This is a genomic window from Pseudomonas mandelii (genome assembly GCF_900106065.1).
Taxonomy (GTDB): Bacteria; Pseudomonadota; Gammaproteobacteria; order Pseudomonadales; family Pseudomonadaceae; genus Aquipseudomonas; species Aquipseudomonas mandelii.
Genome location: NZ_LT629796.1, coordinates 519045 through 972165, shown reverse-complemented (window position 1 = coordinate 972165; position 453121 = coordinate 519045). Strand labels below are relative to the sequence as shown.

Here is a 453121-nt window from a genome sequence, read left to right as displayed (position 1 = left end):
TCGTGATGCCGAATTCAACGTTGTCGACGGCGCCGCGACCGGCCGAAATCACCGCCAGCCCGTTGTGAATGTCGGCGTTGCGCGGCAGGGTTTTGGTGTCGACTTCCACCGGGCTTTTGCCATAAGCCGTCACTTGCGGGATCACCGCCTGACCTTGCCAGTCGGTCCAGACCGGACCGCTGGGCGTCGACACTTTGATGGAACCCATGTCACCGACCGACAGCAACGCAAAGGTGTCGCTCACCGGGTATGGCGACAGCGTCACGCCACCGCCATGCAGCACGGCGCCACCGCGAGCGCTGGCCTGATAGCTGGAGCGCTCGGCATCGGCGCGGGTGTAATTGAGATCGAGCTGGGTGTAGCGCGGCAGCAGCGACACGCCGGCCGTGGATTGAACCTGTTTGTCGCGCGTGTCGTGTTCGACGCCAACCCGGTAACCCAGCTGATCGTTGACCCGTTCACTCAAGCCCACGCCGCTGCGGTATTCGCCGGCGGAACGGCGTACCCAGCTGCGTGCCCGGCGGTTCTCGCCCAGGGGAATGCTGAGGTTCAGGTAGATGCTGTCATCGTTGCCGTTCGAACCGCTGAGCTGCCATTCGGCGGTCGCCGAGACGGATACGCCCGCGATGCTGGTGCCCCAGGATGCGAGGGCGCGGCTGCTGCTTTGGCCGTCGAACGAACTGGACCGACTGAAGCCGCTGCTGAAGGCGCCGAGCCATGGATGCGACCATGACAGGGCCGCGCTTTGCTGATCGCGGTAACGTGACTGGCTGTTGTCGGACGTGTTGGCGAACACCGCCTCCTCCAGTTCCCGGTAGCCCAGGGTTCGGTAAGAACTGCCGGCACTGAGCGCCCACTGCTCGTTCAACCGATGCGAGACGTTCAGGTCGGCTTGAAGCCCCTGGCTGGCGTGTCTGCCGCTGGCGTCCGCGCCGGTCAGCGTGGCTTGCACCTGAGTGAACGGCGAGGGCAACAGGCCGACGCTGGCACCCACCGCGCGATAGTCGGCGGCGCCGGTGAGGCCGGCGCTGAGCAATAGTTGCGGGGCGAGCGCACCGCTCCAGCCGCCGCTGATGACCCAGGGATCGCCTCCCTGAGCGTCACCGACACTGCGCACCTGACCGGCGCCCAGCGAATAACCGGGCGCTGGCAAACTGACCCCCAACATCGCGGCCGGCACGGTAAAACGGCGCTCGCTGCCATCGGTCTCCTTGATCGTGACTTCCACGTCGGAACGCGTGTTGAGCCGCCGCACGTTGGTGAGCACGAACGGGCCGGCGGGTACCACCGTGGAATGGATCAGCGAACCGTTTTGCCGGACCTCGACCTGGGCCTGACTGTTGGCGATCCCTTCAATGACCGCGCTTTTTCCTTCGACCTGCAGGGCTTGTTCATTCAGCACTTGCACACCGGTGATCTGCGCACCGGCGAGCACCGGGTTGTAGAGGTTGATCTGGCCCGCCTGCAACACCGCTTCCTGGCTGGCGAAAGTCCGCTGGGCGTAGGCCGCAATATGAGTCGTTGTGGACACGTCGTCCTGCCAGGTCTGCACCTGGCGGCTGCGCACGATCCAGTCACCGGCATTGAAGCCGAGTTCGGTATTGGCCGAGGCGTAGCGGCTGGTGCTGTCACTGGAACGGCTGTGCAAACCGGTGACGTCGTAGTTGATCAAGCCGGCGACACCACCGGTTTGATAGCCGGAAAAATCCCGGGCAGTGGGGCGTATCGCATCGGTGGGCACGATCAGCGACAGGGCCAGGCCAGCGGGGTTCGGTTCGATGACGGTCTGCGGCGCGCGGCCTAGAAAGTCATGGCATGGGCCATCGTCCAGCGTAAGCGCGGGCACCGTTAGGTTCGCCGCATCGAGCAGCGTGCGATCGAAGCACAACGCCCCTTCGCGATCGAACGTGACGTCGACCCGGCCATGACGCTGGCCGTTGACGGTGAGCGTGACAGGGTGGCGGCCGGCCGTGAACTGCGGCGCCTGCATCAGCAGCGTCGCCAGCGCCGGATCGATGCCGCGCTGCCGTAACGTGTCTTTGTCGAACGACGCTGGCATCGACACCTCACCGTAGGCATCGAGCATCATCAGCGCGTTGCTCAGCAGCACCGCCAAGGTGGTTCGCTGCCATGGATGAGGGCGAGCGCTGTCGCGAATAACGGGCACGGCTTCGCCATCACGGTAATTCGATACTGTGTTCATCAGGATCACTTGGGTTATTGCGGCGTGCGGTTACAGGCACGCCTGTGGCAACGGCCAAGGGGCCGTCGCCTTGAAACATGGGCGCTCATCGTTCCTTGATGACGCCGTCAGGGTGGTTCAGGACTGGATGGGCGCCTCGTAATGCGGCACGGCAAAGCCGTAGACCGTCGCCGGTTGAAAACGCACCTGCGTGGCGGCGCCTTCGGGCACCTTGATGCTGATGTGCTCACCGGGCAGCACGTAGGTTTTCGGCAGCATCGCGTTGCCCGCGGCCGGCAACAATTGCACTTCCTGGCCCAGACGCACCACGTAAGGCGTGTCGTTGCGCACGGTCAATTGACCGTCTTTCAGCGACCATTGCAGGTCGGTCCACGGCGTGCGATTGGGCGCCAGGCCTTTGGGGTGCAGGATCACCGGCAAGTTCTGGCGCACCGTCACGCCGACTCGGGCCTGACCTGCCTCGGCAGGCGCTTTGCCTTGGGGGATGCCTTCGAAGATCACCCGCTTCAAGCGCTGAGTGAGCAGCGGTTTGTCCGTTTGCAGAATGAACCGCACCAATTGGGTTTTGCCCGCTTCGACGCGCGCCAGGGGGGGCGTCACGAACACCAGCGATTCGCTGTCTTCGGCAATGTCTTCGAGGGTGACGTGCATCAACGCCAGGTTGGCATCGGTGTTGGTCACCGACACGGACGCTTCGCCGTCAGCCTCGTTGACGATCACCACCGAAGTGTTCGGCACCATGCCGTCGGCCTGGGCGTGTGCGGTCAGCAGCAGGGCGAATGCGCCGATGCCCGAATGGAACAGATGACGGGTGACACTGGAAAACATCGTCATGACGTGTCTCGTTGAATGGTTTTAAAAAGGAGCCTGGATTACCGGCCTATCGATAATTCAGCTGCACGGTGACATGCCCGTCGATGGGGATTTCGTCGGTCAGCGTCAGGTCGTTCGCGCGAACGATGGTGGTAAACGCCGTGAGCCGCGCGCGCAAATTCTTGATGGCGATCGGTGTACCCAGGTCGTTCAACGCCGCGAACGCGGTCCGGCCGGCGTGTCCCAGGTAGGAAGACACTCGCCAGGAGGCACCGTCGTTCAAGGACATGATGGTTTTCACCGCCGCCCCATCGGCCACCGTATCGAACAGGCCGAACGCAACACTGCCCAGGTTTTGGTCGTCATTGACGACGCCCAGCCCGTGACTGTTAGGGTGAAAGACGGAAGAGCCTTCGCGATTGTCGATCGTCGTCAGGGTAAACCGCGTGGCGGCATCACAATTCACCTCCAGATACAGCGTGCCGTTTTCCAGGGCCGTGGGCTGGTCAGGTCTCAGATCTTTCACCGTCACTTTGCCGTGGTCGACGATGCCGCCGCCGGACAGGCTGGGCGTGCAGGCGCCGGGTGTAATCAGGCCGGTAACGCTCAGCTCGGTGCTGCTGGCGGCCAGGGCTGCGGGGGCACAGATGAGCAACAGGGGCGCCAATCGAGCGAGGGAGCATCTTTCCATGATGGTTCGTCCTTTGAGTGAGCGGGCATTGCCGTGGGCCGGGCGTTGCTCGTTGATGACGGAGGGTTACAGGTACTTGATCTGTAGGGTTGCGGAGCCGTCGAGCGTCACTTCGTCGGTCAGGGTCAGGCCGTTGGTGGGGGCAATGCCGGTACGCACATACAGATCAAGGCTCAATTCCTTCATCGCGATGGGAGCAATGACGGTCCCCTGAGCACCGACACTCCAGATGTTGTCGACCCCCCAGAATGCTGTCGACCCTTCCTTAAGCCAGGTCTTGCCGCCATCAGTGGAGAGAATGGCTTGAGCTTGGGTGGCGTCCGCCATCACATTGCGCGGAGCAACGCGAAAGTGGCCCAGCTTTTCGTGGGTATTGATCAGCCCCAGACCAAAGTAATTGCCCGACGTGCCTGTGCCTGCACGGTTATCAATCGGGCTGATCGCAAACGGCGTAGCCGCATCGCAGTTCACTGTCATTTGCATGATTATTTCAGGCAAGTAAGTGTGCTTGTCGGGATTGAGGTCTTGTACGGAAAACTTGCCGTGATCGGCAATACCGCCGCCGGCCAGTGCTGGTGTGCATGCATTTGGCGTGATCAGACCCTTCACGGTCAGGTCCGTGCTGGAGGCGGCAATAACGGACGATGCGCCAGTCAGCAGCAAAGTAGCCGTCAGGAGGGTTATGTATTTGTTCATGCGTCGACGCTTCCTTGATGAAAGATGATTGAGGAGTTGCCCGGAGCGGGCAGGGCGCAATCTATCGGTCGAGGTCGCCGGACGAAATGCAACTAATACGAAAAAGGCGGGGCGAGTGTATGAAAGGTCAGGGCGGGCTACAGATCGTCATCGTTCGACCTGTTGTCTGTAGTCTTTTGGTGTGAGCTGCGTAGCTTTAAAACGTAGGGCGGTTCCTTTTGTTTTATCAGAGAAAGGACAGGGGCCCGGATCCGTTGAGGACGGTGGTTGAGCGGTCGAGATTGGTCGTTGTGGTCGGAATAGGACGGCGTTACTTTTCGCGTATTCCAGTCACCACACAGGATAAATCCGACAATGCGCGTAATTATTGCTGACGACCATCCTGTCGTCCGCATCGGGTTACGGATGCTCATCGATCTAAGCCGGACGTGTGTGATCGTGGGTGAGGCCGATGGCCCGGACAGCCTGTTGAGCCTGCTCTCGACCACGCCGTGCGATCTGTTGATCACGGACTTCTCCATGCCGGGCAACCAACAGGCCGACGGACTGAAGATGCTGAGCACGGTTCGACGTCACTACGCTTCGACGCCGATCATTCTGGTCACCATGTTTGCCAACGTTGCGACGCTCAGGGTGGCATTCGCGCAAGGCGTGATGGCGATCGTGGCCAAGGATGCCTCGGCGACGGAGCTCCCTCTGGCAATCAAATCAGTGGGTGAAGGGCGGCGTTTCATCAGCGAGTCCTTGCGTACCGCGCTGGCTCAGGCAGACGTCGAGGCTCATTCGCATTCCCCTTCGCTGTCGGCCAAAGAACATGAAGTGGTGAGAATGCTTGCCAGCGGCATGACCGTCAGTGAGATCGCGAGCTATTTCAAACGCAGTGTGTCGACCATCAGTAAACAAAAAAGCATGGCCATGCAGCGGCTGGGCATTTCCACGGATGTGGATCTCTTCGCTTATGCCCGGGACAACGGCATGGTGCACTAGGCGACAGCGCACCCCAGGGTATTCCCGCCACGAATGCCGATAGTGTTCCGCGCATTTGTTGACTATCGTGCAGGCAATCCTTCAAACGTCCGGAGCCTGCCCATGAGTGATGCCAACCGCGCATTGATCACCCAGTTCTACCAAGCCTTCCAGCGGCTGGATGCCGAGGCCATGAGCGCCTGCTATACCGACGATGTGCTGTTCAGCGATCCGGCATTCGGCGAATTGCGCGGACGCGATGCCGGGGACATGTGGCGCATGCTCACGACGCGGGCGAAGGATTTTTCCCTGACGTTCGACAACGTTCGCGCCGAGGACCGTACGGGCGGCGCGCATTGGGTCGCGACCTATCTGTTCAGCCAGACCGGCAACACGGTGGTCAATGATATTCAGGCGCAGTTCGTGTTTCGTGACGGCAAGATCTGCGAGCACCATGACAGCTTCGATATGTGGGCCTGGTCGCGCCAGGCGCTGGGTTTCAAAGGCCTGCTGCTGGGCTGGACGCCAGCCGTGAGAAATGCCGTTCGCGCTCAGGCGTTGAAGGGGCTGAAGGCATTCCAGGCCAGTCGCTGATAAGATCGCGGCTTGTTTCCTTTCAAGCCTTGATCGTGACGTGACTACCCTCAGCGAAATCCCCGCCGACGCCGACACACCGGTGAGTAAACCCTGGTTCGTCTACCTCGTTCGCGCGGCCAATGGTTCGCTGTACTGCGGGATCAGCGACGATCCTGTGCGCCGCTTCGCTACCCACCAAAGTGGCAAGGGCGCACGCTTCTTCCTCTCCAGCCCTGCCGTTGCCTTGGTCTACACAGAAGTCTGCCGCGACAAAAGCGAAGCCTTGCGTCAGGAACGCTTGATCAAAAAACTCAGGAAAAGCGCCAAGGAATGTCTGGTCGCAAGTGCCGCCGCGGACTTATCAACCTGACTGATAAGTGCCCATCAGGCAGACCTGTAGGCTGCTCCCGAATTGCGCGCTAAGCTGCGGATTCCTAATCCGTGCGGCGGAGCCGAGCATGTCCGAGTTGATTCTTCATCATTACCCGACGTCCCCTTTCGCCGAAAAGGCCCGCTTGCTGCTGGGTTTCAAGGGGCTGTCCTGGCGCTCGGTGAAGATCGCGCCGATCTTGCCAAAACCCGATCTGACCGCCCTGACCGGTGGCTACCGCAAGACGCCAGTGCTGCAGGTTGGCGCAGATATTTACTGCGACACATCGCTGATCGCCCGTCGACTGGAGCAGGAGAAAGCCTTGCCGGCCTTCTTTCCGGAAGGCCAGGAAATGATCGCCGCGACGTTCGCCGCCTGGGCCGATTCGGTGGTATTCCAGCATGCCGTGAGCCTGGTGTTTCAACCGGAATCGATCGCGGTGCGTTTCGGCAATCTGCCACCGGAAGCGATCAAGGCGTTTCTGGCTGATCGCGCCGGACTCTTCAGTGGCGGCAGCGCGACAAAGTTATCCGCCGAGCAAGCCCGGCATCAATGGCCGACAATCATGGCGCGCCTGGAGCAGCAGCTTGAGCGCGAGCAGGGCGACTTTCTGTTCGGCGAGCCATCGATTGCCGACTTCGCGCTGGCCCATCCGATGTGGTTCCTCAAGGCCACGCCCGTGACCTCGCCGTTGGTTGATGCATATCCGGCGGTGTCGGCGTGGTTGGGTCGCGTGATGGGGTTCGGGCATGGCGCGTTCAGCGAGATGACCTCCGAGGCCGCGCTGGACGTTGCGCGTAATGCCACACCCGCCGCGTTACCGGACGAGCAGTTCGATGAGCCGAACGGGTTTGAGCCTGGCCAGCAGGTGGTCATCGCGGCAACGGATTACGGCGTTGATCCGGTGGCGGGCGAGTTGTTGTTTGCGGGCAGAGAGGAATTGATTCTGCGTCGTGAAGACGAGCGGGCCGGAGTGGTGCATGTGCACTTTCCGCGGTTTGGGTTCCGAATCGACAAACGCGTATAAAACTGCCTGTGGCGAAGGGATAAATCCCCTCGCCACAGGTGTGTGAGCCTGATCAGTTACTTCAGGGCGGCGAGGATTTCATCCGGGTCATACCCGCGAATCAACGTCCCGTTCACATCGATCAGCGGAATCCCGCGTCCACCCAGCGCCTCATATGCCTTGCGTGCCTCGGCATCCTTTTCGATATCGAATTCCTTGTACGGAATGCCTTTCTTATCGAGAAAGCGTCGGGTCAGCTTGCAGTAGCCACACCATTCGGTCGCGTAGAGCACGACGTTGGCTTTGGCCTGGGTCTGCTCGGACACCACTTGGCTGGGACTGAACACCCGCTCGATCTTGCCCCAGTTCTGGTAAACCACGACCACCAGCAGGATCAGCAGGAATTTCTTCAGCACGCCGTTCAGCATCAGTTGCGTCGCTTCAGCTGATCGGTCAGCTGCGTGGGCAGGCCCTTGATAATCAGTGTGCCGGCCTCTTCGTCGTATTCGATCTTCGAGCCCAGCAGGTGCGCTTCGAAGCTGATGGACAGGCCCTCGGCGCGGCCAGTGAAGCGACGGAACTGGTTCAACGTGCGTTTATCCGCCGGGATCTCCGGAGACAAGCCGTAATCCTTGTTGCGGATGTGATCGTAGAAGGCTTTCGGGCGCTCTTCGTCGATCAGTTCGGAGAGTTCTTCCAGGCCCATCGGTTCGCCGAGCTTGGCCTGGCTGCTGGCGTAATCGACCAGGGTCTTGGTTTTCTCGCGGGCGGATTCTTCCGGCAAATCTTCGCTTTCAACGAAATCACTGAAGGCCTTGAGCAAGGTACGGGTTTCGCCGGGGCCGTCGACGCCTTCCTGGCAACCGATAAAGTCGCGGAAATACTCCGACACCTTTTTCCCGTTCTTGCCTTTGATGAATGAAATGTACTGCTTGGACTGCTTGTTGTTCTGCCACTCGGACACGTTGATCCGCGCGGCCAGGTGCAACTGGCCCAGATCCAGATGACGGGACGGGGTCACGTCCAGCTGATCGGTCACTGCAACGCCTTCGCTGTGGTGCAACAGGGCGATCGCCAGGTAATCGGTCATGCCTTGCTGGTAATGCGCAAACAGCACGTGGCCGCCCACGGAGAGGTTCGACTCTTCCATCAGCTTTTGCAGGTGTTCCACCGCCACCCGGCTGAACGCCGTGAAATCCTTGCCGCCCTCGAGGTATTCCTTCAGCCAGCCGCTGAACGGATGCGCCCCGGACTCGGCATGGAAGAATCCCCAGGCCTTGCCTTGTTTGGCGTTGTAGCTCTCGTTGAGGTCGGCAAGCATGTTCTCGATGGCGCTCGATTCGGCCAGTTCCGAGTCGCGGGCGTGGAGAACTGCGGGTGTGCCGTCGGGTTTTTTGTCGATCAGGTGGACGATGCAATGACGGATCGGCATGGGCTTCTCGGCTGATTGAAGAGAGGAGGGCGTGCTCCCCCAAAAAGTGCCAAGTGTACCGCAACCACTGGTTTTGGCGCGGTTCGTAGGGTAATTCGCAGCCGTGCGACGACCCTTATGCAGTTTTTTCCCGTTTTAGAGCAATAAAGCTGACCAAATGGGTAGCTAGAGGCGGATATTTCCCCGTCTCTGTGCTAGTTTTGCCCCGTCTTACGCGAAGTCACTGCGTTAAGCGTGCATTCAGCATTTGTCAGGTCGAACCAAACCCTGATTTCGGTATCTATAACCCCGATCCAGTGGTTATTGGCCGAGGGTGCCAGATCCAGAAGATCGGGCTCGATGGCTGACACTGCACTCTGCAATCCATATGAATTTGATAGGGAAGGAACACTACATGGCTCTTACTAAAGACCAACTGATCGCCGACATCGCTGAAGCTATCGACGCGCCAAAAACCACCGCGCGTAACGCTCTGGACCAACTGGGCCAAATCGTTGCCGATCAGCTGGAAAACGGCGGCGAAATCACTCTGCCAGGTATCGGCAAACTGAAAGTGACTGAGCGTCCAGCCCGTACCGGCCGTAACCCTTCGACTGGCGCTGCCATCGAAATCGCTGCCAAGAAAGTTATCAAGCTGGTTGTGGCCAAAGGCCTGACCGACGCTGTTAACAAGTAAGACGCAGTAAAAAAAGCCGTGCTCCGGAGCAATCCGGGCACGGCTTTTTTGTGTCTGTGATTCAGTGACTGACCTGAAAACACCGCTAACCCCATGTAGGAGTGAGCCTGCTCGCGATGGCGCTGCATCAGTCGACATCATCGTTAACTGACACGCCGCTATCGCGAGCAGGCTCACTCCTACAGTTGATCTGCGGTGGTCAGTGACTCAGCTCTTGCGAGCCCAACGTTCGCGCCAGACCTGCTGCTCGGACTTGGTCTGGAAGGTCCAGGCGACGAAGCGGCTTTGCTTCTGCCCCTGGGACATTTCCACGACCTGGCTTTCCAGAACACCGGCCTTTTTCAGCGCCGTCTGGATCGAAGGCAGGTTAGAAGCCTTTGACACCAACGTGCTGAACCACAAGACCTTGTGCTGGAAGTGCGCACTCTCGGCGATCAGTTGTGTCACAAACCGTGCTTCGCCACCCTCACACCACAATTCTGCCGATTGACCGCCAAAGTTCAGCACCGGCAGTTTGCGTTTAGGATCGGCGCGGCCCAAAGCGCGCCATTTACGCTCGCTGCCTTTGGTCGCTTCGTCCATCGAAGCATGGAACGGCGGGTTGCACATGGTCAGGTCAAAGCGTTCGCCGGGTTCCAGCAAGCCCAGCAGAATGTGCTTGGGATTACTTTGCTGACGCAACTGGATGGCTTTGTTCAGTCCGTTGGATTGCACGATGGCTTTGGCCGCGGCCACCGCAGTCGGGTCGATTTCCGAACCGAGGAAGTGCCAGCGGTAGTCGCTGTAGCCGATCAACGGATAGACGCAGTTGGCGCCCATGCCGATATCGAGCACTTTGACCGGTGCGCCACGAGGGATTTCGCCGTCGTTGACGCTGGCCAGCAGGTCGGCCAGGAAGTGCACGTAATCGGCACGGCCCGGAACCGGTGGGCAGAGGTAATCGGCCGGGATATCCCAATGGGCGATACCGTAGAACGACTTGAGCAGCGCCCGGTTGAACACCCGCACCGCATCCGGGCTGGCGAAGTCGATGCTTTCCTTGCCATAGGGGTTGATGATCACGAACTTCGCCAGTTCCGGCGTGGTTTTGATCAGCGCCGGGAAGTCGTAGCGACCCTGATGGCGGTTGCGCGGGTGCAGGCTGGCCTTTTCGCGCGGCTCAACGGCTTTGGCCGGTGTCGCGGTGTCGGGCTTCTTGCGCGCAGGTCTTGGAGTGCGGGGGGCGTTCATGGGCGTGGTCGATTCGGGTATGGCTAAAAGTGGCGGGTATTGTCCCACAGTCGATAGCCGCGTGGGGATCCTGTAGGAGCGAGGCTTGCCCGCGAAAGCGATCTGTCTGCCACCTCAATGCCAGACATGACGGCCCCTTCGCGGGCAAGCCTCGCTCCTACAGGAAGCGGTTTGCGGTGTATGGGGGGAATGTGGCGGGCATAAAAAAGGGAGGCCGCTTGGCCTCCCTTTTTCATCGCGATTGACCGTTACAGGCTGGCAATCCGCGCATGCTGCTCGGCCAACTTGCCCAAAGCCTGTTCAGCCTCAGCCAGTTTGGCGCGTTCTTTCTCGATGACTTCGGCCGGAGCCTTGTCGACGAAACCGGCATTGGACAGCTTGCCGCCAACCCGCTGAACTTCGCCCTGCAGACGCAGGATTTCCTTGTCCAGGCGTGCCAGTTCGGCGTCCTTGTCGATCAGGCCGGCCATCGGCACCAGCACTTCCATCTCGCCCACCAGTGCGGTGGCGGACAGCGGTGCTTCTTCGCCGGCAGCCAACACCGTGATCGATTCGAGGCGAGCCAGCTTCTTCAGCAGGGCTTCGTTCTCGGTGAGACGACGCTGGTCTTCGGCGCTGACGTTCTTCAGGAACAGGTTCAACGGCTTGCCCGGGCCGATGTTCATCTCGGCGCGAATGTTGCGCGTGCCGAGCATCAGCGTCTTCAGCCACTCGATGTCATCTTCGGCACCTTGATCGATGCGCGCTTCATTGGCCACGGGCCAAGGTTGCAGCATGATCGTCTTGCCTTCGATACCGGCCAGCGGCGCGACGCGCTGCCAGATTTCTTCGGTGATGAACGGCATGAACGGGTGCGCCAGGCGCAGGGCAACTTCCAGCACCCGAACCAGGGTGCGGCGGGTGCCGCGCTGACGTTCGACCGGGGCGTTTTCGTCCCACAGCACAGGCTTGGACAGTTCCAGGTACCAGTCGCAATACTGGTTCCAGATGAACTCGTACAAGGCTTGTGCGGCCAGGTCGAAGCGGAACTGGTCGAGCTGACGGGTTACTTCGGCTTCAGTGCGTTGCAGCTGCGAGATAATCCAGCGGTCCGCCAGCGACAGTTCGTAAGCCTCGCCGTTCTGGCCGCAGTCTTCGCCCTTGTCCAGAACATAACGCGCGGCGTTCCAGATCTTGTTGCAGAAGTTGCGATAGCCTTCTACGCGGCCCATGTCGAACTTGATGTCGCGACCAGTGGACGCCAGCGAGCAGAAGGTGAAGCGCAGAGCGTCGGTGCCGTAGCTGGCGATGCCGTCGGCGAACTCTTCGCGGGTCTGCTTCTCGATCTTCTTCGCCAGTTTCGGCTGCATCATGCCGGAGGTGCGCTTCTGCACCAGCTCTTCCAGCTCGATACCGTCGATGATGTCCAGCGGGTCCAGGACGTTGCCCTTGGACTTGGACATCTTCTGGCCCTGGCCATCGCGGACCAGACCGTGAACATAAACGGTCTTGAACGGAACCTGCGGCGTACCGTCTTCGTTCTTCACCAGGTGCATGGTGAGCATGATCATCCGGGCGACCCAGAAGAAAATGATGTCGAAGCCAGTCACCAGCACGTCGGTGGAATGGAATTTCTTCAGGAACTCGGTCTGCTCCGGCCAGCCGAGTGTGGAGAATGTCCACAGGCCCGAACTGAACCAGGTATCCAGAACGTCGTTGTCCTGTTGCAGCGCAACGTCCGGGCCGAGGTTGTTCTTGGCACGCACTTCGGCTTCGTCGCGACCGACATAGACCTTGCCCGACTCGTCGTACCAGGCCGGAATCCGGTGGCCCCACCACAGCTGACGGCTGATGCACCAATCCTGGATGTCGCGCATCCACGAGAAGTACATGTTTTCGTATTGTTTCGGCACGAACTGAATGCGGCCGTCTTCAACCGCAGCGATGGCCGGCTCGGCCAATGGCTTGGTAGAGACGTACCACTGGTCGGTCAGCCACGGCTCGATGATGGTGCCGGAGCGGTCGCCTTTCGGCACTTTCAGGGCATGATCGTCGACGCTGACCAGCAAACCAGCGGCATCGAAGGCGGCCACAATCTGCTTGCGCGCTTCGAAACGGTCCAGACCGGCGTATTCGGCCGGAAGCGTGCCGTCGATGCTTTCGTTGAGCGTGCCGTCGAGGTTGAACACCTGACAGGCCGGCAGTACGGCGGCGTTCTTGTCGAAGATGTTCAGCAGCGGCAGGTTGTGGCGCTTGCCGACTTCGTAGTCGTTGAAATCGTGGGCCGGGGTGATTTTCACGCAACCGGTGCCGAATTCAGGATCGCAGTAATCGTCGGCGATGATCGGGATGCGGCGGCCGACCAGCGGCAACTCGACAAATTTACCGATCAGGGCCTGGTAGCGTTCGTCGTTCGGGTTAACCGCGACGGCGGCGTCGCCGAGCATGGTTTCCGGGCGAGTGGTCGCGACGATCAGGTAGTCCTTGCCTTCGGCCGTCTTGGCGCCATCGGCCAACGGGTATTTCAGGTTCCACAGGAAACCTTTCTCGTCGTGGTTTTCCACTTCGAGGTCGGAAATCGCCGTGTGCAACTTGGTGTCCCAGTTGACCAGGCGCTTGCCGCGATAGATCAGGCCGTCTTCGTGCAAACGAACGAACGCTTCTTTAACGGCTTCCGAGAGGCCGTCGTCCATGGTGAAACGCTCGCGGCTCCAGTCGACGGACGAGCCGAGGCGGCGGATCTGACGGCTGATGTTGCCGCCGGACTGATCCTTCCACTCCCAGACTTTCTCGAGGAATTTTTCCCGGCCCAGATCGTGGCGATTCTGGCCTTGGGCTTCGAGTTGGCGTTCCACCAGCATCTGCGTGGCGATACCGGCGTGGTCGGTGCCCGGCTGCCACAGGGTGTTGCGACCCTGCATGCGGCGGAAACGGATCAGGGCGTCCATGATCGCGTTGTTGAAGCCGTGACCCATGTGCAGGCTGCCGGTGACGTTCGGCGGCGGGATCATGATGGTGTAGGACTCGCCCGCGCCTTGCGGGGCGAAGTAATTCTCTGACTCCCAAGTGTTGTACCAGGAAGTTTCAATGGCGTGCGGCTGGTAGGTCTTATCCATGCGCGGCGGGACCCTATTGGCATTTATTCAGGAAAAGCCGGCAAGTATAGCGGGGCATGGGGCAGAGGGCGAGCAGGGGCAGACCGGGCGCAGATCAAATGTGGAATGATCCTGTGGCGAGGGAGCTTGCTCCCTCTGGGGCGCGAAGCGGCCCCGATAACAGCAAGTCAGGTGTGTCAGGTACACCGTGTGTTCAGGTTTTGCGGTTGCTTTGCAACCGAGCGGGAGCAAGCTCCCTCGCCACAGACGCCCGCTCGACTCAGTGTTATTCGTACTGGCTGAGCAACCGTTCCATCCGCGCATCCAGCCGGCGCTTGATCTCGGTTTCGATATGCGGTGCGAAGTCGTCGATCACGTCTTGCATGATCAACAGCGCTGCCGCACGCAGTTCACTGTCCAGGTGCAGCAAGGCGTCGGGGCCTTTGCTGGCCGCGGGTGCCGGTTGCGCGGCAGGGGCGGGCGGTGTCGGTTCGACGGTCTGCGGCGCAGCGCTGACGGAGTCGAACAGCATGGGAATCTGTTCCTGATCACCTTCGATGACCGTGTCGGTCAGCAGCGGCGGTTGCAGGTTGTCATCGCCGAGCAGTTGGCGGATCGACTCAAGGTCATCCAGCAGGTGCGCGGACTTTTGTTGCGGTTTTGGAGTGTCCATCGGAATGCTCAGAGTCGCTGTAAACGGTGATCTTGCAGAGGATAGCCCTGTTCGCGATAGAAACGGAAACTCTCCCGCGCGGCCGCTCGAATCGTCGGATCCTCCACCACCACTTCCGCTACACGGGCGAACTTGCTGGCAAAGGCCGGGACTTTCAGGGCAAGGTTGACCAGCAGATCCTGATGTTGACCGCAGTCATCACCAAGACCCAGGACAATCAAGCTATCCGGCTCGCTTTCGGCAGGACCGTGAGGCACGAAGCTTTCGCCCTTGAAGGCCCACAAACGCGCGTCGAGATCCTCGCGTTGGGCGGCATCGCTGCAATGCAGGTAAATGCGGTGGCCCATGCGCCAGGCTTTTTCGGTGAGCTTGCAGGCAAAATCCAGCCGTGCCGACGGATCGGCGCTGGGCAGGACATAGAAGTCGACTTTGGTCATTGCGGTTCCTGAGCCCGGGGCTGCGTTACTCGAAAGCAACGCAGCCCGAGGTCATCGGTTTCAGGCTTTGGCGCGGTCCAGCAGGTATTGGGTCAGCAACGGAACCGGACGGCCAGTGGCGCCCTTGTCCTTGCCGCCGCTGGTCCATGCGGTGCCGGCGATGTCCAGGTGCGCCCAGTTCAGGTTCTTGGTGAAGCGCGACAGGAAGCAGGCGGCGGTGATGGTGCCGGCTTTCGGGCCGCCAATGTTGGCGATGTCGGCGAACGGGCTGTCCAGCTGCTCTTGGTACTCATCGAACAGCGGCAGTTGCCAGGCGCGGTCGTCGGCGGACTTGCCGGCGCTTAGCAGTTGAGCGATCAGTTCGTCGTTGTTGCCCAGCAGGCCGGAGGTGTGCGCGCCCAGTGCAACGACGCAAGCGCCGGTCAGGGTCGCGATGTCGATCACGGCTTGCGGCTTGAAGCGCTCGGAGTAGGTCAGGGCATCGCACAGCACCAGACGGCCTTCGGCGTCGGTGTTGAGGATTTCCACGGTCTGGCCGCTCATGGTGGTGACGATGTCGCCCGGGCGCGAAGCATTGCCGCTCGGCATGTTCTCGGCGCACGCCAGGATGCACACCAGGTTGATCGGCAGTTTCAGCTCGAGCACGGCACGCAGGGTGCCGAACACGCTGGCTGCGCCGCCCATGTCGTACTTCATTTCATCCATGCCCAAGCCAGGCTTGAGGCTGATGCCGCCGGTGTCAAAGGTGATGCCTTTGCCGACCAGTGCGTAAGGTTTCTCGGATTTCTTGCCGCCGTTGTATTGCATGACGATCAGGCGCGGTGGCTGGGCGCTGCCCTGGCCCACGGCGTAGAACGAGCCCATGCCCAGGTCCTTGATCTTCTTCTCATCGAGGACTTCGACTTTCAGGGTTTTGAATTCCTTGCCCAGGTTCTTGGCTTGTTCGCCAAGGAAGGTCGGGTGGCAGATGTTCGGCGGCAGGTTGCCCAGGTTGCGGGTGAACGCCATGCCGTTGGCAATCGCAGTGGCGTGGGCCACAGCGCGCTCGACTTCGGCCTGTGCCGCCTTGATGGTCACCAGGGTGATTTTCTTCAGGGAGCGAGGTTCGGCTTTCTGGCTCTTGAACTGGTCGAAGGTGTATTCGCCATCCACCAGGGTTTCGGCCAGCAGGCGGGTCTTGCCGTAGCTGTCGCGGCCCTTGACCACGATTTCGTCCAGCGCCAGAACAGCGTCGGTGCCGCCCAGGCCTTTAAGGGTATTGAGGACGCCGGCGATGATTTTACGGAACGGGCGGTCGCCCAGCTCTTCGTCCTTGCCCACGCCGACCAGCAGAACGCGTTCGGCCTTGAGGTTCGGCAGGCTGTGCAGCAGCAGGCTCTGGCCGACTTTGCCGGCCAGGTCGCCGCGCTTGAGTACAGCGCTGAGGGCGCCGCCGCTCAGTTCGTCGAGTTGTCTGGCAGCGGCGCCGAGCTTGCGGCCTTCGCCGACGGCGACCACCAGAGTGGCGGTCTTCAACGTTTCTGGGCTAACGCTCTTTACAACCAGTTCCATGTCCGGGTCCCTGAATGAATGGTCAACGTGCGCGGGCAAAACGGCGGCGCACAGACGCTTGCTTATAGATAGAAAGACGCAGGTCACGGCCCGCGACAAAGGCCGCAGTTTGAACCTCGCTCCCTGCGCCTGACAACCCTCGGTTGTACGATCTTCAACTCATTACCCGCCTGCTTGAGCATGCGCAGTGACAGGCGCACCCAATCACAGGATAATGCGCCAACTTTTTCGGCGGCTCTGCCCTGCGGGCTGTCTGATACGTTTGCTTGTTTGGCCGCCTTAGCCTGACAACCCTGGAGTGTCTGGTTTGATTGTCTTCCGTTATCTGTCCCGCGAAGTCCTGTTGACCTTGAGCGCCGTCAGCGCCGTGCTGCTGGTCATCATCATGAGTGGGCGCTTCATCAAATACCTTGCCCAGGCGGCCTCGGGCCTGCTGGATCCGGGCTCCCTGTTCCTGATCATGGGCTTTCGTCTGCCAGGTTTCCTGCAACTGATCCTGCCGTTGGGCCTGTTTCTCGGGATCCTGCTGGCCTACGGTCGCCTGTACCTTGAAAGCGAAATGACCGTGTTGTCGGCCACCGGCATGAGCCAGCAACGTCTGTTTGCCATGACGCTGTTTCCGGCCACGCTGGTTGCGCTGGTCGTGGCCTGGCTGAGTCTGAGCCTGGCGCCACAAGGTGCCAATCAGTTCCAGTTGCTGCTGAACAAGCAGGATGCGCTGACCGAGTTCGATACCCTTGAGCCGGGTCGCTTCCAGGCGCTACGTGACGGGACTCGGGTGACCTACACCGAAACGCTGTCGGATGATCGCATCAACCTCGGTGGCGTGTTTATTTCGCAAAAGAACGTCTCGTCCGATAAGAAGGATCGCGGGATCTCCGTGCTGGTGGCCGAGAAGGGTCGTCAGGAAATCCGCCCTGACGGCAATCGCTACCTGATTCTCGACAACGGCTATCGCTACGACGGTAACCCGGGGCAGGCCGACTACCGGGCGATCAAGTACGAGGAATACGGCGTATTGCTGCCCAAGCCGGACGTCAGCGACGAAGTCACCGACCGCGATGCAATGACCACCCGTTCCTTGATCGGCAGCGATGACATTCGTTCGCGCACTGAGCTGCAATGGCGTCTGTCCCTGCCGTTGCTGGTGTTCATCGTGACCTTGATGGCGGTGCCGCTATCGCGGGTCAATCCACGTCAAGGCCGTTTCCTCAAGCTGCTGCCGGCGATTCTTCTTTATATGGCTTACCTGAGCATCCTGATTGCCGCGCGCGGCGCCCTCGAAAAAGGCAAGATCCCGCCGGCGCTGGGGTTGTGGTGGGTTCACGGCATCTTCCTGGCCATTGGCCTGGGCTTGCTCTACTGGGAGCCGTTGCGCTTGAAGATGGCGAGTCGCCGCAGTGCGCTGGAGGTGGCTCGTGGTTAAGCTCGATCGCTACATTGGTAGCAGCGTATTCGTAGCCATCCTGGCGGTGCTGGGGATTATCCTTGGCCTGGCGACCCTGTTTGCCTTCATCGATGAGATGAGTGAGGTCAGCGACACCTACACCTTGGTGGACGTCTTGAGCTACGTCTTGCTGACCGCGCCCCGTCGTTTGTACGACATGTTGCCGATGGCGGCACTGATCGGTTGCCTGATCGGCCTTGGTAGCCTGGCCAGCCACAGCGAACTGACGATCATGCGCGCCGCCGGTGTGTCGGTCGGCCGGATCGTCTGGGCCGTCATGAAGCCGATGCTGGTGCTGATGGTGGCGGGGGTGCTGATCGGCGAGTACGTCGCGCCGGCCACCGAAGTCACCGCTCAGGCCAACCGTTCCCTGGCTCAGGGTGGCGGCGATGCACAGAGCGCCAAGCATGGCTTGTGGCATCGCCAGGGTGACGAGTTCATTCACGTCAACTCTGTGCAGCCGAACGGTCTGCTGTACGGCGTCACCCGTTATCGTTTCGACAATGAGCGCCATATGCTGTCGTCCAGCTTCGCCAAACGGGCGAAGTTCGATCAGGATCACTGGCAGTTGAGCGACGTCACCACCACGCTGTTCCATGAAAAGAGCACCGAAGTGGTCACTGCACCGGAAGAGCGTTGGGATGTTGCCTTGAGTCCGCAGCTGCTGAGCACGGTGGTGATGTCGCCTGACACGCTGTCGATCAGCGGTCTGTGGGGTTACATCCACTACCTGGCTGATCAGGGCCTGAGCAACGGCCGTTACTGGCTGGCATTTTGGGTCAAGGTGTTACAGCCGCTGGTGACCGCCGCGCTGGTACTGATGGCGATTTCCTTCATCTTCGGGCCATTGCGCTCGGTGACCCTTGGTCAGCGGGTCTTCACTGGCGTGCTGGTCGGCTTCACCTTCCGCATCGTCCAGGATTTGCTGGGGCCTTCGAGCCTGGTGTTCGGTTTTTCGCCGCTGTTTGCGGTGCTGGTTCCGGCCGGTGTCTGTGCCCTGGCGGGTGTCTGGCTGTTGCGCCGAGCCGGCTGATCAGGGCGTTCCCCCGACCTCGCTGGTGATAAAAAACGCCCCTGTCGCAAGACCGGGGCGTTTTTGTAGGTGCCGTCTGACCTGCGAACGTGACGCTTGCGCCGTGGATCAGGTACAATTCCCGGCTATTTTTCGGCGGGCTATGCCTGCAGCCTTTTTGAGTGTTGATCCGTGAGTGATTTGAGTCATATCCGCAATTTCTCCATCATCGCCCACATTGACCATGGCAAGTCGACGCTGGCCGATCGCTTCATCCAGATGTGCGGCGGCCTTGCCGAGCGCGAAATGGAAGCCCAGGTGCTGGACTCCATGGACCTGGAACGTGAACGCGGGATCACCATCAAGGCCCACAGCGTCACCCTGTATTACACCGCTCGCGATGGCATCAAGTACCAGCTGAACTTCATTGACACCCCGGGCCACGTTGACTTCACCTACGAAGTCAGCCGGTCGCTGGCGGCCTGTGAAGGCGCGTTGCTGGTGGTCGATGCCGGTCAGGGCGTTGAAGCGCAGTCTGTAGCCAACTGCTACACGGCGATCGAGCAGGGCCTGGAAGTCATGCCGGTCCTGAACAAGATCGACCTGCCGCAGGCCGATCCGGACCGCGTCAAAGAAGAAATCGAAAAAATCATCGGCATCGATGCCACCGATGCGGTCGAGTGCAGTGCCAAGACCGGCCTGGGCGTCGACGAAGTGCTCGAACGCCTGGTTCACACCATTCCTGCGCCGACCGGCAACTACGAAGATCCGCTGCAAGCGTTGATCATCGACTCCTGGTTCGACAACTACTTGGGCGTCGTTTCCCTGGTCCGCGTGCGTCACGGTCGTGTGAAGAAGGGCGACAAGATCCTGGTCAAGTCCACCGGCAAGATCCACCTGGTGGACAGCGTCGGTGTCTTCAACCCGAAACACACCGCCACCGTTGACCTGAAAGCCGGCGAAGTGGGCTTCATCATTGCCGGCATCAAGGACATTCACGGTGCACCGGTCGGTGACACCCTGACCTTGAGCTCCACGCCGGACGTTGACGTGCTGCCAGGCTTCAAACGTATCCAGCCGCAGGTCTATGCCGGCCTGTTCCCGGTCAGCTCCGACGACTTCGAAGATTTCCGTGAAGCCCTGCAAAAGCTCACGCTCAACGATTCGTCCCTGCAGTACACCCCGGAAAGCTCCGACGCTCTGGGCTTCGGCTTCCGTTGCGGGTTCCTCGGCATGCTGCACATGGAAATCATCCAGGAGCGCCTGGAGCGCGAGTACGACCTGGACCTGATCACCACGGCGCCGACCGTAATTTTCGAGCTGTTGCTGAAAACCGGTGAAACGATTTACGTCGATAACCCGTCGAAGCTTCCAGACCTGTCCTCGATCGAAGACATGCGTGAACCAATCGTGCGGGCCAATATTCTTGTGCCGCAAGAGCACCTGGGCAACGTCATTACCCTGTGCATCGAGAAGCGTGGCGTGCAGCACGACATGCTGTTCCTCGGTACGCAGGTCCAGGTGACCTACGATTTGCCGATGAACGAAGTGGTCCTGGACTTCTTCGACCGTCTGAAGTCCACCAGCCGCGGCTATGCTTCGCTGGATTATCATTTCGATCGTTACCAGTCGGCTAATCTGGTGAAACTGGATGTGCTGATCAACGGTGACAAGGTCGACGCCCTGGCGCTGATCGTGCACAAGGATAACGCGCACTACAAAGGTCGCCAGTTGACCGAGAAGATGAAAGAACTGATTCCGCGCCAGATGTTCGACGTCGCGATCCAGGCCGCCATTGGCGGGCAGATCATTGCGCGGACCTCCGTCAAGGCACTCAGAAAGAACGTATTGGCCAAATGCTACGGCGGTGACGTTAGCCGTAAGAAAAAACTGCTTGAAAAGCAAAAGGCCGGTAAGAAACGCATGAAGCAAGTCGGCAACGTGGAAATTCCACAAGAAGCCTTCCTTGCGGTGCTCAGGTTGGATAGTTAGGTCCTATGTCACTAAATTTCCCGCTGTTGCTGGTCATCGCCGTGTTCGTCTGCGGCCTGTTGGCGTTGCTCGATCTGCTGTTCCTGGCGCCTCGGCGCCGGGCTGCCATCAACTCCTATCAGGGGAGTGTCAGCCAGGCTGACATGGTGGTCGTCGAGAAACTGAACAAAGAGCCGCTGCTGGTCGAATACGGCAAGTCGTTCTTCCCGGTGTTGTTCATCGTGCTGGTGCTGCGTTCGTTCCTGGTGGAGCCGTTCCAGATTCCTTCCGGCTCGATGAAACCGACCCTGGACGTCGGCGACTTCATTCTGGTGAACAAGTTTTCTTACGGGATCCGCTTGCCGGTGATTGACAAGAAAGTCATCGAAGTCGGTGATCCGCAGCGCGGCGATGTGATGGTGTTCCGCTACCCGAGCGATCCGAACGTCAACTACATCAAGCGTGTGGTGGGCCTGCCGGGCGACCAGATTCGCTACACCGCCGACAAGCGTCTGTTCGTCAACGGTGAATCGATTGCCGAACAACTGGTCGGCTCCGAGCCGGGCACGTTGGGCAGTGCCGAGCTCTACAAGGAAAAACTCGGTGTCGCCGAGCACCTGATTCGCAAGGAGATGAGCCGCTATCGCGCATCGCCGGACCGTTCATGGACCGTGCCGGCCGGGCATTACTTCATGATGGGCGACAACCGCGACAACTCCAACGACAGTCGCTACTGGGACGATCCGAGCATTCCCAAGGATCTGCTGGGCATGGTTCCCGACAAGAATATCGTCGGCAAGGCCTTCGCAGTCTGGATGAGCTGGCCGGAACCCAAACTCAGTCACCTGCCGAATTTCTCGCGGGTTGGCCTGATCAAGTAATCACACACGGCGCTGTTGAACACAGCGCCGAATGCATTTCTGGAGTCGGCACAATCGGCGCCAGAGGCATGAAAACAACGATATTCAGGACGTAATTTTTGAACACAGCGTTAATTGTCCCAAGCCTGCGTCGTATCACGGCCATGGCGGTGGAATCCAGCCACGAACTCAGCGTGGGTAAACCGTGAGCGTCTCCTTAAGCCGTCTAGAGCGTCAGCTCGGCTACACCTTCAAGGATCAGGAGCTGATGGTCCTGGCCCTGACTCACCGCAGTTTTGCCGGGCGCAACAACGAACGCCTGGAATTCCTCGGTGATGCCATCCTCAACTTCGTCGCTGGCGAGGCGCTGTTCGATCGCTTCCCGCTGGCCCGTGAAGGCCAGTTGTCGCGTTTGCGCGCACGTCTGGTGAAAGGTGAGACGCTGGCCGTACTGGCCCGCGGTTTCGACCTGGGCGAATACCTGCGCCTGGGCTCCGGTGAGTTGAAAAGCGGCGGGTTCCGTCGCGAGTCGATTCTGGCCGATGCCCTCGAAGCGTTGATCGGTGCGATCTACCTGGACGCTGGCATGGACATGGCGCGCGAACGCGTGCTGGCCTGGCTGGCCGGTGAGTTCGAAGGCCTGACGCTGGTCGACACCAACAAAGATCCAAAAACCCGCCTGCAGGAATTCCTGCAATCGCGTGGGTGCGAGCTGCCGCGTTACGAAGTGGTGGATATCCAGGGTGAGCCGCATTGCCGGACGTTCTTCGTCGAATGTGAAATCACCTTACTGAATGAAAAAAGCCGAGGTCAGGGTGTGAGTCGTCGTATTGCCGAACAGGTAGCGGCCGCCGCAGCACTGATTGCCCTGGGTGTGGAGAATGGCAATGACTGATTCAACTGCAACTCGCTGTGGCTATGTTGCCATCGTCGGCCGTCCCAACGTGGGCAAGTCCACGCTGCTGAACCACATCCTGGGTCAGAAACTGGCGATCACCTCGCGCAAGCCGCAAACCACCCGCCATAACATGCTGGGCATCAAGACCGAAGGCGCCATCCAGGCTGTCTACGTCGACACCCCGGGCATGCACAAGGGCGGCGAAAAGGCCCTGAACCGCTACATGAACAAGACCGCCTCGGCGGCGTTGAAAGACGTCGACGTGGTGATCTTCGTGGTGGATCGCACCAAGTGGACCGACGAAGACCAGATGGTCCTCGAGCGCGTCCAGTACGTGACCGGCCCGCTGATCGTGGCGCTGAACAAGACCGATCGCATCGAAGACAAAGCCGAACTGATGCCGCACCTGAGCTGGTTGCAGGAGCAGCTGCCGAACGCGCAGATCATGCCGATCTCGGCCCAGCACGGGCACAACCTTGAAGCGCTGGAGCGGGTGATTGCCGGTTACCTGCCGGAAAACGATCACTTCTTCCCGGAAGACCAGATCACCGACCGCAGCAGCCGTTTCCTCGCCGCAGAACTGGTGCGCGAGAAAATCATGCGCCAGATGGGCGCCGAGCTGCCGTACCAGATCACCGTCGAAATCGAAGAGTTCAAGCAGCAGGGCAAAACCCTGCACATCCATGCCTTGATCCTTGTCGAGCGTGACGGCCAGAAGAAAATCATCATTGGCGACAAGGGCGAGCGCATCAAGCGCATCGGCACCGAGGCGCGCAAGGATATGGAATTGCTGTTCGACTCCAAGATCATGCTTAACCTGTGGGTGAAAGTGAAAGGCGGCTGGTCCGACGACGAGCGCGCATTGCGTTCGCTGGGCTACGGCGACCTGTAACACCGGATCCAGATACTCCGAAGAACCCCTGTGGGAGCGAGCCTGCTCGCGATGAGGACCTGAAATTCAACATCACTGTTGACTGGCAGACCGCAATCGCGAGCAGGCTCGCTCCCACATTGGTTTCTGGTTGTTTATAAGGTCGCGTTTCTTCATTGAGAACTCCATGTCCCAGCCCATTGGCCAACCCGCCTACGTCCTCCACTCCCGCGCCTACCGCGAAAGCAGTGCGTTGGTGGACTTCCTCACGCCGCAAGGTCGGCTACGGGCGGTGTTGCGCAGCGCGCGGGGCAAGGCCGGGACATTGGCGCGGCCCTTCGTGCCGCTGGAAGTGGAGTTTCGCGGGCGGGGTGAGCTGAAGAACGTTGGGCGAATGGAAGCCGCCGGTGTTTCAACCTGGCTCAACGGCGAGGCGCTGTTCAGCGGCCTCTACCTCAACGAACTGCTGATCCGCTTGCTGCCCGCCGAAGACCCGCACCCAGGCGTGTTTGATCACTACGCTGCGACGTTGCTGGCGCTGGCCGAAGGCCGACCGCTGGAGCCGTTGCTGCGATCCTTCGAGTGGCGCCTGCTCGACGATCTCGGTTACGGTTTTGCCCTGACCACCGACATCCACGGCGAGCCCATTGCTCCGGACGGTCTGTATCGTTTGCAAGTGGATGCTGGCCTGGAGCAGGTCTATCTGCTGCAACCCGGTCTGTTCAACGGCACCGAGCTGTTGGCCATGGCTGAGGCTGACTGGACCGCACCCGGTGCGCTGTCCGCCGCCAAGCGTCTGATGCGTCAGGCATTGGCTGTTCACTTGGGCGGTCGTCCGCTGGCCAGTCGCGAGCTGTTTCGCAAGCCGTAGTCTCCCCGTATGCTGTGCGCCGAATCTTTAAATTCAGGAGCGCTTCCGTGACCACCAGCAATCGCATTCTTCTTGGCGTGAACATCGACCACGTTGCCACTCTGCGTCAGGCCCGGGGCACTCGTTACCCGGATCCGGTCAAGGCAGCGCTGGACGCGGAAGAGGCGGGGGCTGACGGCATCACCGTGCACCTGCGCGAAGACCGTCGACACATCCAGGAACGCGACGTGCTGTTGCTAAAGGATGTACTGCAAACCCGCATGAATTTCGAAATGGGCGTCACCGAAGAAATGATGGTGTTCGCTGAGCGCATCCGCCCGGCGCACATTTGCCTGGTCCCGGAAACCCGTCAGGAACTGACCACCGAAGGTGGCTTGGACGTGGCAGGGCAAGAGGCGCGGATCAAGGCGGCGGTGGATCGCCTGTCGAAGATTGGCTGTGAGGTGTCGCTGTTCATCGATGCAGACGAGCGGCAGATCGAAGCGTCCCGTCGTGTGGGTGCGCCGGCTATCGAGTTGCACACCGGTCGTTATGCCGACGCCGAGACACCGACCGACGTGGCGCAAGAGCTGAAGCGTGTGGCGGATGGCGTAGCGTTTGGCCTGGCTCAGGGGCTGATCGTCAATGCCGGCCACGGCCTGCATTATCACAACGTTGAAGCGGTGGCCGCGATCAAGGGCATCAACGAACTGAACATCGGCCATGCGCTGGTGGCGCATGCGTTGTTTGTCGGGTTCAAGTCGGCGGTGTCCGAGATGAAAGCAATGATCTTGGCTGCGGCCTTGAAGGGCTGAGACCGAGGTGCTGCCTTCGCGGGCAAGCCTCGCTCCTACAGGTCCGTGTTGTGCCGCAACTTTGCATACGACACCGGCCCTGTAGGAGCGAGGCTTGCCCGCGAAGGCGTCCTCAAAAGCAACCCAGATTTAAAGCTGCGGGGTTTCCTGATTCGGCTTGGTCTTGTCGACCCCTGGCACATGCAGGTTGCCTTCAGCCACCTGATTGCCTTCAAGCTGTGGCTGCGTGACCCACGTCAGGATGTCGTAGTAACGACGGATGTTCGCCACGAAGTGCACCGGCTCGCCGCCCCGGGCGTAGCCATAACGCGTCTTGCTGTACCACTTCTTCTCTGACAGGCGCGGCAGGATCTTCTTCACGTCCAGCCACTTGTCCGGGTTCAGGCCTTCTTTCGCCGCCAGTTTGCGCGCGTCATCCAGATGGCCGCTGCCGACGTTATAGGCCGCCAGTGCAAACCAGGTGCGATCCGGCTCCTGGATCGATTCGTCCAGCTGATCCTTCATGTAGGCCAGGTATTTGGCGCCGCCCATGATGCTTTGCTTGGGGTCGAGGCGATTGGATACGCCCATGGCCTGCGCGGTGTTCTGGGTCAGCATCATCAGCCCGCGAACGCCGGTCTTGGACGTGACCGCGGCTTGCCATAACGACTCCTGATAACCGACGGCCGCCAACAGGCGCCAGTCGACTTTCTCTTTCTTGGCGTAGGCCTTGAAGTGTTGCTCGTACTTGGGCAGGCGTTGCTGCAAGTGTTGTGCGAAGGTGGTGGCGCCCACGTAACCCAGTACGTCGACGTGCCCGTAATAGCGGTCCTTCAGGCGTTGCAAGGTGCCGTTTTTCTTCACCTTGTCGAGGTAGGCATTGATCTCGTTGAGCAAGCTGTTGTCGTCGCCAGCGGCCACCGCCCAGCTCTGGTTACTGGAGTCACCGAGGTCGAAGGCTACTCGCACGTTGGGGAAGTAGACCTGGTTCATCGCGACTTCGTTTGAATCGACCAGGGTCAGGTCGATCTGATCTTCATCGACCATCCGCAGCAAGTCGACGACTTCAACGGCGTCGGACTCTTCGTATTCAATGCCGGGGTATTTCTTTTTCAGCTCCGCCAATTGCTCGGCGTGGGTGCTGCCCTTGAGCACCATGATCTTCTTGCCGACCAGATCGCCAGCATCGGTCGGCCGCGATTGGCCGTTGCGGTAGATGACCTGTGGGGTGACTTCGAGATAGGAGTGGGAAAACCGCACCTGCTGTTTGCGTTTCTCGCTGCTGACCAGACCGGCAGCAGCCAGCACCGGGCCGTTAGGTTTGCCCACCTGATTGAACAGGTCGTCGAGGTTGTCGGCGGTCTCTATCTTGAGTTCCACCCCCAGATCGTCGGCGAAGCGCTTCACCAGCTCGTATTCGAAGCCGGTTTCACCGTTGCGATCCTGAAAGTAGGTGGCGGGGCTGTTTCGGGTAACCACCCGCAGCACACCATCCTCCTTTACGCGCTCCAGCGTGTTGGGTTTATCAACACAGCCACTGAGCATCAGGAAGAGTCCGGTTGCGATCAGCCATTTGGCGAACCGCGGACGCAAAGCCGTTGGGGAAAACATCTGCGCAGTATACGCAAAGGACCACGAGCGCCATATCTCGACAGCGAAGGGCTTGTCTGCTAGACAGCGTAAAACCCGCTTGGAGCCCGCAGGAATGGGCCCGAACGGTAATTTGTGACATAAAAAATAACCCTCGGCGAACCGCTGTTTAAGGTCCAAATGCCCGGCCCGACGTTCGGGTGCACCCGCGCGCACCGTTTCGGGTGATGTCGCGGGCGGTTTAGGCTAGAATGCACGGCCTCAAAGCACACCCCTTCCCGAGGCTGTCCCGAAGATGTTGATCCTGCGCGGCGCTCCTGCCCTTTCTGCCTTTCGCCACAGCAAACTCCTTGAGCAACTGAGCCAGAAGGTCCCGGCTGTCAGCGGCTTGTATGCTGAATTCGCTCACTTCGCCGAAGTCACCGGCGTCCTGACCGGCGACGAACAGCAGGTGCTCGCGCGCCTTCTGAAGTACGGCCCAAGTGTTCCGGTACAAGAGCCGACCGGTCGTCTGTTCCTGGTGTTGCCACGTTTCGGCACCATCTCGCCGTGGTCCAGCAAGGCCAGCGACATCGCTCGCAACTGCGGCCTGAGCAAGATCCAGCGCCTGGAACGCGGCATCGCGTTTTACGTGGCCGGTCAGTTCAGTGACGCCGACGCGCAACTGATTGCGGACGGTCTGCACGACCGCATGACTCAAATCGTGTTGGGCAACCTCGAACAAGCCGCCGGCCTGTTCAGCCACGCCGAGCCGAAACCGCTGACCGCGATTGACGTGCTGGGTGGCGGCCGCGCCGCGCTGGAAAAAGCCAACACCGAGCTGGGCCTGGCCCTGGCCGAAGACGAGATCGACTACCTGGTCAACGCCTTCGTCGGCTTGAAGCGCAATCCTCACGACATCGAACTGATGATGTTCGCCCAGGCGAACTCCGAGCACTGCCGTCACAAGATCTTCAACGCCAGTTGGGACATCGACGGTCAGAGCCAGGAAAAAAGCCTGTTCGGCATGATCAAGAATACCTACGTGATGCACAGCGAAGGCGTTCTGTCGGCTTATAAGGACAACGCTTCGGTGATCGTCGGCAACGTCGCCGGCCGTTTCTTCCCGGACCCTGAAACCCGCCAGTACGGTGCGGTGCAGGAACCGGTGCACATCTTGATGAAAGTCGAAACCCACAACCACCCGACCGCGATTGCCCCGTTCCCGGGCGCGTCCACCGGCAGTGGCGGCGAGATTCGCGACGAAGGTGCTACCGGTCGTGGCGCCAAGCCAAAGGCCGGCCTGACCGGTTTCACCGTCTCCAACTTGCAGATCCCGGGCTTTGAACAGCCGTGGGAAGTGCCGTATGGCAAGCCTGAGCGCATCGTTACTGCGCTGGACATCATGATCGAAGGCCCACTGGGTGGCGCCGCGTTCAACAACGAATTCGGCCGTCCAGCCCTGACCGGTTACTTCCGTACCTTCGAACAGTCGATCACCACCCCGCGTGGCGACGAAGTTCGCGGTTACCACAAGCCGATCATGCTGGCCGGCGGCATGGGTAACATCCGTGCCGAACACGTACAGAAAGGCGAGATCACCGTTGGCTCCAAGCTGATCGTCCTCGGCGGCCCGGCAATGCTCATCGGCCTGGGCGGCGGCGCCGCTTCCTCCATGGCCACCGGCACCAGCTCGGCAGACCTGGACTTCGCTTCCGTACAGCGCGAAAACCCTGAGATGGAACGTCGCTGCCAGGAAGTCATCGACCGTTGCTGGCAACTGGGCGACAAAAACCCGATCAGCTTCATCCACGACGTCGGCGCGGGTGGTCTGTCCAACGCCTTCCCGGAACTGGTCAACGATGGCGACCGTGGTGGCCGCTTCGAACTGCGCAACATTCCAAACGACGAGCCGGGCATGGCCCCGCACGAAATCTGGAGTAACGAATCCCAGGAGCGCTACGTTCTGGCGGTCGGCCCGGCCGACTTCGAACGCTTCCAGGCGATCTGCGAACGTGAGCGTTGCCCGTTCGCCGTGGTTGGCGAAGCGACTGCTGAGCCGCAACTGACGGTCACCGACAGTCACTTCGGCAACAGCCCGGTGGACATGCCGCTGGAAGTGCTACTGGGCAAAGCCCCGCGCATGCACCGTTCGGCCGTTCGTGAAAACGAACTGGGCGACGATTTTGATCCGTCGACCCTCGACATTGCCGACTGCGTCGAGCGCGTGCTGCATCACCCGGCCGTGGCGAGCAAAAGCTTCCTGATCACCATCGGCGACCGCACCATCACCGGCCTCGTGGCCCGTGACCAAATGGTCGGCCCGTGGCAGGTTCCGGTGGCTGACGTTGCCGTCACCGCCACCAGCTTCGACGTCTACACCGGTGAAGCCATGGCCATGGGCGAGCGTACTCCGCTGGCACTGCTGGACGCTCCGGCGTCGGGCCGCATGGCCATCGGCGAAACCCTGACCAACATTGCCGCTTCGCGCATCAACAAGATCTCCGACATCAAACTGTCGGCGAACTGGATGTCCGCTGCCGGTCACCCGGGTGAAGACGCGCGTCTGTACGACACCGTGAAAGCGGTTGGCATGGAGTTATGCCCGGACCTGGGCATTACCATTCCGGTGGGCAAGGACTCCATGTCCATGGCCACGCGCTGGAACGACGAAGGCGTCGACAAGACCGTGACCTCGCCGATGTCCCTGATCGTGACCGGTTTCGCGCCAGTGGCTGACATCCGTCAGACCCTGACCCCGGAACTGCGCATGGACAAGGGCACCACCGACCTGATCCTGATCGACCTGGGCCGTGGCCAGAACCGCATGGGCGCCTCGATCCTGGCCCAGGTTCACGGCAAGCTCGGTTCGCAAGCGCCGGACGTCGATGATGCCGAAGACCTGAAAGCTTTCTTCGCCGTGATCCAAGGCCTCAATGCCGACGGTCACCTGCTGGCCTACCACGACCGTTCCGACGGTGGTCTGCTGACCAGCACCGTGGAAATGGCGTTCGCCGGTCACTGTGGCCTGAGCCTGAACCTCGACGGTCTGGCTGAAACCTCCGCCGACATCGCCGCGATCCTGTTCAACGAAGAACTGGGCGCCGTGATCCAGGTTCGCCAGGACGCCACGCCGGACATCCTCGCGCAGTTCAGCGCTGCCGGTCTGGGCGAGTGCGTGTCGGTGATCGGTCAGCCGATGAACAACGGCCAGATCAACATCACCTTCAACGGCGAAACCGTGTTCGAAGGTCAGCGTCGTCTGCTGCAACGTCAGTGGGCTGAAACCAGCTACCAGATCCAGCGTCTGCGTGATAACGCCGACTGCGCCGAGCAAGAGTTCGACGTGCTGCTGGAAGAAGACAACCCGGGCCTGAGCGTCAAGCTGAGCTACGACGTCAACCAGGACGTCGCCGCGCCTTACATCAAGAAAGGCATCCGCCCACAGGTTGCCGTGCTGCGTGAGCAGGGCGTCAACGGTCAGGTGGAAATGGCGGCCGCGTTCGACCGCGCCGGTTTCAACGCGATCGACGTGCACATGAGCGACATTCTGGCCGGCCGTGTCGACCTGAACGAGTTCAAGGGTCTGGTGGCTTGCGGCGGTTTCTCCTACGGCGACGTATTGGGTGCCGGTGAAGGCTGGGCCAAGTCCGCGCTGTTCAACAGCCGTGCTCGCGATGCGTTCCAGGGCTTCTTCGAACGCAACGACAGCTTCACCCTCGGCGTGTGCAACGGTTGCCAGATGATGTCTAACCTGCACGAGCTGATCCCGGGCAGCGAGTTCTGGCCGCACTTCGTGCGCAACCGCTCCGAGCAGTTCGAAGCGCGTGTGGCGATGGTTCAGGTCCAGGAGTCGAACTCGATCTTCCTGCAAGGCATGGCCGGTTCGCGCATGCCGATCGCCATCGCTCACGGTGAAGGTCATGCCGAGTTCGCCAGCGAAGAAGCGTTGCTGGAAGCCGATCTGTCGGGTTGCGTGGCGATGCGTTTCGTCGACAACCACGGCAAGGTCACCGAAAACTACCCGGCCAACCCGAACGGCTCGCCGCGCGGGATCACCGGTTTGACCAGCCGTGACGGTCGCGTAACGATCATGATGCCGCACCCGGAACGCGTGTTCCGCGCTGTGCAGAACTCGTGGCGCTCGGAAGACTGGAACGAAGACGCTCCTTGGATGCGTATGTTCCGTAATGCGCGCGTCTGGGTGAACTAAGGGCTGTGTACAAGCTCAGCTTTTTTGTTCCGGCCAGCCATGTCGAGTTGGTCAAGAGTGCTGTATTCGCTGCCGGTGGCGGGCGGATCGGGGCTTATGATCATTGCGCGTGGCAGGTGCTTGGGTTCGGCCAGTTTCGGCCTTTGGACGGCAGTCAGCCGTTTATCGGGGAAGCGGGGCAGGTCGAGCAGGTTGAGGAATGGAAGGTTGAGCTGGTGGTGGCGGATGAGTTGATCGTGGCCGTGGTGGCTGCGCTGAAACTCAGCCACCCCTATGAGACACCGGCTTATGAAGTGTGGCGGTTGGAGGATTTCTGATCTTTCTGGCCGCTGTAAAAGAAACCCGCTGATGCAGATCAGCGGGTTTTTTATGTGTAGCGGGAATGACGCCCTATCAAATTAAACCTTGGCACTCACCTCACTGCGATTGACCAACGCCTCCAACGCGCCATTCAAACTCGGCGCCTTGTCACCAACCAGCAGGTGCCAGATGCCGCCTTCCAGCTGACTGACTCCCTGACAACCCAGCGCCTTCAAATCACTCTCTGACAACGCTTTGCCATCCGCCAGGTGCAGTCGAATCCGGGTCATGGCCACGCAATCCATCTGCAGCACGTTGTCCCCACCGCCCAAGGCATCCAGCCATTGCTGCGCTTCTGCATTTGCCACCGCCGCAGGTTTCGGTGCATCGATCACCGCGGGAGGAGAGGACACCAGCGCACGACCCAGCGCCGGCATCGCCAGACGAATTTCATCGGCAATGCTATCCGCCATCGGCCCGACCACCACCTGCAAGCTCCCGCCCTTGCCGGGACGCACGACCGCCATCGCCCCCAGCGCCTTTAACTCCGCATCGTTGGCCTTGTTGCGATCCACCATGTCCAGCCGCAACCGCGTGGTACATGCCCCGACGGTGATCAGATTCTGTGCCCCGCCCAGTGCCTTGATGTATGCCCCGGCGCGTTCATTCTCGGTGACCACAATCTTGTCACCCGTCGGCACCTCTTCACGCCCTGGCGTCTTGAGGTTGAAGCGGCGAATGCAGAAATCAAACACCCCGTAATAGACCACCGCATACGCCAAGCCTACCGGCACCACTAACCAGCCGTTGGTGGATTTCCCCCATCCGAGCACCATGTCGATGAAGCCGCCCGAGAAGGTGAAACCCAGGTGGATGTTCAGCGCATTGGTGATCGCCATCGACAACCCCGTCAGCAGCGCATGGAGCAAAAACAGAAACGGTGCGAGGAACATGAACGCAAATTCGATGGGTTCGGTGACGCCGGTCAGGAAGGAAGTCAGCGCCATCGACAGGAAGATCCCTCCCATGACTTTGCGGCGTTCCGGCAGGGCGTTGCGGTACATCGCCAGGCAGGCGGCGGGCAGGCCGAAGATCATCACCGGGAACATGCCGGTCATGAATTGGCCGCCCTTCGGGTCACCGGCGAAGTAGCGCGACAGGTCGCCGGTGACCATGGCACCCGTGGTCGGGTCGGTGAAGTTGCCGAAGACGAACCACGCCATGTTGTTGAGGATGTGGTGCAGGCCAGTGACGATCAGCAACCGGTTGAACACGCCGAAGACGAAGGCGCCGATGCTGCCGCTCTCCATCATCAGTGCGCCGAAACCGTTGATGCCGTGCTGGATCGGCGGCCAGATCAAACCGAAAATCACGCCCAGACCGACGGCGGCGAAGCCGGTGACAATCGGCACGAAGCGCCGTCCGCCGAAGAACGCCAGGTACTCCGGCAGCTTGATGTCCTTGAAGCGGTTGTACAGCGCGCCGGCCATCAAGCCGCTGACGATCCCGGCGAGCATGCCCATGTTGATGCTCGCATCGAGGACCTTGAGCGTGGAGATCATCACCAGGTAACCAATCACCCCGGCGAGACCTGCGGTGCCGTTGTTGTCCTTGGCGAAACCGACCGCGATGCCGATGGCGAAGATCATCGCCAGGTTGGCGAAGATCACCTGGCCGGCGTCATGGATGATGGCGATGTTCAGCAGGTCGGTGTCGCCCAGACGCAGCAACAGGCCGGCAATCGGCAGGATCGCGATCGGCAGCATCAACGCGCGGCCGAGACGTTGCAGGCCCTCGATGAAATATTGGTACATGGCGGTGCTCCCTGTGCTCTTTTTGTTTGAGAGGTGTTGTAGTTGTTCAGCTCAGAGGCCATTGCTGGTGACAGGCGTGACGCACCGCCCCGGCGCTGCTCAGCTTGAGCAGGTCGTGGCTGACGCTTCGGCATTGCGCGGCGTCGAGGTGGCGCACGCGATCCTTGATTTCACCGATCTGCACCGGGCTGACCGACAGCTCGCTGACGCCCAGGCCGATCAGGACCGGCGTGGCCAGCGGATCGGACGCGAGTGCGCCGCAGACGCCGACCCAACGGTTATGCACCGCCGCGCCGGCGCAGGTCTGGGCGATCAGCCGCAGTAGGGCCGGGTGCATGGCGTCGACGCGCGAGGCGAGGCCGGCGTGGTCGCGGTCCATCGCCAGGGTGTATTGCGACAGATCGTTGGTGCCGATGGACAGGAAGTCCGCATGCTCTGCAAGCTGCTCGGCCAGCAGCGCAGCGGCCGGGACTTCGATCATCACCCCCAGCTCCGGGCGTTCATTTACCCCGAGTTCAAGGCACAACGCATCGAGGCGCTTGCGGATGTGCAGCAACTCATCGACCTCGGTCACCATCGGCAACAGGATCCGGCAGCGCGACAGCGGGCTGACATGCAACAGTGCGCGCAGTTGCTGATCGAGTAATTCCGGCCGCACCTGAGCCAGGCGAATGCCGCGCAAGCCGAGCACCGGATTGGCTTCGACCGGCAATGGCAGGTAGTCGAGTTGCTTGTCGCCGCCAACGTCGATGGTACGGATGATCACCGACTTGTCACCCATGGCGTCGAGCACGGCTTGATAGGCGAGGCGTTGCTCCTGTTCGTCCGGCGCGGTGTTGCGGTCGACAAACAGAAACTCGGTGCGCAGCAGACCGACGCCATCGGCGCCGTTGGCCAGCGCATCGGCCGCTTCTGCGCTGGACGCGACATTGGCGGCGATTTCGATGTGCACGCCATCGCGTGTCAGTGCCGGGGTATGAGCCTGCGATTGTTGAAGCGCACGGCGTTGCTGATGATCGCGTTGCGCCTGATGCACGTCGGCCAGGCGTTCGGCCGTCGGCGCCCATTCGAGCCGACCACCGTCGGCGTCCAGCACCACCGCCTGGCCTTGTGCCTGATCCAGCAGCGCCGAACCCAGCGCCACCAGGCACGGCAAACCTTTACCCCGCGCCAGAATCGCGACGTGGGACGTCGCGCCACCCTCGGCCATGCACAACCCGGCGACCCCTTGCTCGCTCAGTTGCAGCAAGTCCGACGGCGTCAGCTCATGGGCGGCGACGATGGCGCCGGCCGGCACGTCGTAGTGCCAGGCTTCGCCGAGCAAGGCGCGCAGCACCCGTTGCTTGAGATCGCGCAGATCGTTGGCGCGTTCGGCCAGCAACGCGCTGCCGAGTTGTTGAAGGACGTCGCACTGCGTGTCGATCGATTGGCTCCAGGCGTGCGTCGCGGCCATGCCTTGAGCGATGCAGGCGTTGGCCGCGTCCAGCAGCGCCGGGTCTTCGAGCAAGGCGAGGTGCGCGGTGAAAATCGCTTCTTCGTCAGTGTTTTTGTGTTTCCTGGCCTGGGCCAGGGTGTGCTCGATTTCGCCGCGCACGACGGTCAATGCGGTATCGAGGGCGTGCAGCTGTGGCTCGGGAGCGTGGTGGCCGGCATCCACCGGCAGGCTGATGGTATTCAAGCGAAACAAGGGGCCAGCGACCAGGCCGGGCGCGGCGCAAACGCCGTGCAGCACACCCGCTTCGGCAGTCCGAGTGCGTCGGGTGATCGGCGCAGGCGCAGCGGCATGGCTGTCTTCGGCCAACGCCGTGGACAAGGCGATCAGCAACGCTTGCAATGCCGCCTCGGCGTCCGGGCCCTGGCAGCTGACCTGAACCTCATCCTGCTCGCCGACGGCCAGGCTCATGAGCCCGATCAAGCTGTCACAGGTCGCCGATTTGCCAGCGAAATGCAGCTGCGATTTGCTCTTGAACCCTTGTGCGGTCTGACGAATCAGCGCCGCAGGGCGAGCATGCAGACCGCCGCGATGAGCGATGCGCACGTGACCGAAATGCGCTTCAGCCGAAAGGTCCGCCTCTGCCTGGGCGCCCGGCGCCGCCCGGCGAATGATGTGCAGCAGCGGGTCGCCGACTTTGACCGATTTCAGCGTGATGGGCCGCGCCTGAAACTCCTGGCTGTTGGTCAGGATCATCAGGCTGACCAGGCTTTTGCACTGCTGCGCGACCTTGTCCAGGTCGTAGCGCAGCAACGGTTGGCCATTGCTGACGCGGGCGCCTTCCTTGACCAGCATCGAGAAGCCTTCGCCCTGCAACTCGACGGTGTCGAGGCCCAGGTGCAGGAGCAATTCGGCACCGTTGTCGGCACGCAAGGTGACGGCGTGACCGCTACGGGCTACGTGCACCACGACGCCGGCGCAGGGGGCGTGAAGGGTGTCGTTCAGTGGATCGATCGCGATACCGTCGCCCATCGCGCCGCTGGCGAACACCGGGTCCGGGACTTTGGCGAGCGTGAGCACCGGACCGCTGAGCGGGGCGCTGAGGGTCAGCTCTTTATTGTTGTTATGCATGGCTCGGTCTCATCAGGAAATCGTTCGGGGCGGACTTAGTGCGTGCGCGTCACTTTGCTCAAATGCCGCGGCTGGTCCGGGTCCATGCCACGGGCCACGGCCAAACCGGCGGCCATGACGTAGAAACTCTGGATCGCCAGAATCGGGTCCAGGGCCGGGTGTTCGGCGCGGGTCAGCGTGAGGTCACGTTCGGCAATGTCATCTGGTGCCGCCAGCAGAACGCGAGCGCCGCGCTGGCGCATGTCGGCAGCAAGGCTCAGCAAACCGGCCTGCTCGGCACCCCGTGGAGCGAAGATCAGCAAGGGATAGTTCTCGTCGATCAATGCCATCGGGCCGTGACGCACTTCGGCGCTGCTGAAGGCTTCGGCCTGGATCGCCGAGGTTTCCTTGAACTTGAGGGCTGCTTCCTGAGCGATGGCAAAACCGGCACCGCGGCCGATTACCATCAAGCGTTGGCAATCGCGCAGGGCGTCGATGGCCAGGCTCCAATCCTGTTGCGCCGCCTCGCGCAGACCTTCCGGCAAGGCGTTGCCGGCTTCGAGCAATTCCACGTCTTCTTTCCAGTGGGCGATCAGACGGGCGCTGGCGCTGAGGGTGGCGATGAAACTCTTGGTGGCGGCAACGCTGCTTTCTGTTCCCGCGCACAGCGGCAGGCTGAATTCGCACGCGGCTTCCAGCGGCGAACTTTCGGCGTTGACCAGGGCAATGCTCAGGGCCCCGCGTTTGCGTAACAGGCGCAGGCTGTTCACCAGATCCGGACTTTGCCCCGACTGCGAGAACGCGAACGCCACTTGGCCGCTGACTTTCAATGGTGCTTGCAGCATGGTCACCACCGACATCGGCAGCGACGCCACCGGGTAGCCCAGTTGCTGCATGGTCAGGTAGGCGAAGTAACTGGCGGCATGATCTGAACTGCCGCGAGCGACGGTCATCACGACTTGCGGCGGCTGACGGCGCAGGCGCCCGGCGATCTCGATCATCTGCGGGTCGAGTTGCTGCAGTTGGGCTTGCACGGCCTCGAACGAGGACAGCGCCTCTTCAAGCATTTTTGAAGTCAATGTCTTCTCCTTCGACCATGACGGCGGTGAGTGTGAGTGAGCGATCCAGTCGCACGCAGTCGGCCCAGCTGCCGGGTTGCAGGCGGCCGCGTTCTTCGAGGCCGAGGTAATCGGCGGGGAATTGCGAAAGACGTTGCGACGCCTCGGCGATCGGCAGACCGATTTTCACCAGGTTGCGCAGGGCCTGATCCATGGTCAGCGTGCTGCCGGCCAGGGTGCCGTCGGGCAAGCGCACGCCGCCCAGGCACTTGGTGACCGTGTGGCTGCCGAGCTTGTATTCGCCGTCCGGCATGCCGGCGGCGGCGGTGGAATCGGTGACGCAATACAGGCACGGGATCGCGCGCAGGGCGACCCGCATGGCGCCGGGGTGCACGTGCAGCAAATCCGGGATCAGCTCCGCGTATTTGGCGTGGGCCAGCGCCGCACCGACGATGCCCGGCTCGCGGTGATGCAACGGGCTCATGGCGTTGTAGAGGTGAGTGAAACTGCTGGCGCCGGCCGCCAGCGCGGCGACGCCTTCCTCATAACTGCCGAGGGTGTGACCGATCTGCATGCGGATACCGCGTGCACTGAGGGTGCGGATCAAGGCATCGTGGCCGGCGATTTCCGGGGCGATGGTGATCACGCGGATCGGTGCCAGCGTGAGGTAGTCCTCGACTTCGGCCATCAGCGCGGTGTGGGCAAAGTTCGGCTGGGCGCCGAGTTTGCCGGGGTTGATGTACGGGCCTTCCAGGTGCACGCCGAGCACCCGGGCGCAGCCTTCCGGCCGCTGCTCGCAGAACTCGCCGACGGCTTTGAGCACGCTGGAAATCTCCTCCGGCGGCGCTGTCATGGTGGTCGCCAGCAGCGACGTGGTGCCGAAACGCACGTGGGTCTTGCTGATGGTTTCGAAGGCGGTTGCGCCTTCCATGATGTCCTTGCCGCCGCCGCCATGGACGTGCAGGTCGATGAAGCCGGGCAGCAGATAGGGCAAGTCGTTGTCGGCCGGATCGCACGGCACGCCTTCGATGGACACGACCTTGCCGTGTTCGTGAATCAGCCGGCCGCGAACCCAGCCGTGGGCGGTGAGGATGTTGTCTTCGGACATGATCGGTTCTCGGTTTTAGCGGCGAAGCGGGTTAGCGACGAAGCTCTGCAACAAAGTCGTAGTAGTCGTTGCGGCAGTAGGTGTCGGTGACTTCGATTGGCGTGTTGTCTTCCAGGTAGCCGACCCGGGTCATCAGCAGCATGGCGGTGCCGGGGGCGATGCCGACGAGGGCGGCGAATTCGTCCGAGGCGTTGATCGCCTGGATGTGCTGCAAGGCGCGGACGATCGGTTTGCCGATGCCGTCGAGGTATTCGTAGAGCGAATCGCCCACCGCTTGCGGCTTGGGAATGATTGAGGCGGGCAGGGTGCTCATCTCGATCGCCATCACCGTGTCGTCGGCTTTGCGCAGACGTTTGAGCCGCGCGACTTTATCGTTGGGCGAGAGGCCGAGGCGGATCAGTTCTTCGTGGGTCGGCGGGGTGATCTCGCGTTCCAGCCATTGCGAGCCGGGAACGAAGCCCTTGAGGCGCAGCATCTCGCTGAAACCCGAGAGGCGCGACAGCGGTTGTTCCAGGCGCGGCGTGATGAACGTGCCGGAGCCTTGGTTGCGGCGGATCAGACCCTGTTCGAACAAGACTTCCAGTGCCTTGCGGGCAGTGACGCGGGAGATGCCCAGCAGCTCGCTGAGGTTGCGCTCCGAAGGCATGGCCTGCTCGGCTTTCCACTGCCCGGCATGGATCGCCGCTTCCAGATTGCGCGCCAGTTGCAGGTAGAGGGGCGTGGGCTGGGTGTCGTCAGGGCGTAGGGCCTGGAGGTCATTCATGTCAGGGATGTCCGATGCGGATATTGGAGTGTTGTGTTCCGCGAATGGCCGAAAATTAATACCACTTGAATACCATGTCAATGCCAGTATTTTGCCGTTGGCGTGGGAAAGGCGGCCCTGTTGAGTGCGGGAAATGGGGTTTGGTATCAAGTGGTATTAGAGGTGGGGGTTTTGAGCGCAAAGATCGCAGCCTGGGGTAACGCTTGCCGGGGAGATTGGTATCTTCCCGGCAGTCATTACTGCAGGCGGCGATCTTTTGATTTTATTTTTCGAGGAGCGACCGAAGGTAGCGCTAAGAAGAAGAAATCGGTGCTTTTGTGGCGAGGGAGCTTGCTCCCCCTGGGCTGCGAAGCAGTCCTGAAATCAGCGAATGCGGTGTCAGGTCATTTTTTGGGGCCGCTTCGCAGCCCAGCGGGAGCAAGCTCCCTCGCCACAGGTAAAGGGGTTACGGCCGAATCTCGATCATCGTGCCATCCGGTACCAGGCCCCAGACCTCACGCATGTCCATGTTGCGCATGGCAATGCAGCCGTCGGTCCAGTCCAGGGTGTGGAACAGGTCTTCCGGGTTTTCTTCGGTATCTGGTGTGCCATGGATCATGATCATGCTACCCGGATCGACGCCTTCACGCCGGGCGCGGGCAGCGTCGCTGATGTTGGGGTAGGAGATGTGCATCGACAGATTGAATTTATCGCTGACCTTGCGCCAGTCCAGCCAGTAAAAACCTTCAGGCGTGCGTCTATCGCCTTCCATCAGCTTTTGGCCTTTCGGATTTCTGCCCAGGGAAATGCGGTAGGTCTTGAGCGGCTTGCCGTCATTGATCAATTGCAATTGGTGGGCGGATTTGAGCACCAAAACTTTTTCGATGACTTTGCCGTTCAGGGTTTCCGCAACGGAAGCCTGTGACAGAGTGACGAACGACAAGCAAACCACGGCAAGCAACCAGCGCATTGAAACGATATCCCTGAAAGGTGTCGCGACTATTTAGTTATAGGTGATTCTGGAGCCAGGAGCTTTAGGTGATGGCAGGCTGAGCAAGCGGCGGGATCGACTCGGACCGCACGGGGTAGACCTCGGTCCGCCGGTCAGCGAAGAAGCATTCTAAGGTACGACCCACCGTGCGGAAAGCCAACTCGGACCACGGGATGTCGGCTTCGTCGAAAAGCTGCACTTCCAGGCTTTCGGGGCCGGCAGAAAAATCCGGGTCCACCAGCTCCGCGCGAAAGAACACATGCACCTGACTGATGTGCGGCACGTCGATCAACGTATAGATGCTCAGGTTGCGCACCCGCGCACAGGCTTCCTCGGCGGTCTCGCGAATGGCCGCCTGCTCGATGGTTTCACCGTTTTCCATGAAACCGGCGGGCAGGGTCCAGTAACCGAGCCGAGGCTCGATGGCGCGTCGGCACAGCAACACTTTCGAGCCCCAGGTCGCCACGCAGCCGGCGACGATATTGGGGTTCTGATAGTGAATCGCCTGACAGCTGTCACAGACAAAACGCAGGCGCGAGTCGCCTTCGGGAATGCGTTGGGTGACCGGGTTACCGCACTGACTGCAAAATTTCATGCTGGGGTTCCTGAATGCTGCGCCTATCTTGGCGTGCGGCGGTGTCTGTCGGCAAGTTGTCGTTTAGCGACATGCAGTGGTTATGGGGTTGGGCGGCCGGTTCGATTGGTGCATGATGCATAGGGTCTGTTGACGTTTGCTGACGAACTGCGTTGGCGCGCAACGCGGTTGTCAGCAAACGTCAACAGACCCTACGGCCAACAGATCGAGAAGACTCATGCTGGACGAGCTACTGCATCGAGTAAGCAACCACACCCCACGCACAATGGAAACCGACAAACGTTTCCCCGAAGCCGCGGTATTGGTACCCATCACCCGTAGTGACGAACCGGAGCTGGTTCTGACCCTGCGCGCCAGCGGGCTCTCGACCCATGGCGGTGAAGTCGCCTTCCCGGGTGGGCGGCGCGACCCCGAAGACCCTGATCTTATTTTCACCGCGCTACGGGAGGCTGAAGAAGAAATCGGCTTGCCACCGGGGCTGGTCGAGGTGATCGGCCCGCTGAGCCCGTTGATCTCCCTGCATGGCATCAAGGTCACGCCGTATGTCGGAGTGATTCCGGGTTTTGTCGAGTACCTGGCCAACGATGCCGAGATCGCCGCCGTGTTCAGTGTGCCTCTGGAGTTTTTCCGTGAGGACCCAAGGGAGCACACCCACCGCATCGATTACCAGGGGCGCAGTTGGTACGTGCCGAGTTATCGTTATGGCGAGTATAAAATCTGGGGCCTGACGGCAATCATGATTGTCGAGTTGATCAACCTGCTCTATGACGCCGACATCAGCCTGCACCACCCGCCCAAAAGCTTTATCAATACTTGAAGCCATCGTTCGTATGGCGTGAACCGCGGCTGCCTGAGCCTTGAGGACAACAAGATGAAATATCGCCTGGGCGATGCCCGCGTCGAAACCCATCCGCAGAGCTGGGTTGCACCCAATGCCGTGCTGGTGGGCAAGGTCAAACTGGAAGAGGGCGCCAACGTCTGGTTCAACGCCGTGTTGCGTGGCGACAACGAATTGATCCTGATTGGCAAGAACAGCAACGTCCAGGACGGCACGGTGATGCACACGGACATGGGCTACCCGCTGACCATCGGCACCGGCGTGACCATCGGCCACAACGCCATGCTTCACGGCTGCACCGTGGGCGATTACAGCCTGATCGGTATTAATGCAGTGATTCTCAACGGCGCGAAAATCGGCAAGAACTGCATCATCGGCGCCAACTCGCTGATTGGCGAGGGCAAGGAGATTCCCGACGGTTCGCTGGTCATGGGCTCGCCCGGCAAAGTAGTGCGTGAACTGACCGAGCAGCAAAAGAAAATGCTGGAGGCCAGCGCCGCGCACTATGTGCACAATTCGCAGCGTTACGCCCGTGATCTGGTCGAGCAGGAAGAATGAACGCCACCGAACGACCGGTCCTCTCGCCATGCGTGAACATCTGCGCGTTGGACGAAGATGATATTTGCACCGGGTGTCAGCGCACGGTCGAAGAAATCACGCGCTGGAGTCGCATGGACAACGAAGAACGCCGCAGGGTTTTGGGGCTGTGCCATGAGCGGGCCAAGTCGAGCGGGTTGATCTGGATGTTGCCTTCCAGATCCGATTCCTGAGCCCTGTGAGCTTTTGTGGCTGATGAGGTTTTTTGTGGCGAGGGCGCTTGCTCCCGCCGGGCTGCGAAGCAGCCCCATAGCTGACAAACACATTCAACCTGACACACCGCGCCCTCTGACTTCAGGGCCGCTGCGCGACCCAGCGGGAGCAAGCGCCCTCGCCACAGGCTATTTGTAAAGCCGAGATGGTAATCTGTGCGCCAAATTGACAGGTATCCCGCCACCTCATGTTCTTCCTGATCGCCTATATCAGCAGCGTCGTGCTGATCAACTACGCCTTCTCCACCGCCCCGCACCTGGACATCATCTGGTCGGCCTGGGGCGGGTTGGTGTTTGTCCTGCGCGACATGGTGCAAACCCGCTTCGGCCACGGCGCGATCGCGGCGATGCTCGCAGCGTTGGTCCTGTCCTATGTCACTTCCGATCCGTCCATCGCGCTGGCCAGCGCCACGGCCTTCGCGGTGTCCGAATGCATCGACTGGCTGGTGTTCAGCATCACCAAGCGTCCGTTGCACGATCGCCTGTGGATAAGTTCGGCCCTGAGCATTCCCCTCGACACCTTCATCTTCTTCGGCATGATCGATGCTTTCACCCCGGCCGTAATCCTTACCGCCATGGGCTCGAAGTTCGCCGGTGTGACGGTCGTGTGGCTGATCATGGCCTGGCGCTTGCGCAAACAGGCTGTCGCCAGCTGAAGCCAAACCTTGCGGTTCATGTAAAATGCCGCGCTTTCTCCCCATGGGAAGCGCGCCAGGCGCCGCGACCCTCGATGATCCGCTTCTTGAGGACCTGAGATGACCCGTATCGGAACTCCATTGTCGCCAACCGCGACCCGCGTATTGCTGTGTGGCTGTGGTGAGTTGGGCAAGGAAGTGGTAATCGAGCTGCAACGCCTGGGCGTTGAAGTGATTGCCGTCGACCGTTACGCCAACGCGCCGGCCATGCAAGTTGCGCATCGCAGCCACGTTATCAACATGCTCGACGGCGCCGCCCTGCGTGCCGTGATCGAAGCCGAAAAGCCGCACTTCATCGTGCCGGAAATCGAAGCGATCGCCACCGCGACCCTCGTGGAGCTGGAAGCCGAAGGCTTTACCGTGATCCCGACCGCGCGCGCCGCGCAGCTGACCATGAACCGTGAAGGCATCCGTCGCCTGGCCGCCGAAGAGCTGGACCTGCCGACCTCGCCGTACCATTTCGCCGACACTTTCGAGGACTACAGCAAGGCCGTCCAGGATCTGGGCTTCCCGTGCGTGGTCAAGCCAGTGATGAGTTCGTCGGGCAAAGGCCAGAGCCTGCTGCGCAGCGCCGATGACGTGAAAACCGCTTGGGATTACGCTCAGGAAGGTGGCCGCGCCGGTAAAGGTCGCGTGATCATCGAAGGCTTTATCGACTTCGACTACGAAATCACTCTGTTGACCGTGCGTCACGTCGGCGGCACGACCTTCTGCGCACCCGTCGGTCACCGGCAGGAGAAGGGCGACTATCAGGAATCCTGGCAGCCACAAGCCATGAGCCCGATTGCCCTGGCCGAATCCGAGCGCGTTGCCAAAGCCGTCACTGAAGCATTGGGCGGTCGTGGCCTGTTTGGTGTCGAGCTGTTCATCAAAGGTGACCAAGTGTGGTTCAGCGAAGTGTCGCCGCGCCCGCATGACACCGGTCTGGTCACCCTGATTTCCCAGGACCTGTCGCAGTTCGCGCTGCACGCACGGGCGATCCTGGGCCTGCCGATTCCGTTGATTCGCCAGTTCGGGCCATCGGCTTCGGCGGTGATTCTGGTGGAAGGGCAGTCGACCCAGACTGCATTCGCCAACCTCGGTGCTGCGTTGAGCGAACCGGATACGGCGCTGCGTCTGTTTGGCAAACCAGAGGTCAATGGCCAGCGCCGGATGGGCGTGGCGTTGGCGCGGGATGAGTCGATCGAAGCGGCTCGTGCCAAGGCAACCCGTGCGTCTCAGGCTGTCGTGGTAGAGCTGTAAGCCGAGGCGCGGCAGGCTAGCTCCCACAGGGTTATTGATTGGTCACAGATTTTGTGTACACCCAATTTCCATGGGGGAGCCAGCCTGCTGGCGATGCTTCTGCTTCAGGTCACCCGATTCAAATCGTTATGTCGCGTCTCCTTCAGACACAGCACCGCAATCAAGCTCAGCACCGCCGCCCCAGACACATACCCTCCGACATAACTCAGACCGCCCATCGCCACCAGTTTCTGCGCGAAAAACGGCGCCGCCGAGGCCCCGACGATTCCGCCCAGATTGTAGGCTGCGGACGCGCCGGTATACCGCACATGCGTTGGAAACAGCTCCGGCAGCAACGCGCCCATCGGTGCAAACGTCACGCCCATCAGAAACAGCTCGATGCACAGGAACAGCGCCACGCCCCAGGTCGAGCCTTGGGTCAGCAGCGGTTCCATCAAGAATCCCGACAGGATCGCCAAGACGCCGCCAATGATCAGCACCGGTTTGCGCCCGTAGCGGTCGCTGGCCCAGGCGGACAACGGCGTGGCGGCGGCCATGAACAGGACGGCGAAGCACAGCAGCCCAAGGAAGGTTTCGCGGCTGTAGCCGAGTGTCGACACGCCGTAACTCAATGAAAACACCGTCGAGATGTAGAACAGCGCGTAGCACACGACCATCGACCCTGCCCCCAGCAACATCGGTACCCAGTACTGGCTGAACAGCTCGACCAACGGGATCTTCACTCGCTCCTGACGTGCCATGGCGTTGGCAAACACCGGGGTTTCGTGGAGTTTGAGGCGCACATACAGGCCCACCATCACCAGCGCGGCGCTGAGCAGAAACGGAATCCGCCAGCCCCAAGAGCGGAACTGCTCGTCATTCAGGGTCATGGCGAGCGTCAGGAACAGACCGTTAGCCGCCAGAAATCCAATCGAGGGGCCGAGCTGCGGGAACATGCCGAACCAGGCGCGCTTGCCTTTGGGCGCATTCTCCGTCGCCAGCAGGGCCGCACCGCCCCATTCGCCGCCCAGCCCAAGACCTTGGCCGAACCTCAGCACGCAGAGCAGGATCGGCGCCCAGGCTCCGATGCTGTCATAACCCGGCAATACGCCGATCAACGTGGTGCACACACCCATCAATAGCAGCGAAGCGACCAATGTCGATTTGCGCCCGATGCGGTCACCGAAGTGCCCAAACAGCGCCGATCCCAAGGGGCGGGCGAGGAATGCGATGCCGAAGGTGAGGAACGCCGACAGCATCTGGGCGGTGCCGGAGGTCTGCGGAAAGAACACCGGACCGATCACCAGCGCCGCAGCGGTGGCATAGACGTAGAAGTCGTAAAACTCGATGGCGGTGCCGATAAAACTCGCCGTGGCCACGCGGGTGGCGGAGTTCGTCGGTTGGGTAGGCGCGTCGCTATAAGTCGTGCTGGTCGTCATGCGGTTATCCCTGACAGTCATGTGCCCCAGTGGAGCGAATTATTATGGTCGAACACCCAGGGATGTGGGAGTGAGGCGCGGCCGCTGTTCAAGGTAGGAACAGTCGTCGGTGTGGTGCGGAAAGTGCCGATGGTCTGGCCGGAACCTGCTGCGTGCGGGGTAAGCACGTGGTTCGGCCGGGGCTTGGGTAAGCGGATTCGATTATAGGAAGGTGGCTAACGATCTAACAAGGGGCTTGGGATTGGCGAGGTCTTTTTGGCGAGGGGGCGTTCCGACAAGCCCCCTCGCCACGGTGTTATGTGTCCGACATCAAATCACTGTTGGAACGGAGCTGGTATGCCAGATCAAAACCTGAGTAACCCGATTGTCTTCCGTCTCCAGAATTTCCAGCCGATAACGCCCGATCTTCAGGCATACCGCACTTTCTGGAATGGTCTCCAGTGCCTCGGTCACCAAGCCGTTCAGGGTTTTCGGGCCGTCGCTGGGCAGGTGCCAGCCCAGGCTCTTGTTCAATTCGCGAATCGACGCCGCACCTTCGATCATCAGTCGGCCATCGGCCTGCGGGTGGATGTGCGGGTTGTCCAGGCTGTGCTGACTTTCGAATTCGCCGACGATTTCTTCGAGAATGTCTTCCAGGGTCACGATGCCAAGTACTTCGCCGTACTCGTCGACCACCATGCCCAGGCGCCGCTGCTGTTTGTGGAAATTCAAGAGTTGCAGTTGCAACGGCGTGCTTTCCGGCACGAAGTACGGTTCGTGGCTGGCGGCCAGCAACGCTTCCAGGGTCAGGCTCGCATCGGGTAGCAAGTGGCGGATCTGCCGGGTATTGAGCACGGCTTCGACCTGATTGATGTCGCTGTGAAACACCGGCAGGCGGGTGCGCTTGTTGTTGCGCAGTTGCTCGACGATCTCTGCGAGGGAGTCGTCGAGATTGATCCCGTCGACGTCACTTCGCGGCACCAGAATGTCGTTGACCGTGATGTTGTCGAGCGCGTGGATGCCCGTCAGCGGGTGAGGGCGGCAGACGGCTTCGTGATCGTCCTTACGCTCGCTGGGGCTCTCGTCTTCGCTCTGTTGCACCACCTTGACCTTGCGGGCAAACGGTCGCATCAGCAGCCGGGTGAAGCCATTGAGCAGCCAGGCGGCCGGGTAGATGATTTTCAGTGGCGCACCGAGCAGCGTGTTGCCCAGGGCCAGGACGGCGTCGGGATAGCGCACGGCGAGGGCGCGCGGCAGGTAGTCGGCGAACACCAGCAGTGCGATCCCGGCGCCCAGGCAGGCAATCCACGGGCCGTTTTCCGCCCAGATGAAGATCGCCAGCAAGGTGCTGATGACCACTGCCAGTGCGCGGCACAGGGTATTGCAGAAGATCAGGCTGTTGAGCGGGAAGCTGAGCTTCGCGACCGGTTTGTCGCTGGAACGCGAGGCGGTGCGCTGGGCCAGCAAGTGCTGTTGTGCGGATTCGATGGCGGTAAACAGCCCCGACCATAAAATCAGCAGGGCCAATACCGCGAGCATCGGCCCTATGGGCAAGTCGTCCATTAATGCCGCCCGTCAGATGTGCAGGATGTATTCACGGACCAGCTTACTGCCGAAGTACGCCAGCATCAGCAGGCAGAAACCGGCGAGGGTCCAGCGAATGGCCTTGTGTCCGCGCCAGCCGAGGCGGTTACGTCCCCATAGCAGCACGCTGAAGACGATCCAGGCCAGGCAAGCCAGCAAGGTTTTGTGCACCAGATGCTGGGCAAACAGGTTGTCGACAAACAGCCAGCCAGAGAGCAGCGATAACGACAGCAGGGTCCAGCCGGCCCAGAGGAAGCCGAACAGCAGGCTTTCCATGGTTTGCAGCGGCGGGAAGTTCTTGATCAGGCCCGACGGGTGTTTGTGCTTGAGCTGATGGTCTTGCACCAGCAGCAGCAAGGCTTGAAACATCGCGATGGTGAACATGCCGTAAGCGAGGATCGACAGCAGGATGTGCGCGAGAATGCCCGGCTCTTCGTCGATGACCTGTACCGTGCCGGCAGGGGCGAACTGCGCCAGCAGCACCGTGGCGGCACCGAGCGGGAACAGCAATATAAGCAGGTTTTCCACCGGGATCCGCGAACAGGCCAGCAGGGTCAGGGCGATGACCGCCGCCGCAATCAGGCTGGCGGCGCTGAAAAAGTCCAGGCCCAGGCCGATCGGGGTCAGCAGGTGGGCGAACAGGCTGGCACTGTGAGCCAGCACGGCAAGCACGCCAAGCGTGACCAGCAGGCGTTTGTTCGCCTTGGCACCAGTGGCCAGGCGAGTGCCTTGATAGATAGTCGCAGCGGCATATAAGCAGGCGGCGGCGAGGGTAGTCAGCATACTGGGTGACAAGGGGAGCATAAATCCTGTTAGGCAAGCCCGGAAGGCGCTGAGTTTGGCATAGAACCCCCGCAGCACGAAAGACCATGCAACCTGACGACGAGGTGTCCGCCAGACGCAGTCTTCGCTATAATCCGCGACCTGCCCACGCCGCAGGCTCGCCGAGCACATGTTTATTCCGGTCTGGGCCGCCATTATCCCGGTCTACACAGGGCCTGAAAGGATCGCGCAATGTTTGAAAACTTAACCGACCGTCTCTCGCAGACGCTGCGCCATGTCACCGGCAAGGCCAAGCTGACCGAGGACAACATCAAAGACACCCTGCGCGAAGTGCGCATGGCGTTGCTCGAAGCCGACGTCGCCTTGCCGGTGGTGAAAGACTTCGTCAATTCGGTCAAGGAGCGCGCCGTCGGCACCGAGGTGTCTCGCAGCCTGACGCCGGGCCAGGCCTTCGTGAAGATCGTCCAGGCCGAACTCGAAAGCCTGATGGGCGCCGCCAACGAAGACTTGAACCTGAGCGCCGTTCCACCGGCCGTGGTCCTGATGGCCGGTTTGCAGGGTGCGGGTAAAACCACCACTGCCGGCAAACTCGCGCGTTTCCTTAAGGAGCGCAAGAAGAAGTCGGTCATGGTCGTGTCCGCGGACGTTTACCGTCCGGCGGCGATCAAGCAGCTGGAAATGCTCGCCGGTGAAGTCGGCGTCACCTTCTTCCCGTCCGACCTGAGCCAGAAACCGGTCGACATCGCGCAAGCGGCTATAAAAGAAGCAAAGCTCAAGTTTATTGATGTGGTCATCGTCGATACCGCCGGTCGTCTGCACATCGACGAAGAGATGATGGGCGAGATCAAGGCCTTGCACGCCGCGATCAACCCGGTCGAAACCCTGTTCGTGGTCGACGCCATGACCGGCCAGGACGCCGCCAACACGGCCAAGGCCTTCGGCGACGCCTTGCCGCTGACCGGTGTGATCCTGACCAAGGTCGACGGCGACGCCCGTGGCGGTGCCGCACTGTCGGTTCGCGCCATCACCGGCAGGCCGATCAAGTTCATCGGTATGGGCGAGAAGAGCGATGCGCTCGAACCGTTCCACCCTGAGCGTATTGCTTCGCGCATCCTCGGCATGGGCGATGTGCTCAGTCTGATCGAGCAGGCGGAAGCGACCCTCGACAAGGACAAGGCCGACAAACTGGCCAAGAAGCTGAAGAAGGGCAAGGGCTTCGACCTCGAAGACTTCCGCGATCAGCTGCAACAGATGAAGAACATGGGCGGCCTCGGTGGCCTCATGGACAAACTGCCGAACATCGGCGGCGTCAATCTGGCGCAGATGGGCAATGCCCAAGGCGCGGCAGAGAAACAATTCAAGCAGATGGAAGCCATCATCAATTCCATGACCCCGGCCGAGCGCCGCGACCCTGAGCTGATCAGCGGTTCGCGCAAACGCCGGATCGCCATGGGTTCCGGCACCCAGGTGCAGGACATCGGTCGCTTGATCAAGCAGCACAAGCAGATGCAGAAGATGATGAAGAAATTCTCCGCCAAAGGCGGAATGGCCAAAATGATGCGCGGTATGGGCGGAATGTTGCCCGGCGGCGGCATGCCGAAAATGTAAAGAATTCGCGCAAGGGCTTGCTCTTGCGCAGCCCACACGGAAGTGGGATCTCCAGCAAACCCGCACTTGGCGGGAGCTGACTGGCCGTTTTCAACGACGGCTCTATAGCAAATCTTGATGGCGACCGGAAGGCCGCCGGAAAAAGACATTTGCAAAAGTCCGGATATTCCTTAGAATATGCGGCCTTTCGGGCACCTATGCCCGCTGTGCCTTTAGATTTGCAGCACCGACTACAGGAACGATGTTCACATGCTAACAATCCGTCTTGCCCTTGGCGGCTCCAAAAAGCGCCCGTTTTACCACTTGACCGTAACCGACAGCCGCAACCCGCGCGACGGTTCGCACAAGGAACAGGTTGGTTTCTTCAACCCTGTTGCTCGTGGTCAAGAAGTCCGTCTGTCCGTGAACCAAGAGCGCGTAGCCTACTGGCTGAGCGTTGGTGCACAACCTTCTGAGCGTGTTGCTCAGTTGTTGAAGGATGCATCTAAGGCTGCGGCCTGAGCAATATGAACGCGACGCCTGCCATTGCTGATGATTTGATCGTTATCGGCAAGATTTATTCTGTTCATGGCGTTCGCGGCGAAGTGAAGGTTTATTCCTTTACTGATCCGACTGAAAACCTGTTGCAGTACAAAACCTGGACGCTCAAGCGCGAAGGCAATGTGAAACAGGTCGAGCTGGTCAGCGGACGTGGGAACGACAAGTTCCTGGTCGCAAAGCTCAAGGGTCTTGATGATCGTGAAGAAGCTCGTCTTCTGGCCGGTTATGAGATCTGCGTGCCGCGCAACCTGTTCCCTGAATTGACCGACGGCGAGTACTACTGGTACCAGCTGGAAGGTCTGAAGGTTATTGATCAACTCGGGCAATTGCTCGGGAAAATCGATCATCTTCTGGAAACCGGCGCCAATGATGTAATGGTGGTCAAGCCTTGCGCTGGCAGCCTGGATGATCGCGAACGCCTGTTGCCCTATACGGAGCAATGTGTGTTGGCCGTCGACCTTGCCGCAGGCGAGATGAAGGTGGAATGGGATGCGGACTTCTAAGCGTGGCTAACTTGCGCGTAGAAGTGATCAGTTTGTTTCCCGAGATGTTCTCCGCCATCAGCGAGTACGGCATCACCAGTCGTGCGGTGAAACAGGGGCTGTTGCAGCTCACCTGTTGGAATCCGCGAGACTACACGACGGATCGGCATCACACTGTGGACGATCGCCCATTTGGCGGTGGTCCGGGCATGGTGATGAAGATCAAGCCCCTGGAAGATGCTCTGGTTCAGGCCAAGGCAGCAGCCGGGGAGGCGGCGAAGGTGATTTACCTGTCCCCCCAAGGCCGTCAACTGACTCAGTCGGCGGTACGCGAGTTGGCGAATCTGGATGCATTGATCCTGATTGCCGGCCGCTATGAAGGCATTGACGAGCGTTTTATTGAAGCTCATGTCGATGAAGAGTGGTCGATTGGCGACTATGTACTGTCTGGCGGCGAGCTGCCGGCGATGGTCCTGATCGATGCGGTTACACGACTGCTGCCTGGAGCTTTAGGGCATGCGGACTCCGCCGAGGAAGATTCCTTTACGGATGGTTTGCTGGATTGCCCGCACTACACCCGACCGGAGGTGTATGCGGATCAGCGTGTTCCCGACGTGTTGCTAAGTGGCAATCACGCGCATATCCGGCGTTGGCGTTTACAGCAGTCCCTTGGTAGGACCTTTGAACGACGCGCCGATCTTCTGGAAAGCCGCTCGCTTTCTGGAGAAGAGAAGAAGCTGCTCGAGGAATACATCCGCGAGCGGGACGATAGTTAACAACGTATCGATGGTAGATCCGACGATCTACCTTAGGAGCACAGCATGACTAACAAAATCATCCTTGCACTCGAAGCAGAGCAGATGACCAAAGAGATCCCTACCTTTGCCCCGGGCGACACCATTGTCGTTCAGGTGAAAGTGAAGGAAGGCGACCGTTCGCGTCTGCAAGCGTTCGAAGGTGTTGTTATCGCCAAGCGTAACCGCGGCGTAAACAGTGCTTTCACCGTTCGTAAAATCTCCAACGGTGTTGGCGTAGAGCGTACTTTCCAGACCTACAGCCCGCAAATCGACAGCATGGCCGTTAAACGTCGCGGTGACGTACGTAAAGCCAAGCTGTACTACCTGCGTGACCTGTCCGGTAAAGCAGCTCGCATCAAGGAAAAACTGGCTTAAGTCCAGCTTCCGATGCAGAAAAAAGCAGCCTACGGGCTGCTTTTTTGTTGCCTGCGATTTATCTTTCGTGACCGTACTGTCGGTCTTGCCTGAGCTTATATGCCCGCCATCGATCATCCATTGATAGACCAATTCCTCGACGCGCTGTGGCTGGAAAAAGGTCTATCCGATAACACTCGCGATGCCTATCGCAGCGACCTGGCCTTGTTCAATGGCTGGTTGCAGGAAAAGGGTCTGGAGCTGATCAACGCCGGCCGCGAGTTGATCCTCGATCACCTGGCCTGGCGTCTGGAACAAAACTACAAACCCCGTTCAACGGCGCGATTCCTCTCCGGTGTGCGTGGGTTTTATCGTTATCTACTCAGGGAAAAGCTGATCGCGGTCGATCCGACCTTGCGCGTCGATATGCCCCAGCTCGGTAGGCCTTTGCCTAAGTCTCTGTCGGAAGCAGACGTGGAAGCGCTGCTGAAGGCGCCGGACTTGAGCGAAGCTATCGGTCAGCGGGACCGCGCCATGCTCGAAGTGCTTTATGCGTGCGGCTTGCGGGTGACGGAGTTGATCAGCCTGACGCTGGAGCAGGTCAATCTGCGTCAAGGCGTGCTGCGGGTCATGGGCAAAGGCAGCAAGGAGCGCCTGGTTCCGATGGGCGAGGAGGCGATTGTCTGGGTCGAGCGATACATGCGCGATGGCCGCCAGGAACTGCTCGGCGGGCGTCCCAGCGATGTCATGTTCCCCAGCCAGCGCGGTGAGCAGATGACTCGCCAGACCTTCTGGCATCGCATCAAGCACCAGGCCAAGGTCGCCGGGATCGGCAAGTCGCTGTCGCCGCATACCTTGCGCCATGCGTTCGCCACGCACCTGCTCAACCACGGCGCGGACCTTCGGGTGGTGCAAATGCTGCTCGGCCACAGCGACCTGTCGACCACCCAGATCTACACCCACGTCGCCCGCGCACGCTTGCAGGACTTGCACGCCAAACACCACCCGCGCGGCTGACGGATGGAACAAATCACCGGTGGCGAGGGCGCTTGCTCCCGCTGGGGCGCGAAGCGATCCCAAAACGATGGACCACGGCTAATCAGGAAAATCGAGGTGCCTGTTTTACGACTGCTGCGCAGTCGAGCGGGAGCAAGCGCCCTCGCCACAACACGTGTTATCAGATACGCACCATTATGTGTGTTGCGTCAGGCGCATTCGGCCACAGGAGCCTTATGTGGTAGGCTTTGCCGGTTTGCACGATGGGCGGTTATGACCCGGTGTTTCGGCACGGGCGTTCTGATCGTCCCATTTGTCCGCCTTCAGGAGTTCTCATGCGTCTGACCCAGATTTTCGCCGCCGCAGCCATTGCGTTGGTCAGTACCTTTGCCGTCGCCGATGACGCGGCCGACAAAGCCATTCGTAAAAGCCTGGAAAATCTCCAGCTGGAAGTACCGGTAGAAAGCATCTCCGCCAGTCCGTTGCCGGGCCTGTATGAAGTCAAACTGCAAGGCAGCCGCGTGCTCTACGCCAGCGCCGACGGCCAATACGTGGTGCAGGGCTACCTGTTCCAGCTCAAGGACGGCAAGCCGGTCAACCTGACCGAGAAGACCGAACGCCTGGGCGTGTCCAAACTGGTCAACGCCATCCCGGTTGCAGAAACCGTGGTCTACCCGGCGATCGGCGAAACCAAATCGCACATCACCGTGTTCACCGACACCACCTGCCCGTACTGCCACAAACTGCATGCCGAAGTGCCTGAGCTGAACAAGCGCGGCATCGAAGTGCGTTACGTCGCGTTCCCGCGCCAGGGCCTGGGCTCGCCGGGTGACGAACAATTGCAAGCGGTCTGGTGCTCGAAAGACAAGAAAGCTGCCATGGACAAAATGGTCGACGGCAAGGAAATCAAGGCCGCCAAGTGTGATAACCCGGTTTCCAAGCAGTTCGCCCTCGGTCAGTCGATCGGCGTGAACGGCACACCGGCCATCGTTTTGGCTGACGGTCAGGTCATTCCGGGCTACCAGCCTGCGCCACAAGTCGCCAAACTGGCGCTGGGCGCGAAATAATTCGCATCGTCACGGCCAGCCTTTGACGATCATGGTCCGGCGGTACCATTTGCCGGGCCATTAATAGAGAGCCGCGAGTATGCGGCTGTTTTCACGGCCGGCCTTGAGTCGGCCGTTTTATGGGGAGTTCACAGTGAAACCGGTCAAAGTAGGCATCTGTGGGTTAGGGACCGTCGGTGGCGGTACCTTCAACGTACTTCAGCGCAACGCCGAGGAAATTGCTCGTCGTGCCGGGCGTGGAATCGAAGTGGCACAAATTGCCATGCGCACGCCAAAGCCTCAGTTCCAAACGACCGGTATTGCGATTACCAACGATGTCTTCGAAGTGGCCACGAACCCTGAGATCGACATCGTTATAGAGCTGATGGGCGGCTACACCGTTGCCCGCGAGCTGGTACTCAAGGCCATCGAGAATGGCAAGCATGTGGTCACCGCGAACAAGGCACTGATCGCCGTTCACGGTAATGAGATTTTCGCCAAGGCACGTGAGAAAGGCGTGATCGTGGCGTTCGAAGCGGCTGTGGCCGGTGGCATTCCGGTGATCAAGGCGATCCGTGAAGGCCTGTCCGCCAACCGCATCAACTGGGTCGCCGGGATCATCAACGGCACCGGCAACTTCATCCTCACCGAAATGCGCGAGAAGGGTCGCACCTTCGAAGACGTACTCGCCGAGGCGCAAGCCCTGGGTTACGCCGAAGCCGATCCGACCTTCGACGTTGAAGGCATCGACGCGGCCCACAAGTTGACGATCCTGGCCTCCATCGCCTTCGGCATCCCGCTGCAGTTCGACAAGGCTTACACCGAAGGCATCACCAAGCTGACCACCGCTGACGTGAACTACGCCGAAGCGCTGGGTTATCGCATCAAGCACCTCGGCGTCGCTCGCAGCACCGCGTCCGGTATCGAGTTGCGCGTGCACCCGACGCTGATTCCGGCCGATCGTCTGATCGCCAACGTCAACGGCGTGATGAACGCGGTGATGGTCAACGGTGATGCGGCCGGTTCGACCCTGTTCTACGGCGCGGGTGCCGGCATGGAGCCGACGGCTTCGTCGGTGATCGCCGACCTGGTGGACGTGGTTCGCGCCATGACCTCCGACCCGGAAAACCGTGTGCCGCACCTGGCCTTCCAACCGGATTCGTTGTCGGCGCACCCGATCCTGCCGATCGAAGCGTGCGAAAGTGCTTACTACCTGCGCATTCAGGCGAAAGACCATCCGGGCGTACTGGCCCAGGTCGCGAGCATTCTGTCGGAGCGTGGCATCAACATCGAATCGATCATGCAGAAAGAAGTCGAAGAGCATGACGGTCTGGTGCCGATGATCCTGCTGACTCATCGTGTGCTGGAACAGCACATGAACGACGCGATCGCCGCGCTGGAAGCCCTGGCAGGCGTGGTCGGTCCGGTCGTCCGGATCCGCGTCGAGCACCTGAACTAAACAAAAGCAGCGGCAAGCTGCGAGCTTCAAGCGACAAGTCAAAGGCACTCTGGCTTTTACTTGCCGCTTGTAGCTTGAGACTTGAAGCTCAAACCAAAGGTTTGCCCCTATGCGTTATATCAGTACCCGCGGCCAGGCACCGGCCCTGAATTTCGAAGATGTCCTGCTGGCCGGTCTTGCCACCGACGGCGGTCTGTACGTCCCGGAAAACCTGCCACGTTTCACCCAGGAAGAAATCGCTTCCTGGGCGGGCCTGCCGTATCACGAGCTGGCCTTCCGGGTGATGCGCCCGTTCGTCACCGGCAGCATCCCTGATGCCGATTTCAAAAAGATCCTTGAAGAAACCTACGGTGTGTTCTCGCACAGCGCCGTGGCACCGTTGCGTCAGCTGAATGGCAACGAATGGGTGCTCGAGCTGTTCCACGGCCCGACCCTGGCGTTCAAAGACTTCGCCCTGCAACTGCTCGGTCGTCTGCTCGACTACGTGCTGGAAAAACGCGGCGAGCGCGTGGTCATCGTCGGCGCGACCTCCGGTGATACCGGTTCGGCCGCCATCGAAGGCTGCAAGCACTGCGAAAACGTCGACATCTTCATCCTGCACCCGCATAACCGCGTGTCCGAAGTGCAGCGTCGCCAGATGACCACCATCTTCGGCGAGAACATCCATAACATCGCCATCGAAGGCAACTTCGATGACTGCCAGGAAATGGTCAAGGCCAGCTTCGCTGACCAGAGCTTCCTCAAGGGCACGCGTCTGGTGGCGGTGAACTCGATCAACTGGGCGCGGATCATGGCCCAGATCGTTTACTACTTCCACGCAGCCCTGCAGTTGGGCGGCCCGGCGCGCTCGGTATCGTTCTCGGTGCCGACCGGCAACTTCGGCGACATCTTCGCCGGTTACCTGGCACGTAACATGGGCCTGCCGATCAACCAGTTGATCGTCGCCACCAACCGCAATGACATCCTGCACCGCTTCATGAGCGGCAACCAGTACGTCAAGGAAACCCTGCACGCCACGTTGTCGCCGTCGATGGACATCATGGTGTCGTCGAACTTCGAGCGTCTGCTGTTCGATCTGCACGGTCGCAACGGCGCAGCGATTGCCGGTTTGATGGACAGCTTCAAGCAGGGCGGCGGTTTCAGCGTCGAACAGGAACGCTGGACCGAAGCCCGCAAATTGTTCGATTCCCTGGCCGTGGATGACGCGCAAACCTGCGAAACCATTGCCGAAGTCTACGAGCAAACCGGCGAACTGCTGGATCCGCACACCGCCATCGGCGTGAAGGCCGCGCGCGAATGCCGTCGTAGCCTGGATATTCCAATGGTGATCCTCGGCACGGCCCATCCGGTCAAATTCCCGGATGCAGTGGAGAAAGCCGGCGTAGGAAAAGCGCTTGAACTACCTGCACATCTTTCTGATTTGTTCGAGCGAAATGAGCGTTGCACCGTGTTGCCGAATGATTTGAAAGCCGTGCAGGCCTTTGTCAGTCAGCATGGCAACCGCGGCAAGCCGCTGTAACCACTCAAAGCTGTCACATTTTGAAGCCCGTCTCCTGACGGGCTTTCTCATTTCTGCATGCCACACTTGCCGTGTTTTCGCCCCAGAAAGGATGGGCGAGTTGATTGCGAAGGAAGTGGTAATGCGGTTTTTCAGAGGGTTCAAACCAGCCGTGTGCTGGATGTTTTTGATCGGCGTCCTGGGCTTGGATCAAGCAGGGACGGCCGCGCAATTGGCGACGCCCGAGTCCAGGGGGGCGGGCGTCGGCGCAATCATCGAACTGGATGCTCAGGAACTGAGGTGGGTTGCCGAGCATCCGCAAGTCATCGTCTCGTCGGTGCAATACCCGCTTTATCTGTTCAAGGATGAACACGGTCAGTGGAGCGGTCTGAACAACGATCTGCTCAATCGCATCAGTGCCATGACGGGTTTGCAGTTTGTTCACGAGGAGTCGTTTTCCACCGACCAACTGCTTGGGCGTCTGGAAAGTGCCGAGGCGGACATGAGCACAACGCTTGCGATGAATGACGAGCGTAAGGCGTTCCTGGATTTCAGTCATGCGTTCGGTGGCGCTGGATGGGTGTTTGTCGGACGGGCAGACGCACCGGTCGTGCACTCCTTGGCGCAGTTGGCGAAAAGAGTGCTGGTGTTGCCGGCCCGGCACGCACTCGAAGGCACGATTCGCCGCGACTACCCGGCGATAGAGTTGCGCACGGTCAAGACTTACGCCGAGGCCAGGGCGCTGGTTGAAAGTGGTGAAGCCTTTGCCACCATCGAAAATGAAATCGGGGCGCAGCTCTATCCGTTGGGGCAACTCAAGGTCGGCCGGGCCGTGGAGGGCAAGTGGGAGGCTGATCACCTCGCGGTACGCAAAGGCCAGTCGCCGCTGCTGAGCATTCTCAACAAGGCGCTTGAGGCCTTTCCTGCGGCCGACTTGCGTGCCATTCGCCTGAAATGGCTCAGCGGTATCGCGCCCGTCGAGTCGCCTTCTCGCTGGCGGCAGCTGACTCACTGGTTTTGCTGGGGCATGTTTATCGTCAGCCTGTTCGGTCTGCTTTCCTTGCTCTGGAATCGCAGGCTCGCGGCACTGATCAAGCAGCGCGCAGACGCTGAGAAGGGGCTGGGCGATCAGCTTGCGTTCCAGCATGCGTTGATCGACGCCATGCCCGATCCGATGTTTGTTCGTGATCTGCAAGGGCGTTTGATCATGTGCAACAAAAGTTATGAGGAGAGCCTCTGCACCCGTTTTGATCAGGTTCAAGGGCGACGGCTGGTTGAGCTCGATGTCCTGCCGGCGGAAACCGCAGCGCTGCTGCATGCCGAATTCATGGCGCAGATGGAGACTCGAAAGCCACGCTTCAGTGAACGTCAATTGCTGTTCAACAACGGGGTCAGGGACATCTACCAATGGACGGTGCCGTTCTACAGCGTCGACGGCCAATTGCGAGGGTTGCTGGGGGGATGGACTGATATCGGTCACCGGACAAGGCACCTGTGAACAGGCTGTTTTTTCCCTGTCATCTTTTCCGTGCATGCTCTATCGACCAGGGACGCCGACGCGTCTGCACCTGGAATCCAGAACTTTCTTCTCGGGTCGGTGGTCATTTACTGTGAACACACCCCAGGCACTTTGTTTTCGGACTATTGAGTGGTGATCGAGATGGAAAGTATCAGTCTATTGCTCGGTGAGGCTCTGAGCCCGTATCAGGTCAAGCTGACCCCGTCGGGCGCCCATGGCGAATGCCTGGTGACACTGAAGAATGCGACCGGCGCGATCGTGGTCGAACGGGCGTTCAATCAAGCCCAGTTAACCGATTACCGTCTGCTGACGGATGTCGTCGACGGCTTGCACCGCGACGTGCTGATTGCCGAAGGACGGCTGGAACCCTGCGTCATCGCGGCGCTGCGCAATGCGGCTCAGGATAAGGTCCTGGCCAGTCGAAATTGAATTGTTCTTTTGTGGGAACCTTCCTGCGCTCAGGTCGTCAGACCATGTAACAGCAGGATCAAGCATTGTGCTCCGGTGCTTGTAGCTTGCTGCCACTGGTCTTTATGTAGGCCACGTTTAACCCCGAGTCGTCTCCCCACTTCTCGGGGTTTCTTTTGCCTGCGATTTGTCATTGCCCGGCCTGATTCTCGAAAAAGGCTTTGGCTTCTTTCAGGTAGTCGTTGCGTCTTTCGGGGTCCAGCCACTCAGCGTACAGCTGGTCCAGTCGCTCATGGGGCAGGGTGCGTAACAGTTCATTGATCTCTTGGATGGCCTTGCGGCCCTGGACTGTACCGGAGCAGCCAATGTGCCCCGACAGGTATTTGCCCGTGCCCTTCACCGGGTAAAATTCCAGCTGATCGTCGGCGATGTGCTCTCGATTAGCCTGATAGCGAATTTCCGGCCAGTACCCCAGAACCATTTGCAAACGGCCCAGTCGCTGCATCTGCAACAGACTGGCAAGGGCATCGTTGCCGTAATGGGGAGCCAGTGCGTCCGGTGGCGCCAGTTTCAGCAGCGTGTCGAGGACTTGGCCGTAACTGCGCTCGGCGACGACCCCGATTTTCTTTTGGCCACTGGCCAGCAGAGCCGCAAGATCGACTTCGCCGTCGATCAGAAAAGGATCCAGCTGCGCGCGGTCTTCCCGGCGGACGACAAGTCCATTGCTCACCGCGCGGAAGGCCGGAATGGAGAACGCAATCCATTGTTCGCGCTCTTTGGTCCAGACCAGCGACGGATCGCAGGTAAACGATTCTTCGCGGAGCATTTGCATGGCGCGGGCCCGGTTGACTCGCATCAGGGTGTGCTCGTATTGCGGCATCCCGGCTATCAACAGCGGCAGGATCTGATCGACAATCCCCTGACCTTTTTTCGGACCTTCAAAGATCATCGTGGGTGGCAAGTCGCGGAGTAACCAGTTCAGCGTCGCTTTGGGTTGTGCCCAAACGGGTGTCGCCAGCGCGGCCAATAGCCCCAATACCGCCGCTGTACGCCAGTTGCGGGTGTTGTGAATGGCTGTTGAAAGCAGGCGTTTCAGCTTAGATGGCCCCGTCTTCGCGCAGCTTGGCAATCTGTTGCGGGTCGTAACCAAGATCGTTGAGTACCTGCGCGTTGTGCTCGCCTAACTGCGGCCCGACCCATGCGCAATCGCCGGGTGTCTCAGAGAGTTTCGGCACAATCCCCGGCATCTTGAAGTCTTTGCCGTCCGGCAGCTTGGCCTGCAGGAACATTTCCCGGGCCAGATACTGCGGATCACTGAACATGTCTTCGGCGCTGAAGATCCGACTGACAGGTACATCGGCCTGATTCAGCTGCGTGAGCACGGTGTCCAGCGACTGCGAATTGACCCAGCGATCGATCACCCCGTAAATCTCGTCACGGCGGCTGTCGCGGCCATCGTTGCTGGCCAGCACCGGGTCGTTGGCCAGGTCTTCGCGACCGATGACCAGCATGAAGCGTTTGAAGATTGCATCGCCATTGGCGCCTATCTGCACATGCTTGCCGTCGGCGCTGGTGTGGATCGAGGAGGGCGTGATGCCTGGCATGATGTTGCCGGTGCGCTCGCGAATGAAACCGAACACATCGAACTCCGGCACCATGCTTTCCATCATGGCGAAGATTGCTTCATACAGCGCCACGTCCACCACCTGGCCCTGGCCACCGTTGACCTCGCGGTGACGCAACGCCATCAGTGCGCCAATCACACCCCATAGCGCGGCAATCGAGTCACCGATGGAAATCCCGGTGCGCACCGGTGGCCGGTCTTCGAAACCGGTGATGTAGCGCAGGCCGCCCATGGATTCACCAACGGCGCCAAAACCGGGTTGATCCTTCATCGGCCCGGTCTGGCCGAAGCCCGACAGCCGTACCATCACCAGTTTCGGGTTGAGGGCGTGCAAGACGTCCCAGCCCAGGCCAAGTTTTTCCAACACGCCAGGGCGAAAATTCTCGATCAGGATGTCCGCTTCGGCCAGCAGCTTTTTCAGGATTGCCAGGCCGTCAGGGTGTTTCAGGTTCAGGGTCAGGGATTTTTTGTTGCGGGCCTGGACGAACCACCACAGCGAGGTGCCTTCGTAGAGTTTTCGCCATTTGCGCAGCGGATCACCGCCGTCGGGGGATTCGATCTTGATTACTTCGGCGCCGAATTCACCGCAAATACGCGAGGCAAACGGGCCGGCGATCAAGGTGCCCAATTCGATGACTTTCAGACCTGAGAGCGGTTTGGCGGTGAGCGGCATGCTGGATCCTGTAGGACAAAGGCTGAGCGGATATAGCCTTTTAACATAGCCCAACGTCAGAGGACCAAGGTTGATCGCCTTCTATTCGTTGATTGCCTACTGCATCGGTTAGACTTGCCGCCTTTCCTCGTATCAAGAAGCCCGTTCATGGCCCAGCCGTCCACGACCTACAAGTTTGAACTGAACCTCACCGACCTCGACCGCAGCGTCTACGAGAGCGTGAAGCAGACCATCGCCCGTCACCCTTCGGAAACCGAAGAGCGCATGACCGTGCGGCTGCTGGCCTACGCCTTCTGGTACAACGAGCAACTGTCGTTCGGTCGCGGTCTGTCAGACGTGGATGAACCGGCCCTGTGGGAAAAGAGCCTGGACGACCGTGTCCTGCACTGGATCGAAGTCGGCCAGCCGGACGCCGATCGCCTGACCTGGTGCTCGCGCCGTACCGAGCGCACCAGCCTGTTGGCTTACGGCAGTCTGCGCGTCTGGGAAACCAAAGTGATCCCCGCGATCAAGAACCTGAAAAACGTGCACATCGCAGCCGTGCCTCAGGACATCCTGGAAACCTTGGCCAAAGACATGCCCCGCGTTATCAAGTGGGACGTGATGATCAGCGAAGGGACGATTTTCGTCACCGACGACCGGGGTCAGCATGAAGTCCAGTTGCAGTGGCTGAGCGGCGAGCGCGGCTGATTTTTCGCCGTTTGTCCGTTTGATCCGGTTTTATCCTACGTATTCAAGAGAAGCACCTGTCACCCCATGCGCATCGAACCTCGCCTGTTGCCCGACACCCTGCCATTCCTCGGCGATCTGCCGCCGCTGCTGACGCGTCTTTACGCGGCGCGTGGCGTGCAATCCGAGGCGGAACTGGACAAGAGCCTGGCGCGGTTGATCCCGTTCCAGCAGCTCAAGGGCATGGATGCGGCGGTGGATTTGCTGGTCACGGCGTTGGAACAGCGCCAGCGGATTCTGATTGTCGGCGACTTCGACGCCGATGGCGCGACCGCCAGTACCGTGGGCGTGTTGGGTTTGCGGCTGCTGGGCGCGGCACATGTCGATTATCTGGTGCCGAACCGCTTCGAGTATGGCTATGGCCTGACCCCGGAAATCGTTGAGGTGGCGCTGACGCGCACGCCGCAGTTGCTGATTACGGTGGACAACGGCATCTCCAGCGTCGAAGGCGTGGCGGCAGCGAAAAAGGCAGGCCTGAGCGTGCTGGTCACCGACCACCACCTGCCCGGCGACGAACTGCCGTTAGCCGATGCCATCGTCAATCCGAACCAGCCGGGGTGCGAATTTCCGAGCAAGGCACTGGCCGGCGTCGGGGTGATTTTCTATGTATTGATGGCCCTGCGCGCACGCTTGCGTAGCCTCGGCTGGTACGCGAGCACGCCGCAGCCGAACATTGGCGAGCTGCTGGACCTGGTGGCGCTGGGCAGCGTCGCCGACGTGGTGCCGCTGGATGCCAACAATCGGATTCTGGTGCACCAGGGCCTGGAGCGGATTCGCGCCGGCCGCGCCCGTCCGGGCATCAAGGCGATTCTCGAAGTCGCCAAGCGCGAACCGGCACGCATCACCTCGACCGACCTGGGCTTCATTGTCGGCCCGCGCCTGAATGCGGCGGGGCGCCTGGATGACATGAGCCTGGGCATCGAATGCCTGATCACCGACGACGCCGGGTTGGCGCGGGAAATGGCCGTGCAGCTTGACGGCATGAACCAGGACCGCAAATCCATTGAGCAGGGCATGCAGCGTGAAGCGCTGGCTCAGCTCAAGGATTTGCCGGTCGAATCGATGCCGTTCGGCCTGTGCCTGTTTGATCCCGAGTGGCACCAGGGCGTCATCGGCATCCTCGCTTCGCGTATGAAAGAGCGCTATTTCCGTCCGACCATTGCCTTTGCCGATGCTGGCGATGGTTTGCTCAAAGGGTCAGGGCGTTCGGTTCAGGGCTTTCATATTCGTGACGCCTTGAGTGTGGTGGCCGCGCAGCATCCGAACCTGATCAGCAAGTACGGCGGCCACGCCATGGCGGCCGGTCTGACCTTGCCGGAAGCAAATTTTCCGTTGTTCGCCGAGGCCTTCGACGCTGAAGTGCGCCGGCAATTGCGCGAAGAAGACCTGACCGGGCGTCTGCTGTCGGACGGGGTTTTGGCGGTCGAAGAATTCCATCTCGAACTGGCCCGTGCGCTACGCCATGCCGGACCTTGGGGGCAGCACTTCCCTGAACCTTTGTTTCATGGCGTGTTTCAGTTGGTTGAACAGCGCGTCGTCGGCGAGCGACACCTCAAAGTGGTGCTCAGAAGCGAATGTGGCTCGGTGAAGCTCGATGGCATTGCCTTCGGCATCGACCGCGACATTTGGCCGAATCCGACCATCAAGTGGGTGGAATTGGCCTACAAACTCGACCTCAACGAGTTTCGCGGGAACGAGACGGTGCAGCTGATGATTGCCCACATCGAACCGCGTTGAGCCCTTCGCGAGCAGGCTCACTCCTACAGGATTTGCACAAAACCTGTGGGAGCGAGCCTGTTCGCGATAGCGATCTTTCTGACACCGAATCCCTCGGAACCCTCCCTCATCCCCCGATGTCGACTAGGCTCTAAGCACTGCTTGATTATCCTTGTGACGTCTTGTCCAATTTTTGCCCGCGGGGGCGGGTGCTGCGCCTTTTTCCTGTCACTCGTCGACTTTTCAAACAGAACCCTGGAGCCTGCCCACTGATTCGAGAGGTGCCGCATGAGTCTGCTGCTTGAACCCTATACCCTTCGTCAATTGACCCTGCTCAACCGCATTGCCGTATCACCGATGTGCCAGTACTCCAGCGTCGATGGGCTGGCCAATGACTGGCACCTGGTCCACCTCGGCAGCCGCGCCGTCGGCGGGGCCGGCCTGATTTTTACTGAAGCCACGGCGGTCACGGCCGACGGGCGCATCACCGCCGAGGACCTCGGCTTGTGGAATGACGAACAAATCGAACCCCTGCAACGCATCACGCGCTTCATCGCCGCTCAGGGCGCGGTGGCCGGTATTCAACTGGCGCACGCCGGGCGCAAGGCCAGCACCCATCGTCCGTGGATCGGCAAGCATGGCAGCGTCAAACCCGAAGACGGAGGCTGGGTGCCGGTAGGGCCGTCGCCGATTGCTTTCGACCCGCAGCACACCCCTCCGAAGCAGCTGGATGAAAGCGAGATTGCTGAGGTCATTCAGGCCTTTGTCGCCTCAGCCAAACGAGCGCTGACTGCCGGTTTCAAAGTGGTCGAAGTCCATGCCGCTCACGGTTACCTGTTGCATCAGTTTCTTTCGCCACTGAGCAATCAGCGACGCGATCAATATGGCGGCTCGTTCGAGAACCGGATTCGGCTGGTGCTGCAAGTCACCGAAGCGGTACGTGCGGTCTGGCCTGAGGAGTTGCCGGTGTTTGTGCGAGTGTCTGCCACCGATTGGGTGGAAGACGGCTGGAACCCTGATGAAACAGTGGAGTTGGCGCGGCGCCTGAAAGATCTGGGTGTGGACCTGATTGACGTCTCGTCGGGGGGGACGGCGGCCAACGCCGAAATTCCTACAGGGCCGGGTTACCAGACCCGCTTTGCCGAACGGGTGCGCAAGGAGTCAGGCATCGCCACCGGTACGGTCGGAATGATTACCGAACCGGCCCAGGCCGAACACATCTTGCGTACCTGCCAGGCGGACATCATCTTCCTTGCGCGGGAACTGTTGCGCGACCCTTATTGGCCGCTGCATGCCGATGATGATCTGGGCGGTCGCAAGGCGATCTGGCCGGCGCAGTATCAGCGGGCGACCCATCGGGATCAGCCGATTCATGAGTCGGATTTGCGTGACTGAGTGAGGCAGTGAAAACAAAAAGCCCCGATCGATGTGATCGGGGCTTTTGTGTTTCTGTGCCGAAACATTTGTCGTCTGTCAGACCGTCTTCGCGGGCAAGCCTCGCTCCTACAGTTGATCGCATGCGCTGGTAGGAGCGAGGCTTGCCCGCGAAGACGGCCCAGACAACCTCTTGTTATCAGGTGTACTTACGCTTATCCGGCGCTGGCGGGAAATACTGGTACAACCAGGTCTCACTCAACGTCCGGTCATTAGTGCGAATGAACAACCGCAGCTCAACCGGCGCCACGCTGTCATTGGTCGGGTACCAATCGAAGGTAATCCGATAGCCTTTGATGTCATCCAGCACCAGCACGTTGAAGTCCTTCACTTCGCCGTTCGAGCAGGTCACCACGGGCTCGATCCCCGCGCCTTCCGGCAAGCGATCCAGGCCGCCACCGTTGAAGTCCACGGCAAAGCGTCGAGCCCAGACTTCCGGGTAATGCTCGCCCGGCGCCCAACCTTCGATAAACCCGCCCATGCCCGAACGGGTCGCATTGACCCGCGCCAGCGGCGTGCTCACCGGTGGCAGGGCGCTCCAGTAGAGCTTGTAGCCGTAGTTCAGGGAATCACCGGCCGCGACCGGCTTCTTCGGGGTCCAGAACGCGACGATGTTATCGAGGGTTTCGCCGGTTGTAGGAATTTCCAACAGATCGATAGAGCCTTCGCCCCACGCGGTCGTAGGTTCTACCCACAGGCTTGGACGCTTGCTGTACCAGTCAACGGTGTCCTGATAGTTGGCGAACTCGTGATCGGTCTGCACCAGGCCGAAACCTTTCGGGTCGGTGTCGGCGAAGGCGTTGAACTGCAGGGTCGCCGGGTTGTTCAGCGGACGGCAGATCCACTCGCCGTTACCGCGCCACATGGCCAAGCGATCCGAGTCGTGGATTTGCGGGTGAATGGTGTCGCACATGCGGCGCTCGTGGGTGCCGCAGCTGAACATGCTGGTCATCGGTGCGATACCCAGTTGTTCGATGGCGGTGCGCGCGTTGATGTGGGCGTCAATCTCCATCACCACGCGTTCGGCCTGGCAATCGATGTCAAATCGATAGGCGCCAGTGGCGCTCGGCGAATCCAGCAGCGCGTAGACCACAAAGCGGGTGCTGTCCTTGCCCGGCGTCTCGAACCAGAACTTGGTGAAGTCCGGGAACTCCTCACGCTTCTTCGCATAGGTATCGACCGCCAGACCGCGGGCCGACAGACCGTACTGGCCGGTGGCGTCTACCGCACGGAAATAACTGGCGCCGAGGAAGGACAACACATCGTGCCTGTCCAGTTCCGGGGCCTTGAACAGCTTGAACCCGGAAAACCCCAGGTCGCCGGTGAGCTGCTTGGTGTCGACCGTGGTTTTTTCATAGTTGAACAGGGAAGGGCGGAAATGCACTTCCCGGGCCTGGCGGGTCTTGGGATCGACGCTGTACATGCGCACCGGCTGCTTGAAGCCCATGCCGACGTGGAAGAACTGCACGTCCAGCTGACCGTTCAAGTCTTTCCACAGCGAGTGGTTGCCGTCGTAGCGGATCGCGTTGAAATTCTGCGGCGTCATGGTCGCCAGCGTCGGCGGCAGCACCTGCTTGGTGTCCTGATAGCGATTGCCGGCGAGTTGCTTGGCCTGAATCTTCAGCGTCTCGAAATCGAACGCCTGGGCTGCGCCATCAGCGGTGCCGCTGGCCGCCCAGGCACGGGAGGCGAGCAGGCCGGTGGCCGACAAACCGGTGTAGGCAGCGATGGCCATGGACGCTTTGAGCAAATTCCTGCGATGCATAAGTACAACCTGTCGTGAACAATCCCGCGCCGTTCCTGGCACGTGCTGGATCAAAAATATCGGTTCGGACATGCCTTCGGCCAAACGCAACGGACTTTAAACAGATAACAAATAGCTTAAACCGTTCGGTTGCAGAGAAAAAATGATTGGTAGCACTTTGATGATGCGGCAATGAAACAAGACATGTCGGTGAATTTTTCCGACAGCACTTTCTGATTTATAGGGCATTTCTGCTTTTTTTGACTAATTACTCTAAAAACCGCTTTTCAGCGCCGCGAATGTTCCTATCCTGTGTTCATGACCGGTTTCTGCCCTTCAGGCCGGCGGCTAATAAAAGGATAGGGCGATGCGGTTTTTGAAGTTTTCTCGGGCTTATAGAAGGACATCGTCCATGACGAAAGTACAAGGCATCACAGAAATGTTGGGAATCTTCCCTTGCCTGGCCACCGGGCGGCGAAGGCATCGCCTCAGTTCGGACGAAATGAAGCTGCTGGAGCGGTATCGCGAGCTGTCGGAAAACGACCGGATTGCGATGCGGTATCTGGTGGATGCGATGCGGAGTGTTTCGCGGTTTTGAGCGCTAAGCCAACGGGCGGACTGTAAAGTCTGCCCCTTTTTCATTTTTCACCCTGCCTTCAACTGCAAGTGCCCACGATCGTGAACGGTCGCTGTGCCTGCATCAGATCCGGCATGTCGCGCCACTTGATCCAGGCTTGATGCTGCCAGTGCAGCAGCGGCACCGAGATGCCTGCCCACTGCAACGAACTCAGGCTTGGAATGTTATCCACAGCCGCTCTCGACTCACGCAGCGTCGGGATGACTTCGTTGCTTAGCCACTGACGCAGGTTTCGGTTTTCCGGGATGAAATGGTGGACTAGCAATGCATACATTCCCGATTCGCTGACCATCAACGATTCGACGGTTTTGCCATCCTTCAGCAACCAGACGTATCGGCGTTGATCGGGATCGAGTTTCAGGGTGAGACGTTGGTCCAGCGGACGGCCCATCAAGCGACCGAGGTCCTGGACGCAGAACCAGGCTTGGTTGTCCTGCATGAAGGCGTGGAGGAAGCGGTTGTGGCGGGTGAAGATGGCAGGGATGAAATGAGGATGGGTTTCAGACGGATTTAGCGTGTGCTTGAGCATTTTTCGACTCCATGTTGAAAAGGGAGCCGCCACTAATCCTTCGACAGATTATGGGTGGCGGACCGTGCGGCGTTCGAAGTCGGGACATTCTCGATCAACATGCAAGCCAAGAGGCCCGCGCCACACGGCCCACCATAAAGCAAAACTGAAAGGCAAAAAATTGCCCCAGTTCATATGGGGGCGCGGATGCGCCATGTTGATGATTTACCGGCTTCGACACCGGGTCGCTGATTTGGCAGCGACGAGGTAAAGCCTATCGTTCAGGCGCTCGCGGCGCCAAGTCTACTCTGGCGCCGCGCGTTGTAGGAATTGGAGTCTTCACCGGAAGGCTTGATCTGTAGGAATTTCCTGTTTTTGCCTGAAGTGCGCTGAAGCAGCATCGTCGCCCTGGTTTTTCCTATAGTTTTTTCCGCTTTCAGGAACGAACTGCAGGTTTGCTACATGTTGATCGAATTTTCAGTTTCCAATTACCGCTCCTTCCGTGACAAGCAAACCCTGTCCATGGCAGCAACGCCGCGCCTGAGCAAAAAGCGCAACCTTTTCAAGTCGCCGGTGAATGGAGAAAAACTGCCGGACTTACTGAAGATCGCTGCGATATACGGGCCGAACGCGTCGGGTAAATCGTCGCTGATCCGGGCGATGGGAATTATGGGAAGCTTGCTCGCTGCGCCACCGACCTCAAATGAGGAATCGCTACCGGTTTCCCCGTTTCGTTTTGACCCGCAGCTTAACGACGAGCCAAGTTGTTTCGAATACAACTTTATTCAAGGCTCACTCCGCTATCGGTTTTTACTGCGAATGACGGCGCAGCGAATCATCGAGGAACACCTCGTCTCTTATCCGAAAGGAAAGGAGACGCTGTTATACCAGCGTTGTTTGGGGGAGGAGGGTGAGCAGTACGTGTTTGGCTCAAGCCTTGAGGGAGGAAATGAGGTTCACAATGCCTGGCGGCGTTTGACCAGCCCGAAGATGTTGTTCATTGCACAGGCCGTCGCGAACAGCAGCGAAGAGCTGACGCAGTTGCGAGAGCCTTTTAGCTGGTTTCAATCCGGGCTTCTCGTCATCGAGCAGAACAACATGATGGGGTTGTCGGCAGCCTCCATCCGGTTTCTTCAGATGGCATCGGACTACACGTGCAACTTGAGAGACTTTCTACTAGAGGTAGATATTCCAGTCTCGGACATTCAGCTCAATTCTGATGCAGACGCTGCTCCAGCCAGCAGAAAACTCACGCTCAAAGAATTCTTCGCCGCGGCGCGAAAAGACAAAGTGACCCTGACGCACACGAGTCATCTTGGAGATGCGGAGTTTGATTTTTCAGAAGAGTCTGGTGGCACAAAAAACCTGATTGGATTCTGGTTGCCCTGGTTCATGATCAATCACACAGACGGGAGCGGGATACTGGCCGTCGATGAGTTGGACAGCAGCCTTCATCCAGCAATAGTGGCTGATCTGATTGGAAAACATCTGGACAGCGGGCAGAACACCCAGCTGATTTTCACGACTCACGACACGCATCTAATGGATACCCAAACGCTGCGGCGCGATCAATTCTGGATCACCGAGCGTGATGCCAACGGCGCAACCTGTCTTTTTTCCGTTCACGATTTTGATGGGCGCGAGGGAGAAGACGTCGAGAAGCGGTACTTCGAAGGCCGTTACCGTGGTTTGCCGTTGATCAGGCGGAGGTGACCATGGTGCGCACGACACGCTTATTTGATCGAAAGAAATCACGGTTCAAACCGCAACCCAAGGTGCTGATCCTTTGTGAGGACAGTCAGTCAGGTAAGCGATATCTGGAGGATGCGGCCTTTCACTTTCGTGCCAATGCTCAGGTTGAAGTTGCCCATTGCGGCGTGACTCATCCTAGCGGGATTGTCGAAAGAGCAATTGCACGGCAAAGAAACTTCGATAAGGTTTTTTGTGCCTTGGACCGTGACACTCATCTTTGCTTCGACCGTGCGGTCGACTTGGCAAAACCGCATCCCAAGATAAAAGTGATAGCGTCTTTTCCCTGTTTCGAGTTTTGGTTGCTACTGCACTTTGGCTACAACAGAAAGCCATTCGCTGCTGCAGGTGGAAAATCCCCTGGCGAACTTGTTACCAAGAGTCTTAGGGGCCAACCTCCGATGGAGAATTATGAGAAGGGTAAAAATGTCAGTCATTTTGATCTGTTGAAGGGAGAGCCTTTCAATACAGCGAGGGTACTTGCTCCTCGAATTCTTCTCGATGCTGTTAACAGCGGTGAGCTCAATCCAAGTACTGAAATCCATCTGTTGATGGATGAGTTTGAAGTCCTTTCCGCGCCTCAATCGATCTAACTTCGTAACAACTCGCCCCGGTGCCACAACCAGCCCCGGGGCGAAATCAATTACCGACTAACCTTCCACGCATCCCCCGCTGGCGCAGTCCCGTGGTCATACGGCTTGGCCAACCACATGTACAACAACCCCAACCCAATAACGATCGCCGTACTCAACACCATCGCATAGTTGATGTACCACGCCGCATCCGGTGTGCGCGGCCAGGCCATGTTGATGATCGCGCCGACACCGTAAACCAGCGCGCCGACGTTCACCGCCCAACCCCAACCGCCGAGGGTGAATTTGCCGCTTGGTTTCCAGCCTTTCAGGCGTGCGTATAGCGCGGCGAGGACGATCATCTGGAACGCCAGGTAGATGCCGATCGCCGCGAAACTGACGATGGTGGCCACCGCATCTTGCAGGAAGAAGCCGAGGATGATGATCAGGGCCGGCAGGACGCCGGACACGAATAGCGCAGCCACAGGCACTTGGGTCGCAGGCGAGATCTTCTTCAGCAGCGAGCTGCCAATGACCATTTCATCTCGGGCGTAGGAGTACAGCAGACGACTCGCCGCCGCTTGCAGGCTGATGACGCAGGAGATGAAGGAAATCATCACCACGCCCATGACCACTTTCGAGCCGACCGGGCCGAAGGCGTTGTTGAGGATGGTGGTGACCGGGTCTTTGTCGGTGCCGTTGATTACCGCTTGCATGTCCGGCACGGCGAGGATCAGCGCCAGGCAGGCGAACATCGCCGCGATGCCGCCGATGTAGATGGTCATGCGCATGGCCACCGGAATCTGCTTGCTTGGGTTCGGGGTTTCTTCGGCCACGTCGCCGCAGGCCTCGAAGCCGTAGTACAGGAACATCCCCGCCAGCGAGGCGGTGAGGAAGGCCGGCAGGTACGAGCCGTCAATGCTGATATCGAAGGTGTTGAACAACACGCTGATCGACTGGTGACGCTCGAACATCAGCAGGTAGACGCCAACGATCACTGCGCCGACCAGCTCGCAAAGGAAACCGAACATGGCGATCCGCGCCAGCATTTTGGTGCCGCTGAGGTTGACCAGGGTGGCGAACAGCGTCAGGAACAGCGCGATGACGATGTTGGTGTTATTGCTCGGTTCAAAGCCCATCATTGCGGCCAGGTACGGACCGGCACCGACGGCAACGGCAGCGATGGTCACGCACAGGGCGATGGAGTAGATCCAGCCGACCATCCACGCCCAGCGCTTGCCCACCAAACGACGAGCCCACGGGTACACGCCGCCGGAAATCGGGAACTGCGAGACCACTTCACCGAAGATCAGGCACACCAGCAACTGGCCGCAACCGACCAGTAAATAAGCCCAGAACATCGGCGGTCCACCGGCGGCCAGGCACAGGCCGAAGAGGGTATAAACCCCGACGACCGGGGAGAGGTAAGTGAAGCCCAGGGCGAAGTTTTCCCACAGGCTCATGCTGCGGTTGAAGTTCGAGGTGTAACCCAGCTTGCGTAGCTGCTCGGCGTCGCTGTCGGCAACGGCTACAGAGAGTTCGGGTGATGCGCTCATGGTGTGTCAGCTCCGGAAAATCGGCAGATTTCGGATGTCCGAAACCGTGGCGGGGCCTTGGAGGCGCTGCCCGGATCGGTGGTTATTGTTTTGGTTTTCTGGCGTTGAACCCTGGTGGTGCGTGGTGCCGGTTTCGACCTTGAAACCGAGGTGATGCCTTCGCGGGCAAGCCTCGCTCCTACAGGTACTGCGGCGAACCTGTAGGAGCGAGGCGTGCCCGCGAAGCTTTTAATGCTTGAACATCACATGCCGCACAACGGTGTAATCCTCCAGCCCATACATGGACATGTCCTTCCCGTAGCCAGACAGTTTCTGACCGCCATGGGGCATTTCGCTGACCAGCATGAAGTGCGTATTCACCCAGGTGCAGCCGTATTGCAAGCGGGCAGACAAGCGATGCGCGCGACCGACGTCAGAGGTCCAGACCGACGATGCCAGGCCGTAGTCCGAATCGTTTGCCCAACCCAGCACCTGCGCTTCATCGGTGAATTTGGTCACCGACACCACGGGCCCGAACACTTCGCGACGGACGATTTCGTCGTCCTGTTGAGCGTCCGCAAGCACCGTCGGCTCGAAGAAGAAACCATTCCCCTCCACAGACTTGCCACCGGTGACCAGGCGGATATGCGGTTGCGCCACGGCACGTTCGACAAAGCCGGCCACGCGGTCACGGTGCTGCGCAGTGATCAGCGGTCCCAGCTCGGTCGACGGGTCATCCTGCAACCCATACTTGATGCTGCTGACCGCTTCGCCAAGCTTCTCGACGAATTTGTCGTAGATGCCTTCCTGCGCGTAGATGCGGCAAGCTGCGGTGCAATCCTGGCCAGCGTTGTAGAAACCGAAGGTGCGAATGCCTTCCACGGCGGCGTCGATGTCGGCGTCGTCGAAGATGATCACCGGGGCCTTGCCGCCCAGTTCCATGTGCATGCGTTTGACGCTGTCGGCGGTGCTGGAAATGATGTTCGATCCGGTGGCGATCGAGCCGGTCAGCGAGACCATGCGCACTTTCGGGTGCGTGACCAATGGGCTGCCAACGGCAGGACCACGGCCGAAGACGAGGTTGAGCACGCCGGCCGGGAAGATTTCCGACGCCAGTTCCGCCAGACGCAGCGCGGTCAGCGGGGTTTGTTCTGACGGCTTGAGCACCACGGTATTACCGGCGGCGAGGGCCGGGGCGATTTTCCAGGCGACCATCATCAGCGGGTAGTTCCACGGCGCGATGGAGGCGATCACGCCAACCGGGTCGCGGCGGATCATTGAGGTGTGGCCGGGCAAGTATTCGCCGCCCGCCGAACCGCTCATGCAACGGCTGGCGCCGGCGAAGAAACGGAACACGTCAGCAATCGCCGGGATCTCATCGTTCAGCGCAGCGCTGTAGGGTTTGCCGCAGTTGTCCGACTCCAGCTTGGCCAGCTCTTCGCCGTGGGCTTCGATGGCGTCGGCGAGTTTGAGCAGCAGCAGCGAGCGTTCCTTCGGCGTGGTTTGCGACCAGCTTTCGAAGGCGCTGTCGGCGGCTTGCACGGCGGCATTGACCTGGGCTTCGCTGGCTTCGTTGATTTCCACCAGCACACGGCCGAGGGCCGGGTTGAACACCGGTTGGGCGGGGCCGTCGCCGTCGATCAGTTGGCCGTTGATCAAGAGTTTGGTTTGCATGGCATTGTCCTCACTAACACTTTTATTTTTCTGTCTGAACCGGCTCTAAATGTAGGAGTGAGCCTGCTCGCGATGACTGACTGTCATTCAACAGTGATGTCGACTGTATGACCGCTATCGCGAGCAGGCTCACTCCTACAGAGATTCGGTTCCTTCAGTGGTTATTCGGTTATTTCCCGCCGCTACCCGCCACGCTCTCACCGCCCCGGGTCAGGTAATAAGCACCGAGAATCGGCAGCATGGTCACCATCATCACCAGCATCGCGACAACGTTGGTCACTGGCACGTCCCGTGGGCGGCTGAGCTGGTTGAGCAGCCACAGCGGCAGGGTGCGTTCATGGCCGGCGGTGAAGGTGGTGACGATGATTTCGTCGAACGACAGCGCAAACGCGAGCATGCCGCCGGCCAGCAGCGCCGAGCCAAGGTTCGGCAGGACGATGTAACGGAAGGTCTGCCAACCGTCGGCGCCGAGGTCCATCGACGCTTCAATCAAACTGTGCGAAGTGCGGCGCAAACGGGCGATGACGTTGTTGTAGACGATCACCACGCAGAAGGTCGCGTGGCCGACGATGATGGTGAACATCCCCGGCTCGATCCCCAGTGTCTTGAAGGTCGCCAGCAACGCGATCCCGGTGATGATCCCGGGCAACGCAATCGGCAGGATCAGCATCAACGAGATGCCTTGCTTGCCGAAGAAATCCCGCCGGTACAACGCCGCCGACGCGAGGGTGCCGAGGACCATCGCAATCAGTGTCGCGATGGCGGCGATTTCGGCCGACAACTTGATCGCTTCCAGTACATCGGGCCGAGAAAACGCCACGCTGAACCAATGCAGGGTGAAGCCCTTGGGTGGAAAGCTGAACGCCGCTTCTTCGGTGTTGAAGGCGTAAAGGAAGATTATCAGGATCGGAAAGTGCAGGAACACCAACCCGCCCCAGGCTGCGATTTTTAATCCGATAGAAGCCTGCCCCTGTGATGAAGAGTCAGAGTGCATCGAAGGCCCCCAGTCGTTTGACGATAGTCAGGTAAATGGCGATTAACACAATCGGCACCAATGTGAAGGCCGCGGCCATCGGCATGTTGCCGATTGCGCCCTGCTGCGCGTAAACCATGCTGCCCACAAAGTAGCCCGGCGGGCCCACCAGCTGCGGCACGATGAAGTCGCCCAGGGTCAGCGAAAAGGTGAAGATCGAACCAGCCGCGATGCCTGGAATCGACAGCGGCAGAATCACCTGCATGAAGGTCTGGCGTGGCTTGGCACCCAGGTCCGCAGATGCTTGCAACAACGACGGCGGCAGGCGTTCCAGCGAAGCCTGGATTGGCAGGATCATGAACGGCAGCCAGATGTAGACGAACACCATGAAACGGCCCAGGTGCGAGGTCGATAAAGTGCTGCCGCCTACGCCGGGAATGCCCAGCACGAATTGCAACACGGGCTCCAGCCCCAGGTGTTGAACGAACCACTGCGCGACGCCGCCCTTGGCCAGCAGCAAGGTCCAGGCATACGCCTTGACGATGTAACTGGCCCACATCGGCAGCATCACCGCGATGTAGAAAAACGCCTTGGTTTTGCCAGTGGTGTAACGCGCCATGTAATAGGCAATTGGGAACGCGACGATCGCGCTGGCGAGCGACACGGCGACGGCCATGCTCAGCGTGCGCAGGATGATGTCGAAGTTCGACGGCTGGAACAGCGCTGCGAAGTTCGCCAGGGTCAGGTCGGGGGTGACCGCCATGGTGAAGTCATCGAAGGTGTAGAAGCCTTGCCACAGCAGCACCAGCAGCGAGCCGAGATAAATTGCACCGAACCACAGCAGCGGCGGCACCAGCAGCAGCGACAGGTAAAAATTCGGTCGGCGATACAGCAGGTTGGAAAACCTGCGCAACGGCGAACCGCCGGCCGGGGTTTGAGGGATAGCCACGCTGGTCATCTCACACCCCACCGACAACGTTGTCGTGCAGCGGGACCATCGCCTCGCGCGCCCAGCGTGCGCTGATGCGTTGCCCGGTCTGGTGCTGGGCGCTGACGTCCAGCCACTGCACGTTGGCCTGGCTGATGTTCAGGGTCTGGCCGTTTTCCAGTTTCAGTTCATAGCGCGTGGCGCTGCCCTGGTACTGAATGTCGTGGAGCAAGCCGCTGACTTCAATCTCGTGGCTGGCCAGCGGGCCTTCGGCAAAACGCACGTGTTCCGGGCGAATCGAAAACGGCTGTGGATTGCCACTCAATTGCTTGGCCAGATCGCCGCGAATCACGTTGGACGTGCCGACGAATTCCGCGACGAACGTGGTGGCCGGTTTCATGTACAGGTTGCGCGGGGTGTCGACCTGCTCGATGCGTCCTTTGTTGAACACTGCTACACGGTCGGACATCGACAGCGCTTCAGTCTGGTCGTGGGTGACGAAGATAAAGGTAATGCCGAGCTGGCGTTGCAGCTTCTTCAACTCGCTCTGCATCTGTTCGCGCAGCTTCAGATCGAGAGCGCCCAACGGCTCGTCGAGCAGCAGCACGCGAGGGCGATTGACCAAGGCGCGGGCCAGGGCCACACGCTGGCGCTGGCCGCCGGACAGTTGCACCGGTTTGCGCTCGCCGTAACCGCCGAGGGCAACCATGTCGAGGGCTTCTTCGGCCCGCTTCTGCCGTTCGGCTTTACCGACGCCTTTGACTTTCAAGCCATAGGCGACGTTGTCGAGCACGTTCATGTGCGGGAACAGCGCGTAATCCTGAAACACCGTGTTGACGTCACGCTCATACGGCGGCAGCCCGGCGGCTTCCTCGCCATGAATTCGGATAGAGCCAGCGCTCGGTTGTTCGAAACCGGCGATCAGGCGCAAACAGGTGGTTTTGCCCGAGCCGGAAGGGCCCAGCATGGAGAAGAACTCGCCGTCCTGGATATCGATGGAAACCCGGTCAACGGCCTTCACTTCGCCGAACTGACGGGAAACGTTGGTGAACTGGACTGCAAGCGTCATGGTGCGGTGCTCCAAAAAGGCGAGGGCCGTCACAGCGGCCCTGCCTGGACTTCTGAAAAATCTGAATCAACTTTCTGGTTGGAAAACTTATTGTGGCGAGGGAGCTTGCTCCCGCTGGAGTGCGCAGCACTCCCAAAAGGACTGATGCGGTCTCTCTGATAGACCGCATTAACGGGTTTTGGGGCAGCTTCGCCACCCAGCGGGAGCAAGCTCCCTCGCCACAGGGGCCGGTGGGTTAGCGGCCGCCCATAATCGCGATGTAGTCCTGGGTCCAGCGGCTGTAAGGCACGAACTTGCCCCCTTCAGCCTGCGGGGTTTTCCAGAAGGCCAGGTTGGCGAACTGATCGTAACCATTGGCCGCACACCCTTCGGCACCCAGCAACTCGCTGGCCTTGCAACCTTCAGGCACTGCTGGCAACGCGCCAAACCAGGCTGATACGTCGCCTTGCACTTTGGGTTGCAGCGACCAGTCCATCCACTTGTAAGCACAGTTTGGGTGCTTGGCTTCGACGTGCATCATGGTGGTATCCACCCAACCCGTAGCCCCTTCTTTCGGGATAACAGAGGCAACCGGCTGCTTGTCCGCCACCAGGCCATTGACCATGTAGCCCCAGGTGCTTGATGCCACGACGCCTTCGTTCTTGACGTCACTCATCTGCACGGTCGCGTCATGCCAGTAGCGGTGGATCAAGGGCTGTTGCTTGCGAAGCAGGTCCAGCGCCGCTTTGTATTGCACTTCGTTGAGTTCGTACGGGTTCTTGATGCCCAATTCCGGCTTGGTCGATTTGAGGTAGAGCGCGGCATCGGCGATATAGATCGGGCCGTCGTAGGCCTGAACGCGACCCTTGTTGGACTTGCCGTCCGGCAGGGTTTGTTCTTCAAACACTACGCTCCAGCTGTCCGGTGCGGTCTTGAAGACATTGGTGTTGTACATCAGCACGTTAGGGCCCCACTGATAAGGGGTGCCGTAGGTTTGTTTATTGACCACGTACCAAGGGCCGTCCTTGAGGCGAGGGTCGATGTTCTTCCAGTTCGCAATCAACGCCGTGTTGATCGGCTGCACACGCTTGCCGACGATCAACCGCAACGAGGCATCGCCCGACGCCGTCACCAGGTCATAACCGCCCTTGGCCATCAGGCTGACCATTTCATCGGAAGTCGCCGCAGTCTTCACATTGACCTTGCAGCCGGTTTCCTTCTCGAAACCGGTCACCCAGTCGTAGGCCTTGTCGCTTTCGCCACGTTCGATGTAGCCGGGCCACGCCACGATATCCAGCTGGCCTTCGCCGGCACCGACGGCTTTCAGCGGTTCGGCGGCCTGGAGACTGGCGCTGGCCAGCAGCGCCGTGGTGATTGCACTGAGCAGTGCGGTCTTGTGCACGAACATGGGGATTCCCTCTTCTTTAATTATGGTCGGGGCAGTTGTGAACGTGGTGAAGCATGCCGTTAGCGGCTTGTTATTAGCGTAGTCAGAGATGCTGTCCGTGGCGCGCCATGATGTGCCGCACCACGCTGTAGTCCTGAAGCGAATCGCTGGATAAGTCTTTGCCATACCCGGACCGCTTGAGGCCGCCGTGGGGCATTTCGCTGACCAGCATGAAATGGCTGTTGATCCAGGTGCAGCCGTACTGCAACCGCGCCGCGACCTGCATGGCCTTGTCGAGGTTCTGCGTCCAGACCGAGGAGGCGAGGCCGTATTCCGAATCGTTGGCCCAGTCCACGGCTTGTTCGAGCTGATCGAAACGGGTCACGGTGACCACCGGCCCGAATACTTCGCGCTGGACGATCTCGTCGCTCTGCTTGCAACCGGCCAGCAGCGTCGGCTGGTAATAGAAGCCGGCGCCGGAATGCACCGCCGCGCCGGTCACCCGCTCGATGTGCGGCTGGCCGAGGGCGCGCTCGACGAAACTGGCCACGCGGTCGCGCTGGCGGGTGCTGATCAGCGGGCCGATTTCGTTGTCGGCGTCGCGTTTACCGGCAAAGCGCAGGCTGCTGACCGCCGCGCCGAGTTCCGCCACCAGGCGGTCGTGAATCCCGGCCTGTGCATAAATCCGGCAAGCCGCGGTGCAATCCTGCCCCGCGTTGTAATAACCGTAAGTGCGCACGCCTTCGACCACGGCTTGAATGTCGGCATCGTTGCAGACGATCACCGGCGCTTTGCCGCCGAGCTCAAGGTGCGTGCGCTTGAGGGTTTTTGCTGCAGCCTGGAGGATTTTCTGCCCGGTGACGATATCGCCGGTCAGCGACACCATGCGCACTTTGGGATGGCTGACCAAGTGGCTGCCGACGCCTTCACCGCCGCCGCAGACGATGTTGATCACGCCGCGTGGAAGGATCTCGGCCAACGCCGGCGCCAGGGCCAGAATCGACAGCGGCGTGTGTTCGGACGGTTTGAACACCAGCGTATTGCCAGCGGCCAGGGCCGGGGCGATTTTCCACGCGGCCATCATGATCGGGTAGTTCCACGGCGCAATCGAGGCGACCACACCAATCGGATCGCGCCGGACCATGCTGGTGTAGCCCGGCAGGTATTCGCCGCTGAGCTGGCCGGTCTGGCAACGCACGGCACCGGCAAAAAAACGGAACACATCGACCGTCGCGCTCAAGTCGTCCTGACGGGCCAGGTGCAACGGCTTGCCGCAGTTCAGGGATTCGAGTCGGGCGAGGAGGTCGGCTTGTTTTTCGATGGCGTTGGCGATGTCCAGCAACAGGTTCGAGCGTTGCTGCGGTGTGGTCCGCGACCAGCCGGCAAAGGCGCGGTGGGCGGCAAGGATGGCGGCTTCGACTTGCTCGGTGCTGGCTTCGGCGATGTGAGTCAGCACTTCCCCGGTGGCGGGGTTGAGGATCGGCTCGACAAAACCCTGACCCGCGACCAATTCGCCATCGATCAACAACGCGGTGAACAACGGGGTCTGCGCGCCAGCCATTTTTCGGGTTCTCTTTTCTTGTGTGGCCATGGTGCTCCCAGTGACTGGGCCCGGCCGTCTTATTGATGGAGCAAGACTAGTGCGCGGGCCCGAGGTCGACAAATTCTAAATACTGAAGGTGGCGTTCGATTAAATAGATGGCTTGCGCCCGCCGTGGGGTTGTTCGCGGGCCACGGTCAAAAACGGGTCCACCAACGCCGGACGCGCCGTGCCACGACGCCATGCCAGGCCGACGTCGAGGGTCTGGCTCAGGTCGGCAATCGGGCGGGCTTCGATGATGTCGCCCTCCAGTGACCAGGGTCGGTAGGTCATGTCGGGCTGGATCGATACACCCAGGCCTGCGGCCACCAGGCTCCGAACGGCTTCCGTCGACGCGGTTTTCAGGGTGATGCGCGGTTGCAGGCCAGCGCCACTCCACATGCGGTGGGCGTTGCGGTCCATTTCGTCGACGTTGAGCTGAATCAGTGGTTCGCGGGCCACATCGGCAAGGTTGATGCTGTCGTGTTCCAGCAACGGATGCTGAGCCGGCAACCACAACCGGTGGGGCGAATGAGTCAGCACTTCAGTCTGCAAGGCATGGCGGTCTTCGAGGTTGGACAGGATCAGCACGCCGACATCGATCTCACCGCTGACCAGCAAATGTTCGATGTACGGGCGCTCATCCTCCATCACCCGAATCTCGACATTGGGGTAGGCGCGCTGGAAACGGGTGAGCAAATCCGCAAGGTAATAACCGGCCACCAGGCTGGTCACGCCAATGATCAGCTGCCCGGCGACCTGATCGGTGCTTTGTTGCAGGCTGCGTTTGGCGTTGTCCACCGTGGCCAGAATCAGGTGCGCCTGGCGCAGGAATTGGTGGCCCTGATGGGTCAGGCTCATGCCCTTGGCGTGTCGGTTGAACAGGCCGACGCCAATCTCCTCTTCCAGTTGCTGGATCGCCAGGGTCAAGGTCGATTGGGAAATGAACGCGGTTTGCGCGGCGGCGGAGATCGATCCGGTCTCGGCCACGGCGATGAAGTGACGGATCTGACGCAAGGTCATCATGGGGAGTTACCCGGTGGGCGGTTTTTATAGATTCGCTTGAGTGTATATCGCTTTAATCGATGGCCCGTTTTTTTCAGGCAACATCCAGAAGCACTCTCGTCCCCGGTCGCCGGGCACTTTCGTTCTAGGCTGGTGGCCTTATGTGTCCGGTTAACCCCTTTCGTGGAGGCGGCAAAATGAATACGCGTGGATTGCTCGATCAACTACTCAAGTCCGGTCAGGACCTGATGCAGAACAAGGCCGGCGCAAATCAAAACAAGTCGTCCAGCGGTGGATTGGGCGGATTGCTCGGTGGCAGCGGTGGTTCGGGCGGCCTCGGCGGTTTGCTCTCAGGCGCGGGCGGTGGTGCCTTGGCGGCTGGTGCCATGGGCCTGTTGCTCGGCAGCAAAAAGGCCCGCAATGTCGGCGGCAAAGTCGCCATCTACGGTGGTCTCGCGGCGCTCGGCGTGATTGCCTACAAGGCTTACGGCAACTGGCAGGCCCAGCAGGGCACCGCGCCGAAGACCGAGCCGCAAACACTCGACCGCCTGCCACCTGCGCAGGTTGAGTTGCACAGCCAGGCGATTCTCAAGGCATTGGTGGCTGCGGCCAAAGCCGATGGCCACGTTGATGATCGCGAGCGTGCATTGATCGAAGGCGAATTCACCAAGCTCGACAACGATCAGGAATTGCAGCAGTGGCTGCATGCCGAACTCAGCAAGCCGCTCGACCCGACGGAAGTCGCCCGCGCGGCCAGCACGCCGGAAATGGCGGCTGAGATGTACATCGCCAGCGTGATGCTGGTGGATGAGGAGAGCTTCATGGAGAAGTCCTACCTGGATGAACTGGCACGGCAGTTGAAGCTGGAGCCGGGATTGAAGGCGGAGCTGGAAAAGCAGGTGCGGCAGGCTTCCCTTTAATTGCGCAGTCAGGTCAGTTAAACCGTGTCATCGTTTTTCGCGAGCAGGCTCGCTCCCACAAAGGACCGCGTTCGATTGATCAACCCGGTCAATGGAGCGAGCCTGCTTGCGAAGGCGTTTGCTTCTCTCATCCCGTGATCCATTCACCGCACGCGCCTGCCAATTCGCTTTAATCGCGACGAAATAGAAGCATGACACCCGTCTTATAAATGAAACACCCTCAGCTATACTCCCCGGCATTTGAACCGCCCGAGGATTGACCCGTGAAGAACTGGACGTTGCGCCAACGCATCTTGGCGAGCTTTGCGGTGATTATCGCCATCATGTTGTTGATGGTGGTTGTCTCCTATTCGCGGCTCTTGAAGATTGAGGTCAGCGAAGCCAGTGTGCGTGAGGACGCGTTGCCCGGGTTGTATTACAGCTCGATGGTTCGCAGTGCCTGGGTCGACACGTACCTTCGAACCCAGGAGATGCTCGGTTTGAAAGAGGGGCAGGGTTTCAGCGCAGAAGAAGCCGACAGCTTCAAAAGCTTCGAAGCTCATCTGCAGGAGCAAATGAAGAACTACCAGGCCACCGTCACCACGGATGAAGACAAGGTCGAATACGCCGTTTTTGAAAAACTCCATGCCGATTACAACAAGGTCCTGGCCGCTGTGCTCGACTTGCACAAGCGCAATCAGGGAGCCGACGCGATCAAACTGTTCAACGAGCAACTGACCCCGGCCTGGACCGCAGGTCGCATGAAGCTCAATGACATGATCCGCGAAAACAAAGCGGTCGCCGACCAGGACATCGCGGCCATTGATGACGCCGTGATCACCGCGAAAGTCATCATGGGCATTTCCCTGTTGGTCGCGGTATTGGCCGCCGGCCTCTGCGGTTTGCTGTTAATGCGCGCGATCATGGCGCCGATGAACCGGATTGTGCAGATCCTCGAAATCATGCGCACTGGTGATCTCAGCGGCCGTCTGAACCTGGAACGCAAAGACGAATTCGGGGCCGTGGAAACCGGCTTCAACGACATGATGACCGAACTCACCTCGCTCGTGTCCCAGGCCCAACGCTCCTCCGTCCAGGTCACCACGTCGGTGACCGAAATCGCCGCCACCTCCAAGCAACAACAAGCCACCGCCACCGAAACCGCCGCCACCACCACCGAAATCGGCGCGACGTCCCGCGAAATCGCGGCCACCTCCCGTGATCTGGTGCGCACCATGACCGAAGTCTCCACCGCCGCCGACCAGGCCTCGGTCGCGGCCGGGTCCGGGCAGCAAGGCCTGGCGCGCATGGAGGAGACCATGCACTCGGTGATGGGCGCGGCCGATCTGGTCAACGCCAAACTGGCGATCCTCAACGAGAAGGCCGGCAACATTAACCAGGTGGTAGTGACCATCGTCAAAGTCGCCGATCAGACTAATCTGCTGTCTCTGAATGCCGCGATCGAAGCCGAAAAGGCGGGTGAATACGGGCGCGGGTTTGCCGTGGTCGCCACCGAGGTGCGGCGTCTGGCGGACCAGACCGCCGTGGCCACGTATGATATCGAGCAAATGGTCCGTGAAATCCAGTCGGCGGTGTCGGCCGGGGTCATGGGCATGGACAAGTTCTCCGAAGAAGTGCGGCGCGGCATGTCTGAAGTGCAACAGGTCGGCGAGCAGTTGTCGCAGATCATCCACCAGGTCCAGGCGCTGGCGCCGCGGGTGTTGATGGTCAACGAAGGCATGCAGGCGCAGGCCACCGGCGCCGAACAGATCAACCACGCGCTGGTGCAGTTGGGTGATGCCAGCAGCCAGACCGTCGAGTCCCTGCGCCAGGCCAGTTTCGCCATTGACGAGCTGAGCCAGGTGGCCGTCGGGCTGCGGGGCGGCGTCTCGCGATTCAAAGTCTGATGAGCGAACTCGCGGCCAAACACAGCACGGTGATGCCGGCCAGACAGGCGTTGTTTCTGCTGTTTCGCATCGGCAACGAGCGTTATGCCTTGCAGGCACGCGAGGTGGCCGAGGTGCTGCCGCGTCTGCCATTGAAGCCGATTGCCAAGGCGCCTGACTGGGTCGCCGGGGTGTTTGCCTATCGCGGCGCGGTGGTGCCGGTGATCGACCTCAGCGCGCTGACCTTTGGCGAGCCGGTGCAATCGCGCACCAGCACACGGCTGGTGCTGGTGCACTATTGGCCGGACGAGCAGACGCCTTCACAGTTGCTCGGACTGATTCTTGAGCAGGCCACCGACACCTTGCGTTGCAATCCGGCGGACTTTAAGCCCTATGGCCTGGATAATCGCCAGGCGCCGTACCTGGGGCCGGTCCGTGAAGATGCCCAAGGCTTGCTGCAATGGGTGCGGGTGGCCGATCTGCTCGATGAACAGGTGCGCGCGCTGCTGTTTCCTTCGCCACCGCTGGCCACGGCGCTGCTTGAGGACGGGCCATGAGCAGCGATCAGCGGTTCTTCGATTTCCTCAAGGAACGCATCGGCCTCGACGTGACGTCGGTGGGGCCGGCAATCATCGAGCGCGCGGTGCGCCAGCGCAGCACCGCCTCCAGGATGCTGACGGCCGATGAGTATTGGCACACATTGCAAGGTTCGCAGGACGAACAGCAGGCGTTGATCGAAGCGGTGATCGTTCCCGAGACCTGGTTCTTCCGCTACCCGGAATCCTTCGCAACCCTGGCGAAACTGGCCATCCAGCGTTTGGCCGACATCAATTACATGCGCGCGCTGCGGATTCTCAGTCTGCCGTGCTCCACGGGCGAGGAGCCGTACTCCATCGCCATGGCCTTGCTCGATGCCGGACTTAAGCCGCATCAGTTCAAGGTCGAAGGCATGGACGTCAGCCCGCTGTCGGTGGAAAAAGCCAAGCGTGCGCTGTACGGCAAGAATTCGTTTCGTGGCCAGGACATCGAATTTCGCGAGCGGCATTTCAGCGCCGAAGAAGACGGCTACCGCCTCAACGAGCGAGTGCTTGAACAGGTGCGTTTGCAAGTCGGCAATCTGCTGGGTCCGGCGCTGCTGGCCAGCGAGCTACCCTATGATTTTGTGTTCTGCCGCAACCTGCTGATCTATTTCGATCTGCCTACCCAGCAACAAGTCTTCGAAGTGCTCAAGCGCCTGACCCATGTCGACGGCGTGCTGTTTATCGGCCCGGCCGAAGGCAGTTTGCTCGGTCGATTCGGCATGCGCTCGATTGGCATCCCGCAGTCGTTTGCCTTCAGTCGTCAGAGCGCGCCCGAGCCTCTGCCAGTCTTTGTTCCGACACCGCTGCCAGTGCGTCAGCCGGTGCGTAGCGTGACTCCGCCGCCCGTGCGCCATCGTCCGTTCGCAACGCTCACACCGCCGGCCGTCACGCCAAAAGCTTCGGACGCTGCCGCCTTGCTGGCCAACATCGCTGCCCTCGCCAACGAAGGCAAAAGTGCCGAAGCTCGCGCCGCCTGTGAAGGTTATTTGCGCAGCCACGAGCCTGTGGCCCAGGTGTTTTATTGGCTGGGACTGCTCAGCGATGTCGCTGGTCGAGCCCTCGAAGCCCAAGGGTTTTATCGCAAGGCCCTGTACCTCGAACCGCAACATCCCGACGCGTTGATGCACCTGGCAGCCTTGCTGCAATCCCAGGGCGACACGGCGGGTGCGAAAAGATTGCAGGACCGCGCCGCCCGCAGCGAACGCGCCGCCGACAGTGAGCGTAAACGATGAACGCCTCCGACACTTTGAACCTCACCCATAAAGATGCCCAGGCCATCGATGACTGCTGGAACCGCATCGGAATCCACGGCGACAAGTCCTGCCCGCTGCTGATCGAACACATTCACTGCCGCAACTGCGCGGTGTATTCCGCCGCGGCCACGCGCTTGCTCGACCGCTACGCCTTGCAACAGGACGATCGCGAGCAGGTCTCGGTGGCGGTGGAAATCGACGTGAAAACCCGCTCGCTGCTGATGTTTCGACTTGGCGAAGAATGGCTGGGCCTGGCCACTCGCAGCCTGGTCGAAGTGGCACCGCTGCAAGCGATTCATTCGTTGCCGCACCAGCGCTCTCGGGCCTTGCTCGGCGTGGCGAATGTGCGCGGTGCGTTGGTGGCGTGCCTGTCGCTGGTGGAACTGCTCGGTCTCGATGGCACTGCCAGCGTGACGTCAGGCGCGCGCGTGATGCCGAGGATGCTGATCATCGCCGCCCACGGCGGGCCAGTGGTGGTGCCGGTGGACGAAGTGGACGGGATTCACGCCATCGACGAGCGCATCCTTGAAGCCGCCTCGCAGTCCGGCACCCAAGCCAGCGCCAGATACACCCGGGGCGTGTTGCAATTCAAGGGTCGCAGCCTGCGTTGGCTGGATGAAGAACAGCTATTGTCCGCCGTGACCCGGAGCCTCACATGACCCCCGAGCAACTGCGCGACGCCTCGTTACTGGAGCTGTTCAGCCTCGAAGCCGAAGCCCAGACCCAGGTGCTGAGCGCAGGTCTTCTGGCGCTGGAACGCGATCCGACCCAGGCCGATCACCTCGAATCGTGCATGCGCGCGGCTCACTCGCTCAAAGGCGCGGCGCGGATTGTCGGGGTCGATGCCGGCGTCAGCGTCGCCCATGTGATGGAAGATTGCCTGGTCAGCGCGCAGGAAGGGCGCCTGTACCTGCGGCCCGAGCACATTGACGCCTTGCTGCAAGGCACTGATTTGCTGATGCGCATTGCGACGCCGAGTAACAATCCCGAATCGGCGGATATCGAGGCCTATGTGGCACTGATGGCGCGGTTGCTGGATCCAAATGCGCTGGCCGCGCCGATCAGCACGCCGATCGCCCCGTTCATGACCGAGTCCGAGTCCGAGCCGGAGCCTGAAGCACTCGCGCCCAAAGTCGAGGAACTGATTCCGGTCGCCGAACCGCCACCCGTCGAACCGCCGAGAAAGCTCCGGCGCACCACTGAAAATGGCGAACGCGTGTTGCGCGTCACGGCCGAACGCCTGAACAGCCTGCTCGACCTGTCGAGCAAGTCCCTGGTGGAAACCCAGCGACTCAAGCCGCACCTGGCCACGATGCAGCGCCTCAAGCGCATGCAGAACAATGGCCTGCGGGCGCTGGAAAACCTCAACGTCCACCTCAAGGAACATGCCTTGAGCCTCGAAGCTCAGGAGGCCCTGGGCGATGCCCGGCGGCTGCTGGCCGAAGCGCAGCAATTGCTGGTGGAAAAAAACGCCGAACTGGACGAGTTTGCCTGGCAGGCCAGTCAGCGGGCGCAGGTCTTGTACGACACTGCGCTGGCCTGTCGCATGCGGCCGTTTGCCGACGTGTTGAGCGGGCAAGTGCGCATGGTCCGCGACCTCGGTCGCAGCCTCGGTAAACAGGTGCGGCTGGAGATCGAGGGCGAGAAAACCCAGGTCGATCGCGACGTCCTGGAAAAGCTCGAAGCGCCGCTGACGCATTTGCTGCGCAACGCTGTCGATCACGGCATCGAATCCCCCGAGCAGCGTTTGCTCGCCGGCAAGCCTGAAGAAGGGCTGATTCGTCTGCGCGCCTCTCATCAAGCCGGTCTGCTGGTGCTGGAATTGAGCGATGACGGTCACGGCGTCGATCTGGAAAAGGTCCGTCGCAGCATCATCGAACGGCAGCTATCCCCCGCTGAAACCGCTGCCCAGTTGAGTGAAGAAGAGCTGTTGACCTTCTTATTTCTGCCGGGTTTCAGCCTGCGCGACCGGGTCACCGAAGTGTCCGGTCGCGGTGTCGGCCTGGACGCGGTTCAGCACATGGTCCGTCAGTTACGCGGCGCGGTGGTGCTGGAGCAGACCGCAGGCGAGGGCAGCCGCTTTCATCTCGAAGTGCCGCTGACGCTGTCGGTGGTGCGCAGTCTGGTGGTGGAAGTCGGTGACGAGGCGTATGCGTTCCCGCTGGCGCACATCGAGCGCATGTGCGACCTGGAGCCGGCGGACATTGTTCAGGTCGAAGGGCGCCAGCACTTTTGGTACGAAGGCCGGCATGTCGGGCTGGTCGCTGCCAGTCAGCTGTTGCAGCGTCCGGCGAGTGCGAGCAGTCAGCAAACCCTGAAAGTCGTGGTGATCCGCGAGCGCGAGGCGATTTACGGGGTGGCGGTCGAGCGGTTTATCGGCGAGCGGACATTGGTCGTATTGCCGCTGGACGAACGTCTGGGCAAGGTGCAGGACATTTCCGCCGGGGCCTTGCTCGACGACGGGTCGGTCGTGCTGATCGTCGACGTCGAAGACATGCTGCGCTCGGTGGACAAACTGCTCAACACCGGGCGTCTGGAGCGGATTGCCCGTCAGGGCAGCCAGGCCGTCGAAGCGGCCCGCAAACGGATTCTGGTGGTCGACGATTCGTTGACCGTTCGCGAGTTGCAGCGCAAGTTGCTGCTCAATCGCGGCTACGACGTGGCCGTAGCGATCGACGGTATGGATGGCTGGAACGCGCTGCGTTCGGAGGATTTCGATCTGCTGATCACCGACATTGATATGCCGCGCATGGACGGCATCGAACTGGTGTCTTTACTGCGCCAGGATAATCGCCTGCAATCGCTGCCGGTTATGGTGGTGTCCTATAAAGACCGCGAAGAAGACCGTCGTCGTGGACTGGACGCCGGAGCCGACTATTATCTAGCCAAAGCCAGTTTTCATGACGACGCCCTGCTTGATGCAGTGGTTGAGCTCATCGGAGGAGCGCGGGCATGAAAATAGCGATCGTCAACGACATGCCCATGGCGGTTGAGGCCCTGCGCCGCGCCCTGGCATTCGAACCGGCGCATGAAGTGGTCTGGGTCGCCGGCAATGGCGCGGAGGCGGTGCAGCGTTGCGCCGAAAATACCCCGGACCTGATCCTGATGGACCTGATCATGCCAGTGATGGACGGTGTCGAGGCCACCCGGCGGATCATGGCCGACACTCCCTGCGCCATCGTCATTGTCACGGTTGACCGTCAGCAGAACGTGCACCGGGTGTTCGAGGCCATGGGCCACGGTGCGCTGGACGTGGTCGACACCCCGGCCCTCGGTGTCGGCAATGCCCAGGAGGCAGCGGCGCCGTTGTTGCGCAAGATCATGAACATCGGCTGGCTGATTGGTGACAAGGGCAATCGTGAGCGATCGGCCCCCAGCCCGCTGCGTAGCTCGGCCTCGCGCCAGCGCTTGATTGCGATCGGCTCGTCGGCAGGCGGACCAGCGGCGCTGGAAGTCTTGCTGAAAGGGCTGCCACGGGATTTTTCGGCCGCGATCGTGCTGGTGCAACATGTTGACCAGGTGTTCGCCGCCGGCATGGCCGAATGGCTCAGCAGCGCCAGCGGCCTGAAGGTGCGCCTGGCTCAGGAAGGCGAGCCTCCTTTGGCCGGCACAGTGTTGCTGGCGGGCACCAACCACCATATTCGCTTGCTGAAAAACGGCACGCTGGCCTATACCGCCGAACCGGTCAACGAGATCTACCGGCCCTCGATCGACGTGTTTTTCGAGAGCGTGGCCAGTTACTGGAATGGCGATGCCGTGGGCGTATTGCTCACCGGCATGGGACGCGACGGCGCGCAGGGGCTTAAACTCATGCGCCAACAGGGCTACCTGACCATCGCGCAGGACCAACAAAGCAGTGCGGTTTACGGAATGCCGAAAGCGGCAGCGGCCATCGACGCCGCCGTGGAAGTTCGCCCACTGGACAAGATAGCGCCACGATTGCTGGAGATTTTCCCAAAATGAAGACTTTTCGCAGCAATCCTGGCCCAAGCAGTATTCAGGTGACCGCACATGACTGACCTACAGCTCGACGACTTCAAGACCGACGAAAACGCCGCCATGGTGTTGCTGGTGGACGATCAGGCGATGATCGGCGAGGCGGTGCGTCGCGGGTTGTCGAATGAAGACAATATCGACTTCCACTTCTGCGCCGATCCACACCAGGCCATTGCGCAGGCGATCCGCATCAAGCCAACGGTGATCCTGCAGGATCTGGTGATGCCCGGGCTGGACGGCCTGAGCCTGGTACGTGAGTACCGTAATCATCCAGCGACCAAGAACATTCCGATCATTGTCCTGTCGACCAAGGAAGACCCGCTGATCAAGAGCGCGGCGTTCGCGGCCGGGGCCAATGATTACCTGGTCAAGCTGCCGGACAACATCGAGCTGGTGGCGCGAATTCGCTACCACTCGCGGTCCTACATGACGCTGTTGCAGCGCGATGCGGCCTACCGCGCGTTGCGGGTCAGCCAGCAGCAGTTGCTCGACACCAACCTGGTGTTGCAGCGGTTGATGAACTCCGACGGCTTGACCGGGCTCTCGAACCGCCGGCACTTCGACGAATACCTGGAGCTGGAATGGCGCCGTTCCCTGCGTGATCAGAGCCAGTTGTCGCTGCTGATGATCGATGTCGACTACTTCAAGTCCTACAACGACAGCTTTGGCCATCTCGAAGGCGATGAAGCCCTGCGTAAAGTCGCGACCGCGATTCGCGACGCGAGCGCCCGGCCCTCGGACCTGCCAGCCCGTTACGGCGGGGAAGAGTTCGCCTTGGTGTTGCCCAATACCACGCCGGGCGGGGCGCGGCTGGTGGCGGAAAAACTCCGCCTCACGGTGGAAGCGCTGAAGATTCCGCACATTGTCCCCAGCGAAGGCTCTGGCCTGACCATCAGCATTGGCCTGTCGACCATGATCCCGCAGCCGGGCAGTGATTGCCGGCAACTGATCTCGGCGGCGGACAAGGGGCTGTATCTGGCGAAGAACAATGGGCGCAATCAGGTGGGCATCGAGTAGCGACCGACCGAGATTGCGAATACTGATCTCTTGGATGGGAAATACCCCCTGTGGGGAGGGAGCTTGCGCCGCTGGGCCACGAAGCGGCCCCTCTTCTGCGCAAAAAGAAGGGGACTGCTGCGCAGTCCAACGGGAGCAAGCTGCCTCGCCACAGATTACTCGGCGTCCGCTTTAATCATTCGCCCCTAAAGCCGCCAGGCGGGCTGCCGTGACAGCTTGATTACGTTATACTCGCCGGCTTTCAAAAGTTCGCCAACGAGTGCTGCCCGCCATGGAAATCAACCCGATCCTTAACAGTATCAAGGACCTGTCCGAGCGCTCCGAAACTATTCGGGGGTATCTTTGACTACGATCAAAAGCATGAGCGTCTGACTGAAGTCAATCGCGAGCTTGAAGATCCGGCTGTCTGGAACAACCCGTCGTACGCTCAGGAACTGGGCCGCGAGCGGTCGCTGCTGGCTCAGATCGTCGAAACCCTCGACGAAATGCACAGCGGTCTGGCCGATGCCAAAGATTTGCTGCTGATGTCCGCCGAAGAAGAAGACCAGGCCGCCGTCGATGACGTCGCTGCCGAAGTCGAGCGCCTGCGCGAGTCGCTGGAAAAACTCGAATTCCGTCGCATGTTCAGCGGTGAGATGGACGCCAACAACGCCTACCTGGACATCCAGGCCGGCTCCGGCGGCACCGAGGCCCAGGACTGGGCCAACATCCTGCTGCGCATGTACCTGCGCTGGGCTGACAAACGCGGTTTCGACGCAACCATCATGGAACTGTCGGCCGGTGAAGTCGCCGGGATCAAGGGCGCCACGGTCCACATCAAGGGCGAATACGCCTTTGGCTGGCTGCGCACCGAGATCGGCGTGCACCGTCTGGTGCGCAAGAGCCCGTTCGACTCCGGCAACCGCCGCCACACCTCGTTCTCGGCCGTGTTCGTGTCGCCGGAAATCGATGACAACATCGAAATCGACATCAACCCGTCGGACCTGCGCATCGACACCTACCGCTCCTCCGGTGCCGGTGGTCAGCACGTAAACACCACCGACTCGGCCGTACGTATCACCCACGTACCGACCAACACCGTGGTCAGCTGCCAGAACGAACGCTCCCAGCACGCCAACAAAGACACCGCGATGAAAATGTTGCGGGCGCGCTTGTACGAGCAGGAAGTGCAGAAACGCAACGCCGCCTCCCAGGCCCTGGAAGACACCAAGTCGGACATCGGCTGGGGTCACCAGATTCGCTCTTACGTGCTCGATGCGTCGCGAATCAAGGATTTGCGCACTAACATCGAACGCAGTGACTGCGACAAGGTGCTCGACGGCGATATCGACGAATACCTGGTGGCCAGCTTGAAACAAGGGCTTTAACGCACGCCCTGCGGGGGTCAATACGACCCTGTAGGAGCGAGGCTTGCCCGCGAACCCCGGCGAATGCCGGGGGCAACGAACCTGATGGAATATTTAAAGACATGAGCGACCTACAACTCGACCCGCAAGCCCTGCAACAGGAAGAAAACTCCCTGATCGCCCTGCGCAAGGAAAAGCTTGCTGCCGAGCGCGCCAAGGGCAATGCCTTCCCCAACGACTTCCGCCGCGACAACTACTGCGAAGACTTGCAGAAACAGTACGCGGACAAGACCAAGGAAGAGCTGGCAGAGGCTGCAATCCCGGTCAAGGTTGCCGGTCGCATCATGCTCAACCGTGGCTCGTTCATGGTGATCCAGGACATGACCGGGCGCATCCAGGTCTACGTCAACCGTAAGACCCTGTCCGAAGACACCCTGGCCGCGGTGAAAACCTGGGACATGGGCGACATCATCGCAGCCGTTGGTACCCTGGCCCGTTCCGGCAAGGGCGACCTGTACGTTGAAATGACCGAAGTGCGACTGCTGACCAAATCGCTGCGCCCACTGCCGGACAAGCACCACGGCCTGACCGACACCGAACAGCGCTACCGTCAGCGTTACGTTGACCTGATCGTCAACGAAGAAGTGCGCCAGACCTTCCGCGTTCGTTCCCAAGTGATCGCGCACATCCGCAGCTTCCTGATGAAGCGTGACTTCCTCGAAGTCGAAACGCCGATGCTGCAAACCATTCCGGGTGGCGCAGCAGCCAAGCCGTTCGAGACGCACCACAACGCGCTGGACCTGGAAATGTTCCTGCGTATCGCGCCTGAGCTGTACCTCAAGCGCCTGGTGGTTGGCGGTTTCGAGAAAGTGTTCGAGATCAACCGCAACTTCCGTAACGAAGGCGTTTCGACGCGTCACAACCCTGAATTCACCATGTTGGAGTTCTACCAGGCGTACGCCGACTACGAAGACAACATGGACCTGACCGAAGAACTGTTCCGCGAACTCGCGCAACTGGTCCTGGGCAGCACCGACGTGCCGTATGGCGACAAAGTGTTCCACTTCGGCGAACCGTTCGTGCGTCTGTCGGTGTTCGACTCGATCCTCAAGTACAACCCCGAGCTGACCGCTGACGACCTGACGGACATCGAGAAGGCTCGCGCCATCGCCAAGAAGGCCGGCGCCAAGGTGCTGGGCTTCGAAGGTCTGGGCAAGTTGCAGGTGATGATTTTCGAAGAACTGGTCGAGCACAAGCTGGAGCAGCCGCACTTCATCACTCAGTACCCGTTCGAAGTGTCGCCGCTGGCCCGTCGTAACGACGACAACCCAAGCGTCACCGACCGTTTTGAACTGTTCATCGGCGGCCGCGAAATCGCCAACGCCTACTCCGAGTTGAACGACGCGGAAGACCAGGCCGAGCGCTTCATGGCGCAGGTGGCCGACAAGGACGCGGGCGACGACGAAGCCATGCACTACGACGCCGACTTCGTTCGCGCGCTGGAGTACGGCATGCCGCCAACGGCCGGTGAAGGGATCGGTATCGATCGTCTGGTGATGTTGTTGACCAACTCACCGTCGATCCGCGACGTGATCCTGTTCCCGCACATGCGGCCACAAGCGTAAGTGTTTCAATAAAAAAGCCGCCTATAACAGGCGGCTTTTTATTGCCTGTCTGGTACAAACGTATCAAATGGTTACTTTTGAAGTTAGAGAGGAATACCTGTCGTGAACCGTGCAATTGCTCAAGAAGGTGCAGCGGGCGTCGCCACTGCGGTCGCTGAAAGCGTTCAGTACCAGGGCCGCAAGGCCAGCCGACAGGGCAGCGAGCAGCGTCGACAGGACATTCTCGATGCGGCGATGCGCATTGTCGTGCGCGATGGCGTGCGGGCCGTGCGTCACCGAGCGGTAGCGGCCGAGGCCGGTGTGCCGCTGTCGGCCACCACTTATTACTTCAAGGATATCGATGACTTGCTCACCGATACCTTCGCCCAGTACGTGGAACGCAGCGCCGCGTTCATGGCCAAGTTGTGGATCAATAACGAGGGCCTGCTGCGCGAGATGGTGGTCAGCGGCGACGGCAGCCCCGAGTCGCGCTCGCAGCTGGCGGACGACATTGCGCGGTTGATGGCGGACTACGTTCACCGGCAACTGATCAACCGTCGCGAGCACTTGATGGCCGAACAGGCGTTCCGCCAGGAAGCGCTGCTGAACCCGCGCCTTGCTGAGCTGGTACGGTCACATCAGCAGATTCTGCTCCAGGGCACATGCCAGCTTTTCCAGGTATTGGGTTCGCGCGAACCACAACAGGATGCCAAAGTGTTGACGGCGATTATCGGACGGATGGAATATCAGGGCCTGCTCAACGACGCCGAGCCTGTCGCCGAAGCCGAAATGCTCGGTATCCTGACCCGCTACATGCATTTGGTTTTGGCGTCGGTGTAATTCCTGCGGGGCGCTCGACCCTGTAGGAGCGAGGCTTGCCCGCGAAGGCGGTATAACATTCAACCTGTGTGTTGACTGACACAACGCCTTCGCGGGCAAAACTCGCTCCTGCAAGGTCGGTGACCATTCGGGGCTGTGTGTTCATAGGGAGTGTTGAATGAAAGCCTGGCGTGTCGTTGTGATCGCCTTGTCGTTCCTGCTGCTCAGTGGCTGTCTGGTGACCTTCAGGGACCCACTGCCCGCCAGCGACCCCGCGCCCAAAGGTCTGCTCGGCAAATGGACCAGCACCAATGCCTGGGGCGAGCCGATGAACCTGGAGCTGACCCGTCTGGGCGACAGTCGTTACCAGGCGGTCAGCTACCTCAAGGCCAAACCCAAAGAGCGCGAGGCCTACCCCTTTACGGTGTCGCGCCACGGCAGCCGCTGGTACCTGTCGGCGAAGGTGCCGGCACAGTTCGGCGGGCATTTCATCATCGCCGGGTTTGAACTGACCGATAAGCACGAATTGGTGGTCTACAACCTCGATCTCGAACAGATCAATCAAGCCCTCGGACAAAAAGTCCTGAGCGGTGAAGGTTTCCAGACCGATGATGGCGACGGCGTATTGATCAACAGCAGCATGGATCAGGTCTTTGCCTACCTGGATGACCCGGCCAATTCCGATGTCTTCGTCGAGGCCGTGCGCTATCAGCGCCTGGCCAAAGCCAACGTTAAATAAAGCCAGCACCTAACGGTTTTTCTACAGGAGTTTCGGGTGGACGATTACCAGCAGACGATACGCATTTTGTCCGATCGCATTGTGCTGGCGCAGACGCCGATTCGCGTCCTCGATGCGGTCAAGTGGGACGACAGCATCCGCAAGGGGTTCCTCAAGGCCAAGGGCAAGGAAATGCCCGCTGTAGATCGCGATTATTACCTCAATCGGCCGCTGTCGTTCGATTCCAGCAAAGTGAAGCTGGAGTTCCAGAACATCGAGCGTGACATCACCCGTCAGCTCGGCCAGTTCAACCCGGTCGGCCAAATCATGCGGCGCATGTGCAAGGAATACCGGATGGTGGTGCGCATGCTCGAAGCGCGCGGCACCGAAGATTTCGGCCTGATTTCCCAGGAGTTGTACGGCGCTGCTTCCGACGCGTTCCATGCCGGTGACCCGACCCTGTCCGACCTCGGCCTGATGCTCTCCGATTACCTGAACAACATCGATGGCCGGGGTGACCTGAAGGACGAGCCGAAAATCCTCACCGCCAAGGATGCCGTGCATTTGTTGCAAACCCGGCTGAGCAAAGTGTTTGGCGAGGCCGAAGAGACCATTCGGGTGTTCGAGTCCGACGGCATTGTCGCCGATGCGGCGGCCGGCGCCGACTACATCAAGATTCGCACCGACGCGATGTTCAACGAACGTGACGTGCGCGCCCTGGAAGTTCATGAAGGGCTGGTCCACGTCGGCACCACGCTCAACGGGCTGAACCAGCCGATCTGCACCTTCCTGTCCAAAGGCCCGCCGTCGTCGACGGTGACCCAGGAAGGGCTGGCGATCCTGATGGAAATCATCACCTTCGCGTCCTACCCGAGCCGCCTGCGCAAACTGACCAACCGCACCCGGGCCATTCACATGGTGGAGGAGGGCGCTGACTTCTTGCAGGTCTTCGAATTCTTCCGCGAGCAAGGCTTCGAAATGGCCGAAAGCTACGGCAATGCCAGCCGGGTGTTCCGTGGTTCGATACCGACCGGCCTGCCCTTTACCAAAGACTTGTCCTACCTCAAGGGCTTCATCATGGTTTACAACTACATTCAGTTGGCCGTGCGTAAGGGCAAGCTTGAACAGATTCCACTGCTGTTTTGCGGCAAGACCACGCTGGAAGACATGCGTACCTTGCGTCAGTTGGTGGACGAAGGGCTGGTGGTGCCGCCGAAGTATTTGCCGGATCAGTTCCGCGACCTGAACGCACTGTCGGCGTGGATGTGCTTCTCCAACTTCCTCAACCACCTGAGCCTGGACCGGATAGAAGCGGATTACTCCAACATTCTCTAACGATCACGAAATCCCCTGTGGGAGTGAGCCTGCTCGCGATAGCGGCCGAACATTCAACATTGATGTTGTCTGACACACCGCCTTCGCGAGCAGGCTCACTCCTACAGGGGAATGTGTTTCAACTCCAATTCTTGCGAGGTTTCAACGGATGAGAATCCTCGGCATCCTTTGCCTTCTCCTGACTTTGAGCGGTTGCAGCTCCCTGCTGTTCTACCCCGAACCCGGCCAGCTGTTCACCCCGGAAAAAGCCAAGCTCGACTACCGCGAAGTGAACCTGACCACCGCCGATGGCCTCAGGCTGAACGCCTGGTGGCTGCCGGCGAAAAAAGGTGTCGAGGTCAAGGGCACGGTGCTGCATCTGCACGGCAATGGCGGCAATCTGCCGATGCATCTGGGCGGCAGTTGGTGGTTGCCGGAGGAAGGCTATCAAGTGCTGTTGATCGATTATCGCGGTTACGGGTTGTCCGAAGGCGAACCGAGTCTGCCGGCGATATATCAGGACATCGACGCCGCGTTCAAGTGGCTCGACCAGGCACCGGAAGTCAAAGGCAAGCCGTTGATCCTGCTGGGCCAGAGCCTCGGCGGTTCCATGGCGGTTCACTACCTGGTCCAACATCCCGAACGGCAGAAACAACTCAAGGCTTTCGTCCTCGACGGCGTGCCCGCCAGTTATCGCAGCATCGGCCGGTTCGCCCTGAGCAATTCCTGGCTGACCTGGGCGTTCCAGGTGCCGCTTTCGTGGCTGGTGCCGGACGGTGACAGCGCGATTAACTCCATGGCGCAGCTCAACGACGTACCGAAACTGATCTACCACAGCATCGACGATCCGATCGTGCCCCTTTCCAACGGCATCCGTCTGTATCAAGCTGCGCCGCCGCCACGCGTGCTGCAATTGACCCGCGGTGGTCATGTGCAGACATTTGCCGACCCGGTCTGGCGCAAGGTCATGCTGCGGTATCTCGACGACCCGCAGCATTTCAACGGCCTGCGCCGCTTGGGTGAAATCCCCAACTACCCGGCACCCCCGAATTCAGAAGATGAACCATCAGAGAGTCCGCAATGAGTGAAGAACGTAACGCCATCCCGCTGATCATCACCGGTATCTGCAGCATCCTCGGCACGGTGGGTGCCCTGTGGTTCTACGGCTACCTGCACTTCGCCAAACCGGAAGATGCGCTGCTGCTCAGCGACTTCACCATGATCAAGACCGTGCCGGGAGAGGACTACAAAGTCTCCCTGGAGCCTGCCTCGCAAGTGGCCCAGTGCATCGATGGCGTGCTGGTGATGTTTGACACTGAACAGAAAGGCCTGACGGGCGTCTTGGTCAACAACAAGAAAAAAGCCGTGCGCTGCATGGGCGAAGAAACTCCGCAGAAGCTGGAGCAGTAACCCGGTCCTGCATTCACTGAAGATCCTTTGTAGGCGTGAGCCTGCTCGCGATAGCGGTTTAGCATTCAACACTTCTGTTGTCGGACACACCGCTATCGCGAGCAGGCTCACTCCTACAAGGGTGTGTGAACTGCGGACGTAAAAAGCCCCGCCTGATCGACTCAGGCGGGGCTTTTGTGTTTCAGCGGGTGAAGCTTAGTTCGAGCTGATCGCCGAACGCGGCATCACGGGCTGGTTGTCGTTGGAAATGGTCACTTCCACACGACGGTTCATCGCACGACCCGAGGTGCTGGTGTTTTCCGCAACCGGGTATTCCTTGCCATAACCCTGCGCAACGACGCGCGCTGGATCAACGCCCATCTTCACCAGCGCCATGCGCACGGAATTGGCACGACGCTCGGACAGCGACTGGTTATGCGAAGCCGTACCGGTGCTGTCGGTGTAGCCTTCGACGATCACTTTGCGATCAGGGTTTTCCTGAAGGAACTGCGCCAGTTTGTTGATGTTCACCAGACCGCTGGATTTCAGGTCAGCTTTGTCGGTGGCGAACAGCACGTCACCGAAAGTCACCAGCGTACCGCGATCGGTCTGCTTGGCGTTGAGGCTGTCCTGCAGCTGCTTGATCTGCTGATCGCGAGCGTCGAGACGCGCCTGGGCACGTTGCGCCGAAGCATTTTTCAGGTTGGCTTCAGCGGTGCGCAGGGCGATGGTTTGCTTCGCCACTTCAACACGCTGGTTGGTCAGATAAGCCAGTTGGTCGACCTCGTTCGGGTCTTTCTTGTCCATATAGGCCTTGTCGGCCTTGTCCAGGTAATCGCTGGCGTCTTTGGTTTCCAGTGCCGCCACTTTGCTGGCTTGCGGGTTGGCTTGCAGGCCGCTGTAGTTGGTGCGGGCCTGTTCCAGGTTCGCGTTAGGCGGTGTGGAGCAGGCAGCCAGTGCAACGCTTGCGGCCAAGAGAGCGGGGATCATCAATTGTGTACGCATAATAATTCGTCCTTTCTATCGATAAGAGCTTCAAGTCTGGTGTCGGGATGCGCGCTTACTGCACGGTGCGCTGGCTTTCCTGACGCAGTTCCTGAACCCCTTTCTGAGAGTCCTTCACAGCTTGTTCGGCTTTCATCGCCTGAGCTTTGCGTTCGGCTACGCGAGCGTCCCACTCAGCCTGCTCTGCCAGCACTTTGGCCTCGGCATACTTTTTGTCGTGCATGGCGATTTCGGCTTGCTTGAGCTTGTCCTGCGCGGACTTCATTTCCACGGCGGCGAACTCGGTGCCGCCGGCGCTGACGGCGCCATTCACAGCCGATTGGGTCACGGCGAATTGCTCGGTCGGCGGATTGCCAGCACAACCGGCCAGTACGAAGCTGCTGCCGATTGCCAGGGCAGCCAGTTTCAGACTACGCACGTGGGTGAACGAGGATTTGGCAGTTCGGGTCTTCATGGTCTTCAACTCCATTGGTGTAACTCCTGAAAAACTTAAAATCCATGCTGGGCAAGGAGCCGTAACCGTCAATTTCCGGGGGTGTTTTGAAACGGCCGTCCCAGGCGTGGTTAATGGCTGTGACCCGAGGGGTTTTTCAAAAGTTCAGAGAAGATGGCCTATCGCCCGAAAATACTTTGACCGAACGGACAAGGCTCTAAATCGGGAACTTTGGCGATGTGCAGCGGTATGCCCGACCTTTTCAAGGCTCGGGAACACGCAATTATCGAAGGGATACGCAGGCTAAATGTAGGAGCGAGCCTGCTCGCTAGCGGTGTATCAGCCAACAGAAATGTTGAATGTTCAACCGCATTCGCGAGCAGGCTCGCTCCCACAGGGTTCGGCGGGGGGATCAGTGTTTCTGCTTGTCATCGCTCGATGACAAATCGTGCAAGTGACGACGGGACAACGCGAGAAAACGCGGGGTCGGGCCGATGTCTTCGTACAGCGGATCACCTTCTTCATCGGTGGCGACCACGGTCGATCCCTTCACGTATGGAAAGCTCTTTTCGAGCTCTTCCAGCGCGGCGCCGATCAGTTCGCCAAGCAGTTCTTCGGGTTGGCGTTTGGGATACATCTCGGTAATCGCCGCCAGCCGTGCGGCCGCTTCCATGTCCAGATGAATCCTGTAACCGGTGTCGGTCAGGCGACCCTTGGCGTTTTCTTCCCAATGCTGGGCAAGTTCGCGGATTTTCATAAAAACCTCATTTCGCTCCTGCTCGTGGCAGGCGTGTGAGTGTCCGCCAGTGGCCGGCGGCAAGCCGTTGTACGGCTTACTCTTCAGACTAGCTCGAACCCATAAGGTTTACCGCCCCTTCGTCGTCTGCTTGTAAGAAGCGCTTTAGAGCGGCACTCTCTGTTAACAGAGCATGGCATTCATAGACACCCGGATTTTCGCTGGAGAACTGCTGATGACCGATATTGATGCACGCTTGCGCGAGGACGTTCACCTGTTGGGTGAGCTGTTGGGCAACACCATTCGTGAACAGTACGGGGACGGCTTTCTCGACAAGATCGAGCAGATCCGCAAGGGCGCCAAAGCCGACCGTCGCGGTTCGATGGACGCCGAGCTGAGCGCCAGCCTCAACCAATTGAGCGAAGACGAGTTGTTGCCGGTGGCGCGGGCGTTCAACCAGTTTCTCAACCTGGCCAATATCGCCGAGCAGTATCAGTTGATTCACCGCCGGGAAGAGTCGCAACCGGCGCCGTTTGAAGCACGGGTGTTGCCGGAACTGCTCGCGCGCCTGCGTGCCGAGGGACATAGCGCCGAATCCCTGGCCCGGCAACTGGGACGGCTGGAAATCGAGCTGGTCCTCACCGCGCACCCGACCGAAGTGGCGCGCCGCACGCTGATCCAGAAGTACGACGCCATCGCAGCGCAACTGGCCGCACAGGATCATCGCGACCTGACGACAGCCGAACGCGAGCAGATCCAGGCGAAGTTGCAGCGCCTGATCGCCGAAGCCTGGCACACCGAAGAAATCCGCCGCACCCGCCCGACGCCAGTCGACGAAGCCAAATGGGGTTTCGCGGTGATCGAGCATTCGTTGTGGCAGGCGATCCCCAACTACATGCGCAAGGCCGATAAAGCCCTGCACGCCGCCACCGGCCTGCATCTGCCGCTCGAAAGCGCGCCGATTCGCTTTGCCTCGTGGATGGGCGGCGACCGTGACGGCAACCCGAACGTGACGGCCGCCGTGACCCGGGAGGTGTTGCTGCTGGCGCGCTGGATGGCTGCGGATTTGTACGTGCGCGACATCGATCACCTCGCCGCTGAACTGTCGATGCAACAGGCCAGCGATGCACTGAAAGCCAAGGCAGGGGACAGCGCCGAACCTTATCGCGCGGTGCTTAAGCAGTTGCGTGAACGTCTGCGGGCCACGCGTAATTGGGCGCATGCCTCTTTGACGGCCACCACCCCGGCACCGGCCGATGTGCTGCAAAACAACCGCGACCTGCTGGATCCGCTGGAGTTGTGTTACCACTCCTTGCACGAGTGCGGCATGGGCGTGATCGCTGACGGTCCATTGCTCGATTGCCTGCGTCGGGCGGTGACCTTCGGGCTGTTCCTGGTGCGGCTCGATGTGCGCCAGGATTCGTCCCGTCACACGGCGGCGATGACTGAAATTACCGACTACCTCGGCCTCGGTCGCTACGAAGACTGGAGCGAGGAAGAGCGCATCGCCTTCCTGGTGCGTGAGCAGAACAATCGGCGGCCGTTGCTGCCAGCGTACTTCAAGCCGTCGGCCGACACCGCCGAAGTGCTGGCGACGTGCCGGGAAATTGCTGCCGCCCCGGGGGCCTCGCTCGGCTCTTATGTGATCTCCATGGCCGGTGCCGCTTCCGACGTGCTCGCCGTGCAACTGTTGCTCAAAGAGTCCGGCGTATTGCGGCCGATGCGTGTGGTGCCGTTGTTCGAAACCCTCGCCGACCTCGACAACGCCGGCCCTGTGATTGAAAAGCTGTTGCTGCTGCCGGGCTATCGCTCGCGCCTGCAAGGGCCGCAGGAAGTGATGATCGGCTATTCCGACTCGGCCAAGGACGCAGGCACCACCGCCGCGGCCTGGGCGCAGTATCGGGCGCAGGAGCGTTTGGTCGACATCTGCCGCGAGCAGCAAGTCGAGCTGCTGTTGTTCCACGGTCGCGGCGGCACCGTGGGGCGCGGTGGTGGTCCGGCGCACGCGGCGATTCTGTCGCAGCCGCCCGGTTCAGTGGCGGGGCGTTTCCGCACCACCGAGCAGGGGGAAATGATTCGTTTCAAATTCGGCCTGCCGGACATCGCAGAGCAGAACCTCAATCTGTACTTGGCGGCGGTGCTGGAAGCGACACTGTTGCCACCGCCGCCACCGGAACCGGCGTGGCGCCATTTGATGGACGAATTGGCCGCCGACGGCGTCAAGGCTTACCGCGCCGTGGTGCGGGAAAATCCGCAGTTCGTCGAGTACTTCCGCCAATCCACCCCGGAGCAGGAGTTGGGTCGCTTGCCGTTGGGCAGCCGCCCGGCCAAGCGCCGCGCCGGCGGGATTGAAAGCCTGCGCGCCATTCCATGGATCTTCGGCTGGACCCAGACGCGCCTGATGTTGCCGGCCTGGCTCGGCTGGGAAGCGGCGCTGAGCAAGGCGCTGGAACGCGGTGAAGGTGAGCTGCTGGGGCAGATGCGCGAACAGTGGCCGTTTTTCCGTACACGCATCGACATGCTGGAAATGGTCCTGGCCAAAGCCGATGCCGACATCGCCCGATCCTACGATGAGCGTCTGGTCGAGCCGGATTTGCTCCCTTTGGGTGCGCATTTGCGCGACCTATTGTCGCAGGCGTGCGCTGTGGTCCTCGGGTTGACCGGTCAGTCTCAGCTACTGGCACATAGCCCAGACACCCTCGAATTCATCCGCTTGCGCAACACCTATCTCGACCCGCTTCATCTATTGCAGGCCGAACTGTTGGCGCGTTCGCGGCAACAGGAAGTGGCGCAGGGCAGCCCGGTAGAACAGGCGCTGCTGGTGTCTGTGGCGGGGATTGCTGCCGGTTTGCGAAATACCGGCTAAGGTTTTCGTCGTGGGGGGAAGGCACCCGGCGCGAGCTTCGGGTGCCGGTGGACGAGGGGCTGAAAAGGTCTGACAAGCGACAGTTAATGACGGGGTTGCGACTAGGAGTACCCCGTCCCAAGGTCACGCAAGGCGCGGGTTTCTCCGACTTTCGGCGGCTTGTGTGGTCCGGGCCTGCTGTGTATCTTGATCAGCCTTTGGCCGTTTGGGCGGTCACGACCCTGTTTTTGAGATTGGCCCCACGAGGCGAATCCGTTGTTATCTATATAAAAAATTGAGGAGCACATCGATGCGCGTCATTCTGCTGGGAGCTCCCGGGGCCGGTAAAGGTACTCAGGCTAAGTTCATCACCGAAAAGTTCGGCATCCCGCAAATCTCCACCGGCGACATGCTGCGTGCCGCAGTCAAGGCTGGCACCGAGCTGGGCCTGATCGCCAAGAGCGTCATGGACAGCGGTGGCCTTGTGTCCGATGACCTGATCATCAATCTGGTCAAGGAACGCATCAGCCAGGCCGATTGCGCCAACGGTTTCCTGTTTGACGGTTTCCCGCGCACCATTCCCCAGGCTGAAGCCCTGGTGAAAGCCGGCGTCGAGCTGGATCACGTGGTCGAGATCGACGTCAAGGACGAGGACATCGTCCAGCGTATCGCCGGTCGTCGCGTGCATGAGGCTTCAGGTCGCGTGTACCACATCGTCTACAACCCGCCGAAAATTGCCGGTAAGGACGACATCACTGGCGAAGAGCTGGTACAGCGCAAAGACGATACCGAAGAAACCGTGCGTCATCGTCTCTCCGTCTACCACGCTCAGACCGAGCCTTTGGTGAAGTTTTACCAGGAGCTGTCCACCGCTCAAGGCAAACCGAAGTACAGCCACATCGAAGGTGTTGGCTCGGTTGAAGCGATTACCGGCAAGGTGCTTGAAGCGCTGAACTGAAAAGTCTGAATCGCTTCATCTTCTACGGCCCGCTTGCGGGCCGTAGTTGTTTATACTGGCGCACTTTTTCTGACCTCTCTTACGGAAACATCGATGAGCACCTTGCTGGCCCTGGACACCGCGACTGAAGCTTGCTCCGTTGCCTTGCTGCATGACGGCAAGGTCACGAGCCATTACGAGGTGATCCCGCGCCTGCATGCGCAAAAGCTGTTGCCGATGATCCAGCAGTTGCTCGCCGACGCCGGGACCACCCTGCAAGCGGTTGATGCCATTGCCTTCGGTCGTGGGCCGGGCGCATTCACCGGCGTGCGGATCGCCATTGGTGTGGTGCAGGGCCTGGCGTTTGCGCTGGATCGCCCGGTGCTGCCGGTCTCCAACCTGGCGGTACTGGCACAACGGGCTTATCGCGAACACGGCGTCAGCCAGGTCGCAGCCGCCATCGATGCGCGCATGGATGAGGTGTATTGGGGGTGCTACCGCGAAACGGCGGGGGAGATGCGCCTGGTCGGCAATGAAGCGGTGTTGGCGCCGGAAGTGGCCGCATTGCCGGCTGATGCCAGCGGTGAATGGTTCGGCGCCGGCACGGGGTGGGGGTATGCCGAGCGCATCGCTGTCAATCTGAGTGGGCAGGATGCAGGCATGCTGCCGCACGCCGAAGACCTGCTGACGCTGGCGCGGTTTGCCTGGGCGCGTGGAGAGGCAATCGTGGCGGACGAGGCTCAGCCGGTTTATCTGCGCGACAAAGTGGCGACGCCGAAAGCGCGTTAATCCCAATGCTGTTGTGGCGAGGGAGCTTGCTCCCGTTGGGTTGCGAAGCGACCCCAGGATTCCATCAGCAACACCGAGTAGGCAGGTTTTGCGACGGCTGCGCAGCCGAACGGGAGCAAGCTCCCTCGCCACAATGGACATTCCAACTGCAGCCAATCGTCGATTTATCCCCCGGCTTTTAAACCTTTTCGTATTTCTGTGTTCTAGTTATCACTCGGTGGTTTGCGAAGTGGGTTATGTGCCACTAAACTGCCATTACTGATACCGGACATGTACTTATGCGTATAGACGGCCTTTCCTCCCAGTCCTACCCCCTCAAGCGCAAGCCTCGCAAAGGCCCTGTGGCGGATGACGACTACGTCGATATCGACGGCGAGCTGGAAATCCCATCCGAAGAGCAAATGGCCGCCCGTGCCGCCAAGGCTTCCGCGCAACGCCTGAGCAATCTCCCGGCCCGTCAGCAAGACATGATCTACCACCGCGCCATGAGCAAAAGCGTCGCCACGGCACTCGCCAGCTACTTGAGCACCGCCGGTTTTGTCGATTGGGATACCGATGTAATGGGCCTCGACCTGTACATCTGATGCGGCTGCCTTATTACCTCGGCTGCCCGTCCTGGAGTGAAAACGCCTGGCGCGATTATCTTTATCCGCCAGATGCCAAGCCCGCTGACTTCCTGAATCTCTATTCCCAAGTATTCAACGCCGTAGAAGGCAATACGACCTTCTACGCGAGCCCGGCTGCCAGCACCGTGCAGCGCTGGGCCGAAATCATGCCCGAACACTTTCGCTTCACCGCCAAGTTTCCCGGCGACATCAGCCACGGCGGTGACCTGCGCGAGCAACTGACCGCCGCCGACACCTTCCTGCAATTGCTCAGCCCGCTCGGTGAACGGGTTTCGCCCCTGTGGCTGCAACTGTCGAAAAGCTTCACGCCACACCGATTGCCCGAACTGGCCGGCTTCATCGATGCACTTGAGCGACCGCTGGCCGTTGAAGTGCGGCATGACGAGTTCTTTGCCAAAGGCGATAGCGAACGCAAGCTCAATCGTCTGCTGCTGGATCGGGGCGTAGAACGCATCTGCCTTGATCCGCGAGCCCTGTTCAGTTGCACGTCGACCGATCCTTCGGTCCTCCACGCCCAATCGAAAAAGCCCAGGGTGCCGCCACGTCCGGCAGCGTTTACCCAGTTTCCGCAGGTTCGTTTCATCGGCCATCCGCAGCTTGAGGCGAACGATCCGTTTCTGGAGCCATGGGTCGAGAAAATCGCTTTGTGGATCGAAGAGGGCCGCACGCCCTACATCTTCCTGCACACTGCCGATAACTTGCTGGCGGCCAAACTGGCGCAACGTTTTCACGCAAAACTGATGCTGCGTTTGCCTGGCTTGCCGCCGTTGCCTGAGCTATACAGAGAACCCGCCGCCGAGCAACTTGGCTTGCTCTGAGGCGGATTTGTTCCCCTTTTCAGGAGCCTGCCAATGGATGCGCAAACCCTTCGAGCCCAGGTGTTCAAAGCACTGCACGAACGCGAGGGCGCTTTTGTCATTCCCAATCCGTGGGACGCCGGCTCGGCGAAGATGCTCGCCAGCCTGGGTTTCGAGGCGCTGGCGACCACCAGTGCAGGTTATGCCTTTTCCAACGCACGCCCTGATGGAGGGTTGACGCTCGACGATACGCTGGCGAACGTGCGGGCGATTGTCGCGGCCACCGATCTGCCGGTGGCAGTGGATCTGGAAAACGGTTTCGCGGACGACCCGGCTGAGTGCGCACAAAGCATTTTGGCGGCCGCGGCGGCCGGTGCGGTCGGGGGCTCGATCGAAGATGCCACCGGTCGTGAAGACGCGCCGATCTACTGTTTCGAACATGCCGTGGCGCGCATTGAAGCCGCCGTCGCAGCGGCTCGCAGCCTTCCTTTCCCTTTTATGCTGACCGCCCGTGCCGAGAATTTTCTGCACGGCAATCCTGACCTGGCCGATACCATTCGCCGTTTGCAGGCGTTCGCCGAAGCGGGCGCGGACGTGTTGTACGCGCCGGGGCTGCGCAGCGCTGAAGACGTGTTGGCGGTGGTCCGCGCCGTGGCGCCGAAACCGGTCAGCGTGTTGATGTCCGGGGGGCTCAAATTGACGGTGGAGCAATTGAGCGAGATGGGCGTCAAACGCATCAGCGTCGGCTCGGCCCTGGCCTTGGCGGCCTACGGCGAGTTTTTCCGCGCGGCCGAAGAGATCAAGACGTCGGGCACCTTTGGGTTCACGTCACGGTCGATGCCATATGCCAAGGCCAATCAATTGTTCAAAGGCTGACGATGCGGTTTCGGTGGTGGCTGTTGTTGATGCTGTTAATGATCGGTGCGGCGGGCGTGAGCGTCTGGCGCGGCTGGATCTCGCTGCCACCCCAGTGGAACCCTTGGGCGCCGCTGGACGTGAAGGCCGCCCCGAACTTTCTGACACGCTACAAACTGATGCGCCTGCGCGATGATCCGCAATTGTGTGATCAGGCCTTGAGCAGCTCCGGTTTACGCGCTGCGCATCAGGCCGACAGCCCCGGCGCGACGTGCCCATTGATCAACACCTTGCGTGTCCAGGGCGGCGATGTGGGGTTGAGCAGCAGCTTTCTCGCCAGTTGCCGTTTGGCGGTGTCGTTTGCCCTGTTCGAGCACCACGCCCTGCAACCCGCCGCGCAAGCGGTGTATGGGCAGCCTGTCAGCCGGGTCGATCATCTTGGCAGCTTCGCCTGTCGCAACGTCTATGGCCGCGAAAACGGCAGGCGAAGCCAGCACGCCAGCGCCGATGCGCTGGACATCGCCGGTTTCCGCCTGGCGGATGGTCGCTCCATCAGCGTGCTCAGGGATTGGCCCAAGGATAATCAGGACGCCCAGTTTCTGCGCCAGGTTCGCGATGGCGCCTGTGGCGTGTTCAGTGTGGTGTTGAGCCCGGACTACAACGCCGCCCATCGAAATCACTTTCATGTCGATGTCGGGCCGTGGTGGGTGTGTCGCTGAGGGCTTTTGTTGAAGGTCAGGCGGCGATGCGCAGATTTTGCAGGACGATCGGGCGAGCCCAGCCGGTATCGAAATCGAAGTGTTTTTGTTGCTCGACCAATTCTTCGGGGGAGAACGGCGGGAACGGTTTGTCCAGCAGGTCGAGTTCGAATTCGGCGATCGGCAAGTGCAGAGGACGCGGTTGTGGTGCCGGGCCGGCTTCTGGCGCAGGCTGGCCGGTGGTGAGCACGATCGGCCGCACCCAGCCACTTTCAAAGTCTTGTTGCTTCTGCTGGGCGACGATTTCTTCAGCCGGGAACGGCGGGAAAGGCTTGTCGGCCAGGTCCATTTCGAACTCGGCAATCGGCAAGAACAGCGGCTCGGGTGGTTTGACTTCGGTTTCTTTCACATCGCATTCGCGTTGGCTGACGATGTGCGCCAGCAGTTCGCTGCCGACGGTCGGCTCCACCGGGCTTTCGAGATCAACCGGAGGAAACGTGCCACACGCCGGCACCACATCCGTCGACTGTTCGGCCAGGGCCTGGGCAAAAAAATCCTGCCACAGGTGACTGACGCCGCTCAGTGCCTGGGAATTTCGCAGGCCATAATCGCCATGACGCGATATGTAGCCTACGGATGTGGATTGAATGCCTGACATTTTTCTCGGTCGACGCTCAGCTCTGGCAAAATGCTCGTTAGTTTTGTTATCGGCCGTTTTTGCCGATCATTAATTTTTTGAGCGTGTTTCCCCATGATTGAGCAACCTGCGGCCTGCCGCATCCATGTCGAGGCCTCAGCCCCGGCGTTTCAGCCACAAGCCGAGCAGTGGGCCGAACGCCTGGGCTTGCCTTTGCACGTGGATGACGGCGAGTTTGCCTTGCAGGTGGGCGAACAAGGTTTGCAGCTGCAACAACTGGGGCCGGACGCACCGGGGCCGGTGCGGGTGGACTTCGTCGAGGGCGGCGCGGCGCATCGGCGGTTGTTCGGCGGTGGCACTGGGCAAATGATCGCCAAGGCAGTGGGCATCGCCCAGGGCGTGCGTCCGCGTGTGCTGGATGCCACGGCGGGGCTGGGCAAGGATGCGTTCGTGCTGGCGAGCCTTGGCTGCGAGATGAGCCTGATCGAGCGTCAGCCGCTGATTGGCGCGTTACTTGAGGATGGACTGGCCCGTGGCGCGGAGGATTTCGACGTGGCGCCAATCGTGGCGCGGATGAAGTTGCTCAAGGGCAACTCAATCGAGGTCATGCGCAACTGGGAAGGCGAGCCGCCGCAAGTGATCTACCTCGACCCGATGTTTCCGCACCGTGAGAAAACGGCGTTGGTGAAGAAGGAAATGCGTCTGTTCCGGCCGTTGGTCGGCGATGATCCCGATGCGCCGGCACTGCTCGAGGCCGCATTGGCACTGGCCAGCCATCGGGTGGTGGTCAAGCGTCCGCGCAAGGCACCGTGTATTGCCGGACCCAAGCCCAGTCATGCGCTGGACGGCAAATCCAGTCGGTATGACATTTATCCGAAGAAAGCGCTCAAGCCGTAAGACCGCGTTGCACCATTCGCGGGCAAGCCTCGCTCTTACAGGGTCTGCGTTAAACCTGTCGGAGCGAGGCTTGCCCGCGAAGGCGCCAGACCAGACAACCAAGCCTTATCAGGCTGTCTCTGGTCGATAAGCCCGCATAAACAACCCCACCACTTCCCGTACATGTTCCTCGGCCGCATCGCCCGTCACCGGCTCTCCGCAGCCATACAGCAAGCGGAAATTGCCCGCGCCCTTGAGCAGGCAGAAGAAATGCTCGGCCGCATTGCGCGGTTTATCGATGCTCAACGCGCCGCTCTGATCAACCTTGGTCAGCAACCGTTCCATGCCATGCAACATGCGTTGCGGCCCGGCCTCGAAGAAGATCAGTGAGAGTTTCGGGTCCTGGCTGCCCAAGGCCATTATCAGCCGATGCAGGTTCACCGATTCATCGCTGTTGATCAGCTGGTGAAAGCCGCGTGCGATGTTCAGCAGCACCGTTTCTACCGAAATGCCGTCCGGCAACTCGAAAAACAGTGTGGGCAACTGCTCTTCGCACTTGGCCATCACGGCGGCGGAGAACAGCGTCTCCTTGTCGTTGAAATGGCTGTAGACCGTCAGCTTCGACACGCCGGCTTCAGCCGCCACGGCATCCATGCTGGTGCTGGCGTAACCATTACTCAGAAACAAAATTTTCGCCGCATCGAGGATGGCCTGGCGCTTGGCCAGATCCTTGGGGCGGCCCGGGCCGTTGGGTGCTGAAAGATTGTTCGACATTCTTCGCTTTAATACTGGACTGGTGAGTTTGCTATTAATAACATACTCGCCAGTATAATTATTCCAAGCACCATTAGCGAAAGGTCCTTCACCATGTTCCGCTATGCCTTGCCCCTCGCGTTGCCAGTGTGTCTGGCGTTTCTATTGTCTGCGTGTGGCCACGAAGAGGCGCCGAAAACCACTGTCCGCCCGGCCATGGTGGTGCAGCCAGAGCCTTCGGCCCAGGCAATGGAAAGCTATCCGGGTGAAGTGCGGGCTCGTTATGAGCCGGACCTGGCGTTTCGCATCGGCGGCAAGGTAAGTCGACGACTGGTAGAAGAAGGGCAGCGGGTCAAGGCCGATCAGCCTTTGGCCGAACTCGATCCCCAGGACGTGCGCCTGCAACTGGAAGCCACCCGTGCCCAAGTGGCCGCCGCCGAGGCCAATCTGAGCCTGGTGCGCGCCGAGCGTGATCGCTACAAGACGCTGATGGACCGTCAGATGGTCAGCCGTTCGCAGTACGACAACGCCGAAAACCTTTACCGATCCGGTGAAGCACGCCTCAAGCAAATCAAAGCCGAGTTCAACGTCTCGACCAACCAGGCCAGCTACGCGGTGCTGCGAGCGCCCCAGGATGGCGTGGTGGCCAAGCGTGCGGTGGAAGTCGGGCAAGTGGTGGCGGCCGGGCAAACCGTGTTCACCCTCGCCACCGATGGCGAGCGTGAAGTGTTGATCAGCTTGCCGGAGCAGAGCTTCGGCCGCTTCAAGGTTGGTCAGCCCGTCTCGGTAGAACTCTGGACCCAGCCCGATCAGCGTTTTGCCGGGCGCATCCGTGAGCTGTCGCCGGCTGCCGATCCAAAGTCCCGCACCTTCGCTGCCCGGATTTCATTCACCGGCGGCAAGGTCCCGGCCGAACTCGGCCAGAGCGCCCGGGTGTTCGTCCAGACAACTGACGTGATACCGCTGTCCGTACCGCTATCGGCACTGACGGCGGAAAACGGCGCGACCTATGTCTGGGTCGTCAGTGCCAACAATACCTTGAAGAAAACCCCGGTCCGGGTCGGTGCCTTCGGCGAAAAAACCGTCCCGGTGCTCGAAGGCCTGAATGCCAGCGACTGGGTGGTGGCCGCTGGCGTCCATGTTTTGCTTGAAGGGCAGCAAGTGCGCCCGGTGGATCGCTCCAACCGCGTGGTCAATCTGGCGGACAAGGAGTAATCCCCGATGGGTTTCAATCTTTCCGAATGGGCGCTGCGCAATCGCCAGATCGTACTGTTCCTGATGCTCTTGCTGGCCGTCGTCGGCGCGCTTTCCTACACCAAGCTCGGCCAGAGCGAAGACCCGCCGTTCACCTTCAAGGCCATGGTGATCCGCACCAACTGGCCGGGCGCCACGGCGCAGGAAGTCTCGCGCCAAGTCACCGAGCGCATTGAAAAGAAACTGATGGAAACCGGGGAATACGAACGCATCGTGTCGTTCTCCCGCCCGGGCGAATCCCAGGTGACGTTCATTGCTCGTGACTCCCTGCATTCGGTGCAAATACCGGACCTTTGGTATCAGGTTCGCAAAAAGGTCAGTGACATTCGGCATACGTTGCCGCCGGGCATCCAGGGGCCGTTTTTCAACGATGAATTCGGCACCACCTTCGGCAATATCTATGCGCTGACCGGCGAGGGATTTGATTACGCGGTGCTCAAGGATTACGCCGACCGCATTCAGATCCAGCTGCAACGGGTGAAGGATGTGGGCAAGGTCGATCTGCTCGGGCTGCAAGACGAGAAGATCTGGATCGAACTCTCCAACGTCAAGCTTGCCACGCTCGGTCTGCCATTGGCCGCCGTGCAGCAAGCCCTTGAAGAGCAGAACGCGGTGTCCACGGCCGGGTTCTTTGAAACCACCAGCGAGCGATTGCAGCTACGGGTCTCGGGGAATTTTCAGACAGTCGATGAGATCAAGAACTTCCCGATCCGCGTCGGTGATCGCACTTTCCGTATTTCCGATGTGGCGGACGTGCGTCGCGGCTTCAACGATCCACCGGCGCCGCGAATGCGCTTCATGGCGGAAAACGCCATCGGTCTGGCCGTCGCGATGAAGGACGGCGGCGACATTCTGGTGTTGGGCAAGGCGCTGGAGATCGAGTTTGACCGCATCCAGAAAAACCTTCCGGCCGGCATGCAGCTGCGCAAGGTTTCCGATCAGCCCGCAGCGGTGAAAACTGGTGTCGGCGAGTTCGTTCAGGTGTTGGTGGAAGCCCTGGCGATTGTGTTGCTGGTGAGCTTTTTCTCCCTAGGTGTGCGCACCGGCATGGTGGTGGCGCTGGCGATTCCGCTGGTGTTGGCGATGACCTTCGCCTGCATGTATTACCTTGGCATCGGCCTGCACAAGATTTCCCTCGGCGCGTTGGTGCTGGCCTTGGGCTTGTTGGTCGACGACGCAATCATCGCCGTGGAAATGATGGCGATCAAAATGGAGCAGGGCTTCGACCGTATCAAGGCCGCCAGTTACGCCTGGACCAGCACCGCGTTCCCGATGCTTACCGGCACCCTGATTACCGCCGCCGGATTCTTGCCCATAGCCACGGCGCAATCGGGCACTGGGGAATACACGCGCTCAATCTTCCAGGTGGTGACCATCGCGTTGCTGGCTTCGTGGATTGTGGCGGTGGTGTTTGTGCCGTACCTGGGGGAAAAACTCCTGCCGGACCTGGCGAAGATTCATGCCGCCAAACATGGCACGGGTCAGCCCGACCCTTATGGCACGCCGTTCTATCAACGGGTCAGGCGCTTGGTGGAGTGGTGCGTGCGCTGGCGTAAAACTGTCATCGTGCTGACCGTGGTGTTGTTCATCGGCTCGATCGTGCTGTTCCGCTTTGTGCCGCAACAATTCTTCCCGGCCTCGGGTCGACTTGAATTGATGGTCGATCTGAAACTCGCCGAAGGCGCGTCCCTGAGCAACACCGCCGACGAAGTCAAACGCCTTGAAGCCTTGCTGAAGGATCACGCCGGTATCGACAACTACGTGGCCTACGTCGGCACCGGTTCGCCGCGTTTCTATCTGCCGCTGGATCAGCAACTGCCGGCGGCCAGCTTTGCTCAGTTTGTCGTCCTGGCCAAGACCATCGAGGAGCGTGAAACCCTGCGCACCTGGCTGATCGAAACCCTCAACGAACAATTCCCCGCCTTGCGCTCTCGGGTCACACGCCTTGAAAACGGTCCGCCGGTTGGCTATCCGGTGCAGTTCCGGGTGACCGGTGAGCACATCGAGGAAGTCCGCGCATTGGCCCGCAAAGTGGCGGCCAAGGTTCGCGAGAACCCGCACGTGGCGAACGTCCATCTGGACTGGGAAGAACCGAGCAAAGTCGTCTACCTGAACGTCGATCAGGACCGCGCCCGGGCCTTGGGCGTGAGCACGGCGAACCTGTCGAAGTTCCTGCAAAGCTCCCTGACGGGGGCCAGTGTCAGCCAGTACCGCGAAGACAACGAGTTGATCGAGATCCTGCTGCGCGGCACCCTGCATGAGCGCACCGAACTGTCGTTGCTGCCGAGCCTGGCGGTGCCGACCGACAACGGCCGCAGCGTCGCGCTGTCGCAAGTCGCGACGCTGGAATATGGCTTTGAGGAAGGCATCATCTGGCACCGTAATCGCCTGCCGAACGTGACGATTCGCGCCGACATCTACGGCAAGGAACAGCCGGCGACGCTGGTGCAGCAGATCTTGCCGACCCTCGACCCGATCCGCGCCGAATTGCCGGACGGTTACTTGCTGGACGTCGGCGGCACGGTGGAAGACTCGGCCCGTGGCCAGAACTCGGTGAAGGCCGGCGTGCCGCTGTTCATTGTGGTGGTGCTGACCTTGCTGATGCTGCAACTGCGCAGTTTCTCGCGCACGGTGATGGTGTTCCTGACTGCACCGCTGGGTCTAATTGGCGTGACGCTGTTCCTGATGGTGTTTCGTCAGCCGTTCGGTTTTGTCGCGATGCTCGGGACCATCGCACTGTCCGGGATGATCATGCGTAACTCGGTCATTCTCGTGGACCAGATCGAGCAGGACATCGCCGCCGGGCTCAAACCGTGGCAAGCAATCATCGAAGCCACGGTGCGACGCTTCCGACCAATTGTGCTGACCGCGCTCGCGGCGGTACTGGCGATGATTCCGCTGTCTCGCAGCGTATTCTTTGGGCCAATGGCGGTAGCGATCATGGGCGGGTTGATCGTGGCGACTGCGCTGACATTGCTGTTTTTGCCGGCGTTGTATGCGGCGTGGTTCAGGATCAAGAAAGAGTCGGTGTAATCTCGGCGGCCTTCGGGCCGCCCGCTCTCTTGCTGACGTTCACCGCTCTAAATTGTGGGAGCGAGCCTGCTCGCGATGGCGTCGTGTCAGGCAATACATTTCGCAAATGGACGACCGCTTTCGCGAGCAGGCTCGCTCCCACAGTTAATCTTCTGAATACAAATACCGTGTACGACACAAAACCCTGTGGGAGCGGGCTTGCCCGCGATGGCGATCTGGCAGGCGACTATGTTTAAAGATCTGCCAAAACATCAGAACCTTCCCACGAAATTTTCAGGTTGTCTGTCAGAAGCGCGATCTCTAGGCTTTTGGGTGTCGCTGCAAAAAGCAGCGACCGGGTTTCGCAGCCCGGTTAAACTTCAGACGCACAGCGTCCACCATCCGAAAGCGGGCGTTTTTTTATGCCTGTGTTATGGCGGCTGTGCGCGGGAGATCTTCGGGTCTGCCGGGTTCCTGAAGTCCCGGTCTGCGAACCTGCGTACAGCTGCCACCTTATGTTCGTTTCGCAGCGAACGGTGACAGCTCCACTACTTCAGGAGTTACACGATGATTAAAGACAGCCCAAATCCTCCAGACACGGAAGCAGAACTGGAAAAAGAAACCGACCCGGTTTCCCCTTACGCCTTTCTCGATTCCAAAAAACTCCACGACGCGGCAATTCGCGCTCTTGATCACTATTTGGCGCCACCACCCGAAAAAAAGGCTAAAGCTGACCGTCGTCCCAGCTCGGTTTTCGTCGTCGCCCCCAACGTTGATTCCGAAACCCTTTTGGCTCACGCCTGCGAAACCCTCGCTTCGGCAAATGTGATGGCCAGTGAGTTAGCCTTCGGTCTGAACGGACCGACATGCAATCTTATGTTGGCGGTTCAACAGATGATTTCGCTGGCGGAGTTATCGGTAAATCGCGTTCTGGATCAGGTTGATCCGCACCAGTAGCGCAAACGGAAAAAGCCCACTGACCTGTAAAGACCAGTGGGCTTTTTTGCGAGTTTCAATTGCCTGGAATTAAAGCGTACCAAAGACTTTCTTCGCCAGACTCGTCGCCGCCGCCGCAGGGTTCTTGCGAATGGCTTCTTCCTGTTTGCCGATCATCTCGAACAAGCCGTTCAGTGCCTGCTCGGTCACGTAGCTTTCGATGTTGGCGTTCTTGGTATCCAGCACGCCCATGGTCGCTGCCTGGCCTGCGAAGGTGTTGTATTGCTTGGCCAGGCCGACCTGATCGGTGGCTTGTTTCACGATCGGCAGGAACTTGACCCGAATCTGTTCGCGGCTGGTTTTGCTCAGGTACTGGGTGGCCGAGTCGTTGCCGCCGCTGAGAATCCCTTTGGCGTCATCGACGCTCATCTTCTTCACGGCATCCACCAGTATTGGCTGAGCCTGGGTCACGGCGGTTTCGGCCGCTTTGTTCATGCTGGTTTCCAGCTCAGTGACCTGATCGCCCATGCCGAACTGTTTCATTTTGCTGGCGACTTTGCCCAGTTTGCCCGGCAGTTCGATTTTCACGTCCGGGTTGTTGCTGAAGCCGCCCGGCGTGCCGAGTTGTTTGACGGCCAGTTGCGCGCTTTGGGTCAGGGCATCCTTGAGGCCACCGGTGGCGTCTTTTTGCGACAGGTCATTGAGCGACAGCGCCAGTGCGCTGGCGGAGATCATCAAGCCTGCACACAGGCCGGCAAAGCGAAGGGTAGGGCGGAGCATGGCGGCTTCCTTGTTCAAAAAAGAGACATTAGCGAATGGCGTCGACGCGGATTTTCAGTGGCTGCGGATCGCTGCCATCCAGCTGTACGGCGTGGTGTTCGGTGGTGATGAACATCAGTTTGCCGCCGACTTCGATGCGCGCGCTGACGGAGTAGCGATGGCCGGGTTTGACCTGGGCCGGATCGTAACTCAGATGAAACGGCAGCGGCACCTGGCCTTTGACCGGGCCTTTCTGTTCGTCGAGGACCACGGCAGGTGCATCGGCCAGGGACACGTCCTGCAAGCTGACGCTTAAGGTGGCACTCGGTGGCAGGGCAATGCGTTGCAGGTAGAAGACTTCGCCATCGAGGGCGGTTTTAGCGGCGGGTTGCATCGTCTGACAGGCGCCCAATAAAGTGGTCATTGCCAACAAAGAGAGTTTTTTCATCGCCGATCTCCGGTCAATGTGGGCGCGAGCAAGCTCGCTCCCACAGGGATTACATTAAGCCTCGGGCTGAGGGGCGACCTGATCCGCCGCATCTTCGCTGCGATGCAACGCCACCTGACGGATCGACAAACGGATCTCCGCCGGCAACACCCGTTTCGCCGCGCCTTCGGCCAGTTCGCCCAGCAGTTCGTGATAACTCAGCTTGCCGGCTTCGTCGCGTTTGAGCACGTCAAGATCCAGCATGGTTTGAATGAAGTGGCGGAACAGGCTCTTGTCGAAGAACTCCGGGGCATTCAGCCCGTGCAGGATCGACAGGCGCTGGGCCATGACGGTGCACAGGTCTTCCAGTTCTTCGGCGCTGATGCTGTTCTGGCCGCTGTTGAGCAGCAGGGACACGGTCATGTAGAAGCGTTGTAGTGTCTGGGCGATGCTCTTCGACAACAACGTCAGCAACACGAAATGCCGCGAACTCGGCGCCGGGCGCAGGTAGACATCATTCTCGAAACGCAGCAGACCTTGCTCGACGAACGCTTCGAGCCATTGATCGATCACGCCATCCAGCTCGTCCAGCGACCAGCGAATGAACAGCTCCGATTGCAGGTACGGATACAACGCCCGGGTGTAGCGCAGGATCTGTTCGCGGCTCATGCGCGAGGCGCTCTGGAAGAAACTCGCGAGCAAGGCGGGCAGGGCGAAGATGTGCAGCACGTTATTGCGGTAGTAGGTCATGAGGACGGCGTTCTGCTCGTCCAGATACAAAATCTTGCCCAGGGCATCGCTTTGCTCGGACAACAGGTCCATGTCCTTCACATGCTCGATCAACGCCCGGCCGTCACCGTCCGGCAGCGTGGTGTGCGGCGAATACGGGACCTTGCGCAACAGCGCCAGATACAAATCAAGCACCCGCGCCATGGCGCGATCATCCAGCGCCAGGCGGGTGGTGGACAGCAACGCCAGGGCCACCAGGTTGACCGGGTTGATCGCCGCCGCCTCGTTCAGATGCTGTGCGACTTTTTCGCCGAGACGGTTGGTGGTTTCGTTGAGCCAGGCCGGTTTGAACTGCGGGCCGAGTTCCTGTTTACGCCAGTCGGGCTGTTCGCTGTCGAGGAATTCCGCGAGTTTGATCGGTTCGCCGAAGTTCACCGCCACCTGGCCGAAACGCTGCTTGAGCGCACCGATGACTTTGAAGATGTCGAAGATCGATTCTTTCTTCTTGCTCGCACCACGCAGTTCGCCGAGGTAGGTTCGGCCTTCCAGCACACGCTCGTAGCCGATGTAGACCGGAATGAACACGATGGGCATGCGCGATGAACGCAGGAAGCTGCGCAGGGTAATTGCCAGCATCCCGGTTTTCGGTTGCAGCATGCGCCCGGTGCGCGAGCGGCCGCCCTCGACGAAGTACTCGACCGGGAAACCTTTGGTGAACAGAGTGTGCAGGTATTCGTTGAATACCGAGGTGTACAGCGGGTTGCCCTTGAAGGTGCGGCGCATGAAGAACGCGCCGCCACGGCGCAGCAGGCTGCCGATCACCGGCATGTTGAGGTTGATCCCGGCGGCGATGTGCGGCGGGGTCAGGCCATTGCGGAACAGTAAATAGGACAGCAACAGGTAGTCGATGTGGCTGCGGTGGCACGGCACGTAAATCACTTCGTGGCCTTGGGCAACTTTCTGCACGCCTTCGATGTGGTTGACCTTGATGCCGTCGTAGATCTTGTTCCAGAACCAGCTCAGCACTACTTCCAGGAAGCGGATCGCGGTGTAGGTGTAGTCCGAAGCGATCTCGTTGCCATAGCGCAGGGCCTGGGCCTTGGCTTTCTCCGGGGAGATGTTCTCGCGCTCGGCTTCGTCGAGGATCGCTTGCTTGACCAGCGGTTGATTGAGCAGGCCTTTGACCAGGTTGCGACGGTGGGAAATGTCTGGGCCGATCACCGCGGCTTTCAGGTTGCGGAAGTGCACCCGCAGGATCCGCTGGGCCATGCGCACCGTGCGCTCGTGGCCTTTGTTGTGGTCGATCAGCTCTCGCAAGTGAATCGGTGCCGAGAACTGCACGCGGGTCTTGCGCCCCAGCACGATGACGCTCAGCAACCGACGCAGGCGACCGGTAACGGCCCAACTGTCGGCGAAGAGCAATTTCCACGGGCTCGATTCGCTGTCGGGTGACTGCCCCCAGAACACGCTGACCGGAATGATCTGCGCGTCTTCGGCGGCGTTCTGGCTCAGGGCACTGACCAAGCGGGTCAGGGTGGGCGGCGCACCACGTTTGTCCTGTCGGCCGAGCCAGTCGGGCTCCGGTGTCAGGTAGAAAAATGCGGCGGGTTCCACCAGATTACCCACCGACACAGGCAGCACCGGACGGGGCAGGCCGGCTTTGCTGCATTCGGTGTCGACCACGGCCAGGTCGGTCAGCGAAGGGTTTTGCAGGACGTAGAACACCGGACGACTGCGGTCGAGGTTGAGGGTGAACGACGACTGGTTGATCGTCTCCGAGCGAACCCAGAGATAGAGCAGTCGGCGCAGGGTGCCAAAAACAAGACGGCGGAACGGGGAACGGGTCATACGGCTTCTGCGTGAGTGAGTAAAACCAAGCAATTGCTCGGGCGGCCGATAGTGTGCCGTATTCGTCGAAAATCGGCAAAAAAGCGGGTAAGTAAAGTTGAGTTGAGAGTTTTGGCGCCTGTCATATACTCGGCGCCTCAACAATAAAAAGAAGGGGGTATCGATTCATGGCTACGCGCGAAACCGGCAATGTGAAGTGGTTCAACGACGCCAAGGGCTACGGCTTCATTCAGCGCGAGGACGGGGTGGACGTGTTCGTGCACTACCGCGCGATCCGCGGTGAAGGGCATCGCTCGCTGGCTGAAGGTCAGCAGGTGGAATACGCCGTGGTGACCGGCGAGAAAGGCTTGCAGGCAGAGGATGTGGTGGGTTTGTAACCCCACTCCTCAGATCACACAAAAAACCTGTGGGAGCGAGGCTTGCCCGCGAAGGCGTCATCACTGGCGCTAAAAGCTTCGCGGGCAAGCCTCGCTCCTACAGGTTTTGTGGGAACGTGGATTACGCGGTTTTCCAGATGATTTCTTCTTCACCGTCAGCGCTGATGCGCATCCAGCGATCGGCCGTTTCTTCACCTTCTTCCTCAACCCAGCTGCCCGGTGCGCAACGCACTTCGACATTCAGTGCGGCAAACGCGGCGCGGGCGCAGGCGATGTCGTCTTCCCACGGGGTCTGGTCGCTGTCCAGGAACAGGCTGTTCCATTTGCCCACGGCTTTGGGCAGCCAGGTGACCGACACGTTGCCGGCCTTGCACTTGTAGGTCTGGCCCTTCTTGACCCATTCACTGCACTGACCCAACGCTTCGCTAAGCCAGTCTGCAACGGCCTTGTAGTCGACGTCAGCGTCTTTCAGGTAAATCTCGATATCGGGTTGGCGCATGGATGTCCTCACTGCGGTCTTGAAAAATCCATTCGCGGATTTAGCCGGCCTCAAGCTGTTGCTCAAGACCAAAAATTATTGAAGTACGAAATAATCGTAGCGCATCGACACGGTGACCTCGAACGGCTCCGCCTGCTCGATGACCGCCGTCCGGCGTTCGGCACTGGCACGCCAGCCGTGTGGCGTCATGGCCAGCAGGTTGGCGCGATCCTGGCCATTTGAAAGTGTCAGTTTGAACTCCAGGGATTCGCTGTGTTGCAGCGCCATGCCTTCCGGCACCAGGGCCAGATGCTTGTCGTCGGTGTATTCACGGACTTCGTCGTACAGCCGCTCGCGCAATTCCATCAGGTGGCCGCTGGTCGGCCCGACTTTCATCAAGCCGCCGCCGGGGCTGAGCAGGCGTTTGGCTTCTTCCCAATCCAGCGGACTGAAGACGCTGGCGAGAAACTGGCAGCTCCCCGAGGCCAACGGCACCCGGGCCATGCTGGCGATCAACCAGGTCAGCTGCGGATTGCGTTTGCAGGCGCGTTTGACTGCTTCGCGGGAGATGTCCAGTGCATAGCCATCGGCATTGGGCAGGGCTTCGGCAATTTGCGCGGTGTAGTAACCCTCGCCGCAACCGATGTCCAGCCAGCGCTGGGGCGCGTACTGCGCGGCCAGTTCGGCCAGGCGCTTGGCCACCGGCGCGTAATGGCCGGCGTTCAGGAAGTCGCGACGGGCCTCGACCATGGCGAGGTTATCCCCAGGGTCGCGGCTGTTCTTGTGCTGCACTGGCAGCAGATTCAGGTAACCCTGCCGCGCACGGTCGAAACGATGCCCGGCGGGGCAGGCCACGCCGTTGTCCACCGCGTTGAGCGGTTCGCTGCAGATCGGGCAGGCGAGCATCAGGCGAGCAACTTGATCAGGGTCTGGTAGTAGATTTCGGTCAGCACATCGAGGTCGGCGGCCAGTACACGCTCGTTGACCTGGTGAATCGTCGCGTTGACCGGGCCCAGTTCAACCACTTGGGTGCCCATGGTTGCGATGAAGCGCCCGTCGGAGGTGCCACCGCTGGTGGAGGCTTTGGTTTCACGCCCGGTGATGTCCTTGATGCTCGACGCCACGGCATCCAGCAATGCACCCGGCTCGGTCAGGAACGGCAGGCCGGACAATGCCCAGTCGATGTGCCAGTCCAGGCCATGTTTGTCGAGGATGTCGGCGACGCGCTTTTGCAGGCCTTCAACGGTGGACTCGGTGGAGAAGCGGAAGTTGAACACCGCCACCAGGTCGCCCGGAATCACGTTGGTCGCGCCGGTGCCGGAATTGACGTTGGAAATCTGGAAACTGGTCGGCGGGAAGAAATCGTTGCCGTGGTCCCAATGCTCGGCGGCCAGTTCGGCCAGGGCCGGGGCAGCGAGGTGGATCGGGTTCTTCGCCAGGTGTGGATACGCCACGTGACCTTGCACACCGCGAACGGTCAGCTTGGCACCGAGTGAACCGCGACGGCCGTTCTTGACCACGTCACCCACCAATGTAGTGCTCGATGGTTCGCCGACGATGCACCAGTCCAGACGTTCCTTGCGCGCGGCGAGGCGTTCAACCACGGCCTTGGTGCCATGGTGCGCCGGGCCTTCTTCGTCGCTGGTGATCAGGAACGCGACCTTGCCCTTGTGATCCGGGTAGTCGGCGACGAAGCGCTCGGCGGCCACGGTCATGGAGGCCAGGCTGCCTTTCATGTCGGCCGCGCCACGACCGCAGAGCATGCCGTGTTCGTCGATCAGCGCGTTGAACGGGTCGATCTGCCAGGCAGACACCGGGCCGGTCGGCACCACGTCGGTGTGTCCGGCGAAGCACAGCACCGGGCCGTCGTGTTTACCGTGGGTCGCCCAGAAGTTATCCACATCTTCGATGCGCATCGGCTCCAGGGTGAAACCGGCATCGCCCAGGCGCTGCATCATCTGCTTCTGGCAATCGGCGTCGACCGGCGTCACGGACGGACGGCGGATCAGGTCGATGGCGAGTTGAAGGGTCGGCGAAAGGTCGGCGTGGGCCGTCATGTAAGACTCCGGAGCTTTATTTGTAGGAGCGAGGCTTGCCCGCGAAGAACGATAGTGAGGTGTATCTGTTACACCGAGTCGCTTCATTCGCGGGCAAGCCTCGCTCCTACAGGAATTGAGGCAAGGCGCGCAAAATGGCGGTTATCTTAAAGCAAAACGGCGGCCATTGGCCGCCGTTTAGTGCATCTGTACTGATTTAGACAGCCGGTGCGGTCGCGGCTTCGGCCACCGGTTTCGGCAGCGAAGACAGGAACGCCATGATCAGCGCCGCCAGGTACGGCAGCGACTGCACCAGCAACATGGTCACCCAGAAGCGCATGTCGTTGCTCGGCATGCCGTTCACCAGGTAAATCCCCAGCGCCGCACCCCACAACAGCAGCATGATGAACACCTCTTCGCGCGCCTCCGAAATCGCCACCCAGAAGCCGTGGTTATCGGCGTTCTTTGGTGTGCGGAAAAACGGAATGCTGCTGGTGAAGAAACCGTACAGCACTGCTTTGGCGATGGTGTGCGACAACGCCAGCCCGGCCAGCGCCGCGCAGAACGCATCCTTGAGGTTGACCCCGACCGCACGACGGTAGAGGAAGATGATCTTGCCCACCTTGAATACGAACAGCGCCAACGGCGGGATGGCGAAAATCAGCAACGGCGGATCGACCCGCTGCGGCACGATAATCATCGCCGCCGACCACAACAGGGCGCCCACGGTGAAGAAGATGTTCATGCCGTCCGCTACCCACGGCAACCAGCCCGCGAGGAAGTGGTAACGCTGGCCACGGGTCAGCTCGCTGCCTTTGCCGCGCAGCAGGCTGGTGGTATGACGCTTGATGATCTGAATCGCACCGTAAGCCCAGCGGAAACGCTGTTTCTTGAAGTCGATAAAGGTATCGGGCATCAGGCCTTTGCCGTAGCTGGTGTGGTAATACGCCGCCGACAGGCCTTTTTCGAACACCCGCAGACCCAACTCGGCGTCTTCACAGATGCACCAGTCGGCCCAGCCCAGTTCCTCGAGCACCGAACGTCGGGTCATGGTCATGGTGCCGTGCTGGATGATCGCGTCACGGTCGTTGCGGGTGACCATGCCGATGTGGAAGAAGCCTTTGTATTCCGCGTAGCAGAGCTTCTTGAACGTGCTTTCGTTCTGATCGCGGTAATCCTGCGGCGACTGCACCACGGCGATTTTCGGGTCGGCGAAGTGCGGCACCATGTGCTTGAGCCAGTTCGGGTCGACGCAGTAGTCCGAGTCGATCACCGCAATCACTTCGGCATCCTTGGCGGTGTGCGGAATCAGGTAATTCAGCGCGCCACCCTTGAAGCCGGCCAGTGGCGCGACGTGGAAGAACTTGAAACGCGGGCCCAGGGTTGCGCAGTAATCGCGCACCGGTTCCCAGACCGCCGGGTCCTTGGTGTTGTTGTCGATGATCAGGACTTCGAAGTCCGGATAGTCGAGGTTGGCCAGGGCGTTGAGGGTCTGTTTGACCATCTCCGGCGGCTCGTTGTAGCAAGGGACGTGAATCGACACTTTCGGTCGGTAGTCCGATTCGCCCACCACCGGCAGGAATTCGCGCCGACGCTTGTGGGTCCAGACCGCTTCGGCCAGTTCATGCGCCTCGGTCAGCAATACGATAAAGACCCCGAGTGCGCCCAAGGCAAGGAGAAATCCTATCGTCAGGCTGAACCAGGTGCTGTATTGCAGGCTGTAGTCGTAACCGATCCACACCAGCACCGATCCGCAGAGGAAGGCGATAAAGGTCAGGAAGGTACGGCCGCGTTGACGCAGCGCCGAGCCGTCGATCATCAGCAGGGTCAGGGACAGCAGCGCCAGGACCACCGAGCCGACCGCCAGCACGCGCCATTGCGGAATCGCGACAACCGGGCCTTCGAAGTTGAATTTCTGCTGGCGCGCGGCGTTGAAAACACCCCAGTAAGCGCCCACCGAACCTTCGTCGCTGGCCTTCCAGGGTTGGTCAAACGCTTCGATCACGAAATAGTTGAAACCCTGGCGGTTGAGCTTGTTGACCAGCGTGCGCAGGTAAATCGCCTGGTCTGCCGGCGACGCATCGGCGCCTCCGCGCATACGGCCGTTGCTCGGCCAGCCGACTTCCGACAGCAACAGCGGTTTTTTCGGGAACATCTTTTTCAGATCACGGGCACGGTCGAGTACGAACTGCCCGGATTGCTCCATCGGCACATGTTCCCAATACGGCAAGACGTGGGCAGCGATCAGGTCGACGTGCTTGGCCAGGCTCGGGTTTTCTTCCCATACGTGCCATTGCTCGGACGTGGTCACCGGCACTTTCACTGCCGCGCGGACGCGATCCAGAATGATGCTGAGTTCCGCGGCGGTAATTTCCTTACGGAAGATCGCCTCGTTGCCTACAACCACGCGAACCACGCTGCGGGAGGTGTTGGCGAGTTCGATGGCACGCAGGATCTCACGCTCGTTGCGTTCCTCGTCCGGGCTGATCCAGATACCGAGGGTGACCCGCAGGCCGAATTCTTCCGCCAGTTTGGGAATGTCTCCCAGGGAGCCGTCGACCGAGTAAGTACGGATGTTGTCCGTCAGCTTGCTCATGATCTCCAGGTCGCGACGCATTTCATCGTCGGTCGGGTATTGCTCCTTCTGCGGATACTGGCCTTGCTGGAACGGCGAGTACGAGAAGCCGGAGATCTGTTCGGGCCAGTTGGGGGCGGTGACCGGGCGATTGATCAGCGCCCAGAAGCCGGTAAACAAGGCGGCGATGGCGAGCACCACGACCAGGTTGAGTCCAAATTTACGCGATGACATAGCTATTTCAGGTTCCAAAGGCTGTGGAACGAAGGACCGGTCGGCGTGTGCCAAGGGGCGCGCATCCTACACCGGGCATTCCCTGAGCGTATAGCTGACAGGGAAATGCCCTACGTTTGGCAATCCCGTTTCGCATAAGTTCTTACACTTGTCGCGGGAACTTAGATCTTGTCGCTGTCTGGCCCTATAATGCGCGCCGGTTTTTGGGGTTATGGTCATGAGTACAGAAGATCCGCGGTTTGCAGGCATCGCCCGTTTGTATGGCATCGAAGGCTTGGAGCGTCTGCGCGCAGCCCATGTGGCCATCGTCGGTGTCGGTGGCGTCGGTTCCTGGGCAGCGGAAGCCATTGCCCGTTGTGGCGTCGGCGAGATTTCGCTGTTTGACCTGGACGACGTTTGCGTCAGCAACGCCAACCGCCAACTGCACGCGCTGGACAGCACTGTCGGCAAACCCAAAGTCGAGGTGATGGCAGAGCGGTTACGCGGGATCAACCCGGACTGCACGGTGCACGCGGTGGCGGATTTTGTGACGCGCGAGACCATGGCCGAGTACATCACGCCAAACATCGACTGCGTGATCGATTGCATCGACAGCGTGAATGCCAAGGCAGCGCTGATCGCCTGGTGCAAGCGCCGCAAGATCCAGATCATTACTACCGGCGGGGCAGGCGGGCAGATCGACCCGACACTGATCCAGGTCTGCGACTTGAACCGCACCTTCAATGACCCGTTGGCATCGAAAGTGCGCTCGACCCTGCGCCGTGACTACGGCTTCTCGCGTACCGTGACGCGTCATTACAGCGTGCCGTGCGTGTTTTCGACCGAGCAACTGCGCTATCCGAAACCGGATGGCAGCATCTGTTTGCAGAAAAGTTTTGTCGGCGATGGCGTGAAGCTCGACTGCGCCGGCGGGTTTGGCGCAGTGATGATGGTGACGGCGACGTTCGGCATGGTCGCGGCGACCAAGGCTGTGGATAAAATTGTGGCGGGTGTACGGCGGCCGGCGGATCGGGTCAAGCCTGAGGTTTAAGGTTGCAGTTGTCGGCCTCATCGCGAGCAGGCTCGCTCCCACAGGGGAACGCGTTCCAATGTGGGAGCGAGCCTGCTCGCGATGGCGATTAACCAGCCAACTCATTCATCCGCTGCAGCACCGCATTGAGGCCATTACTGCGCGAAGGCGACAGTTGCCGCGAAAGCCCAAGCTGATTGAACCACTCCGGCAAATCCACCTGGCGCAACTCATCCGCCGACAAGCCGTTGACCCGCGCCAGCAGCAACGCCACCAACCCGCGAATCAACCGCGCATCGCTGCTCGCTGCAAACTGCCAGTGACCGTCATTCAACGAACCCACCAGCCACACCTGACTTTCACAGCCATGCACGCGGTTGGCGTCGACTTTATCCACATCACTCAACGCAGGCAGACGGTCGCCCCATTGCATCAGCAGCCGCGCCCGCTGCTCCCAACCGGCGGCAGCCTGAAAGGTGTCGAGTGCCATGACGGCATCAGCCGGTAAGCTCATCGCAACAACTCCAGCGCCTGATCCAGCGCTTCAAAGAACCGTTCGAGGTCTTCGGAGTCGTTGTACAGCGCCAACGACACCCGGATCGCCCCGGCCAGTTCGAAGCTTTTGAGCAACGGCATCGCACAGTGATGACCGGCGCGCACGGCGATGCCCTGTTCGGTCAGCAAATGCGCCAGGTCAGAGTTATGCACACCCTCGACGACAAAACTGGCCAACGCCAATTGCGGTTTGCCCAGCAGTCGAATGCCATTACGCGCTTCAAGCCCCTTTAATAAATAGTCATGCAGCGCCGCTTCATGGGCCGAGACCGCGTCCTGATCAAGCCCCGCGAGATAATCCAGCGTCGCCCCCAGGCCGATCACACCGGCAATCGGCGGAGTACCGGCCTCGAAACCCAGAGGCGCGGGGCGAAAGCGTGCGCTGTGGTAATCCGCATCCAGCACCATTTCACCGCCGAACTGCCAATGGCGCAGTTGTTTCAGCGCCTCATGGCGACCGAACAGCACGCCCAGACCGTCGGGGCCATAGAGTTTGTGGCTGGAAAATACATAGAAGTCGCAACCCAGCGCCTGCACGTCATGCCGACCATGAACCACGCCTTGCGCGCCATCGACCACGGTCAACGCGTCGTGCGCCTTGGCCATCGCCAGCAAGGCGGGTAACGGCTGCCAGACACCGAGCACATTCGACAGCTGACTGACCGCCAGCAAACGGGTTCGTGGGCCGATCAATTGTGTGGCGGCGTCGAGGTCGATCACCCCGTCGGCGTCCAACGGCAGGACCACCAGTTTCAAGTCGCGCCGGTGCGCCAGTTGCTGCCACGGCAGCAGGTTGGCGTGATGCTCCAGGGCGCTGATGACAATCTCATCGCCCGGATTGAATAGATGCTCAAGGCCATAGGCCAGGAGGTTCAGCGCGGAGGTCGCGCCGTGGGTAAAGATGATCTGCCCGCAATCGCCGGCATTCAGCCATTGCGCGACTTTGCTGCGGCTGGCCTCGAATGCCTGGGTGGCATGGGCGCCGGGCAAGTGTTGCGCCCGATGTACGTTGGCCGCGCCGTTGGTGTAGTAATGCGTCAGCGCATCCAGCAAGGCTTGAGGTTTTTGCGTGGTGGCGGCGTTATCCAGATAGGTCTGGTCTTGCCGTTGGAGCGCGGCGATAGCCGGAAAGTCGGCGCGCCAGGGAGAGAGAATCATCATGCTGTCGGGCCCTGGTCAACATGGGCGGGTGAACACCTGACCTGATGGTCTGGTCTACGCCGAACCTGTAGGCGCGAAGCTTTTGGCGGCCTCAAGGGCCCCTTCGCGAGCAAGCTTGGCTCCTACAGGGTATTCCGTGTGACGCCGCTTAGTTGTGAGCGTGCAGCGCTTCGTTCAGTTCGATCGCCGATTTGTGGGTTTTGCATTCCACGGCACCGGTTTCCGAATTGCGACGGAACAGCAAGTCAGGTTGGCCAGCGAGTTCACGGGCCTTCACGACTTTCACCAGCTGGTTCTTTTCGTCCAGCAGTGCGACTTTGGTACCGGCGGTCACGTACAGGCCCGACTCGACGGTGTTGCGATCGCCCAACGGAATGCCGATACCGGCGTTCGCGCCGATCAGGCAGCCTTCGCCCACCTTGATCACGATGTTGCCGCCGCCCGACAGGGTGCCCATGGTCGAGCAACCGCCACCCAGGTCAGAACCCTTGCCGACGAAGACGCCAGCGGAAACGCGGCCTTCGATCATGCCCGGGCCTTCGGTGCCGGCATTGAAGTTGACGAAACCTTCGTGCATCACGGTGGTGCCTTCGCCGACGTAGGCGCCCAGACGAATTCGTGCCGCGTCAGCGATACGCACGCCGGCCGGAACCACGTAGTCGGTCATTTTCGGGAACTTGTCTACCGAGAACACTTCCAGCAGCTCGCCGCGCAGACGGGCTTCCAGTTGATGCTCGGCCAGTTCGGCCAGGTCGATGGCGCCCTGGCTGGTCCAGGCTACGTTCGGCAGCAGCGGGAACACGCCCGCCAGGTTCAGGCCGTGCGGCTTGACCAGACGATGGGACAGCAGGTGCAGCTTGAGGTAAGCCTCAGGCGTGGAGGTCAACTGGGCGTCTTCGGCCAGGATGGTCGCGACCAACGGCTTGTGGCTCTCGGCCAGACGGGTCAACAGGGCGGCTTGTGCCGCATCGACGCCTTTCAACGCTTCAGCCAGTTGCGAGGCCTGAGCGGTAGTGAAGGCGATGGCCTGATTGCCTTCGGTGTAGCCCAGAACCGGCGCGATGGCCGCGACCAGTTCGGCCGACGGGTTAAGCAGTGGCTGTGCGTAAAACACTTCCAGCCATGCGCCTTGACGGTTTTGAGTGCCGACACCAAAGGCCAGGCTGAACAGGGTAGTGGACATGTAAATACCTCTAACAAAATTGAACGGGCAGGCTTACTTGAGCGCCGCCGCGTAGATATCTGGCTTGAAGCCAATCAGGGTTCGGTCACCGAGATCGAGCACCGGGCGCTTGATCATCGAGGGTTGTGCGAGCATCAGTTCGATCGCTTTCGCTTGGTCGAGATCGGCTTTGCGTTCGTCGTCGAGCTTGCGAAAGGTCGTGCCTGCACGGTTCAACACCACTTGCCAGCCGTGCTCGTCGCACCATTGGGTCAGGTGTTCACGGTCGATTCCGGCCGTCTTGTAATCATGGAAGTCATAGCTGACAGCGTGTTCATCGAGCCAGGTGCGCGCCTTTTTCATGGTGTCGCAGGCTTTGATGCCGAAAAGGTGCAACGTTTTGCTTGAAACGGTCAAGGAATTGCCCCCTTTGCAGGTGCTGGAAATAAAAGGTGAAGGATTATGCCATGACCGGACGGTTTCGCGGCGGCCGCGGTCGTTTAGTCATCGTAAGCCCGCTGGGTTTGCGCTGTTTCAGGGTGATGCGACATTGGTGCAACGGTCAGCCCGCAGTCTAAGCGGCTAATATGGCACTTCAATGCTGTCGATTACCTGGGAACCGCGCTTTATGCAAACCGCCTACACCGTCCTGATCCTGCTGATGCTGGTGGGCCTTTCACGCCTGATCGGACGGGTGATCCCGCTGCCGTTGCCCTTGGTGCAAATTGCCGCGGGTGCGTTGCTCGCCTGGCCGACCCTGGGTTTGCATGTGGCGCTGGATCCGGAATTGTTTCTCTTTCTGTTCCTGCCGCCGCTGCTGTTCTCCGACGGCTGGCGTATGCCCAAACGTGAACTGTGGCGCCTGCGCGGGCCGATCCTTACCCTGGCGGTGGGGCTGGTGTTGTTTACGGTGGTCGGCGCTGGCTATTTCATACACTGGTTGTTGCCGAGTATTCCTCTGCCGGTGGCCTTTGCGCTGGCGGCCGTGCTGTCGCCGACGGATGCCGTGGCGGTCTCGGCGATTTCCCAGAACCGTTTGCCGACGCCGCTGATGCACATGCTGCAAGGCGAGGCGTTGATGAACGATGCCACGGGCCTGGTGACGTTCAAGTTTGCGTTGGCCGCAGCGGTGACCGGGGTGTTTTCGCTGGCGAATGCCAGTGTGACCTTTGTGCTGGTGGCGCTCGGCGGCCTGGCCGTCGGTGTGGCCTTGAGCTGGCTGGTGGGACGCCTGCGTTCCTGGATGATCGCTCGCGGCTGGGATGATCCGGCGACGCATGTGGTGTTCATGTTGCTGCTGCCGTTCGCGGCTTATGTGCTGGCTGAGCGTCTTGGCGCTTCCGGCATCTTGTCCGCCGTGGCTGCGGGGATGATGCAGAGCTGGCTCGACCTGCTCCCGCGCCAGACCAGCACTCGATTGCTCAACCGCAGCGTCTGGTCGTTGCTTGAGTTTGCTTTCAACGGCTTGATCTTCCTGCTGCTGGGATTGCAACTGCCGGACATCATCAAGGCGGTGGTCAGCCACGAAACATCGCTATGGCCGACGTTGCTGTATCGCTGTCTGGACGTAGTGGCGATTTTTCTGGTGCTGCTGTTGTTGCGGTTTGTCTGGGTGCAGAGCATCTGGCGCTTGTCTGTTTTGCTGCGACGCCTGCGCGGTAAAGGCGAAGTGACTCAAGTGCCGACCGCGCGCTCCTGCTGGCTGCTGACGGTCGGTGGCGTACGCGGGGCGGTGACACTGGCAGGCGTGCTTTCGGTGCCGCTGCTGATGGGCGGCGACGCATTCCCCGAGCGGGATCTGCTGATCTTCATCGCCGCCGGGGTGATTCTGCTGTCCCTGATCGCCGCCTGCATCGCTTTGCCGCTGTTGCTGCGCGGCATCGAAAAAAGCCCTGACGACAAGCGCCGCAATGAAGTGCGTGATGCCTGGCGCAAAACCGCTGAAGCGGCGATTCATGCACTGGAAGTCGAGGAAGCCAAGCCCGCGGATGCGGCCGAGGCCGCGTTGGCCGTCGAACTCAAAGCGCGGATCATGTCCGAATATCGGCATCAACTGGAGGTCTTCAATGACTCGGCCGAGGCCCAGGCATTGGCCTTTCAGATGGACTTGCTGGAGCGGCGTCTGCGGTTGAAGGCGCTGCGAGCGCAGCGCCTGGAGTTGTACAAACTCAGTCGTCATCACCAGATTGGTGATGACGTGTTGCGAGAAGTGTTGGGTGAGCTGGATTTGAGTGAGGCCAACCTGGGTCAAGTGAAGGCATGAGCGAAGGGTCGACCTGACGGTTTTCAGCGTGGGTAAACCGAGCTGATGAACTTGATATCTTGCTCGGACAGTTGGTTGTTTTGAGGGACTTCGATCTTGTCCCACATGACACTCGCAGGAAAGGCGTAGTGCATGATTGATTTCGGGTCGTAGGGTGTTTGCCGGGTGTGGCTGTAATCAAATTTTTTCAGGACATTCCGGTAAATCTCTTCTTCGGTCCAGCCGTGTTCTTTGAATTCGCGATAGAGAGCGGATAAATTCCAGTCCAGTGGCGCGTCGGGATGCTGATGTTCATGTTCAACCCCTAGTGCATGGCCGAACTCATGCATGGCAGCTACCGTGAAAAAAGAAGACTGGTAGTCGGTGCCCAGCACCATTGTGGGCAGGTGCGGGAGAATGTTTCGTGCGTCTGTCCCAATGACAGAGCTGCCTGCGCCATCTTTGAAGTGAGACAGTAATATTCGTATGTCCCCGTCATACAACTCGTCGTTATCGTCCAGCTCGATGAATTCAAAGTTCAGGTTTACGTGGGGCGCCCATTGGTTGATGGCGGCGACGACGGTCTGGAACATGGCTTCGTCATAGCGTGTGATAGCAATGCGCAGCGTTTGGCCGTTGGTCCAGAATTTGGCGGGCGCCGCGACGCTTCGTGTCGTGCGGGAAAGGGAGTTGCCAATAGCCTCGTGATCGAGTGCTTCGGAGGCGTTAGTAGTAGAGCCGGCATCGTTGAGGCTGTAAGTACGGCAGCAGGGTTTTGGGATATTCATATATTATTGCTACTTGTGGGTGTTTAAATATTTTGATGTTTTTAAGGTGCAAAAAAAACTGCTCGCATGGCAGTTACATGTGTTTTGCGTTCGATAAGTTGTAATTGATATAAAGGCAAGTAGCGAATATTGTGGTGTTTCAGTATGTTTTGGTTTGATGGTGTTGTGTTGTGCGTCGTGAATACTAAAGGTTATTTGTGTGGTTATATATTTAGGAGTGGCTATATATGCTGGGTGGTTTCTTTTATTTCGAGTATGCAGAAGTGCTACTGGTAAGAAGTGCATTCAAGTAATTTGAATGTCTGTAACGGGGTGAGTTCGGCTTTATAAACAAGCCCCGCGCCATGGGGTATGGCGCGGGGTGTCAGTGTTATTTATGACGCGTAATAAAGGCGCGGATGCGTTCTGCGGCTTCTATGCATTCTGCCAGTGGCGCAACCAGCGCCAAGCGTACACGGCCTGCGCCCGGGTTGAAGCCATCAACTGCGCGGGACAGATAAGAACCCGGCACCACGGTCACGTGTTCTTCCACAAACAGATCACGGCAGAACGCCTCGTCATCGCCTTCAACATTCGGCCACAGGTAAAAACCACCATCCGGACGCTGCACATCCATCACCGGGCTGAGGATTGCCAGCACCGCATCGTACTTCTCGCGGTACAGCGCACGGTTGGCGCGCACATGTACTTCGTCATTCCACGCGGCGACGCTGGCCAGTTGGGTTTGAACGGGCATAGCGCAGCCGTGGTAGGTGCGATAGAGCAGGAAGCCCTTGAGGATGTCGGCGTCACCGGCGACAAAACCTGAACGCAGGCCCGGCAGGTTGGAGCGCTTGGACAGGCTGTGGAACACCACGCAGCGTTTGAAGTCCTTGCGGCCCAGTTCCACGCAAGCGCTGAGCAGGCCCGGCGGCGGTGTCTGTTCGTCGAAATACAGCTCGCTGTAGCATTCGTCAGCGGCGATCACGAAGTCGTATTCGTCAGCCAGGGCGATCAGTTTTTTCAGGGTGTCGAGCGGAATCAGCGCGCCGGTCGGGTTGCCTGGCGAGCACAGGAACAGGATCTGGCAGCGTTTCCAGATGTCCGGCGAGACAGCGTCGAAATCCGGGTTGAAGCCGTTTTCGTCCAGGCACGGCAGATAGTGCGGCTTGGCCCCGGCGAGGAATGCCGCGCCTTCGTAGATCTGATAGAACGGATTCGGGCTGACCACCAGCGCGTCTTCGCCACGGTTGACCACGGTCTGGGTGAAGGCAAACAGTGCTTCTCGGGTGCCATTGACTGGCAACACGTTGCGCGCCGGGTCGAGCCAGCCGGTCGGAACGCTGAAGCGGCGTTCACACCATGCAGCGATAGCTTCACGCAGGGCGGGAATGCCGAGGGTGGTCGGGTACACGGCCATCTGATCCAGATTGCTTGCCAGGGCTTCAGCGACAAAACTTGGCGAACGGTGCTTCGGTTCGCCGATGGACAGCGCGATGGCGCGCTTTTCCGGGTTTGGCGTGACGCTGCCGAGCAGGGCGCGGAGCTTCTCGAACGGGTAGGGCTGCAACTGGTTCAGAGCGTTGTTCATGAGGGGGCCTCGTTCATTGTGGGAGCGAGCCTGCTCGCGAAGGCGGTGTGTCAGAAACGATGATGTTGACTGACCCTCCGCTATCGCGAGCAGGCTCGCTCCCACAGGGGAAAATTGTGAGTTCAGATACTGATGCGTGACAATTTGATATCGGGTTCGTTACTGACGGTCAGCTGTTCAACGATCGCATCTTGCAAGCGGGTACACAGCAGCGGGTCGGACAATGGCTGGTTGTTCGCGTCGGTGATAAAGAACACGTCTTCCACGCGTTCGCCCAAGGTCGCAATCTTGGCGTTCTGCAGCGACAGGTCGAACTCGAGGAAGATCGTGCCGATCCGCGCCAGCAGACCCGGACGGTCCGGAGCACTGAGTTCCAGCACCGTCACCGGACGTTGAGCGTCGTTGTGGATCGTCACCTGTGGCGCAAACGCGAAATGCTTGAGCTGACGCGGCACGCGGCGCTGGATGATGGTCGGGTAGTCGTCCGGGTTGCGCAGGGCTTCGGTCAGACCCTCGCGGATCTGTTTGACCCGCGCCGGGTTATCACCGATCGAGTCGCCGTCAGTGTCGAGCACGATATAGGTGTCGAGGGTGAACTGGCTGCTGGAGGTGATGACCCGGGCGTCGTGAATGTTCAGGTTGAGCTGGTCCATCGCGGCCACGGTCACGGCGAAGAAATCATGCTGGTCAGGTGCGTAGATGAAGATCTGCGTACCCCCCTCGAATTCACGCTGGGTGGTTTCCTTGATCAACACCAGCGGCCCGCCATCGGCCGGTTGCTGGAGGATCGCGTCACTGTGCCAGGCGACGTCGCCGGCGGTGTGACGCAGGAAGTAGTCATCGCCCAGTTGCGACCACAGCTGTTCGACATCGTCCGGGTCGGTACCGCCGCGCACCAGGATATCCAGGGCGGCGCTCTGGGTCTGGCGGATCTGCATTTCGCGGTCCACCGGGTTTTCCAGGCCGCGTCGCAAGGCGCGCTTGGTCTCGGTGTAGAGCTGGCGCAAGAGGCTGGCGCGCCATGAGTTCCACAGGGTCGGGTTGGTGGCGTTGATGTCGGCAACGGTCAATACGTACAGGTAGTCGAGACGGGTTTCGTCGCCGACGGCCTGGGCGAAATCGTGGATTACCTGCGGGTCGGACAAGTCCTTGCGCTGGGCGGTGGTCGACATCACCAGGTGATTCTGCACCAGCCAGACGATCAGGCGAGTGTCCCATACCGGCAATTGGTGGCGCTGGCAAAAGGCTTCGGCATCCACCGCGCCGATTTCCGAGTGGTCGCCATGCCGGCCTTTGCCGATGTCGTGGTACAGGCCTGCCAGGTAAATCAGCTCGGGCTTGGGCAGCTTGGCCATGAGCTTGCTGGCCAGCGGGAATTTTTCCGATACCTGGGTGTACTGCAACTTGCGCAGGTGCTTGATCAGATTCAGGGTGTGGGCGTCGACCGTATAGATATGAAAGAGGTCGTGTTGCATCTGCCCGACAATGAAGCCGAACTCCGGCAGGTAACGCCCGAGGATGCCGTAGCGGTTCATCCGGCGCAGGTTGCGGTGGATACCGATCTTGCACTTGAACAGCTCGATGAACAGGCTGGTGTTGCGAATGTCGTTGCGGAAATCGTCGTCGATCAGGTGACGGTGCTCGCGCAGCAGACGAATGGTGTCGGCGCGCACGCCTTTGATTTCCGGTTGCTGGGCCATCAGCACGAAGATCTCGAGCATGGCGAACGGCGTGCGACGGAACACGTTGTCGTTGCGCGCTTCGATATAGCCATCGTGTAGCTGGAACCGCGAGTTGATCGGCTGCGGCGGCGCTTCGTCTTCCGGGGCGAGGATGACTTCTTCGAAGTGCTGAATGATGAGGTCGCTGAGCTGGGCAATGCTCATGACCACCCGGTAATACTGCTGCATGAAGTTTTCGATGGCTTGCTTGGCGTCATCGCCCTCGAAACCCAGTAGCCCGGCAATCGAGCGCTGGTGGTCGAACAGCAAGCGGTCTTCGGAACGACCGGCGAGCATGTGCAGCGCGTACCGGACCTTCCACAAAAACTCCTGGGACGAGGCGAGCAGGGCGTTTTCGCTTTCGACCAGAAAGCCTTCGCCAGCCAGTGCTCGCAGGTTCAGGGTGCCGTATTCGCGACGGGCCACCCACAGAATCGTCTGAATGTCCCGCAGGCCGCCGGGCGAACCTTTGACGTTGGGTTCCAGGTTGTATTCGGTGTCGTTGTATTTGTGGTGACGGGCCTTTTGCTCGGCACGCTTGGCCAGGAAGAACTCCTTGCTCGGCCACATGTGCGCGGTGCTGGTGACGTCAAGCATGCGTTGGCGCAAACGCTCGGGACCGCAGATGGTGCGGCTTTCCATCAGGTTGGTGACCACCGTCAGGTCGGCGCGGGCTTCAATGGCGCATTCGTCCACCGAGCGAACGCTCTGGCCGACTTCCAGGCCGATGTCCCACAACAGCGTCAGAAAACGCTCGATGGAATCGCGGAAAACTTCGTGATCGGCGCTGTCCAGCAGGATCAGCAGGTCGATGTCGGAATAAGGGTGCAACTCACCGCGACCGTAGCCACCGACCGCGACCAGCGCGATGTCGGCGTCTTCGCTCCAGTTGAACTGCTCCCAGGCTTTTTGCAGGATGTTATCGACGAACCAGGCGCGATCCTCGATCAGCCGGCGAATGTCCCGGCCGCTGCGAAAGCGCCCGTCGAGCACCTCGCGGGCCTGGCGGATCGCCTTCTTGAAGGCCGCGATCGGGCTTGCCTTCAGGGCCAGTTCAGCCTGGAACTGGCCGCGGTCGAAGAGTTCGGGATCCACCTGCGGCATCGATTGGCTTTCCTATCTATCTATTAGGCTGGGAGCTGCCTGGGTTCGGATCAGGCCGAAACGCGCGGGATGGTGTCATCGGCGCGCAAGGTGAAGATCTCGTAACCGGTCTCGGTCACCAGCAGGGTGTGCTCCCACTGGGCCGACAACTTGCGGTCCTTGGTGATCGCGGTCCAGCCGTCGCCCAATACCTTGGTGTCAGCCTTGCCCTGGTTAATCATCGGCTCGATGGTGAAGGTCATGCCCGCTTTCAGCTCCATGCCGGTGCCGGCGCGGCCGTAATGCAGGATTTGCGGCTCTTCGTGAAACACCTTGCCGATGCCATGGCCGCAGAACTCGCGAACCACCGAGAAACCGTTCTTTTCAGCGTGTTTCTGGATGATTTCACCGATGTCGCCCAGGCGGCAGCCGGGTTTGACGATCTCGATGGCCTTGTACATGCATTCCTGAGTCACTTGCGACAGGCGCTCGGCCCAGACCGGCACGCTGCCGACGTGGAACATGCGGCTGGTGTCGCCGTGGAAACCGTCCTTGATGACGGTGACGTCGATGTTCAGGGTGTCGCCATCCTTCAGCGGCTTCTCGTTCGGGATGCCGTGGCAGACCACGTGGTTGATCGAGGTGCAGATCGACTTCGGGTAGCCTTTGTAGTTGAGCGGGGCAGGGATGGCTTTCTGCTCGTTGACGATGTAGTCGTGGCAGATGCGGTCCAGCTCTTCGGTGGTGATCCCCGGCTTGACATGTTCGGCAATCATTTCCAGCACATCGGCGGCCAGTTTGCCGGCGACACGCATCTTTGCGATGTCCTCGGGGGTTTTGAGGGTGACGGTCATACAGGCTCTCTCTGCGCTCAATGGCGCTTGCTAAAACGAAATGGGCATTGCGCGTTCGATCTTCGCGGCCCTGAAAAACGCAATTCTAACAGACGATCAGCGCAAATCTGAGCCTCTGTGCATCGCTTCTCTCTATAGATTGGCGCATTCTTGGGCGATTCCAAGTGCGCGGTTGAAGTCACGCATCAGGAATTGAGAATCCGGGTTCCGTTTTTTGCATCCCTGTGATATAAAATGCGCCGCTTTCCGGGGATACCCCGAAAGGCTTAAATCCACACACGTGTCGACACGATGACCTGGGTGCCTTCAGCTGATGCTGCTGGTTGGTCATTGGGATACGTGGAGGCCAAACCCGACTTATTAAGGAACTATCATGTCCCAAGTCAACATGCGCGATATGCTGAAGGCCGGTGTGCACTTCGGTCACCAGACCCGTTACTGGAACCCGAAAATGGGTAAGTACATTTTCGGCGCGCGTAACAAGATCCACATTATCAACCTTGAAAAAACCCTGCCAATGTTCAACGAAGCTCTGACTTTCGTAGAGCGTCTGGCCCAGGGCAAAAACAAGATCCTGTTCGTCGGCACCAAGCGTTCCGCTGGCAAGATCGTTGCTGAAGAAGCAGCACGTTGCGGTTCGCCGTACGTCGATCACCGCTGGTTGGGCGGCATGCTGACCAACTTCAAAACCATCCGTGCTTCCATCAAGCGTCTGCGTGACCTTGAAGTGCAAGCCGAAGACGGTACTTTCGCCAAGCTGACCAAGAAAGAAGCGCTGATGCGCACTCGCGATCTTGAGAAGCTCGATCGTTCCCTGGGTGGTATCAAGGACATGGGCGGTCTGCCAGACGCTCTGTTCGTTATCGACGTTGATCACGAGCGCATCGCGATCACCGAAGCCAACAAGCTGGGCATCCCGGTTATCGGCGTAGTCGATACCAACAGCAGCCCGGAAGGCGTTGACTACATCATCCCAGGCAACGATGACGCAATCCGCGCTATCCAGTTGTACATGGGTTCGATGGCTGACGCAGTCATCCGCGGTCGCAACCACGTTGCTGGCGGCACCGAGCAGTTCGTTGAAGAAGCTCCGGCGGCTGCAGCTGAGTAATTGACGCCCTGGCGTTGACTCAGTAAGCAAAAAGGGGGCTTGGCCCCCTTTTTGCCACCTCGAAAACCGTTTGTGGGCAGCGCAGCTACAGCCTTTGTAACGTGCAGCCGCTAACAAATGGGGTCGGGAAGAATTGATCGCCCGTTTGATCGGGTGGAATGGTTGAAAACCTATCCAAGAGGATTTTGAAATGGCAGAGATTACTGCAGCGTTGGTTAAAGAACTGCGTGAGCGTACCGGCGAAGGCATGATGGATTGCAAAAAGGCCTTGACCAAGGCCGGCGGCGACATCGAAAAAGCCATTGATGACATGCGTGCTTCCGGCGCCATCAAGGCTGCCAAGAAAGCAGGCAACGTAGCTGCTGAAGGCGCTATCGCTCTTAAAGAAGACGGTAAAACCGCCGTTCTGTTGGAAGTTAACTCGCAGACTGACTTCCTGGCCCTGCAAGACGACTTCAAGGCATTTGTTGCTTCCAGCGTTGAAAAAGCGTTCGCTGACAAGCTGACTGATGTCGCTCCGCTGATCGAAGCTCAAGAAGCCGATCGCCTGGTCCTGGTCGGCAAGGTTGGCGAAAACGTCAACATCCGTCGCCTGGCTCGCGTTGAAGGTGATGTTGTTGGTGGTTACCTGCACGGCAACAAGATCGGTGTTGCGGTTGTTCTCAAAGGCGGCACCGTTGAGCTGGCCAAAGACATCGCCATGCACGTAGCGGCCACCAACCCTGAATTCCTGCTGCCATCGGAAGTTTCCGCTGAAGCGGTCGAGCGCGAAAAAGGCGTTTTCCTGACCCTCAACGCTGACAAGATCGCTGGCAAGCCAGAAAACATCGTTGAAAACATGGTCAAAGGCCGTATCAGCAAGTTCCTGGCTGAAGCGAGCCTGGTTGAGCAGGCGTTCGTCAAGAACCCTGAAATCAAGGTCGGCGAACTGGCCAAGAAAGCCGGTGCTGAAATCGTTTCTTTCACCTACTTCAAAGTAGGCGAAGGCATCGAGAAGCCGGTCGACAACTTCGCTGAAGAAGTTGCTGCCCAGCTGGCTGCCGCCAAGCAATAAGACGGTTTTTAACTGTCGCCCTGAAGAGGCTGCCCGCTTACGCGCGCAGCCTCTTTTCAGATGGGGCACCAATTTTTATTGGTTTCCCTTTGGAACTGGCTTACAAAGCCATGTTCCGATGGCGCTGAAGCAGCGCCAAGCTAGAGTGAACGCCAGCTGTAAACAGCTCGCAAAGAATTTTTAAAAATACGCCGCAGGAGAGATTCGCAATGGCTCAGCAGGGCAGTGGTTATCAGGCTCGCTATAAACGCATTCTACTCAAGCTTAGCGGCGAGGCCCTGATGGGCTCGGAAGAGTTCGGGATCGATCCGAAAGTTCTGGATCGCATGGCGCTTGAAGTCGGCCAACTGGTCGGCATCGGTGTTCAGGTCGGTCTGGTGATCGGCGGTGGCAACCTGTTCCGCGGTGCAGCGCTGAGCGCGGCCGGCATGGATCGGGTAACGGGCGACCACATGGGCATGCTGGCCACTGTGATGAACGCCTTGGCCATGCGCGATGCGCTGGAACGTGCCAATATCTCGGCCATCGTGATGTCGGCCATTTCCATGGTGGGCGTGACTGATCACTACGATCGTCGCAAAGCCATGCGTCACCTGAACGCCAAGGAAGTGGTGATTTTCGCCGCCGGTACCGGGAATCCGTTCTTCACTACGGATTCGGCAGCCTGCTTGCGAGCAATCGAAATCGACGCCGATGTCGTGCTCAAGGCGACCAAGGTCGATGGCGTCTACACCGCTGACCCATTCAAAGACCCGCATGCCGAGAAGTTCGATCATCTGACTTACGATGAAGTGCTGGATCGCAAGCTGGGCGTGATGGATTTGACGGCCATTTGCCTGTGCCGCGACCACAAGATGCCGTTGCGCGTCTTTAACATGAACAAGCCCGGCGCTCTGCTGAACATCGTGCATGGCGGCGCTGAAGGGACCCTGATCGAGGAAGGCCAACAATGATCAATGAAATCAAGAAAGACGCTCAAGAGCGCATGAAAAAATCCGTGGAATCGCTGCTGCACAACTTCGGCCGTATTCGTACCGGCCAGGCGCACCCAAGCATTCTTGAAGGCGTGATGGTGCCGTATTACGGTTCCGACACCCCGATCAAGCAGGTGGCGAACATCACCGTCAAAGACGCCCGTACCCTGCAAGTCGTGGCCTTTGAGCGCAACATGCTGGGTGCCGTCGACAAGGCCATCGGTAGTGCGGGTCTGAACCTCAACCCGACCAACCTGGGCGAGTTGTTGCTGATCTCCATGCCGGCCCTGACCGAAGAAACCCGCAAGGGCTTCACCAAGCAGGCTCGTGACGTCGCTGAAGATGCCCGTGTTGCCGTGCGCAACATCCGTCGCGATGCCAACAGCTCGCTGAAGGATCTGGTCAAGGAAAAAGAAATCAGCGAAGACGAAGAGCGTCGCGCCACTGGCGAGATCGACGATTTGACCAAGAAGTATGTGGCTGAAATCGACGCGCATCTGGCACAGAAAGAAAAAGACCTGATGGCCGTATAAGGGTCGCGTTTTCATGGAAAAGACTAAGCAGACTGCGCCGTCCGCGGTGCCGCGCCATGTCGCGATCATCATGGATGGTAATAATCGCTGGGCGAAAAAACGCTTTATGCCGGGTGTCGCCGGGCATAAAGCGGGCGTGGATGCAGTTCGCGCAGTGATTGAGGTGTGTGCCGAGGCCGGGGTCGAGGTATTGACCCTGTTCGCCTTCTCCAGTGAGAACTGGCAGCGCCCGGCCGATGAAGTCAGTGCCTTGATGGATCTGTTCTTCAAGGCGTTGCGTCGAGAGGCCAAGCGCCTCAATGACAACAACATCAGTCTGCGCATCATCGGTGATCGTTCGCGCTTTCATCCCGAGCTTCAAGTGGCTATGCGTGAAGCCGAGGCGATGACTGCTGGTGCCAACCGCTTTGTCCTGCAGATTGCCGCCAACTACGGCGGCCAGTGGGACATCGCGCAAGCCGCGCAGCGTCTGGCGCGGGAGGTTCAGGCCGGGCACCTGCGTCCTGAGGACATCACTCCGGAGCTGTTGCAGACCTGTCTGGCCACCGGCGATCTGCCGTTGCCAGACTTGTGCATCCGCACCGGTGGCGAGCACCGCATCAGTAACTTCCTGCTCTGGCAACTGGCCTATGCCGAGTTGTACTTCTCCGACCTGTTCTGGCCGGACTTCAAACACGACGCCATGCGTAACGCGCTGGCCGATTTCGCTTCTCGCCAGCGCCGCTTCGGTAAAACGAGCGAGCAGGTCGAGGCTGGAGCCCGGGTTTAATGCTCAAACAACGAATCATCACCGCGCTGATCCTGCTGCCGATCGCTTTGTGCGGATTTTTCCTGCTCGAAGGCACAGGCTTTGCGCTGTTCATCGGGCTGGTCGTGACCCTCGGCGCGTGGGAGTGGGCTCGCCTGGCAGGCTTCAGCGCCCAGCCGATTCGCGTGGCCTACGCGGTTGTGGTCGCCTTGATGTTATTTGTCATGCACATCCTGCCGGGGCTCGCGCCCTGGGTATTGGGCGCTTCGGTGCTCTGGTGGGGTGTGGCGACGTATCTGGTGCTGACCTACCCGCGTTCCAGCGAGCACTGGTCCAGCGCCGCCTGCAAGCTGGTGATCGGTTTGCTGATCCTGCTGCCGGCCTGGCAGGGTCTGGTCCAGATCAAGCAGCAACCTTTGGGTAACTGGTTGATCATGGCGGTGATGGTCCTGGTCTGGGGTGCCGATATCGGCGCGTATTTTTCCGGCCGGGCCTTTGGCAAGCGCAAGCTGGCGCCGCAGGTCAGTCCTGGCAAGAGCTGGGAAGGCGTGTACGGCGGCTTGCTGTTGAGTCTGGTGATCACGGCGATCGTTGGTTTTGTGCGCGACTGGAGTTTCGTGCAAATGCTGATGGGCCTGATCGGTGCGGCAGTGATCGTTTTCATCTCGGTCGTGGGCGACCTCACCGAGAGCATGTTCAAGCGTCAATCGGGGATCAAGGACAGCAGTAACTTGCTGCCGGGCCACGGCGGGGTGCTGGATCGCATCGACAGCCTGACGGCCGCGATCCCGGTCTTTGCCGTGTTGTTGTGGATGGCTGCACCGTGAACCGCCCACAACAAATTACCGTTCTGGGGGCGACCGGCTCCATCGGTCTGAGCACCCTGGACGTGATCGCTCGCCATCCCGAGCGTTATCAGGTGTTCGCCTTGAGCGGTTTTACTCGCCTGAGTGAGCTGCTGGCTTTGTGCGTGCGTCATACGCCGCAGTTTGCCGTCGTGCCGGAAGCGGGCGCAGCCCGAGCCTTGCAGGTCGACTTGCGCGCCGCAGGCCTCTCGACCCGCGTGCTGGTTGGGGAGGAGGGGCTGTGTCAGGTGGCTTCCGACCCTGAGGTCGATGCGGTCATGGCGGCCATCGTCGGCGCGGCGGGCTTGCGTCCGACCCTGGCGGCCGTCGAAGCGGGCAAGAAGATTCTGCTGGCCAACAAAGAAGCGCTGGTCATGTCGGGTGCGCTGTTCATGCAGGCCGTGCGCAAAAGCGGTTCAGTGCTGCTGCCGATCGACAGCGAGCACAACGCGATTTTTCAATGCATGCCGCAGGATTTCGCCCGCGGACTTGGCGCGGTGGGCGTGCGTCGGATTCTGCTGACAGCTTCTGGTGGTCCGTTCCGACAGACACCGATGGCCGAACTGGTGCATGTTTCCCCTGAGCAAGCGTGCGCTCATCCGAACTGGTCCATGGGGCGTAAGATTTCGGTTGATTCGGCCAGCATGATGAACAAAGGGCTCGAGTTGATCGAGGCCTGCTGGCTGTTCGACGCCAAGCCATCCCAGGTCGAAGTGGTGATTCATCCTCAGAGCGTGATTCATTCGCTGGTCGACTATATCGATGGCTCGGTACTGGCCCAGTTGGGCAATCCTGACATGCGCACGCCGATCGCCAACGCCCTGGCCTGGCCAGAGCGCATCGATTCTGGTGTGGCGCCACTGGATCTGTTTGCCATCGCGCGACTGGACTTCCAGGCGCCCGATGAAGAGCGTTTCCCTTGCCTGCGCCTTGCGCGTCAGGCTGCCGAAGCCGGCAATAGCGCGCCGGCCATGCTCAATGCGGCGAATGAAGTGGCTGTCGCGGCGTTTCTCGACGAGCGGGTTCGCTACCCGGAAATCGCGAGTATCATCGAGGAAGTGTTAAACCTTGAGCCGGTCGTTGCGGTGGATGATCTCGAGGCGGTGTTTACCGCCGACGCGAAAGCGCGGGTACTCGCCGAACAATGGTTGAGTCGTCACGGGCGGTAAGTGCTGCAATACGTTGACCCATGCGGCATTGGACAGGATTGCGGAGAAAGTAGATGAGCGCGCTCTATATGATTGTCGGCACCCTGGTTGCACTGGGCGTGCTGGTCACCTTCCACGAGTTTGGCCATTTCTGGGTCGCACGTCGCTGTGGGGTCAAAGTGCTGCGTTTCTCCGTAGGCTTCGGCATGCCGCTGCTGCGCTGGCACGACAAGAAAGGCACAGAGTTCGTGGTGGCTGCCATTCCGTTGGGCGGCTACGTGAAGATGCTCGACGAGCGCGAAGGTGATGTGCCAGCCGATCAGCTCGATCAATCCTTCAATCGCAAATCGGTCCGCCAGCGCATTGCTATCGTGGCTGCCGGACCGATCGCCAACTTTTTATTGGCAATGGCTTTTTTCTGGGTATTGGCCATGCTCGGCAGCGAGCAGGTGCGGCCGGTCATCGGTGCGGTCGAGTCCGGCAGTATCGCCGCCAAGGCCGGTCTGGGTGCTGGTCAGGAAATTATTGCCATCGATGGCGAGCCAACTTCTGGCTGGGCCGCAGTGAATCTGCAGCTGATCCGTCGTCTTGGCGAGAGCGGTTCTATTCAATTGCTGGTGCGTGAGCAGGGCTCCACGGCGGATTCACCCCGTGAGCTGATGCTGGATAAATGGCTCAAGGGTGCTGACGAACCGGATCCGATTCGTTCGCTGGGTATTCGCCCTTGGCGTCCGGCGTTGCCGCCCGTCCTGGCTGAACTTGATTCGAAAGGGCCGGCACAGGCAGCGGGCCTGAAGACCGGTGATCGGTTGTTGGCACTTGATGGCAAGTCACTTGATGACTGGCAGCAGGTGGTCGACACGGTCCGTATGCATCCGGATACCAAAATCATGCTGCGCGTTGAGCGTGATGGTGCTCAAATCGATGTCCCTGTGACCTTGGCCGCTCGCGGCGAAAGCAAGGCGCCCACCGGTTATCTGGGCGCGGGGGTGAAAGCGGTCGATTGGCCACCAGAGATGATTCGCGAGGTCAGTTATGGCCCCGTGGCCGCAATTGGCGAGGGTGCACGACGCACCTGGACCATGAGCGTGCTGACCCTCGATTCGCTCAAGAAAATGTTGTTCGGCGAGCTCTCGGTAAAAAACTTGAGTGGACCGATAACCATTGCTAAAGTGGCGGGCGCTTCTGCCCAGTCGGGTGTCGCTGATTTCCTGAATTTCCTTGCTTATCTGAGTATTAGCCTGGGGGTTCTGAATTTGTTGCCCATTCCTGTACTGGATGGGGGACATTTGTTGTTTTATCTGATCGAGTGGGCGCGTGGTCGTCCCTTGTCGGATCGGGTGCAGGGTTGGGGGATACAGATCGGTATCAGTTTGGTGGTCGGGGTGATGTTGCTTGCTCTGGTCAATGATTTGGGCCGTCTGTAACACTTCGCTGAATTGCGAATCTGCCGCATTTTGCGGCAGTTTGTTTATTGCCAGTTGGAATAAGAAAGGACTTCATGAAACGTCTGCTGCTAACTGCGGTTCTCACCGTATTGATGATCGCCGAAGTTCACGCCGAGTCCTTCACTATCTCTGATATTCGCGTCAATGGCCTCCAGCGGGTCTCCGCGGGTAGCGTCTTTGGTGCTTTGCCGTTAAACGTCGGTGAACAGGCGGATGATCGTCGCCTGGTGGAATCCACTCGTGCGCTGTTCAAAACCGGGTTCTTTCAAGATATCCAGCTGGGCCGCGATGGCAACGTCCTTGTCATCACGGTAGTCGAGCGCCCGTCAGTCGCCAGTATCGAGATCGAAGGTAACAAGGCGATCTCTACTGAAGACCTGATGAAGGGACTCAAACAATCCGGTCTGGCCGAAGGCGAGATCTTCCAGCGTGCCACCCTCGAAGGTGTACGTAACGAACTGCAGCGCCAATATGTCGCCCAGGGTCGCTACTCCGCCACCGTCGACACCGAAGTGGTGCCGCAGCCGCGTAACCGCGTCGGCCTGAAGGTCAACATCAACGAAGGCACCGTTGCGGCAATCCAGCACATCAACGTGGTGGGTAACACGGTCTTCCCTGACGAAGACCTGATCGACCTGTTTGAATTGAAGACTACCAACTGGCTGTCGTTCTTCAAGAACGATGATAAGTACGCCCGTGAAAAACTGTCCGGTGACCTGGAGCGTCTGCGCTCCTACTACCTGGACCGTGGCTATATCAACATGGATATCGCTTCGACCCAGGTGTCCATTACTCCAGACAAGAAACACGTCTACATCACCGTCAACGTCAACGAAGGCGAGAAGTACACCGTTCGTGACGTCAAGCTGAGCGGCGACCTGAAAGTCCCTGAGGACCAGGTCAAGTCCCTGCTGCTGGTTCAGAAAGGCCAGGTGTTCTCGCGCAAGCTGATGACCACCACGTCCGAGCTGATCACCCGTCGCCTGGGTAACGAGGGTTACACCTTCGCCAACGTCAGCGGCGTGCCTCAGCCGAACGATGAAGACCACACGGTCGACATCACTTTTGCTGTCGATCCGGGCAAGCGTGCTTACGTCAACCGCATCAACTTCCGTGGCAATACCAAGTCCGAAGACGAAGTGTTACGCCGTGAAATGCGTCAGATGGAGGGCGGCTGGGCTTCGACCTACCTGATCGACCAATCCAAGACCCGTCTTGAGCGTCTGGGCTTCTTTAAAGAAGTCAACGTCGAAACCCCGGCTGTACCGGGTGTCGACGACCAGGTTGACGTGAACTACAGCGTTGAAGAACAGGCTTCCGGTTCCATTACCGCCAGCGTCGGTTTCGCTCAGAGCGCCGGTCTGATCCTCGGTGGTTCGATCACCCAGAACAACTTCCTGGGTACCGGTAACAAGGTCAGCATCGGTTTGACCCGCAGTGAATACCAGAGCCGTTATAACTTCGGTTATGTCGACCCGTACTGGACTGCAGATGGCGTGAGCCTGGGCTACAACGCTTTCTATCGCACCACTGACTACAAAGACCTTGATGTCGACGTAGCCAGCTATGCCGTAGACAGCCTGGGTGCTGGCGTCAACGTCGGCTACCCGATCAGCGAGACGTCGCGACTGACCTTTGGCCTGAGCGCGCAACAGGACAAGATCAAGACCGGTCAGTACACCGTTGACGAGATTTTCGACTTCGTTAACCGTGAAGGCGACAGCTACCTGAACTTCAAAGCGTCGGCCGGTTGGTCCGAGTCGACTTTGAACAAAGGTGTGCTGGCGACCCGTGGCCATTCCCAGAGTCTGACTCTGGAAACCACGACGCCGGGTAGCGACCTGTCGTTCTTTAAACTGGATTACCGTGGTCAGCTGTTCCAGCCAATCACCGAAAACTACACCGTTCGTCTTCACACCGAACTGGGCTACGGCGACGGTTACGGTTCGACCGACGGCTTGCCGTTCTATGAAAACTACTATGCTGGTGGTTTCAACTCGGTTCGTGGCTTTAAGGACAGTACCCTGGGGCCGCGCAGTACACCTAGCCGTGGTCAGGCTGTAACGGGTAACGCCGGTACACTCGCCGACCCGGACCAGGATCCGCTGCCGTTCGGTGGTAACGTTCTGATCCAGGGTGGTGTCGAGTTGCTGTTCCCGCTGCCATTCGTCAAGGATCAGCGTTCCCTGCGTACTTCGGTATTCTGGGACGTGGGTAACGTATTCGATTCCAAGTGCGACAAAACGACAAACGCCAATGTCGGTTCGACCTCTCAAACAGAGTGCAACGACATCAGCTTGAGCAACGTTGCGAGCTCTGTCGGTGTGGGTGTGACCTGGGTCACCGCACTGGGTCCTCTGAGCTTCGCGTTGGCCATGCCGATCAAGAAACCGGATGACGCTGAGACTCAAGTGTTCCAATTCTCTCTCGGCCAGACGTTCTAAGCGTCTGCCCCAAAATAACGACAATGGATTTTGTAGGAGTACATCGTGCGTAAGTTGACTCAATTGGTTCTCCTGGCGACCGTACTGGTAGCAGGTCCGGCTTTTGCCGACATGAAAATCGCCGTTCTGAACTATCAGATGGCCCTGCTGGAATCCGACGCGGCCAAGAAATACGCCGTGGACGCCGAGAAGAAGTTTGGTCCGCAACTGTCCAAGCTCAAGACGCTGGAAAGCAGCGCCAAAGGCATCCAGGACCGTCTGATGGCTGGCGGCGACAAGATGCAGCAAGGCGAGCGTGAACGCCTTGAGCTCGAGTTCAAGCAAAAGGCCCGCGACTTCCAGTTCCAGTCCAAGGAGCTGAACGAAGCCAAAGCCGTTGCCGACCGTGAAATGCTGAAGCAGCTCAAGCCGAAACTGGACAGCGCTGTGGAAGAAGTCATCAAGAAAGGTGCTTTTGACCTGGTCTTCGAGCGTGGCGCAGTGATTGATGTCAAACCTCAGTACGACATCACTCGCCAGGTTATCGAGCGCATGAATCAGCTGAAGTAATCCATGACAGCGACTATAAAGCTCGGCCAGTTGGCCGAGTTCCTCGGCGCCACGCTACGTGGCGACCCGGAGAAAGAAATTACTGGGCTAGCCACTTTGCAAGAGGCTGGCCCAGCTCAGTTGAGCTTTCTCGCAAACCCCCAATACCGAAAATACCTGGCGGACTGCCGGGCTGCAGCGCTGTTGCTGAAGGCCGCTGACGCTGAAGGTTATGCCGGTAATGCGCTGGTGGTGCCTGATCCGTATCTGGCCTATGCGCGTATTTCCCATCTGTTCGATCCCAAGCCCAAGGCGCCGGCCGGTATTCATCCGACAGCGGTAGTGGCCGCGGACGCAGTGGTTGATCCGGCTGCGAGCATCGGTGCCTTTGCGGTGATCGAAAGCGGCGCGCGTATTGCTGCCGGTGTGACCGTGGGGGCGCATTGCTTCATCGGTGCCCGTAGCGAAGTCGGCGAAGGCGGCTGGCTGGCCCCGCGGGTCACGCTGTACCACGACGTGCGCATCGGCAAGCGGGTAGTGATTCAGTCCGGTGCCGTGCTGGGTGGCGAAGGCTTCGGCTTTGCCAACGAGAAAGGTGTCTGGCAGAAAATCGCACAGATCGGCGGTGTATTGGTCGGTGATGATGTGGAGATTGGCGTGAATACCGCTATCGATCGCGGTGCGCTGGCCGATACCGTACTGGGTAACGGTGTGAAGCTCGACAATCAGATTCAGATCGCCCACAACGTACAGGTTGGTGATCACACCGCCATGGCCGCGTGTGTGGGGATCTCCGGCAGCACCAAAATCGGCAAGCATTGCATGCTCGCCGGGGGCGTTGGGCTGGTGGGGCATATCGAAATTTGCGACAACGTTTTTATCACCGGGATGACCATGGTGACCCATTCGATTACCGAAAAGGGTTCCTATTCTTCCGGTACGGCGATGCAACCAGCCGCCGAATGGCGCAAAAGCGCGGCCCGTATCCGTCAGCTCGATGACATCGCGCGACGTCTGCGACAGCTGGAAAAGCGTGTAGGGGACGTGACCCCTGACGGTAATGCTTCATCAGATGGCTGATACCATTTCCATATCAAGTGTGCACAGCCGCTAGACTGCCTCCTTGATTTGCTAGAGGGGTGCGCGTCAGTCGCGCGCTCCCAATCTTTACATAGGCTTCCCCCCGAAATGATGGACATCAACGAGATTCGCGAATACCTGCCTCACCGTTACCCGTTCCTGCTGGTGGATCGGGTCGTGGATCTGGATGTGGAAGGCAAGCGCATTCGCGCCTACAAGAATGTCAGCATCAACGAACCGTTCTTCAATGGTCACTTCCCCGCGCATCCAATCATGCCGGGCGTACTGATCATCGAAGCGATGGCTCAGGCTGCCGGTATCCTTGGTTTCAAAATGCTCGACGTGAAGCCTGCCGACGGCACGCTCTACTACTTCGTCGGCTCCGACAAGCTGCGTTTTCGCCAGCCCGTCACTCCAGGCGATCAATTGATCCTCGAAGCCCGTTTCATCAGCTGCAAGCGTCAGATCTGGAAGTTCGAGTGCCAGGCTTCGGTCGATGGCAAGCCAGTCTGCTCCGCTGAAATCATCTGCGCGGAACGCAAACTATGAGTTTGATTGACCCTCGCGCAATCATCGATCCGACGGCCGTTCTGGCTGAAGGTGTCGAGGTCGGCCCATGGTCGATCGTCGGCGCAGGTGTGGAAATCGGCGAGGGGACAGTGATCGGGCCGCATGTGATTCTCAAGGGCCCGACCCGAATCGGTAAGCACAACCGCATCTACCAGTTTTCCTCGGTAGGTGAGGACACGCCCGATCTGAAATACAAAGGCGAAGAAACCCGCCTGGTCATCGGTGACCACAACATCATCCGTGAAGGCGTGACGATTCACCGTGGCACGGTTCAGGACCGTTCGGAAACGACCCTGGGCGATCACAACCTGATCATGGCCTATGCCCACATCGGCCACGACAGTGTCATCGGTAACCACTGCATCCTCGTCAACAACACTGCGTTGGCTGGCCATGTGCACGTTGAAGACTGGGCGATCCTGTCCGGCTTTACCCTGGTTCACCAGTATTGCCACATCGGCGCCCACAGCTTTTCCGGCATGGGTACCGCCATTGGCAAGGACGTTCCAGCCTACGTCACGGTGTTCGGCAACCCGGCCGAAGCCCGTAGCATGAACTTCGAAGGCATGCGCCGTCGTGGTTTCAGCGAAGACGCGATCCACGCCCTGCGTCGTGCCTATAAGGTGGTTTACCGCCAAGGCCTGACGGTTGAGCAGGCACTCACCGAATTGGCCGAACCTTCGGACCAGTTCCCGGAAGTCGCGGTGTTCCGTGATTCCATCCAGTCTTCGACCCGCGGCATCACACGTTAATCATGGCTAATCTGCGTATTGCGCTGGTGGCGGGTGAGGCTTCCGGTGACATTCTGGGCGCGGGCATCATGCGCGCACTCAAGGCTCAGCATCCGGCAGTGGAGTTCATCGGTGTCGGTGGTCCGCTGATGCAGGCCGAAGGCCTGACTTCGTATTTCCCGATGGAACGTCTTTCGGTCATGGGCCTGGTGGAAGTGCTGGGTCGATTGCGTGAACTGATGGCGCGTCGCAAAAAGCTGATCGCCGACCTGGTCGCCGAAAAGCCGGACGCATTTATCGGCATCGATGCCCCGGACTTCAACCTCACTATCGAACTCAAGCTGCGTCAGGCCGGGATCAAGACCGTGCATTACGTCAGCCCGTCGGTGTGGGCGTGGCGGCAGAAGCGGGTGCTGAAGATTCGCGAAGGCTGCGACCTGATGCTGACGCTGTTTCCATTCGAAGCGAAATTCTACGAAGAAAAGGGCGTGCCGGTGCGGTTTGTCGGGCATTCCCTGGCTGATGCGATCCCGCTTGAAGCCGATCGCGCCGCCGCTCGGGCCGAACTCGGCTTGCCGGACGGACCGCTGGTTGCGTTGATGCCGGGCAGTCGTGGCGGCGAAGTCGGTCGTCTCGGTGCGTTGTTCCTCGATACCGCCCAACGCCTGCGGGCCTTGCGCCCCGGCGTTCGGTTCGTCATGCCTTGCGCCAGCCCGGAACGCCGCGCGCAGCTTGAAGAGTTGCTGGCCGGTCGCGATCTGCCGCTGACCCTGCTCGATGGCAAATCCCATCTGGCCCTTGCCGCCTGCGACGCCGTGTTGATTGCCTCCGGCACGGCGACCCTTGAAGCGCTGTTGTACAAGCGGCCGATGGTGGTCGCTTATCGCCTGGCGCCGCTGACGTTCTGGATTCTCAAGCGCATGGTGAAAAGCCCCTACATCTCGTTGCCGAACTTGCTGGCCCAACGCCTTTTGGTGCCCGAGTTGCTGCAAGACGACGCAACGGTCGAAGCCCTGGCCCAGACCTTGTCACCGTTGATCGAGGGTGGCGAAGAACAGACCCGTGGCTTCGACGAAATCCACCGGACCTTGCGTCTGGATGCCTCCAACCAGGCGGCGGATGCCGTGCTGAAACTGATTGGCCCAGTACAATGAGTAAAACAAGCATGCAAATGGGGCTGGATTTCAGCTTGGTCGCTGAAGTGGAAGATCTGGTTGCCGGTGTCGACGAAGTCGGTCGCGGCCCGCTCTGCGGCGCCGTGGTCACGGCTGCGGTAATTCTCGATCCGAATCGGCCGATTCTTGGTCTGAACGACTCGAAGAAACTCACCGAGGCCCGCCGCGAAAAGCTCTACGACGAAATTTGCGAAAAAGCCCTGAGCTGGTGCATCGCCCGGGCCGAAGTTGAAGAAATCGATGAGCTGAATATTCTGCATGCCACCATGTTGGCCATGCAGCGCGCGATCGAAGGGCTGCACATCCAGCCGAAACTGGCGATGATCGACGGCAACCGCTGCCCGAAACTGTCCATGCGCGCCGAAGCGGTGGTGCAGGGCGACGGCAAGGTGCCGGCTATCGCTGCGGCGTCGATTCTGGCCAAGGTCAGCCGTGACCGTGAAATGGCCGCTTTCGAACTGATTTACCCGGGTTACGGGATCGGCGGCCACAAAGGCTACCCGACCCCCGTTCATCTGGAAGCTCTGGCCCGATTGGGGCCAACGCCGATTCACCGTCGTTCTTTCGCCCCGGTGCGCCTGGCTTACGAGGCTCGCGAAAACCTGATCGAGAGTTAGTCGCGAGGCTGATGTTTTACTCAAGGCCCGGTACAATCCGGGCCTTGTTGTCTTCACGTTTCTAGACAGGATCACTATGCCGGCTTCATTCGTTCATCTACGCCTGCACACTGAATATTCCCTGGTCGACGGTCTGGTGCGGATCAAACCGCTGGTCAAGACCCTGGTCGGCATGAACATGCCTGCCGTCGCGGTCACCGACCAGAACAACATGTGTTCCCTGGTCAAATTCTATAAAGCCGCCATGGGCGCAGGCATCAAGCCGATCTGCGGTGCCGACCTGTGGTTGTCGAACAAGGACCCGGACAACGCCCTGAGCCGGATCAGCCTGCTGGTGATGAACGCTGTCGGCTATCGCAACCTCACCGAACTGATTTCCCGCGGCTTCATCGACGGCCAGCGCAATGGCTCGGTCATCATCGAGCGCGAGTGGGTGGCCGAAGCCAGCGAAGGCTTGATCATGCTGTCGGCGGCCAAAGAGGGCGAGATCGGCCTGGCCATGCTCAGCGGCAATCCGGCAGAAGCGGAAAACCTCGCGCGCGAATGGATGGCCGTGTTCCCGGATCGTTTCTATCTGGAGATCCAGCGCACCAACCGCCCCAACGACGAAGAGCAGTTGCACGGCGCCGTGGCGCTGGCCGAGAAGATCGGTGCGCCGCTGGTCGCCACCAACGACGTGCGTTTCATCAAGCAGGAAGACTTTGCCGCTCACGAAACCCGCGTCTGCATCGGTGAGGGCCGCGCCCTCGACGATCCGCGGCGTTCGAAGAATTACAGCGATCAGCAATACCTCAAAAGCGCCGAGGAAATGGCCGAGCTGTTCAGCGACATTCCCGAAGCGCTGGCCAACACCGTCGAGATCGCCAAGCGCTGCAACATCGAAGTGAAGCTGGGCACTCACTTCCTGCCCAACTTCCCGATCCCTGATGGCATGACCATCGACGAGTATTTCCGCAAAGTTTCGTTCGATGGCCTGGAAGAGCGTCTCAGCGTTCTGCTGCCCCGAGACACCACCGAAGACTACGAAACCAAGCGTCAGGTCTACGTCGACCGGTTGAATTTCGAACTGGATATCATCATCCAGATGGGCTTCCCCGGTTACTTCCTGATCGTGATGGACTTCATCCAGTGGGCCAAGAGCAACGGCGTGCCGGTCGGGCCTGGCCGGGGGTCGGGTGCCGGGTCGCTGGTGGCCTATGTGCAGAAGATCACCGACCTCGATCCGCTGGAATATGACCTGCTGTTCGAACGTTTCCTTAACCCGGAACGGGTTTCCATGCCCGACTTCGACGTCGACTTCTGCATGGACGGTCGTGACCGTGTGATCGACTACGTGGCCGAGAAATACGGCCGTAATGCGGTGAGCCAGATCATCACCTTCGGTTCCATGGCCGCCAAGGCGGTGGTCCGAGACGTGGCGCGGGTGCAGGGCAAGTCCTACGGTCTGGCGGATCGTCTGTCGAAGATGATTCCGTTCGAAGTCGGCATGACCCTGGAAAAAGCCTACGAGCAGGAAGAAATCCTGCGCGACTTCATCAAGGTCGATGAAGAAGCCGCGGAAATCTGGGAAATGGCGCGCAAGCTTGAAGGCGTTGTGCGTAACGTCGGCAAGCACGCCGGTGGTGTGGTGATCGCGCCGACCAAGCTGACTGACTTCTCGCCAATCTATTGCGATGAGGCCGGCGACGGTCTGGTGACCCAGTTCGACAAGGACGACGTTGAAGCCGCCGGGCTGGTGAAGTTCGACTTCCTGGGCCTGCGGACCCTGACGGTCATCGACTGGGCACTGAAAACCATCAACCGCGACCGCGCCAAGGTCGATCAGCCGCCGCTGGATATCGCGTTCATCCCGCTGGATGACAAACCGACCTACCAGCTGCTGCAAAAAGCTGAAACCACCGCGGTGTTCCAGCTCGAGTCGCGCGGCATGAAAGAGCTGATCAAAAAGCTCAAGCCCGACTGCCTGGAAGACTTGATCGCACTGGTGGCCCTGTTCCGTCCGGGCCCTTTGCAGTCGGGCATGGTGGACGACTTTATCAACCGTAAGCACGGTCGCGCCGAACTCGCGTACCCGCACTCGGATTACCAGTACGAAGGACTCAAGCCCGTATTGGCACCGACTTACGGCATCATTCTGTATCAGGAACAGGTGATGCAGATTGCCCAGGTCATGGCCGGTTACACCCTTGGCGGCGCGGACATGCTGCGTCGGGCCATGGGTAAGAAAAAGCCGGAAGAAATGGCCAAGCAGCGCGGCGGTTTCATTGACGGTTGCAAGACCAACAATATCGACGCCGACCTGGCCGGTAACATTTTCGACCTGGTAGAAAAATTCGCCGGTTACGGCTTCAACAAATCCCACTCCGCCGCTTATGGCCTGGTTTCATACCAGACCGCTTGGCTGAAAACGCACTACCCGGCGCCGTTCATGGCCGCGGTACTGTCGGCGGATATGCACAACACCGACAAGGTCGTCACCTTGATCGAAGAAATTCGCACCATGAAGCTGCGTCTCGACGCGCCGGATGTGAATACTTCCGAGTTCAAGTTCACGGTGAATGACGAAGGCCGGATTATTTACGGCCTCGGTGCGATCAAGGGGGTGGGCGAAGGCCCGGTCGAGGCGATTACCGAGGCGCGTCAGGACGGTCCGTTCAAGGACCTGTTCGATTTCTGTGCCCGTGTCGACCTCAAGCGAATCAACAAGCGCACCCTGGACGGTTTGATCCGCAGCGGTGCACTGGATCGTCTGGGGCCTTATTTCCATGACGAGCAGAAAGCCTATCAGGCCAATATCGACCGTAACCGGGCGGTCTTGCTGAACGCCATGGAAGGGGCGATCAAGGCGGCCGAACAAACCGCGCGTACCCATGACAGCGGTCATGTCGACCTGTTTGGTGGTCTGTTCGTTGAAGAAGACGCCGACGTCTACGCCAATCATCGCAAAGCCAAGGAGTTGACCCTCAAGGAGCGCCTGAAAGGGGAGAAAGACACCCTCGGCCTGTACCTGACCGGTCACCCGATTGACGAGTACGAAGGCGAGATCCGCCGTTTTGCTCGTCAGCGCATCATCGACCTGAAGCCGGCTCGTGATACGCAAACCGTCGCCGGCATGATCATCGCCTTGCGGGTGATGAAGAACAAAAAGGGCGACAAGATGGGGTTCATCACCCTCGACGATCGCTCCGGGCGGATCGAGGCTTCGCTGTTTGCCGAAGCGTTCCACTCGGCGCAATCGCTGTTGCAGACCGATGCGATGGTCGTGGTCGAAGGCGAAGTCAGCAACGACGACTTCTCCGGTGGCCTGCGGCTGCGGGTCAAGCGGGTGATGAGCATGGAAGATGCGCGCACCAACCTCGCCGAAAGCCTGCGCCTGAAGCTGCAGACCAAGGATTTGAAGGGCGATCAGCTACGCTGGCTGGGTGAGTTGTTCAAGCGTCATCGCGGCGCGTGCCCGATCACCATGGAGTACACGAGCCCCGATGCGAAGGCCTTGCTGCAGTTTGGCGAGACCTGGCGGATCGATCCGGCGGATGCGTTGATTCAAGCCCTGCGTGACCAGTTCGGGCGAGACAACGTCTTCCTCCAATACCGTTGACGGTCGGGGCTGTCTGTAGGCCCCGATCTCGACCAGAATTTTTAATCTCGACCTGAACGCGCCTGTCCCTTAAGGTAGGGCGCGAATAGACAACCGGCCGGCCCAAGCTCTCTTGGACGTCGACCCAAGACGGACGCCTATGAACCCGAATTTTCTAGATTTCGAACAGCCGATCGCCGACCTGCAAGCCAAGATCGAAGAGTTGCGCTTGGTCGGTAACGACAATTCGCTGAATATCGGCGATGAGATCTCCCGCCTGCAGGACAAAAGCAGCACGCTGACCGAAGACATCTTCGGCAAGCTGACCAGCTGGCAGATCGCACGTCTCGCGCGTCACCCGAAACGTCCGTATACCCTGGACTACATCGAACACATCTTCACCGAGTTCGACGAACTGCACGGCGACCGTCACTTCTCCGACGACGCTGCGATCGTGGGCGGCATTGCCCGTCTGGACGATCAGCCGGTGATGATCATCGGCCACCAGAAAGGCCGTGAAGTGCGCGAGAAAGTGCGCCGCAACTTCGGTATGCCGCGTCCTGAAGGCTACCGCAAGGCGTGCCGCCTGATGGAAATGGCCGAACGTTTCAAAATGCCGATCCTGACCTTCATCGACACGCCGGGCGCTTACCCTGGCATCGATGCTGAGGAGCGTAACCAGAGCGAGGCGATTGCCTGGAACCTGCGCGTCATGGCCCGCCTGAAAACCCCAATCATCGCCACCGTGATCGGTGAAGGTGGTTCGGGTGGCGCGCTGGCGATCGGCGTCTGCGATCAACTGAACATGCTGCAGTACTCGACCTACGCGGTGATCTCGCCGGAAGGTTGCGCCTCGATTCTGTGGAAAACCGCCGAGAAAGCGCCGGACGCGGCTGAAGCCATGGGCATCACCGCCGAGCGCCTGAAAGGCCTGGGCATCGTCGACAAAGTGATCGGCGAGCCATTGGGCGGCGCTCACCGCGATCCGGCAGCGGCGGCGGCTTCGATCCGTGCCGAGCTGAGTTCGCAACTGGCGATGCTGAAGAAGTTCGATAACGAGGCGCTGCTGGCCCGTCGTTACGAGCGTCTGATGAGCTACGGTCTCTGATCTGACCGCGCTTCACCCATGTGGGAGCGAGCCTGCTCGCGAAAGCGGTATAACAGCCAACAGATAAGTTGAATGTTAAGCCGCCATCGCGAGCAGGCTCGCTCCCACATTTGATTTGTGCGAAGTGATCGATATGAGTCTGCCAACGCGTGATCTCTCCACCAGGCTTCTGCTGAATCTCGCGCCGTGGCGCAACGCCACAACCTGGCGCGTCGCCTTCTCCGGCGGACTCGACTCCACCGTCCTGCTGCACCTCCTTGCCCACCTCGCAAAAACCCAATCCCTGCCGGCGCTCAGCGCCATTTATGTTCACCACGGCCTTCAGGCTGCGGCTGATGCGTGGCCGCAACATTGTCAGTCGGTCTGTGGCGCGCTGGGTGTGCCGCTGCAGGTGGTTCACGTTCAGGTTCAGCCTGGCGCCAGCCTTGAGCGTGCCGCCCGGGATGCGCGCTATGGCGCCTTCGTTGAAGCCACTCAAGCCAATGAGCTGCTTCTCACCGCGCAGCACCGGGACGACCAAGCGGAAACCCTGTTGTTTCGGCTGTTGCGCGGGGCAGGGGTGAGGGGCTTGTCCGGCATGCCGCGCGAGCGCGTCCTGGGTCGCGGGCATCTTTTGCGTCCGTTGCTCGATGTCACACGCGCCGAGCTTGAGGCTTATGCGGCCGAGCATCGGTTGAGCTGGATCGAGGACCCTTCGAACCAGGACCGCCAGTTCTCACGCAACTACCTGCGGCATCAAGTGTTCCCGGTATTGACCGAGCGCTGGCCGCAAGCGACGGCAACCATGGCTCGCACTGCCGCGCATCTGAGCGAAGCGCAGGGGTTGCTCGATGAGCTGGCCCACATCGATCTGGCCAGCGCCAATACCGCCAATGAATTCGATTGGCTGGGTTTGCCATCCCTGGAGTTGGCGCCGCTGGTCAGGCTTTCTGCCGCGCGCCAGCGCAACGCATTGAGTCACTGGCTTGCAGCATTGACGCGGCTGCCAGATAGCGACCATTGGTCGGGTTGGGATGATTTGCGCGATGCCACGGGGGATGCCCGTCCGGTCTGGCGATTGGCGGAGGGCGAATTGCATCGGGCGGGCGGGCGTATCTGGTGGCTGTCGGGTCGTTGGCTGCGCGTTCCCCCCCCAGTTGGCCTTTGGACTGATCCTTCGACAACGCTGGTTTTACCGGAAAATGGCGAGCTTACGATCACCGGCCAAATCCCCGCCGGCCCGCTGCAAATCCGCTATCGTGAAGGAGGCGAGGTCATGAATCTGCCTGAGCGCGGCCACCGGGATCTCAAGCGTTTGCTCAACGAACGCGGGGTTCCGGGCTTCGTCCGTGGCAGATTGCCGCTGCTTTACCGGGACGCGCAATTGCTGGCGGTGGCCAACCTGCGGGGCCTCGATGGCAACGAGCAGGAGGGCTGGCATTTGCAGTGGGACCCACTGAGCGAAGATCAAGGTTTGAGCTGAAAGGGGCTTTCCGGTAGACTACGCTCCCTTCTTGATACAACTTCTGTGGATTCGCCTGAATTACAGAAGTTGCCGATTACCAAGCAGTCTTTGCTGGGCGATTCCAAAAAATGTGTAGCGAGCAACGTACCGGTGTTTCATCTGCCGGTCTGTCCCAACGCGGCGGTTTTTTTGAAAGGTGCACTGTGATTAATGCAGGTGATCGGGGGCTTCGGCCTTCCTTCGCTTTCCCCGGCGGCTCGGACCGCTTTAACGCAGACTTCTAGGGTTTTTCATGACGCGCTACATATTCGTCACGGGCGGTGTTGTTTCTTCATTGGGGAAAGGCATTGCCTCGGCTTCATTGGCGGCCATCCTGGAGGCGCGGGGACTTAAGGTCACCATGCTGAAGCTGGACCCGTACATCAACGTTGACCCGGGCACCATGAGCCCGTTCCAGCACGGTGAAGTGTTCGTCACCCACGACGGCGCCGAGACCGACCTGGACCTGGGCCACTACGAGCGGTTCATCCGCACGACCATGACCCAGAACAACAACTTCACCACCGGCCGTGTCTACGAACACGTCCTGCGCAAAGAGCGCCGTGGTGATTACCTGGGTGCAACCATCCAGGTAATCCCGCACATCACCGACGAAATCAAGCGCCGCATCATCAAGGGTGCCGGCGATGCCGACGTGGCGATGGTCGAGATCGGTGGCACCGTGGGTGACATCGAGTCGCAACCGTTCCTCGAAGCGATCCGTCAATTGCGTTTCGAAGTCGGCGCCAAGCGCGCGATGCTGATGCACCTGACGCTGGTGCCGTACATCGCCACTGCCGGCGAAACCAAAACCAAACCAACCCAGCACTCGGTCAAGGAACTGCGTTCCATCGGCCTGCAGCCAGACGTGCTGGTGTGCCGTTCCGATCACCCGATCGACATCTCGTCGCGTCGCAAGATCGCGCAGTTCACCAACGTTGAAGAACGTGCGGTGATCGCGCTGGAAGATGCCGACACCATCTACAAGATCCCGGGCATCCTGCACTCCCAGGGCCTGGACGATTTCGTCGTCGAGCGTTTCGGCCTGCAATGCGGCAGCGCGGACCTGTCCGAGTGGGAAGCGGTGGTTGACGCCAAGCTGAACCCGGAACACGAAGTCACCATCGCGATGGTCGGCAAGTACATGGAACTGCTGGACGCCTACAAGTCGCTGATCGAAGCGATGAGTCACGCCGGCATCAGCAACCGCACCAAGGTCAACCTGCGCTACATCGATTCCGAAGACATCGAAAACCAGGGCACCGCGCTGCTGGAAGGTGTCGACGCGATCCTCGTACCGGGCGGCTTCGGTCTGCGTGGCGTGGAAGGCAAGATCACCGCCGTTCAATACGCTCGCGAAAACAAGGTTCCGTACCTCGGCATCTGCCTGGGCATGCAAGTGGCCGTGATCGAGTTCGCTCGTAACGTGCTGGGCTGGAAAGACGCCAACTCCACCGAGTTCGATCGCGCCAGCGGTCATCCGGTCGTGGGTCTGATCACCGAGTGGGAAGATGCCACCGGCGCCGTCGAAACCCGTACCGAATCGTCCGACCTGGGCGGCACCATGCGCCTCGGCGCTCAGGATTGCCTACTGGAACCGGGTTCCCTGGTGCACGATTGCTACGCCAAGGACGTGATCGTCGAGCGTCACCGTCATCGCTACGAAGTGAACAACAACCTGCTGCCGCAAATCATGGAAGCCGGCCTGAAAATCTCCGGTCGTTCCGGTGATGGCGCGCTGGTCGAAGTGGTTGAAGCCCCGGATCATCCATGGTTCGTCGCTTGCCAGTTCCACCCTGAGTTCACCTCGACACCACGCGACGGTCACCCGTTGTTCAGCGGTTTCGTTAAAGCAGCTTTGGTTCAACACCAGAAGAAGGCGTAAATCCGATGGCGCAGAAGATCATCCGTGTAGGCGATATCGAGATTGCCAACGACAAGCCAATGGTGCTTTTCGGTGGCATGAACGTGCTGGAAAGCCGCGACATGGCGATGCAGGTCTGCGAAGAATACGTAAAGGTCACCGAGAAACTCGGTATCCCTTACGTGTTCAAGGCCAGCTTCGACAAGGCCAACCGTTCCTCCGTGGCCTCTTACCGTGGCCCCGGCCTGGAAGAGGGCATGCGGATTTTCCAGGACATCAAGCAAGCCTTCGGCGTGCCGATCATCACCGACGTCCACGAGCCTGACCAGGCCGCGGTCGTCGCTGAAGTCTGCGACATCATCCAGCTGCCGGCCTTCCTGTCGCGCCAGACCGACCTCGTGGTCGCGATGGCCAAGACCGGCGCGGTGATCAACATCAAGAAAGCCCAGTTCCTCGCCCCGCATGAGATGAAACACATCCTGAGCAAATGCGTGGAAGCGGGTAACGATCAGTTGATCCTCTGCGAGCGCGGTTCGAGCTTTGGCTACAACAACCTGGTCGTCGACATGCTTGGCTTCGGCATCATGAAGCAGTTCGAATACCCGGTGTTCTTCGACGTGACCCACGCGCTGCAAATGCCCGGTGGTCGCTCCGATTCCGCCGGCGGTCGTCGCGCCCAGGTCACTGACCTGGCCAAGGCAGGCATGAGCCAGTCGCTGGCCGGTCTGTTCCTCGAAGCCCACCCGGACCCGGACAACGCCAAGTGCGACGGCCCTTGCGCCTTGCGCCTGGACAAACTGGAGCCATTCCTGGCCCAGCTCAAAGCCCTGGACGAACTGGTGAAGAGTTTTCCGACGGTAGAGACCGCGTAAACCTCATTTCTCCGGTAAAGTACCGCACGATTTGTTGCTCAGGCCCTCGGGCCTGAGCCTTATCGTCCGCAAGTCTGCCTGCTGCACACCACTTGCCGACGGTAAAAGATTTCCTCTAGCTGCGTCGTTTTCGTCAACTTTGGAGTGTTTACAACAATGGCAAAAATCGTCGACATCAAAGGTCGTGAAGTTCTCGACTCCCGTGGCAATCCCACCGTGGAAGCGGACGTGCTTCTCGATAACGGCATCATCGGTAGCGCGTGCGCGCCGTCCGGTGCTTCCACTGGCTCGCGTGAAGCGCTCGAGCTGCGTGATGGCGACAAGAGCCGTTACCTGGGCAAAGGCGTACTCAAAGCCGTTGCCAACATCAACGGTCCGATCCGCGATCTGTTGCTGGGTACAGACCCAAGCGACCAGAAAGCACTGGATCACGCGATGATCAAGCTTGATGGCACCGAAAACAAAGGCTCCCTGGGCGCCAACGCGATCCTCGCCGTTTCCCTGGCCGCCGCCAAGGCCGCCGCACAGGACCAGGACCTGCCGCTGTACGCGCACATCGCCAACCTGAACGGCACCCCGGGTGTCTACTCGATGCCGGTTCCGATGATGAACATCATCAACGGTGGCGAGCACGCCGATAACAATGTCGACATCCAGGAATTCATGGTTCAGCCGGTTGGCGCCAAGTCTTTCTCGGAAGGTCTGCGCATGGGCACCGAGATTTTCCATCACCTCAAAGCTGTTCTGAAGGCCCGTGGCCTGAGCACCGCAGTGGGTGACGAAGGTGGTTTCGCACCGAACCTGGCTTCCAACGAAGACGCGTTGAAAGTGATCTCCGAGGCCGTGGCCAACGCCGGTTACAAGCTGGGCACCGACGTGACCCTGGCACTGGACTGCGCGGCCAGCGAATTCTACGAAGATGGTAAATACAACCTGTCCGGCGAAGGCCAGGTGTTCACCGCCGAAGGTTTCGCTGACTACCTGAAAGGCCTGACCGAGCGTTATCCGATCATCTCGATCGAAGACGGCCTGGACGAGTCCGACTGGGCTGGCTGGAAAATCCTCACCGACAAGATCGGCGAGAAGACCCAGCTGGTGGGCGACGACCTGTTCGTGACCAACACCAAGATCCTGAAAGAAGGCATCGATAAAAAGATCGCCAACTCGATCCTGATCAAGTTCAACCAGATCGGCACCCTGACCGAAACCCTGGAAGCCATCCAGATGGCCAAGGCCGCTGGTTACACCGCCGTGATCTCGCACCGCTCCGGCGAAACCGAAGATTCGACCATTGCCGACCTGGCGGTGGGCACTGCGGCTGGCCAGATCAAGACCGGTTCCCTGTGCCGTTCGGACCGCGTGTCCAAGTACAACCAATTGCTGCGTATCGAAGAGCAGTTGAATGGCAAAGCCAAGTACAACGGTCGCAGCGAATTCCGCGGTTAATCGTTAACTGGTAAAAAGACACCGGATTGTGTCGGAAAAATCGCTACAGCGATGGATTTGCCACTAATCTGATGCCTTATAAGCACAAGCCTGGGTCTTCCAGGCTTCGTGCTATCAGAAGCTTCAAAGTTTTGGCATGGCTGTCTTTTTTCACTGGATACCTGATATTCGATGCGCAGTCCCAATTGGTTGTTCCTCGTCTTGCTCTTGTTGCTGGCTGGCCTGCAATACCGCCTGTGGGTGGGAAATGGCAGTCTGGCGCAAGTGGCTGAGCTGACTCAGCAGATCGCAGATCAACACGCTGAGAACGAAGGGTTGCTGGAACGCAATCGGGTCATGGACGCCGAAGTCAGCGAGTTGAAAAAAGGCATGGAGACCGTGGAAGAGCGGGCTCGTCATGAGTTGGGCATGGTCAAGGACGGTGAAACCCTTTACCAGTTGGCTCAATGAATAACTCTTTACCGGCCTTCTGGGCCGTGATTCCTGCCGCGGGCGTCGGTGCCCGTATGGCCGCAGACCGTCCCAAGCAATACTTGCAATTGGGCGGGCGCACTATTCTCGAACACAGCCTTGGTTGTTTCCTTGATCATCCTGCCCTGAAGGGGTTGGTGGTCAGTCTTGCTGTTGATGATCCCTACTGGCCGAACCTGGCGTGTGCTGCCGATCCGCGTATTCAGCGGGTCGAGGGCGGCGACGAGCGTTCCGGGTCAGTGCTCAATGCCTTGCTGCATCTGCACGCTCAAGGTGCTGACGATGAAGACTGGGTGCTGGTTCACGATGCTGCGCGGCCGAATCTTTCGCGTGATGATCTTGATAAGTTGCTGGGTGAGTTGGCGGACGATCCAGTGGGCGGGCTGCTGGCAGTTCCTGCCCGCGATACGCTCAAACGGGTCGACAAGCACGGTCGTGTGGTTGAAACCGTGGATCGCAGCGTGATCTGGCAGGCGTACACGCCGCAGATGTTTCGCCTCGGCGCGTTGCATCGGGCATTGGCGGACAGTCTGGTGGCGGATGCCTTAGTGACTGATGAAGCGTCGGCCATGGAGTGGGCTGGGTTGGCGCCGCGTCTGATTGAAGGGCGGTCCGATAATCTCAAGGTTACTCGCCCTGAAGATCTTGAATGGCTTCGTCAGCGTTGGGCTAATCGCCGCTGAGTCGTTCATTGGCTGTTCAACCGCCATCGCGAGCAGGCTCACTCCTGTATTGGAATGAATTTCTCTGTAGCACTGAGCCTGCTCGCGATGGCGTTCTATCAGTCAGCAAAACTGTCACTGAAAGCGGCAATCCGAGCTAAGTTCGATACTCCGGCCGCTCAGCCAACCCTTGCTTCAAATAATCCACCAACTTGCGCACCTTCGGCGACAGATGCCGCTGCTGTGGATACAGCGCCCAAACCGCCGTGTTCGGTGGCTGGTGCGCCTCCAGCAATGAAATCAATTCGCCGTTTTTCAGGTGCTCCAGCACGTAATAGTCTGGCAGCTGACACAACCCGACACCCTGTAGTGCCGCATCCAGAACCGCTTGCCCACTGTTGCAGCGCCAGTTTCCCTGCACCCGTTGCGAAAATTCCCGCCCGTTCTGCTCCAGTTGCCACATGTCCGAACTGCCGATCAGGCAATTGTGGCGGCTGAGTTCCGACAAACTGTGTGGGCGACCATACCGTTCCACGTAGGACGGCGACGCGCACAAATACATCCGCCGTGGTGCCAGGCGTGTGGCGACCAGTCGCGAATCCTGGAGACGCCCGAGGCGGATTGCCAGGTCCAGCCCTTCGTGCACCAGGTCGAGAGGACGGTTGCTCAATTCAATGTCGACGCGCAGTTGTGGATAAAGGCCCATGAAACGGGTCACCAATGGCACGATGAAGCGTTCGCCATACGCCACGGCGCAGGTCATGCGCAGCATGCCCTTAGGCTCGCTGGTCAGGTCGCCGACCGCGCGCAAGGCTTCTTCGCGACCGTCCTGCAAGCGCTGGCAATGTTGCAAAAAGGTTTGCCCGGCTTCGGTCAGCGTCACCCGGCGAGTGCTGCGGTAAAGCAGTCGCGTCTGAAGGCGCTCTTCGAGGCGTGCGATTTGTCGACTGATGTGAGAGGAAGAAACTCCAAGGCGTTCCGCCGCCGCCGTGAATTGGCTGCACTCGGCCACGGCGACGAACTCGTCGATTCCTTCCCAGCGGTTTTCAGACATCCAGGATTATCCCTGTGTGGCAATAATGTTTTGCTTTTGCCCGGATTATTCCTCGTAGCGCGCTGTATTACACTCCCTGTCTCGTTTTTATTCACTGGAGAATCCACATGATCAAGTCGCGCGCTGCCGTTGCCTTCGAGGCCAAGAAACCCCTCGAGATCGTCGAAGTCGATGTCGCCATGCCCAAGGCCGGTGAAGTTCTGTTGCGAGTGGTGGCCTCCGGTGTCTGCCATACCGATGCCTACACCCTGTCGGGCGCTGACCCGGAAGGCATCTTCCCGTCGATCCTCGGTCACGAAGGTGGCGCGGTGGTTGAGGCGATCGGTGAGGGCGTGACCTCCGTCGCGGTCGGCGACCATGTGATCCCGCTGTACACCCCGGAATGCCGTCAGTGCAAATTCTGTCTGTCGGGAAAAACCAACCTGTGTCAGGCGATTCGCGCGACTCAAGGCAAGGGCCTGATGCCGGATGGCACTTCGCGCTTTTCCTACAAGGGCCAGCCAATTTTCCACTACATGGGGACCTCGACATTCTCCGAATACACCGTGCTGCCGGAAATCTCCGTCGCCAAAATTCCAAAAGAAGCCCCACTGGAAAAAGTCTGCCTGCTGGGCTGCGGTGTCACCACCGGTATCGGTGCAGTCCTCAATACCGCCAAGGTAAAACCAGGTGATACCGTCGCCATTTTCGGTCTGGGCGGCATCGGTTTGTCAGCCATCATCGGTGCGGTCAAGGCCAAGGCTGGTCGCATCATCGCCATCGACATCAACCCGGCGAAGTTCGAGATCGCCAAGCAGCTCGGTGCAACCGACTGCGTGAACCCGAAAGATTTCGACCGTCCTATCCAGGAAGTCATCGTCGACATGACTGACGGCGGCGTCGACTTTTCCTTCGAGTGCATCGGCAATGTGCAATTGATGCGTGCGGCCCTTGAGTGCTGCCACAAGGGTTGGGGTGAGTCGGTGATTATCGGTGTGGCCGGTGCCGGCCAGGAAATCTCAACCCGTCCATTCCAGCTGGTGACCGGTCGTGTCTGGCGCGGTTCGGCATTCGGCGGCGTGCGCGGTCGTACCGAATTGCCAAGCTACGTCGAGATGGCCGAAACCGGCGAAATCCCGCTGGATACGTTTATCACCCACACCATGGGCCTGGAAGACATCAACAAGGCTTTCGACCTGATGCACGAAGGCAAAAGCATCCGTAGCGTCATCCATTTCTGAGGTCGGTCATGAGCCTGGAAAATATCTCCTGCCAGAAAAGCTTCGGCGGCTGGCACAAACGCTACAAGCACCGCTCCGATGTCCTCGGCTGCGACATGGTGTTCGCCGTGTACCTGCCGCCGCAGGCGGAGCAGGGCGGCAAGTTGCCGGTGCTGTATTGGTTGTCCGGCCTGACCTGTACCGACGAAAACTTCATGCACAAGGCCGGCGCGATGCGCATGGCCGCCGAGCTTGGGTTGATCATCGTTGCGCCGGACACCAGCCCTCGCGGACCCGATGTTCCAGGTGATCCGGACGGCGCCTGGGACTTCGGTCTCGGTGCCGGGTTTTATCTGAATGCCACGCAGGAACCCTGGTCCCGGCACTATCGGATGCATGACTATGTCGTGCAGGAATTGCCGGCATTGGTCGAAGCCCATTTCCCGGCGTCGGACAAGCGCGGCATCAGCGGTCACTCCATGGGTGGCCACGGGGCGCTGGTCTGCGCCTTGCGCAATCCGGGGCGTTACCAATCGGTGTCGGCGTTCTCGCCGATCAACAATCCGATGGATTGCCCGTGGGGTCAGAAAGCGTTTTCCCGCTACTTGGGGGAGGACCGCTCGAAGTGGCGCGAATGGGATGCCTGCGCACTGATCGCCGAGGCCGACGAAAAGTTGCCGTTGCTGGTCGATCAAGGTGATCGTGATGATTTCCTGGCGACTCAACTCAAGCCTGAAGCCTTGCAACAGGCGGCCAAACTGGCCGGTCATCCGCTGACGTTGCGCCTGCAACCGGGCTACGACCACAGCTATTTCTTCATCGCCAGCTTCATTGACGACCACTTGCAGCATCACGCACGCGCTCTAGGCGCCTAATGCAGGTAGAATCACGCCCTGACAAAAATCGGGGCGTTTTTTTATGCGTATTGGCCACGGCTATGATGTGCACCGTTTCGCTGAAGGCGATTTCATTACTCTGGGCGGTGTGCGCATTGCACACGGCTTCGGGCTGCTCGCTCACTCCGACGGTGACGTCCTGCTGCACGCCTTGAGCGATGCCTTGCTCGGCGCCGCTGCGCTGGGTGATATCGGCAAGCACTTCCCGGACACCGACCCGACATTCAAGGGTGCCGACAGCCGCGTGCTGTTGCGTCACGTCGTCGCACTGATCCACGCCAAAGGCTGGAAAGTCGGCAACGTCGATAACACCATCGTCGCCCAGGCGCCGAAAATGGCCCCGCATATCGAATCGATGCGCGCGCTGATTGCCGCGGATCTTCAAGTTGAGTTGGATCAAGTGAACGTGAAAGCTACCACCACCGAAAAGCTTGGCTTTGTCGGTCGCGAAGAAGGCATTGCCGTGCATTCCGTTGCCTTGTTGCTGCGCGCATGAACGAAGCGCAATTGCTCGGCCCGCGAGCCTATGGCGACGCCCTCGGTACGGCGGTTCTGAAAGCCACCGCAGAAGATTTTCAGGTCGATGAAGTGCTCGATATCCCCCTCAGTGGCGATGGCGAACACTTGTGGATCTGGGTGGAAAAGCGCGGTCTCAATACCGAAGAAGCAGCACGGCGCATTGCCAAGGCGGCGGGTGTGCCATTGCGCACCGTCAGCTATGCAGGCCTCAAGGATCGTCAGGCGCTGACTCGCCAGTGGTTCAGCGTGCAGCTGCCGGGCAAGGCCGATCCTGATTTGTCGGCGGCCGAAAACGACACGCTGAAAATCCTCAAGACCGGTCGGCACAAGCGCAAGCTGCAGCGCGGTGCCCATTCGGCGAATGGCTTCACCTTGCGCCTGACGCAATTCGCTGGCGACAAAGCTGCGATTGAAGAGCGGCTGCAGCTGATCGCCAAGCAAGGTATTCCCAATTATTTCGGTGCCCAGCGTTTCGGCTTTGATGGCGGTAACGTGGTCGATGCCCGTGCCTGGGCCGCGCGCAAGGCGTTGCCGGAGCAGCGCAATGTCCGTTCGCGTCTGCTCTCCACTGCCCGCAGCTTCCTGTTCAACCAGGTATTGGCGGCGCGTGTGGCCGATGGCACCTGGCAGCAAGCGCAGGTCGGCGATCTGCTGGCCTTCACCGACAGCCGCAGTTTTTTTCCGGCAGGTGAAGCCGAGTGCAACGACCCGCGTCTGGCAATTCTCGACCTGCACCCGACCGGACCCCAGTGGGGCGAAGGTGACTCGCCGGCGACCGGCGCTGTCCATGTACTGGAGCAGGCAATCGCCGCTCGCGAAGCGGATCTGCGCGATTGGTTGATTAACGCCGGAATGAACCACGAACGTCGCATCCTGCGGCTGCCCATTGGTGGGTTGACGTGGCATTATCCGGAGCCTGACATTCTGCAACTGGAATTCGTCCTCCCGGCCGGATGCTTTGCCACCGTATTGGTGCGCGAGCTTGTTGATCTGGTGCCGGTGGGGCAGACGGACAGCCCATGCGTATTCTGATTTCTAACGACGATGGGGTAGCCGCACCCGGTCTCGCCGCGCTTTATGCTGCGCTGGCGGATTACACCGAGTGCGTGGTTATCGCCCCGGACCAGGACAAAAGCGGCGCCAGCAGTTCGCTGACGCTCGACCGTCCGTTGCACCCGCAAACCCTGGCCAACGGCTTTATCAGCCTGAACGGCACACCCACCGATTGCGTGCACCTGGGCCTTAACGGCTTGCTGGAGCGCGAACCGGACATGGTGGTTTCCGGCATCAACCTGGGCGCCAACCTGGGCGACGACGTGCTGTATTCCGGCACCGTTGCGGCGGCACTCGAGGGGCGTTTCCTTGAGCGTCCTTCGTTCGCCTTTTCGTTGGTCTCACGGCAAGTGGAGAACCTTCCCACGGCCGCTTACTTTGCGCGCAAACTGGTCGAGGCCCACGCTGACCTCGACTTGCCACCGCGTACGGTACTGAGCGTGAATATTCCCAATTTGCCGCTGGACCACATTCGCGGTATTCAGCTGACCCGCCTCGGGCACCGCGCACGTGCTGCGGCACCGATGAAAGTGGTCGACCCGCGCGGCAAGTCCGGTTACTGGATCGCCGCCGCCGGGGACGCCGAGGATGGTGGCCCGGGCACCGACTTTCATGCGGTGATGCAGGGCTTTGTCTCGATTACTCCGCTGCAACTGGATCGCACCTTCAATGATGCCTTCAGAAGTCTCGATGGCTGGTTGGAGGGGTTGCGCTAATGGCTCGTGAACAAGACGATATTCTGCGTCGCGGCATCGGGATGACCTCGCAACGAACCCGCGAGCGCCTGATTCAGCGTCTGTATGAGGAAGGGGTTTCCAACGCCAAGGTGCTGGAAGTCATCCGTCGTACACCGCGTCACCTGTTCGTCGACGAAGCGCTGGCTCATCGCGCCTACGAAGACACGGCCCTGCCGATCGGACACAACCAGACCATCTCCCAGCCTTATATGGTGGCGCGCATGAGCGAGCTGCTGCTGGAGGCCGGTCCCTTGGACAAGGTGATGGAAATCGGTACCGGCTCGGGCTACCAGACGGCGGTGCTGTCGCAGCTGGTTGAACGGGTGTTCTCCGTGGAGCGCATCAAGGTGTTGCAGGACCGGGCCAAGGAACGCCTGGTGGAGCTGAATCTGCGCAACGTGGTGTTCCGCTGGGGCGATGGTTGGGAAGGCTGGCCGGCACTGGCGCCATACAACGGCATTATCGTGACCGCAGTGGCGACTGATGTACCCCAGGCGTTGCTGGATCAATTGGCGCCTGGCGGGCGGCTGGTGATTCCTGTCGGCTCCGGTGAGGTGCAGCAACTGATGCTGATCATCCGCGAAGAACAAGGCTTTTCACGTCGTGTTCTGGGGTCGGTTCGCTTCGTGCCACTGCTCAACGGGCCGCTGGCCTGAGCATTTGTTCAAGTACGCTGAATTCTCTTCGATTGCCCGGGTCTTACAGCGGCATAGATGGGTTAAACAGGATTCATCGGCCGGCAGCAAACGTGTGCGCGAAGCGATTTCGCTTCATTAAAGGTAAAGCCTGTTCGGCCCGTTATACTTGCGACATTTCGTGCCGAAACACGGCAATCCACTATTTCAGCCACCAAAAAGGGAGCGGCGGGTGAGTCTCACAGTCATTGCGCAGCGTATGGGTACAAAGAGCTTTCAGCGCCTGGTGACTGGCCTCGTCTTGAGCACCTTGCTGGTCGGTTGCTCCAGTTCCAAAACGAGTGACGTGCGTGTCGTCGATCGCAACAAGTCCGTCGCCCAGCGTCCGGCGGTGACCACGGGTCAATACGTCGTTCGACCAAAAGATACGTTGTTCTCGATCGCTTTTCGCTACGGCTGGGACTACAAAGCCCTCGCCGCACGGAACAATATTCCTACGCCGTATACGATCCATCCGGGTCAGACAATTCGCTTTGACGGTCGCACCGGATCAACGTCGGCGCCGGTAGCCAGTGCTACCGATTCAACGCCTTCGTCGTCGCTGAAAACCACGGTAATCCGGCGCCAGCCAAATGGCGCAACCACCAGCACAGCGGTGGTTGCACCGTCCGTCGCCAGCAAGCCGACCCCCGCTCCGATGCCTCCTGCCGGCCCGGCCCCGACCGGCTGGGGATGGCCATCTAATGGCATTCTGATTGGAAAGTTCTCCTCAAACGGTAGTTTGAATAAAGGAATTGATATCGCCGGGGATTTGGGACAGCCTGTTTTAGCTGCGTCTGATGGGACGGTGGTATACGCCGGGAGTGGCTTAAGGGGCTACGGCGAATTAGTCATCATCAAACACAGCGACACCTACGTCAGTGCCTACGGACATAACCGCAGGCTGTTGGTTCGGGAGGGGCAGCAGGTCAAGGTCGGACAGACAATTGCCGAAATGGGGTCAACGGGTACAGACCGGGTGAAACTGCATTTTGAGATTCGCCGACAAGGTAAACCTGTAGATCCACTGCAGTTCCTGCCACGTCGTTGATTTGTTACCAGCCTGTTCCGTCACGTAGAGGGGACAGGCTCCAGCGTTGCCAAGGATAAAGGCGCCGCTTGAGCTTGGGGTCGAACTCACCAAAGGACTATAACAATGGCTCTCAGTAAAGAAGTGCCGGAGTTTGACATCGACGATGAGGTTCTCCTTATGGAGACCGGCATCGCTACGGATTCGATGTCGAATGATGAAGGGGCTGCTCCACCTTCCGTTCGTGCCAAATCCAAACACTCCGCTTCGCTAAAGCAACACAAGTACATCGACTACACGCGGGCACTTGATGCCACGCAGCTGTACCTCAACGAAATCGGCTTTTCCCCGCTGCTCTCCCCGGAAGAAGAAGTTCATTTTGCGCGTCTGTCGCAAAGTGGTGATCCGGCCGGGCGCAAACGCATGATTGAAAGCAACCTGCGGCTGGTGGTGAAAATCGCCCGGCGTTACGTCAATCGTGGGTTGTCGCTGCTGGACCTGATCGAAGAGGGCAACCTCGGACTGATCCGGGCAGTGGAGAAATTCGATCCTGAGCGCGGCTTCCGCTTTTCAACCTACGCAACCTGGTGGATTCGTCAGACCATCGAGCGCGCAATCATGAATCAGACCCGGACCATCCGGTTGCCGATCCATGTGGTCAAAGAGCTCAACGTGTACCTGCGGGCTGCACGAGAGCTGACCCAAAAACTCGATCACGAACCCTCACCCGAAGAAATCGCCAACCTGCTGGAAAAACCAGTGGCAGAGGTCAAGCGCATGCTTGGCTTGAACGAGCGGGTTTCTTCGGTCGACGTCTCGCTGGGTCCGGATTCGGATAAAACCCTGCTGGACACCCTTACAGATGACCGACCAACCGATCCATGTGAGCTGTTGCAGGATGACGACCTGTCCCAGAGCATCGATCAATGGCTTTCGGAACTGACCGACAAGCAACGCGAAGTGGTGGTACGCCGCTTCGGCCTGCGCGGTCACGAGAGCAGCACACTTGAAGACGTGGGCCTGGAGATCGGCCTGACCCGGGAACGGGTCAGACAGATTCAGGTGGAAGGCCTGAAACGTCTTCGGGAGATTCTCGAGAAGAACGGCCTGTCGAGCGAGTCGCTGTTTCAGTAAGCAACGCGCTTGAGTAGCATTAAAAAACCTCGACTGGTTCGGGGTTTTTTAATGCCTGGGAGATGGCTGGCAAGCGCCTCAGGATTGTAGTTTCGCGCTGTAAGTCTTTGCTTACTCTTTCGTAAGTGTTCGTTATTTTTACAGTGTGGCAGTCGCTCATCTGTTACGTCTGTTCGAGTTATCTAGTTGATTTATATAGTTATTAATAAAGATTAAAAGCATATGACAGAGCGTTTTGCGGATTGGGAGCGATTGCGCTTGGTGGGGAACTCTCTAGTATCTGAACTGTGTCAACGGACAGACACACCCTTCAAGGATGAGGGGAATGGACATCGCAGGGAAGCGATTCATCAGGACGATGAAAAGGAACACAGGGAATAGGGAAAAAATGTGGGCGGGTCAAACCGCCCCTTTTTTTTTCCTGCAGAAAAGCAAAAAGGCCCGCTAGGGGCCTTTTCGAGAACGCGGGGGAAATCAGCGTTCGAGGTCTTTGATCTTGCCTTTGACGCCATCCCACTCTTCAGCGTCGGGCAGCGATTCTTTCTTCTCGGTGATGTTGGGCCAGATTTCGGCCAACTCAACGTTCAGCTGAATGAACTGCTGCATGTCTTCCGGGACTTCATCTTCAGAGAAGATGGCCACGGCAGGGCATTCTGGTTCGCACAATGCGCAGTCGATGCACTCATCCGGGTGAATCACCAGGAAGTTCGGGCCTTCGTAAAAGCAGTCCACCGGACAGACTTCTACGCAGTCGGTGTACTTGCACTTGATGCAGTTGTCGGTGACGACGAAGGTCATTTCTAATTTTCTCCTCAGGCGGCGGCAGCGGAGCCCCTTCTTGTTGGGGTCGCCAGGTTTGGGAGCGATAGTCTGCAGGCCAGGCTATTAGCCTGCAGCATCCCAAACCGCGCGAGATTCTAACAGCTTGCAGGCAAGTGCGTTAGATCCGTGTCTTTAGTGTATAGAGCATTTCTAACGCGCGACGCGGTGTCATGTCATCCAGATCCAGTTTGGCCAGTTCATCCAGCACCGGATGCGGCAGGCTGGCGAACATATCGCTCTGCTGCGGCGCGGCCGGTTTGCCTCTGGCTAGTTTCGGAACTTCATGGGGCAGGGCAGTCGCTTCCAGTCGGCCCAGGTGCTCGCGAGCACGCACGATCACTTCACTCGGCACACCGGCCAACTGCGCAACTGCCAGGCCGTAGCTCTGGCTGGCTGGCCCGGGCAGCACGTGGTGCAGGAACACGATGCGCTCGTTGTGCTCGGTGGCATTAAGGTGAACGTTGGCCACCAGCGGCTGGGCTTCCGGTAACACCGTCAGCTCAAAGTAGTGGGTGGCAAACAGCGTGTAAGCCCGCAGATGCGCCAGACGTTCGGCGGCAGCCCAGGCCAGGGACAGGCCATCGAAGGTGCTGGTGCCGCGGCCGACTTCGTCCATCAGTACCAGGCTACGTTCGGTGGCGTTGTGCAGAATGTTCGCGGTTTCGCTCATTTCGACCATGAAAGTCGATCGCCCGCCCGCCAGGTCATCGCTGGAACCGATCCGGGTGAAGATCCGGTCCACCAGAGACAATTCGCAACTGGCTGCCGGCACGAAACTGCCAATGTGCGCCAGCAGCACGATCAACGCGGTCTGGCGCATGTAGGTGGATTTACCGCCCATGTTCGGACCGGTGATCACCAGCATGCGCGTGTTGTCGTCGAGGCTCAGGTCGTTGGCCACGAACGGCGTGGTCAGCACTTGCTCGACCACCGGGTGGCGACCCTGGGAGATGCGCATGCACGGCTCGTCAACGAAGCGCGGGCAGTTCAGGTCGAGGTTCAGCGCACGTTCGGCAAGGTTGCTCAGCACGTCCAGCTCGGCCAGTGCCGCGGCGGTGTCTTGCAACGGCGGCAATTGGGCGATCAGGTCTTCGAGCAGCGCTTCGTACAGCATCTTCTCGCGGGCCAGGGCGCGGCTCTTGGCTGACAACGCCTTGTCCTCGAACGCTTTCAGTTCCGGCGTGATGAATCGCTCGGCACCTTTGAGCGTCTGGCGGCGGATGTAGTCGGCCGGTGCCGATTCAGCCTGCTTGCTCGGCAACTCGATGAAGTAACCGTGAATGCGGTTGTAGCCGACCTTCAGGTGCGACAGGCCGGTGCGAGCCTTCTCCCGTGCTTCCAGGTCGATCAGGAACTGCCCGGCGTTTTCGCTGAGCGATTGCAAGTCGTCCAACTCGGCGTCGTAACCGGTCTTCAACACACCGCCGTCACGGATCACCGCCGGCGGGTTGTCGATGATGGCTTTTTCCAACAGCGCCGCAAGTTCCGGGTAGGTGCTGGTGGTCTTCGCCAGTTGAATGATGTGCGGCGCTTCCAGTTCAGTCATCGCCACTTGCAATTCTGGCAATGCACCGAGCGCATCGCGCAGGCGAGCCAAGTCGCGAGGACGGGCATTGCGCAGGCCGATCCGCGCCAGAATCCGCTCGATGTCACCGATTTCCTTGAGCTGCGGTTGCAGTTTTTCGAAACGGTAACCGTCGAGCAGGCAGGTGATCGAGGTCTGTCGCGCCAGCAATACGGTCAGATCCCGCAGCGGACGGTTCAGCCAACGGGTCAGCAGGCGGCTGCCCATGGCGGTCTGGCAGCGGTCTACCACCGACTGCAACGTGTTGTCGCGGCCTCCGGCCAGGTTGGTGTCCAGTTCCAGGTTGCGACGGCTCGCGCCGTCCAGCACCACGGTGTCATCCAGGCGTTCATGGCGCAGGCTGCGCAAATGGGGCAGGGCGGTGCGCTGGGTTTCCTTGGCGTAGCTGAGCAGGCAACCGGCGGCGCCGATGGCCAGGGTCAGGTTCTCGCAACCGAAGCCTTTCAGGTCCTGGGTGGAGAATTGCTGGCAAAGGCTTTTCAGTGCCGAGTCGCGTTCGAAATCCCACGGCGCACGGCGACGAACCCCGCGACGTTTTTCCGCCGGCAGGTCCTTTGGCCAGTCATCGGGAATCATCAGCTCCACCGGATTGACCCGCTCCAGCTCCGCCAGCAGGTTTTCCCAGCCCTTTATTTCCAGCACGGTGAAGTTGCCGCTGGTGATGTCCAGCACCGCCAGACCGAACAGACGTTCGTCACCCAACACCGCCGCGATCAGGTTGTCCCGACGCTCATCCAGCAGCGCTTCATCACTGACCGTGCCCGGCGTGATGATCCGCACCACCTGACGATCCACCGGCCCCTTGCTGGTGGCCGGATCGCCGACCTGTTCACAGATCACCACCGATTCGCCGAGCTTCACCAGTTTCGCCAGGTAGCCTTCGGCGGCGTGGTAAGGAATCCCACACATCGGAATCGCCTGACCGGCCGACTGCCCACGGGCTGTCAGGGTGATGTCCAGCAACTTGGCGGCCTTCTTCGCGTCTTCATAGAAGATCTCGTAGAAGTCGCCCATGCGGTAGAACATCAGCTGGTCGGGGTGCTGGTTCTTCAGGCGCCAGTATTGCTGCATCATTGGCGTGTGGGAGGACAGATCGGACAGTGCTTTATTCATCGGATATCAGGCAAATTCGTTGAAAGGTGTAGGGCAAAGGAGGGACATCAGCCCGGCTTTTCCGCGATGGGCGCAAGGTTAACATGAGCGGTCTGCCGGACGCAGGCATCAAAGCCCTGCCGCACATTTCTGATGTTTATGCATGATTTATGCGAATCAGCATTTGTCTTCCGAAAAAAGTTCAAGCACTATGCCCGTTATGCAAAAACGCAATGTTTCTACCGTCTTAAGAGCGCTGCTCGATCAGCACGGGATCTCCCCCACGGAGCTTCACCGTCGCACCGGCGTGCCTCAATCCACTCTCTCGCGAATCCTCAGCGGGAAGATCGTCGACCCTTCGGATAAACACATTTCGAAGATCGCCGAGTACTTCGCTGTGAGCACCGATCAGTTGCGCGGGCGCGCGGATGTCGCTGCCATCGCCAATACCGGGCGCGATCAATTGCATTCCGAACTCAAGGACATAAGTCTGTGGGACGACGACACGCCCGTCGATGATGACGAGGTGTCGGTCCCCTTTCTTCGCGAGGTTGAATTGGCTGCTGGATCAGGAAGATTCGTTATCGAAGAAAGCGAACGCTCTAGCCTGCGCTTCGGCAAGCGCAGCTTGCGCCATAACGGTGTGCAATTCGATCAGGCCAAATGCGTGACGGTGCGCGGCAACAGTATGCTGCCGGTGCTGCGCGATGGCGCCACCGTTGGCGTGAATGCGGGCAAGTGCGGGATTGGCGACATCATTGATGGCGACTTGTATGCCATCAATCACAATGGCCAATTGCGGGTGAAACAGCTTTATCGCTTGCCGACCGGTATTCGTCTGCGCAGCTTCAATCGGGATGAACACCCGGACGAGGACTACACTTTTCAGGAAGTCCAGGAAGAGCAAATCGTCATCCTCGGTCACGTCTTCTGGTGGGGCATGTACGCCCGTTAACCTCACCGCCCTGCAATAAAACCCGCCACCGAGCGGGTTTTTTTTCGCCTGCCACAAACCGTCAGCGCCTTTGTTTGCAGGGGTTTCATGCGCCAGTGCATTTATAGCGCATAAATAAATGCATTTGCGCATTGACTGTATATGCATCCATGCATATTCTTTGTCTCAAGCCGCTCAACAAAGCAGCTCGAAACGAAGCTCTTTAGTTCCACCACAAAAGGCAGCGATGAACCGGCCTCAACGGTTCAGAGGGTTGGCAACTGACCCGGGTGTGCAGCGTAAAGCACCAGAAGCAGTTATCCGGCGGGCAGGGACCGCGGTCGGAAAAACAATCTGAATGGACTCGTACCGCGCCAGTAGCGCCGAAAGATCAACGCGAAGGACCGCATTACTGAAAAGCCCGGCAAGCGCCGGGCTTTTTGGAATGCCTACCTCGGGGTAGGAGTCGAAACACCGGGATGCCGGTGATCAATAAGGACATAAACATGAAAAAAGTGCGCACGCATTGTCGGCGGCAAAGTCGACAACATCTACCAGACCGTAAACCCCATCGCTGACGAGTTTCCGTCCGACCAGCTCTGGGTCGAGGTCTCCGGGTTGTCCAGCAACCAGGTCGACTACTCCTACAACGCCGTGAACACCGACGGTGTATGGCGCTTCAACTCGGGCTTCCCTTATCCAAGCTCGCCGCACGGTGAGCAACTGCGCAATGAAAAGGTCCGGCGACTCGACAATGTCACGGCCAGCGTTGAGTCCCTGGCCTTGCAATTCAAAGTCGACGTGGGCGTGGCCACTACCGCGGAGCAGACTTACCTGCTGGCTTTCAAGGAGTACTGCATCGCTTTCAATCAGGTCAATAAACAGCCTGGCTTTCCGCTGACCATTGTCTGGCCCGAGTTGCCTTGAACACGATCTGAAATCGCAGCAAAACAAAGACCGCATGACCCGTCCGCAGCGCGTGCAATGGCTGTCGCTGCGCGACCCGGCATGCAGAAATGAAAAGCAGCGTCCGCTGCAAACTTTACAAGGAGTTGGAAGATGAACCGATATGCATGCGCAGACGGGATGAATGGCAAGGTCACCGCACTGGTGGATGCCGAGCAAGCGCCGACTCCCATCGCACCGTGGATTTTCTGGGTTGATGTAACGGGTAACACGGAAATTCGGGTGGGATGGAAGGCAGAGCAAATCGACGATGTCTGGACGTTTACGGAGCCTCCCTACGAAGAGCTGCTCAATCAGGCGCTTGGTCGCACACAGCAATTTCTGGAAGAGGCAGGCCGTTGGCTGATGTTCAATCCTTTGCCATACAAGATTGATCTCGGCATCGCCTCACCGTCGGACGAAGCTTTGCTGTTGGCCTACAAGCAATACGTCGTCGCCGTGAGTGAAGTGAAAAATCAACCGAGCTATCCGCGAAACATCAATTGGCCCGTCGTTCCCTGGTAATCCAACAGTTCGTTCAAGCCATCACAACGGATAGCAATGCATCACCGAAGAACCCGGCGCTCGCCGGTTTTTTTTCAATGCCTTTTCACGTCGTGCCATTCAAGCACACATCAATCACCCCGGGAGGCGTGACATGACAAACGAGCAACAAGCGTTGCTGGACATGCCGATCTGGCTCGTCATCGTGCTCGCGCTGGTGGGCGGGGTGTCCGGCGAAATGTGGCGCGCCGACAAGGACGGCGCCCGCGGCTGGTCACTGCTGCGGCGTCTGGCCTTGCGCTCCGGGGCCTGCGTGATCTGCGGGGTCTCGGCCATCATGCTGCTGTATGCCGCCGGCGTGTCGATCTGGGCCGCTTGCGCATTTGGCTGCCTGACGGCGATGGCCGGGGCGGACGTGGCCATTGGTCTTTACGAGCGCTGGGCAGCCAAGCGGATTGGTGTTTGCGACGTGCCGCCCAACAATAAGAATACTGAGTAAAGGGGTAAAAGGGATATTTGAAAAGGAGGTCAATATGTTGAGCGACTTTCGCTGCGGCAAGTGCAATCGGTTACTCGCAAAAGTAGATGTACTCTATCAAGTACAGATCAAGTGCCCCCGATGTGCCACCTTAAATCATGTGAAGACTGAAAGTCTCGGACGTTCGCCTGTGAGCGAAATCAATGCAGCTTCTACTGCAAAAAAACAATCAATCGACTTATAGGTGAAACTAAATGGCTACGCTTCCTCGTTATCCGTTCACTGAGAACGGTAGTTCGGTTCTTTTGCCACTGCATGAGATGAGTGCCGGGCAATATCTTCAGTCACCCGACAAACGTTTTAAGATGATTCTTCAGCCCGACGGTAATCTTGCCATCTACGACGGTGCCAATACTGTCTGGGTGGCTGTCGCTGGTCAACCGTACACGAGTGGCGGGACGAAGATAGATAACTCAAAAATTTATTTCTATCTCATGTATTACGCGTTCCTGAATGATCCTTCGCGCAATCGCATGTGGGGTACGGCAAACAGTACACCGCTCAATAATGATATTTGGGGCGCTTACAACCGCACCTATCTGTCGCTGCAAAATGATGGAAACTTGGTAGTGGTTGACTCGGTTCCCGTCTGGGCGAGCAACTCGGCTATTCCAATAAGCCCCTCCATCGACTCGGTATATATTGCGGCGGGGACAACACTGGAAGTTGATCGGCGTTATGTATCTGGGGGGACCACGCTAATATTTCAATCGGACGGCAATCTGGTGGTTTCGAATGGGCCGCTGGGTGTTCTCTGGGCGAGTTGGACACAAAATAAGGGCGCTACTCGTGCTGTCATGCAAGAGGATGGGAACTTTGTGATTTATGGCGTAAATAATACACCTCTCTGGTTTACCGGCACTGCCGGTCGACCTGGTGCAATGGCAAAAGTCCAAGCGAATGGCAGTTTCTCAATTGTCAGCGAAAAACCTGTCTGGGCTCGATTTGGTTTTACACCGACCATTCTGCCAAAGCGCGTATTCAATTTTGATAACGGGCCATGGGTACCAATTTATGAGCGTCCTCTCTGGACGTTTAATTAATCAATGATGGTTGCCCTGCGTGATGGCGGGGCTTTTTTTAAACCCCGACGCGTTATCTGGCGTTTTTTTCAATGCCCGGTGAAAACCATGAAAATTTCGTCCCTGATTGCACAACTCCGCGATCAATGCCCAACCCCGGGCAATCGAATCGGGACGGGCATCGATCTCACCAACTTGCAAGCCAACACCCCGCTGCTAACCCCTTGTGCTTACGTCGTACCGGTTGCCGATCTGGCGAGCAAAAGCGTGGCGCAAAACCTGAATCTGCACCCCATCCGCGACAACTTTGAAGTGACCCTGGTGTATGACATCACGGACGCTAAAAAAGCGCGGGACCTGATGCACGAGCTGCGGGCCGAGCTGTGGCTTGTGCTGGTGGGTTTCAAGCCCGGCAGCGACTACGAAGCTATCGCGTACGACGGCGGCAAACTGGTTTCGATCAACAGCAACCGTTCGCTGTATTGCCTTCGCTTTTTTACCGAGTTCCAGATCGGCCGCAATCAGCCTGGTCAGTCAGCGGAGAGCTGGCAAGATCGTGAACTGGACGGCTCGTCGTCCTTTCCCGGGGGCACGGTGCGGGTCGATGCGATTTATCCGGCGGACCCCAATCTGAAACGCCCGGGGCTCGAAGAGCGCCTAGAACGGACTTTTTCTGGAGACGTACCTCATGAGCAATCGCAACGCTCTGCTGCCGACCCTAGGCTGTCCCGTACCCGACCCGGAACTGGGCGATCTGTTGCCCCGCGAGGTCTGTGACGTGCCGGACAGCGCCTGGTGGAGTCGTCGTCTGACCGATGGCGATATCACTACCGAAGCCGTGAAAGCGGCAAAACCACAGGAGCCAAATAATGGTGATCGGCTTCAGCAACATCCGCGCGGACATCCATGTTTCGCTATTTCACGCCGGATGGATAACTCGGCGGCTAATCGCGCATCGTCGGCCATGCACCGTCGATATCGGGGCTTCTTAGCCCGAGGGGACGGCCTGATCACTGTTCTCAATTTTTGCGCGCTAAACCAAATCAAATTCGGGGATATCTTATGCCTATCACTGAAGGGCAGTTGCTGGAGATCATGCCCAACGCCCGCTCCCAAGCGGGCGTTTTCATTTCCGCTCTCAACACCGCCATGCTTCGTTTCAGCATCAACACCCCAAAACGCGCCGCCGCCTTCCTGGCGCAAGTTGGCCATGAATCTGGACAACTACATTACGTGCGAGAACTCGGCAGCGATCAGTACTTGAGCAAGTACGACACCGGCACGTTGGCCGCACGTTTGGGAAATACGCCTGCGCTGGACGGCGACGGCCAAAAATACCGTGGCCGAGGCCTGATCCAGATCACCGGTCGTGACAACTACCTCCAATGCAGCCTCGGACTGTTCGGCGATGATCGCTTGGTGTTTGTTCCGCAGCTATTGGAACAACCCCAATGGGCCGCCGAATCAGCCGCGTGGTTCTGGGAGCAAAACGGCCTCAATGAACTGGCCGACCGCGATCAGTTCAACAGCATCACCCGGCGCATAAACGGTGGGCTTAACGGTCTGCAAGATCGTCTGCAGCTGTGGGCGCGGGCGAGGGCGGTGCTATGTCAGCCTTCGGTCTGATCCCGATTTCTTACCGGGCAATCGGCCTTGTTGTGTTACTGGCAGTGCTGGCCGGCGGCTCGGCGGCGCTGGCCTGGCACTTTCAGGATTGGCGCTATGGCCGTCAACTCGCGGAACAGGCCCGGCTGCACGCTGAGGCGCTGAACCGGCTGACGTTGGCCGCCGCAACCCGGCAACAGGCCGAGCAGGACAAGCGTCTGGCGCTGGAGCAGCGTCTGTCGGCCAGCGAACAAACCCATTACCGAGCGCTTACCGATGCCCAACGTGATCAAGGTCGCCTGCGCGATCGTCTTGCCACTGCTGATGTGCGCTTGTCAGTCCTCCTCGATGCCAATGACGCTGCCTCAGGCTGTTCAATGTCAGCCACCTCCGGCGCCGGCGGCGTGGATCATGGAGCGGCGCGAGCCCGACTTGACCCGGCGCATGCTCAACGAATTATCGCCATCACCGATGCCGGCGACAGCGGACTGATTGCCTTGCAGGCTTGCCAGGCCTATGTCAGAGCCATCGCTCGATAACATTTTGACCGATCCTGTGCCTTGCAAGCGCAATCCGCTCGTGTACGGTAGTGCTCATTCCGCTCGCTCAGGAGATGACCGTGAAAGAAATCACTCAACTGGCCGCTGAACTTGGCAGGCGCTTGCAGGTTCTGAATGCCCACGTCGCCGCAGCCGAGTCGTGTACCGGCGGCGGGATCTCAGAGGCGATCACTCGCATTCCGGGGAGTTCGGCGTGGTTCGAGGCCGGTTATGTGACGTATTCCAACCGACAGAAAACCGAGCAGTTGAACGTGCCTCCCGAATTATTCGAAACGGTCGGCGCCGTCAGTCGCGAGGTGGTCGAGGCGATGGTTCGCGGCGCTCAGGAAAAAAGTCAGGCGCATTTTGCCGTGGCGGTCAGCGGTGTTGCCGGCCCCGATGGCGGTTCGCCGAACAAACCGGTCGGCACGGTCTGGCTGGCCTGGGGCGTCGGTGAGCAGGTGTTCAGCGAGGTGCAGCACTTCGCCGGTAACCGCGATGAGGTCCGCCGACAAACGGTTAAGGCCGCGCTAGAGGGGCTGCTGCGTCATGCTGCTGGAGAAATCTCAAATCAGGGGTAGGCGATCCTGAAACGCTGTGGAATAATACTGGCTACTTATACAGGTGTTGGCCGTCAGGCCTTATTGATTACGTGAGGACTTTAATGGACGACAACAAGAAGAAAGCCTTGGCTGCGGCCCTGGGTCAGATCGAACGTCAATTCGGCAAGGGTGCCGTAATGCGTATGGGCGATCAGGACCGTCAGGCGATCCCGGCTATCTCCACTGGCTCTCTGGGTCTGGACATCGCGCTCGGCATTGGCGGTCTGCCAAAAGGTCGTATCGTTGAAATCTACGGTCCTGAATCCTCCGGTAAAACCACGCTGACGCTGTCGGTGATCGCCCAGGCTCAAAAAGCCGGCGCGACCTGCGCATTCGTCGACGCCGAACACGCCCTCGACCCTGAGTACGCCGGCAAACTGGGCGTCAACGTCGACGACCTGCTGGTTTCCCAGCCGGACACCGGCGAGCAAGCCCTGGAAATCACCGACATGCTGGTGCGTTCCAACGCAGTTGACGTGATCATCGTCGACTCCGTGGCCGCGCTGGTTCCGAAGGCTGAAATCGAAGGCGAAATGGGTGACATGCACGTCGGCCTGCAAGCCCGTCTGATGTCCCAGGCGCTGCGTAAAATCACCGGTAACATCAAGAACGCCAACTGCCTGGTAATCTTCATCAACCAGATCCGTATGAAAATCGGCGTGATGTTCGGCAGCCCGGAAACCACCACCGGTGGTAACGCGTTGAAGTTCTACGCCTCGGTTCGTCTGGACATCCGTCGTACCGGCGCGGTGAAAGAAGGTGATGAAGTCGTCGGTAGCGAAACCCGCGTCAAAGTCGTGAAGAACAAGGTGGCTTCGCCGTTCCGTCAGGCCGAGTTCCAGATTCTTTACGGCAAGGGCATCTACCTCAACGGCGAGATGATCGACCTGGGCGTGCTGCACGGTTTCGTTGAGAAGTCCGGCGCCTGGTATGCCTATGAAGGCACCAAGATCGGTCAGGGCAAGGCCAACTCGGCCAAGTTCCTGGCAGACAATCCGGAAATTGCCGCCAAGCTCGAGAAGCAACTGCGTGACAAGTTGCTGACCCCGGCGCCGGACGTCAAAGCATCGCCAGTCAAAGAGACGGCTGATGACCTGGCTGACGCTGATATCTGATTGATCCGATGACCGCCGTACTCGATACACTCGTCGCAGTGCGGCGAACCGCCATGGACCTGCTCGCACGACGCGAGCACGGTCGAGTCGAGCTGACGCGTAAACTGCGTCAGCGCGGTGCTCTCCCTGAAATGATTGACACAGCACTCGACCGTTTGACGGAAGAGGGCCTGCTGTCCGAAGCCCGTTACCTCGAAAGCTTCGTTTCCTACCGTGCTCGCTCCGGCTACGGCCCTTTGCGTATTCGTGAAGAACTGAGTCAGCGCGGCCTGCAACGTAACGACATCGAACTCGCCTTGCGCGAGAGCGGTATCAATTGGCAGGAGCAACTGGAAGATACCTGGCGGCGCAAATTTGCCGGGCATCTGCCGATAGACGTTCGGGAACGTGCCAAGCAAGGGCGTTTCCTGAGTTATCGGGGATATTCCATGGAAATGATCGGCCGCTTGTTCAGCGGTCGGGGAATGGATGATTGAATAAAAACGGCCCGCTATTTCGATAGCGGGCCGTTTTTTTTTTGCCTCGTTTTTGCCTCACGTCACCTTGGACGGCTCTCGCGTGCGCTGTTGCGCCTGGGGTTTGGAGTCGGCCCAGTTTTCCGGCAGGTTGATATAGTCCACCAATTCCCGCAGGCGGCCATGATCCCTGGCGTTGAAGTTGAAGGCCAGTCGCGCCAGATGACTGAACTGCGCTTCATCGTGCTCCTCGCCGCTATAGGCGTGCTGATGAAAGTGATCGCTCAGGCACAGGTCGGCGAACGCTTCCTGCATGTGTTCGAGCGCCTGGTCGCTGAGCTTGTGGTTCATGCGGATCACGAACTGATGCTTGAGCCAGCGACTGGAGTGGAAGTTGCCGTAGAACTGATTGATCTGCTCTACCGCTTCTTCGGCGCTGTAGACCAGGCTCACGAGCTTCATGTCGGTGGGCAGGATGTAGCGATTTTCCTCCAGTTGATGATGAATGAAGTCCAGCGCGCCTTGCCAGAACTTGCCGCCCGGCGCATCCAGCAGCACTACCGGCACCAATGGGCTTTTGCCGGTCTGAATCAACGTCAACACCTCGAGTGCTTCATCCAGGGTGCCGAAACCACCTGGACACAGGACCAGCGCATCGGCTTCCTTGACGAAGAACAGTTTGCGGGTAAAAAAGAAGTGGAAGGGCAGCAGGTTGGCGGTGCCTTGAACCGTGGGGTTGGCATGCTGCTCGAAGGGCAGGGTGATATTGAACCCCAGGCTGTGTTCCAGACCGGCACCTTCATGGGCCGCCGCCATGATGCCGCCACCGGCACCGGTGATGACCATCAGGTCCGAGCGTGCCAGCGCCGCGCCGAGTTCCCGGGCCAGGCCATACAGCGGGTGTTCGATCGGTGTGCGCGCCGAGCCGAAAACCGTGACCTTGCGTCGTCCCCTGAACTGTTCGAGCACGCGAAAGGCATGCTCCAGTTCGCGCAGGGTTTGCAGGGTGATCTTGGCGTTCCAGCGGTTGTGGTCTTCCTGGGCCATGCGCAGCACGGTCAGGATCATGTCGCGGTAAATCGGAGTGTTGGGGCTGTTGGGTGAAACCAGGTTGAGTTGCTCTTCGACCTTGCTGATGAGGTCGTGGCCGCTTTCTTCGAAATGACGGCTCAGGAGGTCATTCGGTTGGTAAGGCATTCAACTTCTCCTTCTGCACAGAACCCTTGGCACCGACAAAACAGTCGTCAGCGCCGCGACACTTCATGTGTCGCTGTCTGCCCAAGCCCATGCCTGGGCGCTCCACTCGACTCGGTTCGAGTCGTCCATACAGGCTCTGTTTTTCCCTTGGATGAAAGAAACGTTCGCACAACAAGACACGCGATGGGCAGCCCCTTTCCTGCCCTGAAAAGTGATCGTGAACACTCTGAATCTAGACCCTTGCAGAGATTCTCGCTGCCTTGATCATTGCGCCGCAAAGTCTTTCCTGGCAACCGCTTATTGACGATTTGCAAGGTGAATTCACCGTTCGTCCGAACGCAAGCCGCAGGCCTCGCGCTCTGATTTACTAAGTTACAGGCATGACACGACAACTTTGCGTCAAAGGCAGGGCGCACGGTTCAAGCGGTTTAAGGATTTTTCGCTCAAAAAGGGGCGAGGTGCAGGGAGGCTGGAAGCTATGGCCAGAGTCATTCTGGAAATCGATACGCATCTGTATCGATTACTGAAGTCATCCGCCGAGACCAATCATTTGAGTCTTGAGGAGGAGTGTTGCCGGCGTCTGGAAGGCGCCGAGCGGCGTTCGCGATACTTGCAGGCGTTGGTGGCAGAACTGCGCGCCGAGGATGAACAGCGACGCGCCAATTCCCGATGATTACTTCTTCTTGGCCGGTGCTGCTTTCGGGCAATCCGATTCCTGATAGCTGGCGGAACCGACCGAGCGATTGGTCTTCACTTCAGTAAAGTCGTAGCGCATGACTGCGCCCTTGGCCATCAGTTTACGGAACGATGGGTTGTTGCACACAGAGGCGCCCAGCTGGAAATACACGGCTTTGGGGTCGGCGCGCATCTTGTTGGCGTGGCTGCTTTGTACACTCAGGTGGTTGATCAGCGTGTTGCCTTCAACGGTGTAGCCCTGATCAAGAATGTCTTCGTTGATCGCCCGTGGAGTACCGACACTGCTTTGTGTGGCGACGTTTCGCAGTTCTCTGTTGAGATTCTGCTCACTCAAGGACGCAGCCTGAGCGCTGAAGGACGACGCCAGCAAAATGGCAGCGGTGGGAACGATAAGGCGCAGCATGAAACTCTCCTGGTTCAGTGACTGATGGTTCGACCCGTCACATGACTGTGCGTTCAGTGGCGGCGAATTATAGGGGACGAGGCCTGGACGGTACAGGCTTGCGCCGGCCGCTCTGATAAACTGCCGCCACTTTCTGACTTGCCGAGCGTTATTCGTGTCGATTCCCCCTCCGGTGCTGCCTGCGATGAGCCCTGTAACCCCAACCTTTGCTGCAAACGCCGTCGCCCGCTTGCGCGACGAGCGAGAGGAGGAGGGCATCAAGCCGATCCAGGCCCGTGGCTGGAGGGCGCCGCGTTGCCGTGCCTGCCGCGTGATCGAGAGTCACTGCCTGTGCGCCTGGCGTCCGCAGGTTGAGGCCCGCTCCGGCGTGTGCCTGATCATGACTAACAAAGAAGTGTTCAAGCCGAGCAACACCGGTTGGCTGATCGCCGATGTGGTGCGCGACAACCATGCCTTTATCTGGTCACGCACGGAAACGGATCCGCAGTTGCTGGCGTTGCTGGCCGACCCGCAATGGCAACCGTATCTGGTCTTTCCGGGTGAGTACGTCGAGCCTGGGCGAGTGACGAACACCGTCGAAGCCGATAGCACCAAGCGGCCATTGTTTATTCTGCTCGATGCGACCTGGACCGAAGCCCGGAAGATTTTCCGCAAAAGCCCTTACTTTGATCGGTTGCCGATCCTGAGCCTGTTGCCCGAGAAGCTGTCACGGTACCGGTTGCGCCGCTCGACTCGTAGCGAGCACTTGTGCACCGCCGAAGTGGCGGCACTGTGCCTTGATCTGGCGGGCGATACCGAGGCGGCCTCCGCGCTGGATGCTTATTTCGACGTGTTCAGCCAGCATTACCTTGATGCGAAACATCAGCTGGACATGAACGTGGCAACGCCGGCCCACACCGAACTGATGCCTTTCGTGCAGAACGCGGTGCCGGTGGCCCGCTGATTGTCGCCCATACTGCAAAGAACTGTACCGGCCATGCACCTTGACCACCCCGGTTTCGCTGGGCATGCTTGGCGCCGATTAGGGCGCGGCCAAAGTTTGATACGCCGTATTCTTTGCGTGATAGCCACGTAATTGGCGTTGAACGTGCCCTGCTGGTGCAGCTCCGTGGCTGTGCCTTGAGTTGTTTGAAAACAGGATCATTAGAAAAATGGCCACATACGAAATCCTGATTGCCGATGACCACCCTCTTTTTCGTAGCGCCCTGCATCAAGCATTGACCCTGGGCCTGGGTCCGGATGTCCGTCTGGTGGAAGTGGCAAGCATTGCCGAACTGGAAACCCGGCTGGACGAAAAGTCTGACTGGGACCTGGTACTGCTCGACCTCAACATGCCGGGGGCCTACGGTTTTTCCGGGCTGGTGCTGCTTCGCGGTCAATACCCACAGATCCCGGTGGTGATGGTGTCGGCTCAGGAAGAGGCCTCGATCATGGTGAAGTCCCGTGAATTCGGCGCCAGCGGCTTCATTCCCAAGTCCAGTGACCTGAGCGTCATCCAGAAAGCCGTGCGAGCGGTGCTCGATGGCGATGTGTTCTGGCCGCCTCAGGCGTTCGAAGCCGTGAGTGTTTCCGCTGAAGCCAAGGCCGCCAGTGAAGGCCTTGCCAGCCTGACACCTCAGCAGTTCCGGGTGCTGACCATGGTCTGTGAAGGGCTGCTGAACAAGCAGATTGCTTATGAGTTGAGCGTTTCCGAAGCGACGATCAAGGCGCATGTTACGGCTATATTCCGCAAGCTGAATGTGCGCACTCGCACCCAGGCGGCGTTGCTTCTGCAACAACTTGAGTCAATTTCAAGCCACTAAGCGTTGGCATCTTCACGCTTTTTTGACTTTGGTTGATCTAGCTTTCCCACTCCTTTTTGGTCAGTTGCCCACTCTATGTCACCTTTCAAAGGCCAAACCGGCCTCAAACGCATTCTCAACGCTTCCGGTTACTCGCTGGATGGCCTGCGCGCAGCCTTCACCGGTGAAGCGGCTTTTCGGCAGCTGGTGTTGCTCAATGTCATCCTGATCCCGCTTTCGTTCTTTCTGAACGTCAGTCGTGTCGAGCAGGCATTGCTGATCGCGGTCTGCCTGTTGGCGTTGATCGTCGAGCTGCTGAATTCGGCAGTGGAAGCGGCCATCGACCGCATTTCCCTTGAGTTGCACCCGCTGTCCAAGAACGCCAAGGACATGGGCAGCGCCGCTCAATTCGTGGCGTTGAGCATGATCGGGCTGGTGTGGGCGGTGATTCTGCTTTAAGCGATGCTGGGCAGCACGATCTCGTCGCTGCGCTGAACCCCGGCGGTGAACGCGCGGCACAGGTCGAGGAATTCGCGCATCGCCGAGGTCTGATATTTCTGTTTGTGCCAGATGAAATAGAACTGCCGCGCCAAGTCCAGATCCGGTGTCTCCACCGGCACCAGACTGCCGCGGCGGAATGCATCGCGCAGCGCCAGACGCGAAATACAGCCAATCCCCAGGCCTGATTCCACCGCGCGCTTGATCGCTTCGGTGTGTTCCAGCTCCAGTCGGATATTCAGCGCGCTGCGATGATGACGCATGGCCTGGTCAAAGGTCAGCCGCGTGCCAGAGCCTTGTTCCCGCAGAATCCAGGCCTCGTGGGTCAGTTCTTCCATGCTCGCGCTGCCACGCTGGGCCAGCGGATGCTGCGGCGCGCAGAACACCACCAGCTCATCCTCGACCCAGCTCTGCACCTCGATGTCTGGATGACTGCAATCGCCTTCGATTAGACCCAGATCAATTTCATAGTGCGCGACTTGCTGCACGATGTTGGCAGTGTTCTGCACGTGCAGCTTCACCTGACTTTCCGGATGGCGCTGCATGAAGCTACCGATCAGCAAGGTGGCCAGGTAATTGCCGATGGTCAGGGTCGCGCCGACGGCCAGGGAGCCGAAACCGGACTTGCCGTTGAGCAGGTCTTCGATTTCCTTGGCCTGGTCGAGCAGCGCCACAGCTTGTGGCAATAGCTGTTTGCCGAGGGCGTTAAGGCTCAGCCGTTTGCCGGCGCGGTCGAACAGCTGGCAGCTGCACTGACGCTCTAGCTCGGTGATCGAGGTGCTCGCCGCCGATTGCGAAAGGTTGAGCGTCAGGGCAGCACGGGATACGCTTTCCTGCTGGGCGACGGCGACGAATACTTGAAGTTGACGGAGAGTAAATCGCATATCTATATAACCGATAACCCTTATCTTAATAATCCATTTAACAGATATTGTCGCTGCCATTAGAATGCGATGCAATTGCGCACATCAGCGGCGCAGGCAAAATCTCCAGGAGTCCCACGTACATGAGCAACATGAACCACGAGCGTGTCCTCAGTGTTCATCACTGGAACGACACTCTGTTCAGCTTCAAGTGCACCCGCGATCCGGGCCTGCGCTTCGAGAACGGTCAGTTCGTGATGATCGGCCTGCAACAGCCCAACGGCCGGCCGCTCATGCGCGCTTACTCGATTGCCAGCCCGAACTGGGAAGAGCATCTCGAGTTCTTCAGCATCAAGGTGCCTGATGGCCCGCTGACTTCCCAGTTGCAGCATCTGAAGGAAGGCGACGAGATCATCATCAGCAAGAAGCCTACCGGCACCCTGGTGCTGGATGACTTGAAGCCTGGCAAACATTTGTACCTGCTCAGCACCGGTACTGGCCTGGCGCCGTTCATGAGCGTCATCCAGGACCCGGAAACCTACGAGCGTTTCGAAAAAGTGATCCTGTGCCACGGCGTGCGTTACGTCAACGAAGTCGCTTACCGCGAGTTCATCACCGAACATCTGCCGCAGAACGAGTTCTTCGGCGAGGCGTTGCGTGACAAGTTGATCTACTACCCGACCGTGACACGCGAGCCGTTCGAGAACGAAGGTCGCCTGACCGATCTGATGCGCAGCGGCAAGCTGTTCAGCGACATCGGCCTGCCACCGATCAACCCGCAGGACGACCGCGCCATGCTGTGCGGCAGCCCGAGCATGCTCGACGAGACCAGCGAAGTGTTGAACAGCTTCGGCCTGAAAGTTTCGCCGCGGATGCGCGAGCCGGGTGATTACCTGATCGAGCGTGCGTTCGTCGAGAAGTAAGCACAACGCCTGACGGCTTTGCTTTCCCTGTGGGAGCGAGCCTGCTCGCGATAGCGGTGTATCAGTCAGCATTATTGCCGACTGCCACACCGCTATCGCGAGCAGGCTCGCTCCCACAGTGGTTTCTGGCGTTCAGGTTTTTGCGGGAATGACTTCCAGGACGCGGATGACGCCCGCCTCGGGATAATGCCAGCGCACATCCAGATCCCAGAACTGCGCTCCATATTCCCGCTCAGGTGTAGGCGTCTGGTACGCCGGACGTGGGTCTTGTGCCAGGCATTGATCAATCAGGGCAACCAACGGCTCGCCGAGGCGCTGAGCGTGCTCGTGAGCTTGTTGCAGCGCCGTCTCCGCCCACCGCACAGGAATCAACTGCGGCGCGGCGCTGGCGATGCTGTTGGAGGCGCTGTCGATGATGTCGGCGTAAGGCACGTAGGGTTTGATGTCGAGAACCGGCGTGCCGTCCAATAGGTCGATACCGGAGATAAACAACCGGTTGGCTTCGACCTTGTCCAGTTTCACCACGGATTGGCCGATGCCATTGGGCCGATGTGTCGCACGGGTGGCGAACACGCCCATGGATTTGTTGCCGCCCAGGCGAGGAGGGCGGACTTTCAGGCGTGGCTTCTCTTCCAGGGCCTGATGAAACAGGAACAGCAGCCAGACGTGGCTGACCTGCTCGAGACCTTGCACCGCATCGCCCTGATCGAACGGCGCCACCAGTTCCAGCACGCCACGAGCGGCCGGGGCCAGCTGAGGCTGGCGCGGGATGGCGAACTTCTCCTTGAAGCAGGAGCGCACGAAGCCGATGGGGGAAACGCTGTAGGTCATGGTTTGGGTCGAGGCGGGATGGGGCGGGCATGATAACCCGGCGGGCCTCAAGACGGGTGGTGACTGAGCGGGCCTCTTCGCGGGCAAGCCTCGCGCCTACTGGGTTGTCGAGCGAACACGGCGTTTGTGTACGCCAAAGAACCTGTAGGAGCGAGGCTTGCCCGCGAAGGCCGCACCGCCAATCTCAGAGACTGAACCCACCATCCAGCGGAATAACATTCCCGGTCATATAAGCCCCCGCCGTACTTGCCAGACTGATTGCCAGCGCCGCCATCTCTTCCTCCCGGCCCCAGCGCTTCATCGGAATCAGCGCCGTATCCTCCGCCAGCGCTTGCTCATCGTTACCAATGTGCTGCGTCATCTTGCTCGGGAAGCGCCCCGGCGCAATCACGTTGACGTTGATGTGCTGGCTCACCAGCTCCCGCGCCAGAATCCGCGACAGTTGATGGAGGGCAGCCTTGCTCGGCCCGTAGGCATACGCCTGTTCGCCAAAGGACGAAATCCCCGCCACCGAACCGATGTTGATGATCCGCGCCGGATTCGCCTCTGAACCCGCCTTGCGCAGCAAAGGCAAAAACTGCTGGATGCAGTTGAACACCGAGGTCACGTTAAGCTGCATGACCTTCTCCCAGCCCTTGACCGGGTAGCTTTCCAGCGGAGCGCCCCATGTGGTGCCGGCGTTGTTCACCAGAATGTCCAGATGACTGATTTGCTCGCCCAGCCGCATGGCCAAGTGCTGCACGCCTTCTTCGGTCGCCAGATTGGCGGCCACGGCATGGCAGGTTCCCAGGGCGCTCAACTCGTCAGCCGTTTGCTGACACGCTTCGGCATCCCGGGCACAGACGTACACGGTGGCGCCGGCCTCGACATACGCCTTGGCGATCATTTTGCCGATACCACGGGTGCCACCGGTCACCAGAGCGGTGCGGCCTTGCAGGGAAAAGTACGGGTGCATGGCGAATCCTGAGAGCTGAGGGTCAATACACCCTAGTCGTCAGCCGCCAGAAGCGGAGCCACTATTTTTGCGAGGAATGAACATCTATACAGATTGGCCTGCGACCGCTCTTGCAGGAGCCGGCTTGCTGGCGATGGCGTTTTGAAGATCGCCATCGCCAGCAAGCCGGCTCCTACAAGAGCGCGGAGCGCTTACTGCGGGCGAACGCGCAGGGTCAGGCCCTTGAGGAAGTTGCGCAGCAACTGGTCGCCGCAGGGGCGATAGTTGGTGTGGCCGAACTTGCGGAACAGTGCGCTCAGCTCAGGCTTGGACACCGGGAACTCGGACGCCTTGAGGATCGCGTGCATGTCGTCTTCTTTGAGTTCGAAGGCCACGCGCAGTTTCTTCAGGATGATGTTGTTGGTCACCGGCACTTCGATCGGCTGCGGCGGACGGCTTTCGTCCTTGCCGCGCTTGAAGATCACCAGGCCGTCGAGGAAGTGCGCCATGACTTCGTCCGGGCAGCGCACGAAGCCTTCCTCGTCTTCCTCTTTCTTGTCGAGGTAGGTCAGCAGGTCTTCCAGGGACACGTCCATGCCGCCGATCTTGATGATCTCGATGACTTTCTTGTCGCTGATGTCGAGCATGTAGCGCACGCTGCGCAGTACGTCGTTATGAATCATGGTGTGCAATCCTGATATTCAGCAGTGGGCGCCGCGTAAGCAGCGGCGCCGGAATGTGTGGCGGCGTGAAAAGTCTCAGAACTTCTCTTTGCCGGACAGGTAGCGCCATTGCCCCAACGGCACTTTGCCGATGGACACGCCGCCAATGCGGATGCGGCGGATGGCGACGACCTTCAGGCCAACGGCCTGGCAAAACAGGGCGATCACGCCCGGTTGCGGGTTCTTCATCGCGAAACGCAGGCGGTTTTCGTTCTGCCAGCTGGCTTTGACCGGCGGCAGTTCCTTACCTTTGTAGGTCAGGCCGTGGTTCAGGCGGTTGAGGCCGTGAGCCACCATGTCGCCTTCTACCTCGACGACATATTCTTGTTCGATCTTGGCGGAGTCGGCGGTGAGCTTGCGCAAGATCTTCCAGTCCTGGGTGAACACCAGCAGACCGCTGGCGTTGGCCTGCAGGTCGGTGCTGGCGGTCAGGCGCAGGAAGTGACCCTTGAGCGGACGTTTGCTGAAGCGGTGTTCTTCGCTCAGGGTCTCGGCGCTGATGGTCGCCATTGCGGTTTCCGCGTCCATGCCCACGGGCACGTTCAGCAGGATGGTCACCGGTTCCGGCGCAGTGGCCTTGGCCTCGGGGTCGAGCTCGACTTTCTGGGTGTCGACCTTGAATTGCGGCTCGTCGATGACTTCACCGTCCACGGTGACCCAGCCGCCCTCGATGAACAGCTCAGCCTCCCGACGGGAACAGCCGACGAGTTCGATGAGGCGTTTGGAGAGACGAATCGGGTCAGTCATGACAGGGCCGTAACAAAAAAGGGGTGGGCATTGTACCTGCTGGGCGCTGGTTAATCCCGGCTCCATTTGCCGCAGGTGCTTTTAATGTGGGGGCGAGCCTGCTCGCGAAAGCGTCTTCAGCTTCAACATCAATGTCGATTGATAGACCGCTTTCGCGAGCAGGCTCGCTTCCACAAGGGTTTCATGTTGTGTCAGCCGTTGCGGGTCTTTTGTTGCGCCTGGCGCAAACGCATGTGCAGCAACGGATAAGGCTGACCCATGCCATCGACCTCCGAACGACCAATCACCTCAAACCCCTGCTTGAAGTAAAACCCCAAGGCCTGCGGGTTCTGCTCGTTTACGTCCAGCTCGTTGGCGTTCAGGTGTTCCATGGCATAACGCAGCAACTGCTTGCCCAAACCCTGACCCCGGTGGGCCGGGTCGATGAAGAGCATCTCGATCTTGCCCGCCGCCACCCCGGCAAACCCGGTGATGCGCTGGCGCGAGTCCTTGGTGCAGATCAGCATCACCGCGTCGAGGTAGCGGGTCAGCACCAGGTTCTTCAGCAATTCAATGTAGCTGTCCGGCAGAAAATCATGGGTGGCGCGCACCGAAGCTTCCCAGACTTGTGTGAGTTCTTCGTAGTCGCTCTGTTTCGGCGTGTGGATGACCGAATGTTGGCGCATGGCCGGATGCCCCTTTTACCGTGGAGTGTGCGAGTCCTTTCTTCCACAAAACGATAGACCTAAAAAAGCCCCGCATCTCGTCAAGAGAGCAGGGCTTTTCGTATTTTTTGCGTTTAGATCTGTTCAGCCCACAGGTCGTATTCGTCGGCGTCGGTCACTTTGCACCAGACCTTGTCGCCTGGCTTGAGGTTGCTGCCGTTGTCGATGAACACGTTGCCGTCGATTTCCGGGGCATCGAAGAAGCAGCGGCCAACGGCGCCTTGCTCGTCGACTTCGTCTACCAGCACTTCGATTTCACGGCCGACGCGCATTTGCAGGCGCGCCGAGCTGATGGCCTGCTGGTGCGCCATGAAGCGATCCCAACGGTCTTGCTTGACGTCGTCCGGCACGATGGCCGCGTCCAGCAGGTTGGCCGGTGCGCCTTCGACTGGTGAGTACTGGAAGCAGCCGACGCGGTCGAGTTGCGCTTCGGTCAGCCAGTTCAGCAGGTACTGGAAGTCTTCTTCGGTTTCGCCGGGGAAGCCAACGATGAAGGTCGAACGGATGATCAGGTCCGGGCAGATCTCGCGCCAGTTCTTGATGCGCGCCAGGGTCTTGTCTTCGAAGGCCGGGCGTTTCATGGCTTTCAGGACTTTCGGGCTGGCGTGCTGGAACGGGATGTCCAGGTACGGCAGGATTTTCCCGGCGGCCATCAGCGGGATCAGCTCGTCGACGTGCGGGTACGGGTAAACGTAGTGCAAGCGAACCCAGACGCCGAGGGTGCTCAGTGCTTCGCAGAGTTCGGTCATGCGGGTTTTCACCGGCGCGCCGTTCCAGAAACCGGTGCGGTATTTCACGTCGACGCCGTAGGCGCTGGTGTCTTGCGAGATCACCAGCAGCTCCTTGACGCCGGCCTTGACTAGGCGCTGGGCTTCGTCGAGCACGTCACCGACCGGACGGCTGACCAGCTTGCCGCGCATCGACGGGATGATGCAGAAGCTGCAACTGTGGTTGCAGCCTTCGGAAATCTTCAGATAGGCGTAGTGGCGCGGGGTCAGCTTGATGCCTTGCGGCGGCACCAGGTCGATCAGAGGGTTGTGATCCTGGCGCGGTGGCACGGCGTCGTGCACGGCGTTGACCACTTGCTCGTACTGCTGCGGACCGGTCACGGCCAGCACGCTCGGGTGCACCTTGCGGATGTTGCCTTCTTCGACGCCCATGCAGCCGGTCACGATGACCTTGCCGTTTTCCTTGATGGCTTCGCCGATCACTTCCAGGGACTCAGCCTTGGCCGAGTCGATGAAACCGCAAGTGTTGACCACCACGACATCGGCGTCCTCGTAAGTGGACACGACGTCATAGCCTTCCATGCGCAGCTGGGTAAGGATGCGCTCGGAGTCGACCAGTGCTTTGGGGCAACCCAGGGATACGAAGCCAACTTTTGGATTGGCCGGCGCAGGAGTGGTGGACATGTCTAACCTCGGTATTTGGGACGCCTCCAGCCGAAGACGGCAAGGCGACAGACGGGCGCTATGTTGCGCCTCTGGTCAAAAAGTGCGCAATTCTAGCGATGAGACGCGCACTTGACCAGCTTTATGCAGGGAAATACGACGAGTGCTGCGCTATGCTTCGCGCCTTTACGCTTTACCGATTTTTTACAGTCAATGAAACGTCTGTAACGTCATGTAAAACAGCGCATGCTGCACGGCAAAGCATAGTGCTTCTTATAAGAAGTCCGGGTCTGAGTAGTAGGAGTTTTGGATGGGGCAGGCAAGTAGTCAGGCAGCGGGTGCCGAGCATTCGGCGGCAAAGCCGATCGGCATGCTGGTCGCGGCGGTCGGGGTGGTTTATGGCGATATCGGCACGAGCCCGCTGTACACCCTCAAAGAAGTGTTTTCCGGTGGCTATGGCGTACCGGTCAACCATGACGGCGTGTTGGGCATCCTGGCGCTGATCTTCTGGTCGCTGATCTGGGTCGTCTCGATCAAATACATGATGTTCGTGCTGCGTGCCGACAACCAGGGCGAAGGCGGGATCATGGCCTTGACCGCGCTGGCGCGGCGGGCGGCGGCGGGGCATCCGAAGTTGCGGGCGTTGCTGGTGGTGTGTGGGTTGATCGGTGCGGCGCTGTTCTATGGTGACAGCATGATCACCCCGGCGATTTCCGTGCTCTCGGCGATTGAAGGCTTGGGGCTGGCGTTCGAAGGCATCGACCATTGGGTGGTGCCGCTGTCCTTGGTCGTGCTGGTGGCGCTGTTCCTGATTCAGAGCCACGGCACCGCGCGCATCGGCATTCTGTTCGGGCCGATCATGGTCACCTGGTTTGTGGTGCTCGGGGCACTGGGTGTCCACGGCATCTTGCAGCACCCGGAAGTGTTGCAAGCGCTGAACCCGGTCTGGGGCGTGCGTTTCTTCACCCAGCATCCGGGCATGGGCGTGGCGATCCTCGGCGCGGTGGTGCTGGCGTTGACCGGTGCCGAAGCGCTGTACGCCGACATGGGCCACTTCGGGCGCAAGCCGATTGCCCGTGCGTGGTTCATCCTTGTGCTGCCAGCGCTGGTACTGAACTACTTCGGCCAGGGAGCGCTGTTGCTGGGTGATCCGGAAGCCGCTCGCAACCCGTTCTACCTGTTGGCGCCAAGCTGGGCGTTGCTTCCATTGGTGGGGTTGTCGACGATGGCCACGGTGATTGCCTCGCAAGCGGTCATCTCCGGCGCGTTCTCCCTGACCCGTCAGGCGATCCAGCTCGGCTACATTCCGCGCATGCACATCCGCCACACCTCCAGCGCCGAGCAGGGCCAGATCTACATCGGTGCGGTGAACTGGGCATTGATGGTCGGCGTGATCCTGTTGGTGCTGGGTTTCGAGTCCTCAGGCGCCCTGGCCTCGGCCTACGGCGTGGCGGTGACCGGCACGATGCTGATGACCACCATCCTGGTGTCGGCGGTGATATTGCTGCTGTGGAAATGGCCGCCGGTGCTCGCTGTTCCGCTGTTGCTCGGCTTCTTGTTGGTGGACGGTCTGTACTTTGCCGCCAACGTGCCGAAAATCATTCAGGGCGGGGCGTTCCCGGTAATCGCCGGTATCGCGCTGTTCGTGCTGATGACCACCTGGAAACGCGGCAAACAACTGCTGGTGGAACGCATGGACGAGGGCGGCCTGCCCCTGCCGATTTTCATCAGCAGTATCGCCGTACAACCACCGCATCGCGTGCAGGGCACCGCCGTGTTCCTGACCGCACGTCCGGATGCCGTACCGCACGCGCTGTTGCACAACCTGCTGCATAACCAGGTGCTGCACGAGCAAGTGGTGCTGTTGACCGTGGTCTACGAAGACATCCCGCGAGTACCGTCGAGCCGACGCTTCGAAGTCGATTCCTACGGCGAAGGGTTCTTCCGGGTGATCCTGCACTTCGGCTTTGTCGACGAGCCGGACGTGCCGCAAGCACTGAAACTGTGCCACCTCGATGACCTCGACTTCAGCCCGATGCGCACCACCTACTTCCTCAGCCGCGAGACGGTGATCGCCTCCAAACTCGAAGGCATGGCCCGTTGGCGCGAGGCGCTGTTCGCCTTCATGTTGAGGAATGCCAATGGCAATTTGCGCTTCTTCAATCTGCCGCTGAACCGGGTGATTGAGCTGGGCACTCAGGTCGAGATGTAAGCCCCATTGAAAAGCCCCCGTTGCCAGTGCGGCAGCGGGGGCTTTTTTGTGCCTGGAATCTCGCCCTGAAGGCCAAGAAGGTCCCTTGTGGGAGCGAGCCTGCTCGCGAAAGCGGTGTATCAGCCAACCTTGATAGTGGCTGACACGACGCCTTCGCGAGCAGGCTCGCTCCCACAAGGGGCGGCGGTGTTTCATGTCTGTGCGCTTACTGGCACTCAGGCAGCCCTTCTTCTGATTCGGTCTTCGTCCGGGCCGGTCGCGGCGTCAGCACCTTCACAACATCATCAATCACGGCTTTGCCCATCGCCGTCAGATAGTGAGCGGCCCAGGCGTGGCGGTCGGTGTCTCTTGCGTAGGCAGCATCCTCGGCAAATGATTTGCCGAGGAACAGCAGGTCAGAGGCTTGTGACAAGGCATCAACGATGGGGACGCCGGCGCGGACGTTGAATAGCGCCTGATCCGGGCAGTAGATGAGTGGGGTGTAGCCTATGGTTTTTAATTCTGAGATCGCGGTTGAATCAATTTTTGTCATGGTCATTCTCCAGCATTAGAGGAGTCGCCACGTTCGTTTCCAAGCGAATGGGTGGCGGCTGTACGCAGGTTGGAAACCGGGGACCATAGAACCGGCACGCCCGAAGGCGTCCCACGCACAGCCGCCATAACACCAAGTTCGCAGTCGTTAAAACGTCTGGAATCGAGGTGGAGGTGCTGTTGCGCTGTGATCCGACGGGTTTCCAAGCCCGATCGCTGAATGGTCAGCGACGTCCGGAGAGTATCCCGTCGAAGAAAAACGCAACAAGGCGGCAAAGTGCCCAAACACGAGATTCGGAGTTTGCCTACAAGGTCCGCGGGCGTCTTCCGATATTGCGACACGTTAAGTAAACGGTACGTTGAGCTGCGCGTTCAGATTTGCAGTATTTGAGAGAGGTGAGTATGGCGGCATCATCAGTGCGTGCTGTCCAAGCAGTATCGACAACTGCAATGGTCAGGGGCTTCAGTACGAAACTCAAGGAGATCTCTAGCCGTGCCATTGAGTGCATGGTCATTGTCCAAAATAATCAGCCAGCAGCGGTCATTATCAATGTCGATGCCTATCAGGAAATGCTCGACGAGATTAATGATCTTTGCGTTGAGGCAGTAGCTGCGGAGCGCTTGGCCGGTTTTGATCAGGCCAGTGTAATTTGTCACGACGATATGAGAACACGGTTCGCCAGGAAAGACTAAGTGCCAGTATCGAGGGTGGTAGACGCATCCGCACAGGCGGCACGTGGATCCTGTGGGAGCGGGCTTGCCCGCGATGACGGCGGCAGAATCGACATTGATGTGACCGACATACCGCAATCGCGGGCAAGCCCGCTCCCTCGGGGGGGCTGTGGTGTTCAGTTGAATCGGTAACTATAAAAAAGCCCCTGCAGCCTTTCGGCTGCGGGGGCTTTGGGTGGGCTCGCCTCAGATCACTCCTGAGCCGTCTCACCCTTGGCCTGACGCTTCTCGATGATGTCCACCAAGCGCTTTGCCAGCGCCGGGTAGTTCTCGTCGAAGTGGTGGCCGCCCGGTAGCTTCATCGCTTCGCCCACGGCGGTCTTGTCGGTGCAGCCGCTTTCGTCGACTTCTTCTTCGCCGTAGATGCACACCACTTTCTCCGGTGGCAGCTTGGCCATTTCCGGGCCGGTGGCGGCTTCTTTGCCGGCGTTGCCGAGCCAGCCTTCGACTTCGATTTCGAAGCTGCCGGTGCGGGCGAAGGCGAGCAGGATGATGGCGTCGACGCGTTGTTGTTCTGCGGGTTCCAGGCGGTTGTAGATCGCTGGCAGGACATCGGCGCCGAACGAGTAGCCGGTCAGGATGAAGCGCTTGGTGCCCCATTTCTGCCGGTAGTGTTGCATCAGCTCGGCCAGGTCCAGAGCGCTTTGCTCCGGGCTCTTGTGCTGCCAGTAGTAGCGCAGAGTGTCGATACCGACCACCGGGTAGCCGATCTTGGCCATCTCGCCCGCGACGTCGCGGTCCAGGTCACGCCAGCCGCCGTCACCGGACAGGAACAGGGTCACGGTGTCCTTGGCTTGGCCGGCCGGGACTTCGACCACGGGGATTTGCAGGCCGCCAGCGGCTTTGTCGCCGCCGACCAGGAGTTTACGCAGTTCGTTGTTCAGCACTTGCGGCAGGTTGATGTCGTAGTCGCTGATGCTGGTTTCGGCGTTGGCTTGATCGCGCACGAAGCCGGCGCTGGTGTCGTCCGGGTTGTCGTTCCAGGCCACCAGCCAGTGACCGTGAGCGGCACTTTTTGGCAGCAAGTGGGTGCAGCCGGGTTTTTCCAGTGCCAGGTCGACGGAGACAGCCTGGGCCTTGTCGTCCTTCTGCTCGGACAACCAGCGCCACGCCAGCACCGCGCCAGGGCCGATACCGCTGACCAGGGTCGCCGGGCCTTTGAGTTCTCGCAGGCCTGATTGCAGGGCACGACTTTGCAGCAGGCAGTCCTTGGGCAGGATCACCTGAACAATCTGCGCCGAGCCGGTGCGGCTCAGGGTCATCAACTGTTTGTCGCTGAGTTTCTGGTCTTCATTGACCGCCACCAGCACCTGGGCGCGTGGCGTGTTGCCGGGAATGACGCGCGTCATCGCCGTGCCATCAGCCGGCTTCAGCTGTTCGAGGGTCGGTTCGGGGGCCGGGCGCTTCAGGTACCAGTAGCCGCCACCGATAATCAGGGCCAACACGACCAGTGTGCCCAGTACGTACCGCAAGGAGCGTTGAATCATCAGCGTTTCACCAATCCAGTCAAGCCGCCCGCAATCAGGGCAGCAGTATCGGCCAGGGCAACCAGCGGATCGAGTCCGGCGGGCACGGCCATATAACGGGGTTCCCAGTCAGGCTGGAATTTGTCTTTGAAGCGGCGCAAGCCTTGGAAGTTGTAGAGCTGCTCACCACGGCGGAAAACCATCGAGCCCAGGCGCTGGGTCAGCGGTGCACCACGCCGGGGTTGCAACCCCGACAGCGGCACCATGCCCAGGCTGAAACGCGCGTATCCATGATTTTTATAATGTTGAATCAGGCCGACCATCATGAACTCCATGGTCAGCTTGGGCGCGTCCGGGTGCGCGCGCATCAGGTCGAGGCTGGCCAGGTCATGGCCGTAAGTCTCGAGCAGGTTGGCAAATGCCACCGGGCGCCCTTCGAAACGAATCACCGCGACGCGGAAATGCTTGATGTAATCGTCACTGAAACGCCCGAGCGAGAAGCCTTTCTCGCGCACGTTCTTGCCGGTCAGCCAGGCATCGGAAATCACCTTGAGCTCATCCATCGGCGCATGGCCCGGTTCAAAGATCTCCAGCGACAACCCATCACGGGTCCCGCGATTCCAGGTGTAACGCAGGTCCTTCATCTCTTTGCCCTTGGCTTCGAGATCAAAACGTTTCAGGTCGACCCGGGCTTCTTCGCCGAGCTTGATCGCGGTCAGGCCGATGTCCATGTAGTACGGCAGGTTTTCGGCGCGCACTTGATAGAACACGGGGCGGGCGTGGTGGACGTCGCAGAGGTCGCGGAACTGCCAGATCATTTCCGCCCGTTGCTGGCTCGGGCCGATCGGGTCGTACAAGGCCACCAGGCTGCGGCCACGGCGGGCGTACATCAGGAACGCCTCGTCGTTGGGATGAAACAGCAGCGCCTTGTCACCGGTCAGGGCGAGGCCGCCGTCCGGTTGGGAGGAGGCCATCAGGATCTTTATGGCGCGATCCAGCTCGTCAGGCGTCGGCAAGTGAATCACCGGGCGCGCGGTGCGCAGCAACCAGGTCAGCGACACGACCACCAGCAGGACGGCGGCCCCCAACAATGAGCGCAAGCCACGCGGGGCGTCGGCGTCGAGGGTGAATTGCCACCAGAGTTGATGGCTGTACGGGACGTCCTGGTACGCAAACAGCAGCAACCAGATCGAGGCGCCGAGCACGCATAGGCTGGAGACCAGATAGAGCGGCGAGAACGGCAATTCAGTCAGGCGACTCGGGCGGTAGAACGAGCGGCGAAATACACCCAGCAGGCTCGCCGTCAGGGTCATCAGGCAAGCTTCTTCCCAGTCAAAGCCTTTGAGCAGGGAGAGCAGGGCGCCGACCAGCAATAGAATGGTGGTCAACATCCAGGCGGCGGACAGTCGACGACGCAGACCTTGAGCCAGCAGCAGGCACAGCACGCCGACCAGACTGGCACCGAAGTGCGAGGCGTCGACCAGGCGGTGCGGGATCAGAAAGCCGATGTGTTCCAGCCGGGTGTCGATTTCCGGGGTGACGCCGGAGAACAGCAGCACCACGCCGGACAGGAACACCAGCACCGCCAGGATCGGCGCCGCCAGACCGGAAGCGGCCCGCAGGGACTGGCGCGACTGAAACAGACGCTGGCCTTCGTTGATCAACAGGAGCACACACGCCACCAGCAGCGGCAGCACGACGTAGATCAGGCGATAGAGCAGCAGCGCAGCGGCCAGTGGTGCGGCGCCGAGTGTGTCGGCGAAGGCGGCCAACAGAATGGCTTCAAATACGCCGACCCCGCCGGGCACATGGCTGAGCACACCGGCGGCCAGGGCTAGCAGGTACACCAGCAGGAACGCACCGAAGGGCGGCGCTTCCGGCAGCAACAAATAGAGCACGGTCGCGGCGGCGGCCACGTCCAGTGCGGTGATGATCAGTTGCAGGAAAGTCAGGCGGCGACCGGGGAGGCGCAAGGTGCGGCGTCCGACCTTGACCAGCAGGTTATCCGGGGAAGGTTGTTCCGGCAGGCGACGGCGGTAGATGCCGATGGCCAATACGCCGAACAGCAGCAAAACCGCCGCGGCAACGCCCCCCAGCAAACCTTCGGACAATCCCAGGGCCGCCGAAGCAGCAGGCAGATTGCTGAGGGTCGCCAGGGCGGCCAGTGGTGGCAGTGCGCAGCCGAGCGAGAGGCTGGCGAATAACGTCATGTGAGCGACATCTGACGCCCCCAGACCGTGCCGTGCATATAAACGGTAGCGGACCGAGCCCCCCGAGAGCATCGAAAGACCGATGGCGTTGCCGATGGCAAATGCCGTGAAGCCCCCCAGCGCAAGAATTCGCGGCGCCAGCGTCACGCCCGCGTAGCGACTGGCGGACCATTCATACCCCAGCAGAATGATGAAGCCGACCACGGTCGCAGCCAATGCGCCCAGCAGTGCCGGTTTAGGGACTTCAAGAATCGAGTCGTGCAAAGCGTACAGATCGAGTTCGCTCAGCAGATGACGACAGGCAATCAGCGCGATAGCGAACAACAGCAGCGTCACCGCCAGGCCGATGGGCTGGCGATATTTGCTGGCCAGATCCAGCAAGCGCAGGCGCTCTGCCTTGATCGGTTGGGTCGCTGTGACGGTGTCTTGTGGATCAGACGAGTTGGCGCGCATCAATCACCTCTTGGATTGTGCGCGACAGGATGGGGGTATCCAGCCAAGTTACCAATCCCTGTAGAAAAAAATAATCACAAATATTAACGCCTCTCACCGGTTGACGGCGATGGCATGTCATTGGGCGTCGGGGGGGATCTGTCTGCGAATCAGCATAGTCTGAACTCATCGCATTGGAGATCCCGAACGCTTCGCTACACAGTGACAGGTCATTGTTGCGAAAGGACTTTTTCAACAGATACAAAAAAGGCCACTCTTTCGAGTAGCCTTTTTTGATGTTTGGTTGCGGGAGCCGGATTTGAACCGACGACCTTCGGGTTATGAGCCCGACGAGCTACCAGACTGCTCCATCCCGCGTCTGTGTGGCGGCATTCTATAGAGATACGCCTGTGTGTCAACCGTTAATCTGCAACCGGGTCAAATAAGCGTAAATAAGCGGCGAACGGTCGCGGAGCAGACTTAAGTTTCGGAATCAGAACGATTTCTCGCATCTGTTCATGAAGAGGGCACAAAACAGGCGCGCACAAAAAAGGCCACTCTTTCGAGTAGCCTTTTTTGATGTTTGGTTGCGGGAGCCGGATTTGAACCGACGACCTTCGGGTTATGAGCCCGACGAGCTACCAGACTGCTCCATCCCGCGTCTGTGTGTCGGCATTCTACAGAGGATCGCTGGGCTGTCAACCTTCAATCCAGATAAAACCTGTTCTGGTTCAATCGCTTAGCGGAAAGGAAGGGCTGGGCGATCGTCTGCGAGGCAGGCATGGCAAGGCTTGCAGCTCTATCGAGTGACGCTTTTCGATTGAGAAAATAAATTCATCGGTTACTTTTCCTACCGGTGGGTAAGAAGATTCAGACTACTGGTGCTATATACAGGTGTCAGTGAGATACTGCCGATCCGGCACGCCATGACTCCATTTCTTCACCATGAACACCGCTTTTATATGAGCCAGCGAAAAATCATCCACGTCGATTGCGACTGCTTCTACGCTGCCATCGAGATGCGTGACGACCCGCGCCTGGCGGGTAAACCGCTGGCGGTGGGTGGTTCGGCGGACCGGCGCGGGGTGATCGCCACTTGCAACTATGAGGCGCGGGCCTATGGCGTGCGCTCGGCCATGTCTTCCGGGCAAGCCCTGAAGCTGTGTCCGGACCTGACTATCGTCAAGCCGCGCATGGACGCCTATAGAGAAGCGTCGAAGGAAATTCATACGATCTTTCGCGATTACACCGATCTGATCGAGCCGCTTTCCCTCGACGAGGCTTACCTCGACGTGTCGGACTGTGCGCATTTCGGTGGCAGCGCCACGCGCATCGCCCAGGACATTCGCCGCCGAGTCTCCAATCAGTTGCACATCACGGTCTCGGCTGGCGTGGCGCCGAACAAGTTTCTGGCCAAGATCGCCAGTGACTGGAAGAAGCCCAACGGTTTGTTTGTGATCACGCCTGATCAGGTTGAAGACTTTGTCAGCGGTTTACCCGTCAGCAAGCTGCACGGCGTTGGCAAAGTGACCGCCGACAAGCTGGGCAGGCTCGGTATTGTCGATTGCTCGCATTTGCGCGAGTGGGGCAAGTTGGCGCTGGTGCGTGAATTTGGCAGCTTCGGCGAGCGACTCTGGAGCCTGGCCCGGGGGATCGATGACCGTCAGGTGCACAACGACAGCCGCCGGCAATCGATCAGTGTTGAAAACACCTATGACGTGGACCTGCCGGATCTGGTCAGCTGCCTGGATAAACTACCCGAGCTGCTGGAAACCCTGGCGGGGCGCATGGCGCGGATCGACAGCAGCTATCGGCCGGGCAAGCCGTTCGTCAAAGTGAAGTTCCATGACTTTACCCAGACGACGCTGGAACAAGCCGGGGCAGGGCGGGATTTGGGCAGTTATCAGTTGTTGCTGACCCAGGCGTTCAATCGCGGCGGGAAACCGGTGCGGTTGTTGGGGATTGGCGTGCGGCTGGAGGATTTGCGGGGTGGGTTTGAGCAGATGGAGTTGTTTGAGCGGTAGTTTTGCGGTGAATGTGAGGGCCTCTTCGCGGGCAAGCCTCGCTCCTACAGGTATCGCATCTTGTAGGGGCGAAGCTTTTGCTTTTAATTCGGTCCAGGATCCGCCACCAGTCGCCCGGCATCCTTGGTCAATGACTTGAGGAATTCGGTCTGCAACTCTGGATCGTTGCGGGTCAGTTCGATCAGGCTTTGTTCCAGCTCGCTGGCTTCTTCTTCAAGACCCAGTTCCGACAAGCGCTTGACCCGGTGTACCCACTGGCTCACTTCGTCGTCTTCGAGGTCGTCATAAATCAGGCCGTGGGCTTCGAGCAGTTTGCCGCGCAATGAACTGCTGACTGCCAGGGACGAATCGCTGTGTACATCGTCCTGGCCGTCTTCGACGCTGATCAGCAGTCGGCTCAGATGATTGATGTCATGTTCGGCGAATGGGCTGTCCAGCAGGTTCAGGCGCAGAACACCGTTTTTGTCGGTGCTCAGATCAAACGTTTCCTTGCCGGCTTTCACCACCACCGGGCGCTCGCTCCAGGGCAGGCTCGAGTATTCGGTGCGCTTGTCGAGCTGGATCTCATCGATCCCGGCCAGGTTTTGTTGCGCCCGACCGTTGGACTGCACGTTCATGAGCGGGTTGAGCCCGGCAAAACCGTAGCTCAGCCAATCCTTGGTCACGCTGTCCGGCAGACTGCCGAGGGTGAATACGTTGACCACATTCGCCCCGACACCGCCCACCACCGCGACCGCGCCCAGCGGGATCTCGTAGACCTCCCGCCAGGGTTGGTAAGGCGTGTAGCGATCATAGTGACGCGTGACTTCGAATTCGGTGACTTCGAACGTTTTCTGCTCGTGGATTTTCACCCGACGTTGCGGCAACTCAAGCACCTTGGGCTCGCCGACATCGATCTGCAGGCTGTGATCGAGCAATTTGCGCTCGACACGCTCCTCGTGCTCGCTGCGTTGCGACATGTGATTGGCACAGCCGCTGACCAGCAGGGTGACGCACAGGGCGGCACCACCGAGGCCTAAGGTGTTTCGCTTGAACATGACTTCTCTATCTGGTGTCAGCGGCGGATACGGGCCTGGAGGAAAGACAGCACGTCAGCAACCGGCAGCGCTTGCGCTTCAGGTTCGGTACGGCTCTTGTATTCCAGATTGCCTTCGGCGAGGCCGCGGTCACTGACCACGATCCGGTGAGGAATGCCGATCAGCTCCATGTCCGCGAACTTGATGCCCGGGCTGGTTTTCTTGTCGCGATCGTCCAGCAGCACTTCGAAGCCGGCTGCAGTCAGTTCTGCATACAGCTTGTCGGTGGCTTCACGAACCTGTTCGGTTTCGTAGCGCAATGGCACCAAAGCGACCTGGAATGGAGCCAGTGTGTCGCTCCAGATGATCCCGTTGGCGTCGTTGTTCTGCTCGATGGCCGCAGCCACCACGCGGGAAACGCCGATGCCGTAGCAACCCATTTCCAGGGTAACCGGCTTGCCGTTCTCGCCCAGCACTTCGCACTTCATCGCCTTGCTGTACTTGTTGCCCAGCTGGAAGATGTGCCCGACTTCAATGCCGCGCTTGATTTCCAGGGTGCCCTTGCCATCCGGGCTTGGGTCGCCGGCGACAACGTTACGCAGGTCGGCAACGGTCGGAACCGGCAGATCACGCTCCCAGTTCACGCCGAAGTAGTGCTTGTCGTCGATGTTGGCACCGATGCCGAAGTCGCTCATCAGCTCGACGGAACGGTCGATGATGATCGGCAATGGCAGGTTCAACGGGCCGAGGGAACCGGCGCCGGCGCCAATGGCATCGCGCAATTCGCTTTCGGAAGCCATGACCAGCGGGCTGGCAACGCCTGGCTGGTTGCCGGCCTTGATTTCGTTCAGCTCGTGGTCGCCACGGATGATCAGGGCAATCAGCTTGCCTTGCTCTTCAGCGTGAACCACGAGGGTCTTGATGGTCTTTTCGATCGGCAGGTTGAAGCCTTCGACCAGTTGCGCAATGGTCTTGGCGTTCGGCGTGTCGACCAGGCGCAGTTCTTCAGTCGGTGCGGCGCGGGAGGTTTCACGCGGCACGGCTTCGGCTTTCTCGATGTTCGCGGCGTAGTCGGAACCGTTGCTGAAGACGATATCGTCTTCGCCGGACTCGGCCAGTACATGGAACTCGTGGGAGCCGGCGCCGCCGATGGAGCCGTTGTCGGCTTCTACAGGGCGGAACTTCAGGCCCAGACGGGTAAACACGTTGCAGTACGCCTGGTGCATGCGGTCGTAGGTGATCTGCAGCGAAGGCTGATCAGCGTGGAACGAATAGGCGTCCTTCATGATGAACTCGCGGCCGCGCATCAAACCGAAGCGTGGGCGGATTTCGTCACGGAATTTGGTCTGGATCTGATACAGGTTGATCGGCAGCTGCTTGTAGCTGCTCAATTCGTTGCGCATCAGGTCGGTGATCACTTCTTCGTGGGTCGGGCCGGCGCAGAAGTCGCGACCGTGGCGATCCTTGAAGCGCAGCAATTCAGGGCCGTACTCTTCCCAGCGACCGGATTCCTGCCACAGCTCAGCCGGTTGGGTGCTCGGCATCAACACTTCGAGAGAGCCTGCGGCGTTCATTTCTTCACGAACGATGGCTTCGACCTTGCGCATCACTCGCAAGCCCATCGGCAGCCAGGTGTAGAGGCCCGAGGCGAGTTTGCGGATCATGCCGGCGCGCAGCATCAGCTGATGGCTGATGACGACCGCGTCGGAAGGCGTTTCTTTCTGTGTGGCGAGCAAAAATTGACTGGTGCGCATGGTTGGCCGTTGTCGGTTGCTGATGACGAGAAATGACGGAGCATTGTACGGGCGAGATCCGCTGGCGTACAGGCGTGCGGTCGGCGGTGTGGCACGAGGGCGGGAATCGTCGCGCCCTCTGCGAAATGTCCTACGATTCTTCCGCGACCTGGGTCGGCACCGGTTCGGGTGTCGGCGTCGGACCTGCGCGACGGCTCTCCTGGTACCAGTGCAGGGCGATCAACAGCAGGGTCGGAACACCCAGCAGCGCCGTGATCAGGAAGAAGTTGTGGTAACCGAATTTCTCCACCATGACCCCTGAATAACCGCCGATCAAGCGTGGCAGCAGGAGCATGATCGAGCTGAGCAGGGCGTACTGGGTGGCCGAGAATTTCAGGTTTGTCAGGCTCGACAGGTACGCGACGAACGCTGACGTCGCCAGGCCCGAGCTGAAGTTGTCCAGGGAAATGGTCAGGATCAGCATGTTCAGGTTGGCGCCCATGTCGGCGAGCATCAGGAACAGCAGGTTGGTGCCGGCCGATGTAATGCCGCCGATGAGCAGGATCGGCAGGATGCCGAAACGCACGATCAGCAGGCCGCCCATGCCGGCGCCGACCAGGGTCATGATCAGGCCGAAGATTTTGCTGACACTGGCGATCTGGTCCTTGGTGAAGCCCTGGTCGATGTAGAACACGTTGGCCATCACGCCCATGACCGTATCGGACATGCGGTAGGTGGCGATCAGCCCGAGCAGCAGGAACGCTTGCCAGCGGTAACGCAGAATGAAGTCGTTGATCGGCGTCAGCACCGGTGCCAGGCCGCGACGGCCCATGGCCGACAGGCACATAAACGTGAGCGTGGTGTAGAGGATGGCCCGCAGGAAGGCGCGGTCTTCGAGCAGCAGGTCGAGCGGGCTCGCGCCTTCGAACAGCACGCTGGCGAAGTCGGTGTTGTAGAGCTGGGTAAACATGGCCGGCACGGACACCAGCAGCACGATCAGCACGAACACCGACATCAGTTGATGCATAAAGCTGTAGCGGCCGGCTTGAAGTTGGGTACGCAGGGGCACAGGCGGTTCGCGCATGAACAGCGTCGTCAGCAGCGCCGGGACCATCAGGGCGCCAAACAACACGTAGGTGCCGGCCCAGGCCGAATGCTGGTAATTGAAACCCGTGGAGCCAAAGCCTTCAGCGAAAAACAGCGCGCCGGCCGTCGCCAGCAGCGCGGCGATCCGATAGCCGGACATGTAGCTGGCAGCGAGCGCTGCCTGGCGAGTGTCGTCGGCGATTTCCAGGCGATAGGCGTCAACCGCAATGTCTTGCGTCGCCGACGCGAAGGCGACGACCACGGCGATGGCGATCAGCCAGGACAAGTGCTTTTGCGGGTCGCAGAAACCCATCCCGATCAGACCGAGGATCACCAGTGCCTGGGAGAGCACCAGCCAGGAACGTCGTCGACCGAGTTTGCCGAGAAAGGGCAGGCGCCATTGGTCGAGCAGCGGGGACCAGACCCATTTAAAGGCATAGGCCAAGCCGATCAGACTTGCATAACCGATGGTTTCGCGGGCCACACCGGCCTCACGCAGCCAAACGGAGAGCGTCGAAAACACCAGCATGTAGGGCAGGCCGGCGGCGAAACCAAGCAACAACAACACAAGCGTCGAGGGGCTGGCATAGGCGGCGAGCGCGGCGCGCCAGGTTTTACGGGGCATGGGCTGGAGTCTGCCTCAAGAGTTACGGAAACAAAGCGCGCACTCTAACCGCTGTGCTCTACCGGGCGCCAGCCATGGCGCTGAATATCAACACGATTGTTCAGGATACTGACGCCTTCGGAGCGCAATCGCGCGCGCTGCTCATCCCCTGAAGGGCTGCCCACGGGCAGGCTGATCCGACCGCCGGCACCCAGCACGCGGTGCCATGGCAGCTTGGTGTCGCCGGGCAGCTGGCTCAATGTGCGTCCCACCCAGCGCGCGGCTCGGCCCAGTCCGGCCAGTTCGGCGAGTTGACCATAGCTGACCACTTTGCCTTCGGGCACCTGCGCGAGGGTCAAGTAGAGCGCCGTGCGTCGGATTTGCGCTGCACTTTCGGTTTCAGTGGTTGGGTTGGTCACGTCCGTGGTTCCTGAAAAAATTCGCCTTACCGTCCGTAGAGTAAGTCCTGGATGCGCAATTGAGAAATGAACTCAATAGAAATAGTCGGGTCAGTCCTTGCTAGGGTCTTATTCCCAGGGATAATGCCGACTTTTTTTCGCAAACTTGAGCCTGTATTTGCTTATGGTATCCAGAACCCTGCTGTGCCTTGCTGTCATGAGTGCCTCCACGCCGTTGCTCGCTGATACCGTCTGGTTGAAGAACGGTGACAAGCTGAGCGGCAAGATCACGCTGTTCGATGGCGGTAAATTGCTGATACAGACCGAATATGCCGGTGCGGTTCCGATCGACTGGAAGCAGGTCAAGACCCTGGAAAGTGATCAGGAGTTGCTGGTCAAGCAAGATGCCTACACCGGCGAGAAGGCCAAGTCGCTGCATGCAGCAGACGACGGCAAGGTGACGCTGGAAAACGGCGAAGCGCCGAAGACGGTCGAGCTGGCGAGTATCCAGCAGATTCTCAAGCCCAAGCCAGTGGTTGAAGATCTGGTGTGGAAAGGCAATGTCGACGCGGCGCTGGATTACCAGCGGGCGGAAAAAGACACCGATGACTACGACATCGACTTCAAGACCACGGCGCGCCATGGCAAATGGCGGCACACAGCGGAAGGCGAGTACAACCGCGAATTCCAGGATGACGTGGTCACTACCGACAACTGGCGGGGCGAATACTCGCTCGACCGTTTCCTGACCGAGAAGTGGTTCTGGCAAGGCCGCGCGGTCTATAAGCGCGACAAGGTAGAAGACCTCTCCCGTCAGCGCACTGTCGGTACCGGTCCGGGTTACCAGTTCTGGGATAACGAACTCGGCGCATTCTCCCTGGGCTCGCTGGTCAACCGCACGGACTATGAGTTCTCCGACGGCAGCAAGGAAAACTTCTATTCCCTGGCGATGAAGTGGGACTACAACCGTTACCTGATCGGCAAGAAGGTGGAGTTCTTCACCAATGGCGAAGTGGGCAAGCCGTTGTCGGGCGTAGCGGATTACGCGCTCGATGCCGAAATGGGCTTGCGCTACAAGGTCACCGAGTGGGCTTCGCTTAACCTCAAGGCCGAGCGAGACATCATCAGCGGTACCGACGATGCTGATCTGGACAAGACGCGTTACACCGCAGGGTTTGGTGTGGCCTGGTAAGACGCAAAAAATCGCAGCCGTGGGCTGCGATTTTTTTTGCCTGCAAAACACACAGGCACAAAAAAGCCCCGCTTTTGAGGGCGGGGCCTTTTACTAAAGCAAGTACAAGTTAGATAACTTGAACTTCTTCAGCTTGCATGCCTTTCTGACCGCGGGTAGCGATGAAAGAAACCTGTTGGCCTTCTTTCAGGCTTTTGAAGCCGTCGGATTGGATAGCTTTGAAGTGAACGAACAGGTCGTCACCGGATTGTGGAGTGATGAAGCCGAAGCCTTTTTCATCGTTGAACCACTTAACGGTACCAGTTTGGCGATTAGACATGGTGTAACTCCTTGAACAAAGATAACTGCGACGCAGGAAGAACCCTGGCCGAGACTGAGTGCAAAGAGCAGGAAAAATTCTTGTAGATGGTTGGATCGAAATTCAACATATCGTGTAGAGATTCTCAGTGACACAAGCAGCACAGTGGCGCCACCTTAACCCTTTTTCCGGAACGTGCCAATGCTTCCGGTGAAGGTTTCTCTGATTTCATGACTGACGGTCCGCCAATTTACGGCGAAGGCCCAGATATCACAGGGGATCGGCGAGAATTATGCCCCGGACTTTGAACCCGGAGCGCGCGCCCGGTAAGATGCCGGACAGAATTTTTCCACCTCGCTATTCAGGACACCCGCCATGAGCATCAAATCGGACAAGTGGATTCGCCGCATGGCGCAGGAACACGGCATGATCGAGCCGTTCGTCGAACGCCAGGTGCGCGGCAGCGACGATAACCGTGTGATCTCCTACGGCGTGTCGAGTTACGGCTACGACGTTCGTTGCACTAGTCATTTCAAGGTGTTCACCAATATTAATTCGGCCATTGTCGACCCGAAAAATTTCGATGCCGGCAGCTTCGTCGACATCCATAGCGACGTCTGCATCATCCCGCCGAACTCTTTCGCCTTGGCCAGCACCGTCGAATACTTCCGTATTCCGCGCAACGTATTGACCATCTGCCTGGGCAAAAGCACCTACGCCCGCTGCGGCATCATCGTCAACGTCACCCCGCTTGAGCCAGAGTGGGAGGGGCACGTGACCCTGGAATTCTCGAACACAACCAACCTGCCTGCGAAAATCTATGCCAACGAAGGCGTGGCGCAGATGCTGTTCCTTGAATCCGACGAAGAGTGCGAAGTGTCCTATAAGGACCGTGGCGGCAAGTATCAGGGCCAACGCGGCGTAACCTTGCCACGCACCTGATCCATTCATCTGGCAGGTCGCGGGAATTCTTGAGCGGGTAGACACTCTATTGGGTGTACTGCCCGGTTCGCGTACAGCGGACGGGGCCATCGCTCAGGAGTGCTTTATGAAGATCGATCCGCGAATAAGTGCCGAACTGGCAAGGCTTGAGCCCAATCAGATTGGCGTCCTGGCCTGGTCCTTGTTGGCACATCCAGCCATCAGCATGGCAGGGGGCATCCCCGGCCAGCCTGATCCTGATACCCCGAACGAGCAGCCTACCGAGCCCGGCGAGCCTACCCTGCCGGATGAGCCACCTCCCGCGCCCGTAGCCTGATTGCTATTACCTGCAGGGGCGAAGCTTGATTTGGACGGAGTTCCGACGAAGGCGGTGTGTCAGACAACATCATCCTTATCTGACACACCGCCTTCGCGAGCAAGCTTCGCTCCTACGCGCTGACTGGCCATATTTCGTTGTCGCCGATGACAAAGATCCTGCAGCTGTCGTCCCGTTCGATCTGATAGCCGCCGGTAAACGCGCCGAAGGCCGGGAGCAGGCTGATGTCCTCGCCCAATCTGAAACACGCCAGGCGCAAACGTTGCCGACCTTTGCCGTTCAGCCGATAAACCGGATGCACATGCCCGGCGAGCACATGCCGGTGCGGATGCGGATCGGGCTCATGCTGCAAGGCGAACGGTCCGAGCAACAACGGTTCGGGCACTACGCGTATGTTTAACGAAGCCGGCGGGTCCCCGGCGCGTTTGTCGTGGTTGCCGCGGATCAGCGTCATTGGCAGATCCGGGTGCCGCGCTCGCCACTCAGCCAGGGCGCTTAACGTGCCGCACGCATGGGAGCCGGGCCCGTGCAGAAAATCCCCAAGGAAAATCAGCTGACGGCAGGGTAGGGCGGCCAACATCCCGTCCAGCACCGCGACATTGCTGGCGGTGGTGCCATGGGGCACCGGCTGGCCAAGGCTACGATACGCCGCCGCTTTGCCAAAATGCACATCGGCGATCAGCAGGGCTTGTTGCGCCGGCCAGTAAATGGCTTTTTCCGGCAGCAGCCACAGTTCTTCACCGGCCAGACGCACGGGATAGGGCGTACTCATCAGGTTTTCCCGGTTTCGGCGGTTTTCTCAAGGTCGGTGACCATGCGACGGATACGGTCCGCGAGTTTTTCCGAGCTCATGCTTTCCCGCATGCGTTCAACCAACAGGGGAAACCCCAGCGGCGTAGGACGTTTGATCTGGTGCAGGTCCAGTTTCAGGCGATTGATACGCGCCAACGTCTGTTCCAGACGATGAATATCCAGTTCTTCCCGTAGGACTTCTTCCCCGGCCTGCGCCAGCAATAGATTCCCCGCGTCGTACTGCTTGAACACCTCGAAGAACAGTCCGCTGGAGGCTTGAACCTGGCGTGTGCTTTTCGGTGCGCCGGGGTAGCCGGCAAACACCAGTCCGGCAATTCGGGCGATTTCCCGAAAGCGGCGAAGCGCGAGTTCGCCGGCATTCAAGCTCGCGAGGACATCGTTCAACAAGTGCTCGGCGCTCAACAGGCCTGGGTTCAACACCTGCGACCAATCCACAAAGGTGGCGCTGAGCAACTCCAGCCCGTAATCATTGACCGCGATGGAAAACGTCACCGCCTGCTGCTGGCTGACCCGCCACGCCAGCAAACTCGCCAGGCCCAGATGCACCTGACGCCCGGCAAAGGGGTACAGGAACAGGTGCCAGCCTTCGCGGGATTTCAGTGCTTCGGCCAGCAACGAGTTCGAGGTCGGCAACCCGGACCAGCGTCGCTGCACCTCCAGCAGCGGCCGCAGAGCCCGCATCTCCGGGCCGATGAACTCGCCTTGCTCCGCTGCACTGAAACGCGCGACCACCGCCTGCGCCAGTTCGTTGGAAAGGGGCATCCGCCCGCCATTCCAGCGCGGCACCGCGGCTTTTTTCGCGGTGCTGCGTTTGACATAAGCGGTCATGTTTTCCACCCGCACCAACTCCAGCAAGCGCCCCGCGAACAGGAAACCGTCGCCTGGCTTCAGTCGCGCAATAAAACCTTCCTCGACACTGCCCAACTGCTTGCCGCCGCCGCCCTTGCTCCAGAACTTCAGCTGAATGCTCGCATCGCTGACGATGGTGCCGATGCTCATGCGATGTCGCCGCGCCAGCCGCGCATCCGGTACACGCCAGACGCCAAACTCGTCAGGCTCGACCCGGCGATAATCCGGATAGGCTGTCAGGGAAAGCCCGCCATGGCGTACAAACGCCAGCGCCCAAGTCCAATCCGCCGCCGTCAGGTCTTGATAAGCCCAGGTTCTACGGACTTCTTCATACAATTCGTCGGGAACAAACCCACCGCCCAGCGCCATGCTGACCAGGTGTTGAACCAGCACATCCAGCGGTTTGTGCGGCGACTCTCGGGGCTCGATGCTGCGTTGCGCGACGGCATCTTGAGCCGCCGCCGCTTCGATCAGTTCCAGGCTGTGGGTCGGCACCAACGTCACCCGTGACACACGCCCCGGCGCATGACCGGAACGCCCGGCCCGCTGCATCAGGCGCGCCACACCTTTGGCCGAGCCGATTTGCAGCACCCGTTCCACCGGCAGGAAATCCACCCCCAGGTCCAGGCTTGAGGTACAGACCACCGCTTTGAGCTGGCCTTCCTTCAGCGCTCGCTCGACCCAGTCGCGGGTGTCTCGCGACAGTGAGCTGTGGTGCAAGGCAATCAGCCCGGCCCAATCGGGGCGCGCCTCCAGCAACGCCTGATACCAGATCTCGGATTGCGCGCGAGTGTTGGTGAACACCAGGCTGCTGGGGCTGGAGTCTATTTCGGCGACGACTTGCGGCAACATCTTCAAGCCAATGTGGCCGGCCCAGGGAAATCGCTCGATGGCCGGCGGTAGCAACGTGTCGACCCGCAGTTCCTTGGACGTTTGGCCTTGAACGCTGATGCCGCCACCTTGTGGGATCAACACCTGTTCGGCGTGGGCCTGATTACCCAGCGTCGCGGAAACGCCCCACACGATCAGGTCCGTATTCCATCGACGCAAACGGGCGAGGGCCAGTTGCAGCTGCACGCCGCGCTTGTTGCCGAGCAGTTCGTGCCATTCGTCGACCACCACCATGCGCAAGGTCGATAGCGCTGCTTGCGCATCGGCACGGGCGAGCATCAGGGTCAGGCTTTCAGGGGTGGTGATCAGCGTGGTGGGCAGGCGTCGGCTCTGCCGCGCACGTTCGCTGCTGCTCGTGTCGCCGGTGCGCAGGCCGACGCTCCAGGGGATCTGCAGGTCGTGCAGCGGCGCTTCAAGGGCGCGAGCGGTGTCGGCGGCCAAGGCGCGCATGGGGGTTATCCACAGCACCGTCAGCGGTTCGGCCAGCGGTTTTCGTTTGCGAGGTTTTTCAACAGGGGCAATGGACGTGGCGTAGCGATTGAGCGCGGCAAACCAGACTGCATAGGTTTTACCGGCACCCGTGCTGGCATGCAGTAATCCGGACTCACCGCGCTTGACGGCCGTCCACACTTGCTTCTGAAAGGCGAATGGCTCCCAGTCGCGGGCGCTGAACCATTGTGATGCGTAGTCGGTGGACGATCCCATGCCGGCGGTGTGCGCTCTGAAAGTCTTCTTTCAGTGACCGCGGCGTGGGTGAACAAGTTTAATCGCAGTACTGCTGATCGGAATCTGAACCCAGTAGGAGCGAAGCTTGCTCGCGAAGGCCGAGTGTCAGGCAACGATGATGTCGGCTGATACTCCGCCTTGGCGAGCCAGCTTCGCTCCTACAGGCTTTGCAGTGTTACTTGAGGTTGCCGCTCAGGAACTGCTGCAACCGCTCGCTCTTCGGGTTGCCCAGCACGTCTTCCGGCGCGCCTTCTTCCTCGACCAGGCCCTGATGCAGAAACAGCACCTGGCTCGACACCTTGCGGGCGAAGCTCATTTCGTGAGTCACCATGATCATGGTCCGGCCTTCTTCGGCCAGGCCTTGAATCACCCGCAGCACTTCACCCACCAGCTCAGGGTCGAGCGCCGAGGTCGGTTCATCGAACAGCATGACTTCCGGTTCCATGGCCAATGCCCGCGCAATCGCCACGCGTTGCTGCTGGCCACCGGAAAGAAACGCCGGGTATTGATCCGCCACGCGCGCCGCCAGCCCGACCTTGTCGAGGTAACGCCGCGCGCGGTCTTCGGCTTCCTCTTTGCTGCAACCCAGCACCCGGCGCGGGGCCATGGTGATGTTTTCCAGCACCGTCATGTGGCTCCACAAGTTGAAGTGCTGGAACACCATGGCCAGGCGGGTGCGGATTTTTTGCAGTTCATCGGGGTCAGCCACGTGCATGCCGTGGCGGTCCTTGATCATGCGGATGTTCTGGCCGTCCAGGGTCATGGCGCCGTCATTGGGCTGTTCGAGAAAGTTGATGCAGCGCAGAAAGGTGCTTTTGCCCGAGCCGCTGGCGCCGATCAGGCTGATGACGTCGCCGGTGTTGGCCTTGAGTGAAACGCCTTTGAGCACATGATGATCGCCATAGCTTTTATGCAGGCCTTCGATGGTCAGTTTGTACATGGGGCATGCATCCTCAAGGCGAAAGTAGGTAGCCGCTGCGATAGGCCTCGGTGCCCGCGACGTGCGCGATCACCATGCCGGCAGTGGCCATGCGCCGCAGCGAGCGGGCGTACATCAGGCCGGCGGCGGTGCAATGAACGGGTGTGACGCGATCGTTGATCGGGTCGATGATTTCGGCGATCAGTTGCCCGGCTTCGAGGTATTCCCCCGGCAGTGCGGTGAACACCAGCAGACCGCCTACCGGTGTCGACACCGGCTCGACGCCGGCCAACGGGGTGGCGGGGTAGGGCAGTTCGGGCAATGGCGCCGCTTCGCCGGCAATGGCGCCGAAGTGAATCAGGTAGTCGATCAGCGCCTGGCAGTCGAGACTGGCCAGAGGATGATTGACGTCGCCCTGGCCGCGCAACTCGACGGTGACCGAGAAACTGCCCAGCGGGATGTTGAACTGTTCGCCGAAGCGTTCTTTCAACTGCCACCAGAGCAGGGTGAAACATTCATCGAACGACTGACCGCCGGAATCGGTGGCCAGCAGGCTCGCTTCGGCACCGATGTAACGGGCCAGCGGCTCGACCTGCGGCCAGGCTTCGGGTGTGGTGTAAAGGTGGGCGACTGCTTCGAAATCGCAATGCAGGTCCAGCACCACGTCCGCATCGCAGGCCAGCCGTTGCAGGGTCAGGCGTTGGGATTGCAGCTGAGTACTGGCGGTTTGCCGAGCGAGGGCGTTGCGCAGGCTTTCGCGGATCAACTCGAGGTTGCGCTGCGGCTCATCGCCAAGCTGGCCTTCGATTTCGTTGCCCACCGCTTCGCTCAAGTCGACGAACCAGCGATTGAAGTTCTGCCCGCTTTCCAGCTCGTAGCGGCCCAGCGGCACATCCATCAGCACCTGTTCCAGGCCGACCGGGTTCGCCACCGGCACCAGCACGATTTCGCTGCGCAGGCGGCCGGTGGCTTCAAGTTCCGCCAGGCGCTGCTTGAGGTGCCAGGCCACCAGCATGCCGGGCATTTCATCGGCATGCAGGGACGACTGGATGTAGATCTTGCCTTTGGCCGACGTTGGGCCGAAGTGGAAACTGTGAATCTGTCGAGCGGTCCCCGGCAGCGGGGCCAGCAAGTCATGTATCTGGTGGCGCATGTTTGTCTCTTTATTCCTGAAAGCGGGTCCTAGTGGGTCGGCCCGAGGAACGCCAGCCATCGGCGTTCGGCGAGGCGGAACAGGCCGACCAGCGCGAAGGTAACGGTCAGGTAGATCAGCGCAGCGATGCCGAACGACTGGAAGGTGAGGAAGGTCGCCGAGTTGGCGTCCCGCGCGACTTTCAGGATGTCCGGGATGGTCGCGGTGAACGCCACGGTGGTCGAGTGCAGCATCAGAATCACTTCGTTGCTGTAATAAGGCAACGAGCGACGCAGGGCCGACGGCATGATCACGTAGGCATACAGCTTCCAGCCTGTCAGGCCGTAGGCCTTGGCCGCTTCGACTTCACCGTGGGCCATGCTGCGGATCGCCCCGGCGAAAATCTCCGTGGTGTAGGCACAGGTGTTCAGGGCGAACGCCAGGATCGTGCAGTTCATCGCATCGCGAAAGAACGCATCCAGTACCGGTTGGGCGCGCACGGCGGCCAGGCTGTAGATGCCGGTGTAGCAAATCAGCAACTGGATATACAGCGGCGTGCCGCGGAACAGGTAGGTGTAGAACTGCACCGGCCAGCGAATGTAGAAGTGCGGCGAGACCCGGGCGATGGACAGCGGGATCGACACCAGGAAACCGATGACGATCGAGGCGGTCAGCAGCCACAGGGTCATGGCCAGGCCCGTGATGTTGTAGCCGTCGGTATAAAGGAAGGATTTCCAGTATTCCTGCAAGAGTTCGATCATCGTACGGCCTCCCGGGAACCGGCGGCGTAGCGGCGTTCGAGCCAGCGCAGGACGAAGTTGGAAGCGCTTGTGATGAGCAGGTAAATCAACGCGGCAAGCACGAGGAAGTAAAACAGTTGATAGGTGCTCTTACCGGCGTCCTGCGCTGCTTTGACCAAATCGGCGAGGCCGATGATCGACACCAGCGCGGTGGCCTTGAGCATCACCATCCAATTGTTGCCGATACCCGGAAGGGCAAAGCGCATCATCTGCGGGAACACCACGATTCGGAAACGCTGGCCTCGTTTTAGGCCATACGCGGTAGCGGCTTCGACCTGGCCCCGAGGCACGGCGAGAATCGCCCCGCGGAAGGTTTCGGTGAAATACGCGCCATAGATGAAGCCCAGGGTGATGACCCCGGCGCTGAACGGGTTGATCTCGATGTATTCCCATTCCATGAAATCGGTAAACGACGTCAGCCAGGTTTGCAGGCTGTAGAAAATCAGCAGCATCAGCACCAGGTCCGGCACGCCGCGAATCAGCGTGGTGTAGATCTGGGCCGGAACCCGCACCAGTTTGACTTTTGACAGTTTGGCGGTGGCGCCGAGCAGGCCGAGCAATACGGCCACCAGCAGCGACAATGCCGATAATTTGATGGTCATCCAGGTGCCTTCCATCAGCAACGGACCGAAGCCCTTGAGGCTGAAGGCTGAGAGCCCCAGGTTTTGTAATAGGTTTTCGAACATAAATCAGCAACCTGATCGGGTGAAAAAAGCGCCCATCGCGAGATGGGCGCCGGGCATTATTTGCCGCTGTACAGATTCAGATCGCCAAAGTGTTTCTTCTGAATGGTGGCGTAGGTGCCATCGTCGTGTAACGCTTTGATACCTTTATTCAAAAGCTCTTTGAGGTCTTTGTTACCTTTAGAGATACCGATAGCTGTTTTGGCCGGCAGCAATTCGCTGTCAACCGGCTTGCTGACTTCGTAGCCTTCGCCCTTTGGCGACTTCAAGAAGCCCAGTTCGGCTTGCAGCATGTCCTGGATCGCAGCGTCGAGACGACCCGACATCAGGTCGGAATACACCTGATCCTGGTTCTGATAGGCCTGGGTCTTCACGCCGGCCTTGTCCAGCACTGCCTTGGCGTACGCTTCCTGGATGGTGCCTTGCTCGTAACCGACAGTCTTGCCTTTCAGAGAAGCGACGTCTTCGCTCAGGCCGGAACCCTTCTTGAATACATAGGCGGTTGGGCCGGAGAAGAGTTCGTTGGAGAAGTCGATGACTTTTTCGCGGGCCGGGGTGACGGTCATCGAAGAGATCACACCGTCGAATTTATTGGCCTTGAGGCCCGGAATCATGCCGTCGAAATCGCTTTCGACCCATTTGCACTTGACCTTCAGCTCGGCGCAGATCGCGTTCCCCAGATCGATGTCAAAGCCCACCAGGCTGCCGTCGGCCGCTTTCGATTCGAACGGAGCATAGGAAGGGTCAACGCCAAAACGCAGTTCTTTGTATTCCTTTGCCATGGCGGAGCCAGCAGCCATGCACAACGCCAGTGCAGAAAGGGTCAGCAATGCTTTTTTCATTATTCAATCCCTAAGAACCAATATGAGCGCTTGTGGCGCAGAATTATTGTTACTGGAAAGCGTAAGACCCATTGAAAGTAGCAATTTCCGAACCAGAGTCCCGAACAAGCGTTTTAAAAGGTGATACAAGAAATGGCAATAGGGGATTTGTGCACGGAATCGGGCATCGGAAAATAGCCGCACCAAATCAGGTCATGGAGGCGCAAGTCCTGTGGCGAGGGAGCTTGCTCCCGCCGGAGCGCGAAGCGGTCCCGCTGTAGAAAATTTGCGACGGCTTCGCAGCCGAACGGGAGCAAGTTCCCTCGCCACAAAGTTTCTTTCAGCCCAACAAATCTTGCAGCGTTGCGAGGTTGTCGGCTTCTTCCACTGACTTGTCCTGCCGCCACCTCAACATTCGCGGAAACCGCACGGCAATCCCGCTCTTGTGGCGTTTCGACAGGGCAATGCCCTCGAACCCCAGCTCAAACACCAGACTCGGTTTCACACTGCTCACCGGCCCGAATTTCTCCACCGTGGTTTTGCGCACGATGCTGTCGACCTGGCGCATTTCCTCGTCGGTCAGCCCTGAATAGGCTTTGGCGAAAGGCACCAGGGTACGTTCGCTGGCGTCCGGCGGGCCATCCCAGACCGCGAAGGTGTAATCACTGTAGAGATTCGCCCGGCGACCATGGCCGCGCTGCGCATAAATCAACACCGCGTCGACGCTGAAGGGGTCGACTTTCCATTTCCACCAGACGCCCATATCCTTGGTCCGGCCGACGCCATACAGCGCATCCCGGGCCTTGAGCATCATGCCCTCGACACCGAGGCTGCGGGAGGCCTCGCGTTGTCTGGCGAGGTCGAACCAGTCTTCGCCGGTCAGCACCGGGGAGGGAAGTAATACCGGGTTGTTGCAGGTGGCGATCAGTTGATCCAGCTGATCGCGGCGCCTGGCCTGAGGTTGGCTGCGCCAGTCCTCGCCTTGCCATTCCAGCAAATCGTAGGCGAGGACCACCACCGGCACTTCTTCGAGAATTTTCCTGTCCAGGGTTTTGCGGCCGATCCGCTGTTGCAACAGTGCGAAGGGCAGCACCGCCGGAGCGGACGGCGATTGTGGATTGAAGGCATCGTCAGTGTTGGGGCGAGTGGCTTTCCAGGCGACGATTTCACCGTCGATCACTGTACCGTCAGGCAGTCCGTGCAACAGGCTGTCGAGTTCGGGGAAACGCTCGGTTACCAGTTCTTCGCCGCGTGACCAGACCCACAGGCGCCCGTCACGCTTGATCACTTGGGCGCGGATGCCGTCCCACTTCCATTCCACCTGCCACTGGCTGGCCGGGCCGAGCACGGCGTCGAACTGCTCGACCGGTTGCGACAAGGCATGGGCCAAGAAAAACGGGTAAGGCTGACCTCCACGCTGGGCATGTTCGTCGGGCGATTCGGCCGCGATCAATTTCAGGTAACTGACGGCGTTCGGGCGATTGGACAGGTCGGTGTACCCGACCAGCCGCTGGGCCACGCGTTTGCTGTCGAGTCCGGCCATGGCTGCCAGGGCTCGCGTCACCAGCAGTTTGGAGACGCCGACGCGGAAACTGCCGGTAATGAGTTTGATGCAAAGCATCAGGCTGTGACGGTCCAGTTGTGCCCAGAGTGCGGGCAATCGTGCGGCGAGGACTTCCGGGGATTCGCCACGCAGGGGCAGCAGCTTGTCTTCAATCCACACCGCCAGCCCGTCGGTGGAGCTGTGCAGGGTTTCAGGCAGGACCAGCGAAATGGTTTCCGCCAGATCGCCAACCGCCTGATAACTTTCTTCGAACAGCCACGGCTCAAGGCCGGAAAACTCGACGGCCAGCTCACGCAGCACGCGCACCGGCACCAGCTGCCGAGGTCGCCCTCCGGACAAAAAGTACACCGCCCACGCCGCATCTTCGGGGGCCGCCTTGGCGAAGTAAGCCTGCATCGCGGCCAGTTTGGCATTGCTTGACGTGGTGGCGTCGAGTTCGGCATACAGCTCGGCGAAGGCCTTCATGTCGCCACCTCGGCGTGCTCGGTTTCGACGGCCGCGTTGTCTTCCTCATCGTCGCCGTATTCGGTGCTGAAACCCATGGCATCAAGGCCCTGTTCGCGCAGATGCCGCACCAGCACCGCCACCGAACCGTGGGTGACCATGACCCGTTCGGCGCCGGTTTGTTCGATGGCCCAGAGCAGGCCGGGCCAGTCGGCGTGGTCGGACAATACAAAGCCACGGTCCACGCCGCGTCTGCGCCGCGTGCCGCGTAATCGCATCCAGCCGCTGGCGAAGCCGTCGCTGTAGTCGCCAAACCGGCGCATCCAGTTGCTGGCGCCAGCCGATGGCGGGGCGATGACCAGCGCCTTGCGCATCATCGGATCGCTCTTTTGCACGTCGCCGGCGTAGATCGTCGGCGGTATATAAACGCCGCTCTCGCGGTACACCCGGTTCAGCGGGTCCACCGCGCCATGCACCAGAATAGGGCCGAGGCTGGCGTCAATGCCATGGAGAATGCGCTGGGCCTTGCCGAAGGAATAGCAGAACAGCACGCTGGTTTTGTCGGCGGCGGCATTGGCCTGCCACCACTGATTGATCTCGCCAAAGATCTGCGCCTGGGGTTGCCAGCGATAGATTGGCAGGCCGAAGGTCGACTCGGTGATGAAGGTGTGGCAGCGCACCGGCTCGAAGGGTGCGCAGGTGCCGTCGGGCTCGATCTTGTAATCCCCCGAGGCGACCCAGACTTCGCCGCCGTATTCAAGGCGCACCTGGGCTGAGCCGAGGACGTGGCCGGCAGGGTGAAAACTCAGGGTGACGCCGTGGTGCCGCAAGCGCTCGCCATAGGGCAGGGTTTGCAGGCTGATGTCCTGGCCCAGTCGCGCACGCAAAATCCCTTCACCGGGTGCGGCCGCCAGGTAATGCTGGTTGCCTGTGCGGGCATGGTCGCCATGGGCGTGCGTGATGACCGAACGCTCGACCGGCCGCCACGGGTCAATATAGAAATCGCCGGCGGGGCAGTACAAACCTTCAGGGCGCGCGATAACAAGATCCATGTTGTTACCAAAATGGGGGGGCTTGTTAGCTATGAGGTTGGCGCGAAGCGAGAAGTTCTATCGAGTTTCGCGCGATGATCGTTCCCATGCTCTGCGTGGGAATGCAGCCCGTGACGCTCCGCGCCACTGGACGCGGAGCGTCCCTAGAGGCATTCCCACGCAGAGCGTGGGAACGATCAGTGGCGAAAGGGGTTACTTGCCGGGTGTCAGGGTCAACCGTGTCTTGCCGTACACCTTGTCAAAGTTCTGCGGTTGCATCGGCAGGCTCATGTATTGCCCCTTCAGCCATGGATCAATGCTGTCGAGGTAGTGCGGGCTCGCCGGGTTGCCGGACTGACCGGTGCTGTTCTGCCCCATCAGCGGTTCTGCCTGGCTGAAGTCCACGATAAAGCGCATGGCTGGCGCCAGCGTCGTGTTGAAGTCCTGACCCCAGGTGAAGGCCGCCGTGTTCAGCGTCGTGTGGTCGCCGCCGGCCGCGAGCGGACCGCGCACGGTCTGGCCGCTGGCATTCTTCCACTCATAGCGGTGCAACTTGCCCCACTGCCAGGCTTTGTGATCGCCGCCCAATTGACTGTCACCGGCGCTGATCGCCGCCGCCAGACTGCGAGCGAGGATTGCCGGCTTGTCTTCTTTCTGCGGCGTGCGTGCGTCATCCCAGAACGGACTGTCTTCACGGCCCAGCAAGTGATCGGCCTGAGCCGCGTAGGACAACTTGCCGTTGGCGATAAAGGCTTTCCACGCCGGGCTGCTTTCCGGGCCCAGTTCGTCGAGGAAGATCTGTTTGGTGCTTTCCTGCAGGAACAGCTCGTAGATCGCCGCATCCGCAGAGGTCGGGCTGAGTTTGCCGTCGAAGGCCATCAAACGGGTGTACGCCTCGCGAGCCTTGCCGCGATCGGCAACCGGCAGGGCTTCGATGGCTTGTTTGAGCGGCTGGGCCATGCCCGGCGCTTCAAACATTTTTTTCAGTTTGGCGGCGAACGTCGTGGTCTGGTCGTATTGCATCGCGATCACGCTGCGCGTGTCGTGTTTGCCCACACCCGCCAGTTCGGCCAGGCGTTCGCCACGTTCCGGAGCCGACCAGGAATTTGACAGCTGCATGCCGTAGCCATGGGGAATGACCCGCTGGTTGGCGGTGCCGAGCCAGCCTTGGGACGGGTCCTGGTCATACGGGTGGAGCATCGGGTCGGCGTAGCCGTCCCAATCGTAGCGACCTTCCCAGCCCGGCGACGGCAGCAGGCCTTCGCCTTCGCGACGGTTCGGGTAACGCCCGGTGACTTGCCAGCCGATGTTGCTGGCATCGGCGAACACCAGGTTCAAGGCGATGGCGCGGATTTCACGGCTGGCGTCCGAGGCTTTCTCGACGGTCTGTGCCCGGGACAGGTCGAAAAACGCGTCCAGGGTTTTATCGTCGGTGAAATTCGGCGTCTGCAAAGCCAGGCCGAAACCATTGGCCAGCGTCATGCCCTGGGCGCTGTTGAGCAAAGGACCGTGGCGGGTTTCGTACACCACTTCGCGAATCGGTCGCTGGCCTTTGACGAAGTAGGTTTCGTTGCGCACGATCGCCGGCTGCCATTTGCCGCCGACTTCATAGGTGAGGCCGTTGCCCTGGCGTTTGATTTTTTCCAGGAACAGGTCCTGGTTGTCGCCCATGACCGAGGTCATGCTCCACGCCACTTTGCTGTTGAAACCGCCGAGCACCATGGGCAAACCGGCAATCGTCACGCCAGAGGCCTGGTACTTCGGTGCGCGAATCTGCACGTAGCTGAACAACGACGGCACACCCAAAGGCCCATGGCTGTCGCTGGCCAGCAGGCTTTTGCCACTGCGGCTGCGTTGCGGGCCGATGGCCCAGTTGTTCGACGAGGTGGCGCCCAGCAGATTCAGGTCGGACAGTTGCCCGGTGGCTTTGCTGATTTGCGTCAGGCCCGGGATGGCGCCATTGAGCTTGATGCCCTGCAGTTTTTCAGCTTCGCCCAGCGGCAGTTTTTCGTCGGGGGCGGACGGCGTCAGCCACCCGAGTTTGTCCGTGGTGACGGTCTGGGCCAGCATCAGCGCGTTGATCTCTTCCGGCAGGTTGGCCGACTGACTGAAGTTCAGCAGGCAGAAAATCAGCGCCGAGTCTTCCGGTTGCCAGTATTCAGGCTTGTAACCGCTGGCGGCGAGGTCGGCCGGCAGCTTGTCGCGGAAACGGAACAGGTAGGCGTTGACGCCGCGCGCATAGACTTCGAAGAAGCGTTTGAGGCGCGGCGACGATGCCTTGTACAACTCGCCCGCGCTTTTCTTCAGATTGACGGCGCGCATGTAGCGGTCGGCGTCCAGCAGGTCCGAACCGGACATCTCTGACAAACGGCCCTGGGCCAACAGGCGCAAGGTGACCATTTGCGTGATGCGGTCGCTGGCGTGGACGTAGCCGAGGGCGAACAGGGCGTCGTGGAAGCTGTTGCTTTCGATCAGCGGCATGCCCATGGCATTGCGGCGCACCGAAACGTTCTGCGCCAGGCCCTTGAGCGGCTGTACGCCGGTGGTCGGCGGGAGGGTGTCCTGGGTGTTCCAGGTCTGACAACCGGTCAGGCTCAAAACACCGGCCACTGCTGCGGCAACGCCGAACCGGGGAAGAAAATGTGTAAGGGCTGGCGAGGCCATGGCAAAGCTCCTGCGGGGGGTAGCGTCATTAAAGGCGCTACGTTAGTGAGCAGGAGGAGGGCGCGCAAGCAGGGTGTCAGGTTATTTCAGGATTTGTCCGATAAACACAATCTTGCCTGTAAGCGGAAGTGATGCTGAAGTGCCTGAAATTCAATGACCTGTTGTGAGAAAAGTCGGCATGGAGCTTAAGACCAACGCAGCACTGATCATCATCGACCAACAAAAAGGCATTTTGCAGCCCCGGCTCGGTCGCCGAAATAATCCTCAGGCCGAGGAACGGATTGTCGATTTACTGGCGTATTGGCGGCGAACCGGACGGCCGGTGATTCATGTGCAGCACCTGTCCCGTTCACCGGAATCGGTGTTCTGGCCGCAGCAAGCAGGCGTTGAGTTTCAGGAACGCTTCATGCCCCAGGCCGGCGAACAACTGATTCAGAAACAGGTACCGGATGCATTTTGTGCGACCGGGCTGGAGGCGAGTTTGCGCGAGGCGGGGATCGAGCAGTTGATCATCGTTGGCGTTGCGACCCATAACTCGGTGGAGTCCACGGCGCGAACGGCCGGGAACCTGGGATTTGACGCGTGGGTGGCGGAGGATGCGTGCTTTACGTTCGACAAGGCCGATTATTTTGGCCATGCGCACTCAGCCGAGGAAGTGCATGCGATGTCGCTGGGGAATTTGCACGGGGAATATGCGACGGTCGTGAGTACTGCACAGATATTGAAGGCTGGCTGAGTTCCCTGCGGGAGCGACGCACCGTCGCTCCCGCAGGGGGATGCGTGCACAGAACCAATGTGGGAGCGGGCTTGCTCGCGAGGTCGATTCAAGCGGCGAAGACGTTCTTCGCCCGAAGCATCAAGCGCCGTGGCACTTCTTGAATTTCTTGCCGTTGCCGCATGGGCAAGGGTCGTTGCGGCCGACATCTTTCAGGGTGTTGCGCACCGGTTCCTGGTGGGCGTGGCCGCAGTTCGGGCCGTGGACATGGCCGTGGTCGTGGTCGTGATCATGGTGGTCGTGATGGTCATGATCGTGGTTGCAGTCAGGGCCATGGACATGGGGTTGCTGGGTCATCGGTTTTGCTCCGGAATTAAATCGGCGGGGATTATCACGCCATTGCGCGCCAGGTGCACGTAGTGCGCGATGAATAAACCGGTTTCCATTTCACCTTCCAGACGATAGGGGATGGGCTGATCGGGTTTTTTCAGCATTTTCACCAGGTCCCGCACCTTGGGCCACAGGTTGGTGCGGATCGGCACCTTGAAATAGGCGCTGCGTTTGGGGCCGACGGTGAACCAGTGTTCATGCTCGCCTTCGGCCAGCAGCATGTCGCCCAAGTGAATACGGTACTCGAGGCCGCGCACCGTCAGGTCGCTGTCATTGGGATTGTCGACGCGAAAGTGCAGGATGAATTTCTGCTCCAGCAGTTTGGCGCGGACCACTTCAACCTTCACCAGGTGCACCTGCGGGTCCGGCAGATCGTCTCCGAACCAGGACGCGCAGCCGCCGAGCCCCAGAAAGAGGAGCGAGGAGAAGAGAAAAAGTGCAAGGCGCCGGGTGATCATGGTCGTGTTTCTCCCTAGAACGCCAGTCTAGCCCTTTGGAATCACCTCACGCGCCGAAATACCCCGCGCAACACTTCTTGAATTTCTGCCCGCTGGCGCACGGGCAGGCATCGTTGCGTCCGGCCTTGAGTGGCACGGTGGGGTCGATGAAGTACCAGTGCCCGCCGTTCTGCACGAACGAGGAGCGCTCGCGGTGGCTGTGTTCACCCCCACCGTCATGCCAGCGTGCGGTGAACGTGACGAATGCGTGTTCCGGTTGACCGCCCAATACCTCGGAGCTTTCCACCTCCAGACCCAGCCAGGTGCTTTGCGCGCTCCAGTCGCTGATGGACTGACGATCCAGGCCGGCCTGTTGCGCGGGTAGGGTGGTTGCCACCAGATAGTCGATCAAACCCAGCACATAAGCGCTGTAGCGCGAGCGCATCAAGGCTTCGGCGCACGGCGCCGGATGCCCGGCATGGTAATGGCCGCAGCAGGCATCGAGCAGGGTGCCGCTGCCGCAAGGGCAAATGGATGTACTCATTGCGTTACCACCAATATTTCCCGAAGTTTTCCGGATTGGCCCAGAACCGTGAGTTGAGCCAGTCGGGCACCTGTTTATAGTCAAGCAGATCGTAGGTGAACAGCGTCAGCACTTGTTCATCGCGCTGGAAGCGTTCACTGGCTTGCAAGGCCAGGGAAAAGAAATCCGTCTCCTGCCAGCCGCTGGCCGGCAAATCCGCCAGCACCGCAATGCGGCTGGCGTTCAGATTACGGATCCCGCCTAAAAGATTCAGACCGTCACGCTTTGGCAGGTGTTCAAGGCAATCGACCACCAGCGCCAGATCAAAGCGGCGCGCCGCCAGTTCGGCCGGCAGTGCACCCGGTGCCGCATGCGCCACGCAGCTGTCCGGGTGCGCGAGCTTGAACGCCTCAAGTGCGGGGAATTCGCTGGCGCCGATCAACAACAGGCGCGCGGGGGCGTATCGATCAAGCAAAGCGGCCAACGCCTGCTGGGGCGTGCGCGAAGAAATACCTGCAATCATCAGAGTTCCTCAAAAAGAGCACCAAGACTAGCCTGCCCAAACGTGCGGGCCTAGAGCGGGTTTGCACCAAAATCGGCGAACGGCCGTGAATACGTGACTAAACAGCGGTGGCCTATTGCTGGCGGAGATTAAAACTCCGGTCTTTACTCCCTGAATCGGTTTCAAGCCGATCCCTCAGGAGAAAACTAGATGAGCATAGTTCGGACAGCATTACCCTTGGTTCTGCTAACCAGTGTGTTGACTGGTTGCGCAGGTTTGCAGAAAACCGACTGGCCGACCTGTGCAGGGGTCGGTGGTGTCATCGGTGCGGGTCTCGGTGCGACCGAGAGTACGGCATGGGCGGGGTATGGCGCGCTGGCCGTCGGCAGTTTCGCCGCGGCTTATTGCTGGGTGCATGGCGATGGCGACGAAGACGGCGATGGTGTGCCGGACAGTCGCGACAAGTGTCCGGGTACGCCTCGAGGCGTGAAGGTCGATGCCGACGGCTGCCCTCCACCGGTACCTGCGCCAGTGGTCGAAGAAGTCGTGGTGGTCAAGGAAGAAGTCATTGTCATCCGCGATGTCCACTTCCAGTTCGACAAAGCCACACTCACGCCTGCCGATAAAGATGTACTCAACACAATCGCCACGCGCCTGAAACAGGAAGCCTCCACCGCTCAATTGACCGTGACCGGCCATACCGACAGCGTGGGCAGTGATACCTACAACCAGAAACTGTCGGATAAGCGTGCTCACTCGGTGGTTGAATACCTCATCCAGCAAGGCGTCCCACGCAGCAGCTTCGTGTCTGTGACCGGTGCCGGTGAAAGCCAGCCGGTGGCCGATAACAAAACCGCTGACGGCCGTGCGCAGAACCGTCGCACGGAAATCAAAATCAACCGCTAAGTCCCATCCGCTCCGCGGCTTGTGCAGTCGCGGATGCGGGTCTTTACTCCTGTGTAACCGGTATGGGCCGGTAACACAGGAGCTTTCACAATGAGCGTTCTCACAAGGACCGTCTTGCCGGTTCTGCTGCTAGGCAGCCTGTTGACCGGTTGCGCCACTCACAGCGATGGCACCGCCCCTCTCAATCAACGTACCTGGCCGATCTGCAGCCTCATCGGCGGACTGGTCGGCGGCGGTCTGGGCGCGATTGAAAGTGCCGGCTGGGCAGGCGGTGGCGCAGCACTCGGTATCTTGACCGGTGGCTTGATCTGTTACGCCCAGGATGGCGATGAGGACGAAGACGGCGTTTTCGATCGGCGTGATCGTTGCCCCGATACCCCGGCCAATACGCCTGTCGAACACCATGGTTGTCCGCTGCCGCAGTACCCGGCCAGCGTGAAACCTGTCGAAGTTGTTGAGCCCGAAGTCATCACGCTGCCCAGCGACGTGCTGTTTGCCTTCAACAAGTCTGACCTGAGTCCCGCCGCGCAGAGTCAATTGGATTCGCTGATGTCCAAACTGCAATTCGCCGATGTGGTGAGCATCAAGGTGATCGGTCATACCGACAGCGTCGGTTCGGATGAATACAACCAGGCACTTTCGGAGCGTCGCGCCAGCAGTGTGGCAGCTTATCTGTTGAGCCAGGGCATTGCGCCGAGCAAACTCACCAGCGAAGGCAAAGGCGAAAGCCAGCCGTTGGCCGACAACGAAACGGATGAAGGACGCGCGAAAAACCGTAGGGTGGAATTGCACATTAATCGCTAAGCCCCGTAATAGAGCCGTCGGACAACAGTGGCTGTTGATTCGACGGCCATTCGGCGGCCTTCATGAAGAATTTTCTGTTGCCCTCTGGCTTATCCCTCGCGGAAGCCGTTACTGTGCGCGCAAAGAATAATTCTCAACGGGGGGCGTATGAAGGTGTTTTGGGGGCTGGGGAAGTTGTTGACCCTGCTGTTTTGGCTGGTGGTGCTGGTCAATCTGCTGATGCCGTTTGTCAATCCGTTGCACCTGCTGGTCAATCTGGCTGGCGGCGTGTTGGCGTCTCTTCATCTGCTTGAGGCGGTGTTCTGTTTCCGCAGCCTCAGAGGTCGCGCCCACCCTTGGCGTGATCGCTTGAAGATCCTGTTTTTCGGCGTATTCCACCTGCAAACCCTCCCGGCTCCGACCGTATCGAAGGCTTCCCATGCGTAAACTCTGTCTGCTCGCCGCACTCATCAGCCCATTGGCCTGCGCCCAGGTGGTCAGTGTCGAAACCAATTCATTGATGCGCCTGCCCAACACCGCCAGCACCTTGCAGCTTGAACGCCTGGAAGTCGCCGATTACGGCACTTTGTTGATTCCTTCGAACGTGACCGAAGTTACCGTCGGCGAATTGCATCTGGGGCGTGAGGCGCGGATCGCCATCGTGCCAAGTGAACAGGTACTGGAATTGAAAGTCAGTCGTGCCGAATTGTCTGAAGGCAGCCAGATCACGGCTCGTGGGGCGCCGGGGACTTACCTCAAGGCCGCTCGCTCCGGACGCAACCTGAATTTGCAGATCAAGGCACTGAATGCACCGCTGTTGTCAGTAGACGCTCGCGGTGGCGCGGGTGCGCCAGGTTTTGTCGGCCTCGATGGGGCCAACGGTCAGGCGCCGGGTTGCACATGGGGTCAGGCCGGCCGCGGTGCCGATGGCAGCAATGGCAGTGATGGTCAGCCGGGGGCGCCGGGGGCGCTGGTCAGGCTGGAAGTGCCACGGGATTATCCGGTTGAACAGATCAAGGTTCAGGTGGCGGGTGGTGCCGGTGGCATCGCGGGGCCTGGCGGCAAGCCGGGCGCGGGCGGCAAGGCCAAGGGCTGCCTCGTTTACGAGGCCGATGGCGGCAAAAGCGGTCGTCCTGGGATTGATGGACAGCCGGGGCCTGCGGGTGCGGCGGGTTCGGTGACCGTTCAAAGGTTGTAAGAACGACCGAGATCCTGTGGCGAGGGAGCTTGCTCCCGCTGGACTGCGCAGCAGTCCTATTTTGGGGCCGCTTCGCAACCCAGCGGGAGCAAGCTCCCTCGCCACAGTTGTACTGTTTGCTTTAGAACATCGGTCTGGCCGCAGCAATCGCCACCAGCACCAACCCGACAATCAAATTGATCCCCACCAACTTGCGAATCTTCCCAAGCGTCGCAGCCCCGGTCGGCCAATCCTGTGCGCCCACCGCCGTGCGCAACTCTGGCAGCAGCAACGCTTGAATCCGGATAAACAGCGCGGTCATCACCACATACAAGCCCATCATCACCTGCACATACCGCGGCGCCGCCTCAAACCCGGCGTATTGCAGATGAATCATGCCCACGCCACTGATCGGCAACAGCACGACCGCGACCCAGACCCAGCGGAAAAAACCTTGAAACACTTCCACCCACAGCTTCAAACGGGCAGGCCCCTCCAGCGCCTTCATCGCTGCAGGCCGCAAGACCATCCAGGCGAAAAACATACCGCCGACCCACACCAGGGCGGACAGGACGTGCAGGGTGTAAACGATGCCAAAAGGTGTCATTGAGGTACTCCGTTCTGCGCGGGATTAATTAGCGGGGTATGATAGCGGCCCATACGAACCACTGAAAATTTATCCAGCGTTTTTTGCGCCCGACAATCCATGATCAGCACCGAACTCAAAACCACGATCCAGGGCGCCTACTCGCGTTTTCTTGAAGCCAAGAGCCTCAAACCACGCTACGGCCAACGCCTGATGATCGCCGAAATTGCCAAAGTCCTCGGTGACATCGACACCGACGACGAAGGCCGGCGCAGTGGCGACCCCGCGATTGTCGCGGTGGAAGCCGGCACCGGTACCGGTAAAACCGTGGCCTACAGCCTGGCGGCGATACCCACCGCCAAGGCCGCGGGCAAACGCCTGGTCATCGCCACGGCCACCGTGGCCCTGCAAGAGCAGATCGTCTACAAGGATTTGCCCGACCTGATGCGCAACAGCGGTCTGAATTTCAGCTTCGCCCTGGCCAAGGGGCGCGGGCGCTACATGTGCCTGTCCAAGCTCGACATGTTGCTCCAGGAAGGTCACGCGCAAACCGCCACGGCTCAGCTGTTCGAAGAAGAAGGTTTCAAGATCGAGGTCGATGAGGCCAGTCAGAAGCTCTTCACCAGCATGATCGAGAAGCTCGCCGGCAATAAATGGGACGGCGACCGCGACAGTTGGTCCACCGCCCTGGAAGACGCCGACTGGGCGCGCCTGACCACCGATCACAGCCAGTGTACTAACCGTCATTGCCCCAACTTCGGCCAGTGCGCCTTCTACAAGGCCCGCGAAGGCATGGGCAAGGTTGACGTGATTGTCACCAACCACGACATGGTCCTGGCAGACCTGGCGTTGGGCGGCGGCGCCGTGCTGCCGGACCCGCGCGATACCATTTACGTATTCGACGAAGGCCACCACCTGCCGGACAAGGCCATCGGCCATTTCGCCCACTACACGCGCCTGCGTTCCACCGCCGACTGGCTGGAAACCACCGCCAAGAACCTCACCAAACTACTGGCCCAGCATCCGCTGCCGGGTGACCTGGGCAAGTTGATCGAGCAGGTGCCGGAGCTGGCTCGCGAGATCAAGACCCAGCAGCAGTTCATGTTCACCGCGTGCGAGCAAGTGGCCGATTTCAAACCCGGCGAAGACGTCGAAGGCCGCGAACGGCCGCGTCACCGTTTCGTCGGCGGGGTGATTCCCGAGCACATGCGTGAAATGGGCGTCGAGCTGAAGAAGGGCTATGCCCGTCTGACCGACCTGTTCACCCGGCTCACCGAACTGCTCAAGGAAGGCATGGACGGCGAGGTCAATATCGGCATCGCCAGCAACCAGGCCGAAGAGTGGTATCCGCTGTTCGGCAGCCTGTTGTCCCGTTCTTCGGGCAACTGGGAATTGTGGGTCGCGTTCACCGCTGAAGACCCGGAAGACAACCCGCCCATGGCCCGCTGGCTGACCCTGGCCGAAAGCGGTTCGCTGTTCGACATCGAGGTCAACGCCAGCCCGATCCTCGCCGCGGAAATGCTCCGGCGCAACCTGTGGAATGTCGCTTATGGCGCACTGGTGACTTCGGCGACCCTGACCGCTCTCGGCACCTTCGACCGTTTCCGCATGCGTGCCGGCCTGCCAAAAAAAGCCGTGACTGCCGTGGTCCCGAGCCCGTTCCATCACGCCGACGCCGGTGTGTTGCGGGTGCCGGACCTGAAAGCCGACCCGCGTGACGCACCGGCCCACACCGCCGCGATCATCCGTGACTTGCCAGCCTTGGTGGAAGGTTCGCGCGGCACCCTGGTGCTGTTCTCCTCGCGCAAACAGATGCAGGACGTGTTCGACGGCCTGGACCGTGACTGGCGCAAGCAAGTGTTCATTCAAGGCAACCTGTCGAAACAGGAAACCCTGAACAAGCACAAGGCGCGTGTTGATGGCGGAGACTCCAGCGTGCTGTTCGGCCTGGCGAGTTTTGCCGAAGGGGTCGACTTGCCCGGTGCGTATTGCGAGCACGTGGTGATCGCGAAGATTCCGTTCTCGGTGCCCGACGACCCGGTCGAAGCGGCCCTGGCCGAATGGATTGAAGCCCGTGGCGGCAATCCGTTCATGGAAATCTCCGTGCCCGACGCTTCGCTGAAACTGGTCCAGGCCTGCGGCCGCTTGCTGCGTACCGAAGAAGACCGCGGCACCATTACCCTGCTGGATCGACGTCTGGTCACCCAGCGTTACGGCAAAGCAATCCTCAACGCATTGCCGCCATTCCGTCGCGAAATTTCCTGAAACACCGGTGGGCTTTTTTGCCCACCGCGTTGTCTATCGTTCAGCCACCACCTTTCCATTGGCCCATTGAGGGTCGTTCGGGAGAAACACGTTCCTATGATTCGCTGTTCGTTGCCTGCTGTTTTCGCCCTGATGTTCGCAGCCCCTTTGCTGGCAGCCCCTGCCGGCCAACAGACGCTGTTCAACTTTGTGCGCCCCGCCGATGTGGTCCAGGTGGCAACTCAGGATGCCAGCCTGCCGCAATCCAATGCGGAGCAAACGGCCGAAGGTGAAGTGCTGCGTCGGGTGACGTTCAACCCGGTGGCGCAACCGACCTTGCGTCTGACCCCGCAAACCGGCGCCTGGGACTGGTCCCAGTCAGGTGTCATGAGCTTGCGCATTCAGAGCGCGATGGACTGGGCCGTGACCCTGTACGTGAAAATCCAGAGCAACGATGGCAAGACCCTGATCAGTCGTGTCGACTTGCCCGCCGGACCGGCGCAGACCCTGTTGGTGCCGCTGCAACCGAGTTCGCCGCTGAGCCAGGGCATGAAGGCCGGGCCGCCGATGCCGATGACGTTTGACGGCCAACGGGTATTGCTGGCCAGCAGCGCCGGTGAGCTGGATCGCAGCCAGGTGGTGTCGGTGACGTTGTCGATGGATCAGCCGAAAGTAGCCCAAAGTATCCTGCTTGAGCGTTTCGGCGTGCAGGACGGTGAAGCGGTGACCAAGGCGGCATACGGCGGCCTGGTGGACGCCTACGGTCAATCGACCCGGGCCAAATGGCCGGAGAAGGTCGGTAGCGATGAGCAACTGAAAAGCGCCGCCGCCAAAGAACAGCAACAAACCAGAACCTGGCTCGCCGAGCGTCAGAAGTTGTCCCTGGACAAGTTCGGCGGCTGGAACAAAGGCCCGACGTTCAAGGCCAGCGGTTTTTTCCGCACGGAAAAACGTGACGGTCGCTGGTACCTGGTGACTCCGGAAGGGCATCCGTTCTATTCGTTGGGGGTCAATACCGTTACCCCGAACGTCAACCAGACCTACATCGCCGGCCGCGAGTGGATGTTTGAATCCCTGCCAAAACCGGAAGAACCCTTGGCCAGTCATTATGGCGAAGGCGACAACCGTGGTGGCAACGGCGCCGATCAGGGCCGTGGTTATAACGCCGGTCGCTGGTACGATTTCTATGGCGCTAACTTGCAGCGCCTGTACGGCGAACCGTGCGCGCTGGGCAGCGACACCAAGGCTGGTGTCGCCGAAGCGGCCAAGGCTGATGCGGTCGAGGCCACGACCGACAAGGCCGCCGAGCAACCTGTCGCACCTACGACTGCCGAATCCGGCGTCGCCGAAGCCGCCAAGACCGGCGCGGAGGAAGCGACCGTCGCCAAAGCCGTCGAGCAAAAACCTGCTGAACCCTGCAAAGCCGTGGTTGATGAACAACGCTGGGCCAGCCATACCCTGGACCGCCTGCAGGCCTGGGGTTTCAACACGGTCGGCAACTGGAGCGCTCCGGCGCTGGCCAATGCTGACCGTGTGCCGTACACCTTGCCGCTGTCGATCGTCGGCGATTACGCCAGCATCAGCACCGGCACCGATTGGTGGGGCGGCATGCCCGACCCGTTCGACCCACGCTTCGCCATGGCCACCGAACGCGCCGTGGCCATCGCCGCCCGTGACCATCGCGACGATCCCTGGCTGATCGGTTACTTCGCCGACAACGAACTGGCCTGGGCCGGCCCCGGCGACGATCCGAAAGCCCGTTACGCACTGGCCTACGGCACCTTGAAAATGACCACCGACGTGCCGGCCAAACGGGCGTTTCTCAAGCAATTGCGCGACAAGTACCGCAATCAGGCCGGCCTTTCCAAGGCGTGGGGCATCGACTTGCCGGCCTGGGAATTGATGGAAGACCCGGGTTTCGTGCCGCCGCTGCCGAGCGCCGAACACCCGGAAATCGAAGCTGATTTCAAATACTTCCAGAAGGTCTTCGCCGATACCTACTTCAAGACCCTTTCCGATTCGCTCAAGTGGCACGCACCGAACCAGTTGCTGCTGGGCGGTCGCTTCGCCACCAGCACCCCGGAAGCCGTTGAGTCCTGCGCCCAGTATTGCGACGTACTGAGCTTCAACATGTACACCCTGCAACCGCAAGACGGCTATGACTTCGCCAAATTGCGCAGCCTGGACAAACCGGTGCTGATCACCGAGTTCAACTTCGGCTCCGCTGATCGCGGTCCTTTCTGGGGCGGCGTGACGCAGTTGGCCAAGGAAGAAGACCGTGGCCCGGCTTATGCCAACTTCCTCAAACAGGCGTTGAGCGAACCGTCGATTGTCGGCGTGCACTGGTTCCAGTACCTCGATCAACCGGTGACCGGACGTCTGCTGGATGGCGAGAACGGTCACTTTGGCCTGGTGGGCATTACCGATCTGCCGTTCCAGGGCTTTGTCGACAGCGTGCGCAAGAGCAACCTGGCGACCGTTGACCAGTTGGGCAAGGAGGCTGAGAAGGCCAAGGCTGCAGCAAATAAAGCCGCCCATGAAGGCGAGGGCGGTAAAAAAGGTGATGCGGGCAAAGGCGTGGGGCAAGGTGCGGACCATGCCGGTGGCCATTCGGCCAACGGTCACTGAGCCCTGCTCGACCGCGTTATCGTTCTTCGCGAGCAGGCTCGCTCCCACCATGGTGCTGCGTGATCCCTGGGGAGCGAGCCTGACGACAAATTTCTGATCCAATCCATGGGCAACCGACCGCCCGGCTCACGCCTGTTCCCAAAACCTTCAATGGCTGGAACAATGCGGGCCACTTTGTAGAACGATAGTCCGGGGAGTTGCGGGTGCAGATTCAGGGTCATTACGAGCTTAAGTTCGAAGCAGTACGCGAAGCGTTCGCGGCGCTGTTCGACGATCCTCAGGAACGTGGTGCGGCGTTGTGCATCCGGGTCGGTGGCGAAACCGTCCTCGACCTCTGGGCCGGTACCGCCGACAAGGATGGCCTTGAAGCCTGGCACAGCGACACTATCGCCAACCTGTTCTCCTGCACCAAGACCTTCACTGCCGTCACCGCCCTGCAATTGGTGGCCGAAGGCAAGCTGCAACTGGATGCCCCGGTGGCGCGCTACTGGCCCGAATTCGCCGCCGCCGGCAAAGACTCCGTCACCTTGCGCCAGTTGCTCTGCCATCAGGCCGGTCTGCCGGCACTGCGCGAGTTGCTGGCACCCGAAGCGCTCTACGACTGGTACACCATGGTCGATGCCCTTGCTGCCGAAACGCCGTGGTGGACACCGGGCGAAGGCCACGGTTACGCGGCAATCACCTATGGCTGGCTGGTGGGCGAGTTGCTGCGCCGTGCCGACGGTCGTGGGCCGGGCTCATCGATTGTGGCGCGGGTCGCCAAGCCGTTAGGGCTGGATTTCCATGTGGGCCTGGCGGACGAAGAGTTCCATCGCGTGGCGCACATCGCCCGCGGCAAGGGCAACGTTGGCGATGCGGCGGCCCAGCGCTTGCTGCAAGTGACTATGCGCGAGCCGACCGCCATGACCACCCGGGCCTTCACTAACCCGCCGTCGATCATGACCAGCACCAACAAACCCGAATGGCGCCGGATGCAACAACCCGCCGCCAATGGCCACGGTAACGCCCGTAGCCTTGCTGGTTTCTACGCCGGCCTGCTTGATGGCAGCCTGCTGGAAAGCGAAATGCTCGAGGAGCTGACCCGCGAACACAGCCTTGGCGAAGACAAGACTTTATTGACCCGGACCCGTTTTGGCCTGGGTTGCATGCTTGATCAACCGGACGTTCCCAATGCGACTTACGGCCTCGGCCCGCGGGCATTCGGCCATCCGGGCGCTGGCGGCTCCATCGGTTTTGCTGACCCGGAACATGATGTGGCCTTCGGATTTGTGACAAATACACTGGGGCCTTACGTCTTGATGGATCCGCGCGCGCAGAAGCTTGCGCGGGTACTGGCCACTTGTCTGTAATACGCACTCTCGGGCTCCAGGGCCGGAACCCGAAGGCCATTATGGTTTCCAACCGTCTGTTTATCCGGTCACGCCGGCCTGATTTTTTATGATTTCATTTTTGTGGATATCCAATGTCATTCAATAAAACCACCCTTGCCTTGGCCCTGTGTGTCGCGATCACCGGTTGTGCACAGACCCCACAAAATGATTCGGATGGCAGCAGCTGGTGGCCGTTCGGCTCCTCCGACAAAGTCGCGGCGAAAGAGCCGGCTCCGGCCCCGACCCCAGCCCCTTTGAAAACGGCCGCCGCGGCTCCAGTGACCAAAGCTGAAAGTTCCAACCCTTGGTACTGGCCGTTCGGCTCCGATGAAGCGCTCGACAAAAAGCCGGAAGTAAAACCCGAAGCCAAGCCTGTCGAAGTGGCCAAGGCTGAAGCTGAAGCCGGTGGAAAGTGGTGGTGGCCGTTCGGGGGTAAAGATCAACCCACCGCCAAAGCCGTGCCGATGCCGGATCCTAAAGTCACTCAAGCCTGGCTCGACGACTACGAGCCGCGCCTGCGTGAAGCGATCAAGGACAGCAATCTGCAACTTGAGCGTCGTGAAAACGTATTGGTCGTGACCGCGCCGGTAGAAGGCTCGTTCAACCCGGACCGTCCGGCCATGTTGCTGCCCGTGACCCTAGGCCCGTTCACTCGCGTCGCGAAAATCCTGGAAGTCGATCCTAAGACCGCCGTCCTGGTACTGGGTCACAGTGATACCTCGGGCGCCGCACCGGCCAACGTCAAACTGAGCCAGGAGCGTGCGCAAGCCGTCGCTGCGATCTTCCGCCTCAGCGGTTTGCAGCGTGATCGCCTGATGCTGCGCGGCATGGGCGGTGAAGCCCCTCGTGCAGCCAACGACAGCAACGAAGGTCGCGCCTTGAACCGTCGTGTGGAATTGCTGGTGACTCCGCAAAACACCATGGTCGCGTTGCTGAGCAAGTACAACATGCCGGCTCCGGCGCCCGTTCGCCTGGTCGCTGCCCAGGACGTCAAGCCAGTGGTCAAGCCTGTCACGCCTGCACCTGCGGCGAAAAAAGCGGCTGTGCCTGCTGCGAAAAAAGCCCCGGCCAAGAAAGCCGCCAAGGCTCCAGCCAAGAAGACACCGGCTAAAACCGCGACCCCGGCGAAAAAGACTGCCCCAGCAAAAGCCGCAGTGGCTGACAAGAAAGTCGCCGCTGCCGATGCTGCAAAGAAGTGATTCGTTAACCAAAAGGAATGCGCCATGACCCAGGGCCTGGCTGATATGCGTCGCGACTACACCCGTGACGGTCTGACCGAGGCGCAAGCCCCGGCCGAGCCGTTCGGACTGTTCCATCAGTGGTTTGCGGACGCGGTGAAAACCGAGCAACCGCCGGTGGAGGCCAATGCCATGACCCTGGCCACCGTCGATCAGGACGGTCGGCCGCATTGCCGCATTCTGCTGCTCAAGGGCCTGGACGAAGAGGGTTTCACCTTCTTCACCAACTACGACAGCGCCAAAGGCCAGCATCTGGCGGCAAACCCGTTCGCCGCCATGACGTTTTTCTGGCCGACCCTGGAGCGCCAGGTGCGCATCGAAGGGCGGGTGGTGAAGGTTACGGCTGAAGAGTCCGACGCCTATTTCCAGGTCCGCCCGCTGGGCAGTCGTCTCGGTGCCTGGGCTTCGCCCCAGAGCCGGGTGATCGCCGATCGTGCTGAACTGGAAGCGCTGCTCAAGAACACCGAGCAACGTTTCAGCGACACTCAACCGCACTGCCCGGAACATTGGGGCGGTTACCGCTTGCTACCCGAGCGCATCGAGTTCTGGCAAGGCCGTCCGAGCCGCCTGCACGATCGCCTCAACTACCGTTTGCAAGGCGCCGACTGGATTCTTGAACGTCTGGCACCTTAAGCAGTCTACCGATCGGGATAGCCTGCCGCAGCGGCTTCAAGCCACTGGGGCAGGTCCCGGCGCTTGATCTTCTGCGCCTGAGCGCTTGCCAGTTGCTCGAGCATGAACGCTTTTTTCTGCTCGTCTTTACCCGCCAGCGCCAACGCCAGATCGCGGTCCATCCAGCGCTTGATCCGCACGTACAGCCACCAGTGGAAGTACAAACCGGCGACCGTGGTGACAACAATGATGAAGTAATCCATGAAAATCCTTGGGTCAGTGGGGCAGGTTTTTCGGTTTGCCGCTACTGTGTGGTGAGTTCCGAGGCGCCTGTACCGAGCCTGAATGAAACCAATTTTATCCGGGCGATGCCGTGACAGACGTCAAGCTGCGGAGTTTAATGAATACTTGTCCTTTGGAGTTGATGCTATGCGTAAGTCTGTTCTGCTGGTTGCTTCCTTTTCCACGATGGCGATGTTGCTCACCGGCTGCCAATCGAGCCTGACCGGTGACTCCTATTCCCGTGACGAAGCGCGTCGTGTGCAGACCGTTCGCATGGGCACCATCGAATCCTTGCGTCCGGTGAAAATCGAAGGCACCAAGACCCCGATCGGCGGCGCAGCGGGCGCAGTGGTCGGCGGTGTCGGCGGTAGCGCCATCGGCGGCGGTAAAGGCAGCATCGTCGCTGCGGTCATCGGCGCCGTGGCGGGCGGCCTGCTCGGTTCAGCCACTGAAGAAGGCCTGACCCGCACCCAAGGCGTGGAAATCACCGTCCGTGAAGACGACGGCAGCATGCGCGCCTATGTGCAGCAGGTTCAGGAGAATGAAGTGTTCCGCGTGGGCGAGCGGGTACGGATTGCGACTGTTGACGGTACGAGCCGCGTTACGCACTAAGCGGGAACGAGCGGTAAAAGAAAACCCTGATCAGGTGACTGGTCGGGGTTTTGTTTTTTGAGGGGGGCAGGATGGCGGGTGCGGAAAGACGTTCTATGAGAACTGGTTTTCAATAGTGTTAGTCGTGTGAAGTCAGAAACAATTCGAGATCTTTAGGTAGCTCCATTGCGCACGCTTTTTCTATACCGAGGACTTGTTGGTCGGTTAGCCGGTAATCATGCAACGGGTCTTCGTCATTCGCCCATCCCATGATGAATTTGAGCTCAGTGGTGGCAATGGGGATCTGTTTCTCGAATGAAGGAAAGTCTTCTCCTTTCGGAACTCCCATAATTAGATGTTTCATGGCTTTTTTGATGGATAGTCATTTATCGGATAAAAAACGATTTGGGCACTCTCACCATTCTTTCCGATATCGAAACGCAATCTGGTAGTCAAAAGCGGAAATATCAATTTGATGGTTGAACAGAGGCTGAATCTCTGGAATCCAAGCAACCAACACATCGAATCCACCATCGTAAATCTCGCTTTCCGCCATCAAGCCCAACGCGGCGATTATTGAACCGTCATCGCCAAGGTCGGCGGAGTATTCCTTTCCGTCCGCTATTTCCGTTTCCTTGTCGTACCAGTCCAATCTGACTTTCAGTCCCATGTAGTCCTCACAGATACTTTTTAATGCTTCGGTTTTTTTTTGGTGGATCTATTTGTTCACCAGTTTTGTGATCGAACGAGCCAAGATGACTTCCATCGCTTGCACGATAGGCTTCTAGCTCTCCATGCAAAGAGTCCCATTCATAGATGGTTCGGCCTTTGTTATCAATCCAACGTTCTCGAAGGCCTCCGCCTCCTTGCCGTGGCGTTTTCTTCTTCGCTTCGCGCAAGCCTGAAAATCCGGTGATTTCTTCTGTTTCGGGCGCGGAGTGATAGTCATGATCGGGGTTAGGAAGTTTTCGTCCTGAAGCACTAACCACGATGTAGACCGGTTGCACCCCCGACCCCACCGGAAACACAAGAATGAAATCCTTGTAATCAGGCGGATACACCGGATTCACAATAATCCCGTCAGCCGCTTTCGTCGGCGGATACACCCAAATATGCGGCGCTCGTGGAGCAGCCTCCAGCGCCGGAATCCCGAGAATGTCCGAACCATCCACTGCCGGTGTCCAGATCAGCTCAACCCCATCCCCTAGATCCGCCACCTGCTGACTGTCGCGCAAGGTGAACTGCACAACATCAACCATTTCCCAACCGCGGTTCTTGCCGGTGTAGAAGCCATAACCCTTGAGACGGCCATCCGCCTGTTGCTCGACCTGCAAGCGAACGCGGGTCCTGGCCTGTTTCAGAGCGCGCAACTGATCTTCGGTATACAGCGCGCTGTCGCCCAGGCTTGGCGTCCAGAACAGCGCGATCACCGTAGCCAGCGCGGTGGCCCCGGCGGCGCCGATTGCGGCCACCGGAGCCGCGAGCGTCGGAGCACTCAGGGCGAGTCGGCCAATGCCGAGCGAGAGCGTACTGCCGCTGATGGTTTCGAGATTCAGCAGCCCGGCATCGTCCGCTTCGCGGGCACCCAGCCAGGCGACTTCCCCGTAATCCTTGAGGCTGTCGGTAGGTACCATGCCCGAAGGATTCGAGTAGTCGATGATGGCGTCCGGCAGTTTGCAGGACTTGGCGAAGACGCAACCGGCACGAACCGATTCGTCCCTTTTGGGGGCGATCTCACGACTGAGCTCGAAGGCCTCTTGCCTGGCGAGCATGGCGTCGTAAGTGTTTTGTCGGGCGTCCCGCTCGGCCAGTTCGGAGGCCGTCATGAAGCGGTGAGTGACGTGGTGTCCGTCGCCGGACGGTGGGTTTTTAACCCGGGGGATATCCTTGTTTCCAGCCATTGATCTTCCTTGCGCTCGCACATCGACAGCCCCGGATAAGGGGCTGTGCGACGTTAACGAACGAGGTCAAACGTGGCTGTAGGACGAATCCTGATTGTCGTTAAGAGGGTTCTCTTTCGCTCAGGATGGCAGCGCGGTGCGCTTGCGGCTCGCTACCGCTGTCACCGCGTAACCGATCAATGCCGCCAGAATCGAACCGGTCAAAATACCCATCCGGTCCATTCCGGCGTATTCACTGACACCCGGCTCGAAGGCCAGGGAACCGACAAACAGGCTCATGGTGAAGCCGATACCACAGAGGATCGCGACACCCAGCACCTGGCCCCAGTTGGCGCCTTGGGGCAGGGCGGCGATGCCGATTTTCACGGCCAGCCAAGTCAGGCCGAACACACCGACGGTTTTGCCCAGCAGCAGGCCCACCGCAATGCCCATCGGCACGTGGTGAGTGAAGCTTTCCATGGTCACGCCGCTGAGCGACAGGCCGGCGTTGGCGAAGGCGAACAGCGGCAGAATGCCGTAGGCCACCCAGGGATGCAGGGCGTGTTCGAGGGTCAGCAGCGGTGACGGTTCGGCATTTTTTGTGCGCAAGGGAATGCAGAACGCCAGGGTCACACCAGCCAGCGTCGCGTGGACGCCGCTCTTGAGCACGCAGACCCAGAGGATCAAACCGATGATCATGTACGGCCCGAGCTTGACCACGCCGAGCCGGTTCATCGCGATCAAGGCGACGATGCACGACGCAGCCAATGCCAGCGAAAGTGTCGACAGTGTGCCGGAGTAGAAGATCGCAATGACGATAATGGCGCCGAGGTCGTCAATGATCGCGAGGGTCATCAGGAACAGTTTCAGCGACACCGGCACGCGCTTGCCTAGCAGGGCGAGAACGCCGAGGGCGAAGGCGATGTCGGTGGCCATCGGGATGGCCCAGCCACTCAGGGCTGCCGGGTTGTCACGATTGAGGAACCAGTAGAGGAGTGCCGGAACGACCATGCCGCCAATCGCTGCCGCGCCGGGCAGGACGATCTGCGAAGGTTTCGACAGCTGGCCGTCGAGGACTTCGCGCTTCACTTCCAGGCCGATCAGCAGGAAAAACAGGGCCATCAGGCCGTCGTTGATCCACAGCAGCGCCGGTTTGGCGATTTGCAGCGCACCGATCTGCGCCACCACCGGCGTGTCGAGGAAACTGCTGTACAGCCACGACAACGGGGAGTTGTTGATGATCAAAGCCAGGGCTGCCGCGGCGATCAATAACAGACCGCTGGCAGCTTCCAACTGAAAGAAACGCGTGAAAGTGCTACGCAGAGGCAAGGTCGCTCTCCATCGAAAAATCAAAAAGGTGGCACACCCTAACCCGTACCGTTGGTTGTTAAAACAAAAGTTATATTCTTTTTTGTTATATACCGTTACAACGCGAGGGGTTGGCACGGAGATGAGCCTAGCAGTTGCCAAACGTATTGGGCCTCAGCTGTATCTGTGCGTGGCGTGGGATTTTTCCTAAGCTTATGGGCTGAGCCTTGCACGAAGGCCGACTCAACGAGAAAAACCATCATGAGCGACAACCGACAGTGGGCCCGCGAAGCCATCCGGATCATCGAAGCCGACTTCCAGCGCAGCGCCGACACCCACCTGATCCCTTTGCCGCTCCCGGGGTTTGCGGGCATCGAGCTGTACTTCAAGGACGAGTCCAGCCATCCCACCGGCAGCCTCAAGCACCGGCTGGCGCGCTCGTTGTTCCTCTATGCTTTGTGCAACGGCTGGCTCAAACCCGGCGCGCCGGTGATTGAAGCGTCCAGCGGTTCGACGGCGATTTCCGAGGCTTACTTCGCCAGGTTGCTGGGCTTGCCGTTCATTGCGGTGATGCCGGCGACCACGTCCAAAGAGAAGATCGCGCAGATCGCGTTCTACGGCGGCAAGAGTCATCTGGTCGACGATCCGACGCAGATCTACGCCGAGTCCGAGCGCCTGGCCCGCGAACATGACGGGCATTTCATCGACCAGTTCACCTATGCCGAACGCGCCACTGACTGGCGGGCGAACAACAACATCGCCGAGTCGATCTTCCAGCAAATGCGTTTTGAACGGTACCCGGAGCCGAGCTGGCTGATTTCCAGCCCCGGCACCGGCGGCACCACCGCGACGCTGGGTCGATACGTGCGTTATCGCCAGCATTGCACCCGCGTGTTGTGCGCCGATGCCGAGCGTTCGGTGTTCTTCGATTTCTACCAGACGGGGGATGCCAGCCTGCGACTGGACCATGGTTCTCGGATTGAAGGCATTGGCCGGCCACGGGTCGAGGCGTCGTTTCTGCCCAAGGTGATCGATGCGATGGTCAAGGTGCCGGACGCGTTGTCGCTGGCGGCCATGCATTACCTGGCGCAACATTTGGGACGGCGTGTCGGCGGGTCGAGCGGGACCAACCTGATCGGTGCCTTGATGGCGGCCGGGCAGATGGCAGCGGCGGGGGAGTCGGGGTCGATCGTGGCGATTCTGTGCGACGGCGGCGAGCGGTATGAGACCAGCTATTACGACCAGGATTGGCTCAAGGCCCAAGGGTATGAGTTGAGTGGGTTGATGGAGGTTGTGGCGGGGAGTGTCGAGCGCGGTGAACCGCTTCCCGCCAACGTTTTACGCGCGAATATCTGATACCACCCCCCCCTGTAGGAGCGAGGCTTGCCCGCGAAGAGGTTAACGCGGTCTTCCTAAAAGACCGCATTATCGTTCTTCGCGGGCAAGCCTCGCTCCTACAAGTGGGGTGTTGCTTCAGGCTTCCAGGCCGAGGATGTCGCGGGCCACGGCTTCGGCGATCCGAATCCCGTCGACACCCGCCGACAGAATCCCGCCCGCATAACCCGCGCCTTCACCCGCCGGGAACAGACCTTTCACGTTCAGGCTCTGCATCGACTCGTTGCGGGTAATGCGCAGCGGCGACGAGGTGCGCGTCTCGATCCCGGTCAACACCGCGTCATGCAGCGAGTAACCGCGAATCTGCTTTTCGAACGCCGGCAGAGCTTCACGAATGGCTTCAATGGCAAACGCGGGCAGAGCCAGCGCCAGATCACCCAAGGCAACACCCGGTTTATAGGACGGTTCTACGCTGCCCAACTCGGTGGACGGCTTGCCGGCGATGAAGTCACCGACCAACTGCGCCGGGGCTTCGTAGTTGCTGCCGCCCAACACGTAAGCGTGGGATTCCAGGCGTTCCTGCAACTCGATACCCGCCAGCGGGCCGCCCGGGTAATCGACTTCCGGGGTGATCCCGACGACGATCCCGGAGTTGGCATTACGCTCGTTACGCGAGTATTGGCTCATGCCGTTAGTGACCACGCGGCCCGGCTCGGATGTCGCCGCTACCACGGTGCCGCCCGGACACATGCAGAAGCTGTACACCGCGCGACCGTTCTTGGCGTGGTGCACCAGTTTGTAGTCTGCCGCCCCGAGTTTCGGGTGGCCGGCGTACTTGCCCAGGCGTGCGCGGTCGATCAGCGACTGCGGGTGCTCGATGCGGAAGCCCACCGAGAACGGCTTGGCTTCCATGAACACGCCACGGCTGTGAAGCATGCGGAAGGTGTCCCGGGCGCTGTGGCCCAAGGCAAGAATCACGTGTTTCGAATGAATCTGTTCGCCACCATTGAGCTCGACGCCGACCAGTTGGCCGTCCTCGATCAACACGTCGGTGACCCGCTGCTGGAAGCGCACTTCGCCGCCCAGCGCGCGAATCTGCTCGCGCATGTTTTCCACGACGCCGGTCAGTCGGAACGTACCGATGTGCGGTTTGCTGACGTAGAGGATTTCTTCCGGGGCGCCGGCCTTGACGAACTCGTGCAGGACTTTGCGACCGATGAATTTCGGGTCCTTGATCTGGCTATAGAGCTTGCCGTCGGAGAATGTCCCCGCGCCGCCCTCGCCAAACTGCACGTTGGATTCAGGGTTGAGTACGCTTTTGCGCCACAGGCCCCAGGTGTCTTTGGTGCGCTGACGCACTTCGGTGCCGCGTTCGAGGATGATCGGCTTGAAGCCCATTTGCGCCAGCAGCAGCCCGGCGAAAATCCCGCACGGACCAAAACCCACGACGACAGGACGTTGTTCAAGATCCGCCGGCGCCTGGCCGACCACTTTGTAGCTGACATCCGGCGCCACGTTGACGTTACGGTCATCGGCGAACTTGTGCAGCAACGCGGCCTCATCCCTGGCGGTGAGGTCGATGGTGTAGATGAAGCACAGTTCAGAGGACTTTTTGCGCGCATCGTAGCTGCGCTTGAACAAGGTGAAATCGAGCAGGTCATCGCTGGCGATGCCCAGGCGCTGCACGATGGCAGGGCGCAGGTCTTCATCGGGATGGTCGATCGGCAACTTGAGTTCGGTGATTCGTAACATGACAGGATCCGGTTCGCGGGGCGCACAACTGCGCCAAGGCGTTTGAAGGCGGCGATTATAAGCCCCAAACGCCGGTCCCGTGAGGCAAAAACGATCAGTCGTTACGCGAGCCGCCGAAATACCCGCAACCGCGTTGCACCTGACCATCGATGCGCAGCTCGGCGCTCATGTGCTGGACGCTGCCGGTGGTGCTGTCGACGCAACGTTGCGGCGCGACCCACAGTTCGATGTGCTGGTTATTGGCTTCGGTGCTGAGATTGAAACGGCCATCGCCCAGCTGTTCTTCAACATAGGGCACGGCCAGGGGCGCCTGGCCGGCACGGTCGATAACCATGCCTTTGCCGCTGACCTTGACGTTCCACTCTGGCGAGTGGCCGGCGGCGCGCAGGATCAGCAATTTGAAATTGGGATCGTCGCAGGCGGCGCCGGAGCGTTCGACGCGGTACAGCTGTTCAAGATCAAGGCGACTGTCGACGATTTGCCCACGCACGTCGGCGAACAGCTTGCCCTGGGCATCGGCGAGGGCCGCGGCCTCTTGCAAGACGCTGGTGCCACCGCTGTCATTGACCACATAACTGCGCTGTTCATTGCACGGCTGGAACAGCAACTTGCCGTCCGCTGCCGTCAACTGGCCCTGCAGGCGGGTCTGGCCCACGTGGGAGGCGCTTTCACGCGGGCCATCAAACAATTGGCAGGCGGCAAACAGCGGAAGCAGGGCGACAAGGACTAAGGAACGGGCAACACGCATCTTTGGCTCTCCAGACAAGTGCCGCCACGTTACGCAGCCTGACCGTTCATCACAACCCCAGCGATGTTCGATCTCCTGTAGGAGCGAAGCTTGCTCGCGAAGGGGCCAGTGCATCCAGCATCGTCATGAATGACAGAACGCTTTCGCGAGCAAGCTTCGCTCCTACAGTGAGGGTGGTGTGTCAGCCGACGTGAAAGGTCTGGCCGGTCTGTAGGCCCTCTACGCTTTTGGCGTAGGCCAATGCCACATCCGCTGCGGGAACCGGCTTGTAGCCCCGGAAGTACGGCGCGTAACTGCCCATGGCTTCGAGCAGAACGGTCGGGCTGATCGAGTTCACCCGCAAGCCGCGGGGCAGTTCGATGGCCGCCGCACGCACGAAGCTGTCGAGCGCGCCGTTGACCAATGCCGCCGAGGCGCCGCTGCGAATCGGGTCGTGGCTGAGCACGCCAGTGGTCAAGGTGAACGAGGCGCCGTCATTGGCGAATTCACGGCCGATCAGCAGCAGGTTGACCTGGCCCATCAGCTTGTCTTTCAAGCCCAGCGCAAAGCTTTCTTCGCTCATTTCATCCAGCGGTGCAAAGGTCACGTTGCCGGCAGCGCAGACCAGCGCATCGAATTTACCGGTTTGCTCGAACAGCTTGCGGATCGAGGCGCTGTCGCTGATATCCACATTGAAGTCGCCGCTGTTACGGCCGATGCGAATGATGTCGTGGCGCTGGGACAGTTCCTTGTCGACCGCTGAACCGATGGTGCCACCTGCGCCTATCAAAAGAATTTTCATCGTGCTGTTCCTCGAAGTGGTTGAACGAGGTTGCAGTCTAGAGTGGTTTTTTCCATTGATAAGCGCGCTAATAGGCAACCTTTGGTTTTCAAATGGAAACAATCCATGAGCGAGATGGATGATCTGGCGGCGTTCGCGGTGTTGATCGAAGCGGGCAGTTTCACCCTGGCGGCGCAGCAATTGGGCTGCAGCAAGGGACAGTTGTCCAAGCGCATCAGCTTGCTGGAAACACGGTTCTCCGTTGTCTTGCTGCAACGCACCACCCGCCGTTTGAGTTTGACGGCGGCGGGCGCGGCGCTGTTGCCTCAAGCCCAGGCGCTGGTGGTTCAAGTCGAGAAGGCGCGTCAGGCGTTGGCGCGGTTGAAGGACGACATGGCCGGGCCGGTGCGCATGACGGTTCCGGTCTCGCTGGGGGAAACCTTCTTCGATGGCTTGTTGCTGGAATTTTCCCGCCAATATCCCGAGGTGCAGATCGAGTTGGACCTCAACAACAGCTTTCACGATTTGTCCCGAGACGGTTTTGACCTGGCCATCCGCTCCGAAGTGGCCAATGACCAACGCTTGGTCGCGCGTCCTCTGCTGGCCTGGCACGAAATGACCTGCGCCAGCCCGGCCTATCTCGAACAGTACGGTGAGCCGCAGACGCCCCAGGCGTTGGCCGACCATCGCTGTCTGCTCAACAGCCATTACAGCGGTCGCGAAGAATGGCTGTATCACCAGCAGCACGAGTTGCTGCGGGTGCGAGTGTCGGGTCCGTTTGCCAGCAATCACTACAGCCTGTTGAAAAAAGCAGCGCTGGCAGGGGCCGGCATTGCGCGGTTGCCTTCCTACCTGCTGCAAACGGAATTGGCTGACGGGCGATTGCGCTGGCTCCTGCGTGATTATCAGACGCGGAGCATGCCGATGTACCTGGTGCATCCGTATCAGGGCGGACTGCCCAAACGCACGCAGGTGTTGGCGGACTACTTGATTGATTGGTTTAAACGCAGCGGCGAGGCATTGGCGCGTCTTCAGCAATAGCCGCCCACATCCACCCCTTGTAGGAGTGAGCCTGCTCGCGATAGCGGTGTGACATTCAGCATTGATGTTGACTGACACAGCGCTATCGCGAGCAGGCTCACTCCCACAGGGGAAGATGTTTACCGGGCGAAATGGCGGGCGATCAGATGATCGATCGACAATTTCCCCGGCCCGGTCGCCATCAGGTACAGCAACACCGCCGCCCAAGTGCCATGGGTCGGGTAGGCGTCGGGGTACACGAACAGTTGAATGGTCAGGGTCATGCCCAGCAAGGCCAGCGCCGAAAATCGCGTGGCGAAGCCGATCAGGATCAGCATCGGGAAGACATGCTCGGCGAAGGCGGCCAGGTGCGCCGCCAGTTCCGGGGACAGCAATGGCACGTGGTACTCGCTCTGGAACAGCGGGATGGTCGAGTCCGCCAGATGCGGCACGCCAAGCTGGAAGGAGCCGTCAAACAGGTCGATGGCCAGGCCTTCGACCTTGGTTTGCCCGGACTTCCAGAACACCGCCGCAATCGAGAAGCGCGCGATAAAGGCGATCAGACTGCGGGGAATCATCTCCAGTAACGCGATGGCGCGAACGATGGGGTTCTGTGATTCGGTCCGGATGTTCATGGCGATACCTTGTTGTTATGCAAGTGAGTGATGGCGTTGCGGCTGATCAGCAGCGCCAGGGTTTGGCTGAGGTCGAAGGCGGGGGCGGCTTCCAGCGCCTGCATCAGTGACTGGCCGTTTTGCAGATACTGGATGAACGCGCTGGCACCTTGATCGATGGCGAATACTTCAACGTCCAGGCCATTACGTAACACCAGCGCGTGTTGTCCCTGGCTCAGGTCAATCCCCGCCAGCGTTGTTTCCTGTTGATGCGCCGCCCAGATCGCCACCACCGCGAAGGCAGAACTCAACAGGTTGAGGGAGGGATGAAGTTCGACGGTGAGCTCGCTCAGGGCTTGCGGGTCGGCCAGTGCTGCGGCGATCTGCTCATGCTCCAGGGGCTGCGCATCGGCCGCGTGATACGCGATGACGCGCAGGCGCTCCAATCGGGCGACATCGGCCAGATAAGGCACGCTGGCGGCGGGCGCAAAGCCTTCGATGAAGGCTGCGAAATCGTGCCCGTAGTCATTCATCAACGGGCTGCGGGGCGGGGAGCCTTGCACATGAACACCGGCCATGGCCCGGAAGAATTCATCGCCGACCAATTGCACAACCACGGGGTAACTGTCCGCCAACGCGTTGATCAGCGAGGCCTGCACATTGTTGCGATACACCGCGAAACGGCTGGCCGGATCGGCGCCATTGACGCTGAGTAATCCGTCAGGGCAGGGCCGCTCCGGATCAAGCAGGGCGGCGGCGAAATCGGCGTGATTGCTCATGACCGGACCTCGGCGCATCGCAACAACTCATCGGCCTGACGCGCTTCGGCGTGTAATACGCCGAAGGCTGGCACCTGATTGTCGCGTTCGATCAGCGTTGCTACTGGTCCGACACGCTCCAGCACTTGCACGTACAGCGCCCACACGGCGTTGTCGATGGGCGCGCCGTGATCGTCGATCAACAGACGGTCACCGAGGCTGTCGGTGTCTTCGGCAAATCCGGCCAGATGAATCTCGCCGACGGCATGAAGGGGCAGGGCATCGATGTAGGCCACAGGATCGCGTTGATGATTGATGCTCGACACGTAAACGTTGTTCACGTCCAGCAACAGCCCGCAGCCTGTGCGGCGAATGACTTCGCTGATGAAGTCGGCCTCATCGATTGTCGAGCGTTGGAACGCCAGGTACGTCGCCGGGTTCTCCAGCAGCATTGGGCGTTTGAGTGTGGTTTGCACCTGATCGATGTGTTCGCAGACGCGGTTCAACGTCGCGTTGTCGTAGGCCAGTGGCAGCAAGTCGTTGAGGAACACCGGGCCATGGCTTGACCAGGCCAGGTGTTCGGAAAAGGAGTGGGGTTGGTAGCGCTCGATCAGCTCGGCAAGGCGTTGCAGGTGTTGAACATCCAGCGGACCTTCGGCACCGATGGACAGGCCAACGCCATGCAGCGACAGCGGATACTGCTCGCGGATCAACCCCAGGTAATGATGAAAAGGGCCGCCGGCCACCATGTAGTTTTCGGCGTGGACTTCGAAGAAGCCGATGTCCGGCTTTGAACCGAGCACTTCACGCAAGTGCCCGGTCTTGAGCCCCAGCCCGGCGCGGGGCGGGAGCCCGAACAGTGAATTGTTCATGGTCGACACTCAGGCTGGGAGGCGGATCAGGCTTTGGCTTTGAAGGCTTCCATCTGACCGAAACCGGTCGGCGAGGTTTTGCTTTCGGTGGTGGCGCAAGTGCCTTTCGGAACGAGTTTCCAGGCGTTTGCCTGGTGGTCCATCTTGGCAGTACCGGCGCAGGTGGTGCCTGCACCTGCGGCGCAATCGTTATGACCTTTCATGGCCACGCCGAAGCATTTTTCCATGTTGCTGTTGTCGGCGGCCTGGACGGTGGAGACAGCGGCCATGCTCAGCGCAGAACCAAGGGCCAGAACGAGGGCGGTGGCGGACAGGGTGCGGGTGGTAGCAGTCATGATGTTTCTCCGTTGTTTGAGTTTTGGTAAGCCGCGTGTGTGCTGGCTTACCCCTCTAGAGAGAGGTCATCGCGATGCGTTACAGCCCAGTGCAAAACTTTTTTAAAAATCTCAAAACACCACCGACCCCTTGTGGGAGTGAGCCTGCTCGCGATAGCTGTTTCGCCTTCAACGGTTTTGTTGACTGACACTCCGCTATCGCGAGCAGGTTCGCTCCCACAGGGGGTCTTTATTGCCGTGAAGGTTTATGGCGGGCACAAAAAAACGGCCCGAAGGCCGTTTTTTGTTTACCGCAATTGCTTAGCCGCCGAGATACGCTTCGCGCACTTTCGGATCAGTCAGCAGTGCTTCCCCCGTGCCGGTCATCACCACCCGGCCGTTCTCCAGAACGTAGGCACGGTCGGCAATTTTCAGCGCCTGGTTGGCGTTCTGCTCTACCAGAAACACCGTCACGCCATCCTTGCGCAGCTGTTCGATGATGTCGAAGATCTGCTGGATGATGATCGGTGCCAGGCCCAACGATGGCTCGTCCAGCAGCAGCAGCTTGGGTTTGCTCATCAGCGCACGGCCGATGGCGAGCATTTGCTGTTCGCCGCCGGACATGGTGCCGCCGCGTTGGGCAAAGCGTTCTTTCAGGCGTGGGAAAAGTCCGAGAACCTTGTCCATCTGTTCCTGATAATCGCCCTTGTTGGTAAAGAATCCGCCCATGGACAGGTTCTCTTCCACGGTCAGGCGGGCGAACACTCGACGACCTTCCGGCACGACCGCAATGCTTTTACGCATGATCTGCGACGAGTCCTGGCCGACGAGCTCTTCACCCATGTAGCGGATGCTGCCGCTGTGGGCTTGCGGCGAACCGCAGAGGGTCATCAGCAAGGTCGACTTGCCGGCACCGTTGGCGCCGATCAGGGTCACGATCTCGCCCTGGCGGACTTCAACGTTGACGCTGTGCAGCGCCTGGATCTTGCCGTAGAAGGTGGAAACGTTTTCAAATTGCAGCATTTACGCTTCCCCCAGGTAGGCTTTGATCACTTCAGGATTGTCGCGGATCTGTTCCGGCGTGCCGTCGGCCAGAGGCGTGCCCTGGTTGATCACGACGATGTGGTCGGAAATGCTCATGACCAGTTTCATGTCGTGTTCGATCAGCAGCACGGTGACGTTGTGCTCTTCACGCAGCATGCTGATCAGCGCCTTGAGGTCCTCGGTTTCCTTCGGGTTCAGGCCGGCGGCCGGTTCGTCGAGCATGAGGATCCGCGGGCGGGTCATCATGCAGCGAGCGATTTCCAGACGGCGTTGCTGACCGTAGGCCAGGGTGCCGGCCGGGCGGTTGGCGAACTGCGTGAGGTTGACCTTGTCCAGCCAGAACTCGGCAAACTCCATGGCCTCGCGTTCGCTTTTGCGGAATGCCGGGGTCTTGAACAGACCAGACAGGAAGTTGGTGTTCAGATGACGGTGTTGCGCGATCAAGAGGTTCTCGACCGCGGTCATGTCCTTGAACAACCGCACGTTCTGGAAGGTGCGCACCACGCCTTTGAGGGCGATCTTGTGGCCTGGCAGGCCTTCGATCGGCTCGCCGTCCAGCAGGATGCTGCCGCCACTCGGCTTGTAAAAACCGGTCAGGCAGTTGAACACCGTGGTTTTGCCGGCGCCGTTAGGGCCGATCAGTGCAACCACCTGTTTTTCCTTCACGGTCAGGGCCACGCCGTTGACCGCCAGCAAGCCGCCGAAGCGCATGCTCAGATTTTCGACTTTAAGGATCTCGCGGCTCATTTGCGCAGCTCCATGTGAGGACGTTGCATGGGCAGCAGGCCTTGAGGACGCCAGATCATCATCAGCACCATCAAGGCGCCGAACATCAACATGCGGTACTCACTGAACTCACGCATCATTTCCGGCAGCAGGATCATCACCACGGCCGCGAGGATCACACCCAACTGCGAGCCCATGCCACCCAATACGACGATGGCGAGGATGATCGCCGACTCGATGAAGGTGAACGACTCCGGTGTCACCAGGCCCTGACGGGCAGCGAAGAAACTGCCGGCGAAACCTGCGAAGGCGGCGCCCAGGGTGAAGGCGGAAAGCTTGATGACCGTAGGATTCAGACCCAGCGCACGGCAGGCGATCTCGTCTTCACGCAACGCTTCCCACGCACGGCCGATCGGCATGCGCAGCAAACGGTTGATCACGAACAGCGCAGCCAGGGCCAGCAACAGTGCAACCAGGTAGAGGAAAATCACCTTGTTGATCGAGTTATAGGCCAGGCCGAAGTACTCGTGGAACGTCTGCATGCCTTCTGCCGCTTTGCGCTCGAAGGTGAGCCCGAAGAACGTCGGCTTCTCGATGTTGCTGATGCCGTTCGGGCCACCAGTGATATCGGTGAGGTTACGCAGGAACAGACGGATGATTTCACCAAAGCCCAGGGTCACGATCGCCAGGTAGTCGCCGCGCAGACGCAGTACCGGGAAGCCGAGCAGGAAACCGAAAGTGGCCGCCATCAGGCCGGCGATCGGCAGACAGATCCAGAAGCCCAGACCCAGATAGTGCGACAGCAATGCATAGCTGTACGCCCCGACGGCATAGAAGCCGACGTAACCCAGGTCGAGCAGGCCGGCCAGGCCGACCACGATGTTCAGGCCGAGGCCGAGCATCACGTAGATCAGCACCAGCGTGGCGATATCCACCGCACCACGAGAGCCGAAGAACGGCCAGACCAGGGCACCGGCGATCAGCGCAATGATGATCCAGCGTTGGGTGGTCGGCAGGGTCAGGAAGTTACTGGCCTTGGCCGGAATCAGCGGCATGTTTGGCGACGAGCGCCAGGCCGAGCTGATCTGTTGATCGAACAGCACCCGCAGGAACATCAGCACCGAGCACACCGCGATAGTGATCAGTGTGGCGCTGCTGGTGCCGTGCACTTCGAGGTGGATGCCGACGATGGTCAGTTTCAGACCCAGTACCGGGTAGGCCACGGCCCACACCAGCAAAGCACTGAACAGTGCCTGTTTAAGATTCCTAGTCATACTTTTTCAACCTCCGGACGGCCAAGGATGCCGGTCGGCCGGAACAACAGAACCAGAACCAACAAGCCGAAAGCCACGACGTCCTTGTACTGGTCGCCGAAGATATCGGCACCAAAGGCTTCCGCCACCCCTAATACCAGCCCGCCGAGCATGGCTCCCGGGATGCTGCCGATACCGCCCAGTACCGCTGCGGTGAACGCCTTGAGTCCAACGAGGAACCCGGCGTTCGGGTTGATCACACCGTATTGCATGCTCAACAAGACGGCCGCGATGGCCGCCAATGCGGCACCGATGACGAAGGTCAGGGCGATGATGTTGTTGGTATTGATGCCCAGCAAGTTGGCCATCTTGATGTCTTCGGCACAGGCGCGGCAGGCACGTCCGAGACGAGAGCGGGAGATGAACATTGTCAAGCCGAGCATGGCGACGAAGGTCACCACGAATACCACGATTTGCATGTAGGAAATCAGCACTTCATGTGCGCCACCTGGCCCGAAGGTGAAGCTGCCGGGGATCAGGTTGGCTATGGATTTGTCCTTGGAGTCTTGCGCCAACAGAACCGTGTTCTGCAGGAAGATCGACATGCCGATGGCGGAAATCAGCGGGATCAGACGGTTGCTGCCGCGCAAAGGGCGGTAGGCGACGCGTTCGATGCTGTAACCGTAGGCACTGGTCACGACGATGGTCGCGATGAAAGCAGCGGTAATCAACAGCGGAACGCTGTCGAGTCCCAGCATGGCCAACCCGGCGATGGCGATGAACGCCACGTAGGAGCCGATCATGTACACCTCGCCGTGGGCGAAGTTGATCATTCCAATGATGCCGTAAACCATCGTATAGCCGATGGCGATCAGGGCATACGTACTGCCAATGGTCAGGCCATTAACCAGCTGTTGGAGGAAGTGATAGATGTCAGGCATTACAGCGCTCCTAAAAACCTGATACGCATTTCACTGGTGGAGTCATTTTCCCGCTCGAGCCCCGTGGATCTGCATCCACTTCGAACGCGAGGTTTGCCAGCGAACCGCTGATGACGGTTTTGAGATTTTCAGGTGGGGAGACTGGCGGATCACGCCAGCGCGGCCCAATACATTCGTAAAACAAAGCCCACGGCACGCCGTGGGCTTTATTGGCAGTCAGTCAGGCAACGCCTTACTGAGGCTTGGCTTCAGTTTTTGGTTTGCCGAAGTGCCACTCGTAAACCACAAATTTGAAGTCTTTCAGGTCGCCCTTGTCGTCGAAGCTCAGGTCGCCGGTAGGCGTCTTGAAGGTGCCTGCGTGGATGGCAGCAGCCACTTTGGCAGTGTCTTCGGACTTGGCGGCCTTGATGCCTTCGGCAATCACTTCCACAGCCGAGTAGGCCGGGAACACGAACGGACCGCTCGGGTCTTCTTTCTTCGCTTTGAACGCATCAGCCAGGGCGATGTTGGCCGGATCCTGGTCGAAGGATTTCGGCAGCGTCACCAGCAGACCTTCCGAAGCTTTCTGAGCGATCTGCGAGATCGAGTCGTTACCCACGCCTTCCGGACCCATGAACTTGGCTTTCAGGCCTTTTTCATCTGCCTGGCGCAGGATCAGACCCAGCTCAGGGTGGTAGCCACCGTAGTAAACGAAGTCGACGTTGGCTTGCTTGAGTTTCTGGATGATCGACGAGAAGTCCTTGTCGCCGGCGTTGATGCCTTCGAACACGGCAACCTTGGTGCCTTTTTTCTCGAGGGTTTGTTTAACGGCGGTGGCGATGCCTTCACCGTATTGCTGTTTGTCGTGCAGGACAGCAACGATCTTCGGTTTTACGAAGTCGGCGATGTAGTTACCGGCGGCAGGGCCTTGGGCGCTGTCCAGACCGATGGTGCGGAACACCATTTTGTAACCACGGGCGGTGATGTCCGGGCTGGTGGCAGCCGGGGTGATCATGATCACGCCTTCGTCTTCGTAAATGTCCGAAGCCGGTTGGGTGGAGCTGGAGCACAGGTGACCGACTACGAACTTGACTCCGTCGTTGACGACTTTGTTCGCGACCGCTACCGCTTGTTTTGGATCACAGGCGTCATCGTATTCAACGGCTTCGAGTTTCTTGCCGTCTACGCCGCCTTTGGCGTTGATCTGTTCGATGGCCATTTTGGCGCCACTGAACTGCATGTCGCCGTATTGGGCTACAGGGCCGGTTTTAGGGCCGGCGATGCCGATCTTGATGGTGTCAGCTGCGAACGAATGGCTGGCAACCCCGGCCAGAACCATAGCGGCAAACAGTTTGGAAATCTGCTTAGTAGCCTTAGTCATAGTGCTCCACTCTTACTGTTGTAGTTTTTATAGTCCTGGCGCCGTAGCAGCAGAACCGGGTCAGATATCTTCGATATCCTCCGGAAAATGCCCCCGACAACTGTACCGGTACAGTGTAGAGCGCCAATTGTTAGCCTGGGAAGCTGGCGCCGGGGGGCAAAACCTGAGGGTGTCGCTTAATTGAAAGAAAAAGACAGAATAGCGGCGGGATGTTAGCTGGCTAATTGCTTGATTCAGCAGCATTCCCTGGCTTTCCTGCTCTTTTCTTTCGGTGACTCAATTGCATCCGGGTTTTTCTGCCAGACCACCGACGTTATCATTCGCGTCGATTTCTTTTCCGGACAGTGCCCATGAATGAAGAACCTAGCACCCTCTATGCCAAGCTGCTTGGTGAAACCGCATCTATTACGTGGAAAGAGTTGGAGCCCTTCTTTGCCAAGGGTGCCCTATTGTGGGTCGATCCCGGCCTGGATTTGATCGCTGCTGCCCAAGCTGTTGCGACGGATGAAGGCGAGAAAGTGGCTGCCTGGCTGGCTGCCGACAAGGTCGCCAAGCTGTCTGAAACGCGGGCGCTGGATCTTTTTGAACGCGACCCGCAGCTGTGGGCTGTGGTGGTTTCGCCGTGGATTCTGATCCAGGAAAGGGCGACGAGCTGACTGTCCGCACTTTATTGGTGCGCCTGGCGGGCGACCAAAAGTGTGTAGGTGAGTAGCGTGATGGCATGTTGCCGTAGAGAAAGGCCACAGAAGGGTCTTGGCGAGGGTGACGTAAACGTAACGGGAACAGTTTATTGAGCAGCCTTCGGGCTGCTTAATTGTTTCTGGATGTTGGATTTTCCGGTGAATCCGATGCCGCCATCGCGAGCAGGCTCGCTCCCACAGTTAACCGCGTTTCTTCAGAAGAAATGCGGTCCCTGTGGGAGCGAGCCTGCTCGCGATTGGGCGCGACGCGGTTTTAGAAGGTTTTACCGGTATGGTTATTCAGCGAAATAACCTTGGTCTTGCCAATCCGGTGACGGTAGATCTCACGCAGGTACTTGATCGCCTTCTTCACGCAGTCGCGCGACAGGCGAATGTCGTTGATCGAGACGAATTTGTCCTTGTCGTTGATCAGCTCGCGGTACTTCTTCTCGTACATCGGTTTGATCGCGTACCAGTTGGTGTCGAGGATCTTCGCCGGGTTCTCGAACTCGTTCAGCAGATCGTCGATCAGGTCTTCGTCGAAGTCTTCATTGATGATGAAGTCGAGGATCGAGTTATCCAGGGTGTCGTCGAAGCGGTACGGGTTCTTCGCGAAGCAGCGCTTGATGAAGGCCACGATCAGCGTCAGGAAATCGTCCGACAGGCACGGGCTCTTGGCGATCAGGGTGGTCAGCGACAAGTTGGCCGAAGCGCCGATCACCAGGGCATAACGCTTGAGCGTAGTGTTGGGGAACAGGCTGTTGAGGTGGGTCTTCAACCGGTTCAAGTCCATGTAGGACAGCTTGTAGTCTTTCGGCAGCGAGACAATCGACACCACCGACGAGCAGTTCTTGAAGAAGTGCAGGTCGTGCAACGCGGCCGCGTCATAACCGGAGTTCTTGTACTGCTCCAGCGAGGCCCGATAGCGCTTGGACTCGATCGGCAACAGGCTGATGCCTTCGATCGCCTGGGTCACTTTGTTGAAGTGCGGCAGGTCGATGGAACGGAAGAACAGGTCGTCGATGTTCAGACGCTGTGGCTCTTTCTCGAACACCTTGAACTTGTCGCTGCTCGGCGGCGGGGTTTCCGGCACCACGGACTCGGCGTAGGCAATCGCCACCGGGCCGGCCAGGCTCATGAACAGGTCGTTGGCGTCGAGGCGAATGGTTTCGCCGATGTCGATGCCGGCGCGACGGAAATAGTTCTGGTCGTAGTCAGTCGTGACCGCCTGCGCCGTCAGAATGTTGAAAATCTGCTGCGAGATGTATTGGTTGGCGTGCTTTTCCATCGCGTTGACGTCGATGTTCTGAATGTTGCCGTCATCGCTTTCTTCGGCATACCGCATGATGTCGTTGGAGATCAGCATCATGGCGTTCCATGGGCGGATCCGGCCCATGACGCTGGCCTCGCTGCTGTCTTCGTTGGCGAAGTTATAGGAGAAGTCCCACTCTTCCGACAGGTATTTGCACAGCAGGCGACCGGCGTTGATGTGCAGCGCCTCGGACATTTCGCTGCGGTGATCGGAAATGTTCGGCAGCACGCAGATGCCGCTGGTGAAGATCGGCTCGAAGACGAAGGAGTGACCGCTCTTGCCGTCGTGCTCATCCATCGGCTTGGTGTCGAACGTCTTGTTCATGTACGAGTGTTGCTGGGCCAGGCCGAATTCCGAGGCCATGCCCGAACCGGTACCGCCGCCGGCACTGAAGATCGAGAAATACAGGCGCGACTGGTTGGCCTTGATCCCGCAGCTGTCGATCAGGTACGAGTGAATCATTTTCCAGTCCGGGCTGGAGAAACGCTGGGTGTCCTTGTTCAGGATGATCTTGGCCAGGTACTGACCGAGGATCGGCGCGTTACCGGCGCCACCGGCGTGGACTTCCGACAAGTCCATGATCTTCATTTTGCTGTAGTCGCGCAGGAAGCCACTCTTTTCGCCCTTGCGCGAGAAACGGATGCGACCGGCGATGTCTTTGTCCAGGTCGCCGAGCATCACCAGCGGCTCGACCAGGAACACCGGTTTGGTGGCCTTGTTCGGCCCCAGGCGCAGGTTGTTGCGAATCCACTGCGCCGGGCTGTAACCCTTTTCGGCGTAACGTTTGTCCGGCGACAGGCGGTCTTCGTTGTTGAATTCGTTGAGGTAGAACTTGCGGGCGTTGTACACCAGCTCCGCGACGTCCAGCGCAATGTTCGATCCGCAACGTCCCAGGCCGATCAGGCACACCGACGGGAATTCCTGATCGCTGTGCTGTTCGTTGTCGCCTTCCAGGTGCGGTGGGCGCGGGAACACCATGTCGCGCAGGCCATCGAGGTTATCGAGGATGCGGTCGGTGTTGGTTTCGGTGAAATACAGGTATTGCTGACTGGCCAGAGGACGTGACGGGATCAATGGCTTCGACGATGAGGGGCTGTTCGCCGCGGGGCTCAGTGTCAGGTCGGAAACCGTAGTGGCCGGATTATTTTTAGAGGTCATTGGGCGCCATGTACCTGGGCTGGTTAGCTCGGCGACACGGTGTCGTCGAACCTTCACGGAATAGGAACTCGCGACTTTTTTAGCGCGTATTTTGCCCAAGCGTCAGGGACTAAGCCTGAGCGTCGCTCGGGGGAATCCTTTCCTTAGTCATGATGAATCGGCCAATATTCTGCGATCTTTAATCAAAAAGAAGGCTAAATGATGTCAACGCTACCTTCGTTGAGTTTTGCCGGAATCGGCCTGATGGGCTTGCCCATGTGCCGCCGCCTGTTGGCGGCGGGGTATCCGCTGACGGTGTGGAATCGCAACCCGGCCAAGTGCGCAGCGTTGGTCGAGGCCGGCGCCCGGCAAGTGGCGACAGCGGCCGAATTGGCTCGGCACGCCGAAGTTGTGATGCTGTGCCTGGCGGACACGGCGGTGGTGCGCGAGGTGGTTTTCGGTCCGGCTGGCATTGCCGAGGGGGCGAAAAGCGGTCAGTTGCTGGTGGACTTTTCCAGTCTGGAACCGACGGCGACGCGGGACATGGCATCGGCGCTTGTCGACCAATGCGGCATGCGTTGGTTGGACGCTCCGGTGTCCGGCGGGGTCGTCGGTGCCGAGGCCGGTAGCCTGGCTATTATGGTCGGCGGCGAAGCGGCAGACCTTGAGCGAGTCAAGCCGGTGCTGTTGAACCTCGGTCAGCGGGTGACTCACATGGGCGGTGTCGGCGCCGGGCAGGTGACCAAGGCCTGCAATCAGATGATCGTTGCCTGCAATGCACTGGTGATTGCTGAAGTGGTGGCACTGGCCGAGCGCTCCGGGGTTGACGCCAGCCTGATCGCCGAGGCGCTGGCGGGAGGGTTCGCTGATTCAAAACCGCTGCAGATCCTCGCCCCGCAGATGGCCGAGAGTCGTTTCGAACCGGTGAAGTGGCACGTGCGTACGCTGCTCAAAGACCTCGACACCGCGGTGAAATTCTCCCGCGAACAGGGCTCGGCCACGCCGATCAGCGGATTGGCCGCACAACTGATGCGCCTGCATGGGGGGCAGGGCTTTTTGGAAAAGGATCCGTCGACGTTAGTGCAGTTGTACCGTAGCCAGGCTCAGAGAACTGACACTGCGTGAATGTTTGCGCTGATTGATTTCGGCCAGCACCGCAGGCAGCTCGGCCAGCGGTACCGGGCGGCTGAGCAGGTGGCCTTGAACCAGGTCGCAGCCCTGGCGTTCGAGAAAGTCATGTTGCTCGGGCGTTTCGACGCCCTCGCTGACGACCTGTAAATGCAGGGTGTGGGCCATGATGATAATGGCGTGGACGATTTCCATGTCCTGGGTGGCCTTGGGGATGTCCTGAATGAACGAGCGGTCGATTTTCAGTGTGTTCAGCGGCAGGCGCTTGAGGTAGGCCAGGGATGAATAGCCCGTGCCGAAGTCGTCGATCGAGAGCGAGACGCCGAGAGAACGGATCTGCTTCAACAACGCCAGGGTGTTGGCGAGATTGCCCATCAGCGCGTTTTCGGTGACTTCGAGTTCCAGCCGTTGTGGTGACACTCCGGCGATGCGCAGGGCGTTTTCGATTTCATCGGCCAACTCTTCCCGGGCGAGGTTCAGCGGCGAGCAGTTCACGGCGATCTTGAGTTCTTCGCGCCCCTGGCGAGACAGCACTCCAAGATCCTCACAGGCCTTGTGCAATACCCAGTTATCCAGTTCGTTGATCAGGCCGTTGGCCTCGGCAATGGCAATGAACCGATCCGGTGCCAGCAACCCGTGAACCGGGTGTTGCCAGCGAATCAGCGCTTCGAGTTTGGTGACCTGGCCGCTTTTCAGGTCGTAGATCGGTTGGTAATAAAGGATCAGACCGGCGTCGTTGCGCAGGGCGTACCGCAGTTCTTCTTCGAGTTGCAGCTCCAGCGTGGCACGGTTTTTCATGTGTGGACTGAAAAAATGCAGCCCGTTGCGCCCGCAGCCCTTGGACTGGTAAAGCGCCAGGTCGGCGTTTTTCAGCAGCTCCTCGCAGGTCATACCATCTTGCGGAAAAACGCTGATGCCGATGCTGGTGGTCATGACCATGCTGCGGCCGGACAGCTCGACGGGCTCTTTCATCTTCAGCATGATGCGTTGGGCCATGCTCCGGGCTTCTTCAAGGTCATGCAGCCCGATGAGGATGCAGAACTCGTCCCCGCCGAAGCGCGCCACCACATCGTCATGGCTGCGTACCGAATCCTTGATATGGCTGGCCAGGACCTTGAGCAATTCATCGCCGGCGTCATGGCCCAGGCTGTCGTTGATCCGCTTGAAGTGGTCGATGTCGAGGAACATCACGGCAAGCATCCCGCCTTCGTTGGTCTTTTCGAGCAGTTTTTCGGCGAAAATCTGATTGAAGCCGCGGCGGTTGATCAGGTTGGTCAGCGCGTCGTAGTGCGCCACCTGTTGCAGCGACAAGCGCGCCTGATCCAGTTGGCTGAGCAGGATGTTGACCCGCTTCAGGTCGGATTCCTTGTGTTGCAGCTTCTTGTCGGCCAATGCCGCGCTGATGCTGCTGCCGATGATCAGCAAGGTCATTACCGCCACCGTCAGCCCCAGTTGCAGGTGGGTGTTGTCGTCGGGCAGTGGCTGGGGGCTATCGATGGGAAGCACCAGGTTGAGCGCCGCCATGCCAGTGAAATGCATGCTGACGATGCCGGCTCCGAGCACCAGGCTGGCGGTGTATTTGAGCAGTTGATGAACCACGCCGCTGCCCTCGCACAGGTGACGGGAAATCAACAGGGCCGCCAGGCTGGCGCCAATTGCGATCACGATAGAGAGCGCGAACAGGGCAGGGTTGTAATAGGCCGTCGCGTAGGAGCGCATCGCGGCCATACCCACGTAATGCATGGTCGCGATACCCAGGCCGATCCATACCGCGGCCCGCAGTGTTTTCCAGAAAGTCAGATGAGGATGGCTGAGGGTATGCATCGCCAGCCAAGAAGCTGTCAGTGCAAACAGCAACGAGATCAGGGTGACGGGTAACTGATAATGGATTTCGATCGGGGCCTGGAAGGCCAGCATGCTGACAAAGTGCATGGCCCAGATACCGCCCGCCAGACACCCGGCACCAACCCAGCGCCATAGTCGTTGGGACGCCGCTTTCTCGGCGTGGCCGATCCGCTCGGTGATGTCCAGTGTGGCGAAGCCGGTCGCACAGGCGACCACATAGGCCAGCAACACCAGAAAGGGGTTATGGGTGCAATTGAGGATGACCTGGCCAGTCTCAGGCAGTTGAGTCGTGAAATATAAAGCTGGCCACTCCATCGGACGCCTCGTATTTATCCAGCCGACACCATGAACCCTGGCGAATGTCTTGGAGTATAGAGGTCACACAAAGAGTGCAAACGGTAGTGGCACATTGCATTCGAACATTTTGTAATTACAGGCGCCGGTATTCAGGCGATCTGCTCATAAGGGAACTCGAATTCCGGTTGCAGGGCCGGCAATCCGAACGCTGCCCGTGCCGCATCGCAATCCACATTTGCCTCGCCGTTGGCCCAGGAGGCGTCGAACTCCCGACAGGTGCTGGAACGTTGGTCGTAAATCGAGCATTGCACGGTGCTGCCGACTTCGCCGACCAGCCCGACGCAGCGAGTGGGTTTGCAGTCCGTGCCCAGCATGGCCACCCGGCTGGGGCTGATGGGGGCGACTAGCTCGTCAGGCACCGTTCCCCCGGCCGAGGTGCATTCACCCCAGAAAAAAGACACGCGAAAATGAGAACAGCAGGCACCGCAATTCAGACACGGACTGGCTTCGGACATGGGCGATAATCAAAGAGGGATAGGGGATTGGTGGGGCAGGCAAGGCCGCTATTCTAGGCTTCGCTTTGAACTTGGGAAGGGGGCGAAAAAGTATTTTTTCATGTGACCAATGGCGAGAAATACTTGCCTTGCAGAATCCCTTGTGGGAGCGAGCCTGCTCGCGAAAGCGGCGGATCAGTCACCCTCTGTATTGAATGTGCCGGCCTCTTCGCTAGCAGCTCGCTCCCACAGGTTTGGATTTGGCTCCATGGGTTGATATCAGCATTACGAATAATTACAGACAGCTCCGGCGGGCCTGTCTAGATTGGAGGTTCCGGGGACAGCGAAGCCCCAATAACAATAAAAGAGACGGACCCCCATGCAGAACTCGACCCAAGCGGCGAATGCCTGGCGCATTCTGTTCCTGCTGTTCCTGGCCAATCTGTTCAACTTCTTCGATCGCACCATCCCGGCCATCATCATCGAACCCATCCGCATGGAATGGCACCTCAGCGACTTTCAGCTGGGGATCATCGGTACTGCATTCACCATCGTCTACGCCATTGCCGGCTTGCCCCTGGGGCGCATGGCCGATACCGGTTCGCGCAGCAAGCTGATGGGCTGGGGCCTGGCGGCGTGGAGCGGTCTGACGGCGGTCAATGGGCTGGTGGGCAATTTCTGGGCGTTCCTGATCGTGCGCATGGGCGTCGGCGTCGGCGAAGCCAGTTACGCGCCGGCCGCCAACTCGCTGATCGGCGACCTGTTCCCGGCGCATCGTCGCGCGCGGGCCATGGGCATTTTCATGCTCGGTCTGCCACTGGGCCTGCTGCTGGCGTTCTTCACCATTGGCGCAATGGTCAAAGCGTTCGATAGCTGGCGTGCACCGTTCTTCATCGCGGCGGTGCCAGGGCTGATCCTCGCGATCTTCATGTTCTTCATCAAAGAGCCGAAGCGTGGCGCGGCAGAAACCGTGCAGGTCTCGCAAGAGAAAGTCGACAAGCCGATCCGGCGAATTCTGGCGGTGCCGACCTTTCTTTGGCTGGTCTTGGCCGGGTTGTGCTTCAACTTCGCTACTTATGCCTGCAACTCGTTTCTGGTGCCGATGTTGCAGCGTTACTTCCTGATGCCGTTGCAGGAAGCGGCGGTGGCGACCGGCGTGATCGTCGGCGTGACCGGTTTGTTCGGATTGACGCTCGGTGGCTGGGTCGCCGACAAGATTCACCAGCGAGTGGCCAATGGGCGCCTGCTGTTTGCGGCATTCAGCCTGATCATCTCGACGGTCTGTACCGCGTGGGCGCTGCATGCCGGGCGGATCGAGATCGGGGTGTTCGTGGCAGTGTTCAGCGTGGGTTGGCTGTTTGCTTACAACTTCTATACCTGCGTTTACACGGCGATTCAGGACGTGGTCGAACCGCGCTTGCGGGCCACGGCGATGGCGCTGTTCTTCGCCGGGTTGTACTTGCTGGGCGGTGGTTTGGGACCGGTGGTGGTGGGTGGTTTGTCCGACCACTTCGCGCACACGGCGATGGCCGCGGCAGGCACCGAGCAAATGACCGAGGCATTCAAGGCGGTCGGCTTGCATGACGCGATGTACTTGATCCCGGTGGCGCTGTTTTTCACCATGGTGTTTCTGTTTTTGGCTTCGCGGTGTTTTGTTCGGGATTCGAAGCGGATGAAGGAAGGGTTGGTCGCTGTGGGTGAATCTGATGTTGCAGTGGCGACTGCATAATCGCTATCGCCTGCAGGCTGGCTCCTACATTGGATCTACAGCGTTAACAAATCCCCTGTGGGCGCTAGCCTGCTCCTGCTAGCGATGCGGCCATCAGCATCACTGCATCAAATTTCAGGCAATAAAAAAGGCCCGCATCACTGCGGGCCTTCTTGTTTTCAGCGGTGGAGCGGGGCGGTTTAACCCGCCACCAACACCCGAATCGCTTCCAGCCGCAACGCGGCTTTATCCAGCATCGCCAGACCCTGCTCGCGTTGTTTGCGCAGGGCAACCAGTTCGCTGTCGCGCACGGTCGGGTTGACCGCTTGCAGTGCGGTCAAACGTGCCAGCTCTTCGTCGGTATCGGCCGCCAGACGACGTTGCGCTTCGGCAACCCGTTCGGCGTGACGCGGGAAGATCTTCTCTTCGCCGGCGTTGATCCGTGGCGTCAGTTGATCGCGCTGAGCCTGGATGAACTTGTTGGCGCTGGCGCGGGGCACGCTTTCCAGTTGATCGTTCAAGGTTTCGAACGACACCCGTGCCGACAGGTCGTTGCCATTGGCATCGAGCAGGCAGCGCAGGGCGGCCGGCGGCAGGTAACGGCCCAGTTGCAGCGAGCGCGGCGCAACCACTTCGCTGACGTAGAGCAGTTCCAGCAACACGGTGCCCGGTTTCAGCGCCTTGTTCTTGATCAGCGCCACGGCGGTGTTGCCCATTGAACCGGACAAGACCAGGTCCATGCCGCCTTGCACCATCGGGTGTTCCCAGGTGATGAACTGCATGTCTTCGCGAGACAGCGCCTGGTTACGGTCGTAAGTGATGGTCACGCCTTCGTCGTCGCCCAGCGGGAAACTGGCGTCGAGCATTTTTTCGCTCGGCTTGAGGATCAGGGCGTTTTCCGAATGGTCTTCGCTGTCGATGCCGAATGCGTCGAACAGGGTTTCCATGTAGATCGGCAGGGCGAACTGATCGTCTTGTTCGAGAATGTCCTCGACCAGCGCATCACCTTCGCCAGCGCCGCCGGAGTTGAGTTCCAGCAAGCGGTCACGGCCGGTGTGCAACTCGGCTTCCAGGCGCTCACGCTCGGCGCGGGCTTCGTCGATCAGGGCTTGCCACTCGCCATCGTCGGCGTTTTCCAGCAGTGGCAGCAGGCGCGGGCCGAACTGATGCTGCAAGGCGTTGCCGGTCGGGCAGGTGTTGAGGAACGCGTTCAGCGCCTCGTGGTACCACTGGAACAGCCGTTCTTGAGGGCTGGTTTCCAGATACGGCACGTGCAGTTCGATGATGTGCTTCTGGCCGATCCGGTCCAGACGACCGATACGCTGCTCGAGCAAGTCCGGGTGGGATGGCAGATCGAACAGCACCAGGTGGTGCGAGAACTGGAAGTTACGACCTTCACTGCCGATTTCCGAGCAGATCAGCACCTGTGCGCCAAATTCTTCGTCGGCGAAGTAGGCCGCGGCGCGGTCACGCTCAAGGATGTTCATGCCTTCGTGGAAGACCGTGGCCGGAATACCGGAGCGCACACGCAGGGCGTCTTCCAGGTCCATGGCGGTTTCAGCGTGGGCGCAGATCACCAGCACTTTGGTGCGTTTGAGCATCTTCAGCTGATCGATCAGCCACTCGACGCGCGGGTCGAATTTCCACCAGCGTTCTTCTTCGTTGGCGTCCGGCTGGGCCTGGAAGCTGACTTCCGGGTACAGCTCGGCGTGATCGCCCAGCGGCAGTTCGAGGTATTCGTCCGGGCACGGCAGCGGGTACGGATGCAGTTTGCGTTCCGGGAAACCCTGCACGGCGGCGCGGGTGTTGCGAAACAGCACGCGGCCGGTGCCGTGGCGGTCCAGCAGTTCGCGGACCAGGCGGGCGCTGGCTTCGATGTCGCCATCGTTGACGGCGGTCAGCAGCGCTTCGCCTTCGTTGCCGAGGAAACCGTGAATGGTCTTGTGCGCTTCCGGCGACAGGCGCCCTTTGTCCAGCAGCTCCTGAACGGCTTCGGCCACCGGGCGATAGTTTTCGCTCTCGGCGCGGAAGGCGTGCAGGTCATGGAAACGGTTCGGGTCAAGCAGGCGCAGGCGCGCAAAGTGGCTGTCCTGACCCAGTTGTTCCGGGGTCGCGGTCAGCAACAGGACGCCGGGAATGACTTCGGCCAGTTGCTCGACCAAGGTGTATTCAGGGCTGGCCTTGTCTTCGTGCCACACCAGGTGGTGCGCTTCGTCGACCACCAGCAGGTCCCAACCGGCGGCGAACAGCGCGTCCTGGGCCTTTTCGTCGTCCACCAGCCACTCGAGTGCAACCAGCGCGAGCTGGGTGTCTTCAAATGGGTTGGCGGCATCGCTTTCGATGAAGCGTTCTTCGTCGAACAGCGCGACTTGCAGGTTAAAGCGGCGGCGCATCTCGACCAGCCACTGGTGCTGCAGGTTCTCCGGCACCAGGATCAGCACGCGGTTGGCGCGGCCCGAGAGCAGTTGGCGATGGATCACCAGGCCGGCTTCGATGGTTTTGCCCAGGCCCACTTCATCGGCCAGCAGAACCCGCGGCGCAATGCGGTCGGCGACTTCACGGGCGATGTGCAACTGGTGCGCGATCGGTTGCGCGCGTACGCCACCGAGGCCCCAAAGCGCGGACTGCAATTGGCGGCTGGTGTGTTCCAGGGTGTTGTAGCGCAGGGAGAACCAGGCCAGCGGGTCGATCTGCCCGGCGAACAAACGGTCACTGGCCAGGCGGAACTGAATGAAGTTCGACAGTTGGGTTTCCGGCAGGGTAACCACTTCGTTCTGCGCGTTGAGGCCGTGGTAGACCAGCAGGCCATCGACGTCGTCGACTTCCTGGACGGTCAGCTTCCAGCCTTCGAAGTGAGTGATGGAGTCGCCCGGCGAAAACCGCACGCGGGTGAGGGGCGCATTCCGTAGCGCGTACTGGCGAGTCTCGCCAGTGGCCGGATAGAGCACGGTCAACAAGCGGCCGTCCTGTGCCAGAACGGTGCCTAAACCCAGCTCGGCTTCGCTGTCACTGATCCAGCGTTGCCCCGGTTGATACTGCTGCGCCATGCTGCCTGACTCCCACCTTGAAAAAGCGGGCTATCTTAACGGAATGAGGGCTTCAGGGCCAAAGGACTCTCATAAAAACTCGCACTCTTACGTTAGCCCAGCGACGCGATGCTTGCAGGTCGGGGCACCAATTGGTGCCAAACCGGTCACAGTTTGCGACCGATGGCTCAAGTCGCCATCCCCGCAGCCGACAGCCTGCTGACAGGAGACTAATAATTATGCTGCCACCGATGCTCCCTTTGAGTGCCGTGCCGATCACGTCACAGCAGGACCCGATCCGCCAGCGCCCGGATATTCCGCCTGTCGTGCCGGTGCAGGAAAGCTCCAACGAAAACACCATCGACCTGCAACAGCGAGATCCCGAAGAAGCGGCTTTTCAGCTGCGCGAGGAACAGCGGCGCAAGCAGGAGCGGGAACGGCGTCGTCGTGAGGCTGATGAAGATCCGGAAGAGCATCTGGCGATTCCCGGTAACGAGCTCAATGCCGACAATACCGTGCCGGTGGCGCCGTTGATGGAAGATCAGCCGCGCCAGGGGTTGTGGGTCGATATCCAGATTTGAGGTTGTGGCTGGTCAGCGCTGCCGTGAGACCGCATTATTGTGACAACCCTGCCATACGATGTACTGAGCACCATGAGCCAAGACGACAAGCTGATTGATCTCAATTCCGAACGCGCCAAGCGGGTTCATGACCTTAATGAAAAGCGTCTGAATGAAGTGCGTCAGGCGTTTGAGCAGGCGATGCCGTTGGGTAAAGCCAAAAAGAAACCGAAGAACAAGCCGAAAAAGCGCTGAAACACCCTGCATCCGTTGATGCAGGTCAGTTATTTCCCCTCCTTTACGCCCTGTCTTGGGCGACATTGATCCTGGTCAATTTTCTCTTCTGCCTGATTGGTTAACTTAGCCCTATCGCAACAGGGCAAGTGCAGGAGAGCCGTCATGTTTTTCGACAACGTGGTGATCGCAGGGGTGCTGACAGTTGGCCTCATGGTTCTGTTTTTCGCAGGGTTCGGATTTTTTATCTGGAAGGATTCGCATAAGCGTAAGCCGTAGTTCTTTCTGGATGTAATGAGCACGCAAGGCATTTTGGGCAACTTCGGTTGCCCTTTTTTTCGCCTGCGATTTGGTAATGGGGGGGCTGTGGGAGTGAGCCTGCTTGCGAAGGCGGCCTGATAGCCGACCTGTCTCTGCGTGGTGTACATATCCATTCCTGCGGTAATGGCCGCTTATGGTTTCGCCCTTACGGCGACTCACTTTTTTTTCAAACGCCAAAAAAAAGTAAGCAAAAAAAGGCTCGCCCCGAACGTCCGGCCCCTCGCCTAGGCTCGGCGTTCCTTCGCTCCGGCATTCATCTGGGGGCATCGCCTCCGGTCGGCTTCGCTTCGACCTCCTCTCGATGTGTGCGGCTTCGCCGCACGGCGCTACGCGCCCCCCCCCAGATGAACGCCTCCACTCCGCCTCCCGAAGGGGCGGGCAGATCAAGATCAAAAGCAGGCGAGCTAACGCTCGGCCTATTGAGTGGTGAGAAGCGTTCGGTGGGCAACGTCCCACTGTAGGAGCGAGGCTTGCCCGCGAAGGCGTCCTCACGGCCAACCATCTCTTTCAACAGACCCGGCAATGCCGGACTGCAGGCCATAAAAAAGGCGCGAACCTTACGGAACGCGCCTCTTTGTCGCAGCCATGTATCAGCTGCCCAGTGCCTTCGATGCCAGCCAGAACAGGCCGGCCGACAAGGCCACTGTCGCGGGCAGGGTCAGGACCCAGGCCAGCAGGATGGTTCTCACGGTGCCGCCTTGCAGGCCGCTTTTATTGGCGACCATGGTGCCCGCCACACCCGAGGACAGGACGTGGGTGGTGGAGACCGGCAGGCTGAAGATGTTGGCCATGCCGATCAGGCTCGCGGTGGTGATCTGTGCCGACATGCCTTGGGAGTAAGTCATGCCCTGCTTGCCGATCTTCTCGCCGATGGTCAGCACCACGCGTTTCCAGCCGACCATGGTCCCCAGGCCCAGGGCCAGGGCGACCGCCAGAATCACCCAGAACGGGGCGTATTCGGTGGTGGTGGTCAGGTCTTTGCGCAGTTTGTCCAGGTCAGCCTTTTCACGGGCAGCGAGGCCAGGCAGCTTGCCGACTTTCTTCGCCGTGTCATCCAGGCAGAGCAGATAGCGACGCACTTCGATGCGGCTTTCCGGCGACAGCGAGTGGTAATCCGCTACACCTTTAAGGGTGTCGAGGAGGGCGGTGATGGTCGGTTCGGTCTGTTGCGGGTTGCAACGGAATTTCTCCGGCAGATCGCCTTCCACGCTTTTGCCCAGGGCCAGGTACTCGCCCAAGGTGTCGGCGTTACGCTTGTAGAACTGGCTCAGGTGCAACGTCGCATCGCGGGTCCGTTCGATCTGGTAGGTCGTGCTGCCCAGGTCGAGAACGAACTGCGCCGGCACGATACCGATCAGCACCAGCATGATCAGGCCGATACCTTTCTGGCCATCGTTGGAACCGTGCACGAAGCTCACGGCCATGGCTGAGATCACCAGCACCAGGCGATTCCAGAACGGCGGGTGTTTCTTGTCGTCGATCTTGCGGCGCTGTTCCGGTGTCTTGTGCATCTTCGACAGAGGACGCCACCATTTAAGACCGATCAATATCAGCGCTGCGACCAGGAAACCCGCCATCGGCGAGAACACCAGGGACGCCCCGATGTCGATCGCTTTCTGCCAGTTCACGCCATCGGCCAACGCAATGTCGTTGATCAACGCGTTGGCCAGGCCGACACCGAGGATCGAACCGATCAGCGTGTGGGAGCTGGAGGCCGGGATACCGAAGTACCAGGTGCCCAGGTTCCAGGTGATGGCGGCGGCGAGCAGCGAGAACACCATGGCCAGCCCGTGACCGGTGTTCACATTGATCAGCAGTTCTACCGGCAGCAGGTGGACGATGGCATACGCCACGCCGACACCGCCCAGCAGTACGCCGAGAAAGTTGAACACACCGGAAAAGAACACCGCCAGATGAGGCGGCATGGCTTTGGTGTAGATAACGGTGGCCACCGCGTTAGCGGTGTCATGAAAGCCGTTGATGAACTCGAAGGCGAGGACAAAGGCCAGGGCGAGCAAGAGGCTCACAAGCACCCAAGCATCAAGTCCGCTGAATAAATCGATCATGAAGGTTTTCTGACCCGGTCATAAGGGGGCGCGATTATGCCAGAAAAGACTGCAAATCGATGCACTAGGTGCTCATCGGTAACATTCTTCAACGAATTAATTTGTGACGATGGCCTATCGCCGAGGTTTTTACCGGGTTTTGCAAGTCATTGAATTCAGATGAAAAGGCCGCAGCCACAAGGGTTTCTCTCGTGAGACCGAGAGGCTTGAACACTTGTGTGAAATATCTGAGAAGAGGGTCAGGCAAGTGCCATTTGCCTCATCCGTAGGGTGAGGTGACCGCTGCCCGCTTGTAGCGGGCGCGAAAGGCATCATCAGAACACCCCGCTTTTAACGGGTGCCGATGCAGACCCTTGAAGGATTCAGGCCGAGGTATTCAGGGTTCTTCGGCTTTGAGTTCCTTTTCCATCTTCTGCAATTCCTGGGTGAATGCCTGATCCTGAACGGTGGCGCGTTTACGCCAGGGTTTGCGTTCGGGTTCGGGCTGAGCGGCGTAGGTGGTGACTTCCCCGCCGTAAACTTCCTTGTAACGTTGTTCCTGGCGCTCAAGTTCCGCGCGCAGTTCGTCTTTCGTCACAGTGCTACCTGTATGAGTTGAGATAAATTCTGGTGAAACGCGCTGCATGGAACCTATTGACCACACCCGTCGAAAGGCCAATACCCGATAAAGGCATCGTTTCTACGGCGTGCGAAAAATACTTCCATGTTGCAGGCGGCCACGGCACCAGAGAAAAACAGCTGACGTAGCATCAGTTACCTGTTTCAGCGAGCGCGTTGGCGGAGCATATGAAATGAGCGTCAAGCGCTTGCTGCAGGCAGCGACGATAGAATACCGGGCTGCCGGATAGCGGGATCGGCACGTAAAAACCGCTTCGCCACTGAGGTGCATTATAGCGGTCGATCCGAAGAACACTATCGCTTGAGAGTTAAAAGTAGTTCTACCTGTGTGATTGTTTTGTTACTCACAACTTTCAGAGGTAACTAGGGTGTGGGTGATGTCACAGTGCAACGATGTCTTTCTGACGCCATAAAGTCGAACAAGTTAATCCCACTACATCAGCCCTTAATCAGTAAAGAATAAAAGCATGTTGCGGGCGCTGCGCAAATCAGCGCGCGCAGGTAGCCATCGCCTGTGAGGTCGATTGCGATTATCGGTCGATGGTTCGATAATCGCCCAATCTTGCAGCCTGTGGCTTGTGTGCCGGACCCGAAGCCGCTTGTAATAGCCGCTGATCCGTGTGGGAAAAGGACCTGATATGAACGATCAAATGCGCAACTCCTTCGCTTCAGTGGCGCCGCCGATCGTGGCCTCGCCCGCCAAGCGAATCCAGGCCCTGACCGGCGATCCGGATTTCATGACGTCTCTGGCCCGGGGATTGGCGGTGGTTCAAGCGTTCCAGGAGCGCAAACGGCACCTGACCATTGCCCAGATCAGCCACCGCACGGAAATTCCCCGCGCCGCTGTGCGACGTTGCCTGCACACCCTGATCAAACTCGGCTACGCCACCACCGACGGTCGCACCTATTCGCTGCTGCCCAAAGTGCTGACGCTGGGCCATGCCTATTTGTCCTCAACGCCTTTGGCGGTGTCCGCCCAGCCGTATCTGGACCGTATGAGTGAGCAACTTCACGAGGCCTGCAACATGGCCACGCTGGAGGGCGACGACATTTTGTACATCGCTCGCTCGGCGACCACCCAACGCCTGATTTCCGTCGACCTGTCGGTGGGCGGGCGGTTGCCAGCGTATTGCACGTCGATGGGCCGGATTCTTCTTGCGGCACTGGACGACACCTCGCTGCGCGAATACCTCGACCATGCGGAGTTCCAGGCCAAGACCAGCCGAACCTTGCACACACCCGAGGCGTTGCTCGAATGTCTGCAGGAAGTGCGGCAACAAGGCTGGTGCATCGTCGATCAGGAACTGGAGCAGGGCCTGCGTTCGATTGCCGTTCCGGTGTACGACGCTTCGGGCCAGGTGGTGGCCGCGCTCAACGTCAGTACCCACGCCGGACGAGTCAGCCGCAACGAGCTGGAGCAGCGTTTCTTGCCCGGTTTGTTAAGTGCCAGCCGTGACCTCAGCGCCCAGTTGTTTGCCTAAGCTGTTCGATAAACGCACAGACTCGCGTTTATCGAATTGACGCTGTTTCCCCAGGATCATTACTGTCGCGGCAGCGCCAGCCCTGAGCTGGCACCTGTCCGACTGCGTTCTTGCGTGGAATAAAAATAATGAACCAGCCTCAGTCTGCTGTAGGAAACTGCCTCGACGTGCAGTCCTTCATCAATGCTCAACCCATCTCGCGCTACCAGTGGCGAGTGGTGATCCTGTGTTTCCTGATTGTCTTCCTTGATGGCCTCGATACCGCGGCCATGGGCTTCATCGCGCCGGCCCTGTCCCAGGACTGGGGCATTGATCGCGCCAGTCTCGGCCCGGTGATGAGTGCCGCGCTGATCGGCATGGTCTTCGGCGCACTGGGCTCCGGTCCCTTGGCTGACCGCTTTGGGCGAAAAGTCGTACTGGTCGGCGCGGTATTGTTGTTCGGGGCTTTCAGCCTGGCCTCGGCGTACAGCACTAACGTCGATCAACTGCTGGTGCTGCGCTTCCTCACCGGCCTGGGCCTTGGCGCCGGGATGCCGAACGCCACCACGCTGTTGTCGGAATACACCCCGGAGCGCAAAAAATCCCTGCTGGTGACCAGCATGTTCTGCGGCTTCAACCTCGGCATGGCCGGTGGTGGGTTTATCTCGGCCAAGCTGATTCCGGCCTTCGGCTGGCACAGTCTGCTACTGATCGGCGGGATTCTGCCGTTGATCCTGACCGTCGTCTTGCTGTTCTGGCTGCCCGAATCGGCGCGTTACCTGGTCGTGCGCAACCGTGGCACCGACAAAGTGCGCAAGGCTCTCGCACCGATCGATCCGACCGTCGTCGCTCAGGCGTCGAGCTTCAGCGTACCGGAGCAGAAAACCGTGAAGGCGCGCAACGTGTTCGCGGTGATCTTCTCTGGCACCTATAGCACCGGCACCTTGCTGTTGTGGCTGACCTACTTCATGGGGCTGGTGATTGTTTACCTGCTGACCAGTTGGTTGCCGACGCTGATGCGTGACAGTGGCGCGAGCATGGAACAAGCGGCATTCATTGGTGCCCTGTTCCAGTTTGGCGGGGTGTTGAGCGCAGTGGGCGTGGGCTGGGCGATGGACCGGTTCAATCCGCACAAGGTCATCGGCATTTTCTACCTGCTGGCCGGGGTGTTTGCCTACGCGGTAGGGCAGAGCCTGGGCAATATCACGATTTTGGCGACATTGGTGCTGGTGGCCGGCATGTGCGTCAACGGTGCGCAATCGGCGATGCCGTCGCTGGCAGCGCGGTTTTATCCGACTCAAGGGCGAGCGACCGGGGTGTCGTGGATGCTCGGGATTGGTCGTTTCGGCGCGATTCTCGGGGCCTGGATGGGTGCGACATTGCTGGGCCTGGGCTGGAACTTTGAACAGGTGCTGACGGCGCTGGTGATTCCGGCGGCGGTGGCAACCATGGCGGTGGTGATCAAGGGCATGGTCAGTCATGCGGATGCGACCTGAGTCCAGGCTCCGGAATCTTCGGCGGGTTTGATGGCCTCTTCGCGAGAAGGCTCGGTTCTACAGTCAATCGCGTTCTCCTGTAGGAGTGAGCCGGCTCCGGGCGGCGTTCCGACGATGCTTTTTGGGATCGATAGCGAGACAACAATATGTTCGATAAACGAACACTTAGTCGATTATCGGATTGTTTGGCGTTTTGCACAGGCTTAACCTTCAGTCATTCCGGCGCTGCGCATCGCGCCTTTTTCTACCACTGTCGGTTCATCACAAACGGGAGCCTGCCCCATGGCTGAAATCCTTTCGCTGCACGACGCGGTGAAGCAATTCGTCAACGACGGCGATACCGTCGCGCTCGAAGGCTTCACTCACCTGATCCCTACGGCGGCCGGTCACGAAATCATTCGCCAGGGCAAGAAAGATCTGACGCTGGTGCGGATGACGCCTGACCTGATCTACGACCAGTTGATCGGCGCCGGTTGTGCTCGCAAGCTGATTTTCTCCTGGGGCGGCAACCCGGGTGTCGGTTCGCTGCACCGTCTGCGTGACGCGGTCGAGAAGCAGTGGCCGCACGCGCTGGAAATCGAAGAGCATAGCCACGCCGACCTGGCCAATGCCTACGTCGCTGGCGCCTCCGGCCTACCGTTCGCGGTACTGCGTGCCTACGCCGGTTCCGACTTGCCGAAGGTCAACCCGCTGATCAAAACCGTCACCTGCCCGTTCACCGGCGAAGTGTTGGCCGCCGTGCCTTCGGTACGCCCGGACATCACCGTGATTCACGCGCAGAAAGCCGACCGCAAAGGCAACGTGCTGCTGTGGGGCATTCTCGGCGTTCAAAAAGAAGCCGCGCTGGCGGCCAAACGTTGCATCGTCACCGTCGAGGAAATCGTCGACGACCTCAATGCACCAATGAATTCTTGCGTGCTGCCGACCTGGGCCTTGAGCGCGGTCTGCCATGTGCCTGGCGGCGCGCATCCGTCCTACGCCCACGGTTACAACGAACGCGACAACCGCTTCTACCAGGCTTGGGACCCGATTGCCCGCGACCGTGAAACCTTCACCGCGTGGATCGACGAATACATCCACGGCTGCGCTGACTTCAGCGAGTTCCAGGCCAAACTGGCCGCTGCTTCGGAGGCCAAGTAATGACTTACACCACCAACGAAATGATGACCGTCGCCGCTGCCCGCCGCCTGAAGAACGGTTCGGTGTGCTTCGTCGGCATCGGCCTGCCGTCGAAAGCCGCCAACCTGGCGCGCCTGACGTCTTCGCCGGATGTGGTCCTGATCTACGAATCGGGTCCGATCGGTGCCAAGCCAAGCGTACTGCCGCTGTCGATCGGTGACGGCGAACTGGCGGAAACCGCCGACACCGTCGTCCCGACCGGTGAGATTTTTCGCTACTGGTTGCAGGGCGGGCGCATTGACGTCGGTTTTCTCGGCGCCGCGCAGGTCGACCGCTTCGGCAACATCAACACCACCGTGGTCGGTGATTACCACGCACCGAAAGTCCGTCTGCCCGGTGCCGGTGGCGCGCCGGAAATTGCCGGCTCGGCGAAAAGCGTACTCATCATTCTCAAGCAATCGGCACGCTCCTTCGTCGACAAACTCGACTTCATCACCTCGGTCGGTCATGGCGAGGGCGGTGATTCGCGCAAGCGTCTCGGCCTTCCGGGCGCCGGGCCAGTCGGCATCATTACCGACCTGTGCATCATGGAGCCCGAAGCGGATACCCATGAATTCGTGGTCACCGCGCTGCACCCGGGCGTGACTCGCGAGCAAGTGATTGCCGCCACCGGCTGGGCAATTCGCTTCGCAGGCAATGTCGAAAATACGGCTGAGCCAACGGATGTTGAGCTTAAGGCGCTCAGGGACCTGGAAGCCCGCACCGCCGCCGCCCATGGCCAGACACCGGGAGAAGCGTGATGCGCGACGTTTATATCTGCGATGCGATTCGCACCCCCATCGGCCGTTTCGGCGGCGGCTTGTCAGCGGTGCGTGCAGACGACCTCGCCGCCGTGCCGATCAAGGCCTTGATGGAACGCAACCCGTCGGTGGACTGGAACGCAGTGGACGAGGTGTTCCTCGGCTGCGCCAACCAGGCCGGCGAAGACAACCGCAACGTCGCCCGCATGGCGCTGTTGCTGGCCGGGCTGCCGGAAAGCATTCCCGGCGTCACGCTCAATCGCCTCTGCGCCTCGGGTATGGATGCGATCGGCACTGCCTTCCGCGCAATCGCCAGTGGCGAAATGGAACTGGCAATTGCCGGCGGCGTCGAGTCGATGTCCCGCGCACCCTTCGTGATGGGCAAGGCCGATGCGGCGTTCTCGCGCAACATGAAGCTGGAAGACACCACCATCGGCTGGCGCTTCATCAACCCGTTGATGAAGGCGCAATACGGCGTCGATGCGATGCCGCAGACCGCCGACAACGTGGCCGACGATTACGAAGTGTCTCGCGAGGATCAGGACGCTTTCGCCCTGCGCAGCCAGCAGCGCACAGCCGCCGCGCAAGCTGCAGGATTTTTCGCTGAAGAAATCGTCGAAGTGCGGGTTGCCCACAAGAAAGGCGAAACCGTCGTCAGCCAGGATGAGCATCCTCGTGCCGACACCACGCTGGAAACCCTGGCCAAGCTGAAGCCCGTCAACGGTCCAGGCAAAACCGTCACCGCCGGCAACGCTTCCGGTGTGAACGACGGCGCAGCGGCGTTGATTCTGGCCTCCGCTGAAGCAGTGAAGAAACACGGCCTGACCGCCCGCGCCAAAGTGCTGGGTATGGCGAGCGCGGGTGTCGCGCCACGGGTAATGGGCATCGGCCCGGTGCCGGCGGTGCGCAAATTGACCGAGCGCCTCGGGCTGGCCGTCAGCGATTTCGATGTGATCGAACTCAATGAAGCCTTTGCCAGCCAAGGGTTAGCGGTACTGCGTGAGCTGGGCTTGGCGGACGACGCGGCCCAGGTCAACCCGAACGGTGGCGCCATTGCCTTGGGCCATCCGTTGGGCATGAGCGGTGCGCGCCTGGTCCTGACCGCGTTGCATCAGCTTGAAAAAACGGGCGGCAACAAAGGCCTGGCGACCATGTGCGTCGGTGTCGGCCAGGGTCTGGCCTTGGCCATCGAACGCGTCTGACGCCCGGCAGACTAATAAGAACAGAGGAAAGCGAAATGACTGACAAGCCTGGTTACCGTCGCCCGCAGGAAGGCACCCAGCCGGACTACCTGCACCCGACTTATCAATCCACCAACCTTCGCGCGCCGTCCAAGCCGTTGGTGTTTTTGCCGCATTCGTTGTCGGAAATTACCGGCCCGACCATCGGCGCCGAGCGTATCAACGAGAAGGACAACGACCTGACGGTGCAGCACGCGGGCGAACCGTTGGGCGAGCGCATCATCATCCACGGCCGCGTGCTGGATGAAGACGGCTTGCCGGTGCCGGGGATTCTGGTGGAGATCTGGCAGGCCAATGCCGCCGGGCGCTACAACCATGCCCGCGACCTGCACGACGCGCCGCTGGACCCGAACTTCACCGGTACCGGTCGCACCGTGACCGACGCCGATGGTTGGTATCAATTCCAGACCATCAAGCCCGGCGCTTACCCGTGGGGCAACCACCACAACGCCTGGCGTCCGGCGCACATTCATTTCTCGCTGTTTGGGCCGAGCATCCTGACGCGGCTGGTCACGCAGATGTATTTCCCCGGCGACCCGCTGCTGGCTTATGACCCGATCTACAACTGCGTACCGGACACCAGCGCCAAAGAGCGTTTGATCGCCAGTTTCGACCTGGAAAAAACCATCCCTTCCTATGCCCTCGGTTATCGCTGGGACATCGTCTTGCGCGGCCGTGAAGCCACGCCGATGGAGAAATAAGATGACGCTGAACGCGACCACATCCCACACCGTCGGGCCGTATTACCACATTGGTTTGACCTGGCTGAACCGCGAAGACCTGACGGTCGAACAAACCCTGGGCGAGCGCGTGGCGATCACCGGGCAAGTCGTCGATGGCAATGGCGATTTCGTTAACGACGCGATGCTGGAAGTCTGGCAGGCCAACGCCGCCGGCAAGTACGACCACCCCGAAGACGACCAGGCCAAACCCCTGGACCCGAATTTCGAAGGCTTCGGCCGGGTGCCGGTGGACGCCGAAGGGCGCTTTCGTTTCACCACGATCAAACCCGGAACGGTGGAAGGCCTGAAGGGCTCGACCCAGGCGCCGCACCTGGTGGTGCTGGTGTTCGCTCGCGGGTTGGTGAAGCACTTGCTGACGCGGATTTACTTTGAGGGCGAACCGGCGAACGTCGACGACCCGTTGCTGGAGTGTGTGCCGGCCGAGCGCCGGGGTACGTTGCTGGCGAAGCAGGATGCGTCGGGTGTCTATCAGTGGAATGTGATCCTGCAAGGCACCGATGCCGAGACGGTGTTCTTCGACTACTGAAAACACCGCAGATCCCTGTAGGAGTGAGCCTGCTCGCGATGGCGGTGTATCAGTGCCTTCAGTGCTGAATGACACTCCGCCATCGCGAGCAGGCTCACTCCTTACAGAGGACAGTATTGCCAACTGTGGAACGGGACTGTTGCAAAGTGTGTCTAGAATGTCATGGTCCCCAAAGAGTGAAAAACAATGACAACTCCTACCGCTATTCCAGCGCACTACACCGGCGAAGAGCGCAGCAAACGGATCTTCGCCATTGTCGGCGCCTCGTCCGGCAACCTCGTTGAATGGTTCGACTTCTACGTCTACGCCTTTTGCGCGATCTACTTTGCGCCGGCCTTTTTCCCGTCCGATAACCCGACTGTGCAGCTGGTGAATACCGCCGGCGTGTTTGCGGCCGGGTTCCTGATGCGGCCGATTGGCGGCTGGATTTTCGGCCGTGTCGCGGACAAGCACGGGCGCAAGAATTCGATGCTGATCTCGATTCTGATGATGTGTTTCGGTTCGTTGCTCATCGCCTGCCTGCCGACCTACAAGGACATTGGCGTCTGGGCGCCGATCATGCTGTTGTTCGCCCGTTTGCTGCAGGGCTTGTCGGTGGGCGGTGAGTACGGCACCACCGCAACCTACATGAGCGAAGTCGCCCTCAAGGGCCAGCGCGGGTTCTTCGCCTCGTTCCAGTACGTGACGCTGATTGGCGGGCAGTTGCTGGCGGTGTCGCTGGTGGTGGTCCTGCAACAGTTCCTCACTGAAGATGACCTGCGTGCCTACGGCTGGCGGATCCCGTTTGTGGTCGGCGCCGTGGCTGCATTGATCTCGCTGTTCCTGCGTCGTTCGCTCAAGGAAACCACCAGCAAGGAAATGCGTGAAAACAAGGACGCCGGCAGCATTCGCGCGTTGTTCCGCGACCATAAAGCGGCCTTTATTACCGTGCTCGGTTACACCGCCGGTGGCTCGCTGATTTTCTACACGTTCACCACGTACATGCAGAAGTACCTGGTGAACACCGCCGGCATGCACGCCAAGACCGCCAGTTACATCATGACCGGCGCGCTGTTCCTTTATATGTGCATGCAGCCGCTGTTCGGCATGCTCGCGGACAAGATCGGTCGCCGTAACTCGATGCTGTGGTTCGGTGCATTGGGTACGTTGTGTACTGTGCCGATTCTGCTGAGCCTGAAAAGTGTCAGCAGTCCGTTCCTGGCCTTTGTGCTGATTACCGTGGCGCTGGCGATCGTCAGTTTCTACACCTCCATCAGTGGCCTGGTAAAAGCCGAGATGTTCCCGCCGGAAGTGCGCGCACTCGGTGTCGGCCTGGCGTATGCGGTGGCCAACGCGATCTTCGGTGGTTCGGCGGAATACGTCGCCCTGAGCCTTAAAGCCGCGGGCATTGAAAACTCCTTCTACTGGTACGTGACAGTGATGATGGCGGTGGCGTTCCTGTTCAGCCTGCGCCTGCCGAAACAGGCCAAGTATTTGCACCACGACCTTTGATCCATCCGCGTGGGCCCGACTGGCCCATGCCTTCAGGGACTGTCTATGAATCAGCGACCGGGCAATCAATTGTTCGATGCCTATTTCACGGCACGCGATATGCGTGAGGTGTTTTGTGATCAAGGCCGGGTGCAGGCCATGCTTGATTTCGAAGCGGCACTGGCCCGGGCCGAGGCGCGGGTGGGTTTGATTCCGCTGTCGGCTGTCGCCTCGATCGCAGCGGCTTGTCAGGCTGGGCATTACGACTTTTCAGCACTCGGCGAGGCGATTGCCACGGCGGGCAATTCGGCGATTCCGTTGGTCAAGGCGTTGGGTAAACAGATCGCCGCCAACGATGCCGAAGCAGAACGCTACGTGCATCTGGGCGCCACCAGTCAGGACGTAATGGACACGGGCCTGGTGCTGCAACTGCGCCGCGCGCTGGCGCTGATCGAAAGCGATCTGGCGCAACTGGGCGAAACCTTGGCGACCCAGGCGTTACGCTTCGTCGCCACGCCGCTGGCCGGGCGCACCTGGTTGCAGCACGCCACGCCCGTCACCCTCGGCATGAAAATCGCCGGTTGGCTGGGCGCCGTCACTCGCAGCCGCCAACGTCTGCAAGAACTCAAGCCTCGGTTGCTGGTGCTGCAATTTGGCGGCGCCTCCGGAACCCTGGCAGCCCTCGGCGAGCAAGCGATGCCGATTGCCGAAGCCTTGGCCGGTGAGCTGCAACTGACCCTGCCGGACCAACCCTGGCACACCCAGCGAGACCGCTTGGTGGAGTTCGGCGCGGTACTCGGTTTGATCGCCGGCAGCCTCGGCAAACTCGGCCGCGACATCAGTCTGTTGATGCAGACCGAAGCCGGCGAAGTGTTCGAACCGTCGGCACCGGGCAAGGGCGGTTCCTCGACCATGCCGCACAAACGCAACCCGGTGGGCGCCGCGGTGCTGATCGGTGCGGCGACCCGCGTTCCCGGTTTGCTCTCGACCCTGTTCAGCGCCATGCCTCAGGAACACGAGCGCAGCCTGGGCCTGTGGCATGCCGAATGGGAAACCCTGCCGGAGATTTGCTGCCTGGTGTCCGGCAGCCTCAAGCAAGCGCTGCTGGTGGCGGACGGGCTGGAAGTGGACGCCGACCGCATGGCCCGCAACCTCGACCTGACCCAAGGCCTGGTGCTGGCCGAGGCGGTGAGCATCGTCCTCGCCCAACGGGTTGGCCGCGACACTGCGCACCATCTGCTGGAGCGCTGCTGCAAACGTGCAGTGGCCGAGCAACGTCATCTGCGAGCGGTGCTCGGCGAAGAGCCGCAAGTGACCGCCGAGTTGTCGGCCCTGGAACTCGATCGTCTGCTGGACCCCGCCCATTACCTTGGTCAGGCCCATACCTGGGTCGAGCGGGCGGTGGCTGAACATTCTGCGTTGACTGCCTGAAGGAGATTGCTGTGGCTTTTGTACAACTCGCCGAGGGCGAACTGCATTACCAATTTGATGGCCCGGCGGATGCACCGGTGCTGGTGCTGTCCAACTCGCTGGGCACCGACCTGCACATGTGGGACGCGCAGGTCGCCGCGTTCTCCGAGCATTTCCGGGTGCTGCGTTTCGACACCCGTGGCCACGGAAAATCGCTGGTCACGCCGGGGCCATACAGCATCGAGCAACTGGGCCACGACGTGCTGGCGCTGCTGGATGCGCTGCACATCGAACGTGCGCATTTCTGCGGCCTGTCCATGGGTGGCTTGATCGGCCAGTGGCTGGGCATCAATGCCGGTGATCGATTGAATAAGTTGGTGGTGTGCAACACCGCCGCGAAAATCGGCGATCCATCGGTGTGGAATCCACGGATCGAAACCGTGCTGCGTGACGGTCAGGCGGCCATGGTCGCCTTGCGCGATGCGTCGATTGCGCGCTGGTTTACCCCCGACTTTGCCGAGGCCAACCCGGCCGCCGCGAAGCGGATTACCGACATGCTCGCGGCCACTTCGCCAGAGGGTTATGCCGCCAACTGCGCCGCCGTGCGCGATGCCGACTTCCGTGATCAGCTGTCCGAAATCAAGGTGCCGCTGCTGGTCATTGCCGGCACCGAAGACGCGGTCACGCCGCCGTCCGGTGGGCACTTTATTCAGGAGCATGTGCCGGGCGCCGAATACGCCGAGTTCTACGCCGCGCACTTGTCCAACGTTCAGGCCGGTGCTGCGTTCAGTGACCGGGTCCTGACGTTTTTGTCAGCTGATTAAGGGGATTGTTGTGGACGAGAAACAACGTTACGACGACGGCCTGGAAGTCCGTCGCGCGGTGCTCGGCGACGCCCATGTCGACCGCAGTCTGAATGCCCTGACCGAGTTCAACTCGGAGTTCCAGGAAATGATCACCCGCCACGCATGGGGCGACATCTGGACCCGGCCGGGCCTGCCACGCCATACCCGCAGCCTGATCACCATCGCCATGCTGATCGGCATGAACCGCAACGAAGAACTCAAACTGCACCTGCGCGCCGCCGCCAACAACGGCGTGACCCGCGGCGAGATCAAGGAAGTGATCATGCAGAGTGCGATCTACTGCGGCATCCCGGCGGCCAATGCGACGTTCCATTTGGCGGAGTCGGTGTGGGATGAGCTTGGGGTTGAATCGCGGGAGTGATCCTGGCGATTTGCGGTGTCTGAGCTGACGCCATCGCGAGCCGGCTCGCTCCTGCATGGGATGTCCGGTGAGTACATGACTTGTGTTCACACAGGACCCGTGTGGGAGCGAGCCTGCTCGCGATCGCGGTGGGTCAGCTTGCATCGATGGTGAATGACACACCGCCATCGCGGGCACGCGCGGCGACCACAGGGTCAAACGGTGGCGACAATGAAGATCCGCTTGAACGGAAACAGCGTGCGCCCATCGTATTCTCGCGGGTAATGCGCATGCACCCGCATCATGAAGTGATAAATGAACCGCGCCTGTTCGTCATCCTTCAAGCCTTGCATCACCGCCCGCAAGGCCGAGACCTTGATCCAGTCATAAATCGGCGACTTGCCGTCCACGACCTGCAACTGCTCGGTTTCCCAGATGTCCAGCGTCCGGGTAATCGGAGCAAGCAATCGGTGGTAATTTTCCAGCGACAATAACGTCCGCGTCGCCATCCTCTCGCGCACTTGCGGGGAGCCGAGCGGTTTGCCGTCGGAGCCTCCATCGTTGAGGGTGTCGAGCACCAGCTGATACCACACCGCATCCCGCCAATCGGGCATGTGCGCCGCCAGACAACCGCCTGGATTGAGATAACCGAGCAAACGCGGCAACAACTGTTCGTGACCGTCGATGAAGTGCAGCACGGCGGCGGCAAAGAGCAGGTCGGCGGGTTGCTCCGGCTGCCAGTTCTGTAGATCGCACTGCTTCCACAGCGCCTTGATCGGCAAGCCTCTGGCCTCCTGAAGCATTTGCTCCGAACTGTCGATGCCCATCAGGTGTGCGCGGGGCCAGCGTTTGGCCAAAACCTGCGTCGCGATGCCTGTGCCACATCCCAGGTCGTAGATGCGCCTGGGGTTTTTAATGTCGACACGGTCGATCAGCTCGTTAACCGGTCGTTGTCGAAGCCGGGAGAATTGCTGGTAGGCCGTGGCGTCCCAGTCAGCCGTCCTTGCTCTTTGCAGTTTGGTGCTCATGAGGTTGTCCTCTCTGGACGTTCAAAGTTGTCTTCCAATGACGTTGAGGGTTTTGAGTGCAAACCCCACCCCTCTTCGCGTGTCGGGTTCGCGCAATAATTTCAGTAGCTGGTAAAAGCCAGGGGGCTGCTCGTTTGCTGTGCTATCGGCTTTTGCCATGCGCACGGCATTGCTGACGCTCCAGGTTGCCTCGGTCGCGCCTTCGAACAGCCGCGCCAGTTTCTCCACCATGGCCGGGTCCAGTAGATCGACGAGGTCGCTGATCAGTGAAAGCAGGTCCACCAGGTTGTCCAGTCGACCGCCGTCAATCAAGGGTTTGAGCTTTTCCATCAGCGCGTCTGATCCAGGGCTGATGAGGGGGGTGATTGATTCATTTGAGACGCTCATTACGATTTACTCCTCTCCCCGGGCCGATCAAAGCATTGCGCGGGCAACCGCCCAGTACAGTCCACGGTTGAATCCGTTTCTGAGCAACCCGCCGAGCTTGGTGGCCGGGGTGGGCCGGACATCGTGCTGGTAGTCGTACCAAAGCGGCATGCCGGCATCCAGGCCCATTTGTGCCACGGCCTGAACACGTCCGTCGTAGACGGCGATGGGGGTGCCCAGACGAATTTCGGCAGCGATGTTGTTGGCGATCACCGGCGCCTGGTTATGGCATGCCCCGCCGGCTTTGCTGACAGGCAAGTCGACGGTATCACCGATGACGTAGACGTTTTCCAGGCCGTAGACCTGCAACGTTTCATGGTGGGTCGGCAGCCAGCCTTCGTCGTTGGGCGCTTGTGAGGCGCCGGACTCGAGCACAGCGTCCACGGCCCTGATCGGTGGTGTCGCCATCAGAATGTCGAAGGGTTGCTCGTCACCTTCCTCGGAGTACGCGACTTTTTTATCCGGATCGACTCGTTTGAGCGTGAAGCCGCGTTGAAAGCGAATATTTTTCCGTTCAAAGATACCCGGCAGAATTTCCCCGGTCGGGCGTTGCAGGAACAGGCAGTTGCGCAGTAGTTGAGCCGTGGTCGGGTAGGTGTAGACGATTTCCACCTGGTCTCTCACCCCACGACGCCGCAAGAAATCATCGAGCATCAATGTGGTTTCGACGGGCGCGATACCGCATTGATGCGGGACATTGGGTGTTTTCGGGAAGGACACGGTAATGAAGATGCGGCCTTTTTCGATCGTGCTCAGTTTTTGCGCCAGTTGCCTGGCGGGCGCGAACTGATAGAAATGATCGCCGGCTTCTTTCAAGCCTTCGATACGTTCCGGGGCCGGCACACATCCGGTGGCGATGACTAAAAAGTCATAGCCGTAACGCTTGCCGCTGCGGGTTTGCAGGTGTTGTCGGTTGAAATCGAAACGCACGACTTCATCGACATGGAACTCGATTTCCGGGCGCAACAGTGAACGTTCCGGGCGCTTGAGTTCTTCTTCAAAGAACAGGTTGAACGCCACGTACATGAACGCAGGTTTATAGAAGTGATCGGGGGAATTGGACAGCAGTGCAATCGAGACTTCGCCGCGCAGGATTTCCGGATACAGCTTGCTGGCCAGTTGATTGGCCAGCATGGTTCCACCAACGCCGCCACCGACGATAACTATTCGCTTGCTCATACCTGACCTCCTGGGTCATGGCAGCTTCGCGTACAGCATCCGGAGATAACGGAAGAAAACAGGGGCTCCTACAGCAGTGATGGAGAATTAAACACGCTTTTTGACTGTATCTGCCCACTCGCAAAACGCCAGGCAAGCCGACAGGTGGTTACGGGCAGCGGCCTTTTGACTTCGACCGCTGCCAGGGTGCGGTTACAACAAACTGATCGGATAGCTGACGATCAACCGGTTCTCATCGAACTCGTTGTTGCTGAAGTCCCGACGAATGGTCGAGTTGCGCCATTTGACGTTGAGATCTTTGAGCGCGCCGCTTTGCACGGTGTAGCCCAATTCGCTTTCGCGGCCCCATTCCTTGCCGTCGGTGATTGTGCCGGTGTGCACGTTGTCGCCGCTGATGTAGCGGTTCATCAGGGTCAGGCCGGGAATGCCAAGGGCGACGAAGTTGTAGTCATGCCGTACCTGCCAGGATTTTTCTTTCGCATTGTCATAACTGGCGTTGTAACTGTCGTTGGCCAGGGTGCCGCCGCTGGTGCCATTGACCCGCATCCAGGCGCTGTCGCCGGTGAGTTTTTGCAGGCCGACATAGAAGGTGTGGCCGCCGTATTTGGCCGAGAACAGGCCTGACCAGGTCTTGTTGTCCAGATCGCCGGCCCGGGCGCTGCCGTCTTCCTTGCCATAGAAGAAACCCAGGTTGGCGCCGAGGGTCCAGTCGCCGATGGGCTGGCTGTGAGTCAGGTTCACGTATTGCTGGCTGTAGATGTCCTTGAGTTCGGCGTTCCACAGGCCGATCTGGGTGCGCTTGTCGTTGAAGGCGTATTCGCCGCCCTGGAAGTTGAAGCGGTCTGAGGTGAAGGTCGGTTTTCCGGTCATCGACATATCGCTCATGCTGCTGTCGTCACGGGGGCTGTTGGCGCGGAACTGGCCGCCGTAGAACGTCAGGCCGGCGATTTCTTTCGAGGTGATCTGGCCGCCACGAAAGGTTTGCGGCAGGGAGCGACCGTCGTCCGAGCGCAGGATCGGCAGCACCGGCATCCATTCACCGACCTTGATTTCGGTCTGCGACAACCTGGCCTTGAACGCCACGTTGGTGCGACCAAAGCTGTCCGCCGGGCGACCGTCGTGATCCAGCGGCAGCAACTGAGTCCCGCCCGTGCCTTTGCCGCCGTCGAGCTTCACCGAATACAAGCCCAGCACATCCATGCCGAAGCCGACGGTGCCTTGGGTGAAGCCGGATTTGGCGTCGAGAATGAAACTTTGTGTCCATTCTTCAGCCTTGCCCTGGGCTTTGGTCGGGTTGGTGAAGTTGCGGTTGATGTAGAAATTGCGCAGGTTCAGGTTGACCTTGGCACCTTCGACAAAACCCGACTCCTCGGCCATGGCAGGCAGGGCCGCGCAGGCCAGGGCGATGGCTATCAGGCTTGGGAAGTAGTACGGCGTGGTGGAAGGCGTCATGGGCTCGGGTCTCTCTAATTGTTAGGGATGAAACGGGGCGCTGCCGCAACGTGGCCGTTGCAGACAAGGGATTCGATATCGTGAAAAACGGGGTGGGATCAGCCGGACAGGGCAGGGCGCGGGGGCATGGTGTCGAACCTGATGTTATTGGTCTTGTGCGACGAATGGTGCGGGGGATGGGCTGGAGGGTTCAATCGGGGAAAGCGGGTTTTGGGCGGTTATCGAACGCATGTTGGTCTGAGGTTTTTGTGTTTATGGGCTGGCGTCTTCGCGGGCAAGCCTCGCTCCTACGGGGTGTGCGGGTTTCATGGAATATGATTCGGCGCGGACACTGCAGGAGCGAGGCTTGCCCGCGAAGAGGGGATTACTGACACCACACCTTTTCCCGCAGACAACAAAAAGCCCACCAAAAGGTGGGCCTCTTGTCTTACAGCGCTATCAGAACAACTTCATCTTCGGCGCTTCTTCTTTCAGCGGTTCGACTTTCGCCGTCTGCTCGTTCCAGCCACCACCCAGTGCCTTGTACAGATTGACCGCACTGATCAGCTGCGCCAGACGATCAGTGATCAGCACCTGCTGGGCGCTGAACAACTGACGCTGGGCGTCGAGGAAGGTCAGGTTGCTGTCGACACCGATACGGTAGCGACGCTCGGCCAGACGGTAGTAGTCCTGGTTGGCGGTGACGAAATCACGCTGCGCCTGCAACTGATCGGTGTAGGTCTGGCGGGCGGCCAGGCCGTCGGCGACTTCCTGGAAGGCCGTTTGAATGGACTTCTCGTAGTTCGCCACGCCGATGTCTTTCTGGATTTTCGAGTAATCCAGGCTGGCGCGCAGGCTGCCGGCATTGAAGATCGGCAGGTTGATCTGCGGCGAGAACAACCAGGTGCCCGAGCCGCCCTTGAACAGACCGGACAAGTCCGGGCTCAGGGTCCCGGCATTGGCCGTCAGGCTGATGCTCGGGAAGAACGCCGCCCGTGCCGCGCCGATGTTGGCGTTGGCAGCTTTCAGGTTGTACTCGGCCTGGAGAATATCCGGACGACGTTGCAGCAAGTCCGATGGCAGACCGGGCGGTACGTCGCTCAGCAGGTTGTCAGATAGCGGTTTGGCTTCTCGCAGATTGGCCGGGATGCCGGTGCCGAGCAGCAGCACCAGGCTGTTTTCGTCCTGCGCCACCTGACGGGTGTACTTGGCCAGTTGCGCCCGGGCGTTTTCCACCGAGGTACGCGACTGGGCCAGGTCCAGGGCCGAGGCCACACCGACTTCGTTGCTGCGCGCGGTGAGCTTGTAGCTCTCCTCGAACGCACCGAGGGTGTCCTGGGTGAGTTTCAGCAGTTCCTTGTCGGCCTGCCAGGTCAGGTAGGCATTGGCCACGCTGGCCACCAGACTGATCTGCGTGCTGCGACGGCCTTCTTCTGTCGCGAAGTACTTCTGAAGGGCTTCTTCGCTGAGGCTGCGAACCCGACCGAACAGGTCGAGTTCATAAGCACTGATACCGACCGTAGCGGAGTAGGAACTGCTGATGCCCGCTTGACCGGTCTGCGACGCGTCAGCCGGAAGACGCTGACGGCTGCCGGTGCCATTGGCCGAAACGGCCGGGAACAGATCGGCGCGCTGGATGCGGTATTGAGCCGCGAACGCGTCGATGTTCAGGGCCGCAACACGCAGGTCACGGTTGTTTTCCAGCGACACCTGAATCAGCTGTTGCAGTGCCGGGTCATGGAAAAACTGCTTCCAGCCCTGTTCCGCAGCCGCCTGATTCGGCGCCAGGGCCGACGAGTACGCCGGACCTTGCGGGTATTGGCCCGCCACTGGTGCCTCAGGTTGCTGATAGTCGGGAATCAGCGAGCAGCCGCTCAGCACGAAGGCGGCAACGGCGATGGAGAGTAGCGACTTGCTCATTGGCCAGCCTCTTTAGAAGGTTCGATTGCGTCATCCTGGTCGGCTTTTTTGCGCTGGCCAATGGACGACACGGTAACGAAGAACAGTGGGACCCAGAAGATCGCCAGGACGGTGGCGGTGATCATACCGCCAATAACGCCCGTGCCGATTGCGTGCTGGCTACCTGAACCGGCGCCCGTGGAAATCGCCAGCGGTACCACACCGAGCACGAAGGCCAGCGAGGTCATGATGATCGGTCGCAAACGCATCCGGCACGCTTCAATCGCCGCTTCGCGAAGGCTACGCCCTTGCTCATGCAGTTCCTTGGCGAACTCGACGATCAGAATGGCGTTTTTCGCTGCCAGACCGATGGTTGTCAACAGGCCCACCTGGAAGTAAACGTCATTGGAGAGTCCCCGCAGACTGGTGGCCAACAGTGCCCCGATGATCCCCAGCGGCACCACCAGCATCACCGCGATCGGAATCGACCAGCTTTCGTACAGCGCCGCCAGGCACAGGAACACCATCAGCAGCGACAACGCATACAGCGCCGGCGCCTGTGAGCCCGATAGCCGTTCTTCGTATGACAGACCGGTCCAGGAAATACCGACACCGGCCGGCAGTTTCTTGGCCAGGGCTTCGACTTCCGCCATGGCTTCACCGGTGGAATAGCCCGGGGCCGGGGCACCGAGGATTTCCATCGCTTCTACACCGTTGTAACGCGAGAGCTTCGGTGCACCGTAAATCCACTCGCCCTTGGCGAAGGCGGAGAAGGGCACCATGGTTCCGGCGGCGTTACGCACATACCATTTCTTGATGTCTTCCGGGCTCATCCGCGAACCGGGTTGACCTTGCACGTAGACCTTCTTCACCCGACCACGGTCGATGAAGTCGTTTACGTAGCTACTACCCAAGGCAATCGACAGGGTGCTGTTGATGTCGGTGAGGGTCAGGCCCAATGCACTGGCTTTCTCGTCATCGATTTCCAGCTGGTATTGCGGCTCGTCGTTCAGGCCGTTCGGACGCACCTGATAAAGCACCTTGCTCTGTGCCGCCATGCCGAGGAACTGGTTGCGAGCTTCCATCAACTTGTCGTGACCGATGCCGGCGCGGTCTTGCAGGAATACGTCGAAACCGGTGGCGTTACCCAGCTCCAATACCGCCGGTGGCGCAAAGGCGAACACCATCGCATCGCGGAAGGTGAAGAAGTGCTGCTGGGCGCGGGCGGCGAGTTTGAACACGCTGTTTTCCGCATCCCGCTGATCCCACGGCTTGAGCATGATGAACGCCAGGCCCGAGCTTTGGCCGCGACCGGCGAAGTTGAAGCCGTTGACGGTAAACACCGAGGCCACGGCGCTCGATTCCTTGTCCAGCAGGTAGGAGCGCATCTCATCGATCACCACCTGCGTGCGTTCGGCGCTGGAGCCGGCCGGGGTCTGCACCTGGGCAAACAGCACGCCTTGGTCTTCTTCCGGGAGGAACGCCGTTGGAATGCGGGTGAACAGCCAGATCATGCCGACGACAATGATCAAGTAGGCCAGCAGGTACGGCGCCTTGTGCGTCAGCATGTTGCCCACGCCACGCTCGTAGCTTTTGACGCCACGGTCAAAGCTGCGGTTGAACCAGCCGAAGAAGCCGCGTTTCGGCGTGCCGTGCTCGCCTTTCGGAATTGCCTTGAGCATGGTGGCGCACAGTGCCGGGGTGAAGATCAGCGCAACCAGTACCGACAGGGCCATGGCCGAGACGATGGTGATCGAGAATTGCTTGTAGATCACACCGGTAGAGCCACTGAAGAACGCCATCGGCAGCAATACCGCCGACAGCACCAGGGCGATACCGACCAGTGCACCCTGGATCTGCCCCATGGATTTCTTGGTGGCCTCCTTGGGTGACAGACCTTCTTCGCTCATGACCCGTTCGACGTTTTCCACCACGACAATGGCATCGTCCACCAGCAAGCCGATGGCCAGCACCATGCCGAACATGGTCAGGGTGTTGATGCTGAAACCGAACGCCGCGAGGATCCCGAATGTCCCCAGCAACACCACCGGCACGGTCATCGTGGTGATGACAGTGGCGCGGAAATTCTGCAGGAACAGGAACATCACCAGGAACACCAGCACGATCGCTTCGACCAGGGTTTCAACCACACCCTTGATCGACTCGGTCACCACCGGGGTGGTGTCGTACGGGAACACCACTTCCATGCCTTGCGGGAAGAACGGCTTGAGCGTGTTGATGGTGTTGCGCAGCGCTTTCGCGGTGTCGAGGGCGTTGGCACCGTTGGCCAGTTTCACCGCCAGACCGGAAGCCGGTGCGCCGTTGAACTGGGCGTTGATGCTGTAGTTTTCACCGCCCAGGCCTACATCGGCCACATCGGACAGGCGTACTTGCGAGCCGTCCTTGTTGACTTTGAGCAGGATCTTGTTGAACTGCTCGGCAGTCTGCAGACGTGTCTTGCCGATGATGGTGGCGTTCAACTGCTGGCCGGGCGCAGCAGGCAGGCCGCCCAGTTGACCGGAGGACACCTGGATGTTCTGCGCCGCGATGGCCGCTTTCACGTCCACTGGCGTCAGGTTGAAGTTGTTCAGCTTGGCAGGGTCGAGCCAGACACGCATCGCGTACTGGGAACCGAAGACCTGGAAGTCACCGACACCGGCGGTCCGCGAGATCGGGTCCTGCATGTTCGACACGATGTAGTTGGACAGGTCGTCCTTGGTCATGCTGCCGTCGCGAGATACCACGCCGATCACCAACAGGAAGTTTTTCACTGCCTTGGTCACGCGGATACCCTGTTGCTGCACTTCTTGCGGCAGCAGCGGGGTGGCCAGGTTCAGTTTGTTCTGGACCTGAACCTGCGCGGTATCGGAGTTGGTGCCCTGCTCGAAGGTCGCGGTAATGGTCATGCTGCCGTCGGAGTTACTTTCCGAGGAGACATAACGCAGGTTATCGATACCGTTGAGCTGTTGTTCGATGACCTGCACCACGGTGTCCTGCACGGTTTGTGCGGACGCGCCTGGGTAGGTGACCTGGATCGCAATGGCCGGAGGCGCAATGCTCGGGTATTGGTTGATCGGAAGTTTGAGAATCGAGAGTGCCCCGACCAGCATGATCACCAGGGCAATTACCCAAGCGAAAATCGGACGGTCGATAAAAAATTTCGACATGGTTTACTCCCCTTTGCCGCTGGAAGCCTTGTCAGCTGCCTGTGCGGGGGCCGGGTTCTTTGCGCCAACGTTAGTCGCTTCACTGGCTTTGACTTCGACGCCAGGTTTGACGAATTGCAGTCCTTCGGTGATCAGACGATCGCCGGCCTTCAGGCCGTCTTCGATCAACCATTGGTTGCCGACGGTGCGGCTGGCCTTGAGCTGACGCAGTTCGACCTTGTTGTCCGCACCGACGACCAGTGCGGTCGGCGAGCCTTTGAGGTCGCGGGTTACGCCTTGTTGCGGCGCCAGAATGGCAGCGGCGTTCACACCGGATTTGAGCTGAGCGTGTACGAACATGCCCGGAAGCAGCGTGTGATCCGGGTTCGGGAACACTGCACGCAAGGTCACGGAGCCGGTGGTCTGGTCAACCGAAACTTCGGAGAATTCGAGCTTGCCTTCCTGTTTGTACTGGCTGCCGTCTTCGAGCGTCAGCTTGACCGCCGCTGCCGTGTCGCCAGCCTTTTGCAGGCGGCCGCTTTCCAGTTCGCGACGCAGCTCAAGCAGCTCGACCGAAGACTGGGTGACGTCGACGTAAATCGGGTCGAGTTGCTGGATCACCGCCATGGCATCGACCTGGCCGTTGCTGACCAGCGCACCCTCGGTCACGTTCGAGCGGCCGATGCGGCCGGAAATCGGCGCGTAGACCTTGGTGTACCGCACATTGATCTGAGCGGTTTGCAGCGCGGCTTCCGATTGCATGCGGTTGGCCACGGCCGTGTCGTATTCCTGACGGCTGACGGCCTGTTCGTTGACCAACTGCTTGTAGCGATCCGAGATCGACTTCGTCTGTTGCAGGTTGGCTTGGGCGCTTTTCAGCGTAGCGTCATAGACCGACGGATCGATCTGATACAGCTGCTGGCCGGCCTTGACGTCACCGCCTTCCTTGAACAGACGTTTGAGAATGATGCCATTGACCTGTGGGCGAACTTCGGCGATGCGGAACGCACTGGTGCGCCCCGGCAGTTCGGACGTCAGGGTAAAGGCTTGAGGTTGCAGGGTGACCACGCCGACCTGAGGAGGCGGTGCGGCGGGTGCCGCTTCTTCCTTTTTGCATCCGCTGAGCAGTGATGCCAGGGCGACGGCGGCGACCAGAGCGGTAACAGCTGGCTTGAATTGCATGAAAATCCTCGGGTCAGGCGCGCAAGAAACGCACTAGAAATGTGAAAGGGTAAAAAATGAGTGCTGAGTGGATAAGTAGCTTGCTAAGGAATATACTTACGTTCATGGTTGTTTGTAAACACCTTGACTGCGTATCCACCCCGTTACCAACGCCCGTCAAAGGTTCGAATTGTAAGCCGGGGACGAGTCCCAAGAGCGCTCGCCCCACTTTTGTTCAGCGGCTGTTCAGACATCGCTGAAGCATCCCGATTGAGGTTTTACTGCCATGGTCCGTCGTACCAAAGAGGAAGCTCAAGAAACCCGCAGCCAGATACTGGAAGCGGCAGAGAAAGCCTTTTATGAAAGAGGCGTGGCGCGCACTACGCTGGCGGACATCGCGACTCTGGCCGGCGTGACTCGCGGCGCCATCTACTGGCATTTCAGCAACAAGGCGGATCTGGTGCAGGCCATGCTCGATAGCTTGAAAGAGCCGCTGGATGAAATGGCCAGGGCCAGTGAAAGCGAAGATGAGCTCGATCCGCTGGGCTGCATGCGCAAACTGCTGATTCATTTGTTTCATCAAGTTGCCCTGGATCCGAAGACCCGACGCATCAATGAGATTTTGTTTCATAAGTGCGAATTCACCGATGAAATGTGCGATCTGCGTCAGCAGCGTCGTGAAGTCAGCCTCGACTGCAATGTGCGAATCGCCCTGGCCCTGAGTAATGCGGTGAATCGGGGGCAAATGCCCGAGGACCTCGACACGGCCCGCGCGGCCATCAGCCTGCACGCCTACATCGATGGCATGCTGTACCAGTGGCTATTGGCCCCGGACAGTTTTCAACTGCACACCGAAGCCGAGCGATGGGTCAATACAGGATTGGACATGCTGCGCCTGAGCCCCAGCCTGCGCAAATAAAACAAAATGCGTAATTGGATCCGTTTATGTCAACCATTAAGGCGAGCGTTGATCCCTTCAATGTTCGCCTTAATGCACCGGGATGCTTTTATATACGCACGCTCGTCAGGTTGAAAGGTAGCGAGCTACGTATTTTGTAGTGATTTTGTGTCGTGCGTGTGAATCGGTGTGAAGCCCCGTGAATAAACATGCCGCAACAAAAAGCCCCGGCTCTTTCGAGTCGGGGCTTTTGCATTTCAAGGGAGATGCTTACATCACGGGATAGTCGATGTAACCCACCGGCCCCTTGGCGTAGAACAGTTCGGGACGCGCTTCGTTAAGCGGCGCATCCGCCTTCAAGCGTGCCGGCAGGTCCGGGTTGGCAATGAATGGAACGCCGAAGGCGACTGCATCTGCCTTGCCGCTGGCCAGCCAAGCGTTGGCGCTGTCCTTGGTGAAGCGTTCGTTGACGATGTACGGGCCGCCGAACGCTTCTTTCAATTGTGGACCCAGGCTGTCGCCGGCTTCTTTCTCACGGGAGCAAATAAACGCGATGCCACGCTTGCCCAGTTCGCGAGCGACGTAGATGAACGTCTCGGCCAGGTTGTCATCGCCCATGTCGTGGGAATCGGCACGCGGAGACAAGTGCACGCCGACGCGGCCAGCGCCCCAGACTTCGATTGCGGCGTCGGTTACTTCCAGCAACAGGCGCGCACGGTTTTCCAGGGAACCACCGTAGTTATCGGTGCGCTGGTTGGTGCTGCTTTGCAGGAACTGATCGAGCAGGTAACCATTGGCACCGTGGATTTCCACACCGTCAAAACCGGCAGCCTTGGCGTTCTCGGCACCGGTGCGGTAGGCGTCGACGATGTCGGCGATTTCAGCGGTTTCCAGTGCGCGCGGGGTTGGGTAGTCGGACAATGGGCGAACCAGGCTGACGTGACCCTTTGGCTGGATGGCGCTCGGTGCGACTGGTGCTTCACCGTTCAGGTACGACTCGTGGGAAACCCGGCCGACGTGCCACAGTTGCAGGAAAATCTTGCCGCCCGCACCGTGGATCGCTTTGGTCACATTAGCCCAGCCACGCACCTGATCGTTGGACCAGATACCCGGAGTGTCCGGGTAGCCGACGCCCATCGGCGTGACCGACGTGGCTTCGCTGAGGATCAGGCCGGCCGAGGCGCGTTGTACGTAGTATTCGGCCATCAGGGCGTTTGGCACCCGGCCTTCGTCGGCGCGGCAGCGGGTCAGCGGCGCCATAATGATGCGGTTGGCCAGCTCGATGTCGCCCAGTTTGATCGGATCGAAAATAGTCGTCATTTAAGTACAACCCTCGTGAAGTATCAGTTGATAGCAGGGGCCAGTTCGGGATTACCGCGCTGACGGAAAGTAATCAGGGTCACCAGCAGGGCGAGTACTGCCAGTGCTGCTGCCGCGAGTGGAACGCTGGTCAAGCCGAAACCGTGGGCGATGACGCTGCCGCCGACCCAGGCGCCCAAGGCGTTGCCGATGTTGAAAGCGCCGATGTTCAGGGTCGACACCAGGTTCGGCGCGGCCTTGCCGTAGGTCACCACGTTCACTTGCAGGGCGGGGACGGCGGCGAAGCACGCGGTGGCCCAGAGGAACAGGGTGATTTCGGCCGGGATCAGCGCGACGCTGGTCCAGGTCAGTACGGTCGAGATCACGGCCATCGAGATGAAGACGCCGATCAGCGTTGCGGCCAGGCCTTTGTCAGCCAGCTTGCCGCCGATGATGTTGCCGACCGTCAGGCCCAGTCCGATGAGCATCAGGGTCCAGGTCACGCCTTTGGGCGAGACGCCGGTGACATCACCAAGCAGCGGGGCGACATAAGTGAACAGGGTGAATACCGACGCCGCGAACAGCGCCGTCATGCTCAGCGACAGCCAGATCCCGGCGCCTTTGAGGGCGCGCAGTTCGGCGCGCATGTCGAGTTTCTCTTCATCGCGCTTGGCCGGCAGGAAGCGGATCAGGCCAATCAACGCGATCACACCAATCACGGTCACTGCCCAGAAGGTCGAGCGCCAGCCGGCTTCCTGACCGAGCGCGGTGCCCAACGGAACGCCGAGCACGTTGGCCAGGGTCAGGCCGGTGAACATCAAGGCTACGGCGGAGGCACGTTTGTTCGCCGGAACCAGACCTGCCGCCACCACCGAACCGATACCGAAGAACGCACCGTGGCAGAGGGCCGTGACCACACGGGCAAACATCAGCACGTTGTAATCGGTCGCCATGGCACAGAGCAGGTTGCCGATGATGAAAATGCCCATCAACGCTACCAGTGCAGCCTTGCGCGGTAATCGGGAGGTGGCCAGTGCCATGAACGGCGCACCGATGGCCACGCCCAGGGCGTAACCGGTCACCAGCCAGCCAGCGCCCGGGATCGACACGCCGAGGTCAGCCGCCACATCGGGCAACAAGCCCATGATGACGAACTCGGTGGTGCCGATGGCGAAGGCGCTCAAGGCCAGAATGAGAAGCGAGAGGGGCATTGGTTAATTCCTTGTCGGAGCGCTGAGCTCCTTGACGATGGCCGCGAGGAATGCCTGGATCACGTCCTCGTTGCGCTTGAAGAAGTGCCATTGACCGGCTTTCTGGCTGCTGATCAGTCCCGCACGTTGCAAGGTCGCCAAATGGGCGGACACGGTCGACTGCGACAGGCCGCAGCGTTGATCGATCTGTCCGGCGCAAATGCCGTACTCGTGGTTGTGGATCTGTTCCGGGAACTGGGTCTTGGGGTCTTTCAGCCAGATGAGGATGTCTCGGCGGACTGGGTGTGCCAGGGCTTTTATTATTTCGTCGAGGTCGATGGTCATGGGTTTGGGCTCGTGATGAGTAAAACGCTATATCGCGATGTGGCGAACTTTAAATCGGTAGATCGCGATATACAAATATGATTTTGGTCTGACGAGCGCATAAATCGCTATATCGGGTTATAACGATACGGTGAGTGTCAACATTCGAAGGCGCAATGCTAAGCTGCGCCCATGAACTATCTCGCCCATCTTCACCTCGGTGGCCAGCGCCCCGGTCAATTGCTCGGCAGTCTGTATGGCGATTTCGTCAAGGGACGGCTGCAAGGGCAGTTCAACCCGGAGATTGAAGCGGCCATCCAGCTACATCGCAGCATCGACGTCTTCACCGACCGCCATCCGTTGGTGGATGCCTCGCTGTCGCGATTTTCCACCACACGCCGGCGTTACGCCGGGATCGTGCTCGACGTGTTTTTCGACCACTGCCTGGCGCGGGACTGGACCCTCTACTCGGACCAGCCGCTGGAGCGGTTCACCTCGGATGTGTATCGGGTGCTGTCGACTGAGCCTCAATTGCCGGAGCGGTTGGCGAGGATCGCGCCGCACATGGTGGCGAATGACTGGTTGGGGTCTTATCAGGAGTTTGATGTGCTGGACCAAGTGCTGCGGGGGATTTCGCGGCGGTTGACCCGGCCTGAGGAACTGGCGGGGGCGATGCAGGAATTGCGTCGGCTGTACGAACCGCTCAGTGAGGATTTCCGGTTGTTCTATCCGCAGCTTCAGGATTTCGCCCAAAACTATCCAGCACCCTAAACCCCTGTAGGAGTGAGCCTGCTCGCGATAGCGGTGTGTCATTCACATCATTGTTGAATGTAAAACCGCTATCGCGAGCAGGCTCGCTCCCACAAGGTTTTTGGTGTTTCTTCAGGGAGTTTGTTTCACGCCGCGATGGCGGGGCGCAGCGGTTCCGGTTGCGCCTGAGGGATGGCCCCAAACAACGACTTCTGCACCGCCTGCTGTGCCTCGAACGCCAGCGCCGCACGCTCCCGGCCTTCGCAAGCGATCGGCTTGAGCACTTTGATTTCCACTTCCCCGCGATCATTGGCGAACAACCGCATCAAGTGCGACAGCAAATCATCATCGCCAATGAACGGCGCCAGTGAGTCGAGTTCACCGTCACGTAGATAACGAATCGCCACCGGCTGCAGCTTCACTTCAGAATCAATCGCTGCTGACAACAAGCGACCATGAAAGGTACGCAACGAACGTCCATTGGTGGTGGTGCCTTCCGGGAACATCAGCAGTGGGTGTGCCTGCGCCAGGTGGCGCGTCATCTGTTTGCGAATCAGCTGGCTGTCACCCGAGCCGCGACGGATAAACAGGCTGCCGGCCTTGGCCGCCAACCAACCGGCCACCGGCCAGGTGCGCACTTCGGCCTTGGAAAGAAATGACATTGGCGTGAGCATGCCCAGCAACGGAATGTCGGTCCACGACACGTGATTGCTGACCCAAAGCATCGGCTCCTTCGGCAGTTCACCGTGAACCGTCACGCGAAAGGGCAGGGCGTTGCTCAACCGCGCCATGAAAAACCGCGACCAGCGTTGGCGGCGGACCATCGAATGGGCAATGCCCAGCCGCTCGAAAAGCCCGAACACGCTGGCCATGCTCAACCCCAGCGCGACCACCACCAGCACTCGCGCAATCCGCGCGTACACCCGCAACCGGCTCATCAGACTGCCGCCTTGAAGTGCTTGGCATAACGTGGGCAGAGTTCGTCGCGCTTGAGCAGGATGAACACGTCGGCGACCTGGAAGTCTTCGTCCCAGCACGGCTCACCGCAGATCTTCGCGCCCAGACGCATGTAGGCCTTGAGCAGCGGCGGCATTTCGGCGATCACGTTGGACGGGAGGTCCAGGACCGGCAGCGGTTTTTTCGGCTCGGCCCGCAGGTGTTCGGTGCACAGATAACGTTCCCGCAGACGCTGCATGATCGCGTGGGCCTGAATCCCGCCGTCTTGCATCGGAATGCTCGCGCAACCCATCAAATAGCTGTAGCCGCCCTGATTCAGCACTTCGGCCAGTTCGCCCCAGAGCACCGCGATGGTGCCGCCGTTGCGATAAGCCGGGTCGACGCAGGTGCGGCCGATTTCCAGGATCGGGCCTTTCAAGTGGACCAGACCATGGAGGCTGAACTCTTCTTCGCTGTAGAACTTGCCCAGGCTGCTCGCGGCCGTGTGATCGAGCAAACGGGTGGTCGCCACCAGGCGCCCGGTGTTCAAGTCACGCACGCCAATGTGGGCGCAGTGAACATCATAGTCGTCCATGTCCAGACCCAGCTCCGCGCCTTTGAGCTTGGCGTTGAACTCGCCGCTGAAGACGTTGAAGCGCAAGGCCTGGGCTTCCTGCAATGCCTCGGCGCCCACCAGGCGTTCGGCTTGCAGGCGGCGTTCATTGCCGGTGTCGCTGATGCGGGCGATCTGAGTCATGGGAATCTCCGTGCGGGCTGGTCAACCCGTCTTGGGTTAAAGCCGATCGACTTTCTTTATGCAGCCGTGTTGTGCAAAGTCAGGCTATGTAGCCCCGGTGTCATCGCCATGAAGCTTTGGTGATGCTTACATGACAGCCCACAAGGAGCCTCTTATGCCCTGGCAAAACCTGTTGAATCGCCGCGATCGCCTGCCCGTCAACCCGGACCTGGCGGAGGGGTTCGCGACCTTGTTGCACGCGTTGGGCACGGTCACGCCATTGGAACTGGCGGTGGTCGGCGGGCGTTTGATGTCGACGCCGGGGCTGGCGTTTCTGGTGGGCTATCAGGCGGCGCTGCGCATGCTCTGGCCGAGCGCGCCGCTGAGCCTCGGCGCGTTGTGTGCCACCGAACAGCGCAGTCTGCGGGTGGCGGACATGCAGACGCGTCTGAGCGATTTACGCGTGAGTGGGCGCAAGGATTTCGTCACCGCTGGCGATGCGGCCGACTGGCTGCTGGTTGCCGCGCGCAGTGAAGCGTCCGGCGAAACGCCGCGCTTGAGTCTGGCGGTGGTCTATCCCGATGAACCGGGCGTGCGCCTGGAAAAACTCCCGGCCATCGCGCTGATGCCGGACATCAGCCACGGTCGGTTGTTTCTGGACAACGCCCAGTGCGAACTACTCGCGGGGGATGGCTGGGATGCCTACGTCAAACCGTTCCGCACGCTGGAAGACATTTATGTATTGAGCGCGATGACCGCGTGGCTGTATGGGGTGGGGCAGGACAGTGACTGGCCGCAGGCCTTGCAATTGCGGTTGCTGGCGCTGCTGGCCGGGTGCGCGGAAGTCAGCCGGCAGGCGCCGAACAATCTGGCCGGGCATGTGCTGCTGGGGGGATTGTTTGCGCAATTCGAGGGGCTCAAGGCTGAGCTGAACGAGGCTCTGGCTGATGGCCCGCAGCACTGGGCGGCGATGTGGCAGCGTGATCAGAGTGTGATGGATCTGGCGGCGGGGGCCAGAGGCAAGCGATTGGCCAAGGCGTTGGCGGCGATCTGACAGGCCTCTTCGCGGGCAAGTCGGATCGCCGCACCGCTCGCTCCTATATTGGATCGCGAACTCCTGTAGGAGCGAGGCTTGCCCGCGAAGGCGGCCGCATAGGCGACACACATTCCAAAACTGTCATCAACCTCGACTAGGCTCAGCAAGCCCACCCCGCCGAGCCCCCGCCATGTTCAAAGGCTTGCCCCTGATTTTCACGCTGCTGCTCTGCCTCACGGCCCACGCCGAAACCTGGCCCGCCGAGCAATGGTCGACCGGCCCGAACGTCTCCGGCCCCGCACTTCAAGCCCTGGAGACTTACGCCTTCCCGCCTCGCGATGACACCACTCGAAAAGGCATCCGCACCGATGCCTTGCTGGTAATCCGCGACGGCCAACTGATCTACGAACGCTACGCCGGCCCGACCACGGCCGACACCGCGCACCTGACCTGGTCCATCAGCAAAAGCCTGATGGCCACGGTCCTGGGTGTGGCCTATGGCGAGGGCCTTTTCAAACTTGAGGACCCTGCGGTGCGGTTTTACCCGCCGTTGGCGAAACACCCGGCAATGACCCTGGCCGACCTGTTGCACTGGGCTTCAGGCCTGGACTGGCAGGAAGACTACGAATACGCGCCGTTGAAGTCCTCGGTGGTCGCCATGCTCTACACCCTGGGTCATCACGACATGGCGGCGTTCACCGCCGATCACGCTGAGTACGCCAAACCAGGCCAGGCCTTTCGGTACTCCAGTGGCGACAGCAATCTGCTGGCCGCCGCGCTGAAAACCATCGTCGGCCCGGCCCGATACCCGGACTATCCATGGACAGCATTGTTCGAGCCGCTAGGAATTCGCCATGCCGTCTGGGAAACCGATGCCACGGGCACTTTCGTCGCGTCCTCTTATGCCTACCTCACCGCTCGGGACCTGGCGCGCGTCGGCCTGCTGATGGCGCGTGACGGTCGTTGGGGTGATCGACAGCTGCTGCCCAAAGACTGGGTCGCCTTCAACCGCGAACCCTTCGCCCGCTATCAAGCTAATCAGGATGATGCGGTCCCCGGTGGTCATTGGTGGCTCAATCGCGCGGTGGAGGGCGCTGCCCGACCCTGGCCGGATGCTCCGGCCGACACCTTTGCCGCTTTGGGCCATTGGGGGCAGGCGATGTACGTGATTCCCGGCGAACAGCTGGTGATCGTGCGCTACGGCGATGACCGCGACGAGATCTATCAGCACAACGAATTGCTCAAGCTCGCGCTCAAGGCCTTTGCCGGGAAGGTGCAGCCATGAACCGCCACCGTTTTGTTCGTCGCCGACCGTTTAGCGCGCTGATGTTAGTAGCGCTGATAGCCTTGCTCGGCTGGATCTGGCAGGAGCGAGTGGCGTTGTGGGCGTTTCCCGACATCATCAGCGGCTACACCGCCAAGGAATATTGCTCGTGCCGATACGTCATGAAGAACGACGCCGAGTATTGCCACCGCTACGTGAAGCAGTGGTTGCCCACCAGCGGCTTCACCGATGACCCCGCCAGCCAGCGCGTGACCGTCAGCGGCATGGGCCGCAGCAACAGCGCGCAATGGATCGGCGAACACCAAGGCTGCCGCCTGCAACCCTGAACACGCTGGAATTACTTGTGGTGCAGGGCTGTTGTGGCATTAGAGTTTGCAACCTGCCTCAGGGCGGTTAAGGTTCGCTCAGGTTTATTTGCCCCATGAGTCTCTATGTTCAAGCGGTCCCTTTCCAAAACCCTCGCCTTCCTGCTTCTGGCCGGCGCTTCGTTGTCGGCCGAGGCCAATTGGTATCTCGATGGCGAGTCCTCTCGGCTGTCCTTCATCAGCACCAAAAACGCCAACATTTCCGAAGTGCAGCGCTTCCTGGTGTTGCACGGCAAAGTCAGCCCCAAGGGCCTGGCCGAGGTGGAAGTCGAGATGGAGTCGGTGAACAGCGGCATCCCGCTGCGCGACGAACGCATGCGCAAGGAACTGTTTGAGATCCAGACCTTCCCCGAAGCGCTGATCACCGCGCAGATCGATCTGCGCCCGATCAGCGATCTCGCGCCCGGTGCCCAACTGGAGCTGCGCTTGCCGCTGACCGTCAACCTTCACGGTAAAACCCACGAATACAACGCCGAACTGCTGGCGACCCGTCTCGATGACCGGCGCTTCCAGGTGGTGACCCTCGAGCCGATTATCATCAATGCCGAAGACTTCGATCTGGCACCGGGCCTGGAAAGTTTGCGCAAGGTCGCTGGATTGTCGGCCATCAGCCTGTCGGTGCCGGTGGGTGCGGTACTGATTTTCACGGCGCGCTGACATGGCCGGTGCAATCTTTCCCTGGCGTGCAGGCAACCACTTTGAACTGCTGATCGACGGCCCGGAGTTTTTCCCGCGCATGTTGGTCGCGATTGCCCGCGCCGAAGAACAGGTCGAGCTGGAGTTGTATCTGGTGGAAGCGGGCGCCTGTGCCGAGGCCATGGTGCAGGCGTTGGTGCAGGCCGCCGAGCGCGGCGTGCGTGTGCGCTGTCTGTTCGATGACTACGGCAGCCTTGCATTCACCTTGACCTTGCGTCAGCGCCTGATGGCGGCGGGTGTGGAACTGCGTTTCTACAATCGCCTGAGCTGGCGACGCTGGGTCGGTAACTTTTACCGCGATCACCGCAAGCTGTTGCTGGTCGATCAGAGTCTGGCGGTGGTCGGCGGCACGGGCGTCACGGACGAGTTCTGGACGCCGGGCGAAGACACCAGCGAATGGCATGAAGTGATGGTGGAAATCACCGGCCCCTTGGTCATCGACTGGCAGCTGCTGTTCGACCGGCAATGGATCGCCAACCGCCATCGCCGCGCCTGGAGACCTGCGGCGCACTTCGGCCTGCCGCGTCTGCCACGGGTGCCGTCCATGGGCGAAGGGATGGGGCGGGTGGCCTATGCCGACGCCCGCCAGCACCGCGACATCCTGCAATCGCTGATTCGAGCGCTGAACAGCGGTCAGCGGCGGGTCTGGCTGGCCACGCCGTACTTTCTGCCGACCTGGAAAGTCCGCCGTTCATTGCGCAGGGCTGCCGGCCGAGGCGTCGATGTGCGTCTGCTGCTGACCGGGCCACGCACCGATCACCCGTCGGTGCGCTACGCCGGGCATCGTTATTACCCGCGATTGCTCAAGTCCGGGGTGAAGATCTTCGAATACCAGCCGTGTTTCCTGCACCTGAAAATGGTCTTGATCGATGACTGGGTGAGTATCGGCTCATGCAATTTCGATCACTGGAATCTGCGCTTCAATCTGGAAGCCAACCTTGAAGCGTTGGACCCAGGGTTGACGCGTGCGGTAGTGGCGAGTTTCGAGAAGGACTTTGCGCAGAGCCAGGAAGTGAGCCTGGAGGCATGGCAACGCCGGCCACTGTGGCGGCGGGTCAAGCAAAGGGTTTGGGGATGGGTGGATCGGCTGGTGGTGAATCTGCTGGATCGACGCGGATAGTCGTCACACCCAAAATCACTGTGGGAGCGAGCCTGCTCGCGATGGCGGTGTAACAGCCAACAAAGATGTTGAATGTTATGCCCTCATCGCGAGCAGGCTCGCTCCCACAGGTTTATTGCGGTGTGTCAGGGGTTACAGCAATTCAAAGCTCTGCTGCGTCACGTCCTGGGAATCCAGGCCGATCTGCACGTTGAACTTGCCTGGCTCCGCTGCGTATTTGAGCTGGGCATTGAAGAACTTCAGGTCGTCTTCGGTGATGGTGAAGTGCACGACTTTCTGTTCGCCGGCCTTCAGCGTGATTTTCTGGAAGTTCTTCAGTTCCTTGACGGGGCGGATCATCGAGCCGGTCACGTCCTGGATGTACAGCTGCACCACGGTTTCGCCGTCGCGCTTGCCGGTGTTTTTCACCATGACGCTGGCGTCGAGCTTGCCGGTCTTGTTCAGCGTGGTCGACGACAAGGCCATGTCGCTCAGGCTGAAATCGGTGTAGCTCAGGCCGAAACCGAACGGAAACAGCGGGCCGGTGGTGTCATCGAAATACTGCGAGGTGTAGTTGCCCGGTTTGCCCGGCGTGAACGGCCGGCCAATGCTCAGGTGGTTGTAGTAGGTCGGAATCTGGCCCACCGAACGCGGGAAGGTGATCGGCAGTTTGCCCGATGGGTTGTAGTCGCCGAACAGCACGTCCGCGATGGCGTTGCCGCCTTCGGTGCCGCTGAACCAGGTTTCCAGAATCGCGTCAGCCTGTTCCTTCTCTTCGAGAATCGACAGCGGGCGGCCGTTCATCAACACCAGCACCAGCGGTTTGCCGGTGGCTTTCAGCGCCTTGATCAGGTCGCGCTGGTTGGCCGGGATGTTCAGGTCGGTGCGGCTCGACGATTCGTGGGACATGCCACGGGACTCGCCGACAGCGGCAACCACGACATCAGCGTCTTTGGCGGCCTTCACCGCTTCGTCGATCAGCACTTGGGCGGAACGCGGATCATCCACCACTTCCGGCGCATCGAAGTTGAGGAAGTTCAGGTAATCCAGCACTTTCTTGTCGCTGGTGATATTGGCGCCACGGGCGTAGACCAGCTTCGATTTGTCTGAAACAGCGGCGTTCATGCCGTCGAACAAGGTGACCGATTGAGCCGGACGGCCAGCGGCGGCCCAGCTGCCCATCATGTCGATTGGCGCCTTGGCCAACGGACCGACCAGCACGATCTTCGCGGTTTTCTTCAGCGGCAGGGTCTCGCCCTGGTTCTTCAGCAACACCAGGCTGCGGCGCGCGACGTCACGGGCCTCGGCGCGGTGCAGACGGCTTTCGGCGTAGGTGTCGGCCGGATCGTCTTCAGCCTTGCCGATGCGCAGGTACGGGTCCTTGAACAGGCCCATGTCGTACTTGGCGGCGAGCACTTCGCGGACGGCGTTATCGATGTCTTTCTGTTCGATCTCGCCGGCCTTCAACAGTCCCGGCAGCTCTTTGCCGTACAGGGTGTCGTTCATGCTCATGTCGATGCCGGCCTTGATCGCCAGCTTCGCGGCTTCGCGACCGTCACGAGCGACGCCATGCTTGATCAGCTCGAAAATCGCCCCGTGGTCACTGACCGCCAGGCCCTTGAAGCCCCAATCCTTGCGCAGCAGGTCGTTCATCAGCCAGGTGTTGGCGGTGGCCGGCACGCCGTTGATCGAGTTCAGCGCAACCATCACGCCACCCGCGCCCGCGTCGATGGCGGCGCGGTACGGTGGCAGGTAGTCCTGGTACATTTTGACCGGGCTCATGTCGACGACGTTGTAGTCGCGACCGCCCTCGACCGCACCGTACAGGGCAAAGTGCTTGACGCTGGCCATGATGCTATCGGCCGCGTTCGCGCCGGTGCCCTGGAAGGCCCGGACCATGACGCCGGCAATGCGCGACACCAGGTACGTGTCTTCGCCGAAGCCTTCGGAGGTGCGGCCCCAACGTGGGTCACGGGAAATGTCGACCATCGGCGCGAACGTGATGTCGAGGCTGTCTGCCGCGGCTTCCTTGGCGGCGATGCGCCCGGACAGACCGATGGCGTCCATGTCCCAGCTCGAGGCCAGGGCAATCGGGATCGGGAAAATCGTGCGGTGACCGTGGATCACGTCATAGGCGAAGAACATCGGGATCTTCAACCGGCTGCGCATGGCCGCGTCCTGCATCGGACGGTTTTCCGCGCGCGTGATCGAATTGAAGGTGCCGCCGATGTTGCCGGCGGCGATTTCCTTGCGGATCATCTCCCGAGGCATCTCAGGGCCGATGCTGATCAGGCGCAACTGGCCGATCTTTTCATCGAGGGTCATTTGTTTCATCAGGTCAGTGATGAAAGCGTCCTTGTTCTCCAAAGGTGCGGGCGTCGTGGCGGCCAATACGGTATGACTGGCCAGGCTGACGAACAGGCCCAGCAAACACAGCTTCTTCATGAATAGTTTTCTCAAAGGCCTAAACGGCAGTGAATACGCGCCGATCAGCCAAAATTTAGGGAGCGACTATTGTTGTTCAGGTAAATGCAGCACACTTCTGCAGCGTTTGGCGCTGGGGCATCTTTTAGCCCATTGGCTCGATGCAATCCAGTGGCGGGGGCAGATTATGCCCCAAGAGACCGCTCAGAAGGTCGCTGGTTGTTTTTCAACGGAAGGTGCAAGGGAGCGTCAACCAGATGAATGTACGACACCACACTCGGTCGAGCCTGCAGGTTGCAGCCTTGATGTTGCTCACCACGCTGCTGGCGGGCTGCGGCATCAACAACATTCCTACCCTCGACGAACAGGCCAAGGCTGCCTGGGGCCAGGTGCAGAACCAGTACCAGCGCCGCGCCGACCTGATCCCCAACCTGGTGGAAACCGTCAAGGGCTACGCCAAACATGAGGAAGAAACCCTGACCGCGGTGATCGAAGCCCGAGCCAAGGCGACCTCGATCCAGGTGGATGCCAGCACCCTGGACAACCCGGAAAAACTCAAGCAGTTCCAGCAGGCGCAGGATCAGCTGACCGGCGCCTTGAGCCGTTTGATGGTGGTGTCCGAACGTTACCCGGACCTCAAGGCCAACCAGAATTTCCTTGCGTTGCAATCGCAGCTCGAGGGCACCGAGAATCGCATCGCCGTGGCGCGTCGCGACTTTATCCTCGCGGTGCAGAAGTACAACACCGAAATCCGCACCTTCCCGGGTCGCCTGTGGCACACGGTGATGTACAGCGATTTGCCGATCCGCGAAACCTTCGAGGCCACCAGCCCCGATGCCGAAAAAGCGCCAGAAGTGAAGTTCTGATCGGCTTGACGCGTCACCACGGATGAGGTTGCCAATGCGCGTGTTGAAAGTGGGCCTGGTGCTGGTGCTGTGGGTGTTTGCCCTGACAGCCCAGGCCGAGTTGAAGTTTCCGCAGCTGACCGGACGGGTGGTGGATAACGCCCAGATGATCGAGCCGTCGGTTCGTGAGCAACTGACGCAGCAGCTCCAGGCCCATGAAAAAGCCACGGGCGAGCAGTTGGTCGTGGTGACGTTGCCGAACTTGCAGGGCACCGACATTGCCGATTTCGGCTATCAGCTGGGGCGCTACTGGGGCATCGGCCAGAAGGATAAAAACACCGGCGCGTTGCTGATCGTTGCGCGCGATGATCGTAAATTGCGCATCGAAGTCGGTTACGGCCTGGAAGATCGCCTGACCGATGCGCAGAGCTCGGTGATCATCAACCAGGTGATCACGCCAGCGTTCAAGACCGGCAACTTCAGCAAGGGCATCAGCGACGGGGTCGCTGCGATGCTGGTGGTGCTGGGCGGCAATCCGCTGGATGAACCGTCGACGGTCTATGAGCCGCGAGGGGATGAGGGCGACGATTTCGTATCCCGCCATCCGGGCGTGTTCGTGTTCCTGGTGTTGCTGTTTATCCTGACGATTTTCGTCTGCCAGATGCTCGGTATCCTGCCCAGCGGCGGCGGTGGCCGAGGCAGTTCAGGGGGCGGTTTCGGCGGTGGAGGTTTCGGCGGCGGTGGCGGGGGCTTCAGCGGGGGTGGCGGCAGTTTCGGGGGCGGCGGTTCGTCGGGCGGCTGGTGAGCATAATAATGAACGGGCACTTTTAGACATGGCATTACTGACTGAACACGAACAACGCAAAGTCGCCGAGGCGATTGCCCGGGTCGAGCGCGACACTGACGCCGAACTGGTGACGGTGCTCGCGGCCCGCGCCGACGACTACGCGTACATCCCGCTGCTCTGGGCCAGCCTGCTGGCGCTGGTGGTGCCGGGTATCGTGCATTACCTGACAGGCTGGCTGACCCTGCACAGTTTGCTGCTGGTGCAATGGATCACGTTCATCGTGCTGTGCCTGGTGTTCCGGATTCCGAAAGTCACCACCCACCTGATCCCGCGCTCGGTGCGGCATTGGCGAGCGTCAAATCTGGCGCGCCGGCAGTTTCTGGAGCAGAACCTGCACCACACGGTGGGCAGCACCGGGATGCTGATTTTTGTCTGCGAGGCTGAGCGGTACGTGGAAATTCTGGTGGATGAAGGGATTTCCAAGCGGCTGGACAACAAGAACTGGGACGCGATCGTTGCGGCGTTTACTCAACAGGTGAAGCAGGGCCAGACATTGCAGGGGTTTGTGACGTGCGTCGAGGCGTGCGGCGAGCTGCTCAAGGTGCATGTGCCGGTGACGCACGTGCGCAATGAGTTGCCGAATCGGTTGGTGGTGTTGGGCTGATTTCACTTCTGGAATTGATACACCTTCTGTGGGGAGAGGGCTTTTGTGGCGAGGGAGCTTGCTCCCGCTGGGGCGCGAAGCGGCCCCCCAAACCAGGCAATGCGGTCATTCAGATAAGGGGGTAGGGCTGCTTCGCAGCCCAGCGGGAGCAAGCTCCCTCGCCACACAAGCCCACTCAACCCAGTAGCGTTTTTGCTTCGGGTTTCGCACCGTTCGGGAAATTACCCGTGCCCTCGTATGCCATCCCCCCTAAAATACCCGCCATTCCCGATCCGCTCCGCCCGAGGCCGTTTTTTCCATGTCTGTCACCGCCACTCCCGCCAGCCTCGCGCCGGATCACCACGCTCAGTTCATCGACCTGCTGCAAACCAGCCTCGACCAGAATGCCTTCATCAAACTGGTCCTGGCCAAGTACGTCGGCGCCGAAGCCGATTTGCAGCGGTTGATCATCAAGCAACTGACGGTCAAGGATCAGCCCTGCCTGTCCTTCGTCTACCGCTACAAGACCCGCGACATCACCAAGAACCTGCCGCTCGCCGAGGGCGTGGCGACCATCGGCGCGCTGTTGCCGGCCTCGTTCAAAAATGCGCATTTACTGTCGTTGACTGACGAAGCCCAGCTCGAATACAGCAAAAAGGGCAAGTCTTCGCTGTTCAAGAGCAAACCTCAGCAATTGCGCGAAGTGCCGTCCGCCGAGCATAACCGCGAGAAGAACCGTTTCCTCGACCTGAACCGGCCGTTCCTCGCTGACCTCGGCGTGACAAACAGCAAGCACGAGCTGATCCCGGCGATGTCGCGCAAGTGGAAGCAGATCAACAAGTTCATCGAAGTCTTCAGCCATGCGCTGACCACCTCGCCCTTGGCCCTGGATAAGCCGGTGCAGGTGGCGGATTTCGGTTCGGGCAAGGGATACCTGACCTTTGCGATCCACGACTACCTGCGCAACACCTTGAAGGCCGAAGCCGTGGTGACCGGCGTCGAGTTGCGCGAAGAAATGGTCAACCTGTGCAATGCCGCCGCCGCCAAGCTTGAGCATCCGGGGCTGGTGTTCAAGTGCGGTGACGTGCGAAGCGTCGCGCCGAGCGAGCTGGACGTGATGATCGCGCTGCACGCCTGCGACATCGCCACCGACTACGCGATTCACACCGGCATCCGCTCCGGCGCCTCGATCATCATGTGCTCGCCGTGCTGCCACAAACAGATCCGCCTGCAAATCCAGAGCCCGGCGCTGCTCAAGCCGATGCTGCAATACGGTCTGCACCTGGGCCAGCAAGCGGAAATGGTCACCGACAGCCTGCGAGCGCTGTTCCTGGAAGCCAGTGGTTATGAAACCAAGGTGTTCGAGTTCATCTCACTGGACCACACCAACAAGAACAAGATGATCCTGGCGGTCAAGCGCGCCGAGCCGGTCGACCCGGCCCAGCTGTTGGTGAAGATCCAGGAGCTGAAGGATTTCTACCACATCAGCGAACATTGCCTGGAAACCCTGCTGCGGGCTGACGGCTACCTCTAAAACACCGCATGACCCTGTAGGAGCCAGGCTTGCCGGCGAAGGCGATAGTGCCGACGCCTTCGCCGGCAAGCCTGGCTCCTAAAGGTCACGTGGTGGCAATGCGGGCGGGTTTGATGGCGGTCTTGCGTCCGAGCATCACCGTCACGATCACTCCGGCGGCAAACAGCCAGGTGATCGGCTCGATATGTTCACCAAAAAACAGCGCCGAAAACGCGATGGTGAAGAAGATCTGCAACAGCTGGATCTGACTGACTCGGGCAATGCCGCCCATCGCCAACCCGGCGTACCAGGCAAAGAACCCGATGAACTGCGAGAACAGCGAAACATAACCAAACGCCCACCAGGTCTTGGCGGAAATTTCGCCCTGGTGTTGCAGCGCCAAATACACCACCGGTCCGATCAGCAGCGGCGTCGATAACACCAGCGCCCAGCAGATCACCTGCCAGCCGCCCATCTCCTTGGCCAACCGGCCGCCCTCGGCATAACCCAGGCCGCCCACGGCAATCGCCCCGAGCATCAGCAAATCACCGGCCTGAATACTGCCGGCCCCGCTGATCAGCGCATAACCCAACACCAGCGCACTGCCCAACGCCGCGCAGGCCCAGAAGGCTTTCGACGGTCGTTCGTGGGACAACCACGCGGCGTACAGCGCGACGCACAGCGGCTGCAAACCGTTGACCAGTGCGCCATGGGAGGCCGGCAAGGTTTGCATGGCCCAGGCCGACAACACCGGAAAACCGAGGATCACGCCTGCGATCACCAGTGTCAGGCCTTTGACCTGTTTCCAGGTCGGCCATTTTTCCCGGCGCCACAGCAACAACATCGCCGCCGGCACCGCCGCAAACAGCGCCCGGCCCAGGCCGTTGAGCAGCGGATGAAGTTCCTGCACGACGATCCGCGTGAAGGGCAAGGTGAGGCTGAAGATCACAACGCCGAGCAGGCCGAGGGCCATGCCGGTGTTTTCGCGCGAGGACATGATGGGGGACCAGAATGTTAGGTGGCGGGAAGAGACTTCATCTAGCCATAAACCACGGGGATCGCGCTGTTACAGATAGGCGCAGAGTTATCCGTACAGTTGAAGGGCGCCTTCGCGGGCAAGCCTCGCTCCTACAGGTATGGTGGTGCCTTTGTAGGAGCGAGGCTTGCCCGCGAAAAACGATAACGCGGTCTATCAGGTAGTAGCTGGTTATTACCCGACCCCACGGATAAGGACTACCTTGAATACTCCGATGCATTTCCCAGAGGAGTCCTCCCCATGGCTGCCAAGAAAATTCTGATGCTGGTCGGCGATTACGTCGAAGACTACGAAGTGATGGTGCCTTTCCAGGCGCTGCTGATGGTCGGCCACACGGTGCACGCCGTGTGCCCGGACAAATCCGAGGGCCAGACTGTGCGCACGGCGATTCACGACTTCGAAGGCGACCAGACCTACAGCGAAAAACCCGGTCACTTGTTTGCCCTGAACTTCGATTTCGCCAAAGTCGCTGAATCCGACTACGACGCGCTGCTGATCCCCGGCGGTCGTGCGCCGGAATACCTGCGCCTGAACGAAAAAGTCCTGGAGCTGGTGCGCGCATTCGACAAGGCCGGCAAACCGATCGCTGCCGTGTGTCACGGTGCCCAATTGCTGGCGGCAGCGGGGATTCTCGAAGGTCGCGAGTGCAGCGCTTACCCGGCGTGCGCGCCGGAAGTGCGTCTGGCGGGCGGTACGTTTATCGATATTCCGGTGACGGAAGGCCACGTACAAGGCAATCTGGCCACTGCGCCCGCCTGGCCGGCGCACCCAAGCTGGCTCGCCGGTTTCCTTGGGTTGCTGGGCACCAAAATCACGCTGTAACGAGGGGCTTTTCCATGTGCGAGCTGTACGTCAAAGCTGATCCGATTCTCTACGAATCGCGCTCCCGCTCGCTGCGCATCTGCGGGGTGGTCACCACCCTGCGCCTGGAGAATCAGTTCTGGGACATCCTCAGCGAAATCGCCGAGGTCGACGGCATGACCACCAACCAGTTGATCGCCAAGCTGTATGAAGAGGTGATGGACTACCGCGGCGAAGTGGTGAATTTCGCCTCGTTCTTGCGGGTGAGTTGTACGCGGTATCTGAGTCAGCGACGGGTACAGGCGCCGGAGTTGTCGGTGGTGCGGGCGGTGGTGAAATAGGGTTGGTTTTGCGCTGGCCTTACCGGCCCCATCGCGAGCAGGCTCGCTCCCACGGGGGAACGCATTCCAATGTGGAAGCGAGCCTGCTCGCGATGGCGGTGTTACAGGCGACAGATGTCCCGGGCTGGTCTTTACTCTGAAGCGCGAGACCACTCAATCGCCAAGGAGAAAGAGCATGTCCGGATGGTACGAAGTGAGCAAAAGCAGCAACGGTCAGTTCAAGTTTGTACTGAAAGCCGCCAACGCCGAAACCATTCTGACCAGCGAGCTGTACACCACTCGCGGTGCTGCCGACAACGGCATTGCTTCGGTGCAGAAGAACAGCCCGCTGGATGAGCGCTACGAAAAGAAAACCACCAAGGATGGCCATCCTTACTTCAATCTCAAGGCCGGTAACCACGAGATCATCGGCAGCAGCGAGACCTACTCTTCCGCTGGTGCGATGGATAAAGGCATCGCCAGCGTCAAGGCCAACGGGCCGACCACCGTGATCAAGGACAAGACCTTGCCGGTGCTTTGATCGCTCCCTTCAGGACCAACACAATTCCCCCCGTAGGAGCGAACCTGCTCGCGATAGCGGCTTAACATTCGACGAAGATGTTGAATGTCAGTCCGCCATCGCGAACAGGCTCACTCCCACATGGGTTTTGTGTGCGGCTTTAGATCAGCGCAAGGCTTTCAGCAAGTCTTGCAACTGGCTGATCCCGGCCTCGCCGAGTGGAAACACCGGCAACCGCGGATCGCCCACTTCCAGCCCGGTCGCACGCAGCCCCGCCTTGATCGTCGCCGGCAAGCCACCCTTGAGGATGAAGTCCAGCAGCGGCAACTGGCGATAGAACAGTTCACGCGCCTTGCCCAGGTCGTTCGCCAGAACTGCGTCATACAGATCCAGATTGAGCTGCGGAATCAGGTTCGGCGCCGCTGTGCACCAACCTTTCGCACCCGCCGCGAACGCTTCCAGCGCCAGCGGGTTGCAGCCGTTGTAGAACGGCACCCGGCCTTCGCCGAGCAGTTGCAGCTTGTGCATGCGCTGGATGTCGCCGGTGCTCTCCTTGACCATGGTCACGTTCTCCACGGCGTTGACGATCCGCAGGATCAGGTCCACCGACATGTCGGTGCCGCTGGTGGCCGGGTTGTTATAGAGCATGACCGGGACGCCGATGCTGTCGCCGATGGCGCGGTAGTGGGCGAGGATTTCCGCTTCGCTGAGTTTCCAGTAGGACGTCGGCAGCACCATCACCACATCGGCGCCATGGGCTTCGGCGAAACGGGCGCGGCGCACGGCTTTGGCGGTGGTCAGGTCGGACACGCTGACGATGGTCGGCACGCGCCTGGCCACATGCTTGATGCTGAATTCGCTGACCTGATCCCACTCCGCATCGCTCAGGTAAGCGCCTTCGCCGGTGCTGCCCAGTGGCGCGATGGAATGGACGCCGCCGTCGATCAAGCGGTCGATGGAACGCCCGAGTGCGTCGAGATCGACGCCTTCGCCATTGGCGGTGAATGGGGTGATGGTGTAGCCGATGATGCCGTGAATGGCGGGGGTCGACATGTCGTGTCTCCTTCATGAAATGGGTGGGTTCAGTTCAGGCAATCGGCGTGTTGACGCAGGTGCTGCCGGGCGTAGTAGTTGAACGCGGCGCCGTGGCGCTTGGGTTTCGAGATCCAGTCATGGGCTTCGCGGCCCAGGTCCGGCAGGATCGGTTTGATGGTCCCGGCACTCATCGCCAGCAGTTGCAGCTTTGCGGCACGCTCGATCAGCTGAGCAATGACACAGGCTTCTTCGATGGTCGTGCCGGTGGACAACTGGCCGTGGTGCGACAGCAGGATGGCCCGTTTGTCGCCCAGTGCACCGGCGATCAAATCACCTTCTTCGTTGCCCACCGGTACGCCCGGCCAGCCTTCTAGAAACGCGCAATCGTCGTAGAGCGGGCACAGGTCCATGTGGGAAATCTGCAGCGGCACTTCGAGCATCGACAGCGCCGCGACGTGGGTCGGGTGCGTGTGAATGATGCAGTTCACGTCGGGCCGGGCGCGGTACACCCAACTGTGGAAACGGTTGGCCGGGTTGGGCATGCCGTGGCCTTCGAGCACTTCCAGGTCTTCGTTGACCAGCAGCAGATTGCTCGCGGTGATCTCGTCAAAACCCAGGCCCAGTTGTTGAGTGTAATAGGTGCCAGGCTGAGGGCCACGGGCGGTGATTTGCCCGGCCAGGCCGGAGTCGTGACCATTTTCAAATAGAATCCGGCAGGTCAGGGCCAGCTTTTGCCGGTCGGTCCACGTATTATCCGCCAGGGTGTTTTGCATCTGGGTCAACGCTTGCTTGACCAATTGCTCTTTGGGTAATGCTAAGGTCTTGGCCATCTCGGTGTCCTTGGGTGGTTCATGCAAATGACACAGCAGAGGCTATATGACACTTTGTGTCATAGGCAAGGGCAAATCGTCGCCTCCTTGATGGATTAATCGTTCTTCATGTCTATCCGTTTGAAATTACTTAGAAAAAAACTTGGCGTGACGCTGGAGGCCCTGGCCGAAAAATCCGGCATGACCAAGAGCTATCTGTCGAAAGTCGAGCGCGGGCTGAATACGCCGTCGATCGCGGCTGCCCTGAAACTGGCCAAGGCGCTGAACGTGAAGGTCGAGGAGTTGTTCTCCGAAGACAACATCAGCCTCGACAGCTACAGCCTGGTGCGCAGCGACGAGCGCCAGTCCCTGGCGGCCAACGATGAAAGCCCCGGCTACGCGGTGCTGGCCCACCAGGTCAGCGAGCGCAGCCTGCTGCCGTTCATGATTTATCCGCCGACAGAATTCGCGGATAAAACCTTCAAGGAACACGTGGGGGAAGAGTTTCTGTTCGTCCACGAAGGGCAGGTGGAAGTGGACTTCATGAACGAGCGCGTGCTGCTCAATCGCGGGGATGCGCTGCACTTCAATGCGCAGAAACCGCACCGGATTCGCTCAGTGGGGGAGGCTCAGGCGCAGTTGCTGGTGGTGGTGCATAGCGCTGAGGAATGAAGTTGCGGTGCTGTTGTGGCGAGGGAGCTTGCTCCCGCTCGGCTGCGAAGCGGTCGTAAAACCTGACAATGCGTTTTCTCTGAAAGAATGCAGGGGCCGCTTCGCAGCCCAGCGGGAGCAAGCTCCCTCGCCACAGGTTCGGTGTTCGCTTCAGACCTCGACGGGAACTGTGAGCTTCGGGCTGCCGAGCGCATGGGTCTTCGAATCAAAAAACCGCAGTTCTGACCCCGTTCCCTCAAACACCTTCGTGTAATGCCGCTTCTGATGCTGGATAAACGCCTTGCTGCGCGGGTAAATCGAGATTGCCACTACCTTGGGTTTCGCCTGGCGCAACGCATGGATGATGTGGCTGTCCTGCTCGCCCAAGGCATGCCCGAACAGGCATAACCCCTCACCATGGCTCAGCAACTGGTCATAGCAAAACGACAGATAATCCGAGCTGCGAATGGTCTTGAGCTTGTCCTGCGCCGGCCCTTCGTTGACGAACAGCGGCACATCGTCCAGCGTCTTGATGGTGTTGTTGATGGCGAAACTGCCCAGCAATGTGCCCTCCGTCGACATCAGCTTGCGCGCCGTGCCGTCCTGATTGCGCACCAGGTGCAGGCCACCGTGCAGGTACAACAAACGGGTTTTATCGGTCGCCGTGGCGCTCAAATCAAAACCCGGTTCGGCGCCCTGGAACAGATCGGTGATGGCATCCGGCTGATGCTGGATCGCCCAGTAGTTGAGCAAGTCGTAATTGGTGGTGAACACCGTTCGATAGCGGCCCAGTTCCTGACTGATGGCGGCCAGGGTCGACGGGACCACAAGCCGCCACGGGATGTGCACCGCGTGGACTGTGTTGATCAGCGCTTCCTTGATCGCGTAGTAACGATTACGCGGCGCCGCGGAGCTGACGGCCAGGGCCTTGTTGACCCGGCTGGTGATTTTCAGCGCACTCAGCACCTGTTCGAAACTGCGGGTCTGCATGGCGTCGAACACGCTCAGCTCGGACTGGCTCAGGGGTTTTTCTTCGACGGTGCGGGCATTTTCGAACAGCGAGTCGTAGCCGAAGTCGTCCCACACCGCACGGCTGGCACCGTTGCCGACCAGCAAACCGCTGAACGAGGCGGTGGCGCGCAAGGCGTTCCAGTCTTCAAGTTGGGCATCAACATCCTGGAAATCGGTCATTGCGGTCAAAGTCTCAAAGCAAAAGGTCTGATGGGCGGCGACTTTATCACGACCGGGACTTGAGCCAGATCAAGTTACTGCCTGCCCGAAGCGTCGATCCTGTGCGCACCCGCCGGATCGGCACTACCGATCGGTTTAGCCAGGAGAATCGCTCATGAGCAGCACGTTTTTCATTCCCGCCGTTAACATCATGGGCAATGACTGCCTGGACGAAGCCATGGTTGCCATTGGCAAATACGGCTTTCGCAAGGCGCTGATCGTCACCGACGCCGGGCTGGCCAAGGCCGGTGTGGCGAAGATGATTGCTGAAAAACTGGCAATGCAGGACATCGACTCGGTGATCTTCGACGGCGCCAAACCGAATCCGAGCATGGCCAACGTCGAGCGCGGCCTGGGCCTGCTCAAGGAAAGTCGCTGTGATTTTGTGGTGTCGCTCGGCGGCGGTTCGCCCCATGACTGCGCCAAGGGCATCGCGTTGTGCGCGACCAACGGCGGGGAGATCCGCGACTACGAAGGCGTCGACCGATCGACCCAACCGCAATTGCCGCTGATCGCGATCAATACCACCGCCGGCACGGCCAGCGAAATGACCCGTTTTTGCATCATCACCGACGAATCGCGCCACGTGAAAATGGCCATCGTCGACCGTAACGTCACGCCGTTGCTGTCGGTCAACGACCCGGCGCTGATGGTCGCCATGCCCAAGAGCCTGACCGCCGCCACCGGCATGGACGCGCTGACTCATGCCATCGAAGCCTACGTGTCCACCGCCGCCAATCCGATTACCGATGCCTGCGCACTGAAAGCCATCACCTTGATCAGCAGCAACCTGCGTCTGGCCGTGCGCAATGGCAGCGACATGGCGGCACGGGAAAACATGGCTTACGCACAGTTTCTCGCCGGCATGGCGTTCAACAACGCCTCCCTGGGATTTGTCCACGCCATGGCTCACCAGTTGGGCGGGTTCTATGACTTGCCGCATGGCGTATGCAACGCGGTGCTGCTGCCCCACGTGCAGAGTTTCAATGCGCAGGTCTGCGCCCCGCGCCTGACCGATGTGGCCCACGCGATGGGCGCCGATATCCGTGGCTTAAGCCCGGAAGAGGGCGCTCAAGCGGCCATCACGGCGATCCGCAGCCTGTCCAGCGACATCGAGATTCCCGCCGGTTTGCGTGAACTCGGCGCCAAGCTCAACGACATCCCGACGCTCGCGACCAACGCGCTGAAAGACGCGTGCGGCCTGACTAATCCACGGGCGGCGGATCAGCGCCAGATCGAGGAGATTTTCCGCAGCGCGTTCTAGTCGGTTTGCCGGCCGGGCGCGAGCCTCACGCACACCATCGCGCCCAAGGCCAGCAAGGTGCAAAACAGGGACAGTGGCCATGCTTGCTGGCTCGCGATCAGACTGGCAATCGCGCCGATGATGGCGGCCATCAGCTGGTGGATGAAACCACTCAACGCCATCGCATAAGCCCCGCCGACCGGCGAGCCGTCGTTGGCCAGGGACAGGCTGATCGGGTAGTTCAAAGACTGCCCGAACACGGCAAAGCAGTATGGCAACCAGAGCAGCAGCGCAACGGAAGTGCCCGCGATGCTCCCCAGCAACATCACCGCGCTACCGCCCAATACCAGGCCCACGCCCGCCGTCATCAGCCAGCGTTGACCGGTGCGAAGCACGAAGGCATTGACCCCCAAAGCCCCTAGGAAATACGCCGCGCTGATCGGCCAGCCCAACAGCCCGTATTCCACGGCCGACCAGTTGAAGGGGCCTTGCAGAATCAGCGGCGCTGCGGTGTTGAACGCAATGATCACCCCATAACCGAGGCCGCCGGCGAGTGCCGGCAGCAGGAAGGCGCGATCACGCAAAATGCGCCAGTAACTCGGCCAGGCGGACGACTGAACAGGCTCCTCGTTCAGCAGCGGGAACGTGACCCGCGCCACCGCCATCGCCATCAACAGACTCGCGCCACCCAACAGATAGAAAATCGCCGGCCAGCCCAGCACCACCTGAATGATCGACCCCAGGTACTGGCCGATCCCCAGCGCCACTACAAACGAAATCGAGAGCCAGGACAACGCCTTGGCCAGCAGGTCACCGCGGAAACTGTCGCGGATCAATACCCGCGCCATGACCGAAATCCCGCTGGCACCCATCCCCTGGACCAGACGCCAGAACAGGAACGTTTCAAGCGACTGGCTCAAGGGCAGGGCAAGGTTACCCAGCCCGTAGATACCGAGTGCGGCGAGCAACACCGGCTTTCGGCCAATGCGCTGCCCCAGACTGCCCCAGAACAACATCGGCAGCGCCATGCCGATCAGGTACACGGCCAACCCCCAGGACACCTGCGAGGCGTCGGCTGACAGACCCCGGGCAATGTCCGGCAACGCCGGCAGGTAAATGCTCATGCCCAGTTGGGCGAGAAACACCGTGCTGCAGGTGACGAGGAGGGTGGTGCTGCTCTTCATGGGGTCTTCCTTGGGTTTCTAGCTGAGGTCCCGGGTGTGTGCGGGTAAAAGCTCGGTGACGAGTTCACAGAAATGGCGGATCAGCATCGGCTCCATGTCGGCGCGCAAGGTGATTCTGATCGCAGCCTTGCCTTGTTCGACCACGGGGAAAAAGACTGTCGAGGTAAAGAAACCGAGATTGGCCAATTCGATGGCAATACGGTTGGCCAGCGTCGCTTCACCGCAGTGGATCAAGCGGATGGCCATGTTACTGCCCTGTTGTGCGGTTCGTATCAGGCTGTCAAAGAGCCGGATATTAGCCTGAAGTTTTTCCTGTAGCGCGACGAATGCCGGCGTGCGATGCAACTGGATGGAGGCCCTTCCCGCACCGATGGCCGCGCTGTTCAGACTTTGCGACCAATTGCTGGGGCCGCCATAACGTTGAATCAGCTTTTTCTGCCGTTCATTGCCCAGCATCACCAGCCCGCCGCTGGCGCCAAATGACTTGGCCAATGAGGCGACGATCAAGGCGTCATCGTCCAGAGCCTGCAACCTTGGGCGTACCAGACCGGCCCCGCAAGTGCCAACGGCGGACAGTGCGTGGGAGTCGTCGAGATAGAGAAAAAGGCCATAGCGATCCCTCAAGTACAACAGACCGTCCATGTCGGCGACTCCGCCCATGCTGTACGCGCCGTCGGCAACATACGCGACCCTGTTGTGGTGCTGGCACTGCGTTTCGAGGAAGTCCATGTCGTTGTGCGGACTGGTCACGACCTTGGTTTCGTCGGCGCAGGCGGCTTTGAGGTGATTCATCGAGTAGTGTGCCAACCGGTCAAATACCATCACCGGTGGCTGGTTCTCGGTAAATACGCCACTGGCCAGCAGCGGCAGGATGCCGGCACTCGCCGCGCTGCACGATAAGGTGCTTAGGCACGTGGCGCCGAACAGTGCCGAGAGCTCGGTTTCGTACAGCTCCAGGATCGCCAGTTTGCAGCGGTTTTTCGAGTTGGCGACGCGCAAGGTACCGGTTTCCCACAAAGTGGTCATGGCACCGTCGAGCAAATCGGGATGGTGATCCAGGCCCAGGTAGGAGGTGGTGCAGAAGTGATGAAAGGCGCGCCCATGTTGGTCAACCATGCGGTTGCTGCTTCTGATGTCGACGTTCAATCCCGCGACTTTCCCTGCTTCCGCAGTGTCCCAGCTGTGGTCCGCCAACGAGATCAGTTTTCTATAGTTGGTGAAAGTGTTTGTAGTGTGTGTTGTCGGGTCCATTTGAGGTGTCTGTCCTTGAGTGATGAAATCGTCCGTGTGTTTCCAGACTTTACAGAGAGCGGCGGGGGCATTGAATCGGCCGTTTCCTGTTCGGTTGAGTGTTACAAGAGATTTATGTGTAGGGCGACGCCCTGCGATGCTGTGGGCCAAAACCGGGCTATCCCGCCGACTCAGCCGAACTGAAGTCATCGAGCTGGTCAAGCAACTGGCGACCAGCGCCGACGTGCTGATCGAAAACCTGCGCCCCGGCGCCCTGGCAATGATCACTGATGTCCTGCGGGAGCGATCCGCGCCACGCCGCCGATCGGGTGGGAGCGAGCCTGCTCGCGAAAGCGGCCTGACAGTCCCCGCTCAACCCGCCGCCACCAACCCCTTCCCTGGCGCCGCACTGAACTGAATCAACGCGACCCCGGCGATCAACAAGACTGCCCCCAACACCCGCGGCAACGTCATCTGTCGTTCCACCAACCCAAACCACCCGAAGTGATCCAGCACCAGCGAAGCCACCACCTGTCCCGCCAGCGCCAACGCAATAAACCCCGACGCCCCCAGCTTGGGCAGCAGCATCAGCGCCAACGAAATAAAACACACCCCAAACGCACCCCCCGCCCACATCCACAACGGCGCCTTGCTGATGAACGCCAGTGACGGCAACGGCAAGCGCATTGCCAACATGATCGGCAACAACACGACGATACTCACCAGCAACGACGCTAGCGTCGCCCACAACGGATGGCCCAACCCACGCGTGAGGTTGGCGTTGATCGCGCTCTGAAACGGCACCACCGCCCCGGCAACCACGGCCAGCAGCAACAGCCCGGCCCAATGCACTGTACTCATGATCATTCTCCAACAGGTTTTGCTGGACTCTAGAGTATTCGTCGCGCAGATTTAAATTCCGAATTGCTATCCAGAACATGCACCAGATGAATGATCTGCGGCGTATCGACCTCAACTTGCTGGTGATCCTCGACGCCTTGCTCAGCGAGCAGCACGTCACGCGCGCGGCGCAGCGCTTACACCTGAGTCAGCCGGCGGTCAGTCATGCCCTGGCGCGGTTACGCGACTTGCTGGGAGACCCTTTGCTGGTGCGCGCGGGTGCCACGCTCGTACCCACGCCGCGAGCCATGGAATTGATCGCACCCTTGGCCGAAGCACTCGCTCAGGTGCAATCCTTGCTGGCCCCGAACGCTTTCGACCCGGCCACGGCCAAGCGCACGTTTCGTCTGGCAATGTCCGACTATGGCGCCGCCATCGTCCTGCCAGGGCTGATTCGCACCTTGCGCCGGGAAGCGCCGGGCATCGACCTGCAAATCAGCCACGCCAGCCGCGAAGGCATGCTCGACGCAGTACTTAACGGCGACATCGACCTGGCAGCAGGTGTCTTCCCTGAACTGCCAAACGAGCTGCGCAGCACGCCACTCTTCGAAGAGCACTACGCCTGCCTGGTCGACCGCAACAGCCTGCCTGCCAATGGCGTACTCGACCTGCCGACCTACCTCGCACGGCCACACGTCCTGCTGGAAATGCGCGGCAGCGGCACGCCTGAAATCGAGCGGGCGCTGACGGCGTTACGTGAACGCCGTCGCGTCGCGATCAGCCTGCCGCACTGGAGCGTCGCTCCGGAATTCATCAGTGGCACGGACCTGATTCTTACCGTGGCTTCACGTGGGCTGCGCGAGATTGATGAGCGCTCGCTGGTCGTAGTTGCGCCGCCGTTTCATATTCCGTCGTTTACGTTTGTGTTGGTCTGGCACACACGGCGGGGCGGGGATCAGGCGTTGAACTGGTTGAATGGGCGGATTGGGGAGGGGATAGTGCGCGCCTGAAATCATTCGTTTTTTTGAAACACACAAGGAACATGGAATGACATTGAAGTCTGGGTGGGTGAATTGTGTGGCGCTGTGCGGGTTGGTGATGACTACGCAGGCGTTCGCTGATTGTGAGAAGCCGTTTCTGGCGGGCGATTTCGGCTATTCGGTTTGCAAAGACTGGCCAGCCTATCCCGGGTTGACGATTACAGCGTTATCGCAGTTCGAATCGGGATATTCGGCAAGCGATTATGGTCCTCAGGGAAAATATGATCTCAATCTTGCCGTGGTGACGGCTGGCGATTCGAAACCGCTGGCGACGTATCACAAGACATCGGTTTTTGAATCGGATGCCATCGCCTTTGAGGGACTGCAACTCGATACCGCTCGTTACAAGCTCACTCCTGAAGTAAGAGCGTTTGGTGTGCGCGCCACGTTCAATGGCTCGTCTCGGGTAAATCCCGTGAGTGAAAAGTTGCTGTCGCTCTATGTGAAAGAGGGCGACAAGTTGCGTCCGGTCCTGGATAAGCTCATCACCTACGAGTATGGCGGTGAATGGGATGGCAATTGCGCCGGTGAGCGTTATCAATACACCCGTACCGTCGAAATCGGCCAAACCAGTTCACATGGATTCGCGGACTTGATCGTCAAGACCGTGTCCACCAGCGAAACAGGGAAAGGCCAAGGGGATGCATGTGAATCCAAAACCATGACAGCCAAACCGGTGCTGACAACACTTCGATATGACGGTAAAACCTACGTTCTGCCTCAAGGGTTCAAAGGCTTGTAAATCATGGGAAGCGATCAGGGAAGAACATGTTAACCACAAAGAAACGACTGAATTCACTTGTCTTGTTCGGCCTCATCACGGCTGTCAGCCAAGCGCAAGCGGGGTGCGAAGAAGCGCCCTCCGGTGAGCGAACGTTCACCCTTTGCAAAGTCTGGCCGGCGTATGACGACCAAACTATTGTGGCCACGTCGACATTCAAACCGGATTCCGCTGACGCGAACAACGATGGCGGAAACGTTGATCTGGAACTGTCGCTCATACGTTCATCCAGTTCGAAACGCCTGGCCAATTACCTTAAAAAAGATGCCTATTATTCAGACGCTGTGGCGTATGAAGGGTTGTCCATTGATACGGCACGCTACAAGTTGGCGCCCGAAAGTCGCGCTTTTGGCATTCGTTCGAGTTTCGAACACAGCTCGAGCGTAAACCCTTATCACAAAACCGAACTGGCCTTGTATCTCAAGGAGGGCGATACATTACGTCCAGTATTGGAAGGGCTAATCATTTCTACGAGCAGGGGCGAGTGGGATGGTAACTGCGCGGGAGAGGGCGAACGTACACAAAGAACCGTCGATATTGGCAACACAACTCATAACGGATTTGCAGATCTTGTTGTCAGTTCCACCGTGACGGTGACCAAAAACTTTCGGGTTGGAGAAGAGTGCAACGATACGTCCCGCAAGTTGAAAACAACTCGGGTTACCCTGGAATACGACGGCAAGCACTACGTCGTGCCAGTAGCACTCAAAGGTTAATCGCCCATGCTCTCCGGCCTCAACCACCTGACCCTCGCCGTCACCGACCTGAACCGCAGCGTGGCGTTCTATCAAGACCTGCTGCAACTGCGCCTCGAAGCCACTTGGGACACCGGCGCCTATCTGTCACTGCCGGGTTTGTGGCTGTGCCTGTCCGTTGATCCGCTGCGCAACTCGGGGCCCGCCGCCGATTACACCCATTACGCCTTCACCATCAGCGCAATCGATTTTCCCGTGTTCGTCGAACGCCTGCGATCCGCCAGCGTACAAGAATGGCGCGACAACCGCAGCGAAGGCGCGTCCTTCTATTTCCTCGATCCGGACGGCCACAAGCTCGAAGCCCACGTTGGCGATCTGGCGTCGCGGCTGGCCGCCTGTCGCGTGCGGCCGTATGCGGGAATGAAGTTCTTCGACGATCAGTCAGTCGATATACCCGGGACCTGATATAGACTTGCGCCCATTCACCAAATAGTTAAAGGGACTTTCAATGACCCCATCGCTGCTAATGGCCGTTCTCGCCTCGGGTTTCATTTATGGCATCACACCGGGGCCGGGCGTATTGGCGGTGTTCGGGATTGGCGCCGCGCGTGGACGGCGGGCCGGGGCGGGGTTTCTCTGTGGGCATTTGTTGGGGGACGTGGTCTGGTGCAGCACGGCATTGATCGCGATTGTCGGTGCCCGTGAAATCGGCAGCACGGCGTTTGATGTGCTGGGCGTACTCAGCGGGCTGTACCTGTTTTGGCTCGGCTTGCGCGCCATACGGGCGAAGCGCAGCAGCGCCGATGCCCCTCAAGGCCCGGCTCGCCAGCCCTTTTGGCACGGCATTCTGTTTGGCCTCACCAATCCCAAGGCCTACCCCGTGGCGGTGGCGACGTTCACTGCGCTGCTGTCCAGCCGGGCGGAGTTGCTGCACTGGTCAATGTTGCCTTGGTTGATTGTCCTGAGCTTCGTCGGCGGTCTCATGGCCTACGCTATCCTCATTGGCATTGTTGGTGCACGGCAAGTTCGCACCTTGTATCAGCGCCATGAACTGGCGATCACACGGTTATGTGGGGTGATGTTTATCGGTTTCGCCATCAACGCCCTCGCTCATGCACTGCCGGGGCTGGTGACGAACAAGGCTTGAGGTTGAGCGCACGGATGCGTCAATGCCCGATGGGTCATGGAGGGGCTTTTTATTGCTGCATTGTCCGGAAACGCTTATCGCACCATGGCAACCAGAAATTCCGCGCCGTTGGCGAGCTACATCGATCTCTTGCTGGACGCCGTCTGTGCGGTGGATAAACAAGGTCGCTTCGTATTTGTCAGCGCGGCCTGCGAGCGTATTTTCGGCTACACCCCGGACGAGCTGATCGGCCAGCCGATGATCGACATGGTGCACCCCGCCGATCGCCAGCGCACCCTCGACGCCGCGCGCGAGATCATGGGCGGTGATCCCAAACTCAACTTCGAAAACCGCTACCTGCGCAAGGACGGCGCGGTGGTGCATATCCTGTGGTCGGCGCGCTGGTCTGAAGTCGATCAGTTGCGCATTGCTGTGGCCCGGGACATCACCGAGCGCAAGCAAGCCGAATCCCGGCAAGCGGCGTTATACGCGATCTCCGAGGCGGCTCACGCAGCGGAAGATTTGCTGGCGTTGTTCAAGCGCATCCACTTGATCATCGGCGAATGGCTGCCGGCACTGAATTTCTCCGTGGCGCTGTATGACGAGCACTGTGCGCAGCTGAACTTTCCGTATCACGTCGACGACCATGAACTGCAGCCCGAGCAGCCCGGAACCATGACCGGGCGCCTCTGTGCCGAAGTGATTCGCAGCGGTCAGCCGATTTTGCTGACCCTGGACCAGGACACTCTGCCAGAAGGCTTTGAGGCATCGGTCTCCGGACAGGACTCGCCTTGCTGGCTGGGTGTCCCGTTGAACTCGCAAAACGGCATCATTGGCGCGCTGATCGTCAAAAGCGTACCGGGTGGCGAGCGCTACACCGAGCAGGACAAGGAGCTGTTGCAATACGTCTGCGCCCAGGTCGCCACCGCAATCGAGCGCAAGCAGTTACATGCCCGGTTACAACGCATGGCCCAATACGACCAACTGACTCAACTGCCCAACCGGGCGTTGCTGCGCGACCGGCTTCAAAATTCGCTGGCGCAGGCTCGCACGGATTCCGGGCGGATGGCATTGCTGTACGTCGACCTCGACCGCTTCAAGGAGGTCAACGACACCCATGGCCACGCAGTCGGCGACATGCTGTTGCAGGCGGTCGCCAATCGACTCAAGGGCTGCGTGCGTGAGACCGACACAGTGGCGCGTATCGGTGGGGATGAGTTTGTGGTGTTGTTGCACAGCATCCACGCGGCGGAAGACGCTGACAACGTTGCGGGGAAAATCCGTCAGGTGCTGGCGCAACCCCTGCGCCTGGACGGGCAAAGCGTGAACATCCGGCCGAGTATCGGCGTCGCGCATTACCCCGAGCATGGCACCGAAGAACAGCAACTGTTCCGGCATGCCGATGAGGCCATGTATGCGGCCAAGCGCCAACATCATCAGCGCCTCGGGGCCTGAAAAATCGGCCACCGTTCGTCGCGGCGACTCCAACTTTTCTAAACCTTTGCGGTGATCGAAATTCAGATTTTATGCGGGCTCCTGCTCGCCGCGATCATCACCAAGAGGTAGAGAATCATGCCTAACTCAAGAAACTCGAACTCGGGAAACTTCGCTAACGATCGAACGAAGGCGTCAGAAGCCGGTCGCAAAGGTGGGAAAACTACCACTACGACCGTCGATAAAGACCCTGCGAAACCCGATATGGGCCGCAAAGGTGGTCAGAAGTCGAAGTAGTCGCAAGGTAGTTTTGATTGAGAGGCGGGGGCGAAAGCTCCCGCTTGAATTTTTATAGAAGGAGGGCGCGACCATGAGCCGGATGGCCACCCGATTACGCACTGCCAGTCTTGTCACGTTGCTGGGCCTGTTTGCCAACAGTGCCTTCGCCCAGTCGCCCGCCGAGTTCATCAACGATGCGTCGGCCAAAGGCATGGCCGACATCGAAGCCAGTCGCCTGGCGCACCAGAAAAGCGAATCCAAAGAGGTCAAGGACTACACCATCGTGGTCATCAACGACCGCACGACCGCCAACCAACACTTGGCGAAAATCGCCAAACAGCTGGATTTGCCGGTTGCCCCTCGCGAAGAAGTGGTCGACAAGGCCAAAGCCTTGATGCCGGAAGTGAAGGACGGCGCATCCTTTGATCAGGCTTATACCGCCAGTCAGGTGAAGACGACCCAGGAAGCCATCGAGCAGCTTCAACAAGTCGCTCAGACCACCGACGTGCCGCAAATCAAAGCCTTCGCTGAGGAAACCTTGCCCAAACTGCAGAACCACCTGGAAATGGCCAGAGCGTTGCAAGCCAGTCGCTAGACCAGGCGATTAACGGTGTTGAACGCAAACGGCGCGTGATTCACATCACGCGCCGTTTTGTTTGTGCTCAGCACTCATTCAAGTCCTGTTTGCGCTTGCTCGTAGTGGCCAGCCCCGCCAGGTCATGCACGTCTTTTTCGCCCATGGCGCGATAGTGTCTGCGTAACGCTTCCAGTTGCTTGAGGTCCAGCAATTCCAGCCCCAGCATCGCGTTCTGCGCCTCTTTGTTCACCCGCAGCAACTCATCGATTTTCAAGTGCAGGATGTCGGTGTCGCGGTTCTGCGTGTTCTGGATCAGAAACACCATCAGGAACGTGATGATCGTGGTTGAGGTGTTGATGATCAGTTGCCAGGTGTCGTTGTAATCAAATATCGGCCCGCTCAACCCCCACAGACCAATCAGTATCAACGCCCCCATAAACGTCTTCGGACTGCCGGCCCACAGGGCGAGTTTCTGCGAGATTTTTGCGAATTTCATTGCCGTGTTCCTTATAGGGATGCGCCTGATTTTTCAGACAGCGACGGCGGGTTGAAAATTCTACTTACATTTCTGTGCTCATAAAAAATGACTCACTCATCACCTATTCGCCGCGCCGACTTCAAGTGAGGCGAGTTCTGGGGGGCAACATGGCTGGAAACGGGGGGGCATTTTGGTGGTCATTCGATGAGGCGGACGCTTGAGGCGGCGGCCTTTGGTTACACATGGCATTCGGTCAACTGACATGTCGCCATAGGTCGGATAGGGCAGGGCGCGCCAGTCGAGGTATCGTGGCGAACCGGTTGTGCGCCGCTGGCCACAACAACGTATCGACAGGAGAACGCAATGAGTTGGTCCGCCAGACAATACGTCGCTTTTGAAGATGAACGCACCCGCCCGGCCCGCGATTTGCTGGCGGCGGTCCCGCCCGTGGACGCGCGATCGGCCATCGACATCGGTTGCGGCCCCGGCAATTCGACCGAGTTGCTGGTGGAGCGCTTCGCCAATGCCACGGTGCGTGGCCTGGACAGTTCGACCAATATGATCGACGCCGCCCGCAAGCGCTTACCCCAGCTGCAATTCGACACGGCTGACATTGATACCTGGAACGAGCCGGGGCCGTTCGATGTGATTTTCGCCAACGCGGTGTTGCAGTGGGTGCCCGACCACGCGACGTTACTGCCTTCTCTGGCCGCCCGACTGAGCGATGGCGGCAGCCTGGCCATTCAAATGCCCGACAATCTCAACGAGCCGTCCCATCGCCTGATGCGCGAAGTCGCTGCCGATGGACCGTGGGCCAGCAAGTTGGTAGACGCCGCCGGGCAACGCACGGACATGGCGAGTGCCAGCGAGTACTACTCGATGCTGCGACCGCACTGTGCGCGAGTCGATGTGTGGCGCACCACGTACCATCACCCGCTCGCGGGCGGCGCCTCGGGGGTGGTCGAGTGGTTCAAGGGCAGCGGCTTGCGGCCGTTTCTCGAGCCGCTGAATGACGCGGAAAAAGAGCAATACCTCAAGCAGTATCAAGCTGCGATCGAGCAGGCCTATCCGGCGCTGAGCGATGGTTCGGTGCTGTTGCCATTCCCGCGGTTGTTTATCGTCGCGACGCGCTAGGGCAAAAAGGGACGGATAACGCCGAACGTTATCGGTCCCTTTGCCTGGCACTCAGGTATTCAAAAATAAACGAAGCAAAGCCGAACAACCCGATCATCGAAATGATCATGATCCCCAACTCTGAATTGTCCATGTTGATCTCTAGGTGAAAGGTGAGCCGGCACAATAAGGTATCTGTGGACAGGTCCGACGCAGCGATACGTTGTCTTTACCGGGTATCGGAAATTCATATGCAAAAATTACGATGACCCGGCGTGGCCCTCAGCGCTGAACGCTGACCAGCATCATCATCGGCCGCTCCCGCTCTTCGGCCAGGGCTGGTTGCGCCGCCACCTCGGCATCGCTCGGGCCCCATTCGTTGACCTGTCGGATGCTGAAACCTGCGCCAATCAGCGTATTCAGCAACGTGCCTATCGTGCGGTGCTGTTTGATCACGCCTTCGGCCAACCAGTTGGTCACCCGCTCGCCTTCCCGTTGATAACTGTCCAGCGGCCAGCGCTTGTTCCCTTCGCTATCAATCAGCCAGCCCGGATTGCGCGGTGCCATGAAGATTGGGTGTTCGATGGAAAATACGAAACGTGAACCGGGTTTCAGGGCCTCATGGATTTTGGCAAACAGACCCGGAAGATCCTTGATGTAGTGCAACGCCAGGGAGCTGTAGGCGAGGTCGAAACTGGCTGCGGGCAGGTCGAGTTGTTCCAGATCGGCGCGGGCGTATTGGATGTTGTCCGCTGACGTGGTTTTGCGCGCCTGCTCCAGCATTTTTTCCGAGACGTCCAGACCGAGCACGCTGTCGGCGCCGTGTTCACTGGCCCAGCGGCAGAACCAGCCGTAACCGCAGCCGAGGTCTACGGCCTTCAGGCCTTTCATGGGCGGCAGCATTGCTTTGAGCGCAGGCCATTCGGGCGCTGCGTCGAGACCGCTGATGGAGCGCGCCATCTGGCTGTAGCCCTGGAAAAACTCCGGGTCGTCGTAGATGTTTTGAGTCATGTTTGGATTGCTCTGTTGAGATCGTTCACGGGCGGCACCTGATGTGCGGCCGATTGGGTTCCCTCGGAGAGTGATGGCGCGTGTTCGTCGATGGCCGCGCAGGGGAGAGGGTGGTTGAAGATAGGGGAGATGCTAGCGGGTTGGGCGATGAGGGGAAACGGGTTGAACGTTGGGGATTTGTAAGCTCGATCCAATCGCAAACTGGCCATCCAGAACAATGCCAGGCAGTTAAGCGTGACACCGAACCTGTGGCGAGGGAGCTTGCTCCCGTCGGACTGCGCAGCAGTCCCTTTTTGGAGGCCGCTTCGCGACCCGGCGGGAGCAAGCTCCCTCGCCACAGTGATAGAGCGCTCGTGCGATCTCGTGGTGACCAATGACAGCCGGTCATGACACGCAAAGGGCGCCTCGATAGGCGCCCGCTCCAACGTCAGAACTATTCCGCATCCATGCGTCGAGCGATCACGTCCAGCACATCGCAACCGTCGCGCAAGGGCACGCAGCACAGCAACGCAAAGTCGCTGAGGATCACCGCGTCAGACGTGATGTCGCCTCGCATCGCGAGGTTTTCAAGCAGCTGCGTCACGGCCCGAATTCTGTAACTGGCGGTGCTGAGCAGTGAATGCAGCGGTTGGGTGGTGTTGACGTAGAGCGAGGGAAGGTCGTCGGCGTTGCTGGTTAAAGCCATGTATTCGTTCATGAGTGATTACCGTTAGTAGGTGAAACACCTACCACTCGATCGTCGCCAAACAATAGGGTGGCAGCTGTACGCAGGTTGGCGAACCGGACAACGGTGAAACCGGCAGACCCGAAGGTCTCCCACGCACAGCTACCAAAAAAAGCGCAGCAAAGTGCAGTCAGAAAAAACTCCGATAAGCTCGGAGTGAATCTGAATCGTTGTCATCGAGTCGCCAAACCCGATACGTCTTTTGGACGCGCTCGGACTATAGGCCTCGTGACAAAAACACTGCAATGCGCAAGTCTACGGACAATTCCCACCGTAGTGTAGGACCTTGCCTTTTTGAAAGTCGGCTTCGCTCGAAGCCCCGAAAGATGGGCAATCGGTACTGAATTTGGCCGCGACCGAGACCATTAATAGATTGAGAGAAATGATGCGAGAAAGCTTGAGGCAAAAGATGATCGAGGTCTGTGACAAGAAAATAGAGCAGAAGGGGCCGACTGTCGGGCTCTCTTTCTATGCTTTCTTCGCGAACAAAAATGATGATCCAGTGCTTTTAATGGAAGCCGCCCAATGGTGGATCGCTAAGCACAAGCTCGACCATTTTGAAAAGGCCGCAAAAATAAAGCAGATGGTAGAGCGGAAAGACTAGGAGCACTGGCGCAGTCTGTCCCGTCCTGGCAATGATTTACGCCTGTACGCAGATTTCTGCCACATCCTCAGCAGGAAAAATCACCTGAATCCCACCCAGAAAAAAACCGGCTATCAAGGACCGGTTTTTTGTCAGGACTGCACGTCAGGCAACACCCGCAAGCAAACTTTCGTAAGGTATCCGCAACCCGTCGTGTAGACGTTTGATCATCGACAGGCTCAGTTTGCGCTTGCGGTTCAGCACTTCGGATACGCGCCCGCTCGTCCCAATGAAGGGTTCCAGGTCGCGAGGGGTCAGCCCTTGCTGTTCCATACGAAATTTAATGGCCTCAATCGGATCGGAGGGCGGCATTGGGTAATGCTCGTCTTCGTACTTTTCGATGAGCAGCGCCAGAATTTCCAGCTCATCACCTTCAGGCGAACCAATGTCTGCCCCCCACAGTTGCTCTATACGAGTAAATGCAGCGGTCAGATCTTCCTGGCTGCGAATCGGTTTAATGTCCATTACACGGTCTCCGCGTTGATCTGATCATATTGGGCGTGGGTGCCGACGAATCGTATGAAACCAAGCTGTCGCAGATAGTCGATTGCCAGAATCACTCGATATTTGTTGCCGCCGATGTTGAATACAACCCTGCCGCCCTTGAGGATGCTCGCCGTTCTCAGCTCCGCCTTGACCTCTTGCGGCGTGCGATAAATGGCTTTTCACCGTGCCATGCCGCAATGCTTCGCAAGGGGTTTGAAACCGACTTGCAATGATGAAATCTGTTAATGAGGCAAGAAAAACGCTAACAAAACATCACTTTTGCGCGAAAACGCTAATTTCCGCCCTGAAACACAAACCCCACCCACAAAAAAACCGGCCATCAAGGCCGGTTTTTTCTTTACCTGCGTCCCCCGTCAAAAAACAACGTGAGACAAAAATTCGATTGGAGCGGGTGAAGGGAATCGAACCCTCGTTATCAGCTTGGGAAGCTGGAGTAATGCCATTATACGACACCCGCTCAGAGCGGCTGACTTTGTACCAGATGTGCGCGTGGAAATGAAGTTTTTCTTTGCGCAGGATAGCTTTGGCGCAGGTGACACAAGACATCAGACCGCGTAACGGTCGTTCGCGGGCAAGCCTCGCGCCTACAGGAATGCGTTCAACACTGTAGGGCGAAGCTTGCTCGCGATGACGCTGTTTCAGATGGCCAATGCATGTTGGTCCTGGACGTAGTGGTAACGCGGTCGGTTGGTGTGTTGCGCCGGTTTCAGGAAGCCCATCAGTGCGTCGCGGCTGTCTCGGCAGGCGGCTTTGTGTTCCATGTCGAGAAAGTGGCCGGTGGCCTGCAGGGTGCTGAAGGTGGCGTCTTGCACGTGGTTGGCGAACAACCGGGCGCCATCGGCGGCGGTGTATTCGTCCCATTCGCCGTTCATGAACAGCACGGGCACGTTGATTTTCTCTGCCGCTTTGAGAAAGCACTGGCGGTCGCTATGGAGCAGGTCGCTGATGTGGAAGTGCATCTGCCCGTATTCATGCTCGGCGAGCGAGCTGACGTGGCGATAGTTGAAACGCTTGAACAACGTCGGCAGGTGTTTGCCGATAGTGCTGTTCACCAGGTTGCCGACCCGATCTCCATCCCGACTGCCGAGGTAATCAATGCCGCGCTCGAGGTAATCGAGCATGTGCGCGTTGATCTCCGGGGAGAACGAGCTGATCACGGCTTTTTCGATGCGCCGTGGCTGTTGGGCCAGGGCGACCAGGGTCGCGGCGCCACCCCAGGAAAACGACAGCACGTGTTCGGCGGCGAAGTGGTCGATCAGCTCCAGGAGGATCTGCCCTTCGACTTCCTTGGTCAGCAATTTCTCATGCAGGTTGTGGGCTTTTGACTTGCCCGCGTAGGGCTGGTCGTAGCAGACCACATTGAACTGCGGGTGAAGGTTTTTCACGGTTTGTGCAAACGACGCAGTCGTGGCCATCGAGCCGTTGACCAGAATTATGGTCTTCTCTGCGGCGTCTGCGCGATAGAACTCCGTGTAAACCCGATACTGACCCTGTATATCCAGCACAGCGATTTCTGGCCTCATGTCATAAGACTCCAAGCAAGCGGGTATGCGCGCAAATGAGATTGCACGAGCTTTGTGACAGGTAGGCATACGCCTTGAATTTGGAGGCCCATGTCGATCCAGTGCAGTCCGGTCGACGGGTATTGTTATTGGCGGGCAGTTTGCCGGTCTGAGGCGGAACCTGAGGGTTCTCTAACCGGCAAAAAGTTTCTTAGAAGTATGTTGTGACTCGTCGGTCACATTTCGGCCGACGTCCTGATTCAAGCAGGGGTCACGTCATCGCGCAAGTGTCATTCGTAAATTGTTCGACAACTTCTGCTGAGCGGTAGGCTGCTTAGATCAAATGGATCTCTTCGGTGCGCAATGCTCGGTACTCGCCCGGTTTCAGCGCATTATCGAGCACCAGCGGGCCCATGCTTTCGCGGTGCAGGCGCAGCACTTTGTTGTCGAAGTGGCCGAACATCCGCTTCACCTGATGGTACCGGCCCTCGACGATGCTCAGTCGCGCCGCTTTCGGCCCGAGTACGATCAGCTCGGCCGGTTGCGTGGTGAGGTCTTCGAACGCGAAGTACAGACCCTCGGCAAATTTCAATGCGTATTGCGGGCCAATCTCCTGCTCGGTCTCGACGTAATAGACCTTCGGCAGTTTGGTCTGCGGCTGAGTCAGGCGCCGCGACCAGCTGCCGTCGTTGGTGATCAGCATCAGGCCGGTGGTGTTGAAATCCAGGCGACCGGCGATGTGCAGGTCATCGCTGTCCGGCTCATGGATCAGGTCGAGTACGGTCGGATGCTCCGGGTCGCGGGTGGCGCTGACGCAGCCGGGCGGTTTGTGCAGCATGAAGTAGCGTGCGGGCTTGCCGACTTGCAGGACTTCCCCGTCGACCTCGACACGGCTGAACTCGAGCACTTCGGCATGCGGGTCGCTGACGATTTTTCCGTCAACCTGAACGCGCTTTTCCACCAGCAACAGGCGTACCTGCTTACGGTTGAAGCGCGGCAGGTTGCTGAGGAAACGGTCAACGCGCATGGCTGGGGATCGGTTGGAAAGGGGCCGCGTATCTTACGTGATCGGCCGGGCGGCTGCTTACAACTGCGCCTCGACCTCGGCGCAGCGCGGGCACAGGCAGGATTTGTCGCGCAGTTCGGCTGGCAGCGCTTCAAGCACAGCGGGGTCGATACTGACGCCAAAGCACCAGCACGCCTGATCGACGGTGCGCGGGTCGGCCAGGGTGCAGGCGTTGGCGGCGCCGCAGGCGGGGCATTGGTCTGGCTTGTTCATGCAGGACTATTCATAGCTGGAGTGAGGCATTTCCACGCAGGTTCGGTTACGGCCGGCCTGTTTGGCCCGGTACATCGCATGATCGGCCCGGGAGAGCAGGGTGTGCAAGGTTTCATCGACTTGCAAGGTGGTGAGGCCGATGCTGACGGTCAACTGCAGTTCCTTGCCGTCGTAGGCATAACGCTGTTGTTCGACATGTTGACGAATTTTCTCGGCGATCATCAGACCGGTCTCACCGTCGGTGTCCTTGAGCAGCACGATGAACTCTTCGCCACCCCAGCGGCAGACGATGTCGGAGTGTCGCAGGCAACTCTCCAGATCCCGCGCGAAACCGATCAGCACCTGATCGCCGGCCAGGTGGCCGTAGGTGTCGTTCAAAACCTTGAAATGATCCAGATCCAACAACATCGCGGTCAGCGGCTTGGGCTCGCGCCGGGCTTCGAGCATGGCCTGCGCCGCCAGCAGGTCGAAGCCACGACGATTCGGCAGTTCGGTCAGGCTGTCGAGCGTCGCTTGTGCCTGGATCTTGCCTTGGTAGCGCTTGATCACGCGGTTGAGCAGCAACAGCACGATCAGCGTGACAAGCAGACAAATCAGCAGATTGAGGTACAGCGACTGGCGGATTTCACTGAGGGCGCCGTCCTCGCGCTTGTCGACAAACAGGTACCAGTTCAGCTCGGGAATGAACCGCACGTTGAGGAAATGGCCCTGGCCCTGGACGGAATATTCATAGCTGCCGCTGTGAGGTTTTGGCAGCTGACTGACCAGGTCCTTCATGTAATCGAGGTCGCCGAGCTTCTGGCCGATGTGCGCGCCTTGTGGGCCACCCTCGGCGCCCGTCAGCACCAAGCGGCCGAAGTTGTCGACGAAGTACACGCTGCGCTGGTAACGCTGTTGGTATTTGTCGATCAGCTTGATTACCGCATCGACCGTCAGGCCAACGCCGGCAGCGCCGATGAAACGGTTGTTGTAGTCATAAACCTTGTAGTTGATGAAGAAGGTCAGGTTGTCTTTGTTGGCGAGGTCCGGGTCGACATTGATCTCGTAGGGATCGGCCATGTCGCGGACACGGAAATACCAGGCATCGCGAGGTTCCGTGGACTTGACCTGTTTGAGCACGCCTTTGGCGTGGTAGTAGGTGAGGCTGGTGTTGGAGACAAAAAATGCCGTGTAGGCGCCGTAGTGGGTCATGACCTCGTTGAGGTAGCGAGTCATTTTCTCGGCGTCTTGCTCGCCGTTGACCACCCAGTCACGCATGAAGGTGTCGCGGGACATCATCGAGGAAATCAGGATCGGTCTGACAAGGTCTTTCTGGATTTCCGAGTAGACCGTGTCCGAGGTCAGCGGCAGCTCGGTGTTGACGATGCTGTCACGGATGGAGGCTCGCGAGGCGTAGTAACTGAGGAAAGAGGTCGCGAGAAAGCCTGCGCCCAACAACGCGATGAGCGTCAGGACCAACGAACGTTGCGAATACAGCGGCGAGTGAAGCGGCATGGCGATTCCGTCGGCAGTGACCCAATGGCAGGCATTCTAATGGCACTGCGGGGAAAATAACTGCTCTATGTGCAGCGCGAATGATTGTCCACACACGCCTCCTGCGGGAGCTTGATCATTCCCACGCTCCGCGTGGGAATGCATCCTGTGACGCTTGCGATGGGACGCGGAGCGTCCCGGGCGGCATTCCCACGCAGAGCGTGGGAACGATCATTTGGCGAGGTAAGCACGCCATCCGCCTAAATGGCTGATATTGGCGGCCCCCTCCAACCCATACGCTTCACAGATAAACCCGCTCTCCCAACGCCCGTCCGCCAGTTGCACCTTGCCCAACCCCAGCGGCGCCGGAATCCCCGTCAGAAAAGAGCCCAGTTCACTGCTCGGCAATTCCCAAACCTCCACCGCAATCGCCACGCCGCCATCCTTCACCCGCACCATCCCCGGACGAAACGGCGGACCGCCGGCCAACGCATACAGCTGATAATCCGGCGAACTGTAAGTCGTCTCAACCAACCGAGCCCCGCGTCGCTTCAGTTGCCAGTTCAACGCCAACCCATCCAGATGCGCGCCACAGACCACCAGTCGTGCGCGATCATGGCGGGCGACAGTCGTCGGTCCAGGCTCAGCCGAGCGGCGCTGCAAAGCATCCGCCACTCCCAACAAATACTGATCGGTAAACGCCCGGCCAAACACGGTCACACCCCAGGGCAAACCATTGCCCATGAAGCCGCTGGGCACGGCGACGGCCGCGTAATCGAGCAGGTTCATGAAGTTGGTGTAGTAACCCAGTTCCGAATTGCGCAGGACCGGTTCGGCGTCCAGTTCCGCCGATGTGACGGGGCGGCCGATGGTGGGCGTGACGACACAATCAAGATTTTCCAGCGCCTTGTCGCACAGCGCCTTCAAGGCTTGCAGCCGATATTGGGCACGGAACGCCTGCACGCCCGTCACCGCCGGCGCCTTGGCCAGCACCGCGCGAATCACCGGCAAAACGGCTTCGGGATTCTGCTCCATCAACTCGCCGGCCACGCTGTAACGCTCGGCCACCCACGGGCCTTCATAAAGCAAACGCGCCGCTTCGAGGAAAGGCGACAGATCCAGTTCCACAGCTGTACCGCCCAGTGCCTTGAGCCGATCGATGGCATCACCGAACAACAACGGGCCTTCAGGGCAGCCGAAGAATTCCAGGTCCTGCGCACGCGGGACGCCGAAACGGAACAGACGCGGCGTACCGAACGCCGACCCGTCATTCCACAGCGGGTTGCTGCGGCTGTATTCATCTCGCGGGTCGAGGTGCGCGGTCAGCGCCAGCAACTGGCTGGCCTCCCGAGCCGTTGCGGTGAACGTCGTCACGCAATCGAGCGTGCGACAGGCCGGCACCACACCCGCCGTGGAGATAAGCCCTTTGGTGGCTTTCAATCCCACCAGATTGTTCAACGCCGCCGGCACACGTCCCGATCCTGCCGTGTCCGTACCCAACGAAAAACTCGCCACGCCCAGCGCCACCGCCAGCGACGAGCCGGCGCTGGAACCGCCCGACGGATACTCCGGCAGCACGCTGTTCGGGCACGCGCCATACGGCGAGCGACTGCCGTTCAACCCGGTTGCGAACTGATCAAGGTTGGTCTTGCCCAGCGGAATCGCGCCCAGCGCCAGCAACTGCTCGACGATGGTCGCCGAACGCTGCGGCACATAGGCAAACGCCGGGCACGCGGCGGTGGTGGGAATGCCCGCCAGGTCGATGTTGTCCTTGATCGCGAAGGGCACGCCGTACAGCGGCAGGCTGTCGAGGTCGCCACCGTCGAGCGCGGCGAGGTACGGTTCCAGTTCCTCGACACTGAGCAAGTGGATGAACAGGTGATAATCCGGGTTCAGCGCTGCGGCTTTGTCACGCAGGCCCAGCAGCAATTGACGGGGTGTGATGTTGCCGACGCGATAAGCGCTGCGCAGGGCGTCGAGTTGCAGATTGATATTCATGGCGTCATTCCTTTTTCAAAATGGGTTCAGTCGAGTTCCAGCACCACGACGCGCTGTCCGGCGCGCACCGCCGAACCCGGTTGCACGCGGACCTCGCGCACCACGCCGGCCATGGGCGCGAGCAGCGGAATTTCCATCTTCATCGACTCCAGAATCACCAGCACATCGCCGGCGGCGACCCGGCTTCCGGTCTGGACCTGAACCTGCCAGAGGTTGCCGGCGATGTGGCTGTCGACGCTCATTTCATTGCTGGCGAGTGGTGCGTCTTCGGTGGCTTCGGGGGCCGGTTCCTCGCTGTCGAAATGCGCCTGGCCGCTGGCGATCCAGCGCTCGCGTTCGGCGTTGAACGCGCCTTTTTGCTGATCGCGAAACGCCGCGATGGTATCGGCCTCTTTCGTCAGGAAGGCCTGGTAATCCGCGAGGTTCAACTGACTGTGTTCGATGTTCAAATCGAAGCGCCCGAGCGGGAAGTCCCGACGGATGCGCAGCAGTTCCTCGGCGCTCACCGGGTAGAAGCGGATCTGATCGAAAAAGCGTAGCAGCCACGGTTTGCCGTCGAACGCGGCGACTTCGCGATAACGGTTCCACATCTGCAACGTGCGACCGACAAACTGATAACCGCCGGGGCCTTCCATGCCGTACACGCACATGTAGGCGCCACCGATGCCCACCGAGTTTTCCGCCGTCCAGGTGCGCGCGGGGTTGTATTTGGTGGTGACCAGGCGATGGCGCGGGTCGAGCGGGGTGGCGACCGGTGCGCCGAGGTAAACGTCGCCCAGGCCCATCACCAGATAGCTGGCGTCGAACACCGTGCGCTGCACTTCGTCGAGGTTCGGCAGGTCGTTGATGCGACGGATGAACTCCAGATTGCTTGGGCACCACGGGGCGTCTTTGCGCACGGTGGTCATGTATTTTTCGATCGCCAACTGACAGGCCGGGTCGTCCCAGGACAGCGGCAGATGCACGATGCGCGACGGCACTTGCAGGTCCCGGGCGGCGCACACGGCATCCCATTCACCGGCGACAATGCCGAGCAGGTCGGCCAGCGGCAGTTGTTCGGGTTGGTAGTGGATTTGCAGCGAGCGAATGCCCGGTGTGAGGTCGATGACACCGTGCAGGGTTTTGCTTTCCAGGGCTTGCATGAGGGCGTGGGCGCGGAAGCGCAGGACGAGGTCAAGTTCAGGTGCGCCGATCTCAAGGAGAAGGTGCGTATCCCCCGACAACCTCGCAACCAACCGCGTATCCCCCTGACCCAACTCCAAAACAACAGGCGACACAATCCCTTGTAGGAGTGAGCCTGCTCGCGATAGCGGTGTGTCAGTCACATCAACGTTGGCTGTACCGCCGCCATCGCGAGCAGGCTCACTCCTGCAGGGGGTATTCCATTTCAGGGCGAGGTTGCGGGCGGTTTTTAGATCGACCGGGAGGAACTGGACTTTGTCCCCGGCCTTCAGTTGCCCAAGCTGCCAAAGGTCCGCCTCAATCACCGTCACCGGGCAGACAAACCCGCCCAGGCTCGGACCATCCGGCCCCAAAATCACCGGCATGTCCCCGGTGAAATCCACCGCACCAATGGCATACGGATTGTCATGGATGTTCGATGGATGCAGCCCCGCTTCACCCCCGTCGGGCCGAACCCATTCAGGCTTCGGCCCGATCAATCGCACGCCGGTGCGGCTGGAGTTGAAGTGCACTTCCCACTGGGTCGCGAAAAAGGTGCCGATGTAGTGCTCAGTGAAATATTCCGGGGCACCGTGAGGGCCATAGATCACCCGGATCTGCCGCACGGCAGGTAACTCGGTGACGTGGTCCAGTTGTTGACCGACGCGGCTGTCGATCAAGGCAGGCACATGCAACACATCGCCCGCCCGCAACGCACGACCACCATGTCCACCAAACTGTCCGAGGGTGAAGGTGCTTTTGCTGCCCAGATAATCCGGCACTTGCAGGCCACCGCGCAGGCTCAGATAGCTGCGAGCTCCGGCCCCGGCAATCGTGCCGAGGCTCAGCGTAGCGCCCGCTGGAATCAGCAACGCCGTGTTCATCGCGACGGTTTCACCGTTCAACGTCAGCGGGATGACGGCCCCGGTCACCGCCACCACGGCCTCGCAGTTGAAGCGCAGCAACGGCCCGCTCATGGTGATTTCCAGCGCCGCAGCGCCTTCGTCATTACCCAGCAGAAGATTGCCCAGACGCAACGCGCGACTGTCCATCGGCCCCGACGGCGGTACACCTACCGCCCAATAACCGAGACGGCCGGGATAGTCCTGAACGCTGGTCTGAGTCCCGGCGCTGAGCACTTCAAAGGTGTTGGCCTGATACACCAGGCCTTCCAGGCAACGGGTCCACGGCTGGCCGCTGGCGAACGGCGCATCGAGCAGAATTTGCCGCAGGTAATCGCGGTTGGTTTCCACGCCGTACAGCAGGCTGTCGCCCAGCGCCTGATGCAGATCCGCTGCGGCCTCTTCACGGGTCGGCGCCCAGCAGATGACCTTGGCGATCATCGGGTCGAAGTACGGCGGGATCTCGCAACCGGCTTCGACCCAGGTGTCGATGCGCAGGTGTTTGCCGTCGGCAGCAGGGAAGTTCACGGCGGTCAGCAAACCTGGGCTCGGCTGGAAATCGCGGCCCGGATCTTCGGCATACAGCCGCGCCTGAATCGCATGACCGTCGGCTTTCAAGCCTCGGCTCAAGTCGCTCAATGGCGGCAAATCACCGGCTGCCAGTTCCACCATCCAGCGCACCAGGTCTACGCCCCACACTTGCTCGGTGACACCGTGCTCCACCTGCAAACGAGTGTTCACTTCCAAGAAGTAGAAGCGCTGATCTTCGCTGTCGAAGACAAATTCCACGGTGCCGGCGCTGCGGTAATTCACCGCTTTCGCCAGTTTGATCGCCGCCGCGCAGAGTTCTTCAGCCATGCCTTCGGGCAAGTTCGGCGCGGGAGTCTCTTCGAGGACTTTTTGATTGCGGCGCTGCACCGAGCAGTCGCGCACGCCGAGGGCAATCACGTCGCCGCGACCGTCGCCGAACACCTGGACTTCCAGGTGGCGGGCGCGCTGGATGTACTTCTCGATGAACACGCCGGCGTCGCTGAAATTGTTCTGGCCGAGGCGTTTGACCGCTTCGAAGGATTCACTCAACTCGGCTGCGCTGCGGCACACGCGCATGCCGATGCCGCCACCGCCTGCCGTGCTTTTGAGCATCACCGGGTAGCCGACCTGGTCGCCGGCAATCAGCGCCGCGTCGAGGCTGTCGAGCAGTTCGGTGCCTTCGAGCATCGGCACGCCGTGTTGCTTGGCCAGGGCGCGCGCGGTGTGTTTGAGGCCGAACACGCGCAGTTGCTCCGGCGTCGGGCCGATGAAGGCGATGTCGGCGGCTTCGCACGCTTCAGCAAACGCAGCGTTTTCCGAGAGAAAACCGTAGCCGGGGTGGATCGCCGTGGCGCCCGAGGCTTTGGCGATGGCGAGGATTTTGTCGACGGCCAGATAGGTGCCGGCGGCGGCGCCTTCCCCGAGGCTGTGGGCTTCATCGGCCTGCAGGATGTGCAGGCTCGCGGCATCCGCTTCGGAGTAAACGGCAACGACCTTGACCTGCACGTCACGCAGGGTGCGCAGGATGCGGCAGGCAATGGCGCCACGGTTGGCAATCAGGACTTTTTCGAACATGGCATAGACCCCGGAGGGGATGCGGGCCGTCCCGCAGTTTTTCGATGAGCGCCAGGGTCGTCCCCGACGGCAGAATCACTAACCTTGAAAACACCACTGAACCCCTGTGGGAGCGAGCCTGCTCGCGATAGCGGTGTGTCAGTCAACATCGATGTTGAATGTGCTGACGCCATCGCGAGCAGGCTCGCTCCCACATTTGGATTGAGGTGTTCTTACTTTTTGAGGCACTGCCCGGAACGGGCCTGGCACAGGGCGAACAACCACCGCCGCAACCGCGCGAATTTCAGTTCCATACCAAAAGCTCCGCAGGGGTCGGGTTGTAGGCGTTGCACGGATTGTTCAGTTGCGGGCAGTTGGAGATCAGCACGATCACGTCCATTTCGGCGCGCAGGTCGACGTATTTGCCCGGTGCCGAGATGCCGTCTTCAAAGGTCAGCCCGCCGTCGGCGGTGACCGGCACGTTCATGAAGAAGTTGATGTTCGGTCCGATGTCGCCTTTGCCCAGTCGCCCGTCATGCACGCAGGCGCGCAGGTAGTTGTCGCGGCAACTGTGCATGTAGCGTTTCTCCAACGCGTAGCGCACGGTGTTGCTCTCTTGCGCGCAGGCGCCGCCGAGGGTGTCGTGACGCCCGCAGGTGTCGGCGACGATGGTCAGCATCGGCTTGCCGAGGTTGGAATAGAGCACGCTGCCGGTGCTCAGGTAGACGCTGTTCTGCCGGCGCAACGTGCGTTGCACGTCATAGCGTTCCTTCGGGTTGGCCACGCTGTAGAACAAGGTGTCGACGGCCTGATTACCTTCCAGGTCGAGGATGCGCAGGGTCTGGCCGGCCTTGACCTCCATCAGCCACGGTTCGCCGGCCGGGATGGTGGCGCGGTAGACCGCAGTTTCAGGCGACTGTTGAGCGGTAGCGATTGCAAGTGACATGGCAGCGATCCTCAGGCGAACAAACGGTCGGTGTTGATGAAGCCGCGCTCGTTTTCCGGGCGCGAGGTGCGGCAGTGTTCGGCGACGCTGGCGTCGGCGTTCATCCAGCTGAGCTTCAGGGGTTTGGGGGCGTAGTCCGGCGACGGGTCCATCGGATGCTGCAACGCGGTGAGCACCACCAAGGTGTCCATCGGCGTGTACAACTCGATGTAATCGCCGGCCTTCGAGTTGCCTTCGACAAAGTGGAAACGCCCGGTCTCATCGACGTTGACGCGGCTGAACAGGTTGAGAGTCATCAGCAGATCCGACAGGCTCAACCCCCACTTGCCCAGTTCCACCAACAGGTTGTCGGTGCCGTTGCGGAAGAATCCGTTGCGCAGTTCCTGATAACGCCCGGCGCCGTATTTTTCCGCGACTTCTTCAGCGCAGAGCACGCCACCGAGGCTGTCGCTCCAGCCACAGGTGTCGGCGGTGATTGCGGCGAGCACGCGGCCCATGTCCGAGTAGAGGCAATGGCCGCGGGTGAGCTTGGCGGTGTGTTGGCATTTGAGGCTGTCGGGCAGGTTCAGGCGTTCGGTTTTTTCATTGGCATTGAGCAGCGTCAGGCTGACGTTGGCGCCGCCACGCAGGTCGGTCAGGCGCAGCAACTGGCCGCGTTTCAACACGAACGAACGATGGCCGCCGCCGGGGAGCATTTCTTCGGCGAAGGGCGGGAACAGTTGGGTCGAATCAGTCATTTCAAAATTCCTCTAAGCGATACGAAGCGTGCCCGCCAGCGCAGCCGGCAAGGCATCGACGGCGGCGCGGTTGACGCGGCGGTCGCTGTTCAAAGGGATGTCGTAAGTGATGCGCGCGCCATAGGCACCGGGGGCGTGCGGGTCGACGCGGACCTTGTCGAACACCAGCAAACGAGTGCCGAGGCTGAAACCTTCGGACAGGTCATGGGTGACCATGAACACCGTCAGTTGCGTCTCGCGCCACAGCTCCAGCAGCAAGGCGTGCATGTCTTTGCGGATGCCCGGATCGAGCGCGCCGAACGGTTCGTCGAGCAGCAACACGCGGGGTTTCATGATCAGCGCCTGGGCGATGGCCAGCCGTTGTTGCATGCCGCCGGACAGCTGCGCCGGGTACTTGTCCAGCGAATGGCCGAGGCCGACCTTGTGCAGCAGCGCCGAGGCCTGTTCGCGGGCGTCTTTTTTTGCACTGCCGAACAAGCGCCCGAGCAAGGGCGAGCGCGGCAGTTCGAGGCCGAGGGCGACGTTATCGAGCACGGTCAGGTGCGGGAACACCGAGTAACGCTGGAACACCACGCCACGGCTGGAATCCGGTTCGCCGGCCAGGGCCTGACCGTCCAGCAGAATCTCGCCGCGACTGGCGCGTTCCTGGCCGAGTAACAGGCGCAGGAAGGTCGACTTGCCGCAACCCGACGCGCCGACCAAGGTGCAGAATTCACCTTCGTTGACGTTCAGGTTCAGGCCTTCGAGCACGACTTGGTCGGCGTATTGCTGCCAGACGTTTTTTACCGTGATGAAGCTCATGCGCGGGCTCCTTCATACCAAGGGAACGCGCGTTGGGTCAGGTGTTTGAGGCCCCAATCCATCAACCAGGCGAGCAGGGTGATCCACACCACGTAAGGCAGAATCACGTCCATCGCCAGGTAGCGGCGCACCAGAAAAATCCGATAGCCAAGGCCGTCGGTGGAGGCGATGGCTTCAGCGGCGATCAGAAACAGCCACGCCGAGCCGAGCATCAACCGCAGCGAGATCAGCAGCCGTGGCAACAGTTGTGGCAGCACCACGCGCAGCATCAATGTCCAGGTCGACGCGCCGAGGGTCTGGGCCTTGATCAGCAACTCGACCGGAATTTCCCGGGCGCGCTGTTCCAGATCACGGGCCAGGCACGGGGTGATGCCGATCACGATCAGCATCACTTTCGACAATTCCCCCAGCCCGAAGACGATGAACAGAATCGGCAGGATTGCCAGTGGCGGCACCATCGACAACACCGTCAGCAACGGCGACAACGGCGCGCCGAACAGCGGCAACGTTCCGGCGGCGATGCCCAGGCACAGCCCGGCCAGCGCACTGATGCCCAGGCCGATGGCCAGGCGGCGCAGGCTGGACGCGGTGTCTTGCCACAACAGGTATTCACCGGTGCGGGTGTCGGCAGTGAACGCCAGGCGTTTCACCGCGTCGGTCATCTGCACGGCGCTCGGCAATAGCTTGTCATTGGGGTTATCCGTCAGCCGCTCGGCCGAGCCCATGAAGTAGGCGAACAGCACCAGGGCGAACGGCAGGATCACCAACAGCAGACGACTCGGGCGATCCGGGTGGCGATTGATCAGGCGCATGGCCAGTCCTCCGGTTTACAGCTTGGCGTCAGCGGCCATCTGCACGTAGGTCGGGTCGAAGCGGAGCTTGAGGTTGGTCTTGTCGCCGCTGGTCACGCCATTGGCGAAGGCCATGCCGACGGCGCTGGTGTCTTTGGCGCCTTCACCCAGCAAGCCGTGCTGGAACGAAAACTCGGCGACCTTGCGCATGGTTTCCGGCAATTGCTTGCTGGTGGAGAAGTCCAGGGCTTCCTTGGGCGTGGCGAACAATTTGGTGGTGTCGAGTTGCGACTGGAAACCGGCCAGGTCGGTGCCCGAAGCTTTGGCCATGTGTTCGAGTGCGACCTTGCTGGCGCCGCTTTTCGCGTTCATCAACGCGACCACTTCGAACCAGGCGCCAGTCAGGGCTTTGCCCAGGGCCGGGTTGTCTTTGAGGGTGGCGCTGTTGACCACCATCATGTCCATGATTTCGCCGGGGATCTGGCTGGAGTTGAAGACTTCGGTCACCCCGGGCTTGGCCTTGATGTCCGACAGCATCGGGTTCCAGGTGGTGACGGCGTTGACCTGATCGGTGTTGAAGGCGGCCGAGATATCGGCGTCCGAGGTGTTGACCACTTTCAGGTCTTTCTCGGTGAGGTCGACCGAATCCAGCGCCCGGGCCAGCAGGTAGTGCGACACCGACAGTTCGACCAGATTGACGTCCATGCCCTTGAGGTCGGCGACCTTCTTGCCATCGCCCTTGAGCACGATGCCATCGTTGCCGTTGGAGAAGTCGCTGACGATCAGCGCGGTGCTGTCGACGCCACCGGCCGCCGGAATGGTCAGCGCGTCCATGTTGGTCATGGTGCAACCGTCGAACTGGCCGGCGGTGTACTGGTTGATGGATTCGACGTAGTCATTGAGCTGCACCACATCGATTTTGATGCCGTACTTCTTCGCCCATTTGTCGACGATGCCTTGGCTGCCGGCGTATTCCCAGGGCATCCAGCCGGCGTAGATGGTCCAGCAGACGCTGAAGTGGTCTTTTTGAGCGGCGTGGGACGGGAGGCTCACGAGGGCTGCGAAGGCAGCGGCGAGCAGGGCGGGTAAACGAAGCTTGAGCATGGGTGGTTCTCCAGTTGATCAAGGGCGGGCAGGAGTCAACGCGGCACCGCGAACGGTGGCTTGTCTCCCGGGCTTTTGTCCCGCCGTGTAACCTCAACTGGAGGTCGCCAACTCTCGGACCAGCCACTCGCCTTAGCGAGCCGGAACCCTAGTCAGCCATTGCAAATTGTGGTGCCGCGAACCTTGTGATGACTCTTGCACGGGTTTGCTAAAGCGAGAGCCGTGCCAAGTTGGCCTGAGGGCTCTAGGGTAGGGGATTGCGCGATGAGCGCTTGGGGCAGGCGAGGCGGTGTTGCCTTGTGATGGTGCGCGGGTGCACCGCTATGGGACGTTCGTGTCCGCTGATCTGAAGGTCCGCACCCTTCGGCACTCGCCCCGGCATTGCCAGTCAAATGGGTGTCAGCCGGCCTGTTGCGGCTGTGGGTCTTTCAGGAGGCCGCCATGTTTCGTCGACTGTTGTTCGGTATGGTTCTCGGTCTTGGGCTATCCGGCTGCTATTACTACGCCGGTGGTTACGATGTGTATTCCGCGCCTTATTACTACCCCGGCTATTCTCCCTATTCCTACTATTACGGCCCACGTTATTACTACGGCCCGCGTTTCTATGGGGGCTATCGCTACTACTATTGGGGCGGGCACGGGCCACGTCATTACGGCGGTGGATACCGCGGTGGCCACCATTAATCAGCGGGTGAATAGATGAAAAACCTTTCATCGGCTACTTGTTTCAATCTGTTTCAGGAACGCACCAGATTTGGAAAACGATGTCTGATCTTTCGACAGTCACCGAATAATTGACTGTCGCCTGCCAGCGTCGCTGGTATGGCTCACTCGCGGTCCAGGAGGCCGCCATGCTCTGTCGAAAACAGCTCCACCGAATTCTTCTGATTGCAGTATTGGGATTGTCTCTTGGTGCGTGCGTGCCCTATTCCGATGGAGGAGGCAGCTACTACCGTTCCGATGTCTATACCTCGCCAGCGCCCACCTATTATTCCGGTGGCGGACCTTACTATTCAGGTGGCGGCGGTTACTACACGCAGCCGCGCCGCTATTACGCGCCACCGGCGCGGTATTACCAGCCAACGCCGCGGTATTACCACCAGCCGCGGGTTTATCAACCGGCGCCTCGTTATTACCAGTCGCAACGGGGCGACTACCGGGCCCATGGTTGGGACGGCCGTAACCGCGGCGGTTGGAGCAACGATAACCGTGGCCATGGCGGACGCAACAATCACGGCGGACGAGGCGACCATAACGGTCGCGGCGATCACGATGGCCGGGGCGGCCGTCGTTAACCTCATCAACTAAACGCGATACCTGTGGGAGCGAGCCTGCTCGCGAAGGTGGTAGGTCAGGCGACATCAATGTCGACTGACACGCCCCCTTCGCGAGCAGGCTCGCTCCCACATTTTTTAGTATTCCGACAGATCGGCCAACGGATGCCGACCTTCCCAGACTTTATGAAAGTGCGCCTCTACCACCGCATCCGGCACGTTATTGATGTCAGGCCAGTGCCAGTGCGGCTTCTGGTCCTTATCAATCAAACGCGCCCGAACCCCCTCGCTGAACTCCGGATGACGGCAGCAGTTGAGGCTGATCGTGTATTCCATCTGAAAGACCTGCGCCAATGACATGTGCCGGGCGCGGGCGATCTGTTCCCACACCAGATGAGCGGTCAGGGGCGAACCTTCGGTCATGGTCTTCGCTGCTCGACTTAATAGCAGATCCGAATGGTCGCGCAGAGCGCTGATGGCTTTCCAGGCGCAGCGCACATCGCTGATATCCAGCAGTTCATCGATTTGCTGGCGTCGAGGCAGCCACTGCGCGGCGGGCATTTGCGCAACGGCTTCCTGCTGCAAGGCCTTGAGCAGACTATTGAGCTGCATTGGCGTCTGTTCCTGCCAATTCAATTGCAGCAAGCCTTCGATCAGCTCTTCTTGCTGTTCATCGAGCAGGAAACGGTCGGCGAGGCCCAGGTCGATCGCATCACGACCGTTCATATGCGCGCCGGTCAGCCCCAGAAACAGCCCGAGCTTGCCGGGCAGGCGTGACAGAAACCAACTGGCGCCAACGTCCGGATACAGACCGATACTGATCTCCGGCATCGCCAGGCGGCTGCTCGGCGTGACAATCCGGATGCTTGCGCCTTGCAGCAACCCCATGCCACCGCCCAGCACATAACCATGGCCCCAGCAGATCAGCGGTTTGGGGTAGGTATGCAGATTGAAGTCCAGGCGATATTCCGCAGCAAAGAAGTGCGCGGCCAACGGCGGCACTTCACCGGGGTGAGCGCGGCAGGCTTCGACCAGACTGCGCACTTCGCCGCCGGCGCAAAAAGCCTTGGCGCCGTTACCGCGCAGCAGAACGCAGACGATTTGCGGATCCTTGGCCCACGCGTCCATCTGATCGCGCAGGGCATTGATCATCGGCAAGGAGAGGGCGTTGAGCGACTTTTCGGCATCCAGGCTGGCGATGCCGATGCGCGCACCGTCGGTGCCGGTGAGTTCTTCGAAGTGCAGATTCATCGTGACCTCGATAGTGAAATTGAGCGTTCAGTATGATCGCTGTACAGGAAAGTGCCGGATCTGCGTCAGATCAATTGACAAGTGTGGTGGGCTTTCCTAGGGTTCGCCCCATTGTTTTTGCCGGATGTAACCATGACTGCTGATGACCGTATCAAACTCGAACCGGGCTGGAAGGAGGCACTACGTGCCGAATTCGACCAGCCCTACATGGCAGAGTTGCGTAATTTCCTGCAGCAGGAGCGCGCGGCGGGCAAGGAGATTTATCCTCCGGGCCCAATGATTTTCAACGCCCTTAACTCCACGCCGCTGGACAAGGTCAAGGTCGTCATCCTCGGTCAGGACCCGTATCACGGCCCGGGACAGGCCCACGGGCTGTGCTTCTCGGTGCAACCGGGTGTGCCGGCGCCACCGTCGCTGGTAAACATCTATAAAGAGTTGAAACGCGACCTGAACATCGACATCCCCAACCACGGCTATCTGCAGAGCTGGGCTGATCAAGGCGTGTTGATGCTCAACACCACGATGACGGTCGAGCGCGCCAACGCCAATGCGCACAAGGACAAGGGCTGGCAGTTTTTCACGGATCGAATTATTGAAGTGGTCAGTCAACAGCAACCACATCTGGTGTTCATGCTGTGGGGCGCGCATGCCCAGAGCAAACAGAAACTCATCGATGCCACCAAGCACCTGGTGCTGACGTCGGTGCACCCGTCACCGCTGTCCGCTTATCGCGGTTTTCTCGGGTGCGGGCATTTCAGCCGGACCAACAAGTTTCTTGAACAGAATGGCGAAACGCCGATTGAGTGGCGGTTGCCGCCAGTCTAAAAAAGCTTCGCGGGCAAGCCTCGCTCCTACAGGTCCTGCGCGAATCTGTAGGAGCGAGGCTTGCCCGCGAAGAAGGCGACTCGGTCCTCAGTCTGACTCAGGCTCGCGATTCCAATACCTGAACAACGGCTCCGCCAGAAACAACACAAACAACAACCGCATCACCTGCATCGCCGTCACCAGCGGGACGGACAGTTGCAAGGTCTCCGCCGTCAGGCTCATCTCCGCAATGCCGCCAGGCATCATGCCCAGCGTCAGCGAACGCAGATCCAGATGCGTCAGCGCACTCAAGCCCAGTGCCGCCGCCGTAGCGATCAGCATGGTCAAAATCGTGCCGACCAAGGTCCGTCCCATAAAAGAGGGCGCCCGGCGGAAAAACTGCCGATTGAAATGACAGCCCAGGCCGCTGCCGATCAGCCATTGGCCGATCTGGCTCCCGCCATGGGGCAAGCCGATGTGCAAATCCCAACCGATGCTCACCGTTGCACTGACCAGCAACGGCCCGAACAGCCACGGATTGGGTTGACGAAGACGTTCCCAGAGCCAGGCCGCCAAGGCGCCCGCCGGGAAAAGAAGCGCCAGCCACCACCAATTGACGGCGGAGGGATGAAAAATCGGTGTGCCGCTGCCCAGCAAATACTTGAAGGCTGCCGGCACGCAAAGCACGACGACCAGCACTCGCAGACTTTGCCCCGCCGCGACGCGACTGAGCACCGCGCCATTGCGCGCGCCGAGGTTGACCATCTCCCCGGAGCCACCCGGCATGCTGGAAAAGAACGCGGTAGCGCGATCCTCCCCGGTGCGCCGCATCAACCAGACCCCGACCACGGCGGACAGGCTGGTGATCAACGCACCGAAGAAAATCAGGCCGAAGTGACTCAACACCTGCTCCATCACCACTGGGGTGAAATGCAGGCCGATGCCGATCCCGACGATCCATTGGCCGCACTTGCGGCCACCAGGGATTTCCGCCAATTGCCAGGGTGTCAGGCAGCGCACCAGGATGATCGCCAGCAACGAGCCAACCATCCACGGCAGCGGCCAGCCGACCAGACTGGCCAGGTAACCGCCCAGCGCGCCGACCAACGGCGTACCCCACCAGGCGTTGAAAGGTGGTCGATCAGACATCGGCGATGGCGCGTTGAGCAGCCGAACGTTTACGCCAGATCCGCAGCAGTGGCATCAGCAGCATGATCGCGGTCAGTACCCAGACACCGAAAGTGATCGGGCTCGACCAGAGGATCTCCAGCGCACCGTTGGAGATCGACAGCGCACGGCGCAGGTTTTGCTCCATCAAGCCACCGAGGATGAAGCCCAGCAGCACGGGCGACAACGGGAAGTCCAGCTTGCGCAGGATGTAACCGAAGATGCCGATGCCGATCATCAGGAACAGGTCGAAGGTGGTGGCGTGCACCGCGTAGACGCCGATCCCGGTAATGATCGCGATCACCGGCACCAGCGCCCAGTTCGGCACGGCGAGGATGCGGGTGAAGATGCGGATCATCGGGATATTGAGGATCACCAGCATGACGTTGGCGACGAACAACGAGGCGATCAGGCCCCAGACGATGTCAGGTTGTTGCTGGAACAACAGCGGGCCGGGCGTGATGTTGTACAGCGACAGCGCGCCGATCATCACTGCTGTGGTCCCCGAACCTGGAACGCCGAGGGTCAGCATGGGCACCAGCGCACCGCAGGCTGCACCGCCGATGGCGGTTTCCGGGGCGGCGAGGCCGCGCATGTCACCTTGGCCGAAGGTGCCCTTGGCGCCGGCGATACGCTTCTCGGTCATGTAGGCCACGGCGCTGGCGAGGGTCGCGCCCGCACCCGGCAACACGCCCATGATGAAACCCAGCAAGCCGCAACGGATGTTCACCATGAACACCGCCGAAGCTTCCTTGACGTTGAACATCATTCGGCCGGTCGCTTTCACCGCTTCCTGACCGCGATGGGTCTTCTCCAGCAGCAGGAGGATTTCGCTGATGGAGAACAGGCCCAGCACCAGCACCACGAACTGAATGCCGTCAGTCAGATGGATGTTGTCTCCCGTGAAACGATACACGCCGCTGTTGGCATCGATCCCGACGCACGACAGAAACAGACCGATGAGCGCGGCAATGAACGTTTTCAGCGGACGATCACCGGCCATGCCGCCGAGACAGACGATCGCAAACACCATCAGCACGAAATATTCTGCCGGACCGAAGGCAATCGCCCATTTCGCCAGCAACGGCGCGAACAGCACCATGCCGCACGTGGCGATGAACGCACCGATGAACGAACTCCATGCCGACAACGACAGGGCCACACCGGCCATGCCTTTGCGTGCCATCGGATAACCGTCGAGGGTGGTCATGACAGTGGACGCTTCGCCCGGAATGTTCAGCAGGATCGAGCTGATCCGGCCGCCGTATTCGCAGCCCAGGTAAACCGCCGCCAACAGGATCAAAGCCGACTCCGGTGGCAGGCCCAGGGCGAACGCGATCGGGATCAACAACGCCACGCCATTGATCGGACCCAGGCCGGGCAACAGGCCGACCACGGTGCCGATCAGGGTGCCGCAGAGTGCGGTCACCAGGTTATACGGGGTCAGCGCGACGCCGAAGCCCTGACCCAAATAGCCAAGAGTATCCATATCAGTTCTCCAGAACGTCGAGTACGCCCAAAGGCAGTGGCACGTCCATCAACTTGTCGAACAGCAGGTAAAGACCGATGGCCATCAGGCTGATGATCACCGCGCTCGGTAGCCAGCGGCCGCCGTACAGGCGAGCCATGGGGACGCCGATCAGGATGCTGGCGACGATGAAACCCAGGGGCTCGAAGGTGCCGGCGAACACCAGCAACAGCACCACACAGATGCCGATCTTGATCAGCGTTTCGCGGTCCAGTTTCGGGTCGTCGTCACTGTGGATGATCGGCGTCGGCCGAAACACCATGTACAGCAGGCCGAGCCCCATCAAACCGAGCATCAGTAGCGGAAACGCGCGAGGGCCTACCGGTTCGTAGGAAAAAGCCGCCTGGTACGGCCAGGCCATCAGTGCCAGGCCAACACAGGCCAGCAACAGCACCGAAGCAAAAATGCGTTGTAAGAGCATGGGAAACTCCTGTGCCACGGCCCCGCAAATCGGGGCCGCAGCCGCTAGACAGAGGCGATCACTGGATCAGGCCGAACTCTTTGGCCAGCACTTTGTAGTCCGCAACCTGCTTCTTCACGTAGGTGTCCAGTTCCGGGCCGGTCATGGCGAACGGGAAGAGTTCACGCTGATCGCGCAGCTTGGCGAAGTCTTCGGACGCCAGCAGTTTGTCGAAGGCGTCTTTCCACCAGGCGTAGTCTTCGTCGCTGACCTTAGGCCCGAGGTAGAAACCGCGAACCACTGGCCAGACGATGTCGTAGCCTTGCTCCTTGGCGGTCGGGATGTCTTTCATTTCCGGCTCGTCCAGGCGCTTCTCGGAGAACACGGCGAGCAAGCGCATGTCACCGCTCTGGATGTGCGGCATGGAGTCGGAGATGTCGGTGCTGCCGACCTGGATGTGGCCGCCGAGCAGGGCGGTGGCGATTTCACCGCCGCCTTCAAGGGCGACGTAACGCAGGTCACGCGGGTTGATCCCGGCAGCCTTCGCAATCAACGCCGTTTGCATCCAGTCCTGGCTGCCGACGGTGCCGCCGGAGCCGATCACCACTTTGCTTGGATCTTTCTTCAGTGCTTGCACGAGATCGTCGAGGGTCTTGTAAGGCGAATCGCTTTTTACTGCGATGGCGCCATAGCTGGTGCCGACGGCGGCGAGCCAGCGAACGTTGGTTTCATCGAAACGACCGAACTTGCCTTGGGCCAGGTTCAGCAGAGAACCGCTGGACCACGCCACCAGCGTGCCGGCGTCGGCCGGACGTTGAGCAACTACCGCGTTGTACGCCACCGCGCCGACACCGCCGGGCATGTAGGTCACGCGCATCGGTTTGGTCAGCAGTTTTTCGTTCACCAGCGCGCTTTGCGCCAGTTTGCAGGTCAGGTCGAAACCGCCGCCTGGCGAGGCCGGGGCGATGCATTCAGGGCGTTTTGGCTCGGCCATCAGTTGGCCGGCGAACAGCATGCAGCTGGCGGCGAGGGCGAAACGGCGCAGTGATCGATTCATTGTTGTCTCCACGGGAGTTTTTGTTTTTGGGGATGTTTCAGGTGCGGCGGATTCGCGTCGTGCAGCCGGTAGGAGCGCTGACAAACGTGAACGAGAGGGATTGAAAAAACGGGTGGGACGGGCAAACCTGAAGCTGTCTGGCCAGCATGGTGCAGTACCTCGTTATTGTTCTTATTGGCGAAAACGCATCGAGGCGTTTTTCGGGAGCTACATTTCAAAGCACGATCGGGTGGCCTGCAGTCGAAACCATCCGTGGGGCGACTCTAACGGGCTAACCTTTCGCTAACCTTTCAGTTGGCTTTCACAGTTTTCAGGCTTCACAGCGGCGGATGCGGCTGTAAACTCCGCGCCAAAGAATGGCGTCGACCATCCCTGAACGAGGTAACAATCCATGCGTGTCCTGCTCGTCGAAGACCATCTGCAGCTCGCCGAAAGTGTCGCCCAGGCGCTCAAGAGCACCGGGTTGACCGTGGATGTGCTGCACGACGGCGTGGCGGCCGACCTGGCCTTGAGCAGCGAGGAATACGCGGTGGCGATCCTCGATGTCGGTCTGCCGCGCATGGATGGTTTCGAAGTGCTGGCGCGCCTGCGGGCCCGGGGCAAGAACCTCCCGGTGCTGATGCTGACCGCGCGCAGCGACGTCAAGGACCGGGTGCACGGGCTCAACCTGGGCGCCGACGATTACCTGGCCAAACCTTTTGAACTGACCGAACTCGAGGCCCGGGTCAAAGCCTTGTTGCGGCGCAGCGTGCTGGGCGGTGAGCGTCAGCAGCGCTGCGGCGTCCTGGCCTATGACCTGGACACTCGGCGCTTCACCCTCGGTGAAGAATTGCTGACCCTGACTTCTCGCGAGCAGGCGGTCCTCGAGGCATTGATCGCCCGGCCCGGTCGGGTGATGAGCAAAGAGCAACTGGCCGCTCAGGTGTTTGGCCTCGATGAAGAAGCGAGCCCGGATGCCATCGAAATCTACGTCCACCGCCTGCGCAAGAAACTGGATGGCCAACCGGTCGCTATCGTGACCTTCCGCGGCCTCGGCTATTTGCTGGAAAGCCGCGATGCATAAGCCCAGCAGCCTGCGCTGGCGGTTGTTGTGGAACCTGGCGCTGTTGTTGGTGGTGTTAATGCTGGCCAGTGGTTTGAGTGCGTACTGGAATGGCCGCGAAGCCGCCGACACGGCTTATGACCGGACCCTGCTGGCGTCGGCGCGGACCATCGCCGCCGGTGTGTCCCAGCGCGATGGCAGCCTCAGCGCCGACGTGCCCTACGTGGCCCTCGATACCTTCGCCTACGACAGCGCCGGGCGGATTTTTTACCTGGTCAACGACATCAATCAGAAACTGATTTCCGGTTACGAAAACCTCCCGCCGCCGCCCCCGGGAACGCCGCGTACCGATGACTATCCGGCGCTGGCGAGCTTCTATAACGCTAAATACCGAGGGCAGAACGTGCGCGTGGTGAGCCTGCTCAAGCCGGTGAGCGAGCCGAACATGAACGGTATGGCGGAAATCCGCGTGGCAGAAACCGACGAGGCGCGGGTCGCGATGGCTCGCAGTCTGGCGGCGGACACGTTGCTGCGTTTGGGCATGTTGGCCATCGGCGCGTTGCTGATGGTGTGGTTTGCGGTCAGCGCGGCGTTGCGTCCGCTGGAGCGCTTGCGCACGGCGGTGGAAGAGCGTCAGTCGGATGATTTGCGGCCATTGCCACTGGTGGAAGTGCAGCATGAGTTGTGGCCGCTGGTGCGCGCACTCAATCACTTTACCGAGCGACTGCGCGGGCAGTTCGAGCGGCAGGCGCAGTTTATTGCCGATGCCGCCCATGAACTGCGCACGCCGTTGGCGGCGCTCAAGGCGCGACTTGAACTGGGCCTGCGTTCAAACGAACCGCAAACCTGGCGCAGCACCCTGGAAACCGCTGCCCAAGGCACGGATCGCCTGACTCACCTGGCCAATCAATTGCTTTCGCTGGCGCGGGTAGAGAACGGGGCCCGGGCGATTGCCGAGGGCGGCGCGCAGTTGTTGGACCTGAGTCAGTTGGCGCGCGAACTGGGCATGGCCATGGCGCCGTTGGCCCATGCCCGCGGCGTCGCCCTGGCGCTGGAGGCTGACGAGCCAGTGTGGCTGCGCGGCGAACCGACGTTGCTGAATGAACTGCTGAGCAACCTGGTGGACAACGCCCTCGCTCACACGCCGCCGGGGGGCAATGTGATTCTGCGGGTCACGGCGCCGGCGGTGCTGGAGGTCGAGGATGACGGGCCGGGAATTCCCGTTGATGAGCGGGATCGGGTGTTCGAGCGCTTTTACCGGCGCAACCAGCAAGTGGCGGGGTCCGGATTAGGGTTGGCGATTGTCGGTGAGATTTGTCGCGCGCACCTGGCACAGATCAGCCTGCACGATGGTGAGTCGGCGGGGTTGAAGGTGCGGGTGAGTTTTATTGCGGGGGAGTGAACACTTTACCTGTGGCGAGGGGGCACGCCCCCTCGCCACAAAGATCAGTAAAACATCGACCGCGACTCTTCCAGATCCCGGCACATCGCCTCATTCTCCGGATCGATCCCCAGTTTCTTGAACGCCGGCACGCTGAACGCATCGATACGGGCCAGCGGGTGGTCGGTGTCCTTGTGGCAATACAGGCTGGCCACCTGAACCAGATCGACATAATCGACCCGCTCGGACTGGCGTTTGAAGTCCAGGTACAACCCCGGCAACTGCACCAGCATTTCCGGGAATTCCCAGACCCTGAGCAGTTTGTCGCCGATCAAGGGATGAATGCGATCGATGACATGGTTGAGGCTGACCGCATCAGAGAGCAATTCGTAGTGGTCTTCGGCGTAGGTCAGGATAGGCAGTACACCAATCTGATGCACCAGCCCGCCAAGGGCTGCCTGATCTGGTTTGAGTTGTGTGTAACTGCGGCACAGCGCGTAGCTGACGCCGGCGATTTCCAGGCTTTTACGCCAGACATCGCGCATTTTCTGCGCCACCACTTCAGAGCGGGCGTGGAAAATTTGCTCCATCACCAAGCCGATCGCCAGATTACTGCTGTAGTTGACGCCCAACCGTGTGATCGCCGTGTGCAGGTCAGTCACTTCCTGGGTCGCGCGCAGCAGCGGGCTATTGACCACTTTGATCAGACGCGCCGACAACGCCGTGTCACGGCCGATCACTTTACTCAGGGTGCTGACACTGACTTCCGGGTCTTCAGCGGCCTTGCGAATCTGCAGGGCCACTTCCGGTAACGTTGGCAGAACCAGGTCATCGTTATCGATGGCCTCAACCAAATCCTGTTGGACCTTATCCGCCAGCTCGCTCATTTCTTTTCTCTAGGGTGTTACAACAAGTGCTGCGGTTAACGCTGGATTTCGCGATCGCGATCCAGTTGATAAGGCAGGTCGAGCAGGTGCAGGGCCGGCCCTTCGAGGGTGCCCAGATGAATGTCACCACCTTCTGCTGCTTCGGCTTGCAGCACGGCCAGGAGTTCAATGTTTTGTCCGGCGCTGGCGGCCAGCACCACTTCGCCGATAGAACTGCCGTGTGATGGGGAAAACAGTGACGTGCCGGGCTCGGGCAATTCGCTGGCATCCAACGTCAAGCGATACAAGCGACGCTTGAGTTTGCCCAGGTACTGCATGCGCGCGACGATTTCCTGGCCGGTGTAGCAACCCTTTTTGAAACTCACGCCACCGACGGCTTGCAGGTTGAGCATCTGCGGGATGAACAGCTCGCGGGTGCTCGGCATGACCTGGCCGATCCCTGCGCGGATCTGGCCCAGCAGCCAATGATTCAGAGTGCCTTCGGACAGCAGGGCGGACAGCTTGCTTTTGATGAGGTCGGCCTGATCGGCGGCGACCCACAGTTCGGCGCGGTCCGGCGAGACACGAATGGCGATCAGACTTTCATGACGCACGACGCTGTCGGTGTCTGCCGGCAACTCAAGACCCAGGCTGCTCAGTGCGGCGTCGCCATGATCGAGTCCGAAGCGGACCCAGGCGGCGCTTTCATCGGTCAGTTTGGATTTGGAGAACACGGCGTACTTTTTCAGGTCCGCCAACTGCGGCTCAAGCAGCTCGCTGGCCATCGCCAGCAGCACGCCGTCACCTTCCAGCACGATGCGGAAACTCGATTGCATCCGGCCTTTCTGCGTGCAGCGTGCGCCGAGGCTGGCCTGGGTATCGCTCAGGTAATTGAGGTTGCAGGTCAATTGGCCTTGCAGGAATTTGCTGGCGTCCGCGCCGCGGACTGCAAGAACGCCTTCATGGGACAGGGTGCAGAAAAAAGCAGAATCGGCCATGGGTCATCGCAGGGTAAAGAGTCTGGGGGACATCATAAGGGGGCGCTCTCGAAATGGGTAGTTCACAAAGGTCGATGGCGCCCGACCAAAGCCGAGTGTTCGACCGGGGCCGGGGCTGTATACTTGCCGCCTATTTGAGGAGCGCTCCATGGTCGAAGATGTTGAACTGAATCGCCTCTACTGGCACAGCCGCCGCGGCATGCTTGAGCTTGACGTGTTGCTGGTGCCGTTCGTTAAGGAGGTCTACCCGCACCTCAACCAGAAAGATCGCGAGTGCTACCGCAATCTGCTTGAATGCGAAGACCAGGACATGTTCGGCTGGTTCATGGAACGCGCCGAATCGGAAGATCCGGAGCTTCAGCGCATGGTTCGCATGATCCTGGATCGTGTCCAGCCCAAGTAATGCGTTCGAATGCCGCTGGCATGCCTCACGGCAGTTGCTGGCGGCGTATCTTATGGCCCAGCTGTTCGCGCTGGGTTCTTTGTTTCTGCTCTCCTTACCGCTCTGGGCCAGTCTGCTCGGCATGACGCTGTGTGTGGTTCACGGAATCTGGCTGCTGCCACGCCTGATTTTGCTTACGCATCCACAGGCATTTCGCGGTTTGCGGCGCGATGCCGACGGCTGGCAGTTGTGGAATCAGGCTTCAGGTTGGCAGCCCGTGCAGCTAAGGCCGGACAGCCTGGCGTTACCGCTGATGGTGGTGCTGCGTTTTCGACTGCGAGGCGAGCGGCGAGTCAGATCAATCTGCGTTCCCCACGACTCGCAGGCGGTGGATGTGCACCGGCGCCTGCGGGTCAGGCTTACATTCAGTCGACGTAGGTGGGCGGCACCAGAATAGTGTCCAGCGCAACGGGTAGCATGTTCGGGTAGTCGAGGGTGTAATGCAGGCCGCGACTTTCCTTGCGCTCCATGGCTGACCGAATCATCAGCTCCGCCACCTGGGCCAGGTTGCGCAACTCGATCAAATCGCGACTGACCTTGTAGTTGCTGTAGAACTCGTCGATCTCGTCCAGCAACAGCCGCACGCGGTGCTGCGCGCGTTGCAAGCGCTTGTTGGTGCGCACGATGCCTACGTAGTCCCACATGAATCGCCGCAGTTCATCCCAGTTGTGCGCAATGATCACGTCTTCGTCGGAGTCGGTGACCTGACTGGCATCCCAGACGGGCAGGGCGATCGGAACCGACACCTGCGGCAGCTGTTCCAGAATGTCCGCCGCGGCCGAACGGGCATAGACAAAACACTCCAGCAGCGAGTTGCTGGCCATGCGGTTGGCACCGTGCAGGCCGGTGAAACTGGTTTCGCCAATGGCATACAGCCCCGGCACGTCGGTGCGACCGTGCTGATCGACCATCACACCGCCGCACGTGTAGTGCGCCGCCGGAACCACCGGGATCGGTTGTTTGGTGATGTCGATGGAAAACTCGAGGCAGCGTTCATACACCGTCGGGAAGTGAGTCTTGATGAACGCTTCTGGCATGTGGCTGATGTCCAGATAGACGCAGTCGACACCCAGGCGCTTCATCTCATGGTCGATGGCACGGGCGACGATGTCCCGGGGCGCGAGTTCGGCACGCGGGTCGAAACGCTGCATGAAGCGTTCGCCGTTGGGCAGCTTCAGGTGTGCGCCTTCGCCGCGCAGGGCTTCAGTGATCAGGAAACTCTTGGCTTGCGGGTGATAAAGGCAGGTCGGGTGGAACTGATTGAACTCCAGGTTGGCCACCCGGCAGCCGGAACGCCATGCCATGGCAATGCCATCACCGCAGGCGCCGTCGGGGTTGCTGGTGTAGAGGTAGACCTTGGCTGCGCCGCCGGATGCCAGGATGACGAATCGTGCACCGTACGTGTCGACTTCTCCGGTGCTGCGATTCAGCACGTAAGCACCCAGGCAGCGATCGCCTTCCAGGCCCAGGCGCTTTTCGGTGATCAGGTCGATGGCGACCCGCTGTTCCATCAGTTCGATATTCGGTCTGAGTCTGGCCTGGGCGAGCAGGGTTTTGAAGATCGCCGCGCCCGTGGCATCGGCCGCATGAATAATGCGCCGATGGCTGTGACCGCCTTCCCGGGTCAGGTGAAACTCGAATCCACCGTCTTCAGTGCCGGATTGTTCATCGCGGGTAAACGGTACGCCTTGATCGATCAGCCACTGGATGGCTTCTTTACTGTGCTCGACGGTAAAGCGCACGGCGTCTTCGTGGCAGAGGCCACCGCCGGCATTGAGGGTGTCATCGACGTGGGATTCGACAGTGTCGGTGTCGTCCAGAACGGCAGCGACGCCGCCCTGGGCCCAGAAAGTCGAGCCGTTGGCGAGGTCGCCTTTACTCAGTACGGCAATGCGCAAATGACCGGGCAAGGTCAGCGCAAGGCTCAAACCGGCAGCGCCGCTGCCAATGACCAGAACATCGTGTTGAAACTGTTGGCTCATTTCAGGATTCCGCTCAAAGCGACCCGGGTCGGGGTTGGCGCAAGACTCGTGGAACGGCGAGTCAAGGCAGCCACACAGCCCACTAGTATATAGAGGGGGGGAGCGGCACAATACCCGAGCGCATATGGCATTGTGAAACTACTGTGACGGAAAATACCTGACGCTTCGTCGGATGATTTTTCGGCCGGTTCGGCGACAAGGTGACTGTATCAACGATTTAACAGTCTTTTTCTGTCCAGGGTTGCACAATGTCGCTTTCGCCCGGCTATAAATATTTGGAACTTTTGCCAAAGGCCCAAGATCAATAGACGGTGCCTGAAAAGAAGGACAGTGTCGGTTTCAGGAGGGGGACTTGCGTTTTGGTCCTGGCCAGTGAATCCGATGACAAGATTATTCGCGCAGCCGGGTCATGCCGAGCTGCGCTTTTCGTGCGTGCCAAAACAGAGCCCGCAGGAAACTTGCTTGGAGGGGGAGAACTTTTGCGAAAAGCCCGAGTCTATGTTTGCAAGTCTGGTCGTTTAGTTATGCAAGCCTCCTCCGAGCTTATCGAGGAGTGTTCATGCTAACCCAGGAAGAGGATCAGCAGCTCGTCGAGCGCGTTCAACGCGGCGACAAGCGGGCTTTCGATCTGCTAGTGCTGAAATACCAGCACAAAATTCTCGGGTTGATCGTGCGTTTCGTGCACGACACCCATGAAGCCCAGGATGTGGCACAGGAAGCCTTTATCAAGGCCTACCGCGCACTTGGAAACTTTCGCGGAGATAGCGCGTTTTATACGTGGCTTTACCGCATCGCCATCAACACGGCGAAGAATTATCTGGTTTCACGCGGCCGCCGGCCGCCGGATAGCGATGTCAGTTCCGAAGATGCAGAGTTCTACGATGGCGATCATGGCCTCAAGGATCTCGAGTCGCCAGAGCGTGCATTGCTGCGGGATGAGATCGAAGGCACCGTCCATCGAACCATTCAGCAACTGCCAGAAGATTTGCGTACAGCTTTAACTTTACGTGAATTCGATGGTCTGAGTTACGAGGACATTGCGGCAGTCATGCAATGTCCGGTGGGTACCGTGCGCTCCCGGATATTCCGCGCTCGGGAGGCCATCGATAAAGCCCTGCAGCCGTTGTTGCAGGAAAACTGAGACAGCGGCGATAGCCAAGAGAGGAACGCCATGAGTCGTGAAGCCCTGCAGGAATCGCTGTCCGCAGTGATGGATAACGAAGCGGACGAACTGGAATTGCGTCGGGTATTAAATGCCTTTGACGATGTAGAAACCCGTGAAACCTGGGCTCGTTATCAAATCGCTCGGGCAGTTATGCACAAGGATCTGCTGCTTCCTCGTCTGGACATCGCCGCGGCAGTTTCTGCTGCTTTGGCCGACGAAGCCGTACCGGCAAAAGCCTCCCGTGGTCCATGGCGCAGCCTGGGTCGACTGGCTGTCGCTGCTTCGGTGACCGTTGCCGTACTGGCAGGTGTGCGTTTGTACAACCAGGACGAGATCGCGGGTGTCGAACTTGCCCAGCAATCCAGTCAACCGGGTCTGGCCGTTCCTCAGGTCAAAGGTCCAGCTGTATTGGCAGGCTACAATGAGAGTTCGGAAGCCACTGGCCCTATGGCCAACGGCGTATTGCAAGGTCAACCAGGCTGGCACGATCAGCGTCTGCCAGGCTACTTGCGCCAACATGCTCAACAGGCTGCACTGAAAGGTACTGAGAGCGCTCTGCCTTACGCTCGTGCAGCAAGCCTGGAAAACCGTTAAGGAGGATCATGCGCGCCATACCTCTACTTTCGCTTCTGCTCGGTGGCTGGTTCATTGTTCCAGCCCACGCCGATGAAGCCCAGGACTGGTTGACCCGTCTTGGTCAGGCCGAGCAACAGCAAAGCTTTTACGGCACTTTCGTTTACGAGCGTAACGGTAGCTTTTCTACCCATAACATCTGGCACCGTGTCCAGGATGGCAAGGTCCGTGAGCGTTTACTGCAGCTCGACGGCTCAGCACAGGAAGTCGTTCGCATTAATGGGCATACTCAATGCGTCAGCGGCGTCCTGATAGCAGGGCTTGGGGACTCTCCCAACTCCGCTGCCCGTGCACTCGATCCACAAAAGTTGAAGAATTGGTATGAGCTTGCCGTCATTGGCAAGTCGCGTGTGGCTGGGCGTGCGGCAGTGATTATTTCATTGAAGCCACGTGACCAGCATCGCTACGGTTTTGAGCTGCACCTTGATAAGGAAACCGGCTTGCCGTTGAAGTCATTGCTACTGAATGACAAAGGGCAGTTGCTTGAGCGTTTCCAGTTCACCCAGCTGAATACCGACAACGTGCCGTCTGACCGCGACTTGCAGGCAGGCGACGATTGCAAGGTGGTCAAACTCGACAGCGACAAGGCTTCCGCCGTCAAGGCCGCCCAAGTCTGGCATTCGGACTGGCTCCCGCCCGGTTTCGAGCTGACCAGCAGCAGCACCCATAAAGATACGGAGACCAAAACCCAGGTCACCAGTCTGATGTACGACGATGGTCTGGCGCGGTTTTCGGTATTCCTTGAGCCGTTGAATGGTGCCACCGTTACCGACACCCGCACCCAGTTAGGCCCAACCGTTGCTGTTTCTCGGCGCTTGACGACCCCTCAAGGCGAGATGATGGTGACCGTGGTCGGTGAGATTCCGATAGGTACTGCTGAACGGATTGCGCTGTCCATGCGCTCCGATGCCACTGCAACCAAGTAGTGAGCTGATATCGAAATGTTTGGTGAGCATTTCAATTTGCAAAAAAACCTGAATTTTTCTATAGGTCAGAGCCTCACGGCTCTGGCCTTGTTTTGTTGTTCCCGGAACAAAAATACCGGCGTATCTTTCCCGGTGTTCCTTGCTCCATATCGCTTAACCATGCTCGTCGTAACGGGAGCCGTATGTCGATACCACGCTTGAAGTCTTATCTGTCCATTTTCGCCACCGTGCTGGTGCTCGGTCAGGCGGTCACTGCTCAAGCAGTTGAATTGCCTGACTTTACCCAGTTGGTCGAGCAGGCCTCGCCCGCGGTGGTGAACATCAGTACCACGCAAAAGCTGCCGGACCGCAGAGTGTCTGACCAGATGCCCGACCTTGAAGGCCTGCCACCCGCGCTGCGCGAGTTTTTCGAACGGGGCATGCCGCAACCGCGCTCGCCTCGCGGTGATCGCCAGCGTGAAGCGCAGTCCCTGGGCTCGGGCTTTATCATCTCGCCGGACGGCTACATCCTGACCAACAACCACGTGATCGCCGATGCCGACGAAATTCTCGTTCGTCTCTCCGACCGCAGTGAGTTGAAAGCCAAGCTGATAGGCACCGACCCACGTTCCGATGTGGCGCTGCTGAAAATCGAAGGCAAGGACCTGCCAGTCCTGAAACTGGGTAAATCCCAGGACCTGAAGGCCGGCCAATGGGTCGTAGCGATCGGCTCGCCGTTCGGCTTCGACCATACCGTGACCCAAGGCATCGTCAGCGCTGTCGGTCGTAGCCTGCCGAACGAAAATTATGTGCCGTTCATCCAGACCGACGTGCCCATCAACCCGGGTAACTCGGGTGGTCCGCTGTTCAACCTGGCCGGTGAAGTGGTCGGGATCAACTCGCAGATCTACACCCGCTCCGGTGGCTTCATGGGCGTATCGTTCGCGATCCCTATCGACGTGGCCCTGGACGTATCCAACCAGCTGAAAAGTGGCGGTAAAGTCAGCCGTGGCTGGTTGGGTGTAGTGATCCAGGAAGTGAGCAAGGATCTGGCCGAGTCGTTCGGTCTTGAGAAGCCGGCCGGTGCGCTGGTGGCTCAGATCCAGGAAGATGGCCCGGCTGCCAAGGGTGATCTGCAAGTCGGCGACGTGATCCTGAGCATGAACGGTCAGCCAATCGTCATGTCTGCCGATCTGCCGCACCTGGTGGGTGCACTCAAGGAAGGCGCGAAGGCCAACCTTGAAGTGATCCGCGACGGCAAGCGCAAGAATGTCGAACTGACGGTCGGCGCGATCCCTGACGAAGGTAAAGAGCTGGACTCGAAACTCAAGTCCGGTGTTGAAACCAACAGCAATCGTCTGGGCGTCGCCGTCGCCGATCTGACTGCTGAGCAGAAGAAAGCCTACGACCTCAAAGGTGGTGTGGTGATCAAGGAAGTTCAGGACGGTCCTGCATCGCTCATCGGCTTGCAGCCAAATGATGTGATCACTCACCTGAACAACCAGGCAATCAACGATAGCAAGGAGTTCGCTGAAATCGCCAAGGCACTGCCGAAGAATCGATCGGTGTCCATGCGAGTTCTGCGTCAAGGTCGTGCCAGCTTCATCACCTTCAAACTGGCTGAATAAACCGGTTGTCGGCTGAATGAAAAACCGCCTCGAAAGAGGCGGTTTTTTTGTGTCTGCGTTTTATGTTCCGCAAGCAGGTCAGCCCATCATGTCCTTGACCATCCGTTCCTGCTCCATCAACTCGCGTTGCCGGGCGTCGATACGCGACGACAACGGGAAGTTGGTGCCGGCCTTGCGCTTGGCGAAGTCCAGTTGCTGAATGGCCTGGCGATAGTCGCCAACCAGGGCGAAGTACTCCGCGCGAGCCTGATGCAGACCGATGATGTTGCCTGACAGGCCGCGAGTCTCGGCCACCTGATACCACACGTCCGGATCGTCCGGGCGCGACTTCAGCAGGCCTTCGAGCGCCTTTTCCGCATCGGCGGCGCGGTTTTGTTTCAGCAACAGATCGACACGCACCTGGTTCAATGGATAGTTGCCAGGGTACTGGGTGAGCATCCGGTCAACCCGTGTTTGAGCATCGGGCAGGCGATTGTTGGTGATATCCAGGTCGACCTGCGCCAGGTTGTAGATGATCTCGTTCGGTGATTTGGCCAGCAGCAGCTTGAGGTTCTCACGAGCTTCATTCAACTGGCCGCCCTTGATCTGGGCGATTGCCAGGCCATAACGAGCGACGTCATTTTTCGGGTTCTCGTCGAGCTGAGCGCGAAAGCGCTTGGCGCCCAAGCCTGGGGTTTCTTCGTAGACCAGCTGAACGCGTGCACGAATCAGCTGATAGCGCATGGTGTCTTCGACGCCGCCCGCTTTGGCCTGTTCGGCGCGGTTGCGGGTGTCGGCGATCCGCGATTCGGTCACCGGGTGAGTCAACAGGAATTCTGGTGGCTTGGCGTCAAAGCGGTATTGACGCATCAACCGCTCGAACATGGTCGGCATCGACCGCGGGTCATAACCGGCCTTTTCCAGATTGAGGATGCCGATACGGTCGGCTTCCTGTTCGTTCTGGCGCGAGAAACGTCGTTGTTCCTGAATCGCCGCCGCCTGAGTGCCCGCAATCGCCGCGATCCCGGCGTCACCGGCACCGGCAGCAGCAATGACGATCCCGGCCAACAGAGCCGCCATCATCGGCACTTGCATGCGCTGCTGGGCTTCCACGCCTCGGGCAAAGTGGCGTTGCGACAAGTGAGCCAATTCGTGCGCCAGTACCGAAGCGTATTCGCCCTCGGTCTGCGCATTGAGGAACAGACCGCCGTTGACCCCGACAATACCGCCCGGCGCCGCAAAGGCGTTGAGCTGCGGGCTGTTGATCAGGATGAACTCCAGGCGCCGGTCATTGACCTGGCTGGTTTCCACCAGGCGGTAAACGCTGGATTCGACGTAATCCTTGAGCTGCGGATCGTTGAGCTGCGAGACCTGGCTGCGCAACAGCGCGAGCCACGCACGGCCCAGTTGATATTCCTGTTGCGGCGAGACAATGGCAGAACTGGCGTCGCCGAGTGACGGCAAGTCGTCGGCGAAGCCCGGTGAGGCGAGCAGGCAAGCGAGCGTCAGCAGGGTAGGGCGCAAAAAAGTCATGCACAAAGCCTTAGTCGACAAAGACCTTACTGTAGCCGGACACTTGGCCCGGGACCAGATATTCTAGGCAACTCCACCACCTGACCCGGAGCGATGCAATGACCGATGCTGTAACCCATGACGCCGAACTGGATGCCAGTGGCCTGAATTGCCCGCTGCCATTGCTCAAGGCCAAGCTGGAGCTGAATCGACTGGCCAGTGGCGCGGTGCTCAAGGTCATCGCCACCGATGCGGGTTCCCAGCGCGACTTTCGCACCTTTGCCCGATTGGCCGGTCATACGCTGCTTCGCGAAGAAGATGAGGCGGGTGTTTACCGCTACTGGTTGAAAAAAGCCTGAAACCTGCTGCGTTCATTTCTAAGGAATATTGATGTTCAAGGTGTTACGCGACTGGATTCAGCGCTACTTTTCCGATGAAGAAGCCGTGGTGCTGGCGGTGCTGCTGTTTCTGGCCTTTACCGCCGTACTGACGTTGGGCGGCATGCTCGCGCCGGTGTTGGCCGGGATGGTGCTGGCGTATCTGATGCAGGGCCTGGTCGTTACCCTCGAACGCCTGCGCATGCCCGGTGGGGTCGCGGTGGGGTTGGTCTTCGCCTTGTTCATGGGCGTTTTGCTGGTGTTCATTATTGTCGTGGTGCCGTTGCTCTGGCATCAGTTGATCACGCTGTTCAACGAACTGCCCGGGATGCTGGCCAAGTGGCAATCGCTGCTGTTGCTTCTGCCAGAGCGCTATCCGCACCTGGTGTCGGACGAGCAGGTGTTGCAGGCCATCGAAGTGGCGCGGGGCGAGATCGGCAAGTTCGGTCAGTGGGCACTGACGTTCTCGCTGTCGAGTCTGCCTCTGCTGGTGAACATCATGATCTACCTGGTGCTGGTGCCGATCCTGGTGTTCTTCTTTCTCAAGGACCGCGAGATGATCGGTCAGTGGGTGCGCGGCTACCTGCCGCGTGAGCGGGCGCTGATTACCCGGGTTGCCCATGAGATGAACCGGCAGATCGCCAATTACATCCGCGGTAAAGTCATCGAGATTTTCATCTGCGGCGGTGTGACCTACATCGGGTTCGTCGTACTGGGGCTCAACTACGCGGCGTTGCTGGCATTGCTGGTGGGGGTGTCGGTGGTGGTGCCTTACGTCGGCGCAGTGGTGGTGACGGTGCCGGTCATGCTGATCGCGCTGTTCCAGTGGGGCTGGAGCGATCAGTTCATTTACCTGATGGCGGTCTACGGGATTATCCAGACGCTGGACGGGAATGTGCTGGTGCCGCTGCTGTTTTCGGAGGCGGTGAATTTGCATCCGGTGGCGATTATCTGTGCGGTGCTGTTGTTTGGCGGGTTGTGGGGATTCTGGGGGGTGTTCTTTGCGATTCCGCTGGCGACGCTGTTCAAGGCTGTGCTGGATGCCTGGCCGCGCAAGGAGCCGGTGGTGGCGCCGTTGCTTTAGCAGTCAGCCGGGATGAGGCAGTGGGGCTGGTGGCGGCTCCCGAACAGGCCCGGTCCCACATCGGATCGCGTCAGGCTGGCCAACTCGGTCAACCGTGGGAGCGAACCTGCTCGCGATAGCGTCCGAACAGACGACGATAAAACTCAGGCCTTGTTCAACGCCTGTGCAGCCGCCAACACCGCATCCACATGCCCCGGCACCTTCACACCGCGCCATTCCTGACGCAGCACTCCGTCCTTATCAATCAGGAATGTGCTGCGATCGACGCCCATGTATTCCTTGCCATACAGCTTCTTCAGCTTGATCACATCAAACAGCTGGCAGAGCGCTTCTTCCTTGTCGCTGATCAGCTCGAAGGTGAACGCTTGCTTGGCCTTGAAGTTCTCGTGGGATTTCAGGCTGTCACGCGAAACACCGAAGACTTCGGTGTTTGCCGCTTTAAAGGCGTCAAGCTGATCGCGAAAGCCCTGGCCCTGAGTGGTGCAGCCCGGCGTGCTGTCCTTCGGATAGAAGTAGATCACCACCTGCTTGCCTTTAAGGCCCGCGAGGCTGACGGTCTGTCCATTGGTGGCGGGTGCTTCGAAGTCGGCAACCGGTTGGTCGATGGCAACGGCCATGAAAGCTTCCTTACATTGGGTTTTGTGGGCGCCACGGTTCGATCAGTGCATCCAGGTTCAGCGCGTCGGCGAAATCCAGGAACTGATCGCGCAACCAGCTGATCTGCACGCCGGCCGGCAAGGTCACGGTAAACGTGGCGTTGAGCATGGTGCCGCCGGTTTGCGGCGCCTGATACGTGTCGCAGGTCAGGTTTTCCAGCTCGACGTTGTGGTCCATGAAGAACTGGCACAGCTCGTTGATGATGTCCGAGCGATAGGCCGAGCTGACATAAGCGACGTAAGGCAAAGCCTGAGGACGATTCTCCAGCGCCGCGCTGCGCACCACGTTAACGGTGAATGCATGCTTCTTGGCAAGGCCTGGCAGGCTGCCTTCAAGGCGCGCCAGGGCGTCCCAGCTGCCGGAGATTTCGAGGATCAACGCGCTGCACTCGCCATGACGGGTCAGGCGAGAAGTGACCACGGCGCAGCGGTTTTCATGGCTGGCGCGGCACAGGACGTTAGTCAGCTCCATGGGGTTGGCGCCGAGGGCACTGATGACAAGGAATTGTTCGCGAACTGTGGGGGTGGACATGCAGCATTCCTAAAGCGATGAGCGGTCGATACTTTTACGGGCTTTTACTACCGGGGGCGAGCCTGCGGATGCGAATTCAAAAAACCCGGGCCGAAGGTTGCAACGTGCTCCATCAAGGCAGGAGCGAGGGGTGGCAACGCTGGATCGGGGCTTGTGATGCCGAAAATGGAGGCTCAAACCCGACGTGCGAGCTTATCAGTACCGATCAAAGCCTGAAGGGTAGCGAAAAGCAGCGCCAAGGGGAATGGCAGCAGCGCAGTACTTTGCTTGTACAAGCATCTTGGCGCCAGTACCATTACCGCTCTCTTTTTCCGGCAGGAGCGGTTGCATGATTGCGGGCAGTATGGTGGCACTGGTCACACCCATGGATGCACAAGGTCGTCTCGACTGGGACAGCCTGAGCAAACTGGTGGACTTTCACCTGCAGAACGGCACCCACGCGATCGTGGCCGTCGGCACTACAGGTGAATCGGCCACCCTTGACGTGAACGAGCACATCGAAGTGATTCGTTACGTGGTGAAGCAGGTGGCAGGGCGCATTCCGGTGATCGCCGGTACTGGCGCCAATTCGACGCGCGAAGCCATCGAGCTGACCACCAATGCGAAGACCGCCGGCGCCGATGCTTGCCTGCTGGTGACGCCGTACTACAACAAGCCGACCCAGGAAGGCTTGTACCAGCACTTCAAGGCCATCGCCGAAGCCGTCGACATCCCGCAGATCCTGTACAACGTGCCGGGCCGTACCGCCTGCGACATGCTGACCGAAACCGTGATCCGCCTGTCGACCGTGAAAAACATTATCGGCATCAAGGAAGCCACCGGCGACCTGGCCCGCGCCAAAGCCATCATCGACGGCGTCAGCAAAGACTTCCTGGTGCTGTCCGGTGACGACGCCACCGCAGTCGAGCTGATCCTGCTCGGCGGCAAAGGCAACATCTCGGTCACCGCCAACGTCGCCCCGCGCGACATGAGCGACCTGTGCAACGCTGCCCTGAAAGGCGACGCCGTCACGGCCCGCGCGATTCACGAAAAGCTGATGCCGCTCAATAAAACCCTGTTTATCGAATCCAACCCTATCCCCGTGAAATGGGCGCTGCATGAAATGGGCCTGATGCCGGACGGTATTCGTCTGCCGCTCACCTGGCTCAGCGCTGCCTGTCACGAACCGCTGCGGCAGGCCATGCGCCAGTCCGGCGTACTGGTTTAATTGAGGAAGCACTACGCATGAAGCGATTGGCCGGACTTTCCGCACTTGCCTTGATTATCTCCAGCACCAGTGGCTGTGGATGGGTCTGGGGCCCGGAAGGTTATTTCCGTGACCGTGGTAGCGATTACCTGGAAGCGCAACAGACTGCACCTATGCAACTGCCAACGGATGTCAGCACCGCCAAGCGTCTGGATCCGCTGCTGCCGATCCCGCGCAACGTGGCTGATGACACCGCCAAAGGCGAATACATCGTGCCGCGTCCGCAGCCACTGACGGCATCGGCTGACGCCAGCGCCTACTCGCTGCAGAAGAGCGGTGATTCGCGCTCGATCCTGGCCCAGAATCCACCTGCCGAAGCCTGGCCAGTGGCGATACAGTTCTTCCAGGACAACGGTTTCCGTCTGGACGAACAGAAGCCGCAAACCGGTGAATTCACCACCACCTGGCAGCGTTCCGACGAACTGTCGGCAGCGATGGCCAAGCGCCTGAGTTCCGCCGGCGTCAGCACCGACAGCGAAACCCGCGTTCGAGTGCGTATCGAGCCGGGCGTTCAGCGCAACACCAGCGAAATCTACGTGGTCAGCGCCGAGCGTCCTGCCGGCAGCACCGCCGACGTGGCCTTCACCAACCGTTCGGTCAACACTGGCCTGGACGCGGCACTGGTCGACGACATGCTCGCGAGCATGAGCCGCATCTCGGAAAAGGGCGGTTCGGTTTCCATGCTGGCTTCGCGTGATTTCGATACGCCGAGTCGTGTCAGCCTGAGCGAAGACGGCAGCGGCAACCCGGTTCTGAACGTCGGCAATGACCTGGATCGTGCCTGGTCGAGCGTTGGTCGTGCGCTGGAACAGGGCGAATGGCGCGTTGAAGACATCAACCGCAGCCTGGGCCTGTACTACATCAATCTCTCCGAAAAAGCCGAGAAGAAAGACGAGAAGCCTGGCTTCTTCAGCAGCCTGTTCGGCAGCGCGCCGAGCAAGGAAGAAGTTGAAGCCCGTGCCGAGCGTTATCAGGTTCGCCTGAGCAAGGTAGGCGAGAACGTCCAGGTCACCGTCGAGAAAAACATCAACACCGTGGCGCCGGCAGAAGTGGCGCGCAAAGTGTTGAGCGTGATTCAGGACAACCTGGGCTGATCACATGCGTTTTGCCGTTCTCGGCAGCGGTAGCCAAGGGAACGGCACGCTGATAGCCAGCGCTGACACGTATGTGCTGGTGGATTGTGGTTTCTCCTTGCGGGAAACCGAAAAACGCCTGCTGCGCCTGGGTGTGAACCCTGCGCAGTTGAGCGCGATACTCGTGACCCACGAACATGCCGACCACGTGCATGGCGTGGGTTTGCTGTCTCGGCGCTACAATCTGCCTGTCTACCTCAGTCGCGGGACCCTGCGCGGGATGCGCAAACCGATTGAACCGGCTGGCCTTCTGGCTGGCGGCGAGCAACTGCAGATCGGCGCACTGAGCATCGGCGTCATTGCCGTGGCCCACGATGCACAGGAACCGACGCAGTACGTTTTCAGCGACGGTGAGCGGCGCTTTGGCCTGCTGACCGACCTGGGCTCGTATTGCAACAAGGTGCTGGACGGCTATCGGGACCTCGATGCGCTGATGATCGAGTCCAACCATTGCCGTGACATGCTCGCTCGCGGTCACTACCCGTACTTCCTGAAGCAGCGGGTGGGCGGTGAACTGGGACATCTGAACAACCACCAGGCGGCATTCCTGGTGTCTGAGTTGGGCTGGCAAGGCCTGCAACACCTGGTCCTGGCCCATCTGAGCAGCAAGAACAACCTGCCGCAGCTGGCCCGGCAATGTTTTGTCGACACCCTCGGGTGCGACCCGGACTGGCTGCAACTGGCCGATCAAGATTCAGGGCTCGACTGGCGACACATCGCCTAGCCCACCTACTTAGCAAGCGGAGCCCATCATGGAAAAACGTGAAGAACTCTACCGCGGCAAAGCCAAATCGGTTTTCAAGACCGACGACGCTGACCGCTTGATCCTGCTGTTTCGCAACGACACCTCGGCGTTCGACGGCAAGCGCATCGAGCAGCTCGACCGCAAAGGCATGGTGAACAACAAGTTCAACGCCTTCATCATGCAGAAACTCGAAGCCGCCGGCGTGCCGACCCAGTTCGACAAACTGCTGGGCGACAACGAATGCCTGGTGAAGAAGCTCGACATGATCCCGGTCGAGTGCGTCGTGCGTAACTACGCCGCCGGCAGCCTGGTCAAGCGCCTGGGCGTCGAAGAAGGCATGAAGCTCAACCCTTACACCTTCGAACTGTTCCTGAAGGACGACGCCAAGGGCGACCCGTTCATCAACGAATCCCACGTCGTGGCCTTCGGTTGGGGCACCGCCGAGCAACTGGTTCGCATGAAAGAACTGTCGCTCAAGGTCAACGAAGTCCTGAGCAAACTGTTCGACGACGCCGGCCTGCTGCTGGTCGACTTCAAACTCGAATTCGGCGTGTTCTCCGACGGCTCTATCGTCCTGGGCGACGAATTCAGCCCGGACGGCTGCCGCCTGTGGGACAAGGCCACCGGCAAGAAAATGGACAAAGACCGCTTCCGCCAGGGCCTCGGTGACGTTATCGAAGCCTACGAAGAAGTCGCCAATCGTCTGGGCGTACCGCTTTAATCGACGCAAGCATCTGATAGCACGGAAAAATTTCGCTTAGGGGGTTCGCTTCCGGCGAAAGTGTTGTTATGATGCGCGCCGTTGGAGAGATGCCAGAGTGGCCGAATGGGACGGATTCGAAATCCGTTGTACCTTCACCGGTACCTAGGGTTCGAATCCCTATCTCTCCGCCATTACATAGAAAAAGCCCCGTAGATTAACGTCTCGGGGCTTTTTTGCATTCTAGGATTCTACGTAATGATTCTACGTAAAATCCCTTTCGCTACAGACCCTCTTAGCGCTCCTACAGCGGCAAGCTGTGTTTGACATGCTCTACGGCAAACCTGTTGAGGCCATTCGAGATTTGGTGACTGAGTTTGTAAAGCGCCACGCAAGTACCATGGACAATGGGGGGCGTATCCCGGCATACAAGTCAATCGTATTTAGGGTGGAGTCAGTGCAGAGTGAGGGTAGACCCTGTCGTCCGGGTGCTAGCAGTGTTCAAGGATTTCGCTGATTGTCTGGATGGGGAAGGGCTGTACGGTGTTCCGGTGCTACGTCTCAGGCGTATCTAGTGCCAGAGGTTGAGCCTCTATCGTGGGGCTGAATGGCACGGGGCGGAAACCCCTATACACCCATTCAAGAGCGTGCAAGCCGGCATAGGCGATACCACCACCAATCACTGCCACCAAGAAAATCCCCACAGCGATCTGTCCCGCCGCTGGTGATGCAGGGGCAGGGGGTGGCGGCATCGCCGCCGTGAAAGACATCACACACCAAATACCCGCAGCGATAGCTGCAAGACATTTCGTCAGCTCCCAGACCCGTCGCCATCCTTCTGCACGCATCTCACTCCCTCCCTCTGTTCACAGCGTGAGCTGTTGCTGGCTTATAAGTTGCTCTGTCATGATCATCGTCCGCCCTTGATGATACACAGGGAGTGTCAATGCGACTGAAATCCGCAGCATTGCTAACCACTTTGCTCGCAATGCCTTTCATGGCTCAAGCTGAGATGAAGCTCACGTCAGGTTACATCCTCGTTCTTTACGAGAATGCAGACTTCGACCTAGCCAATGCGAAGGGGTGTAACCGTCCCGACCTCTACCAAGATTTCACCGTCGCTCTTGAGGATGCTCTACAACACATTCCCAATGTGAAGCGCGATAAGATTCCGGCACTGATGCGGAATTTGAAAGCCAAAACCGAAGACACCTATAACGTCTTGGGGTTCGAGAATCCTGCTCACCAAGCAGAACAGCAGGCTAGTTGCTCTGAAAACATAAAGACCCTCACCGAACGCCTTGCAGACTTAAACCGCTGGGTTCTGGAAAGCTAGCGGGCGAAACCCTAATGTAAACCTAGGGGGAACCTTAGATAGGGTACAGGGTTATTTTAGAATAGCTGGCGACCAGACAAGCAGGATGCCGCTCAAGGAATTGTTGACCGTTGCGATCAGCTATAAGAAACCCGGCCAGCGCCGGGTTTTTGTATGAAGTGTTATGAATTCGAATGCGACTGTTGTGAAAAATAAAGCGCGACATAATTAAAAAAGTCGGCCTGACTTCGGCTTGTTAAACACTCAATATTACTTTTTTATGCGCTTGGCTTTCGCTTCCGCTGCCTTCTGTACGACAGGGTAATACTCAATGTCTAATCGCCCCATTTTGGGCAGGGGCGTGGAGGCATAGACGCTTTGATTCGAAGCAAACCAATCGGAATCAAAATAGACTTGGACTTCGTTGTTCAAGTCGAACTTCGTGCGCTGGGCCAGACCGCTCAATGCAAAGCCAGCGTCCGCAGGGTCTAAAACAAATTCGCCTGGGTACAGTTTTTCTGTTTTTCGCGTAGTGCCATAGGCAATTCTTACCGCATGGTCATCTTCGAAAACAGCGACTACCAATGCGGGGCGAGCTTTGGGGCCTGGGTTCCCGATGACTTCAGGGAAATGACACCAGACAAAGTCGCCTGGTGCAGGCAGTGGGCGAAAAGGTGTGGTCATTTTTCAATAGAGCCTTTTAGTAATGCGCTCCTCCGGAAGGTCCGTAGCAGGGCTAGCTGCACGAATTGCGGAGACTTGAGCCGGGGTTAGAGGTCCATCGTCTAGCTCGTACTTGGGCAAATAGCGGTCAGCAAATTGCCTCAAGGCGAGGTGGGCGACTTCGGTTTTACTCAAACCGGTCTGATTCATAAGCAACTCGATTGTCGAGATGCTTACCCCTGTTGGCGTGTCCTGTTTGCGTAATCGCAGCAGAAAGCTTTCAGATTTTTCAGTGGCGAGGGTCATGGGGTACTCCAAAGCGTATGTTTCTTGGTAGAGCGTCCGAGCTCTGACTATCCTTCAATCTAGAAGGTGATATAGATTCTATATCTCTCCAGTGAAAAAGCAATCACCCCAAGCCGTGGTACTCAGTCAGCGAGTGGGTGGCAGCATAGGCGCCATGGGAAAGTGACTAACATCACCCCCCATGGCGGTCTGATACCCCGAATGTCCAGGGCACCTATCAGAAAGGCTGGCCGCTATTTTGCGGCTTTCTTGTCCTTCCGATCAGGTCTGGGTGTCACCGCCTTCACCACATCATCAAGCAGCGCTTTACCCATCGCCGTTAAATAGTGCGCGGCCCAGGCATGACGGTCGGTGTCTCTTACGTAGGCGGCGTCTTCCGTGAACGCCTTGGCCAGGAACAGAAAATCAGAGGCCTGTGCCAATGCATCACTCACAGGCACTCCAGCGCTGACGTGGAACATCGCTTTGCCTGAACAGTAGATGGGGGTGAAGCCGATGGTTTTTGCTTCTGCTGATTCGGTCATTTGCCACCTCCAGTGACGGAGATGCAGCGGGATCGACAGTGAGAATTGAGGTGAGGGAAGCGCAGAAATTTGTACGGGTTTACAGTGTGCATTGTCTACTCCTTGACGTTAGGAGCTGCCGTTTTCGTTACCAAGCGAATGGGTGGCAGCTGCGCGCAGGTTGGTAAACCGGGAGTCAAGGAGACCGGCACGCCCGAAGGCGTCCCACGCACAGCCGCCATAGCACAAGATTACTGGTGAAAAAACCAGCATTGTGATGGGGACGCTGTTGCGTAACTCGTCGGGTTACCAAGCCCGGTCGCTGAATGTGCAGCGACGTCTGGAGAGTATCCCGCCGAAGATATGGCCAACAAGGCGGCAACCTGCCCAAAAGCACAGCAAGCGTACCCCCTTACGCAACTCTCGGATTTTGCCTACAACTTCAGCGAGAGTCACCCGGATATTCTGGCGCCGGCTCCACTCTGACAAAGACGCGAAGCCTTACCAAAGTTCGTGATGCTCGGATTTTCCTTAAACAAGCAGTAGTCCCGCCGTGAACGTCATGAATTACCAAGGCTACGCCGCCCGAATCTGGATACATGCGAGAAAAAAAGGCGCATCCCGCCCATTAGCTATCATGCAATAAAGAGCGAAATCACCGGATAGCGGGGAAGAGCATGAATAGATGGCGGCGGCTTTGGTTGATTATCAAGCTGATTGCAGCCCTGGCGGCCTGTGTGGCCGTCGCTGTTCAGGCTTTTCTCTACATGCTGGACAGCTCCGACGCCGTGCAAATTCATCCATTGAGCATTTTGGTTGTCGGGCTGATTTTTGGCTTCATTACTTTTGGACTTCTCTCATTGATTGAGAGGGGTGTGTTGCGACTGGTGGCCCCGATTATTTCCAGACCTCAAGCAGAACCTGAAGACGATGCCGGTGCAATGCCGGAACGGCCACTGACCTTTACAACCGAAGACCCCACTCATCAGAGAAACCTGTGACCTTGCGCTGGCAGCTTTCGCAAGAGCCCGTGGACGGATCTCACAGGCGTAATTCCGGGCTGACACAAACGAGAGAATCGTCCTACTTTGCACGCGGATACGTCCGAGATTGATCGAAGGTATATTCGTTTTTCAGCGAAGGCATCCGTAATGACTTCGCGGTCGAGCAGGTGGCTGGACGTTACGCACCATCTTCTGGTTGATCGGTTAATCGATGATTTATTCCCTCAAGGAGGAGGTAGCGATGTACAGCAGCAGTGAAGATGGTTTTCAGAGTAATGATCAGACCGGGGTGTCACGAGGCAAGCCAATGCCTGGGGATCTTCATCTGGATACCGGGCGGTTGGCCAACATTTTCAAAGCGCGAATAAAGAATACCGGGTGCCCGTTCTGTGAGCATGATGAGTGGGAGTTACCACTCCAGGCCGGGGCGACGGGTGTAGGGTTGCCTTGGGCGTGTGGCAAAGAGTATTTCCGCTCCGGCACGCCGGCGGTGATGCTTAATTGCAAGTACTGCGGATTTATTCGCCTGCATTCGCTCAATGTGCTGGCAGATATCGTCGTCGAAGACAGCAGCAAAACCGTAGCGCTGGAGGTCTGCGATGAGTGAACCTTTTGTGCTGGTAAACCTTGATGAGCATTACCCCGACCGCTTCCCGAGCAACAAAAGAAGTGGCACTGACGAGAATGGACGAAGACCATCAGGTCCTCCAGGAGAAAACCCATTGGAACCGCGAGTATCTAAACTTGAGACGCATATCGAATACGTCCGACGTGACATTGGTGACCTTCGCGTGGAGTTTCGTGAGCACCGTCAAGAGGCTCGAACGGATTTTCGGGAGCACCGCAAAGACGCTCGAACGGATTTTCGTTTACTGTTCGGCGCGCTGATCACCACGGCGCTGGGCTTGGCAGCCATGATGGGAAAAGGGTTCGGTTGGTTGTAAATGAGCGAGTAAAAAGAAAAACCGGCTAAACGCCGGTTTTTTCGTGCAATTTGCCGACACCCTGATTTTGTCTGCGCTCTGAGGTCGCCAGCCCCTCAAAACGAAGGCGGCGTAATCACCCAGATCACCACGGCGTCCACCTCACCAGGATTGCCATACCGATGCGGCTCCTGGCTCGAAAAGCTGAAACTGTCCCCTTCATTCAGCTGGAAATAACGCTCCCCCACCCACAGCTCAAAACTCCCCGACAGCAAATACCCAGCCTCTTCCCCTTCATGGCTGTAACTCTGCTGACTGTAAGTCCCGGGCGGAAACCGTGAGTGCAGCATTTCCAACTGCCGATTCGGCTGCGGCGTCAGCAGCTGGTCCACAATCCCGTCCTCATAATGCACGCTCATCCGAGTGTTCTTGCGCACCACAACGCCGTTGTCTTCAGGCGCTGTATTGCCCTCGCTGGCAAAGAACCATTGGATGGTCACACCCAAACTACGCGCGATATTGAACAGCGCAGGAATCGACGGATAAGCCAGATTCCGTTCCAGCTGGCTGATATACCCCGCCGTCAGCTCGCTCATCTGCGCCAGTTCCGCCAGGGTCATGCCCCGACGTTTACGCAACCCACGAATCCGTGTGCCGAGAAAATGCGGTTCTGCCGTGGCGCTGTCCTGTGTGGGCGCGCTGCTGGCAGGCGGCATCTTGCTGCTGTTGCTCATGGCGTGCTCCAAACCGGGGTGTGTAAAAGCCCCTGAGTATAAAACAGCCTCAAAGCGCCCAGGCGACTTTCAAACCTTCGTAAATGGCTTCTTCGGCGGTGCGCGGGGCGAGGCAGTCGCCGATGCGACGAAATTCCACCAGACCTTGCAGCTCGGCGCCGAGGGTGTCGACGGGTTGATGGCCCTGGCAGAGCACCAGTGTGTCGATGTTTTCGAAGAGCATCGGTTCGCCGCTGGCGGTGTGTTGGAGGTAGACGGTGTTGTCGTCGCAGCCGTAGAGGCGGGCGTAGGGGGTGATCGGGATGCCGAGTTTGTGCAGTTCGCCGGCCAGTTGATCGCGCACGTACAGCGGCAGGTTTTCCCCGCAATGGGTGCCGTTGACGGCGAGTTGCACCTGGTGCCCGGCGCGTACCAGACGTTCGGCGATGCCGGGGCCGATCCAGTCGGCGCGCCAATCGACGACCACCACGGAACGACCGATTTGCACCTCCTCGCGCAGCACTTGCCAGGCGTCTACGACCTGCAATTCGCCGCCTCGCTCGAAGTCCGGCCAATACGGTTCGGCGCCGGTAGCGACGATCACCATGTCCGGCCGTTCGCGTTCGACCAGCGCCCGGTCGACGCGGGTGTTACGCACGACGCGCACCCCGGCCAGTTCCATTTCACGTTGCAGGTTGGTGCTGGCGCCGCCGAATTCGGCACGCCGGGGCAGCAGTTGCGCCAGCAAGACCTGGCCGCCGAGTTGCGAGCTGGCTTCGTAGAGTGTCACGTCATGGCCGCGCTGGGCGGCCACGGCGGCGGCTTTCATCCCGGCCGGTCCGCCGCCGGCGATCATGATGCGTTTGCGTTGGGCCGCTGGTTGTCGCTGGCCGAAGATCAATTCACGCCCGGTTTCCGGGTGCTGGATGCAGGAAATCGGCAGGCCTTTGTGGAAGTGGCCGATGCAGGCTTGGTTGCAGGCGATGCAGGCGCGCACGTCTTCGACATGGCCAGTGTCGGTTTTGTTGGGCATTTGCGGGTCGCAGATCAGGGCGCGGGTCATGCCGCAGACGTCGGCTTGACCGCGGGCCAGAATCAATTCGGCTTCTTGCGGCTGGTTGATGCGCCCGGTGACGAACAGTGGAATCGACAACCCGGCCTTGAACGTTCCGGCTTCCTTGGCCAGGTACGCGGCTTCGATCGCCATCGGCGGCACGATGTGCACGGCGCCGCCTAAAGACGCCGAGGTGCCGGCGACGATGTGCACGTAGTCCAGAATCGGTTGCAGGGATTGCACGGCGGCCAGGGATTCGTCCTCGGTCAGCCCCTCGGGATCGCGTTCATCGGCGGAAATGCGCAGGCCGACGATGAAGTGCTCATCGGTGTTGGCGCGCACCGCCGCGATCACTTCCCGCAGGAAACGCAGGCGCTGTTCCAGCTCGCCGTTATAGCCATCGGTGCGACGGTTGACCCTGGGGTTGAGGAATTGCGCCGGCAGGTAGCCATGGCTGGCGACCACTTCCACACCGTCGATTCCGGCCTGGTACAGACGTCGGGCAGCGGCGCCGTAACCGGCGACGATCTCGTCGATCATCGCTTGATCCAGCGCACGCGGCATCACCCGGAAACGCTCGTTGGGCACCGCTGACGGCGAGTAGGCGACGGCCAGCAAGCCATCGCTGGACTCCATGATTTCCCGACCTGGATGGAAGATCTGCGACAGCACCACGGTGCCGTGCGCATGGCAACGTTCAGCGATCGTCCGATAGCCCTCGATGCAAGCGTCGTCAGTGGCCATCAGGACATGGGAGGTGTACCGCGCGCTGTCATGCACCCCGGCCACTTGCAACACGATCAGGCCGACGCCACCTTCGGCCCGAGCGGTGTGGTAAGCGATCAGTTGTTCGTTGACCAGGTTGTCGGTGGGCATCGAGGTGTCGTGACCGCTGGACATGATGCGGTTTTTCAGGCGTTTGCCACGCAGCTGCAAGGGTTCGAACAGGTGTGCAAAAGCGGGGGACGAGGTCGGCATGGGACGGTTACTCCAGGCAGGCTGCAGCCGAAAGGCCGGCTTTTCGGTGTTGTTATTATTTGCCTATAGAAATTTACCTGTAGTAAAAAATCAACTTGTTTTTTTACTGTGCCTCGCAGTAGATTCGTTTGGCGCCCGCACCTGGGGCGAACCTCACAACAATAAAAAAGGGTCACGTCGACGTTGAGTCGAGTGGCACCGGCAAGAGGAACCACTGATGAAATCGAATACGCTCAAGCACGGTTTTTATCCCTTGATGCTGTCCTTGGCCGTCAGCCTTGGCAGCGCTCAGGCAGCACCGGACATGGTGGTGGTGGGTTACGGCGGCGCCGGCCAGAAAGCCCAGGATGTGGCGTTCTTCCAGCCGTTCAGCATTGCGGATCGCAGCAAGCTGATTCAAAGCGAATACAACGGTGAGATGGCCCGGATCAAAGTGATGGTCGACACCGGCAACGCCGATTGGGACGTGGTGCAGATAGAAGGCCCCGACCTGATGCGCGGTTGCGATGAAGGAATGTATGAAAAACTCGACTGGAAAACCCTCGGTCGCGTCGAACAATTGATTCCCGACGCCGCGCAGCCGTGCGGCTCGGCAGCGCTGGTGTGGAGCGTGGCGATTGCCTACGACACGCAGAAGCTGGCGCAGGCTCCGACGTCGTGGGCCGACTTCTGGGATGTGCAGAAAACCCCCGGCAAACGCGGGCTGCGCAAGCGTGCTGTGTACAACCTGGAGTTCGCGTTGCTGGCCGACGGCGTGAAAGTCGAAGACGTTTATTCAGTGTTGAACACGCCGCAAGGTGTCGACCGGGCCTTCGCCAAGCTCACCGAGCTCAAACCCTACATCCAGTGGTGGGAAGCCGGCGCGCAACCGGCGCAATGGCTGACGGCCGGGGATGTGGTGATGACCTCGACGTACAGCGGACGTGTGGCCGCTGCCGCGCAAAACGGCAGTCACCTGGGGCTGGTGTGGCCGGGCAGTCTGTATGGCATGGATTACTGGGCGATCATCAAAGGCTCGAAACATGTCGATCAGGCCAAGCGCTTTATCGCGTTCGCCAATCAGCCGGACGCGCAGGTCAAGTATGTCGAGCAGATCCCTTACGGCCCGACCAATACGCAAGCGGCAGCCAGACTCGACGGCAAACTCGCGCAATGGGTACCCACGGCGCCGCAAAACCTGAAAGGCGCGCTGTCGATGGACGTGGCGTTCTGGGTCGATCACGGCGAAGAACTCGAAGAGCGTTTTAATGCCTGGGCCAGCAAGTAGCCGCTGGCGGCTGGACGTTTCACCGCGTCCGGCCTTACTGTTTTGCGCAGTCGATCACCCTGGAGAACCGCAACAATGAACGAGATCGCCCACCCGCTGCGCAGCACGACGGAACAGCATCTGCGCGAGGAACTGGCCGCCTGTTATCGATTGATCGCGCACTTTCGCATGACCGATCTGATTTTTACCCACATCTCGGTGCGACTGCCGGGGCCTGAGCATCACTTCCTGATCAATCCATACGGGCTGATGTTCGATGAGATCACCGCGTCGAATCTGGTGAAGATCGGCCTTGATGGCCGGGCCGTGGAGCCGTCGCCGTATCCCGTGAATCCGGCAGGTTTTGTGATTCACAGCGCCATTCATGGTGCCCGTGACGATGCGCAGTGCGTGCTGCACACCCACACCCGATCCGGCTGCGCGGTCGCGGCGTTGAAGTGCGGGTTGTTGCCGGTGAATCAGATCTCCATGGAGTTCTACGGGCGGGTGGCCTATCACGACTATGAAGGCGTGGCGCTGGACATGAGCGAGCAGCAGCGTCTGGTGCAGGACCTTGGCGACAAGCCGGTGCTGATGTTGCGTAATCACGGTTTGTTGACCGTTGGCCAGACCGTGGGGCAGGCCTTCTTGCGCATGTACTACCTGGAAAAAGCCTGTGAAATCCAGCTCGCTGCGCAAGCTGCCGGTGAGTTGGTCTTGCCGCCGAGCGAGGTGTGCGAACACACCGAACGTCAGTTCAATGATCCTGGCCGGCCGCTGGACGAAGGGGAGTTGAGCGACCCGGATGCCATGCAGTTGGCCTGGGCCGCGCTGTTGCGATTGCTTGAGCGGGTGGCGCCGGGTTATCGCGACTGACTGGAGACTTGCCACGCTCTTGCTGTACAGTCGTTCAGCCCGCGGCTTTCACCGCCGCGCCCTAATGATTGATCCACGGAGAGTGTCGCGCATGAGTCAGGAAGCCCGTTTTTCCCGCATGGAGCCGGAGTTGCGCAAGGCCAACCTGATCGAAGCCACGCTGGTTTGCCTCAAGCGCCACGGCTTTCAGGGCGCATCGATCCGCAAGATTTCCGCCGAGGCCGGCGTCTCGGTCGGGTTGATCAGCCATCATTATTCCGGCAAGGACGAATTGGTGGCCGAGGCCTACCGGGCGATTACTGGCAGGGTCATGGGGTTGCTGCGCGACGCCATGGAACACGCGGCACCCAGCGCCCGGGAACGCTTGTCGGCGTTTTTTCGCGGCTCGTTTTCAGCCGAATTGCTCGACCCGCAATTGATTGATGCCTGGCTGGCATTCTGGGGGGCTGTACGCACGGCGGAATCAATCAACCTCGCGCACGAGCATTCCTACGGCGAGTATCGCGGCATCTTGCGTAAAGTCCTGACCGAATTGGCGCAGGAGGAGGGCTGGGAACACTTCGATGCCGACCTGGCCGCCATCAGCCTTAGCGCGTTGCTTGATGGTTTGTGGCTGGAGTCGGGACTCAACCCGGGCACCTTTACCCCGGAGCAAGGCATTCAGATTTGCGAAGCCTGGGTCGACGGCTTGCAGGCCGGCGGTCGTCAACGGTTTTGCGTTCAGACGACGGGCTGTTGATCGGTCGTTCAGCTGCCGATACTCTCTGGCGCCAAGGCAACAAAACACTCTAATAAGAAACACGCCTTCGGGCATACGCGGGACACCTAGCGATGACTCCTCGGGTACTGATCGTCGATGACGATCCGCTGATTCGCGAACTGCTGCATGCCTACCTGTCCCAGGAAGGTTATGACGTGCATTGCGCCGCCACCGCGGAGCTGGCCGAAACCTTTCTGGCGAGCCAGACGGTGGATCTGGTGATGCTCGATATCCGCTTGCCGGGCAAGGACGGGCTGACCCTGACCCGGGAGCTGCGGGTCCGTTCGGAAGTCGGGATCATTCTGATCACCGGGCGCAACGATGAAATCGATCGCATCGTCGGCCTCGAATGCGGCGCCGACGACTACGTGATCAAACCCCTCAACCCACGCGAGCTGGTGTCCCGGGCGAAAAACCTGATACGCCGGGTTCGCCACGCGCAGGCGCCCCAGCCGGTTGCGGCCATTGCAAAACCGGTCAAGCAATTCGCCGACTGGGCGCTGGACACCGATCGCCGACGGCTGATCGACGCCACTGGCAGCGAAACCCTGCTGACCCACGGCGAATACCAGCTGCTCAGCGTGTTCCTGCGCAACAGCGGCCATACCTTGAGCCGCGATCAGTTGATGGACCAGATCCGCAACCGCGAGTGGGTGCCCAATGATCGTTCCATCGACGTGCTGGTCGGACGTTTACGGCGCAAGTTGCACGACGACCCGGCCGAGCCGCAGTTGATCATTACCATCCACGGTGCCGGTTACCTGTTCACCGCCAGCGTAGCGGCCTGACTCTTATGTGGAGGCTGTTTGCGCTGCTGCTGGGGTTGGTCGCCCACAGCACAATGGCGGCGGAAAAGATTCGCTATTGCGACTATCCGGTCTACCCGCCGATCTCCTGGAGTGACGGCAAGCAGGTGCGCGGCCTGGCCCCGAGCGTGGTGAAAAACCTCTTCGAGAAACTCGGCTATGAAGTCGACATCATCGTGCTCGGCAACTGGAAGCGCTGCCTGCTCGACGCCGCTGAAGGCCGGGTCGATGTGGTGTTGGCCTACAACACCGCACAACGTGAGCAGAGCATGATGTTTTCCACGGTGCCGGTGTTGCGTGAAGAGGTCGCACTGTTCATCAACCGCCAGCGTCCGGTGAAATTCGAGCGTCTGGAGGACCTGGCCCATTACCGTGGCGGGCTGCTGTTCGGTGAAAGTTATGGCGTGGAATTCGACCGCTTGGTCGCGCAGCACCAAAACATCGAGTGGGTCTCTGACAGCCGCCAGAACTTCGGAAAACTGATTCGCGGGCGCATCGACTTCATCACCTCGGAGCGACGCACCGGCGAGCTTTACGTCGAGAACCTGCCGGGCGCACAAGACATCGTCGCCTTGCCGACCTCCTTGAGCGTTGACTACCTGCGGATTGCGGTATCACGCCGTTCACCACTGGCCAGCCGCATGCCGGACATCGATGCGCAACTCAAACGCATGGTCGATGCCGGGGAGGTCGAGCGTTTGCTCGACGAAAGCGAAGTCACGTACCGTGACATGATCAACCTGCCGGCGAATTCGAAATGATCGGCGCACGGCCCGGGGGGCTGTTGCGGCGTCTGCTGTTGTTCATTCTGTTGTTCAGCCTGTGCTTCACCGTCCTGGCGAGCACCGTGCAGTTGTACTTCGAATACCGCCGCGAGATGCGCGAGATTGATTCGCGCATGGAGCTGATTCGCGCCGGGTATCTGGCCAGTCTGGAGCGCAGTCTCTGGGACTTGAACCAGGAACAATTGAATGTGCAGTTACGCGGCCTGGTGGATTTTTCCGACGTGGCACGGGTGCATCTGATCAGCCCTGATTTCGATCTGCTGCATGGCAACGCGGAGCCGATAGGGCCGTTGCGCATTGAGCGTTTTCAATTGGACTATCAACCGCCGTCCGGGCCGTTGCGGCATCTGGGCCAGTTGGAGGTCAGCACCGATCTGGGCGCCGTGCACCAGCGTTTGTATGCCACCGGTTTGACCAGCCTGTTATGGATGAGCGTGTTCTTATGCGGGCTGGCGGTGGCGCTGTCGGGGCTGTTTTACCGCTTGGTCACGCGGCACCTGCAAGTCATGGCCGAGTTCGCCAGGCGCGTTGCCGCCGGTGACTGGCACGACCCCTTGCAGCTGGACAAGCGCCGTGGCGCCGACGAGGACGAAATCGACACCGTGGCCCATGCGCTGGACGACATGCGCCGGGCAATCCTCAGTGACATTGACCGCCGGGAAACCGATCGACTGGCCCTGCAAGACAACCGCGATGAACTGCTGCGAAGGGTCGAGCGCCGCACCGCCAGCCTCATGCGTGCCAAGGATGAAGCCGAAGCGGCCAACCTTGCGAAATCACGGTTCCTGGCGACCATGAGCCACGAACTGCGCACGCCGCTCAACGGCATCCTTGGCATGGCCGAATTGCTGCGTGACGCCCACTTGGATGAGCGCAACGGCAAACGTCTGGATGCGTTGTACAAGGCGGGCGAAGGGTTGTTGTCTATTCTCAATGAAGTGCTGTATTTCGCTCGATTGGAGGAGGGCGTCAGCCACCCGGAACCGGTCGACTTTTCCCTCCGGCGGTTGCTCGACGAGGTGCTGACGCTGCTGGAACCGCGCGCGCTGAGCAACGACACGACGCTGCACTGCCGGATGGATCCGCAGGTCGCCGACCGGCACCATGGCGCCGAACAATTCTTGCGTCAGGTATTGAGCAACTTGCTGGCCAACGCGATCAAGTTCACCGAAGGTGGAGAGGTCAGAGTCGAGGTCGTGCTGCTGGCTCCCAACCCGCAACAGACCGGGCAACGGCTGCGCCTGAGCGTGACGGACAACGGCATCGGCATTGCGCCCGCGGTGCAGGATAAGATTTTCGAGCGCTTCACGCAGGCCAGCGAGGAGGTGGCGCAACGCTTCGGCGGAACCGGTCTCGGATTGGCCATTTGCAAACATCTGGTGGAGCAGTTGGGCGGGCAGATCGGTGTTGAAAGCCAGGTCGGGCAGGGCAGCTGTTTCTGGTTTGAAGTGACGTTGCAACCGTCGACCGACACCACCGAGGTGGCGTCAAGCAGCGAACCCGGCAGGTCGCTGAAGATTCTGGTGGTCGAGGACGTGGCGCTGAACCGTGAAGTGGTCAGCGGCTTGCTGCAACGGGACGGGCATCAGGTCTGGCTCGCCGAAGACGGCGAGCAGGCGCTGATGCAATGCGCCGGGCAGACGTTCGATTTGATCCTGCTCGACGTGCACCTGCCGGGCATCAGTGGCGTCGAGTTGTGCACATTGATTCGCGGCACCGAAGGCCCGAACCGCCAATGCCGAATCTTCGCCCTGACCGCCAGTGTTCAGCCGGCGCTGGTGCGCGGTTATCTGGATGCCGGGATGGACGGCATTCTCGCCAAACCTCTGAAGCTCGACAATCTGCGTCAGGCCCTGGCCGGGCATTCACCCATACCCACGCCGCAGCCTGTTGACGAGGCAATGGATTGGCCGCTGCTGGACACCCACCGCACCTTGCTCGGTGAACAGAAACTCCAGGGATTGCTGGCGGTGTTGCGCGATTCGATCAGCCAGCATCGCGAAGCGCTCACGGAAGCGATCGAGGCCGACGATTGCACCGAAGTCGCTCACTTGGCGCATCGCTTGGCCGGCAGCAGCGACTCATTGGGCTTTCGTGCATTGGCCACTGTGCTGCGCGCGCTGGAAGAGGCTGCGCTGGTCAACGACGAATCAAGGTTGCGGATATTGGCACCGCAGGTTCACGCGCACTTGCAGCATTCGCAACAGACGCTGACCGACCTGCTGCACCCCTGACATACAAGTTCGTTACGACTTTTTACAACTTCGAGCGTTAAGGTCAACGGGAGCTTACATGGCCTTCCAATAATCGAGATAACCGCCACAGCGCGGTCTTCGAAGCTTATTGGAGATAATAATAATGAACCGCCGTAAAGCTGATCCCTCCTCGCGCCACGCGCACCTTGCTGATGGGGTGCGGACATGAGCGAATCTATCGAACGTAATGGCATCCACCTGACCCGCGCTTTAAAAAGCCGACACATCTTCATGTTGTCCCTGGGGGGCGTGATCGGCACGGGGTTGTTTATGGGCTCCGGAGTGACGATCAATCAGGGCGGGCCGGTGGGGGCGATTCTCGCTTACCTGGTCGCCGGTTTCCTGATGTACCTGGTGATGGTGTGCCTGGGCGAATTGTCCGTGCAAATGCCGGTGTCCGGCTCGTTTCAAACCCACGCGACCAAGTTCATCGGGCCGGCCACCGGCTTCATGATCGGCTGGGTGTACTGGATGAGTTGGGCGACCACGGTGGGCCTGGAGTTCACGGCGGCAGGCATGCTGATGGAACGCTGGTTTCCAACCATTCCGATCTGGTACTGGTCGGCGCTGTTCGTGGTGGTGCTGTTCGGCCTGAATGCGTTGGCCACACGCGCTTTTGGTGAAGCGGAATACTGGTTTTCCGGGATCAAGGTCGCGGCGATCCTCGGGTTTATTGTGGTCGGCGTACTGGTGATTTTCGGCGCGATCCCACTGACCAGTGGTGCACCGGCACCGATGATGACCAACCTGATCGGCGACTCGCTGTTCCCCAACGGTTTGTCGGCGGTGTTCGCAGTGATGATGACTGTGGTCTACGCCTTCCAGGGCTGCGAGATCATGGGCGTGGCCGCCGGCGAAACCGATCAGCCGGAAAAAAGCATCCCGCGTGCCGTGCGCAACGTGGTGTTTCGCGTGTTGATTTTCTATGTGCTGGCGATCGTGGTGCTGTCGGCAATCGTGCCGTGGCAGCAGGCCGGGTTGATGGAAAGTCCGTTCGTGCAAGTGTTCGACATGGTCGGCATTCCTTATGCGGCTGACTTGATGAACTTTGTGATTCTTACGGCGATTCTGTCGGTGGGTAACTCGGGCCTGTATGCCTCTACGCGCATTCTGTGGGCGATGTCCAAGACCGGCATGGCGCCGAAAAGCCTGTCGCCGTTGAGCAAGCGCGGCGTGCCGTTACGGGCGCTGAGCATCACCTTGTGCTTCGCGCTGGTGTCGTTGATGACCAGCTTCGTCGCGGCGGACACGCTGTTCATGGTGTTGATGGCGGTGAGCGGCATGTCGGGCACGGTGACCTGGATCGTGATCGCGCTGGCGCAGTACAAATTCCGCAAGGCTTACCTGCGCGATGGCGGCAAGCTCAGCGACTTGAAATACCGCGCGCCGTGGTTCCCGCTGTTGCCGCTGACATGCATTGCGTTGTGCTGTTCGCTGTTCGTGTTCCTGGCATTGGATGAAACGCAGCGCCCTTCGCTGTATTGGGGCTTCGGGTTTATCGCGGTGTGCTACGCCGCGTACTTCCTGACTCAACGCAAGCGCCAGGCGGTGCTGGCACCGAGCTTGCCGACGGCGTAGCGGTACACACCAAGACAAAACCCCATGGGAGCAAGCCGTGGCGAGAGGATCAACCCCCTCGCCACGGCTTGCTCCCATCGTTGTTTTTGGTGGGTTACGCGCTGTAGGCAGTTGTTCAAAGTTGTAACAGCGCAGTCGTCGCATGGCTGGATGTCAGAACTTAAATCAACAAAATCAACTACTTACTAAGTAAGCGCAGCTGTTACAGCCCGCTCTTCAGCCAATTGCCGTCTTGCTGAACACTCGTTTAGTATTACCCTAAGTCGCACCACCTCACGCCAAACACAATAATTCGAGGATTCGCATGACTACTCACATTTCTCTGCTGTGCCAAGTAAAAGCCGGCGTGGCCTGGATCACCCTCGATCGCCCCGATCAGCGTAATGCGCTGGACATTCCGACCCTGAAAAATCTGCACGCCGTGCTTGATGAGTTCAACGCCGATCCCTCCGTTCGGGTCGTGGTGCTGACCGGCAGCGGCCGCAGTTTCTGTTCCGGCGCGGATCTCGCCGAGTGGGCCGATGCCGAAGCCCGTGGCGCCCTCGAAAGCTACGGCTGGACCGAAACCGCCCATGCATTGATGAGCCGTTTGTACAGCCTGGAAAAACCGACCATCGCCGCCATCAACGGCACCGCCGTCGGCGCCGGGATGGACCTGACGCTGTGCTGCGACCTGCGCATCGCCGCGCAATCGGCGCGCTTCAAGGCCGGCTACACCAGCATGGCCTACTCGCCGGACGCCGGTGCCAGCTGGCATCTGCCGCGCCTGATCGGCACCGAACAAGCCAAGCGCCTGCTGTTCCTCGACGAGTTGTGGGGCGCCGACCGTGCCTTGGCCGCCGGTCTCGTCGGCGAAGTCTGCGCCGATGAACAACTGCACGACGTGACCACCGAATTGGCCACGCGCCTGGCCAACGGTCCGACGTTCGCTTTCGCCCAGACCAAAAAACTCATGCGCGAAGGCGCCCAGCGCAGCCTGCCGGAGCAACTGCAAGCCGAGCTCGCCGCCGGCCTGCTTTGCGGTCGCAGCAAAGACGGCGCCGAAGCCTTGCGCGCCGCCATCGAAAAACGCCCGGCACACTTCAGCGGCCAATAGGCCCGATGACTGGCCTCGTACACCTACTCAGCACATGAACAACAGGTAGCCCCATGAATTTCCAACTGACCCAAGAACAAGACATGTTGGTGGACGCGGTACGCAGCTTTGTCGCCAAGGAACTGCTGCCTCATGAGGAAGCGGTCGACCGCGCCGACGAAGTCTCCCCGGAGCTGGCGGCACAGATCCGTGGCAAGGCGATTGCGGCAGGTTTCTATGCCTTCAACATGCCGGAAGAAGTGGGCGGTGGCGGCCTCGATTACCTGTCCCAGGCGCTGATCGAGCGTGAACTGTCCAAGGTTTCGTGGGCGCTGCATGTGTTTGTCGCGCGGCCGTCGAAAATCCTCATGGCTTGCACCGGCGAGCAGATCAACGACTACCTGCTGCCGTGCATCCAGGGCGAGAAAATCGATTGCTTCGCGCTGACCGAGCCGGGTGCCGGTTCCGACGCCAACGCGATCAAGACCCGTGCCGTGCGCGACGGCGATGACTTCATTCTCAACGGCAGCAAGCACTTCATCAGCCACGCCGGTCATGCCGATTTCGCCATCGTTTTCGCGGTCACCGACACCTACGAGCACAACGGCAAACAGCGCAACGCCGTGACGTCGTTCCTGGTCGACCGCGACACGCCGGGCATGACCATTCGCCGGGGGCCCAAGTGCGTGAGCAACCGCGGTTATCACACCTTTGAAATGTTCTTCGACGACTGCCGCGTCCCCGCCAATAAAGTGCTGGGGGAAGTCGGCAAGGGCTGGGACGTGGCCAACGCCTGGCTCACGGCCGGACGGGTGATGGTCGCCGCCAACTGCGTCGGCCAGGCGCAACGCGCGCTCGACGTGTCGCTGCAATGGGCCGCCGACCGCAAGCAGTTCGGCCAGCCGATCGGCACCTACCAGGGCATCTCGTTCAAGCTCGCCGACATGGTCACGCAGATCCGCGCCGCCGAACTGCTGACCTTGCACACCGCCTGGAAAATGGACCAGGGCACCATGACCGACGGCGAGGCCGGCATGGCCAAGTTGTTTGCCAGTGAAGTGCTCGGCAAGGTCGCCGATGAGGCGGTGCAGATTTTTGGCGGCATGGGCCTGATGGACGAATGCCCGGTGGAACGCATCTGGCGCAACGCGCGGATCGAGCGCGTCTGGGAAGGCACCTCGGAGATCCAGCGCCACATCATTTCCCGCGAATTGCTGCGGCCACTGTTGCGCTGACCGGTCGGGAGAATGGCTATGTCGCAAACGATTCGTGACAACCTAAAACGCATGCTCGCACCGCGCCACCTGGCGTTTATCGGTGGCCGCAGCATGGCCCGCGCGCTCAAGCGCTGCGCCGACGGCGGTTACCTTGGCGAGATGTGGCTGGTCAATCCGCAGCACGACAGCCTTGAAGGCGTGCCGTGTGTGCGCCGTATTGCCGATCTGCCGTGCGGCCCGGACGCGGTGTTCATCGCGACCAACCGCGAGCTGACCCTGACCTGCGTTGCCGAACTGGCCGCCAAGGGCGCAGGCGGGGCGATCTGCTACGCCTCCGGGTTCGCCGAAACCGGTGCCGAGGGCCAGGCCTTGCAGCAACAATTGCTCAAAGCCGCCGGCCACATGGCCTTGCTTGGCCCCAACTGTTACGGCCTGCTCGACTATTTGCACAGCTCCGCGCTGTGGCCGGTGGCCCATGGAGGAAAACCGGTGGAGAAGGGCGTCGCCGTCCTGACCCAAAGCGGTAACTTTGCCTACAACCTGTCCATGAGTGACCGCTCGCTACCAGTGGCCTACATGGCGTCGGTCGGCAATCAGGCGCAACTGGGCATCGCCGAATTGATGGACGTGTTGCTCGATGAGCCGCGCGTCACCGCCATCGGCTTGCACCTCGAAGGCCTGAAAAACGTCCCGGGTTTCGCCCGCGCGGCGCACAAGGCATTGGAGAAGGGCATTCCGATCATCGCCTTGAAAACCGGCGTGTCGCAGATCGGTGCCGAGCTGGCGCTGAGTCACACAAGCTCGCTGTCCGGTTCCGATGCGCTGTACGACAGTCTGTTTGCGCGCCTCGGCGTGATCCGCGTCAGCGGCCCGGTGAGTTTCGTCGAAACCTTGAAAGCGGCGGCGTGCGGCAAGTTGCCGGCGGGCAACAGCCTGATCGCACTGGCCTGTTCGGGAGGCGATGCCGGGCTGATTGCCGACTACGCCGAGCGCAACGAGCTGAGCTTGCCGAAACTCGACGAAGGTCAGCGCGATGAGCTGGCGCAAGTGCTGCCGAGCTACGCCAATCTGGTCAATCCGCTGGATTTCACCACGGCGATCTGGGGCGATGGCGAAGCCTTGAACCACATGCTCGACAGCGCCCTGCGCACCGAAGCCGATGCGGCGATGCTGGTGCTCGATTACCCGGCGCAATTTACCGGCGAACGCAAGGAATGCGACCTGCTGCTGGAGCTGTTCTGTGCTGCGCTGATCCGCCACGGCAAGACCGGTTTTGTCACCTCGGCCTTCCCGGAATTGCTGCCGGCCCACGCTCGCGAACGTCTGCATACCCAAGGCGTGGCGGCGTTGCAAGGCGTCGAAGACGGGCTGGCCGCGTGGGGTCGGATTGCTGGCTATCAACGCAACCGTCAGGCGCTGCTGGCGCTCGGTGAATCAGTGCTGGTGCCGCACTGCCCTCAGGCGCTGGAAGGCGAAGGTCGCTTGCTCAATGAATGGGATTCGAAAAAAGCGTTGCGCGCCTTCGGCCTGCAGACGCCCAACGGCGTGTTGAGCTCACCAGACGAGGCGTTGAGCGACGCCAACGCGCTGGGTTATCCGTTGGTATTGAAAGCGGTCAGCTCCCAACTGCCGCACAAAACCGAAGCCGGCGCCGTGGCGTTGAACCTCAAGGACGGCGCCGCTCTGAACGCTGCCCTGGAAAAAATGCGCGCCAGCCTCGTCGATTACGCGCCGCACGTGCCGTTCGATCAGGTGCTGCTGGAGCCCATGGCCAAGCCGCCGTTGGCCGAGCTGATCGTCGGCATCAAACGCGAAAACGACTTCGGACTGGCCCTGGTCATCGGCGCGGGCGGAATTCTGGTGGAGTTGCTCAAGGACAGTCGCAGCCTGTTGCTGCCCACCACCGATGGCGCCATTCGCCAAGCGTTGCTCGGCCTGCGCAGTGCCGCGTTGCTGCAAGGTTTTCGCGGTCGCCAAGTGGCGGATCTGGACGCGCTGGTGGCGGCGATTCGAGCGGTCGCCGATTACGCCTGCGAGAACGCCGGGCAGTTGCTGGAACTTGATGTGAACCCATTGTTGGTCGGTGCCGATGGCACGACTGCGGTCGATGCGTTGATTCGCCTCGGCCACGAGTGAGGACGTGAATATGCAAAGCACAACATTGACCGGCGGCCAGGCCCTGGTCCGCCTGCTGGCCAACTACGGCGTCGACACCGTGTTCGGCATCCCCGGCGTACACACGCTGGAGTTGTACCGTGGCCTGCCCGGCAGCGGCATTCGCCATGTGCTGACGCGCCATGAGCAAGGCGCCAGTTTCATGGCCGACGGCTACGCCCGAGTCAGCGGAAAACCGGGTGTGTGCTTCATCATCACCGGGCCGGGCGTGACCAATGCCGCGACCGGCATCGGCCAGGCCTATGCCGACTCGATTCCGATGCTGGTGATATCCAGCGTCAACCACACCGCCAGCCTCGGCAAAGGCTGGGGGTGCCTGCACGAAACCCAGGACCAGCGCGCAATTACCGCGCCGATCACGGCGTTTTCGGCGGTAGCCCTTAGCGCCGAAGACCTGCCCGAATTGATCGCCCGTGCCTACGCGGTGTTTGACAGTGAGCGTCCGCGCCCGGTGCACATTTCCGTGCCGCTCGACGTGCTGTCGGCAAAGGTCAGCCGCGACTGGAGCAATGAAGTGGTGCGTCGCCCGAGCCGTGGCGTACCGGCCGCTACGGCGCTGGATCAGGCCGTGGCCAAACTGCAAAGCGCCAAACGGCCGATGATCATCGCCGGCGGTGGCGCATTGAATGCGCAGCAGCAAGTGCATGAACTCAGCACCCGACTCGCCGCGCCGCTGTTTACCAGCGTGGCCGGCAAAGGCCTGTTGCCGCCGGATGCATCCCTCAATGCCGGCTCGACCCTGTGCGTCGAGCCGGGCTGGCAACTCATCGCCGAGGCGGACGTGGTGCTGGCCGTTGGCACCGAAATGGCCGACACCGATTTCTGGCGCGAGCGTCTGCCGCTGAATGCCGAGCTGCTGCGCGTGGACATCGACCCGCGCAAGTTCAACGATTTCTACCCGTGCGCGGTGGCGCTGCAAGGCGATGCGCAACACACCCTCGCCGCGTTGCTGGAACGTCTGTCGCCCGTCAATCGCGATGCCAGTGCAGCGATCGCGTCCGTCGCAGCGCTGCGTGAAGCGGTGCAAAACAACCACGGTCCCTTGCAGTCGATCCATCAAGCGATACTCGAACGTATCGCTGCGGAGCTGCCGGACGATGCCTTCATCAGCACCGACATGACCCAACTGGCCTACACCGGCAACTACGCCTTCAACAGCCTGGCACCACGCAGCTGGTTGCATCCGACCGGCTACGGCACGCTGGGTTATGGCTTGCCGGCGGGCATCGGCGCCAAGTTCGGCGCGCCGCAGCGGCCGGGTCTGGTGCTGGTTGGCGACGGCGGTTTTCTCTACACCGCGCAGGAACTGGCCACCGCCGTCGAAGAGCTGGACAGCCCGCTGGTGGTGTTGCTCTGGAACAACGACGCGCTGGGACAGATCCGCGACGACATGATCGGGCTGGATATCGAGCCGATTGGCGTGCTGCCGCGCAACCCGGACTTTGCCGCCCTTGCCCGTGCGTTCGGTTGCACGGTCAGCGAGCCGCAAAGCCTGGCCGAGTTGCAAACCGACTTGCGCCACGGCTTCAAGCGCAACGGCGTGACCCTGATCGAACTCAAGCACGCGTGCGCGCAGTGACTCCAATTTTGTAAAAAGGATACCGCCATGCGCTTTTCCGATCTGACTCAACGCATCGCCGGTGACGGCGCTGCCGCCTGGGACATTCACTACCGCGCTTTGGCGCTGAAAGAGCAGGGCGAAGACATTTTGCTGCTGTCAGTTGGCGACCCGGATTTCGACACCCCGGTGCCGATTGTGCAGGCGGCCATCGACAGCCTGTTGTCCGGCAACACCCACTACGCCGACGTGCGTGGCAAACGCGCACTGCGTGAAAGCATCGCCCGGCATTACGCCAAACGCAGTGGCCAGCACGTTTCGGCGGAGCAGGTCACCGTGCTCGCCGGGGCGCAATGCGCGTTGTTCTGCGTGGCGCAGTGCGTACTGAATCCGGGCGACGAAGTGCTCGTCGCCGAGCCGATGTACGTCACTTATGAAGCCGTGTTCGGTGCCTGCGGTGCGGTGGTGATTCCGGTGCCGGTGCGTTCCGAAAACGGGTTTCGGGTGTTGCCCGAAGACGTCGCCACCCGCATCACGCCGCGTACCCGCGCGCTGGCACTGAACAGTCCACACAACCCGTCCGGCGCCAGTTTGTCGCGCAGCACCTGGCAGGCGCTTGCAGATTTATGCATCACCCACGACCTGTGGCTGATTTCCGATGAGGTCTACAGCGAGTTGCTGTTCGACGGCGAACACATCAGTCCGGCGAGTTTGCCGGGCATGGCTGAGCGCACCGCGACACTCAACAGCCTGTCGAAATCCCACGCCATGACCGGCTGGCGCATCGGCTGGTCAATCGCGCCACCGGCGCTGGCCGAGCACCTGGAAAACCTCGCGCTGTGCATGCTCTACGGTTTGCCGGACTTCGTGCAGGACGCCGCCGTCGTCGCGCTGGAAAGCAACCTGCCGGAACTGGACACGATGCGCGAAGCCTATCGCCAACGCCGCGATCTGGTCTGCGAATGCCTGGCCGACTGCCCCGGCGTGCGGGCCTTGAAACCCGATGGCGGAATGTTCGTGATGGTCGATATACGCGACACCGGGCTCAGCGCCCAAGCGTTTGCCGACCGCTTGCTCGACCGTCATGGCGTGTCGGTGCTGGCCGGTGAAGCCTTCGGTCCGAGCGCAGCCGGGCATATTCGCCTGGGCCTGGTGCTGGGCGCGGAACCCTTGCGTGACGCCTGCCAGCGAATCACCCGTTGCGCCACTGAACTGATGGAAGCCCATGTCTATGCATAACCACAAGACGCTGTTTATCGATGGCCGCTGGCAGACCCCGTCGGGGCAGGGCATCGCCGAGGTCATCAATCCGGCCACTGAAGAGGTCGCAGGTTCGGTGCCGCTGGGCGATGAGCGCGATGTCGACAATGCGGTGGCTGCGGCGCGCCGGGCCTTCGGTCCATGGTCGCGGACGCCGTCGAGCGTTCGCGCCGGTTACCTGCGTGCCCTCGCCGACCAGTTAAGTGCCCGGGCCGATGAAATGGCTGCGGTCATCACCACCGAGTTGGGGATGCCGGTGCAATGGTGCCGTTCGGTGCAGGTCGACGGGCCCATCATCGGCCTGGAGCAATACGTCGAACTCGCCGGCTTGATGGATGAAGTGCGCGAGGTCGGTAATTCGCTGGTCATCCGCGAGGCGGTCGGTGTGTGCGCCTTCATCAACCCGTGGAACTACCCGCTGCATCAACTGATCGGCAAGCTCGCGCCGGCTTTGGCCGCCGGTTGCACCGTGGTGGTCAAGCCGAGTCAGGAAACGCCGTTGCATGCCTTTTTGCTGGCGCAGATGATCGAAGCGATCGGCTTGCCGGCCGGCGTATTCAACCTGGTCAGCGGACCGGGCTCGAAAGTCGGCGAAGCGCTGGCCAAGCACCCGGACGTGGACATGGTGTCGTTCACCGGCTCCACCGGCGCCGGGGTTCGCGTGGCACAAGCGGCGGCGCCTTCGGTGAAGCGCGTGTGCCTGGAACTGGGCGGCAAGTCGCCGCTGTTGGTTGCCGAGGATGCCGATCTGGCTGCCGCCGTGCGCTACGGCGTGCAGGACGTGATGATCAACTCGGGGCAGACCTGCACCGCGTTGACCCGCATGTTGCTCCCCGCCAGTCGTTACGCCGAGGCCGTGGAGCTGGCAATTGCCGAAACCCAAAGTCTGCGCATGGGCGATCCGCTGGACCCGCAGAGTTTCCTCGGGCCGATGTGCTCGGCGGCGCAGCGTCGCACCGTGCATGACTACATTCAGGCCGGACAACAAGAAGGCGCGCGGCTGGTTTTCGGCGGCGAAACAGCGCAAGCGTTTGAACGCGGTTACTACGTCAGTCCAACGCTGTTCGCCGATGTGGATAACCGCATGCGCATCGCCCAGGAAGAAATCTTCGGCCCGGTGCTGTGCCTGATTCCCTACACCGATGAAGCGCAAGGGATTCAGATCGCCAACGATTCGCCGTTTGGCTTGTCCAGCGGTGTCTGGGCCGGCAGCACTGAACGCGCCTTGCAACTCGGGCGTCAGTTGCGTGCCGGGCAATGCTTTCTCAATGGCGCGGCGTTCAATTATCAGGCGCCGTTCGGCGGCTACAAACAGTCAGGCAATGGCCGGGAGTGGGGAGAAGAAGGGCTCAATGAATTTGTGGAAGTGAAGGCGATCCAGGTGTGACCGTTGACGGTTCAAACGATCTGCGCACGGTTATCGCCCACCCATAAAACCTGTAAACGTTTAGGAAATTGCCATGAAAGTCTTGATTGTCCACGCTCACCCGGAGCCGAAATCCTTTACCGCCGCCCTGCGTGACCAGGCGGTGTCGACGCTTGAGGCTCAGGGGCATGAGGTCCGGGTCAGCGACCTGTACGCGATGAACTGGAACCCGGTGGCCAGTGCCGATGACTTTTCCTCGCGGGAGAACCCCGAGTACCTGGTGTACGCGCTGGAGCAACGGCTGGGGGTGAAGAGCCAGTCGCTGGCGCCGGACATCCAGCAAGAACTCGACAAACTGCTGTGGGCTGACTTGCTGATCCTGAACTTCCCGATTTTCTGGTTCTCCGCCCCGGCGATGCTCAAGGGCTGGATTGATCGGGTGTTGGTGTCGGGTATTTGCTACGGCGGCAAACGTTTTTACGACCAGGGCGGATTGAGCGGCAAGAAGGCGCTGGTTACCGTCACCCTGGGCGGCCGTGAGCATATGTTCGGTGATGGCGCGATTCATGGTCCGCTGGAGGATATGTTGCGGCCGATCCTGCGCGGCACGCTGGCCTATGTCGGGTTTGACGTGCTGGAGCCGTTCGTGGCCTGGCATGTGCCGTACATCAGTGACGAAGCACGCAAAGATTTCCTGCACAGTTATCAGCAGCGCCTGGAGCATCTGAGTGATGACCGGCCGATGCAGTTTCCGCGCTTGTCGCAGTTTGATGAGGCGTTGTATCCGTTGCCTGGTTGAAAGGGGCTTTTGGCGGGGGCTTGAGGATGTGTTTTCCGGCCCCATCGCGAGCAGGCTCGCTCTTACAGAGGGTTTGTGTACGCCACAGATCTCCTGTGGGAGCGAGCCTGCTCGCGAAGGGGCCAGCGAGTTCAACCCCGAAAAACGAAATATGCCGAAGCTGTTCCCGATCACTGAACAGGTTCGGCAGAGGTGATCGGGTTTAAATTTCCTTCACCGGCGTTTCACCCTCAACCCCTTTGATCAACCCGATGGCATGCAGGCAATCCGCCTTGTTCACATACGACTCGCCACTGGCGATCGTCTCGTGGTTCCCCGCCCTCAAGCGCCAGCGCCATTGTCCTTTGCCGGTGCTCGGCGTGCCTTTGGATTGCCTGTAAATCTCGAAATACATTCTGCTCGCTCCATGCGATGGGTCATCGCGACAACCTGTGTGTCGCATCGGGGGCAAGCCTAGCGGAGCTGGGTTTTTTGGCCATCAGGCATTTGTTTCCAGGCATTTGAAAATATTTCAGCCCGCGCTGCCGGGTCGTTGTGGATGGCCAAAACCCCCGCAGTTTCGCCCTTGCATCACCTCCCACGGTCCTGCTTAATACGACACGGCTCATGGCGTCGAGCAGCTGTCGACGACCTCGGATTGTAGAAAAATCACTATAAAAAAAGAGCAATCAATTGACTCATCAGCACGGAACGCAACTGACCGGGCATGTGCAGCTTTCGCTCGTGATCCCGGTTTTCAATGAGGCGGCGACCATTGATTTGTTCATCGCGCGGATCACTGACGTCTTCAAGGATGAAACGCTGATCGGTCTGGAAATGGTGTTCGTCAACGACGGCAGCACCGACACCACGCTCGACCTGCTGCTGGAGCGCCAACAGACCGATTCGCGCCTGCGCATCGTCGATCTGAGCCGCAATTTCGGCAAGGAAGCGGCCCTGACCGCCGGCTTGCAGACCGCCACCGGCCAGGTGGTGGTGCCAATCGACGTCGATTTGCAGGACCCGCCTGAAGTGATCCTCGAGATGATCGCCCTTTGGCGTGAAGGCTATGAAGTGGTGCTGGGTCATCGTGTGAGTCGCAAGACCGACTCCTGGGCCAAGCAAACCTCGGCCAACTGGTTTTATCGCCTGCACAACAAAATCGCTGAGCAACATCTGCCGGAAAACGTCGGCGATTTTCGTCTGATGGACCGTTGTGTGGTGGATGCCCTGCAAACCCTGCCCGAGTCTCGGCGCTTCATGAAAGGCCTGTTTGCCTGGGTCGGGTTTCGCACGACGCATGTGAACTACGAGCGCCTAGAACGGGTGGCGGGAGCGAGCAAGTTCAACGGCTGGCGGTTGTGGAACTTCGCGCTGGAAGGCATCACCAGTTTCAGCACCGAACCGCTGCGTATCTGGACGTATCTGGGGCTGTTCGTCTCGCTGATCTCGTTCTCGTTTGCCATTTTCATCATCTTGCGAACCTTGATTTCCGGTGTCGATTTACCGGGTTATGCGTCGCTGATGGTCGCCGTCACGTTTCTGGGCGGCCTGCAATTGATCGGCATCGGCGTGCTGGGTGAATACCTGGGCCGCACGTATATCGAGTCAAAACGCCGCCCGGTGTATCTGGTGCGGCGCGTCTACGACCCCAAGGACTGAACCATGGATCTCAAGGAAACCGACATCCTCGGTTCGAGCATCGACCAGCACTGGTATTACGCCTCCAAAGCGGCGGCCACCACGCGAATGCTGGGTAACACGCCGGTCACAAGGATTCTCGACGTAGGCGCGGGCTCCGGATTCTTTTCCCACCATTTGCTGAGGCATTCGGCGGCCCGTGAAGCCTGGTGCGTCGACATCAGTTACGACCAGGATTCGGACGCCACCACCGCCGGTAAACCGGTGCATTACCGTCGCGGCATCGACTCGGTGGATGCCGATCTGGTGCTGCTGATGGATGTGCTGGAACATGTCGATGACGACGTCGGGTTGCTCAAGGCTTACGTCGATAAAGTCCCCTCCGGCAGCCGTTTCCTGATGACGGTGCCAGCGTTCCAGTTTCTCTGGAGCGGGCACGATGACTTCCTGGAACACAAGCGCCGCTACACTTTGGCGCAGCTGGAAACGGTGGCCCGGGACGCCGGTTTGACCGTGAAACAGGGGGCTTATTACTTCGGCCTGGTGTTCCCGATTGCTGCGACCCTGCGCTTGTTGCCCAAGGGCGCACAACCGTCGCCACCACGCTCGCAACTCAAGCAGCACCACCCGCTGGTGAATACGGTTTTGAAGACGCTGTGCCGCGTCGAACTGCCCTTCATGGGCGCGAATCGTCTGGCCGGATTGACTGTGTTTGTCCTGGCGCAGAAGCCGTGACGTCAGCCGAAAAATCCGCCCTGATCCAGCGTGGCCTGCGTTTTGCCGTGACCGGGTTGTTCGTCACGGCCCTGCATGCGCTGGTCGCCGTGTTGTTCATCCATTACGTGCTGCCTCTACCGCCCTTGGCCAACGGCGCGGCGTTTGCCGTGGCGACCGTGGTGTCTTACCTGATCAATACCACGTGGAGCTTTTCCGCCCGTTTGCACGGCAAAACGCTGCTGCGCTTCATGATGGTTTCCGCTGCCGGATTCCTGCTGGCGATGCTGGTGGCCTGGGCTGCGCAAATGGCCGGGCTGCATTATTTGCTGGGGATTGGCGCAGTGGCGCTGACCCTTCCGGCCTTCACCTTTGTATTGCATAACTTCTGGACGTATCGATGAAGGATTTCGCTAGACGCCTGCCACTCAACCTCTTGCCGCTGTTGATCGGTGTTGTGGCCTTTTTCCTCATCATCGGGCCACGGGCGCTGAACCCGCAAAACATCGCGTGGCTGGGCAATGGCGATCCGGCGACCCATTACCTAGGATGGGCTTTTTTCCGGCAGTCGCCGTGGACTTTTCCCATAGGGCTCAATCCTTCCTATGGAATGGAATTGGGCAATGGCATCATTTTTTCTGATTCCAACCCGCTGCTGGCATTCTTGTTCAAACCCTTTGCTGCGCTGTTGCCGACACCTTTTCAGTATTTCGGCCTCTGGTTACTGACCTGCTTCGTTCTGCAGGCGTGGTTTGCCTGGAAGGTAGTGGGGCTGATGTCGTCGCATGTGGGTGTGCGTGCCGTGAGTACGGCGTTGTTGCTCTTTGTTCCGCCAATGCTCATGCGCATGCCCTTTCATTTGTCCCTGGGCGGGCATTTTCTGCTGCTGGCTTCGTTTTACCTGGCCTTGCATCCGCAACTGCGTCGTCGACGCCTGGCCTGGGGCGCATTGCTGGCGACGGTCGCGTTGGTCCACGCGTACTTTCTGGCGATGGTTGCACTGATCTGGATCTCCGATCTCGCGGCCGGGTATTTCAAGAAGAAACTGACGCTGCGCTCTGCCTTGATCGAGTTTCTTGCACTGTTTTCACTGGTCAGCTTTTGCTGCTGGCAAGCCGGGTATTTTTCGGTCGGCACCGAAGGCGCGATCTCAGGCGGTTTTGGCATCTACGGCATGAACCTGCTGTCACTGATCGATTCGGGGAACTGGTCCTATGTGCTGAAGGATCTGCCCGGTGTCCAAGGGTTCGGTGACGGCGAAGGGTTTGTCTTTCTGGGACTTGGCCTGATCACGCTGGGCCTCTATGCCGTGGTCGGTTTACTGCAAGGCAATACCGGCTTCGGGCAACAGGTGCGGCGGCGACCCTTTTTGCTGTTGGCGCTGATTGGGCTGACGGTGTTCGCCATTTCAAATCATGTGGCGTTGGGCTTGCTCGAGTTCACCTATCCGCTGCCGCCCGTGGTGATTTCCATCGCCAACATCTTCCGCGCCTCGGGGCGAATGTTCTGGCCGGTGTACTACGCGATCATCTTCGCCATCATTTTCCTGGTCATTCGCGCCAACACGCCGCGCACGGCCTTTTGCCTGCTGTCGCTGGCGTTGCTGATACAGATGGTGGACACCCACGCCGGCTGGGCAGGGGTGCGCAAGCAATTGATGATGGAACCGGCGTCGAAGTGGGCGTCGCCCATGGTCGATCCGTTCTGGGAAAGCGCGGCAGCCCATTACAAGAACATTCGCTGGATCGTTCCGCAGAATCTGTCCCCGAAGTGGATGTCGGTGGCTGATTTTGCCGGCGCCCACGGTCTGGCGACCAATGCCGTTTACCTGGGGCGGATGGACACGGCCAACTGGATCGAATCCGAGCAGCAGACGGCCCGGGAAATGGCGTCGGGTAAATATGACGCCGACTCGTTGTACCTGCTCGATGAGCGTGCGTTGATCCAGTCGGTGAGAAACATTAATACCCAAACGGATCTCTTCGCCCGGATTGACGGCTTCACAGTGCTGGCTCCGGGCTGGAAGCAGTGCGGCACTTGCTTGCAGGCGACCTCGCAAATCAATCCGCTGGACCTGGTACCCGCCCTCGAACCCGGACAAAAGACGCTGTTCACTTACGGCAACAAGGGCGGCGCGTTGCTGGCCAAGGGCTGGTCCGAGACTGAACCCTGGGGTGTCTGGTCCAAAGGCCCGGACGCTGAAGTCATGTTCCGGGCCCTGGCGCCCGTGCATTCCTTGCGTCTGGAGACGACGGCGTTTCTACCTCCCGGCCATGGGCGTCAACGTGTCGGCATCAGCATCAACGGCCTGCCGGCAACGAACACCCAACTTGAACAGGCTGACGGCAACGTGATCGATATTCCCCTCACGGCCGAGATGCAACAACGGGTGTCGAGTCAGGGTGTCGTGAGGTTGCAACTGCAGTTTGCCGACGCCGTCAGCCCGAAACAGTTCGGGCTTGGCCAGGACGTTCGCCAACTTGCGCTCGGATTGAAGACCTTGACGGTCAATTGAAAGCCAACGCACGTAGACGCCCCCGTCGCGCCTTTCTAAACTGCCCGCAGTGTTGGGGAACGGGGGCAAGGAATGAATCGCAACGAACTGCGCAAGGCTGACATCAACCTGATGGTGGTGTTCGAAACGTTGATGCTTGAGCGCAACGTCACGCGTGTGGCGGAGAAGCTGTTTCTCGGCCAGCCGACCATCAGTGCCGCGCTTAACCGCTTGCGGACGATGTTCAACGATCCACTGTTCATTCGCGTCGGCCATCGCATGGAGCCGACCGCGCGGGCCGAGGAAATCATCCTGCACCTCTCGCCAGCGCTGGACTCGTTGTCAGTGGCCCTTAGCCTGACCCATGATTTTGATCCGGCCAGCAGCACCATGACCTTTCGCATCGGGCTGTCGGATGACGTCGAGTTCGGCCTGTTGCCGCCGCTGCTGCGCGCCTTGCGCCAGGAAGCGCCGAAGGTGGTGTTCGTGGTTCAGCATGTCGATTACTGGCGCATTCCCGACTTGCTGGCCTCCGGTGATATCACGGTCGGCATCAGCCAGACCCGCGGCCTGCCAGCCAATGCCAAACGCAAGTTGTTGCGGCACATCCAGCCGAGCATTTTGCGCGCCGACGCCTCGGACACCCCGCTGACCCTCGATGAATATTGCGCCCGACCGCACGTGCTGGTGTCGCACACCGCCAACGTCAGTGGCTACGCTGATGAATGGCTGGCGGAGATCGGCCGCACGCGCCAAGTCGTGCTGTCGGTGCCGCAGTACAGTTCGTTGCCGGCCTTGCTCGCCGGCACCGACCTGATCGCCAGCCTGCCGGATTACGCCGCCGAGGCGATGGCCGCCTCGGGTCAGTTATTCAAGGAAGCCTTTCCGTTCAAGACCCCGACACTGGACTTGTCCATGGTCTGGCTCAGCCATGTCGATACCGATCCGGCCGAACGCTGGTTGCGCGCGCGGCTGGAGGCGTTCATGAGTGAGCGTCTTGAATCGCCGCTGTCCAAATGAGTCGGACGACGCTGTGTTATATGTAGGTCCTTTCTGCACACTACCAGGAGCCAGACCATGCCCCACCTGCACATGGAATACACCGCCAACCTGCCTGAGCTTAACGCCGACGTGGCGTTGATTCGGCTCAATAATGCCTTGGTGGCTTCCGGTCAGTTTGCTGCGGAGTTCGATATCAAGAGCCGTGCGGTGAAGGTCGAGACGTTCAAGATCGGCACGGCGATGGGGGAGCGGGCGTTTGTGCATGTGAAGCTGGCGCTGCTGAGCGGTCGCTCGCCGCAGATCAAAAAACAGTTGTCCGAGAGCCTGCTGACCGTGGTGCAGGAACTGTGTGAATGGCCGTCGGGGGTTGAAGTCCAGTTGTGCGTGGAGATCCTCGACATCGACCGGGAGTCCTACACCAAAACGGCCATCGGCCACTGAGTTTCAGGCCATTTCCTGCTCGGCGCAGGCTTTGATCACCTGCTCGCGCAGCCACGTGTTGGCGCTGTCCTGATCGACACTTTGACTCCACTGCATTTCCAGGGTGAAACCCGGCAAGCCATTGGGCGCTTCGCAGTGATTGAAGATCGCCTCGTTGGCCAGCAATTGCTGGATACGGCGGGGCAACGTCAGAATGAAGTCAGTGCCGGTGATCATTTTCAGCGCCGCGCTGTAGCTGTTGGAGCGCGCGATAATCTGCCGTTTGTGCGCCTGTCGCGCCAGCCAGCCATCGACCATGTTGGTGGTGGAGGTCCACGGTGTCGGAAACACATGCCGGCGTTCGACAAACGCCTTCAGGCTTAAACGGGGTTCCAGTGGCGTGGCGCGTTTGTCGAAGACGCAGACCAGATCATCTTCGAGCAACAACCGGGATTTGAGGTCGCTGTGGCTGCGATGAAGATGGGGGCCAAAACAAATCACCAGGTCGAGGCTGCCATCGCGCAGGTCTTCGGCGGGGATGTCGGTTTCGAACTTGTGCATGTTGACCATCACCGGCAGGTCGGCGAAATCAAAGCTTTTCAACAGGCGCGGCAGGATCAACTGCTCGAAGTATTCCGGTGCGCAGATGTTGAACGTGACCGGTTGCAAGGTCGGGTCGAACGCCTGGGCGCCGGCATGGCAGAGGTTGATGCTTTCGAGGATCTTCAGCACGTGGGTGTACATGGTGCTGGCTTTGTAAGTGGGGCGCATACCCGTGCGGGTATTAATGAATAACTCGTCTTCAAAACTGGTGCGCAGTTTCTTCAGGCAGTAACTCACGGTGGACTGGCTGACGCACAGCGCCTCCGACACACCGGTGACGCTGCTTTGCTCATACACGGCGACAAACACCATGAGGTCTTGCATATCGAGCTTTCTAAGCAAGTTACTGTTCAGCATCCGTTCTGTCTCGCTGTGCTCCTTGCGCTGACTGTGCGCAAACGTGTGCGAACGATCCTAACGGAACGATGGTGCCAGGAGAATGCCCTGTAGGACGTTTCACAGTCACTTGTGGGACAGAAAATGTAACGAACACGACTTATGAATTTAATCCCACAAAACATGGCCGAAGGCCTTTACCCATGAGCGGTGGCAGGCACCGTGCGACAAGGTGTTGGACAACGTGCTCAGGTAGCGCCAGGAAATTGCCGGGCGTAATGCCGCGGATTGAAACGCAGGGCGATCAGGATCATCAGCGCCATGACACCGGTCAGGCACCACCAGGCCGATTCGAAGCTGCCCGACCGATCTCGGACCATCCCGGCCATCAGCGGCGAAAGACCGGCGATCAGGTAGCCGATGCCTTGTACGAAGGCCGTCAGCCCGGCGGCGCGTTGCGGGTTGTCGAGATGATCCAGCGACACAATCAGGCTCATCGGGAACAGACCGCCGATGCCCAGCCCCAACAGGCACGGCCACAGCAGGCTGAAGTGTTGCGGGCTGAGGATCAGCCCACAGAAACCGGCCATGATCAGCGCCAGCAACACCACCAGCACCAGGCGTCGGTCACGGCTGCGGTTGGCGATGGCGGGGGTCACCAGCCCGGACAGCACTTCCATGGCCGTCAAGAAGCCCAGCAGCAAACCGGCGTTTTGTTCGCTCCAGCCCTTTTCCACGTAGTACGGCGCCAGCCAGGCCAGCACACAGGTGTAGGAAGCAGTGCCCAAACCGAAGAAGACGGCGAGTAACCAGGCGCGGGAATGAGTGAGGAACGATGTGTTGTGTGGTGCGAGTACCGTTGGCGCCGATGTCCCCGTACGGCCCAGGCCCCAGAACAGCAATGCCACCAGGGCCAGCGCGGCCCAGATTGCCAGGCCCGCGCGCCAACTGCCGGTACGGGCCATCACCAGGGGCGCAAACGAGGCCGCTATCGCCGCACCGCCCATGATCGACGTCACGTAGAGCCCCATGCACACGGCAACGTTGTCGCTGAACCTGGATTTGATCAGCGCCGGCATCAATGCCTGGATCAGCGCAATACCGATGCCGGCCAGCATGGCGCTGAGGATCAGTTCGGCGGCCGAGTCCACGAACAGCCGCGAGACCGTGGCCAGACCAATGATCGACAGTGAAATCACCACCGTGCGTTGTTCGCCAAGGCGTTGGCTGACGCTCAAGCCGAAGAACAACGCCAGCCCCATGGCCATGACCGGCAGCATGGTCAGTAGCGAGGCCAGGCTGAAACTCAACGGGATGTCCCCGCGAATGGCCGACAGCAAAGGCCCGACGGCCGCCATCGACGGACGCAGGTTCAGGGCGACGAGGAGGATGCTGACCATCAGCCAGAGGGCAGGGCGGGAAGTTGCGCGAACGTTTTCCATCAATCGGGCCTTGAAAAATCAGGCGCCGATTAGGCGCGCGAGGGCGGGAGGCCGCAAATCAGATAGTGCGCAGCGGTATTTAAAAATTAAATACCGGTGCCACACCGTGGATCCCCTGTGGGAGCCTGCTCGCGATAGCGGTGTTTCAATCGATGCATGTGCTGACTGACACACCGCTATCGCGAGCAGGCTCGCTCCCACAGGGATCTGCGGTGTTTGGGAGAATGATTGTTTAGCCAGCCCACACCCAAAGTTCTTCAAATCCCGATTTAACGACCTGAGCGCCCGTGTGACGCTGCTGCTCATCTGTTTTCTGCGGTTATCTCTATGGACGGTTGTCCCGTCGCACTTCCCTCTGAATTAGCCTTTTGGGCGTTATGGCACTGCCGTCACGCACGCCCGCCGGATGCCTGCCTTTCCCGTTGATTCTTCTGACAGGTCCCGCGCTGTGCGCCGGGATCAAACCGGCAGCGCCTGCGCGTTTGCCTGACGCGGAAACAAGAGAATTCCCATGAGTTGTGCCACGACCTCCTTCGCCACGAAGCAAGAAGCTTTGACCTTTCTCGAACAGAACCCGGATATCGAGATGTTCGAGCTGTTTATCCTCGACAACAATGGCGTGCCACGGGGCAAGTTGCTGCATCGTGATGAACTGCTGGCGGTGTACGAAAGCGGACGGCCGTTGCCGAGCACCATTCTCGGCCTGACCATCAACGGCGATGACGTGGAAAACTCAGGCCTGGTCTGGGACGTCGGCGACATCGATTGCCGGGCGTACCCGATCAGCGGCAGTCTGACGCGCATGCCGTGGCGGTTGATTCCGACGGCGGCGGTGCAGGTCAGCATGCACCCGAAGGAAGGCATGCCGGCGACGATTGCAGATCCACGGCATCTGCTGGCGAAGGTGATCGAAGGCTTGCAGGCCGACGGTTATTACCCGGTGATGGCGGCGGAGCTGGAGTTCTATTTGCTCGATCAACAACGCGACAGCAACGGTCGGCCGCAACCGGCGCGGGACGTCGATGGCGGGCGCCCGCGCTCGACGCAGGTCTACGGTTTGCGGGAGCTGGAGCAGATCGAGCCGTTTCTGGCAGATCTCTACAGTGCCTGCAAACTGCAGGGCATTCCGGCGCGCACGGCGATTTCCGAATACGCGCCGGGGCAAGTGGAAATCACCCTCGAACACCGCACCGATGCCCTACAGGCGATGGACGAAGCGGTGCGTTACAAGCGACTGGTCAAGGGTGTTGCGCATAAACACGGGATGGCCGCCTGCTTTATGGCCAAACCGTTCGATGACCTGGCGGGCACCGGCATGCACATGCACGTCAGCCTGGCGGACAAGGACGGCAACAACCTGTTCGCCAGCGAGTCCGCGGACGGCACGCCGCTGCTCAAACAAGCGGTCGGCGGCATGCTCAGCACCTTGCTCGATTCACTGCTGCTGTTCTGCCCGAACGCCAACTCCTACCGTCGATTCCAGACCAACAGCTATGCGCCGCTGGCAGCGACTTGGGGAGTGGACAACCGCACCGTGAGTTTGCGCGTACCCGGTGGCCCGGCGTTCTCGCGGCACATCGAGCATCGCATCTGCGGCGCCGACGCCAACCCGTATCTGGCCGCCGCAGCAATTCTGGCCGGCATCCATCGCGGCATTCGTGAACAGCTCGACCCAGGCGCGCCCGTGGAAGGCAATGGTTACGCCCAGGCCACGGAGTTGTTGCCAACCGATTGGCTGACCACCTTGCGGGCGCTGGAAGGTTCGACCTGGGCGCGTGAAGCGTTCGGCGCGGAATTCCTCGGCGTGTACCTGGCGGTGAAGCGCGCCGAGTATCGGCAATTCATGGGCGAAGTTGGCGAGCAGGACTGGCGTTGGTATTTGCATCAGGCCTGAACAAAAGCTGAACCATTCTCAAATAAGTAAAAGTACCGAGTGGATAACAGGAGCCAACTAATCGTTGGCTTCTTTTTCACAAAAAATTGATGGTTGGCTGCCTAAAGTTAGTGCTGTCACGGTAAATGAAATTTTCACATTTGCCATGAACACTTCTTTTCAGGAATAGCCCATCACTATGTTGAAGTTCAAACCCGTGCGCCCGGAGTGGGTGACACTGATTGCCAGCGCCTTTCTGCTGATTGGCTTTAATCCAGTGCTCTGGCAGCGCTTGTTTGACATCACCGCCGCGGACGGTAAAGGCATCGTCATGCTTGTCGCCTTTGGCGTGATGATTCTGGCGGCCTTCAATATTGTGCTGACCTTCCTGGCGTTCCGCTACGTAATGAAGCCGGTCCTGATGCTGATGTTTATGGTCAGCGCGGGCGTGGCGTACTTCATGAGTCAATACGGTGTGCTGATTGATACCGGCATGTTGCGCAACTTCGCGCAAACCAACGCGACGGAAGTGCGTGACTTACTCTCACTGAAGTTGCTGGTCTATATTCTTCTGCTCGGTGTTTTGCCTTCATGGTTGTTGTGGAAAGTTCCGGTTGATTACCGCCGCTGGCACCGTGAGTTGGTAAGTAAGGCGCTGGTGAGTGTTGCTTCAGTTGCGGTGATCGGTGGTGTCGCGCTGGTGAACTATCAAGGGCTGTCTTCGTTGTTTCGCAATCACCATGAATTGCGCCTGATGGTGGTGCCGAGTAACTACATCGGTGCTTCGTTCGGCTTTCTGCGCGAGCAAGTAGTCTCTGCCCGGCAACCCTTCGTCAAGGTCGGTGAAGATGCCCAGCGAAATCCCGCCTGGCAAACCCACGGCCGTAAATCCCTGACAGTGCTGGTCGTCGGCGAAAGTGCCCGGGCCGAGAACTTCGGCATCCTCGGTTATGACCGCGACACCACCCCCAAACTGGACAAGGAACCCGGCCTGATCGCTTTCACCGACGTGCATTCCTGCGGCACGGAAACAGCCGTGTCCGTGCCGTGCATGTTCTCGAACATGGGCCGCAAGAATTACAACGCCAGCACCGCGAAGAATGAAGAGGGCTTGCTGGACGTGCTCAAGCGCGCCGGTCTCGACGTGATCTGGCGTGACAATCAATCGGGCTGTAAAGGCACGTGCGATCGGGTCACCCTCGATGACGTCAGCAACCTCAAGGACCCGGTGTTGTGCGCCAACAGTGAATGCCGCGACGAAATTCTCCTGCAAGGTCTGCAGCACTTCATCGATACGCTGGACAAGGACACCGTGCTGGTCCTGCACCAGATGGGCAGCCATGGCCCGGAATACTTCAAGCGTTACCCGAAAGAGTACGAACGCTTCACGCCCGTCTGTGAAAGCAACGCACTGAACAATTGCAGCCGCGAAAGTATCGTCAATGGCTACGACAACACGCTGGTGTACACCGACCACGTGCTGTCGACGTTGATTGATACGTTGCGCAGCAACCAGGACAAAGTCGATACCGCGATGGTTTACCTGTCGGACCACGGCGAGTCGCTGGGCGAGTACAACTTGTTCCTCCATGGCACGCCTTACATGCTGGCGCCGGAACAGCAGAAACGCGTGGCCATGCTGGCGTGGTTCTCCGACAGCTACCAAAAGTCGTTCTCGGTGGACACCCATTGCCTGCAACTGAGCCGCGACAAGCCGCTGAGCCAGGACAACCTGTTCCATTCGATGCTCGGTCTGCTGGAGGTCAACAGCAAGGTCTACAACCAGGATCTGGACATGTTTGCCGGTTGCCGCGGCGCTGTGATCGACGGAGTGTTGGCCAAAGAGTAAGTGTTTCGACCTTTTTTTCACGCATCGGTCGCTAATCTGCTACCGGTACATATTCCGACAAGAGTCATTGCACATGTCCGCGCAGCCCCCTTCCGCCATCGAGCTTGAGTTCGCCCGGCGCTACGATCAGGAACACGCCCGCGTCTGCCTTCAGCCGCGACCGCGTGGCCTGGCGGGGCGCATGGCGTTCTGGCGCGACGAGCAACTGGTGCGCAACGCGCTCAAGGTCGCCGGCGAACCGGGCTTGATGCTGGATGTGGCGTGCGGTGCCGGGCGTTACTGGCCGGTGTTGGCCGAGCACGCGAACCGGGTGATCCTCGCGTCCGACCCGTCGCAGGACATGCTCAACCACGCCCAGACACATCATTCGCAGAGTCTGCTCAAGCGAATCAAAACGTTCCAGAGTTCAGCCTTCACCCTCGGCTTGTCGGCGAACGCAGTCGACAGCATTTTTTGCATGCAACTGTTTCAGCATATCGACAGCCCGGAGCATCGGTTGGCCCTGCTGGCGGAGTTCCATCGTGTGAGTCGCGATACGGTGATTGTGGCGGTACGAGTCGATGCACATTTCAAGCTGCGCCGCCCAGGCACAACGGGCGCTCCCCCCCGGCAGCTGGCCGGCAAGGCCGAAGTCGAAGCCGAATTCAGGCTGGCGGGTTTCAGTTTGCTCAGTCATCAGGACTTCTTGCCCGGTTGTGCTCGGATGCGGGTCTATGTGCTGCGTAAGGTCGGTTAACCTCCGCTTGTCAGACATTTCTTGCCGTCTGGCAGGCATTTTCGCTAAAGCTCTTGTTCAGTGGATGCGCGGAAATCGCCGGGGGCGATATATACTGCGCGCCATTCTTCAAGGGAGAGCCGTGTGGCCATCGATATTCACTGGATTCGCGACAACGATAGCCTCGGTCAGTTTTGCGCCGAGTGGCAGCAGCTGCCATTCGTTGCCCTCGACACCGAATTCATGCGGGTCGACACCTTTTACCCGATCGCAGGCTTGCTGCAGATCGGTGATGGCGTACGCGCTTACCTGATTGACCCACTGACCATCGACAACTGGCAGCCTCTGGCCGCGTTGCTGGAAAACCCGGCCGTGGTCAAAGTCGTCCATGCGTGCAGCGAAGACCTCGAAGTATTGCTGCGTCTGACCGGCAGCCTGCCGGCGCCGCTGTTCGATACGCAACTGGCCGCCGCTTACCTGAACCTCGGCTTCTCGATGGGTTATTCGCGGTTGGTGCAGGAAGTGCTCGGCATTGACCTGCCCAAGGGCGAAACCCGTTCCGACTGGCTGCAACGTCCGCTGTCCGACACCCAGATCAGCTACGCCGCCGAAGATGCCTTGCACCTGGCGGAAGTTTTCATACAGCTGCGTCCGAAGCTGTCCGACGACAAGTACGCCTGGGTCCTGGAAGACGGCGCCGAGCTGGTGGCCAACCTGCGCCGCGAGATCGATCCCTACGAGGTCTATCGCGAAGCCAAGCTGGCCTGGAAGCTCTCCCGCGCCCAACTCGCCGTGTTGCGTGAACTCTGCGCCTGGCGTGAGCGTGAAGCCCGCGCCCGCGACCTGCCGCGCAATCGCATCGTCCGTGAACACTCGCTGTGGCCGTTGGCACGCACGCAACCGGACAACCTCGGCGCGTTGGCGAAAATCGAAGACATGCACCCGCGTACCGTGCGTCAGGACGGCGAATTTCTGCTTGATCTGATCAAGCGCTCTGGCAGTGTGTCGCCAGATCAATGGCCGCCCGCCGTGCCGGAGCCATTGCCGGTGGACGCCGCCAATCTGGTCAAACAGCTGCGTGCGATCGGCCAGGCCGAAGCCGAGCGCCTGAACATTGCGCCGGAACTGATGCTGCGCAAGAAAACCCTGGAAGCGCTGCTCAAGAGCGGCTACCCCAACGGTCCTTACCAATTGCCTGATTCGCTGCGTGGCTGGCGCCGCGAATTGATGGGCCAGGCGCTGCTCGACAGCCTGGCCACCGCCGGAGAACAGCCTTGAAACGTATTTGCTCCATCTATCGAAGCCTGAAGAAAAACGAGATGTACCTCTATGTGCTCAAAAGCGATGCACTGGAGCGCGTCCCGGAAAGTCTGATGGCCGCCTTCGGCAAACCTCATCACGCTTTCGATCTGGTGCTGACCCCCGAGCGCAAACTGTCGCGCGAGGACATCACCGTGGTCCTGGAAAACCTTGAGAAACAGGGCTACCACCTGCAAATGCCACCGGCCGAAGACGAATACATCGAACACTTGCCGGAAGAATTGCTGCGACGCAACGACCCGATGTGATCGGCAGACAGGCTCTGTTCAGAGTCTGTGTGAAACACTGGAATGATTTTGGCGATGGCCAGGGCGACGGAGCGAAACTCCGTCGGCGGCCGTTTGCTCTGTTTTCGAAAGGTTTGAACCATGCGCGTTCTGATTGCTGAACACGACCACCCCGTGTACGCCCAACTGTTGCGCCAGGCTGCGCCTGATCTGGAAGTGCTGACCAGCGGCGACTCCGCCGAACTGGCCAGCCAGGCGGCCGACTGCCCGATCTGGCTGGGTCAGCCGGACCTGTTGGCGAACCTGTTGCGCCAGGGCCACCAGCCACAATGGCTGCAATCGACCTGGGCCGGCATCACGCCGCTGCTGGCCGACGGTTTGCGCCGCGATTACCGGCTGACGCGTGCGGTGGGGATTTTTGGTCAGGTCATGGCCGAATACGTCCTGACCTACATGCTCGGCCACGAGCGCGAAGTGCTGGCGCGGTTGGTCAGCCAGGTCGAGCGCAAGTGGGACAGTCGTCAGGGCCAGAGCCTGGCGGGACGCAAGGTGTTGATCGTCGGCACCGGTGACATCGGTTTGACCGTGGCAAAGTTCCTCGTGCCATTTGGTGTTGAGCTATACGGTATCGCCAGCGAAGCCCGCGAGCAGGCGCCGTTTGTTGAAGTCGGCGTGCTGGCGGACTTGCCACGGCTGGTCGGTGAAGTGGATTTCGTCATCAATCTGCTGCCCAACACCCCCAATACCCACGACTTGTACGACGCGGCGCTGTTCAAGCAGTTCAAGCCGACCGGGTTGTTCATCAATGTCGGGCGCGGCGTGGCCGTGGTCGACGCGGACCTGGTGGAAGCCTTGAAAGAAGGGCATCTGGCGGGCGCGGTCATCGATGTTTGCCGTCAGGAGCCGCTGCCGCAGCGTCATCCATTCTGGACCGCCTGGGGCCTGCTGCTGACCGGCCACAGCTCGGCACCGACCTCGCCATCAATGATGGTCAAGCTGTTTGTCGAAAACTTGCGGGCGTATCAGGCGGGCGAGGCGTTGCGCGGGGAAGTCGACTTCAACCGCGGCTACTGAACCCACCGCTCACTCGAACAGTGTGCAAAACCTGTGGGAGCGAGCTGCTCGCGATGGCGGTGTGACAGTCAACGTTGATGTTGAATGTGACGGCCTCCTCGCGAGCAGGCTCGCTCCCACATGGTTTCTGCTGTGAATGCACTATTTTGTGAACACCAGGAATCAACTGTGGGAGCGAGCCTGCTCGCGATGGCGGTGTGACAGTCAACGTTGATGTTGAATGTGACGGCCTCCTCGCGAGCAGGCTCGCTCCCACATGGGTTCTGCTGTGAATCCACTATTTTGTGAACGCCAGAAATCAACTGTAGGAGCGAGCCTGCTCGCGATGGCGGTGTATCAGTCAACGTTGATGTTGAATGTGACGGCCTCATCGCGAGCAGGCTCGCTCCCACATGGGTTGTGCTGTGAATCCACTATTTTGTGAACACCAGGAATCAACTGTGGGAGCGAGCTGCTCGCGATGGCGGTGTGACAGTCAACGTTGATGTTGAATGTGACGGCCTCATCGCGAGCAGGCTCGCTCCCACATGGGTTGTGCTGTGAATCCACTATTTTGTGAACACCAGGAATCAACTGGGGAGCGAGCCTGCTCGCGATGGCGGTGTATCAGTCAACGTTGATGTTGACTGTGACGGCCTCATCGCGAGCAGGCTCGCTCCCACATGGGCTCTGCTGTGAATCCACTATTTTGTGAACACCCGGAATCAACTGTGGGAGCGAGCTGCTCGCGATGGCGGTGTGACAGTCAACGTTGATGTTGAACGTGACGGCCTCATCGCGAGCAGGCTCGCTCCCACATGGGTTGTGCTGTGAATCCACTATTTTGTGAACACCAGGAATCAACTGTGGGAGCGAGCCTGCTCGCGATAGCGGTGTGACAGTCAACGTTGATGTTGACTGTGACGGCCTCATCGCGAGCAGGCTCGCTCCCACATGGGTTGTGCTGTGAATCCACTATTTTGTGAACACCAGGAATCAACTGTGGGAGCGAGCCTGCTCGCGATAGCGGTGTGACAGTCAACGTTGATGTTGAATGTGACGGCCTCAACGCGAGCAGGCTCGCTCCCACATGGGTTGTGCTGTGAATCCACTATTTTGTGAACACCAGGAATCAACTGTAGGAGCGAGCCTGCTCGCGATGGCGGTGTGACAGTCAACGTTGATGTTGAATGTGACGGCCTCATCGCGAGCAGGCTCGCTCCCACATGGGTTGTGCTGTGAATCCACTATTTTGTGAGCACCAGGAATCAACTGTGGGAGCGAGCCTGCTCGCGATAGCGGTGTGACAGTCAACGTTGATGTTGAATGTGACGGCCTCAACGCGAGCAGGCTCGCTCCCACATGGGTTGTGCTGTGAATCCACTATTTTGTGAACACCAGGAATCAACTGTGGGAGCGAGCCTGCTCGCGATAGCGGTCTGTCAGTCAATATTGACGGAGACTGATACACCGCCATCGCAAGAGACTCGCTCCCGAATTTCTTTTGCGCTGTGGCTTAGAGGGTGAAATCGCCTTCGGCCGCCAGTTCGCTCAGTGGGCGACGCGGGCTTGGTTCTTCGCGCGCTTGCAGGTAATCGGCCAGCGTCGCTTTATCGCCCAGTTTGCCCACGGCTACTGCCGCGTGCAGTGCGTAACCTTCAGGAATGTTCAGCTCTTTGCGGGTCAGGTCCTGGTCGAAACCGGCCATGCCGTGGGTGTGCCAGCCGCTGATGCTCGCTTGCAGCGCCAGATGGCCCCAGGCCGAACCGGTGTCGAAGGTGTGCCACAGGGCCGGGGTCTCTTCGGTGGCGCCGGGTACCGCGAAGGTGGTTTTAGAGATCACGATCACCAATGCCGAGGCGTGTTGCGCCCAGCCGCGGTTGAATTCATTCAGCAGGCCCAGAAAACGCTCCCAGTTCGGCGTATCGCGGCGCGCGTAGAGAAACCGCCAAGGCTGGGAGTTGTAGGCCGATGGCGCCCAGCGTGCGGCTTCGAAGAAGCTCAACAGGGTTTCTTCGGGAATGGTTTCGCCGGTGAAGGCGCGGGGCGACCAGCGATCGGTGAACTGAGGGTGGATCGCATACTCGGCAACGCGTGGGTTTGCACTCATCAAGAGATTCCTTGCTTCGTTTGAAAGTGAGGGGCGTCTAGAACCCGCAGGCGCAGTTCACCTGAATGCAACGCGGTTGAGCGTTAATGGCATTTGGGCATGGCTCCTTGCGACTGGCAAAACTACGTGGCGGCGCAAAAACTGACAAGCCCGATCTACCGGCAGTCGCCAATGCTTGGCCCGCAAGGGCCTTGGCACTAGACTGGCGGCCTTTTCACCACCTGATGTTGATGCTCGAACCATGGCCGCCAAAGTCGAACCGTTCTGGATACGCAAAACCCTCGATCAACTCGATCCGCAGGAGTGGGAATCGCTGTGCGACGGGTGCGGTCTGTGCTGCCTGCAAAAGCTCGAAGATGAAGAGGACAACTCGGTCTATTACACGCGCATCGCCTGCAAACTGCTGGACCTGAAAACCTGCCAGTGCACCGACTACCCGAACCGTCGTGACTTTGTGCCGGACTGCATCCAGCTCACGCCGGGCAAGGCCGAAGAATTCCGCTGGTTGCCGCCGACCTGCGGCTATCGATTGGTCAGTGAAGGCAAGGACTTGCCCCTGTGGCATCACCTGGTGTGCGGTGATCGCGATGCGGTGCACCATGAACGCATTTCCCAGTCCGGGCGCATGCTCGCCGAAGGCAGCGTGTCCGAGGATGACTGGGAAGACCATCTGATCTTTCGCGCGGGCTGAATGCCCCACTGCATGTGTGGCCACCAACAGGCAGTAACGACAAAAAAAGGGGCCGCTTCGCAGCCCGGCGCGAGCAAGCTCGCTCGCCACAACAGGAGTGTGTATGGCTGTGCGATTGCGGCGGGCGCTGGCCGTCGGGCTACTGGCCCTGAGTTCGTCCGTGTGGGCGGCGAAGAAGGTCGATCTGGATTATCACGTGCGCCTGTTGCCGCAAAGCGATCAGGCCGAAGTGCGGCTGACGCTGGCCCAAGGCTCGGCGGTGCGCAGTCTGGATTTCGATCTGGGCGACGGCAGCCACTACAGCGACTTCAAGGCCGACGGCCAATGGCAACTCACGACGGGCAAGCAGACGCGCGGCGTTTGGCGTCCGGCCACTGACAAGGCCAGCCTGACTTACCGCGTGCGCATCAGCCATGGACGCAAGAGCGGCAGCTTCGATACGCGCATGACGCCAACCTGGGCACTGATGCGCGGCGACGACCTGGTGCCGCCGGCCAGACTCGATCAGCAGGACGGCATCGAGCTGGTGTCACGCCTTGAATTTGAATTGCCCAGCGGCTGGAAAAGCGTCGAGACCGCCTGGCCGCGCATCGGCAAGAACAAATTCCGCATCGATAACGTCTCTCGACTGTTCGACCGGCCCACGGGCTGGATGCTCGCCGGCCACCTCGGCAGCCGTCGCACCAGGCTTGGGGAAACCGAAGTCACCGTCGCCTCGCCCCAAGGCCAGGGCATGCGCCGCATGGACGTGCTGACGCTGCTGACCTTTGTCTGGCCGCAGGTTCAAGCCGTGTTTCCCCGTCATCCCGTCAAACTGCTGATCGTCGGCGCCAACGACCCGATGTGGCGCGGCAGCCTGGCCGCGCGTGAGTCGATCTATCTCAATACGCGCCTGCCGTTGGTCAGTGAAAGCGGGACCAGCGCGGTGGTGCGTGAATTGGCGCAGGTGTTCGGGCGGATCAACGATAAACAGCGCAGTGACTGGATCAGTGAAGGGTTTGCCGAGTATTACGCCATCGAACTGGTGCGCCGTGCGGGTGGCATGAGTGATGAGCGGTTTGAGAGTTTGCACCGCCGGTTGGTCAAGGACAGCCAGAAAGTCACCACGTTGCGTGGCGAACAGGCGAACCCGGCGCAGGTCTCCAAAGCGGTGTTGTTGCTACAGGAACTGGATCGCGAGATTCGTTTGAAAACGCGCAACAAGCGCTCGCTTGATGATGTGTTGCGCGGGGCGATGCATCTGGGGAGTGTGGATACCAAAGAGTTTGTTCAGCTCGCGGAAAGCGTGATTGGCGAGTCTTCCAAGGTCCTTGATACCGAGTTGCTTCAGTAAAACCGTCTTCGCGGGCAAGCCTCGCTCCTACAGGGTTCATGTGATCACACCAATTCTGTAGGAGCGAGGCTTGCCCGCGAAGAGGCCGTCAGCCTCAGCAAAAATCCCGGATCAACCCCCGGTCTTCGGCGACTTCAACGAATCGTTGCCTGTCACCGTAGCGGTTTGCGTCGCCGCCTCGGCATTCGCCTTCAACTTGCCCAACTCTTCCCCGGCCCGCTCGATCTTCGCCCGAACGTTGTTCATGTCCTGGCGGCTTTTCTCCAGCAGGCTTTTCGCCGAGCTGTGCCCGGTAATCCCGCGAGCCAGGGCGACGCCGCCGATGGCCACCTGGATCAACCCGAAAAACCCGCCGCGACGCAGGCCCTTGCCCATCATCAGCACGCCGCCGGCCAGGGAGCCGACACGTTCCCAGCCGTGAACGTTCTGCTCGGAATGAGTCTGGAACGGGGTGGATTCGATGCGTTCTACGCGCTTGAGTTCGCTCATGATCTGTCTCCTGGCAGGCAAGGCTGCTTCAACAATAGATAGATAAGCTGACTGCCGGGGCGGTCGGCTTGTTCCATCGAATGTGCGGTGATTCAGCGGAATTTTGCCCCGGAGCGGGTGTTGAGCCCCTTGGCCATGCGGTCGTAGAGCACGACGTTGACCGTGGCTGCCAGGTTCATGCAGCCGGTGGTCGGGATGTAGACCACGTCTTCGCACCAGTCGCGAATCTCTTTATCCAGCGAACCGTCTTCCGGGCCGAAGATGTACAGGGCGCGGTCAGGGTGGGTGTATTCCGGCAGCGAGCGGGCGCCTTCGACCAGTTCCACCGCGACGGGCACACAGCCCAAGGGCAGGATTTTTTTCAAATCGTCGATGCCGATCAGCGGGATGTCGTAGTGGACGCGCTTGGTGTCGGTGACGAAGTCGGCGGCGCGTTCATAACGCTTGCCGGTGTAGAACACGGACGCGACGCCATAGCAGCCGGCGGCGCGCATGACCGAGCCGACGTTTTCCGGTGATTTGGGGTTATACAAACCAATGCAGCTGTACCGTTTGTCTGCCACGAGCGGGGTGCCTTCGGGGAAAAAACGGCGATTATACGGGGATTGGGGGAGGGGTGTCCGGTTTGGAGATTGGTGGTGACCGGGAGATTGTCTTCGCGGGCAAGCCTCGCTCCTACAGGGACAGAGTCGATCACAATTGGGTGAACGACATATATCCGTAGGAGCGAGGCTTGCCCGCGAAGAGGCCTGTCCAGCGAATGAAAGTCTTCAGTCGTCTTTTTTCATCAGACCGGCCAACGCCGCAAACGGGTTATGCGTCGCCTTGGCGATTTTCGGCGTGCTCAGCGAGCCTTCGTGAAAATACTGCTGGTCGGTATACCGCGAGTGTTCGTTGTCGTGGCAATACAGGCACAACAATTCCCAGTTCGAGCCGTCCTGCGGGTTGTTGTCGTGGTTGTGGTCGCGGTGGTGCACGGTCAACTCGCTCAGGCGTTTGCCGGAGAACTCGCGGGCGCAGCGGCCGCACACATGCGGGTACATCTTCAGGGCTTTGTCGCGGTAACCCATTTCCTTGTCGCGCTGGTTGTCGGCGAGGATGCGATCCAGCTTCGAGGTATTGGTCGGCGTTGACGAACTCATGGGTTCACCTTTGTAAAAGACTAATGACGGTTATGGCGTGAGTTTAGCTCAGCCCTTGAGCTTCTCGGCAATCCAGATGGTGTGGCGGGTGCCTTTGTTGCCGTGGGCGAAGACCTGGACTTCTTCGGCCTTGAAACCGGCCTTCTTCAGCTTGTCGGAAAACTGCTTGTCGGCGCTGGCCGACCACACCGCCAGCACGCCTTTGGGCCGCAGGGCCTTGGCGCAGGCGCTCAGGCCACCGGCTGAGTAAAGCCAGCTGTTGGCCCGTTGAGTCAGGCCTTCGGGGCCGTTGTCGACGTCGAGCATGATCGCGTCGAAACCTTGCGGCTCGGCTTGCAGGACTTTGGCCACGTCTTCCAGGCGAATCACGGTGCGCGGGTCGAGCAGCGGATTGCCGGCTTTCTCGCCCAACGGCCCGCGATTCCATTCCACCACGCCAGGCACCAGCTCGGCGACCACCACTTCAGCGGTCTTGCCCAAATGCTTGAGGGCCGAAGCGAGGGTAAAACCCATGCCGAGGCCGCCGATCAGCACTCGCGAGTTCGGCCGGCCGGCCACTTTGCGACACGGGATCTCGGCCAGGGCATCTTCTGAGCCGTGCATGCGGGTGTTCATCAATTGCCCGCCGTCGCCGCCCTGGATCTTGATGACGAAATCCTCGCCATACTCGAACAGGCACAAGGCGCCGCCGTTTTCAGGGATAGGGGCGGTGTCGAGCAGAACGAAACGTTTCATGGAAATCTCAAATTGGGGGAAGGCAAACAGAGGCAGTTGGGAGTAGCCTGCCAATGACAACAAGGCCAACGGAGCCATTGATGAAGCGCACCATTCTAACGGTCATTGCCTTGGCCGCGCTCTCGATAAGTGCAGTGCAGGCCCAGCAGTTGCAAACCATTCCAGCAAGCCCTGCGCCGATGCCCGGTTCGCCCGGCACGGCGACCCCGACGCCGTATCCGCCCATTACCCCGACCACCTTGCCCAAGGCCGGGCCTGGCAGTGGCGGCCCACCGCTGGTGCCGATCGAGATGCCCAGTCCGCCGACCAAGGATCAACCGGTGCCGGGGATTGAGCCGAACAGCACGAAAACCAAAACCCCAGGCGGTTAAACCTGCTGCGAGAGCAGTTGCCCGTCGGCCATGCGCAAGCGTTTGGACAGAGCAATAGCGAGGGCGCGGATGATCTTGGCGGCGATTTTCGGCGCCTCGTTGATCATTTTTTCCAGAGAGTCCTTGCCCAGGTTCAGCAGTTGGCAGTTGCTGGCGGCCACGCAACTGGCCGAGCGGCGCTCGCCATCAAGCACCGCCATTTCGCCGAACGAGCGACCGCTGCGCAGGGTGGCCATGGTCACCAGCTGCCCGTCGCCGTTGGTCTTCTGCACCGACACCTGGCCGGTGTGGATGATGCACATGAAGCTGCCGGCATCACCCTCATGGAAAATCTCTTCGCCTTCGGCGATGGTGCTGATGCTGAAGTAGCCGGAGGCCGCGGCGAAGTCTGCCGGCAGCAATTGATCGAACAGGCCGCAGTCCATCAGCCAGTCGCGGATTTCGTTGTTCAGTAAGGTCGGTTCTGACATGTCGGCACGGTCTTTTTCTTGTGTCTGGTTCCGGTTGTTCGGGACATCCCCAATCCCTGTGGGAGCGAGCCTGCTCGCGATTGCAGTGTGTCAGTCACGCAATTATTGACTGAAAGTCCGCTATCGCGAGCAGGCTCGCTCCCACAAGGGAGTTGTGTTGTATTGGGCCCGGTGTCTGGTCTTAAGACCGAAACACCGGGCCAAGTTCCTCAGGCAATCCCCAAAACCTTGAAAACAAATGCGTATTCGAGCGCTACGTCACGTAATCCCTGATAACGACCGCTCATCCCGCCATGCCCGGCGCCCAGTTCAGTCTTGAGCAACAGGGGATTGGTGTCGGTTTTGGTCGCGCGCAATTTCGCCACCCACTTCGCCGCTTCCCAGTACTGCACGCGGCTGTCGTTGTAGCCGGCGATCACCAGGGTCGCCGGATAGGCTTGCGCGGTGACGTTTTCATATGGGGCATACGCCTTGATCCGCTCATAAACGTCCGGTTCTTCAGGATTGCCCCACTCGTCGTATTCGGTGACGGTCAGCGGCAGGTCCGGGTCGAGCATGGTGTTGAGCACGTCGACGAACGGCACTTCGGCAATGGCCGCGCCAAACAGCTCGGGTCGCTGATTGAGTACCGCGCCGATCAGCAACCCGCCGGCACTGCCGCCGCTGATCGCCAATTGTGCTGAGGTGGTGAAGCCGTTGTCGATCAGGTGCTCGGCACAGGCGATAAAGTCGCTGAAGGTGTTGTGCTTGTGTTCCTGCTTGCCGGCGCGATACCAGGCCTCGCCCAGTTCACCGCCGCCCCGTACGTGGGCAATCGCAAACGCCACGCCGCGATCCAGCAAGCTCAAGCGGGCATGAGAGAACCACGGGTCAAGGCTTTCGCCGTAAGCGCCGTAGCCGTAGAGATACAGGGGCGTCGGCTGACCGAGTGCTTCGCGCTTGACCACCAGGCTGATCGGTACTTGCGTGCCATCGGGTGCCTTCGCCCACAGGCGCTGGCTGACGTAGGCGTCGGCGTCGAACGGGCCGAGCACCGGGGTTTCCTTGAGTACTTTCTGCTCGCCACTGTCCAGCTCCAGCTGGCGAATTTGCGCCGGACGGTTCAGGGCTTCGTAACGCAGGCGGATCCGCTCGCTGACAAACTCCAGGCTGTTCTGCACATGCAGGCTGTACGCCGCATCCGGCAGTTGCACACGGTAGCTCGGTAAATCCTGCGGGTGGACTTCAATCACCGGCAAGCCACCGACCCGCAGGCTCAACGTCATCGCGCCGACGTTCAGGCTCATGCCCTCGATCATCGTGCTGTCGCTGTGGGGGATCAGGTTCTGCCAGTCGGCCTCGGTGGGCGCAACACCGGTATCCACGGCGGTGTACAGAGCAAAGTTGATGCCGTCGCGATTGGTGCGGATGAACCAGGCCCACTCGCCGTTCAGCGTGCCGTGGTCGACGTCGTATTCATGGTCTTCAACCCGTGGCGCCAGGCAAGTGAAGGCCTGCTGCGGCTGCGAGGCGTCGAGGGCCCAGACTTCGCTGGTGGTCTTGCTGCCCAGCGACAGCAGCAATTGCTGTTCGGAGCTGGAGCGATAGCAATGCAGGAAGAAGCGGCCGTCCGGCTCGTTGAACACTTCTTCGGCCGCCGTGCCGTCCAGTCGATAGCGCAGCAGTTTGTGCGGACGGTGGGTGTCGTCCAGCTCGCCGAAAAACAGCGTCAGGCTGTCATTGGCCCAGGTCATGCTGCCGTCGCAATCCTGGAACTCAAGTTCGCTGACACGGCCGTTGGACAATTCCTTCACGAACAGCGTGTAGATCTCATCGCCCGTGGAATCGATGCTGTAGGCCAGACGCTGGTGATCCGGGCTGATGCTGAAGGCGCCGAGGGAAAAGAAGCCGCCATTGGCCAGTTCGTTCGGGTCCAGCAGCAGCTGTTCCTGGCTTTCGTCGAGTTGCAGGCTGTCATCGGCCGGGCGTGGGCAGCGGTAGTGGCGGGCGTATTCGTCACCGGCGGTGGTGCGCGTGTAATACAGGTACGGGCCCCAAGGGGAGGGCAGCGACAGGTCGGTTTCGAGAATCCGGCCCTTGATCTCCTCGAACAGGGTTTCGCGCAGCCCGGCCTGATCGGCGGTCTGCGCCTCTTGGTAGCTGTTTTCAGCCTTGAGGTAGTCGAGCACCGCGTCGGTGTCGCGCTCCTGCAGCCAGGCATACGGGTCAGGGCCGTCGGCCTTGTGGGCAATCGGGGCGCTGGTGACGTTGGCGGATAAGGGCATGAAGGACTCTCGGACGTTGTACGAAAAATAGGGTTTTGCAGGCGCAATGCAAATATTGATGCCTGTGCAGACCCTGTGGGAGTGAGCCTGTGTGGCGAGGGAGCTTGCTCCCGCTGGGTTGCGAAGCGACCCCAAAAGCGCTGCGACTGCTTCGCAGCCGAACGGGAGCAAGCTCCCTCGCCACAGTTCGCTCCCACATGGATTACGCCTGACGGGCGAAAAGTCGTTACTATAAGCGCCTCTTTGCCTGCCTTGCCATGGACACCATGACCGAGAACGACTATCTGATCGCTTGGGGCCTCTACGCCTTTGCCGCTTTAGGCTGCCTGTTGGTGTGGATGCGCATCACCCGCTGGATGTGGCGTTGGCTGCGTGAACCGCTGCGGCTGCTGGTCGCCGTACTGCTATTCAGCCCGACCATCATCGACCCGGTGAAGGAAAAAGTGGCCCCGGCCATCGCCATCACTGCGCTCGATCTGCTGTTCAAGGTGGGCAACAACGCTTGGCGGGCGGTTTCCGACCTGTTCATGTACGGCATGATCGCTTTTGGCATTTATCTGGTGTTCGTGGCGATCCGGTTCCCTATTGAACGGGCTTCCAACGCTCGCAAGGAACAGGCCGCCGCCGCCAAGGCCGCCGCCCGGGCCGACGATCCTGACGACGATCATCCGTTCGGCGGTGCCGGCGATGATCGTTACGGTCGTCCGCCAGTGCCGAGCAACCCTCAGCGATTGCGGGTCGAACCGCGTTTGTAATCCGGCCTTGAAGCGAGAGTCCGAGCATGTGTGAGTTATTGGGCATGAGCGCCAATGTGCCGACCGATATCGTGTTCAGCTTCACCGGGCTGATGCAGCGCGGCGGCCGCACCGGTCCGCACCGTGACGGTTGGGGCATCGCTTTCTATGAGGGGCGCGGTCTGCGGTTGTTTCAGGACCCGGCGGCCAGCAGCGAGTCAGAAGTGGCGAATCTGGTGCAGCGCTATCCGATCAAAAGCGAAGTGGTGATCGGGCATATCCGTCAGGCCAACGTGGGCAAGGTCTGCCTGTCCAACACGCACCCTTTCGTGCGTGAGCTGTGGGGCCGCAACTGGTGTTTCGCCCATAACGGTCAGCTGGCGGATTTTCAGCCGATCAAAAGCTTTTATCGCCCCGTCGGTGACACCGACAGCGAAGCGGCGTTCTGTGACCTGCTCAATCGGGTGCGCGCAGCGTTTCCAGAACCGGTCGAGATCGAAGCGCTGCTGCCGGACCTGGTCGCCGCTTGCGCCGAATACCGCAGCAAAGGCGTGTTCAACTGCCTGTTGAGCGACGGCGACTGGCTGTTCTGCTATTGCTCGACCAAATTGGCCCAGATCACCCGTCGCGCGCCATTCGGCCCTGCGCGGTTGAAGGATGTCGATGTGATCGTCGACTTCCAGGCCGAAACCACGCCTAACGATGTGGTCACGGTGATCGCCACCGAACCCCTGACTGAAAACGAAACCTGGACCCGCTACGAACCGGGCCAATGGAGCCTCTGGCGACGCGGCGAATGCGTCAGCCAGGGCAAGACCGAATAAGGATCTCACCCGATGTTGCTCAGTTATCTACGGCTGGTGTTGTTTGCGGCGGGCCTGTTGATCGGTGTCCAGGTGCCCGGATTCATCAGCGATTACGCGAAACGGGTCGAAGCGCATCTGATTGAGGCGCAAACCAGCCTGAGCGGTTTCCAGGGCACCGCCAATCAGTTCTTCAAGGGCGATATGCAGGCGCTGGTCGCCCATTACCGCGCCAGTGAGGACCCGATTTTCCGCAGCGACGCCGAGAGCCTGAGCACCTTGCTCAGCCGTCAGGTGGCGCTCGATAAACAGTTCCACGCCATGCAGGGCCCGTGGTACATCCGCGTTCTGCAGGTCGCATTGGCGGCGGATCCGGATATCCGCAAGGAAACCTGGAATGGCTACAGCTACCAGATCCTGCTGACACCGGAAGCGATGATCTGGGGCATGAGCGGTGCGTTGCTGCTGTCCTTCGGCATTGAATGCCTGTTCCGTCTGATCGACTGGGTGGTGCTGGGCGGCAAACGCCTGCGCCAGAGCCGGCCGATCGAAGATCGGGATGTGCGCGGCCTGTAACACTGATCGCTCCCACGCAGAGCGTGGGAGCGATCATCATCAGCGCCGATCAGCGTGCGAGGACGATGTAGTCTTCACCCACCTTGCGCGCATACCCCTCCAGCACCTGCTGACACAACGCAACAATCTCCTCGACCCACTCCACACCCACCCGCCACGACACCACGACCTGCAAATTAGGCAGCTGTTGATCGATGGCCAGCAAAGTCAATTCCCCTCGCCCCAGTTCCTCGGCCACCAGAACCGGCGGCAACGCACCAATGCCGAATCCGTCGCGCAGCAACCGGGTAATCGCCGACACCGAGTTCACGCAGTTCAGCCGCGGCGTCATGACCCCGTTCGCCTGCATCAGGCTCAGAATGTCCTGATGCGGATGTGAGTTTTTCGAGTAGGTAATGATCCGCTCGCGCGCCAGATCGGCAATGCCGGTGTACCCACGGTTGTAGATCGAATTGCTGGCGACAATCCAGCCCATCGGATGGCTCGCCAGTTCAAGGCTGCGCACGCTTTCCTGACGCACCAGATCGGTTTGCAGGATCAGATCGAGAAAGCCTTTTTGCAGCTGATCGCAGAGGTTGAGCGCCGTATCGGCCACCAGCTCGATTTCCACCCGCGGATAGTGATCCATCATCTGTGCCACCAACGGGCTCAGCCACGTGTGAATCACCGTGTCCATCACGCCGATCCGCACGCGCCCGACCTTGCTTGAGCGCGTCTCGATCGACTGCTTGAGGGCTTGCATGGTGTCCATCATCTGCTCAGCGTACTCGAGCACTTTCAAGCCTTCGGGCGTCAGGCTCACCCCCCGCGAGTCGCGCAGAAATAACTTCACCCCGAGCTCGCCTTCGAGCACCGCGATGCGGCTGGAAATCGACGCCTGGGTGGTGAAGAGCTTGTCAGCCGTCAGGCGGAAACTCTTGAGTCGGGCGACCCAGACAAAGGTCTCGAGAAATTTCAGGTTCATGGCGTTAAGTTTTTCTTATGCCTAGGGCGGGTTTTTATTAGTTGGACGCAGCAGGGCCGGACAACCAAAAATCAGGCCATCCGGTTCCCACGATAGGCGTCGTCGGGGCTCAGAACAATACCAATAAAATTTGCACGGAGAGTTGCCATGAGTGCGCCCGACACGCTCGACATCCCCAAAGCCACGTCTCGGCCGGGACCTTTCGACTGGTACCGCAACATCAATCAGCAGGAACGCCGCACCTTCTGGAGCTGCAAGATCGGCTATGGCCTGGACGGCATGGACACCCAGATGCTCAGCTTCGTGGTGCCGACCCTGATTGCCATGTGGGGCATCACGACTGGCGAGGCCGGGCTGATCCATACCAGCACGCTCATTGCGTCGGCCATCGGTGGTTGGGTGGCGGGGATTCTGTCGGACCGCATCGGCCGTGTGCGCACCTTGCAACTGACGGTGCTGTGGTTCGCCTTCTTCACCTTCCTCTGCGGCTTCGCGCAAAACTACGAGCAACTGTTGATCAGCCGTACCTTGATGGGCTTCGGTTTTGGCGGTGAGTGGACCGCCGGCGCAGTGCTGATGGGCGAGGTGATTCGCGCCAAAGACCGCGGCAAGGCCGTGGGCATGGTGCAATCGGGCTGGGCGCTGGGTTGGGGGCTGACGGCGATTCTCTATGCGCTGCTGTTCTCGGTATTGCCGCCGGAAGATGCCTGGCGTGCGCTGTTCATCCTCGGCATCGTGCCGGCGATTTTCGTGATCTTCGTCCGTCGACTGGTCAAGGACCCGGAAATCTACCGCGAAGCCAAGGCCAAGCAGGAGCCGGGCAACGCCGCGAAGTTCTACGAGATCTTCGCCCCCGGTATCCTCTTCACCACGATTCGCGCTTCGGTGCTGACCACGGGCGCACTGGGCGGTTACTACGCGATCACGTCCTGGCTGCCGACGTTTCTGAAAAACGAGCGCGGTTTAAGCGTACTCGGCACGGGCGGTTATCTGGCGATGGTGATCGTCGGTTCCTACGTCGGCTACGTCATCAGTGCCTATTTGACGGACATCCTCGGCCGCAAACGAAACTTCATCCTGTTCGCCGTCGGCTCGTTCACCATCGTGTTGCTCTACACCCAGTTGCCGGTCAGTAACGGCGTGATGCTGTGGCTGGGCTTCCCGCTGGGCTTCTTCGCCTCGGGGATTTTCAGTGGCATGGGCGCGTTTTTGACCGAGCTGTTTCCGACACGGATTCGCGGTTCGGGGCAGGGCTTTTGCTACAACATCGGGCGGGCCCTGGCGGCGTTGTTTCCGTTGCTGATCGGTTTGATGAGCCAGAAGGTGCCATTGAGCGTAGGCATCGGGGCTTTTGCGGCGGTGTCCTACGGTGTGGTGATCCTTGCTGCGTTGAGCTTGCCGGAAACCCGTGGCAAACAACTTGAAGCCGAGTAGCTGATAATCTGCGGGTATCTGCCCGACAGCAAAAAAAGAAAATGCCTACAGGAGTGTTCACCGTGAGCCGCCTGCTATTGAATTGCGACATCGGCGAGAGTTTCGGCAACTGGACCATGGGTCTGGACGCCGAGGTCATGCCCTTCATCGATTGCGCCAACATCGCCTGCGGCTTCCATGCCGGCGACCCGAGCATCATGCGCAAGACCGTCGGCCTGGCCCTGAGTAACGGCGTGCAGATCGGCGCGCACCCGGCCTATCAGGACCTGGTGGGTTTCGGCCGCCGCTCCATGGCCTACACCGCCCAGGAACTTCAGGACATTTTGCATTACCAGATCGGCGCCCTCGACGGCATCTGCCGGGCCCAAGGCGGGCGCGTCAGTTACGTCAAACCCCACGGCGCAATGTACAACGACATGATGGCCAACCCGGCGCAATTGCGCGCGGTGCTTCAGGCCGTGGCGGCGTATGACCGGACCTTGCCGCTGATGCTCATGGCCACGCGCGACAACAGCGCCGCCCAGCAACTGGGTGATGAATACGGCGTGACCTTGTGGTTCGAAGCCTTCGCCGACCGTGCCTACGACAGTGCCGGCATGCTGGTTTCACGGCAACTGCCGGGGGCGGTGCACCACGATCCCGAAACCATTATCGAGCAAGCGCTGACCATCGCCCGTGGCGACAACCTCACCGCCAGCGACGGCAGCGCCTTGCACTTGCAGGCCAACACCCTGTGCGTCCACGGTGACAACGCCAGTTCGGTGGCGGCGGTGCGGCGGATTCGCGAAGCCCTTGATCAGCAGAGCGCACCATGAAACTGCGGGTTGAGGTGGTGGCGCTGGATTGCCTGATGGTGCGTCTGTTCGATGAAATTGCCGAAGCCAACATGCCGTGGATGCTGGCGGCCAGCGAAAACCTGCGCGCTGCGTTTGCCGGGCATCTGATTGATCTGGTGCCGTCTTACACGACGTTGATGGTGCATTACGACCTGACCGCGTTGAGTCCGACTCAAGCCCGGGAATTGATCGCCCAAGCGCTGATCGACCTGTCGCCCAACGCGAGCACTCGCGGTAAATGCCATGTGCTGCCGGTCTGGTATGACTTGAGCGTCGGTCCGGAGTTGAGCTTGTTGTCTCAGCGCAGCGGGCTGTCGGTGGACGAGGTGATCCGCCGCCACAGCGAGCGCGAGTATCAAGTGTTCGCCCTGGGTTTCGCGCCGGGGTTCGCTTTCATGGGGCTGGTGGAAGAAGTGCTCGCCGCGCCGCGCCTGAATACGCCGCGTAAAAAGGTGGCGGCCGGCAGTGTCGGCATCGCCGAGCGGCAAACCGCCGCCTACCCGGTGGTGTCCCCCGGCGGCTGGAACCTGATCGGCCGCACGCCCGCCAAATTGTTCGACCGCGAACGCGATGGTTACAGCCTGATGCAACCGGGTGACACCGTGCGCTTTGAAGCGGTCGACCATGCGCAGTTCATCAACCTGGGCGGTGACGACACGCCATTGGAGGCCCAGGCATGAGCCGTCTATTGATTGAGGCGAGTACGCCGCTGTGCCTGTTGCAGGACGCGGGTCGTTTCGGCGTGCGGCATCTGGGTGTGACCCAGGGCGGCGGGCTGGATTGGCGTTCGATGTCGTGGGCCAATTGGTTGTTGGGCAATGGCCTTGATGCGCCGGTGATTGAAATCACCTTCGGCGGTTTCAGCGTCGTAGCCGAGGAAGACTGCGTGTTGGCGCTGGCCGGGGCGGACCTGGGCGCGAAAGTGGATGGCGAGGCATTGGCGCCGTGGCGCAGTTTCCGGCTGAACAAGGGCCAGCGATTGCAATTCACTCAACCGCTGCTCGGGGCGCGAGCCTATCTGGCGGCACCGGGCGGGTTTGACGCGCCAAAGGTGTTGGGCAGCAGCGCGACGGTGGTCCGTGAAGAACTCGGCGGCCTGGATGGTATGGGCCGGCCATTGGCCAAAGGCGCGCCGTTGAGCTATCGCGGGAGTGCGCTGTTATTGCTGCGGGAGTTACCGGCAGAACACCGGCCTAATTTCAAAGTCGATTCGCCACTGGATGTGGTCCTCGGCGCGCAGATCGGTGAGTTCAGCGGGCAAAGTCTGTTCGATGCGTTCAACAGCGTCTGGACCCTCGACAGCCGTGCCGATCGCATGGGCATTCGCTTGCTGGGAACGCCGTTGCAGTATCAGGGCCAGCCGATGATTTCCGAAGGCATCCCGCTAGGCGCGGTCCAGGTCCCGCCGGACGGGCAGCCGATTGTGTTGCTCAATGATCGGCAGACCATTGGCGGTTATCCGCGATTGGGGGCGTTGACGCCGTTGGCACTCGCGCGGCTGGCGCAGTGCTTGCCGGGGGCGAAAGTGCGGTTGCGGCCTGTGGTGCAGGAGGTGGCGCATCGCGAACAGGTCGAGTATTTGCAGCGATTTTCAAACCGCTAAAAGCTTCGCGGGCAAGCCTCGCTCCTACAGGGTTGGTGCACGATGCACGAACACAGAAACCTGTAGGAGCGAGGCTTGCCCGCGAAGACGTTTTCACAGACAACAAAAATCTCTATTTGGAAAGAAACCGCATCCCTTCCTCCAACCCCCGCAACGTCAACGGGTACATCTGGTCGTCAATCAAGTCCCGCACAATATTGGTCGACGATGTATACCCCCACGTATCTTTCGGATAGGGGTTGATCCAGATGACCTTCTTGTACTTCTCCATGAACCGCTGCATCCACACATAACCGGCTTCTTCGTTCCAGTGCTCGACGCTGCCGCCGGCCTGGGTGATTTCATACGGCGCCATCGCAGCGTCACCAATGAAGATCACTTTGTAGTCGGCGCCGTACTTGTGCAGCAGGTCCTGGGTCGACGTGCGCTCGGAAGTGCGGCGCATGTTGTTCTTCCACACAGACTCATAAATGAAGTTGTGGAAGTAGAAGTACTCCAGGTGCTTGAACTCGGTCTTGCAGGCCGAGAACAGTTCCTCGCAGATCTTCACATGCGCGTCCATCGAGCCGCCGATGTCGAACAGCAGCAACAGCTTGACGGTGTTACGCCGCTCCGGCCGCATCTGGATATTCAGCAGGCCGGCATCGCGCGCGGTGTGGTCGATAGTGCCGTCGATGTCCAGCTCTTCCGCCGCACCCTGACGGGCAAATTTGCGCAAGCGGCGCAGGGCGACCTTGATGTTGCGCGTGCCCAGTTCCACCGAATCGTCGAGGTTCTTGTACTCGCGCTGATCCCACACCTTGACCGCTTTGCCCTGGCGCTTGCCGGCATCGCCGACGCGAATGCCTTCCGGGTTGAAGCCGCCGGAGCCAAACGGACTGGTGCCGCCGGTGCCGATCCATTTGTTACCGCCGGCATGGCGTTCTTTCTGTTCTTCGAGGCGTTTCTTGAATTCTTCGATCAGCTTGTCCAGACCGCCGAGGGACTGGATCGCGGCCCGTTCTTCTTCGGTCAGGGAACGCTCGAATTCCTTGCGCAGCCAATCTTCAGGAATCAAGGCCTGAAGGTGATCGTCGAGTTTCTCCAGGCCATTGAAGTAGGCGCCGAACGCGCGGTCGAACTTGTCGAAATGCCGTTCGTCCTTCACCAGAATCGCCCGGGACAGGTAATAGAACTCGTCCATGTCGGCGAAGGTCACGCGTTGTTTCAGCGCATTGATCAGGTCCAGAAGCTCACGCACCGAGACCGGCACCTTGGCTGCGCGCATTTCATTGAACAGGTTGAGCAGCATGGCGATCAGCCTCTTAGCGGGTGCCGCGACGGCTCATGAACGCCAGGCGCTCAAGCAATTGAACATCCTGTTCGTTCTTCACCAGGGCGCCTGCCAAGGGTGGGATCGCTTTGGTCGGATCGCGTTCGCGCAGTACCGCTTCGCCGATGTTGTCGGCCATCAGCAGCTTCAGCCAGTCCACCAGTTCCGAGGTCGACGGCTTCTTCTTCAGGCCCGGCACCTTGCGCACGTCGAAGAACACGTCCAGCGCTTCGCTGACCAGGTCTTTCTTGATGTTCGGGTAGTGCACGTCGACGATTTTCTGCAGCGTCACGCGATCCGGGAACGCGATGTAGTGGAAGAAGCAGCGGCGCAGGAAGGCGTCCGGCAGCTCTTTCTCGTTGTTGGAGGTAATGATGATGATCGGGCGTTTCTTGGCCTTGATGGTTTCGTCGATCTCGTAAACGTAGAACTCCATCTTGTCGAGTTCTTGCAGCAGGTCGTTCGGGAACTCGATGTCGGCCTTGTCGATTTCGTCGATCAGCAGAATCACTCGCTCTTCGGACTCGAACGCTTCCCAGAGCTTGCCCTTTTTCAGGTAGTTGCGAACGTCGTGGACTTTTTCCGTGCCCAGTTGCGAGTCACGCAGGCGGCTGACCGCGTCGTACTCGTACAGGCCCTGATGCGCCTTGGTGGTGGACTTGATGTGCCAGGTGATCAATTTTGCACCGAAGGACTCGGCCAATTGCTCGGCGAGCATGGTTTTGCCGGTGCCTGGCTCGCCCTTGACCAGCAGTGGACGCTCCAGGGTAATGGCGGCGTTGACCGCCAGCTTCAGGTCATCGGTGGCGACGTAGGCCTGGGTGCCTTCGAACTTCATCTGCTAATCCTCGAACGGTAAGCCGACCTGAATCAGGCAGGGCGGGGCGCAATAAGTGTAGTGCCCGACTATAACGCGCAGGCCGGTCGACTGTGAACGCAGACGGCTTATTCAGTCTCTGACTGCCCGGTACACTGCTGAACTGTCGGGTCGGCTGAGAGCCTTGTACAGTAAGGTTCGCAGCGGTTCGGCACTGTGACACATACCCCAGTATTCAGCGTTTAGATGTGCCGTACGTCGCATGCAAGTGCTTGCGACACGTGCCCCGGAGATACCAGTGTCCTATTTAGCCCGCCGTGACGGTCGGTACAGCTACCGTCGACGCTTTCCCGCAGATGTAGCTGCCTTGATTGGTCGGAACGAGTACCGCAAAGCCTTGGGGACTGCTGATCGGTCGGAGGCGCTGCGCCTATCACACGCTGTGTCGGTTGAGTTCGACCGGATCTGTGATGAGGCAGTGGCCGCATTAGCTGGGCCACAACCGAGTACAGAGCCTGCCGCCGTGAAGTCTCAAGCACCGACCGCCGCTGAGGTGCTGGGGAATCTAGACGCTATGGTCCGGGGCTTCACGCTGAACATCACTGAGCGTATGCAGTCGTCCGGCTGGCAGTCCGAGCTTGAGTGGCGCAGAGCGTCCCTAGAGGCGCACGCCAATGGCACGGTGCTGCCGGGGCTGGACCTGCACCCGGTGACAGCGCGGACGCTCCTGCGGGCACTGGACGACACTCTGGCCGGGAATCCCCCTCGGTTTGATGTTCCTGCACCGGGCGGGGCTGCTCCCACCGCTCCTGTGTCGAGCGATACCGTCACCGAGGCGGTGTTCCAGTCGGTGCTTGATGATTACTACGAAGGCGTAGGGCCGAGCCGGGTGAGCAAGATAAAGAGCCTCACGCGCCGTGTACTTGCATGGCCTAGCACTCAAGCGGAGCAGCTTGAGCGGGTGATGCAGTACTGTGCTGAGCGGCTGGAGGCGGGCGGTAAGGCCACGTCTGTGCACGGTGATGCTGCGGGATTAATCACTGTGCTGCGCCGCGTTCCCGGCTGGCAGAGCATTACTTTGCCGAGGGCTGGCGCAGTCGCTAGAGCCGTCCGATCCGGTGGCGGAATGAACGTGAACCAGCGTTCAAGTATTCCCTTGGATCGGATGCTGAACCTGCACACCGAGATGAAGGAGCAAGTGCGCGGTCATCACTCGACGGTTGTCCTGCTGGCACGGTACGGGTTACGACCCGGGGAGCTGCTGCAAGAGGGACCGGAGGCGCTGGGGTATCGCGTGGACATTCTCGGCAATCGGGAGCTGGTGTTCAAGGCCGCGCTCAGTGGCGGTAAGAACGCCGCTGCCCGCCGGGATATACCTGTGCATGCCGATGATGCTGGGATGTTCCGTGAGGTGCTGGCGGGCCTTGGGCTAGCCAAGGATGCCACTCCGGTGCAGCGTGATAGACGGATTCGCCAGCGCGTGCGGAACGTGTCGCGTGTGTTCAACCGTCTGCTTGGCGAGGGGGACGGGCTGTCGCTGTACAGCCAGCGTCACACCTGCGCGGACCTTCTGCGGGTTGTGGGTGCTACGGCGGAGGAAGTCGGCGGGGTGCTGGGCCATACCGCTGCTGGCGCTAAAGCCACGAGCATTTACGGTGGGAGCCAGCCTTTGGACCGACCGCGTGAGCTGCTGGAGAAGGTGCGGGCGCTAATCCCAAGCTGAGGGTGCACACCCAGCAACGCACCGGTCTAGAGCCTTCGCAATAGAAGGACAGTCAACGAGGATAGAAGGCGAGCAACGACTCTGCAATAGAATCGCATTTAGTGGAAAGGGAAGGATGACGAGGCAGCTACAAGCCACGTATTACAAGGGCTATAGCCGTTTTGTCGTTTGCCTAGTCCCTTAGTGGAAGGGAGAGGCTAGCAACGACTCTGCAATAGCTACCCCTTTGAAGGGAGAGAGAGGCTAGTAACCGCTTCCTTCGATCCGCAAGCAATAGCTAGTGCCTATACGCGGGACAGAAAGAAACTGCGCTTTGCTGGGTTCCAGCCTCTGCAAGAGCCATCAGCCCCAAGAGGAAACCAACACACACAAGGAGACTGACGAATTGACCGAATTAGACATGAACGACCTGGAGCCGATGTTTGCAGATGACCCGATGTTCGAGGCGTCCGCGCCACCGGACGGACTGAACTACATGGAAACGCTGTTCTGGAATGAGCTGGTACAAGGCAAAGCAATCAACTTGCAGCTCCTGTCACAGTCGCCTGAGTACAAGCGAGCCGTGGACCTGTTCGCCGGTGAGTCGGGCAAGGCAGTGCACAACGGACAGACGTACTGGCAGCGCCGCCAAGAGCGTGTACGCCAGCGCAGCGCCGAGAACAAGCAAGACGCGGCTGACTTCGGATTGAAGCGCCGCCCGTGGTTGAGTCAGGAAGCCCACACCCGAGTTATCAGCCAAGGCTTGGACGACATTCAAGCGGGCACCCGCCTGCGCACGAACCATTACCTTGAGCGAGTCGGCGTATCCGCTGATGACGCCAGAGCAATCGCCCGGTACGACCGTACCGCCATGAATGAAACCGCGCTTGAGTCGCTGAAAGGGCATGACGTTATGAAGACAGTCGAAACTGGAATGCAGGCAGCAGCAGGTATGCACCACGGCACCACGGCAAGCTGCCTTGGCAAAGTCCGCGACTGCTATCACGCTGGTCTAGGTGTGCTGGCCGCGATTCAAGCCGAGCAGAAACGCATGGCCGCTGAAGTTGCCGATTTGAAAGCAAAGCTCGCTAACCATGATAAGCGTATCGAGATGGTCGAGGATGGTATCGACTGGAAGACCGAGGCTTTACGGTTGAAGGCGGCAGGAAGGAACGCGTCTGAGATTGGTCGGGCGCTGGGCCAGAATCCGGCCACTGTTCGCAAGCATCTGAGCCGTGCCAAGGTGTGACAGCGTCACACTTGTCACACCCCAAAACCGTCGAGTTTCATTGTAAAGAACAAGAGCAGAACTCACTCCCTGACCCGAGGACATCGAATGAAACGCAGACTTGTACTAGTCATTGACGACTCAGGTATCTCACAGGAAGCCCAAGCCCGGCGACTCATCGCTGATGGCCTGAGCGTCACCGAGTTGCAGTCTGCCTTAGGCTGCTCGGTTGAAACCGCTGTGGAGTACTTCACGGAGCGTAAAGCCGGGTTCATCCCATTCAAGGCCAAAGGCTGACCGGCACCCTTTCTGCTGCATTCGATTTGGTCGTCGGATGCAGCCGCCAGAGACGCGTACTCCTTCGCGGGCTCTGGCACCTATTCGCACGGAAGCCCTCGGCTTCCTGTTCGCCCTGACCACCTGCTTGATCCCAATCGCTGAATACGCCTGACGTACACCCCGCCGATTCATCGAAACACCCCAGTTCCCGGCTGTGGCTGCACAGCCTGCTGCGCTGTAAACCCCTGATGTACCTATCTATGTCCTATGAGTCAGCGCGTCTAATCGTGCTGTGAAGGCCAGTAACTACCCATAATTACGAGGTAACAGAATGCACTACACACCCGGCTGTGCCGTCCCCGCTGCAAGAATCCAAACCCCATCCCGATTCACTGTCACGTACTCCGTGAATCGCCGTCAGAACCTTGATGCCTGTCTCGCCAGTGCTGCTCGCGAGAGGGCTCAGGACTACGCCCGTGAGAACCTGAAACTCGACTTCGCTGACAAGACGCACTGGCGAGAGCTGGCGGGTGCGCGAGGCGTGCATCTCCCTGCTTGGTACGTCACCGCTACCGGTGGCCGCCTCGGTCGATTCGCTGAGCGACTCGGCCTGACCATCCGTGACGTGTACGCCGTAACGGGGTGTCGCTCGTTCCGTGCGTTCGTGGATCAGAACCCGACGTGGCCCCTGTTCGCCCACGTCGGCGTGCTGCTTGAGATTGCCGTGGAACTGGATACGCAAGACTGACCGTCACCGATTCACCCTGGCCCCGGCCAATCCTCTGCTGAACCACCCAATCCCTGAATCCCCATCACCTGACAAGGAGGCCCACCTATGGCCGCTAAATCCAGCCTGAGCTACACCGAGCGCCGTCGCATTGAGTTCCTCACCAGCCATCTGCGCAGTTCGTCCCGCCCCGCCGTGAAGGCGAAGTACGAGGATGAGCTAATGCAGATTCTTGATGGAAAGGAACTGACCCGAAGCGATTACGCGTTGACTGCTTACTACCTGAAGAACAGTGGAACTGATCCTGAATCTGTCGAGGTTTCGGATGCATTCGCCCAAGCGTACCGCGAAACCCCTACTCCGTAATTCCACCCCAAGGAGATGACTATGACCGCATTTAAAACCCCATCCGCTGCCCAGCTCGCCGCACTGGCGAGCCTGTCCGATGCCGATCTAATGGCCCCGCTAACTTTCGACGGTGCAGTCCCCGTCCCGGCACTTGTGCTTGCACCAGTTCCTGCCGAGCGCTCCGGCGGTGTCCCTGAGGTTCCGGCCTTGGAAGCGCTGCTGGCTCAGGCACGCAAGGTGCAGGACATTTCAGTAGCCGCTGATCTACCAGCACGCACCGCCCGCATCTCTGGCGTCCCGGCTAACGAGACTGTTTCCCCAATCATGCGTGCCACTGGCGGACGCTTGAGCGAGGCTTTGCGCACCGCGGCTGGTGAGCATATTAAGTCCGCCGATGATCTTGAGTACGCCTTGCGGGTGTTCGCCGCGCACGCGTTGAACAGCCTTCTTTTGAACCGGCGCAGCGATCTGGCTTTACGTGAGCGCACCGCTGCGGAAGCTATTCACACCGACTGGCAAGACCGCTTGCGGGTTGCCGCTGTCGGGGAGCTGGCTGCCATCGACGCGGGTCAGCATCTGAGCAGTGAGGAATTCCAGTTTCTGTTGGAGCTAGTAGACACCGGGCGGGCGGGCATGGCTCAGAACCTTGCAGGCCCTGCCGTGAATGTCCCGGCGCTGGTTGCTGGCAGAACCCAAGATTGGCGTGTGATTGCCGGGGAGTGGGCAGATGCCTGCCAGTCCCGAGGGACCGTTGCATTCGAGGGACCGGGCACTGCAACTGCTGGCTGCTCTTACAACGTCGAAGTCCAACCCGGTCTGGGTTGGGTACTCAGCAAATACGTTGGTCAGTCTTGGGTTCCGGTTGAAGCCTGCTCCGCTGGTCAAGACCGTGCGGTTGCCGAGCGTCGCCGTATAGCTCGCGATTGCGCCAGCGCAGCACGTCCTGCTCCGGTAATTGGCGCGGGCTTCGCTGACAAGCTCCGGGGCTTGGTGTGAGTACTGATCGGCCTGCGCTCCGGCGCGGGCAGCACCCATCCGCCGACGACCTCATAAGGATGCGTCTCGGGTATCCGGGTTATGAGGCGAGACTACAGAGCATGCGGGTGATGAAGCCTGCCCGGTACGCGGCTGTCATGTCCGGCGCCAAGACCTTCCTAGACGATGGCTGGAATTGCACAGAGTGCGGCGGGAACGAGCGGCACACCCGGAACCTGACGTGCCGGGCCTGTAACGGTGCCCGAGTCCCTAGCGTGTTCAAGACACTACCAAGCGGGCAGATCGTGTACGTGCCAAAGAATGAGAACGCCTCCGAGAACTGGCAGCAGCGCCACTTGCGAACCCAGCGCCTGCTGGATCAGAAAGCCATTCTGAACCGCTTGGGTCCTGTGGTCGTCGGTCGGTACTGCCTCTCGGGTGGCTGCGTGCTGCGTGCCGGGTCCGTGGCTCTCGACACTGAGCCGCTGATGCTCGCGGTTGATGCACTGCTATCTGGCGACCCTGAACAGTCCCGCGCTGCAATCGAACCGCTTATCCAGCAAGACCGAGAACTGGCGTTATGCGTCCGCAGTATCGCCCAAGCCCTTGCGGCATCTGAAATGAATCGACCTTAGAGCCTGCCCACTGGGGCGGGCCGCACCCATTGGAGAACTTTATGAAAGCACGAATTACTAAGACCGTCCTGATCGGCCTGCGCGCCGCGTTTACCCCTGACCTGACCTCGCCGTCTGGTCTGCGTTGGGCTCGCTGGAACGGCACGACCGGCACCCGTAGCCGTGAAGCTGGCGACGTGGCGGGTAGTTGCACAAACTCAGGCACGTACGTCGTCACATTGGAGGGCAGCAAGTACCTGGCTGCGGACGTTCTGCTTGCACTGCACCGCGCCCAGCATCGCACCGCTGTGGTGTCGGTATGAGCCGCGCCCGGAGCAAGATGCCGGAGATCAAGCCTTGGCATGAGGAGTTCATGCTGTCGGACACCTCGCCCAGCGGCCTGCGGCTTCTGGTGAACGGTACCCCCAGCGTGCTGGCTGGCTGCCCGAGTGAGCCGACTTGGCCTCATGATAAGAGCATGGCGCGGCACTGCATCTGGCCCCGGAATTACTGCGTGTCGGTGATCGTCGGCTGGGAAGGCGAAGACCTCGGCGGATTCATGAAGTGGGATATGCAGCTCGAAACTGTCCCTGCTGGCGTTGTCCGTGAAATCCTGCTGGAACACTACGAGCGAGAGCAGCAGATCCAGTTGCTGGAGCAGCACCTACAGCAGCAGATGGAAGTGGCCTAACGGCTGCTTCCCTTTTTCGTCTCCGGGCTGCGACCTAAAAATATTGTATCCACCCGAGGGGGTCCCTCCACTGAAAGCATCGCCATTGCCCCCGTGGCCCTTCGCCCTGTGCTTGCGTAAGTTCGACCCTGAGCTAGCCTCGATAGCGTCGCTGGTGTGGCGACGTGCCATTAAGGAGTAGATATGCCTACTAGACATCGTGATGCCGTGACCGGGACGTACGTGACTGAGGCCGAGGCGAAGCGGAGACCGAAGGAAACGGTAAAAGAAAAGGATAAGCCGAAGCCGAAGCCTAAGAAGTAACGTCTGACGGGGCGCAGCTATCTCGTTAGCTGCGCCACTAAGGATGTGTTGATAAGGGTATACCTGAGCCACCACTCGTCGGATGGGGTGTGGTTGTACTGATTCGTGGTGATATGAGCCGCTTGACAACTCTAATCACCACGCCAATAATCACTACACCCAAATCAACACGAGTGCATTGCCATGATGATCCGTGCATACCTCCGAGCTTCCACTATCGAGCAGGACGCCACCCGCGCTAAGGAGCAGCTGCGTGCCTTCGCTGTTGAGCATGGTCAGCGTGTGGCGAGCTGGTACACCGAGAATGAGTCCGGGGCCACACTGGAGCGCCCTGAGTTGTTCCGTCTGCTCTCTGACTGTGAACCGGGGGACGTGCTGCTGGTTGAGCAGGTAGACCGGCTGGCACGCCTGAACGAGTCGGACTGGTTGAAGCTCCGGGGCGAACTCCAGGCCAAAGGCGTGCTGGTGGTAGCGTTGGACCTGCCTACGTCACATCAGGCAATGCAGCCCGCCCGTAAGGGTGACGACTTCACGGGCCGGATGCTGGGCGCAATCAATACGATGCTGCTGGATATGCTCGCTGCGGTAGCCCGTAAGGACTATGAGGACCGCCGCCGCCGTCAAGCTCAGGGTATCGAGAAGGCGAAGGCCGAAGGCGCGTACAAGGGCAGACAGATAGACCAGAGCCTGCACCAGCGGGTGCGTGAGCTGCTGGCAGACGGCAAGAGCATTCGCAAGGTGGCCGAGTTGATCGGATGCAGCACGCAGACGGTGCAGCGCGTTAAGCGGGAGCTGGCCGTGCCGGAGTGAGCGCACCCGAAAGCAGTACCCCTGTGCACCGTCTGAAACAACGAGAGAGCCGGACGGTGCGAGAGCATTCCCTTTGAACGCTGGGGCTCGCTCGGACCCCAGTGCACCGCCGTCAAGCAATGCTGTGTGTACGTGCCGGGAGCGGTTCCGGTTGTGACACGCGTCCGGTGCGCACGGTGCCGTCCGATGCAGCAAATACCGCTGAAACCCCCGTGTTTACTGGGCTTGATGCCTTTCCTCTTGTTTAGTCTCTGAATGGGGCGTCACTTGGTGACTTAGCCCTGATCCGGTTTCGGCCGCTCATACCGGGCATTGAATGCCTGAACGAAACCATTGCGTAAAATCTGCAAAAACGCCTGGAACGCGCTGATATCTTGTCGATGCACGTTGCCGCTCAGTTCTACGCGAGTGGCAAACTGGTTCTTGCCCTGGTTTTTCAGCACGGTTTCGGAGCCGCCGACAATGGCCTCCCAGATGGACCGGAACAGCCCTTTGTCCTTGTTTTCCACGTCCTGCTGCCAGTTGAACACGTCCACGTCTTTGAGCAGCGGCTTGATATAGCCGGTCAATTGGGCTTTTTTGGCCTGCGCTTCAATGACTACATCGCCGTGACCGGCGTTGAAGTCGAATTTGCCATAGGCCGAGGCGAAGTCGTTCATGCGCTTGAGCTCGATATCCTTGGCGCGCAGGCGGAATTCGAAGTCTTCGAAATTGCTCAAGGGGTCGAAGGTGGCCGTGGTTTCCAGCGGGGCGTGGCCCAGCAACAGGGCCTTGCCTTCAAAGCGCGCGTCGCGCTTGCCTTCGGTGTCGACCACGTTGGTCAGGTTATAGAGGCTGGCGTTGACCTGAGTGGCGTTCATGTTGACGGGGGGCTTGGAATTGAAGTTTCGAAAGTTGATCTTGCCGTCGTAGATGCGTATTTCGTTAAAGGTGAACGGCGCCAGTTTGCTCAACTGTGCGCGCCAGTCGGTGCCTTGACCGGTCTGGGAGTTTTGTTTGTTGGTGCCGCCGTCGACGAAGTTCACCTCAGGGTTGAAGAACTGCACTTCGGCCACCACAGCGCGGTCGGACCAGAGTGAGTGCCAACTGACAGACAGGTCGATTAGCGGTGCATTGACGAAAGGCACCGGGACCTTGCCGTCGACCTTGACGATTTTCAGCCCGTTGATCTTGTAGGCGCCGCGCCACAGCGCGAGGTCGACGTCGGTGACCTGGCCCCGGTAATCGCCCATGTCCGCCAGTTTCTCGTTCAAGTAATCGCGCACCAGGTAGGGCAGGGCGAAGTGCAGGGCAATCAGTAGCACAACGAGACCGGCGAGGGTCCACAGGGGCCAACGGTATCGACGTTTCATGGCGGCAAATCTCTGACGATGTAAAGCCATTGACTGCGGTGTTTACCGGACGTTCGACCTGACTGGACGACCACTGGCAACAGGCATACCTTTGGGGGCTTATTCAACGCTGTACAAGGACCCAGCCATGAGCCGTATATACGCTGACAACGCCCATTCCATTGGCAATACGCCGCTGGTGCAGATCAACCGCATTGCCCCGCGCGGTGTGACCATCCTGGCCAAGATCGAAGGGCGCAACCCGGGTTACTCGGTCAAGTGCCGGATCGGCGCGAGCATGATCTGGGACGCCGAAAGCTCCGGCAAACTCAAGCCTGGCATGACCATCGTCGAACCGACGTCGGGCAATACCGGCATTGGCCTGGCCTTTGTTGCCGCGGCCCGTGGTTACAAGTTGATGCTGACCATGCCGGCGTCGATGAGCATCGAGCGACGCAAAGTCCTCAAGGCACTGGGCGCCGAACTGGTGCTGACCGAACCGGCCAAAGGCATGAAGGGCGCCATTGAGAAGGCTGCCGAGATCCTGGCCAGCGATCCGGCCAAATACTTCATGCCGTCGCAGTTCGACAACCCGGCCAACCCGGCCATTCACGAGAAAACCACCGGTCCGGAAATCTGGAACGATACTGACGGCGCAGTCGATGTGCTGGTCGCGGGCGTTGGAACCGGCGGAACCATTACCGGTGTTTCGCGGTATATCAAGAATACCCAGGGCAAACCGATTATCTCGGTAGCTGTGGAACCGGTGGTGTCGCCGGTGATTACCCAGGCGATAGCCGGTGAAGAGATCAAGCCGAGCCCGCACAAGATCCAGGGGATCGGTGCCGGTTTTGTCCCGAAGAATCTGGACTTGTCGATCGTCGATCGGGTTGAGTTGGTCACCGATGACGAATCGAAGGCTATGGCGCTGCGCCTGATGCAGGAAGAAGGGATTTTGTGCGGTATTTCCTGTGGCGCCGCGATGGCGGTGGCGGTGCGTCTGGCCGAAACACCGGAAATGCAGGGCAAGACCATCGTGGTGATCCTGCCGGACTCCGGTGAGCGCTACTTGTCGAGCATGTTGTTCAGCGACCTGTTTACCGAGCAGGAAAATCAGCAGTAGGCGCTGCCTGCGATGGTTTGATCTTTTGGTGAGAGGGCTGATTCAGGTCAGCCCCCGTTCAGGAACCTTATGTTAATAAGTGCTTTATTGCACAAACCTTAATACTGAATGTCGAGTTTTGCGGGTTTTTCCCGAGGCCGGTAGTGTTTTTCATGGCCGGCTGCCACGTCGGGTAAATGGCGTTGTGCGAAGAGCCTAACCTCAAGGAGCCGTAGATGACCTTTTCCTTTGCCGCGAAAGCGTCAGTGTTGCTGCTATTTCTGGGCAGCACCCTCTATGTGCATTTGCGCGGCAAGGCGCGATTGCCGGTTCTGCGTCAATTCGTCAATCACTCGGCCTTGTTTGCACCTTACAACGCCTTGATGTACCTGTTCTCCGGCGTGCCGTCCAAACCCTATCTGGACCGCAGCAAGTTCCCGGAACTGGACGTGCTCAAAGACAACTGGGAAGTCATCCGCGACGAAGCCATGCACCTGTTCGACGAGGGTTACATCCGCGCCGCCGAAAAACACAACGATGCGGGGTTTGGTTCGTTTTTCAAGAAAGGCTGGAAACGTTTCTACCTCAAGTGGTACGACAAACCCCTGCCATCCGCTGAAGCCTTATGCCCGAAAACCGTGGCGCTGGTGAGCAGTATTCCCAACGTAAAGGGTGCAATGTTCGCGTTGCTGCCGGGTGGCAGCCACCTCAACCCGCACCGCGACCCGTTTGCCGGTTCGCTGCGCTATCACCTGGGGCTGTCGACGCCGAACTCCGACGATTGCCGTATCTTTGTCGACGGCCAGGTGTATGCCTGGCGTGATGGTGAAGATGTGATGTTTGATGAGACCTACGTGCATTGGGTCAAGAACGAATCCGAGAAAACCCGCGTCATTCTGTTCTGCGACATCGAACGACCGCTGAGCAACCGCGTCATGACCTTCATCAACCGCTGGCTCAGCGGCTTGCTCGGTCGCGCCACCGCACCTCAGAACCTTGATGATGAACGTGTCGGCGGGATTAACCAGGCGTATGCCTGGAGCAAGAATTCCAGCGACAAGGTCAGTGGTGTGGTCAAACGCTGGAAGCGTCGTAATCCCAAGGCGTACCGCGTGCTGCGGCCGGTGTTGGCGGTGGTGGTGCTGACGTTGTTGGGGTATTGGTTGTTTGCGTGACTGGATTCAAAAGAAAACCGCTCCTTGGGAGCGGTTTTTTTATGAGCAGAATTTAAATGGCGCGCCCGCGACGAGGTGTCGTGATTGGCCCTTTGTCCAAGTCATTGCAATCCATGTCCGCCGCTGGTTATAGTCGGCGCTCGGTGGTTCTGTTACCCACCGCCCACCCCATCAAAAAAGATCAGCCCATGCCAGCTTCCCTCATCAATGCGGTAGTCGATTCAGCGGTCAACGCTGGCGTCGTGCCGTGCGGGAATAAGCAGCCTGCGCAGATCAGTCATTACCCCCCACCTGTCAGTAGCACGCCGGTGTACGCAGTCGTATCACCGCCGGGCGTTGGCGTTTCGGGCTGATCAGCGTTCTTTGCTGTTCTGCGCGCCCGCCTGAAAAAAACTACTGAATTTCAGCTTCGGCTGAGTTGGCTTCTTGCCTGACTACAGGTGGTATTCATGTTTGTCCTGTCGAAAAAATCCGCGCTCGCGGCGGCGTCCACGAGCCTGTTCGTTCTGCTGTGGAGCAGCGGTGCGATCTTCTCCAAATGGGGCCTGGCCCACGCATCGCCCTTTGCCTTTCTGCTGATTCGCTTTGCCATCGCCTTGTGCGGATTGATGCTGCTGGTGCCGTTGCTCAAGCTGAAATTGCCCAAGGGTGGCAAAGCGATGTTGTATGCGATGGCCACGGGCGTGGTGTTGCTGGGGGCTTATCAGATTTTTTATCTGCTGGCCCTGGACCTCAAAGTCACACCGGGCGTTATGGCAACCATCATGGGTGTGCAGCCGATTCTCACGGTGGTGATCATGGAGCGTCAGCGCTCGGCCAGCCGGATGTTCGGTCTGGCGCTGGGCCTGGTCGGGTTGATCATGGTGGTTTACCAGGGCATCGGTCTGGCGGGCATGTCTTTGGCCGGGATGCTTTTTGGTTTGCTGGCGTTGGCGAGCATGACCTTTGGCTCGATCATGCAGAAGCGCATCACCGACAATCCCCTCGGCACACTGCCGGTGCAGTACCTCGCGGGGCTGCTGCTCTGCGGGATCTTCGTGCCGTTCCAGCCGTTTCATTTCGAACACGGCAGCGGGTTTATCGTGCCGGTGCTGTGGATGGGATTGGTGGTGTCGGTGCTGGCAACGTTGCTGCTGTACCGCTTGATCGCCCGGGGCAATCTGGTGAATGTCACCAGTCTGTTTTACCTGGTGCCGGCCGTGACGGCGGTGATGGACTACCTGATTTTCGGTAATCGGCTGGCGGTATTGAGCATGCTCGGCATGCTGCTGATCATCGTCGGGCTGGTATTTGTGTTCCGTAAAGCAGCGTAAAGCAGCGTGAAAATGAAAGGCCCGGAGCATTGGCTCCGGGCCTTTTTTATTTGGTCAGCGCGTGCTCGGCCCGCACCGAATTCATGAACGCCTGCATCGCTGACGATTGAATGCGGTGACGGCGGGTAATCAGCCCGTACGGCGGCAGCCGTGCTTCAAACTTGATCGGCAACACCGCCAGCAAATCACGGCCCGGGTAATCCTCCACCACCGACACCGGTGTGACGCCCAGCATGTCGGTCTGCTGGATCAAGGACAGCAAGGTCATGATCGAGGTGGTCTCAACGATGCTGCTGGGGATGTCGACCCGCGCATTGTGGAATACCTGATTGATGATCGCACGCATCGGACTCGGTTGCTGTTGCAGCACCCAAGTCATGTTCTGCAACTCGGCCCAGCTCAGGTTTTTCTCTTTCGCCAACGGGTTCTGCGCGCCGGAGATGACGCACAAGGCTTCTTCGCCGAGGCTGTCGAACAGCAACTCTTCGGCCCGTGCGCCCGCCGGAATCCGGCCCAATACGATATCCAGCTGGTCCTGCAACAGCGCCTGCACCAGCACGTCGCTGGTGTCGACCTGAATGCTCATCGACAAGCGTGGATGGCTTTGCTTCAAGGTCGCGATGGTGCGGGTCAACAGCCCCGAGGCCAGCGCCGGAATCGCACCGACCGCAACCCGGCCAAGGTTGCCGGATTCGAGCGCGACCAGTTCTTCACGCATGCCGCTCAGTTCAGCAAACACCATGCGCGCGTAGTAGATGACGGTTTCCCCGAACGGGGTCGAGCGCATGCCCCGGGGCAGACGCTCGAAGAGTTCGACGCCGAGCAAGTCTTCGGCTTCGTGCAACATCTTGGTGGCTGCCGGCTGGGTCATGCCGATGTGGTCGGCGGCGCGACGCAACGAGCCGAATTCCTGCAACGCCAGCATCAGCCGCAGTTGGCGCAGACGCAGTCGACTGTGGATCACATTGGCAGCAGGAATTCGGGTCATGGGCCGCGCTCGCAATTAGGACTGCGGCAAGCCTGACAACAAATGCCAGGCGTTGCCAGCATTGCCGTGTTACAGCACCGATTTAGGCTTGGCGACCTGCGGTTTGCGCAGCCCCGTCAGGGTGCCCAGCGCCTTGGAAATCAACGGCCAGAACAGCATCAGCAACGCCGCCGTGGTCAGGCAGCCCACTAACGGGTTGGACCAGAAAATCCCCACGTGGCCGTCGGAGAACAGCATCGACTGACGGAACGCATCTTCCGCCTTGTCGCCCAGTACCGCCGCCAACACCAGCGGCGCAATCGGGTAACCGAGTTTCTTGAACAGATAACCCAGCGCACCGAAGCCCAACATCAACACCACGTCGACGAACGAGTTGTGCACCGAGTAGGCACCGATGGCGCAGACCATGATGATAATCGGCGCGATGATCGAGAACGGAATGCGCAGGATCGAAGCGAACAGCGGCACGGTGGCCAGCACCACGATCAGGCTGACCACGTTCCCGAGGTACATGCTGGCGATCAGGCCCCAGACGAAATCATGCTGCTCGACGAACAACGTCGGGCCAGGATGCAGGCCCCAGATCATCAGACCGCCGAGCATGACCGCCGCAGTGGCCGAGCCGGGAATGCCGAGGGTCAGCATGGGCAGCAGGGCGCTGGTGCCGGCGGCGTGGTCGGCGGTTTCCGGGGCGATTACGCCTTCGAGTTCACCCTTGCCGAAGTTCTCGCGGTTCTTCGAAAAGCGCCGCGCCAGACTGTAGCTCATGAACGAGGCCGCCGTCGGACCACCGGGCGTGATGCCCATCCAGCAACCGACCAGCGTGCTGCGCAGGATCGTCCACCAGTAACGCGGCAACTTGGCCCAGGTGCGCAGGATGACCATCGGCGTGATGCGCGCATGCTCGCCGCGAAACACCAGGCCTTCCTCGACGGTGCAGAGAATTTCGCCGATCCCGAACAAGCCGATCACGGCCACCTCGAAGCTGATGCCCGTCATCAACGCGGGCTGGTCGAAGGTCAGGCGCAGGTTGCCGGAGACAGTGTCCATGCCCACGGCGGCCATGGCGAAACCAATCATCATCGCCACCACGGTTTTCAGCGGCGGATTCTTGCTCATGCCGATGAAGGTGCAAAACGCCAACAGGTACACCGCGAAGAACTCCGGCGAACTGAAAGACATGGCGAATGCGGCAATCTTGGTCGACAGGAAGGTCAGCAGCAACACCCCGGCCAGCGCGCCGATCAGCGCCGAACTGAATGCGGCCGTCAACGCTTCGGCAGCGCGACCTTCGCGGGCCATCGGGTAACCGTCGAACGTGGTCGCCACCGATGAGGGCTCACCGGGGATGTTGAACAGAATCGAGGTGATCGAACCGCCGAACAGCGCGCCCCAATACATGCACGACAGCAAAATGATCGCCGACACCGGCGACATGGTGAAGGTCAGCGGCAGCAACAACGCCACGCCATTGGGGGCGCCGAGGCCGGGCAATACGCCGACCAGAATGCCCAGCAGCACGCCGATCACCATCAGGCCGATGTGGCCCGGGGTGAGGATCAGGTTCATGCCTTGCAGCAGGGAATCGAATTCGCTCATTTGAAACTTCTCCCGGCCAGTGCAATCCAGTCGCCCATCGGGCCGGCATCCAGCGGGACCTTGAACCACAACGCGAAAATCAGGTAGCTGGCCAGCACCGCGCCGAGGGACACGGTGCCGATCATCCATTTGCCGTAAGGCTTGGCGCGCACCTTGTCACGCCACATGAACCAGGCGATGAAGCAGGCCGAGGCCACATAAATGCCGGTGAACGGCATGGCGCCGACGAACAGCGCAATCGGGATGAACACCGACAGCACTTGCTTGAATGCGCTGCGGCTGACGAATGCAATGCTCAGGGCGTGCCAGCGCACCACGGTCAACACGCCGTTGCCCACGCTCGCGGCGCTCAACAGCAGGCCGATGTAGAAGGGGAAGTAACCCGGCTCGGGGCCGGAATCGCCCCAGCCGATACCTTGTTCGAGACTGCCGAACATCACCACCGCGCCGATCAGCGTGGTGAAGAGTGTCAGGCCGAGCTCGACCCAGCGGGTACCGACCAGCGCCGGTGAATCCGAAGAATGGGACATGAAAGCACCTCCAGAGGTGACGGCCGTGCGCACGCGCACGGCCGTGAACAACTCAGTTTTTCAGCCAGCCGGCTTCTTTGAACACCGGGGTGACGCGGGCGGTGTCTTTCTCAATGTAGGCGGTCAGCGGCTCGCCTTCGAGGAAGGTGGGTACCAAAGCGTTCTGTTTCACGTAGGCCTTGAACTCTGGAGTCTCGGTGACTTTGCGCATCAGCTCGACATAGAACGCCCGCTGTTCGGCGGTGACGTCGCCGGGCATGAACACGGTGCGCGGGAAGCGGTATTGATCGATACCCAGGCCTTGTTCGTGGCAGGTCGGAACGTCGGCCCAGGATTTATCACCCGCGACTTTCTCGGTGTAGCTCATGCGTTCCTTGCTGAACACACAGAGCGGTTCGACCTGGTCGCCGCGCCATTGGCTGATGCTTTCGCTGGGGTTGTTGACGTTGGCGGCGATGTGTTTGCCGGCCAGTTGGGTCGCGGCTTCGCTGCCGCTCTTGAACGGGATGTACACCAGTTTGCTGTTGTTGGTCTGGTTCAGCAGCAGGGTCAGGGTCTGGTCGACATCCTTGGACTGACTGCCGCCCATGCGCAGTTTCGACGGATCAGTCTTGGCCGCTTCGTAGAAGCCTTTGGCGTCTTTCCAGGGGGCATCCTTGTAGCTCCAGAGAATGAAGTCGTCCTCTGCAACGGCCGCCACGGGAGTCAGCTCCTGCCATTGATAGCCAAGCTTGGAAACCAGCGGCAACAGGTAGATGTTGTTGGTGCCGATCACCAGTTTTTCCGGATCGCCCTTGTTCATTTTCAGGTCAAGGAACGCTTCGGCACCGTTGCCGCCGCCCTTGTTGAGGACGATGGTATTCACGTCGAGGAACTTGTGTGTGGTGATGATCGACTGGATCAGCCGACCGAGCTGGTCAGTACCGCCGCCGGGGCCGCCGGCAACGAGGATTTCGACGTTCTTGTCCGGCTGCCAGGCAGCGTTGGCGAGTGCGGGGAGGGCGCCGGCGGCGACCAGTGTGCAGCCAAGAAACAGACGGGATGTGCGACGGACGAATGCATTTCGCATGGAAGGGCCTCGTTTTTTGTAATTGTTATGAATGACTTGTCGGTGCTCAAAAGCTGCAAGCCTGGACTGAGTGTGGGAAGCCTCCGCTTCGGCGTCTAGTCAAAACAATACATACACCGATAGCCTGCGGTTATAGGTCATCAGGGGCAAATACGTGACGAGGGCTGGAAACTGTGTGCCAGAGCGTTTTGAGAGGAAAGTCAGTCAAGGCGGCCGGCGATGAAAGCCCCCTGAAAGCGCGGTATGCCATAACCCGAGGCTATCGCCGTATCTCAATCATTGATTAGACGGTTATCACCGAGCCTTCGATAGTGCTCATCAGCGCGGCGAACCGGCCTCGCACGGCATTCACAACAATAAGAAACGAGGTACGCACCATGGCTCGTCCCAGTGCTTCCCTGCATCTGCCTGGCGCAGCTGCCCAACCGATCAACGCGGCCACACCCCTGGCCGGCACCACCAAAGCGAGCAGCGTGCGCTGGCGGATCTTTGCGATCGTCTTCGCGCTGACCATGGTCAACCTGATCGACCGGGTCTCGCTGTCGATCGCCATGCCGACCATTGCCCATGAATTTTCCCTGTCGCCAAGCATGCAAGGGCTGATCCTCAGCAGTTTCTTCTGGGCGTATGCGCTGTTGCAGATTCCCGGCGGCTGGCTGATCGATCGCTTCGGCCCGCATCGGGTCATCAGTTGGTCCACCGGGTTGTGGGGCACCTTTCAAGTGTTGGCGGCGTTTGCGACCGGCGGCTTGTCATTGCTGTTCGCCCGCGTTGCACTCGGGGCCGCCGAAGCGCCGTTGTTCCCGTCCGGTGGCAAGCTGATTTCCCTGTGGCTGGCGCCGAGCGAACGCAGTCGCGGCGCGGTGCTGATGGACAGCGGCAGCCCGTTGGGCGTGGCGCTGGGCGGGTTGATCATTGCTTATCTGATTGCATCCCTGGATTCGTGGCGCCTGGCCTTCGTGATTGCCGGTATCGCGACCCTGGTGCTGGCCTGGCTGGCCCGGCGTTATCTGCGCGATGACCCGGCTACTCACCCGCAAGTGAATGCCGAAGAACTGGAGAAGATCAACGCCGGGCGCGCGACGCCGGCTGCCGAAGCCGCCCGTGTGCCGGTCAAAGGCCTGGGCATCGCGGCCCGTTCCCTGAGCGGCTTGCTGATCGGCCGTGCCAGTTGGGCGATGGTGTATTTCGGTTTGCTGACCTGGGGCCCGAGCTATCTGGCCCAGGCTCGCGGCTTCGACATCAAAGGCATCGGCGCGGCGACCTTCGTGATTTTCGTGTGCGGGGCCCTGGGTTCGTTGACCGGTGGTTTCCTCTGTGACGGGTTGATCCGCAAAGGTGTCAGCCGTGGCGTGGCGGTCAAGAGCCTGCTGGCGTTTTCCGGTGTGGTCGCCCTCGGCGCCTTTCTGTTGTTGCCGACGCTGAGCAACCCGTTTGCCGCCGTGGCGTTGTTGGCCATGACCGCGTTTTTCCTGATGTGGGGCAGCCTCTACTGGAGCTTCCCGGCATTGCTGGCGGCACCGGCGCGGGTCGGGTTGATCGGCGGCGTGATGAACATGGCCGGCAGCACCGGCGGGATCGCGGTGCCGATCCTGGTGGGGATCATTGTGCAAATGACCGGAGGTTTTGCGCCGGTGCTGGGGTTCTTTGCCGTGTGCTCGGCAGTCTTTGTGCTGGCGACGTTGTTCATCAGTCTCGACGAGGTGCGCCATGGCTGAACACTCATCTGGCGAAGCATGGAACGGTCCGATCATCGATGCCCATCATCACTTCTGGGACCCGACGATCAATGACCATCCGTGGCTGGCGCCCGAAGCTAATATCCCGTTCCGCTACGGCGACTACAGCGCGATTAAACGGCGCTATTTTCCTGAGGACTATTTCGCTGACGCCGGCCCGCACCGTGTGGTGCAAACGGTGTACGTCGAGACCGAATGGGACCCGCAAGACCCGATTGGCGAAACCGTTTTTATCGAAAGTCTGACGGCCCGTTACGGCGTACCCAATGCGGTCGTGGCGCAGGCCTGGCTCGACCACCCGGACGCCCTCGCGGTACTGACCGAACAAGCGAGTTTCAAATGCGTGCGCAGCGTGCGTCACAAACCGGGTGGAGCGACTTCACCGGCGCAGGTTGGTCATGTGCGCAGCCTGATGAGCGACGAACACTGGCGGCGCAGTTTTGCCGCCCTCGAAGGGCTGGGGTTGCACTTCGATTTGCAGACCCCCTGGTGGAACCTGCACGAAGCCGAACGGCTGGCTCGGGACTTTCCCGGCACTACGTTGATTCTCAACCACGCAGGGTTGCCCAATGACCGCAGCGCCGAAGGCCTGGCCGGTTGGCGCCTGGCGATGGCTCGGCTGGCCAAATGGCCAAACGTGCAGGTGAAGATTTCCGGCCTTGGCCAGAGGGGCCAGGCATGGCGCGCCAAGGACAACGCCTGGATCGTGCGTGAAGTGATCGCCATGTTCGGCACTGACCGGGCGATGTTCGCCAGCAACTTCCCGGTGGACAGCCTGTGCGGCTCGTTCGATGACATCTACAGCGGTTTCAAATCCATCGTTGCTGATCTGCCGAGCGCCGATCAGGAGCGACTGTTCTACAGCAACGCGCAGCGGGTTTATTGCTGCGAGCCTTGCGCCGTTGACCGCCAATGGCCTGAACCCTTGAGGAGTGAAGCATGAACAAAACAACCATCGCGATGGTGCTGGGTGACCCGGCAGGCATCGGCCCGGAACTGATCGCACGTTTGCTTGCGGAGCCTGAAGTGCGCAGCCAGGCCAATGTGATCTTGATCGCCGACGAGGCCGAAATGCGTCGCGGCATGCGCATCGCCGGGACGGAGTTTCCTTACCGTCGCGTCGAGTCGCTGGATCAGTTGGAATTTGGTGATGACACGCCGCTGTTCTATGACTTTCGCGGAGACACCGTCGGTGAATTTCCACGCAGTGAAGCCAGTGTCATCGGCGGTCGCTACAGCCTCGACACGCTGGAACAAGCCCTGCGCCTGACCGAGGCCGGGACCACCGACGCGGTGTTGTTCGGGCCGTTGAACAAGACCTCGCTGCACATGGCCGGCATGGCCCACAGCGATGAGCTGCACTGGTTCGCCGAGCTGCTGGATTTTCACGGGCCGTTCTGCGAATTCAACGTGCTCGACAACCTCTGGACCTCCCGCGTGACCTCCCACGTGGCATTAGCGCAAGTGCCAGGCATGCTGACCCAGACGCGGGTAGTGGAAGCGATCCAGTTGATCGACACCGCGCTCAAGCGCAACGGCCTGGAAAAACCGCGCATTGGCGTGTGTGGGCTGAACCCGCACAACGGCGACAACGGCTCGTTCGGACGCGAAGAACTGGACATCATCGGCCCGGCGGTTCGTTCGGCCCAGGCGCTGGGGATTGCGGCCGAAGGGCCATACCCGGCGGACACGATTTTCCTCAAGGTCCAGGGCGATGCCAGTGCCTTTGACGCGGTGGTGACGATGTATCACGACCAGGGGCAGATCGCGATCAAGTTGATGGGCTTCTCCCGAGGCGTGACGGTGCAGGGTGGCTTGCCGATCCCGATTACCACGCCGGCCCACGGCACCGCCTTCGACATCGCGGGGCAGGGCAAGGCCAACGTCGGCGCGATTCGTCAGGCCTTCGAAATCGCCTGCCGAATGGGCACCAACAACTACTGACACAACACTGATCCCCTGTGGGAGCGAGCCTGCTCGCGATAGCGGTCTGACAGTCACTAAAAAGGTGGCTGCACTACCGCTTTCGCGAGCAGGCTCGCTCCCACATTTGTTTTGTGTGTGGCTGATAACCCTATCCACTCACTATTCGGTTTTTCCTATCACCGCAGGTTATCGCCGGATACGCATAAGTGATTATCCGCACCCCCGAGCGCTGGCTAAAGTCGCTCCATCGAATGCCGGAACCCGCCCCCCGTGCGGTTTTGTGCAGCGACCCGACAACTACAAAAAGCCGGCAGCGCAAGGAACTGTATTCATGAAAATCAAAGCCATCCGTACCCGCGTTTTTGAGTGGAAAGGCAAAGTCGTTCCGCCTCAAGCACACTTCTGCACCAACGCCAGCGACATCCTGTTCGAACGTGGCGACGCCATGGGCTCGTTCCGTTTCCATGGCTGGCTGGTGGTGGAAGTCGAGACCGATACCGGCCTCGTCGGCATCGGTAACTGCGCCCTGGCGCCGCGTGTGGCCAAGGAAATCATCGACACCTACCTGGCGCCAATTGCCATTGGCGAAGACCCGTTCGACAACGAATACATCTGGCAGAAGATGTACCGCCAGAGCCACGCCTGGGGCCGCAAAGGCATCGGCATGGCGGCGATCTCGGCGATCGACATCGCGATCTGGGACATCATGGGCAAAGCCGTGAACAAACCGGTGTTCAAACTGCTCGGCGGCCGGACCAAGGAAAAGATCTGGACCTACGCCTCCAAGCTCTACGCCAATGACAACCTCGACCTGTTCCTCGAAGAGGCCCAGGGCTATCTGAACCAGGGTTTCACCGCGCTGAAAATGCGTTTCGGCTACGGCCCGAAAGACGGCCCGGCGGGCATGCGCAAGAACATCGAGCAAGTGCGTGCCCTGCGTAACCTGGCCGGTCCCGACATCGACATCATGCTCGAGTGCTACATGGGCTGGACCCTGGAATACGCCCGCCGCATGCTGCCCAAACTTGCTGAATTCGAACCACGCTGGCTGGAAGAGCCGGTGATTGCCGACGACATCGAAGGCTACATCGAGCTGAAGAAGATGGGGATCATGCCGATCTCCGGCGGCGAGCATGAGTTCACCTCCTACGGCTTCAAAGACCTGCTGGAACGCCGTGCCGTCGACGTGATCCAGTACGACACCAACCGCGTGGGCGGTATCACCGCAGCGCGCAAGATCAACGCCATGGCCGAAGCCTGGTCGGTGCCGGTGATCCCGCACGCCGGGCAGATGCACAACTACCACCTGACCATGTCCACCACCGCCTCGCCGATGGCCGAGTTCTTCCCGGTGTTCGACGTCGAGGTCGGCAACGAACTCTTCTACTACG

Annotated in this window: 431 protein-coding genes, 4 tRNA genes, 4 pseudogenes and 1 riboswitch (2 of these 440 only partly in view); of the genes and pseudogenes, 255 read left to right on the top strand and 184 right to left on the bottom strand. The window is 59.9% G+C overall.

Annotation, left to right across the window (positions count from 1 at the left end; translation table 11 throughout):
* From BLU63_RS04465 to BLU63_RS04450, 4 genes are all read right to left on the bottom strand, one after another.
* A protein-coding gene (locus BLU63_RS04465) for a fimbria/pilus outer membrane usher protein (protein ID WP_083374955.1) crosses the window boundary here: on the bottom strand, positions 1-2203 show its 5' portion. It extends 263 nt beyond the left edge of the window; only the first 2203 of its 2466 coding nucleotides appear in the window; it begins with the start codon at positions 2201-2203; the stop codon falls past the left edge of the window.
* A gap of 117 nt (positions 2204-2320) precedes the next feature.
* Positions 2321-3037, bottom strand: a complete 717-nt coding sequence (locus BLU63_RS04460) for a fimbria/pilus chaperone family protein (protein WP_010463083.1) — start codon at positions 3035-3037, stop codon at positions 2321-2323.
* Positions 3038-3083: 46 nt separating this feature from the next.
* Positions 3084-3707 carry a DUF1120 domain-containing protein gene (locus BLU63_RS04455; RefSeq protein ID WP_010463082.1) on the bottom strand — a complete coding sequence of 208 codons (624 nt, stop codon included), beginning with the start codon at positions 3705-3707 and terminating at the stop codon, positions 3084-3086.
* A gap of 66 nt (positions 3708-3773) precedes the next feature.
* Positions 3774-4403 (bottom strand): DUF1120 domain-containing protein, encoded by a 630-nt coding sequence (locus BLU63_RS04450; protein WP_077748274.1) that lies wholly within the window; start codon positions 4401-4403, stop codon positions 3774-3776.
* A gap of 354 nt (positions 4404-4757) precedes the next feature.
* Here BLU63_RS04450 and BLU63_RS04445 point away from each other — a divergent pair, with 354 nt between their 5' ends.
* The 4 genes from BLU63_RS04445 to BLU63_RS04430 all read left to right on the top strand — a co-directional run bounded on the left by BLU63_RS04445 (position 4758) and on the right by BLU63_RS04430 (position 7342).
* Positions 4758-5390, top strand: a complete 633-nt coding sequence (locus tag BLU63_RS04445) for a response regulator transcription factor (RefSeq protein ID WP_077748275.1) — start codon at positions 4758-4760, stop codon at positions 5388-5390.
* A gap of 102 nt (positions 5391-5492) precedes the next feature.
* A complete protein-coding gene (locus BLU63_RS04440; RefSeq protein WP_010463079.1) occupies positions 5493-5963 on the top strand; it encodes a nuclear transport factor 2 family protein in 471 nt (156 codons plus the stop codon).
* Positions 5964-6003: 40 nt separating this feature from the next.
* Positions 6004-6315 carry a GIY-YIG nuclease family protein gene (locus tag BLU63_RS04435; protein WP_083374954.1) on the top strand — a complete coding sequence of 104 codons (312 nt, stop codon included), beginning with the start codon at positions 6004-6006 and terminating at the stop codon, positions 6313-6315.
* A gap of 88 nt (positions 6316-6403) precedes the next feature.
* Positions 6404-7342, top strand: a complete 939-nt coding sequence (locus BLU63_RS04430) for a glutathione S-transferase family protein (protein WP_083374953.1) — start codon at positions 6404-6406, stop codon at positions 7340-7342.
* 56 nt (positions 7343-7398) lie between these two features.
* On the opposite strand, the gene BLU63_RS04425 is transcribed toward BLU63_RS04430, so the two are convergent.
* Together BLU63_RS04425 and yejK are read right to left on the bottom strand one after the other, a co-directional pair.
* Entirely contained in the window at positions 7399-7749 is a 351-nt protein-coding gene (locus BLU63_RS04425) for a glutaredoxin family protein (RefSeq protein WP_083374952.1), read from the bottom strand.
* Complete coding sequence (yejK, locus tag BLU63_RS04420) at positions 7749-8753, bottom strand: nucleoid-associated protein YejK (RefSeq protein ID WP_010463075.1); 1005 nt, start codon at positions 8751-8753, stop codon at positions 7749-7751. Before yejK ends, BLU63_RS04425 begins: the two co-directional genes overlap by 1 nt.
* A 394-nt stretch (positions 8754-9147) precedes the next feature.
* Between yejK and BLU63_RS04415 the strand changes: the two genes are divergently transcribed.
* The gene (locus BLU63_RS04415; protein WP_007905514.1) at positions 9148-9429 is read left to right on the top strand and encodes an HU family DNA-binding protein; all 282 of its coding nucleotides are present in this window, start codon (positions 9148-9150) and stop codon (positions 9427-9429) included.
* A gap of 207 nt (positions 9430-9636) precedes the next feature.
* Here the strand turns inward: BLU63_RS04415 and rlmF are convergent, their stop codons facing one another.
* From rlmF to BLU63_RS04390, 5 genes are all read right to left on the bottom strand, one after another.
* Positions 9637-10659 (bottom strand): 23S rRNA (adenine(1618)-N(6))-methyltransferase RlmF, encoded by a 1023-nt coding sequence (gene rlmF, locus BLU63_RS04410; RefSeq protein ID WP_010463074.1) that lies wholly within the window; start codon positions 10657-10659, stop codon positions 9637-9639.
* Between the two features lie 248 nt (positions 10660-10907).
* Positions 10908-13754: a valine--tRNA ligase gene (locus BLU63_RS04405; protein ID WP_010463073.1), complete on the bottom strand. Its 2847-nt coding sequence runs from the start codon at positions 13752-13754 to the stop codon at positions 10908-10910.
* Between the two features lie 265 nt (positions 13755-14019).
* Positions 14020-14406 carry a hypothetical protein gene (locus tag BLU63_RS04400; RefSeq protein ID WP_010463070.1) on the bottom strand — a complete coding sequence of 129 codons (387 nt, stop codon included), beginning with the start codon at positions 14404-14406 and terminating at the stop codon, positions 14020-14022.
* 8 nt (positions 14407-14414) lie between these two features.
* Complete coding sequence (locus BLU63_RS04395) at positions 14415-14843, bottom strand: DNA polymerase III subunit chi (protein ID WP_010463068.1); 429 nt, start codon at positions 14841-14843, stop codon at positions 14415-14417.
* A gap of 60 nt (positions 14844-14903) precedes the next feature.
* The gene (locus BLU63_RS04390; protein ID WP_083374951.1) at positions 14904-16394 is read right to left on the bottom strand and encodes a leucyl aminopeptidase; all 1491 of its coding nucleotides are present in this window, start codon (positions 16392-16394) and stop codon (positions 14904-14906) included.
* Between the two features lie 307 nt (positions 16395-16701).
* On the opposite strand from BLU63_RS04390, the gene lptF reads away from it, so the two are divergent.
* The 8 genes from lptF to pdxJ all read left to right on the top strand — a co-directional run bounded on the left by lptF (position 16702) and on the right by pdxJ (position 25118).
* Complete coding sequence (gene lptF, locus BLU63_RS04385) at positions 16702-17820, top strand: LPS export ABC transporter permease LptF (protein WP_077748279.1); 1119 nt, start codon at positions 16702-16704, stop codon at positions 17818-17820.
* A complete protein-coding gene (gene lptG, locus BLU63_RS04380; protein ID WP_077748280.1) occupies positions 17813-18874 on the top strand; it encodes an LPS export ABC transporter permease LptG in 1062 nt (353 codons plus the stop codon). The genes lptF and lptG overlap by 8 nt, the downstream gene beginning before the upstream one ends.
* Positions 18875-19045: 171 nt before the next feature.
* Positions 19046-20845, top strand: a complete 1800-nt coding sequence (gene lepA, locus BLU63_RS04375) for a translation elongation factor 4 (RefSeq protein ID WP_042932348.1) — start codon at positions 19046-19048, stop codon at positions 20843-20845.
* Positions 20846-20850: 5 nt separating this feature from the next.
* Positions 20851-21705, top strand: coding sequence for a signal peptidase I (gene lepB, locus BLU63_RS04370; protein ID WP_010463058.1), 855 nt, complete (start codon positions 20851-20853; stop codon positions 21703-21705).
* Between the two features lie 184 nt (positions 21706-21889).
* Positions 21890-22579, top strand: a complete 690-nt coding sequence (gene rnc, locus BLU63_RS04365) for a ribonuclease III (protein ID WP_010463056.1) — start codon at positions 21890-21892, stop codon at positions 22577-22579.
* On the top strand, positions 22572-23474 hold the full coding sequence (gene era, locus BLU63_RS04360) for a GTPase Era (RefSeq protein WP_010463054.1): 903 nt from the start codon (positions 22572-22574) through the stop codon (positions 23472-23474). Before rnc ends, era begins: the two co-directional genes overlap by 8 nt.
* Before the next feature lie 166 nt (positions 23475-23640).
* The gene (gene recO / locus BLU63_RS04355) at positions 23641-24324 is read left to right on the top strand and encodes a DNA repair protein RecO (protein WP_083374950.1); all 684 of its coding nucleotides are present in this window, start codon (positions 23641-23643) and stop codon (positions 24322-24324) included.
* 47 nt (positions 24325-24371) lie between these two features.
* Positions 24372-25118, top strand: coding sequence for a pyridoxine 5'-phosphate synthase (pdxJ, locus tag BLU63_RS04350; RefSeq protein WP_010463049.1), 747 nt, complete (start codon positions 24372-24374; stop codon positions 25116-25118).
* A 129-nt stretch (positions 25119-25247) separates the two neighbouring features.
* Here the strand turns inward: pdxJ and mltF are convergent, their stop codons facing one another.
* A complete protein-coding gene (mltF, locus tag BLU63_RS04345; protein WP_010463047.1) occupies positions 25248-26708 on the bottom strand; it encodes a membrane-bound lytic murein transglycosylase MltF in 1461 nt (486 codons plus the stop codon).
* 274 nt (positions 26709-26982) lie between these two features.
* Here mltF and purL point away from each other — a divergent pair, with 274 nt between their 5' ends.
* Positions 26983-30879 carry a phosphoribosylformylglycinamidine synthase gene (gene purL / locus BLU63_RS04340; RefSeq protein ID WP_077748283.1) on the top strand — a complete coding sequence of 1299 codons (3897 nt, stop codon included), beginning with the start codon at positions 26983-26985 and terminating at the stop codon, positions 30877-30879.
* A gap of 5 nt (positions 30880-30884) precedes the next feature.
* Positions 30885-31196, top strand: coding sequence for a Nif3-like dinuclear metal center hexameric protein (locus BLU63_RS04335; protein ID WP_010463043.1), 312 nt, complete (start codon positions 30885-30887; stop codon positions 31194-31196).
* 81 nt (positions 31197-31277) lie between these two features.
* Here BLU63_RS04335 and nagE read toward each other — a convergent pair whose 3' ends face one another.
* The 7 genes from nagE to BLU63_RS04300 form a co-directional block, all read right to left on the bottom strand.
* Positions 31278-32993 carry an N-acetylglucosamine-specific PTS transporter subunit IIBC gene (nagE, locus tag BLU63_RS04330; RefSeq protein WP_010463041.1) on the bottom strand — a complete coding sequence of 572 codons (1716 nt, stop codon included), beginning with the start codon at positions 32991-32993 and terminating at the stop codon, positions 31278-31280.
* A gap of 46 nt (positions 32994-33039) precedes the next feature.
* A complete protein-coding gene (ptsP, locus tag BLU63_RS04325) occupies positions 33040-35556 on the bottom strand; it encodes a phosphoenolpyruvate--protein phosphotransferase (protein WP_083374949.1) in 2517 nt (838 codons plus the stop codon).
* 35 nt (positions 35557-35591) lie between these two features.
* A complete protein-coding gene (locus BLU63_RS04320) occupies positions 35592-36602 on the bottom strand; it encodes an SIS domain-containing protein (protein WP_010463037.1) in 1011 nt (336 codons plus the stop codon).
* Positions 36595-37701 carry an N-acetylglucosamine-6-phosphate deacetylase gene (nagA, locus tag BLU63_RS04315; RefSeq protein ID WP_010463035.1) on the bottom strand — a complete coding sequence of 369 codons (1107 nt, stop codon included), beginning with the start codon at positions 37699-37701 and terminating at the stop codon, positions 36595-36597. Before nagA ends, BLU63_RS04320 begins: the two co-directional genes overlap by 8 nt.
* Before the next feature lie 31 nt (positions 37702-37732).
* Positions 37733-38464, bottom strand: a complete 732-nt coding sequence (locus tag BLU63_RS04310) for a GntR family transcriptional regulator (protein WP_010463034.1) — start codon at positions 38462-38464, stop codon at positions 37733-37735.
* A gap of 445 nt (positions 38465-38909) precedes the next feature.
* Positions 38910-39413, bottom strand: coding sequence for a L,D-transpeptidase family protein (locus BLU63_RS04305; protein ID WP_083374948.1), 504 nt, complete (start codon positions 39411-39413; stop codon positions 38910-38912).
* Between the two features lie 64 nt (positions 39414-39477).
* Positions 39478-40029 (bottom strand): NUDIX hydrolase, encoded by a 552-nt coding sequence (locus BLU63_RS04300; protein ID WP_010463029.1) that lies wholly within the window; start codon positions 40027-40029, stop codon positions 39478-39480.
* A gap of 217 nt (positions 40030-40246) precedes the next feature.
* On the opposite strand from BLU63_RS04300, the gene BLU63_RS04295 reads away from it, so the two are divergent.
* From BLU63_RS04295 to purT, 5 genes are all read left to right on the top strand, one after another.
* Positions 40247-40846, top strand: a complete 600-nt coding sequence (locus BLU63_RS04295) for a CoA pyrophosphatase (RefSeq protein WP_010463027.1) — start codon at positions 40247-40249, stop codon at positions 40844-40846.
* Positions 40847-40900: 54 nt separating this feature from the next.
* On the top strand, positions 40901-41425 hold the full coding sequence (locus tag BLU63_RS04290) for a gamma carbonic anhydrase family protein (protein WP_007944857.1): 525 nt from the start codon (positions 40901-40903) through the stop codon (positions 41423-41425).
* On the top strand, positions 41422-41637 hold the full coding sequence (locus tag BLU63_RS04285) for a DUF1289 domain-containing protein (RefSeq protein WP_010463023.1): 216 nt from the start codon (positions 41422-41424) through the stop codon (positions 41635-41637). Before BLU63_RS04290 ends, BLU63_RS04285 begins: the two co-directional genes overlap by 4 nt.
* A gap of 227 nt (positions 41638-41864) precedes the next feature.
* A complete protein-coding gene (locus BLU63_RS04280; RefSeq protein WP_010463021.1) occupies positions 41865-42332 on the top strand; it encodes a preQ0 transporter in 468 nt (155 codons plus the stop codon).
* 99 nt (positions 42333-42431) lie between these two features.
* Positions 42432-43613, top strand: a complete 1182-nt coding sequence (gene purT / locus BLU63_RS04275; protein WP_010463020.1) for a formate-dependent phosphoribosylglycinamide formyltransferase — start codon at positions 42432-42434, stop codon at positions 43611-43613.
* 104 nt (positions 43614-43717) lie between these two features.
* On the opposite strand, the gene BLU63_RS04270 is transcribed toward purT, so the two are convergent.
* The 3 genes from BLU63_RS04270 to BLU63_RS04260 form a co-directional block, all read right to left on the bottom strand.
* A complete protein-coding gene (locus BLU63_RS04270; RefSeq protein ID WP_010463018.1) occupies positions 43718-45031 on the bottom strand; it encodes an MFS transporter in 1314 nt (437 codons plus the stop codon).
* Positions 45032-45340: 309 nt separating this feature from the next.
* Positions 45341-46573 (bottom strand): transporter associated domain-containing protein, encoded by a 1233-nt coding sequence (locus BLU63_RS04265; RefSeq protein WP_083374947.1) that lies wholly within the window; start codon positions 46571-46573, stop codon positions 45341-45343.
* 12 nt (positions 46574-46585) lie between these two features.
* Positions 46586-47398 (bottom strand): cytochrome C assembly family protein, encoded by an 813-nt coding sequence (locus tag BLU63_RS04260; protein ID WP_042932342.1) that lies wholly within the window; start codon positions 47396-47398, stop codon positions 46586-46588.
* Positions 47399-47608: 210 nt separating this feature from the next.
* Between BLU63_RS04260 and ffh the strand changes: the two genes are divergently transcribed.
* The 11 genes from ffh to BLU63_RS04205 all read left to right on the top strand — a co-directional run bounded on the left by ffh (position 47609) and on the right by BLU63_RS04205 (position 58105).
* Positions 47609-48985, top strand: coding sequence for a signal recognition particle protein (gene ffh / locus BLU63_RS04255; protein ID WP_077748289.1), 1377 nt, complete (start codon positions 47609-47611; stop codon positions 48983-48985).
* 249 nt (positions 48986-49234) lie between these two features.
* Complete coding sequence (gene rpsP, locus BLU63_RS04250; RefSeq protein ID WP_010463010.1) at positions 49235-49486, top strand: 30S ribosomal protein S16; 252 nt, start codon at positions 49235-49237, stop codon at positions 49484-49486.
* A 5-nt stretch (positions 49487-49491) separates the two neighbouring features.
* Positions 49492-50028: a ribosome maturation factor RimM gene (gene rimM / locus BLU63_RS04245; RefSeq protein WP_010463008.1), complete on the top strand. Its 537-nt coding sequence runs from the start codon at positions 49492-49494 to the stop codon at positions 50026-50028.
* The gene (gene trmD, locus BLU63_RS04240) at positions 50010-50783 is read left to right on the top strand and encodes a tRNA (guanosine(37)-N1)-methyltransferase TrmD (RefSeq protein WP_154503229.1); all 774 of its coding nucleotides are present in this window, start codon (positions 50010-50012) and stop codon (positions 50781-50783) included. The genes rimM and trmD overlap by 19 nt, the downstream gene beginning before the upstream one ends.
* A 45-nt stretch (positions 50784-50828) precedes the next feature.
* Positions 50829-51179 carry a 50S ribosomal protein L19 gene (rplS, locus tag BLU63_RS04235; RefSeq protein WP_003175895.1) on the top strand — a complete coding sequence of 117 codons (351 nt, stop codon included), beginning with the start codon at positions 50829-50831 and terminating at the stop codon, positions 51177-51179.
* A 99-nt stretch (positions 51180-51278) separates the two neighbouring features.
* On the top strand, positions 51279-52175 hold the full coding sequence (xerD, locus tag BLU63_RS04230; RefSeq protein WP_010462986.1) for a site-specific tyrosine recombinase XerD: 897 nt from the start codon (positions 51279-51281) through the stop codon (positions 52173-52175).
* A gap of 314 nt (positions 52176-52489) precedes the next feature.
* Positions 52490-53221 carry a bifunctional protein-disulfide isomerase/oxidoreductase DsbC gene (dsbC, locus tag BLU63_RS04225; RefSeq protein ID WP_010462985.1) on the top strand — a complete coding sequence of 244 codons (732 nt, stop codon included), beginning with the start codon at positions 52490-52492 and terminating at the stop codon, positions 53219-53221.
* A 133-nt stretch (positions 53222-53354) separates the two neighbouring features.
* On the top strand, positions 53355-54659 hold the full coding sequence (locus BLU63_RS04220; RefSeq protein ID WP_010462982.1) for a homoserine dehydrogenase: 1305 nt from the start codon (positions 53355-53357) through the stop codon (positions 54657-54659).
* A gap of 109 nt (positions 54660-54768) precedes the next feature.
* Positions 54769-56178 carry a threonine synthase gene (gene thrC / locus BLU63_RS04215; protein ID WP_010462981.1) on the top strand — a complete coding sequence of 470 codons (1410 nt, stop codon included), beginning with the start codon at positions 54769-54771 and terminating at the stop codon, positions 56176-56178.
* Positions 56179-56299: 121 nt separating this feature from the next.
* Positions 56300-57655 (top strand): transporter substrate-binding domain-containing protein, encoded by a 1356-nt coding sequence (locus tag BLU63_RS04210; protein WP_077748290.1) that lies wholly within the window; start codon positions 56300-56302, stop codon positions 57653-57655.
* 162 nt (positions 57656-57817) lie between these two features.
* Positions 57818-58105 (top strand): DUF3509 domain-containing protein, encoded by a 288-nt coding sequence (locus BLU63_RS04205; RefSeq protein WP_010462977.1) that lies wholly within the window; start codon positions 57818-57820, stop codon positions 58103-58105.
* 169 nt (positions 58106-58274) lie between these two features.
* On the opposite strand, the gene BLU63_RS04200 is transcribed toward BLU63_RS04205, so the two are convergent.
* Both BLU63_RS04200 and BLU63_RS04195 read right to left on the bottom strand, forming a co-directional pair.
* Entirely contained in the window at positions 58275-59234 is a 960-nt protein-coding gene (locus BLU63_RS04200; RefSeq protein ID WP_083374946.1) for a TIGR02285 family protein, read from the bottom strand.
* Positions 59182-60381 carry a CaiB/BaiF CoA transferase family protein gene (locus BLU63_RS04195; RefSeq protein WP_083374945.1) on the bottom strand — a complete coding sequence of 400 codons (1200 nt, stop codon included), beginning with the start codon at positions 60379-60381 and terminating at the stop codon, positions 59182-59184. The genes BLU63_RS04200 and BLU63_RS04195 overlap by 53 nt, the downstream gene beginning before the upstream one ends.
* Positions 60382-60528: 147 nt before the next feature.
* Here BLU63_RS04195 and BLU63_RS04190 point away from each other — a divergent pair, with 147 nt between their 5' ends.
* The 3 genes from BLU63_RS04190 (at position 60529) to BLU63_RS04175 (ending at position 64221) form a co-directional block, all read left to right on the top strand.
* Positions 60529-61071, top strand: a complete 543-nt coding sequence (locus BLU63_RS04190; protein ID WP_010462971.1) for a YaeQ family protein — start codon at positions 60529-60531, stop codon at positions 61069-61071.
* Positions 61072-61137: 66 nt separating this feature from the next.
* Positions 61138-62847 (top strand): single-stranded-DNA-specific exonuclease RecJ, encoded by a 1710-nt coding sequence (recJ, locus tag BLU63_RS04185; RefSeq protein ID WP_077748292.1) that lies wholly within the window; start codon positions 61138-61140, stop codon positions 62845-62847.
* A gap of 267 nt (positions 62848-63114) precedes the next feature.
* Positions 63115-64221, top strand: a complete 1107-nt coding sequence (locus tag BLU63_RS04175; RefSeq protein WP_083374943.1) for an NADH:flavin oxidoreductase/NADH oxidase — start codon at positions 63115-63117, stop codon at positions 64219-64221.
* Between the two features lie 178 nt (positions 64222-64399).
* Here BLU63_RS04175 and BLU63_RS04170 read toward each other — a convergent pair whose 3' ends face one another.
* Positions 64400-66025 carry a glucan biosynthesis protein D gene (locus tag BLU63_RS04170; protein WP_077748293.1) on the bottom strand — a complete coding sequence of 542 codons (1626 nt, stop codon included), beginning with the start codon at positions 66023-66025 and terminating at the stop codon, positions 64400-64402.
* A gap of 391 nt (positions 66026-66416) precedes the next feature.
* On the opposite strand from BLU63_RS04170, the gene BLU63_RS04165 reads away from it, so the two are divergent.
* Positions 66417-66602, top strand: coding sequence for a hypothetical protein (locus BLU63_RS04165; RefSeq protein WP_010462962.1), 186 nt, complete (start codon positions 66417-66419; stop codon positions 66600-66602).
* Positions 66603-66660: 58 nt separating this feature from the next.
* On the opposite strand, the gene BLU63_RS04160 is transcribed toward BLU63_RS04165, so the two are convergent.
* The gene (locus BLU63_RS04160) at positions 66661-67170 is read right to left on the bottom strand and encodes a BRO-N domain-containing protein (RefSeq protein WP_083374942.1); all 510 of its coding nucleotides are present in this window, start codon (positions 67168-67170) and stop codon (positions 66661-66663) included.
* Between the two features lie 441 nt (positions 67171-67611).
* On the opposite strand from BLU63_RS04160, the gene BLU63_RS04155 reads away from it, so the two are divergent.
* Both BLU63_RS04155 and BLU63_RS04150 read left to right on the top strand, forming a co-directional pair.
* Positions 67612-68862 (top strand): AAA family ATPase, encoded by a 1251-nt coding sequence (locus BLU63_RS04155; RefSeq protein ID WP_083374941.1) that lies wholly within the window; start codon positions 67612-67614, stop codon positions 68860-68862.
* Between the two features lie 2 nt (positions 68863-68864).
* Positions 68865-69491, top strand: a complete 627-nt coding sequence (locus BLU63_RS04150; RefSeq protein ID WP_083374940.1) for an RloB family protein — start codon at positions 68865-68867, stop codon at positions 69489-69491.
* A gap of 50 nt (positions 69492-69541) precedes the next feature.
* Here BLU63_RS04150 and BLU63_RS04145 read toward each other — a convergent pair whose 3' ends face one another.
* The 8 genes from BLU63_RS04145 to BLU63_RS04105 all read right to left on the bottom strand — a co-directional run bounded on the left by BLU63_RS04145 (position 69542) and on the right by BLU63_RS04105 (position 79620).
* The gene (locus BLU63_RS04145; protein ID WP_083374939.1) at positions 69542-71026 is read right to left on the bottom strand and encodes an APC family permease; all 1485 of its coding nucleotides are present in this window, start codon (positions 71024-71026) and stop codon (positions 69542-69544) included.
* Positions 71027-71254: 228 nt separating this feature from the next.
* A complete protein-coding gene (locus BLU63_RS04140) occupies positions 71255-72679 on the bottom strand; it encodes a gamma-aminobutyraldehyde dehydrogenase (RefSeq protein WP_083374938.1) in 1425 nt (474 codons plus the stop codon).
* Positions 72680-72848: 169 nt separating this feature from the next.
* On the bottom strand, positions 72849-73673 hold the full coding sequence (locus tag BLU63_RS04135) for an ABC transporter permease (protein WP_042932340.1): 825 nt from the start codon (positions 73671-73673) through the stop codon (positions 72849-72851).
* On the bottom strand, positions 73663-74610 hold the full coding sequence (locus tag BLU63_RS04130; protein ID WP_077748299.1) for an ABC transporter permease: 948 nt from the start codon (positions 74608-74610) through the stop codon (positions 73663-73665). The genes BLU63_RS04135 and BLU63_RS04130 overlap by 11 nt, the downstream gene beginning before the upstream one ends.
* A gap of 1 nt (position 74611) precedes the next feature.
* On the bottom strand, positions 74612-75649 hold the full coding sequence (locus BLU63_RS04125; RefSeq protein WP_010462946.1) for an ABC transporter ATP-binding protein: 1038 nt from the start codon (positions 75647-75649) through the stop codon (positions 74612-74614).
* 235 nt (positions 75650-75884) lie between these two features.
* Entirely contained in the window at positions 75885-77036 is a 1152-nt protein-coding gene (gene ydcS, locus BLU63_RS04115; protein ID WP_083374936.1) for a putative ABC transporter substrate-binding protein YdcS, read from the bottom strand.
* 82 nt (positions 77037-77118) lie between these two features.
* Positions 77119-78606 carry a gamma-aminobutyraldehyde dehydrogenase gene (locus BLU63_RS04110; protein ID WP_077748302.1) on the bottom strand — a complete coding sequence of 496 codons (1488 nt, stop codon included), beginning with the start codon at positions 78604-78606 and terminating at the stop codon, positions 77119-77121.
* Between the two features lie 99 nt (positions 78607-78705).
* Complete coding sequence (locus BLU63_RS04105) at positions 78706-79620, bottom strand: LysR family transcriptional regulator (protein ID WP_010462940.1); 915 nt, start codon at positions 79618-79620, stop codon at positions 78706-78708.
* Positions 79621-79796: 176 nt separating this feature from the next.
* Between BLU63_RS04105 and BLU63_RS04100 the strand changes: the two genes are divergently transcribed.
* The 15 genes from BLU63_RS04100 to BLU63_RS04030 all read left to right on the top strand — a co-directional run bounded on the left by BLU63_RS04100 (position 79797) and on the right by BLU63_RS04030 (position 96442).
* Positions 79797-80519 (top strand): tellurite resistance TerB family protein, encoded by a 723-nt coding sequence (locus BLU63_RS04100; RefSeq protein WP_083374935.1) that lies wholly within the window; start codon positions 79797-79799, stop codon positions 80517-80519.
* A 263-nt stretch (positions 80520-80782) separates the two neighbouring features.
* Entirely contained in the window at positions 80783-82405 is a 1623-nt protein-coding gene (locus BLU63_RS04095; RefSeq protein WP_083374934.1) for a methyl-accepting chemotaxis protein, read from the top strand.
* A complete protein-coding gene (locus BLU63_RS04090; RefSeq protein ID WP_083374933.1) occupies positions 82405-82941 on the top strand; it encodes a chemotaxis protein CheW in 537 nt (178 codons plus the stop codon). Before BLU63_RS04095 ends, BLU63_RS04090 begins: the two co-directional genes overlap by 1 nt.
* Complete coding sequence (locus BLU63_RS04085; RefSeq protein WP_083374932.1) at positions 82938-84197, top strand: CheR family methyltransferase; 1260 nt, start codon at positions 82938-82940, stop codon at positions 84195-84197. The genes BLU63_RS04090 and BLU63_RS04085 overlap by 4 nt, the downstream gene beginning before the upstream one ends.
* Positions 84194-84877, top strand: coding sequence for a chemotaxis protein CheW (locus BLU63_RS04080; protein ID WP_010462930.1), 684 nt, complete (start codon positions 84194-84196; stop codon positions 84875-84877). The genes BLU63_RS04085 and BLU63_RS04080 overlap by 4 nt, the downstream gene beginning before the upstream one ends.
* Positions 84874-87174: a hybrid sensor histidine kinase/response regulator gene (locus BLU63_RS04075; protein WP_083374931.1), complete on the top strand. Its 2301-nt coding sequence runs from the start codon at positions 84874-84876 to the stop codon at positions 87172-87174. The genes BLU63_RS04080 and BLU63_RS04075 overlap by 4 nt, the downstream gene beginning before the upstream one ends.
* A complete protein-coding gene (gene cheB / locus BLU63_RS04070) occupies positions 87171-88181 on the top strand; it encodes a chemotaxis response regulator protein-glutamate methylesterase (RefSeq protein ID WP_077748306.1) in 1011 nt (336 codons plus the stop codon). Before BLU63_RS04075 ends, cheB begins: the two co-directional genes overlap by 4 nt.
* 48 nt (positions 88182-88229) lie before the next feature.
* Positions 88230-89231, top strand: coding sequence for a diguanylate cyclase domain-containing protein (locus tag BLU63_RS04065; protein WP_010462924.1), 1002 nt, complete (start codon positions 88230-88232; stop codon positions 89229-89231).
* 271 nt (positions 89232-89502) lie between these two features.
* Positions 89503-90598, top strand: a protein-coding gene (gene prfB / locus BLU63_RS04060; RefSeq protein WP_102593528.1) for a peptide chain release factor 2 whose coding sequence is annotated in 2 segments (ribosomal slippage) — positions 89503-89574 and positions 89576-90598 — 1095 coding nt in all. Because the reading frame shifts where the segments join, the coding sequence is not laid out codon by codon here.
* A 101-nt stretch (positions 90599-90699) separates the two neighbouring features.
* Positions 90700-92202 carry a lysine--tRNA ligase gene (gene lysS, locus BLU63_RS04055; RefSeq protein ID WP_010462916.1) on the top strand — a complete coding sequence of 501 codons (1503 nt, stop codon included), beginning with the start codon at positions 90700-90702 and terminating at the stop codon, positions 92200-92202.
* A 102-nt stretch (positions 92203-92304) separates the two neighbouring features.
* Positions 92305-93021, top strand: a complete 717-nt coding sequence (locus BLU63_RS04050; RefSeq protein ID WP_083374930.1) for a TetR/AcrR family transcriptional regulator — start codon at positions 92305-92307, stop codon at positions 93019-93021.
* A gap of 157 nt (positions 93022-93178) precedes the next feature.
* Positions 93179-93739, top strand: coding sequence for a hypothetical protein (locus BLU63_RS04045; RefSeq protein WP_010462911.1), 561 nt, complete (start codon positions 93179-93181; stop codon positions 93737-93739).
* A 36-nt stretch (positions 93740-93775) separates the two neighbouring features.
* On the top strand, positions 93776-95053 hold the full coding sequence (locus BLU63_RS04040) for a flavohemoglobin expression-modulating QEGLA motif protein (protein WP_010462909.1): 1278 nt from the start codon (positions 93776-93778) through the stop codon (positions 95051-95053).
* 148 nt (positions 95054-95201) lie between these two features.
* Entirely contained in the window at positions 95202-96116 is a 915-nt protein-coding gene (locus BLU63_RS04035; protein ID WP_083374929.1) for an alpha/beta hydrolase, read from the top strand.
* On the top strand, positions 96113-96442 hold the full coding sequence (locus BLU63_RS04030; RefSeq protein WP_010462905.1) for a hypothetical protein: 330 nt from the start codon (positions 96113-96115) through the stop codon (positions 96440-96442). Before BLU63_RS04035 ends, BLU63_RS04030 begins: the two co-directional genes overlap by 4 nt.
* A gap of 195 nt (positions 96443-96637) precedes the next feature.
* Here BLU63_RS04030 and BLU63_RS04025 read toward each other — a convergent pair whose 3' ends face one another.
* From BLU63_RS04025 to BLU63_RS04015, 3 genes are all read right to left on the bottom strand, one after another.
* Positions 96638-97426, bottom strand: coding sequence for an OmpA family protein (locus BLU63_RS04025; protein WP_083374928.1), 789 nt, complete (start codon positions 97424-97426; stop codon positions 96638-96640).
* A gap of 55 nt (positions 97427-97481) precedes the next feature.
* Entirely contained in the window at positions 97482-97895 is a 414-nt protein-coding gene (locus BLU63_RS04020; RefSeq protein WP_077748311.1) for a DUF4398 domain-containing protein, read from the bottom strand.
* Between the two features lie 376 nt (positions 97896-98271).
* On the bottom strand, positions 98272-98616 hold the full coding sequence (locus tag BLU63_RS04015) for a hypothetical protein (protein ID WP_010462899.1): 345 nt from the start codon (positions 98614-98616) through the stop codon (positions 98272-98274).
* Positions 98617-98830: 214 nt separating this feature from the next.
* Here BLU63_RS04015 and ppc point away from each other — a divergent pair, with 214 nt between their 5' ends.
* From ppc to BLU63_RS03980, 7 genes are all read left to right on the top strand, one after another.
* The gene (ppc, locus tag BLU63_RS04010; RefSeq protein ID WP_077748312.1) at positions 98831-101461 is read left to right on the top strand and encodes a phosphoenolpyruvate carboxylase; all 2631 of its coding nucleotides are present in this window, start codon (positions 98831-98833) and stop codon (positions 101459-101461) included.
* 289 nt (positions 101462-101750) lie between these two features.
* On the top strand, positions 101751-102398 hold the full coding sequence (gene adk / locus BLU63_RS04005; RefSeq protein ID WP_010462894.1) for an adenylate kinase: 648 nt from the start codon (positions 101751-101753) through the stop codon (positions 102396-102398).
* A gap of 93 nt (positions 102399-102491) precedes the next feature.
* On the top strand, positions 102492-103166 hold the full coding sequence (gene tsaB / locus BLU63_RS04000; protein ID WP_010462892.1) for a tRNA (adenosine(37)-N6)-threonylcarbamoyltransferase complex dimerization subunit type 1 TsaB: 675 nt from the start codon (positions 102492-102494) through the stop codon (positions 103164-103166).
* A 278-nt stretch (positions 103167-103444) separates the two neighbouring features.
* On the top strand, positions 103445-103750 hold the full coding sequence (locus BLU63_RS03995) for a hypothetical protein (RefSeq protein ID WP_010462890.1): 306 nt from the start codon (positions 103445-103447) through the stop codon (positions 103748-103750).
* Entirely contained in the window at positions 103750-104610 is an 861-nt protein-coding gene (locus BLU63_RS03990) for a DUF72 domain-containing protein (RefSeq protein WP_083374927.1), read from the top strand. Before BLU63_RS03995 ends, BLU63_RS03990 begins: the two co-directional genes overlap by 1 nt.
* Positions 104611-104643: 33 nt before the next feature.
* The gene (locus tag BLU63_RS03985; RefSeq protein WP_083374926.1) at positions 104644-105465 is read left to right on the top strand and encodes an isocitrate lyase/PEP mutase family protein; all 822 of its coding nucleotides are present in this window, start codon (positions 104644-104646) and stop codon (positions 105463-105465) included.
* 2 nt (positions 105466-105467) lie between these two features.
* Positions 105468-106163 (top strand): extensin-like domain-containing protein, encoded by a 696-nt coding sequence (locus tag BLU63_RS03980; RefSeq protein WP_083374925.1) that lies wholly within the window; start codon positions 105468-105470, stop codon positions 106161-106163.
* A gap of 16 nt (positions 106164-106179) precedes the next feature.
* On the opposite strand, the gene BLU63_RS03975 is transcribed toward BLU63_RS03980, so the two are convergent.
* Positions 106180-106800, bottom strand: a complete 621-nt coding sequence (locus BLU63_RS03975) for an energy transducer TonB (RefSeq protein WP_083374924.1) — start codon at positions 106798-106800, stop codon at positions 106180-106182.
* Positions 106801-106893: 93 nt separating this feature from the next.
* On the opposite strand from BLU63_RS03975, the gene BLU63_RS03970 reads away from it, so the two are divergent.
* The gene (locus BLU63_RS03970; protein WP_010462878.1) at positions 106894-107676 is read left to right on the top strand and encodes a class I SAM-dependent methyltransferase; all 783 of its coding nucleotides are present in this window, start codon (positions 106894-106896) and stop codon (positions 107674-107676) included.
* 108 nt (positions 107677-107784) lie between these two features.
* Here the strand turns inward: BLU63_RS03970 and BLU63_RS03965 are convergent, their stop codons facing one another.
* Positions 107785-108429 (bottom strand): TetR/AcrR family transcriptional regulator, encoded by a 645-nt coding sequence (locus BLU63_RS03965; RefSeq protein ID WP_083374923.1) that lies wholly within the window; start codon positions 108427-108429, stop codon positions 107785-107787.
* 93 nt (positions 108430-108522) lie between these two features.
* Here BLU63_RS03965 and BLU63_RS03960 point away from each other — a divergent pair, with 93 nt between their 5' ends.
* The 3 genes from BLU63_RS03960 (at position 108523) to BLU63_RS03950 (ending at position 113631) form a co-directional block, all read left to right on the top strand.
* Positions 108523-109623, top strand: coding sequence for an efflux RND transporter periplasmic adaptor subunit (locus BLU63_RS03960; RefSeq protein WP_083374922.1), 1101 nt, complete (start codon positions 108523-108525; stop codon positions 109621-109623).
* A 6-nt stretch (positions 109624-109629) separates the two neighbouring features.
* Positions 109630-112695, top strand: a complete 3066-nt coding sequence (locus BLU63_RS03955; RefSeq protein WP_083374921.1) for an efflux RND transporter permease subunit — start codon at positions 109630-109632, stop codon at positions 112693-112695.
* Positions 112696-113241: 546 nt separating this feature from the next.
* Positions 113242-113631: a DUF6124 family protein gene (locus BLU63_RS03950; RefSeq protein ID WP_083374920.1), complete on the top strand. Its 390-nt coding sequence runs from the start codon at positions 113242-113244 to the stop codon at positions 113629-113631.
* Positions 113632-113700: 69 nt separating this feature from the next.
* Here the strand turns inward: BLU63_RS03950 and BLU63_RS03945 are convergent, their stop codons facing one another.
* Genes BLU63_RS03945 through plsB form a run of 3 tightly spaced genes read right to left on the bottom strand, consistent with a single transcriptional unit; the run spans position 113701 to position 117373 of the window.
* Entirely contained in the window at positions 113701-114390 is a 690-nt protein-coding gene (locus BLU63_RS03945; protein WP_083374919.1) for a DUF4197 domain-containing protein, read from the bottom strand.
* A 28-nt stretch (positions 114391-114418) separates the two neighbouring features.
* Positions 114419-114817, bottom strand: coding sequence for a YbaY family lipoprotein (locus tag BLU63_RS03940; RefSeq protein ID WP_010462866.1), 399 nt, complete (start codon positions 114815-114817; stop codon positions 114419-114421).
* Positions 114818-114871: 54 nt separating this feature from the next.
* On the bottom strand, positions 114872-117373 hold the full coding sequence (gene plsB / locus BLU63_RS03935; protein ID WP_077748320.1) for a glycerol-3-phosphate 1-O-acyltransferase PlsB: 2502 nt from the start codon (positions 117371-117373) through the stop codon (positions 114872-114874).
* Between the two features lie 167 nt (positions 117374-117540).
* Here plsB and BLU63_RS03930 point away from each other — a divergent pair, with 167 nt between their 5' ends.
* Positions 117541-117750 (top strand): cold-shock protein, encoded by a 210-nt coding sequence (locus tag BLU63_RS03930; RefSeq protein WP_010462862.1) that lies wholly within the window; start codon positions 117541-117543, stop codon positions 117748-117750.
* Positions 117751-117871: 121 nt separating this feature from the next.
* On the opposite strand, the gene BLU63_RS03925 is transcribed toward BLU63_RS03930, so the two are convergent.
* The 4 genes from BLU63_RS03925 to BLU63_RS03910 all read right to left on the bottom strand — a co-directional run bounded on the left by BLU63_RS03925 (position 117872) and on the right by BLU63_RS03910 (position 123073).
* A complete protein-coding gene (locus BLU63_RS03925) occupies positions 117872-118249 on the bottom strand; it encodes a hypothetical protein (protein WP_010462860.1) in 378 nt (125 codons plus the stop codon).
* Positions 118250-118324: 75 nt separating this feature from the next.
* Complete coding sequence (locus tag BLU63_RS03920) at positions 118325-119134, bottom strand: putative RNA methyltransferase (protein ID WP_083374918.1); 810 nt, start codon at positions 119132-119134, stop codon at positions 118325-118327.
* Positions 119134-120285 (bottom strand): succinyl-diaminopimelate desuccinylase, encoded by a 1152-nt coding sequence (dapE, locus tag BLU63_RS03915; RefSeq protein ID WP_010462857.1) that lies wholly within the window; start codon positions 120283-120285, stop codon positions 119134-119136. Before dapE ends, BLU63_RS03920 begins: the two co-directional genes overlap by 1 nt.
* Before the next feature lie 196 nt (positions 120286-120481).
* Positions 120482-123073 (bottom strand): glycosyltransferase, encoded by a 2592-nt coding sequence (locus tag BLU63_RS03910; RefSeq protein ID WP_010462855.1) that lies wholly within the window; start codon positions 123071-123073, stop codon positions 120482-120484.
* Positions 123074-123290: 217 nt separating this feature from the next.
* On the opposite strand from BLU63_RS03910, the gene tcdA reads away from it, so the two are divergent.
* The gene (gene tcdA, locus BLU63_RS03905; protein WP_010462854.1) at positions 123291-124103 is read left to right on the top strand and encodes a tRNA cyclic N6-threonylcarbamoyladenosine(37) synthase TcdA; all 813 of its coding nucleotides are present in this window, start codon (positions 123291-123293) and stop codon (positions 124101-124103) included.
* 88 nt (positions 124104-124191) lie between these two features.
* On the opposite strand, the gene BLU63_RS03900 is transcribed toward tcdA, so the two are convergent.
* From BLU63_RS03900 to BLU63_RS03885, 4 genes are all read right to left on the bottom strand, one after another.
* On the bottom strand, positions 124192-124596 hold the full coding sequence (locus BLU63_RS03900; RefSeq protein ID WP_010462851.1) for a SufE family protein: 405 nt from the start codon (positions 124594-124596) through the stop codon (positions 124192-124194).
* Positions 124593-125798 (bottom strand): aminotransferase class V-fold PLP-dependent enzyme, encoded by a 1206-nt coding sequence (locus BLU63_RS03895; RefSeq protein WP_083374917.1) that lies wholly within the window; start codon positions 125796-125798, stop codon positions 124593-124595. The genes BLU63_RS03900 and BLU63_RS03895 overlap by 4 nt, the downstream gene beginning before the upstream one ends.
* Positions 125799-125946: 148 nt before the next feature.
* The gene (gene dapD / locus BLU63_RS03890) at positions 125947-126981 is read right to left on the bottom strand and encodes a 2,3,4,5-tetrahydropyridine-2,6-dicarboxylate N-succinyltransferase (protein ID WP_077748325.1); all 1035 of its coding nucleotides are present in this window, start codon (positions 126979-126981) and stop codon (positions 125947-125949) included.
* Positions 126982-127014: 33 nt separating this feature from the next.
* Positions 127015-127377, bottom strand: a complete 363-nt coding sequence (locus BLU63_RS03885) for an ArsC family reductase (protein WP_010462846.1) — start codon at positions 127375-127377, stop codon at positions 127015-127017.
* Between the two features lie 211 nt (positions 127378-127588).
* Here BLU63_RS03885 and BLU63_RS03880 point away from each other — a divergent pair, with 211 nt between their 5' ends.
* Positions 127589-129223: a Na+/H+ antiporter gene (locus BLU63_RS03880; protein WP_010462844.1), complete on the top strand. Its 1635-nt coding sequence runs from the start codon at positions 127589-127591 to the stop codon at positions 129221-129223.
* A gap of 23 nt (positions 129224-129246) precedes the next feature.
* Here the strand turns inward: BLU63_RS03880 and BLU63_RS03875 are convergent, their stop codons facing one another.
* The 4 genes from BLU63_RS03875 to map form a co-directional block, all read right to left on the bottom strand.
* A complete protein-coding gene (locus BLU63_RS03875) occupies positions 129247-129990 on the bottom strand; it encodes a M12 family metallopeptidase (RefSeq protein WP_083374916.1) in 744 nt (247 codons plus the stop codon).
* A 370-nt stretch (positions 129991-130360) separates the two neighbouring features.
* The gene (gene dapC, locus BLU63_RS03870; RefSeq protein WP_077748327.1) at positions 130361-131560 is read right to left on the bottom strand and encodes a succinyldiaminopimelate transaminase; all 1200 of its coding nucleotides are present in this window, start codon (positions 131558-131560) and stop codon (positions 130361-130363) included.
* Between the two features lie 122 nt (positions 131561-131682).
* Complete coding sequence (locus BLU63_RS03865; protein ID WP_010462838.1) at positions 131683-134385, bottom strand: [protein-PII] uridylyltransferase; 2703 nt, start codon at positions 134383-134385, stop codon at positions 131683-131685.
* Positions 134386-134435: 50 nt separating this feature from the next.
* A complete protein-coding gene (map, locus tag BLU63_RS03860) occupies positions 134436-135218 on the bottom strand; it encodes a type I methionyl aminopeptidase (RefSeq protein WP_010462836.1) in 783 nt (260 codons plus the stop codon).
* Between the two features lie 373 nt (positions 135219-135591).
* Between map and rpsB the strand changes: the two genes are divergently transcribed.
* The 23 genes from rpsB to ispD all read left to right on the top strand — a co-directional run bounded on the left by rpsB (position 135592) and on the right by ispD (position 161728).
* Positions 135592-136329, top strand: a complete 738-nt coding sequence (gene rpsB, locus BLU63_RS03855) for a 30S ribosomal protein S2 (protein WP_007907989.1) — start codon at positions 135592-135594, stop codon at positions 136327-136329.
* 190 nt (positions 136330-136519) lie between these two features.
* Positions 136520-137383 carry a translation elongation factor Ts gene (gene tsf, locus BLU63_RS03850; protein ID WP_010462832.1) on the top strand — a complete coding sequence of 288 codons (864 nt, stop codon included), beginning with the start codon at positions 136520-136522 and terminating at the stop codon, positions 137381-137383.
* A 209-nt stretch (positions 137384-137592) separates the two neighbouring features.
* Positions 137593-138336 (top strand): UMP kinase, encoded by a 744-nt coding sequence (gene pyrH / locus BLU63_RS03845; protein WP_003172271.1) that lies wholly within the window; start codon positions 137593-137595, stop codon positions 138334-138336.
* Positions 138333-138890, top strand: a complete 558-nt coding sequence (frr, locus tag BLU63_RS03840) for a ribosome recycling factor (RefSeq protein WP_010462824.1) — start codon at positions 138333-138335, stop codon at positions 138888-138890. Before pyrH ends, frr begins: the two co-directional genes overlap by 4 nt.
* Positions 138891-138903: 13 nt before the next feature.
* Complete coding sequence (gene uppS / locus BLU63_RS03835; protein ID WP_010462822.1) at positions 138904-139659, top strand: polyprenyl diphosphate synthase; 756 nt, start codon at positions 138904-138906, stop codon at positions 139657-139659.
* Positions 139659-140465: a phosphatidate cytidylyltransferase gene (locus BLU63_RS03830; protein WP_083374915.1), complete on the top strand. Its 807-nt coding sequence runs from the start codon at positions 139659-139661 to the stop codon at positions 140463-140465. The genes uppS and BLU63_RS03830 overlap by 1 nt, the downstream gene beginning before the upstream one ends.
* Positions 140462-141652, top strand: a complete 1191-nt coding sequence (gene ispC, locus BLU63_RS03825) for a 1-deoxy-D-xylulose-5-phosphate reductoisomerase (protein WP_010462818.1) — start codon at positions 140462-140464, stop codon at positions 141650-141652. Before BLU63_RS03830 ends, ispC begins: the two co-directional genes overlap by 4 nt.
* Positions 141653-141705: 53 nt before the next feature.
* Entirely contained in the window at positions 141706-143058 is a 1353-nt protein-coding gene (gene rseP / locus BLU63_RS03820) for a sigma E protease regulator RseP (protein WP_010462816.1), read from the top strand.
* Between the two features lie 74 nt (positions 143059-143132).
* Positions 143133-145523, top strand: a complete 2391-nt coding sequence (bamA, locus tag BLU63_RS03815; protein WP_010462814.1) for an outer membrane protein assembly factor BamA — start codon at positions 143133-143135, stop codon at positions 145521-145523.
* Positions 145524-145568: 45 nt separating this feature from the next.
* Complete coding sequence (locus BLU63_RS03810; RefSeq protein WP_010462812.1) at positions 145569-146072, top strand: OmpH family outer membrane protein; 504 nt, start codon at positions 145569-145571, stop codon at positions 146070-146072.
* A 3-nt stretch (positions 146073-146075) separates the two neighbouring features.
* The gene (lpxD, locus tag BLU63_RS03805; protein WP_010462810.1) at positions 146076-147131 is read left to right on the top strand and encodes a UDP-3-O-(3-hydroxymyristoyl)glucosamine N-acyltransferase; all 1056 of its coding nucleotides are present in this window, start codon (positions 146076-146078) and stop codon (positions 147129-147131) included.
* Between the two features lie 108 nt (positions 147132-147239).
* Positions 147240-147680: a 3-hydroxyacyl-ACP dehydratase FabZ gene (gene fabZ, locus BLU63_RS03800; RefSeq protein ID WP_008154051.1), complete on the top strand. Its 441-nt coding sequence runs from the start codon at positions 147240-147242 to the stop codon at positions 147678-147680.
* Positions 147677-148453, top strand: coding sequence for an acyl-ACP--UDP-N-acetylglucosamine O-acyltransferase (lpxA, locus tag BLU63_RS03795; protein WP_010462807.1), 777 nt, complete (start codon positions 147677-147679; stop codon positions 148451-148453). Before fabZ ends, lpxA begins: the two co-directional genes overlap by 4 nt.
* Positions 148454-148455: 2 nt before the next feature.
* On the top strand, positions 148456-149586 hold the full coding sequence (gene lpxB / locus BLU63_RS03790) for a lipid-A-disaccharide synthase (RefSeq protein ID WP_083374914.1): 1131 nt from the start codon (positions 148456-148458) through the stop codon (positions 149584-149586).
* Positions 149587-149597: 11 nt separating this feature from the next.
* Entirely contained in the window at positions 149598-150224 is a 627-nt protein-coding gene (gene rnhB / locus BLU63_RS03785; protein WP_083374913.1) for a ribonuclease HII, read from the top strand.
* Between the two features lie 76 nt (positions 150225-150300).
* Positions 150301-153822, top strand: coding sequence for a DNA polymerase III subunit alpha (gene dnaE, locus BLU63_RS03780; RefSeq protein WP_010462801.1), 3522 nt, complete (start codon positions 150301-150303; stop codon positions 153820-153822).
* A 139-nt stretch (positions 153823-153961) separates the two neighbouring features.
* Positions 153962-154909: an acetyl-CoA carboxylase carboxyltransferase subunit alpha gene (locus tag BLU63_RS03775; protein ID WP_010462799.1), complete on the top strand. Its 948-nt coding sequence runs from the start codon at positions 153962-153964 to the stop codon at positions 154907-154909.
* Between the two features lie 133 nt (positions 154910-155042).
* Positions 155043-156371, top strand: coding sequence for a tRNA lysidine(34) synthetase TilS (tilS, locus tag BLU63_RS03770; protein ID WP_083374912.1), 1329 nt, complete (start codon positions 155043-155045; stop codon positions 156369-156371).
* A gap of 274 nt (positions 156372-156645) precedes the next feature.
* Positions 156646-158277: a CTP synthase gene (locus BLU63_RS03765; RefSeq protein ID WP_010462795.1), complete on the top strand. Its 1632-nt coding sequence runs from the start codon at positions 156646-156648 to the stop codon at positions 158275-158277.
* 5 nt (positions 158278-158282) lie between these two features.
* Positions 158283-159128 (top strand): 3-deoxy-8-phosphooctulonate synthase, encoded by an 846-nt coding sequence (kdsA, locus tag BLU63_RS03760; protein WP_010462794.1) that lies wholly within the window; start codon positions 158283-158285, stop codon positions 159126-159128.
* Between the two features lie 156 nt (positions 159129-159284).
* Positions 159285-160574 (top strand): phosphopyruvate hydratase, encoded by a 1290-nt coding sequence (gene eno / locus BLU63_RS03755; RefSeq protein ID WP_010462792.1) that lies wholly within the window; start codon positions 159285-159287, stop codon positions 160572-160574.
* A 171-nt stretch (positions 160575-160745) separates the two neighbouring features.
* Positions 160746-161024 (top strand): cell division protein FtsB, encoded by a 279-nt coding sequence (gene ftsB, locus BLU63_RS03750; RefSeq protein ID WP_008028992.1) that lies wholly within the window; start codon positions 160746-160748, stop codon positions 161022-161024.
* Entirely contained in the window at positions 161021-161728 is a 708-nt protein-coding gene (ispD, locus tag BLU63_RS03745; protein WP_010462788.1) for a 2-C-methyl-D-erythritol 4-phosphate cytidylyltransferase, read from the top strand. The genes ftsB and ispD overlap by 4 nt, the downstream gene beginning before the upstream one ends.
* Positions 161729-161864: 136 nt before the next feature.
* Here the strand turns inward: ispD and BLU63_RS03740 are convergent, their stop codons facing one another.
* Positions 161865-162761 (bottom strand): LysR substrate-binding domain-containing protein, encoded by an 897-nt coding sequence (locus BLU63_RS03740; protein ID WP_010462786.1) that lies wholly within the window; start codon positions 162759-162761, stop codon positions 161865-161867.
* 107 nt (positions 162762-162868) lie between these two features.
* Here BLU63_RS03740 and BLU63_RS03735 point away from each other — a divergent pair, with 107 nt between their 5' ends.
* From BLU63_RS03735 to rpoS, 8 genes are all read left to right on the top strand, one after another.
* Positions 162869-163981, top strand: a complete 1113-nt coding sequence (locus BLU63_RS03735) for an S-(hydroxymethyl)glutathione dehydrogenase/class III alcohol dehydrogenase (RefSeq protein ID WP_010462785.1) — start codon at positions 162869-162871, stop codon at positions 163979-163981.
* Positions 163982-163989: 8 nt separating this feature from the next.
* On the top strand, positions 163990-164835 hold the full coding sequence (gene fghA, locus BLU63_RS03730; protein ID WP_010462782.1) for an S-formylglutathione hydrolase: 846 nt from the start codon (positions 163990-163992) through the stop codon (positions 164833-164835).
* A 43-nt stretch (positions 164836-164878) separates the two neighbouring features.
* The gene (ispF, locus tag BLU63_RS03725) at positions 164879-165352 is read left to right on the top strand and encodes a 2-C-methyl-D-erythritol 2,4-cyclodiphosphate synthase (protein WP_010462780.1); all 474 of its coding nucleotides are present in this window, start codon (positions 164879-164881) and stop codon (positions 165350-165352) included.
* Positions 165349-166407: a tRNA pseudouridine(13) synthase TruD gene (gene truD / locus BLU63_RS03720; RefSeq protein WP_010462778.1), complete on the top strand. Its 1059-nt coding sequence runs from the start codon at positions 165349-165351 to the stop codon at positions 166405-166407. Before ispF ends, truD begins: the two co-directional genes overlap by 4 nt.
* On the top strand, positions 166395-167144 hold the full coding sequence (gene surE, locus BLU63_RS03715; RefSeq protein ID WP_077748335.1) for a 5'/3'-nucleotidase SurE: 750 nt from the start codon (positions 166395-166397) through the stop codon (positions 167142-167144). The genes truD and surE overlap by 13 nt, the downstream gene beginning before the upstream one ends.
* A gap of 41 nt (positions 167145-167185) precedes the next feature.
* Positions 167186-167821 (top strand): protein-L-isoaspartate(D-aspartate) O-methyltransferase, encoded by a 636-nt coding sequence (locus tag BLU63_RS03710; protein ID WP_010462773.1) that lies wholly within the window; start codon positions 167186-167188, stop codon positions 167819-167821.
* Positions 167822-168032: 211 nt separating this feature from the next.
* Positions 168033-168890, top strand: coding sequence for a peptidoglycan DD-metalloendopeptidase family protein (locus BLU63_RS03705; RefSeq protein WP_083374911.1), 858 nt, complete (start codon positions 168033-168035; stop codon positions 168888-168890).
* Between the two features lie 105 nt (positions 168891-168995).
* Complete coding sequence (gene rpoS, locus BLU63_RS03700; RefSeq protein ID WP_010462770.1) at positions 168996-170003, top strand: RNA polymerase sigma factor RpoS; 1008 nt, start codon at positions 168996-168998, stop codon at positions 170001-170003.
* A gap of 474 nt (positions 170004-170477) precedes the next feature.
* Here the strand turns inward: rpoS and fdxA are convergent, their stop codons facing one another.
* Positions 170478-170801 carry a ferredoxin FdxA gene (fdxA, locus tag BLU63_RS03695; RefSeq protein ID WP_008154011.1) on the bottom strand — a complete coding sequence of 108 codons (324 nt, stop codon included), beginning with the start codon at positions 170799-170801 and terminating at the stop codon, positions 170478-170480.
* A 142-nt stretch (positions 170802-170943) separates the two neighbouring features.
* Entirely contained in the window at positions 170944-173511 is a 2568-nt protein-coding gene (mutS, locus tag BLU63_RS03690) for a DNA mismatch repair protein MutS (protein WP_174604225.1), read from the bottom strand.
* A 211-nt stretch (positions 173512-173722) separates the two neighbouring features.
* Here mutS and BLU63_RS03685 point away from each other — a divergent pair, with 211 nt between their 5' ends.
* The 13 genes and pseudogenes from BLU63_RS03685 to recX all read left to right on the top strand — a co-directional run bounded on the left by BLU63_RS03685 (position 173723) and on the right by recX (position 181782).
* Complete coding sequence (locus BLU63_RS03685) at positions 173723-174457, top strand: LexA family transcriptional regulator (RefSeq protein ID WP_077748338.1); 735 nt, start codon at positions 173723-173725, stop codon at positions 174455-174457.
* A 597-nt stretch (positions 174458-175054) separates the two neighbouring features.
* Entirely contained in the window at positions 175055-175363 is a 309-nt protein-coding gene (locus tag BLU63_RS03680; RefSeq protein WP_224795545.1) for a tail fiber assembly protein, read from the top strand.
* Positions 175364-175495: 132 nt separating this feature from the next.
* A complete protein-coding gene (locus BLU63_RS03675) occupies positions 175496-175906 on the top strand; it encodes a tail fiber assembly protein (protein WP_083374908.1) in 411 nt (136 codons plus the stop codon).
* A 133-nt stretch (positions 175907-176039) separates the two neighbouring features.
* Positions 176040-176384, top strand: a complete 345-nt coding sequence (locus BLU63_RS03670; protein WP_083374907.1) for a phage holin family protein — start codon at positions 176040-176042, stop codon at positions 176382-176384.
* Positions 176385-176418: 34 nt separating this feature from the next.
* Complete coding sequence (locus BLU63_RS03665) at positions 176419-176607, top strand: Com family DNA-binding transcriptional regulator (RefSeq protein WP_083374906.1); 189 nt, start codon at positions 176419-176421, stop codon at positions 176605-176607.
* A gap of 10 nt (positions 176608-176617) precedes the next feature.
* Positions 176618-177466, top strand: coding sequence for a putidacin L1 family lectin-like bacteriocin (locus BLU63_RS03660; RefSeq protein ID WP_083374905.1), 849 nt, complete (start codon positions 176618-176620; stop codon positions 177464-177466).
* Between the two features lie 87 nt (positions 177467-177553).
* Positions 177554-178129: pseudogene (locus BLU63_RS03655) on the top strand (phage tail terminator protein); the annotation flags it as partial.
* A 4-nt stretch (positions 178130-178133) separates the two neighbouring features.
* Positions 178134-178220 (top strand): annotated as a pseudogene (locus tag BLU63_RS33680) (DUF2635 domain-containing protein); the annotation flags it as partial.
* Between the two features lie 287 nt (positions 178221-178507).
* Entirely contained in the window at positions 178508-179071 is a 564-nt protein-coding gene (locus BLU63_RS03645; RefSeq protein WP_083374904.1) for a glycoside hydrolase family 19 protein, read from the top strand.
* Positions 179053-179589, top strand: coding sequence for a lysis system i-spanin subunit Rz (locus BLU63_RS03640; protein ID WP_083374903.1), 537 nt, complete (start codon positions 179053-179055; stop codon positions 179587-179589). The genes BLU63_RS03645 and BLU63_RS03640 overlap by 19 nt, the downstream gene beginning before the upstream one ends.
* A gap of 80 nt (positions 179590-179669) precedes the next feature.
* A complete protein-coding gene (locus BLU63_RS03635; RefSeq protein ID WP_010462721.1) occupies positions 179670-180170 on the top strand; it encodes a CinA family protein in 501 nt (166 codons plus the stop codon).
* A gap of 83 nt (positions 180171-180253) precedes the next feature.
* Positions 180254-181306, top strand: a complete 1053-nt coding sequence (recA, locus tag BLU63_RS03630; protein ID WP_007907270.1) for a recombinase RecA — start codon at positions 180254-180256, stop codon at positions 181304-181306.
* 8 nt (positions 181307-181314) lie between these two features.
* Positions 181315-181782 carry a recombination regulator RecX gene (gene recX, locus BLU63_RS03625; protein ID WP_010462714.1) on the top strand — a complete coding sequence of 156 codons (468 nt, stop codon included), beginning with the start codon at positions 181315-181317 and terminating at the stop codon, positions 181780-181782.
* A 57-nt stretch (positions 181783-181839) separates the two neighbouring features.
* Here recX and BLU63_RS03620 read toward each other — a convergent pair whose 3' ends face one another.
* Positions 181840-182958: an LOG family protein gene (locus tag BLU63_RS03620; protein ID WP_083374902.1), complete on the bottom strand. Its 1119-nt coding sequence runs from the start codon at positions 182956-182958 to the stop codon at positions 181840-181842.
* A 478-nt stretch (positions 182959-183436) separates the two neighbouring features.
* Between BLU63_RS03620 and BLU63_RS03615 the strand changes: the two genes are divergently transcribed.
* On the top strand, positions 183437-183631 hold the full coding sequence (locus tag BLU63_RS03615; RefSeq protein WP_010462709.1) for a hypothetical protein: 195 nt from the start codon (positions 183437-183439) through the stop codon (positions 183629-183631).
* On the opposite strand, the gene BLU63_RS03610 is transcribed toward BLU63_RS03615, so the two are convergent.
* On the bottom strand, positions 183632-184057 hold the full coding sequence (locus BLU63_RS03610) for a PA3611 family quorum-sensing-regulated virulence factor (RefSeq protein WP_008153984.1): 426 nt from the start codon (positions 184055-184057) through the stop codon (positions 183632-183634). It lies immediately after the preceding gene.
* Between the two features lie 184 nt (positions 184058-184241).
* On the opposite strand from BLU63_RS03610, the gene BLU63_RS03605 reads away from it, so the two are divergent.
* From BLU63_RS03605 to BLU63_RS03595, 3 genes are all read left to right on the top strand, one after another.
* The gene (locus tag BLU63_RS03605; protein ID WP_083374901.1) at positions 184242-185000 is read left to right on the top strand and encodes a tRNA-uridine aminocarboxypropyltransferase; all 759 of its coding nucleotides are present in this window, start codon (positions 184242-184244) and stop codon (positions 184998-185000) included.
* A 208-nt stretch (positions 185001-185208) separates the two neighbouring features.
* Entirely contained in the window at positions 185209-185859 is a 651-nt protein-coding gene (gene erdR / locus BLU63_RS03600) for a response regulator transcription factor ErdR (protein ID WP_010462704.1), read from the top strand.
* A 75-nt stretch (positions 185860-185934) separates the two neighbouring features.
* The gene (locus BLU63_RS03595; RefSeq protein ID WP_010462702.1) at positions 185935-186297 is read left to right on the top strand and encodes a diacylglycerol kinase; all 363 of its coding nucleotides are present in this window, start codon (positions 185935-185937) and stop codon (positions 186295-186297) included.
* Here the strand turns inward: BLU63_RS03595 and BLU63_RS03590 are convergent.
* Entirely contained in the window at positions 186294-187220 is a 927-nt protein-coding gene (locus BLU63_RS03590) for a LysR family transcriptional regulator (protein WP_010462700.1), read from the bottom strand. The two genes, BLU63_RS03595 and BLU63_RS03590, sit on opposite strands and share 4 nt — an antisense overlap.
* Positions 187221-187342: 122 nt before the next feature.
* On the opposite strand from BLU63_RS03590, the gene fpr reads away from it, so the two are divergent.
* Positions 187343-188122 carry a ferredoxin-NADP reductase gene (gene fpr, locus BLU63_RS03585; RefSeq protein ID WP_003443014.1) on the top strand — a complete coding sequence of 260 codons (780 nt, stop codon included), beginning with the start codon at positions 187343-187345 and terminating at the stop codon, positions 188120-188122.
* 132 nt (positions 188123-188254) lie between these two features.
* On the opposite strand, the gene tsaA is transcribed toward fpr, so the two are convergent.
* The 6 genes from tsaA to rimO form a co-directional block, all read right to left on the bottom strand.
* Positions 188255-188953 carry a tRNA (N6-threonylcarbamoyladenosine(37)-N6)-methyltransferase TrmO gene (gene tsaA, locus BLU63_RS03580; RefSeq protein ID WP_077748350.1) on the bottom strand — a complete coding sequence of 233 codons (699 nt, stop codon included), beginning with the start codon at positions 188951-188953 and terminating at the stop codon, positions 188255-188257.
* Between the two features lie 184 nt (positions 188954-189137).
* On the bottom strand, positions 189138-189908 hold the full coding sequence (locus tag BLU63_RS03575; protein WP_077748351.1) for an SDR family oxidoreductase: 771 nt from the start codon (positions 189906-189908) through the stop codon (positions 189138-189140).
* A gap of 191 nt (positions 189909-190099) precedes the next feature.
* The gene (locus BLU63_RS03570) at positions 190100-190570 is read right to left on the bottom strand and encodes a YehS family protein (protein WP_083374900.1); all 471 of its coding nucleotides are present in this window, start codon (positions 190568-190570) and stop codon (positions 190100-190102) included.
* A 75-nt stretch (positions 190571-190645) separates the two neighbouring features.
* Entirely contained in the window at positions 190646-191356 is a 711-nt protein-coding gene (locus BLU63_RS03565) for an rRNA pseudouridine synthase (protein ID WP_010462687.1), read from the bottom strand.
* Positions 191357-191547: 191 nt separating this feature from the next.
* A complete protein-coding gene (locus tag BLU63_RS03560) occupies positions 191548-192021 on the bottom strand; it encodes an acetyltransferase (RefSeq protein ID WP_010462685.1) in 474 nt (157 codons plus the stop codon).
* 113 nt (positions 192022-192134) lie between these two features.
* Positions 192135-193472 (bottom strand): 30S ribosomal protein S12 methylthiotransferase RimO, encoded by a 1338-nt coding sequence (rimO, locus tag BLU63_RS03555; protein WP_010462684.1) that lies wholly within the window; start codon positions 193470-193472, stop codon positions 192135-192137.
* A 289-nt stretch (positions 193473-193761) separates the two neighbouring features.
* Between rimO and BLU63_RS03550 the strand changes: the two genes are divergently transcribed.
* Positions 193762-195663, top strand: a complete 1902-nt coding sequence (locus tag BLU63_RS03550) for a potassium transporter Kup (protein ID WP_010462682.1) — start codon at positions 193762-193764, stop codon at positions 195661-195663.
* A 205-nt stretch (positions 195664-195868) separates the two neighbouring features.
* On the opposite strand, the gene BLU63_RS03545 is transcribed toward BLU63_RS03550, so the two are convergent.
* Positions 195869-196195, bottom strand: a complete 327-nt coding sequence (locus BLU63_RS03545; RefSeq protein WP_010462680.1) for a DUF3077 domain-containing protein — start codon at positions 196193-196195, stop codon at positions 195869-195871.
* A gap of 401 nt (positions 196196-196596) precedes the next feature.
* On the opposite strand from BLU63_RS03545, the gene BLU63_RS03540 reads away from it, so the two are divergent.
* Complete coding sequence (locus tag BLU63_RS03540; protein WP_042932328.1) at positions 196597-196887, top strand: Phd-YefM; 291 nt, start codon at positions 196597-196599, stop codon at positions 196885-196887.
* 230 nt (positions 196888-197117) lie between these two features.
* Here the strand turns inward: BLU63_RS03540 and BLU63_RS03535 are convergent, their stop codons facing one another.
* The 4 genes from BLU63_RS03535 to BLU63_RS03520 all read right to left on the bottom strand — a co-directional run bounded on the left by BLU63_RS03535 (position 197118) and on the right by BLU63_RS03520 (position 201695).
* A complete protein-coding gene (locus BLU63_RS03535; RefSeq protein ID WP_010462677.1) occupies positions 197118-198413 on the bottom strand; it encodes a virulence factor family protein in 1296 nt (431 codons plus the stop codon).
* Entirely contained in the window at positions 198413-201055 is a 2643-nt protein-coding gene (gene mprF, locus BLU63_RS03530) for a bifunctional lysylphosphatidylglycerol flippase/synthetase MprF (RefSeq protein ID WP_083374899.1), read from the bottom strand. Before mprF ends, BLU63_RS03535 begins: the two co-directional genes overlap by 1 nt.
* Positions 201056-201335: 280 nt before the next feature.
* Positions 201336-201412 (bottom strand) — tRNA-Met (locus tag BLU63_RS03525).
* A 206-nt stretch (positions 201413-201618) separates the two neighbouring features.
* A tRNA-Met gene (locus BLU63_RS03520) sits at positions 201619-201695 on the bottom strand.
* Positions 201696-201996: 301 nt separating this feature from the next.
* Between BLU63_RS03520 and dinB the strand changes: the two genes are divergently transcribed.
* Positions 201997-203058 carry a DNA polymerase IV gene (gene dinB, locus BLU63_RS03515; protein WP_010462672.1) on the top strand — a complete coding sequence of 354 codons (1062 nt, stop codon included), beginning with the start codon at positions 201997-201999 and terminating at the stop codon, positions 203056-203058.
* 83 nt (positions 203059-203141) lie between these two features.
* Here the strand turns inward: dinB and BLU63_RS03510 are convergent, their stop codons facing one another.
* From BLU63_RS03510 to BLU63_RS03495, 4 genes are all read right to left on the bottom strand, one after another.
* On the bottom strand, positions 203142-204095 hold the full coding sequence (locus BLU63_RS03510) for a hypothetical protein (RefSeq protein WP_010462671.1): 954 nt from the start codon (positions 204093-204095) through the stop codon (positions 203142-203144).
* Positions 204096-204112: 17 nt separating this feature from the next.
* Positions 204113-205828 carry a proline--tRNA ligase gene (locus tag BLU63_RS03505; RefSeq protein ID WP_010462669.1) on the bottom strand — a complete coding sequence of 572 codons (1716 nt, stop codon included), beginning with the start codon at positions 205826-205828 and terminating at the stop codon, positions 204113-204115.
* 130 nt (positions 205829-205958) lie between these two features.
* Positions 205959-207518 carry an AmpG family muropeptide MFS transporter gene (locus BLU63_RS03500; protein ID WP_010462667.1) on the bottom strand — a complete coding sequence of 520 codons (1560 nt, stop codon included), beginning with the start codon at positions 207516-207518 and terminating at the stop codon, positions 205959-205961.
* Between the two features lie 44 nt (positions 207519-207562).
* Entirely contained in the window at positions 207563-207916 is a 354-nt protein-coding gene (locus tag BLU63_RS03495; RefSeq protein ID WP_010462665.1) for an MGMT family protein, read from the bottom strand.
* A 163-nt stretch (positions 207917-208079) separates the two neighbouring features.
* Between BLU63_RS03495 and BLU63_RS03490 the strand changes: the two genes are divergently transcribed.
* Positions 208080-209087 carry a DUF481 domain-containing protein gene (locus BLU63_RS03490; RefSeq protein WP_042932327.1) on the top strand — a complete coding sequence of 336 codons (1008 nt, stop codon included), beginning with the start codon at positions 208080-208082 and terminating at the stop codon, positions 209085-209087.
* A gap of 109 nt (positions 209088-209196) precedes the next feature.
* On the opposite strand, the gene BLU63_RS03485 is transcribed toward BLU63_RS03490, so the two are convergent.
* The gene (locus tag BLU63_RS03485; RefSeq protein WP_002554837.1) at positions 209197-209406 is read right to left on the bottom strand and encodes a cold-shock protein; all 210 of its coding nucleotides are present in this window, start codon (positions 209404-209406) and stop codon (positions 209197-209199) included.
* Between the two features lie 354 nt (positions 209407-209760).
* On the opposite strand from BLU63_RS03485, the gene dcd reads away from it, so the two are divergent.
* Positions 209761-210327, top strand: a complete 567-nt coding sequence (gene dcd, locus BLU63_RS03480; RefSeq protein ID WP_010462661.1) for a dCTP deaminase — start codon at positions 209761-209763, stop codon at positions 210325-210327.
* Between the two features lie 106 nt (positions 210328-210433).
* Positions 210434-210643 carry a hypothetical protein gene (locus BLU63_RS03475; RefSeq protein WP_010462659.1) on the top strand — a complete coding sequence of 70 codons (210 nt, stop codon included), beginning with the start codon at positions 210434-210436 and terminating at the stop codon, positions 210641-210643.
* Between the two features lie 112 nt (positions 210644-210755).
* On the opposite strand, the gene pdeM is transcribed toward BLU63_RS03475, so the two are convergent.
* The 10 genes from pdeM to BLU63_RS03425 all read right to left on the bottom strand — a co-directional run bounded on the left by pdeM (position 210756) and on the right by BLU63_RS03425 (position 223980).
* Positions 210756-211415, bottom strand: a complete 660-nt coding sequence (gene pdeM, locus BLU63_RS03470) for a ligase-associated DNA damage response endonuclease PdeM (RefSeq protein WP_083374898.1) — start codon at positions 211413-211415, stop codon at positions 210756-210758.
* Complete coding sequence (locus BLU63_RS03465) at positions 211415-213901, bottom strand: ligase-associated DNA damage response DEXH box helicase (RefSeq protein ID WP_083374897.1); 2487 nt, start codon at positions 213899-213901, stop codon at positions 211415-211417. Before BLU63_RS03465 ends, pdeM begins: the two co-directional genes overlap by 1 nt.
* Before the next feature lie 196 nt (positions 213902-214097).
* A complete protein-coding gene (locus tag BLU63_RS03460; RefSeq protein ID WP_010462652.1) occupies positions 214098-214862 on the bottom strand; it encodes an ABC transporter ATP-binding protein in 765 nt (254 codons plus the stop codon).
* A gap of 13 nt (positions 214863-214875) precedes the next feature.
* Positions 214876-215994: a succinylglutamate desuccinylase/aspartoacylase family protein gene (locus BLU63_RS03455; protein ID WP_083374896.1), complete on the bottom strand. Its 1119-nt coding sequence runs from the start codon at positions 215992-215994 to the stop codon at positions 214876-214878.
* A 29-nt stretch (positions 215995-216023) separates the two neighbouring features.
* Positions 216024-216734 (bottom strand): ABC transporter permease, encoded by a 711-nt coding sequence (locus BLU63_RS03450; protein WP_083374895.1) that lies wholly within the window; start codon positions 216732-216734, stop codon positions 216024-216026.
* Positions 216731-217459 carry an ABC transporter permease gene (locus BLU63_RS03445; protein WP_077750284.1) on the bottom strand — a complete coding sequence of 243 codons (729 nt, stop codon included), beginning with the start codon at positions 217457-217459 and terminating at the stop codon, positions 216731-216733. Before BLU63_RS03445 ends, BLU63_RS03450 begins: the two co-directional genes overlap by 4 nt.
* Positions 217460-217515: 56 nt before the next feature.
* Entirely contained in the window at positions 217516-218298 is a 783-nt protein-coding gene (locus BLU63_RS03440; RefSeq protein WP_010462646.1) for a transporter substrate-binding domain-containing protein, read from the bottom strand.
* Between the two features lie 319 nt (positions 218299-218617).
* On the bottom strand, positions 218618-220306 hold the full coding sequence (locus tag BLU63_RS03435; RefSeq protein WP_083374894.1) for an ATP-dependent DNA ligase: 1689 nt from the start codon (positions 220304-220306) through the stop codon (positions 218618-218620).
* The gene (locus tag BLU63_RS03430; protein ID WP_010462644.1) at positions 220303-221337 is read right to left on the bottom strand and encodes a ligase-associated DNA damage response exonuclease; all 1035 of its coding nucleotides are present in this window, start codon (positions 221335-221337) and stop codon (positions 220303-220305) included. Before BLU63_RS03430 ends, BLU63_RS03435 begins: the two co-directional genes overlap by 4 nt.
* Before the next feature lie 192 nt (positions 221338-221529).
* Positions 221530-223980: a penicillin acylase family protein gene (locus BLU63_RS03425; protein ID WP_083374893.1), complete on the bottom strand. Its 2451-nt coding sequence runs from the start codon at positions 223978-223980 to the stop codon at positions 221530-221532.
* A 178-nt stretch (positions 223981-224158) separates the two neighbouring features.
* Here BLU63_RS03425 and BLU63_RS03420 point away from each other — a divergent pair, with 178 nt between their 5' ends.
* Positions 224159-224716, top strand: a complete 558-nt coding sequence (locus BLU63_RS03420) for a cysteine hydrolase family protein (protein ID WP_083374892.1) — start codon at positions 224159-224161, stop codon at positions 224714-224716.
* A 120-nt stretch (positions 224717-224836) separates the two neighbouring features.
* On the opposite strand, the gene BLU63_RS03415 is transcribed toward BLU63_RS03420, so the two are convergent.
* From BLU63_RS03415 to BLU63_RS03400, 4 genes are read right to left on the bottom strand one after another with little or no spacing between them, the layout of a single operon-like run.
* Positions 224837-225052 carry an SEC-C metal-binding domain-containing protein gene (locus BLU63_RS03415; RefSeq protein ID WP_083374891.1) on the bottom strand — a complete coding sequence of 72 codons (216 nt, stop codon included), beginning with the start codon at positions 225050-225052 and terminating at the stop codon, positions 224837-224839.
* On the bottom strand, positions 225049-225543 hold the full coding sequence (locus tag BLU63_RS03410) for an LEA type 2 family protein (RefSeq protein WP_083374890.1): 495 nt from the start codon (positions 225541-225543) through the stop codon (positions 225049-225051). The genes BLU63_RS03415 and BLU63_RS03410 overlap by 4 nt, the downstream gene beginning before the upstream one ends.
* 46 nt (positions 225544-225589) lie before the next feature.
* Complete coding sequence (locus BLU63_RS03405; protein WP_083374889.1) at positions 225590-226066, bottom strand: YchJ family protein; 477 nt, start codon at positions 226064-226066, stop codon at positions 225590-225592.
* Positions 226067-226070: 4 nt separating this feature from the next.
* Positions 226071-226568, bottom strand: coding sequence for a DUF6231 family protein (locus tag BLU63_RS03400; protein WP_010462634.1), 498 nt, complete (start codon positions 226566-226568; stop codon positions 226071-226073).
* 189 nt (positions 226569-226757) lie between these two features.
* Here BLU63_RS03400 and BLU63_RS03395 point away from each other — a divergent pair, with 189 nt between their 5' ends.
* The 4 genes from BLU63_RS03395 to BLU63_RS03380 all read left to right on the top strand — a co-directional run bounded on the left by BLU63_RS03395 (position 226758) and on the right by BLU63_RS03380 (position 229434).
* Complete coding sequence (locus BLU63_RS03395; protein ID WP_083374888.1) at positions 226758-227453, top strand: OmpA family protein; 696 nt, start codon at positions 226758-226760, stop codon at positions 227451-227453.
* A 90-nt stretch (positions 227454-227543) separates the two neighbouring features.
* Positions 227544-228257, top strand: a complete 714-nt coding sequence (locus BLU63_RS03390) for an OmpA family protein (protein ID WP_010462630.1) — start codon at positions 227544-227546, stop codon at positions 228255-228257.
* 147 nt (positions 228258-228404) lie between these two features.
* Complete coding sequence (locus BLU63_RS03385; protein ID WP_010462628.1) at positions 228405-228683, top strand: DUF1145 domain-containing protein; 279 nt, start codon at positions 228405-228407, stop codon at positions 228681-228683.
* Positions 228676-229434 (top strand): collagen-like triple helix repeat-containing protein, encoded by a 759-nt coding sequence (locus BLU63_RS03380; protein ID WP_083374887.1) that lies wholly within the window; start codon positions 228676-228678, stop codon positions 229432-229434. Before BLU63_RS03385 ends, BLU63_RS03380 begins: the two co-directional genes overlap by 8 nt.
* Before the next feature lie 121 nt (positions 229435-229555).
* Here the strand turns inward: BLU63_RS03380 and BLU63_RS03375 are convergent, their stop codons facing one another.
* Positions 229556-230020 carry a CopD family protein gene (locus tag BLU63_RS03375; RefSeq protein ID WP_083374886.1) on the bottom strand — a complete coding sequence of 155 codons (465 nt, stop codon included), beginning with the start codon at positions 230018-230020 and terminating at the stop codon, positions 229556-229558.
* Between the two features lie 99 nt (positions 230021-230119).
* Here BLU63_RS03375 and dinG point away from each other — a divergent pair, with 99 nt between their 5' ends.
* The 5 genes from dinG (at position 230120) to pdxH (ending at position 238112) form a co-directional block, all read left to right on the top strand.
* Positions 230120-232264 carry an ATP-dependent DNA helicase DinG gene (gene dinG / locus BLU63_RS03370; protein ID WP_077749573.1) on the top strand — a complete coding sequence of 715 codons (2145 nt, stop codon included), beginning with the start codon at positions 230120-230122 and terminating at the stop codon, positions 232262-232264.
* Positions 232265-232360: 96 nt separating this feature from the next.
* Complete coding sequence (locus tag BLU63_RS03365) at positions 232361-234871, top strand: beta-galactosidase (RefSeq protein WP_083374885.1); 2511 nt, start codon at positions 232361-232363, stop codon at positions 234869-234871.
* Between the two features lie 203 nt (positions 234872-235074).
* Positions 235075-236220: an EstA family serine hydrolase gene (locus BLU63_RS03360; RefSeq protein WP_010462617.1), complete on the top strand. Its 1146-nt coding sequence runs from the start codon at positions 235075-235077 to the stop codon at positions 236218-236220.
* A gap of 113 nt (positions 236221-236333) precedes the next feature.
* Entirely contained in the window at positions 236334-237440 is a 1107-nt protein-coding gene (locus BLU63_RS03355) for an OmpA family protein (RefSeq protein ID WP_083374884.1), read from the top strand.
* A 24-nt stretch (positions 237441-237464) separates the two neighbouring features.
* Positions 237465-238112 (top strand): pyridoxamine 5'-phosphate oxidase, encoded by a 648-nt coding sequence (gene pdxH, locus BLU63_RS03350; RefSeq protein WP_010462613.1) that lies wholly within the window; start codon positions 237465-237467, stop codon positions 238110-238112.
* Between the two features lie 5 nt (positions 238113-238117).
* Here the strand turns inward: pdxH and BLU63_RS03345 are convergent, their stop codons facing one another.
* On the bottom strand, positions 238118-238354 hold the full coding sequence (locus BLU63_RS03345; protein WP_077749569.1) for a hypothetical protein: 237 nt from the start codon (positions 238352-238354) through the stop codon (positions 238118-238120).
* A 166-nt stretch (positions 238355-238520) separates the two neighbouring features.
* Between BLU63_RS03345 and BLU63_RS03340 the strand changes: the two genes are divergently transcribed.
* Positions 238521-238985 (top strand): outer membrane lipoprotein, encoded by a 465-nt coding sequence (locus BLU63_RS03340; RefSeq protein ID WP_010462609.1) that lies wholly within the window; start codon positions 238521-238523, stop codon positions 238983-238985.
* A gap of 394 nt (positions 238986-239379) precedes the next feature.
* Here the strand turns inward: BLU63_RS03340 and BLU63_RS03330 are convergent, their stop codons facing one another.
* The 3 genes from BLU63_RS03330 to nhaA all read right to left on the bottom strand — a co-directional run bounded on the left by BLU63_RS03330 (position 239380) and on the right by nhaA (position 242173).
* Positions 239380-239634 (bottom strand): colicin E3-like toxin immunity protein, encoded by a 255-nt coding sequence (locus BLU63_RS03330; protein ID WP_083374882.1) that lies wholly within the window; start codon positions 239632-239634, stop codon positions 239380-239382.
* Between the two features lie 7 nt (positions 239635-239641).
* Positions 239642-240865, bottom strand: a complete 1224-nt coding sequence (locus BLU63_RS03325; protein WP_083374881.1) for a colicin E3/pyocin S6 family cytotoxin — start codon at positions 240863-240865, stop codon at positions 239642-239644.
* 120 nt (positions 240866-240985) lie between these two features.
* Entirely contained in the window at positions 240986-242173 is a 1188-nt protein-coding gene (gene nhaA, locus BLU63_RS03320; protein ID WP_083374880.1) for a Na+/H+ antiporter NhaA, read from the bottom strand.
* Positions 242174-242410: 237 nt separating this feature from the next.
* Here nhaA and BLU63_RS03315 point away from each other — a divergent pair, with 237 nt between their 5' ends.
* A complete protein-coding gene (locus tag BLU63_RS03315; RefSeq protein WP_174604226.1) occupies positions 242411-243508 on the top strand; it encodes a PLP-dependent cysteine synthase family protein in 1098 nt (365 codons plus the stop codon).
* 117 nt (positions 243509-243625) lie between these two features.
* Here the strand turns inward: BLU63_RS03315 and BLU63_RS03310 are convergent, their stop codons facing one another.
* The 3 genes from BLU63_RS03310 to BLU63_RS03300 form a co-directional block, all read right to left on the bottom strand.
* Positions 243626-245239, bottom strand: coding sequence for an NAD(P)/FAD-dependent oxidoreductase (locus BLU63_RS03310; RefSeq protein ID WP_083374878.1), 1614 nt, complete (start codon positions 245237-245239; stop codon positions 243626-243628).
* Between the two features lie 94 nt (positions 245240-245333).
* A complete protein-coding gene (locus BLU63_RS03305; protein ID WP_083374877.1) occupies positions 245334-245987 on the bottom strand; it encodes a COG3650 family protein in 654 nt (217 codons plus the stop codon).
* Between the two features lie 181 nt (positions 245988-246168).
* Positions 246169-246768, bottom strand: a complete 600-nt coding sequence (locus tag BLU63_RS03300) for a short chain dehydrogenase (protein WP_083374876.1) — start codon at positions 246766-246768, stop codon at positions 246169-246171.
* 105 nt (positions 246769-246873) lie between these two features.
* Here BLU63_RS03300 and BLU63_RS03295 point away from each other — a divergent pair, with 105 nt between their 5' ends.
* Positions 246874-247788, top strand: a complete 915-nt coding sequence (locus BLU63_RS03295) for a LysR family transcriptional regulator (protein ID WP_010462593.1) — start codon at positions 246874-246876, stop codon at positions 247786-247788.
* A 119-nt stretch (positions 247789-247907) separates the two neighbouring features.
* Here BLU63_RS03295 and BLU63_RS03290 read toward each other — a convergent pair whose 3' ends face one another.
* The 9 genes from BLU63_RS03290 to BLU63_RS03250 form a co-directional block, all read right to left on the bottom strand.
* Positions 247908-248402, bottom strand: a complete 495-nt coding sequence (locus tag BLU63_RS03290) for a DoxX family protein (protein WP_077749563.1) — start codon at positions 248400-248402, stop codon at positions 247908-247910.
* Complete coding sequence (locus tag BLU63_RS03285) at positions 248399-249160, bottom strand: HvfC/BufC N-terminal domain-containing protein (protein ID WP_083377240.1); 762 nt, start codon at positions 249158-249160, stop codon at positions 248399-248401. The genes BLU63_RS03290 and BLU63_RS03285 overlap by 4 nt, the downstream gene beginning before the upstream one ends.
* Positions 249157-250011, bottom strand: coding sequence for an MNIO family bufferin maturase (gene bufB / locus BLU63_RS03280; RefSeq protein ID WP_083374875.1), 855 nt, complete (start codon positions 250009-250011; stop codon positions 249157-249159). Before bufB ends, BLU63_RS03285 begins: the two co-directional genes overlap by 4 nt.
* Before the next feature lie 26 nt (positions 250012-250037).
* Entirely contained in the window at positions 250038-250346 is a 309-nt protein-coding gene (locus BLU63_RS03275) for a BufA1 family periplasmic bufferin-type metallophore (RefSeq protein WP_010462585.1), read from the bottom strand.
* A gap of 300 nt (positions 250347-250646) precedes the next feature.
* A complete protein-coding gene (locus BLU63_RS03270; RefSeq protein WP_083374874.1) occupies positions 250647-251348 on the bottom strand; it encodes an ABC transporter ATP-binding protein in 702 nt (233 codons plus the stop codon).
* A complete protein-coding gene (gene livG / locus BLU63_RS03265; RefSeq protein WP_010462581.1) occupies positions 251349-252116 on the bottom strand; it encodes a high-affinity branched-chain amino acid ABC transporter ATP-binding protein LivG in 768 nt (255 codons plus the stop codon). It abuts the gene before it with no gap.
* Positions 252113-253369 (bottom strand): high-affinity branched-chain amino acid ABC transporter permease LivM, encoded by a 1257-nt coding sequence (locus BLU63_RS03260; RefSeq protein ID WP_010462580.1) that lies wholly within the window; start codon positions 253367-253369, stop codon positions 252113-252115. The genes livG and BLU63_RS03260 overlap by 4 nt, the downstream gene beginning before the upstream one ends.
* Entirely contained in the window at positions 253366-254289 is a 924-nt protein-coding gene (gene livH, locus BLU63_RS03255) for a high-affinity branched-chain amino acid ABC transporter permease LivH (protein ID WP_010462578.1), read from the bottom strand. Before livH ends, BLU63_RS03260 begins: the two co-directional genes overlap by 4 nt.
* Positions 254290-254521: 232 nt before the next feature.
* Positions 254522-255649: a branched-chain amino acid ABC transporter substrate-binding protein gene (locus BLU63_RS03250; protein ID WP_010462576.1), complete on the bottom strand. Its 1128-nt coding sequence runs from the start codon at positions 255647-255649 to the stop codon at positions 254522-254524.
* A 350-nt stretch (positions 255650-255999) separates the two neighbouring features.
* Here BLU63_RS03250 and BLU63_RS03245 point away from each other — a divergent pair, with 350 nt between their 5' ends.
* Positions 256000-256305: a DUF2288 domain-containing protein gene (locus tag BLU63_RS03245; protein ID WP_010462574.1), complete on the top strand. Its 306-nt coding sequence runs from the start codon at positions 256000-256002 to the stop codon at positions 256303-256305.
* Between the two features lie 298 nt (positions 256306-256603).
* Here BLU63_RS03245 and BLU63_RS03240 read toward each other — a convergent pair whose 3' ends face one another.
* Positions 256604-258799 (bottom strand): hypothetical protein, encoded by a 2196-nt coding sequence (locus tag BLU63_RS03240; RefSeq protein ID WP_077749561.1) that lies wholly within the window; start codon positions 258797-258799, stop codon positions 256604-256606.
* Between the two features lie 198 nt (positions 258800-258997).
* Here BLU63_RS03240 and BLU63_RS03235 point away from each other — a divergent pair, with 198 nt between their 5' ends.
* Positions 258998-259903 (top strand): NAD(P)-dependent oxidoreductase, encoded by a 906-nt coding sequence (locus BLU63_RS03235; protein WP_167362269.1) that lies wholly within the window; start codon positions 258998-259000, stop codon positions 259901-259903.
* On the opposite strand, the gene BLU63_RS03230 is transcribed toward BLU63_RS03235, so the two are convergent.
* Positions 259856-262066 carry a putative bifunctional diguanylate cyclase/phosphodiesterase gene (locus BLU63_RS03230; RefSeq protein ID WP_083374873.1) on the bottom strand — a complete coding sequence of 737 codons (2211 nt, stop codon included), beginning with the start codon at positions 262064-262066 and terminating at the stop codon, positions 259856-259858. The genes BLU63_RS03235 and BLU63_RS03230 overlap by 48 nt on opposite strands.
* Before the next feature lie 131 nt (positions 262067-262197).
* Positions 262198-262563, bottom strand: a complete 366-nt coding sequence (locus tag BLU63_RS03225) for a YkgJ family cysteine cluster protein (protein ID WP_042932325.1) — start codon at positions 262561-262563, stop codon at positions 262198-262200.
* A 358-nt stretch (positions 262564-262921) separates the two neighbouring features.
* On the opposite strand from BLU63_RS03225, the gene BLU63_RS03220 reads away from it, so the two are divergent.
* Positions 262922-264271, top strand: a complete 1350-nt coding sequence (locus BLU63_RS03220) for a spinster family MFS transporter (protein WP_083374872.1) — start codon at positions 262922-262924, stop codon at positions 264269-264271.
* A gap of 179 nt (positions 264272-264450) precedes the next feature.
* On the opposite strand, the gene rapA is transcribed toward BLU63_RS03220, so the two are convergent.
* Positions 264451-267297 (bottom strand): RNA polymerase-associated protein RapA, encoded by a 2847-nt coding sequence (gene rapA, locus BLU63_RS03215; protein ID WP_010462562.1) that lies wholly within the window; start codon positions 267295-267297, stop codon positions 264451-264453.
* A 218-nt stretch (positions 267298-267515) separates the two neighbouring features.
* Here rapA and BLU63_RS03210 point away from each other — a divergent pair, with 218 nt between their 5' ends.
* From BLU63_RS03210 to ccoM, 3 genes are all read left to right on the top strand, one after another.
* Positions 267516-267857 carry a hypothetical protein gene (locus tag BLU63_RS03210; RefSeq protein WP_010462560.1) on the top strand — a complete coding sequence of 114 codons (342 nt, stop codon included), beginning with the start codon at positions 267516-267518 and terminating at the stop codon, positions 267855-267857.
* Between the two features lie 72 nt (positions 267858-267929).
* Entirely contained in the window at positions 267930-268091 is a 162-nt protein-coding gene (locus BLU63_RS32980) for a hypothetical protein (RefSeq protein ID WP_007935839.1), read from the top strand.
* A 144-nt stretch (positions 268092-268235) separates the two neighbouring features.
* Positions 268236-268349, top strand: coding sequence for a cytochrome c oxidase subunit CcoM (gene ccoM / locus BLU63_RS33605; RefSeq protein WP_010462558.1), 114 nt, complete (start codon positions 268236-268238; stop codon positions 268347-268349).
* A gap of 632 nt (positions 268350-268981) precedes the next feature.
* Here ccoM and BLU63_RS03200 read toward each other — a convergent pair.
* Complete coding sequence (locus BLU63_RS03200; RefSeq protein ID WP_010462556.1) at positions 268982-270457, bottom strand: inorganic phosphate transporter; 1476 nt, start codon at positions 270455-270457, stop codon at positions 268982-268984.
* A gap of 376 nt (positions 270458-270833) precedes the next feature.
* Positions 270834-271034: a hypothetical protein gene (locus tag BLU63_RS03195; RefSeq protein WP_007935837.1), complete on the bottom strand. Its 201-nt coding sequence runs from the start codon at positions 271032-271034 to the stop codon at positions 270834-270836.
* Positions 271035-271713: 679 nt separating this feature from the next.
* Between BLU63_RS03195 and pcaR the strand changes: the two genes are divergently transcribed.
* The 11 genes from pcaR to pcaC all read left to right on the top strand — a co-directional run bounded on the left by pcaR (position 271714) and on the right by pcaC (position 282567).
* Entirely contained in the window at positions 271714-272556 is an 843-nt protein-coding gene (gene pcaR / locus BLU63_RS03190; protein WP_010462552.1) for a pca regulon transcriptional regulator PcaR, read from the top strand.
* 128 nt (positions 272557-272684) lie between these two features.
* Entirely contained in the window at positions 272685-274031 is a 1347-nt protein-coding gene (locus tag BLU63_RS03185; protein ID WP_010462550.1) for an MFS transporter, read from the top strand.
* 282 nt (positions 274032-274313) lie between these two features.
* Complete coding sequence (locus tag BLU63_RS03180; protein ID WP_010462548.1) at positions 274314-275171, top strand: CoA transferase subunit A; 858 nt, start codon at positions 274314-274316, stop codon at positions 275169-275171.
* The gene (locus BLU63_RS03175; RefSeq protein ID WP_010462546.1) at positions 275171-275950 is read left to right on the top strand and encodes a CoA-transferase subunit beta; all 780 of its coding nucleotides are present in this window, start codon (positions 275171-275173) and stop codon (positions 275948-275950) included. Before BLU63_RS03180 ends, BLU63_RS03175 begins: the two co-directional genes overlap by 1 nt.
* Complete coding sequence (pcaF, locus tag BLU63_RS03170) at positions 275947-277152, top strand: 3-oxoadipyl-CoA thiolase (protein WP_169856229.1); 1206 nt, start codon at positions 275947-275949, stop codon at positions 277150-277152. Before BLU63_RS03175 ends, pcaF begins: the two co-directional genes overlap by 4 nt.
* 35 nt (positions 277153-277187) lie before the next feature.
* Positions 277188-277892, top strand: coding sequence for a protocatechuate 3,4-dioxygenase subunit beta (pcaH, locus tag BLU63_RS03165; protein WP_010462543.1), 705 nt, complete (start codon positions 277188-277190; stop codon positions 277890-277892).
* A gap of 1 nt (position 277893) precedes the next feature.
* Positions 277894-278460 carry a protocatechuate 3,4-dioxygenase subunit alpha gene (gene pcaG / locus BLU63_RS03160; protein WP_077749557.1) on the top strand — a complete coding sequence of 189 codons (567 nt, stop codon included), beginning with the start codon at positions 277894-277896 and terminating at the stop codon, positions 278458-278460.
* 186 nt (positions 278461-278646) lie between these two features.
* Complete coding sequence (locus BLU63_RS03155; protein WP_010462539.1) at positions 278647-279951, top strand: MFS family transporter; 1305 nt, start codon at positions 278647-278649, stop codon at positions 279949-279951.
* Positions 279952-279996: 45 nt separating this feature from the next.
* Positions 279997-281361, top strand: coding sequence for a 3-carboxy-cis,cis-muconate cycloisomerase (locus BLU63_RS03150; RefSeq protein WP_083374870.1), 1365 nt, complete (start codon positions 279997-279999; stop codon positions 281359-281361).
* 11 nt (positions 281362-281372) lie between these two features.
* Positions 281373-282164 carry a 3-oxoadipate enol-lactonase gene (pcaD, locus tag BLU63_RS03145; RefSeq protein ID WP_083374869.1) on the top strand — a complete coding sequence of 264 codons (792 nt, stop codon included), beginning with the start codon at positions 281373-281375 and terminating at the stop codon, positions 282162-282164.
* 10 nt (positions 282165-282174) lie between these two features.
* On the top strand, positions 282175-282567 hold the full coding sequence (gene pcaC / locus BLU63_RS03140) for a 4-carboxymuconolactone decarboxylase (RefSeq protein WP_083374868.1): 393 nt from the start codon (positions 282175-282177) through the stop codon (positions 282565-282567).
* Positions 282568-282761: 194 nt separating this feature from the next.
* Here pcaC and BLU63_RS03135 read toward each other — a convergent pair whose 3' ends face one another.
* The 7 genes from BLU63_RS03135 to BLU63_RS03105 all read right to left on the bottom strand — a co-directional run bounded on the left by BLU63_RS03135 (position 282762) and on the right by BLU63_RS03105 (position 292837).
* Positions 282762-283574, bottom strand: coding sequence for a methyltransferase domain-containing protein (locus tag BLU63_RS03135; protein ID WP_083374867.1), 813 nt, complete (start codon positions 283572-283574; stop codon positions 282762-282764).
* A 21-nt stretch (positions 283575-283595) separates the two neighbouring features.
* Complete coding sequence (locus tag BLU63_RS03130) at positions 283596-283961, bottom strand: DUF1641 domain-containing protein (protein WP_083374866.1); 366 nt, start codon at positions 283959-283961, stop codon at positions 283596-283598.
* Positions 283962-283988: 27 nt separating this feature from the next.
* Positions 283989-285179, bottom strand: a complete 1191-nt coding sequence (locus BLU63_RS03125) for an NAD(P)/FAD-dependent oxidoreductase (protein ID WP_083374865.1) — start codon at positions 285177-285179, stop codon at positions 283989-283991.
* Positions 285180-285371: 192 nt separating this feature from the next.
* Entirely contained in the window at positions 285372-286631 is a 1260-nt protein-coding gene (locus BLU63_RS03120; protein ID WP_083374864.1) for an OprD family porin, read from the bottom strand.
* A gap of 438 nt (positions 286632-287069) precedes the next feature.
* Positions 287070-288530, bottom strand: a complete 1461-nt coding sequence (emhC, locus tag BLU63_RS03115) for an efflux RND transporter outer membrane subunit EmhC (RefSeq protein WP_083374863.1) — start codon at positions 288528-288530, stop codon at positions 287070-287072.
* Positions 288527-291676 carry an efflux RND transporter permease subunit EmhB gene (gene emhB, locus BLU63_RS03110; protein ID WP_010462519.1) on the bottom strand — a complete coding sequence of 1050 codons (3150 nt, stop codon included), beginning with the start codon at positions 291674-291676 and terminating at the stop codon, positions 288527-288529. The genes emhC and emhB overlap by 4 nt, the downstream gene beginning before the upstream one ends.
* A 3-nt stretch (positions 291677-291679) precedes the next feature.
* The gene (locus BLU63_RS03105; protein ID WP_010462517.1) at positions 291680-292837 is read right to left on the bottom strand and encodes an efflux RND transporter periplasmic adaptor subunit; all 1158 of its coding nucleotides are present in this window, start codon (positions 292835-292837) and stop codon (positions 291680-291682) included.
* Between the two features lie 265 nt (positions 292838-293102).
* On the opposite strand from BLU63_RS03105, the gene emhR reads away from it, so the two are divergent.
* Complete coding sequence (gene emhR, locus BLU63_RS03100; protein WP_083374862.1) at positions 293103-293735, top strand: efflux system transcriptional repressor EmhR; 633 nt, start codon at positions 293103-293105, stop codon at positions 293733-293735.
* Between the two features lie 249 nt (positions 293736-293984).
* On the opposite strand, the gene BLU63_RS03095 is transcribed toward emhR, so the two are convergent.
* Genes BLU63_RS03095 through BLU63_RS03085 form a run of 3 tightly spaced genes read right to left on the bottom strand, consistent with a single transcriptional unit; the run spans position 293985 to position 296548 of the window.
* Positions 293985-295034: an alkene reductase gene (locus BLU63_RS03095; protein WP_083374861.1), complete on the bottom strand. Its 1050-nt coding sequence runs from the start codon at positions 295032-295034 to the stop codon at positions 293985-293987.
* Between the two features lie 23 nt (positions 295035-295057).
* A complete protein-coding gene (locus BLU63_RS03090) occupies positions 295058-296224 on the bottom strand; it encodes an MFS transporter (RefSeq protein WP_077749549.1) in 1167 nt (388 codons plus the stop codon).
* 3 nt (positions 296225-296227) lie between these two features.
* Complete coding sequence (locus BLU63_RS03085) at positions 296228-296548, bottom strand: ArsR/SmtB family transcription factor (protein WP_010462509.1); 321 nt, start codon at positions 296546-296548, stop codon at positions 296228-296230.
* Positions 296549-296719: 171 nt separating this feature from the next.
* On the opposite strand from BLU63_RS03085, the gene BLU63_RS03080 reads away from it, so the two are divergent.
* A complete protein-coding gene (locus BLU63_RS03080) occupies positions 296720-297298 on the top strand; it encodes an acyl carrier protein phosphodiesterase (protein ID WP_010462507.1) in 579 nt (192 codons plus the stop codon).
* Between the two features lie 125 nt (positions 297299-297423).
* Here BLU63_RS03080 and BLU63_RS03075 read toward each other — a convergent pair whose 3' ends face one another.
* On the bottom strand, positions 297424-298215 hold the full coding sequence (locus BLU63_RS03075; RefSeq protein ID WP_010462505.1) for a lysophospholipid acyltransferase family protein: 792 nt from the start codon (positions 298213-298215) through the stop codon (positions 297424-297426).
* On the bottom strand, positions 298215-298970 hold the full coding sequence (olsB, locus tag BLU63_RS03070; protein ID WP_010462503.1) for an L-ornithine N(alpha)-acyltransferase: 756 nt from the start codon (positions 298968-298970) through the stop codon (positions 298215-298217). The genes BLU63_RS03075 and olsB overlap by 1 nt, the downstream gene beginning before the upstream one ends.
* 154 nt (positions 298971-299124) lie before the next feature.
* Here olsB and BLU63_RS03065 point away from each other — a divergent pair, with 154 nt between their 5' ends.
* The 5 genes from BLU63_RS03065 to BLU63_RS03045 all read left to right on the top strand — a co-directional run bounded on the left by BLU63_RS03065 (position 299125) and on the right by BLU63_RS03045 (position 303451).
* Positions 299125-300003: an acyl-CoA dehydrogenase middle domain-containing protein gene (locus BLU63_RS03065; protein WP_083374860.1), complete on the top strand. Its 879-nt coding sequence runs from the start codon at positions 299125-299127 to the stop codon at positions 300001-300003.
* 172 nt (positions 300004-300175) lie between these two features.
* Positions 300176-301270 (top strand): serine hydrolase domain-containing protein, encoded by a 1095-nt coding sequence (locus BLU63_RS03060; protein WP_083374859.1) that lies wholly within the window; start codon positions 300176-300178, stop codon positions 301268-301270.
* Positions 301267-301596, top strand: coding sequence for an amidase (locus BLU63_RS03055; protein ID WP_083374858.1), 330 nt, complete (start codon positions 301267-301269; stop codon positions 301594-301596). Before BLU63_RS03060 ends, BLU63_RS03055 begins: the two co-directional genes overlap by 4 nt.
* Before the next feature lie 105 nt (positions 301597-301701).
* Positions 301702-302292, top strand: coding sequence for a YceI family protein (locus tag BLU63_RS03050; protein WP_010462496.1), 591 nt, complete (start codon positions 301702-301704; stop codon positions 302290-302292).
* Between the two features lies 1 nt (position 302293).
* Positions 302294-303451, top strand: coding sequence for a phospholipase D-like domain-containing protein (locus tag BLU63_RS03045; RefSeq protein WP_010462495.1), 1158 nt, complete (start codon positions 302294-302296; stop codon positions 303449-303451).
* A 132-nt stretch (positions 303452-303583) separates the two neighbouring features.
* Here the strand turns inward: BLU63_RS03045 and bglX are convergent, their stop codons facing one another.
* Entirely contained in the window at positions 303584-305875 is a 2292-nt protein-coding gene (bglX, locus tag BLU63_RS03040) for a beta-glucosidase BglX (protein ID WP_083374857.1), read from the bottom strand.
* A gap of 236 nt (positions 305876-306111) precedes the next feature.
* Here bglX and BLU63_RS03035 point away from each other — a divergent pair, with 236 nt between their 5' ends.
* The 4 genes from BLU63_RS03035 (at position 306112) to BLU63_RS03020 (ending at position 309663) form a co-directional block, all read left to right on the top strand.
* The gene (locus BLU63_RS03035) at positions 306112-306720 is read left to right on the top strand and encodes a LemA family protein (RefSeq protein WP_010462493.1); all 609 of its coding nucleotides are present in this window, start codon (positions 306112-306114) and stop codon (positions 306718-306720) included.
* 34 nt (positions 306721-306754) lie between these two features.
* Positions 306755-307504 carry a TPM domain-containing protein gene (locus BLU63_RS03030; RefSeq protein ID WP_010462491.1) on the top strand — a complete coding sequence of 250 codons (750 nt, stop codon included), beginning with the start codon at positions 306755-306757 and terminating at the stop codon, positions 307502-307504.
* A 28-nt stretch (positions 307505-307532) separates the two neighbouring features.
* Entirely contained in the window at positions 307533-308150 is a 618-nt protein-coding gene (locus tag BLU63_RS03025) for a TPM domain-containing protein (RefSeq protein ID WP_010462489.1), read from the top strand.
* A gap of 298 nt (positions 308151-308448) precedes the next feature.
* Positions 308449-309663: a class I SAM-dependent methyltransferase gene (locus BLU63_RS03020; protein WP_083374856.1), complete on the top strand. Its 1215-nt coding sequence runs from the start codon at positions 308449-308451 to the stop codon at positions 309661-309663.
* Positions 309664-309748: 85 nt separating this feature from the next.
* On the opposite strand, the gene BLU63_RS03015 is transcribed toward BLU63_RS03020, so the two are convergent.
* Positions 309749-310639, bottom strand: coding sequence for a DMT family transporter (locus BLU63_RS03015; RefSeq protein ID WP_077749584.1), 891 nt, complete (start codon positions 310637-310639; stop codon positions 309749-309751).
* A 279-nt stretch (positions 310640-310918) separates the two neighbouring features.
* On the opposite strand from BLU63_RS03015, the gene BLU63_RS03010 reads away from it, so the two are divergent.
* From BLU63_RS03010 to BLU63_RS03000, 3 genes are all read left to right on the top strand, one after another.
* The gene (locus tag BLU63_RS03010) at positions 310919-311500 is read left to right on the top strand and encodes a DJ-1/PfpI family protein (protein WP_083374855.1); all 582 of its coding nucleotides are present in this window, start codon (positions 310919-310921) and stop codon (positions 311498-311500) included.
* A 14-nt stretch (positions 311501-311514) separates the two neighbouring features.
* Positions 311515-311820: a ribbon-helix-helix domain-containing protein gene (locus BLU63_RS03005; protein ID WP_008025707.1), complete on the top strand. Its 306-nt coding sequence runs from the start codon at positions 311515-311517 to the stop codon at positions 311818-311820.
* Positions 311821-311995: 175 nt separating this feature from the next.
* Positions 311996-312340 (top strand): YegP family protein, encoded by a 345-nt coding sequence (locus BLU63_RS03000; protein ID WP_010462476.1) that lies wholly within the window; start codon positions 311996-311998, stop codon positions 312338-312340.
* A gap of 144 nt (positions 312341-312484) precedes the next feature.
* Here BLU63_RS03000 and BLU63_RS02995 read toward each other — a convergent pair whose 3' ends face one another.
* Positions 312485-313372, bottom strand: coding sequence for a dihydrodipicolinate synthase family protein (locus tag BLU63_RS02995; RefSeq protein WP_083374854.1), 888 nt, complete (start codon positions 313370-313372; stop codon positions 312485-312487).
* A 29-nt stretch (positions 313373-313401) separates the two neighbouring features.
* Complete coding sequence (locus BLU63_RS02990) at positions 313402-314184, bottom strand: aldolase (protein WP_010462472.1); 783 nt, start codon at positions 314182-314184, stop codon at positions 313402-313404.
* Positions 314185-314292: 108 nt separating this feature from the next.
* On the opposite strand from BLU63_RS02990, the gene BLU63_RS02985 reads away from it, so the two are divergent.
* Complete coding sequence (locus BLU63_RS02985) at positions 314293-314835, top strand: helix-turn-helix domain-containing protein (protein ID WP_077749587.1); 543 nt, start codon at positions 314293-314295, stop codon at positions 314833-314835.
* Between the two features lie 150 nt (positions 314836-314985).
* Here the strand turns inward: BLU63_RS02985 and BLU63_RS02980 are convergent, their stop codons facing one another.
* Entirely contained in the window at positions 314986-316005 is a 1020-nt protein-coding gene (locus BLU63_RS02980; protein ID WP_083374853.1) for a DUF4917 family protein, read from the bottom strand.
* A gap of 154 nt (positions 316006-316159) precedes the next feature.
* Between BLU63_RS02980 and yiaY the strand changes: the two genes are divergently transcribed.
* Entirely contained in the window at positions 316160-317308 is a 1149-nt protein-coding gene (yiaY, locus tag BLU63_RS02975) for an L-threonine dehydrogenase (protein WP_083374852.1), read from the top strand.
* Here yiaY and BLU63_RS02970 read toward each other — a convergent pair.
* Together BLU63_RS02970 and BLU63_RS02965 are read right to left on the bottom strand one after the other, a co-directional pair.
* Positions 317305-318471, bottom strand: a complete 1167-nt coding sequence (locus tag BLU63_RS02970; protein WP_083374851.1) for a multidrug effflux MFS transporter — start codon at positions 318469-318471, stop codon at positions 317305-317307. The two genes, yiaY and BLU63_RS02970, sit on opposite strands and share 4 nt — an antisense overlap.
* An 18-nt stretch (positions 318472-318489) precedes the next feature.
* A complete protein-coding gene (locus BLU63_RS02965) occupies positions 318490-319722 on the bottom strand; it encodes an aminotransferase class I/II-fold pyridoxal phosphate-dependent enzyme (protein WP_083374850.1) in 1233 nt (410 codons plus the stop codon).
* Between the two features lie 136 nt (positions 319723-319858).
* Between BLU63_RS02965 and BLU63_RS33530 the strand changes: the two genes are divergently transcribed.
* Positions 319859-320119 carry a hypothetical protein gene (locus BLU63_RS33530; protein ID WP_083374849.1) on the top strand — a complete coding sequence of 87 codons (261 nt, stop codon included), beginning with the start codon at positions 319859-319861 and terminating at the stop codon, positions 320117-320119.
* On the opposite strand, the gene BLU63_RS02955 is transcribed toward BLU63_RS33530, so the two are convergent.
* The gene (locus BLU63_RS02955; RefSeq protein WP_083374848.1) at positions 320074-320562 is read right to left on the bottom strand and encodes a DMT family transporter; all 489 of its coding nucleotides are present in this window, start codon (positions 320560-320562) and stop codon (positions 320074-320076) included. The two genes, BLU63_RS33530 and BLU63_RS02955, sit on opposite strands and share 46 nt — an antisense overlap.
* A gap of 77 nt (positions 320563-320639) precedes the next feature.
* Between BLU63_RS02955 and BLU63_RS02950 the strand changes: the two genes are divergently transcribed.
* The 8 genes from BLU63_RS02950 (at position 320640) to BLU63_RS02915 (ending at position 326491) form a co-directional block, all read left to right on the top strand.
* On the top strand, positions 320640-321551 hold the full coding sequence (locus tag BLU63_RS02950; RefSeq protein ID WP_083374847.1) for a LysR substrate-binding domain-containing protein: 912 nt from the start codon (positions 320640-320642) through the stop codon (positions 321549-321551).
* 37 nt (positions 321552-321588) lie between these two features.
* Positions 321589-322323 (top strand): PA3715 family protein, encoded by a 735-nt coding sequence (locus tag BLU63_RS02945; RefSeq protein ID WP_083374846.1) that lies wholly within the window; start codon positions 321589-321591, stop codon positions 322321-322323.
* A 26-nt stretch (positions 322324-322349) separates the two neighbouring features.
* Complete coding sequence (locus BLU63_RS02940) at positions 322350-323078, top strand: PA3715 family protein (RefSeq protein WP_083374845.1); 729 nt, start codon at positions 322350-322352, stop codon at positions 323076-323078.
* A 6-nt stretch (positions 323079-323084) separates the two neighbouring features.
* Entirely contained in the window at positions 323085-323522 is a 438-nt protein-coding gene (gene fos / locus BLU63_RS02935) for a fosfomycin resistance glutathione transferase (RefSeq protein WP_083374844.1), read from the top strand.
* Between the two features lie 43 nt (positions 323523-323565).
* Complete coding sequence (locus BLU63_RS02930) at positions 323566-324204, top strand: LysE family translocator (protein ID WP_010462451.1); 639 nt, start codon at positions 323566-323568, stop codon at positions 324202-324204.
* An 84-nt stretch (positions 324205-324288) separates the two neighbouring features.
* On the top strand, positions 324289-325638 hold the full coding sequence (locus BLU63_RS02925; protein WP_083374843.1) for a sensor domain-containing protein: 1350 nt from the start codon (positions 324289-324291) through the stop codon (positions 325636-325638).
* Between the two features lie 117 nt (positions 325639-325755).
* A complete protein-coding gene (locus tag BLU63_RS02920; protein ID WP_010462447.1) occupies positions 325756-325914 on the top strand; it encodes a KGG domain-containing protein in 159 nt (52 codons plus the stop codon).
* Between the two features lie 73 nt (positions 325915-325987).
* Positions 325988-326491 (top strand): DUF4142 domain-containing protein, encoded by a 504-nt coding sequence (locus BLU63_RS02915; protein ID WP_010462446.1) that lies wholly within the window; start codon positions 325988-325990, stop codon positions 326489-326491.
* A 67-nt stretch (positions 326492-326558) separates the two neighbouring features.
* Here the strand turns inward: BLU63_RS02915 and BLU63_RS02910 are convergent, their stop codons facing one another.
* Entirely contained in the window at positions 326559-326969 is a 411-nt protein-coding gene (locus BLU63_RS02910) for a low affinity iron permease family protein (RefSeq protein WP_010462444.1), read from the bottom strand.
* A 345-nt stretch (positions 326970-327314) separates the two neighbouring features.
* Here BLU63_RS02910 and tam point away from each other — a divergent pair, with 345 nt between their 5' ends.
* A complete protein-coding gene (gene tam, locus BLU63_RS02905) occupies positions 327315-328085 on the top strand; it encodes a trans-aconitate 2-methyltransferase (protein WP_083374842.1) in 771 nt (256 codons plus the stop codon).
* Between the two features lie 261 nt (positions 328086-328346).
* Here tam and BLU63_RS02900 read toward each other — a convergent pair whose 3' ends face one another.
* Both BLU63_RS02900 and BLU63_RS02890 read right to left on the bottom strand, forming a co-directional pair.
* Entirely contained in the window at positions 328347-329075 is a 729-nt protein-coding gene (locus tag BLU63_RS02900) for a class I SAM-dependent methyltransferase (RefSeq protein WP_083374841.1), read from the bottom strand.
* Positions 329076-329508: 433 nt separating this feature from the next.
* Entirely contained in the window at positions 329509-329772 is a 264-nt protein-coding gene (locus tag BLU63_RS02890; protein WP_010462435.1) for a hypothetical protein, read from the bottom strand.
* 436 nt (positions 329773-330208) lie between these two features.
* Here BLU63_RS02890 and BLU63_RS02885 point away from each other — a divergent pair, with 436 nt between their 5' ends.
* Positions 330209-330403 (top strand): DUF6500 family protein, encoded by a 195-nt coding sequence (locus tag BLU63_RS02885; protein WP_231990935.1) that lies wholly within the window; start codon positions 330209-330211, stop codon positions 330401-330403.
* 144 nt (positions 330404-330547) lie between these two features.
* Here the strand turns inward: BLU63_RS02885 and BLU63_RS02880 are convergent, their stop codons facing one another.
* From BLU63_RS02880 to BLU63_RS02815, 14 genes and pseudogenes are all read right to left on the bottom strand, one after another.
* Entirely contained in the window at positions 330548-330907 is a 360-nt protein-coding gene (locus tag BLU63_RS02880) for a helix-turn-helix domain-containing protein (protein ID WP_077749600.1), read from the bottom strand.
* Positions 330907-331107: pseudogene (locus BLU63_RS02875) on the bottom strand (type II toxin-antitoxin system HigB family toxin); the annotation flags it as partial. The pseudogene BLU63_RS02875 and the gene BLU63_RS02880, both read right to left, overlap by 1 nt.
* A gap of 225 nt (positions 331108-331332) precedes the next feature.
* Positions 331333-331406 (bottom strand) — tRNA-Gly (locus BLU63_RS02870).
* Between the two features lie 181 nt (positions 331407-331587).
* A complete protein-coding gene (locus BLU63_RS02865; RefSeq protein WP_083374837.1) occupies positions 331588-332472 on the bottom strand; it encodes an alpha/beta fold hydrolase in 885 nt (294 codons plus the stop codon).
* A 313-nt stretch (positions 332473-332785) separates the two neighbouring features.
* Positions 332786-333478, bottom strand: coding sequence for a pseudouridine synthase (locus BLU63_RS02860; RefSeq protein ID WP_010462322.1), 693 nt, complete (start codon positions 333476-333478; stop codon positions 332786-332788).
* 57 nt (positions 333479-333535) lie between these two features.
* The gene (locus BLU63_RS02855; protein WP_010462319.1) at positions 333536-333730 is read right to left on the bottom strand and encodes a cysteine-rich CWC family protein; all 195 of its coding nucleotides are present in this window, start codon (positions 333728-333730) and stop codon (positions 333536-333538) included.
* 6 nt (positions 333731-333736) lie between these two features.
* Complete coding sequence (locus BLU63_RS02850; RefSeq protein ID WP_083374836.1) at positions 333737-335224, bottom strand: sensor domain-containing diguanylate cyclase; 1488 nt, start codon at positions 335222-335224, stop codon at positions 333737-333739.
* Positions 335225-335434: 210 nt separating this feature from the next.
* Entirely contained in the window at positions 335435-337201 is a 1767-nt protein-coding gene (gene atzF, locus BLU63_RS02845; RefSeq protein WP_083374835.1) for an allophanate hydrolase, read from the bottom strand.
* Positions 337202-337227: 26 nt separating this feature from the next.
* Positions 337228-340869 (bottom strand): urea carboxylase, encoded by a 3642-nt coding sequence (gene uca, locus BLU63_RS02840; protein WP_083374834.1) that lies wholly within the window; start codon positions 340867-340869, stop codon positions 337228-337230.
* Between the two features lie 283 nt (positions 340870-341152).
* Positions 341153-341794, bottom strand: a complete 642-nt coding sequence (locus BLU63_RS02835; protein ID WP_077749606.1) for an urea amidolyase associated protein UAAP2 — start codon at positions 341792-341794, stop codon at positions 341153-341155.
* 11 nt (positions 341795-341805) lie between these two features.
* Positions 341806-342531: an urea amidolyase associated protein UAAP1 gene (locus BLU63_RS02830; protein WP_083374833.1), complete on the bottom strand. Its 726-nt coding sequence runs from the start codon at positions 342529-342531 to the stop codon at positions 341806-341808.
* Positions 342532-342543: 12 nt separating this feature from the next.
* Positions 342544-343332: an ABC transporter ATP-binding protein gene (locus BLU63_RS02825; RefSeq protein ID WP_010462305.1), complete on the bottom strand. Its 789-nt coding sequence runs from the start codon at positions 343330-343332 to the stop codon at positions 342544-342546.
* The gene (locus BLU63_RS02820; protein WP_010462303.1) at positions 343329-344144 is read right to left on the bottom strand and encodes an ABC transporter permease; all 816 of its coding nucleotides are present in this window, start codon (positions 344142-344144) and stop codon (positions 343329-343331) included. The genes BLU63_RS02825 and BLU63_RS02820 overlap by 4 nt, the downstream gene beginning before the upstream one ends.
* Before the next feature lie 15 nt (positions 344145-344159).
* Positions 344160-345227, bottom strand: coding sequence for a putative urea ABC transporter substrate-binding protein (locus BLU63_RS02815; RefSeq protein WP_083374832.1), 1068 nt, complete (start codon positions 345225-345227; stop codon positions 344160-344162).
* A 62-nt stretch (positions 345228-345289) separates the two neighbouring features.
* Positions 345290-345390, bottom strand: a riboswitch (guanidine-I (ykkC/yxkD leader).
* Between the two features lie 278 nt (positions 345391-345668).
* Between BLU63_RS02815 and BLU63_RS02805 the strand changes: the two genes are divergently transcribed.
* Both BLU63_RS02805 and BLU63_RS02800 read left to right on the top strand, forming a co-directional pair.
* Positions 345669-345911, top strand: a complete 243-nt coding sequence (locus BLU63_RS02805; RefSeq protein WP_083374831.1) for a hypothetical protein — start codon at positions 345669-345671, stop codon at positions 345909-345911.
* Positions 345912-346078: 167 nt separating this feature from the next.
* Positions 346079-346522 carry a hypothetical protein gene (locus tag BLU63_RS02800; RefSeq protein ID WP_083374830.1) on the top strand — a complete coding sequence of 148 codons (444 nt, stop codon included), beginning with the start codon at positions 346079-346081 and terminating at the stop codon, positions 346520-346522.
* A 117-nt stretch (positions 346523-346639) separates the two neighbouring features.
* Here BLU63_RS02800 and BLU63_RS02795 read toward each other — a convergent pair whose 3' ends face one another.
* Positions 346640-347752 (bottom strand): enoyl-CoA hydratase/isomerase family protein, encoded by a 1113-nt coding sequence (locus tag BLU63_RS02795; RefSeq protein ID WP_010462294.1) that lies wholly within the window; start codon positions 347750-347752, stop codon positions 346640-346642.
* Positions 347753-347884: 132 nt separating this feature from the next.
* On the opposite strand from BLU63_RS02795, the gene ung reads away from it, so the two are divergent.
* Complete coding sequence (gene ung, locus BLU63_RS02790; RefSeq protein WP_010462292.1) at positions 347885-348577, top strand: uracil-DNA glycosylase; 693 nt, start codon at positions 347885-347887, stop codon at positions 348575-348577.
* A gap of 87 nt (positions 348578-348664) precedes the next feature.
* Here the strand turns inward: ung and BLU63_RS02785 are convergent, their stop codons facing one another.
* Genes BLU63_RS02785 through BLU63_RS02770 form a run of 4 tightly spaced genes read right to left on the bottom strand, consistent with a single transcriptional unit; the run spans position 348665 to position 352708 of the window.
* Positions 348665-349705, bottom strand: coding sequence for an AbrB family transcriptional regulator (locus tag BLU63_RS02785; protein WP_083374829.1), 1041 nt, complete (start codon positions 349703-349705; stop codon positions 348665-348667).
* Positions 349698-351212: a tripartite tricarboxylate transporter permease gene (locus BLU63_RS02780; protein ID WP_083374828.1), complete on the bottom strand. Its 1515-nt coding sequence runs from the start codon at positions 351210-351212 to the stop codon at positions 349698-349700. The genes BLU63_RS02785 and BLU63_RS02780 overlap by 8 nt, the downstream gene beginning before the upstream one ends.
* A gap of 1 nt (position 351213) precedes the next feature.
* Complete coding sequence (locus tag BLU63_RS02775) at positions 351214-351672, bottom strand: tripartite tricarboxylate transporter TctB family protein (protein ID WP_010462287.1); 459 nt, start codon at positions 351670-351672, stop codon at positions 351214-351216.
* Between the two features lie 58 nt (positions 351673-351730).
* Positions 351731-352708, bottom strand: a complete 978-nt coding sequence (locus BLU63_RS02770; RefSeq protein ID WP_010462285.1) for a Bug family tripartite tricarboxylate transporter substrate binding protein — start codon at positions 352706-352708, stop codon at positions 351731-351733.
* Between the two features lie 391 nt (positions 352709-353099).
* On the opposite strand from BLU63_RS02770, the gene BLU63_RS02765 reads away from it, so the two are divergent.
* Complete coding sequence (locus tag BLU63_RS02765) at positions 353100-353771, top strand: response regulator (protein WP_007898613.1); 672 nt, start codon at positions 353100-353102, stop codon at positions 353769-353771.
* Positions 353764-355152 carry a sensor histidine kinase gene (locus tag BLU63_RS02760; RefSeq protein WP_010462282.1) on the top strand — a complete coding sequence of 463 codons (1389 nt, stop codon included), beginning with the start codon at positions 353764-353766 and terminating at the stop codon, positions 355150-355152. The genes BLU63_RS02765 and BLU63_RS02760 overlap by 8 nt, the downstream gene beginning before the upstream one ends.
* A gap of 44 nt (positions 355153-355196) precedes the next feature.
* Here the strand turns inward: BLU63_RS02760 and BLU63_RS02755 are convergent, their stop codons facing one another.
* Both BLU63_RS02755 and ygfZ read right to left on the bottom strand, forming a co-directional pair.
* Positions 355197-356018 (bottom strand): HDOD domain-containing protein, encoded by an 822-nt coding sequence (locus BLU63_RS02755; RefSeq protein WP_010462279.1) that lies wholly within the window; start codon positions 356016-356018, stop codon positions 355197-355199.
* A gap of 35 nt (positions 356019-356053) precedes the next feature.
* Positions 356054-356995: a CAF17-like 4Fe-4S cluster assembly/insertion protein YgfZ gene (gene ygfZ / locus BLU63_RS02750; protein ID WP_083374827.1), complete on the bottom strand. Its 942-nt coding sequence runs from the start codon at positions 356993-356995 to the stop codon at positions 356054-356056.
* Between the two features lie 148 nt (positions 356996-357143).
* On the opposite strand from ygfZ, the gene BLU63_RS02745 reads away from it, so the two are divergent.
* Both BLU63_RS02745 and BLU63_RS02740 read left to right on the top strand, forming a co-directional pair.
* On the top strand, positions 357144-357398 hold the full coding sequence (locus BLU63_RS02745) for an FAD assembly factor SdhE (RefSeq protein ID WP_010462275.1): 255 nt from the start codon (positions 357144-357146) through the stop codon (positions 357396-357398).
* On the top strand, positions 357382-357834 hold the full coding sequence (locus BLU63_RS02740; protein ID WP_083374826.1) for a protein YgfX: 453 nt from the start codon (positions 357382-357384) through the stop codon (positions 357832-357834). The genes BLU63_RS02745 and BLU63_RS02740 overlap by 17 nt, the downstream gene beginning before the upstream one ends.
* On the opposite strand, the gene nadB is transcribed toward BLU63_RS02740, so the two are convergent.
* The gene (nadB, locus tag BLU63_RS02735) at positions 357803-359419 is read right to left on the bottom strand and encodes an L-aspartate oxidase (protein ID WP_083374825.1); all 1617 of its coding nucleotides are present in this window, start codon (positions 359417-359419) and stop codon (positions 357803-357805) included. The genes BLU63_RS02740 and nadB overlap by 32 nt on opposite strands.
* A 559-nt stretch (positions 359420-359978) precedes the next feature.
* Here nadB and rpoE point away from each other — a divergent pair.
* The 4 genes from rpoE to BLU63_RS02715 all read left to right on the top strand — a co-directional run bounded on the left by rpoE (position 359979) and on the right by BLU63_RS02715 (position 363750).
* Positions 359979-360560, top strand: a complete 582-nt coding sequence (gene rpoE, locus BLU63_RS02730; RefSeq protein ID WP_007944079.1) for an RNA polymerase sigma factor RpoE — start codon at positions 359979-359981, stop codon at positions 360558-360560.
* Between the two features lie 30 nt (positions 360561-360590).
* Positions 360591-361178, top strand: coding sequence for a sigma-E factor negative regulatory protein (locus tag BLU63_RS02725; RefSeq protein ID WP_077749615.1), 588 nt, complete (start codon positions 360591-360593; stop codon positions 361176-361178).
* Positions 361179-361186: 8 nt separating this feature from the next.
* On the top strand, positions 361187-362143 hold the full coding sequence (locus tag BLU63_RS02720) for a MucB/RseB C-terminal domain-containing protein (RefSeq protein WP_083374824.1): 957 nt from the start codon (positions 361187-361189) through the stop codon (positions 362141-362143).
* A 188-nt stretch (positions 362144-362331) separates the two neighbouring features.
* Positions 362332-363750 (top strand): DegQ family serine endoprotease, encoded by a 1419-nt coding sequence (locus BLU63_RS02715; protein WP_370654422.1) that lies wholly within the window; start codon positions 362332-362334, stop codon positions 363748-363750.
* 78 nt (positions 363751-363828) lie between these two features.
* On the opposite strand, the gene BLU63_RS02710 is transcribed toward BLU63_RS02715, so the two are convergent.
* A complete protein-coding gene (locus BLU63_RS02710; protein WP_010462262.1) occupies positions 363829-365262 on the bottom strand; it encodes a M48 family metalloprotease in 1434 nt (477 codons plus the stop codon).
* A 98-nt stretch (positions 365263-365360) separates the two neighbouring features.
* Between BLU63_RS02710 and BLU63_RS02705 the strand changes: the two genes are divergently transcribed.
* Entirely contained in the window at positions 365361-365600 is a 240-nt protein-coding gene (locus BLU63_RS02705) for a sulfurtransferase TusA family protein (RefSeq protein ID WP_007898654.1), read from the top strand.
* A gap of 31 nt (positions 365601-365631) precedes the next feature.
* Positions 365632-366702 carry an AI-2E family transporter gene (locus BLU63_RS02700; RefSeq protein WP_010462259.1) on the top strand — a complete coding sequence of 357 codons (1071 nt, stop codon included), beginning with the start codon at positions 365632-365634 and terminating at the stop codon, positions 366700-366702.
* Positions 366703-366845: 143 nt separating this feature from the next.
* On the opposite strand, the gene BLU63_RS02695 is transcribed toward BLU63_RS02700, so the two are convergent.
* Together BLU63_RS02695 and BLU63_RS02690 are read right to left on the bottom strand one after the other, a co-directional pair.
* A complete protein-coding gene (locus BLU63_RS02695; protein WP_010462257.1) occupies positions 366846-367319 on the bottom strand; it encodes a peroxiredoxin in 474 nt (157 codons plus the stop codon).
* 10 nt (positions 367320-367329) lie between these two features.
* Positions 367330-367890 carry a glycine cleavage system protein R gene (locus BLU63_RS02690; RefSeq protein ID WP_010462255.1) on the bottom strand — a complete coding sequence of 187 codons (561 nt, stop codon included), beginning with the start codon at positions 367888-367890 and terminating at the stop codon, positions 367330-367332.
* Positions 367891-368218: 328 nt separating this feature from the next.
* Here BLU63_RS02690 and dapA point away from each other — a divergent pair, with 328 nt between their 5' ends.
* The 6 genes from dapA to BLU63_RS02655 all read left to right on the top strand — a co-directional run bounded on the left by dapA (position 368219) and on the right by BLU63_RS02655 (position 373050).
* A complete protein-coding gene (dapA, locus tag BLU63_RS02680) occupies positions 368219-369097 on the top strand; it encodes a 4-hydroxy-tetrahydrodipicolinate synthase (protein ID WP_010462253.1) in 879 nt (292 codons plus the stop codon).
* 17 nt (positions 369098-369114) lie between these two features.
* Entirely contained in the window at positions 369115-370230 is a 1116-nt protein-coding gene (gene bamC, locus BLU63_RS02675) for an outer membrane protein assembly factor BamC (protein ID WP_077749619.1), read from the top strand.
* A 4-nt stretch (positions 370231-370234) separates the two neighbouring features.
* Positions 370235-370993: an MBL fold metallo-hydrolase gene (locus tag BLU63_RS02670; RefSeq protein WP_008153089.1), complete on the top strand. Its 759-nt coding sequence runs from the start codon at positions 370235-370237 to the stop codon at positions 370991-370993.
* Between the two features lie 28 nt (positions 370994-371021).
* A complete protein-coding gene (gene purC / locus BLU63_RS02665) occupies positions 371022-371735 on the top strand; it encodes a phosphoribosylaminoimidazolesuccinocarboxamide synthase (RefSeq protein ID WP_008034929.1) in 714 nt (237 codons plus the stop codon).
* Positions 371736-371818: 83 nt separating this feature from the next.
* Positions 371819-371908, top strand: a tRNA-Ser gene (locus BLU63_RS02660).
* Between the two features lie 752 nt (positions 371909-372660).
* On the top strand, positions 372661-373050 hold the full coding sequence (locus BLU63_RS02655) for a hypothetical protein (protein WP_083374823.1): 390 nt from the start codon (positions 372661-372663) through the stop codon (positions 373048-373050).
* A gap of 249 nt (positions 373051-373299) precedes the next feature.
* On the opposite strand, the gene BLU63_RS02650 is transcribed toward BLU63_RS02655, so the two are convergent.
* The 3 genes from BLU63_RS02650 to BLU63_RS02640 form a co-directional block, all read right to left on the bottom strand.
* On the bottom strand, positions 373300-373713 hold the full coding sequence (locus BLU63_RS02650) for a hypothetical protein (protein WP_083374822.1): 414 nt from the start codon (positions 373711-373713) through the stop codon (positions 373300-373302).
* A gap of 3 nt (positions 373714-373716) precedes the next feature.
* Positions 373717-373998 carry a hypothetical protein gene (locus tag BLU63_RS02645; protein WP_083374821.1) on the bottom strand — a complete coding sequence of 94 codons (282 nt, stop codon included), beginning with the start codon at positions 373996-373998 and terminating at the stop codon, positions 373717-373719.
* Positions 373999-374231: 233 nt separating this feature from the next.
* Positions 374232-374522: a DUF3077 domain-containing protein gene (locus tag BLU63_RS02640; RefSeq protein WP_010462217.1), complete on the bottom strand. Its 291-nt coding sequence runs from the start codon at positions 374520-374522 to the stop codon at positions 374232-374234.
* A gap of 656 nt (positions 374523-375178) precedes the next feature.
* Here BLU63_RS02640 and BLU63_RS02635 point away from each other — a divergent pair.
* The 3 genes from BLU63_RS02635 to BLU63_RS33145 all read left to right on the top strand — a co-directional run bounded on the left by BLU63_RS02635 (position 375179) and on the right by BLU63_RS33145 (position 376449).
* Positions 375179-375502: a hypothetical protein gene (locus BLU63_RS02635; RefSeq protein ID WP_077750055.1), complete on the top strand. Its 324-nt coding sequence runs from the start codon at positions 375179-375181 to the stop codon at positions 375500-375502.
* Positions 375503-375746: 244 nt separating this feature from the next.
* A complete protein-coding gene (locus tag BLU63_RS02630; protein ID WP_077750054.1) occupies positions 375747-376112 on the top strand; it encodes a hypothetical protein in 366 nt (121 codons plus the stop codon).
* Complete coding sequence (locus tag BLU63_RS33145; RefSeq protein ID WP_197678981.1) at positions 376105-376449, top strand: hypothetical protein; 345 nt, start codon at positions 376105-376107, stop codon at positions 376447-376449. The genes BLU63_RS02630 and BLU63_RS33145 overlap by 8 nt, the downstream gene beginning before the upstream one ends.
* Positions 376450-376544: 95 nt before the next feature.
* Here BLU63_RS33145 and BLU63_RS02620 read toward each other — a convergent pair whose 3' ends face one another.
* Together BLU63_RS02620 and BLU63_RS02615 are read right to left on the bottom strand one after the other, a co-directional pair.
* Entirely contained in the window at positions 376545-377144 is a 600-nt protein-coding gene (locus BLU63_RS02620) for a cupin domain-containing protein (protein ID WP_077750072.1), read from the bottom strand.
* 67 nt (positions 377145-377211) lie between these two features.
* Positions 377212-379173 (bottom strand): oxidoreductase, encoded by a 1962-nt coding sequence (locus BLU63_RS02615; protein WP_083374820.1) that lies wholly within the window; start codon positions 379171-379173, stop codon positions 377212-377214.
* A 217-nt stretch (positions 379174-379390) separates the two neighbouring features.
* Here BLU63_RS02615 and BLU63_RS02610 point away from each other — a divergent pair, with 217 nt between their 5' ends.
* The 14 genes from BLU63_RS02610 to BLU63_RS02545 all read left to right on the top strand — a co-directional run bounded on the left by BLU63_RS02610 (position 379391) and on the right by BLU63_RS02545 (position 396929).
* Positions 379391-380440 carry an ABC transporter substrate-binding protein gene (locus BLU63_RS02610; RefSeq protein WP_077750049.1) on the top strand — a complete coding sequence of 350 codons (1050 nt, stop codon included), beginning with the start codon at positions 379391-379393 and terminating at the stop codon, positions 380438-380440.
* A 75-nt stretch (positions 380441-380515) separates the two neighbouring features.
* Positions 380516-381295, top strand: coding sequence for a class II aldolase/adducin family protein (locus BLU63_RS02605; RefSeq protein WP_083374819.1), 780 nt, complete (start codon positions 380516-380518; stop codon positions 381293-381295).
* 91 nt (positions 381296-381386) lie between these two features.
* On the top strand, positions 381387-382034 hold the full coding sequence (locus tag BLU63_RS02600; RefSeq protein WP_010462200.1) for a TetR family transcriptional regulator C-terminal domain-containing protein: 648 nt from the start codon (positions 381387-381389) through the stop codon (positions 382032-382034).
* 92 nt (positions 382035-382126) lie between these two features.
* Positions 382127-382843 (top strand): response regulator, encoded by a 717-nt coding sequence (locus BLU63_RS02595; RefSeq protein WP_010462198.1) that lies wholly within the window; start codon positions 382127-382129, stop codon positions 382841-382843.
* Between the two features lie 5 nt (positions 382844-382848).
* Positions 382849-383622, top strand: coding sequence for a substrate-binding periplasmic protein (locus BLU63_RS02590; RefSeq protein WP_077750044.1), 774 nt, complete (start codon positions 382849-382851; stop codon positions 383620-383622).
* A complete protein-coding gene (locus tag BLU63_RS02585) occupies positions 383619-385880 on the top strand; it encodes an ATP-binding protein (protein ID WP_083374818.1) in 2262 nt (753 codons plus the stop codon). The genes BLU63_RS02590 and BLU63_RS02585 overlap by 4 nt, the downstream gene beginning before the upstream one ends.
* Positions 385881-386066: 186 nt before the next feature.
* Positions 386067-387479, top strand: coding sequence for an amino acid permease (locus BLU63_RS02580; protein WP_010462192.1), 1413 nt, complete (start codon positions 386067-386069; stop codon positions 387477-387479).
* A 304-nt stretch (positions 387480-387783) separates the two neighbouring features.
* A complete protein-coding gene (locus BLU63_RS02575; RefSeq protein WP_077750041.1) occupies positions 387784-388575 on the top strand; it encodes an enoyl-CoA hydratase/isomerase family protein in 792 nt (263 codons plus the stop codon).
* 53 nt (positions 388576-388628) lie between these two features.
* Positions 388629-389789 (top strand): acyl-CoA dehydrogenase family protein, encoded by a 1161-nt coding sequence (locus BLU63_RS02570; RefSeq protein WP_010462188.1) that lies wholly within the window; start codon positions 388629-388631, stop codon positions 389787-389789.
* An 18-nt stretch (positions 389790-389807) separates the two neighbouring features.
* The gene (locus tag BLU63_RS02565; protein WP_083374817.1) at positions 389808-391907 is read left to right on the top strand and encodes an acetate--CoA ligase family protein; all 2100 of its coding nucleotides are present in this window, start codon (positions 389808-389810) and stop codon (positions 391905-391907) included.
* A 10-nt stretch (positions 391908-391917) separates the two neighbouring features.
* Positions 391918-393525 (top strand): 5-guanidino-2-oxopentanoate decarboxylase, encoded by a 1608-nt coding sequence (locus BLU63_RS02560; RefSeq protein WP_083374816.1) that lies wholly within the window; start codon positions 391918-391920, stop codon positions 393523-393525.
* Positions 393526-393552: 27 nt separating this feature from the next.
* Positions 393553-394743 (top strand): pyridoxal phosphate-dependent aminotransferase, encoded by a 1191-nt coding sequence (locus BLU63_RS02555; protein ID WP_010462180.1) that lies wholly within the window; start codon positions 393553-393555, stop codon positions 394741-394743.
* Entirely contained in the window at positions 394736-396151 is a 1416-nt protein-coding gene (locus BLU63_RS02550; RefSeq protein ID WP_083374815.1) for an aldehyde dehydrogenase family protein, read from the top strand. Before BLU63_RS02555 ends, BLU63_RS02550 begins: the two co-directional genes overlap by 8 nt.
* A 73-nt stretch (positions 396152-396224) precedes the next feature.
* Positions 396225-396929, top strand: coding sequence for an NAD(P)H-dependent oxidoreductase (locus BLU63_RS02545; protein ID WP_083374814.1), 705 nt, complete (start codon positions 396225-396227; stop codon positions 396927-396929).
* A gap of 202 nt (positions 396930-397131) precedes the next feature.
* On the opposite strand, the gene BLU63_RS02540 is transcribed toward BLU63_RS02545, so the two are convergent.
* The gene (locus tag BLU63_RS02540) at positions 397132-397323 is read right to left on the bottom strand and encodes a YegP family protein (RefSeq protein ID WP_010462174.1); all 192 of its coding nucleotides are present in this window, start codon (positions 397321-397323) and stop codon (positions 397132-397134) included.
* Between the two features lie 278 nt (positions 397324-397601).
* Here BLU63_RS02540 and BLU63_RS02535 point away from each other — a divergent pair, with 278 nt between their 5' ends.
* The 6 genes from BLU63_RS02535 (at position 397602) to BLU63_RS02510 (ending at position 403200) form a co-directional block, all read left to right on the top strand.
* On the top strand, positions 397602-398570 hold the full coding sequence (locus BLU63_RS02535) for a glycosyltransferase family 2 protein (RefSeq protein WP_010462173.1): 969 nt from the start codon (positions 397602-397604) through the stop codon (positions 398568-398570).
* A 3-nt stretch (positions 398571-398573) separates the two neighbouring features.
* A complete protein-coding gene (locus BLU63_RS02530; RefSeq protein ID WP_083374813.1) occupies positions 398574-399284 on the top strand; it encodes a class I SAM-dependent methyltransferase in 711 nt (236 codons plus the stop codon).
* Positions 399281-399667 (top strand): GtrA family protein, encoded by a 387-nt coding sequence (locus BLU63_RS02525; protein WP_010462169.1) that lies wholly within the window; start codon positions 399281-399283, stop codon positions 399665-399667. Before BLU63_RS02530 ends, BLU63_RS02525 begins: the two co-directional genes overlap by 4 nt.
* A complete protein-coding gene (locus BLU63_RS02520) occupies positions 399664-401778 on the top strand; it encodes a DUF6311 domain-containing protein (protein WP_083374812.1) in 2115 nt (704 codons plus the stop codon). Before BLU63_RS02525 ends, BLU63_RS02520 begins: the two co-directional genes overlap by 4 nt.
* A gap of 72 nt (positions 401779-401850) precedes the next feature.
* On the top strand, positions 401851-402777 hold the full coding sequence (locus tag BLU63_RS02515) for a LysR substrate-binding domain-containing protein (protein WP_083374811.1): 927 nt from the start codon (positions 401851-401853) through the stop codon (positions 402775-402777).
* Positions 402778-402834: 57 nt separating this feature from the next.
* Complete coding sequence (locus BLU63_RS02510) at positions 402835-403200, top strand: 5-carboxymethyl-2-hydroxymuconate Delta-isomerase (protein ID WP_010462163.1); 366 nt, start codon at positions 402835-402837, stop codon at positions 403198-403200.
* A 3-nt stretch (positions 403201-403203) separates the two neighbouring features.
* Here the strand turns inward: BLU63_RS02510 and BLU63_RS02505 are convergent, their stop codons facing one another.
* On the bottom strand, positions 403204-404139 hold the full coding sequence (locus BLU63_RS02505; RefSeq protein ID WP_083374810.1) for a LysR family transcriptional regulator: 936 nt from the start codon (positions 404137-404139) through the stop codon (positions 403204-403206).
* 227 nt (positions 404140-404366) lie between these two features.
* Entirely contained in the window at positions 404367-405560 is a 1194-nt protein-coding gene (locus BLU63_RS02500; RefSeq protein ID WP_083374809.1) for a cyanate transporter, read from the bottom strand.
* A 511-nt stretch (positions 405561-406071) separates the two neighbouring features.
* Between BLU63_RS02500 and BLU63_RS02495 the strand changes: the two genes are divergently transcribed.
* The 6 genes from BLU63_RS02495 to BLU63_RS02470 all read left to right on the top strand — a co-directional run bounded on the left by BLU63_RS02495 (position 406072) and on the right by BLU63_RS02470 (position 412618).
* Complete coding sequence (locus tag BLU63_RS02495) at positions 406072-407454, top strand: glutamine synthetase family protein (protein ID WP_077750027.1); 1383 nt, start codon at positions 406072-406074, stop codon at positions 407452-407454.
* 178 nt (positions 407455-407632) lie between these two features.
* Positions 407633-409282, top strand: coding sequence for a phosphoethanolamine transferase (locus BLU63_RS02490; RefSeq protein WP_083374808.1), 1650 nt, complete (start codon positions 407633-407635; stop codon positions 409280-409282).
* Positions 409283-409355: 73 nt separating this feature from the next.
* Complete coding sequence (locus tag BLU63_RS02485; RefSeq protein WP_010462153.1) at positions 409356-410018, top strand: class I SAM-dependent methyltransferase; 663 nt, start codon at positions 409356-409358, stop codon at positions 410016-410018.
* Between the two features lie 123 nt (positions 410019-410141).
* Positions 410142-411275 carry a ribonuclease D gene (gene rnd / locus BLU63_RS02480; protein WP_010462151.1) on the top strand — a complete coding sequence of 378 codons (1134 nt, stop codon included), beginning with the start codon at positions 410142-410144 and terminating at the stop codon, positions 411273-411275.
* Entirely contained in the window at positions 411272-411565 is a 294-nt protein-coding gene (locus BLU63_RS02475; RefSeq protein ID WP_007898694.1) for a YcgL domain-containing protein, read from the top strand. Before rnd ends, BLU63_RS02475 begins: the two co-directional genes overlap by 4 nt.
* Before the next feature lie 120 nt (positions 411566-411685).
* On the top strand, positions 411686-412618 hold the full coding sequence (locus BLU63_RS02470; protein WP_010462145.1) for a D-2-hydroxyacid dehydrogenase: 933 nt from the start codon (positions 411686-411688) through the stop codon (positions 412616-412618).
* A 1495-nt stretch (positions 412619-414113) separates the two neighbouring features.
* On the opposite strand, the gene BLU63_RS02465 is transcribed toward BLU63_RS02470, so the two are convergent.
* A complete protein-coding gene (locus BLU63_RS02465) occupies positions 414114-414707 on the bottom strand; it encodes a nitroreductase family protein (protein WP_077749176.1) in 594 nt (197 codons plus the stop codon).
* Between the two features lie 241 nt (positions 414708-414948).
* On the opposite strand from BLU63_RS02465, the gene BLU63_RS02460 reads away from it, so the two are divergent.
* Complete coding sequence (locus tag BLU63_RS02460; protein WP_010462140.1) at positions 414949-415398, top strand: YcgN family cysteine cluster protein; 450 nt, start codon at positions 414949-414951, stop codon at positions 415396-415398.
* 103 nt (positions 415399-415501) lie between these two features.
* Positions 415502-416731, top strand: a complete 1230-nt coding sequence (locus BLU63_RS02455) for a hypothetical protein (protein ID WP_083374807.1) — start codon at positions 415502-415504, stop codon at positions 416729-416731.
* A 111-nt stretch (positions 416732-416842) separates the two neighbouring features.
* On the opposite strand, the gene BLU63_RS02450 is transcribed toward BLU63_RS02455, so the two are convergent.
* The 4 genes from BLU63_RS02450 to BLU63_RS02435 all read right to left on the bottom strand — a co-directional run bounded on the left by BLU63_RS02450 (position 416843) and on the right by BLU63_RS02435 (position 419097).
* Positions 416843-417220, bottom strand: a complete 378-nt coding sequence (locus BLU63_RS02450) for a YgaP family membrane protein (protein WP_083374806.1) — start codon at positions 417218-417220, stop codon at positions 416843-416845.
* Between the two features lie 92 nt (positions 417221-417312).
* Positions 417313-417783, bottom strand: a complete 471-nt coding sequence (locus BLU63_RS02445; protein WP_010462134.1) for an RNA methyltransferase — start codon at positions 417781-417783, stop codon at positions 417313-417315.
* Positions 417784-417990: 207 nt separating this feature from the next.
* Positions 417991-418362, bottom strand: coding sequence for a YajD family HNH nuclease (locus BLU63_RS02440; RefSeq protein WP_010462132.1), 372 nt, complete (start codon positions 418360-418362; stop codon positions 417991-417993).
* A gap of 48 nt (positions 418363-418410) precedes the next feature.
* Positions 418411-419097 (bottom strand): spermidine synthase, encoded by a 687-nt coding sequence (locus BLU63_RS02435; protein ID WP_010462130.1) that lies wholly within the window; start codon positions 419095-419097, stop codon positions 418411-418413.
* 80 nt (positions 419098-419177) lie between these two features.
* On the opposite strand from BLU63_RS02435, the gene BLU63_RS02430 reads away from it, so the two are divergent.
* Entirely contained in the window at positions 419178-419468 is a 291-nt protein-coding gene (locus tag BLU63_RS02430; protein ID WP_010462128.1) for a hypothetical protein, read from the top strand.
* Here the strand turns inward: BLU63_RS02430 and BLU63_RS02425 are convergent.
* Together BLU63_RS02425 and BLU63_RS02420 are read right to left on the bottom strand one after the other, a co-directional pair.
* Complete coding sequence (locus tag BLU63_RS02425) at positions 419465-419938, bottom strand: cyclic nucleotide-binding domain-containing protein (RefSeq protein ID WP_083374805.1); 474 nt, start codon at positions 419936-419938, stop codon at positions 419465-419467. The genes BLU63_RS02430 and BLU63_RS02425 overlap by 4 nt on opposite strands.
* Positions 419939-420147: 209 nt before the next feature.
* Complete coding sequence (locus BLU63_RS02420; protein WP_083374804.1) at positions 420148-422202, bottom strand: S9 family peptidase; 2055 nt, start codon at positions 422200-422202, stop codon at positions 420148-420150.
* Positions 422203-422459: 257 nt separating this feature from the next.
* Here BLU63_RS02420 and BLU63_RS02415 point away from each other — a divergent pair, with 257 nt between their 5' ends.
* Genes BLU63_RS02415 through BLU63_RS02405 form a run of 3 tightly spaced genes read left to right on the top strand, consistent with a single transcriptional unit; the run spans position 422460 to position 424315 of the window.
* Positions 422460-422957: a hypothetical protein gene (locus tag BLU63_RS02415; protein ID WP_010462122.1), complete on the top strand. Its 498-nt coding sequence runs from the start codon at positions 422460-422462 to the stop codon at positions 422955-422957.
* 26 nt (positions 422958-422983) lie between these two features.
* Positions 422984-423760, top strand: a complete 777-nt coding sequence (locus BLU63_RS02410) for a class II glutamine amidotransferase (protein WP_083374803.1) — start codon at positions 422984-422986, stop codon at positions 423758-423760.
* A 12-nt stretch (positions 423761-423772) separates the two neighbouring features.
* Entirely contained in the window at positions 423773-424315 is a 543-nt protein-coding gene (locus tag BLU63_RS02405) for a DUF2937 family protein (protein WP_010462118.1), read from the top strand.
* Positions 424316-424364: 49 nt separating this feature from the next.
* Here the strand turns inward: BLU63_RS02405 and BLU63_RS02400 are convergent, their stop codons facing one another.
* Positions 424365-425279 carry a LysR family transcriptional regulator gene (locus BLU63_RS02400; protein WP_083374802.1) on the bottom strand — a complete coding sequence of 305 codons (915 nt, stop codon included), beginning with the start codon at positions 425277-425279 and terminating at the stop codon, positions 424365-424367.
* 147 nt (positions 425280-425426) lie between these two features.
* Here BLU63_RS02400 and BLU63_RS02395 point away from each other — a divergent pair, with 147 nt between their 5' ends.
* The 4 genes from BLU63_RS02395 to BLU63_RS02380 all read left to right on the top strand — a co-directional run bounded on the left by BLU63_RS02395 (position 425427) and on the right by BLU63_RS02380 (position 429152).
* The gene (locus BLU63_RS02395; RefSeq protein WP_010462114.1) at positions 425427-426713 is read left to right on the top strand and encodes an MFS transporter; all 1287 of its coding nucleotides are present in this window, start codon (positions 425427-425429) and stop codon (positions 426711-426713) included.
* 62 nt (positions 426714-426775) lie between these two features.
* On the top strand, positions 426776-427528 hold the full coding sequence (locus BLU63_RS02390) for a 5-oxoprolinase subunit PxpA (RefSeq protein WP_083374801.1): 753 nt from the start codon (positions 426776-426778) through the stop codon (positions 427526-427528).
* On the top strand, positions 427525-428229 hold the full coding sequence (pxpB, locus tag BLU63_RS02385; protein WP_083374800.1) for a 5-oxoprolinase subunit PxpB: 705 nt from the start codon (positions 427525-427527) through the stop codon (positions 428227-428229). The genes BLU63_RS02390 and pxpB overlap by 4 nt, the downstream gene beginning before the upstream one ends.
* On the top strand, positions 428226-429152 hold the full coding sequence (locus BLU63_RS02380; RefSeq protein ID WP_083374799.1) for a 5-oxoprolinase subunit C family protein: 927 nt from the start codon (positions 428226-428228) through the stop codon (positions 429150-429152). The genes pxpB and BLU63_RS02380 overlap by 4 nt, the downstream gene beginning before the upstream one ends.
* A 112-nt stretch (positions 429153-429264) precedes the next feature.
* On the opposite strand, the gene BLU63_RS02375 is transcribed toward BLU63_RS02380, so the two are convergent.
* Positions 429265-430443 (bottom strand): vWA domain-containing protein, encoded by a 1179-nt coding sequence (locus BLU63_RS02375; RefSeq protein ID WP_077749161.1) that lies wholly within the window; start codon positions 430441-430443, stop codon positions 429265-429267.
* A gap of 13 nt (positions 430444-430456) precedes the next feature.
* Entirely contained in the window at positions 430457-431302 is an 846-nt protein-coding gene (locus BLU63_RS02370; RefSeq protein ID WP_010462104.1) for an AAA family ATPase, read from the bottom strand.
* A gap of 241 nt (positions 431303-431543) precedes the next feature.
* On the opposite strand from BLU63_RS02370, the pseudogene BLU63_RS33600 reads away from it, so the two are divergent.
* The 11 genes and pseudogenes from BLU63_RS33600 to BLU63_RS02315 all read left to right on the top strand — a co-directional run.
* A pseudogene (locus BLU63_RS33600) lies at positions 431544-431693 on the top strand (DUF6538 domain-containing protein); the annotation flags it as partial.
* 720 nt (positions 431694-432413) lie between these two features.
* Complete coding sequence (locus BLU63_RS33235; protein ID WP_231990934.1) at positions 432414-433004, top strand: site-specific integrase; 591 nt, start codon at positions 432414-432416, stop codon at positions 433002-433004.
* A gap of 385 nt (positions 433005-433389) precedes the next feature.
* Entirely contained in the window at positions 433390-434232 is an 843-nt protein-coding gene (locus BLU63_RS02360; RefSeq protein WP_144443477.1) for a helix-turn-helix domain-containing protein, read from the top strand.
* A gap of 87 nt (positions 434233-434319) precedes the next feature.
* Positions 434320-434508 (top strand): hypothetical protein, encoded by a 189-nt coding sequence (locus BLU63_RS02355; protein ID WP_083374796.1) that lies wholly within the window; start codon positions 434320-434322, stop codon positions 434506-434508.
* 388 nt (positions 434509-434896) lie between these two features.
* Positions 434897-435238, top strand: a complete 342-nt coding sequence (locus tag BLU63_RS02350) for a hypothetical protein (protein ID WP_231990933.1) — start codon at positions 434897-434899, stop codon at positions 435236-435238.
* An 87-nt stretch (positions 435239-435325) separates the two neighbouring features.
* Positions 435326-435583, top strand: coding sequence for a hypothetical protein (locus BLU63_RS02345; RefSeq protein WP_083374794.1), 258 nt, complete (start codon positions 435326-435328; stop codon positions 435581-435583).
* A gap of 21 nt (positions 435584-435604) precedes the next feature.
* A complete protein-coding gene (locus tag BLU63_RS02340; protein ID WP_083374793.1) occupies positions 435605-436561 on the top strand; it encodes a hypothetical protein in 957 nt (318 codons plus the stop codon).
* Positions 436562-436815: 254 nt separating this feature from the next.
* Entirely contained in the window at positions 436816-437175 is a 360-nt protein-coding gene (locus BLU63_RS33230; RefSeq protein WP_231990932.1) for a hypothetical protein, read from the top strand.
* 41 nt (positions 437176-437216) lie between these two features.
* Positions 437217-437477 (top strand): hypothetical protein, encoded by a 261-nt coding sequence (locus tag BLU63_RS02330; protein ID WP_053162053.1) that lies wholly within the window; start codon positions 437217-437219, stop codon positions 437475-437477.
* A gap of 17 nt (positions 437478-437494) precedes the next feature.
* Entirely contained in the window at positions 437495-437845 is a 351-nt protein-coding gene (locus tag BLU63_RS33225; protein ID WP_231990931.1) for a hypothetical protein, read from the top strand.
* Between the two features lie 486 nt (positions 437846-438331).
* Complete coding sequence (locus BLU63_RS02315) at positions 438332-438958, top strand: recombinase family protein (protein WP_083374791.1); 627 nt, start codon at positions 438332-438334, stop codon at positions 438956-438958.
* Positions 438959-439233: 275 nt separating this feature from the next.
* Here BLU63_RS02315 and BLU63_RS02310 read toward each other — a convergent pair whose 3' ends face one another.
* Positions 439234-440340, bottom strand: coding sequence for a DUF748 domain-containing protein (locus BLU63_RS02310; protein ID WP_443096495.1), 1107 nt, complete (start codon positions 440338-440340; stop codon positions 439234-439236).
* A gap of 97 nt (positions 440341-440437) precedes the next feature.
* Here BLU63_RS02310 and cysK point away from each other — a divergent pair, with 97 nt between their 5' ends.
* The 4 genes from cysK (at position 440438) to BLU63_RS02295 (ending at position 443879) form a co-directional block, all read left to right on the top strand.
* On the top strand, positions 440438-441412 hold the full coding sequence (gene cysK / locus BLU63_RS02305; protein ID WP_010462101.1) for a cysteine synthase A: 975 nt from the start codon (positions 440438-440440) through the stop codon (positions 441410-441412).
* A gap of 215 nt (positions 441413-441627) precedes the next feature.
* On the top strand, positions 441628-442566 hold the full coding sequence (locus tag BLU63_RS02300) for an aspartyl/asparaginyl beta-hydroxylase domain-containing protein (RefSeq protein ID WP_083374789.1): 939 nt from the start codon (positions 441628-441630) through the stop codon (positions 442564-442566).
* A gap of 188 nt (positions 442567-442754) precedes the next feature.
* Positions 442755-442919 carry a hypothetical protein gene (locus BLU63_RS32975; RefSeq protein ID WP_167362268.1) on the top strand — a complete coding sequence of 55 codons (165 nt, stop codon included), beginning with the start codon at positions 442755-442757 and terminating at the stop codon, positions 442917-442919.
* A 96-nt stretch (positions 442920-443015) separates the two neighbouring features.
* On the top strand, positions 443016-443879 hold the full coding sequence (locus tag BLU63_RS02295; protein WP_077749160.1) for a DMT family transporter: 864 nt from the start codon (positions 443016-443018) through the stop codon (positions 443877-443879).
* Between the two features lie 46 nt (positions 443880-443925).
* On the opposite strand, the gene BLU63_RS02290 is transcribed toward BLU63_RS02295, so the two are convergent.
* The 4 genes from BLU63_RS02290 to BLU63_RS02275 all read right to left on the bottom strand — a co-directional run bounded on the left by BLU63_RS02290 (position 443926) and on the right by BLU63_RS02275 (position 448065).
* Positions 443926-444867 (bottom strand): LysR family transcriptional regulator, encoded by a 942-nt coding sequence (locus BLU63_RS02290; RefSeq protein WP_077749159.1) that lies wholly within the window; start codon positions 444865-444867, stop codon positions 443926-443928.
* Positions 444868-444936: 69 nt separating this feature from the next.
* Complete coding sequence (locus tag BLU63_RS02285; protein ID WP_010462093.1) at positions 444937-446466, bottom strand: tripartite tricarboxylate transporter permease; 1530 nt, start codon at positions 446464-446466, stop codon at positions 444937-444939.
* The gene (locus BLU63_RS02280) at positions 446463-446996 is read right to left on the bottom strand and encodes a tripartite tricarboxylate transporter TctB family protein (protein WP_010462091.1); all 534 of its coding nucleotides are present in this window, start codon (positions 446994-446996) and stop codon (positions 446463-446465) included. Before BLU63_RS02280 ends, BLU63_RS02285 begins: the two co-directional genes overlap by 4 nt.
* 52 nt (positions 446997-447048) lie before the next feature.
* Positions 447049-448065 (bottom strand): Bug family tripartite tricarboxylate transporter substrate binding protein, encoded by a 1017-nt coding sequence (locus BLU63_RS02275; RefSeq protein WP_077749158.1) that lies wholly within the window; start codon positions 448063-448065, stop codon positions 447049-447051.
* Between the two features lie 377 nt (positions 448066-448442).
* Between BLU63_RS02275 and BLU63_RS02270 the strand changes: the two genes are divergently transcribed.
* The 4 genes from BLU63_RS02270 to BLU63_RS02255 form a co-directional block, all read left to right on the top strand.
* Complete coding sequence (locus BLU63_RS02270) at positions 448443-449783, top strand: MFS transporter (RefSeq protein ID WP_010462087.1); 1341 nt, start codon at positions 448443-448445, stop codon at positions 449781-449783.
* Positions 449776-450747, top strand: a complete 972-nt coding sequence (locus BLU63_RS02265; RefSeq protein ID WP_083374788.1) for an amidohydrolase family protein — start codon at positions 449776-449778, stop codon at positions 450745-450747. The genes BLU63_RS02270 and BLU63_RS02265 overlap by 8 nt, the downstream gene beginning before the upstream one ends.
* A complete protein-coding gene (locus BLU63_RS02260; protein ID WP_083374787.1) occupies positions 450744-451748 on the top strand; it encodes a 4-hydroxythreonine-4-phosphate dehydrogenase PdxA in 1005 nt (334 codons plus the stop codon). Before BLU63_RS02265 ends, BLU63_RS02260 begins: the two co-directional genes overlap by 4 nt.
* A gap of 313 nt (positions 451749-452061) precedes the next feature.
* Positions 452062-453121 carry the 5' portion of an L-rhamnonate dehydratase gene (locus tag BLU63_RS02255; RefSeq protein ID WP_010462080.1) on the top strand. It continues 116 nt past the right edge of the window, so only the first 1060 of its 1176 coding nucleotides appear in the window; the start codon lies at positions 452062-452064; its stop codon lies off the right edge, out of view.

Bases quoted from the DNA above. Each gene is read 5' to 3' on its own strand.
- BLU63_RS04460 (WP_010463083.1), bottom strand. From the start codon at position 3,037: ATGACGATGTTTTCCAGTGTCACCCGTCATCTGTTCCATTCGGGCATC.
- BLU63_RS04455 (WP_010463082.1), bottom strand. From the start codon at position 3,707: ATGGAAAGATGCTCCCTCGCTCGATTGGCGCCCCTGTTGCTCATCTGT.
- BLU63_RS04450 (WP_077748274.1), bottom strand. From the start codon at position 4,403: ATGAACAAATACATAACCCTCCTGACGGCTACTTTGCTGCTGACTGGC.
- BLU63_RS04445 (WP_077748275.1), top strand. From the start codon at position 4,758: ATGCGCGTAATTATTGCTGACGACCATCCTGTCGTCCGCATCGGGTTA.
- BLU63_RS04440 (WP_010463079.1), top strand. From the start codon at position 5,493: ATGAGTGATGCCAACCGCGCATTGATCACCCAGTTCTACCAAGCCTTC.
- BLU63_RS04430 (WP_083374953.1), top strand. From the start codon at position 6,404: ATGTCCGAGTTGATTCTTCATCATTACCCGACGTCCCCTTTCGCCGAA.
- BLU63_RS04425 (WP_083374952.1), bottom strand. From the start codon at position 7,749: ATGCTGAACGGCGTGCTGAAGAAATTCCTGCTGATCCTGCTGGTGGTC.
- yejK (WP_010463075.1), bottom strand. From the start codon at position 8,753: ATGCCGATCCGTCATTGCATCGTCCACCTGATCGACAAAAAACCCGAC.
- BLU63_RS04415 (WP_007905514.1), top strand. From the start codon at position 9,148: ATGGCTCTTACTAAAGACCAACTGATCGCCGACATCGCTGAAGCTATC.
- rlmF (WP_010463074.1), bottom strand. From the start codon at position 10,659: ATGAACGCCCCCCGCACTCCAAGACCTGCGCGCAAGAAGCCCGACACC.
- BLU63_RS04405 (WP_010463073.1), bottom strand. From the start codon at position 13,754: ATGGATAAGACCTACCAGCCGCACGCCATTGAAACTTCCTGGTACAAC.
- BLU63_RS04400 (WP_010463070.1), bottom strand. From the start codon at position 14,406: ATGGACACTCCAAAACCGCAACAAAAGTCCGCGCACCTGCTGGATGAC.
- BLU63_RS04395 (WP_010463068.1), bottom strand. From the start codon at position 14,843: ATGACCAAAGTCGACTTCTATGTCCTGCCCAGCGCCGATCCGTCGGCA.
- BLU63_RS04390 (WP_083374951.1), bottom strand. From the start codon at position 16,394: ATGGAACTGGTTGTAAAGAGCGTTAGCCCAGAAACGTTGAAGACCGCC.
- lepB (WP_010463058.1), top strand. From the start codon at position 20,851: ATGTCACTAAATTTCCCGCTGTTGCTGGTCATCGCCGTGTTCGTCTGC.
- era (WP_010463054.1), top strand. From the start codon at position 22,572: ATGACTGATTCAACTGCAACTCGCTGTGGCTATGTTGCCATCGTCGGC.
- recO (WP_083374950.1), top strand. From the start codon at position 23,641: ATGTCCCAGCCCATTGGCCAACCCGCCTACGTCCTCCACTCCCGCGCC.
- mltF (WP_010463047.1), bottom strand. From the start codon at position 26,708: ATGTTTTCCCCAACGGCTTTGCGTCCGCGGTTCGCCAAATGGCTGATC.
- purL (WP_077748283.1), top strand. From the start codon at position 26,983: ATGTTGATCCTGCGCGGCGCTCCTGCCCTTTCTGCCTTTCGCCACAGC.
- nagE (WP_010463041.1), bottom strand. From the start codon at position 32,993: ATGTACCAATATTTCATCGAGGGCCTGCAACGTCTCGGCCGCGCGTTG.
- ptsP (WP_083374949.1), bottom strand. From the start codon at position 35,556: ATGCATAACAACAATAAAGAGCTGACCCTCAGCGCCCCGCTCAGCGGT.
- BLU63_RS04320 (WP_010463037.1), bottom strand. From the start codon at position 36,602: ATGCTTGAAGAGGCGCTGTCCTCGTTCGAGGCCGTGCAAGCCCAACTG.
- nagA (WP_010463035.1), bottom strand. From the start codon at position 37,701: ATGTCCGAAGACAACATCCTCACCGCCCACGGCTGGGTTCGCGGCCGG.
- BLU63_RS04310 (WP_010463034.1), bottom strand. From the start codon at position 38,464: ATGAATGACCTCCAGGCCCTACGCCCTGACGACACCCAGCCCACGCCC.
- BLU63_RS04305 (WP_083374948.1), bottom strand. From the start codon at position 39,413: ATGCGCTGGTTGCTTGCCGTGGTTTGCTTGTCGTTCGTCACTCTGTCA.
- BLU63_RS04300 (WP_010463029.1), bottom strand. From the start codon at position 40,029: ATGAAATTTTGCAGTCAGTGCGGTAACCCGGTCACCCAACGCATTCCC.
- BLU63_RS04295 (WP_010463027.1), top strand. From the start codon at position 40,247: ATGCTGGACGAGCTACTGCATCGAGTAAGCAACCACACCCCACGCACA.
- BLU63_RS04290 (WP_007944857.1), top strand. From the start codon at position 40,901: ATGAAATATCGCCTGGGCGATGCCCGCGTCGAAACCCATCCGCAGAGC.
- BLU63_RS04285 (WP_010463023.1), top strand. From the start codon at position 41,422: ATGAACGCCACCGAACGACCGGTCCTCTCGCCATGCGTGAACATCTGC.
- BLU63_RS04280 (WP_010463021.1), top strand. From the start codon at position 41,865: ATGTTCTTCCTGATCGCCTATATCAGCAGCGTCGTGCTGATCAACTAC.
- purT (WP_010463020.1), top strand. From the start codon at position 42,432: ATGACCCGTATCGGAACTCCATTGTCGCCAACCGCGACCCGCGTATTG.
- BLU63_RS04270 (WP_010463018.1), bottom strand. From the start codon at position 45,031: ATGACGACCAGCACGACTTATAGCGACGCGCCTACCCAACCGACGAAC.
- BLU63_RS04265 (WP_083374947.1), bottom strand. From the start codon at position 46,573: ATGGACGACTTGCCCATAGGGCCGATGCTCGCGGTATTGGCCCTGCTG.
- BLU63_RS04260 (WP_042932342.1), bottom strand. From the start codon at position 47,398: ATGCTCCCCTTGTCACCCAGTATGCTGACTACCCTCGCCGCCGCCTGC.
- ffh (WP_077748289.1), top strand. From the start codon at position 47,609: ATGTTTGAAAACTTAACCGACCGTCTCTCGCAGACGCTGCGCCATGTC.
- rpsP (WP_010463010.1), top strand. From the start codon at position 49,235: ATGCTAACAATCCGTCTTGCCCTTGGCGGCTCCAAAAAGCGCCCGTTT.
- rimM (WP_010463008.1), top strand. From the start codon at position 49,492: ATGAACGCGACGCCTGCCATTGCTGATGATTTGATCGTTATCGGCAAG.
- trmD (WP_154503229.1), top strand. From the start codon at position 50,010: ATGGGATGCGGACTTCTAAGCGTGGCTAACTTGCGCGTAGAAGTGATC.
- rplS (WP_003175895.1), top strand. From the start codon at position 50,829: ATGACTAACAAAATCATCCTTGCACTCGAAGCAGAGCAGATGACCAAA.
- xerD (WP_010462986.1), top strand. From the start codon at position 51,279: ATGCCCGCCATCGATCATCCATTGATAGACCAATTCCTCGACGCGCTG.
- dsbC (WP_010462985.1), top strand. From the start codon at position 52,490: ATGCGTCTGACCCAGATTTTCGCCGCCGCAGCCATTGCGTTGGTCAGT.
- thrC (WP_010462981.1), top strand. From the start codon at position 54,769: ATGCGTTATATCAGTACCCGCGGCCAGGCACCGGCCCTGAATTTCGAA.
- BLU63_RS04210 (WP_077748290.1), top strand. From the start codon at position 56,300: ATGCGGTTTTTCAGAGGGTTCAAACCAGCCGTGTGCTGGATGTTTTTG.
- BLU63_RS04205 (WP_010462977.1), top strand. From the start codon at position 57,818: ATGGAAAGTATCAGTCTATTGCTCGGTGAGGCTCTGAGCCCGTATCAG.
- BLU63_RS04195 (WP_083374945.1), bottom strand. From the start codon at position 60,381: ATGCCGCTCACCGCCAAACCGCTCTCAGGTCTGAAAGTCATCGAATTG.
- BLU63_RS04190 (WP_010462971.1), top strand. From the start codon at position 60,529: ATGGCCCAGCCGTCCACGACCTACAAGTTTGAACTGAACCTCACCGAC.
- recJ (WP_077748292.1), top strand. From the start codon at position 61,138: ATGCGCATCGAACCTCGCCTGTTGCCCGACACCCTGCCATTCCTCGGC.
- BLU63_RS04175 (WP_083374943.1), top strand. From the start codon at position 63,115: ATGAGTCTGCTGCTTGAACCCTATACCCTTCGTCAATTGACCCTGCTC.
- BLU63_RS04170 (WP_077748293.1), bottom strand. From the start codon at position 66,025: ATGCATCGCAGGAATTTGCTCAAAGCGTCCATGGCCATCGCTGCCTAC.
- BLU63_RS04165 (WP_010462962.1), top strand. From the start codon at position 66,417: ATGACGAAAGTACAAGGCATCACAGAAATGTTGGGAATCTTCCCTTGC.
- BLU63_RS04160 (WP_083374942.1), bottom strand. From the start codon at position 67,170: ATGCTCAAGCACACGCTAAATCCGTCTGAAACCCATCCTCATTTCATC.
- BLU63_RS04155 (WP_083374941.1), top strand. From the start codon at position 67,612: ATGTTGATCGAATTTTCAGTTTCCAATTACCGCTCCTTCCGTGACAAG.
- BLU63_RS04150 (WP_083374940.1), top strand. From the start codon at position 68,865: ATGGTGCGCACGACACGCTTATTTGATCGAAAGAAATCACGGTTCAAA.
- BLU63_RS04145 (WP_083374939.1), bottom strand. From the start codon at position 71,026: ATGAGCGCATCACCCGAACTCTCTGTAGCCGTTGCCGACAGCGACGCC.
- BLU63_RS04140 (WP_083374938.1), bottom strand. From the start codon at position 72,679: ATGCAAACCAAACTCTTGATCAACGGCCAACTGATCGACGGCGACGGC.
- BLU63_RS04135 (WP_042932340.1), bottom strand. From the start codon at position 73,673: ATGCACTCTGACTCTTCATCACAGGGGCAGGCTTCTATCGGATTAAAA.
- BLU63_RS04130 (WP_077748299.1), bottom strand. From the start codon at position 74,610: ATGACCAGCGTGGCTATCCCTCAAACCCCGGCCGGCGGTTCGCCGTTG.
- BLU63_RS04125 (WP_010462946.1), bottom strand. From the start codon at position 75,649: ATGACGCTTGCAGTCCAGTTCACCAACGTTTCCCGTCAGTTCGGCGAA.
- ydcS (WP_083374936.1), bottom strand. From the start codon at position 77,036: ATGTTCGTGCACAAGACCGCACTGCTCAGTGCAATCACCACGGCGCTG.
- BLU63_RS04110 (WP_077748302.1), bottom strand. From the start codon at position 78,606: ATGGCCACACAAGAAAAGAGAACCCGAAAAATGGCTGGCGCGCAGACC.
- BLU63_RS04105 (WP_010462940.1), bottom strand. From the start codon at position 79,620: ATGATGACCTTGCGTCAGATCCGTCACTTCATCGCCGTGGCCGAGACC.
- BLU63_RS04100 (WP_083374935.1), top strand. From the start codon at position 79,797: ATGAATACGCGTGGATTGCTCGATCAACTACTCAAGTCCGGTCAGGAC.
- BLU63_RS04090 (WP_083374933.1), top strand. From the start codon at position 82,405: ATGAGCGAACTCGCGGCCAAACACAGCACGGTGATGCCGGCCAGACAG.
- BLU63_RS04085 (WP_083374932.1), top strand. From the start codon at position 82,938: ATGAGCAGCGATCAGCGGTTCTTCGATTTCCTCAAGGAACGCATCGGC.
- BLU63_RS04080 (WP_010462930.1), top strand. From the start codon at position 84,194: ATGAACGCCTCCGACACTTTGAACCTCACCCATAAAGATGCCCAGGCC.
- BLU63_RS04075 (WP_083374931.1), top strand. From the start codon at position 84,874: ATGACCCCCGAGCAACTGCGCGACGCCTCGTTACTGGAGCTGTTCAGC.
- cheB (WP_077748306.1), top strand. From the start codon at position 87,171: ATGAAAATAGCGATCGTCAACGACATGCCCATGGCGGTTGAGGCCCTG.
- BLU63_RS04065 (WP_010462924.1), top strand. From the start codon at position 88,230: ATGACTGACCTACAGCTCGACGACTTCAAGACCGACGAAAACGCCGCC.
- lysS (WP_010462916.1), top strand. From the start codon at position 90,700: ATGAGCGACCTACAACTCGACCCGCAAGCCCTGCAACAGGAAGAAAAC.
- BLU63_RS04045 (WP_010462911.1), top strand. From the start codon at position 93,179: ATGAAAGCCTGGCGTGTCGTTGTGATCGCCTTGTCGTTCCTGCTGCTC.
- BLU63_RS04035 (WP_083374929.1), top strand. From the start codon at position 95,202: ATGAGAATCCTCGGCATCCTTTGCCTTCTCCTGACTTTGAGCGGTTGC.
- BLU63_RS04030 (WP_010462905.1), top strand. From the start codon at position 96,113: ATGAGTGAAGAACGTAACGCCATCCCGCTGATCATCACCGGTATCTGC.
- BLU63_RS04025 (WP_083374928.1), bottom strand. From the start codon at position 97,426: ATGCGTACACAATTGATGATCCCCGCTCTCTTGGCCGCAAGCGTTGCA.
- BLU63_RS04020 (WP_077748311.1), bottom strand. From the start codon at position 97,895: ATGGAGTTGAAGACCATGAAGACCCGAACTGCCAAATCCTCGTTCACC.
- BLU63_RS04015 (WP_010462899.1), bottom strand. From the start codon at position 98,616: ATGAAAATCCGCGAACTTGCCCAGCATTGGGAAGAAAACGCCAAGGGT.
- ppc (WP_077748312.1), top strand. From the start codon at position 98,831: ATGACCGATATTGATGCACGCTTGCGCGAGGACGTTCACCTGTTGGGT.
- adk (WP_010462894.1), top strand. From the start codon at position 101,751: ATGCGCGTCATTCTGCTGGGAGCTCCCGGGGCCGGTAAAGGTACTCAG.
- tsaB (WP_010462892.1), top strand. From the start codon at position 102,492: ATGAGCACCTTGCTGGCCCTGGACACCGCGACTGAAGCTTGCTCCGTT.
- BLU63_RS03995 (WP_010462890.1), top strand. From the start codon at position 103,445: ATGCGTATAGACGGCCTTTCCTCCCAGTCCTACCCCCTCAAGCGCAAG.
- BLU63_RS03990 (WP_083374927.1), top strand. From the start codon at position 103,750: ATGCGGCTGCCTTATTACCTCGGCTGCCCGTCCTGGAGTGAAAACGCC.
- BLU63_RS03985 (WP_083374926.1), top strand. From the start codon at position 104,644: ATGGATGCGCAAACCCTTCGAGCCCAGGTGTTCAAAGCACTGCACGAA.
- BLU63_RS03980 (WP_083374925.1), top strand. From the start codon at position 105,468: ATGCGGTTTCGGTGGTGGCTGTTGTTGATGCTGTTAATGATCGGTGCG.
- BLU63_RS03975 (WP_083374924.1), bottom strand. From the start codon at position 106,800: ATGTCAGGCATTCAATCCACATCCGTAGGCTACATATCGCGTCATGGC.
- BLU63_RS03970 (WP_010462878.1), top strand. From the start codon at position 106,894: ATGATTGAGCAACCTGCGGCCTGCCGCATCCATGTCGAGGCCTCAGCC.
- BLU63_RS03965 (WP_083374923.1), bottom strand. From the start codon at position 108,429: ATGTCGAACAATCTTTCAGCACCCAACGGCCCGGGCCGCCCCAAGGAT.
- BLU63_RS03960 (WP_083374922.1), top strand. From the start codon at position 108,523: ATGTTCCGCTATGCCTTGCCCCTCGCGTTGCCAGTGTGTCTGGCGTTT.
- BLU63_RS03955 (WP_083374921.1), top strand. From the start codon at position 109,630: ATGGGTTTCAATCTTTCCGAATGGGCGCTGCGCAATCGCCAGATCGTA.
- BLU63_RS03950 (WP_083374920.1), top strand. From the start codon at position 113,242: ATGATTAAAGACAGCCCAAATCCTCCAGACACGGAAGCAGAACTGGAA.
- BLU63_RS03945 (WP_083374919.1), bottom strand. From the start codon at position 114,390: ATGCTCCGCCCTACCCTTCGCTTTGCCGGCCTGTGTGCAGGCTTGATG.
- BLU63_RS03940 (WP_010462866.1), bottom strand. From the start codon at position 114,817: ATGAAAAAACTCTCTTTGTTGGCAATGACCACTTTATTGGGCGCCTGT.
- plsB (WP_077748320.1), bottom strand. From the start codon at position 117,373: ATGACCCGTTCCCCGTTCCGCCGTCTTGTTTTTGGCACCCTGCGCCGA.
- BLU63_RS03930 (WP_010462862.1), top strand. From the start codon at position 117,541: ATGGCTACGCGCGAAACCGGCAATGTGAAGTGGTTCAACGACGCCAAG.
- BLU63_RS03925 (WP_010462860.1), bottom strand. From the start codon at position 118,249: ATGCGCCAACCCGATATCGAGATTTACCTGAAAGACGCTGACGTCGAC.
- BLU63_RS03920 (WP_083374918.1), bottom strand. From the start codon at position 119,134: ATGCTCGCCTGCCCGATCTGCAGCGAACCGCTCAACGCGGTGGACAAC.
- dapE (WP_010462857.1), bottom strand. From the start codon at position 120,285: ATGACGGCCCACGCCGACCTTTCGCCGACCCTTCAACTCGCCATCGAC.
- BLU63_RS03910 (WP_010462855.1), bottom strand. From the start codon at position 123,073: ATGTCATCGCGTAAATTTGGACTCAACCTGGTCGTGGTGCTCGCCATC.
- tcdA (WP_010462854.1), top strand. From the start codon at position 123,291: ATGAGTACAGAAGATCCGCGGTTTGCAGGCATCGCCCGTTTGTATGGC.
- BLU63_RS03900 (WP_010462851.1), bottom strand. From the start codon at position 124,596: ATGAGCTTACCGGCTGATGCCGTCATGGCACTCGACACCTTTCAGGCT.
- BLU63_RS03895 (WP_083374917.1), bottom strand. From the start codon at position 125,798: ATGATGATTCTCTCTCCCTGGCGCGCCGACTTTCCGGCTATCGCCGCG.
- dapD (WP_077748325.1), bottom strand. From the start codon at position 126,981: ATGTCCACTACCCTGTTCAGCCTGGCCTTTGGTGTCGGCACTCAAAAC.
- BLU63_RS03880 (WP_010462844.1), top strand. From the start codon at position 127,589: ATGCAAACCGCCTACACCGTCCTGATCCTGCTGATGCTGGTGGGCCTT.
- BLU63_RS03875 (WP_083374916.1), bottom strand. From the start codon at position 129,990: ATGAATATCCCAAAACCCTGCTGCCGTACTTACAGCCTCAACGATGCC.
- dapC (WP_077748327.1), bottom strand. From the start codon at position 131,560: ATGAACAACGCTCTGAACCAGTTGCAGCCCTACCCGTTCGAGAAGCTC.
- BLU63_RS03865 (WP_010462838.1), bottom strand. From the start codon at position 134,385: ATGCCGCAGGTGGATCCCGAACTCTTCGACCGCGGCCAGTTCCAGGCT.
- map (WP_010462836.1), bottom strand. From the start codon at position 135,218: ATGACCGTCACCCTCAAAACCCCCGAGGACATCGCAAAGATGCGTGTC.
- rpsB (WP_007907989.1), top strand. From the start codon at position 135,592: ATGTCCCAAGTCAACATGCGCGATATGCTGAAGGCCGGTGTGCACTTC.
- tsf (WP_010462832.1), top strand. From the start codon at position 136,520: ATGGCAGAGATTACTGCAGCGTTGGTTAAAGAACTGCGTGAGCGTACC.
- pyrH (WP_003172271.1), top strand. From the start codon at position 137,593: ATGGCTCAGCAGGGCAGTGGTTATCAGGCTCGCTATAAACGCATTCTA.
- frr (WP_010462824.1), top strand. From the start codon at position 138,333: ATGATCAATGAAATCAAGAAAGACGCTCAAGAGCGCATGAAAAAATCC.
- uppS (WP_010462822.1), top strand. From the start codon at position 138,904: ATGGAAAAGACTAAGCAGACTGCGCCGTCCGCGGTGCCGCGCCATGTC.
- BLU63_RS03830 (WP_083374915.1), top strand. From the start codon at position 139,659: ATGCTCAAACAACGAATCATCACCGCGCTGATCCTGCTGCCGATCGCT.
- rseP (WP_010462816.1), top strand. From the start codon at position 141,706: ATGAGCGCGCTCTATATGATTGTCGGCACCCTGGTTGCACTGGGCGTG.
- bamA (WP_010462814.1), top strand. From the start codon at position 143,133: ATGAAACGTCTGCTGCTAACTGCGGTTCTCACCGTATTGATGATCGCC.
- lpxD (WP_010462810.1), top strand. From the start codon at position 146,076: ATGACAGCGACTATAAAGCTCGGCCAGTTGGCCGAGTTCCTCGGCGCC.
- fabZ (WP_008154051.1), top strand. From the start codon at position 147,240: ATGATGGACATCAACGAGATTCGCGAATACCTGCCTCACCGTTACCCG.
- lpxA (WP_010462807.1), top strand. From the start codon at position 147,677: ATGAGTTTGATTGACCCTCGCGCAATCATCGATCCGACGGCCGTTCTG.
- lpxB (WP_083374914.1), top strand. From the start codon at position 148,456: ATGGCTAATCTGCGTATTGCGCTGGTGGCGGGTGAGGCTTCCGGTGAC.
- rnhB (WP_083374913.1), top strand. From the start codon at position 149,598: ATGCAAATGGGGCTGGATTTCAGCTTGGTCGCTGAAGTGGAAGATCTG.
- dnaE (WP_010462801.1), top strand. From the start codon at position 150,301: ATGCCGGCTTCATTCGTTCATCTACGCCTGCACACTGAATATTCCCTG.
- BLU63_RS03775 (WP_010462799.1), top strand. From the start codon at position 153,962: ATGAACCCGAATTTTCTAGATTTCGAACAGCCGATCGCCGACCTGCAA.
- tilS (WP_083374912.1), top strand. From the start codon at position 155,043: ATGAGTCTGCCAACGCGTGATCTCTCCACCAGGCTTCTGCTGAATCTC.
- BLU63_RS03765 (WP_010462795.1), top strand. From the start codon at position 156,646: ATGACGCGCTACATATTCGTCACGGGCGGTGTTGTTTCTTCATTGGGG.
- kdsA (WP_010462794.1), top strand. From the start codon at position 158,283: ATGGCGCAGAAGATCATCCGTGTAGGCGATATCGAGATTGCCAACGAC.
- eno (WP_010462792.1), top strand. From the start codon at position 159,285: ATGGCAAAAATCGTCGACATCAAAGGTCGTGAAGTTCTCGACTCCCGT.
- ftsB (WP_008028992.1), top strand. From the start codon at position 160,746: ATGCGCAGTCCCAATTGGTTGTTCCTCGTCTTGCTCTTGTTGCTGGCT.
- ispD (WP_010462788.1), top strand. From the start codon at position 161,021: ATGAATAACTCTTTACCGGCCTTCTGGGCCGTGATTCCTGCCGCGGGC.
- BLU63_RS03740 (WP_010462786.1), bottom strand. From the start codon at position 162,761: ATGTCTGAAAACCGCTGGGAAGGAATCGACGAGTTCGTCGCCGTGGCC.
- BLU63_RS03735 (WP_010462785.1), top strand. From the start codon at position 162,869: ATGATCAAGTCGCGCGCTGCCGTTGCCTTCGAGGCCAAGAAACCCCTC.
- fghA (WP_010462782.1), top strand. From the start codon at position 163,990: ATGAGCCTGGAAAATATCTCCTGCCAGAAAAGCTTCGGCGGCTGGCAC.
- ispF (WP_010462780.1), top strand. From the start codon at position 164,879: ATGCGTATTGGCCACGGCTATGATGTGCACCGTTTCGCTGAAGGCGAT.
- truD (WP_010462778.1), top strand. From the start codon at position 165,349: ATGAACGAAGCGCAATTGCTCGGCCCGCGAGCCTATGGCGACGCCCTC.
- surE (WP_077748335.1), top strand. From the start codon at position 166,395: ATGCGTATTCTGATTTCTAACGACGATGGGGTAGCCGCACCCGGTCTC.
- BLU63_RS03710 (WP_010462773.1), top strand. From the start codon at position 167,186: ATGACCTCGCAACGAACCCGCGAGCGCCTGATTCAGCGTCTGTATGAG.
- rpoS (WP_010462770.1), top strand. From the start codon at position 168,996: ATGGCTCTCAGTAAAGAAGTGCCGGAGTTTGACATCGACGATGAGGTT.
- fdxA (WP_008154011.1), bottom strand. From the start codon at position 170,801: ATGACCTTCGTCGTCACCGACAACTGCATCAAGTGCAAGTACACCGAC.
- BLU63_RS03685 (WP_077748338.1), top strand. From the start codon at position 173,723: ATGCAAAAACGCAATGTTTCTACCGTCTTAAGAGCGCTGCTCGATCAG.
- BLU63_RS03675 (WP_083374908.1), top strand. From the start codon at position 175,496: ATGAACCGATATGCATGCGCAGACGGGATGAATGGCAAGGTCACCGCA.
- BLU63_RS03670 (WP_083374907.1), top strand. From the start codon at position 176,040: ATGACAAACGAGCAACAAGCGTTGCTGGACATGCCGATCTGGCTCGTC.
- BLU63_RS03665 (WP_083374906.1), top strand. From the start codon at position 176,419: ATGTTGAGCGACTTTCGCTGCGGCAAGTGCAATCGGTTACTCGCAAAA.
- BLU63_RS03660 (WP_083374905.1), top strand. From the start codon at position 176,618: ATGGCTACGCTTCCTCGTTATCCGTTCACTGAGAACGGTAGTTCGGTT.
- BLU63_RS03645 (WP_083374904.1), top strand. From the start codon at position 178,508: ATGCCTATCACTGAAGGGCAGTTGCTGGAGATCATGCCCAACGCCCGC.
- BLU63_RS03640 (WP_083374903.1), top strand. From the start codon at position 179,053: ATGTCAGCCTTCGGTCTGATCCCGATTTCTTACCGGGCAATCGGCCTT.
- recA (WP_007907270.1), top strand. From the start codon at position 180,254: ATGGACGACAACAAGAAGAAAGCCTTGGCTGCGGCCCTGGGTCAGATC.
- recX (WP_010462714.1), top strand. From the start codon at position 181,315: ATGACCGCCGTACTCGATACACTCGTCGCAGTGCGGCGAACCGCCATG.
- BLU63_RS03620 (WP_083374902.1), bottom strand. From the start codon at position 182,958: ATGCCTTACCAACCGAATGACCTCCTGAGCCGTCATTTCGAAGAAAGC.
- BLU63_RS03615 (WP_010462709.1), top strand. From the start codon at position 183,437: ATGGCCAGAGTCATTCTGGAAATCGATACGCATCTGTATCGATTACTG.
- BLU63_RS03610 (WP_008153984.1), bottom strand. From the start codon at position 184,057: ATGCTGCGCCTTATCGTTCCCACCGCTGCCATTTTGCTGGCGTCGTCC.
- BLU63_RS03605 (WP_083374901.1), top strand. From the start codon at position 184,242: ATGAGCCCTGTAACCCCAACCTTTGCTGCAAACGCCGTCGCCCGCTTG.
- erdR (WP_010462704.1), top strand. From the start codon at position 185,209: ATGGCCACATACGAAATCCTGATTGCCGATGACCACCCTCTTTTTCGT.
- BLU63_RS03595 (WP_010462702.1), top strand. From the start codon at position 185,935: ATGTCACCTTTCAAAGGCCAAACCGGCCTCAAACGCATTCTCAACGCT.
- BLU63_RS03590 (WP_010462700.1), bottom strand. From the start codon at position 187,220: ATGCGATTTACTCTCCGTCAACTTCAAGTATTCGTCGCCGTCGCCCAG.
- fpr (WP_003443014.1), top strand. From the start codon at position 187,343: ATGAGCAACATGAACCACGAGCGTGTCCTCAGTGTTCATCACTGGAAC.
- tsaA (WP_077748350.1), bottom strand. From the start codon at position 188,953: ATGACCTACAGCGTTTCCCCCATCGGCTTCGTGCGCTCCTGCTTCAAG.
- BLU63_RS03575 (WP_077748351.1), bottom strand. From the start codon at position 189,908: ATGCACCCGTACTTTTCCCTGCAAGGCCGCACCGCTCTGGTGACCGGT.
- BLU63_RS03570 (WP_083374900.1), bottom strand. From the start codon at position 190,570: ATGATTCATAACGACGTACTGCGCAGCGTGCGCTACATGCTCGACATC.
- BLU63_RS03565 (WP_010462687.1), bottom strand. From the start codon at position 191,356: ATGACTGACCCGATTCGTCTCTCCAAACGCCTCATCGAACTCGTCGGC.
- BLU63_RS03560 (WP_010462685.1), bottom strand. From the start codon at position 192,021: ATGCGCCAACATTCGGTCATCCACACGCCGAAACAGAGCGACTACGAA.
- rimO (WP_010462684.1), bottom strand. From the start codon at position 193,472: ATGTCCACCACTCCTGCGCCGGCCAATCCAAAAGTTGGCTTCGTATCC.
- BLU63_RS03550 (WP_010462682.1), top strand. From the start codon at position 193,762: ATGGGGCAGGCAAGTAGTCAGGCAGCGGGTGCCGAGCATTCGGCGGCA.
- BLU63_RS03545 (WP_010462680.1), bottom strand. From the start codon at position 196,195: ATGACAAAAATTGATTCAACCGCGATCTCAGAATTAAAAACCATAGGC.
- BLU63_RS03540 (WP_042932328.1), top strand. From the start codon at position 196,597: ATGGCGGCATCATCAGTGCGTGCTGTCCAAGCAGTATCGACAACTGCA.
- BLU63_RS03535 (WP_010462677.1), bottom strand. From the start codon at position 198,413: ATGATTCAACGCTCCTTGCGGTACGTACTGGGCACACTGGTCGTGTTG.
- mprF (WP_083374899.1), bottom strand. From the start codon at position 201,055: ATGCGCGCCAACTCGTCTGATCCACAAGACACCGTCACAGCGACCCAA.
- dinB (WP_010462672.1), top strand. From the start codon at position 201,997: ATGAGCCAGCGAAAAATCATCCACGTCGATTGCGACTGCTTCTACGCT.
- BLU63_RS03510 (WP_010462671.1), bottom strand. From the start codon at position 204,095: ATGTTCAAGCGAAACACCTTAGGCCTCGGTGGTGCCGCCCTGTGCGTC.
- BLU63_RS03505 (WP_010462669.1), bottom strand. From the start codon at position 205,828: ATGCGCACCAGTCAATTTTTGCTCGCCACACAGAAAGAAACGCCTTCC.
- BLU63_RS03500 (WP_010462667.1), bottom strand. From the start codon at position 207,518: ATGCCCCGTAAAACCTGGCGCGCCGCGCTCGCCGCCTATGCCAGCCCC.
- BLU63_RS03490 (WP_042932327.1), top strand. From the start codon at position 208,080: ATGGTATCCAGAACCCTGCTGTGCCTTGCTGTCATGAGTGCCTCCACG.
- BLU63_RS03485 (WP_002554837.1), bottom strand. From the start codon at position 209,406: ATGTCTAATCGCCAAACTGGTACCGTTAAGTGGTTCAACGATGAAAAA.
- dcd (WP_010462661.1), top strand. From the start codon at position 209,761: ATGAGCATCAAATCGGACAAGTGGATTCGCCGCATGGCGCAGGAACAC.
- BLU63_RS03475 (WP_010462659.1), top strand. From the start codon at position 210,434: ATGAAGATCGATCCGCGAATAAGTGCCGAACTGGCAAGGCTTGAGCCC.
- pdeM (WP_083374898.1), bottom strand. From the start codon at position 211,415: ATGAGTACGCCCTATCCCGTGCGTCTGGCCGGTGAAGAACTGTGGCTG.
- BLU63_RS03465 (WP_083374897.1), bottom strand. From the start codon at position 213,901: ATGGGATCGTCCACCGACTACGCATCACAATGGTTCAGCGCCCGCGAC.
- BLU63_RS03460 (WP_010462652.1), bottom strand. From the start codon at position 214,862: ATGTACAAACTGACCATCGAAGGCCTGCATAAAAGCTATGGCGATCAT.
- BLU63_RS03455 (WP_083374896.1), bottom strand. From the start codon at position 215,994: ATGCGCCACCAGATACATGACTTGCTGGCCCCGCTGCCGGGGACCGCT.
- BLU63_RS03450 (WP_083374895.1), bottom strand. From the start codon at position 216,734: ATGATCGAACTCTTGCAGGAATACTGGAAATCCTTCCTTTATACCGAC.
- BLU63_RS03445 (WP_077750284.1), bottom strand. From the start codon at position 217,459: ATGTTCGAAAACCTATTACAAAACCTGGGGCTCTCAGCCTTCAGCCTC.
- BLU63_RS03440 (WP_010462646.1), bottom strand. From the start codon at position 218,298: ATGAAAAAAGCATTGCTGACCCTTTCTGCACTGGCGTTGTGCATGGCT.
- BLU63_RS03435 (WP_083374894.1), bottom strand. From the start codon at position 220,306: ATGAAGGCCTTCGCCGAGCTGTATGCCGAACTCGACGCCACCACGTCA.
- BLU63_RS03430 (WP_010462644.1), bottom strand. From the start codon at position 221,337: ATGGATCTTGTTATCGCGCGCCCTGAAGGTTTGTACTGCCCCGCCGGC.
- BLU63_RS03425 (WP_083374893.1), bottom strand. From the start codon at position 223,980: ATGGCCTCGCCAGCCCTTACACATTTTCTTCCCCGGTTCGGCGTTGCC.
- BLU63_RS03420 (WP_083374892.1), top strand. From the start codon at position 224,159: ATGGAGCTTAAGACCAACGCAGCACTGATCATCATCGACCAACAAAAA.
- BLU63_RS03415 (WP_083374891.1), bottom strand. From the start codon at position 225,052: ATGACCCAGCAACCCCATGTCCATGGCCCTGACTGCAACCACGATCAT.
- BLU63_RS03410 (WP_083374890.1), bottom strand. From the start codon at position 225,543: ATGATCACCCGGCGCCTTGCACTTTTTCTCTTCTCCTCGCTCCTCTTT.
- BLU63_RS03405 (WP_083374889.1), bottom strand. From the start codon at position 226,066: ATGAGTACATCCATTTGCCCTTGCGGCAGCGGCACCCTGCTCGATGCC.
- BLU63_RS03400 (WP_010462634.1), bottom strand. From the start codon at position 226,568: ATGATTGCAGGTATTTCTTCGCGCACGCCCCAGCAGGCGTTGGCCGCT.
- BLU63_RS03395 (WP_083374888.1), top strand. From the start codon at position 226,758: ATGAGCATAGTTCGGACAGCATTACCCTTGGTTCTGCTAACCAGTGTG.
- BLU63_RS03390 (WP_010462630.1), top strand. From the start codon at position 227,544: ATGAGCGTTCTCACAAGGACCGTCTTGCCGGTTCTGCTGCTAGGCAGC.
- BLU63_RS03385 (WP_010462628.1), top strand. From the start codon at position 228,405: ATGAAGGTGTTTTGGGGGCTGGGGAAGTTGTTGACCCTGCTGTTTTGG.
- BLU63_RS03380 (WP_083374887.1), top strand. From the start codon at position 228,676: ATGCGTAAACTCTGTCTGCTCGCCGCACTCATCAGCCCATTGGCCTGC.
- BLU63_RS03375 (WP_083374886.1), bottom strand. From the start codon at position 230,020: ATGACACCTTTTGGCATCGTTTACACCCTGCACGTCCTGTCCGCCCTG.
- dinG (WP_077749573.1), top strand. From the start codon at position 230,120: ATGATCAGCACCGAACTCAAAACCACGATCCAGGGCGCCTACTCGCGT.
- BLU63_RS03365 (WP_083374885.1), top strand. From the start codon at position 232,361: ATGATTCGCTGTTCGTTGCCTGCTGTTTTCGCCCTGATGTTCGCAGCC.
- BLU63_RS03355 (WP_083374884.1), top strand. From the start codon at position 236,334: ATGTCATTCAATAAAACCACCCTTGCCTTGGCCCTGTGTGTCGCGATC.
- pdxH (WP_010462613.1), top strand. From the start codon at position 237,465: ATGACCCAGGGCCTGGCTGATATGCGTCGCGACTACACCCGTGACGGT.
- BLU63_RS03345 (WP_077749569.1), bottom strand. From the start codon at position 238,354: ATGGATTACTTCATCATTGTTGTCACCACGGTCGCCGGTTTGTACTTC.
- BLU63_RS03340 (WP_010462609.1), top strand. From the start codon at position 238,521: ATGCGTAAGTCTGTTCTGCTGGTTGCTTCCTTTTCCACGATGGCGATG.
- BLU63_RS03330 (WP_083374882.1), bottom strand. From the start codon at position 239,634: ATGGGACTGAAAGTCAGATTGGACTGGTACGACAAGGAAACGGAAATA.
- BLU63_RS03325 (WP_083374881.1), bottom strand. From the start codon at position 240,865: ATGGCTGGAAACAAGGATATCCCCCGGGTTAAAAACCCACCGTCCGGC.
- BLU63_RS03310 (WP_083374878.1), bottom strand. From the start codon at position 245,239: ATGTTACGAATCACCGAACTCAAGTTGCCGATCGACCATCCCGATGAA.
- BLU63_RS03305 (WP_083374877.1), bottom strand. From the start codon at position 245,987: ATGCGTGTTGCCCGTTCCTTAGTCCTTGTCGCCCTGCTTCCGCTGTTT.
- BLU63_RS03300 (WP_083374876.1), bottom strand. From the start codon at position 246,768: ATGAAAATTCTTTTGATAGGCGCAGGTGGCACCATCGGTTCAGCGGTC.
- BLU63_RS03295 (WP_010462593.1), top strand. From the start codon at position 246,874: ATGAGCGAGATGGATGATCTGGCGGCGTTCGCGGTGTTGATCGAAGCG.
- BLU63_RS03290 (WP_077749563.1), bottom strand. From the start codon at position 248,402: ATGAACATCCGGACCGAATCACAGAACCCCATCGTTCGCGCCATCGCG.
- BLU63_RS03285 (WP_083377240.1), bottom strand. From the start codon at position 249,160: ATGAGCAATCACGCCGATTTCGCCGCCGCCCTGCTTGATCCGGAGCGG.
- bufB (WP_083374875.1), bottom strand. From the start codon at position 250,011: ATGAACAATTCACTGTTCGGGCTCCCGCCCCGCGCCGGGCTGGGGCTC.
- BLU63_RS03275 (WP_010462585.1), bottom strand. From the start codon at position 250,346: ATGACTGCTACCACCCGCACCCTGTCCGCCACCGCCCTCGTTCTGGCC.
- BLU63_RS03270 (WP_083374874.1), bottom strand. From the start codon at position 251,348: ATGCTGCAATTTGAAAACGTTTCCACCTTCTACGGCAAGATCCAGGCG.
- livG (WP_010462581.1), bottom strand. From the start codon at position 252,116: ATGAGCCGCGAGATCCTTAAAGTCGAAAATCTGAGCATGCGCTTCGGC.
- BLU63_RS03260 (WP_010462580.1), bottom strand. From the start codon at position 253,369: ATGACTAGGAATCTTAAACAGGCACTGTTCAGTGCTTTGCTGGTGTGG.
- livH (WP_010462578.1), bottom strand. From the start codon at position 254,289: ATGCCTGACATCTATCACTTCCTCCAACAGCTGGTTAATGGCCTGACC.
- BLU63_RS03250 (WP_010462576.1), bottom strand. From the start codon at position 255,649: ATGACTAAGGCTACTAAGCAGATTTCCAAACTGTTTGCCGCTATGGTT.
- BLU63_RS03245 (WP_010462574.1), top strand. From the start codon at position 256,000: ATGAATGAAGAACCTAGCACCCTCTATGCCAAGCTGCTTGGTGAAACC.
- BLU63_RS03240 (WP_077749561.1), bottom strand. From the start codon at position 258,799: ATGACCTCTAAAAATAATCCGGCCACTACGGTTTCCGACCTGACACTG.
- BLU63_RS03235 (WP_167362269.1), top strand. From the start codon at position 258,998: ATGATGTCAACGCTACCTTCGTTGAGTTTTGCCGGAATCGGCCTGATG.
- BLU63_RS03230 (WP_083374873.1), bottom strand. From the start codon at position 262,066: ATGGAGTGGCCAGCTTTATATTTCACGACTCAACTGCCTGAGACTGGC.
- BLU63_RS03225 (WP_042932325.1), bottom strand. From the start codon at position 262,563: ATGTCCGAAGCCAGTCCGTGTCTGAATTGCGGTGCCTGCTGTTCTCAT.
- BLU63_RS03220 (WP_083374872.1), top strand. From the start codon at position 262,922: ATGCAGAACTCGACCCAAGCGGCGAATGCCTGGCGCATTCTGTTCCTG.
- rapA (WP_010462562.1), bottom strand. From the start codon at position 267,297: ATGGCGCAGCAGTATCAACCGGGGCAACGCTGGATCAGTGACAGCGAA.
- BLU63_RS03210 (WP_010462560.1), top strand. From the start codon at position 267,516: ATGCTGCCACCGATGCTCCCTTTGAGTGCCGTGCCGATCACGTCACAG.
- BLU63_RS32980 (WP_007935839.1), top strand. From the start codon at position 267,930: ATGAGCCAAGACGACAAGCTGATTGATCTCAATTCCGAACGCGCCAAG.
- ccoM (WP_010462558.1), top strand. From the start codon at position 268,236: ATGTTTTTCGACAACGTGGTGATCGCAGGGGTGCTGACAGTTGGCCTC.
- BLU63_RS03200 (WP_010462556.1), bottom strand. From the start codon at position 270,457: ATGATCGATTTATTCAGCGGACTTGATGCTTGGGTGCTTGTGAGCCTC.
- pcaR (WP_010462552.1), top strand. From the start codon at position 271,714: ATGAACGATCAAATGCGCAACTCCTTCGCTTCAGTGGCGCCGCCGATC.
- BLU63_RS03185 (WP_010462550.1), top strand. From the start codon at position 272,685: ATGAACCAGCCTCAGTCTGCTGTAGGAAACTGCCTCGACGTGCAGTCC.
- BLU63_RS03180 (WP_010462548.1), top strand. From the start codon at position 274,314: ATGGCTGAAATCCTTTCGCTGCACGACGCGGTGAAGCAATTCGTCAAC.
- BLU63_RS03175 (WP_010462546.1), top strand. From the start codon at position 275,171: ATGACTTACACCACCAACGAAATGATGACCGTCGCCGCTGCCCGCCGC.
- pcaH (WP_010462543.1), top strand. From the start codon at position 277,188: ATGACTGACAAGCCTGGTTACCGTCGCCCGCAGGAAGGCACCCAGCCG.
- pcaG (WP_077749557.1), top strand. From the start codon at position 277,894: ATGACGCTGAACGCGACCACATCCCACACCGTCGGGCCGTATTACCAC.
- BLU63_RS03155 (WP_010462539.1), top strand. From the start codon at position 278,647: ATGACAACTCCTACCGCTATTCCAGCGCACTACACCGGCGAAGAGCGC.
- BLU63_RS03150 (WP_083374870.1), top strand. From the start codon at position 279,997: ATGAATCAGCGACCGGGCAATCAATTGTTCGATGCCTATTTCACGGCA.
- BLU63_RS03135 (WP_083374867.1), bottom strand. From the start codon at position 283,574: ATGAGCACCAAACTGCAAAGAGCAAGGACGGCTGACTGGGACGCCACG.
- BLU63_RS03130 (WP_083374866.1), bottom strand. From the start codon at position 283,961: ATGAGCGTCTCAAATGAATCAATCACCCCCCTCATCAGCCCTGGATCA.
- BLU63_RS03125 (WP_083374865.1), bottom strand. From the start codon at position 285,179: ATGAGCAAGCGAATAGTTATCGTCGGTGGCGGCGTTGGTGGAACCATG.
- BLU63_RS03120 (WP_083374864.1), bottom strand. From the start codon at position 286,631: ATGACGCCTTCCACCACGCCGTACTACTTCCCAAGCCTGATAGCCATC.
- emhC (WP_083374863.1), bottom strand. From the start codon at position 288,530: ATGAGCAAGTCGCTACTCTCCATCGCCGTTGCCGCCTTCGTGCTGAGC.
- emhB (WP_010462519.1), bottom strand. From the start codon at position 291,676: ATGTCGAAATTTTTTATCGACCGTCCGATTTTCGCTTGGGTAATTGCC.
- BLU63_RS03105 (WP_010462517.1), bottom strand. From the start codon at position 292,837: ATGCAATTCAAGCCAGCTGTTACCGCTCTGGTCGCCGCCGTCGCCCTG.
- emhR (WP_083374862.1), top strand. From the start codon at position 293,103: ATGGTCCGTCGTACCAAAGAGGAAGCTCAAGAAACCCGCAGCCAGATA.
- BLU63_RS03095 (WP_083374861.1), bottom strand. From the start codon at position 295,034: ATGACGACTATTTTCGATCCGATCAAACTGGGCGACATCGAGCTGGCC.
- BLU63_RS03090 (WP_077749549.1), bottom strand. From the start codon at position 296,224: ATGCCCCTCTCGCTTCTCATTCTGGCCTTGAGCGCCTTCGCCATCGGC.
- BLU63_RS03085 (WP_010462509.1), bottom strand. From the start codon at position 296,548: ATGACCATCGACCTCGACGAAATAATAAAAGCCCTGGCACACCCAGTC.
- BLU63_RS03080 (WP_010462507.1), top strand. From the start codon at position 296,720: ATGAACTATCTCGCCCATCTTCACCTCGGTGGCCAGCGCCCCGGTCAA.
- BLU63_RS03075 (WP_010462505.1), bottom strand. From the start codon at position 298,215: ATGAGCCGGTTGCGGGTGTACGCGCGGATTGCGCGAGTGCTGGTGGTG.
- olsB (WP_010462503.1), bottom strand. From the start codon at position 298,970: ATGACTCAGATCGCCCGCATCAGCGACACCGGCAATGAACGCCGCCTG.
- BLU63_RS03065 (WP_083374860.1), top strand. From the start codon at position 299,125: ATGCCCTGGCAAAACCTGTTGAATCGCCGCGATCGCCTGCCCGTCAAC.
- BLU63_RS03060 (WP_083374859.1), top strand. From the start codon at position 300,176: ATGTTCAAAGGCTTGCCCCTGATTTTCACGCTGCTGCTCTGCCTCACG.
- BLU63_RS03055 (WP_083374858.1), top strand. From the start codon at position 301,267: ATGAACCGCCACCGTTTTGTTCGTCGCCGACCGTTTAGCGCGCTGATG.
- BLU63_RS03050 (WP_010462496.1), top strand. From the start codon at position 301,702: ATGTTCAAGCGGTCCCTTTCCAAAACCCTCGCCTTCCTGCTTCTGGCC.
- BLU63_RS03045 (WP_010462495.1), top strand. From the start codon at position 302,294: ATGGCCGGTGCAATCTTTCCCTGGCGTGCAGGCAACCACTTTGAACTG.
- bglX (WP_083374857.1), bottom strand. From the start codon at position 305,875: ATGAAGAAGCTGTGTTTGCTGGGCCTGTTCGTCAGCCTGGCCAGTCAT.
- BLU63_RS03035 (WP_010462493.1), top strand. From the start codon at position 306,112: ATGAATGTACGACACCACACTCGGTCGAGCCTGCAGGTTGCAGCCTTG.
- BLU63_RS03030 (WP_010462491.1), top strand. From the start codon at position 306,755: ATGCGCGTGTTGAAAGTGGGCCTGGTGCTGGTGCTGTGGGTGTTTGCC.
- BLU63_RS03025 (WP_010462489.1), top strand. From the start codon at position 307,533: ATGGCATTACTGACTGAACACGAACAACGCAAAGTCGCCGAGGCGATT.
- BLU63_RS03020 (WP_083374856.1), top strand. From the start codon at position 308,449: ATGTCTGTCACCGCCACTCCCGCCAGCCTCGCGCCGGATCACCACGCT.
- BLU63_RS03015 (WP_077749584.1), bottom strand. From the start codon at position 310,639: ATGTCCTCGCGCGAAAACACCGGCATGGCCCTCGGCCTGCTCGGCGTT.
- BLU63_RS03010 (WP_083374855.1), top strand. From the start codon at position 310,919: ATGGCTGCCAAGAAAATTCTGATGCTGGTCGGCGATTACGTCGAAGAC.
- BLU63_RS03005 (WP_008025707.1), top strand. From the start codon at position 311,515: ATGTGCGAGCTGTACGTCAAAGCTGATCCGATTCTCTACGAATCGCGC.
- BLU63_RS03000 (WP_010462476.1), top strand. From the start codon at position 311,996: ATGTCCGGATGGTACGAAGTGAGCAAAAGCAGCAACGGTCAGTTCAAG.
- BLU63_RS02995 (WP_083374854.1), bottom strand. From the start codon at position 313,372: ATGTCGACCCCCGCCATTCACGGCATCATCGGCTACACCATCACCCCA.
- BLU63_RS02990 (WP_010462472.1), bottom strand. From the start codon at position 314,184: ATGGCCAAGACCTTAGCATTACCCAAAGAGCAATTGGTCAAGCAAGCG.
- BLU63_RS02985 (WP_077749587.1), top strand. From the start codon at position 314,293: ATGTCTATCCGTTTGAAATTACTTAGAAAAAAACTTGGCGTGACGCTG.
- BLU63_RS02980 (WP_083374853.1), bottom strand. From the start codon at position 316,005: ATGACCGATTTCCAGGATGTTGATGCCCAACTTGAAGACTGGAACGCC.
- yiaY (WP_083374852.1), top strand. From the start codon at position 316,160: ATGAGCAGCACGTTTTTCATTCCCGCCGTTAACATCATGGGCAATGAC.
- BLU63_RS02970 (WP_083374851.1), bottom strand. From the start codon at position 318,471: ATGAAGAGCAGCACCACCCTCCTCGTCACCTGCAGCACGGTGTTTCTC.
- BLU63_RS02965 (WP_083374850.1), bottom strand. From the start codon at position 319,722: ATGGACCCGACAACACACACTACAAACACTTTCACCAACTATAGAAAA.
- BLU63_RS33530 (WP_083374849.1), top strand. From the start codon at position 319,859: ATGCTGTGGGCCAAAACCGGGCTATCCCGCCGACTCAGCCGAACTGAA.
- BLU63_RS02955 (WP_083374848.1), bottom strand. From the start codon at position 320,562: ATGAGTACAGTGCATTGGGCCGGGCTGTTGCTGCTGGCCGTGGTTGCC.
- BLU63_RS02950 (WP_083374847.1), top strand. From the start codon at position 320,640: ATGCACCAGATGAATGATCTGCGGCGTATCGACCTCAACTTGCTGGTG.
- BLU63_RS02945 (WP_083374846.1), top strand. From the start codon at position 321,589: ATGACATTGAAGTCTGGGTGGGTGAATTGTGTGGCGCTGTGCGGGTTG.
- BLU63_RS02940 (WP_083374845.1), top strand. From the start codon at position 322,350: ATGTTAACCACAAAGAAACGACTGAATTCACTTGTCTTGTTCGGCCTC.
- fos (WP_083374844.1), top strand. From the start codon at position 323,085: ATGCTCTCCGGCCTCAACCACCTGACCCTCGCCGTCACCGACCTGAAC.
- BLU63_RS02930 (WP_010462451.1), top strand. From the start codon at position 323,566: ATGACCCCATCGCTGCTAATGGCCGTTCTCGCCTCGGGTTTCATTTAT.
- BLU63_RS02925 (WP_083374843.1), top strand. From the start codon at position 324,289: ATGGCAACCAGAAATTCCGCGCCGTTGGCGAGCTACATCGATCTCTTG.
- BLU63_RS02920 (WP_010462447.1), top strand. From the start codon at position 325,756: ATGCCTAACTCAAGAAACTCGAACTCGGGAAACTTCGCTAACGATCGA.
- BLU63_RS02915 (WP_010462446.1), top strand. From the start codon at position 325,988: ATGAGCCGGATGGCCACCCGATTACGCACTGCCAGTCTTGTCACGTTG.
- BLU63_RS02910 (WP_010462444.1), bottom strand. From the start codon at position 326,969: ATGAAATTCGCAAAAATCTCGCAGAAACTCGCCCTGTGGGCCGGCAGT.
- tam (WP_083374842.1), top strand. From the start codon at position 327,315: ATGAGTTGGTCCGCCAGACAATACGTCGCTTTTGAAGATGAACGCACC.
- BLU63_RS02900 (WP_083374841.1), bottom strand. From the start codon at position 329,075: ATGACTCAAAACATCTACGACGACCCGGAGTTTTTCCAGGGCTACAGC.
- BLU63_RS02890 (WP_010462435.1), bottom strand. From the start codon at position 329,772: ATGAACGAATACATGGCTTTAACCAGCAACGCCGACGACCTTCCCTCG.
- BLU63_RS02885 (WP_231990935.1), top strand. From the start codon at position 330,209: ATGATCGAGGTCTGTGACAAGAAAATAGAGCAGAAGGGGCCGACTGTC.
- BLU63_RS02880 (WP_077749600.1), bottom strand. From the start codon at position 330,907: ATGGACATTAAACCGATTCGCAGCCAGGAAGATCTGACCGCTGCATTT.
- BLU63_RS02865 (WP_083374837.1), bottom strand. From the start codon at position 332,472: ATGAGGCCAGAAATCGCTGTGCTGGATATACAGGGTCAGTATCGGGTT.
- BLU63_RS02860 (WP_010462322.1), bottom strand. From the start codon at position 333,478: ATGCGCGTTGACCGTTTCCTCAGCAACCTGCCGCGCTTCAACCGTAAG.
- BLU63_RS02855 (WP_010462319.1), bottom strand. From the start codon at position 333,730: ATGAACAAGCCAGACCAATGCCCCGCCTGCGGCGCCGCCAACGCCTGC.
- BLU63_RS02850 (WP_083374836.1), bottom strand. From the start codon at position 335,224: ATGCCGCTTCACTCGCCGCTGTATTCGCAACGTTCGTTGGTCCTGACG.
- atzF (WP_083374835.1), bottom strand. From the start codon at position 337,201: ATGAATATCAATCTGCAACTCGACGCCCTGCGCAGCGCTTATCGCGTC.
- uca (WP_083374834.1), bottom strand. From the start codon at position 340,869: ATGTTCGAAAAAGTCCTGATTGCCAACCGTGGCGCCATTGCCTGCCGC.
- BLU63_RS02835 (WP_077749606.1), bottom strand. From the start codon at position 341,794: ATGTCACTTGCAATCGCTACCGCTCAACAGTCGCCTGAAACTGCGGTC.
- BLU63_RS02830 (WP_083374833.1), bottom strand. From the start codon at position 342,531: ATGACTGATTCGACCCAACTGTTCCCGCCCTTCGCCGAAGAAATGCTC.
- BLU63_RS02825 (WP_010462305.1), bottom strand. From the start codon at position 343,332: ATGAGCTTCATCACGGTAAAAAACGTCTGGCAGCAATACGCCGACCAA.
- BLU63_RS02820 (WP_010462303.1), bottom strand. From the start codon at position 344,144: ATGCGCCTGATCAATCGCCACCCGGATCGCCCGAGTCGTCTGCTGTTG.
- BLU63_RS02815 (WP_083374832.1), bottom strand. From the start codon at position 345,227: ATGCTCAAGCTTCGTTTACCCGCCCTGCTCGCCGCTGCCTTCGCAGCC.
- BLU63_RS02805 (WP_083374831.1), top strand. From the start codon at position 345,669: ATGTTTCGTCGACTGTTGTTCGGTATGGTTCTCGGTCTTGGGCTATCC.
- BLU63_RS02800 (WP_083374830.1), top strand. From the start codon at position 346,079: ATGCTCTGTCGAAAACAGCTCCACCGAATTCTTCTGATTGCAGTATTG.
- BLU63_RS02795 (WP_010462294.1), bottom strand. From the start codon at position 347,752: ATGAATCTGCACTTCGAAGAACTCACCGGCACCGACGGTGCGCGCATC.
- ung (WP_010462292.1), top strand. From the start codon at position 347,885: ATGACTGCTGATGACCGTATCAAACTCGAACCGGGCTGGAAGGAGGCA.
- BLU63_RS02785 (WP_083374829.1), bottom strand. From the start codon at position 349,705: ATGTCTGATCGACCACCTTTCAACGCCTGGTGGGGTACGCCGTTGGTC.
- BLU63_RS02780 (WP_083374828.1), bottom strand. From the start codon at position 351,212: ATGGATACTCTTGGCTATTTGGGTCAGGGCTTCGGCGTCGCGCTGACC.
- BLU63_RS02775 (WP_010462287.1), bottom strand. From the start codon at position 351,672: ATGCTCTTACAACGCATTTTTGCTTCGGTGCTGTTGCTGGCCTGTGTT.
- BLU63_RS02770 (WP_010462285.1), bottom strand. From the start codon at position 352,708: ATGAATCGATCACTGCGCCGTTTCGCCCTCGCCGCCAGCTGCATGCTG.
- BLU63_RS02765 (WP_007898613.1), top strand. From the start codon at position 353,100: ATGCGTGTCCTGCTCGTCGAAGACCATCTGCAGCTCGCCGAAAGTGTC.
- BLU63_RS02760 (WP_010462282.1), top strand. From the start codon at position 353,764: ATGCATAAGCCCAGCAGCCTGCGCTGGCGGTTGTTGTGGAACCTGGCG.
- BLU63_RS02755 (WP_010462279.1), bottom strand. From the start codon at position 356,018: ATGAGCGAGCTGGCGGATAAGGTCCAACAGGATTTGGTTGAGGCCATC.
- ygfZ (WP_083374827.1), bottom strand. From the start codon at position 356,995: ATGGCCGATTCTGCTTTTTTCTGCACCCTGTCCCATGAAGGCGTTCTT.
- BLU63_RS02745 (WP_010462275.1), top strand. From the start codon at position 357,144: ATGGTCGAAGATGTTGAACTGAATCGCCTCTACTGGCACAGCCGCCGC.
- nadB (WP_083374825.1), bottom strand. From the start codon at position 359,419: ATGAGCCAACAGTTTCAACACGATGTTCTGGTCATTGGCAGCGGCGCT.
- rpoE (WP_007944079.1), top strand. From the start codon at position 359,979: ATGCTAACCCAGGAAGAGGATCAGCAGCTCGTCGAGCGCGTTCAACGC.
- BLU63_RS02725 (WP_077749615.1), top strand. From the start codon at position 360,591: ATGAGTCGTGAAGCCCTGCAGGAATCGCTGTCCGCAGTGATGGATAAC.
- BLU63_RS02720 (WP_083374824.1), top strand. From the start codon at position 361,187: ATGCGCGCCATACCTCTACTTTCGCTTCTGCTCGGTGGCTGGTTCATT.
- BLU63_RS02710 (WP_010462262.1), bottom strand. From the start codon at position 365,262: ATGACTTTTTTGCGCCCTACCCTGCTGACGCTCGCTTGCCTGCTCGCC.
- BLU63_RS02705 (WP_007898654.1), top strand. From the start codon at position 365,361: ATGACCGATGCTGTAACCCATGACGCCGAACTGGATGCCAGTGGCCTG.
- BLU63_RS02700 (WP_010462259.1), top strand. From the start codon at position 365,632: ATGTTCAAGGTGTTACGCGACTGGATTCAGCGCTACTTTTCCGATGAA.
- BLU63_RS02695 (WP_010462257.1), bottom strand. From the start codon at position 367,319: ATGGCCGTTGCCATCGACCAACCGGTTGCCGACTTCGAAGCACCCGCC.
- BLU63_RS02690 (WP_010462255.1), bottom strand. From the start codon at position 367,890: ATGTCCACCCCCACAGTTCGCGAACAATTCCTTGTCATCAGTGCCCTC.
- dapA (WP_010462253.1), top strand. From the start codon at position 368,219: ATGATTGCGGGCAGTATGGTGGCACTGGTCACACCCATGGATGCACAA.
- bamC (WP_077749619.1), top strand. From the start codon at position 369,115: ATGAAGCGATTGGCCGGACTTTCCGCACTTGCCTTGATTATCTCCAGC.
- BLU63_RS02670 (WP_008153089.1), top strand. From the start codon at position 370,235: ATGCGTTTTGCCGTTCTCGGCAGCGGTAGCCAAGGGAACGGCACGCTG.
- purC (WP_008034929.1), top strand. From the start codon at position 371,022: ATGGAAAAACGTGAAGAACTCTACCGCGGCAAAGCCAAATCGGTTTTC.
- BLU63_RS02655 (WP_083374823.1), top strand. From the start codon at position 372,661: ATGCGACTGAAATCCGCAGCATTGCTAACCACTTTGCTCGCAATGCCT.
- BLU63_RS02650 (WP_083374822.1), bottom strand. From the start codon at position 373,713: ATGACCACACCTTTTCGCCCACTGCCTGCACCAGGCGACTTTGTCTGG.
- BLU63_RS02645 (WP_083374821.1), bottom strand. From the start codon at position 373,998: ATGACCCTCGCCACTGAAAAATCTGAAAGCTTTCTGCTGCGATTACGC.
- BLU63_RS02640 (WP_010462217.1), bottom strand. From the start codon at position 374,522: ATGACCGAATCAGCAGAAGCAAAAACCATCGGCTTCACCCCCATCTAC.
- BLU63_RS02635 (WP_077750055.1), top strand. From the start codon at position 375,179: ATGAATAGATGGCGGCGGCTTTGGTTGATTATCAAGCTGATTGCAGCC.
- BLU63_RS02630 (WP_077750054.1), top strand. From the start codon at position 375,747: ATGTACAGCAGCAGTGAAGATGGTTTTCAGAGTAATGATCAGACCGGG.
- BLU63_RS33145 (WP_197678981.1), top strand. From the start codon at position 376,105: ATGAGTGAACCTTTTGTGCTGGTAAACCTTGATGAGCATTACCCCGAC.
- BLU63_RS02620 (WP_077750072.1), bottom strand. From the start codon at position 377,144: ATGCCGCCTGCCAGCAGCGCGCCCACACAGGACAGCGCCACGGCAGAA.
- BLU63_RS02615 (WP_083374820.1), bottom strand. From the start codon at position 379,173: ATGCCGACCTCGTCCCCCGCTTTTGCACACCTGTTCGAACCCTTGCAG.
- BLU63_RS02610 (WP_077750049.1), top strand. From the start codon at position 379,391: ATGAAATCGAATACGCTCAAGCACGGTTTTTATCCCTTGATGCTGTCC.
- BLU63_RS02605 (WP_083374819.1), top strand. From the start codon at position 380,516: ATGAACGAGATCGCCCACCCGCTGCGCAGCACGACGGAACAGCATCTG.
- BLU63_RS02600 (WP_010462200.1), top strand. From the start codon at position 381,387: ATGAGTCAGGAAGCCCGTTTTTCCCGCATGGAGCCGGAGTTGCGCAAG.
- BLU63_RS02595 (WP_010462198.1), top strand. From the start codon at position 382,127: ATGACTCCTCGGGTACTGATCGTCGATGACGATCCGCTGATTCGCGAA.
- BLU63_RS02590 (WP_077750044.1), top strand. From the start codon at position 382,849: ATGTGGAGGCTGTTTGCGCTGCTGCTGGGGTTGGTCGCCCACAGCACA.
- BLU63_RS02585 (WP_083374818.1), top strand. From the start codon at position 383,619: ATGATCGGCGCACGGCCCGGGGGGCTGTTGCGGCGTCTGCTGTTGTTC.
- BLU63_RS02580 (WP_010462192.1), top strand. From the start codon at position 386,067: ATGAGCGAATCTATCGAACGTAATGGCATCCACCTGACCCGCGCTTTA.
- BLU63_RS02575 (WP_077750041.1), top strand. From the start codon at position 387,784: ATGACTACTCACATTTCTCTGCTGTGCCAAGTAAAAGCCGGCGTGGCC.
- BLU63_RS02570 (WP_010462188.1), top strand. From the start codon at position 388,629: ATGAATTTCCAACTGACCCAAGAACAAGACATGTTGGTGGACGCGGTA.
- BLU63_RS02565 (WP_083374817.1), top strand. From the start codon at position 389,808: ATGTCGCAAACGATTCGTGACAACCTAAAACGCATGCTCGCACCGCGC.
- BLU63_RS02560 (WP_083374816.1), top strand. From the start codon at position 391,918: ATGCAAAGCACAACATTGACCGGCGGCCAGGCCCTGGTCCGCCTGCTG.
- BLU63_RS02555 (WP_010462180.1), top strand. From the start codon at position 393,553: ATGCGCTTTTCCGATCTGACTCAACGCATCGCCGGTGACGGCGCTGCC.
- BLU63_RS02550 (WP_083374815.1), top strand. From the start codon at position 394,736: ATGCATAACCACAAGACGCTGTTTATCGATGGCCGCTGGCAGACCCCG.
- BLU63_RS02545 (WP_083374814.1), top strand. From the start codon at position 396,225: ATGAAAGTCTTGATTGTCCACGCTCACCCGGAGCCGAAATCCTTTACC.
- BLU63_RS02540 (WP_010462174.1), bottom strand. From the start codon at position 397,323: ATGTATTTCGAGATTTACAGGCAATCCAAAGGCACGCCGAGCACCGGC.
- BLU63_RS02530 (WP_083374813.1), top strand. From the start codon at position 398,574: ATGGATCTCAAGGAAACCGACATCCTCGGTTCGAGCATCGACCAGCAC.
- BLU63_RS02520 (WP_083374812.1), top strand. From the start codon at position 399,664: ATGAAGGATTTCGCTAGACGCCTGCCACTCAACCTCTTGCCGCTGTTG.
- BLU63_RS02515 (WP_083374811.1), top strand. From the start codon at position 401,851: ATGAATCGCAACGAACTGCGCAAGGCTGACATCAACCTGATGGTGGTG.
- BLU63_RS02510 (WP_010462163.1), top strand. From the start codon at position 402,835: ATGCCCCACCTGCACATGGAATACACCGCCAACCTGCCTGAGCTTAAC.
- BLU63_RS02505 (WP_083374810.1), bottom strand. From the start codon at position 404,139: ATGCTGAACAGTAACTTGCTTAGAAAGCTCGATATGCAAGACCTCATG.
- BLU63_RS02500 (WP_083374809.1), bottom strand. From the start codon at position 405,560: ATGGAAAACGTTCGCGCAACTTCCCGCCCTGCCCTCTGGCTGATGGTC.
- BLU63_RS02495 (WP_077750027.1), top strand. From the start codon at position 406,072: ATGAGTTGTGCCACGACCTCCTTCGCCACGAAGCAAGAAGCTTTGACC.
- BLU63_RS02490 (WP_083374808.1), top strand. From the start codon at position 407,633: ATGTTGAAGTTCAAACCCGTGCGCCCGGAGTGGGTGACACTGATTGCC.
- BLU63_RS02485 (WP_010462153.1), top strand. From the start codon at position 409,356: ATGTCCGCGCAGCCCCCTTCCGCCATCGAGCTTGAGTTCGCCCGGCGC.
- BLU63_RS02470 (WP_010462145.1), top strand. From the start codon at position 411,686: ATGCGCGTTCTGATTGCTGAACACGACCACCCCGTGTACGCCCAACTG.
- BLU63_RS02465 (WP_077749176.1), bottom strand. From the start codon at position 414,707: ATGAGTGCAAACCCACGCGTTGCCGAGTATGCGATCCACCCTCAGTTC.
- BLU63_RS02460 (WP_010462140.1), top strand. From the start codon at position 414,949: ATGGCCGCCAAAGTCGAACCGTTCTGGATACGCAAAACCCTCGATCAA.
- BLU63_RS02455 (WP_083374807.1), top strand. From the start codon at position 415,502: ATGGCTGTGCGATTGCGGCGGGCGCTGGCCGTCGGGCTACTGGCCCTG.
- BLU63_RS02450 (WP_083374806.1), bottom strand. From the start codon at position 417,220: ATGAGCGAACTCAAGCGCGTAGAACGCATCGAATCCACCCCGTTCCAG.
- BLU63_RS02440 (WP_010462132.1), bottom strand. From the start codon at position 418,362: ATGAGTTCGTCAACGCCGACCAATACCTCGAAGCTGGATCGCATCCTC.
- BLU63_RS02435 (WP_010462130.1), bottom strand. From the start codon at position 419,097: ATGAAACGTTTCGTTCTGCTCGACACCGCCCCTATCCCTGAAAACGGC.
- BLU63_RS02430 (WP_010462128.1), top strand. From the start codon at position 419,178: ATGAAGCGCACCATTCTAACGGTCATTGCCTTGGCCGCGCTCTCGATA.
- BLU63_RS02425 (WP_083374805.1), bottom strand. From the start codon at position 419,938: ATGTCAGAACCGACCTTACTGAACAACGAAATCCGCGACTGGCTGATG.
- BLU63_RS02420 (WP_083374804.1), bottom strand. From the start codon at position 422,202: ATGCCCTTATCCGCCAACGTCACCAGCGCCCCGATTGCCCACAAGGCC.
- BLU63_RS02415 (WP_010462122.1), top strand. From the start codon at position 422,460: ATGGACACCATGACCGAGAACGACTATCTGATCGCTTGGGGCCTCTAC.
- BLU63_RS02410 (WP_083374803.1), top strand. From the start codon at position 422,984: ATGTGTGAGTTATTGGGCATGAGCGCCAATGTGCCGACCGATATCGTG.
- BLU63_RS02405 (WP_010462118.1), top strand. From the start codon at position 423,773: ATGTTGCTCAGTTATCTACGGCTGGTGTTGTTTGCGGCGGGCCTGTTG.
- BLU63_RS02400 (WP_083374802.1), bottom strand. From the start codon at position 425,279: ATGAACCTGAAATTTCTCGAGACCTTTGTCTGGGTCGCCCGACTCAAG.
- BLU63_RS02395 (WP_010462114.1), top strand. From the start codon at position 425,427: ATGAGTGCGCCCGACACGCTCGACATCCCCAAAGCCACGTCTCGGCCG.
- pxpB (WP_083374800.1), top strand. From the start codon at position 427,525: ATGAAACTGCGGGTTGAGGTGGTGGCGCTGGATTGCCTGATGGTGCGT.
- BLU63_RS02380 (WP_083374799.1), top strand. From the start codon at position 428,226: ATGAGCCGTCTATTGATTGAGGCGAGTACGCCGCTGTGCCTGTTGCAG.
- BLU63_RS02375 (WP_077749161.1), bottom strand. From the start codon at position 430,443: ATGCTGCTCAACCTGTTCAATGAAATGCGCGCAGCCAAGGTGCCGGTC.
- BLU63_RS02370 (WP_010462104.1), bottom strand. From the start codon at position 431,302: ATGAAGTTCGAAGGCACCCAGGCCTACGTCGCCACCGATGACCTGAAG.
- BLU63_RS02355 (WP_083374796.1), top strand. From the start codon at position 434,320: ATGAAACGCAGACTTGTACTAGTCATTGACGACTCAGGTATCTCACAG.
- BLU63_RS02345 (WP_083374794.1), top strand. From the start codon at position 435,326: ATGGCCGCTAAATCCAGCCTGAGCTACACCGAGCGCCGTCGCATTGAG.
- BLU63_RS02340 (WP_083374793.1), top strand. From the start codon at position 435,605: ATGACCGCATTTAAAACCCCATCCGCTGCCCAGCTCGCCGCACTGGCG.
- BLU63_RS02330 (WP_053162053.1), top strand. From the start codon at position 437,217: ATGAAAGCACGAATTACTAAGACCGTCCTGATCGGCCTGCGCGCCGCG.
- BLU63_RS33225 (WP_231990931.1), top strand. From the start codon at position 437,495: ATGCCGGAGATCAAGCCTTGGCATGAGGAGTTCATGCTGTCGGACACC.
- BLU63_RS02315 (WP_083374791.1), top strand. From the start codon at position 438,332: ATGATGATCCGTGCATACCTCCGAGCTTCCACTATCGAGCAGGACGCC.
- BLU63_RS02310 (WP_443096495.1), bottom strand. From the start codon at position 440,340: ATGGCTTTACATCGTCAGAGATTTGCCGCCATGAAACGTCGATACCGT.
- cysK (WP_010462101.1), top strand. From the start codon at position 440,438: ATGAGCCGTATATACGCTGACAACGCCCATTCCATTGGCAATACGCCG.
- BLU63_RS02300 (WP_083374789.1), top strand. From the start codon at position 441,628: ATGACCTTTTCCTTTGCCGCGAAAGCGTCAGTGTTGCTGCTATTTCTG.
- BLU63_RS32975 (WP_167362268.1), top strand. From the start codon at position 442,755: ATGCCAGCTTCCCTCATCAATGCGGTAGTCGATTCAGCGGTCAACGCT.
- BLU63_RS02295 (WP_077749160.1), top strand. From the start codon at position 443,016: ATGTTTGTCCTGTCGAAAAAATCCGCGCTCGCGGCGGCGTCCACGAGC.
- BLU63_RS02290 (WP_077749159.1), bottom strand. From the start codon at position 444,867: ATGACCCGAATTCCTGCTGCCAATGTGATCCACAGTCGACTGCGTCTG.
- BLU63_RS02285 (WP_010462093.1), bottom strand. From the start codon at position 446,466: ATGAGCGAATTCGATTCCCTGCTGCAAGGCATGAACCTGATCCTCACC.
- BLU63_RS02280 (WP_010462091.1), bottom strand. From the start codon at position 446,996: ATGTCCCATTCTTCGGATTCACCGGCGCTGGTCGGTACCCGCTGGGTC.
- BLU63_RS02275 (WP_077749158.1), bottom strand. From the start codon at position 448,065: ATGCGAAATGCATTCGTCCGTCGCACATCCCGTCTGTTTCTTGGCTGC.
- BLU63_RS02270 (WP_010462087.1), top strand. From the start codon at position 448,443: ATGGCTCGTCCCAGTGCTTCCCTGCATCTGCCTGGCGCAGCTGCCCAA.
- BLU63_RS02265 (WP_083374788.1), top strand. From the start codon at position 449,776: ATGGCTGAACACTCATCTGGCGAAGCATGGAACGGTCCGATCATCGAT.
- BLU63_RS02260 (WP_083374787.1), top strand. From the start codon at position 450,744: ATGAACAAAACAACCATCGCGATGGTGCTGGGTGACCCGGCAGGCATC.